We start from the raw sequence: 455,859 nt of genomic DNA, 5'->3' as shown, positions 1-455,859 counted from the left end.
CTCGCGTGCGCACCCCCAGGAACACGCGCGTATCGGTCAATTGACCTGCCGCGGGCGCCCTCCTAAAACTCCGTCGACATTGAAGAATTTAGGCCGGATCGCGGCATTCAGGGAGAATAACGATGCGTGACGTCTTTATCTGCGATGCCGTGCGGACCCCGATCGGCCGTTTCGGCGGCTCGCTCGCCAAGGTGCGTGCCGACGACCTTGCGGCGGCCCCGATCAAGGCGCTGATGGCCAAGCATCCCAATCTCGATTGGGCAGAGGTTGACGAGGTCTTCTTCGGCTGTGCCAACCAGGCCGGCGAGGACAACCGCAACGTAGCACGCATGGCGCTCCTGCTTGCGGGCCTGCCGGATTCAGTTCCCGGCCAGACCCTGAACCGGCTCTGTGCCTCCGGTCTCGATGCGGTCGGTGCGGCCGGCCGCGCCATCCGCTCCGGCGAGATCGAGCTTGCGATTGCGGGCGGCGTCGAATCCATGACGCGCGCGCCCTTCGTGATGGGCAAGGCGCAGGAAGCGTTCTCCCGCTCGGCTGAGATATTCGACACCACGATCGGCTGGCGGTTCATCAATCCGGTGCTGAAGGCGCAGTATGGCGTCGACGCGATGCCCGAGACCGGCGAGAACGTCGCCGAGGAATTCCAGGTCTCGCGCGCCGATCAGGACGCCTTCGCAATCCGCTCGCAGCAGCGCGCGGGCGCCGCGATCGCGGCCGGCTATTTCGCCGAGGAGATCATCCCGATCACCATTCCTGGCGGCAAGGCCGGCCCTGTGACCGTCGATAAGGACGAGCATCCGCGTCCCGAGACCACGCTGGAAGCGCTGACGAAGCTCAGGCCGATCGTGCGCAATCCCGGCACGGTGACCGCCGGCAACGCCTCCGGCGTCAACGACGGCGCCGCCGCGATGATCTTGGCGTCCGAGGCCGCCGTGAAGAAGCACGGCCTGACGCCGCGCGCGCGCATCCTCGGCCTCGCGTCGGCCGGCGTGCCGCCGCGCATCATGGGCATCGGCCCGGTGCCGGCCACCCGCAAGCTGATGGAGCGTCTCGGCAAGAAAATCAGCGATTTCGACCTGATCGAGCTCAACGAAGCCTTTGCCTCGCAGGGTATCGCCTGCATGCGCCAGCTCGGCGTTGCCGACGATGCCGATTTCGTCAATCCGCACGGCGGCGCGATTGCACTCGGTCATCCCCTCGGCATGAGCGGCGCGCGCCTTGCGCTCACCGCCGTGCACGGCATGGAGAAGCGCGGCGGCAAGCTGGCGCTCGCCACCATGTGCGTCGGCGTCGGCCAGGGCGTTGCCGTCGCGATCGAGAAGCTGAATTGACCGGACGCCCCAGACTCGTCATGCCCGGGCTTGTCCCGGGCATCCACGTTCTTGGTGCCGCGAGAAGAAGGTCGTGGATGGCCGGGACAAGCCCGGCCATGACGCAAGGTGAGGGAGCATCCCATGATCATCGCGCGCGAGCAGGACGTCACGGCCGCGGCATTGGCGGTGATGGAGCAGACATCCGATCCCCGGATGCGCCAGATCATGGTCTCCCTGGTCAAGCATCTGCACGGTTTTGTCCGCGACGTTCGCCTGACCGAGAAGGAATTCCGCGACGCCACGGCTGTTATCGCCGAGCTAGGCAAGCTCTCGACCGACACGCATAACGAGGTCGTGCTGATGGCAGGCTCGCTCGGCGTCTCGCCGCTGGTGTGCCTGCTGAACAATGGCGATGAGGGCAACACGGAAACCGACCAGTCGCTGCTCGGACCGTTCTGGCGGCTGAACTCGCCGCGGGTGGAAAATGGCGGATCGATCGTCCGCTCCGAGACCCCGGGCGCGCCGCTGTTCGTCAACGGCCGCGTCGTGGACAAGGACGGCCGTCCCGTCGCCGGCGCCGAGGTCGACGTCTGGCACGCCTCGCCGGTTGGTCTCTATGAAAACCAGGACCCCGAGCAGGCCGACATGAACCTGCGCGGCAAGTTTACGACCGACCAGGACGGAGCCTTCTCTTTCCGCTCCGTGATGATGGTCGGCTATCCCATTCCGACCGACGGCGTGGTCGGCCGGCTCCTGGAGGCGCAGAGCCGGCATCCCTATCGTCCCGCGCACCTGCACGCCCTGGTCTTCAAGCCCGGATTCAAGGTGTTGATCTCGCAGGTCTACGACCCCGCCGATCCGCATATCGACAGCGATGTGCAGTTCGGCGTGACGAAGGCCCTGATCGGCAAGTTCCTGCGCCATGACACGCCACATCCAACCGAGCGCGACGTCGCGACGCCCTGGTATTCGCTCGACCATGTCTACCGGCTCGAAGCCGGCGAGGCCGTCCTGCCGCGTCCGCCGATCAAATAGGGCTCAAAGCCGCTTCCCCCAATTAGTTATATCCTATAATGATTGGCGGAAGCGTTGACCGGTCGAAAAAGGACCGGGGAGGAGTTCGCCAATGACATTCATCTATCCCGTCGACAGCAACACGGCGCATCCGTTGCCGCTGTCGCCCGAGTACAAGAGCTCGATCAAGCGCGCGCCGAACAAGCCCTTGATCCCGATGCGCCATACGCTGTCGGAGCTGACCGGGCCGGTTTACGGCCACGAGACCGTGCGCAAGGGCGACAACGACCTCACCACCCAGCACACCGGCGAGCCGCTCGGCGAACGCATCATCGTGCACGGCCATGTGCGCGATGAGGACGGCCGCGGCGTGCCGAACTCGCTGGTCGAGATCTGGCAGGCCAATTCCTGCGGCCGTTACGTTCACGTCCGCGACCAGCATCCGGCTCCGCTCGATCCGAACTTTACGGGTGCCGGCCGCACCGTGAGCGACGCCTCCGGGTACTATCGCTTTGTCACGATCAAGCCTGGCGCCTATCCGTGGGGCAACCATCACAACGCCTGGCGTCCCGCACACATCCATCTCTCGGTGTTCGGCCATTCCTTCGTCACGCGTCTCGTGACGCAGATGTACTTCCCGGCCGATCCGCTATTCCCGTTCGATCCGATCTTCAATTCGGTGCCGGACGAGAAGGCGCGGGCGCGGATGGTGTCGTCGTTCGATCTCGAGAACACCCAGCCCGAATGGGCGCTGTGCTACCGCTTTGACGTCGTGCTGCGCGGCAAGAACGCCACCCCTATGGAGAACCATTAAGTGCAGGACAATGGGATCACGCCGTCACAGACTGTCGGCCCGTTCTTCAAATACGGCCTGACGCCGACCGGCGAGTATGCCTGGAACGATGCGTTCACCAACTCGACCCTGACGCCCGACGTCACCGGCGACCGCGTCCGTATCGAGGGCCGCGTGTTCGATGGCGATGGCGTCGCCGTGCCCGATGTCATGCTGGAGATCTGGCAGGCCGACGCGCAGGGGCGCTTCGCCGATCCGCAGGACAAGCGCGCGCTGCCGAATGCGAGCTTCCGTGGCTTTGCCCGCTGCGGCACCGACAAGGACGGCAATTATTCCTTTGAAACCATCAAGCCGGGTGCGGTGCCCGATCCCGACGGCAAGCCGCAGGCACCGCATATCCTGCTTGCGGTGTTTGGCCGCGGCATGCTGCGGCATCTCTATACCCGCATCTATTTCAGCGACGAGGCCAGCAATGCCGCCGATCCCGTGCTGGCGGTGGTGCCCGCCGACCGCCGCGCTACGCTGACGGCCGTGCGAGAGGTCGGCAAGCCGGTTTACCGGCTCGACTTGCGGCTTCAGGGCGACAACGAGACGGTGTTTTTCGACGTGTGAGCCCAGCCTCGTCCCGGACAGGCAGAGCGCCGATCCGGGACGACAGCGGAGGACGGGCCTGATTTCGCTGCCCGAAACCGTTCACCTGACGCCGTTTCCCGTATTTTTTCGGAGTTCGCGCGATGCAATTTCCGCGCGATGCAATCCCGCGTTTACCGTAATCCTTTAGGGTCCGTAGGATTCGGCGCGGCCCTATTGGATTGTTCCATGAAAATTCGCCTTTCGCTTTCTTCCGCAATCATTGCTTTCGGCGTCGTTCTGGCACTCGGTTTCACCGCCGTGGTCTCCACCAGCCTCTACGCCTTGAAAGAGCTCAAGGTCGGCGGTCCGCTCTATTCCGACATCAAGCTGGGCAACGATCTCATCGCCGACATCCTGCCGCCGCCGGAATATGTGATCGAGGCCTATCTTGAGGCCACTCTCGCCATGCGCGAGCCCGACCAGCTGGCGGCCCATGGCGAACGCCTGGTCCAGCTCCGCAAGGATTACGACGAGCGCAAGGCATTCTGGGTCGCCTCCAGCCTCTCGGCCGACCTGAAGACGGCCCTGGTGTCGAAATCCGACGGCGAGGTGCAGAAGTTCTGGAAGCTGTTGTCCGACCAGCTCCTCCCCGCCCTCAAGGCCAAGGACCCGGTCGCCTCCGAGCGCGCCTACGCGCAGCTCAAGGACGCCTACACCGCGCATCGCGCCGTCATCGACAGCATCGTCGAGAGCGCCAACAAGCAGAATGCCGACATGGAGAAGCTGGCGGCGGACCGCGACAGCTCCATGCTTTATATCCTCCTCGGCGTTTCCGCCGCCGTCCTCGCCTTCACTGCGGTGGGCCTGCTCGGCGTCGCCCTCGGCGTGGTGCGCCCGATCGTGCGCATGACGAGCGCGATGCAAAAGCTCGCGACCGGCGATCTCGCCGCTGACATTCCTTTCGCGCACCGGCGGGACGAGGTCGGCTCGATGGCGGGCGCGCTCCTGGTGTTCAAGCAAGCGGCGGTCGAGAATTCCCGCCTGCGCGAGGAGCAATTGCAGAAGGATCAGGAGGCGGCGCTCGCCAAGCGCGGGGCCCTGCACCAGATGGCTGAAACCGTCGAGCGCGAGACCGGCCGCTCGGTCGACACCGCGAGCGCGGCGACGCAAGGCGTGGAGCGTGCCGCCTCCAGTCTGTCCGAGATCGCAAAGTCGCTCTCGACACAGTCGCAGGCGGTCGCAGCCGCGTCCACCCAGGCCCTCGGCAGCTCGCAGACCGTCTCGGCCGCAGCTGAAGAACTCAGTGCTTCGATCCGAGAGATCGCAACCCAGGTCGCGCGGACCAGCACGGTTACGAAGTCCGCGGTCGCCGGTCGTGAACAGGCGCGCTCGACCATCCAGGCGCTGGCCGGATCGGTGAAGAAGATCGCCGAGGTCTCCGACCTCATCGGCGGCATCGCCGGCCAGACCAATCTGCTGGCACTCAACGCCACGATCGAGGCGGCGCGCGCCGGGGAAGCCGGCCGTGGCTTCGCGGTGGTCGCCGCCGAAGTGAAATCCCTCTCCGACCAGACCGCCAAATCCACCGAGGAGATCGCGCGGCTGATTGCCGAGATCCAGGCCTCAACCCAGGCCGCGGTCGATGCCGTCGAAACCATGGGCGGCCACATCGTCGAGATCGACGGCGTCGCCACCTCGGTTGCCGCGGCGATGGAAGAGCAGGACGCCGCGACCCGCGAGATCACGCGGTCGATCTCCGAATCGGCTTCCGCGGCCAAGGAGGTCTCGGCCAAGATCGGTGATGTCAGCCGCGCCGCCGCCTCCGTGAACGAGCGCGCCGCGGAGGTAAGGCAGGCGATCGCCGGCATGGCGGCCAATCTCGAACAGCTCCGGTCGGTCGTGGTCAGGACGGTGCGCGACTCGACCGCTGCGGCTTGAGCCCGGCTGCTGAGGCGGCTGGCGCCCGGTAGCGTGGTTGTGCAGAATGGAGCAACGCGACGGGGGTCGGGCGCTCATGACAGATATACGATTGCCGGAGGTGGCGGACGCGGCAAATCTCACCGCGGCGCTGCGCAAGGCCGGCGCATTGGACGCCGGTGCCGTGCGCGAGGTCAAGGTACTGCATGAGCGCGACACGGTCGTGTCGCATATCACCCGACTCGGCCTGCGCTATGTCGGGGAATCCGCCGGGGCGCCGCAGTCACTGATTCTCAAGACGCCGCATGCTGCGTTCGCCAAGCCGCTGGCAAATGCCGGTCGCCACGAGGTGGCCTACTACACACAGCTTGCAACCAGAATGCCCGCGCAGCTGGTGCCGCGCTGCTTTGACGGGAATTTCGACGAGGAGAGCCTCGCCTGGCATCTCCTGCTGGAGGATCTCACCGATAGCCACGAGATCGCGACCCAATGGCCGCTGCCGCCATCGCGCGGTCAGGCGATGGCCATCGTCGCCGCGCTCGCGCGCTGGCACGCGGCGTGGTGGGACCATGCTGGTCTCGGCGAGACCGCCGGGGTCTGGGCGAGCACCGACGATACGGCCGAGCATATGGAAACGTTCGCATCCCATTACGACCGGTTCGCCGATCAGCTCGGCGATCGTCTCAGTGAAGAGCGCCGCACGCTCTACCGCCGCTTCATCGATCAGTCCGACAGGATGTCACTGCGCTACCATTCGCACCGCCACCTCACCATCACCCATGGCGATGCCCATATCTGGAATTTTCTGCTGCCGCGTGCCGGCGTGTCCGACACCGTCCGCATCTTCGACTTCGACCTGTGGGATATCAACGTGCCGACCCATGACCTCGCCTACATGATGGCGCTGCACTGGTATCCGGAACGTCGGCAGGCGTTCGAACGCCTTCTGCTCAACCATTACCACGACACGCTGATCGCGCACGGCGTCAGCGGCTATACGCGCGGCGCGCTCGATCGGGACTATCGCTGGTCGGTGCTCTGGCACATCACCAAACCGGTCCGGCAATGGAGCATCAACATCCCGCCGGTGATCTGGTGGAATAATCTGGAACGCGTGATGATGGCGGTCGAGGATTTGGGCTGCGAGGAGTTGTTGGGGTAGGGACGCGCAACACCATCGGTGTCGTCCCGGTCTTCGCCGGGACGACGGCGGAAGTTGTGACGCGCTCTACTCCATCACCGCATGTTCCGGCCCGGCCGCCTGCTTGCGCAGGGTGGCCTTGGTCGAGCCGATCAGCAAGGCGAGCGGGATGGTGCAGAGGATGAAGAACATCACCAGCTCGTAGTCGTGCGCGAAGGCGATGATCTGCGCCTGCACGCTGACCATGCGATCGGCCATGGCGCGGCCGGCGTCGGTGGAGAGATTGATCATGCCGCTGACGCTGGGCATCTGGAGCGCATGATTGAACGGGTTGATGTGCTCGGACAGGATCGCGTAGGTCCGTCGCGTGCCCTGTGTCAGCTGGGCGATGACGACCGAAATGCCCACCGAGCTCGCGACGTTGCGCATCAAGGTCAGCATCGCGGTGCCGTCGGTGCGCAGCTCATTCGACAAGGTCAGAAACGCCACCGTCGATAGCGGCACGAAAACCAGGCCGAAGCCGAAGCCCTGGATGACGCTGACGGTCACGATCTCCGGCACCTGGGTCAAATCGGTCCAGCCGGTCATCTGGAACAGCGAGGCCGCGGTCAGCGTCAGGCCTGTGATGATCAGCGTGCGCGCCTCGATGTAACGCATCATGCGGCCGACCAGCATCATGGCGAAGAAGGTGCCGAAGCCGCGGCTCGCCAGCAGCAGGCCTGCGGTGATGATGGGATAGCCGATCACGTTCTGCATATAGGGCGAGGCCAGCGCCATGGTCGAGAACAGCACGAGCCCCATCACGACCATGAACATGCAGCCGGTGACGAAGTTGCGATCCCTGAAGAGCGCGAAGCGGATGAACGGCGTCGAGGTCGTGAAGGAATGCGCGATGAAGAAGTAGAAGGCGACGGCCGAGACGATGAACTCCGCAAGGATCTCACCCGATTCGAGCCAGCCCAATTGCTCGCCGCGGTCGAGCGCGAGCTGAAGCGAGCCGATCGCGACCGCCAGCGCAGCGAAGCCGAACCAGTCGAACTTGAGGCTGAGATCCTTCCGGGTCTCGTCCATGAAGATGATCAGCCCGATCACGGTGATGGCGCCGAACGGCAAATTGACGAAGAACACCCAGTGCCAGGAATAGGTCTCGGTCAGCCAGGCGCCGAGCGATGGACCCATGATCGGCCCCATCATCACCCCCATGCCCCAGATCGACATCGCCTTGGCGCGTTCCTGCAGCGTGTAATAGTCGAGCATCACCGATTGCGACAACGGCACCAAGGCCGCGCCGAACACGCCCTGCAGCAGGCGGAACAGCACCATCTGGTTGATGTCCTGCGCAAGCCCGCACAGCACCGACGCCATGGTGAAGCCGGCCGAGCAGATGATGAAGATGCGCTTGCGGCCGAAGCGGTTGGCGATCCAGCCTACCGGGGCCGTCATGATCGCGGCGGCGACGATGTAGGAGGTCAGCACCCAGTTGATCTGGTCCTGTGAAGCCGACAGCGTGCCCTGCATGTAGGGCAGGGCGACGTTGGCGATGGTGGTGTCCAGCGCCTGCATGATGGTTGCCGTCATGGCGCAGATCGTCACCATGTTCCGGCGCAGGCCGGGAACCATCAAATGGGCATTGGGGCCGGACATCGGATCAGTCCTTGTCTCAGTCTTTGTGCGAATCTTTGTCTTGGCTCGCGGTCGCCGACAGGCCGAGCAGGCCGGCGAGCGAGCGCTTGTGGCCGGTGTCGATGGTGGCGTAGACGCTCATGCCGGCCTTCAGCTTGCGCACGTATTTGTCGGTCTCATCGAAATAGATGCGGATCGGCACGCGCTGCACCACCTTGACGAAATTGCCGCTGGCGTTCTGCGGCGGCAGGATCGCGAATTGCGCGCCGGTGCCGGGCGAGAGCGAGCCGATCTTGCCCTTGAAGACATGGTTCGGGAACGCGTCGACCTCGAGCGTGACCGGCTGTCCTTCGGTGACGTAGGTGAGGTCGCTCTCCTTCGGATTGGCGTCGACCCAGGGATGGGCGACGTCGATGATGGAGAACACCGGCGTGCCGGCGGCGACGTAGCGGCCGAGCTGGATCTGCTCCACCTGTGTTGCCACGCCATCCATCGGCGCGCGGAGCACGGTGTGGTCGAGGTTGCGCTGGGCATCGTCCAGCTTGGCTTTCGCCTGCGCGTAGGCGGGGAATTGCTCCAGCGGCAACTCGGGATTGCCGAGCAATTGCGTCCTGGCATTGGAGAGTTGCTGCTTGATGTATTGCGCCTGCGCGCCGGCGGTAACCAGTGCGTTCGAGGCGTTGTCGAGATCGAGCTGCGAGCCGTAACTGTTCTTCACCAGCGACTGCTTGCGCTCGACGTCGCGCTGTTTCAGGTCCATGCCCTGCTGGGCGAGATTGAGCATGTCGCCGTAGATCTTGATGTTGGCAACGAGATTGTCATAGGTGATGCGGGCTTGGGCGAGTTGCGCTTTGGCTTCTTCCAACGCATGACGAAACGGAGCGGGGTCGATCTCGAACAGCTCGTCGCCGTGCTTGACGATCTGGCCTTCCTTGACGACGACCTTCTGGATTTTGCCGGAGATATCGGGCGTCACCAGCACCTTCTGCGCGCCCACATAAGCATCGTCGGTGCCGACATAGCGGCCGCCATTGAGATAGAAAGTGAAGCCGGCGACCGCGACGACGACCGGGAGCACGACCAGGAGCAGCACGCGGCGATAGCGGCGCAGGCCCGCCAACAGGCGACGGCGCGGATTGGTGCCGGCTTTCTTGGTGGGCTTGCCGCCGTCGATTTTCTGCTCGGGCTGGAATTTGAGAACCTGATCAGCCATAGCGCTGCTCCTTACGCGCTTGCTCCGCTCCGCTGGTCTGGATCGCGGTACGCACGTTTTCCTTGATTGTTTCGAGTTGGGTGAGGAGCCGGTGGGCGTCCGCCGGAGTGATGCCGTCGAGCGCGTTGGCCGTGAGCTCGGACTTCAGCCCGCTCATCCGCCCGAGCAACTGCCGCCCGGCCTTCTTCAGGTACAGCCGCTTGACGCGGCGATCCGAAGGATCGTTGCGTCGCTCGATCCAGTCGCTGTCACAGAGTTTGTCGATCAGGCGCGTCAGCGTGATCGGCTGCACTTCGAGAAGCTCGGCGAGTTCCGACTGCTTCATGCCTTCGCTGCGCTCGACCTTGGCGAGCACCGCCCATTGTGCGCGGGTGATGCCGAAGCGCGAGGCTTCCTTGTCGGCATAGACCCGGAGCAGGCGATAGAGCTCGGCGAGCGTAAACAGGAAATTCTGGTCCACGGGGCCTGGGCTCATGAGCTTGGTCTCCAATAAGCTTGGAATATAATAAGCAAGCTTATGATTATTTCATGGCGGGTTTGCGGGATACTGTCCCGCAGCAAGAGCATGGCTGATCGCCGCATCGCCGGTCCTGCTTTGGGTTCCCCTTTCGAAATGCTAGAACGCCGGTCGCATGACGCTCGCAAAACCTGCATTTCCCGCACCCGACCACGATCACGGCCGCTGCACCGCGGATGCGCTGGCGCATGCCGAGGCCGTCTGCGGAGAGCGCGCGCAGAAATTCACGCCGATACGCCGCCATGTATTGGGGGCGCTGCTCTCGAGCCACCGCCCGCTCGGCGCCTATGAGGTGATCGACGAGCTGGCGAAATCGATGCCGCGGCCGGCGCCGATTACGGTGTATCGTGCTCTCGATTTTCTGATGGCCAACGGCCTTGTGCACCGCATCGAAAGCCGCAACGCGTATCTCGCCTGCGCCGCTCACGACCACGATGCGACCTCGGCGGTGACGTTCCTGATCTGCGAGCGCTGTGGCTTGGTCGGTGAGATTCCGTCGGCGTCCTTCGCCAAGGACCTCAACGCCGCCGCGCGCAGCTCAGGCTTCGCTCCCAAATTGTCCGTGGTGGAAATCACGGGCGTTTGTGCGCATTGTCAGAAAGCTGCATAGAGCAACAACGGCGCAAAGCCGGTTTTTCAGGAAGAAATGTCCTCACCTCAAGCCATACCGTCCGCCGGTCGTCCCCTTAGTGCCGGCGCCATTGCCCTGATGCTCATGCTGTGCCTGACCTGGGGGTTCAACCAGATCGCGGTGAAGCTGGTGCTGCCGGACATTCCGCCGATGCTTCAGGCCACGTTCCGCTCGATGGGCGCGCTGCCGGTGCTGTTCATCATCGGCAGCTTGCGCGGCGTTAAATTCTTCGAACGCGATGGCACCTGGAAGCCGGGCGTGATCGCCGGACTGATGTTCGGCATCGAGTTCGTGCTGATCTTCCAGGGCCTGCGCTTCACACCGGCGTCGCGGGCGGTCGTGTTCCTCTACACCGCGCCGTTCTTCGTCGCGCTCGGCTCCTACCAGGTGCTTGGCGAGCGACTTGGCGGGACGCAATGGCTGGGGCTCGCCATCAGCTTTGCCGGCGTCGCACTCGCGATCGGGGTGCCGCAGCCCAATGTCGATTCGCATGTTCTGCTCGGCGACCTCATGATCGTCGGCGGCGCCGCGCTGTGGGCGGCGACCACGCTGGTTGCCAAGGGCACCCGGCTGCGGTTCGCCGCGCCCGAGAAGGCGCTGGGCTATCAGGTCGCGACGTCGATCCCGATCCTCGGGCTGGCCGCCTGGCTGTTCGGGGAGACCATCCCCCACACCCCGTCGCCGCTGTCGCTGGGCCTGATGGCCTTCCAGGCGATCTGGGTCGTGGGAACCACGTTCACGCTTTGGTTCGCACTGGTGAAGACCTATTCGGCCAGCAAATTGTCGGCTTTTACCTTCATCACCCCTTTGTTTGGCGTGGTGGGTAGCTATTTCATCATGCACGACACGCTGAACCTGACATTCGGGGCTGCCGCCGTCCTTGTCATTGCTGGGCTTTTTCTGGTTAACCGTCCCAGTCAATCCGCTGCGGCGCCGCGCGATGCATTGCTGAACGTCACCAAAACCTGATATTTGGACGCCATGAACAAGCTCGAAAACACCATCGATTCCGACATTGCGGGCCCCGCGCCCCGGCACAAGACCACCCAGGTCAAGGTCGGCGACGTCGCCGTCGGCGGCGGTGCGCCGATCGTCGTGCAGTCGATGACCAACACCGACACCGCCGATATCGACGGCACCATCGCCCAGGTCGCAGCGCTCGCCCGCGCCGGCTCCGAAATGGTCCGCATCACCGTGGACCGTGAGGAGGCCGCCGCCGCCGTCCCGCACATCCGCGACGGCCTGCTCAAACGCGGCATCACCACGCCGCTGATCGGCGACTTTCACTATATCGGCCACAAACTGCTCGCGGCCTATCCGGCCTGCGCCGAGGCGCTCGCCAAATATCGCATCAATCCCGGCAATGTCGGCTTCAAGGACAAGCGCGACACTCAGTTCGGCGACATCATCGAGATCGCCAACAAGAACAACAAGCCGGTGCGCATCGGCGCCAATTGGGGTTCGCTCGACCAGGAGCTGCTGACCAGGCTGATGGATGAGAACACCGCCTCGGCCAATCCGCGCGATGCGCGCGCGGTGATGCGCGAAGCCATGGTGCAGTCGGCGCTGCTCTCGGCGGCGCGCGCCGAAGAGCTCGGCATGCCCAAGAACCGCATCATCCTGTCGGCCAAGGTCTCGGCGGTGCAGGATCTGATCGCGGTCTACGAGGTTCTCGCCAGCCGTTCCGACTACGCGATCCATCTCGGCCTGACCGAGGCCGGCATGGGCACCAAGGGCATCGTGGCGTCCTCGGCCGCGCTTGGCATCCTGTTGCAGCAGGGCATCGGCGACACCATCCGGATCTCGCTGACGCCGGAGCCCGGCGGCGACCGCACCCGCGAGGTGCAGGTCGGTCAGGAGCTCTTGCAGACGATGGGCTTCCGCACCTTCGTGCCGCTGGTTGCGGCGTGCCCCGGCTGTGGCCGCACGACTTCGACCACATTCCAGGAGCTGGCCAGCTCGATCCAGGGTTTCATCCGCGACGAGATGCCGACGTGGAAGACGAAATATCCCGGCGTGGAAGAGCTCAACGTCGCGGTGATGGGCTGCATCGTCAACGGCCCCGGCGAATCCAAGCACGCCAATATCGGCATCTCGCTGCCGGGTACGGGCGAGGCGCCGGCTGCCCCGGTGTTCGTCGACGGCAAGAAGTTCCGCACCCTGCGCGGCCCGACCATCTCCGCCGACTTCAAGGCGCTCGTGATCGAGTACATCGAGCAGCGCTACGGCCAGGGCGCCAAGGTGCCGGTGACCGCGGCGGAGTAGGCTTACTTCGCTCGCGCCTCGTACTGAGCTGTCGTCCCGGCGGAGGCCGGGACCCATAACCACAGGATTGGTGGTTAGAACGAGCTGTCACTCCGGGTTTTCGCAAACCAGCTCCTGTGGTTATGGGTCCCGGATCTGCGCTTCGCTTGTCCGGGACGACGAGCAGTGTTTGCGATGCAGATTGCACATCCCCAACCGCGCGCTACCATGCCCCCAATCAAGAGCGATCGGGAGACACGCCATGAGCTCACTCGCCGGCAAACAGGGCCCGCGCTATCGGCATACGGCGGATGACGGGGCGCCGTATGAAACCATCGCGGTCGAAAAGCTCACCCCGATCATCGGCGCGGAAATCTCCGGCGCCGACATCGGCAAGCTCGTCTCGGACGATGCGCGGTCCAACCGGCAGATGGACGAGGTCCACCGCGCGCTTGCCGAAAACCTCGTCATCTTCTTCCGCGACCAGCACATCACGCCACAACAGCATCTCGCCTTCGGCCGCAAGTTCGGTGAACTGCATTTTCATCCCGCCGCGCCGCACGAGGATGAAGACCCGGCGCTGATGAAGATCTATGCGGATGCGAACTCGCCGCGCGCCAACGGCGAGGGTTGGCATTCCGACGTGTCCTGCGATCTCGAGCCGCCGATGGGTTCGATCCTCTACATCACGCAGTGCCCGCCGCGCGGCGGCGACACGCTGTTCGCCAACATGTACGCGGCCTACGAGGCGCTGTCGGATCGCATGAAGGCCTATCTCGACGGCCTGACTGCGCTGCATGACGGCGAGCCGATCTATCGCGGGCTCTACGCCAATTACGGCGTCGCCGACCGTCCGTCCTATCCGAGTGCCGAGCATCCCGTGGTGCGCACGCATCCGGTCACCGGCAGGAAGGCGCTCTACGTCAACCGCGGCTTCACCCGCCACATCAACGGCATCCCGCGCGACGAGAGCGACGCGATGCTCGCCTATCTCTACCAGCACGCGGAGAACCCGCTGTTCCAGTGCCGCTTCCGCTGGACCGAGAATGCCATCGCGTTCTGGGACAACCGCTGCACCCAGCACCGCGCGATGTGGGACTACTGGCCGCACACGCGCTCCGGCACGCGCGTGACGGTGAAGGGGGAGCGGCCGGTTTAAGCCGCCTGCGCACCGCGTTCCGCGTTGACGTCCTCCCGCGTCCGCGCCAATCTTGCCGAAAACAAAGACCGTCGGGAGGATCCGCCATGCTCCGCGCCGAGGACAACAAATTCCTGACCGAGTCCGGCCCCGGAACGGGCATGGGCGAATTGTTGCGCCGGTTCTGGATTCCCGTGCTTCTTTCCGAAGAACTCCCCGAGCCCAACGGCGAGCCGAAGAAGATCATCGTTCTCGGCGAGGAGCTGCTCGCCTTCCGCGATACGCGCGGCGTCGTCGGACTCATCGATCAATACTGCCCGCATCGCGGCGCCAATCTCTGGCTCGGGCGCAATGAGGAATGCGGCATCCGCTGCGTCTATCACGGCTGGAAGTTCGACACCGACGGCCGCTGCGTCGACATGCCGACCTCCTATCCCGACCTCAACGCCAAAGACCTGATCCGGATCAAATCCTATCCGGCGCGCGAATGGGGCGAGATGATCTGGGCCTATATGGGCCCGGCTGACGCGATGCCCGAGCTGCCCGATCTCGAAATGGCACTGCTGCCGGCCTCGCACCGCTATGTCAGCAAGAAATGGCAGGACTGCAACTGGGTGCAGGCGCTGGAAGGCTCGATCGATACCGCGCATTTCACCTTCGCCCATCTCTCCTTCGACAAGGAGGAGGACGAGATTCTGGACATCAAGAAGCATTTCGTGAATCCGATCGCGCGGATGTCGAGCGATCACATGCGCTGGATCGCGGAGGATCCGCGCCCTGTGATCAAGATCGCGCCACACGCGGCGGGCCTCACCATCGCCGGTGGGCGGCTCACCGGGGGCGACAACATCTACTGGCGCATCGCACAGTTCCTGATGCCGTTCCACGCCTATGCCCCGAGCGCGATGCCGGGTGAGAACATCTTTGGCCAGACATTCGTGCCCGTCACCGATACCAAATGCTGGATCTACACTTATGCCTGGAATCCAGAGCGGCCGCTGACGCAAGCCGAGCGCGACGCCTTTGACCGCGGCAACGGCGTGATCGCGGAGGTCGGCGACGATTACGTGCCGCTGCGCCACAAGGGCAACGACTATCTGATCGACCGCAAGCTCCAGAAGACCAGGAGCTACACCGGCATCAAGGGCGTCTCCGAGCAGGATGCGGCCGTGCAGGACAGCCAGGGCCCGATTGCCGACCGCACCCGCGAGCATCTCGGTCCGACCGATCTCGGCATCATGCATTTCCGGAAAGTCGTGATGGAGCTGGCACGAGGGCTTCAGCAGGGCGAGCCGCCGCCGCAGGCCGCGCATCAGGATCGCTACGCCGTGCGCTCGGGCGCCTGCGTCACCAGCAAGACCAAGGACCTTTCCGCGGTGATGCTGGAGCGTTTCGGCGACGTCACAGGCTTTGTCGGTCGGCCGCGAATCGCGGCAGCGGAGTAGCGCTTGGGGCAGCCGCGCAGCATCGTCGCAAGTCTCGTCTCGACGCTGGTCGCGTCGATCTTGCTATGGTCGCTGGCGCCTGCAGGCACGGGTCATGCTGCTATCGCGCGGAAACTCGTGAAACCCAAGCCGCCGCACGCGCCGGTCAAATGTGAGATGCCGAAATTTCGGATCGTCGTGGATGTCGGGCACACTCCGGACTCCTACGGCGCGTTGAGCGCACGCAACGACACGGAGTTCGGCTTCAACTTCCGGCTTGCAAGTCTGATCACGGCGAGGCTCAAGGCCGAAGGCTTTGCCGCGGCCCGCCTGCTCGTCACGGACGGCAAGGCGCGGTCGAGCCTGCTCAAACGCGTCGGTACCGCGAATGACGCCCGGGCCGATCTCTTCCTGTCGATTCATCACGATTCGGTGCCGGACAAGCTGATCGAGACCTGGGAGTTCGACGGCGCGAACAGCTATTTCAGCGACCGCTTTTCGGGCCACTCTCTGTTCGTGTCGCAGCGGAATCCGCACTACGCTGCGAGCCTGATGCTGGCCCGGATGATCGGCCGGCAGCTGAAGGATCGGGACCTGCATTATGCCGGCCAATATGCTCTGCCGGTGATGGGCCGCTACCGGCGCCAATTGCTCGACAAGGATGTCGGCGTCTACCGCTATGACGGGCTCGTCGTGCTCTCGCAAACGCGTAGCGCCGCAGTGCTGCTCGAAGCGGGCTCCATCATCAACCGCGACGAAGAGATGGCGATGAACTCCCCGGAGCGTCAGGAGATCATCGCGCGCGCCGTGGCGGTGGCGATGAAGGAATTTTGCGAGAGGCGGTAGTTTGCGCCGCCAGCAATGACGGGAATCTACAGCGGCCCGCCCCGATACTCGCGGTTCGCCAAACTCGCCTCCTCCAGATCCAGATCCCGCTCGATCCGCCGGCGCGTCTCGTCGGTGATCTGGCCGTCGCGCAGCAGCTCGTGGATGAATTTGCGCTCGGCGGCGATCAGATCGCGGGTCAAGGCGGTGCCAGCGGCGGAGACGTCGTGGTGGGTGGGATCGAGCGAATCGGGAAGCTGGTTGACCCGGATCTCGTGGCGGGCGCGCAGGAGCCGCATCACCTCGTCCGATACGTCCTTCTCCTCGGTCAGCGCGTCGAGCGACTTCAGGGCGGCATCGAGGGCCTGGCGCCGTGCTGCGATCTCGGACTCGTGCTCGGCGGCATGCTCGCTGCGACCGGCTTCCGCGACGCCGAGCCAACGCACCACCGGAGGCAGCGTGAGGCCGACGCCGATCAGAGTGATGAAGATGACGCCGAAGGCGACGAACAGGATCAGGTCGCGAAACGGAAAGGCCTCGCCGCCGGGCAGCGTGAACGGGAGCGCCAGCGCTGCCGCCAGCGACACCGCGCCGCGCACGCCGGTGAACGCAAGCACGAACGGCCATTGCCATGGTGGTGACGGATCGCGCGCGCGCAGCGACTTGCTGAGCATTCGTGGCAGATAGGTCGCGGGATAAAGCCAGGCGAAGCGCGCGATCACAACGACCGCCAGCACCACGGCGGTCGCAATCATGATGTCGTCGAGCGGAAACGCCTTCGACTTCTCGTAGAGCGCGCGCATCTGGAATCCCGTGAGCAGGAACAGCAGGCCCTCGATCAGGTAGATCACGAGGTCCCAGAAGAAGATGCCTTGCAGGCGCGTCGATGCCGAGATCAGCAGCGGGCCGTTCCAGCTCACATAGAGGCCACAGGCGACGGTCGCGATCACGCCGGAGCCGCCGAGATGCTCGGGCAGCCAATAGGACACGTAGGGCGTGATCAGCGAAAGTGTCAGCTCGACCTGCGGATCCCCCGACCATTTGCGGAACCGCAGGGAGAGCCAGCCGACCCCGATGCCGAAGGCGATCTCGCCGGCGACGATGAGCAAGAACTCGCCGCCCGCCAGAGGCAGCGAGAAATGCCCGACCATGATTGCGGCGAGCGCGAACCGATAGAGGATCAGCGCTGTGGCATCATTCGCGAGCCCTTCGCCTTCGAGAATGACCATCAGCCTGCGCGGCAAATGCAGCCGGCGCGCGATCGCGAGCGGCGCCACCACGTCGGGCGGCGCGACGATGGCGCCGAGCAGGAAGCCGATCGTCCAGGGCAGGCCGATGAAATAATGCGTGGCGGTTGCGACCAACGCCGCGGTGAAGATCACCGCGCCGACCGCGAGCATCACAATGGGGCGAAGATTCTTTTTGAATTCGCGCCAGCTCATCGCGACGCTGGCCGAGTAGATCAGCGGCGGCAGCACCATCAGCAGCACCAGTTCCGGCGGCAGTTCGACCGGCGGCATGCCCGGCACGAAGGCGAGGCCGACGCCGGAGAGCATCAGCAGAATGGCAGGCGCGATGTTGAAGCGGCGGGCGACAAGCGCGGTGCCTGCCAGCACGGCGAGCAGGATGAGAAAGGTCTGAAATTTCGCTTCCATGATGATCTGTCTTCACCCGGAAGCGGTCAATGTGTGCGGCTTACGCCGAGCCGCTCGGCCACCATGCGGCCGATGCGTGCGAACGCGGTTTCGATCTGCGCCGCACTCGGCGTGCCGCCCTGGGTGTAGGCCGCGATCAGGATCGGCGCATTGGGCTTCGTGTCGGGCTTGGGCCAGGCCACCGCGATGTCGCCGGAGGCGTCCTTGCCGTTGTTGCCGGTCTTGTCGCCGATCTTCCAGCTTGCGGGCAGCCCGCCACGCAGCCGGTTCGCGCCGGTCTTGCAACCCACCAGCCACTCCGTGAGCTGCGCGCGCGAGGTGGTCGACAGCGCCTCGCCCGTCACCAGCCGGCGCAGATTGCCGGCCATCGCCGCCGGCGTGGTGGTGTCGCGGGGATCGCCGGGCGGTGAGCGGTTGAGCTCGGGCTCGTTGTGGTCGAGCCGCGAGGTGGTGTCGCCGAGCGACCGCCAGAAGGCGGTGAGTGCGGCGGGACCGCCGATCCGCGCCAACAGCAAATTGGCGCAGGTGTTGTCGCTGAGCTCGACGATCGCCTTGCACATCTCGGTGACCGACATCGCGCCGGCGGCAATGTTTTGCTTGGCGACCGGTGCGTACTCCAGCAGGTCGGCGTTGCCGTACGGAATCATGGCCGCAAGCTGATCTTCGCCTCGATCGACCCGGGCCAGTACGCAAGCCGCGAGCGAAGCCTTGAATGTCGAACACATGACGAACCGTTCGTCGGCGCGCCACGCGAGCTTTGCGCCGGTCGCGAGGTTCTCGGCATAGACCCCGATCCGGCCGCCGCTCTCGCGCTCATAGGTTTCGAGCTCAGGCTGCGCGTCCGCGGCGAGCGCAGGGGAGGCAGCAATCCAGCACAGCGAGGCGAGCAGCGAACGGCGGTCGAGAAGCATGGGGGACCTTGAGCGAGACTGGGGCGGGGGGAGATGCGGCATGCAGTCCATCCGCATCGTCGTTGCGAGCGCAGCGAAGCAATCCAATCTGCCTCCGCGGAAAGACTCTGGATTGCTTCGCTGCGCTCGCAATGACGGAGGATGTGGGACGAGTGCGCCCGATTTCGGGCAGCGGAAGATTAGGCCCCCCTCACTCCCGCAGGTCGTACCGATAAGACTTCGACACGATCTGCCAGCCATCGGCGAGCTTCATCGCCACGAGATAGTCGGTGAAAAAACGCGGCGGCAGTTGGCACCGGACCTTGATGAAGGCGGTCTTGTCGTCGGAACGGTCGATGGTGACGATGAAATCCTCGCGCGGCTTGCCTTCGGCCTTGCCGGAGGGACGCTTGCGCACGCGGTCGAGCCAGTCCGGCACGGTCAGCACCTGCAGTTCACCCTTCTCGACCCAGCGCAAATCGGCGGAGGGGTGGAAGATGGCGCCGAGTTTTTCGGCATCGCCCTCGTAAAGTCCGTCGAAATAGGATTGCACGACGGCTTCGACGCTCGAACGGTTCTGGCTCATGGGTCATCCCTTTGAATGATGGCTTAGGGTGAACTTAGTCGTACACGTCAAAATGCGCTATGGGAGGGCGTGCCATTTGCGCAAGGACACTGTGATGACCGGATCAGAGAATACGAACGCTTCCTTCCTGATCGGCGAATGCTACTGCCGCGCCGTGCGCTACGAGGTGGCGGACGCGTTCTCCTATGCGATGAATTGCCACTGCTCGAACTGCCGCCGCACCACCGGCGCCGCCTTCAAGCCGTTCGCCGGCATCGAGCAGAGCAAGCTCCGCATCCTCAGCGGCGAGGACCAGCGCACCATCTACGGTGACGACACCACCCATGACGCCCACTGCGCCCGCTGTGGCTCGCTGCTTTATTCCCGGGTGCGCGACGGAAAATGGGTCCATGTCGCCATGGGAACCCTGGTCGATGCCCCCTCGATCCGACCGAGCGCCCACATTTTCGTGGGCTCGAAGGCGCCCTGGCACGAGATTACGGACCATCTGCCTCAATATCGGAGCCACATCGGGGATGCCTGAGGGAACCTGCTGTGGGACTGTTTCTCGGCGAACCGCGCCCGGACTGGCGCGACAAACAAAAGGGGCCTTTCGGCCTGCCGCCGGCGCCAGCTTCGTGACCTCCGTCACAAGCGCCCGCGGCGGACCCTGCTAATAAAGCCGTCTCAAAGGGGCTTGAAATGCCCTGAACCCGGAAGTCGTGTCATGCGCAAGTTGCTCAGACTTTGCCCCCTTCTCCTTGCGGTCGCGCTGCTATTCGGCGCCGGGCCCGCTTTCGCCGGGAAGCGCGTCGCGCTGGTGATCGCCAACTCCGCCTACCAGCACGCGGCGTCGCTTACGAATCCCGTCAATGACGGTTCGGTGATGGCCAGGACGCTGAAGGAGGCCGGGTTCGACATCGTCGATTCCCGGCACGACCTGACGGCGCAGGAAACCCGGCGTGTGCTGCGCGAATTCGCCGACGGGACCCGCGATGCCGATATCGCCGTGGTCTACTATGCCGGCCACGGCATCGAGGTCGAAGGCTCGAACTATCTGATCCCTGTCGACGCCAAGCTGGAGCGTGACACCGACGTTTTTGACGAGGCGCTCTCCCTCGACCGCGTCCTGGTCGCGGTCGAACCGGCCAAGCAGCTTCGCCTAGTGATCCTGGATGCCTGCCGGGACAATCCGTTCGGCAAGACCATGAAGCGCACGGTTGCCTCGCGCGGTATCGGCCGCGGTCTCGCCCAGGTCGAGCCGACCAGCTCCAACACGCTGATCGCCTATTCGGCCAAGGCCGGCTTCACCGCGCAGGATGGCGATGGTGCGAATAGCCCCTTTACCGTGGCGCTGTCGAAGCATCTGACGACGCCCGGCCTCGACGTCCGCCGCGCCTTCGGCTTCGTGCGCGACGACGTGCTCAAGTCGACGGGTAACAAGCAGGAGCCGTTCGTCTATGGCTCGCTCGGCGGCGAAGACGTGCCGCTGGTGCCGGTGAAGGTGACCGCCGCAGCTGCCGCGGCCACGGCGAATCCTCAGGCCGACATCCGCCGCGATTACGAGCTCGCGCTCCAGGTCGGCAACAGGCCGGCATGGGAGGCGTTCCTGGCCCAGCATTCCGACGGCTTCTATGCGAGCCTCGCCAAACTTCAGCTCGAAAAAATCGGCGCCGAGCAGGCTCATGCGGCGGCCACCGAGAAGGCCAAACAGGCCGAGGCCGAGCGCGATCGTCTTGCCGCACTTGGCGCGCAGAAGGATACGCAGGCCAAGGCAGCCGCCGATGCGAAGGCCGCCGAGCAGGTACAGCTTGCGGCGCAAAAGGCCAAGGAGCAGGCGCAGCAGCAGGCGGCCGCAGCCGAGCAGCAGCGCGTCAATCTCGCCGCCGCGGCCCCGAGTGCAGCGCCAGCCAGCACGGCGAGCCCCGCCGGTACCAACGTCGCGTCGCTGACGCCGGCCACCGCTCCGGCCGATCTCAGCCGCTCGGTGCAGACCGAGCTCGGCCGCGTCGGCTGCTTCTCCGGCGCCGCCGACGGCAACTGGACCACGTCCGCGCAGCGCTCGTTGTCGCAGTTCAACCGTTACGCCGGCACCAAGCTCGACGTGAAGGTGGCGAGCACCGATGCGCTCGACACGGTCAAGTCGAAACAGTCGCGCGTCTGTCCGCTGGTTTGCGAGCACGGCTTCAAGGCCGACGGCGACAAGTGCACCAAGATCGTCTGCCGTGATGGCTTTGCGATCAACGACGACAACGAATGCGAGAAGCAGCGTGCCGCGAAGTCAGCCAAGCCTGCGACCGCCAAGCCTGCGACCGCAAAGCGTGATGATGGCGACGAGCGTCCCGCACGGCAGCGTCGTCAAGCCGGCGGTGAGGCTGCCGGAGCGGCGGGCGGCTTTGGTGGTGCTGCGGGCATCGCTGCTGCCGCTGGTACCAGCCGCCGCTCGAGTGGCGGACAGCTGTTCTGCAATAACAGCGGCTGTCGTGCGGTCAACCGCGGCTGCCATCTCGAATATCGCGGCGGCGGCGGCCCCGGCAACGATGCCAATGCCGAGGTCTGTAACTAGGATTGCGGGAGTGAGTTCAAGCCGAGATCGCGCTCGCCGCAATGTTGACCGTCAGCGCCAGCAAGGCCGTGTTGTAGATGAATGAGATGATGCCGTGCGCGGTGGCGGTGCGGCGGATGGTCTTGTCGGATATGCCGACGTCGGAGACCTGCGCGGTCATGCCGATCACGAACGAGAAATAGACGAAGTCCCAATAATCGGCGTGGTCTTCCTTGTCGCGACTGGGAAACTCAAGGCCACCTGGCGTTGGGTGACGATAATAATCATGCGCGTAATGCAGCGCGAAAGTCGTGTGCACCGCGGCCCAGGACAGCGCGATGGTGGTGATCGCGATGGTCAGCTCCGCGGCGCCGCGGTGGGCGCCGAGTTCGGCCACAATAGCGGCGATGCTGGCGAACGCGCCGGTCGCCGTCACCAGCAGGATCACGAAGCGGCCGTCGTCCTGCATCGCAGCGGCGCGGCGGATGTGCTGGTGGTCGTTGCACAGCATCATCGCATAGACCAACACGAGATAGACCGCGATCAGCGCATCCCAGCCGAGCACAAGCCGCGTCGTCAGCCGGGGTGAGCCCGGCAAAAGCAGGCAGACGAGGATACCGACACCAAGGGAGATGAACGTCCGCGGCCGCGCATAAATCAGCCGCATCGGCCGCGACATCTTGCGAAAGCGGGTGAGGGCGGGATCCTCTTTGGTGCCGCCCGTCATCGCCCGGCTAGTTCTTGCGTTCGGCGACGAACCGCGCAGCCGCTTGCAGCACGGCGGCCCGTTCGCCGAAGATCGACACGGCGCTGTCGGCTCGCGCGAGCAGGTCGCGGACGCGCTGCTTGGCGCCTTCAATTCCGAGCTGGGTGACGAAGGTGGTCTTGCCGAGCGCTGCATCGGCGCCGGCAGGCTTGCCGAGCGCGGCGGCATCGCCTTCGACGTCGAGCAGGTCGTCGGCGATCTGGAAGGCTTCGCCGAGCGCGCGGCCGTAATCGTCGAGCGCCTGATATTCCTTTTGCGAGGCCTGGCCGAGGATCGCGCCGGCGATGCAGCCGTAGCGCAGCAGCGCGCCGGTCTTCATCTGCTGAATGCGTGCGACGTCGATCGGTTCGTTGCCGCCAAAGCGGCCTTCGCCGGCGAGATCGAGGATCTGGCCGCCGACCATGCCGCCAATGCCGGCGCAGCGTGCCAGCGCGCGCGTCAGCAACAGCCGCACATTGGCGTCGCGATGAATCTCGTCGCGGGTGACGATGTCGAAAGCGAGCGTCAGCAAGCCGTCGCCGGCGAGGATCGCGGTCGCGTCATCGGTCTTCTTGTGCAGGGTTGGGCGGCCGCGGCGCAGGTCCGAATTGTCCATCGCGGGCAGATCGTCGTGGATCAGCGAATAGCAGTGGATGCATTCGAGCGCCGCACCCGCGAGCAGCGCGGCTTCGCGCGGCACGCCGAACACGGCCGCGCTCTCGACCACCAGGAACGGCCGCAGGCGCTTGCCGCCGTTGAGGCTCGAATAGCGCATTGCGTCCATCAGTCGCTTGGGCCGGGCGATCTCATCGGGCAGGATGTCGTCCGACAGCAGGCGCCCGAGCAGGGCCTCGGTGTCATCAGCGGTCTTGTCCAGACGTTTGGCGAAATCGGACGGGGACGTGCCGGTCATCAAGAAGGGCTCCAGAACAAAATTCGGCGGGACAATCCTTTATGCGCCCGCCTCAGTCAATCGTTTGGAAGGCCTAAAAAGTGCTGGAAAAGGCCCGAATTATCACAGACTTAATGCCGGGTCCGTGGCCGCGTTTCGTTCTGCGCCGGAAAGGTTGATTTGCGCGTCGTCAAAACCCTTCTCCTGGTGCTCGCGGTCGCGATTCTCGCGCCCTATGTCGTCGCGCCGTTCTACCGTGCCGGCCATCCCGTTTCGACGCTGATGGTCTGGCGCTTGCTTCGGGGTGCGCCGATGCAGCGGGAATGGATCGATCTGGCGGCGATGTCGCCCTCGCTGCCACGCTCGGTGGTGGCGGCCGAGGACGCTCATTTCTGCAAGCATCACGGCATCGACTGGGGCGCGTTGCGTGAGGCGATCGACGATGCCAAGGAGGACGGCACCCCGTTCCGGGGCGCTTCCACCATCACCCAGCAAGTGGCGAAAAACCTGTTCCTCTGGCAGGGGCGGGACTTCGTCCGCAAGGCGCTGGAATTCCCGCTGGCGCTGTGGATCGATCTCGTCCTGCCCAAGGCACGAATCCTGGAGATATACCTCAACATCGCCGAACTGGGACCGCAGGGCCAGTTTGGGGCCGAGGCGGCCAGCGCCTATGCCTTCGGCAAGCCAGCCGCCAGTCTTTCCCCCCGGGAGGCCGCTCTCTTGGCCTCGATCCTGCCGAATCCGGTCAAACGCAGCGCCAGGACGCCGGGACCGGGTGTCCGGCGGCTGGCCGGGACCTATGTGGGGAGGGCGCAGGCCAGCTCGCTTTCGACCTGCTGGCGGGAGAATCGCTGATTTCGGGTTCTTTTCGGGCGCATTTTCCGGCCCAGAGCCCTAGATTTAAGACCGGCCTTCCTCTATAAGCCCGGCCTTGACCGGCATTCAGCTCGCCTCGTTTTGCGGGTGCTGAGTCGTCCCCTCGCGGACGATGCCCTGATGACACCAATCCCTAGAGGATACTGAAATGGCCGTTCCGAGAAGAAAAACCTCGCCGTCGCGCCGCGGCATGCGCCGCTCGGCTGACGCCATCAAGAAGCCGACCTATGTGGAAGACAAGGACTCCGGCGAGCTCCGTCGTCCGCATCATCTCGACCTCAAGACCGGCATGTACAAGGGCCGTCAGGTCCTGAAGAAGAAAGAGTCCTGAATTCAGGACCTTTCCCCAGGCAGGATAATTTCGCCTGCCTGATTTCGGCCAACCCATGAGATATGACAGTGACGGCGGCGGAGCTAATGCTTCGCCGCCGCATTGTCCTGTCTGGATATCTTGATCGAGAAGGCATTTCGCCGATGGTCGGTTTCCCGCTGCTCCTGATCCCGCTCGCGGTCTACAACATCATCGCCTTCCTGATGCCGAGCGTGTCCTTTACGGACGTGCTGTTCAAGGTGCCGATGATCACGGGCGAGGCCTGGCCGGTCACGCTCTCCGACGTGATGCTGGCGCTAGGCGTCGTGCTGCTGCTGCTCGAGGTGGTCAAGGGCGCGCGGCCCGGCTCGAAATTCCTGATGGATCATTTGCTGTCGCTGATCGTGTTCGGCGCGGCTGCGGCCGAATTCGTGATGTGGCCCAAATTCGGCAACTCCACCTATTTCCTTCTGGTGCTGCTCGCGATGGCGGATTTCCTCGGCGGCGTCGCCCAGCGCACGCGCCGCCGCGTGGCTTATGTCGCCGAAACGGCACCAGCGCCGCGCAAGGCCAGGCGTCAGACTGAAGTGCCAGCCGATGAAGCGGTGGTCGAGCCCAAGTTCGAGCCGGTCGTTGCGCCGCCCGCATCCGCACCTTCCGCGCAGTCGGTTGCCGAATCCGTGCTGATGGATCATCCCGCGCCGAAGCCGGTCCAGAGCCCGGCCTCGCCGGAAATCCCCTCGCCGCATTTGCAGCCTGGCAACGGCACCCAGCCGTCTCCCGACGCGCCGCGCTGATTTACTTCAAGCCACCTGCCGCGTGCGCGCGGTGACGCTTGGAAGCGGGCGCTTGCTGCCATAGGCGACCTGCGCATCCTCGGAAGACACGCGGCGCAGCCGGCTCGTCTGCGGCAGGTGCTCGGCATTGGCGATGAGCTGGGCGACGAAGCTGGGATCGGGGCGCGGCAGCGGTGCCTTGTGCACCCACTGCAAAACCGGCATCAGCGGCACCACAGCCGAGCCTGTGCCGTTGTCCGCCACGTCCGCTTGATCAGTACTCAACATCGCAATCACCGTTGACCCGGCGAAGATTGTCGCGTTTCGAGACGCTGGCGCCGGTGCGTGTCATGTACTCGCAAGGCCTATGCCGGGCGGGCCGGTTTGGTTCCTGCGAGTGAGGAAACGTGGTTTCCAAATTGTTTATCAACTTTGCCTAGGGTCAATGGCGAATCTGGCTTTATCCTGTGCCGACTCAGGACTCCCCGCTGTCCCGAAACGAGGCGATTTTGACCCCCGCATTGCCGCAAGCCTCCGACATCCTGGCCGCCCTCGGCCAGGCCGTGTTCGCCTGGGAAATCGCCAGCGATGCCATTGTCTGGGGTGAGCAGGTCGGCGCCATCTTTCCCGGAATTCCCGCCGAACGGCTGGCCACCGGCGCCGAATTCGCCAGGCTGATCGAGCCCGCGCAATCGCTGCGGAGCGCCGCGCTGGCCCAGACCTCAGCCGTGCATGGCGCCGACGGCACGCCCTACCGGGTCGAGTACGGCGTGCGCATGAGCGCCGCGGATCCCGTAGTTTGGATCGAGGAGACCGGCCGCTGGTTCGCTGGCCCCGACGGCCGGCCGGTGCGTGCGATCGGCTCCGTCCGCATCAACAATGAACGCCATGCCCGGGACGAGGAACTGACGAAGCTCGCCCGGCTCGATCCGCTGACCGGCGAGCTCAATCGCTCGCATCTGATCGCCGCGCTGGCCGAAGCCATCGAGGAGACGACCCGTTTCCGCTCGACCGCGGCCTTCATGCTGGTCGGCATCGATCATCTCGCGCGTGTCAACGAAGCCTTCGGCTTCGACGTTGCCGACGCTGTGATCCTCGACGTCGCCACGCGCATTCGCGCGCGGTTGCGCGGCGGCGACGTGCTTGGCCGCTTCTCCGGCAACAAGTTCGGCCTGATCCTGAAGAACTGCACCGTCGACGACATGAACGTCGCTGCCGAGCGCTTCCTCGCCGGCATCCGCGACGAGGTGGTGCCGACCAAATCCGGCCCGGTGTCGGTCACCGCCTCGATCGGCGCGGTCAGCGTGCCGCGCTATGCCCGCAACACCGATGAAGCCGTCAATCGCGCCCACGAGACGCTGGACACCGCGAAACAACGCCGCGTCGGCTCGTTCGCAGCCTGGCGCCCGGATGCCGCGCGCGACGCCCAGCGCCGCGTCAACATCCGCGTCACCGACGAGATTGTCACCGCACTGAATGAGCGCCGTATCAAGCTCGCCTATGAGCCGGTGGTTGCTGCCCTCTCGCGCGAATGCGCCTTTCACGAATGCCTGGTGCGAATGGACCAGGGCGACGGTCAGGTGCTGCTCGCGCCAGACATCGTGCCGGTCGCGGAAAGGCTCGGCCTGATCCGCCTGGTCGATCACCGCGTGCTCGAGCTCGTGGTCGCCGAGCTCGCGGCCGCGCCCGGCATCTGCCTCAGCCTCAATATCTCGCCGGACACCACCATGGATCCGGATTGGTGGGCGGGAATCGAATCGCTCATGCGCGCCCATCCCGGCGTCGCCGAGCGGCTGATCGTCGAGATCACCGAAACCGTCGCGATTCAGGACATCGACGATGTGCGTGGCTTCGTCACCCGGCTGAAGAACTTCGGCAGTCGCATCGCCATCGACGATTTCGGCGCCGGCTACACTTCGTTCCGCAATCTGCGCAAGCTCGGCGTCGACATCGTGAAGATCGACGGGGCCTTCGTGCAGAACATCACTCGTTCCGCCGACGACCGCGCCTTTGTGCAAACCTTGATCGACCTCGCCCGCCGCCTCGACATCAAGACGGTGGCCGAATGGGTGCAGGACGAAGAAGCTGCCAACATGCTGCGCGACTGGGGTTGCGACTACATCCAGGGCCGCCTGATCGGGCTCGCCTCATCCGAGCGGCCGTGGGGCGCGCCGCCGCCGGACAGCGCGTTGCCCGCAGCAGGCTGAGACACCCTACCAAGCCCTCACGCCCCCTCATCCAGCGCCACGAGTTCGCGCTTCTTGCGCAACGCGGGTAATAGCGGCGCCATCAGCAGCACCAGCGCGAGCGTAAGACACGCTGCCGAGATCGGCCGCTGCACGAAAGTCCAGAGGTCGCCCTGCGAGAGGATCAGCGACTTGCGCAGATTGTTCTCCATCATCGGCCCCAGCACGAACGCCAGCACCAGCGGCGCGGGCTCGAAGCCGAGCTTGCGCATGAAATAACCGATGATGCCGAATGCGATCATCACGTAGACGTCGAACACGTTGTTGCTCGAGCAGTAGACGCCAAGGATCGTGAACAGGATGATCAATGGAAACAGGATGTTGTAGGGCAGCTTGAGCAGCTGCACCCACATGCCGATCAGCGGCAAATTGAGGATCAGCAGCATCACGTTGCCGATATACATGCTGGCGACGATGCCCCAGAACAGGCCGGGGTTTTGCGTGATCAGCAGCGGCCCCGGTTGCAGGCCGTGGATGACGAAGGCGCCGAGCAGCAGCGCCATCACCACGTTCGGGGGAATGCCCAGGGTCATCAGCGGAATGAACGCGCCGCCGGCCGCCGCGTTGTTGGCGGATTCGGGACCCGCTACGCCCTCGATTGCGCCATGGCCGAAGTGCTCGGGCGTTTTCGACAGCCGCTTCTCCAGCGCATAGGACGCGAACGAGGCCACCACCGCGCCGCCGCCCGGGAGAATGCCGAGCAGGAAACCGAGCAACGTGCCACGCGCCACCGGGCCAGCGCTCGCTTGCCAATCGGCCTTGTTGGGCAACAACTGCGTGATCTTGGCGTTCATGATGTCGCGCTTAATCGCCTGCTCGGTATTGAGCAGCACCTCGGCGACGCCGAACAGGCCCATCACCACGGGCACGAGTCCGATACCGTCGATCAGCTCCATGCGGCCGAACGTCAGCCGCGGCTGCGCCGTGATGCTGTCGAGGCCGATCAGTCCGAGCACGACGCCGATACATGCCATCAGGAGCGCCTTCGGCATCGATCCCTGAGTGAGGAAGGTGAGCACGATGAGGCCGAGCACCATCAGGCTGAAATATTCGGCAGGGCCGAACGCGATGGCGATGTTGGCGAGCCGCGGCGCCACCAGCATCAGCGCAACGAGCGAAAATGTGCCGGCGATGAATGAGCCGAAGGCCGAGATGCCCAGCGCAGGGCCCGCGCGGCCCTGCTTCGCCATCTGGTGTCCGTCGATGCACGTGACAACCGAAGCAGCTTCGCCGGGGATGTTGACCAGGATCGAGGTTGTCGAGCCGCCATACATCGAGCCGTAATAGATCCCCGCCATCATGATGATGCCGGATTCCGGCGTTCCCGACAGTGTCGCCGGAAGCAACAACGACATCGCCGAGATCGGCCCAATGCCTGGCAGCACGCCGACCAGCGTACCGATGAAGACGCCGATGAAGCAGTAGAGCAGGTTGATCGGCAGCAGCGCGACGCCGAACCCATGCGCGACGTTGACAAGCGTATCCATGCGATCAACCGATCCCGAACAGGCCCGAGGGTAGCTGGATCAGCAGCAGCCGCTTGAGTACCCACCACATGCCGAGCGGCACCAGCGCGGCGATTGGGATCGCCAGCGTCCAGCGCACGGGATCGATCAAGCGCAACAAAAGCAGCATGAGCGGGATCGACGACAGCAGGAATCCCAGCGGCTCGAGAGCAAAGGAGAACGCGGTGAGGCAGACGATGACGAGAAGCGGCTTGCTCCAGCTCACATTGTCCCAGCGCGAGGCCAGCGTCGGGCCGCCCTCCGCAATAGCCGAGATGATAATGCTGACCGCGAACACGCACATCAGGATGCCCGTGTAGAACAGCACGTAGCCGGAGCCGGGGTCATTGATGGTGCCGAGCTTGAGCTTCACGCCCTGCCAGATCACGAAGCCGCCCAGCGCGAGCCCGATCAAGCCGCCCCAGATTTCGGAGTTGTTGAGACGGAGTTTGACGGAGGTTTGGTCGTTCATCGATACCCTCTCGGCCGTGCTCCGGATGCTACGCAGCGCGAAGCGGCGCGCTGCAGATCCGGGACACGGAAGTGGCTCAATCCTACTTCTTCGCAAGCCCGAGCGTGTCGATCACCTTGCGCTCTGACTCCGTGACCTCAAGGACGAACTTCTTGTAGTCCTCGGTATTCTTGTAGCTCGGCACCATGTCGTATTTGGCGAGCGTGGCGATTACCGCGGGGTCCTCGACCGCCTTCTTGAAGGCATCGTGCAGCTTGGCGACGATCTTGGGATCCATGCCCTTGGGCCCTCCGATGCCGAACGGGGAATCATAGACCATGGGATAGCCGAGTTCCTTCAGCGTCGGCACGTCAGGATAGTTCGGTGATCGCGCGCCGGTCCACACCATGAGAAGCTTCAGCTTGCCGGCGTCGACCAAGGGCCGCCAACCGGTGGAGTCGGCCTGCAGCATGGTGTGCTGGCCGAGTACCGCGGCGTTGGTCTCCGCCCCGCCCTTGAACGGCACCTGTGTGAGCTTGATGCCGGACATCGCGGCGATCTGCTCCATGCCGATATGAAGCGAGGTGCCGGTACCCGGCGTCGCGTAGGTCACCTTGCCCGGATTTGCCTTTGCGAACTCGACCACGTCCTTCCAGGACTTGAACTGCGACTCCGCGCTGGTGGTTACGCCGAACGTATAGCCGGTGAGGTGAACGATATAGGTGAAGTCCTTCGCCGGATCCCACGACACCTCCTGCATCAGGGGCAGGCGGAAAACGGTGATCGGAAGCTGTGAAATGGTGTAGCCGTCCGGCCTCGCGGCCGCGGCCATGGTGGCAGGTCCAACCGTGCCGCCGCCGCCGGCCTTGTTGTCGATCACGATCGGTTGCCCCAGGACCTTGGAGGCGCTGTCGGCGATCGCGCGCATCGAGATGTCGGTCGATCCGCCGGCCGGCCATGGCACGATCAGCGTGACCGGTTTGGTGGGATAGTCCTGCGCACCGGCGGCAGTCGAGAGCAACGCGCCCACGACATGCATGGTGGCAAAGGCGATTGTCTTCAGCCTGTATCGCGACATCGAACTCCTCCCAAGCAGTGGCCACGTTCGGGCCGCCGTTTCTCATTGTTATGACGGGATTGTCCCCGAAATCATGGGAGATGAAAAGCGCATTGCGAGGGCGCGATACGGTGATCCCGCCGAAAAGCGCACGTGCGACAATTGGTCGTTTGGAGGCGTGCCGAGATACGGAATTTGCCTTCGGCTGAGCCCTTACGCGACGCGGCGGACTGCGCTCAGCGTCTCGATCATGCGTCCGACCTCCGCGGCCGGGGAGGGCTTGCCGAAATAATATCCCTGCACGGCGGTGCAGCCGCATTCGCGGACGAAGTCGAGCTGTTCGATCGTCTCCACGCCTTCTGCCGTGGTCTCGACGCCGAGCACCGAGCCGAGGCTGGCGATGGTGCGGACGATCGCCACACTCTCCGGGCTTTCGCCGAGCGTGCCGACAAAGGAGCGGTCGATCTTGATACGGTCGAACGGAAACTTGCGCAAATAGCTCAGAGAAGAATAGCCGACGCCGAAATCGTCGAGGCTGACGCGCACCCCTAACGCGCGCAGCTGGTGCAGGATCCCGATCGTCGCCTCGCTGTCGTCGAGTAGCGCCGTCTCCGTGACCTCGAGCTCGAGCCGATGCGGTGGCAAGCCGGCCTCCGCAAGCGCGCTCGTGACCATTGTCACCAGCCCGCGCGAGCGGAACTGCACCGGCGACAAATTCACCGCGATGGTGAGATCGGGCCAGGTCGCGGCGGTCGCGCAGGCCGTGCGCAGGACCCACTCTCCGATCGGAACGATCAGCCCGTTCTCTTCCGCGATGGGAATGAATTCGGCCGGCGAGACGAGGCCACGCGTGGGATGTTTCCAGCGCAGCAACGCCTCGAAGCCGGTAAGTTCGGTGGTGTCGAGCCGCACCTGCGGCTGGAACGCCAGGTGGAATTCACGGGCCTCGAGTGCGCCGCGCAGATCGCGCTCCAGCGCGTGCCGGCTGCGAGCCTCTTCTTCCATTTGGGGCTCGAACAGCCGATAAGCGCCGCGCCCCTTCGCCTTGGCCTGGTACAGCGCAAGGTCGGCGCATTTCATCAGCTCGTCGGCATCGAGCCCGTGATCGGGCGCGATTGCGATGCCGACGGAGACGCCGACATGGATCGACTGGTTCTCCAGCGGCGGCGGGTGACCGATGATCTCCACCAGGCGGCGTGCGAGCCTTTCCGCCGATTGCGGCTGCTGTCCGCGCTGGAGAACCGCGAATTCGTCGCCACCGAGCCGCGCGACGGTGTCGTGCTCGCCGACATTCTCCTTCAGCCGCGCCGCGACCCAGCGCAACAGCCGGTCGCCGGCCGCGTGGCCGAGGCGGTCGTTGACGGTCTTGAAATTGTCGAGGTCGAAGCACAGCACGGCCATCGCGCCGCCGGCGATCGCGACCTGGTTCAGCCCCTCGCCCATCTTCTCGCGGAACAGTGTGCGGTTGGGCAGGTCGGTGAGCGAATCGTGCCGCGCCATGTGCGCCACGCGGGCCTGGGCCTTGTGACGCTCGGTGACGTCCTCATAGGTGACGACCCAGCCGCCATGCTCCATTCGCTTGTGATTGAGCTTGATGATGCGGCCGTCGCCCAAATAGCGGTGCAGCGTGTGCTCACCCTCGCGCAGCCTCTCGACATAGTCGGCATAAAGCTGCGCGGCGGTGGTGTTTGGATGGATGCCGAGCTCGCAGCTGTGCTCCATGATCTCGCGCATCGACACGCCCGGCTTCACCAATTCGGGCGACAGTCCGTACATCTCGATATAGCGCCGATTGCAGACGATGACGCGCAAGCTCGAATCGAGCATGCACAGACCCTGGCTCATGTTGTTCAGGGCCGCGTCGAAGCGCCGATACTGCTCGCTCAACTCCTCGACTGCGTGCTCGCGCTCGGTGATGTCCTCGTAGGTGGCCACAAAACCACCCTCGGCCAGGGCGCAATAGCGAACCGAGATCGTGGTGTCGTTCGACATCCGCCGGCGTATCGGCGAGGTGTTGCGGTCGGCAATCCTTGCACTGGCGGCTTCCAGGAGTTGTTGCGGACTGTACTCGGACGAGAACGCGCCGTTTGCCATCGAGCGTTCGATCAGTTCGCCGAGGTGCGTGCCCGGCTTGGCTTCCTCCGGCGAGAGCCGATAGATCTTCCGGTAGGTGGTGTTGCAGACGCGCAGGCGCATGTCGCTGTCGTAGAAGGCGAGCCCGTGCGCCATGTTCTCCAGCGCCGCATCGAGCATGAAGTTCTGCTGCCGCAGCATCTCCTCGTATTGCAGCCGCTCGGTGACGTCTTCGTGCACGGTCACCCAGCCGCCGTCGGGCAGGAAACGGGAGATCGCCTGCACCATCCGTCCGTCATAGCGCATCACCAGCAGGGTTTTCGCCGTCCTGGTGCGCACGTCCTCCAGTCTGGTGCCGTGGAATTCTTCGCCCGGCATGCCCGGCAGGTTGCCGCGCAACATCCAATGTTCGATCACCGTGCAATGCGAGATGCCCGGCTTCACGATGTCAGGGTCGAGATTGTAGAGGTTCAGGAAGCGATCGTTGCAGACGACGACGCGGCTGTCGGCGTCGTACATGATCAATCCGTGCGACATGTTGGCGAGCGCGTGCTGGCTGCGCTCGGTCTGCACGCGCAGTTCCGCCTCGACCCGGGCGAGGCGGCTGACGTCGTCGCAGATCGTCATCCAGCCGCCGCCGGGGAGCGGCTTTAACTCGAGCGCCATGACGAGGCCGCTCGCGAGCGTCTGTTGAGTCCGGAACGGCTGGCCGGCGGCGATCCGCGCCATGCGCGCGGCATAGAGTACGTCGACTTCTTCCGCGGGGATGTTGCCGAGGGCCACGCTGTGGGCGAGCACGTCACGGTAGCTCGTGCCGACCCGCACTTTCTCGGCCGACATGTTGAACAGGCTGAGATAGCGCTGATTGACCAGCACGATCCGGTTGCCGGCGTCGTAGACGCAGACGCCTTGCTCCATGTGGTCGAGCGCAAGCTGGCTCAGCCCGACCAGGGCCTTCGGGCCGTGATCGCGGCGTGCATCAAGCTCGTTGTCGCGGATCGATGTCATGGGGCGGCGGGGTCTCGGCGGGCAATAGACCTAACGCAAGGTAATTCAGTCGCCGAGGCTAACGAAGAGGCGGGAAAATTCCCTTAAGCGCCGTAGTTTACGGAGGGTGACCAGGAGATGCAGGAATGCGTCGAATGCAGAGGGGAGTGCAAGGCGGCCTGCGTAATTGCGCGCTGGGCCCGCATGACATCTGGTTCAAAACACGAACTACGGCCCATACAGCACGAGTTCCGTATCCGTGAGGTCGGCGAGCTGCGGCCGGTGCGGGCCCTTGAAATATTTGCGGCCGCGACGCTCGGTGTAGATGCCGACGAGGCCGGGAACCGGGCCGTTGGAATCGACGGCGACCGCGATCTTGCCGAGCCGCAGCAGCAGCCGGCCGATGCGGCCCGCGCATTCGGTGTATTCGGCCGCGTTGCGGCAGTAGATCAGCTTCATCGCGGGCGGCGCAATGATGCCACGCCGGATGCGCACCGGTTGCAGGATGAAGGGGAACGTTCCATTTGGCGTGCGGCAGACGAGGCTGAGGCAATTGTAGCGCGCATGCCGCGTCAAGAGATCAGTCTCGGCATCGGAAAGCCCGTCGATCGTTTTGGCGTGCTGCGAGATGACCTCGATCTTGCTCCAGCGCGGGACCCGCGCCAGAGCAGGCACCGAGAAGAATATCCCCCTGCAATAGGCGCGAAAGCCCTGCGTCTCGATAATCGGCCAGGTCCACGGCGCCGGGCTGATGTTGAGATAGGTGACGTCCTTGTGCCGCTGCGCGATCTTGGTCAGGAGCGGGGCGTAGTTCCTGTAGGCCGGATCGACGTACCAGCTCGACAAATTGCACTGGATGGCGGTCTCATCGCCGTCCCTCCGCGCCGTGTAGATCAGCAGCAGCACGCCGACCGGCGTACCATCATTGTCGAGCATGTAGCCGAAGCGCGGGAAGCCGTCCGGTACCGGCCGGAAGGCTTGCCGGCGCAGGCCCTGAATCCAGTAGCCGCGCGAGCGGCCGACGAAGCCGCGCGTCAGCAAGTCCGCGACCGCATCGACGTCGGACTCGGTGATCTCGCGGCATCGGACCTTGGTATGGATCACGCTCGTCTTTCCCGTGGAAATGACCGGCCTCGTTCCGTTAGCGCCAGCCTTCGCCGTGGGCATCGGCCGCGATCTGCGGCTGCAGGCCCATGATCTCCCGCACCTTGGCGGGCCAAGCGGAAGGGTCGGTGCCGTGGGTGTGGAACATGGCGACGGCCAGGCGGTCCATGCCGAAGGCGACGCAGCCGGTATGGGCCGGCTCGCCATTGGCGTCCTGGATGTCCCAGGTCGTGCCGAAATGCTCGCGGTGATAATTGAAGCTCATGCAGGCGGTCGGCTGCTCTTCCGAGCGCAGCGGGATCAGCAGTTCGAACTTGAGCTGCTGCTGCTTCTGGCTCACGGCCTTCATCTGACCGACGCGGCCGAAGAACGGATCGCTGGCATAGTCGACGCGGAAGCTGAGACCGAGATCGGTCGCAATCGCTTGCGCGCGCACCATCCAGCGCTCGCGGAAATCAGCGACGTCATCGGGGCTGCCGATGCAGACATATTCCCGCATCCGGAACGATTGCAGCCGGTCGAGATGTTTTGACGGTTCACGGCGGAAGCAGTCGGCGGCGACGTCGAAACGCAGGCCACCCTTCGGCAACTGGCCGCGGCTCGCCGCGATCGGATAGACGGGGTAGCAGGCCGCCGGCGACAGCACGAGGTCTGCCGGCGAGAGCGAGCTGGTCCAGTCGCCGCCGGCATCAAAGCGGCTGACCGCGGCGTTGATCTCGCGCTCGGTGCCGTGCAGGCCGCAGACGCAGCCGAGCAGGTTCGGAAAGCTCTTGAGGTAGCCGGACTTCTCGAGCTGTGAACGGCTCATCACCGGTGGGAATCGCATCACCTCGGTGCCGGCTTCACGATGGCTCGTGATCAGTGCGGCGAGCCGCTCGACGATGCCCTCGTAAAGCGCGGTGCGGGCGTAGACGCCGTCCGAGCCCATGGGGTGGAACAGCTTGTCGGCGAGATGATCGAGCGGGTCCGCGATTTGCGGGGCGATCTCGGGCGAATTGGGGAGGACGGCAATGTTCATGGTTCGATGTCCTGCTATCTCAAAATTGTTCTTGTTGGTCTAGTCGTGAAGGCACGTCAGTCGTGAAGGCTCAAGGGTACGCCGCTCATCAGGGTCGACGTCGCGGCATTGGCCAGAATGCGGTCGTTGTTGATCATGATCGGCGACGACAGCACGTCGCGAAGATGGCGGCCCATGGTGAACTCACCGTCGTTGCGGTAGCCGGAAAGGCCTGCGGTGCGCATCGCATGCATCACGGTCTCGACCGCGAGCTCCGAGGCCTGCACCTTCAGAAGCGTGATCGAAGACTGGAAGTCGAGCGAGCCGAGCGCGCGTTCGTCGTGCTCGGCGCGAGCAAAGGCGTCGATATTGGCCGATATCAGCGCCCGCAGCTTGGCCAGCGACATCTTGGCGGCGGTGAAATGCGCGGCTGCCGGGGGCATCTGGCCGCCTGAGGTGCGGGCCGCCTTGCGGACGAAGGCCTGCGCACGTGTGACCGCGGCTGCAGCGATACCCGCCCAGGCCGAGGACCAGCACAGATGCGCGAACGGCGTCATGGTCTGGGCGTGGATCTTGTCGTAGGCTTCCGGAAAGACGCGGTCGGTCGGGCAGTCGACCTTCAGCTCGAAACCGGTCGAGCAGGTGCCGCGCATGCCGAGGGTTTCCCAGCCCAGCGTCCGCTTCAGCGAATAATCGTCCCTGGCGAGCGCCAGCAGCACCTGGTCGGACGCGGAAGCATCGGTGGCGCGGCGGGCGATGGTGACGAGGCCGTCGGCCTCGGCGCCGTAGGAGATCACGGTGGCGTCGCGCAGCAGCGAGACGGTGTCGCCTGCGACGTCGACGGCGGCTGCGCTGGCGCGGATGTTGCCGCCGTTCTGGCCTTCGGTGGTGGAGGAGGCGAGCAGCCACTGGTCGCGCGCGACCCGGCGCATCATGGTTTCCATCCAGGGGATGCCGTGGCCGTGCCTGACGACGCAGGCGACCTTTGTCGTGTGCATGGCGTAGATCATCGCCGTGGAGGCGCAGGCCCGTCCGAGCGTGTAGCAGACGTCGGTGACGTCGTGGATCGAGGCACCGAAGCCGCCGAACTCGGCCGGGATCATGACGCCGAGCAGCTTCTGCTCACGCGCGACATCGAAGGCCTTGTGGGGGAAGCGGGCATCGCGATCGACCCCCTCTGCGTCGGCAGCCGCCGTGGCAGCGGTTCGAGCGGCGCGTTCGACGAGGGAGGGACCCTGCTCGAGAAAGCTCGTCTGCGTCTCGTCGACAGTGAGGACTGCTTCACGCACGTTCATACTCGTCCGCCTCCGGTTTGCCGTTCAGGATCGCCGGCATCATTCGCGATGCCGCTTGAGCGATCCTTCGACCATCTTTGCTTATGAGATGAGGCTACGGATTTAATTCAAATTCGTCGATGAAATAGAGGGTAAACAAAGCCCAATTCCGAACGAACAGTTAAGTTCGGGTTGTTTGCATCGTCCGGATTCCCGCGATCGCATTAGGGATCTGTAAGAAGCCAGAAATCCAGACAATCTGAGTCATCGTTTACTAAGAAACGCGAAGTAATGGTGGTGTCCATTGCGGGATCGGCCTGCCGTGCCCATCGTAGCCGGCAACCGGTCCGACCTTTGTCGACAGATGGGAATTTACCGATGCAGGCTTTCGATACCGATTTGCGCAATCGCATCATCAAGCTGGTGAAGGGCATCCTCGCGCAGAACTCGCTCTCCGCCGAGGTCACGTCGCAGGCCAAGCTCGTTGACGTCGGCCTGACCTCGATGGACATGGTCAATCTGATGCTCGGCGTTGAAGCCGAGTTCGACTTCACGATTCCCCAGGCCGAGATCACACCGGAGAACTTCCAGTCCGTCGAGACGCTGGAGCGCATGGTCTCGGCTCAGCTGCAGTCGGCGGCCGCGGCTTAGTCAGGCGCGCTGGCGCGCGTCCTCCTGACGGCACTTCCGCCCCATCACCCGTTCCAAAACCCACATAAAACTGGCATAGCTTCTCCACGGAATCGCCAAGGCGCGAACGGGGTGGAGCAAGCATGACGCAGGCGGTATTGGGCATCATCGGCGGTTCCGGCATCTACGATCTGCCGGGGCTGGAGGATGCTCGCGAAGAGGTGATCAACAGCCCCTGGGGTGAGTCGTCGGCGCCCTTGCGGCGCGGCTCCATTGCCGGCCTGCCGATCGTGTTCCTGCCGCGCCACGACAAGGGCCACCGGCTGTCGCCCTCCGACATCAATTATCGCGCCAATATCGACGTCCTCAAGCGCGCCGGCGTCACCGACCTGATCTCGCTGTCGGCCTGTGGCTCGTTCAGGGAGGAGCTGCCGCCGGGAACCTTCGTTCTCGTCGACCAGTTCGTCGATCGCACCCACAAGCGCGAGAGCTCGTTCTTCGGCCGGGGATGCGTCGCGCATGTGTCGATGGCGCACCCGGTCTCGCCGCGGCTGCGCATCCATCTTGCCACGGCGGCCGAAGCCGAGGGCATCGCGTTTGCGCGCGGCGGCACCTATGTCTGCATGGAGGGACCGCAATTCTCGACCTATGCGGAAAGCACGACCTACAAGACGCTGGGCTATTCCGTGATCGGCATGACCAACATGCCCGAAGCGAAGCTCGCGCGTGAGGCCGAACTTTGCTACGCCACCGTTGCGATGGTGACGGATTTCGATTGCTGGCATCCCGATCACGACGCCGTCACCGTGCAGGACATCATCCGCGTTCTGAGCTCGAATGCCGACAAGGCAAAAGCGCTGGTGGCGCGGCTGGCGAAAGACTTCCCGCGCGAGCATGAGCCGTGCCCGATCGGCTCGGACCGCGCGCTCGATACCGCGCTGATCACCGCGCCCGAGGCGCGCGATCCCGAGCTCTTGAAGAAGCTCGATGCGGTGGCCGGGCGCATCCTGCGCACGTGATACGAAAGGCAGAATGCCATGAAGGTCGACGGCAAGCATTTTCGCAGCATCTGGCGTGAGCGCGACGGCTGGTCGGTCGGAGCGATCGACCAGCGCCGGCTGCCGCATGAGTTCATTGTTGCGAAGCTGACCTCATGCGAGGACGCGGCCCTCGCCATCCGCGACATGCTGGTGCGCGGTGCGCCGCTGATCGGCGCGACCGCAGCTTACGGCATGGCGCTCGCGATGCGCGAGGACGCCTCCGACGCCGGCCTGAAGCGTGCCTACGACACGCTCGTAGTGGCGCGGCCGACCGCGATCAATCTGAAATGGGCGCTGGACGAGATGCGCGCGAGCCTCGCGCCGATCGATCCGCTGGAGCGCGCCGAAGCTGCCTATGCGCGCGCCGACGAGATCGTCGAGCAGGACGTCGAGATCAACCGTGGCATCGCCGGCAACGGCCTGAAACTCATCGAGGCGATCGTCGCAAAGAAGAAGCCGGGCGAGACCGTCAATTTGCTGACCCATTGCAATGCCGGATGGCTCGCGACCGTCGACTGGGGCACGGCGACGGCGCCAATCTATCTCGCGCATGAGCGCGGCATCAAGATCCATGTCTGGGTCGACGAGACGCGTCCGCGCAACCAGGGCGCCTCGCTCACGGCCTGGGAGCTCGGCCATCACGGCGTGGCGCATACCGTGATTCCCGACAACACCGGCGGGCATCTGATGCAGCACGGCATGGTCGATCTCGCCATCGTCGGCACCGATCGCGTTGCCGCCAACGGTGACGTCTGCAACAAGATCGGTACATATTTGAAGGCTCTGGCCGCGCATGATAACGGCGTGCCGTTCTATGTCGCGCTGCCGTCGCCGACGATCGATTTCGCCGTCGATGACGGCATCCGCGACATCCCGATCGAGCAGCGCAGCGGCACGGAAGTCACCGATATGACCGGCCGCACCGCGGACGGAAGACTTGAGACGGTGCGCATCGTGCCGGAGGGCTCGCCGGTCGCGAACTATGCCTTCGACGTCACCCCGGCGCGGCTCGTCACCGGCCTCATCACTGAGCGCGGCGTATTGAAGCCCGATCGTGCTTCACTTGCCGCCGCGTTTCCGGAACGGATCGCCGCCGCGGCCGAGTAGGTCTGGTTCGGCGATAGCTCGCCACAGTCGTCATTGCGACCGCAGCGAAGCAATCCAGAATCGTTCCGCGGCGGCAGTCTGGATTGCTTCGCTGCGCTCGCAATGACGGAGAATGATGCTCTAGCTCAGCTTCAATCCCGTCGCGGCCTGGAGCTCGGCGATCGCCTGGGCGCCGCTGGTCACCTTGATCGTCGTCATGCCCATCTCGCGTGCCGGCTTCAGATTGACGCCGAGATCGTCGAGATAGACGCAATTGTTCGGATCGACCTTCAGCGTCTCGACCATCAGCTGATAAATGCGCGGGTCGGGCTTGCGCAGGCCGATCTTGGCGGACTCGATGACATGGTCGAACAGCACCATCACCTCGGCGACATAAAGTGAGCGCCCGGTCATGCTGCCGATCGCATTGGCCGGCAGATTGTTGGTAATGCAGCCGGTCTTGAATTGCGCCTTGATGCGCTTCAGCGCTTCGACCATCTCGGGGCGCAGATCGCCCTGGAGCAACGGCAGCACATCGCGGCCGCGCACCTCCGCGCCGAGCGCCAGCGACTCCGTCGCGAACAAATGATCGAACGTGTCGATATCGACCTCGGCGCGATCGAACTTGGCCCAGGCATTTTCCAGATGATTGGCGGCGTTGGTGCGCCGGATGATGTCGATGGGCAGGCCACGCTCTGTCTCGAACCGCGTGAACGCTTCGAACGGCGAACTCGTCAGCACGCCACCAAAATCAAAGATCACAGCCTCGATCGTCAAGATCCCGCCCTCGTCTGTTCCTTTCCAAGAGCGCTAGCATGCGCTATCGGCAAGGGCCAGTCCGAAGCAATCCCACCGCCGTCAACGATGCCGACACCGAAGCGTGTTCCCATGAAAAAGCTCGTAACCCTCATTACATCCGCGCTGCTGCTCGCCACGCCCGCCTATGCCATCGTTGGTGGCGGCACGCCGCAGGCCGATGGTGTCGCGCGCGCCGTCGTCACCATCGTCGGCTCCCGCGGCAATTTCTGTACCGGCACCCTGGTTGCGCCAAAGCTTGTGCTCACCGTTGCCCACTGCGTGCAGCCAGGCGCGGACTACAAGATCGTCGATCGCGGCACCGACGGGCAGCCGCAATTGCTGAACGTCCGCACCGTCGCGATCCATCCGAATTTCAACATGCAGGCAATGCAGGCGCATCGCGCTACCGCCGACTTGGCGCTGCTGCAACTGGAAATTCCACTCAAGGGAAAATCGACGGTGCCGGTCGGGACGCCGAATATACCGATCCAGGTCGGCAGCCGCTTCGTCATCGCCGGTATCGGCGTCACAGTGCGTGGCGACGGCAAGAGTGGCGGCGCGACGCGTGTTGCCGGCCTCGTCGCGACGGGGCAGCCCGGCACGCTCCAGATCCGGCTGGTCGACCCCGTAACCAACGGTGTTCGCGACGGAATTGGCGCCTGCACCGGTGATTCCGGCGGTCCCGTGTTCGAGGACAAGGCGACCGGATCCGTGCTCGTCGGCGTCATCAGTTGGTCCACGGGGCCGAACGGAGCCGCCGGCTGCGGCGGGCTGACCGGTGTCACGCCGCTCACGCTCTATCGCGACTGGATCTTGCAGACCGCGCGGAGCTGGGGTGCGGCGCTGTGATTTGACCGCGTCCTGATCTATGTCATCTTGAAGCGGAAGCGCGATGGGCAACCACGTCCGTCGCGGAGGAAACGCGCCGCCCAATCAAGGGCGGCCACAAAAACAAGCAAGGCATAGAAGCAACAATGAATGTCGCTGTTCGCAGTCACGCCACGGCCAAACAGGCTTCTGAACATTTCGACGTGCTGATCGTCGGCGCCGGTATCTCGGGCATCGGTAGCGCCTATCACATGACCAGGCAGCTTCCGGATGCGAGCTTCGTCATCCTGGAAACGCAGGCGACGTTCGGCGGCACGTGGACCACGCATCGCTATCCCGGCATCCGCTCCGACAGCGATCTCCACACCTTCGGTTATAGCTTCAAGCCCTGGGTCGGGCCGCCGATCGCGACCGCCGACGAAATCCTCGCCTATATGAACGAGGTGATCGATGAAAACGATATCGCGCGACATATCCGCTACAAGCACAAGATCAATTCCGCGAGCTGGTCGAGCGAGCAGAACCTCTGGACCATCGAGGCGGTGACGACCGACACTGGCGAGCCAAAGACCTTCACCGCGAATTTTCTCTGGATGTGCCAGGGCTATTACCGCCATTCGGAAGGCTATACGCCGGAATGGAAGGGTACGGATCGCTTCAAGGGCCGCATCGTTCATCCGCAGACCTGGCCTGATGATATCGACCTCGCGAACAAGAAGGTCGTCGTGATCGGCTCCGGCGCGACGGCGGCGACGCTGGTGCCGAACATCGCCGACAAATGCGCGCATGTCACGATGCTGCAGCGTTCGCCGACCTATTTCCGTCTCGGGCGCAACGCCATCGAGATCGCGGAGGAGCTGCGCCGGCTGCAGGTCGACGAGGCCTGGATCCACGAGATAGTCCGCCGCAAGATCCTGTTCGAGCAGGACGCCTTCACGAAACTCTGCATCTCCAAGCCCGAGCAGGTGAAGAAGGAGCTGATCGGCCAGATCAGCGCGGTGCTCGGTCCGGAGTACGATGTCGACACCCATTTTACTCCGAGCTATCGGCCGTGGCGGCAGCGCATCGCCTTCGTGCCCGATGCCGATCTGTTCAAGGGCATCGCAAGTGGCAAGGCGTCCGTCGTCACCGACGAGATCGAGTGTTTCGTCGAGAACGGCATCCAGCTCAAATCCGGCAAGCTGCTCGAAGCCGACATCATCGTCACCGCAACCGGATTCAATCTCGCGGCGCTCGGCGACATCGCCTTCGAGGTCGACGGCAAGCCGCTCGACTTCGGCGACACCGTCACCTATCGCGGCATGATGTTCACGGGCGTGCCGAACATGGTCTGGGTGTTCGGCTATTTCCGCGCCAGCTGGACGCTGCGCGTCGACCTCGTCGCCGACTTCGTCTGCCGCCTGCTCGGTCACATGAAGGCCAAAGGCAAGAAGAAGGTCGAGGTCAAGTTACGCGCCGAAGACCACAACATGCCGATCCTGCCCTGGATCGATCCGGAAAACTTCAACCCCGGCTACATGATGCGCAACATGGACCTGCTGCCCAAGCGCGGGGACAAGCCGGAATGGCAGCACAGCCAGGATTACTGGACCGAAAAGGACGAGATCCCGAAGACGGATCTGGATGGCGGGGAGTTTGTGTACGGGTGAGGAGAGGCAGGTGTCGCTACAAGCTTCTCCGTCGTCCTGGCGAAAGCCAGGACCCATTACCCCAGGGAGAAGTTGCGGCGCGAGCTTGTCATAAAGAATCGTCGCCAAACCACGTACTGTGGTAATGGGTCCTGGATCGGCGCTCCGCTTCGCTGCGCTTGTCCAGGACGACGGCGGTGGAGGCGTCAGGAATTCCTTCTTGTCGCATTCGTTGCAATCGCCGCCGCCGCAGTCCGGTTCTCGACCCCGAGCTTGGAGTAGATCTGCTCGAGATGCTTGTCGACCGTGCGCGGGCTCAAGCCCAAAATCTGCGCGATGTCGCGGTTGGTCTTGCCCTTGCTGAGCCAGGCCAGCACCTCGCCTTCGCGGGTGGTGAGGCCGAGCTCGCTGGTGAATTCGGGTGGCGGCGCGGTGCCGGACTCCCTGGACAGCCGAAGCAGAAACTCGTTCGGCGCGGTCTCGCCCATGTAGTACAGCCGGAGCTGAGGATTGTCGGGCAGGGAAGCCGCCTGAGATTTCGAGCTGCCCTTGCCCTTGGCCTGCTCCAGCCATTGCAGCAATGATACTGGCAGGACGAAGTCGTCGTCGGCCTGCGCGCCGTGGTGGTCCGTCAGCAGCTTCTGCGCCTGCGGGGTCGCCCACAACAATTTGCCCTGGCGGTTGACCGCGAACAGGAATCGGCCGGAGACGTCAAGCGCGGCGCGTGCGCTTTGCGTCAGCCGCGCATTGCCGAGATGAACGCGGATGCGCGCCAGCATCTCCTCGATCACGATCGGCTTGGTCACGTAGTCGACGCCGCCGGCCTCCAGCCCGCGCACGATGTGCTCGGTCTCGGCGAGCCCCGTCATGAATATCACCGGGACATTGGCAAGGCCCGCATCGCGCTTGAGGCGGCGGCAGGTCTCGAACCCGTCCATGCCAGGCATCACCGCGTCGAGCAGCACGATGTCAGGCGTGATCTGGTCGACGATGCGCATTGCGGCCGCGCCGTCGAGCGCCACCATTACCGTCATCCCGGCGCTGTCGAGCGCGTCGGTGAGCAGCCGCAGCGTCTCCGGGGAGTCGTCGACAACGAGCGCGACGTCGCGCTTTTTCGACTCAGTGCTCATACGCATGCAACGTCTTCAATGTGGCCATGTACTGGTCGAGATCGAAGCGGTCGATCAGCGACCGCATTTCCGCGACGAAGTCGGCATGTTCGGGGTGCTCACTGCCGATCTCGTCCAGCTTCAACTGGATAGCCTTGACGTAGCCGATCTGACCGAGCCCGATCAGCGCCTCGATGTGTCGTACAGGCGGCCGCGAGCCGCTCTCCGGCCGCCATAGCGGCACGGCGATCTCGTCCGAGCCGTATTGCCATTCGATCTTGAGAAGCTGGCGGATGCCTTCCAAAAGCCTGGGAATGTCGATCGGCTTCATCAGATAGCCGTCGTGGAAAGGCTGCGCCAGCGGTGCGCCGTGGGCCTCGAGCGCGCTGGCGGACACCATCAGGATGCGCGCCTGATGGTGGCCGTTCGCGCGCAACGTCTCTGCGACCGTCCAGCCATCCATACCAGGCATGGAGATATCGAGCAAAAACAGATCGGGCCGGCAGTGCTGGGCCAGCGCCAGGCAGCCAGGTCCGTCCGGCGCGCTGAGCAGGATGAAGCCGAGTGGTGTCAACACCTCGCGCAGGAGGTCGCGATGCACGGGATCGTCGTCGGTAATGAGGATGGTCTTGCGCGTGCCGTGATAGCCGGAGATCGGGGCCTCCACCGGCGCAATGCGCTGCGGATTGGTGACTTCCGAGAGCAGCATCTTGACCTTGAACGTGCTGCCGCTGCCGACCGTGCTCGAGACCTTGATGTCGCCGCCCATGACGCCGGCGAGCAGCCGGCTGATGGTCAGGCCCAGCCCGGTCCCGGTCTGCGGCTGCGAGACACCGAGCGCGCCGCGTTCGAAAGGTGCGAAGATGCGTTCGAGATCGTCGCCCTGGATGCCGGGGCCGGTGTCGATCACCTCGAACTCGGCGACCGGGCTGCGATAGTGCACCACGAACTGCACACTGCCGGCCTGGGTGAACTTGATCGCGTTGGACAGCAGATTGATCAGCACCTGGCGCAGCCGCTTCTCGTCGGCATAGACCACGACCGGCAAATGCGCCGGCCGCCTGAACACGAAGTCGATGCTCTTGGCCGCGGCTTGAAGGCGGAACATGCCGACGAGCTGGTCGAGGAATTCGCTCAGGCGCACCTCGTCGCGCGACAGGTACAGCCGCCCCGCCTCGATCTTGGAGATGTCCAGAATGCCGTCGATCAGGCCGGAGAGGTGATCGGCACTGCGGCGGACGACGCGGACCTGGTCGCGCGGCTTGGTGCTGAGCGTCGTGTCCTGCTCCAGGAGTTGGGCATAGCCGCTGATCGCATTGAGCGGCGAGCGCAGCTCGTGGCTCAGGCCCACCACGTAGCGGCTCTTGGCGAGGTTGGCGGATTCGGCGATTTCCTTGGCGCGCTGGAGCTCGGCGTCGGTGCGCTTGTGCGCGTCGATCTCCTGGATCAGCAGCGTGGTCTGGCGCCGGGTCTCGGCCTCAGCGGCCCGTCGGCTCTGCTGCGCCAGCACGAACAGCCAGGCCACCACGCCGATGATGATGCTGAGTGAGAAGAACACCTTCCAGAGCACGTTGGAGACGAGCATGTTCTCGCCAGGCACGCTGACCGAGGTCTGGAGGTAGATCAGCCCCAACACCAGCGCGACGAGGCCAGCCGAGACCATGAACACACCGATGTAGTGACCGAACTGCGAATTGATCCGCTGATAGATCGGCTGCGGCAAGATCCTGGCGAGCGCGTCGGCGAATTGCACCTGCGCGCGCGCATGCGGTTTGCATAGATCATGGCAGCGCGCGTCGAGCGAGCAGCATAGCGAGCAGATCGGGCCGGCATAGGCAGGACAGGAAGTCATGTCCTCCGGCTCGAAATGGTGCTCGCAGATGCAGCACTGGATCGATTCGATATTGGCCCAGCTCCTCTTCGGCTTGCGCGCGATGTAGTATTTTCCGTCGGTGAGCCAGGCGATGACGGGTGCGGTGACGAAGGCGACCGTCAGCGCGACAAAGGCCGCGAGCGCTTTCATGGTCGAGCCGAACAGGCCGTAGAATGCCGCGATCGAGACGATGGTCGCGATCGTCATCGCGCCGACGCCGACCGGATTGATGTCGTAGAGATGGGCGCGCTTGAACTCCATCTGCGGCGGGCGCAGGCCGAGCGGCTTGTTGACCACGAGATCGGACACCAGCGCGCCGACCCAGGCGATCGCGACATTGGAATAGAGCGCCAGCGTCTGCTCCAGCGCCTTGTAGACGCCGATTTCCATCAGCAGCAGCGCCACCATCACGTTGAACACCAGCCAGACGACCCGGCCGGGGTGGCTATGCGTCAGACGCGAGAAGAAGTTCGACCAGGCGATTGAGCCTGCATAGGCGTTGGTGACGTTGATCTTGAGCTGCGACAGGATCACGAACGCGCCGGTGAGTGCCAAGGCCATGTCCGGTTGCGACAGCACGTAGCGAAACGCTTCGAGATACATGTGCGCAGGCTCGGCGGCCAGCTCGCTGGAGAGACCGTGGCTCAGCGCGAAGAAGGCGAGAAACGAGCCCAATAGCAGTTTCAGCGCGCCGAAGATGATCCAGCCGGGGCCCGCGATCAGCAGGGCGGTCCACCACGACGTTCGCGAGGTGCGGCGGTCGCGCGGCAGGAACCTGAGGAAGTCGACCTGTTCGCCGATCTGGGCCACCAGCGAAAACACCACGGAGGATGCGACACCGAACAGCAGCAGATCGAAATGTCCGCTGGGGTCGCCGTGCTCGCCGGCGAATTTGCGCCATTCCGTGAACGAGTAAGGATTGGCCCAGGCGATCGCGGCAAAGGGCAGGATGTGCAGGATGATCCAGATCGGCTGCGTCCAAAGCTGGAAGCGGCTGATCAGCGTGATGCCGTAGGTGACAAGCGGGATGATCGCGACCGCGCTGATGAGGTAGCCGATCGGGCGGGGAATGCCGAAGCACATCTCAAGCGCCGTGGCCAGGATCACCGCCTCGATCGCGAAGAAGATGAAGGTGAAGGAGGCGTAGATCAGCGAGGTGACGGTCGAGCCGATATAGCCGAAGCCGGCGCCGCGGGTGAGCAGGTCAATGTCGATGCCGCATTTGGCGGCATAATAGGCAATCGGAACGCCGCAGCAGAAGATGATGGTGGAGACGACGAGGATCGCTGCGGTGGCGTTTGTGACGCCGTAGTTCAGGGTGATTGTGCCGCCGATCGCCTCCAGCGCCAGAAAGGAGATGGCGCCGAGTGCAGTGTTGGCTACGCGAGCGGCGGACCAACGGCGCGCGCTCTTGGCGGTGAAGCGCAGCGCGTAGTCTTCCAGCGTCTGGTTGGCGACCCATTGGTTGTACTGGCGCCTGACGCGATCTATTCGCTGCCGCCCTGCCACTTAAGCCCCACTCCCACTCCCGAACTTACCGGACCCCTCGCAAAACCCGTACCAAAAGCCTACGTCGTCATTTTGCGGTGCAGTATACGCGATCTTGCGTATGCTTGCAGTGCACAAATTCGAGCCATCCTCACGGCACCAATCGCGTGTCCTCGAACAACAGTGGGGTGCTCATGTCAGACGAAGCGAACAAGGGCCTGTTATCGCCGCTCCGGCGCAAATTATTGATGGGAATGGCGGCCGTCCCGGCCATCACCATGCTGCCGCGAGCATCCTTTGCGCAGGCCCCGGCGACCTCGGCGGTCAATACCACGGGCCTCGCGGTCACCGACACCGAGGTGACGGTCGGCATCCTGCATTCGGCGACCGGCACCATGGCCATCTCCGAGACCGGCTCGATTGAAGCCGAAAAGCTCGCCATCGAGCAGATCAATGCCATGGGCGGCGTGCTCGGGCGCAAGATCAAGTTCATCCAGGAGGACGGCGCCAGCGATTGGCCGACCTTTGCCGAGAAGGCCAAGAAGCTGCTGGTCAACGACAAGGTCGCGGCGATCATGGGCTGCTGGACCTCGGCGTCCCGCAAGGCCGTGCTGCCCGTCATGGAGCAGTACAACGGCATGCTCTATTACCCGACCTTCTATGAGGGTCTCGAGCAGTCGAAGAACGTGATCTACACCGGCCAGGAAGCCACTCAGCAGATCCTCGCCGGCCTGAATTGGATCGCCAAGGAGAAGGGCGCGAAGTCGTTCTTCTTCATCGGGTCCGACTACATCTGGCCGCGCACCTCGAACAAGATCGCGCGCAAGCACGTCGAGAACGTGCTGAAGGGCAAGGTCGTCGGCGAAGAATATTATCCGCTCGGCAATACGCAGTTCAATTCGGTCATCAACAAGATCAAGCTGACCAAGCCCGACGTGATCTTCACCGACGTCGTCGGCGGCTCGAACGTCGCATTCTACAAGCAGCTCAAGGCGGCCGGCATCGACCTCTCCAAGCAGGCGCTGCTGACGATCTCGGTGACCGAAGACGAAATCGATGGCATCGGCGGCGAGAACATCGCGGGCGCCTATGCCTGCATGAAGTACTTCCAGTCGCTCGACAATCCGAACAACAAGAGCTTCGTCCCGGCGTTCAAGAAGATGTGGGGCGAGAAGACCGTGATCGGAGACGTCACCCAGGCTGCCTATCTTGGCCCGTGGCTGTGGAAGTTGACGGTGGAGAAGGCGGGCTCCTTCGACATCGACAAGATCGCGGCGGCGTCGCCGGGCATCGAGTTCAAGGGCGCTCCGGAAGGCTATGTGCGCATCCACGAAAATCATCACCTCTGGTCGAAGACCCGGGTGGGACGCGCCAAGCTCGATGGCCAGTTCGAACTGATCTACGAGACCGCCGATCTGGTCGAGCCGGATCCGTTCCCCAAGGGCTACCAGTAAGACGAGAGCCACCAGTCAGTCACGGCGTTCGCCGCCGTTTCCCTTTCAGGCAAACCTCTCCCTGGCGTGGACCGCAAATCCACGCCCAAGACCCCCGCGTCGCGAACCTGCTCGCGACGCGGGACCCTATCCCCCGATGGAGGACATCGATGTTCGGCGACTACTCGCTTGGTGACCTTGGCTCCATCTTCGTCATGCAGGGCTTTGCAGGACTGATCCTGTTCTCCGTCTACGTCCTGATGGCGCTCGGTCTTGCGATCATCTTCGGCCAGATGGGCGTTATCAACATGGCCCATGGCGAGTTCATGATCCTTGGGGCCTACGTCACCTGGATGACCTCGAATTTCTTCCAATCCTATTTGCCGAGCTTGTTCAGCGGCTACTTCTTCCTCGCGATGATCCTGGCCTTTGTCGCGTCCGGTGCGCTGGGGATGCTGGTGGAATGGGTGCTGATACGGCATCTCTACAAGCGCCCGCTCGACACGCTGCTTGCGACCTGGGGCCTCAGCCTGATGCTGCAACAGGCCTATCGCTCCGTGTTCGGCGCGCGCGAGGTCGGCGTCGAGCTGCCGCAATGGATGCTCGGCTCGCTGCACGTGACCGACAGCATCGAAGTGCCGATCAACGGCGTCTTCGTGATGTGCCTCACCGTCTTGATCACCGTCGGCGTCGCCTACGTGATGTACAAGTCGCGCTGGGGTCGCCAGGTGCGCGCCGTCGTGCAGAACCGCATCATGGCCGGTGCCGTCGGTATCAACACCGAAAAGGTGGATCGCTACACGTTCGGCCTCGGCTGCGGCATTGCCGGTGTCGCCGGGAGTGCCTTCACCATGATCGGCTCGACCGGGCCGACTTCCGGACAGCTCTACATCGTCGATACGTTCCTGGTGGTCGTGTTCGGCGGCGCGGCAAGCCTGCTCGGCACCATCGCATCGGCCTTCTCGATCTCGCAGACCCAATCCACCCTCGAGTTCTTCCTGTCGGGCTCGATGGCCAAGGTGCTGACGCTGCTTGCCGTTGTCGGAATCCTGATGCTGCGGCCGCAGGGTCTCTTCGCCCTCAAGGTTCGCAAATAACAAGAAGCAGGCAAGTCATGGTCATCAACTCACGCTTCTTCAATCGATCCGAGCTCATGGGCTTCCTCGTGCTGGCCGCCGTGCTGTTCGTGATCCTGCCGCTCTCACTGGATGTGTTCCGTCTCAACTTGGTCGCGAAGTATCTGACCTACGCCTTCGTCGCGCTCGGTCTGGTGCTGTGCTGGGGCTACGGCGGCATTCTCAGTCTGGGGCAGGGCGTGTTTTTCGGCCTCGGCGGCTATTGCATGGCGATGTTCCTCAAGCTGGAAGCCTCCAGCGTCGAGAACACGAAAATCCAGTCGACGCCGGGCATCCCGGATTTCATGGACTGGAATCAGATCACGTCACTGCCGCTGTTCTGGCAGCCGTTTCACAGTCTCACCTTCACCATCCTCGCCATCATCCTGGTTCCCGGCATCTTCGCGCTGATCATCGGCACCGCGATGTTCAAGCGCCGCGTCGGCGGCACCTATTTCGCGATCATCACCCAGGCCGTCGCGGCCATCCTGACCATCCTGATCGTCGGTCAGCAGGGCTACACCGGTGGCATCAACGGCATGACCGACCTGCGCACCCTCAAGGGTTGGGACATCCGGCCCGACCACGCCAAGGTCATCCTGTACTTCGTCGAGGTAGTGCTGCTGTTCGCCTGCATCGGCATCGCGCAGTTCATCCGCCTGACCAAGCTCGGCCGCATCCTGGTGGCGATGCGCGAACAGGAGGATCGCGTCCGCTTCTCCGGCTACAGCGTCGCCAATTTCAAGATCTTTGCGTTCTGTATGGCCGCGGTCTTCGCCGCGATCGGCGGGGCCATGTTCGCGCTCAATGTCGGTTTCATGTCGCCGTCCTTTGTCGGCATCGTGCCGTCGATCGAGATGGTGATCTACACCGCGGTCGGCGGACGGATGTCGATCTTTGGCGCGATATGGGGCGCCATTCTGGTGAACTTCGCCAAGACCAGCCTTTCGGAGTCCTTCCCGCAACTCTGGCTGTTCGGTCTCGGCGCGCTGTTCATCGCGGTCGTGCTTGCTTTCCCGAACGGCCTGTCGGGGCTCTGGGCCGACTATGTGCAGCCGCGCATCGATCGCCTGTTCGCCTCGCGCAAGAAGCCGGGCTGGAGCGACAATTCGGTTGCCGACGGCGCACCCGCAGAGTGAGGAGACCATCATGCTCGTCGGTCATCACCATGCCGATGCCACGCTGGCAGTGAGGAGATAGATCATGCTCGTCGGTCATCACGATGCCGATGCCATGCTGGCAGTGAGGAGATAGATCATGCTCGTCGGTCATCAGCCCAAGGAATTCCTGCTCGCGGTCTCCGGGCTGACGGTTTCCTTCGACGGCTTCAAGGCAGTCAACGATCTCTCGTTTTACATCGAGGAGAACGAGATCCGCGTCATCATCGGCCCCAATGGGGCCGGCAAGACCACGGTGCTCGACCTGATCTGCGGCAAGACCAAGGCGACCGAAGGCTCGATCCAGTTTCGCGGTACCGAGCTGACCAAGCTCAAGGAGAACGAGATCGTCAAGGCCGGCGTCGGCCGCAAGTTCCAGACGCCGTCGGTGTTCGAAGACCTCACCGTGTTCGAGAATCTCGAGATCTCGTTTCCGCGCGGCCGTACCGTATTCGGCTCACTCACTTTCCAGCGTGACCAGCCGGTGAAGTCACGCGTCGAGGAGGTCGCCGAGATGATCTTCCTCAAGGACAAGCTCAACACCTATGCCTCCGAGCTTAGCCACGGCCAGAAGCAATGGCTCGAGATCGGCATGCTGCTGATCCAGGACCCCGACCTCTTGATGCTCGACGAGCCCGTCGCCGGCATGAGCGTCTCCGAGCGTGCCAAGACGGCCGAGCTGCTCAACCGCATCATCAAGAACCGCTCGGTGCTGGTGATCGAGCACGACATGAAGTTCGTCGAGGACATCGCGCACAAGGTGACCGTGCTTCACCAGGGGCAGATCCTCTCGGAAGGGACCATGGAGAAGGTGAAGAACGACCCCAAGGTCATTGAAGTTTACTTGGGTCATTGAGGAGCACGCTGATGCTGGCAATTTCCGATCTTCACGTCGCCTATGGCCAGAGCGAGGTGCTGCACGGGCTCAACGTCAAGGTCGCGCCCAGCGAGATCGTGGCGATCATGGGCCGCAACGGCATGGGCAAGACCACGCTGATGAAATCGCTGATGGGCATCCTGCCGGCCAAGAGCGGCTCGGTGACCATGGATGGCGCCGAGCTCGGTGCCTTGCCGAGCTACGCGCGCGTCGCCAAGGGCCTCGCCTATGTGCCGCAAGGCCGCATGATCTTCTCCACCATGACGGTGAAGGAGAACATCGAGACCGGCCTCGTGGTCTCCGGCGGAACCGAGGTGCCCGGTGACATCTACGAACTGTTTCCGGTGCTGCTGGAGATGAAGGACCGCCGCGGCGGCAATCTCTCCGGCGGTCAACAGCAACAACTCGCGATCGCTCGCGCGCTGGCGACAAAACCAAAAGTGCTGCTGCTGGACGAGCCGACCGAAGGCATCCAGCCGTCGATCATCAAGGAGATGGCGCGCACGCTCAAGCGCATCCGCGACGAGAAGGGGCTTTCGATCGTCGTGTCCGAGCAGGTCCTGAGCTTCGCGCTCGATATCGCCGACCGTGTGCTGGTGATCGAGAACGGTGAGATCGTCCGCGACGACCCGCGCGACGCCGTCGATGCCGCGCAGGTCTCGAAATATCTGTCCGTCTAACCAACCGTGTAAAAGGGGAGCTTCTCGATGCCAGAGACACTGATCAAGGTCGATCTCACCAAGTCGGCCTATGAAAATGACATGGTGCATAATCGCTGGCACCCCGACATTCCGATCGTAGCCTGGGTCAATCCTGGCGACGATTTCATCATCGAGACTTATGACTGGACCGGCGGTTTCATCAAGAACAACGATTCCGCCGACGACGTCCGCGACATCGATCTGTCGATCGTGCACTTCCTCTCCGGCCCGATCGGGGTCAAGGGCGCCGAGCCAGGCGACCTCCTCGTCGTCGACCTGCTCGATGTCGGTCCGATGAAGGAGAGCATGTGGGGCTTCAACGGCTTCTTCTCCAAACAGAACGGCGGCGGCTTCCTCACCGATCATTTCCCGCTGGCGCAGAAGTCGATCTGGGACATCAAGGGCCTCTACACCTCGTCGCGGCATATTCCGGGCGTCAATTTCGCCGGCCTGATCCATCCCGGCCTGATCGGCTGTCTCCCCGATCCGAAGATGTTGGACACCTGGAACAAGCGCGAGGCCGAGCTGATCGCGACCAATCCGACCCGCGTGCCCGGCCTTGCCAATCCGCCGTTCGCGCCGACCGCTCATGGCGGCCGCGCCAAGGGCGAGGTCAAGGACAAGATCGGTGCTGAGGGCGCGCGCACAGTGCCGCCGCGGGAGCATGGCGGCAATTGCGACATCAAGGATCTTTCGCGCGGCTCGAAGATCTACTTCCCGGTCTACGTGCCCGGTGCCGGTCTCTCGATGGGCGATCTCCACTTCAGCCAGGGCGACGGCGAGATCACCTTCTGCGGCGCGATCGAGATGGCCGGCTGGCTGCATCTGAAGGTCGAAGTTATCAAGGACGGCATGGCGAAGTACGGTGTCAAGAATCCGATCTTCAAGCCATCGCCGATCACGCCGAACTACAAGGACTATCTGATCTTCGAAGGCATCTCGGTCGACGAAGCCGGTAAGCAGCACTATCTCGACGTCACCATTGCCTATCGCCAAGCTTGCCTGAATGCGATCGAATATCTGAAGAAGTTCGGCTACTCCGGCGCCCAGGCCTATTCGATCCTTGGCACCGCACCGGTTCAGGGTCACATCTCAGGCGTCGTCGACGTGCCCAACGCCTGCGCCACGCTATGGCTGCCGACGGAGATCTTCGACTTCGACGTGATGCCGTCCTCGGCAGGTCCGATCAAGCACATCAAGGGCGATATCCAGATGCCGATCTCGCCGGACAAGTAATCCCTGCGCGACGGGATGCGGGACGGCGTATCTGCCGCCCCGCATCCGCCGCGGAATGGTTTCTCTTACAGGCAACAGCGTAGGGATGATGCGATGCCGGTCTATGAATATCTATGTGACGATTGCGGTCCGTTCAAGGATATGCGCCCGATGGCCGAATGCGACGATCCGCAGGTCTGTCCAAGTTGCGAAATCATGGCCCCGCGGGTCATTCTGACCGCGCCGAATTTCTTCTGCATGCCGTCGGAGACGCGCAAAGCTCACGCGGTCAACGAGCGCAGCACGCATGCGCCGCAGACACTGGCGCAATACAAAGCCGCGCACGGTCCCGGTTGCGGCTGCTGCTCCACGGGCAAGAAGTCATCGAAGAACGCATCGGACAAGAAGCCGGCGCGGCTGGTGACCAAGACCAGGAGCGGCGCCAAGGGCTTCCCCACCGCGCGGCCCTGGATGATCAGTCACTGATTCACGCGGCAATCTCAAACAGAGTAGAGGAGCAATTCAATGCTTCACGGTGACATCTCCAGCAGCAACGACACCGTCGGCGTCGCGGTGGTCAACTACAAGATGCCCCGCCTGCACACCAAGGCCGAGGTGCTCGACAATGCCCGCAAGATCGCCGACATGGTGGTGGGCATGAAGACTGGCCTTCCCGGCATGGATCTGGTGATTTTTCCGGAATACTCCACCCAGGGCATCATGTACGATTCCAAGGAGATGTATGAGACCGCTTGCGCGGTGCCCGGTGAAGAGACCGCGATTTTTGCCGAGGCCTGCCGCAAGGCCAAGGTGTGGGGCGTGTTCTCGTTGACCGGCGAGCGCCACGAGGAGCATCCGAACAAGGCGCCCTACAACACCCTGATCCTGATGAACGACAAGGGTGAGATCGTGCAGAAGTACCGCAAGATTATGCCGTGGGTGCCGATCGAAGGCTGGTATCCCGGCAATTGCACCTATGTCTCGGACGGCCCGAAAGGCATGAAGGTCAGCCTGATCATATGCGACGACGGCAACTTCCCGGAGATCTGGCGCGACTGCGCCATGAAGGGAGCCGAGCTGATCGTGCGTTGCCAGGGCTACATGTATCCGGCCAAGGAGCAGCAGGTCATGATCTCCAAGGCGATGGCGTGGGCCAACAACGTCTATGTCGCGGTCGCTAACGCCGCCGGCTTCGACGGGGTCTATTCCTATTTCGGTCATTCCGCGATCATCGGCTTCGACGGCCGCACCCTCGGCGAGTGCGGCGAGGAGGACTACGGCATCCAATATGCCCAGCTGTCGAAGCATCTGATCCGCGATGCGCGCCGCAACGGTCAGTCACAGAACCATCTCTACAAGCTGGTCCATCGCGGTTACACGGGTATGATCAATTCCGGCGAAAGCCCGCGCGGCGTAGCGGCCTGCCCCTATGATTTCTACAAGAACTGGATCGCCGATCCCGAGGGCACACGGGACATGGTCGAGGCGATGACGCGCGCGACGCCCGGGACCGCCGAATGCCCGATCGACGGCATCCCGAATGAAGCGGCGCCCACGAATTACTGAGCCGTGGCCCAAACCAGTGTGTGTGAAAGGCGTGCCGCTCGCTCCCGTTGGGACGCGGCGCCGCCCCAGATGATCAGTCATTGATGTGAACGACGGTCAATACTGCGACCGAGCCGCACACGCAAACGTCGTGGATCGACCAGGCTGCGCCGGAAAAGCGTGCCTCTGGTGCAACATGGTCAGCTGAATCAGTCCGGTTTTGCTGCCCCCCAGCGATTCCGCCTATTCCGTAGTTCCACGGAGTGGCCCGGCGGCCTAGTTTGCCGGCGGCGCCGCTGGGGAGCGCTGGACTGAGGGCATCAAAGTGGAATTTGGGCCGCCGACGGCTGGTCGAATTGGGCTGCGCCTTGCCGCGGTCGCTTCGTCTGTCGTGGCGGTCGTTCTCAGCCTCGGCCTATCGGCGACGCCTGCGCAGGCGGACTGCGCGCCCGACCCGGCGGCAAGCGGGCAGACCGTCACCTGTAGCGGCACCGATGCCGACGGCTTTGCGGCAGGCGGCGGCGTCACCAATCTAACCGTCAATGTGCTGACTGGCGCTAGCGTCAACGATAACGGCACGGCGGCGATCAACGTCAATGACACCAACGTCATCACCAACAACGGCACGGTGTCGGCGGGCTCGGGCCTCACCGGCATAAATGGCGGCAATTCGAACGCCGTGACCAACAACGGCGCCATCACGGTGCTTGATAACGGCCTCGGTATCTCCGCGCTCGATCACAACATCATTATCAATGCCGGGACCGTCACCACAGGCGACCACGGCAGCGCGATCTCGGTAGGAAACAACAATAGCGTTAGCAACAGCGGTGCGCTGTTCATCGGCACGTCGGGCGCGGGCATCTTCGCGGTCCAGAGCAACACGATCACCAACGCCGCGACGGGCACGATCACCGGCCTCGACGATTCAATCGGGATTTACGCTTCATTCGGTGGCACGACCGTGACCAATGCGGGCGCGATCAAGGTCGGCGATTCCTCGGGCTTCTCCGGCGGCATCGTTGCGATTATGGATAACAACACGGTCACCAACGCTGCCACCGGCACGATTTCCGTCGGGCAGAGTGCCGCCGGCATCTTCATGCAGGGTAATTTTCAAACCGTCAGCAATTTCGGCGCCATCACGGCCAGCGACTTTGGCGTTGGCATCGCCTTGTTCGGTGATGACGGCAAGGTGACCAATAGTGGTTCGATCAAGTCGGGCGACGGCGCATCCGCCGGCATTGCGGTGCAAGGCAATCGGACCGCGATCAACCAAAACGGGACGGTCAGCGTCGGTCTGGGCGGTGCGGGCATCGCGTTTACGGGCCTGTCCTCCACGATCAGCAACAATGGACGGATCACAGGGGCCGATTTCGCCGAGGGCATCGTAGCTCTCGGTGATTCCAACACCATCATCAACAGCGGTACGATCACCGTCGGCGATTCCGGCTTAGGTATCGACGTGAGCTCGTTCACAACGACAAACCAGATCGTCAATACCGGAACCATTACCGTCGGTGCTGGCGGTGTCGGCATCAGCGCGAACGGCGGGGCCAACGTCTTCAACTCGGGGACCATCAACGCTGCGGCCGGAATTGCTGCAATCGAGTTTTGTGTCTGCGGCCCCAACACACTGACGCTCGGACCCGGCAGCATCATCAACGGTCTGGTGCTAGGCACCGGCGCCGACACCTTCCAGCTCGGCGGCACCGGCAAAGATACGTTCAACCTCGACCTGATCGGTCCCCTTCTTCAGTATGACGGCTTCTCGACCTTCAACAAGGTCGACAATTCGAACTGGACCGTGACCGGCACGGGTAATCAGGACTGGAATGTGCTGGGCGGCACGCTCACGCTGGTCGGTACCATCAACGGCAATGTAAGCGTCGCGACCGGTGGCACATTCGGCGGCGTCGGCAGTGTCAACACGATCAACGTCAATGGTGGCACGCTGTCGCCGGGCAACCCGACCGGAATGCTCAACGTGAACGGCGATCTCACCTTCACGGCGGCGTCGGCGTACATGGTGCAGGTCTCAGGTACGAGCAACGGCATCGCTGTCGTCACCGGGACCTCCACGCTCAATGGGGCCACGGTTACAGTCGTCCCGACCGGCTCGATCGCGAAACACTACACGATCCTGACTTCGGCGACGCTTCCCGACAAATTCAATCCGGCCGTCGCGGGTCTGTCTTCGAACCTGAAGGCCAGCCTGAGCTACGATCCCAACAACGTCTTTCTGGATCTCTCGCTAGGCTACGGTACAGGTCTCAACGTCAATCAGCAGAACGTCGCCAACGCCCTGACGAGCGTCTTCAACCGGACCGGCAGCCTTCCCGTGGCTCTCGCGAATCTCTCGCCGGCGGGGCTGACACAGGCCTCGGGCGAGTCGGCGACCGGTACGCAGCAGACGACTTTCAACGCGATGAACCTGTTCCTCGGCCTGCTCACCGATGTATTTGGCTCGGAGCGTGGCGGGACGCCGGGTGCGACGCCCTTCGCGGACGAGACGAGCGCGAACGCATATGCCGCGATCAGCAAGGGCGCACGCGACAGGAGCGCACGCGACGCTCTTGCCTCGATCCATCGCAAGACGCCGCCGGCGAGTTTCGAACAACGCTGGGACGTGTGGGCGGCCGGCTATGGTGGCTCGCAGACCACCGACGGCAATGCCGGCTTCGGCTCAAACAACACCAGCAGCAGCGTCTACGGCACCGCCGTCGGCCTCGACTACCGCTTCTCGCCGTCCACGATCGCCGGCTTTGCGCTTGCGGGCGGGGCAACCGGCTTCAACGTCAACGGACTCGGCTGGGGCCGCTCCGACCTGTTCCAGGCCGGCGCCTTCGTGCGTCATACGGCGGGACCGGCCTACATAACGGCCGCGCTGGCCTATGGTTGGCAGGACGTCACGACCAACCGCATCGTGACCGCCGCCGGCGTCGATCAGTTGCGTGCGCAGTTCAACGCCAACGCGCTCTCGGGCCGAATCGAGGGCGGCTATCGCTATGCCTCGCAGTGGATCGGCCTCACGCCCTATGCGGCGCTCCAGGCCACCGTGTTCAGCCTTCCGAGCTATTCGGAGTTCGCTGTGGTCGGCAGCAACATCTTCGCGCTGAATTATACCGCCAAGGACGTGACCAGCACCCGCACCGAGCTCGGCCTGCGCGCGGACAAGTCATTTGCCGCGGCCGGCGGCCTGATGACCCTGCGCGGCCGCGTCGCCTGGGCACATGAGTACAATCCGGATCGCGCCGTCCGTGCGGTCTTCCAGACGTTGCCGGGATCGGCGTTCGTGGTGAACGGCGCCGCCCAGGCGCACGATTCCGCACTGACCACGGCGGCGGTGCAGATGAGCTGGATGAACGGCTGGTCTGCGTCGGCGACTTTCGAGGGGGAGTTCTCGAACGTCATCCGCTCTTACGCCGGCAAGGGCGTCGTCCGCTACGCGTGGTGACGGTCTACCGCTTCTGCTGCGCCGGCTTGCGCGGCGGTCGCGGAGCGGCGGCCGGTGTGGGTGTCCCGCTCATCTTGTTGGCGGCTTCGCTGACGTCGAGCAGCGAGCGACGGATCTCCTCGAGGAAGTTTGCCGATTTCTTCTTCATGGTGTCGGCGAGCTCGTGCAATCCCTGGACCTTTTCGAACAGCTCATCCGCCTTGCCGTCGGCAAAGCCGGGCACCACGCCCTCGATCTTTGTGACCGCCTTGTCGAAGCCCGCGAAGGCGCTGTCGACCTTGGCCATGACGGAATCGATTTCGCCGCCCTTGCTCCGGAGATCGGCGGTGTATGTCTCGAACGTGCGCAGGCCCTCCTTGATCGCCGGGGCGTTGCTGACGATGGTGCGATCGACACTATGCAGGGTGTCGACGATCGATTCGGCGTCGCTGAGATCAGCGGTCAGCACGGGGACGCCGTCCGAGTCGAGCGGCACTGGCGGCGCCGAGGGCGCGCCGCCGATCAGCGACACCGCGGCGACGCCGGTGAGACCCTGGAACTCGATGCCCGCCACGGTGTCCTTGCGGATCGGCGCGGTATTGTCCAGCATCACCAGGGCCACGACCTTGCGGGGATTGTCCAGCTTGATCGACAGGATCTGGCCGGCTGGGACGCCGTCGAAATTGACCGGTCCGCCGCGGCGCAATCCGCTGGCGGAGCCGCCCTCGAATACAACGCGCAACGGGCTGCGGCTCTGGAGGGTGCGCCATTTCTGCACGCCGAGCACGCCGCCGAACGCCACGGCGATCACCGCCAGCGTCGCCGTTCCGATCACCAGATTGCTCGCGCGTGCCATGCGGGATGATTTTACGGCCAAAGCGGGGAAGTTGGAAGGATGATGCTGTGGCCGCAATAATAGGATGGGCGGGTTAGGGAAGCGTAACCCGCCACTTCCTCTCGCGTTTGTCGCAAGGATTAGCGGATTACGCTGCGCTAATCCGCCCTACGCGACATCAATGCCCGGCGGCGCGTTTCGCCGCAGCATTGTTCAGCACGATCAGGGCATCGACGGCGACGCCTGTTTTGGCGTTGATCAGGAACGGATTGACGTCGATCGAGGCGATCCGGTCGCCGGCATCCGCGATCAGGTTGGACAGGCCGACCAGCGCCTTCACCGCGGAGGCCTCGTGCAAGGCCGGCTTGCCGCGATAGCCGCGCATCTTGATACCGGCCTTGGTCCGGCCGATCAGGAGCCGAGCCTCAGCCTCGTCCAGCGGCGCGCCGGCGAGCGCGACATCCTTCATCAGCTCGATATCGATGCCGCCGGTGCCGAACAGCACGACCGGACCCATCTCGGCATCGAGAGAGGCGCCGACCACGAGTTCCAAATCGGCCTTGACCTGTTGCGCGATCAGGATCCCGTCGAGCTTCGGCTTGCCCTTGAGTTTATTCACCCGCGCGGTGATGTCGGCGAATGCCTTCTTCACTTCGGCCGGGTTGTTGAGATTCAGCACCACGCCGCCGATGTCGGATTTGTGCAGGATCTCGGCGCTGACGACTTTGGCCACGACCGGGAAGCCGATCTGCTTGGCGATCTTCACGGCCTCGGCCGCTGTCTGTGCGATTGCCTCCTTCGAGATCGGGATGCCATAGGCCTTCAGCAGTTTCTTCGAGGCGACCTCGTCGAGCGCGGCGCCGGTTGCCGATTTCAGCGCCTTCTCCAGCACCGCGAGGGCGGCAGGCTTCGAGCTCGAGACGATATCGGGCACTTCCTTGCGCAGCTTGGCGTAGTCGAGCAGCGACTTGATCGCATTTACCGCGCGATCCATGCCTTGCAAGACGGCGAGATGCGGCAGCGATTTGCGCAAGGTCTTGGTGAATTCAGTAAAGCCGATCGACATCGCGCTGATATAGATCACCGGCTTGCCGGCCCGGCTCGCCATCTCGTCGACGATGCGCAGATTGCGCTCGCGCAGCTCGTGCGGCGCCTTCGGCAGCTCGGCATCGATGATGACGATATCGATATCGGGGTCGTCGATCATCAGCCCGATCGATTTCATGTAGACGGAGGGATCGACCACCGCGGCAAAGCCAGCGTCGAGCGGATTGCCGACGATCGAGCCCGGCCCGAGCATTTTTGCCAGCTCCGAGCCGACATGCGAGCTGAGTGGTGCAAAATTCAGGCCTTCTGCATCGAAGGCGTCGATCAGCATGCCGCGCTTGCCGCCGGATAGCGTCACCGCAGCGAGCCGGTCGCCCCTGGGCACAGTGGCGTGGACGAAGCATTCGGTGGTCTCGATCAGTTCGTCGAGCCCGTCGACCCTGATGACCCCTTCGCGTGTTGCAATGGCGTCGAATGTCTCGATCGAGCCCGCAAGCGCGCCGGTGTGTGCCATCGCCGCCGCGCGGCCGCCCTCGGATGCCCCGAGCTTGAGCGCGATCACCGGCTTGCTCGCGGCGCGCGCCGCCTTGCTGGCGTCCCGGAATGCCTTGGTGTTGCGGACGCCTTCGAGGTAGACCACGATCACCTTGATGCTCGGATCCTCGGCGAAATAGCGCATCAGGTCCGGCGTCTCGAGCCCGGCCTCGTTGCCGGTCGTCACCATGTAGCCGACCCCGACGCCGCGATCTTCCAGTGCCTGGCGGATCGCCATGACGATGGCGCCGGACTGCCCGGCAATCGCCACCGCGCCCTGTTCCATGGTGACGATACGGTCGTCGATATTGGTGAAGAGCTTTTCGCCGGCGCTCAAATTGCCGAGGCAGTTCGGGCCGGTGACCGCCAATCCCGTCTCGCGCACGGCCGCTTGCAGTTCGGCGGCGAGCTTCTGGCTCTCCTCGTCCTGCAACTCGCTGAAGCCCGAGGTGACGATGGTGGCCGAGCGCGCGCCGGCCGCGGCGGCATCGCGGATCACCTGCACAGCAAAGCGCGCCGGCACCACCACCAGCACGTGGTCGGGCTTTTCCGGCAGGCTTGCAAAGTCCTTGTAGCAGGGGACACCCCAGATGGCGTCGCGCTTGGCATTGACCGGATAGAGCCCGCCCTCATAGCCGTATTTGACCAAATTGTTCCAGATGCGCTCGGCATAGTTGCCGGGCTTGTCGGTCGCGCCCACCAGCACGATGTTGCGCGGATGCAGCATGGCGTGGATGCCCTTGACGATGTCGCTGGCGTCGGGCGGCGGAGACCATGGGCGCGATGAACCGGAGGCGGCAGATACGCGAGCTTCCATGGTGTGACCTCACCTGTTGTTGTTGTTGGCGGCGCGTCACTCTGTTCTATGGCGAGTTCTTCGGACTGGCAACCAGTTGGGCGGGTATGCCGTGCGATGGAATGAGCGCGCATCAATCTCTGGTGATCGGCGATCGATGAAGACGCGATGGCCGTAGACGACGTCGACACGCGGACAGGTCGGGGGCGGATTCAAGAGGGGACGGATCGAGTGCTAACCGCTATTCATCGGCTCCGATCAGGGTGGCATGAAGGATATAGCGCTCGGGGCCGGACGCGATGGCGTCGAACGGCCAGCAGGTCGCGAGCACGAGCTCAAAGTCCTGAGTTGCGGGACCGAGACCTGATGCATCAAAACGAACGACAGCGGAGGAATCCGCGCGATAGCGAAAGTGCTTGCCGTCACTGCGTGTGACATCGATTACGTCACCAATGGCGACATTCCGCAGGAAGCGGAAATGAGTGTCGCGGTGCGCTGCATATACGGCAACACCCCGCTCGCCCGCGTCAGCCGTTTGGCGGAGATGGCCGGGCCCAAAAGCGAGCGCCTGCCCGCTCGTGCCTTCCAGCACGATCGCGCTGGCGCCGATCCGCCTGACCTCGATCCGCGCGACCGGCCAGGTATCGGCCCATGACCATGGTCTGACCACCTCGCCGGTCGCAACGCTCCGGTCGAATGCGCGCTCCAGCAGCACCTGCGCGAGCCACGCTTTGGCATGGATGTAGGCGCCGTCGCCGAACAGGATGATGCCGATCAGGGCGAGAACCAGGGGAGAGATGAAGCGGGGCATTGTTTCCACACTCGTCATTGCGAGCGAAGCGAAGCAATCCAGAATCTTTCCGCGGAGGCAGCCTGGATTGCTTCGCTGCGCTCGCAATGACAACAAAAAAGGCGCGCGCGGCCGTTGGTGTGGGACGGGCAGCCGCGCGCGCTAACAGAGGAGTTCGGGGGGCTCCTCTCTCAAGCGGCGTCAGCGAGCAAGGACTGACGCCGGTTGAACACGAACAGGATTAGAGCGAGCACGACCAGGATCAGACCTGCGGTCATTTTCAGCTCGGCCGAGGTCGCGGTCTTGGGCAGGCGGATCGCATCCGGTGCAGCAGGCGTCGGCCGCCTCGTGGCCGGTTGGTTGCGCGCATCGGCGTGACGCTCGCGGAGCTGCGCCGGGGCCTGCTGTCGTTCGCCAAAGACCTTCGCGAAATCCCAACCGGCCGGCAGGTTTATCGGCAATTCGCTGAGCTTGAGCGGCTCGCCTTCGGGACGGCTCGGCGTCTTGTCGACCGCGACGAGGCTGGTGAGCCGCGTAACGATCTGATGGTCGAGCGCCAGTGCCAGGATCGCCTTGTCGGAGTCTTCGGGCGTCATCTCGCGCAGGGTGCGCGCCACTTCCGCATCGTCGATCTTGCGCTTGGCCCAAAGCTTCGACAGGCCTTTGCCTTCGGCCGCATTTTGCAGCGGCAGCGTCACCGACCATGGGCGGTCGCCGACGCGGCCTTTGATCTCGACCGAGCCCGCGAGCGTGTCGAGCTTTGCCGCCAGCACCAGCGGCTCGTCGCGATAGACGTCGGGAATGATCGCCGGTGTGACGTCGGCCTTGGCTTCGGAGAACTTCGCGCTCAGGCCAGTCACGGCCGGGTTCTCGAGCTTGGCAAACAGGCCGCGCATGCGCTCCTCGACCTGCTCGACGGAGCCGATATGGGTGAAGGCACCGCGGCCGAGTTCGGCGGCGCGCGTCATCAGATAGGTGTTGGGCGCCGACCCGATGCCGACCATGAACACGCGCGAGCGGCCGCGCATCGCCGTGATCGTTTCGAACAATTGCTGCTCGTTGCCGATTGCACCATCGGTCAGGAATACGACCTGACGAACCATGCCGGCGTCACTGACCTTGTCGGTCAGCGCGGCCCGCATCGCCGGCACCATCTCGGTGCCGCCACGCGCCTGCAGCGCGCTGACGAACGAGGTGGCTTCACCGACACGCTCGGCATCCGCGGCCACGGAGGCCGGAAACAGCACGTCCATGGTGTCGTCGAAACGGATGACGTTGAAACGGTCGGTCGGCTGGAGTCGGGAGAGTGCGTAGGTGAGGCTCGCCTTGGCCTGAACGATCGATGTGCCGCCCATCGAGCCGGAATTGTCGATCACGAATACCACCTCGCGCGGCCGTGGCTTCTGCGTCGCCTGCTCGGCGGCGGGCGGGGTGACGAAGGCGAGCAAATAATCGGCGTCGCCGACGCGCTCGCGGAATAAGCCGACCGACGGCGCCATCACGGCGGCCGGCTTCCAGGTCAGTTCGAAATCGCGGTCGGCAGGCACCGCACCGTCGGCAAGCGAGACGATTCGCGTCGTTTTGTCCGGGCTCTCGACCTTGACGTTATGGTGAGGGCTCTTGATCTCGCCGAGCGCAAAGCCGGCGTTCAGGCGGACCGTGACGCTGGTCGGGTTGACCGGCGCATCCTTGGCGGGATCCAGCACGGGCGGCGAGATACGATCGCGGTCCGGCACCGGGTCCGAACTCGTCGCGCCCCAGCCGGAGCCATCGTTGCGGAAATCGACGCTCTGGACGATCGGCGCCGGATTGTAGCGCGGCCCGACCACCAGCGGCAGGCGGAGCGAATATTCGTTGCCGGATTGGTGCACCGGCTCCTGATATTCGATTTGCACCAGCACGGTTTCGCCGGGGCCGATATTGGCGACCGAGTTGGTGAAGATGTTCGGCCGCTCCTGTTCCGTGAGCGCGGCCTTCTGGCCGGCGCGGCGCGCCTCTTCGTAGATCACGCGCGCCTGCTGCCGCTCCTTGATGTCGCCGACGATGACGCGGTCGCCGACCACCATCTTCAGCGAATCGACGGCACCGCCGGTGGGGAGCGGATAGACATAGGTCGCCTCGACCCAGTCCTTGGTCGGGTTGCGGAAGATTTGGGTGACTCGTGCTCGCAGTGTCGGGCCCGAGACCGTGATGTCGACATCGATGCCGAGGCGGATCGCTTCCGTGTAGGCCCCGTCCTCCTTCAGAAGCAGGGTGCCGGACTTGGCGTCACCGGGCTGAAGCAGGCTGGCCTGCTCCGTCGTTGCCGACCAGCCCGGCTGGAAACTCACCAGCAGGGCCACGAAGGCGACCAGCATCACCGCGATGCCTTGCGCCAGAAGGAACAGTCCGACCACGATGAGTCTGCCCAGCCAGGGGTGTTCGTTGCTGTCGACTGCGTCGTAATTGTCCATTTGGCCTGCTCCCAAAGGGTGTTTGACGATGGCGAGCATCGGTCGGGAGAGGGCGATCGCGCGAGCAGAATGATCGGCAATGATCCGCCGCGGCCGGCCCGCGCGGCCTGCCGCCGGGTGGCCAAGTGCGGTTTTGTGCTGGTTTGTCCGCCCTGCTAGGGTGTCGTCCTGGAGCAGGGCCACGATGCAGACGCAGGACAAATTCGCCGACAAGCAGCTTTCGGACGAGCAGAGTCGCGAGATCGCCGAGACCATTCGGGAGGAGCTCGCCAGGCGCCGGATCTCCCGGCAGGCGCTGGCCGAGCAGGCCAAGCTCAGCCTGTCCACTCTGGAGAAGGTGCTCGGCGGTCGACGGCCGTTCACGCTGGCGACCACGGTGCGGCTGGAGCAGGCGCTGGGCGTCTCCCTGCGCAGAAGCGCCGCCATGGTGGCGCCCCCGGCCGTAAGCGATGTCGCGCCCGACAGCCTCGGCTCCTATGCCCATCGCGCGGTGACCTGGCTCGAGGACGTCTACATCACGCTGCGACCGTCGTTCGGCGAGAAGGACGCGATCTTCGCCTACCGCACCGAGATCGTCTGGGAGCCGAAGGTCTCCTCACTGGTGTTCCGCGAGGGGGAGCGGACCGATGCCGCCTATGAGCACACCGGCGAGGTCGCGGTACCGCATCAGTCCGGCTTCATCTATCTCGTCATCATCAAGCACGGCCAGCATCGCGTGATCACGGTGTCGCGGCCGACGGTCGCCGGCGAGATGTACGGCATCATCTCGACGCTCCGCGCCGGCCCCGGCTCGCAGCTGACGCCGATCGCGGCGCCGATCGCCTATGTGCCGCTCAGGAATGTTCAGAAGCCGTCGCTGGGACGGATCGGGCCCGACGATGAAAACCACGCGTCGTACCGAAAGCACCTGCGACGCACGGTCGAGGAGTCCTTCGCGCTGTTCCTGCCGGGATAGCCTGCCTCGCCGGCGCACACAAAAGAATAGCGGCCTTTCGGCCGCTATTTTCGGCGAGGTCCGTGCGATCGCCGCGAGCTAGCCGCCCGTTTCGGCGCTGATGATATCGCCGAACAGCTCCCACTGGCCTTTCTTGAACCGCCACATCTTGAGCTGCTCGATCGGCGCGAAGTCCGTGGCCGAGGTGTTGATCTTGATGCCCGGGATCAGGGTGTCGGGCACGAAGTCCTTGAGGCTCGCTGCCTGCTTCATCACATTCTCGCGGGTCAGATTGTCGCCCGCCTGCTTCAGTACCTGCACCATCGTCTGGGCCGCGGCATAGGCGTAAACCAGATTGGCGTCCGAAATATTTGCGCCAGGCATGTACTTGTCGATGAAGACCATGAACTTTTTCATGCCCTCATCATCCTTCCACTGCGGATCCGAGGCATCCTTCAGATAGCCCGCCGACAGCACGCCTTCGGATGCCTCGAGGCCGGCCGGCTTCATCACCGCGCCAATCGACACCGAGACATCAGTCATGAGATGCATCGGCTTCCACTCAAGCTCCGCGATCTTCTTGATCGCCTGCGCCGCGAATTTCGGGGTCGCGATGTTCACGAAGACATCGGCGCCGGTGCCCTTGAGCTTGACGATATGAGCATCGATCGAGGGTTCCGACGTCTCGTAGCTCTCTTCGGCCACGATCATTTTCGACGCCTTCTCGCCGAACACGTCCTTGATCCCGGCGAGGTAGTCTTTGCCGAAATCGTCGTTGGCATAGAAGATGGCAACCTTCCCGTCCGGCTTCTCCTTCAGAATATACTTTGCGAAGATCTGGGCTTCGACGCGGTAGCTGGGCTGGAAGCCCATGGTCCAGGGAAAGTTCTTCGGGTCGTTCCACTTGCTGGCGCCCGTGGCAAGAAACAGCTGCGGCACTTTCTTGGCATTTTGATATTTCTGCACGGCGGTCTGGGTCGGCGTGCCCAGCGCGTTGAACACCAGGAAGACCTCGTCGCTCTCGATCAGCTTGCGGATCTGCTCAACGGTCTTTGGCGGCGAGTAGCCGTCATCGTAGGAGATCCAGTTGATCTTGCGGCCGTTGATGCCACCCTGGTCGTTGATCATCTTGAAATAGGCTTCCTCGGTCTTGCCGATGACGCCGTAGGCGGAAGCCGGGCCGGAATAGGCCTCGACATTACCGATCTTGATCTCCGTGTCGGTGACGCCCGTGTCGTACGCTTTTTGGGCATGGGCGCTTTGGGTTGTGAGCAGCGCCAACGCCGTTGCTGCGGCAAGCAGGGGGAGTTTCTTGTTCATGAAAATTCCTTAAATCCCTTGAGGTTTCTTCTGGGTCGGAGCAGGCACGTCGAAAAAGAAAAGCGCCCGCGAGAGGGCGCTTTGATCAGGCGTTGGCAGCTATCTTGTCGACTTCCGAGGCGCCTGAGAATTCCTTGCGCAAGGTCGGCTTGTGGATCTTGCCGGTCGCGTTGCGGGGTAACGCATCGACGAAGCAGACCTGGCGTGGACATTTGAAGCGCGCGAGATTCGCCGCGCAGTGCGCGAAGACATCGGCCTCGGTCAACCGCTGGCCGGGCTTGATCGCGACGATGGCGAGGCCGACCTCGCCCCATTGCGCATCGGGAATGCCGATCACGGCGGCTTCCGCGATGGCGTTGAGTTGGTGCAGGACGTTCTCGACCTCGGCCGGATAGACGTTCTCGCCTCCGGAGATGTACATGTCCTTCCAGCGGTCGACGATGTAGTAAAAGCCTTCCTCGTCGACGCGTGTCGCGTCGCCCGTGTGCAGCCAGCCATCGGTGAACGACGTCTTATTTGCCTCCGGCCTGTTCCAGTAGCCGGGCGTGATGTTCGGTCCCTTGACCCAGAGTTCGCCGAGCTCGCCGACATCGGCGTCGCTGCCATCAGGGCGAACAATGCGCACTTCCGTGTGCAGCACCGGCTTGCCGGCGGAGCCGGCCTTCCGTGCCGCATCCTCGCGGTCGAGCACCAGCACGGCCGGCGAGGTCTCGGTCATGCCGTAGCCCTGCTGGAGTGCGACGCCACGCGCCTCCCACACCTTGAGCAGCGGCACCGGCATTGGTGCGCCGCCGACACCGCCGACGATCAGCCGGCCGAGGTCGGTCGTCGCGAAGGCCGGATGCTGGGCCATGAACTGGTAGATCGCGGGTACGCCGAAGAACACGTTGATGCCCTGCGCGGGATCATTGATCAGACCAAGCGCCGTGCCGGGATCGAAGGCGCGCATGATCATCACGGTGCCGCCGGCATGCAGCACCGGATTGGTGTAGCAATTCAGGCCGCCGGTGTGGAACAGCGGCAGCACGGTGAGCAGCACCGACGAGGGCCCGATGCAGGCGGGGCCGCCGAGATTGACGCAATTCCAGAAGGTCATGCCATGGGTGATGGTGGCGCCCTTGGGATGGCCCGTGGTGCCCGAGGTGTACATGATGGTCGAGACATCATCGAGGGTAACCTCCTCGATTGTCTTAAGCGGCTTTGCGGCGGCGATACCAGCCTCGTAAGTCCCGCCGGGACCAAGCGGCAGGCTGGTCGCAATGCCGCAGAGCTTTGCGACGGCAAGCGCCGTTTCGGCGAGATCGGTGTCGTGGATCATCACCTTCGGGGCGCAATCGCCGGTGATGAACTGGAGCTCGGGAACGGTAAGGCGGGTGTTCAGCGGTACGAAGACCGCACCTAGCCGTCCGCAGGCGAATTGCACCTCCAGCGTATCGGTCGTGTTCAGTGCCAGCACCGCGACCCGCTCGCCGCGTGAGACTTTCAACGTGTGGCGCAGGAATGACGCGAGACGCGAGATACGCGCATCGAGCTGCGCATAGGTGAAGCGGCGCTCGCTCGCGAGGTCGATTACCGCAATCTTGTTCGGCGTGCGGCGGCCATGGTGGGCGATCCAGTCATAGTAACGAACGGCCAAGAATTCCTCCCTCGGCGGTCTGGTGCCGCCCGCGTCCCTATTGCCGTGCACCATGCCCGGCATGGCCCTGGGGCCAGCCGGAGTTTGTGCACCACGCCTTTTTTGATCCGGAGTTGGCGCGCGAGCGGTGAAAATCGTCTTGCGTTGAGTTGCTAGAGCGGGCCTGCTCGGAGGGGAGCCCCGGCCAGCCACTCCGCGCAAGTGAGCCGCCAAGGTTCCGGCCATGGTGGACGAGACGAATCCGCCAGCAAGGCGAGAGTGCGATGATGAGCCCGTTCTATACCGCCGAGCATGACGCCTTTCGCGAGGTGATGCGCCGCTTCGTCGACAAGGAGATTGCGCCCTTCGCCCACGAGTGGGACGAGGCCGGCGAATTCCCGCGCGCGCTCTATCGCAAGGCGGCCGAGATCGGGCTCTTGGGGCTCGGATTCCCGGAGGAATATGGCGGGATCGCCGCCGACCAGTTCATGAAGATCGTCGCCAGCCAGGAGCTGGCGCGGGCTGGCGCCGGCGGCGTCAGCGCCAGCTTGATGAGCCATACGATCGGTTCGCCGCCGATCGCGCGGGCCGCGCGTCCCGAGGTCAAGGCGCGCGTGCTGCCTCAGGTGCTCGCGGGTGAGAAAATCTCCGCGCTCGCGATCACCGAGCCGGGCGGCGGTTCTGACGTCGCGGGCCTCCGGACTAAGGCGCGGCGCGACGGCGATCACTACGTCGTGAGCGGTGAGAAGACCTTCATCACCTCGGGCATGCGCGCCGACTATCTGACCGTTGCGGTGCGCACTGGCGGCGAGGGCGCCGGCGGCGTCAGCCTGCTCCTGATCGAGGGGGATACGCCCGGCCTGTCGCGGACAAAGCTGAAGAAGATGGGCTGGTGGGCCTCTGACACCGCGACGCTGCATTTCGACGATTGCCGCGTGCCGGCGGAGAACCTGATCGGCGAGGAAGGCCAGGGCTTCAAGATCATCATGCGGAATTTCAATAGCGAGCGCATGGGCATGGCGGCTGGCTGCACCGCGTTCGCGCGCGTCTGCCTCGACGAGGCGATTGCCTATGCCAAGGAGCGCAAGACCTTCGGCAAGCCGCTCGCGCAGCACCAGGTGATCCGCCACAAGATCGTCGACATGGCGCAGAAGGTCGCCGCATCGCAAGCGATGCTGGAGATGCTGGCCTGGCGGCTGGAGCAGGGCGAAAGCCCGGTCGCCGAAATCTGCATGATGAAGAACCAGGCGACCCAGACCATGGCATTCTGCGCCTCTGAAGCCGTGCAGATTTTTGGCGGCGCGGGCTTCATGCGCGGCATCAAGGCCGAGCGCATCTACCGCGAGGTCAAGGTCAACGCCATCGGCGGCGGCACCGAGGAGATCATGAAGGATCTGGCCAGCCGGCAGATGGGGTTGTGACCTCGGTCGTTCCGGGGCGACGCGAAGCGTCGAACCCGGAATCTCGATATTGTAGGGCTCATCTCTGGATTCCGGGTTCTCGCTTCGCGCGCCCCGGAATGACAAAGGGAAAGAAATGCTGTTTACCGCCGACCACGACGAGATCCGCCGTTCCCTACAAAAATTTATCGCCAACGAGATCAATCCTCATGTCGATGAATGGGAGAAGGCCGACATCTTCCCAGCGCACCAGCTGTTCAAGAAGATGGGCAGCCTCGGTTTTCTCGGGCTGAACAAGCCGGTCGAATTCGGCGGCTCCGGCCTCGACTATTCCTATGCGCTGATGATGGCGGAGGAACTGGGCGCCATTACCTGTGGCGGCGTGCCGATGGCGATCGGGGTGCAGACCGACATGGCGACGCCGGCGCTGGCGCGGTTCGGCTCGGACGAGGTGCGGCGCGAGTTTCTCAGCCCCTCGATCTCAGGCGATTACGTCGCTTGCATCGGCGTCTCCGAGCCGGGCGCGGGTTCTGACGTCGCCTCGATCAAGACCAATGCGCGCTCCGACGGCGACGACTACGTCATCGATGGCGGCAAGATGTGGATCACCAACGGCACTCAGGCCGACTGGATCTGCCTGCTCGCCAATACCGGCGACGGGCCCGTTCACCGTAACAAATCGCTGATCTGCGTGCCCATGAAGACCAAGGGCGTCACCGTCGCGCGAAAGCTCGACAAGATGGGCATGCGCTCCTCCGACACCGCGCAGATCTTCTTCGACAATGTCCGCGTACCCAGACGCAACCGGATCGGCGAGGAGGGCAAGGGCTTCACCTACCAGATGATCCAATTCCAGGAGGAGCGGCTCTGGGGCGCGGCCGCCTGCCTGAAGGCGCACGAATACATCATCAACGAGACCATCGAATACACCCGAAACCGTAAGGCCTTCGGGAAGTCGATCCTCGACAACCAGGTCGTTCACTTCAAGCTCGCGGAGATGCAGACCGAGGTCGAGCTGTTGCGTGCACTGATCTACCGTGCTGGCGAGGCGCTGGTGGCGGGCGAGGATGTCACGAAACTTGCGACCATGGCCAAGCTGAAGGCCGGGAGACTCGGCCGCGAGCTTACCGACGCCTGCTTGCAATATTGGGGCGGAATGGGCTTTACCAACGAGACGCCGGTTAGCCGCGCCTATCGCGACAGCCGCCTGACATCGATTGGCGGCGGTGCCGACGAGGTCATGCTGATGGTCCTGTGCAAGATGATGGGCACGCTGCCCGGCAGCAAAGGAAATTCCTGATGATCACCCTCTATCACTGCGATGCTGCGCGTTCCTTCCGTCCGCTCTGGATGCTGGAGGAGATGGGGCTACCTTACGAGCTCAAGATGCTGCCGTTCCCCCCGCGGGTCTTCGCTAAGGAATATCTCGGCATCAATCCGCTCGGCACGATTCCCTTCATGGTTGATGGCGAGACCAAGATGACGGAATCGTCCGGCATCTGCCACTATCTCGGCATCAAGCATGGACCGACACCACTGATGGTCGGGCCGGAAGATCCCGCCTATGGCGCGTTTCTGAACTGGATGTATTTCAGTGACGCCACGTTAACCTTCCCGCAGACGCTAGTGCTCCGATATACCCAGCTCGAGCCGGAAGAGCGCCGCAATCCGCAGGTCGCCGGCGACTATGCCAAATGGTTCTTGGGCCGGCTGCGCGCCGTGGAGGCAGCGACCGCAAATACCGAGGCCTTGTGCGCCGGCCGCTTCACTGCCGCCGACATCGTGATCGGCTACGCGCTCCGCCTCGCCGACAATATCGGGCTTGCCAAGGATTTTGGGCCAAATGTCGCAGCCTATTGGGCGCGCTTGCAGCAGCGCGATGGTTTCAAGCGCGCGGTTGCTGCGGAGCAACAGGCAGGCGTCGAGCAGAACGTGGCGCCAAGGGTGAGGGCTTAAGATTGGTCGTCCCGGCCCCCGTGCGCAATTGCGCACTAGGCCGCGACGGCGGTAGTTGAACAGTTCCGGGCCTTCCACCACCCCTCCCGGAGTGCCGACGTTTTGCGCTTCATGATAGCGTTATCCCGCCGTGACAGCGCCCAGATTTCCGCTAAGGTGACCTCCGTCCGCAGCGGCCAAAGAGCCGCGCGAGGAGGATCCCAATGGAAGATAACGGTCGCGAATCCGACCATTTGATGCTGATCACGCCGGAGCGGGTGTTCTACGCTGGCCTGCTCGGCCGCCCCCGCAAGCGAACCCCGGGCTGCTGCCATGTCTATGTAGCGGTGAAGGGCAGCCTGCATCTGACGATCGACGATGCTCTCGCCACCGGCGAGCTGTTCGTGACCCTGCCGAACCAGCGGCATTCGATTGCCAGCGACTACCGCACCGCGATCAGCGTAACGCTGGAGCCGGAGAGCATGCCTGATGGCGTGATCGAGGTCCTGGCCGAGCGGCTCACCGGACCCGACAGGGCGGTCTATGCCCGTAAGATCCTTGCCGCCTACACGCTGCTGCGCCAGCGCCGCTACGGCGACATCACCACCGCCGAATTCGACGAGATGTGTTTTGGCGAGGCGCTGCCGCGCCGCGTGCTCGATCCCCGCGTGACGCGTGCGGTCGCCCGTATCGGCCGCTTCACGGGCGAACCCGTGACGGCGGACACTTGTGCGGCGGACGCCGGACTTTCCGCTTCGCGTTTCCTGCATCTGTTCAAGGAAGAGACCGGCATCTCGTTCCGCTCCTTCCGCGCCTGGAAGCGCGCGCGGCATCTGCTGCACTTCGCCAACCAAGACCTCAACCTCGCCCATCTCGCGCAGGACATCGGCTATCCCGACAGCACCCATTTCAGCCACTCGATCCGTCGGTTCTACGGTTTGAAGCCGCGCGCGATCTTCGTCGGCTCGCGCGATCTTGCGATTTATCGCAGCAGCGAGACGGTGAGGCTGGCGGAGGCGAGCTGATATCCTTCGTAGGGTGGATTAGCCGAAGGCGTAATCCACCAACTCTGCCTCCAAGGAAGCTCAAGAGGTGGGTTACGCCTTCGGCTAACCCACCCTACGACTCGTCGCTTTCCAGCTTCTCCGCGCAAGAAGCCGCATGCCGCCCATCACATGATCGCAAACGTTGAATTATCAACGTGCGAGACATTCAAGGCATGAGCGACAAGGCCGTCATCACCTGCGCGCTGAACGGCGTGCTCACCGATCCGAAGCAGCACAACGTGCCTGTGACGCCCGAGCAGATGGCGCGCGAGGCCAAGGCTGCGTTCGATGCCGGCGCGTCCATCATGCACATCCATCTGCGCCAGCAGGCGCCGGACAAGGGGCATCTGCCGTCCTGGGAGGTCAGCGTCAGCAAGGAAATCCAGCAGGCGATCCGCGAAGCCTGCCCCGGCGTGATCATCAACCACACCTCCGGTGTCTCCGGGCCGAACTACAGCGGAGCGCTGGATTGCATCCGCGAGACCAGGCCGGAGATCGCCGCCTGCAATGCCGGCTCGCTCAACTATCTGAAGGTGAAGGCCGACAACAGCTGGGCCTGGCCGCCGATGATGTTCGACAACGCGGTCGAGAAGGTGAAGGACTATCTCGACGTCATGAACGCGGTCGGCACTATCCCCGAATTTGAATGTTTTGACGTCGGCATCGTCCGCTGTGTCGGCATGTACCGCCAGGTCGGCATGTACAAAGGCCCGCTCGAATATAATTTCGTGATGGGCGTCGCCTCCGGCATGCCGTCGGATCCCGATCTGCTGCCGATCCTGATCAAGCTGAAGCGTCCCGAGGCGCAGTTTCAGGTCACCGCGATCGGTCGCGAAGAGATCTGGCCGCTGCACCAGCGTTGCGCCGAACTCGGCGGCCATCTGCGCACCGGTCTCGAGGATGCCTTCTATCTCGCCGACGGCAAGAAGGTGACGTCGAACGGCCAGCTGATCGAGGCCATCGCCGCCTGCGCCCGCCGTGCGGGTCGCGAGATCGCGAGCCCGGCGGAAGCGCGGAAGATTTTTGGGACGAACAGGTAGGGTATCGCCTCAACCGTCATTGCGAGCGAAGCGAAGCAATCCAGAATCTCTCCATGGATGCAGTCTGGATTGCTTCGTCGCTTCGCTCCTCGCAATGACGAGCAGGATTGAGTTATGTCCATTCTCGAAAGCACCATTTCCCCCGGCAGCGCCGCCTACCGCGCCAACCGCAACGGCATGCTTGGCCTGATCGACCGCATGCGCGCGCTGGAAGAGCGTACGCGTGCGGCGTCGGCCGCGGCGAAGGATCGCTTCCACAAGCGCGGGCAGCTGTTGCCGCGCGAGCGGGTCGCCCTGGTGCTCGATCCCGGCGCGCCCTTCATCGAGCTGTCCACACTCGCCGGCTACATGTTCGACGTATCAGATTCCGACAAAAGCGTGCCCGGCGGCGGCGTCATCGCTGGCATCGGCTTCGTCTCGGGCATCCGCTGCATGGTCAGCGCCAACGATTCCGGCATCGATGCCGGCGCGCTTCAGCCTTATGGTCTCGACAAGACGCTGCGGGTGCAGGAGCTCGCGCTGGAGAACAAGCTGCCTTACGTCCAGCTGGTCGAAAGCGCTGGCGCCAATCTCCTGCGCTACCGCGTCGAAGACTTTGTCCGCGGCGGCAACATTTTTCGCAATCTCGCGCGGCTTTCGGCGGCGGGGCTGCCCGTCGTCACCGTGACCCATGGCTCGTCGACGGCCGGCGGCGCCTATCAGACCGGCCTGTCGGATTACATTGTCATGGTCCGCGGCCGCACCCGTGCCTTCCTCGCGGGTCCGCCGCTGCTGAAGGCTGCAACCGGCGAGATCGCGACCGAGGAGGAACTTGGCGGGGCCGAGATGCACACGCAGGTTTCCGGCCTCGGCGACTACCTCGCCGAAGACGACCGCGACGCCCTGCGCATCGCCCGCGAGATCATGGCGGCGCTGCAATGGGAGCGGCCGGACAAGGGAGCCGCGCACTACAAGCCGCCGCGCTACGACCAGGACGAGCTGCTCGGCATCGTGCCGATGGACCACAAGCGGTCCGTGGACATGAAGCAGGTCATCGCGCGCATCGTCGACGATTCCGACTTCACCGAGATGGCGCCGAACTACGGCCCGGCCACCGTCTGCGGCCATGCCCGCATCGAGGGCCGGGCCATCGGCATCATCACCAACAACGGTCCGCTCGATCCGGCGGGCGCCAACAAGGCGACGCATTTCATCCAGGCTTGCTGCCAGACCCGCACGCCACTGCTCTATCTGAACAACACCACCGGCTACATGGTCGGCAAATCCTACGAAGAAGCCGGCATGATCAAGCACGGCTCCAAGATGATCCAGGCGGTGACGTCGGCGACGGTGCCGCAGATCACCATCTATTGCGGCGCCTCGTTCGGTGCCGGCAATTACGGCATGTGCGGGCGCGGGTTCCATCCGCGCTTCTGCTTCTCCTGGCCCAACGCCAAGACCGCCGTGATGGGCGGCGAGCAGGCCGCCGAGACCATGGCGATCGTCACCGAAGCCGCCGCAGCTCGCCGCGGCAAGCCGGTCGAAAAAGAAAAGCTCGATGCCATGAAGGCGCAGATCGTCGGCGTGTTCGACCTCCAGATGGACGTGTTCTCGACCAGCGCGCGCGTGCTCGACGACGGCGTGATCGATCCGCGCGACACCCGCGCGGTGCTCTCGGAAGTGCTCGCGATCTGCCGCGAGGGCGATGCGCGTACGCCCCAACGCATGCAGTTTTCGGTGGCTCGCCCATGAGGAACGGATCAGTGCAGCACCGGTCGTTCTTCAAGGTCCTGATCGCTAATCGCGGCGAGATCGCGCTGCGCGTGATGCGCAGTGCGCGGCGGCTCGGCCTCGGCGTCGTCGCGGTCTATTCTGATGCGGATCGCGACGCCCTTCATGTGCGACAGGCCGACCAGGCCGTGCGCATCGGCGAAGCGCTGCCGGCGCAATCCTATCTCAACATCGCCGCGATCGTCGCGGCCGCAAAGGCCAGCGGCGCGGATGCCGTTCATCCCGGCTATGGCTTCCTCGCCGAGAACGAGGATTTTGCACAGGCCTGCAAGGATGCCGGGCTCGTCTTCATCGGCCCCTCGCCGCAGGCGATCGAGTCGATGGGCAACAAGGCCGGTGCCAAGGAGATCATGAAAAAGGCCGGCGTGCCCGTCGTGCCCGGCTATCAGGGCGCCGATCAGGGCGATGAGGTCATGCTCGCGGAGGCGAGAGGGATCGGCTTCCCCGTGATGATCAAGGCGGTCGCCGGCGGCGGTGGACGCGGCATGCGGCTCGTGACGGATGCCGCGGCGTTTCCCGATGCACTGCGTAGTGCGCGGTCCGAGGCGAAGGCGGCGTTTGGCGATCCGACGGTGATTCTCGAACGCGCCATCCAAAATCCCCGGCACATCGAGATTCAGGTATTCGGCGATAGCCATGGCAACGCCATCCATCTCGGCGAGCGTGACTGCTCAGTGCAGCGCCGGCACCAGAAACTGATCGAGGAGGCGCCGTCGCCCGCCGTGACGCCGGAACTGCGCGCGAAGATGGGTGAGGTCGCGGTCGCCGCGGTGAAGGCGCTACGCTACGAGGGCGCCGGCACGCTGGAATTCCTGCTCGATGCGAGCGGCCAATTCTACTTCATGGAGATGAACACACGCCTCCAGGTCGAGCATCCCGTCACCGAGGCGATCACCGGGCTCGATCTCGTCGAGCTGCAACTGCGCGTCGCGCGCGGCGAGCCGTTGCCTGTCGAGCAGCAGGACATCCGGTTTTCGGGCCACGCCATCGAGGTGCGGCTGTGCTCCGAGGATGCCGCGCATGATTTCATGCCGCAGTCCGGGCGCATGGCGCGCTGGCAGGTGCCGGATGGCATCCGCGTCGAGCATGCGCTGCAATCGGGCTCCGAGATTCCGCCGTTCTACGATTCCATGATCGCCAAGGTGATCGCCCATGGCGCGACCCGCGAAGAGGCGAGGGGGCGACTGATCGTCGGCCTGGAGCAACTGACCGGATTCGGTGTGACCACCAATCATGCCTTCCTAATGTCGTGCTTGCGTCATCCCGGCTTCGCCAAAGGCGAGGCGACCACGGCGTTCATTGGTGCGCATCGCGACGAGTTGCTGGCGCCGCGCGCGGACGCGGCATTCGATATGGCTTTGGCCGGCCTGCTGCTCTACGTCACGAACCCGCAGGCACCGTCGTGGCGCCGCGGACGGAGCCTCACGGCAACGTTCCCGCTGCCGGCGAAAATCGAGATCGCAGGCCACGCGCTTGAGCTCGAAGTCACGCGGGAGCGCGATGGCAGCTACACCGTTGCCAGCGACGGCCGGCAGGACAAGTTCGAGATCGATCAGCTCGATTTCGACGCAATCCGCTTCCGCCATGACGGCGTGATGGACAGCGCCAAATTCCTGCGCGATGGCGACCGGCTCTACCTCCAGCACCGCGGCATACCGCTCGCGGCGACCGATCTCACGCTCGCCGCGCCGAAGGCCGCCGCAAGCAACGGCGGCGATGGCAAGGTTCGCGCCGCCATGAACGGTCGCGTCGTTGCGGTCCTGGTCAAGCCGGGCGACCGCGTCACCGCCGATCAGCCGGTGATGACGCTGGAAGCGATGAAGATGGAGCACGTCCACAAGGCCGGCATCGACGGCGTGGTCGCCGCGATCGACGTCGCCGAGGGCGAGCAGGTCACGACGGGGAAGATTGTCGCCGAAATCGGGGCTACAGACTCGTAATCGTAGGGTGGGTTAGCGAAGCGTAACCCACCATCGTCTTTTTCCGCGGAGGTGAACAGAGGTGGGTTACGCTTCGCTAACCCACCCTACGGCATCGCATTTGGTCGCCCCGTCCCCTCATTGAGCAAGCACGCCACCTGGTGCCCGTCGCCCGCATCCACCAGCGCCGGCCGTTCCGTCCTGCATCGCTCCATCGCAAACCGGCAGCGGGTGTGAAACGCGCATCCCGGCGGCGGATTGACCGGGCTTGGCACGTCGCCGTCCACCAGCGGCACGAGCTTTTTGGCGAGCGGGTTGGCGACCGGCACTGAGGCGAGCAGCGCCTGCGTGTAGGGATGGCGCGGATTTGCAAACAGCTCGTCCTTGTCGGCGATCTCGACGATGCGGCCGAGATACATCACGGCGACGCGGTGACTGATATGGGCGACCACCGCGAGATCATGTGCGATGAAGAGATAGGAGAAGCCGTGCTCGCGTTGCAGGTCGATCAGGAGGTTGATCACCTGCGCCTGGATCGAGACGTCGAGCGCGGAGACCGGCTCGTCGCAGACGATCAGCCGAGGCCCGAGCGCCAGCGCGCGGGCGATGCAGATGCGCTGGCGCTGGCCGCCGGAGAACTGGTGCGGGAAGTTGCGCATCTGGTCGGGCCGCAAGCCGACTTGTTCGAACAGGTTTGCGGTACGCGCCTCCAGCACTTTGCCGGTCGCGAGCCCGTGCACGAACAGCGGCTCGCCGACGATGTCGCCCGCGGTCATGCGCGGGTTGAGCGAGGCGAAAGGATCCTGGAACACGATCTGCATCGAACGGCGGTGCGGCCGCAGCGCGGACTTGGAGAGGTGGGTGATGTCCTCGCCTTCGAGGCGGATCTGGCCCGAGGTCGGCTCGACCAGCCGCAGCACGCTCCGCGCCACCGTCGACTTGCCGCAGCCGGATTCGCCGACAAGGCCCAGCGTTTCGCCGACACCCACCGAGAACGAGACGCCGTCGACCGCATGCACTGTGCCGATTTGTCGGCGCAACACACCGGCGCGCACCGGATAGTGCTTCCTGAGATCGGTGACTTCGAGCAGCGCCTCGGTCATGCCACCTCCGCAATCTCGGCCGCGCGCCAGCATGCAGCGAGATGGCCACCGCCCCAATCGATGAGTGGCGGATATTCGGCCTCACAGCGTTTGATCGCGAGCTTGCAGCGCGGCGCGAACGCGCAACCCTTCGGCAGTCGCACCAGCGACGGCACCGTACCCGGAATTTCGTTCAGCCGCGCCTGGGCGGCGACGCCCGGCGCCGGCACCGCCGGGATCGAGGCCATCAGCCCGCGCGTGTAGGGATGCTTTGGCGCGGCGAACAGTGCCTCGACGCTGGCTTCCTCGACCTTTCGTCCCGCATACATCACGATGACGCGCTGCGCGGTCTGCGCGACGACGCCGAGATCATGCGTGATCAGCACGAGCCCGGTGCCGAGCTCTTTCTGCAGGTCCAGGATCAGCGCCAGGATCTGCGCCTGGATGGTGACGTCGAGCGCGGTCGTGGGCTCGTCCGCGATCAGCAGCGCCGGCCGGCACGCCAGCGCCATGGCAATCATGGCGCGCTGGCGCATCCCGCCGGACAGTTGATGCGGATATTCTCGCGCGCGCCGGGCCGGTTCGGGAATGCGCACCAGGCGCAGCATCTCGATCGCGATGTCCCGGGCCTCCTTGCTTGACATGTTCCGGTGAAGCCGCACGGCCTCGACGATCTGGTCGCCGATCCGCATCACCGGATTGAGCGAGGTCATCGGCTCCTGGAAGATCATCGAGATGCGGTTGCCCCTGACGGCGCGCATCTCTGCTTCGTCCAGCGTCAGAAGATCGGTTCCTTCGAGCGTGACGGAGCCGCCGACGATGCGGCCGGGCGGATCCGGCACCAGCCGCATCAGCGATAGTGCGGTGACGCTCTTGCCACAGCCGGATTCCCCGACGATCGCCAGCGTCTCGCCGCGCTTCACCGTGAAGGAAACATCGTCAACGGCCTTGAACAGACCGGAGTTGGTGAAGAACACCGTCTTCAGGTTCTTCACTTCGAGCACGAGATCGGATTTGTCAGCCATCAGCCGCGCTGCCGGGGATCGAGGATGTCGCGCAAGGCGTCGCCGAACAGATTGGCGCCGAACACCGCGAGGCTGATGGCGATGCCGGGGAAGATCACCAGCCAGGGCGCCGTGCGGACATATTCGGCGGCCGATTCAGAGAGCATGCGGCCCCACGACGGGTACGGCTCGGGAATGCCGAGGCCGAGGAAGGAAAGCGAGGCCTCAGTGAGGATGGTCGAGCCGAGCTGGGCCGTCGCAAGCACGATCAGCGGTGCTAGTGTGTTCGGCAGCACGTGACGCAGTGCGATGCGCACCTCGCTCATGCCGATCGACTTGGCCGCCTCGATGAACGGCAGCTCGCGCAGCGCCAGCGTGTTGGCGCGGATGACGCGCGAGACGGTCGGGATCAGCGGAATGGCGATCGCGATGATGACGTTCGGCAAGGACGGTCCAAGCGCTGCGGTCATGATCAGGGCCAGCACCAGCAGCGGCAGCGCCTGGAGGACGTCGGAGACGCGCTGGAACACGAGATCGACCCAGCCGGAGAGATAGCCGGAGGTGAGGCCGACGATCACGCCGATGCTGCCGCCGAGCGCCGTCGAGCCGATGCCGACCGCGAGCGAGATCCGCGCGCCATGAATGATGCGGCTGAAGACATCGCGGCCGAAAGAATCCGTGCCCATCCAGTGTGCCAGGCTTGGGCGCGCCAGTGCCCGGGCGGCGTCGATCGTCAGCGGATCGTAGCGCGCGATGAAGTCGGCGAAGATCGCGGTGAACACGAACAGGGTCATGATGACGAGCCCGGCCGCACCCAGCACATGCCGCTGCGCCAAAAACAGCACGCGCCGCCAGCCGACGGTCGCGTGCGCCCCGGCGCGCCTCAGTTCAACGTCGTAGTCGATCGCAGCCAAGCGCCTCTCCTAATCCGTGTACCTGATGCGCGGGTCGAACACGGCGTACAGCATGTCGACGATGAAATTCGCGCTCACCACGACGATGGCAATCAGCATCACCAGGTTCTGCACGATCGGATAATCGCGCCAGCGAATCGCCTCGACCAGGAAGCGCGCGACGCCGGGGATGTTGAACACGGTCTCCGTCACGATAAGGCCGCCGATTAGGAACGCCGCCTCGATTCCGATCACGGTGATGACGGGCAAAATCGCGTTCTTGAGCGCGTGCTGATAGTTCACGGCGGCGTCCGATGCGCCCTTGGCACGTGCGGTGCGGATATAGTCCTGCCGCAGCACCTCCAGCATCGAGGATCGCGTGATGCGCATGGTCAGTGCCGCGCTGCGGAAGCCGACGGCGGCGGCGGGCACGGCATAGGTCGCAAACGCTTCCAGCCAGGTCGCCGGATTGGGATTGAAGATCGGCATCTGGTTGAACATCGCCACCGAGGCGGTGAGGATGAGCAGGCCGAGCCAGAACGAAGGCAGCGACAATCCGCTCAGGCTCACCACACGCAACGCGTAGTCGAGCCTCGTTCCCTGCTTCACCGCGCTGATGACGCCCAAGGGAATGCCGATCGACGCCGAGAACAGCAGCGCCAGGCCGGCGAGCCGTGCGGTGATCGGAATCCGTGGCAGGATCTCCTGAAGCGCCGGCTTCTCGGAAACGTAGGAGTAGCCGAAATCACCGCGCAGGAAGCCGCTGATCCAGTGCCAATATTGCACCACCAGCGGCTGGTCGATGCCGAGCTCCTTCTCCAGATTGGCCTTGTCGGCGGGGTCGACATAGCCGGCCGCGGCAAACAGGATGTCGACGATGTTACCGGGGACGATGCGCAGCAGGAAGAAGATGACGATCGAGATCCCGAACAGGGTCACGAACATCAGGAACAGGCGCCGCACCAGATAGGCAAACATGCATCGCCTCCCGTCGAACCCGTCAGCCGCCTGCGCTACTTGTCCATCCAGACATCCTCGTACCGATAGCCGTTATAGGAACTGTTGGACATCACCGTCACGCCCTTGACGTAAGGTTGCCAGCAGCTGCCGGTACGTGCGTGGAAGATGATCGGGCGGGCGACGTCCTCCTGCAACTTCTTGTCGATGTCCCACACCAGCTTCTTGCGCTTGTTGAGGTCGGTCTCCTGGGACTGCACGTCGAACAGCTTCTCGATCTCCTTGTTGCAGTAATTGGTGTAGTTGCGCTCGGAGCCGCAGGAATAGTTCTCGTAGAAGGATTGGTCGGGATCGTCGACGGCATTGCCGGTCAAATTGAGCCCGAGCATGTAGTCCTTGCGCGCAACCTTCGGGAACCAATTTGCGGTCTCGACCACGTCGAGCTCGCCGTCGATATAGATGCTCTTGAGCTGGTCAATCAGGATCACGGCGGGATCGCGATAGACCGGGATGTTGCGGGTCGAGACCTTGACGGCGAGGTGCTTGTCCGGCCCATAGCCGGCCTTCTGCATCAGCTTTTTTGCTTCCTCGCGGTTGGCGTTGATGTCGGGGCCGTAGCCCGGAATGGTCTCGAGCATCTCCTTCGGCATGCCCCACAGCCCGTTCGGCGGCGGCAGCAGGGTGCCGCCGACGTCGCCCTGACCCTCGAACATGATCGAGATGAAGGCCTTGCGGTCGAGCGACAGCGCCATGGCGCGGCGGATGTCGATATTGTCGAACGGTGGCGCGGACGAATTGACGATGATGTTGGTGGCGACATTGTTGGGTTCGACCACGCAGACCGCGTTCGGCGCCTGCGATTTGACGTCCTTGAGAAGCGGGATGCTCACTTCGGTCGGGAAGGCCATATCGAACTTGCCGGCGACGAAGGCGAGAATGGCGGTCGAGCGGTTCGGGATGATGGTGAACTCGATGCCGTCGAGATAGGGCCGGCTCTTGCGCCAATAGTCGGGATTGCGGGTCAGCTTGATCGATTCATTGGCCTTGAACTCGACGAACTTGAACGGCCCGGTCCCGATCGGGTGCGTGCGCATGTCGCCGGGCGAGACGTGGCAGGGATAGACCGGCGTGTAGCCGGAGGCGAGCAGCGCCAGCAGCGAAGGCTGCGGCCGCTTCAGGTTGAAGGAGACCTCGAGATCGCCGTTGGTGGAGACGTCGTTGACCTGTTCGTACCAGCTCTTGCGCGGGTTCTGCCGGAACTTCTGCTGCGACTTGCCCATCAGCATCTCGAAGGTGCATTTGACGTCAGCCGAGGTGAACGGCTTGCCGTCGTGCCACTTCACGCCCTGGCGCAGCTTGAAGGTCAGCGTCTTGTTGTCGTTGACCCAAGCCCAGCTCTCTGCGAGCTCGGGCACGATGGTGTCCATGCTGTTCTGCGCCACGTCCTGCTTGTAGATGACGAGGTTGTTGAACACCGGCATGAAGGGAACGTTGAGGGAGTAGGTCGCACCTTCGTGGATCGAGGCATTGCCGGGACTGTCGCGGTGATACATCCGCAAAATGCCGCCCTGCTTGGGCTCGCCGGCGAGTGCAATGGTCGAAAACGCCAGCAAAGATAGCGCCGCCGTCGCGGCGAGCGCCCGTACGCTCCGCATCCTCGTCCTCCCTGGACATCAGCCTTTTGCGGCCTGTTTGAGCAGACGATAGCGATGCGAGCGCGGTGAGGCAACCGGCAAGGTCTGCTACTCTCTCGGCAATTCGGATGACGCAAGGCCGCAGGGGCGGCTCTCTCACAAATTGCGAGACGTCCCTCCGGCGTCGTCCTGGCGAACGCCAGGACCCATTACCCCAGGGAGGTGTTTATTTCTACCTACGACGATCGTGAGATCACGCGGTATGGGTCCTGGCATTCGCCCAGGACGACAGCGGTTTTCACACAATCCTGGACGCCTTGTTCCCCCAATACCGGTCCCGAAGGAGCCGCTTGTACAGCTTCCCCGTCGGCAGCCGCGGCAACTCCTTTTCGAAATCGACCGAGCGCGGCACCTTTTGCCGCGAGAGCGATGCTCCGCAGAACGCGATCAGCTCTTCGGCGAGCGCCTCGTCCGGCACGACGCCCGGCATCGGCTGCACCACCGCCTTCATCTCTTCGCCGAGATCGGGATTGGGCACGCCGAACACCGCGGCGTCCGCGACCTTCGGATGGGTGATCAGCAGATTCTCGCACTCCTGCGGATAGATGTTCACGCCGCCGGAGATGATCATGAAGGTCGCGCGGTCCGTTAGATAAAGGAAGCGATCCTCGTCGACATAGCCGACGTCGCCGACCGAGCTCATGCTGCCGTCGGCCGAACGCGCTTCCTTGGTCTTCTCCGGATCGTTGAAATATTCGAATGGCGTGGCCGTCCTGAACCAGACCTGACCCGGCGTGCCGGTCGGGCATGGCTTCATATTCTCGTCGAGAATGTGGAGGTCGCCGAGCAGCACCTTGCCGACGGTGCCGCGATGGGCGAGCCATTCAGCGCTGTCGCAGGCGGTGAAGCCAAGGCCTTCGGTCGCGCCGTAATATTCGTGGATGATCGGTCCCCACCATTTGATCATGTCGTCCTTGACCAGGGCCGGGCAGGGCGCGGCGGCATGGATCGCGATCTCGAGCGAGGAGAGGTCGTAGCGCTGTCGCACCTGCTCCCGCAGCTTGAGCATGCGTGAGAACATCGTCGGCACCAGCTGGGTGTGGGTTATACCCCATTGCTCGACGAGCTGGAGGTACCGCTCGGGATCGAAATTTTCCATGATGATCGCGGTGCCGCCCATCCGGATCGTCAGGTTGACCGCGGCCTGCGGCGCCGAATGATAGAGCGGCGCCGGGGAGAGGTAGATCATGCCCTCGCGGTATTGCCAAAGCTTTGTCAGGAAATCGAACAACGGCAGATTGTGCTTTGGCGGCTCCTCCGGAAGCGGGCGAATGATGCCCTTGGGCCGTCCCGTCGTGCCCGATGAATACAGCATCGCGGTACCGAGCCATTCATCGGGAATCGGCGTCTTCGGCAGGTCGGCCGTCACCTCAGTGAGACCGACGATGCGCTCACTCTCGCCGGGGCCGTCGGCGACGATGCACAGCCTGATATCGGGGCAGACCTTGATTGCCTCGCGGGCGATCTCGAGCTTCGCAACCGACGTGATCAGAATTTTCGACTGGCTGTTGACCAGGAGATAAGCGAGCTCGCCCGGCGTCAGGAACGAGTTGATGCAGGTGTAGTAGAGGCCGGAGCGCTCGCCCGCGCCGCAGGCTTCGAGGTAGCGGGAATTGTTCTCCATGAAGATCGAGTAGTGGTCGAGCCGCTTCAGGCCGTGCTTGCGGAACAGATGCGCCAGCCGGTTGCTGCGCACATCGAGCTCACGATAGCTGACGGCCTCGCCAGTCGCCGCCATGATGAAGGCAGGCTGGAGCGGGCGCAGGCGGGCATGCTGACCTGGATACATCGGTCCTCCGGCTTTAGATCATGCGGCAAGAAGCAGGATTTCGCGCAACTGCGCGGGACCGTCGATCTTGCGCGGGTTGCGTGGGATCCAGTTCGTGCGCATCGCGGCTTCCGCGATGGCGTCGAAATGCTCCGGCGAGACCTGCACATCGGCGAGGCTGCGCGGCATGCCGAGCGAGCGGATGAAGGCGTCGAGCACATCGGCCGCCTTGTGGCCGGGAAAGCCCATCGCGGCCGCGACGATCATCTGGCGCTCGGCATTGTCGGGCGCATTCCAGCGCATCACAGCCGGCAGCATGATGCAGGAAGTGTAGCCATGCGGCACGTTGAAGGCTGCGCCCAGCACGTAACCGATGCCGTGGCTTGCCCCCATCGGCACGCCGGCGGCAAGCGCTCCCATCGACAGCCAGGTGCCGATCTGCGCATCCATGCGCGCGTCGAGGTCAGCAGGGTCTGCCTTCACCCGCGGCAGCGCGTCGGCGAGCATCGCGAGGCCCTTGACCGACTGCGCGTCGGCATAGGGATGCGTCTCGCGCGAGCAGATCGCCTCGACGCAATGATCGATGGCGCGGATGCCGGTCGAGAGGAACAGCCATTCCGGCGTGTGCACGGTGATGGCGGGATCGAGGATAGTCGCGCGCGGAACGCTGAGCGGATGCCGCAGCATCTGTTTCACACGAGCGGTGCGGTCGGTGACGCCTGCGACCGAGCTGAACTCGCCGCCGGCGATCGTGGTCGGGACGCTGATCTGACGCACGGTCGGCGCCGTCATCTCGGGCGCGACGCCCTTGTGCACGCGGATACGTTCGATGCCGTCGACATCGTCGATGCCGTTGGCAAGGCAGAGCTGCACCGCCTTGGCTCCGTCGGTGATCGAGCCGCCGCCCACGGTGACGATCAGGTCGGCGCCCGCTTCGCGCGCCGCATTGGTGGCGGCGATCACCGCCTCGCGCGGTGTGTGGGCCGGCATCGCGTCGAAGACGCCCGCGCAGCGTGTGCCCAGGGCTTGTTTGATCTTCGCGATTTCGTCGGTCTGCCGGTTGAGCGTGCCCGAGACCATCAGGAAGGCGCGGCGCGTCCCCAGCCGGTCCATCTGGGCGACCACGGCTTCGGCCGCGGGGTGGCCGAACACGACCTCCTCGATCGCGCCGTAAACGACACGTCCCTGGTGCACGCCTGTCCTCCCCGGACAATTCGTCTTGTTTTTCTGGCGGGTAGTCTAGCCGCGCTGGCGGCATTCGTCATGCGCGAAGACGCTGGCCGAGAGGTCGTCATGCCCGGGCTTGTCCCGGGCATCCACGTTCTTTGTGCCACGGGGCAAGGCGTGGATGGCCGGGACGAGCCCGGCCATGACGCTGTGGAAGCGTCAATGCCCCAAGTTTTTTCGTCACATGCGATAGCACTCTCCGTAGGAGAGAGGCGAACAAGCCCTGTCAACCCGTCATCCGGCCAGGGCATTCTTCCGAGCATTGCGCGTGCGGTGGTCTTGAAGAGTTCATCATTGAAACCCATCTTGTGGCGCCCGCGGGTACAGGCGTACCCTGCTATTTCCGCGGTTTTTATGCGAGGACCTGGGATGACTGGACCGGACGGAAGCGAGCAGTTTGTCAAAAGGCACGATTTCGTTTCGCCTCGACCTCGCGTGATCGCCGGGCTACTCGCCGCGGCATTCGGTCTTGCGGGCTGTGGCCAGCCGATCCCGCAAGCGGCCGCGCCGCCGCCGGCGCCGGTGACGGTAGCCCAGCCGGTCAAGCGCACCGTCACCGATTGGGACGAGTTCACCGGTCGCTTCGAGGCGATGGAGGAGGTGCAGGTCCGCCCGCGCGTCGGCGGGTTCGTCAACTCTGTCGAATTCCAGGATGGCGCCATCGTGCGTCAGGGCGATCTGCTCTATGTCATCGACCCACGTCCGTTCGAGGCGGTGGCCACGCAGGCGGAGGGGCAGCTTTCCGATGCGCGTGCCAAGGTGGAGCTTGCAAAGCGGGAGCTCGATCGCGGTTTGAGCCTGGTGCAGACCAGCGCCGTCTCCGAGCAGGTGGTCGATCAGCGCCGTCAGGCCTTGCAGGCCGCGCACGCTGCCGAAACGCAGGCCGAGGGTGCGCTCAAAGTCGCCAAGCTCAATATCGAATTCACGCATGTGACGGCGCCGCTGACCGGCCGCGTCAGCCGCCACCTTGTCAGCCCTGGCAATCTCGTGCAGGGCAGCGATACCGGAACGTCGACGCTGCTCACCTCGATCGTGACGCTTGACCCGATCTATATCTATTTCGACATGGATGAGGCGACCTTCATCAAATACAGCAAGCTGTGGTTCGAAGGCCGCCGCCCGAGTTCGCGCGATACGGCGAACCCGGTGCAGGTGACGCTCGCCGGCGAGACGAAACCATCCCGTGAAGGCAGTATCAATTTCCTCGACAACCGCCTCGACGTCTCCACCGGCACGCTGCGCAGCCGCGCCGTGATCAAGAACACTGATCTGTCGATCCTGCCGGGTCAGTTCGGTCGCGTCCGCCTGATCGGAAGCGCGCCCTATGAGGCGCTGCTGATTCCGGACGTCGCGGTTGCGACCGACCAGTCCCGCAAGATTGTGTTCGTGGTGAAGCCTGATGACACCGTCGAGGCACGTCCCGTGACGCTGGGGCCGCTCGACGACGGCCTGCGCGTGATCCGCGAGGGACTGAAGGCGGAAGATCGTGTCATCGTCAACGGCATCCAGCGCGCCCGTGTCGGCGCCAAGGTCGCGCCGCAGACTGCACCAGCGCCGGCTGGCGGCAAGCCCGGTGACAAGTCATGAATCTCGGCCGCCTCTCCATCAACCAGCCCATCCTCGCCATGGTGCTGTCGATCGTGCTGCTGATCGTCGGCGCGCTGGCCTATACCACGCTGCCGGTCTCCGAATATCCGCAAGTGGTGCCGCCGACCGTCGTCGTCACCACGCAATATCCCGGCGCTTCCGCGCAGACCGTCTCCGACACGGTTGCGGCTCCCATCGAGCAGGAGATCAACGGCGTCGAGGACATGCTGTATCTCTACAGCCAGGCGACATCGAACGGCCAGCTTACCATCACCGTCACTTTCAAGCTCGGCACCGATCTCGACAAGGCCCAGGTGCTGGTGCAGAATCGCGTCGCGATCGCGCAGCCGCGTCTGCCTGAAGAGGTTCAGCGCAACGGCGTCACCACGCGCAAGAACTCGCCCGACATCCTGATGGTCGTGTTCATGCTGTCGCCCGACGACACCTTCGACCAGCTCTACATCTCCAATTACGCGCTGCTCCAGGTTCGCGACCAGCTACTGCGCATCGACGGCGTTGGCGACATCCAGATCTTTGGTGCACGCGATTATTCGATGCGGCTGTGGCTCGATCCGGATAGAATCGCCAATCTCGGCCTGACTTCGGCCGAAGTGCTCGCCGCGATCCGCGCGCAAAACGTGCAGATCGCGGGCGGCCAGATCGCCGAGCCGCCGATCGCCGACCGCGCCTTCCAGCCGAACCTCACCTTCACCGGGCGTTTGAAAGACCAGAAGCAGTTCGAGGACATCCTGATCAAGGCCGGCTCCGACGGCCGCACGGTGCGGCTGCGCGACGTCGCCCGTATCGAGCTCGGTGCTCTCGCGTACTCCACCAACAGCTTCCTGCTGCGCAAATCGGCGGTCGCGATGCTGGTGACGCAGCGGCCGGGATCGAACGCGCTCGCGACCGCGAAGAACATTTCGGACACGATGACGAAGCTGAAGGAGACCTTTCCGAAAGGCCTCGACTTCAATATCGGCTACAACCCGACCGAGTTCATCGCGCAGTCCGTCCATGAGCTGATCAAGACCATCTACGAGGCCATGCTGCTCGTGGTCATCGTGGTTCTGGTGTTCCTGCAAGGGTGGCGGCCCGCGATCATTCCGATCATCGCGATTCCGGTTTCGCTGGTCGGCACCTTCGCTGTGATGGCGGCGCTAGGGTTCTCAATCAACAATCTGACGCTGTTTGGGCTCGTGCTTGCCGTCGGTATCGTGGTCGACGACGCCATCGTCGTGGTCGAGAATGTCGAGCGGCATCTCGAGCACGGCATGAGCCGGCGCGACGCCGCGCTGAAGACCATGGAGGAGGTCGGCGGCGCACTGGTATCGATCGCGCTGGTGCTGTGCGCGGTGTTCGTCCCGACTGCGTTTCTGGGCGGTATCTCGGGGCAGTTCTTTCAGCAATTCGCCGTCACCATTGCGGTCGCGACCGCGATTTCCTGCTTCTGCTCGTTGACGCTGTCGCCGGCGCTGGCCTCGCTTCTCCTCGTCCCCCACGAGGAGAAACGGCCGCCGGCGCGCTGGAATCTTGTCGCACGCGGCTGGAACGCTTTCACGGGCGTGTTTAACCGCGTGTTCGACCGTCTCGCGCACGGCTATGCCGGCCTTGCCAATTTCGTGATCCGGCATTCGGCGGTGATGATCCTGATCTACGTCGTGCTGATCGGCAGCGCCGGCTGGCTGATCGCCACCACGCCGCAGGGCTTCATTCCGGCGCAGGATCGCGGTTACGTCATCATCTCCGTGCAATTGCCGGGCGCGGCCTCGCTGGCGCGCACCACCGAGGTCGTGCGCGAGATCGAGCGGATCTCGCTGGATACGCCCGGTATCATCCGCGTCGCCGCCTTCGCCGGCTTCTCCGGCGCCACGCGCACGCAGGCCGGCAACGCGGCGGCGCTATTTCCGGTGTTCGACGAGCCCGAGGCGCGGATGAAGAGGGGATTGTCCGCGAACGCCATCACGGTCGAGCTGCGCAAGCGCCTGGCCGCGATTCAGGGGGCTTTCATCATCGTGATTCCGCCGCCGGCCGCACCCGGCATCGGCACCGGCGGCGGCTTCACCATCCGCATTCAGGACCGCCAGGGCCGTGGGCCTGAGATGCTCGCCGCGGCTACCGACGAGCTCGTCGCAGCATCGCGCAAATCGCCCTCGCTGCTCGCTCCCTCAGTGTTCTCCCCGTTCTCAGCCAACACGCCGCAGCTGTTCGTCGACATCGACCGCACCAAGGCGCAGAAGCTCGGCGTTCCCATCGCCAACATCAACGACACGATCCAGACCTATTTCGGATCGACCTATGTCAACGACTTCAACCTGTTCGGCCGGACCTACCACGTCACCGCGCAGGCGGATTTCCCGTTCCGCAAGGAGCCCAGCGATCTCTCGCGTCTGCGCACGCGCAACGCTTCCGGCGACATGGTGATGCTCGGCAGCGTGGTCGAGTTCAAGGACGTCTCGGGCCCCGACCGTGTCGCGCGCTACAATCTCTATGCGGCCTCCGAGTTGCAGGGCGAGCCGGCGCCGGGCACCAGCTCGACCACCGCGCTCAACACCATCAAGAAGCTCGCGGACGACACCCTGCCGAGCGGCTTCACTTTCGAATGGACGGACCTGTCCTACCAGCAGATCACTGGCGGCAATGCGGGTCTCTACGTATTCCCGATCTGCGTGCTGTTCGTCTATCTCGTGCTCGCCGCGCAATATGGCAGCTGGACCTTGCCGTTCGCGGTGATCCTGATCGTGCCGATGTGCCTGTTGGCCGCGACCATCGGCGTGCGCATCATGGGGCAGGACGTCAATATCCTCACCCAGATCGGCTTCGTCGTGCTGGTGGGATTGGCGGCGAAGAACGCGATCCTGATCGTCGAGTTCGCGCGCGACATCGAGAAAGAAGGCAAACCGCGGCTGGAGGCCGTGATCGACGCCTGTCGCCTGCGCCTGCGGCCGATCCTGATGACGTCCTTCGCCTTCATCCTCGGCGTGCTGCCGCTGGTGATATCGTCCGGCTCGGGCTCGGAGATGCGGCAAGCCGTCGGCGTCGCCGTGTTCTTCGGCATGATCGGCGTCACCCTGTTCGGACTGTTGTTCACGCCGATCTTCTACGTGGTGGTGAGGAACCTGGCCGAGGGGAAGAACGAGGGGAAGCCGAGGGTGGTGGCCTGATCGTAGTCAGTGCAGCCGCCAGCGCATCAACACCCACAGTGTCGTCCCGGCCTAGTGCGCAATTGCGCACGGGGGCCGGGACCCATAGCCACAGGGCGGAGTTTTGCGAACACTCGTGGTTACGAGCTTCGCCTCGCAACCACTTTTTGGGCGTATGGGTCCCGGCCTTCGCCGGGACGACACCGCTTCTTTGGTGCACGCCCTTCATACTAACGACCAACATGTAATGGATGGGCAGGCGCGGGGTTCTTCACTAGTATCCGCGCGATTTCAAAACAGAAAACTGCTGGGAGCTAACGAATGAAATCAGCACTTTTGGCCGCTGTCGCAACCTCCACCCTGCTGCTGGCCGCGCCGGCCTCTGCGCAAGGCGTCAAGATAGGCATCCTCAACGACCAGTCCGGCGTCTACGCCGATTACGGCGGCAAATGGTCGGTCGAGGCCGCCAGGATGGCGATCGAGGATTTCGGCGGCGAGGTGCTGGGCCAGAAGGTGGAACTCGTCACCGCCGACCACCAGAACAAGCCGGATCTCGCGACCTCGATCGCGCGCCGCTGGTACGATGTCGAGAACGTCGACATGATCACGGAGCTGACGACGTCGTCGGTTGCGCTCGCGATCCACGAGCTCTCTAAGGAAAAGAAGAAAATCGACATCGTCGTCGGCGCTGCGACCTCGCGCCTCACCGGCGATGCCTGCCAGCCCTATGGTTTCCACTGGGCCTATGACACCCGCGCGCTTGGTGTCGGCACCGGCGGCTCGCTGACCAAGGCCGGCGGCGACAGCTGGTTCTTCCTCACCGCGGACTACGCCTTCGGCTACGCGCTGGAAAAGGACACCAGCGAGATCGTCACGGCCAATGGCGGCAAGGTGCTCGGTTCGGTGCGCGTGCCGCTCAACTCATCGGACTTCTCCTCCTTCCTGCTCCAGGCGCAGAGCTCGAAGGCGAAGATCGTCGGCCTCGCCAATGCCGGCCTCGACACCACCAACTCGATCAAGCAGGCCTCCGAGTTCGGCATCGTCTCCGGTGGCCAGAAGCTCGCGGGCCTCTTGATGACACTCGCCGAAGTGAACGGCCTCGGACTCCAGGCCGCGCAAGGCCTGGTGCTGACCGAGGGCTATTACTGGGATATCAACGACCGCACGCGCCATCTCGGTGAACGCTTCCTCAAGCGCACCGGCCGGATGCCGAACATGATCCAGGCCGGCACCTATTCGGCGACGCTGAGCTATCTCAAGGCGGTCAAAGCAGCCGGCACCAAGGATCCGGATGCGGTCGCCAAGAAGCTGAAGGAGCTGCCGGTCGACGACGACTTCGCCCAAGGCGGCAAGGTGCTCGAGAACGGCCGCATGGTCCACGACATGTATCTGTTCGAAGTGAAGAAGCCCTCGGAATCGAAGAAGCCGTGGGACTATTACAAGCAGCTCGCGGTCGTTCCCGGCGAGAAGGCGTTCTTCACCGCCAAGGAGAGCGGCTGCCCGCTGACGAAGTGAAGGTCAGGACCGCGCCAATAACTCCCATGTCGTCCCGGCGAAAGCCGGGACCCATAACCCCAGGGAGAAGTTGTGGGCCCGAACTGGTAACTCCGAGTCTTCGTCAAACCACATCCCGTGGTTATGGGTCCCGGCCTTCGCCGGGACGACACTGAGTGTGTGGCGGTTGCCCGCCCCTCACACCAGCCGCAGCACCAACGCTCCCAGCGACCCCGCCCACAATGCAATGGCCGCGATGCCCTGAATAAAGAATCCCGGGCCGCGTTTTGCAGCGGCCTTCGAGTAGCCGATGAAGTAAACGATGCGGCCGGCGATCCAGATCGCACCGATCGCCGCTGCGCCGGCATCACTGATGTAAACCGCAAACAGCCAGAGCGACGGCAGGAAGATCGGCATCCATTCCAGCGTGTTCATCTGGATGCGGAACGCGCGCTCAAAATCCGGATGGCCCGACATTGCCGGCACCTTGACGCCGGTCTTGGTGCGCGAGCGCGACACGTTGATGGTGACGAAGAAGTAGAACAGGATCGCCAGCAGCGTGACGAGGGCGGTGAGGTGATACATCGCTAGTCCCTTCGAAGAAGTCCCGGTTCAATACCCGGTCAGCTCGAGATAGCCAACGCCGTCATGCGAACCGGCAAAGCTGATCGGTCCTTCCAAATAGGAAAAACCGGTCCCCATCCACGCCTTTGGATTGAGCGGCTTGCACACGATCGAGAACGACCGCGAGGGGATCGCGATCAGCCATTCCACCGGCAGCTTGCGTCCCGCGACCTCGGCGGTCGCCTTCGGAGTCATCTGGATGTCGTCGCCCGCGATCATGTGCGTGTCGCCGGCGGCGGAGATCCAGTTGCCGAACGGATGATTCTGGCCGTCCTTCTGGCGCAGCCGGTACAGCATCAGCTTGTCGCCGGATGAAAGATGCAGCGACAGCCAGTCCCAGCCGGTCTGGTCGGTGTCGAGCGGCTGGCTGCTCCATTCGCGGTCCATCCAGGCCTGACCGGAAATATCGACCGGCCTGTCGTCGATGGTGAGCGTGCCGCGGGCGCGATAGAACGGCTGGCTGTAATAATAGGAGGCCTGTCCGCGCTCCGACTTGCGGCTGTAGCCACGATCGCCCTGCAACACCACTGGATGATCGGCCTCCAACGTCAACGCGTAGCCGAAGTTGGTGCCGGAGGCTTTCAGCGTCAGCGGTGCCAAGGAGCGATCGTCGGTGCGCTCGGATCCGTTCATCTCCCAATCGTCGATCCAGGCTAAGAACGGTTTCGCGGTGACGCCGGCCTGTCCTACACCGCCGCGGGAAAACAGCTCATTGAAGCGGTGGGTGTCGGCACGCGTCACCGCGGCATGCGCCATCCACACCTGCTGGTTGGCCCAGCCCTCGCCTTGCGGTCCGGGCTGCGTCGCCTGACGGAACAGCGTCCATTGCAGGCCGCAAGCCGCGCCGCTGCTATCGACAAGATTCGCCGTGAGATACCACCACTCGATGCGAAACTCCGGATGCGGCCCGTGATCGCCCGGAAAGGCGAACGTCTTTCCCGGCTCGACCTTCGCAAACCCGTCGGCGGTTTCACCGAGGCCGGCATAGCCCTGCGCATGTGTGCGCCGCGCGAGAGCGAGCGCGGCGATGCCGCCGGCGAAGGCGCGCCGGGAGATCCTGTCAGCGCTCATTGGCAAACACCTTGACGAGGCTCGCCGGTTGCATCCGGGCCAATCGGATCATCGGCAGCAGGGCGGCAAGCAACGAGGCGAACAGCGCGACTGCGACCAGTTCGACCAATTGCAAGGGAAACACATGGAACGGCAGCCGCCAGCCGAACGCCTTCACGTTGACGATCGCGATCAGGCACCACGCCACCAATAGCCCGAGCGGCACGGCCAGAAGCGACGTGAACAGCGCGACCGACAGCGTCTTGGTCAATTCGATCGCGGCAAGGCGCGGCCGCGTGATGCCGATCGCCCAGAGCGGCGCAAGCTGCGGCAGGCGGGAATTCGCCAACGTGAGAAGGCTGGTCAGAAGCGCGATCCCGGCGACGCCGAGCGTGAACGCGTTCAGCGCCGAAGTCACCGCGAAGGTGCGGTTGAAGATCCGGATCGACTCCGCCTTCACCGTGGCCTGGTCGGCGACGCTGCGATCGTCGAGCGCAAACTGCTTCTGCAGCGCTGCGATCAGGCCGGGGATATTCTCCTTCGCGACGATCAGACCGATTCGTGTCTGCGGCGTCTGCGGAAATTGCCGGATCAGCGCCGCGACATTCACCGCAAGCTGGCCCTTGGGGTTGCCGTAGTCGGCATAGATGCCGACGATGTCGAGCTGCCAGCTTCCGCCCGGCGCCGGAACGTCAACGACGTCGCCGACGCGGACGTTGAGGCGGCGGCTCAGCTGCTCGCTGATGAAGGCGGCATTGCCGGGTATGAGCCGGGTCCAGGCACGCGGCGCGGCTTCCAGCAGCGGCCAGCGCTCGCGATAGAGCGCATGATCGGGCAGGCCGAGCAGCTCCACCGGCTGGCCCTGTACCTGCGTCTCGGCACGTCCGCCCGACAGGATCGCCTGGACATCGCTGCGCTCCTTCAGCCAGTCGCGGATCGCGACGCCTTTGGCATTGTCGGAGGCGCTGATGTAGACATCGGCTGCGAGCCGTCCGTTGAGCCAGCCAACAAAAGTGCGGCTGAACGTTTCCACCATGGTGGACACCCCGACATTGACGGCGAGCGCGAGCAGCAGCGCCATCAGTGCCAGCGACAAACCCGAGAGCTGCTGCCGGCTGTCCGCCCAGAACCACAGGGCGAGCGGCCTCCGCGCCAAACGCTGTCCGGCCAGCAGGATGAGTTCGAGGAACGCGGGCAGGATCAACGCGGCGCCGAACATCAGCGCTGCCAGCACGCCAAAGCCGGCGATCAGCGATTGCCCGTACTGGAGCAGCAATAGCGCGACCGCGAACACGGCGCAGGCTGCTCCGCTTTGCAGGATCAGCCAGCGGCGCTGCCTCTGTTGCCAGGCGCGCGGCTGCGCGGTCGCCAGCACCGGCATCCTGACAGCCTTGATCAGGCTGGTCGCCGCGGCCACCAGCGCGCCGGCAATGCTGATGCCGATCCCGGCGAGCCACCATTCAGGTCGCAAGCTGAGCTGCCCCGGGATTTGCGCGCCATAGAGTCCACGCAGAGACGCCGCGACGTCGGGCAGGAGCGCGGCCGCAATGAAATAGCCGCAGGCAAGCCCGATCAGGCCTGCGACCAGCGACAGCGCCACGAGCTCGACCACCAGCACGGTGTTGACCAGTCGCGCCGAGGCACCGCAGGCCCGCAGCGTGCGTAGCATCGGCAGCCGCTGCTCGAAGGCGAGGCCGACGGCTGAATTGACGATGAAAAGACCGACGAAGAACGACAGCAGGCCGAACGCGGTGAGGTTGAGATGAAAGCTGTCGGTGAGACGCTCCAGCTCGGTCTCCGCATCCGGCTCGACCCGCTGCAAGCGATGGCCGACGACGTTCGCCAATGGCGCGGGCTTGCCCTTCGGTTTGCCGATCAGCAGTCGCGAGATCTGGTCGGGCTTGTTCAGCAGCCGCTGTGCCACGCCGATATCGACCACCAGCACATCGGGCACGAGCTGCGGCAGCACGCGCAGCGGCGGCAGTTTTGCGCCATTGCTGATCGCTGGTGCCGCGCCCTCCTGCTCCTGCAAATCGCTCAGCGTTTCCTTCGCCACCAGCGTCTGGCCCGGCGGTGCGACGAAGCTGCTCAGATCGGCGGCGCCGAGGCGCGGTGCATTGCCGACATCGACCGGCAGCGTCACCGGCTCGATGCCGAGCAGCCGGACCGAGCGCCCGTTGACCTGGACCCGTCCTTCCAGCATCGGCGAGACCGGCCAGCCGGCGCGACGGAGCTTGACGAACAGCTCCTGCGGAAAGGTGGCGGCATCAGGCGCGACCAGCATCGGCGTGCGCGCGCCGCCGAAGGTTGCCGCGGCGCGATCATAGGCGTTGCGGGCCTGCTGGTTGATCGCCTGCACGCCGCTCCATAGCGCGGTCGCCGCGATCAGCCCGATCAGGAGCGTCGCGAACTGCATCTTGTGGCGCCGCCAATGGCTGAGCAGCACGGCGAGGACCCAGAGCGCGCGCCTCATGCGATTCGCCCGGCATGCAGATTGACGTGGCGATCGAGTGTCGCGGCCAAATGCAGGCTATGCGTCACCATCAGAAAGCCGCAGCCGGTGCGCGTGACGAGGTCGCGCGTCAGGGCAAGCACGTCCTCGGCAGTGGCCTCGTCGAGATTGCCGGTCGGCTCGTCCGCCAGCAGCAACAACGGCTTTATTGCCAAGGCCCGGCCGATCGCGACCCGTTGCTGCTGTCCGCCCGATAATTGTTCTGGATACCGCTTGAGCAGGCCGCCGAGCCCGAGACGCTCGATCAGCTCCTCGTACCAGGCTGCGTCGTACGGGCCGGCGATCCGCGCCTGAAACGCCAGATTGTCCCCGACCGACAGACTTGGGATCAGATTGTACTGTTGAAACACCAGGCCGATCCGGTCGCGCCGCAGTCCCGCGCGTCCCGCATCGGACAATTTGGTGACCTCGGTGTCTTCCAGCCGGATCGTGCCGCCATCGGCGGCATCGAGCCCCGCGATCAGGTGCAACAGCGTGCTCTTGCCGCTGCCGGACTCGCCGGTCAGTGCGACGCGTTCGCCGGCCTTGAGGTCGAGATCGACGCCGCGCAGGACATGGACCGGCTCACCGGCCGAAGAGAACGTTTTGGAGAGGTTTCGGATGCTCAGCACGATGAATGGCGCCGGACGGAATTAGCGGAATTGCTGCGTAGCACACTTGCTGCGGAAATGCCGGGTTGCGTTGGTATTGAAGCCGTTGTTAGCTCCTAAGAGGACCACATCAAAAAAGTGCCAAAAAGGGACGACGGGGAGAACGATGAGCGCTCAGGCAACGCAGCCCGCGGCGGGCAAGATGACAGGCACGCCCAAGGAAATGTCCAAGGAAACGCCGAAGGGTGCCTGGACCGTTACATTTCTCCTGTTTCTTTTCATGCTGGTGAACTTCGCCGACAAGATCGTCGTCGGTCTTGCGGGCGTTCCGATCATGACGGAGCTGAAGCTCGAGCCCGAGCAGTTCGGTCTGCTCGGCTCGTCGTTCTTCTTCCTGTTCTCGATCTCGGCGATCGTGGTCGGCTTCATCGTCAACAAGGTACCGACCCGCTGGGTGCTGCTGACGCTCGCGGTGATCTGGGCGCTGACGCAGTTTCCGATGGTCGGCACCGTCTCTTTCACCACGCTCCTGATCTGCCGCATCGTGCTCGGCGCCGGCGAAGGCCCGGCGGCCTCGGTGGCGATGCACGCGGTCTACAAATGGTTCCCCGACGAGAAGCGCACGATGCCGACCGCGATCCTGTCGCAGGGGTCGGCCTTCGGCGTGATCCTAGCGGTGCCGGCGCTGAACTGGATCATCGTCAATCATTCCTGGCACTATGCGTTCGGCGCGCTCGGAATCGTCGGCTTGATCTGGGTCGCCGCCTGGCTCGCACTTGGCAAGGAAGGCCCGCTGGACACCCACGCATCGGCCGTGATCGAACCTAAAATACCCTATCTCCAGCTTCTGACATCGCGCACCTTCATCGGCTGCGTGACCGCGACCTTCGGCGCCTATTGGGCGCTGTCGCTCGGGCTCACCTGGTTCACGCCCTTCATCGTCAAGGGCCTCGGCTTCTCGCAGTCTCAGGCGGGCTTCGTCTCGATCCTTCCCTGGGTGTTCGGGGCGACCGTCGTCATTCTCACGGGCTGGATCTCGCAGGTGATGCTGGCACGCGGCTACACGTCGCGGATCTCCCGCGGCGTGCTCGGCTCGGTGCCGCTGATCGTCGGCGGCCTGATCCTCGCGATGATGCCGCACGTCCAAGGCGCGGGCCTTCAGATCGCCCTGCTCGTGGTCGGCTCCGGCCTGTGCGGCGCGATCTACGTCGTCTGCCCGCCCATGCTCGGCGAGTTCACGCCGACGTCGCAGCGCGGCGCGGTTCTCGCGATCTACGGTGCGCTCTATACCCTTTCGGGCATCATCGCGCCGCTCGTGATGGGCAGCGTGATCCAGCGCGCCGGCAGCATGCTCGACGGCTACATGACCGGCTTCACCATCAACGCCGCGATCATGGTCGGCTCCGGCCTGCTCGGGCTGCTCCTGCTCTGGCCGAACACGGAAAAGGCGAGGCTCACCGGTGGTGCTACGCCGCAGGCAGCGCCGCTGAAGAGCGCGGTGTCGCCGACGTAAGGGCGCATCCTCGCCCCCCTACCACAACTGTCATCCCGGCCTTCGCCGGGACGACAATTGAGTGTTGCTCAAGCCGCGATTTTCCGCTTCCGTTCCGTGAACGGCGACAGCACCACTGTCGCGACCATGAAGATCACGGACGCGCCGAACACCCAGTGCGGCGCGCTCTGGTCCATGATCCAGCCGAACAGCAGCGGGCTGACGATGCCGCCGAGATTGAAGCCGGTGGAGACGATGCCGAAGGCGCGACCGGCCGCGCCGGGAGGTGCTGCATTGCGCACCAGCATGTCGCGCGAGGGCGCGATCACGCCGGAGAGGAATCCCGCGGCCGCCATCGTGGCGGTCAGCGCCCAGCCCGGCAGCGTGACCAGCGCGATCAGCAGCACGATCGCCGCGTTTGCGGCAAAGCAAGCGGCGGCGACATAGCCGTGGCGCTCGGTGTGGTCGGCAAGGAAGCCGCCCGCGAGCACGCCGGCGGCGCTTGCACCGAGGAAAGCGGTGAGCGCGACATTGGCCGCGGAATAGGTCACGCCATAGCCACTCATCAGCGCCACCACGCCGAAATTGTTGATGCCGGCGACCGACAGGCTGAGCAGCATGAACAGCGCCGTCAGCGTGATCAGCGCCGGCGTGATCACGGCCTGTTTGGGTGCGCTCTCGGTGCCCGGCTTGGTGTTGTGCGCGCCGGCATCGGGAATGTTCATCGTCACCAGCAACAGCGCGACCAGAACGCCGATCGCGCCCGATGCGATCAGCGCACCGGCACCGCCGGACACGATGACCAGTGCGGCGACGATCGCCGGCGCCACCGCGCCGCCGAAATAGCCTGCAAAGGTGTGGATCGAGAAGGCGCGGCCCATCCGTGCTTCGTCCATGTGCTCGGCGAGGATGGCGTAATCGGCGGGATGGTAAACGCTATTGGCGAGCCCGAGCAGCACGGCGCAGGCGATCAGCGAGGTGTAGCTCAGATGCAGGCCGAGCAGGATCAGCGCGAAGCCGCCGAGGGTAAGACCGCCCAGCAAAATCTTTCGCGCGCCAAAATGGTCGACGAGATAACCGGTCGGCGCCTGCGTCAGCCCCGACACCACGGCCGACACGGTCAGTGCAAACCCGAGCTCGACATAGCCGACGCCGAGTTGATTCTTGAGGAAGGGAAACAGCATCGGCAGGACCAGCAGATGGAAATGGCTGACCCAATGCGCGATCGAAATTCCCGTCAGCGTGCGTAGCGCGCTGTCCGCCTTGCCTTGTTGCGGTGCGGCGAGAACGTCGACCATTGCAGTTCCGTTTCACGTCCTTTGGAGACGCGCAAACTATCGGGCAGAGCGGTTATTTGTCCATGAACGCAGGCGCATGGCAGTAGCGCGGGGCAGGAGATTCCCCGCCGTCGTCCTGGCGAAAGCTAGGACCCATTCCCAGGAACCAGTTTGGCGAAAACTCGTGGTCCGGTACTGCGAGCATCCACGATCGAGGGATCACGCGGTATGGGTCCTGGCCTTCGCCAAGACGACGGCGGAGAGGAGGCGCGGGCCGTCAAAACACAAGCCGCTACCCCTCAAAACGGCTCGTCATCCGGCCCGTAGCGGTCGCGCTTCGGTGTCGCGATGTCGCCGTCTTCGTAATCATCATCTTCGGTGTCGCGCGGAGGCGGAGGCTTCTTCGCCTTGTCTTTTGCTGGCGTGTTGTCCGCAATTTTGGGCGGCGCGCTCGGCTTGCCGATCTTGGCCATGGCTGGTCCCGGATGGTGATGCTGCATCCGTCCTAGCCTGAATATATGGGCAGCTGCTGATTTATCTCAAGAACGGCGGCAAGGGCGCTCAGTGCACCACCGGGCCGCCGGCCTTCTTCCAGGCATCGATACCGCCGGCGATGTGGGCGGTGTTGGTGAGCCCGGCCTCCTTGGCGGCGGCGACAGCCATCGCAGAGCGTTCGCCGAAGGCGCAGAAGAACACGACGCGGCGGCCGGTGGCGGCCGCGACCTCGCGCAGCATGCCGCCGGGCTTGAGGCTGTCTTCAACGGACGGATAGGGCGTATGCAGTGCGCCTTCGAGCATGCCGTGCTTCATGCGCTCATTGGTCTCGCGCAAATCGACCAGCAGGATATCGGGACGGCCGAGGCTGCGGATCGCCTCGACGGCGCGGAGCGCGCGACCCTCTTTCTCCAGCTCCTCCTGGTGCAGGCCGACATGCATGTTGGCGGGCACCGCGACGTCCATCATCTTCGGATTGGGCAGCTTCAGATTGGCCATCAGCTCGATATAGTCGTCGACCGAGCGCACTTGGAGCCGTGGATTGTAGCGCTTCTCCTCGCCGATGGTGGAGACGGTGTCGCCCTTGTAGTCATGCGCCGGGAACACCATGGTCTCGTCGGGCAGCTTGAGCAGGCGGTTGAAGATCGAATCGTACTGCGCGCGCGACGAGCCGTTCTGGAAATCGGTGCGGCCGGTGCCGCGGATCAGCAGCGTGTCGCCGGTGAAGACGCGGTCGCCCATCAAATAGGAATAGGAATCGTCGGTGTGGCCAGGCGTGTACATCACGTCGAGCGCCAGGCCCTCGATCGTCACCTTGTCGCCGTCGGCAACCCGCATCGCCACCACGTCGGCCTTGGTCTGGTCGCCCATCACCGTCATGCAATGGGTGCGATCGCGCAGCTCGCCAAGGCCGGTGACGTGGTCGGCATGTAGATGGGTATCCACGGCCTTGACCAGCTTGAGATCAAGCTCGCGCAGCAGCTGGCAGTAGCGGTCGACCTTCTCCAGCACGGGATCGAGGATCAGCGCCTCGCCGCCGGCGCGGCTCGCCAGGAGATAGCTGTAGGTACCCGAAACACTGTCGAAGAGCTGGCGGAAAATCATGGCAAGACCCGGCGTGAATTACCCGGAGATTCTACTACATTTCGGGCTCACAAGAGAAGCAATTCACTGTGTAAGCAAGAAAATTTGGAAGATTTTTATTCCTGTGACGGGCGGGCGGGCGTCACCCGGCCACCGCCGTCATTCCCCGCGAAGGCGGGGAATCCAGCCGCGCCCTCTCCGTACCCTCGCCGTCTCGGAGTACTGGATCGCCCGCCTTCGCGGGCGATGACACCGAGTGTGCCGCGACGCTTTGCCCCGACAAAAGGCTCAGGGCCGCACCAATGTGTACCCGTTCTCGCTGAGAAACAGGATCTGCCCCACCCCGACCTGCACCGGTGTCGCCGAGGGGATGAAATCCGGCCGCTTGCCCGTCTCCCGCTCGATCGTGTCGACGGTGTTGAGGCAGATGTCGAAGCGTACGCCTTGCGCGATCAGGCTCTCGACCTGCTTGCGGCGCTCGCTGCCTGACAACAGGAGATCAATGTCGGGACCGAACGCCACCACCTCGATCGCGACCTTGTCGGGGTCGTAGGCCTTCAGCAAATTGTTGGCGACGCTGAGCACCAGAGCCTGCTTCCTCGCCTCGCCATCGGAGAGCTGCAGCACGATCTTGTGCTCGGCGAACGGCTTGTCCTGGAGCGGCACCTGTTGCGCAAAAGCCGTCGGCGTCGCCGTCCATGCGAGCAGCGCCAGCAGCATCGCGGATAGGGTTTGCGCCCGCATCATCCCTGTCCTGCGATGCCCGGATTGCCCTCGACGCCTTTCAGCGTGACGCCGGAGCCGAGCCGCTCCTGAAACATCCGGCCCGAGCGCAGATATTTTGCCACCACATCCCACACCGGCGCGCCCTGCTGGCCGTTGACCGAGGCCCAGCCCGCGACCTTGTAGCGGTGGCTGGCACTGAGCGCCTTGCCGCCATTGAGCTTCAGCTCCGAGATGCGGCTGCCGATCGCCGCCGTCGGCGTGCAGGTGTAGCTGAGCCCGCCGGCGCGCACCATGTCGCCGCCCTGCTGGTAATAAGGATCGGTATTGAAGAGATTGTCGCAGACGTCTTCCAGCACGTCCTTGATCTGCGCGCCGGTCATCTCCTGCACATAGCTCTCGGGATAGCTGATGGCGGTTTCCGCCAGCAAATCCTCCATTGTCAGCGGCTGGCCGGAGAGGGCGGTGACGCCCCAGCGGAAGCCCGGCGACAGCGCGATCTCGGCGTCGAGCTCGGTGCGCAGCGCACTGCAGATCAGCTCGTCGACCGGGCCGGCGAAATTATCGCGGCGATACAGCAGGCGATCGGGCGCCGCGATCTTGTCCGACCAATCGGTAACGAAGGGCGCCCGCAGCCGGCCGATCAGTTCTGCCATCCCAGGATCGGGCTTCAACAGCTCGGAATAGACCGGCAGCAGATGATATCTGACGTCGCCGACCTTGCCTTTGTCGAGCGCGAGATCGAGCACGGCAAGGAATTTTCCGTTGGATCCGGCATTGGTGACGAGCGTGGTGCCGCTCGCATTCTTCACTGCGATCGGCTGCGGGATCGCATCATGGGTGTGGCCACCGAGGATGACGTCGATGCCGGTGACGCGGCTTGCGAGCTTGAGATCGACGTCCATGCCGTTGTGCGACAGCAGGATGACCGCATCGACCTTGTCGGTGCCGCGCAAGCCATCGACATGCTTCTGGAGTTCTTCCTCGCGGATGCCGAAGGTCCAGTCCGGCGTGAATCGTTTGGGATGCGCGATCGGCACGTAAGGGAAGGCCTGGCCGACGATGGCGACGCGATGGCCGCCGAGCTCCTTGATCACGGAGGGCTTGAACACGCGTCCCGTCGCCCTGTCGAAGGCGGGGGCGTCGTTGAATGCGGCTTCCTCGGTCAGGAAAACGTTCTGCGCCAGGAACTCGCCCTTGAAGCGCGCGAGATTGTCGCGCAGCGCCTGCTCGCCGTAGGTGAATTCCCAATGCCCGGTCATCGCCTCGATACCGAGCAGGTTTGCGGCCTCGACCATGTCGCGGCCCTGCATGATATTGGCGAGTCCCGTGCCTTGCCAGAGATCGCCGCCGTCGACGAGCACGGAGCGTTTTTCGCCGGCATCGCCGCGCAAGCGGTCGATCAGCGTCTTCAGATGGGCGAAGCCACCGAGCTTGCCGAAGCGGCCTGCGGACTTCTCGAACTCGAAGCAGCTGAAGGCATAGGCGTCCGCGCTGTCGGGCCTGATGCCGAAGCGGTCGAGGAAGGCGCGGCCGACCAGATGCGGCGGCCGTCCGGCCATCTCGCCGATCCCGATATTGACGCTGGGCTCGCGAAAATAGACCGGATTGAGTTGCGCATGGGTGTCGGTGAGGTGAAGGATGCGCGCATTGCCGAACCGTTCGAGGTCGTAAATGCTCGCGGCCTCAGCACCGCGCGCAAGCCGCGGCAGGCTGAGCGATGCGGCAGCAAGGCCTGCATTCTTCAGGAAATCGCGGCGGCGGATCGCCATCCAGAAATTCTCCGCGCCCTCTCATGGTCGCAAGGCTGTTGCAGGAGCGAACAGTCTAGCGGATTTCCATCGCCTTCCAGGCTTCTTTTTCGGAAATCGCCTGGAAGATCGACGCCTTCGCCAGCGCCTCGGCCTCCCTCGCTGCGGCCACGGCGCGGTCGAAATCGCCGCCATCGGCTGCCTTCTTTGCGGCGGCCAGCGCCGAGACGGTCACGGTCCATTGGTGGCGCAAGCTGGCAGCCTCCTTCGCGGCAGCTTCGGCGGCGGAATAGGCCGTCTTGTAGTCTGCCTCATTCGCCGCGCGCGCCGCTGGCGCGAGGCCCAAAGCGAGCAGCAAGGCGAGGAACATGGCGACGGCAAGTGACCGGTTCATGGCCGCGCTCCCGGTCCCGATATCGGCAGGCCGTTGGCGACGTAGGACAGGAAATATTCGACATCGCGGTATTCATCCGCCTGCGGCTCCAGCGGAACCGCGCGGGTCTGGCTGTTGCAGGTGACGAAGCGGCGGCTGGTCGTGCCCATGCCGCTCCATTCGGAGCGGTAGATCGGCATCGCGTTCAGAATGCCGAGCGCCGGCGCCAGGATCTCGGCGCGGATGCGCTCGCCCGGGCTCTGCACATGGCAGCTCGCGCAGGAGAAATTCATCTGGCCGCGGCGCGTGTAGAAATAGCGCTTGCCGTTCTCGAAGGCCGCGAGCGCGCGAGGATCGTCGGGGATCTTGATGTCCATCGGCTTGCCGCGCGAGGTGAAGGCCATGTAGGCGGTGAGCGAGGCCATCTCGTCCTTGACGTAGGAATAGGGCGCCTCGCCATTGGCCTCGCGGCAGCGGTTGAGCGCCAGTTCCAGCGTGACGACCTTGCCTTCCTTCTCGTCGAAATAAGGATAGTTCTGGCGGATGCCGATGCCGCCGTTCGGGAAGCAGTCGGCATAGGTCTTGCCGTTCTTGAACGGGGTGGCGAACATCTCCTTGCCGGCGTCGAGCGCGAACTCGTAGGGCGGGAATTCCTCCTTCTCCTGCCACTGCCGCTTCATGTCCTCGTTCATGGAATAGGGGCCGTTGACGAAGTCCTCGTGCTTCACGGTCGGGAATTTCTGAAAGAAGAAGTTCTGGAATGCCTTGGCATCGGCAACGGGATCGACCTTGTCGGCCGCCACCACGCGCGGAGAGGTGAGGGCCAACGCGACGAGCGCGGCGCTCAGCGAACCAAGCAGGATGGAGGTACGGGCCGTCATCACGAGATCTTCGCGGTGGTCGTATCCGACGCACCCTTGTTATCCGTCCAGGAGACCTTGAGATCGTCGCCCTTCTTGGCCCCCTTGAAGCTGAACTTGACGTAGGGGTCCTTCGAGATCGCGGTGCCCCAATCGGCAACGAAGACGTCCTTGCCGTTACATTCGAATTTCAGCTGCTGGATGTAATGCGCCGGGATCAGCTCGCCTTTGGCGTCCTTGACGAAGCCGGTATCCATGGGGTGCTGGATCAGCGCCTGCACCTCCGTGATGTCGCCGTTGGCGGTGGCGCGGACGCGAATGCTGGATGCCATCTCGAACTTCCTCGCTTAGCCGCCGCAGCCGCCGACGGTGACTTTGACTTCCTTGGTCGCGCTGTAGAGCTTGCCGTCGGCCTCCACGATCGCGACCACGTTGGTGGTCTTGGCCATCTTCAAGCGGTTGGCGACAGCAGGGATCGTGCCTTCGGGAATCCTGTAGGACGCGGCCAGCGCGTTCGGGTTCTCGGCCACGAAGAACGAGATCGAGGTGACCTTGTCGAGCGTCGTCGTCACCGAGATCGGCACCACGCCGCCGTTTTCGGCGATCTCGGGGGCGTCCAGCTTGATCTTGTCGGAGGGCTCGGCGGTTTTGCCGTAGAGCGCCTTCATGGCATCCGCCTCGCCCTTCTGCTTGAAGGCCTCTTCCGGATATTTGTCGTTGGCCGCGGCCCGCGCGGGAGCGGCACCGAACGGCAGATTGCCGAGGCCGAGCAGCGCGACCGAGGCTGCGCCCTGAAGGATCAGGCGCCGCGTCGCGGTAGGGCCGGTGAGTGTGGTCATCTCGGGTCTCCTGGGCAATCTCGTGCCTGAAGTCACAGGGTCTGCAGGAAATCAACGATCGCGCTGATCTCCTGTTCGGTCAAAATCCGGTTCCGGCCGAACGGCGGCATCATGGTCTGCGGATTGCGCTTGGTCTCGTCGAAGATGATCGCGGCCAGCTCGTTGCGATCGGGGTACTTGGCCTTGAGGTCCTTCAGTTCCGGCCCGATCGTTCCCGGCAGGTCGCCACCCCTGATGACATGGCAGGTCAGGCAATTGCCCTTGCCGCGGTCGAAAGCGAGTTTCCGGCCGTCGGCCACAGCGGACTGCGCCCACGCCGGGCTGGCGAGGCCGGCGGAAATGGCCAGCAAGAAGAACAGAACGGGCGTCCGGGAAAAGGCGGTCAAGGCGTCATTCCGAGGCGTTATAGCGTTGGTCTCGATGGCGAAATAGAAGCGTTCCAAAGCACAAAGGGCACCGTCTGACAATCAAGACTATGCACGCGACAAAATGGAGTTAATATCTTCCCCATTGCAACTAATGAGATTATTTGTTCAGCCGATTTGGCCCGAGAGTTTAGGGCGTGGCGCGGGCCGGCTGTTCCTGAGCGTTTTGCCGCTCAACCTGTTTTCATCGCGTTCTCGTTTTTTCAAGGGGACCTCACTTGGCTGAATATGTCGTCGAATTCGGCAGGGATGGCGGTCGGGTCGAGTCCGATGGGCGGCTCGACGCACCGGCATTTCATCGCAATCACGAGCCGCTCTGGGCGGCACTGGAACAGCATCTCGCCGGCTGCACCGGCAATGTGGTCGAGCTCGGCAGCGGAACCGGCCAGCACGTGGTCTATTTCGCCCGTCACACGCCCGGCCTGATCTGGTGGCCCAGCGATCTCAACCAGCGCCATCTCAAGAGCATCGAGGCTTGGCGCATTCATTCAGGCCTGAAAAACATCCGTTCGCCGCTGCGGATCGATCTCACCGATCCCGATTGGTGCCCGGAGATGAAAAGCGGGCAGGCGCCGTCAAGTCTTGCCGCGGTGTTCTGCGCCAATGTCATCCACATCGCGCCATGGAGCGTCGCCGAGGGCCTGTTCGCCGGCGCCGGCCGCTATTTGCGGGCCGACGGCGAGCTGTTCCTTTACGGCCCGTTCAAGCGCGGCGGCAAGCACATCGCGCTCAGCAATGCCGTGTTCGACACGTCCCTGCGTGAAGGCAATCCCGACTGGGGCGTGCGTGACATCAGCGATGTCGAGGCGCTCGCCCGCGGCGCAGGTCTTCGCCTCGTCGATACGATCGACATGCCGGCGAATAATCTGACCTTGGTATTCGCGCGATAGGACGTCGTCATGCCCGGGCTTGTCCCGGGCATCCACGTTCTTCGTGCACCAGCCAAGGCGTGGATGGCCGGGGCAAGCCCGGCCATGACGATGCCGAAACGTCAGCCCCGCAAACGCTAGCCCTCGTCCTTCCACCCGATCTTGTCTTTCAAAAACCGAAAACCAATCACCTCGAACCCCGCGCGCTCCTTGTTGTCCTTGCCGTAGCCGTGGCCGCCCGCTTCAGGCTCGTAAAACCAGGCCTCGTAGCCCAGGGCCTGGAGCTTTGCCGCCATCTTGCGCGCATGCCCGGGATGGACACGGTCGTCGCGCCGCGTGGTGGCGATCAGGATTGGCGGATAGGGTTGGCCGGCTTTGACGTTGTGATAGGCGGAGTAGGTCTTCAGCCAGTCCCACTCCTCCGGCTTGTCGGGATCGCCATATTCCGCAATCCAGCTCGCGCCCGCGAGCAGTTTTGTGTAGCGGCGCATGTCGACCAGCGGGATGGTGCAGAACAGCGCGCCGAAACGATCGGGGTATCGCACCAGCATGTTGGTGATGAGGATGCCGCCGTTCGATCCGCCCTGTGCGGCGATGCGCTTTGCTGTCGTCACGCCGCGGCGGACGAGATCGGCGGCAACGGCGGCGAAATCATCATGCGACAGCTTCTTTCCGGCGAGCCGGCCGGCATCGTGCCAGCGTGTGCCGAATTCGCCGCCGCCGCGCAAATTCGCCTGCACCGTCGTGCCGCCGCGCTCCAGCCACAGCTTGCCCAGCGATGCGTTGTAATACGGCTTCACCGAATGGGCGAAGCCGCCATAGGCGCTCATATAGACCGGTGCATCGCCGGTCTCGCCGCTGGGGCCGGTCTGCACATAGGGAATGCGCTCGCCGTCGATCGAGATCGCCTCGTGCTGGGTCACCACAAGACCGTCCGCGTTGAATGTTTTCGGCGCCTGCTTCAACACGGTCGGGCTCGCGACGCCGCGCTCCATCAGCAGCAGCGACGGCGGCGTCAGCGGATCCTGCACGTTGGCAAGCAAGTCGCCGTTGCTCTCGGAGGGATGGCGATCCAGCGGCCAGATATCGACGACGCCGATCTGCGGCAGGCCGCCGAGCGACGCGCGGCTCCAGCTTGTGGCGGACGGCGTACAGATCTCGAATTGCGGCTGGAGCTCGTCGAGGATCGACAGCACCAGCCTGCCCCCAGCCCAGAACAGACCCTGCAGGGCGCGGCGAGGTTCCGGCTCGAACAACGCCGCGAAATCGCGGCTGCCGGCAAGGAACGCCGAGAGCGACATGCCGAGCACGGTATCGGCGGCATAGGTTCTGCCCTCGATCGACCAGGCTTCGCGCAGCTTCATCGCGAACCAGTCGCCATGCGCCTGCATCCAGATGCCGGTCGGCAGATCGAGCTTCGTCGTCGTGCCGTCGGCATCGCGCAGCCAGAGCGCATGATTAAAGAAATCGATCTGGTCGACGATCCAGCTGCGCGGGGGCGCGGCGGTGTCGTCGACCATGCCGGAGATCGCCATGTGATCGGCCGTGGTCTCGATGATCGTTTGCGCCTGATCGACAGGCTGCCCACGCCGCCACAGGCGAACCGTCCGCGAATATCCTGAACTCGTCGCCATGCCTTCGCCATGGGCGCTCGACAGCAGCAGCGTGTCGGCATCGAGCCAATCGGCGCCGCCCTTGGCTTCCGACAGCGCAAATCCGTCCGCAACGAAACTCTTGGTGTCGAGGTCGAATTCCCGCAAGGTGACGGCGTCGCTGCCACCGCGCGACAGACTCAAAATGGCGCGCGCGCTTCCCTTCTGTGTGGTGATGCCGCTCAGCAGCCAGTCCTCGCCTTCGCGCACCGCGAGCTGGTCGACATCCAGCATGATCTCCCACGTGGGATGCGGTTTGCGGAACTCCGCAAGCGAAGTCTTCCGCCACAGGCCGCGCGGGTTGGTGGCGTCCTTCCAGAGATTGTGCAGTTCGTCGCCGCGCCGGCTGACATAGGGAATGTTGTCCGGACGATCGTAGATCGCCGCGAGGATATCGCGGTCGCGCGCGAAGGCCGCTCCGCCGAACGCGTCGAGCGTCAAGCTGTTCTGCCGCGTGACGAAATCGAGCGCCTGCTTGCCTTCGATCTCCTCCAGCCAGAGCCAGGGATCGTCGTCGGGAGCGCTGAGCGTAGGCCTGTCGTCGACGGACATGAACGAAACTCCGGAAGGTCGCGGCGGATAGGATTTGATCAAGCGCAAGCCGTCAAGTGCGCGGCCCATTATCATCGGCCCGATTGCGTCAGAGACATGGCCTGCGCCCGTTTGCGCCGGTTGCCCGCCCTCCCGCGCCCCGCCATAGTGCCGGGAATCAAGCGAGCCCTTGAAAGCCTTTGAAGCCCCTCGAATGCCCGTTGGGGCGGAAATGCCGATGCTGGATGTGACTGCAGCCAATGAGATCGCCGCCGACGCTCGCGTGCGCGGCAATGTGGTGCGCCTTGCCGCCGCGCAGGCGCTGACCGGCGCCAACTCTGCCGTGATCTTCGCCACCGGCGCGATCGTCGGCGCGACGCTCGCGCCCGACGTCTCGTTCGCGACAGTGCCTATCTCGATGTATGTGCTCGGCCTCGCCGCCGGCACGCTGCCGACCGGCGCGATCTCGCGACGCTTCGGCCGCCGCGTCGCTTTCATCGTCGGCACCGGTCTGGGCGCGCTGACCGGTTTGCTCGGCTGTTTCGCGATCCTGCACGCTTCGTTTCCGTTGTTCTGTCTGGCGACTTTTCTCGGCGGCCTCTACGGCGCGGTGGCGCAGTCCTATCGCTTTGCTGCCGCCGACGGCGCCAGTGCTGCCTATCGACCCAAGGCGGTGTCCTGGGTGATGGCGGGCGGCGTGTTCGCCGGCGTGCTCGGTCCGCAGCTCGTGCAATGGACCATGGATGTCTGGCAGCCTTATCTGTTCGCCTTCAGCTTCCTGGTCCAGGCGGCTGTCGCGCTCATCGCCATGGGCATCGTCGCCGGCGTCGACATGCCGAAGCCGGCGCCGGCCGATCTTCACGGCGGGCGGCCGCTGCTCGACATCGTGACCCAGCCGCGCTTCATCGCGGCGGCGCTGTGCGGCGTCATCTCCTACCCCATGATGAATCTGGTAATGACCTCGGCGCCGCTCGCCATGAAGCTGTGCGGCTTGAGCGTTTCCGATTCCAATTTCGGCATTCAATGGCACATCGTCGCCATGTACGGGCCGAGCTTCTTCACGGGCGCGCTGATAGCCCGCTTCGGCGCGCGGAAGGTCGTTGCCGCCGGCCTGCTGCTGGAGGCCGGCGCGGCCGGCATCGGCCTGTCCGGCATCACCGCGATGCATTTCTGGGCCACGCTGATCGTGCTCGGTATCGGCTGGAATTTCTCCTTCATCGGCGCCTCAGCGCTGGTCTTGGAGACGCACCGGCCGCAGGAGCGCAACAAGGTGCAGGCCTTCAACGATTTCCTGGTGTTCGGCATGATGGCGATCGGCTCGTTCTCGTCCGGCCAATTGCTCGCCAGTTACGGCTGGTCCGCAGTGAACATGGTGGTGTTCCCACCGGTAGCACTCGGTCTCGCCGTGCTCTCGCTGGCGTCCTTTGCCCGCCGCCGCAAGGCGCGGCTGGACGCGGCCATGGGCGAGTTCCCGGATGCGATCTGAGGTGGCGGGAGGCTGTCAGCAGCGTTGATAGTTCGATCCAGGTCGAAGTGATTTCCGATGTCTGGGTTGTTACATGATGCTCGTCATGAACAGGCGAGCGTGAAGCACGGCGCTCGCGGGGGAAACGAAGGACAAGCGCAAATGCTCGACAACCCCCGATACGACGCATCCGTCGACGAATCCTCGCTCCGCTACGAAGGCTGGCGCATCGTTGCGGTCTGCTTCCTGCTCGCGACCTTCGGCTGGGGGCTCGGCTTCTACGGCCAGAGCGTTTATGTCGCCGAGCTCCAGCGCGCGCACGGCTGGTCGGCCTCGCTGATCTCATCCGCCACGACGTTCTTCTATCTGTTCGGCGCGCTGCTCGTCGTCTTCGTCGGCGAGGCCGTCAACAAATACGGCCCGCGTCTCGGCCTGATCGCGGGGACGCTGGCGATGTCGGCTGCGGCGGTCGCGATCGGCGCGGTGCGCGAGCCGTGGCAGCTTTATCTCGCGAATGCCGTGCTCGCCTTCGGCTGGGCCGGCACGAGTTTGGCCATGATCACCAACACGATCAGCCTGTGGTTCGACCACAAGCGCGGCATGGCCATCAGCCTCGCGCTGAACGGCGCAAGCTTCGGCGGCATCGTCGGCGTGCCGCTGCTGGTGACCCTGATTGGTCATGTCGGCTTCGCCAGCGCGATGTTCACCGTCGCCGGCGCCATGCTGGTGCTGCTCCTGCCAGCGATCCTGATTGTCGTCGGCCGCCCGCCCGATCTCCACGGACGGCGCGCCGCGACGAAAACGAAGCCGCAATCGTCGGCGCAAATCCGCAACCAGGCGTTGCGCGATGTCGGCTTCCTCACGGTGACCATAGCCTTTGCTTTGGTGCTGTTCGCGCAGGTGGGCTTCATCGTCCACCTGATCTCGTTCCTCGATCCCGTGATCGGGCGCGAACGCGCGGCCGTCGCGGTTGCGGTGCTGACCGCGATGGCGGTGATCGGCAGGGTGCTGTTCTCGCTGGTGATCGACCGTCTCAACCAGCGGCTCGCCTCGGCGCTGTCGTTCCTGAGTCAGGCCGCGGCGCTTCTCGTCGTCATCAATTTGCACAATGACTACGTGCTGATCGCCGCCTGCGCATTGTTCGGCTTCTCGGTCGGCAATCTCATCACGCTGCCGTCGCTGATCGTACAGCAGGAATTCGATTCCGCCTCGTTCGGAGTGCTGATCAGCCTCAACACCGCGATCAACCAGGTGACCTATGCGTTCGGCCCCGGCGTGGTCGGCTTTATGCGCGACTTCTCCGGTGGCTATGAGCTGCCGTTCTATCTGTGTATTGCCCTGGAGGTAGCAGCGGCGGCGTTGATCATGGTGCGGGGGAAGCCGCGAGCAAAGCTTTCGTAGGGTGGGTTAGCGAAGCGTAACCCACCATTGTTTGCCTCCGCGGAGGCGAAAGAGGTGGGTTACGCCTTCGGCTAACCCACCCTACGCAATCACTACGGCGTCACGCGTCCCGCTGCTTCAGCAGCTCCTCCACATCCAGTCGCTTCGTAAACATCGACAGCTTGCCATCCGGCCCGAACGGCCATTGCTCCCGCGGCTTGTCCCAATACAGCTCCACGCCATTCTGGTCCGGATCGCGCAAATAGAGCGCTTCGGACACGCCATGGTCGCTGGCCCCGTCGAGCGCGATGCCGGCCGAGAGCACGCGGTGCAGCGCATCCGCCAGCGCGGACCGCGTCGGATAGAGGATCGCGGTGTGATAGAGCCCGGTCGTGCCTGGCAGCGGCGGCGAGCCGCCTTTGCTCTCCCAGGTGTTGAGCCCGATGTGGTGATGATAGCCGCCGGCCGAGATGAAGGCCGCGCCGGAGCCCATGCGCTGCATCAGCTCGAAACCGAGCACGCCGCAATAGAAGCCGAGCGCGCGGTCGAGATCGGCGACCTTGAGGTGAACGTGGCCAATCCTGGTGCCGGCGGCGACGGCTTGGTTCTGCGACATGTGGTTGCTCCGTTGACCATTCCCACATAAGGCGAGCCTCGGAGCAGTGCTACTGACCTATCCCGAAACCCAGCGTTTCCATATGCGAAACTATGACAGCTCCCGCAACTCGCCCTCCGGCAGCTCGAACTCAAACGTGTTCAGCGTCATCGACACCAAGGTGTAATAGCCGCAGAGACCAATCACCTCGACCACGCCGCGCTCGCCGAGCAGCTTCACCGCCGCGTCATAGAGGCCCCTCTCGACGCCGTGGCCCTCATGCAGCGACTTCGCAACGTCGTAGATCATCTTGGCCTTGGGATCGTCGAAGACGGGCGTGCGGCGGTCGCGGATGGCGTCGATGATGTCGGGCTTCATGCCGCCGGCAAGCGCGAGGCGCTTGTGCGCATACCATTCGTAATGCGCGGTCCAGTGCCGCGCCGTCACCAGGATCGCGATCTCCGCGAGCTTCGCGGGGAAGATCGTGTCGTAGCGCAGGACCTCGCCGAGCCGCGTGGCGTGACGGGCCATGTCGGGGCTATTGAGCCAGGCCATCATCGGCGCCGGCGGCTTGCCGCGCTTGCCGGCAATCGACTCGTCATATGTCTGCCGCTGGCTCTCGTTCATTTCGCCAGGCGAAAGAAGCTTCAGGCGCATTGTTGTTTCCTCTTTGTTTTCAAGCTCGCCGTAGTCGCGACTATAGCCGATGCGTGACACGGAAGTGGTTGAATTCCGCGGGAGCTTGGCCCAGAGTCGCGCCCAACAAGCCGATTTTAATTGATGGAAACGACCAATGACTGACTCCAGGACCAGCGAGACTGAGACCGCCGATCTCGAAACATTCCGCAGCGAAACACGTGCGTGGCTCGAGGCCAACTGCCCGCCGGAGATGCGCAAGCCCGCAACATCAGATGCCGACGTGTTCTGGGGCGGACGTAACGCAAAGTTTTCGTCCGAGCCGCAGCGCATCTGGTTCGAGCGCATGCGCGACAAGGGCTGGACCGTGCCTGATTGGCCGAAAGAATATGGCGGCGGTGGCCTGAGCGCTGCCGAGCACAAGGTGCTGCGCGCGGAGATGGGACGAATCGGCGCGCGGCCGCCGCTGTCGAGCTTCGGCATCTGGATGCTCGGGCCGGCGCTTTTGAAATACGGCAACGATGCCCAGAAGAAAGAGCACCTGCCGAAAATCGCGGCGGGCTTGATCCGCTGGTGCCAGGGCTATTCCGAGCCGAACGCCGGCTCCGATCTCGCGTCGCTCCAGACCCGCGCCGAGAGCGATGGCGATGATTTCGTGATCACGGGGTCGAAGATCTGGACGTCCTACGCCAACTACGCCGACTGGATCTTCTGCCTCGTCCGCACCGATCCCGCCGCGAAGAAGCACGACGGCATCAGCTTCATCCTGTTCGACATGACCTCAAAGGGCGTGACGACCAAGCCGATCCTCCTTATCTCCGGCTACTCGCCGTTCTGCGAGACGTTCTTCGACAATGTCCGCGTGCCGAAATCGCATGTGGTCGGCATCGTCAATCGCGGCTGGGACGTCGCAAAATATCTGCTCCAGCATGAGCGCGCGATGATCTCCGGCATGGGCGAACGCGGCGTCGGCCGTCCGCTCGGCCAGATCGCAGCCGATTCCGTCGGCACCGATGCGCAGGGGCGGCTCGACGATTCCATGCTGCGCGGCCGGATCGCCAGCTTCGACGTCGACGAAGCTGCCCTTGCAGCTTGCGCAGAGCGCGCGGTCGATCTCGCCAAGGCGGGCCAGGCGCATCCGGCGTTCTCGTCGGCGATGAAATATTACGGCACCGAGCTCAACAAGCGCCGTTACGAGATCCTGATGTCGGCCGGCGGCGTTGATGCGCTGGAATGGGAGAGCGATCGCTCGAAGCAAGGCGCTCGGCCGCGTGCTTGGCTGCGAACCAAGGCCAACTCGATCGAAGGCGGCACCACCGAGGTCATGCTCGGCATTGTCGCAAAGCGCATCCTCGATCTGCCGGGGGCCTAACTCCACCGTCGTTCCGGGACGCGCAAAGCGCGAACCCGGAATCCATCAGGCGGCATTCTCTGCGGTGGAATGGATTCCGGGCCTGCGCCTTCGGCGCATCCCGGAATGACGAACCAGAATAAATTTCGAATCGGAAACACACACATGGCCCTCGTCCTCACCGAAGAACAATCGATGCTCCGCGACAGCGCGCGCGGGCTGATCAGCGACAAGGCGCCGGTGTCGCATTTGCGACATCTGCGCGATAGCAAAGATCCCACCGGCTTCTCCAAGGAGTTTTGGCATTCCTTCGCCGAGATGGGTTTTGCCGGCTTGCTGGTGCCGGAAGAGTTCGGCGGCAGCGGGCTCGGCTATGTCGAGGCCGGCGTCGTGATGGAGGAGATCGGCCGCACGCTGATGCCGTCGCCCTTCCTCGCCACCAGCGTGGTCGCGGCCTCGGCGCTGAACCGTGGCGGCAATGCCGCGCAGAAGTCGGAGTATCTGCCGAAGATCTCCAACGGCTCCCTGCTCGCGACGCTCGCGATCGACGAGGGCGCAAAACACCGCCCGCTTCAGACCAGCCTCCAGGCCGTGCGCGCCGGCAACGGTTTTAGGCTCTCCGGCGCCAAGGCGCTGGTGGTCGACGGTCACGTCGCCGATCTTCTCATTGTCGCTGCGCGCACCGCGGGTTCGGCCGGCGAGCGCGAGGGGCTGACGCTGTTCCTGGTCAATCCCAAGGCCAAGGGCGTCGCGATCGAGCGCACCATCATGGTCGACGCGCACAATGCGGCGCGGCTCGAGCTTGCCAATGTCGAGGTCGATGCCGACAGCGTGCTCGGCGAAGTTGACCAGGGGGCCGGCTTGCTCGACGGCGTGCTCGATATCGGACGCGGCGCGGTGGCCTCCGAAATGGTGGGCCTGAGCGAAGAAGTGTTCAACCGCACCGTCGAGTACCTGAAGAGCCGCAAGCAGTTCGGCAAGCTGATCGGCGAATTCCAGGCGCTGCAGCACCGCGCCGCCGAACTCTATGTCGACATCGAGATCACCCGCGCCGCGGTGATGAAGGCGCTGCAAGCGCTCGATACGGACGTCGCCAAGGCCGCATCAAACGTCGCCGTGGCAAAGGCCCGCGCCGGCACCACCGCCACGCGCGCGGTGCAGGAAGGCGTGCAGATGCATGGCGGCATGGGCATGACCGACCAGTTCGACATCGGCTTCTTCATGAAGCGCGCGCGTGTGTGCGAGGAATTGTTCGGCGACGCCAATTACCACACCGAGCAGCTGGCAAGGGCGCGGGGGTATTGAGGCGAGACGGGTGTGAGGTCCAGGGCGTCGCCTCACAGGCGGTGTCGTCGCCCGGCTTGACCGGGCGACCCAGCACGCCGCGGCTTCTCGATTGATCGCAACCGTCTCTGGAATACTGGATCGCCCGGTCAAGCCGGGCGATGACAGTTGAGATTGTGGATAGCGCGCCTGCCCCAAGCTCGTCATTGCGAGGAGCACTTGCGACGAAGCAATCCAGGCTGTCACCGCGGAGGGATTCTGGATTGCTTCGCTACGCTCGCAAAGACGGCGGTTAGACCGTCTTATCTCACCGGCGGCGCATACTGCACGCCGCCCGCATTCCACAGCTGGTTCATCCCGCGCGGGATCTTCAGCTTCGACTTCTCGCCGATGTTGCGCTCGTACATCTCGCCGTAATTGCCGACGTGGCGGATGATGCGGACCACCCAATCCTTGGTGAGGCCGAGCTGCTCGCCGTAATTGCCCTCGGTGCCGACCAGCCGCATCACTTCCGGCTTCTTCGACTTCAGGGCCTCGTCGATGTTCTCCGAGGAGACGCCGAGCTCCTCAGCGTTGATCATCGCGTATAGCGTCCACTTCACGATCATCATCCAGTCGTCGTCGCGCTGGCGCACGACGGGCGCGAGCGGCTCCTTGGAGATCATGTCCGGCAGGATCATGTGGTCGCCGGGCTTCGACAGGTTGATCCGCAGCGCGTAGAGCTGGGAGACGTCGGCGGAGAGCGTGTCGCATTTGCCGGTATCGTAGGCTTTCACCACGTCGTCCAGCTTGTCGAACTTCACCTCTTCATACTTCATGTTGTTGGCACGGAAGTAATCCGCGACGTTGAGCGCCGTGGTGGTCCCGGTCTGGACGCAGACCTTGCTCCCGGTCAGATCCAGCGCGGTTTCCTTGTTGCGCGCGCGCGGCAGCATGAAGCCTGCGCCGTCGTAATAGGCGACCGCGGGAAAATAGAGATCGTAGTCGAGCTCGCGCGCCATGCTCCAGGTCGAGTTGCGCGAGAGGATGTCCACTTTCCGGCTCTGCAATTCCTTGAAGCGCTCGTTGGCGTCGAGCGCGACGAACTTCGCCTTGCTCGGGTCGTTGAAGATCGCGGAGGCCACCGCACGGCAGAAATCGACGTCGAAGCCGGTCCAGTTGCCCTTGTCGTCGGGGATCGAGAAGCCCGGCAGGCCCTTGTTGACGCCGCACAGCACCTCGCCGCGGCGGACGGTGCGCTTCAGGGTGCGGGTGTCGTAGAATTCATAAATGATGGCCAGGACGGCGACCAGCACGGCGACTGCGAGCCCGATCAGCAGGCCGCCACGAAAAGTGCGCATCATGTTGCTCTCTCGAAATAATCGGGAAAAGGAATATTCGCCAGGGCGAAAAGATCAGAGCTCGGGCTTCTGCCGGATGACCACCTTGGTGCCGACCGGGACGCGATCGTAAAGATCGGCGACGTCACGGTTGACCAGCCGGAAGCAGCCCGAGGAGACCTTGGTGCCGATCGTGTCGGGCCGATTGGTGCCGTGGATGCGGTACACCGTGGTGCCCAGATACATGGCGCGGGCGCCGAGCGGATTCCCGGGGCCGCCGGCCATGAAGCGCGGCAGGTAGGGCTGGCGCTGGATCATTTCCGGCGGCGGCGTCCAGTCCGGCCATTCCTTCTTGTTGGTGATGTTCACCAGCCCCTGCCACTGAAAACCATCGCGGCCAACGCCGATGCCGTAGCGGATCGCACGACCACCGGGCTGCACCAGATAGAGATGCCGTTCGGCGGTCGAGATGATGAGGGTGCCGGGCGCTTCGGTGGTGCGGAAGTAGACGACCTGCTTCTGCCATTCCGGATCGAGCTCGAAGGCGTCGTCGGCGACCAGACCCGGCTCGTCGCCGCGGTCGGGCTGCTGGGCGTAGGCATGGGGCGCGGACAGGATCAGGCCGATCGCAGCCACAAATATCCCGGTAAGGCGACGAAAATCCGTCATTTCAAGCTCTCCCCACTGCCACAGCGAATATCGTTCGGAACCATCTGAACCCAGCGGCAGCTTCATGGCAAGTTGATGGCGCGCCCGGCTGGTATGTCACGAGAATGCTTTGGTTTTTTGACGGACCGCCGGCAATGCCACAAACAGGGGATGGCGCGAAAAGCAGTAGCCAGGGCCTCGCATGGGGTGGGGCGGCCATTTGCATTCACAAACGCAGTCATGCCCGGCTTGTCCCGGGCATCCTTGGTGCTGTGGGCAAAGACGTGGATGGCCGGGACAAGCCCGGCCACGACGATGTGGAGGCAGCGCGATATCAGATCTGGTTGTTCTCCGGCGCGATCCCGAGCCGCCGGACGATTTCGGCGCCTACGGCCCGGGCCTCAGGCCGAGAGCCGATGCGGGGGCTGCGAAACCGGCGTCCTGAGAGCAATCGGATCACGACGATGCAGTGCTCGTCCTCGGACCGGCCGCGGCGCTCGACCGTGATTGTTTTCACGTCGCGCCCTTCGATGTGGTCGGCACGCAGCGTGCCGTCGCCCCACAGGCGTTCGACCCGGATATCGCCTTGGCGGATGATCCAGAAAGCGCCGGTCACAAGGTTGGCATACCGGTAAACGCCGAAAGCGGCGATCCCGCCGACCGGCAGCAGCATGATGTCGACCGGCCCGGGCGACAGGCCGCGCCAGAGCCTGTAGGCGTAGGGAACGGCGCACAATGCGACGACGATCAGTGCGACGATCCTGATGTCCCTCGTGGAAAACGGCTCGAGAGGGTCGCCGAGACGCATCTCGGGATTGCTGGCATCGAGCGGATTGACCGGAGACTCGACGTCGGGAACGTCGAATTGCGCGGCGATCCGCGCCACCGTGTCGTGCACATGCGTGACGTCGGTGATAGGCGGCGACGTCAGACGTTCTCCCGAGGCCAGTGTGAAGGCCAGCTGGAAGCGGGCTTTCGCCCTCTTGCTGCCGGGAACCTGCAATCCCCTGATGTCGTCCTTGGCGACGATCCGCGTCCGCAGCTTTCCGAACGGGCGCTGCTCCCCGATCAGGATCTCGTCCGGCGTGATGATCCACACCACCGCCGGCGCCATCATGATGACGCCGACGAACGCCGCTCCCACCAGCAGCGCGACCACGGAGATGATCACCTCCAGGGGGTCGTGCGTGAACAGACCCGGCGTGAAGCACAGCGCAACGGCGGCCGCAAAGCCGGACATGACCAGCCGCTGCGCGATCGAGGCGCCTTCACGAAGGCGAATATCAGTGCTGCTGGTGGCGTCGTCCATCGCGGGCGGCTGATTGCGTGGCCCGCGAAACTCCACGGACGGGTCCGTGGAGTCAAGCAACAACGGCGAGACCAGCGCGGCGTGTTAGCTGTTGGCGTTCAGCAGCCGGCCGACGGTGCGGTCGATCTCGTCATAGCGGCCTTCGCCCTCGTGCTGGAACACGATCTTGCCGTTCTGGTCGATGATGTACTGCGCCGGCCAATACCGGTTGCGGTAGGCATTCCAGGTCTTGGAATCATTGTCCTGTGCCACCGGATAGGTGATGCCGTGGCGTTTCAGTGCGGCCTGGACATTGGACGCCGAGCGCTCGAACGGGAATTCCGGCGTGTGCACGCCGACCACGACGAGCCCCTTGTCCTTGTACTTGGCGTAGAGCTCGGTGACGTGCGGCAGCGTGTTGACGCAGTTGACGCAGCCATAGGTCCAGAAGTCCACCAGCACGACCTTGCCGCGGAGATCGGCGATATTGAGCGGCTTCGAGTTGAACCAGTTGTTGATGCCGGCGAAGTCGGGCGCGGTCTGCTGGCTGGCGGCAGCGGTGACGACAGGGACGGCGCGCGCGGCCTCGTCGCAAATGCCGGGGATGACCGCGCCTGTTACGGCGATGCCGATCAGAGCGGCGGAGACGGCGAGCAGTTTGAAAGTCATGGACGAGTCCTCCGGTTGAGATGCGCGATGATCACAGGCCGATCTGGCCGGTGGGATAGAAGCCGGTGAGCCACGCCACGATCAGCGTGTCGTATTGGAAATAGGCGGCGACGGCGAAGCCGATCACGACGACGCCAAAGCCCTGCTGCAGTCTTGGCGAAATGCGCGCGAGACTCCGCACCCGCGTGGTCGCGGCCTGCCCGCCATATGCGATCGCCAGCATGGGGATAGCCGCGCCGATCGCGTAGGCGACCAGCAGCGTGCCGGCCCAGGTCGCGTTCTCAGTGGTCGCGACCAGCGTCAGGATCGAGCCGAGCACCGGGCCGGCGCAGGGCGTCCAGACCAAGCCAAGCGTGGTGCCGAGCACGAGCCCGCCGAGCGCGCCCTCGCGCTGCGTAGCGCCGGAGTTGCCGAGATCGAGCCAGCCATTGAGCCGGATCGACAGCCATTCGAATGGCGCTGGCCACAGCATCAACAGACCGAAGCCGAGCAGCAGGATCGATGCCGCCTCGCGCAGCACGTTCGGATCGAAATCAAACAGCCGCGTGATGGCGCCGAGCAACAGCGCAGTCGCGGAGAACGAGATGACGAAGCCGAGCGCGATCATCGCGGGGCGCAGATGCGAGCTGCGGCCGATCGAGGCGCCGAGCAGGATCGGCAGCATCGGCAGCGTGCAGGGCGCGGCGATGGTGAGGATTCCGGCGAGGACAGCGAAGAGAAGTTCGAGCATGGGGCACTCGTGAAGGGGGTCACGAGGGCTGTTCGGGATGGATGTGTCGGACGTTACGCGCCGTCACACGTTCGTGACGGGGACACGAATTCGCAGGGGGGCGTCATGCCCGGGCTTGTCCCGGGCATCCTCGTCTTTGTACCGCGGGGAAGTCGTGGATGGCCGGCACAAGCCCGGCCATGACGACAAGGAAGCGCCGTGCCCAGCACCGCTGGCGCCGCGTGCGTTACCCCAGACACAAAACGACCCGGAGGGGGGGCATCCCGTCCGGGTCGCTGGAGGTCTTGGGAGGTTTAACGAAACCGTATGTGAGCTTTATAGGAGGGAAGTTTTTCCGCCTGATGTTGTGCTTTGTTTCAATTGTTTCGTCGGCGGTAACACTTCCGTGTCCGGGATAGGGCCAAAACAAAAGTCCTATCCCATTGAAATAGCTGAACTTCAGGCAGCGAAGCGCTCGACGCCACAGCCCTTAAGCAATTCGGCCAGTTGCTTGCGGGCGTAGAACATCCGGGTCTTCACCGTGCTCTGCGGGATGCCGATGATCTGACCGACCTCCTCCACCGACTTCTCATGGTAGTAGACCAGGTTGATGATTTCGCGATGCGCAGGTGACAGCTTCTGAACGCAGGCGCGCAGGATGGCGCTGGTGTCGCTGCGGTCGAGCGAGGTCTCCGGCGTGTCGCAGCCGTCGGCGATCTGGCGCACGTCTTCCTGGTCGATGTCCTCGAAGCGGCGCTGGCGCATCGCGGTCAGCGCCTTGAAGCGGGCGATCGAGAGCAGCCAGGTCGAAACCTGCGAGCGGCCCTGGAACTGGCCGGCGGTCCGCCACACGTCCAGAAACACCTGGCTGACGAGGTCTTCCGCGGTGGTGGCGTCGCGCACGATCCGCAGGATGAAGCGGTAGACGCGCACATTGTGCCGGCAATAAAGGATGTGCATGGACGTCCGGTTGCCGTCGGCAATGCTTTCGAGAAGCATGTCGTCCGAGGTCGCCTGAGCGGCAATGATGCTCTGGCTGGCTTGGGCGTTGATGGCGATGACGTTCGGCATTGACTTGGCTCCCCGTAGCGCCGCAACCGAGCGGCGTTTCCTTGGACCAAAGTGTTAATGAGCCAACGTTTCGGGACGTCTGCACGAAAAGGGGAAAATGGTTTCGTGCGCCATCAAATTGTTTCATCGGATTAGCCGCGACGAAACATTTGGGGCAAAAAAGCGTGGAATTTCAATGTACGGAAAATACGGGGCTGGGGAATTGGAGGCGGACTGAGGTGTCGGGAACGTATTCCGAGGGGTTGCGTTCGCACTCACCGTGTCGTCCTGGACAAGCGAGCAAGGCGAGCGCCGATCCAGGACCCATTACCCCAGGGAGACGTTTTGCGAAGACGCGTGGTTGCCAGCTCGCGCAGCAAGATCTGCCTGGGGTAATGGGTCCTGGCTTTCGCCAGGACGACGATGGTCCTACGCCTTCTCGCCCGCCGGCGAGAACAAATAGCCGCCGCCGCGGATGGTGCGGATCACGGCGGGTTTTGTCGGATCGGGCTCGATCTTGCGGCGGATCCGCATGATGCGCAGATCGACCGCGCGGTCGAAGGCTTCGGCGTCGCGCGCGTTGGCCAGTTCCAGCAGGCGCTCGCGCGAGAGCACGCGCTTCGGATTGGCCGCGAACACTTTCAAGAGCCCGAACTCGGATGCGGTCAGCGGGTGCTCGTTGCCCTCATCGTCGCGCAAGGCCTGCGCTTCGAGATCGAGCCACTTCGTCCCGAACCGTACCAGTTGCTCCTTGTCCGATTTCGCAGCCGCCGTTTCCGCCGCCACGGCTTTCGCCGGCACGCTCCGGCGCAGCACCGAACGGATGCGCGCCATCAGCTCACGCAGCTCGCACGGCTTGGCCACGTAATCGTCAGCGCCGAGCTCGAGGCCGACGACGCGGTCGATCGGGCTCGCCGTCGCCGTCAGCATGATCACCGGCACGTTGATGCGGCTCTTGAGGTCGCGGATGATCGAGAGCCCGTCTTCCTCGGGCATGTTGAGGTCGAGCACGACAAGGTCGGGCATGCTGCCGTCGATCGCCGTGCGCAACGACTTGCCGCCGTCGCACAGCGTCACGGTGAAGCCGTGCATCTTGAGGTAATCGCCGACCATCTCCCGGGCCGGGGCCTCGTCGTCGACGATCATGATGTGCTGGCTTTGGGTCATGGTCCTGAGATCACGGAATTTCGGTCGCGGGGAGGGTGATGGTGAAGGTCGAGCCCTTGCCGGGGCCCTCGCTCTCGGCGGTCACCTCGCCGCCGTGCATGTCGATAATACGCTTGACGATGGACAACCCAAGGCCGGTCGAGCTCTCGCCGGCGGTCGGTTTTGCCGACAGCCGCTGGAACCGGCCGAACAGGCGGCCGAGATCCTCCGGCGACAGGCCGGCGCCCTCGTCGCTGACGCGGACGATGGTGTCGCCGCCCTCATGGTTCACGATGACGCCGATATTGCCGCCGATCGGTGAGTATTTGATGGCGTTGCTGATCAGATTGTCGATCGCCTCGCGGATGCGGTCGGTGTCGCACATGGTGACGATGTTGACGGGCGCGGTGACGCTGATTGCCTGCTGCTTGTTGACGGCGAGCGGCTGGTTGGCTTCCGCGACCTCCTTGACCAGGGCCGCGACGTCGACCGGCTCGCGGCGGATGGTGATGTCGAAGGCATCGGCCATCGCGTCCGAGATCAGATGATCGACCATCGTGGTCAGGCGCTTCGTCGCATCGCGGATGTGATCGACCTGGGCGACCACGCCGCTTGACGACGCGCCGGTCGAGATCAGCTCCTTCAGCATCTCGGTGCGGCCGAGGATGACGCCGAGCGGATTCTTCAGATCGTGGGCAACGGTGCCGAGGATCTCGTTCTTGAAGCCGTTGGCGCGCTGCAGCCGCAGCCATTGCGCCGAGAGCCGGCGGTTGGCCTGCATCAGCGCGCGGGTGCGCTGGGCAACGCGGTCTTCCAGCTGGGTGTTGGCGGCCTGGAGCTGCTGGTAGAGGATGACGTTGTCGAAGGCGATCGAGAGCCGACTGGAAAAGATCTCGACCAGCGAGCGGTCGGTCTCGGACAGCTCGCGCTCGGCCTGGAGCAGCACCACGACCTCCCGGCCGCTTCCGGTGCGCAAATAGATCACGCTGCGGTGGTCGGCGAATTCGTTCTTGCGGCCCTGGAAAGCGGCTTCCACCATCGCGCGCAGATCGGGGTCGAGCGCCTTCGATGAGGTCGTGCCGATGAAGCGGCTGTAGCAGCCGCTGCCGGCGAGCACCGAGAGCTCGGGGTCGAGGCCGCCATTGTCGCGCAAGACCAGTATGCCGGCGCAATCGACGTTGAGCAGCGAGGCGAGCTGGGTCAGCACGCCCTCGGCGAGCCGCTGCATCGACTTGAAGTCGTACAGCGTGGAAGCCGCGTCGATGATGATCTCGAGCCCGCGCCGGGTTTGCAGCATGCGCTCGAGTTGCTGGTAGGAGCGCAGCGCCGCGGTCAGCGAGGTGAACAGCTTGTCGGCGGTGAGCTCGGTCTTGGCCTTGTAGTCGTTGATGTCGTACTGCACGATCACGCGCCGCTCGGGCGCCTGGCCGGGCTGTCCGGTGCGCAGGATGATGCGCACGGTCTCGTTCTTGAGTTCGTTGCGGATGAACTCGACCAGCTCGAGGCCGGCGACATCAGTCTCCATGATGACGTCGAGCAGCACGGCGGCGATGTCGTTGTGCGCGGCCATCAGCTTGCGACCTTCGGCCGCCGAATGGGCGGAGAGGATCTCCAGGCCCTGGCCGTTGAGGGAATAGTCCGAGAGCGCAAAGCGGGTGCCGTCATGCACGGCCGGATCGTCGTCGATGACGGCGATTTTCCATTTCCGGGCGTCAACATCCTCCGATGCGGTACCGGTATCGTCGATCAGGTGGAGGACATCGTCCTGTTCGGCCATTGAGAAGTCCCGTCAGTCTCTGTGCTTTGCCCGCCGCCCCTGGCGACCCGGGGCATGATAATGCGAAATGTAGTGCCTTGTCCCAGCTTGGATTCCAGCATCATGCGACCGCCGAGCTGCTGGGTGACGAGGTTATAGACGATATGGAGGCCGAGTCCCGTGCCACCTTCATTGCGCCTGGTGGTAAAGAATGGGTCAAAGGCCTGGCGCTGCACGTCGGAGGTCATGCCGGCCCCGTCATCGGTGAAGATGATCTCGACGTCGTCGGCCCCGCGGGGCCGCGCCGAGATCGTGATCGTGCCGGCGCGGCCGTCGGCGAAGGCGTGGTTGGCGGCATTGAGGAACAAATTGGTCAGGATCTGGCCGTAGGAGCCGGGATAGCCGTCGAGCAGCAGCCCCTCGGGCATGTCGACATTTAGCGTGATCGGCGAGCGCTTCAGCACCGGGCGCAGGCTCGCGATGATCTGGTCGGTGGCTTCGCTCAGTGAGAACTGCCGCCGCTCGGCATGGGAGCGGTCGACCGCGACCTGCTTGAACGACTGGATCAGCTCGCCGGCGCGCTGCAAATTGGCGACCAGCTGCTGCGAGGCGTCGCGCGAGGACTGCACGAATTCCTCCAGCTGCGAGCGGCGCAGGCCGCCTTCGCCCTTGAGCTGGGCCTCGAAGATCTCGGTGCGCCGGGCAAAACTCGACGCAACGGTGAGGCTGATGCCGATCGGATTGTTGACCTCGTGCGCGACGCCGGCGACGAGGCCGCCGAGGGCGGCGAGCCTCTCGGCATCGATCAGATTCTGCTGCGCGGCGTTGAGCTCGAGCAGTGCACTCTCGGCCTTCTCCTTGGACGCGCGCAGCTCGTCCTCGGTCTCACGTTTCGCGATCGCGTTTTCGCGGAACACTTCCACCGCGCGGGCCATGGCGCCGACTTCGTCGCGCGCGCGCGTGCCCTGAACCTCGCGGCCGAGGTCGCCGAGCGTGATCGCGCGCATTGCCGCCATGATCTGCTGCAGCGGCAGCCGGATCGACAGCGCGATCAGCACGCCGGCGGTGAGGATGATGCCGAGGAAGATCACGGCGATGGAAAGAACGCGACGGGAAATGTCCGCCAGCGTACGGTCGAACGTCTCCTGCGCCTTCTGCTCGCGCTGGCGCATCTTGGTGGAGAGGTCGTCGATAGCGCCGATCGCCTCGGCCTGGTTGGCGTCGATGGTGTTGCGCAGCAGCTCGGTACGGTTCATGAGCTGCTCGGAGAGCTTTGCAAAGCCCTCGCGCAGCGCGGCGGTCCGGGCCGCCAGCCGTCGCAGCGCCATGCGCTGGAGGTCGTTGTCGGCGAGATCGATCATCACGGGGATCGTCTTCTCGATCGTCTCGGTGTTGCGGCGGGCGTCGTCGGCCGCACCCGGTGACAGCGACAGATAGTAGGAATTGGCCGCGACCAGCATCGCGGTGAAGGCTTCGCGCGACTTGCCCAGCGAAGGCCAGATCAGCGCGTCGCGATGGCCGGTGGCGCCTTCGATGATGGAGTAAAGGCCGGCCATATCCCTGGCCGGTCCCTGCACTTGATCCTCATAGGTCCTGGCGATGGTGGCCTGCACGCCGCGCAGCTCGCCGAAGCCGTTGAGGAAGCGGTCGGTGGTGCGCTCCAGCTCCTCGACCGAGCCCGACAGCATCGGGTCCTTGGCGGCGCGGTTGGTCAGCGTCCCCAGCACCGCCTCGCGCAGCAGCAGGATCTCGGCGAACAGGTCGGGGCTCGGCTGGTTGATGTAGCGGTGGATCAGATTGTGCAGCCGCCCGGTCTCGCTTTCGAGCAGCGCCAGGATCCGGTCGGACTCGCGCACCTGGCGCACGTCGTCCCAGGCCGAGCCGAGCACCTGCGACCCGTTCCAGATCAGCCCGACCAGCACGATGACCACGGCGGAGTTCAGCGCCGCGATCGACAGGATGCGCCAGCGAATCGGCACGGCCCGGAGCACGCCGACCAGCCGCGCACGCAGCCGCCCCATCGGGCCGGGCGACCTGTCTGCATGCTCGCTGTGTCCAAGCCCGGGCAAGTGGCCTCACTCCACCTTGCGAATGCGTTCGATCAGCGCGGCCGCGGCCGGATCTTGCCCGGCCTTGGCGTAGATCGCGACCATCGCGTCCTCGAACGGCTTGCGGTCGATATCCCTGACGATGGTGACGCCCGCTGCTTCCGCCTTGTGCTGCGACTGCTCCTCGAGGTCGCGCCATTTCTCGCGCATGAACCGGCTGGAGCGCTGCGCGGCTTCCCTGAAGATGGTCTGGTCGTCGGCCGACAGGCTTTTCCAGGCCTTCAACGAGATCACCAGCACTTCGGGGCTCATCGTGTGCTCGGTGAGGGCGAGGTAGCCGGCATGCTTGTAATGGTCCGTCGTCACGTAGGATGGCCAGTTGTTCTCGGCGCCGTCGATCAGGTGGTTGGCAAGCCCGGCAAGCACCTGCCCATAGGGCATCTCGACCGGCTCCGCGCCGAGCGAGCGGATCATCTGGCTCATCAACTCCGACTGCTGCACCCGGATCCGCAATCCCTTGAGGTCCGCGACACTCCGCACGGGCCGGGCGCCGTTGTAGATCGACCGCGCGCCGGAATCGTAGAAGGCGAGGCCAACGAAGCCGTAGGGCTCGAAGCTGCCGAGAATCTCGCTGCCGACCGGACCGTCCAGCACCTTCTGCATGTGCTCGATGGACCGGAACAGGAACGGCATCGCCAGCACGTTCATCGCCGGAACGAAGTTGCCGATCAGCGCCACATTGGTCCGATTGAGATCGATCGCGCCGACCCGGGTCTGCTCGATGGTCTCCTTCTCCTCGCCGAGCTGGCGGGAGTGGAACACCTTGACCTCGTGCCGGCCGCCGCTGCGCTCGGCGATCAGGGCGCCCATGTAGCGCAGCGCCTGCACGGTCGGATAATCCTCGGTCTGGGTGTCGGCGGCGCGGAACTCCCGCGCAGCGGCTCCCGTCGCGCAGATGGCGATCAGAAGCGCGACGAAAACCACCCCGGTCCGCGAGCGTTCGGCACGGTTCAACACTGGCACACTCAACCCCTCAGTGGTGGAGTCTATGGCGGGAGGAAAAGGTTCAATGCAATCTAGCAGATGGTCGTGGGAAGGCCATCCCGCGCGGCACTGCTGCGTGATTGTGCGTCGCGGCCGGGGCTCATTCCCGGTTGAAACCGCAAATGCCGCGCCTTAAGCAGGGACAGCCGCTTTCGTCGTGCGGCATGGAAAGAGCCATCGTGATTTCAGCATCGCGTCTTTTGCAGGTCGTCGCCGCCTTTGCGGCCCTCTCATTGGCCGCGCCGGTGCGTGCCGCGACCGACATCGCGTGGTGGCACGCCATGTCCGGCGAGCTCGGCCGCCAGCTCGAGAAGCTCGCCTCCGACTTCAACGCCTCGCAGCCGGACTATCGCGTGGTGCCGACCTACAAGGGCAATTACACCGAGACCGTGACGGCCGCGATCTTCGCCTTTCGCTCGCGCAGCCAGCCCGCGATCGTCCAGGTCAACGAGGTCGCCACCGCCACCATGACCGCGGCCAAGGGCGCGATCTATCCCGTGTTCAGCCTGATGCGGGACATGAACGAGCCGTTCTCGCTCAATGACTATCTTCCCGCGGTCTCCGGCTACTACACCGATGCGGCCGGCAATCTCTTGTCCTTCCCGTTCAATTCATCGACGCCGATCCTCTATTACAACAAGACCATGTTCCGCGACGCGGGGCTGGATCCGGAGGCGCCGCCGAAAACCTGGCCGGAGCTTGGCGCCGCTGCAAAACGCCTGCGCGATCGCGGCGCGGTGTGCGGTTTCACCACATCCTGGCCGTCCTGGATCCATGTCGAGAATTTCTCAGCCTTCCATAACCTGCCGCTGGCGACGCGGACCAACGGTTTCGCCGCGCTCGATGCGGAGTTGACCATCAACAATCCGTCTCTGGTGCGTCATGTCGCCGAGCTCAGCGAGTGGCAGAAGACGAAGGTGTTCGACTATAGCGGCCGCGGCCAGTCGGCCGAGCCGCGCTTCCAGAACGGCGAATGCGGCATCTTCATCGGTTCTTCGGCGACGCGCGCCGACATCAAGGCGAATTCGAAATTCGAGATCGGCTACGGCATGATGCCGTATTGGCCCGACGTGAAGGGCGCGCCGCAGAACTCGATCATCGGCGGCGCCACGCTGTGGGTGCTGCGCGACCGGCCGCGCGAGGAATACAAGGGTGTGGCGCGATTCTTCGCCTACCTGTCGCAACCCGGCGTGCAGGCCGCCTGGCACCAGAACACCGGCTATCTGCCTGTCACCCGCGCCGCCTTCGAGCTGACGCGCGCGCAGGGTTTTTACGAGCGCAATCCCGGCTCGGCGATCTCGTTCGAGGAGATCACGCTGCATCCGCCGACGGAGAATTCCAAGGGCATCCGGCTCGGCTCCTTCGTACTGATCCGCGGCGCGATCGAGGACGAGCTGGAGCAGGCCTTTGCCGGCCGCAAGAGCGCGCAAGCAGCGCTCGATGCCGCGGTCGAGCGCGGCAACAAGATCCTGCGCCAGTTCGAGCGCGCCAGCCCGGATAGGTAGGGCGTTCAGATTGGACCTCTCTTTAACCGCGAAGGAAGTGCGCTCCCTCTCCCGCTTGCGGGAGAGGGTTGGGGAGAGGGTGTCTCCGCAAAGGGACAATCCCCTAGAGGAGAGAACCCCCACCCGGCGCTTCGCGCCGACCTCCCCCGCAAGCGGGAGAGGTGCACCGTCTGCTTGGCTCGCATCGAATCAACCAAAACCCGCTTGCCTGATCGGGCGCGCATGACCAGCATTCCATCGCAAATCCTGGCAACTTTCACCGACGCTGCTGCCTTTCGCGCCTTTCGCGCCGACCCTCCGCGATGGCTGCCGATCGCCATCGACATCGCCCGCAGCCACGGTCTCGATGTCAATGCGCCGCACGTGTTTGCTACCGGCACCAATCTCGTCGTCGGGCTCGGCGACAAGCTGATCCTGAAAATCTTCCCGCCGCTGCTTCGCGCGCAATTCGTCTCCGAGCACGGCTCGCTGACGCAGCTTGCCGGCCGCCTTCATCTGCCGATCCCCGAAATCGTCGCGGAAGGGACGCGCGACGGCTGGCCTTATCTCATCATCACACGCCTTGCCGGCACGCTCGGTTCGGAGGTCTGGCCGCAATTGCCGGAAGCGCAGAAGGAGCGCGTGCTGCGCCAGATCGGCGAGACTATCGCGTCCGTGCAGCGCGCGCCCCTCGGCCCGCTCGCGCAGATCGAGCCGCGCTGGGACGACTTCATGCGCGCCCAGATGCAGGGCTGCAAGGCGCGGCACACGCGTCTTGGCCTTGCGCCAAAATTTCTCGCCGGCCTCGACGACCTCCTGCGTGATGCGGCCGCGCTCATTCCGATAGATGCGCCGCCGGTGATCCTGATCGGCGAATACATTCCGGAGAACTTCCTGCTCACCTGCAACGACGATCAATGGTCGCTCGCCGGCCTGTTCGACTTCGGCGACGTGCTGGCGGGATGCCGCGACTATGATCTGCTCGGCCCCAGCGCCTTCATGGCAGCGGGCCGGCCGGGTCGCGTGCGCAGCCTGCTCGAAGGCTTTGGCTACGCCAAGCCCGACTTCGCGCTCAAGCGCCGCCTGATGGCGCTGATGCTGCTGCATCGCGCCAGCGACCTCAACAGCCACATCTGCATCGAGGGCTGGCAGGAGCAGGCGGACGATCTGGTCGAACTCCAGGACGTGATCTGGCCGGGGTGATCGCCGGCGATCCCCGCCGTCGTCCTGGACAAGCGCAGCGCTGATCCAGGACCCATTACCCCAAGGAGGGGTTTTGCGAAGACTCGTGGTTGCCAGCTTCGCGCCGCAGTTCGCCCTGGGTAATGGGTCCTGGCTTGCGCCAGGATGACGGCAGTGGAATTCACCGCCCACCAAGCAAGCCGCTGCTCCATGCAGCTCATTTTATGGGCAAATACGCCTCTTTGTATGCAATACCAAGCGCCTTGCGCCAGGATCACGTCGCGCGCACTTGGAAATTTACTTGTAACTTCAGCATGTTATGCCGAGAGGTAAACTCTCGTTAAGCCTTGGCACGAACCTTGCGAATCCAGTTCCAACCAGAAAACTTTGTGTTGGAGCCATTTCATGAAGCGCCGCGATTTCCTCAAGTCCGTTTCCGGATTGGCCGCAGGCGCGGCGCTTCCGGCCATGCCGTCCGTGATCTCGTCGGCCCAGGCCGATGCGCGCTCGGAGACGCTGCTGATCGTCTCGGAAGGCGGCCCCAACAATCTCGACATCCACGGTGTCGGCACCAATGTGCCCGGCTATGAGGTGTCCTGGAATTGCTACGACCGCCTGATCAGCCACGAGATGAAGACCGGCCCCGGCGGCGTGCCCTATTACGACCGCGACAAGTTCAAGGGCGAACTCGCCGAGGACTTCAAGATCGACGACATGTCGGTCACCTTCAAGCTGAAGAAGAACGCCAAATTCCACGACGGCGCGCCCGTCACCGCCAAGGACGTGAAGTGGTCGCTCGACCGCGCCGTCAGCGTCGGCGGCTTTCCCACTTTCCAGATGAGCGCGGGCTCGCTCACGAAACCCGAGCAGTTCGTCGTGATCGACGACTACACGGTGCGTATCGACTTCCTGAAGAAGGACAAGCTGACGATCCCCGATCTCGCGGTGATCGTGCCCTGCATCGTCAACTCCGAGCTTGTGAAGAAGAACGCCAGCGAAAAAGATCCGTGGGGTCTTGAATACACCAAGCAGCAGACCGCCGGCTCCGGCGCCTACAAGGTGACGAAGTGGACCGCCGGCACTGAAGTCGTGATGGAGCGCAACGACGATTGGGTCGGCGGCCCGCTGCCGAAGATCAAGCGCGTGATCTGGCGCATGGTGCCGCAGGCCGGCAATCGCCGCGCGTTGCTGGAGCGCGGCGACGCCGACATTTCCTACGAGCTGCCGTTCAAGGATTTCCAGGAGATGAAGGCGAGCGGCAAGCTCAACGTGGTGTCGCTGCCGTTCTCCAACGGCATCCAGTATATCGGCATGAACGTGACCAAGCCGCCGTTCGACAATCCCAAGGTACGTCAGGCGGTCGCCTACGCGATTCCCTATCAAAAGATCATGGACGCGGTGATGTTCGGGCTGGCCAACCCCATGTTCGGGGCCGCCAAGGACAAGCCGACCGAAGTCGCCTGGCCGCAGCCGCACAAATACAACACCGACATGGACAAGGCGAAGGCGCTGCTCGCTGAAGCCGGTTATCCCAACGGCTTCGAGACCACGATCTCGTTCGACCTGAATTTCGCCGGCGTCAACGAGCCGCTCTGCGTGCTGGTGCAGGAGAGCCTGGCCCAGATCGGCATCAAAACCACCATCAACAAGGTGCCCGGCGCCAACTGGCGTACCGAATTGAACAAGAAGGAGATGCCGCTCTTCACCAACGTGTTCTCGGGCTGGCTCGATTACCCCGAATACTTCTTCTACTGGTGCTATCACGGCAATAATTCCGTCTTCAACACCATGAGCTACAAGTCGGCGGAGATGGACAAGCTGATCGACGGCGCACGCACGGCCGCCGCGACCGGCGACACCGCGACTTACGACACCGACGTGAAGGGCTTCGTCGACCTCGCCTACAGCGACATCCCGCGCATCCCGCTGTACCAGCCCTTCGTCAACGTCGCGATGCAGAAGAACATCAGCGGCTACCAATACTGGTTCCACCGCCGCCTGGATTATCGCGCGATGGCGAAGGGGTGAGGGCGCGTGGCGGGCGAGATGGTCGCGTCGTCGACTCTCTTTCTGAGTGAGGTGGCCACCGCTCTCTCATTCCCTCTCCCCTTGTGGGAGAGGGGCAGGGTGAGGGGTAGCCACGAACTCCGACCTCGCTTGGGGCTACCCCTCACCCCAACCCTCTCCCACAAGGGGAGAGGGGGCGCAGCGGAGCAGGTGGCGCGAACCTGCCCACAAACGCAGAGCAGAAGGAGCACCCCATGCTGACCATGATCGGCAAGCGCCTGATGTTCGCGATTCCCTCGCTGATCGGGGTCGTCATCGTCACCTTCCTGCTGACCCGCGCATTGCCGGGTGATCCCGCCGCGTATTTCGCCGGCCCCGCCGCAACGAAAGAAGCCGTCGAGCAGATCCGCAAGAAGCTCGGCCTCGACAAGCCGCTGATCGAGCAGTTCTTCCGTTACACCAACGATCTCGCCCATGGCGATTTCGGCAACTCGCTCACCACGGGCCAGCCGGTTGCGGCCGAGATCCGCAATCGACTGCCGGCCTCCGCCGAGCTGACGCTGCTCGGCCTCATCGTCTCGGTCGTCATCGCAATCCCTCTCGGCGTGCTGGCGGCGACGCGGCCGGGATCGTGGGTCGATCATCTCTGTCGCGTCACGACCACGGCCGGCGTCTCGCTGCCGGTGTTCTTCACCGGCCTCGTGCTAGTCTATGTGTTCTATTTCCGGCTCGGCTGGTCGCCCGCGCCGCTCGGCCGGCTCGATGTGTTCTACAGCGCGCCGCCGACGGTCACGGGCTTCTATCTGATCGACACCCTGATCGCGCGCGACTTCGAGGCGTTCCGTTCGGCATGCAGCCAGCTCATCCTGCCGGCAACGACGCTTGCGATCTTCTCGCTGGCGCCGATCGCGCGCATGACGCGCGCCTCGATGCTGGCGGTGCTGTCGTCCGAGTTCGTGCGCACCGCGCGCGCCAGCGGCCTGTCGCCCGCGACCGTCATCGTCACCTACGCCTTCCGCAACGCGATGCTCCCGGTCATCACCACGCTGAGCATGGTGTTCTCGTTCCTGCTCGGCGCCAACGTGCTGGTCGAAAAAGTGTTCGCCTGGCCCGGCATTGGCTCCTATGCGGTCGAAGCGCTGATCTCGTCGGACTTCGCGCCGGTGCAGGGTTTCGTGCTGACCATGGCTGTCATGTACGTGCTGCTCAATCTCGTGATCGACATTCTCTATGGCGTAATCGATCCGCGCGTGCGGCTGGAAGGGTAGGGGACACAATGAGCTCCGTTGCACCTGCTGTTGAGCCCGTCGGTCCTGCGCGGACGTCGGGGTTCGTCGCGCTGCTCGACCAGACCCGCTATGTGCTCGGCGAGAACAAGGTCACCGGCTTTGCCTTCGCGCTGCTGATCGTGATTCTCCTTGCCGCGATCTTCGGCCCCTATGTGGTGCCGTATGACCCGCTGGCGTCCGACACCGCGGCGTCGCTGAAGCCGCCGTCGGCGGCACACTGGTTCGGCACCGACCAGTTGGGCCGCGACATCTTCAGCCGGGTCGTGGTGGCGACGCGGCTCGATACGTTCATCGCGGTCGCCTCCGTCGCGCTGGTGTTTTTGATGGGCGGGCTTGCCGGCATCGCGGCCGGCTATTTCGGCGGCTGGACCGACCGCATCGTCGGCCGCATCGCCGATACCATCATGGCGTTTCCGCTGTTCGTGCTGGCGATGGGCATCGTCGCAGCGCTGGGCAACACCGTGCAGAACATCATCCTGGCCACCGCCATCGTGAACTTCCCGCTCTATGCCCGCGTCGCGCGCGCTGAAGCGAACGTGCGCCGCAACGCCGGCTTCGTGCAGGCGGCGCGGCTGTCCGGCAACGGCGAATTTCGCATCCTTCTGGTGCATATCCTGCCGAACATCATGCCGATCATGATCGTGCAGATGTCGCTGACCATGGGCTACGCCATCCTCAATGCCGCCGGTCTCTCGTTCATCGGCCTCGGCGTCCGTCCGCCGACGGCGGAGTGGGGCATCATGGTCGCCGAAGGCGCCGGCTTCATGGTCTCCGGCGAATGGTGGATCGCGCTATTCCCCGGCCTCGCTTTGATGATCGCCGTGTTCTGCTTCAACCTCCTCGGCGACGGTCTGCGCGACATCGTCGACCCGCAGCGGAGGACGTGATGGCTGGATTTCGCGCAAATTTTCGCTCAAAATTCTCCAATGATTTCAATCGCGTTCTACTGTGCATGGGGTTGTTTTCGACATTTTTGTTTGGGAGGTGCCCATGACCGCCCAGCCCCTGCTCGACGTCCAGGACCTCACCGTCGAATTCACCACCCGCCGCGGCATCGTCAAAGCCGTGCAGCACGTCAACATCTCCGTCGCCAAGGGCGAGACGTTGGCCATCGTCGGCGAGTCCGGATCCGGCAAGTCGGTGACCTCCTATGCCGTGATGCGCATTCTCGACCGTGCAGGCAGGATCGCCGAAGGCTCGGTGATGTTCTCGGGCATCGACGTCAAGGCCGCGACCGAAGACCAGATGCGCGATTTGCGCGGTCGCGAAGTCTCGATGATCTTCCAGAATCCGCGCGCCGCGCTCAACCCGATCCGGAAAGTCGGCGACCAGATCGAGGACGTGCTGCGCACCCATGTCCAGCAGGCCATGGTTTCAGACCGTGGTGAAAAGGCGATCGAGGCGCTGGAGCAGGTCAAGATCGCCCGCCCGCGCGAACGCTATCACGCCTATCCGTTCGAATTGTCCGGCGGCATGTGCCAGCGTGTCGTCATCGCGCTCGCGCTCGCCTGCAATCCGCAGCTGCTGATCGCGGACGAGCCGACGACCGGATTGGACGTCACCACGCAGAAGGCGGTGATGGATCTGATCGTCGAGCTGACCAAGCGCAAGGCGATGTCCACCATCCTGATCACGCATGACCTCGGCCTTGCCGCAGCCTATTGCGACCGCGTCGTGGTGATGGAGAAGGGCAGGGTGGTCGAGACCGCCAAGGCCGCCGACATCTTCGCCAACCCGCAGCACCCCTACACGAAGAAGCTGATGCGCGCGACGCCGCGGCTCGGCGTGTCGTTGCGGGATCTGTTGCCGGAGGAGGAAGGCTCAGCCGTCGTGGCTGGGCCTGACCCGGTCATCCATCAGGCTTCGCAGGACGAGGCCAGGAACAGCGGGCAGTCCCTTCTCCTCATCGACAAGCTGGTCAAGGAATATCCCCGCCAGGGCGCCACAGCCACGCTCGGCAAATTGTTCGGCCGCAAGCCGCCGGTCGAGCCGGACGTGTTCCGCGCGGTCGACGGCATCAGCTTCTCGGTCGGTCACGGCGAGAGTGTCGGCCTGGTCGGCGAGTCCGGCTGCGGCAAATCGACCACGTCGATGATGGTGATGCGGCTGCTGGACCAGACCTCCGGCCTGATCCAGTTCGACGGCGAGGACATCGGTGCCATCGCGCCCGCCGGCTTTGCCCGGCTGCCGCAGCGCAGCCGCATCCAGATGGTGTTCCAGGATCCGACCGACAGCCTCAATCCGCGCTTCACCGCCTTGCGTGCCATCGCCGATCCCATCATCCAACTCGGCGACATCAGGGGGCGCGACGCGCTCCGCGCCCGCTGCGAGGAGCTCGCCACCATGGTGGGCCTGCCGCACAATCTGCTGGATCGCTTCCCGCACCAATTGTCGGGCGGCCAGAAAGCCCGCGTCGGCATTGCCCGCGCCATCGCCCTGCACCCAAAACTCGTCATCCTGGACGAGCCGACCGCCGCGCTCGACGTTTCGGTCCAGGCCGTGGTCCTCAATCTGCTCCAGGACCTCAAGGCGCGGCTAGGTATGAGTTATCTGTTCGTCTCGCATGATTTGAACGTAGTGCGCTTGTTGTGCGATCGTGTCATTGTCATGCGGTCGGGTCGAATCGTCGAGGAAGGATCTTCCGAGAGGGTCTTGAGCGATCCGCAGGACGATTACACCAAGGAGCTGTTGACGGCGATCCCGCACCCGCCGCTGCAGACCCTGGGCGCACACTGAGAACTTGTTTGGGAGCGTGATGGCCGAACCGCTGGACGATTATATCGACGCTGTCACGAAAGCGTTGGCGTTGCCCGTCGAGGAAGCATGGAGGTCGTCCATACGCGCCAATCTCGAGGTCTCGCTGCGGCTCGGCCGCCTCGTCGACGAATTCGCGCTGCCGGACGAGACCGAGCCGGCGCCCGTGTTCACGGTCTGACGCCGCCATGACGACCAAGCCAGAGATGACGGCCTCCGAGATCGCGAGCGCGGTTGCCGGCCGCAAGATGTCGGCGCTCGATGCGACCGAAGCAGCGCTTGCGCGCATCACGCAGCACGACGCCATCCTCAACTCCTTCACCGACGTCACCGCCGATCGCGCCCGTGCCAAAGCGCGCGCGATCGATGCCGATATCGCCGCCGGCAAGACCGTCGGCCCATTGGCCGGCGTGCCCTTCGCGGTGAAGAATCTGTTCGACATCGCGGGCCTCGCCACCCGCGCCGGCTCGAAGATCAACCGCGACCTCGCGCCCGCCACGCGCGATGCCACGCTGATCGAGCGCATGGAAGCGGCCGGCGCCGTGCTGGTCGGTGCGCTCAATATGGGCGAATACGCCTACGACTTCACCGGCGAGAACGTCCATGACGGTCCCTCGCGCAATCCGCATGACGCCACGCGGATGAGCGGCGGCTCCTCGGGCGGATCCGGCAGTGCCGTCGGCGGCGCGCTGGTGCCGATCGCGCTCGGCTCCGACACCAATGGTTCGATCCGCGTGCCGTCGTCCTTCTGCGGCATCTTCGGCCTGAAGCCCACCTATGGCCGGCTCTCGCGGGCGCGCTCCTTTCCGTTCGTCGCGAGCCTCGATCATCTCGGACCGTTCGCGCGCTCCGCCACCGATCTCGCGCTGGCCTATGACGCCATGCAGGGACCGGATGCCGACGATGCCGCCTGCACCACCACACGTGGTCTGGAGCCGACGACGCCGCTGCTTGCCAATCCGGTTTCGGACCTGCGCATCGCGATTGCCGGCGGCTACTTCCAGCAGAATCTGTTTCCGGAAGCGGTCGAAGCCGTCAGCCGCGTCGCCAAGGCGCTGGGCGCAACGCGCGTGGTGGACGTGCCCGAAGCCGCGCGCGCCCGCGCCGCGGCCTATGTCATCACCACCACCGAGGGCGCCTCGCTGCATCTCGATCGGCTGCGCAAGCGGCCGAACGACTTCGATCCCGCCGTGCGCGACCGGCTGATCGCGGGCGCCATGGTGCCGGCGCCGCTGGTCGACCGCGCGCAAAAATTCCGCCGCTGGTATCGTGCGCAGCTCGCTGAGATTTTCAAATCCGTCGACGTGTTGCTTGCGCCCGCGACGCCATGCACCGCGCCGAAGCTCGGCCAGGTCAATTTCAACCTTGGCGGCGTCGAGCTGCCGGTGCGCGCCAATATCGGCATCCACACCCAGCCGATCTCCTTCATCGGCCTGCCAGTGGTCGCAGTCCCCGTGCCGCTCGAGCCATTGCCCATCGGCGTGCAGATCATCGCCGCGCCATGGCGCGAGGACATCGCGCTGCGCGTTGCGTACGCGTTGGAGAAGATGGGCGTCGCCGCCGCGCCCAGCCCAAAAGGATTTTGAGATGGAGATCGATCTCCCCGAGGTGATCGCGGACGTCAAAGCCGCGTTCGAGCGCTATGAGCAGGCCCTGATCACCAACGACGTCGCAGTGCTCGGCGAGCTCTTCCGCAACGATCCCCGCACGCTGCGCTATGGCATCGGCGAGAACCTCTACGGCTATGAAGCGATCTCCGGCTTTCGCGCCGGGCGCTCGCCGGTCGGCCTCAATCGCCGCACCGCGAAAACCGTGATCACCAGCTATGGTCGCGACACGGCGGTCGCCTCCACCCTGTTCTATCGCGACACGATGCCGGGCAAGGTCGGCCGGCAGATGCAGACCTGGGTAAAATTCCCGGAGGGCTGGCGCGTCGTCGCGGCCCATGTCAGCATCATCGACGAGCCGAAAGAGACCTGACCGTATGACGCTTGACGATCTTCCGCCCGGAACGCTGCCGCTCGAACCGGCGGTGCCGCGTGTCGACCGGGCGTCGCCATCAGCGCACAAGGTCACGCGCGCCGAGGAGCTGCGCCTGCAGCTCGCCGACGAGATCGTGCGCGGAGCTCTGCCGCCCGGCGCGCCGCTTGACGAGACCGACATCGCGCGCCGCTTCAGCGTTTCGCGGACGCCGGTGCGGGAAGCACTGCGCCAGCTCGTGGCAAGCGGCCTCGTCGAAGCGCGCGCCCATCGCGGCGCGGTGGTGGCGCAGCCCTCGTTCGAACGGCTGACGGGCATGTTCGAGGCGATGGCGGAGCTGGAAGCGCTGTGCGCGGGTCTGGCCGCCGAGCGCATGTCCGCCACTGAGCGCCACGGCCTGGAAGCCATTCACGAAGAGCTGCGGGTCTTGAGCTACGCCGGCAATCCCGATCGCTTCCACGAGGTCAATGAGCGCTTCCACAATGCGATCTATGCGGGATCGCAGAACGGCTACATCGCCGAGATCACGCTGGCGACGCGGGTGCGTGTGCAGCCGTTCCGCCGCGCCCAGTTCCGCAATCTCGGCCGCCTCGCCAAATCGCAAGCCGAGCACGACCGCGTCGTCGTCGCCATCATGCGCGGCGACAAGCAGGGCGCCGCCGCCGCGATGCGCGCGCATATCGAGCTGGTGCGCGGGGAGTATGAAATCTACGCGGTGTCGGTTTAGGGCCGCGCGCACGGTGCCGTAGGGTGGGCAAAGGCGCAAAGCGCCGTGCCCACCACCTACCCAAGCTGACGGTGATGGTGGGCACGCTGCGCTTTGCCCACCCTACGAGACCTACGCCGTAGCAGTTTCCGCCATATACTTCCGCCACCCACCATACGCCGTGATATCTCGCGCCTCGCCCAGCACTTCCGGCTCGACGAGAAATCCCTTCACGCTGCGGCCATCCGCCAGCCGCACCGTGCCGATCGCCATCGGCGCGGGAATCGCGTTGACGAACTTGCCGAAGGCGGACGACGACAGCGACCAGATCTCCAGTTCGATCGACGCGCCCTTGCCAGCTTCGACGCGCAGCATGCCAGGCTTCGGCGGCGTGGTCTTCAATGCGTAGAGCTTGTAGTCGGGTGCGGTCCTGGTCGCCTCGATCAACTGGCCATTCAGCGCTTTCAACTCGCCGTTCAGCGCCATGCCGGACAGATGTGCGCCAACCACGGCGATCGGAATGTCGTCGACGCCGCTTGCGGCAAGCGGCGCCAGCGCGGGTTGCGCCACGCCCTTTGCGCCAAGCGTCAGTTTGGTATCGGCATGGAACACGCGGCCGATGCTCGCGAGCAGCGCGTCGTGGCCGGTGGGTGCAAGAAGTGTGATGCCGAACGGAATGCCGTCGGCACGCATCGCCGCCGGCAGCGCGAGGCCGCAGAGGTCGAGCAGATTGACAAAGTTGGTGTAGGTGCCAAGCCGGCTATTGAGCTCGACCGGATTGGCCAGCACCTGCGCGGTCGTATAGGCCGTCGGCGCCGTCGGCAGCACCAGTGCGTCGATATGGGTGAAGGTACGCTCGGCGATCTTGCGCAGGCCCTGCAGGCGATAGAGCGCGGAGAAGGTCTCCGCCGCCGTCAGCCGCGCGCCGGCTGTGGTGATCTCGCGTGTCACCGGATGGATGGACTCAGGCGCGGAGGCGAGCAGGTCGCGGATCACGAGATAGCGCTCGGCGACCCACGGGCCTTCGTAGAGCAGCCGCGCGGTCTCGTAGAACGGCTCGAGATCGAACTCGACGAGCGTTGCGCCAAGCGCGGGCCAGCGCTCCAATGCATCGGCGTAAGCCGCTTCCGCCTTCTTGTCGCCGAAGAAGATCAGCTGTCCGCTGCGCGGCACGCCCAGGCGCAGGTTTGCCGGGAGCGGGGTGATCGCGCCGAGCGGCCGGTCGCGCGAGAACGGATCGGCCTGATCTGGACCTGCCATCACCGACAGTGCGAGCGCGGCGTCGTCGACCGTCAAAGCGAATACCGAGATGCAGTCGAGCGTCCGGCAGGCCGGCACCAGGCCAGCGGTCGAGATCATGCCGAGGCTCGGCTTGAGCCCGACGATGTTGTTGAGCATCGCCGGCACGCGCCCGCTGCCGGCGGTGTCGGTGCCGAGCGACAGCGGCACCAGCCCTGAGCCGACGGCGATGGCCGATCCCGAGCTCGAGCCGCCGGGAATGAGGTCCTCACGGATCGCGTTTCTGGGGATGCCGTAGGGCGAGCGGACGCCGACAAGGCCGGTCGCGAACTGGTCGAGATTGGTCTTGCCGATGATGATGGCGCCGGCGGCGCGCAGCCGCTGAACCGCGGTCGAGTCGTGTGTCGGGGTATACGTGAAGGCCGGGCACGCAGCGGTGGTCGGAAATCCCAGGGCGTCGATATTGTCCTTCACCACGACCGGCACGCCATAGAGCGGCAGGGTGGCGGCCTCCTTGGTGGCGAGCTTCTCGGCCTCGGCGATCGCGTCCCTTTCGTCGCGCAGGCTGATGAAGACGGCGGGATCGTTGTGGTCGCGGATGCGCTGATAGGTGCGCGCGACCGTCTGCGCCGGCGTGAGCGTGCCCGCGCGATGCGCGGCCACGATCGCGGCGATCGTTTCAGGCTGCTCAGCCCCCATTTCAGCCCTCATGGCGACAAAACTCCGACTACGTCTCTTCACCCGGATCGAAGCAAGCGATGTGCCATTGTGTACAGAATCCGGGCAGGACCAGCGCTGCGGATATTATCGAGCGATCAGTGGCTTGTGGGATATTTCGAGCACCGGTGGGCCTTCGTGTCAGCGCCCTGTTGCGAGCATTTGCACAAATAACGGGCAGCTCACCGGCCTTGAGCTTGCGCCCCAACAATTGTCGTGGCCAACATGCCGGCCAACGCGGTCCGCGACGAGGCTGCGACGATCCCGGCTTCCGGGTGAGGAGGAAACCATGACAGCCGCCCCTCGCGGTGATGCTTCGAGCCTGTTCGCGACACCCAGAACCGTTGCCGAGTATCGCGCGGACGGCAGCATTCTGCTGCGCTCGCCGGAGCCCCTGCGCGATGGCGCGCGCTGCGTCGGCGACTGGCTTGAGCAATGGGCGCGGCAGAGGCCTGATGCGATTTTCCTGGCGGAGCGCAGCAGTGCCGAATCGCCATGGACCACCGTCACCTACGCGCAGGCGCTGCGCCAGGTGCGCGCGGCAGCGTCGTGGATTCTGGCGCAAGGTCTCAGTACGGAGCGCCCGCTCGCGATCCTCTCCGACAACAGCATCGATCATGCGCTACTGGCGCTGGCGGCCCAGCATGTCGGCGTGCCCTCGGCGGCGATCTCGCCGGCCTATTCGCTGATGTCGAAGGATTTCGACAAGCTCAAGAGCATGATCACGCTGCTTGAGCCTGCCGCGATCTATGTCTCCGCGACGCGGCCGTTTGCGGCGGCGCTGGCCGCGATCAAGCCGCTGCATAGCGCGCAGATCATCAGCGGCAATGCCGACGATGCCGAAGCACTGGCCTTCCGCACCATTGCGGCAACGCCGGAGAGCCCCGACGTCGCAAGGGCGTTCGCCGCGGTGACGCCCGCTACGATCGCAAAGCTTCTGTTCACATCGGGCTCGACCGGCGCGCCGAAGGCGGTCATCAACACCCAGCGTATGCTGACATCCAGCCAGCAGGCCAAGGCGCAGACCTGGATCTTTCTCGAGCAAACTGGTCGCGATCTCGTCGTTCTCGACTGGCTGCCCTGGAGCCATACGTTCGGCGCCAACCACAATTTCAATCTCGTGCTGCGCAATGGCGGCTCGCTCTATATCGACGGCGGCAAGCCGGCGCCCGGCCTGTTTGCGACGTCACTTGCCAATTTGAAGAGCGTGATGCCGACGGTCTATTTCAACGTGCCGCGCGGCTTCGACATGCTGATCGCGGCGCTGCGCGGCGACGAGGAGCTGTGTCGCCGCTTCTTCAGCGAGGTGAAATTCGCGTTCTACGCAGGCGCAGCGCTGCCGCAGAATCTCTGGGACGCGCTCGAACAGCTCTCCATCAAGACCGTTGGCCGTGCGATGCCGATGGTCTCTGCGTGGGGCTCGACCGAGACCTCGCCGCTGGCCGCCGACTGCCATTTCCTCGCGGAGCGCTCGGGCAATATCGGCGTGCCCATTCCCGGTACCGAATTGAAGCTCGTCACCTCCGGCGACAAGCTGGAGGTGCGCGTGCGCGGCCCCAACGTCACACCGGGCTACTGGAAGGCGCCGGAGCTGACCAGGCAGGCCTTTGACGACGAGGGCTTTTATCTCATCGGTGACGCCGTGAAGTTCGCCGATGCGAAGCGGCCCGAGCGCGGCCTGTTCTTCGACGGTCGCGTCGCGGAGGACTTCAAGCTCAATTCCGGCACCTGGGTCAGTGTCGGCACGCTGCGCCTCGCCGGCATCGCCGCGCTGGCGCCGCTCGCGCAGGACATCGTCGTCACCGGCCATGGCGGCGACGAGGTGCGCTTTCTGGTGTTCCCGAACATCGCTGCGTGCCGCGCGCATGCCGGCCTGCCCGAGACCGCAGGCGTGAACGACGTGCTCGCGCATGACGAGGTCAGAGCCGCGATCGCACAGGGGCTGGCGAAACTCAAGCAACAGAACGCCAACTCCTCCGGCCACGCCACGCGCGCGCTGCTGCTCGCCGAGCCGCCGTCAGTGGACGGCGGCGAGATCACCGACAAGGGCTACATCAACCAGCGCGCCGTGCTGACGCGCCGTGCCGATGCATTGGCGCGGTTGAATGACGATGTCTCGGGTGAATGGATTGGTCTGTAGCAGTTGAAACGGCAGCTCTTCGCATTAGGTGGGCGGCCGTAGGCCTCCTCTCTCCCTGTTGTCATTGCGAGCGCAGCGAAGCAAATCCAGAGTCTTTCCGCGGAGGGATTCTGGATTGCTTCGCTGCGCTCGCAAATGACAGGGCTGAAACAGCTCGCCGTTAGGCCAGCCAACCTGCCGCATTATCCTGCAGATTCTTTTGTTGCTTAAGCAACTAATTTATGCGAACCGTTTCAGACAAGGATGACGGCGGAGGAACCGCCGCGTCGGATCGGAGGAAGCAATGCTCGGCAGAGAGGGTGCCGCGGGCGAATACCGGCGCATGCCTGGAACTGACAGAGGTCGGCGACCGCTGCGTGGCCGGTCAGGTCTCGGTGCTGCCGGTCACCGCGCCGAGATTCTCGTGCAGGCGGCGCAACAGGCCGATCAGCACCTCGCGCTCGTCCTTGTCCAGGCAGGACAACAAGCGCCGTTCGCGCTCGAATGCCGCGACGATCACCTTGTCATGGATGGCGCGGCCCTTCGCCGTCAGCGAGATCGAATGGGTGCGCCCGTCGTTGGGGTCGGTGCGGATCGAGATCAGCCCGCGCTTTTCCAGGCCGGCCAGCGTCCGGCTCACCGGGCCCTTGTCGAAGCCGATGACGTGGCAGATGCGCGAGGCTGGAATGCCGGGCTCGATCGCCAGCAGCGACATGATCCGCCATTCCGTGACGTTGACGCCGAACTGCCGCTGATAGAACGCGGTGGCGCTGTTCGAGAGCTTGTTGGCGATGAAGGTGATGAACGCGGGGACGTAGCGGTCGAGATCGAGCGTCGGTCCCGTCTCGGCGGGCGCAGGTTTTTGGCGGGCTCTGGTCGAAGACGGCGGCATATCGGGATTCTGTCTCGCGGCGTGTCCGAAAGACCTAAGGGTAAGCGCCGCCTTTTCACAAGATCAAAATAAGGGAGGACTTCCATGAGCGCTTCCAGCTCCCCGGAAATTAACGGTTCGTCGGCCGTCCCGCATCTCGACGTCGATCCCTTCGCAATGGATTTTTTCGCCGACCCCTATCCCACGCATGAGCTGCTGCGGGAGGCGGGACCTGTCGTCTATCTCGACAAGTGGAGCGTCTATGGCGTGGCGCGCTATGCCGAGGTTCATGCCGTGCTGAACGACCCCGCGACCTTCTGCTCCAGCCGCGGCGTCGGCCTCTCCGACTTCAAGAAGGAGACGCCGTGGCGGCCGCCGAGCCTGATCCTCGAAGCCGATCCTCCCGCGCACACCCGCACCCGCGCGGTGCTCTCAAAGGTGCTGTCGCCGACGGTGATGAAGGGGCTCCGCGACCGCTTTGCCGCGGCAGCGGAAAAGCGTGTGGACGCGCTGCTGGAGAAGCGCAGCTTCGATGCCATCACGGACCTCGCCGAGGCCTATCCGCTATCGATCTTCCCGGATGCGCTCGGGCTGAAGCCGGAGGGCCGCGAGCATCTGATTCCCTATGCGAGTGTCGTGTTCAACGCCTTCGGCCCGCCGAACGAGCTGCGCCAGGAAGCGATCGCGCGCTCGGCGCCGCACCAGGCCTACGTCACCGATCAGTGCCAGCGCGACAATCTCGCGCCCGGCGGCATCGGTGCCTGCATCCACGCCCATGTCGACGAGGGTGCCATCACCGCCACCGAAGCGCCGCTGCTGGTGCGTTCGCTGCTGTCGGCGGGCCTCGACACCACCGTCAACGGCATCGGTGCAGCGGTCTACTGTCTGGCGCGCTTTCCGGAGCAGTGGCAGCGCCTGCGCGGCGATTCCACGCTGGCGCGCAATGCTTTCGAGGAGGCCGTTCGTTTTGAAAGCCCGGTGCAGACCTTCTTCCGCACGACAACGCGCGAGGTCGAACTGTCAGGCGCGACCATCGGTGAGGGCGAGAAGGTGTTGATGTTTCTGGCGGCTGCCAATCGCGATCCGCGGCGCTGGGACAAGCCGGACAGCTACGACATCACCCGCCGCACGGCCGGCCATGTGGGCTATGGCTCAGGTATTCACATGTGCGTCGGCCAGCTGGTCGCGCGGCTCGAAGGCGAGACAATGCTCGCGGCGCTGGCCCGCCGGATCGCGAAAATCGAGATCACGGGCGAGCCACGGCGCCGCTTCAACAACACGCTGCGCGGGCTCGACAGCCTGCCTGTGAGCATCACGCCGGCCTGACGCTGGCGGCATCGAAAACAACAGGGGAGGGAACAATGAAGAACTTGAAGTGGACGCTTGCGCTGGCCGCGAGCTTGATTGGCGGCGTGGCAAATGCCGAGATCTCGGACAACGTCGTGCGTGTCGGCGTTCTCAACGACATCTCCGGCATCTTCCAGGATACCAACGGCATGGGCTCGGTCGAGGCCGCGCGCATGGCCGCCGAGGACTTTAACGGCGGCGGCAAAGGCATCAAGGTGGACATCGTCTACGCCGATCACCAGAACAAGGCCGATGTCGGCAACGCCATCGCGCGCAAATGGCTCGATGTCGAGGGCGTCGACGCCATCGTCGACGTGCCGAACTCGGCCGTCGGTCTCTCCATCAACACGCTGCTGCGCGACAGCCGCATGACGTTCCTGGCGTCGTCCACCGCGAGCTCGGATCTCACCGGCAAGGCCTGCTCGCCCAACACCATCCAATGGGTCAACGACGCCTGGGCCACTGGCAACACCACGGCAGCCGCGATGATGTCGCGCGGCGGCAAGGACTGGTATTTCCTCACGGTCGATTACGCGCTCGGCAAGGGCATCGAGGCGGAAGCCCAGAAGTACATCGAGGCGCATGGCGGCAAGGTGTTGGGCTCCAGCAAGCACCCGCTCGGCACGTCCGACTTCGCCTCCTTCCTGTTGCAGGCGCAGGGCTCGAAGGCGCAGGTGATCGGGCTCGCCAATGCCGGCGGCGACACCATCAACGCGGTGAAGCAGGCTGCAGAGTTCGGGATCCAGCAGGGCGGACAGAAGCTCGTCGCCTTCCTGCTCTTCATCAACGACGTCCACGGCATGGGCATCAAGGTCGCGCAAGGCCTCCAGCTCATGGAGGCCTTCTACTGGGACATGAACGACGACACCCGCGCCTTCGCCAAGCGCTTCGCGGCGCGGCCCGGCATGAACGGCAAGATGCCGAGCGGCAACCAGGCCGGAGTTTATGCCTCCACGCTCGCTTATCTCAACGCGGTCGTCGCGACCGGCAGCGATAATGCCAAGGACGCCGTGCCCGAGATGAAGAAGTTCAAGGGCAAGGACAAGCTGTTCGGCGACACCACGATCCGCCAGGACGGCCGCGTCGTGCATCCGATGTATCTGTTCGAGGTGAAGAAGCCGGAGGAGTCGAAATATCCGTATGACTATTACAAGCTGGTTTCGACGATCTCTGCGGAGCAGGCGTTCCGCCCGCTGGCGGAAGGTGGGTGTGAGTTGGTGAAGTAAGTCTCGTGCCCCGGACGCAGTGCGGCGCGTAGCGCTGCGCTGCGGAGCCGGGGCCCATGACTTCTGAGTCCCATGACTTCTGAGTCCCATGACTTCTGAGTCCCATGACTTCTGAGTCCCATGACTTCTGAGTCCCATGACTTCTGAGTCCCGGCTCTGCGTCGCGTCATTTCATGCCGCGCCGCGTCCGGGACACGAGAGGAACGCCCCTACACCACCTTGCTCGATCCCTGCGTGATCAGCCGCGCGGCGCGCTGGTCGCGGGCGTAGATCCAGAGCCAGCTCAGCGCGACGCTGAGGCGGTGGCGCAAGCCGATCAGGAAGTAGATGTGGGCGATGCCCCAGATCCACCACGCGATGGTGCCGCGCAATTTGATGCGGCCGAAGTCGATCACGGCGAGCCGCTTGCCGATCTGCGCGAGGCTGCCGGAGTGCTTGTAGCGGAACGGGCCTGTCGGCTCCTGGCGCAGCCGCGCCTTGATGGTCTCGGCCACGTGACGCCCCTGCTGCTTGGCCGCCGGCGCGATGCCGGGCACGGGCTTGCCGTCCCAGGCGTTGATCAAGACGGTGTCGCCGATTGCAAAGATTTCCGGATGTCCCGGTATCGTCAGGTCCGCCTCGACCTGCACGCGTCCGGCACGATCGGCCGGCGCACCCAGCCACTCGGCCGCGGGCGAGGCGCGCACGCCGGCGGCCCAGATTCGTGTCTTGGCTTCGAGCAGCTTGCCGCCGAACACCACGCCCTCGCGGTTGATCTCGGTGACGGCCTGTCCGAGCACGACCTCGACGCCGATCTTTTCCAGCGAGGCCTGGGCATAGGCCGAGAGATCATCTGGAAAGCCTGCGAGCACGCGCGGACCGGCCTCGATCAGCACGACACGCGCCTTGTTGGTGTCGATGTTGCGGAAGTCGGCTGGCAAGGTGTGGTGCGCCATCTCGGCGATGGTGCCCGCGAGCTCCACGCCCGTTGGACCGGCGCCGACGATGACGAAGGTCAGCCGCGCCGCGCGCTTGGCCGGATCGGTCTCACGCTCGGCGCGCTCGAACGCCACCAGGATGTGACGCCGCAGCGTCGTCGCGTCCTCCAGCGTCTTCAGGCCGGGCGCGAACTGCTCCCATTCGTCGTGGCCGAAATAGGCATGCCGCGCGCCGGTCGCGAGCACCAGCGTGTCGTATGGCACCTCGCTGCCGTCGTCGATCAGCACGCAGCGCCTGTCGGCGTCGACGCCGCTGACGGTCGCAAACAGCGTCGTCACATCGCGCCGGTCGCGCATCAGGTGCCGGACCGGCCATGCGATCTCGCTGGTGGCGAGCGAAGCGGTCGCGACCTGGTAGAGCAGCGGCTGGAACAAATGATGGTTGCGGCGGTCGATCAGCGTGATCTCGACCGGGCTGCCGGCGAGCCGGTGGGTCGTCTCCAGCCCGCCGAAGCCGGCTCCGACGATGACGACGCGATGCGGTGTCGTGGTCATGATGCGCCCCTCGAATCTCGCTGCTCTATTCTCTCATTTAAGTGCGGATTGGGCGTGGCGGTCCAATAGCCATCATCAATGGACGGATAGGCCAAGGGCATCGAGTGTATCGCCGTCCCGCGAAAAAGCGCCGCAGCCTCCGTCTAAGTAAGTAGAATTATATTTCTTGCTATCGCCGATCAGGGCGAAATATGGTGCAGGGGCGGGCGCTGAGCCATTGGCGGCGCGCAAGATTTTGCGTTCAATAGAGATGACCCGGGGCGGCAATCACCCCGCTTCCGGGCGTAATAATATGGAGGGGAGTTGTTATGAGGACGGCATTCTGGCTGGCGGGCGCAGCGGCGCTGGTGCTGGCAAGCCCGGCATCCGCCGGCGACACCATCAAGATCGGCTTCGTTTCGACCTTCAGCGGCCCGACCGCCGTGATCGGCAACGACATGCGCAATTCGTTCGAGCTCGCGCTGGATCACATCGGCCGCAAGATGGACGGCAAGCCGGTCGAGGTGATCTACGAGGACGACGGGCAGAAGCCCGACGTCGGCAAGCAGAAGACCGAGAAGCTGGTCCAGTCCGACAAGGTCGATTTCATCGTCGGCTACATCTGGTCGAACGTGCTGCTGGCCTCGCTCAAGACCGCCGTGGATTCGCAGACCATCCTGATCTCGGCCAATGCCGGTCCGTCGCAGCTCGCGGGCGAGCTCTGTTCGCCTTACGTGTTCTCGACCTCCTGGCAGAACGACCAGACCCCGGCCGCCATGGGTCTCTACATGAACCAGAAGGGCGTCAAGAGCGTGTTCCTGATCGGCCCGAACTACGCCGCTGGCAAGGACATGCTCGCAGGCGTGAAGAGCACGTTCAAGGGCGAGGTCAAGGGCGAGGAATACACGGTCTGGCCGAGCCAGCTCGACTTCTCCGCCGAGCTGTCCAAGGCGCGCGCCTCGGGTGCCGAGTCGATCTTCGTGTTCTATCCGGGTGCAGCCGGCGTGCAGTTCCTCAACCAATATGCGCAAGCCGGGCTGAAGAGCACGATGCCGCTCTACACGGCTTTCACCGTCGACGAGCTGTCGCTGCCGCTGCAAAAGGAGAACGCGCTCGGCGTTCCCGGCGCGCAGGAATGGGTGAATGATCTGCCCAACGAGCAGAACAAGCGCTTCGTCGCCGACTACCGCAAGAAGTATCCCGGCCTGCGCCCGACCTATTACGGCGCGCAAGCCTACGACGCGGCCCAACTCATCAACAGCGCGGTGGTCGCGGTGAAGGGCGACACCAGCAAGAAGGACGCGATGAAGGCCGAGATGGAGAAGGCCAACTTCAAGTCGCTGCGCGGCCCGTTCAAGTACGGCAAGAACCACATCCCGGTGCAGAACTTCTACCTGCAGGACGTGGTCAAGGATGGCGAAGGCCAACTCTCCCTGAAGACGGTCGCGACCATCGTCGAGAACGACCAGGATCGCTTTCACGACAAATGCGCGATGAAGTGAGCTGATTGCTTCTTCCTCTCCCCGTTCTTACGGGGAGAGGGGTTCTCAGCTCTCGCTTTCGTCATTGCGAGCGTAGCGAAGCAATCCAGAATCTTTCCGCAGAGGGATTCTGGATTGCTTCGTCGCAAAGGCTCCTCGCAATGACGGCGTGGAGGCAGCTACACCCGCGGCATGCTCACAGGCCGCACCTCTCGGGCTTGCGCCGCGAGCCTGATGCCGGCATTGGCCGCACCAAATCCCTGATAATCCCTTCGCTCCACGATTTCGAAGAAGAAGCGCTCGTCGAAGATGTGGGTGTAGACCTGGAAGAACTCCCCGTCGCCTTCGCGGTCGTAAAGAATGTGGTTGGCGCGCAGCTGCGCCATCAGGTCGGGCGCGAGGTCGTATTTGGCTTCGATGTCGTCGTAGTAATTGTCCGGAATATCGAGGAAATCCGCGCCGCGCTTGCGCATCTCCGCGACCGCCGCGAAAATGTCCGGGCACGTGAACGCGACGTGCTGCACGCCCGAGCCGAAGAACTCCGAGATGAAACGGGCCGGCAGCGTGCGGTTGGCGGATGAGCCGTTGAGCACGAAGCGCAGGCTCTGGTCGCCGTTGACGACGGCCTGGCTCTGCACGAGTCCTCTGGGATCGGCGATCTCCATCTGCGGCAGCCGCTTGAGGTCGAGGATGCCGGTGTAGAACAGCAGCCACGACAGCATCTCGTCATAGGGCATCGACTGCGCGATGTGATCGACGGCCAGCAGGGCGTCCGCGCGAGCGTCGCTCGGGACCTGTTCGAAATCCGTGTCCCAGTTCTTGCCGGCTTGGTCTAGAAAATACAGCAGGCTGCCGCCGACGCCGTGGATTGCGGGGATCTCGAGCTCGCCCGGCCCGACCGGCTGGTAGAAGGTGCGCGCTTTCAGTGTCTCGGCGCGCTGCATGACGAGGCCGGCATTGTCGACGTCGAGCGCGATGGCGCAGACGCCGGGGCCATGCGTCACGTAGTGCGAATGCGCAAAGCCATCGGTCTCGGAGTTGACGACGAGCTCGACCTTGCCCTGCGACCAGCGCTCCACCGCCTTGCTGCGATGCTTGCCGGTCTTTCGGAAACCGAGCTGCGAAAGTAGGTGGGCGAGTTCGCCGGCCTTGGTCTCGTTGACGGCAAACTCGATGAAGCCGGTGCCGCGACTTTTGGGCTTCGGTGCCAAGGGCTCGCTGATGAGCTTTGGCCAATCCGGTGCAAGCTGGTCCTCCAGCAGGATCAGCGAACGCAGGCCGTCGACCGCGGTCTGTACCGCCGAGCCGGCGCGGAATTGGTCGTTGAAGATCTCCAGCGATAGCGGCCCGGCATAGCCGGTCGCCGCGATCGCCGCCATGAACTCGCCGACCGGCAGATCGCCCTGGCCGGGGAAGGAGCGGAAGTGCCGGCTCCAGGACAAGATGTCGAGCTCGAGCTTCGGCGCGTCCGCAAGCTGGACCAGGAAGATCTTGTCGCCGGGGATCGAGGCCATCGAGCGGACCGGAAAGCCGGGGGCCAGCGCATGAAAGCTGTCGAGAATGACGCCGATCGCGGGGTGATCGGCGCGCCGCACGATCTCCCAGGCATCGCGGTAATCGTTGACGTGGCGTCCCCAGGCCAATGCCTCGTAGCCGACGCGCAAGGACCGTTTGGCCGCGCGGTCGCCAAGTTCGCGAAAATCATCCGCGGCGCGGTCGATGCCGCCGAGCGAGGCCGGCGACACGTTGGAGCAGATCAGCAGCAGATCGGTGCCGAGCTCCTGCATCAGGTCGAACTTGCGTTCGGCGCGGGCAAAGTTGCGCGAACGCTGCGGCTCCGGCATGCCCTCGAAATCGCGAAACGGCTGAAACGCACAGATCTCGAGATTGAGGTCCTTGCAAAGCTGAGCCACCTCGCGCGGGCTTGCGCCGAACGACAGCAGGTCGTTCTCGAAAATCTCGACCGCGTCGAAGCCGGCGGAGGCGATGGCGCGGAGCTTTTCGTCAAGGGCGCCGGAGAGAGAGACCGTTGCGATCGAGCGTTTGGTCATGCTGCGTTGTCCTCCATCGCGCCGCCGAGGAACAATTGTCCGATGCGGGGATCATTCAAAATGCGCTTCGCGCCGTCGACCATGCGGGTCTGGCCGAGCTCGAGCACGATGCCGATGTCGGATATCTCCAGCGCCGAGCGTGCGTTCTGCTCGATCATCAGAATGGTGACGCCGCGGTCGCGCAGGGATTTCAGGATGTCGAAAGTCTGCTGCACCATCAGCGGCGACAGGCCGATCGAGGGCTCGTCGATCAGCACCAGCTTTGGCTCGAGCAGGAGCGAGCGGGCGATTTCGAGCTGCTTCTGCTCGCCGCCGGACAGCGTGGAGGCCTGCTGCGTCGATTTCCGGCGCAGTGCCGGGAACAGGTCGAGCGCGGCCTCGATCCGGCTCTGCAGGTCGATGCCCTTGCCTGCGGAAACGCCGCCGAGCTCGACGTTATGGCGTACCGACAGCTCGGGAAAGATGTTGCGGCCCTGCGGCACGTAGCAGATTCCGGCATTGAGCAGCGCGCGCTGGCTCAAACTGGTGACGTCGCGGCCGGCGAAGCTGATCTTGCCCTCGCGCAGCTTGAGCAGGCCGAAGATCGCCTTGAACACGGTGGACTTGCCGGCGCCGTTCGGGCCGATGATGGTGGTGATGGTGGCCTGCGGCACGGCGAAGGTGGTGCCGTTCAGGATCGTCATCTTGCCGTAGCCGCCGACGAGATTGTGAACCGAGAGGATCGGATCGCTCATGGCTGGTTCCTCAATGTCCAAGATAGGCTTCGATCACGGCAGGGTCCTTGCGGACCTCGTCCGGCCGTCCCATCGCCAGCACCTTGCCTTCCGCCATCACCATCACGCGCGAGCACAGCGACATCACGAATTCCATGTTGTGCTCGATCACGACGAAGGTGGCGTTCTTCTCGCGGTTGATGGCAACCAGCCGCTCCTTCAGGTCCGTCAGCATCGACGGGTTGACGCCGCCGGCGGGCTCGTCGAGCAGCACCAGCCGCGGTCCGCCCATGAAGGCCATGGCGGCGTCGAGCAGTTTTTGCTGGCCATAGGAGAGCCCGCCGGCCGGCTCGTCGGCGAGATGATCGAGCTTGAAAAAGCCGATCATCTGGTTGGCGGCCTCCGTCAGTCCGGCGTCGGAGCGGCCGACCAGGCGCGAGGCCATGCTGCCCTGGTGCTCCTGTCCTGCGAGGATCAGGTTCTCGCGCACCGAGAGTTTTGGGAACACTTGCAGGAGCTGGAACGTGCGACTGACTCCGAGCTTGTTGAGCTCGGCGGGTCGCAAGCCCGTGACGACCTTGCCGTCGAGCTTGACCTCGCCGCCGCTCGGCGTGAGCTGGCCGAGGATGCAGTTGAACAGGGTCGACTTGCCGCAGCCGTTCGGCCCGATCAGGCCGAGGATCTCGCCCTCGCGGACGTCGAAAGAGACGCCGCCGACGGCGCTGATGCCGCCAAAATTCTTCTTCATATCGGTGACTTCGAGGACCGCGCTCATTGCACCGTCTCCAGCCGGGACTTTGCGACGGCGCGCTGGGCGGAGGCCGCTTTGGTTCGCCGCTCGGCGAGATAGCGGTCGAGGATTCCCAAAATGCCGGTCGGCGACCAGATCAGCAGCCCCATCACCGCGATAGCGTAGAGCATCAGATAATAGCCCTCGGTGAAGCGCAGCCATTCCGGCAGCAGCACCGCGATCATCGCGCCGAGGAACGGACCCAGGAAGAATCCGGCGCCGCCGACGATCACCATCATCAAGAGGTCGAGCGAGAGCGACAGGTTGAACGGCACGGGATCGATATATTGCGTCAGCGGCGCATAGAGCGCGCCGGCGACCCCGCCGAGCGCGGAGCCGATCGCGAACGCCATCAGCGTATAGCGTCGCGTGTCGACGCCCAGCGACTGCGCCCGCAGCGGGTTTTCGCGCAGCGCCATGAAGGCGCGGCCCCAGGGCGAGCGGATCAGCCACCACACCGCGAGCGAAACGATCGCGAGCGAGCCGAGACAGACATAGTAGAACGGCAGCGGCTTGTTGGTCGTGATGCCGAAGATGTGCGGACGCGGAATGTTGGAGATGCCGTAGATGCCGCCGGTGAGCCAGCTCTCGTTGCGAAACACCAGGAAGGCCAGCGTGGAGAAGGCGAGCGTGACGAAGGCGAGGTAGTGGTGCTGCACCCGCAGCGCGGGATAGCCGAGCACCCAGCCGACCGCGAAGCTCAAGGCGATCGCGACGACGATCGCCGCCGGCAGCGGCCAGCCATGGGTGGTCATGATCGCCGCGGCGTAAGCGCCGATGCCGACGAAGGCACCCTGCGCCAGCGAGACCTGGCCGGCATAACCGAGCGTGAGGTTGAGGCCCATTGCGGCGATGGCCATCACCGCCCACTGGCTCAGGATGAACAGGCCATAGCGGTTGAAATTCATGGGAACGACGATCAGCGCAGCGATCACGATGAGGCCGAACGCGATCTTCAGAGGTTTGGCGAAGCCGCTCATACGGTGCGCTCCTCGGCGCGGCCGAGCAGGCCCTGCGGCCGGAACAGGATGACGGCGATCAGGAAGATCATCGGCACGGCGGCGCGGTACTGCGTCGAGACATAGGCGGCCGCGAGATTGTCGAGCACGCCGATCAGGAGACCGCCTGCGATCGCGCCGCGCACCTGGTTGAACCCGCCGACGATCGCGGCGATGAAGGCGGCCTGGCCCAGCACCTCGCCGGACGTGAATTTCGCGAGGTAGATCGGCGTGATCAACAGCGAGGCGAGAGCGACCAGGAACGCGTTGATCAGGAAGGTCAGGAGGATCATGCGCTCGACGGGAACGCCGATGATGCGTGCCACCGTCGGGTTCTGCGCCGCCGCCTGCATCTGGTGGCCGAGCGAGGTGCGGTTGAGAAGCGCAGTCAAGCCGAAGACGGCAAGGATAGCGAGGACGAGGACCCCGATGCTTTGCAGCGAGACGGCATGGCCGAGGATGGAGACGTCGCCGGTCGGCACGATCGAGGGGAACGGTGAGGCTTCGGCGCTGAAGAACTGTTTTACGGCCTCCTTGAGGCCGATCGCGAGCGCCATCGTCGCGATCGCCAGCGGCAGCACGCCATGGCGCGTCATCGGATCCACCAGCAGCATCTTGAAGGCGAGGCCGAGCAGGAGCATCGAGAGCAGGATGCCGAGGATGATCGCGAGCCAGAACGGCGCGCCGGCATGCATCGCCGCCAGCATCAGGAACGCCGGCAGCATCACGAACTCGCCTTGCGCGAAATTGATAGTCTGCGAGGTCTGCCACAGCAACGTAAAGCCGACCGCGACCAGCGCATAGATCGCACCGGTTGCAAGTCCCGCGACCAGAAGATCGAACAGATTGGACATTTTCCCCTCTCGGCGCTCGCGCCCTGTCTTCTCGCTCTCCCCGGTCTTCCTTTTCTCCCTCTCCCCGTTCTTTCGGGGAGAGGGTCGGGGTGAGGGGCTCTTTCCGCGACCTCAATTGTCACCGTATTCGCGGAACCAGCCCCTCACCCCGCCCTCTCCCCGCGCAGGGGCGGGGAGAGGGAGACGAAAGATCTCTCCCCGCGAAGAGCGGGGCGAGGCAGAAGGGCAGAGCCTCATTTCACCTTCGGCAGCACCTGCTTCACGACTTGCTTGCCTTCGACCACCTCGACAAGAAAGCTCTGGCGATCGATGTCGCCGGTGTCGCTGAAGGTGACGTCCATCAGGATGCCCGGCTCGTCCGCGGCCTTGATGGTCAGGCCATGCAGATTGTCGGCGAACGCCTTGGAATCGACCTTGCCCATCTTGTCGGTCGTGGCCTTCACCATGTAGACCGCGAGATAGCCCTTCAGGCCGTTATGGTCGGGCACGTAATTGTACTTCTTCGCGAACTTGTCGCGAAACGCCTTGATCAGGTCGACCGGCGCGTCGGTGGTGAGACCGACATGGCCGCGCGCGCCGTTGGCGGCATCGCCTGCGAGTTCGATCACCTTCTGCCCGATCAGCGTGGTCTCGCCCATCAGCGGCGCGGTGACGCCCTGGCGCTTCAGCTCCTTCAGGATGCGTGCGCTCTCTTCTTCGTTGAGATAGACGAACACGGCGTCGGGATTGGCAGCCTTGATCTTGCCGACGTCGGCGGCGAAATCGGCCTGGCCCGCCTCGGTGGAGAGATCGGCGACCACCTTGGAGCCGAGGCGGTCGAGCTCCTTGACGACGACATCGCGACCGCCGCGGCCAAAGTCATTGTTGACCCAGACCACAGCGACCGACTTCGCCTTCATGTCGTCGTGAATGTATTTGGCGACCTTCGGCATCGAGGATTGCTGGCCGAACGAGGTGCGGAACAGGAATTTGTTTCCGGCCTGCGTCAGCTCGGCGGCTTCGCCGCCCATGATCTGCGCGATGCCGGCCTCGGCCGCCAGCGGCGCGGTGACCTTCACGGAGCCGGAATAGCCGGGTCCGAGCAGCACATAGGGCTCGGCGTCGAGCGCCTTTTGCACCTGCGCGCGCGCGACGCCCGGGTTGGATTGCGAGTCCGCATGAGTGACTTCGAGCTTGCGGCCGAGCACGCCGCCCTTGGCGTTGATCTCCTCGATCGCGAGGTCGATGCCGTTCTTCCAATTGGTGCCGACGGTGGCGCCGCCGCCGGAAAGCTCGGCGACGTCGGCGAGCTTGATCGCCTGGGCGTGGACACTGGTTGCGGTCGCGAAGGCAAGCAGGGCGCCCGCCAGAATGGTCGATTTCATGGTCTCTCCTCCGATTTTTTCGTTGATGTTGCGTGCGGCCTTGTGTCCGGCCGCTTCGATTACGCTGCCTGATAGGCCGAGCTTCGTGCCGCCATCACCTCGTCGAATGCCTCTCCCATGACCTCGGTCGATGGGGCGAGGCCCGTGAACAGTTCGAAAGCGTCGGCGGCCTGGTAGATCGCAAGCTCCCGCCCGGTCATGATCCGCGCGCCCTTGGCTTGGGCGGCCGCCAGCAGCGGCGTGATCAGCGGCGAGTAGACGGCATCGGCGACCCATAGGTTTTGACGCAGCAGCGTCGGCGCGACCGGCGTTTCCCGGTTCGGCAGCATGCCGACCGGCGTGCCGTTGACGAGGCCTGTTGCGCCGTCGAGCGCGGCCTCGGCGCTTGCGGCGACCCTGGCGCCACCCTGCTTGACGAGCAGCGCGGCGAGTTTTTCGGCGCGTGCCGGCTCGCTGTCGAAGATGCGGATGTCGGTCACGTCAAGGCTCGCCAGCGCAAAGGCGATCGCCTTGCCGACGCCGCCGGTGCCGATCACGGCGACCGCGTTTCCAGAGGGCGCCAGCAGCGGCGCGACGGCGCGCGCAAAGCCCGTCGTGTCGGTGTTGTGGCCGATCAGCCGGCCGTTGCTGACGACGACGGTGTTGACCGCCCCCATGGCGGCCGCACCCGGTGCCAGTTCATCGAGCAGCGGGACCACCGCCTCCTTGTAGGGAAAAGTGACGTTGACGCCGGCAAAGCCGAGGCGCCGCACGCCTTCCAGCATCATGGCGAGCTCGGCCGAGCCGGCGCCGGCCACCTCGATGAGCTGGTAATGGCCGCGCAAGCCCAGCGCCTCGGCGGCGCGCTCGTGCATGGCGGGGGATGCGGAATGCGCAATGGGAGCGCCGATCAAGCCGGTGAGAAGCTTTTTGCTGGCGGCGTGTCCGGGCTTTGACATGGTTCGCTATCGTCTCGTTGGGAGCGTTCGGTCCCGGCCATTAGCGGAGAAATCTGCGCAATTCCAAGGGGCTTCCGCGTGCGACGATAGCGCTTCCCCCGCCTAACACAATTACCCTCTTGTCCTGCAAACCTAACATAATGTTACTTCCTCCGCCCGCGTGGCGGCGCGGCCCTGCCTTTGCCCCGCGACGGCTCGACCGCGCGCATCTCGGCGCGCAGGGCCTCGATGAAATACTCGACGTGAAGCGACAACGGCGCGCCGCGCTTCACCGCGATATAGGTGTCGAACCGCGTCGGCTCGGTGATCTTGATCAGCTCGATGCCGGGATAGCCGCCATGGGCAACCGTGAATTGGTCGATGATGGCGATGCCGAGCCCCGCCTTCACCAGCGCGCAGACCGTCGTGCCGAAGCGGGCGCGGATGGTGATGTTGTACTCGAGCCGGTGGCGCGCGAAGATCTCGGCCATGATCCGCCCGTAGGGATCGTTGGGATCGATGCCGATCAGCGGATAGCGGGTGATCTCGGCCGCGGAGACCTGCTTGCGGCCGGCGAGCTCGTGGCCCGGCGGCACGATGCAATAGAGTTCGCCGGAGGCGAGCGGCAAGAAATCGAGCCCGGAATGTTCGAGCCGGTAGCTCATCGCAACGCACTCGCCGCGGCCGAGCAGGAGATAGTCGATGGCTTCCTCGAGCTTGAGGATGTTGATGTCGATGCCGAGATCCGGATAGCGCCGCCGGACCCGCTCGATTGCGCGCGGCACCATGACTTGCGAAATGCTCGGCACCGAGCCGATCCGCAGCTCCGACAATCCGCCGCGGCCGATTTTGGAGATGATCTCGGAGAGGTCGTCGACCTTTTTGTAGACGCCGTTGATCTGCTCGAAGATGTTCTCGGCTTCCGGCGTCGGGAAATAGCGGCCGTTCTGGCGCTGGAAGAAGCGGATGCCGAGCGAGCGCTCGGTGTATTTGACGAGGCGGCTGATACCCGGCGCCGAAACGTTCAGCAGCTTCGCCGCGCCGCCGATAGTGCCCGTCACCATCACGGCACGGATCACTTCAACCTGGCGCAGCGTCATCATGTCCCGGGCATCCGAAAGATAATCGTTGGCGGCGATTATCTCACGAGAGCCATGATGTCAGCCAGCGGTAAGGACGGCCAGCGGTAAGGAAGACGCGCGATCTGTTGTAGCGGCGTCGGTTGCCTCAATTGCGTTCTAGCTCGCCGGTCCGTCCGGCGAGGCGCTCTCCGCCGGCTTACTGCGCTCGCTTTGCAGCACTCCGCGTGCGAACTCGATGATCTTCTGCTTGTTTGCCGTTTCGCGGACAGCAAAAAACACGCGGTTGAGTTCCAGGCCGAGCACGCTGTTGAGGGCGATGTCCTCGTCTTCCATCGTGGTGTTCCCGCTTCGACATCGTAGGTGTATCTTGACGTCACTTCTTCCACAAGTAGATTAAACCTTCGGGGTCAATGGGATACCGGGAAACTACGGAAACGCTGAATTGAGGCAGTGCCCAAAGACGTGCTATAACGGACAGCGAGGGTCAGGAAACGCACCGATGTCCGCCGTGGATTATGGCCGGGAAGCGCTCGACTTCATTGAGGGGCTTGGAGCCTATACCAAGGTTCCCGACGCCATGGACGCGCTTGCGACCGCGTTCGGGCGCTACGGCTTCGAGCACATCATCGTAACCGGCTTGCCGAATCCCGATCAGCGCTTCTCCCAGATGGTGCTCGCCAAGAAGTGGCCGGCGGAGTGGTTCAGCCTCTATACCCAGAAAGGCTACGACCGCGTCGATCCCGTAATCCGCAAATGCCGGCAGACGGTGAACCCTTTCGAGTGGTCCGAGGCGCCGTACGATCCAGAGCTGGAGCCGGGCGCAGTGGAGGTGATGCGGCGCGCTGCCGATTTCCGCATGTCGCGCGGCTTCGTCGTGCCGATCCACGGATTGACCGGCTACGAGGCCGGCGTCTCGCTCGGTGGCGTTCACCTCGACCTCAATGCGCGCAGCAAGCCGGCGCTGCACCTGATCGGCATGTACGGCTTCGAGCACATTCGCCGCTTGCTCCATCCGGCGCCGCATCGATCGATGCGCCTTACCCCGCGCGAGCGCGAGGTGCTCGCTTGGGCCTCGCAGGGCAAGTCGGCCTGGGAAATCGGCGAGATCCTGCACATCACGCAGCGCACCGCTGAAGAGCATCTTGCAACTGCCGCGCGCAAGCTTGGTGCCGTCAACCGGACGCATGCGGTTGCGATCGCGATCCGCCACAGAATCATCACCCCCTGAAATCCGCGCCTACTGGGAAATTTCCCAATAGTCGCTTTGTCCGTTTTCCGTGAGTGTTCCCCTTATTTCGAACAATGGGGGAATAAATGATTCATGTGATTTCTGCCGCCAACCGGCACCTCTACGAGGATGTTCTCGAGCAACATTTCAGGATGCGTCACCAGATTTTTGTCGAGGAGCGGAAATGGGAGGCGCTGCGCAAGCCCGATGGCCGCGAACTCGATAGCTACGACAATGAGGACGCGATCTACCTGCTGGCTCTCGAAAATCGCCGGGTGCTCGGCGGCTCCCGCCTGTATCCCACCACCAAGCCGACGATGATGAGCGAGGTCTTCCCGCATCTCGCCGCGGTGCGCGGTTGCCCCTCCAACCCGCTCGTCTGGGAGTGGTCACGCTTCTTCGTTTCGCGGGAGCGCCGCGACGGTGCGTTCAATTGGCAACTGATGGCAGCGGCGCAAGAGTTCTGTCTCGATCAGGGCATCGAGCGTCTCTGTCTTGTCATGGAGACCTGGTGGCTGCCGCGCTTCCACGAGATCGGATTCATCGTCACGCCGCTGGGATTGCCGGCGCTGGTCGAGAATTCCTGGACGATGGCGGCCACGATCGAGATCCGTCAAGAGTCGCTGGATGCCATGTGTGACCGTATCGGAATGACAAACGTCATGCATCAGGACGGTCCGCGTATCGATTGCATCGCCCTTGCCAACCGCTGCGGCCTCGCTGCCGCGCAACGAAAGAGCGCCTGAGATGTCGAATATGATGAGGGACAGCCAGATCATGGCGCAAATCAAGGACGAAAATCTCGGCTACATGTCCGACATGGCGCTCGAACTCGCGGAGATGGCGGAAGACACCGGATTGGCGACGCTCGCCTATCTTTTCCGGATGGCGGCGCTGGAGGCCTCGACAGCCAACAGCGTGCTCGCCGAACCGGATGACCATTCCCGGCAGATGACGTCGCACTAGGCGTCTCCTTCCCAACGTTGCGACGATTTTCACACCCTCTCTCCGGCAACGGAGGGAGGGTGATCCGTTTGGGTGCGGCAGGTTGACCCATCCTGCGCGGCAGTCTTCTTGCAAGGGCCGATTACAGGGCCAGGATCGATCGCATGCATCGGCATGCAACAAAGTGCATGTTGGATGTCGAATCGCTCTTGCCTCGGAACGATACTGCCATTACCCATTTTTCCGCCTTGTACAGGCAGGGGGAGCTCTTTCACTGATGGCGACCGTGTTCGAACATCGGCGCGAACCTGCGTGCGCCTGAAAGAGTTTTGATGCTGCTCGTCGTCGAACAGTTCTTGAACGGTTTGCAGTTCGGCCTGCTGCTGTTCCTGCTCGCCGCCGGCCTGACGCTGGTGTTCGGGATCATGGATCTCGTCAACCTCGCGCACGGCTCGCTCTACATGATGGGCGCCTATTTCGCCGCGACCTTCGCAGCCTGGACCGGCAGCTTCCTGCTCGGCGCGCTCTTGGCGCTCGGCGCGACCTTGGTGCTCGGCATCGTGCTCGAGATGACCGCGCTGCGGCATCTCTACGGACGCGACCATCTCGACCACGTGCTCGCGACCTTCGGCCTGATCCTGTTCTTCAACGAGGCCGTGCGGCTGATCTGGGGTCCTGCCGGGCTGGCGCTGCCGCTCCCGGCCTGGCTCACGGTGCCGGTGCCGATCCTGCCGGGCATTCACTATCCCGCTTATCGCCTGGCCATCATCGTCGTGGCGCTGCTGGTTGCGCTGCTGCTCTATCTCGGCGTGATGCGCACCCGCATCGGCATGCTGATCCGCGCCGGCGCCTCCAACCGCGAGATGATCGGCGCGCTCGGCATCAACATCAAGCTGCTCTACACCCTGGTGTTCGGCCTCGGTGCCGCGCTCGCGGGCCTTGCCGGTCTGATGCAGGCGCCGATCCTTACCGTGCAGATCGGCATGGGCGAGAACATCCTGATCCTCGCCTTCGTCATCATCGTGATCGGCGGTATCGGCTCGATCCGCGGCGCGTTCCTGGCCGCGATCTTCGTCGGTATGATCGACACGCTCGGCCGCGCCTTCCTGCCCAATCTGCTGCGGCAGGTGCTGAGCGGCGCCGCGGCCTCCACCGCCGCGCCCGCGCTGTCGTCCATGCTGATCTACCTGTTGATGGCGATCGTGCTGGTGGTGCGGCCGGAGGGGCTGTTTCCGGCCAACCGTCGATGAAGTCATTCACTGTGAGCAAGGCCGTGACGGCCCTGATGCTGGCGGGCCTCGTGCTGCTGCCGCTCTATTCGCAACTCTCAGGCAACATCTTCATCCTGACGCTGTTCACCCGCATCGTCATCCTGGCGCTGGCGGCCGCGAGCCTCAACCTCATCATGGGTTTTGGCGGCATGATGAGTTTTGGCCACGCCGCCTATCTCGGCATTGGCGGTTACGCGGTCGGCATGCTGGCGCAGGAAGGCGTCGGAAGCGGCTTCATCCAGTTTCCGGTCGCGCTCGCGGCCTCCGCGACTTACGCGCTGGTGATAGGCGCGCTCTCGCTTCGCACGCGTGGCGTTTACTTCATCATGATCACGCTCGCCTTCGCGCAGATGGCCTATTACGTCGCCTCGGGGCTGGCGCGTTATGGCGGCGATGACGGCCTCACCGTCTACAAGCGCAGCGACTTCTCTGGGCTGATCAATCTGTCGAACCGGCCGCAGTTTTATTATCTCTGCCTCGCCTGCCTGTTCGGCGTGGTCTTCCTGATCTGGCGCATCGCCAATTCGCGCTTCGGCCTCGTCCTGCAGGGCCTGCGCTCCAACGAGCAGCGCATGCAGGCGATCGGCTTTCCCTCGAAACGCTACCAGCTGGTCTGCTTCGTCATCTCGGGCATGATGTGCGGCCTCGCCGGCGCGCTGCTCGCCAACAACACCGATTTCGTCAGCCCGGCCGTGATGTACTGGACGCGCTCGGGCGACCTCATGGTGATGGTGATCCTCGGGGGCATGGGCACGCTGTTCGGTCCGGTCATCGGCGCGGTGGTGTATTTGCTGCTGGAAGAGTTTTTGTCGCAGCTCACCGAATATTGGGCGCTGATCATGGGCCCGATGCTGCTGCTGATCGTGCTGTTCGGCCGCGGTGGCATCATGGGCCTGCTCGGGAGGCTCAATCGTGGCTGAACCGCTGCTCCGCGTCGACAGGCTGGTGCGCCGCTTCGGCGGCATCGTTGCGACGGACAACGTCTCGCTCGACGTCGCGGCGGGTGAGCTGCACGCCATCATCGGCCCGAACGGCGCCGGCAAGACCACGCTGATCAGCCAACTCACCGGGCATCTGGAGCCGCATTCCGGCAGCGTCTCGCTGGCGGGGCGCGACATCACCTATCTGCCGGCGCATCGCCGCTGCGCGCTGGGCCTGGCACGTTCGTTCCAGATCACCTCGCTGCTGCTCGATTTCACCGCCGCCGACAATGTCGCGCTTGCGGCGCAAGCGCATGCCGGCACCTCGTTCCGCTTCTTTGCCAATGCGCGCAAGGAGAAAGGCCTGCGCGATGCCGCGCATGCCGCGCTCGACCGCGTCGGTCTCGCCCATCGTGCCGATGTCCTGGTGTCCAGGCTCAGCCATGGTGAGCGTCGCCAGATCGAGCTGGCGGTTGCGCTGGCAAGCAAGCCGAAGCTTTTGCTGCTCGACGAACCGATGGCGGGCCTCGGCGTCACCGAGTCCCAGCGCATGGTGCAGCTGCTCCAGGAGCTGCGCAAAGAGGTCTCGATCGTGTTGGTCGAGCACGACATGCCGGCGGTGTTTGCGCTGGCCGACCGTATCTCGGTTCTGGTCTATGGCCGCGTCATCGCCTCCGGCGATCCGGCCGCGATCCGCGCGAACGAGGACGTCAAGCGCGCCTATCTGGGCGAGGCGCATGTGGTGACGCACCATGGCTGAAAGAGGGATGGGTGACACGCTGCTCGAGGTCGACGGCATCGAGACCTGCTACGGCCTGTCCCAGGTGCTGTTCGGCTTGTCCCTGTCGGTCAAATCAGGCGAGATGGTCTCGCTGATGGGCCGCAACGGGATGGGCAAGACCACGACCATCCGCTCCATCATGGGCCTGACGCCGGCGCGCGCCGGCAGCATCCGCTTTGCAGGCACGGAAGTGCGGACACAACCGTCCTACAGGATAGCGCAACTCGGTGTCGGCCTCGTCCCCGAGGGGCGGCAGATCTTCCCGAACCTCACCGTGCGCGAGAACCTGGTCGCGGCCGCCGCCGATCGTTTCGACAGCAGCAATCCGTGGACGCTGGCGGCAATCTACGTGATGTTTCCGCGCCTGGCCGAGCGCGCCTCCAACATGGGCAACCAGCTCTCCGGCGGCGAGCAGCAGATGCTCGCGATCGGCCGCGCGCTGATGACCAACCCGAAGCTCCTCATCCTGGATGAAGCGACCGAAGGCCTGGCGCCCCTGATCCGCGAAGAGATCTGGAGCTGCCTGTCGCTGCTCAAGAGCCGGGGACAGTCGATCCTGGTCGTGGACAAGAACGTCGACCACCTTGCCCGCATCTGCGACCGCCACACCATCATCGAGCGCGGCAAGACGGTGTGGAGCGGCACCTCTGAAGAGCTGATGGCCGAGCCGGATCTGCAGCACAAATATCTGGGGATTTGACGGGGCGGCGAGGGGCGGTACGCCGTTGCAGCTTCCCTCGGTGTCGTCCTGGCGAAAGCCAGGACCCGTACCGCGAGGTCTCCCTATGAGGGCAGTATCAGTACCGAACAACGGTCTTCGCCAAACCCTTTTTGGGGTAATGGGTCCTGGCCTTCGCCAGGACGACGTTGGCAATCACCAATAAATCCCATGCCGATGCAGTTCGCGGATCACGCGTGCCTCGGTGGATGGCTGGCGACGTTTCGGCTTTGCCGTTTCTCTCGCGCTGGCAACCGGCGCGGCGCTGGGCTGAGTTGCGGCCGGAGCGGTCGCGGTTGTTGTGGCAGTCGCTGCCGGAGGCGTTGAAGCTGGGGCGGTGGTCGCCGTCTGGACATTCGTGGGCGCTGCCGCCGGAGCTTGTGGCGGCGTTGCTGCTGTCGTTGCCGAGTCGGCGGTCTGCTGGCTCGCATTTGTCGCTGCAAGGCTGAGGCTCCGCGGTCCGCCGGCATAGGCCTGGCTTGCCAGCAGCGACATTGCCGCGATCAGAATCAGCTTTCGCATGACACCCTCCGTTATCTGGTCAATCCGTCTTACCTAACTCGCCTGTCTCTATCGCGACGAGCGGCCCATCCCGATTTCGATCAGGGTGGCACGGCAGGACAGGCGATAAATCAAGCTGAACAGATGATCCCACATGATCGAACTCCGTTGTTGATCAGTCCGGGGATTGTGACCCTCCATCGTTTCCGGCCATCTTCGCGGGGGCGGAAAAATGACTTCGTCGGCAATGTCAAAGGTTTCGTCGGAAGCACCGGCGCGAAACCGGCTCACGCCGGCGTGAGGGCCTGTCGGAGTAATGGTCGTTGGCTCGGCGCCCCGGCGATCCTAATCGTGGACCAACATCAGCCGACCATCCTCGAGGCCGAACACGAGTGCGGGATGATCGCGGTATTTCATGCCGCCGATATTCGTCGCGATCCTTGCCGGAAGCCTGATGCGCGCGATGTCATGCGGACCAGCGACGAACCCGATGAGCCGCAGCGTTCGCCGTTCGAGGTCCGGCACCGCGAGATCTGGATGGCCGTCGCCATCGAAATCGGCCGTAAAGCTCATGTGCAGCGATCGCGAGCCGATGAAATGGTTCGATACGTCGGAGACTTCCGCCGATTTTTCCAAACGATCATGCCGCCAGGACCACATTTCGAGAATCCCGAGCACATGAGGCTGGCGGACAAGCACGATATCCGTGGTGCCATCGCCGTCGAAATCGGCGATGCCGGCCGGGTTGAGCCAAGCATGGGCGTGGCCGATCGGAGGCGTCTCCGCAACGATGGCCGCCGAGGCGGGATCAATGACAGCCAGCGCGGAGCCGCGTTTCAGATAGGATTTGACCAGCACAATCCTTTCGCGGCCGCCGATCGCGGCGACGCGCGGCTCGAGGTCTTCGAACACGGCGTCACCATCCAGGCGCAGCGTGCGTGGCCCACCCTCGCGCGGCTCGATCACCAGGCTGCCGGCCTCGATGACGTCGCCGAGGACGCCATGGCGATAGCGTTCGGTCGGCTCAGCGAGCCAAGCACGGGCGACGGTGTCGCGGCCTGTCGCGACGCGCCCATCCGCAAGGGCCCCGGGCGGCGGCGGCGGACGTTCGAGCGCCGCGGCCGGCACCATGCGCATCGCTTTCGCGTCGAACTGGTACCAATTCGTGCCGATTGCAATTCGGATGTCGCTATCCGCTAGATCAATTTCGCTGACGCGGCCGGGGGTCCGTACGGTGCTCGCCTGCCAATCGGCCAAAGCTGGCGCGGACAGGGCTGGCGCGAACAGTGTCAGGGAAAATAGCAGGACCGCCGGGCGTAACCGCATCATGGTACTCCTGGAAATCCGGCCGTGTTGCGGGGATCAGCGGCCGGTTGGCGGCGGCTCAAAACACCTCGAAATATTCGCGGTGCTCCCAGTCGGTCACCTCGGACAGGAAGCGGTCGATCTCGGCATTCTTGATGTGGGTGTAGTAATCGACGAACTCGGCACCGAGCTTTTCGCGGAAGAACGGATCGTCCTTCAGCGCGCTGACCGCATCGCGCAGCGACTTCGGCAAGAGCGGCGCCTTGGTTTCGTAGGGTGTGTCGGCCGACGGGCCGGGATCGAGCTTGCGGTCGACGCCGTCGAGGCCGGAGAGAATCTGCGAGGCCATGTAGAGATAGGGATTGGCGGCGGGCTCGCCGATGCGGTTTTCCAGGCGCGTGGCGGCATCGCCGGCAGCGCCGAGCACGCGGATCATCACGCCGCGATTGTCGCGGCCCCAGATCGCGCGGTCCGGCGCCAGCGAATAGGAGCGGTAGCGCTTGTAGCCATTGATAGTCGGGGTGGTGAACAATGTGGAGGCGCGGGCGTGATCGAGCAGGCCGGCGAGATAGGCCTTGCCGAACGCGCTGAGCGGTTCGCTGCCATCGTTCGCCATGAACTGGTTGTCGCCGCTCGCGCGCGAGACGATCGATTGGTGCAGATGCCAGCCGCTTGCGAACAGGTTCGGCAGCTTCGGCCGGCACATGAAGGTGGCGTGATAGCCGTGGCGGTGCGCGATCTGCTTCACGGCGGAGCGAAACAGCACCATGTTGTCGGCAGGCTCCAGCCCCTTCTTCGGCGCGAAGGTGAACTCACACTGGCTCGGCCCGAATTCGACCTCGACCGAGCGCAAAGGCAATCCGAGCGCGACGATGTCGCGCCGCAGGATCTCCAGCACCGGCTCCATCTGATCGAAGCGCTGCTCGGTGAGGTATTGATAGCCGTGGCTGAGCAGGCTCACCGACGGCGGCGTGCCGGGCTGGCCGGCGTCCTCGGGCCGCATATGCGGATCGTCGAGCTTGAAGATGTGGAATTCGACCTCGAGGCCCGCCACGAAATCGTGGCCGCGGCTTGCGAGTTCGTCGAGCACCTTGCGATACAGCCCGCGCGTCGCGAACGGCACGGGACGGCCGTCATTGAAATAGAGGTCGCACAGCACCCATCCCGTGGTCGGCGCCCATGGCAAAACGCGAAACGTCGTGGGATCTGCGACCATCAGCACGTCTGCCGCGCCCTCCATCTCCTTCATCCCGAAGCCGCCGCCCGAGGTGAACACCGGAAACACCGTGCGGTGCGAGGTGTCCTTGGCGAGCATGGTGGTGGTGATGGAGCAGCCGCTCTCCAGCGACGCGATCGCCTCGGCCGCGACGATGGTCTTGCCGCGCAAAATGCCGTGCTGGTCCGGGAAGGCGAGGCGGATGACCTCGAGGTTCTTCTCCTCGACGATGCGGCGCATACGCGCCGCCGCGTCCTTCTGCTCATCCGACCACAGCGCATGACGCGCGACGAAAGTCACTTTGGTTGCTCCTTGCTAGTCGGCGAGAGCATTGCCCACGCTGTCATCGTCCGCGAAGGCGGACGATCCAGTATTCCAGAGACGTTCGTTTGTCCACGAGAGGCCGCGGCGTACTGGATGCCCCGCTTTCGCGGAGCATGACAGTGGAGTATGTGGCGCCCGCCGCTGCCCAACGGCATTCTCACTCCGCCGCCGTCAGCCGATGCACGTTGTCCGCGATCTCCTTCGGCACCGGGGCCGTCCATGGCGCGCTGCGGCGGCGCTTGACGTCGACTTCCATCCAGTAGATCTCCCAGCCTCGTGTCGGCCCGATGCCGTCCATGGTCGCCGGGCCCTGGATCGAACGTGCGGTGGCCTCGTCGAGATGCAGCATCGGCTTCTCGCCGCCTGCGACTTTCTCGATCTCCTGCCGCAGCAGGCGGCGGTATTGCACGATCGCCTTGTCGCTCGTGCCGAGGTGCTCCTTGGTGCGATCCTGGATCGCGCCCATCGATTCCACCGCCCACTGGTCGTGCACGTTGATGTCGGTACCCATACCGGTATAGGTCGCCGTCTGCTGCTCGTGCGGGTCGAAGCCGTAATCGTTGGTCCTGTTCTTGCGAGATTTGTAGTCCGGCAGCTCATAGAGCTCGAGCCGCTGGTCGCGCATCTTCTTCTTGTCGACCGGATTCGAATAGCTGGTGAAGATCGCGTACCAGTAGCAGTTCTCGTCGTCGACCGGCACGTGCCACTGCGTGATCGTCATCTCCGTGCTCATGGGGATGACGAAGCCGTGCGGGAAGAGCTGGTTGGTGACGCGAACATGGGTGCGCTCCTCGTCGATCTCGCGCAGCGCGATCAGCCGCAGGCCGTATTCGGTGTGCTCGACATTGATGATCGGGCGATCGTATTCGCGCAAAATCTTCGTCATCGGCAAGTCGCTGCCGGCCGAGGCGCCGCGGAACTGCTTGCCGTAGGCCGTCGAGGTGTCCTCGTCCTCGAAGAAGCGATGCAGATAGGAGGCGTGCGCGGGATCGATGCCGACTTCGAGCGCCTGCAACCAGTTGCAGGCCATGTGGCCCTTGAATGCAAAGGTGTGGGTATCGGGCGCGACAAAACAGTCGAGCTCCGGAAAGGCCGGCGGCTCACCCTCGCCGAGCCAGGCCCAAAGGATGCCGCTCTTCTCCACCACGGGATAAGAGCGCTGGCGGATGTTCTGGCAGAGTTTTGAATCCTTCGGCTCGGCCGGGGTCTCGATGCACTGGCCGGTGGCGTCGAACAGCCAGCCATGGAAGGCGCAGCGCAGGCCGCCGTGCTCGAGCCGTCCGAAGGCGAGATCGGCGCCGCGATGCGCGCAGTGGCGATCGATCAGGCCGTAACGGCCGGTCTCGTCGCGGAACAGCACCAGGTTTTCGCCGAGCAATCTGATGGGACGGATCGGACGATCGCCGTCGAGCTCGTCCACCAGCGCCGCCGGCTGCAAGTAGCTCCGCATCAGCTTGCCACATGGGTCCTTCGGCCCGGTGCGGGTGATCAAGTCGTTCTGCTCCTGGCTCATCATGGCGAGTGCATCCTCTGTGGAGTGGCGGTTGTTCGCCTATTGAACGAATGGGCGAATTATGACATGCCTTGATCCGCCAGCAAGCACTATTTTGCAGGACCCTGACATCATGCCCAAGCTGAAACGAAGCGAGAGCGACGAGCGCGCGACGGATTTCGTCGAGAGCCTCGACCGCGGGCTGCGCCTGCTGCAGTGCTTCGGCACCACGGCCGGGCCGATGACGCTCAGCGATCTCGCCCGTGCCGCCGAGCTTCCACGCGCCACCGCGCGGCGCATGTTGTTCACGCTCCAGCGCGGCGGCTTCGTCAGTGGCGACGGCAAGCTGTTCTCGCTGACGCCACATGTGCTGACACTCGCCGCGTCCTACCTGCGGTCGAACCAGCTCGTCACGGTCCTGCAACCAGTGCTCGACCGCGTCGCGACAGCGGCCAACGAAATCTCCTCGCTCGCGGTGCTCGACGGCAATGAGGTCGTGTTCATCGCGCGCAGCAGTCCGGCGCGGATGTTTTCGGGTGGGCTGGACATCGGCTACCGGCTTCCAGCGTTTTGCACCTCCGTCGGTCGCGCCATGCTCGGCCAGCTCGACGATGCCGATCTCGCCGCACGGCTGAAAGCGATGAAGCGCGAGGCGCTGACGCCCGATGCTGTAACCGATCCCAAGGCACTGCTCGCGCGCATCGTCGCCGACCGCGCGCAGGGCTATTCGCTAGTCGACCGCGAAGCCGAGCCGCATTTCCGCTCAATCTCCGTCCCGGTGCGTCGTTATGACGATGTCATCGTCGCCGCTATCAACATGGGCGCCCATGTCGACCGCGTGCCGGCGCAGGAGTTGATCGAGCGATTTTTGCCACTGTTGCGTGAGGGCGCAGTGGCCATAAAGGATCGCCTTCTCTAGGCGCATCTTGTCTCCATTCAGCAGACGCAGCTTTAGGCGGACCCGCGCCGCGGCGAATCGCCACGCCTGTAAGTTGGATCACATCCGCACCTCGCCCCCACGAATAGCATGCAGGCGCCGCACGCCAAGATTGTACGTGGCGCTATCTTCATTTGAACGTGACCGACAATATTGAAGGAGATTAGGAATGACCGCGACTTCTAAACAGCTTCGCTACTGGGTCGATATGGCAATCGAATGCATCCGCCGGGATCATACGCAAGCGCTCAGCCCCGGCGATCAAAAGGGTCCCTTTTTGACGGCGCGGGCGCTGGGCATGGCACTCGCCGCGCTCAATGACGCCCATGCACATGCAAGCAGCCGTTCCCGTCTTTTGAACGTCGCCGCACCGCCCGGTCTTGGCGATGCGAACGCCCAGATCGCGGCGGCCGCCGCCTGCGCCCAAGTGTTGCTCAGGCGATATCCAAATCAGACCCGCTTCCTGGATCCGGCTTGGAGCACGTGGCTCGAGTATTTCGGCCTCGGGCAGCCCGGGAGCGCGTCGGAGCACGCCGGCCGCGCGTTCGGCGACGCGGTGCACGCCCTCGGCACAAGCGATGCGACCAACGCCGCTGCGGATCAATATGTCGCTACCGGCGCGCCCTATACGCATATTGCCCCTCCGAACCAGCCGACCCAGCGTTACGCCGGCGGAAAATGGGGCGAGTGCACGCCCCTGCTCGCGACGCGAATCGCGAACTTTCCACCGCCTCCCGGCCGAATCTCGCCAACGCAGGTCGAGCCGACGCCGCACTATCAGGCCGATTTCGCCAAGGTCGTGGAGAAGGGAGGCCTTCAGCGCACGGCGGGCTCTCGGACCTTGGCCGAAGAAGTGGTCGGCATCGCATGGGGCTATGATGGCCCGCCTGAGCTCGGCACCCCGCCGCGACTCTACCTCCAGGTCTTGCTGACGGCTCTGGACGCGATCGAGGCACGGACCCCCGGCAAATTGAACCTCGCCGACGAGCTCACGATCGTCGGAGGCGCCGCGATCGCAATGGCAGATGCCGGGATCGACGCGTGGCACTACAAATATGCCGACACGCACATGATGTGGCGTCCCGCGGTGGGCATTCAAAAAGCCGTTGCGGGCAATGGGAAAGCCATACCGGGCTGGCTGCCGCTCGGCCGCCCCGACACCAACGGAAGCGGCATCGGCTTGACGCCGGACTTTCCGGCCTACCCCTCCGGACATGCGACGTTCGGTGCGGCGGCATTCCAGCTGTTGAGGCTCTTCCTCGTCGAAAAGGGCGTCACGTCGTTCAACCAGCACGGGGTCGATAAGTTCGCCTTTGATTTCGTCTCCGACGAATACAATGGCCGCAACATCGATCCGCGAACGATGCTTCCGCGCGACCATCTGACGCTCAGTCACGACAGTCTCTGGCGCGCAATCACCGACAATTCCGTCAGTCGCGTCTATCTCGGCGTGCACTGGCAGTTTGACGGCATCACCAAACGCAACCCCGCAAACACTGCCGACGAATTCGGGATTCCCACGCCGGTTCATCTCGGACACACCGGAGGTGTATGGCTCGGAGCGCAAATCGCCAACCAGATCGCTCCGAGACTGGGCATCAGTCAGGCGACGATCGCCGCATCGAAGATCACCTGACGAATGGTCGTTGTGGCTCGTCAATAAGCTGAAGCGCGACGGCGATTCAATCCAATCTCATCGCGCTTTGGCATTGGTGAGCGCAACGAGACCAGGGAAGGTCATTGAGACGCGATCTGGATTCTCGCTCCGCTCATCCCTTGGCCGCTCACGTCCGGTTGCGCATCCAGTCGGCGAGGCCCGACAGAGCGCGCTCGAGATCCTGCCGCGCGGCAGTGTCGACGACCGTCTCCTCCAGCGCGCCGCGCATGCAAAGCATCCACGCGTCGCGCTCGGCGTCGCCAATGGCAAAGCCGATGTGGCGCTGGCGCAGCCGCGGGTGGCCCTTCTCGACTGAATACAGTTTCGGGCCACCGGTCCATTCGGTGAGATAGCGCTTCAGCACATCCCTGATGAGGCCCAGGTCGTCCGCATGCATGGCGCGAATGATCTTCGCCTCCGGCAGCGTATCCATCCGCTCATAGAAACGATCGACCAGTCGATTGATCGTGGTGCTGCCGCCGATCCGCTCGAACATGGAGATTGCGACGGCGCTATCGGTCATGGGAGTTCGGACCTACAGCGCCACGCTGCGCAGCCCGAAGCTGCGTGCTTCGTTCTGCAGCACCGGCCGCACCGCATCGATCAGCCTTGCCGCGGCGGCATCGACGGAAAGCCCGGCCGTGTCCACCACCGCCGTCGCGCGTGCATACAGCGGCTCGCGGCTCAGGAGGATGTTGCGCAGCTCCGCCATGGCGGAGCGGTCGTCGGCCATCGGGCGCAAATCGCCCTGGCGGCGGACGCGGGCCATGTGCTCCTCGGGCTCGGCCTTCAGCCAGATCGTGTAGAACGACGACAGGATCTGGTCGAAGGTCAAGGGCTCCGACACGATGCCGCCGCCGGTCGCCAGCACCATCAGCTCGTTGCGCGCGAGCAGCTGCTGCAGCGCCGCCTGCTCCATGCGGCGAAAACCTTCCTGGCCATAGAGCGCGATGATCTCGGCGACCGAGAGGCCGTTCTGCTGTTCGACCTCCTTGTTGAGCTCGACAAAACTCCAGCCGACCTTCTTCGCCAGCATCCTGCCGAGCGTCGATTTGCCGGCGCCGCGCAGGCCGATCAGCGCGATGCCGCAGAACGGCGCGCGCCGCGGCGCGGTTGCGCTGCCGCCCGCAAGTAAATCCTTGGCTTGCGCGATCTGCGCCGGCGTCGCCTTGCGCAAGAGATCGCGAAACATCTGCCAGTCCGGGGTCGGATCGACCGAGGGAAGCAGATCTTCGAGATGCGCGCCCATCGCGTCGGAGACGCGGCGGAGCAGCACGATGGAGACATTGCCCTTGCCGCTTTCGAGCTGCGCGATGTAGCGCTCCGATATTCCTGATACCTTGGCGAGCACCTTGCGCGACATGCCGCGCAGCGCGCGCATGTTGCGCACGCGCTGGCCGAGCTGTTCGAGAAATCGGGATTCGGCGTCGGGACTGTCGGTCATGGACTACGGATCACGGGCTTCTTGTGCGGAGGTCTTCTTTTAGGGGTGTCCTGCGGCGCGTATTAATGAAACATAGTGCCTGCTGGCATTGACAGCAAGCCGATGCGGTGTCTTTCTATGAATTATAATTCTAAATTCAGGGGAGAAGTCCGTGAGCGAGGGATCCTATAACGCGGTGACCTGGCTGCTCGACCGGAATGTCGAGGAGGGACGCGGCAACAAGCTCGCCTTCGACGACACCGTCTCACGGCTCACCTATGGCGAGCTCCAGCGCGAAACGCGGCGCGCCGCCAACATGCTGCGCCGGCTCGGTGTCCGCCGCGAAGAGCGCGTGGCCATGATCATGCTGGACGCCGTCGACTTCCCGCTTCTGTTCCTGGGCGCGATCCGCGCCGGCATTGTGCCGGTGCCGCTCAACACGCTGCTGACATCGGATCAATACGCCTACATCCTCGCCGACTGTCGCGCGCGCGTGCTGTTCGTCTCGGAAGCGCTCTATCCCGTCATCAAGGACGTCGTCGGCCGCATGCCGGATCTCGAGCATGTCGTGGTGGCCGGAGCCAAGCAGAACGGCCACAAGCAGCTCGCCGAGGAGATTGCGGACGAGAGCGACCGGTTCACCACCGCTGCGACGCATCCGGACGAGCCGGCGTTCTGGCTGTACTCGTCAGGCTCGACCGGCATGCCCAAGGGCGTGCGGCACATCCATTCGAACATGCAGGCGACCGCGGACACTTATGCGAAGCAGGTGCTCGGCATCCGCGAGAACGACGTTTGTCTTTCTGCGGCAAAGCTGTTCTTCGCCTATGGTCTCGGCAATGCGTTGACCTTTCCAATGTCGGTCGGCGCCACCGTAGTGCTCAACAGCGAACGGCCGACCCCCGCGCGCATGTTCGATCTGATGAACCGCTATAATCCCTCGATCTTCTACGGCGTGCCGACCCTGTTCGCGGCGATGCTCAATGACGAGGCGATGAAGGGCGAGCGCGGCGGCAAGAATTTGCGCATCTGCACCTCCGCCGGCGAGGCGCTGCCGGAATCCGTCGGCAACAGCTGGAAGGCACGCTTCGGCGTCGACATTCTCGACGGCGTCGGCTCGACCGAGCTGTTGCACATCTTTCTGTCGAATGCGCCCGGCGACATCAAATACGGCTCCTCCGGCAAGCCGGTGCCGGGCTATGCGGTGCGGCTCGTCAACGAGGCCGGACAGGATGTCGCCGACGGCGAGGTCGGCGAACTCCTGGTCGATGCGCCCTCCGCCGGCGAAGGCTACTGGAACCAGCGCCACAAGAGCCGCCGCACGTTCGAGGGACCGTGGACCCGCACCGGCGACAAATATGTCAGGGATGCCGAGGGCCGCTACACCTTCTGCGGCCGCGCCGACGACATGTTCAAGGTCTCAGGCATCTGGGTCTCGCCTTTCGAGGTCGAGAGCGCGCTGATCACGCATCCCGCCGTGCTGGAAGCTGCCGTCGTGCCGGAAGCCGATCCGGAAGGTCTGCTGAAGCCGAAGGCTTTCGTCGTGCTGCGCCCCGGCGCGACGACGACGGGCCTGCAGGAGATGCTCAAGGACCACGTCAAGCAGAAGATCGGCCCGTGGAAATATCCGCGCTGGATCGACGTGGTGGACTCGCTGCCGAAGACGGCGACGGGCAAGATCCAGCGGTTCAAGCTGCGGGACGGGGCGAATTGATTGGCCTCGTCATTCCGGGGCGCGCGAAGCGCGAACCCGGAATCTCGATCCGCAGACTGCAATCTCGGGTTTCCGGATCAACTCGCTTTGCGAGTTGTCCGGAAGGACGGACTGAATGGATACGACAGCATGACCGACCTCACCCCCACCGGCTTTCTCAGCATCGACAACGCCAGCCTCGAATACAAATGGCTGGCGCCGCAATCCGCCGATGCACCCACCATCGTCATGCTGCATGAAGGCCTCGGCTCGGTCGGGCTCTGGGGTGACTTCCCCGAGAAGCTGCAGCAGGCGACCGGCGCCGGCATCTTCGCCTATTCGCGTGCAGGCTATGGCCAATCGAGCCCGGTGACGTTGCCGCGCCCGCTCGATTACATGCAGCGCGAGGCACTGGACGTGCTGCCGAAGGTGCTCGATGCGATCGGCTTCAGGCGCGGCCTGCTGCTCGGCCATTCCGACGGCGCCTCGATCGCGACCATCTATGCCGGCGCGCATCAGGATCATCGCCTGAACGGCCTCGTGCTGATCGCGCCGCATTTCATCGTCGAGGACATCTCGGTGAAATCCATCGCCGCGATCAAGAGTACCTTCGAGACCACCGACCTGAAGGCAAAGCTCGCGCGCTGGCACAAGGACGTCGACAACGCCTTCTATGGCTGGAACGGCGCCTGGCTCGATCCAAAGTTCCGCGACTGGGACATCTCGGAATATCTCGCCTACATCCGCGTTCCGGTGCTGGTCCTTCAAGGCGTGGACGACCAATACGGGACGCTGCATCAGGCCGAGATCGCGCAGCAAGAATGCTATTGCCCGGTCGAGTTGGAAGTCATTTCAGGCGCGGCGCATTCTCCCCACCGCGAAGCTCCGGGACAGACGCTTGACGCGATTGAGCAATTTGCAGCAGCGGCCCTGCGCGAAGACATGAAACAAAATGCATGTTCACTCGCTTAAGGGGTAGACGCGCCCAGGAATGTGCACTATTGTGCATCTAACGCTATAGCCAAAACGCATAATCAAGCTCAAGGGTGGCCCATGGCCGGGGAAGATCGGCGCCTCGCAGGCGGCGCGACATTCATCGATTTCCAGACCGAGCCGTCCCGCTACCGGCACTGGAAGCTCGCGGTCGACGGCGATGTCGCGACGCTGACCATGGACGTCGATGAGAACGGCGGCCTGTTCGAGGGCTATCTGCTCAAGCTCAACTCCTACGATCTCGGCGTCGACATCGAGCTTGCCGACGTCGTCCAGCGGCTGCGCTTCGAGCACCCCGAGGTCAAGGTCGTGGTGATGCGCTCGGCCAAGAACCGCGTGTTCTGCGCCGGCGCCAACATCCGCATGCTTGCGGGCTCGACGCATGCCCACAAGGTCAATTTCTGCAAGTTCACCAACGAGACGCGCAACGGCATGGAAGACTCGTCGGAGAATTCCGGCCAGCGCTTCATCACCGTCGTGAACGGCTCGGCCGCGGGCGGCGGCTATGAGCTCGCGCTCGCCACCGACTACATCATGCTCGCCGATGACGGTGCGTCCGCCGTCGCCTTGCCGGAAGTGCCGCTGCTCGCGGTGCTGCCGGGCACCGGCGGCCTCACGCGTGTGGTCGACAAGCGCAAGGTGCGCCGCGATCGCGCCGATTTCTTCTGCACCATCGAGGAAGGCGTGAAGGGCAAGCGCGCCGTGCAATGGCGCCTGGTCGACGAGATCGCGCCGAACAGCAAACTCGAAGGCAAGGTTGCCGAGCGCGCCAGGGAATTCGCCCAGGCCTCGAAGCGCGCGGGCAGCGGCAAGGGCATCGCGCTGACGCCGCTCAAGCGCATCATCGATGAGACCAGCATCCGCTACGGCTTTGTCACCGTCGACATCGATCGCGCCGCGCGCATCGCCACGATCTCGATCAAGGCGCCTGAAGCCGCGCCGCCCGCCGACATCGACAGCATGATGGCGCAGGGTGTCGCGTTCTGGCCGCTCCAGGTCGCGCGCGAACTCGACGACGCGATCCTGCATCTGCGCATCAACGAGCTCGAGATCGCCATGCTGGTGTTCAAGAGCCATGGCGACCGCGCGCATGTGCTCGCCTGCGACGCCTTCCTCGAAGCCAACAAGACGCACTGGCTGGTCAACGAAATCAGGCACTACTGGAAGCGCGTCTTGAAGCGCATCGACGTCACCTCGCGGACGCTGGTGACGCTGGTCGAGCCCGGCTCCTGCTTCGCCGGCACGCTCGCCGAGCTCGTATTCGCCGCCGACCGCTCCTACATGCTGATCGGCACGCGCCAGGGCGACAACCGCCCGCCGCCGTCGATCGAACTGTCAGCGATGAATTTTGGCCCGTATCCGATGAGCCACGGCCTGACGCGGCTTCAGTCGCGCTTCCAGGCCGATCCGTCCGATGTGGAACGCGCAGAAGCCACGATGGGCACGGCGCTGGACGCCGAGCAGGCCGAAGAGCTCGGTCTCGTCACCTTCGCGCTCGACGACATCGACTGGGACGACGAGGTCCGCGTGTTCCTCGAGGAGCGCGCCAGCTTCTCGCCCGACAGCCTCACCGGCATGGAAGCGAGCCTGCGCTTCGTCGGCCCCGAGACGATGGAATCGAAAATCTTCTCCCGCCTCACCGCGTGGCAGAACTGGATCTTCCAGCGCCCGAACGCGGTCGGCGAGGAAGGCGCGCTGCGCCGCTACGGCAGCGGCCAGAAGCCGAAATTCGATATGACGCGGGTGTGATGACATTTGCTGCGTCATGGCCGGGCTCGTCCCGGCCATCCACGTCCTTGGCTGAGCAAGCCAGAACGTGGATGCCCGGCACAAGGCCGGGCATGACGAAAGAAATCCAAGGAGCACGGCCATGAACATGAACATCATGAACGTCGACTACTCGACCAAGATTCCGAACAACGTCAATCTCGCCGAAGACCGCCAGGTGCTGAAGGCGCTGGAAGGCTGGCATCCCGGCTACATGGACTGGTGGAAAGACATGGGGCCGGAAGGCTTCCAGGAATCGCTGGTGTACTTGCGCACCGCCTATTCGGTCGATCCGCGCGGCTGGGCCAAGTTCGATTACGTGCGCATGCCCGAGTATCGCTGGGGCATTCTCCTTGCTCCCCAGGAAGAGAACCGCGTCGTGCCGTTCGGCGAGCATTTTGGCGAGCCGGCCTGGCAGGAAGTCCCGGGTGAATATCGCGCCATGCTGCGCCGTCTGATCGTGATCCAGGGCGACACCGAGCCTGCCTCGGTCGAGCAGCAGCGCCACCTCGGCAAGACCGCGCCCTCGCTCTACGACATGCGCAATCTGTTTCAGGTCAATGTCGAGGAGGGCCGTCACCTCTGGGCGATGGTGTACCTGCTGCAAAAGTACTTCGGTCGCGACGGACGTGAAGAGGCTGACGATTTGTTGCGCCGCCGCTCGGGTGACGCCGACTCGCCACGCATGCTGGGCGCCTTCAACGAGGCGACGCCGGACTGGCTGTCCTTCTTCATGTTCACCTATTTCACCGACCGCGACGGCAAGATGCAGCTGCACTCGCTGGCGCAGTCGGGCTTCGATCCCCTGTCGCGCACCTGCCGCTTCATGCTGACGGAGGAAGCGCACCACATGTTCGTCGGCGAGACCGGCATCACCCGCGTCGTGCAGCGCACCTGCGATGCGATGCGGGAAGCCGGCATCACCGATCCCACCGAGATCGCGAAGGTCCGCGCGCTCGGTGTGATCGACCTGCCGACGATCCAGAAGAAGCTGAACCTGCATTATACGCTGTCGCTCGATCTGTTTGGCTCGGAAGTCTCGACCAACGCGGCGAACGCCTTCAACACCGGCATCAAGGGTCGCTATCACGAGACCCAGATCGACGACGATCATCAGCTCAAGAACGCCACCTATCCGGTGCTGAAGTTCATCGACGGCGAGATCAAACTGGTGGACGAGCCGGCGTTGACCGCGCTCAACATGCGTCTGCGCGACGATTACAGCCAGGATTGCGTCAAGGGCATGCTGCGCTGGAACAAGGTGATCTCGACCGCGGGCTACCAGTTTGAGCTCAAGCTGCCCAACGTCGCCTTCCATCGCCATATCGGCGAGTTCAAGGGCATCCACGCGACGCCGGATGGTCTGTTGATCGATGACGCAAATTGGGCCCGGCGCAAGGACGAATGGCTGCCCTCCACCGCGGACGGCGACTTCATCACCTCGCTGATGCAGCCCGTCACCGAGACCGGCCAGTTCGCCTCCTGGATCTCGCCGCCGAAAGTCGGCATCGACAACAAGCCCGGCGATTTCGAGTATGTGAGGATCGAGTCGTAGGAGCTGGTTCTCTGCCGGCTGATACACGCGAGGGAGGCGCAAAGCCTCCCATGTCGTCCCGGCGAAAGCCGGGACCCATAACCACAGGGAGAAGTTTGGCGGCGGGCTAGTTGTTCGGTACTCCTACCAACCGCAACCGATAGATCACGCGGTATGGGTCCCGGCCTGCGCCGGGACGACGCCGGAATTTGAGGCGCGGGCCGTTGCCTCAACTATCCCACCCGCTCCCCTTGATCCCCGGGTTCGCATAAACAATGCCACCATCCACCGCGATGGTCGCGCCAACCACATAGTCCCCCGCGCGCGAGGCGAGATAGATCGCAGCGCCCGCCATGTCCTCGTCGGTGCCGATGCGGCCCGCAGGCACGCGGGTCGAGACTTCGTCGGCATGATCGCGTGCGGCGCGGTTCATGTCGGATTTGAACGGGCCCGGCGCGATCGCGGTGACCACGACGTGGTCGCCGATCAGCTTCACGGCCATGCGCCGCGTCAAATGGATCAGCCCCGCCTTGCTTGCCGCGTAAGAATAGGTCTCGCCCGGATTGACGAAGATGCCGTCGATCGAGGCGATGTTGATCACTTTCGCCGGCCGCTCTGCTGATGCCGCCGCGCGCAGCGTGGGCGCCAGCGCCTTGGTCAGGAAGAACGGCGCCTTGACATTGAGGTTCATCACCTTGTCCCAGCCGCTCTCCGGAAACTCGTCGAACTCCGCGCCCCAGGCCGCGCCCGCATTGTTGACGAGGATGTCGAGTTTTGGCTCGCGCTTTCCGAATTCGCTCGCAAGCAGCTCGGCGCCGGCCAGCGTCGAGATGTCGATCGGCAACGCGATGCATTCGCCGTCATACTGCGCGGAGAGCTCGTTCGCGGTCGCTTCGCAAGGCCCGGCCTTGCGCGCGGTGATGTAGACCTTCGCAGCCCCTGCGCTGAGAAATCCCGCCGCGATCATCTTGCCGATGCCGCGCGAACCGCCGGTCACCAGCGCGACACGGCCTTTGAGCGAGAACAGATCGTCGAACATGGTGCCTCCCTTTGTTGGCGACGTTTTGAGCGCGGGCGGGGAGGGGAGTCAAGGAAGGCGCTGCATCGTCGTCCTGGCGAAAGCCAGGACCCATTACCCCAAGAAAGAGTTGTTTGAATGAGCTGCGGCCCGAGCGCGTCGCAAAATGGACAGCGGTGGTAATGGGTCCTGGCTTTCGCCAGGACGACGTCCGAGTTCGGGCAGCGAAGACGGAGAGATTTAAGCCGCCGCGATCCTGCGGAAGCCGTTCCACATCGCGGTCGCGGCGCCCGAGGTCAGCACCGGCAGAATCCGCGTGTCCTGGTAATTGCCGTTGAGCGAGACCCGTGGCAGCGCGGTCATGTGGCCGGCGTTTTCGGCGAACAGCATTCCGGGCCGCGTCGTCACCGCAGTCTTGAAGCCGGCGGACGCAGCGAGCACGAATTCACGCTCTCCCGCCGCCTCGCGATCGCCATAGGGATAGGCAAGATGTTGAACGTTGCGGCCGAGCGCCTGCTCGATTCGCGCGCGGCTTACGGCCATCTCCTGCGTGGCGATCTCTTCGCTTTGCTTGGCGAGATTGCAATGGCTGATGGAATGCGCGCCGATCGTGACAAGGGGATCGGCGGCAAATGTCTTCACCTCGTCCCAGGACAGGCAGAGGCTGCGGCACAGCGCGGCCATATCGACGCCGTACTTCGTGCAGAGCGCCTCGATCTCGCGCTTGAGATCGTGCTCGCCGGGCAGTGCGCGCAACCAGTCGTGCAGGCGGTCGAACGCCACCTGCTTGGCGGCTGGCGTCGTGGCATCGAGCCGCAGCGCGGCATTACCGATTGTCACCTCGATCTGCTCGGCCTTGGCGATCACGGCCTCCAGCGCCTCCCACCACAGCCGACCCGTGCCCTCCGCGAAATCGCTGGCGACATAGACCGCCAGAGGCGCGTCAAATTCGCGCAGAACCGGCAGCGCAAAATCGAGATTGTCGCGATAGCCATCGTCGAGCGTGAAGGCGGCGAAGCGCCGGTCGAACCGGCGCCGCACCAGCCGCTCATGCAGCTCGTCCATGCTGACGATGTCGATCTCGCGCGAGCGCAGATGGCACAGTGTCGCGCGCAGAAATTCGGGGGTGACTTCGAGATGCCTGTTCGGCTGGAACGCCGCGTCGCGGGCCGGCCGCACGTGATGCAGCATGAAAATGGCGCCGACGCCCGACAAAAGCGGGCGCAACAGGTGGTGGGCGCCGCTGAAATAGAGTGCTTCCAGCCCGGCGCGGATGACGTTGTTACGAAGTTGTTTCATGACCCGCTGGCGGACTTTGGCATTCCGTCTTCAACTTACGGAAGAACCCTTGAAGAAAGAGTTATTCCAATTGTCCACGCCCGGCCTTCGGAAGGGCGTCATTTCCGGTTTGACAGCCCGCCAAGGGTTTGTTTTGTCTCCGGTTCCAGAGTTCGGGTCGTCGAATGCAGAAGCTTTTCAGGTGGGCCAGCAAATGGTGGCCAGGGCTGATTCCCCTGGCCGTCATGTGGGGATTTGCGGCCTGGAATAATACTTCGCCGGTCGAGGCGGACCTTTCCGCCCGCAGCTCGGCGGCGCTAAAGGATACCGTTCTGGACAAGACCCGGATCGCAGTGGACGGCCGCGACGTCAGCCTGGCTGCGGACGCGTTTTCCGAGGAGGGTCGCCGCGACGCTGTGGTGGCTGTCGAGACCGTGCCCGGCGTGCGCCTGGTCGACGACCGGACCCGCCTCGTTCCCGAGGCAAAGCCCTTCGTCTGGAACGCCGAACGGGACGTGGTGCGGGTGACGCTGTCGGGCTCCGCGCCCCTGCCATCGATGAAGGGCCGGCTGACCGAGGCGGCCCGCAAGGAGGTCGCCGGTACAGAGGTGGCCGATCAGATGGGGCTGGCGCGCGGCGCACCGCCGCGGTTCGAGGCGGCTGCGATGCTGCTGCTCGACCAGATCGGCAAGCTCAAGGACGGCAAGATCACGATCACAGACACCAAGGTCACTCTGTCGGGGATGGCGCGCGATCTCGGCGGCCGCGAAGCGGTCGTAGCTGCGCTGAAAAACCTGCCCGAGGGCTTTTCGATCGCCGCCAACGACGTCAAGGCGCCGCCTTACGTCTTCCAGGCCTACAAGGATCCGGTGGCCGCGACGGTGACGCTGACCGGCTATGTTCCCGACAACAACGTCCACGCGGCCATCGCCACTAGCGCGTCCCGGAAATTCTTCAACGAAAAGGTCGTCGACAATCTCAAGGCCAGCGTCGGCGCGCCCGGCTCCTTCAGCCCCGCCGTGGTCGCAGCGCTCGGCGCGCTGTCGCGCCTGTCGACCGGCACGCTGGTCGTGTCCGACCGCGAGGTGAAGCTGTCGGGCGATGCGCTGTATGAAGGTGCCGCCAACGACATCCGCGCAGGCCTCGGCAAGGATTTCCCGAAGAACTGGCAGTACAAGCCGGAAATCACGGTGAAACCCGCGGCCGGCCCGGTCGACGGCACCGTGTGCCAGCAATTGTTCTCGGAGCTCTTGGCCAAGGCCAAGATTCGTTTCGCGGCGAAGCGCGCCGACATCGATCCGGATTCCGCCGGCATTCTCGATCATCTGATCGAGACGGCACTGCGATGCCCCACCACCAATATCGAGGTCGCCGGGCATACCGATGCCGACGGCGAGGATTCCTTCAACCAGGCACTCTCGGAGAAGCGCGCGCAGGCGGTGATCGACTATCTGGTCAAGGCCGGCCTGCCTGCCGGTCGCTTCACCGCTGTCGGCTACGGCAGCACGCAGCCGGTCGCCACCAATGACAGCGAAGACGCCAAGGCGCAGAACCGCCGCATCGAATTTCTGGTGAGGTGACGATGCCCTATCTCGTCTCGTTCCATCTGGGCTGGCTGATAGGCTCGCTGCTGCTCGGCTTCTGCATGGGCTGGATCTCGGTGGTCCAACGCGGCAACGGCACCTCGAAGGTGACCGCGCGCTGGCTCGCCGTGCTTGCTGCCGGCCTGGTCGCGGCCTCGTTCGCGCATGTGGTCCCCGGCCGCTTCGGCTACTGGCTCGACCTCGGCCTGATCATGTTCGCCTGCTATCTCGTCGGCGGCGCCATCGGCGCCTGGCTGCGCGACCGGGTGGTTGCGCGCAGCATGCCGCCGGCCTGAGCGGCTGAGCTGAGGGGCAAACGCGCTCATCACTTGCGCCACCATCAGATTGCCAGGGAGTCGAGTGGTGCTTGACATTAATACGTACGTACGTATTATGAAGTCATGCCAAAGCCATCGCTCAAAGACGCCATCATCGACGCCGGCCTCAATGTCATGTTCCGCACCGGCTATCACGGCACCAGCGTGCGCGATGTAACCACCGCCGCCGGCGCGCCGCAGGGGTCCTTCACCAACCATTTCCGCTCCAAGGAGGCGTTCGCCTCCGAGGTGCTCGACCGCTATTTCGACATCACCAGGGGCTTGGTCGCGGAGGCATTGCAGGATGTTTCGCTGAGCCCCCGCGCGCGGCTCAAGCGCTACCTCGACATCATCACGGGCAGGCTGGAAGCCGACGGCTTTGGTCGCGGCTGCCTGATCGGCGATCTCAGTCTGGAAGCGACCGGCAGCAGCGAGATGCTGCGCGTGCGCCTCGCCGACATCTTTGCCGAATGGCGCGTGCCGTTCGCCGCCTGCATCGCCGAGGCGCAGACCCGCGGCGAGATCGCATCCGATTTCGAGCCTGAGGAGCTCGCCGACTTCCTGCTCGCGTCCTGGCAGGGCGCGATCCTGCGCATGAAGGTCGACCGCAATCCGAAAGCGCTCGAACGTTTCAAGACTATCGCATTCCAAACCGTGTTCAAGGAGCTGACATGACCAAGCAGATCGAGATCAAGATTCGCAAAGCGTCCGTCCTCGGAAGCAGCATGGCTTATCGTGAGACGGGCGCGCAGAACGCGCCGGTCGCGCTCTTCCTGCACGGCAATCCGACTTCCTCGCACATCTGGCGCAACATCATGCCCTTGGTGTCACCGGTCGCGCATTGCCTCGCGCCCGACAACGTCGGCTTCGGTCAGTCCGACAAGCCCGACATCGCCTACCGCTTCTTTGACCACGTCCGCTATCTCGATGCCTTCATCGAACAGCGCGGTATCACGTCGGCCTATCTCATCGCGCAGGATTGGGGCACGGCGCTCGCATTTCATCTTGCGGCGCGCCGACCGGATTTCGTGCGCGGCGTCGCCTTCATGGAGTTCATCCGTCCGATGCCGACCTGGCAGGACTTCCACTACACCGAGGTTGCCGCAGAGCAGGAGCATGCCGAGGCGGCACGGGCGGCCTTCCGCAAATTCAGGACGCCGGGCGAGGGCGAGGCGATGATCCTCAAGGCGAATGCTTTCGTCGAGCGCGTGCTCCCCGGCGGCATCGTCCGCAAGCTCAGCGACGACGAGATGGCGCCCTATCGCGCGCCGTTCCCGACACCGGAGAGCCGCCGGCCCGTTCTTGCGCTTCCGCGCGAACTGCCGATCGCAGGCGAGCCTGCTGACGTCTATGGCGCGCTCCAATCCGCGCATGCGGCGCTGGCCGCGTCGTCCTATCCAAAACTCTTGTTCACGGCCGAGCCTGGAGCTCTGGTCGCGCCGGAATTTGCCGAACGGTTTGCAGCCTCCCTGAAGCACTGCGCGCTGGTTCGTCTCGGCGCCGGCCTGCATTTCCTCCAGGAGGATCACCCCGAGGCGATCGGGCGCTCCGTGGCCGGCTGGATCGCGGGGATCGAGGCGGTGCGCCCGCAGCTTGCGGCCTGAGCAGATCGCTACCTCCGAACGACATGCTCATCGCGGCCGCTGGCGGGCGGCCGCGATGACGTCTGTGATGTCGCAGTGCAACCGGATGGATCGGGCGCGAGCCGTCGGCCACGTAATCGCGCGGGCCGCAGCGGCCTCGCGCCGCGCCACCCCCTCTTTCAACAGGGGAATCCGGCCCATAGATTGACGTCGGCTTAAGTCGTGACGGAACATTGTGCGGTCGAAATCATCAAAACTTCATGGCCACTGCGCAGGATTGCCATGGAGATTCGCGTCAGTCTTGCCGCCGAAAGCGCCAAACCGTGCATCAGGAGCCCGCAACCCTGCCTAAAATATTGAAGGCACGAGTTTTTGTTCGAATTGCCGAATTCCACTCCGCCCGGAAACGCGCTAGTGGAGGGATAGTAGGTATGCGCCATGCCGGGACCCGCAGCGAGGGTTCGTCGGGTGCCTGCGTGTCGTTCGCCTGTTCGCCGGCCACCCTGGCCGCTGAAGCGTTGTTCGAGGTTTAGATGCTGGAAGCCATACGCAGGGCGATGTCGTTTCTGCGCCAGAAGCAAATCCTGCATAAGCTTGGAGTTGTGATCAGCGTCGCGGTCATCGGCATCGCTTGCTATGTGCTCTACCACATGCTGCGCGGCATCGATGTCAACGAAGTCCTCGAAGCGATCAAGAGCACCGAGCCGAGCCAGATTGCGATGGCGGCGCTGTTCGTCGCCGCGGGCTATTTCACGCTGACCTTCTACGACCTGTTCGCCGTGCGCGCGATCGGCCACGCCCACGTGCCCTATCGGATCAACGCGCTCGCCGCCTTCACCAGCTATTCGATTGGCCACAATGTCGGCGCCAGCGTCTTCACCGGCGGCGCGGTGCGCTACCGCATCTATTCTGCCTACGGCCTGAACGCGATCGACGTCGCAAAAATTTGCTTCCTCGCCGGCCTGACCTTCTGGCTCGGCAATGCCGCGGTGCTGGGCCTCGGCATCTCCTATCATCCGGAGGCTGCGGCCTCGATAGACCAGCTTCCGGCCTGGCTGAACCGGACGCTGGCGATGATGATTATCGTCGGCCTGGTGGCTTACGTGGTGTGGGTCTGGACCCAGCCGCGAATGGTCGGCCGCGGGCCCTGGACTGTGATGCTGCCGGGCGGTCCGCTGACGCTGCTCCAGATCGCGATCGGCATTATCGATCTCGGCTTCTGCGCGCTCGCGATGTACGTGCTGGTCCCGGACGAGCCCAATCTCGGCTTCGTGGTGGTCGCGGTGATCTTCGTCTCGGCCACGCTGCTCGGCTTTGCCAGTCATTCGCCCGGGGGCCTTGGCGTGTTCGACGCGGCCATGCTGGTCGGTCTCTGGCAGATGGACCGCGAGGAGCTGCTGGGCGGGATGCTGCTGTTCCGCGTCCTCTATTATCTGTCCCCTTTCGTCATATCTGTAATCTTGCTGACGTTTCGCGAAGTTATCATCGGCGCACGATCGAAACGCCTGCAACAGGCCGCGCTCAAGCTTGACCCCGGCCCCGCGCCTGAAGCCGCTTACGTGAGAAAGCGCAGCGACAGCGGCGCCTGACCGGCGCAAGATCCTTTTGGAGAAGCCCGCCCCGATGGCGATCGACGCCCCATCTTCTCCCTCCTCCCAGCCCTGGTCCGACCGGCTGCGGCACTCGACCGTCATCCTGATCGCCGCGGCGCTGGCGCTGTCGGTGGTGGTCTCGCTGGGCGAATTGCTGGCGCTGCATGCCATTGCGGTGTTCCTCTGCATCGCGGCCGCGGCGCTGATCCCGTGGCGCCTGCACGATACCGCCGCCTCCCGCGAAGAGACCCGCCGCGTCAACCCGGTCGAGAGCGCGGCGGTGGCCGCGGTGGTCGCTGGCATGCCCGATCCCGCGGTGCTGCTCGACCGCGCCGGCCGCGTCATCCATCTCAACGCCGCGGCCGCCCAGCTCGCGCCGGCGCTACGCCGGAATGAGCTCGCCCAGTTCGCGCTGCGTTCGCCCGAGATCATCACGGCGCTCCGCGAGTCGATCGCGACCACCGAGCCGCGGCGCGCGACCTATCTCGACCATGTCCCGGTCGATCGGTGGATGGAGCTGACCATCACGCCGGTGCCGGTGCCCACCACCTTCGGCGGCGCCGACAAATGCATGCTGATGACCTTCCACGACCAGACGCCGCTGCGCCGGGTCGAGGAGATGCGAGCCGACTTCGTCGCCAATGCCAGCCACGAGCTGCGCACGCCGCTGGCCGCGCTGTCCGGCTTCATCGACACGCTCCAGGGCCAAGCCAAGGACGATCCCAAGGCGCGCGAGCGCTTCCTCGGCATCATGCACAACCAGGCGACCCGCATGGCACGCCTGATCGACGATCTGCTGTCGCTGTCGCGGGTGGAGCTGTCGGCCCATGTGCGGCCCGACACCCTGGTCGACCTGCTGCCGATCATCTTGCAGGTCGCCGATGGGCTCGAGCCGCTGGCGCGGGAGCGCCAGGTCGAGGTCGAGACCCAGCTCCCTGAGAGCCCGGTGCTGATCGCGGGGGACCGCGAGGAGCTGCTCCGCCTGTTCGAGAATTTGATCGAGAACGCGCTCAAATACGGCGCCTCGGGTGGTCGCGTCATCGTGTCGCTGATATCAGGCGCCGCCCCTGATGGAACTCAGGAAATCCGGGTCCTGGTCCGGGATTTCGGCCCCGGCATCGCGCCGGAGCACCTGCCGCGGCTGACCGAGCGCTTCTACCGGGTCGATGTCGGCGACAGCCGCTCGCAGGGCGGCACGGGCCTCGGATTATCGCTGGTGAAACATATTCTTAACCGCCATCGCGGCCGGCTTTTGATCGAAAGCGTGCCCAAACAGGGCGCCATTTTCACCGCCTGTTTCCCCCAGGGCAAGCCCGCGGCTCTGAGCTAAATTCCAGCAATTTCAGCTGCTTAACGCTGTCATCCGACTGTCACCAAACCTTCGTAAAAGCTCAGCTGTCCGCTCCTAAAGGGGCGGCACGGGGAGCGCGATCGGGCGCGGATGGCGCTTCGCTCCCCTGTATGGAGACCAGCATGAATTTCCTCAAAACACTCGTCGCTGCTGGCATGGTCGCCGCATCGACGACGGCGGCCTTTGCTGCCGATATCACCGGAGCCGGCGCGACGTTCCCGTTCCCGATCTATTCCAAATGGGCCGACGCCTACAAGAAGGAGACCGGCAACGGTCTGAATTACCAGTCGATCGGCTCCGGCGGCGGCATCAAGCAGATCCAGGCCAAGACCGTGACCTTCGGCGCCAGCGACGCGCCGCTCAAGGCCGAGCAGCTCGAGAAGGACGGCCTCGTCCAGTGGCCGATGGTGATGGGCGCCATCGTTCCCGTCGTCAACATCGAGGGCGTGAAGCCCGGTGAGATGGTGTTCGACGGCGAGACCCTGGCTAGCATCTATCTCGGCAAGATCACCAAATGGGACGACGCCGCGATCAAGAAGCTGAACCCGAACGTGAAGCTGCCCTCGGAGGCCATCACCGTGGTCCGCCGGTCGGACGGTTCGGGCACCACCTTCAACTTCACCAACTACCTCGCCAAGGCCAGCGCGGACTGGAAGAGCAAGGTCGGTGAAGGTACCGCCGTCGAATGGCCGGTCGGCGTCGGCGCCAAGGGTAACGAAGGCGTGTCCGGCAACATCAGCCAGACCAAGAACTCGATCGGCTACGTCGAGTACGCCTATGCCAAGCAGAACAAGCTGACCTACACCGGTCTCGTCAACAAGGCCGGCAAGCCGGTGCAGCCCACCGTCGAAGCCTTCCAGGCGGCCGCCTCCAACGCCGACTGGGCCAAGGCTCCCGGCTACTACGTCATCCTGACCGACCAGCCCGGCGAGAAGTCCTGGCCGATCACGGCGGCGACCTTCATCCTCATGCACAAGGACGCCACCGACAAGGCGGCCTCGCAGGAAGCGATCAAGTTCTTCCGCTGGGCTTTCAAGAGCGGCAGCAAGGCGGCTGAAGAGCTCGACTACATCCCGATGCCGGACCCGGTGGTTCAGCTGATCGAGAAGACCTGGGCTGCCGAAATCAAGAGCTAGTCTCGCGACGCTCGTGCCCCGGATGCGCTGCGCCGCATCCGGGGCACGGACCAACAAAAAACGTATACTATTTGGAACAGGGGATCGGCGTGGCAGAGATGGCCGTTCAGAGCGATGTAATCGACGACGCCGGACCGTATGATCGCGCCAAGGCCTTGAGCGCGTTCAAGCTCGGCGACGTCACCTTCTACTGGATCACGCGGCTCTCCGCGATCTCGGTGCTTCTGATCCTCGGCGGCATCATCATTTCGCTGATCGTCGGCGCCTTCCCGGCGATGAAGGAATTCGGGGTCTCGTTCCTGTGGACGCAGCGCTGGGCGCCATCCGCCGATCCGCCGGTGCTCGGCGCGCTCGGGCCGATGTACGGCACGCTCGTCACCTCCTTCATCGCGATGCTGATCGCCATTCCCGTGGGTCTCGGCATTGCCATCTTCCTTACCGAGCTCTGCCCGCAATGGCTGCGCCGCCCGATCGGCATGGCGATCGAGCTGCTCGCCGGCATCCCTTCGATCATCTACGGCATGTGGGGCTTCTTCGTGCTGGGCCCATTCCTGGCCAATACGTTCCAGCCCTTCATGATCAAGATCTTCGACGGCGCGCCCGTGCTGGGCGCGATCTTCGCGGGACCGCCGTCCTATCTCAGCCTGTTCAATGCCGCGCTGATCCTCGCCATCATGGTGCTGCCCTTCATCACCTCGATCTCGGTCGACGTGTTCAAGACGGTGCCGCCGGTCCTGAAGGAAGCCGCCTACGGCGTCGGCTGCACCACCTGGGAAGTCGTCCGCAGCGTGGTGATCCCCTACACCCGCGTCGGCGTCATCGGCGGCGTCATGCTGGCGCTGGGCCGCGCGCTCGGCGAGACCATGGCGGTGACCTTCATCATCGGCAACTCGTTCCGGATCTCGTCGTCGATCTTCGCCCCCGGCACCACGATATCGGCGGCGATCGCATCCGAGTTCGCGGAGAGCGACGGCCTGCACCAGTCCGGCCTGATCCTGCTCGGCCTGCTGCTGTTCGTACTGACGTTCTTCGTGCTCGCAGCGGCGCGGCTGATGCTGATGCGGCTGGAAAAGAAGGCGGGGAACTAGCGCCATGAACCCGATCTATTCAAGTCGCCGTCGCAAGGACATCGTCGTCCGCGGGCTCTGCATCGCCGCAACCGCCTTCGGCGTCACCTGGCTCGCGCTGATCCTGATCACGCTGCTCTACAACGGAGTGGCGGGACTCAATGTCCAGCTGTTCACCGAGAACACGCCGCCACCGGGATCGAACGAGGGCGGTCTGCTCAACGCCATCGTCGGCTCGCTGATCATGACCGTGATCGGCGTCGGCATCGGCGCGCCGCTTGGCATGTTCGCCGGCACTTATCTTGCCGAATACGGCCGCAATGACCGGCTGACCTCGGTGATCCGCTTCATCAACGACATCCTGCTCTCGGCGCCCTCGATCATCATCGGCCTGTTCATCTACGGCGCGGTGGTGGTGCCGATGCGCGGCTTCTCGGCGATCGCAGGCTCGCTCGCGCTCGCGGTCATCGTGATCCCGGTGGTGCTGCGCACGACCGAGGACATGCTGCTGCTGGTGCCGAACGCGTTGCGTGAGGCGGCCTCGGCGCTCGGCCTACCGCGTTCGCTGGTGATCAAACGGATCGCTTATCGTGCTGCCCGATCGGGTCTCATCACGGGCGTGCTGCTCGCGACCGCCCGCGTCGCCGGTGAGACCGCGCCGCTGCTGTTCACCGCGCTGTCGAACCAGTTCTTCAGCCTCGGCCTGAACAAGACGATGGCGAACCTGCCGGTCACCATCAACAACTTCGTGCAGAGCCCCTATGTCTACTGGAAGCAGTTGGCCTGGAGCGGGGCGCTGCTCATCACCCTGACCGTTCTTGCCCTTAATATTGGCGCGCGCATCCTTGGCGCCGAGAGGACCGCAAAATGAGTGATCTTTCCGTATCGATGAGCGCGGCCGGTGGGCTGCCCCACGCGCCGGTGCTGCCGGAGGCGCCGCCCAAGGTGACCGTACGCAACCTGAATTTCTATTACGGCGAGCACCACGCGCTGAAGAACATCAACCTGACGCTCGGCGCCAACCGCGTCACGGCGTTCATCGGTCCGTCGGGCTGCGGCAAGTCGACCCTGCTGCGCATCTTCAACCGGATGTACGACCTCTATCCCGGCCAGCGCGCCACCGGTCAGCTCATGCTCGATCAGACCAACATCCTGGACGGCAAGCTGGACCTCAATTTGCTGCGCGCCCGCGTCGGTATGGTGTTCCAGAAGCCGACGCCGTTCCCGATGACGATCTACGAGAACATCGCGTTCGGCATCCGTCTCTATGAGAAGATCTCGAAGTCCGAGATGGACGGCCGCGTCGAAAAGGCGCTGCGCGGCGGCGCGCTGTGGAACGAGGTCAAGGACAAGCTCAACGCCTCCGGCCTGTCGCTCTCCGGCGGCCAGCAGCAGCGCCTCTGCATCGCCCGCACCGTCGCGGTGAGGCCCGAGGTGATCTTGTTCGACGAACCCTGCTCGGCGCTCGACCCGATCTCGACCGCCAAGGTCGAGGAGCTGATCCAGGAGCTATCCGAGGATTACACGATCGCGATCGTCACTCACAACATGCAGCAGGCGGCGCGCGTCTCCGACAAGACCGCCTTCATGTATCTCGGCGAGCTGATCGAGTTCGACGACACCAGCAAGATCTTCACGTCGCCGACCGACCGGCGCACGCAGGATTACATCACCGGCCGGTTCGGCTAGGAGACGCGACATGGGTTCTGAACATACCGCAAAGGCCTTCGATACCGACCTCCAGGAACTCACCCGCCTGGTCGCCGAGATGGGTGGCATCGCCGAGCGCATGATCGTCGAGTCCGTCGACGCGCTGATCCGCCGCGACGTCCCGCTCGGCCAGCGTGTCGTCGCCATCGACACCGAGCTGGACGCGCTGCAGAAGCGCATCGAGGAGCGTGCGGTGCTCACCATCGCCCGCCGTCAGCCGATGGCGGTCGATTTGCGCGAGATCGTCGGCGCCATGCGCGTCGCGACCGATCTCGAGCGCATCGGCGACCTCGCCAAGAACATGGGCAAGCGCGTCGCCGCGCTGGAGACGGACTTCCATCCGCTCAAGCTGTTCCGCGGCCTCGAGCACATGACCGACCTCGTGCAGCAGCAGGTCAAGTCGGTGCTGGACGCCTATGCCGCGCATGATCTCCCGGCGGCGATGGCGGTGTGGAAGGGCGACGAGGAGGTCGACGCCATCTGCACCTCGCTGTTCCGCGAGCTCCTCACCTACATGATGGAGGATCCGCGCAATATCTCGTTCTGTATTCACCTGATGTTCTGCGCCAAGAACATCGAGCGGATCGGCGACCACGCCACCAACATCGCCGAGACCGTGTTCTACATGATCGAGGGCCAGGCGATCACCGACAAGCGGCCGAAGGGCGACATGACGACCTTCGCCAACACGGTACCGAACACCTGAAGACTTAAGGAGCGACGACCCGATGGGCGCACGCATTATGGTGGTTGAGGACGAGGAAGCTCTGACCGAGCTTCTCCGCTACAACCTCGAAGGCGATGGCTATGACGTCGAGACGGTGATGCGCGGCGACGACGCCGACACCCGCCTCAAGGAGCACATCCCCGATCTGATCGTGCTCGACTGGATGCTGCCGGGCCTGTCAGGCATCGAATTGTGCCGGCGGCTTCGCACCCGTCCCGAGACCAAGCAGCTCCCGATCATCATGCTCACCGCGCGCGGCGAGGAGAGCGAGCGGGTGCGGGGTCTTGCGACCGGCGCCGACGATTACATCGTCAAGCCGTTCTCGGTGCCGGAGCTGCTGGCGCGCGTGAAAGGCCTGCTGCGGCGCGCGAGCCCCGAGCGGCTCGCCACCGTACTTGCTTTTGGCGACATTGAGCTCGACCGCGACAAGCGCCGCGTGGCGCGCTCGGGTCGGCCGATCGATCTCGGTCCGACCGAATATCGCCTGCTGGAGTTCTTCCTGGAGCATCCGGGCCGGGTGTTCTCGCGCGAGCAATTGCTCGACAGCGTCTGGGGCCGCGACATCTATATCGACGAGCGGACCGTCGACGTACATATCGGCCGCCTGCGCAAGCTGCTCAACCTCGGCCGCGAGCAGGACCCGATCCGCACCGTCCGCGGCGCCGGCTACGCGCTGGATGATCGGTTTGCCAAGGCGGAGCAGGTGTAGGAGATTTTGCGGTGTGATGTTGGCAGGTGATCTAGCGCTGCCGCCACAATCTCCGATGTCGTCCCGGCGAAGGCCGGGATCCATAACCACAGGGCGCGGTTTGGCGAAGACTCGGAGTTACCCTTTCGCACAACAACTACGTGCTCGGAGTATGGGTCCCGGCCTTCGCCGGGACGACATTCATTATTTTTGAGCCGTCATCGCGTCACGGCTCGATCCTGAAATCGAAACTGACTTACCGCGGACCCGGCTTCACCGGTGCGCGGCGCCGATCGGACGCCGGCTGGTAGGCAACGCGCGAGTGCTGGGCGCAATAGGGCAGGCCGGACAGCGCCCGGCCACCGCAGAAGAAGAAGTCCGGGCTCGAGGGATCGCCGACCGGCCAGTGGCAGGTCGCCTCGTTCAATTCCAGCAGCGACAGCCTCTGGCTCATCGGCACCACGTTGTCGTAGGTGACCGGATCCGGCTCAGCCTCGACCTCGAAGGCCTGCGCCAGCGCGGTGTTGCCGCGCGAGATCGGGCGGCTCACCCGCATCATGTGCTGCGCGGGGCGCGCCTTGCGCGGCCGGGGCGCTGCCGATGACGGGCTCTTGGCGCGGCCCGAAAGGCCGAGCCTGTGCACTTTGCCGATCACGGCATTGCGGGTCACATTGCCGAGCTCCGCCGCGATCTGGCTGGCCGAAAGTCCGGCCTCCCAGAGCTTTTTCAGCTGCTCGACGCGATCATCGGACCAGGTCAAAACCGTCATTGCACCCTTTCCCTCGCTGCGCGCCAGCCATCCTGGGGCCTCGCAGCGAATGCCTAAGCCTTCAAAAACCCGTGCCGCCAGAATCCCTTAAGGCTCGCCGGGCGTGACTAGAACGCCCGAACGTTTACGCCGGTACATAAGGACTTAGAGATCAGAACCACTGCACGAGATGTCGTATCTGACAATCCAAACGCTACAATATGGCGTGACTCCCGCGCAAGAGTCCGCCGACTCGCTTCCACATGTTCCGTGGTGAAATCCCGCAAAATCGGCACCGCAAGACTACGGATCCAGCGTTTCGCGAGGCTTTCCGGGCGGCATTGACACCGGTTTCACCGGGCCTAAGATAGTCGTGCGTGCCGCCCTCAAGAGGCGGCACGTTTCGTTTTCCGGGCCGGTCGATGGTGCGTTGCGCAATGCACGCACACCGTCCGCAACATTCAAGTGATCGTCATGACTAACAGCGTAGCGCCGCATTTGCTCCCCGTTTTCGCCAGGTCCGACCTCGGTTTCGAGCGTGGCGAAGGCTGCTGGCTGATCGCGACCAATGGCGAGCGCTATCTCGATTTCACCTCCGGGGTGGCGGTGAATGCGCTCGGTCATGCCCATCCGGCGCTGGTCGCGGCGTTGCAGGAGCAGGCCGCTAAGCTCTGGCACATGTCGAACCTGTTCCAGAGCCCGGACGGCGAAAAGCTCGCCGCGCGCCTGTGCAATGAAAGTTTCGCGGACTTCGTGTTCTTCTGTAATTCCGGCGCCGAGGCGCTGGAAGGTGTGATCAAGCTGGTCCGCCATCATCACTTCTCCAACGGGCATCCGGAGCGCTATCGCATCATCACGTTCGAAGGCGCCTTCCACGGCCGCACGCTGGCGACGCTGGCTGCGACGGGTTCGGCAAAATATCTCGAAGGTTTCGGCCCTCCGATGGAGGGCTTCGACCAGGTTGCGCATGGCGATATCGAGGCCGTGAAAAAGGCGATCGGTCCGCACACCGCCGGCATCCTGATCGAGCCGATCCAGGGCGAGGGCGGCGTGCGTTCGGCAACGCCCGCCTTCCTCAGGGCGTTGCGCCAGCTCTGCGACGACAAGGGCCTGCTGCTCGCCTTCGACGAGGTGCAGACCGGCATGGGCCGCACCGGCGATCTGTTCGCGCATCGTCGCACCGGCGTCACCCCCGACGTGATGTCGCTGGCTAAGGCGCTCGGCGGCGGCTTCCCGATCGGCGCGGTGCTCGCGACTGCAGACGCGGCTGCCGGCATGGGGCCCGGCTCCCACGGCTCGACCTTCGGCGGCAACCCGCTCGCGATCGCGGCGGCAAACGCCGTGCTCGACGTCATGCTCAAGCCCGGCTTCTTCGACCACGTGCAGAGGATGTCGCTGCTGCTCAAGCAGAAGCTCGCCTCCGTGATCGACCGTCATGGCGATGTCGTCAGCGAAGTGCGCGGCGAGGGCCTCCTGATCGGCATCAAGGCCGTGGTGCCTTCAGGCGATCTCGTTGCCGCCTTGCGCGCTGAAAAGCTGCTCACCGTCGGCGCCGGCGACAATGTCGTGCGTTTCCTGCCTCCTTTGATCGTCACCGAAGCCGAGATCGAGGACAGCGTCGGGCGGCTCGAGCGCGCCTGCACGGCGTTGTCCGGCAACAAGCGGGCGGCAAGCTGATGAACAAGTCGCCCGACAAAACACCCAAGAAAACACCGAAGCACTTCCTCGATATCAACGAGCTGCCGCTGTCGGAGCTCAAGCGCATGCTGGCCGCGTCCACCGCGATGAAGGCGAAGCAGAAGGCGCATCAGCCGGTCAGGCCGCTCGAAGGCAAGACGCTGGCGATGATCTTCGAGCGCCCCTCGACACGGACGCGGGTGTCTTTCGACGTCGCCATGCGCCAGCTCGGCGGCGAGCCCATCATGCTCACCGGCGCCGAGATGCAGCTCGGCCGCGGCGAGACCATCGCCGACACCGCGCGCGTGCTGTCGCGCTATGTCGATGCCATCATGATCCGCATCCTTAATCACGATGCCCTGCTGGAGCTTGCGGCGAACGCCACCGTACCCGTCATCAACGGCCTGACGCGGCGCTCGCATCCCTGCCAGGTGATGGCCGACCTCATGACGTATGAGGAACATCGCGGCCCGATCGAGGGCAGGACCGTGGCCTGGACCGGCGACGACAACAACGTGCTGGCGTCCTGGGCGCACGCCGCCGAGCGCTTCAAGTTCCAGCTCAATGTCGCGACGCCGCCGGAGCTCGCGCCGAAAAAGGCGATGCGCGACTTCATCAAGGCGACCGGCGCGCCGATCATGCTCGGTACGGATGCCGAAGCGGCCGTGCGCGGCGCCGATTGTGTCGTAACCGACACCTGGGTGTCGATGGGCGACAAGGAAGGCGAGCACCGCCATAACGTGCTCAAGCCATATCAGGTCAATGCCCAGCTGATGTCGCTGGCCAAGCCCGATGCGCTGTTCATGCACTGCCTGCCCGCCCATCGCGGCGAGGAAGTCACCGACGAGGTGATCGACGGTCCGCAATCCGTCGTGTTCGACGAGGCCGAAAACCGCCTGCACGCACAGAAGGGCATTCTGGCCTGGTGCTTCGACGCGGTGAAGTAACGCGGCCGATGAAGCAGGTTTGGATCGTCGTCCTGGCGAAAGCCAGGACGACACTGAGTGTGCCGCGCTTGTTTGCGATCCAATCGTTGCCTGGAACACTCAGCCCGCCCCCCTTCCAATTCCGCCTTCCGACCCCAGATAAAGCGCCATGGTTTCCCAATCCCCAGACATGAAAACCGGGCCCGAAGGCCCGGTTCGCGCGCCATCCGCAGTTCCGATCGATGACGCCGTGCTGCCCTACGAGGTCGACGCGCTCGACGTGCGCGGTCGCCTGGTGCGGCTTGGTTCGGCGCTCGACGAGATCCTGACCAGGCACGATTATCCCGCGCCGGTCGGCAAGCTGCTCGGCGAGGCCATCGTGCTGACTACGCTGCTCGGCTCCTCGCTGAAATTCGAGGGCCGCTTCATCCTCCAGGCCCAGACCGACGGTCCGGTGTCGTTCCTGGTCGTGGACTACCAGGCGCCGGATCGCCTGCGCGCCTATGCCCGCTACGACGCCGCGCGCCTCGGGGATGCAAAAGATTCCGGCGCGCTGCTGGGCCACGGTCATCTCGCCATGACGATCGACCAGGGCCCCGACATGAGCCGCTACCAGGGCCTGGTCGCGCTCGACGGCGGCAGCCTCGAAGACGCCGCTCACGAATATTTCCTGCGCTCCGAGCAGATCCCGACCCGCGTGCGTCTCGCGGTGGGCGAGGAGTGGCGTTCGAACGACGGCGGCAAGCATCGCTGGCGTGCCGGCGGCATGCTGATGCAGTTCCTGCCGAAGGCGCCCGAGCGCGCGCGGCAGGCCGATCTGCATCCCGGCGATGCGCCCGAAGGCGTCGAAGTGCATGCCGTCGCTGAAGACGATGCCTGGGTCGAGGCGCGCTCGCTGATCGAAACCGTCGAAGACGTCGAGCTGATCGATCCCGAGCTGTCCGGCGAGCGGCTGCTCTACCGTCTCTTTCATGAGCGCGGCGTGCGCGTGTTCAATCCGCTGGCCTTGAAGGCGCAATGCTCCTGCTCGCGCGATGCGGTCGCATCGATGTTGAAGAGCTTTTCGCCCGACGACCGCGCCGCGATGGTCAAGGACGACAAGGTCGTCGTCACCTGCGAGTTCTGCTCGTCGGTGTACGAGTTCACACCGGATGAGGCGGGCGTGGAAGACGCGTAGGCTGCCCCTCCGTCATTGCGAGCGGAGCGAAGCAATCCAGGATCTCTCCGAGGAAAGACTCTGGATTGCTTCGCTGCGTTCGCAATGACGAGGTTCGGGGAAGCCGCGTGCCAGGCGCTCGTACACCGTACGACACCGCGCTAATTCAACACCCGCTTGTTGTCCGGGCTGTCCAGCGAGAACGTCGGCACGTCGATCTCGAAGCGCTCGCCGGTTGCGCTGACCATCTGGTAGCGGCCGGTCATGAAGCCCGAGGCGGTCGTGAGCGGTACGCCGGAGGTGTATTCGAAGCGTTCGCCGGGGGCGAGCGTCGGCTGCTCGCCGACCACGCCCTCGCCCTTCACCTCCTGCTGCCGCCCGGTGGCGTCGGTGATGATCCAGTGCCGCGTCTTGAGCTGCACGCTCTCGTCGCCGGAATTGGTGATGACGATGGTGTAGGCCCAGAAATAACGGGAGCGGTCGGCCGACGACTGCTCCGGAACAAAGTTCGGCTCGACGGTCACTTCGATCTGGCGGGTCACGGCGCGGTACATGATTGCCATCATACCGAAATCCGCCCGGGAACCAAACGCCGGAGGCGGCTTTAGCGACATCGTCCCGCCAGAATTCGCAGGGAAGTACACGTCCAAATGTACTTGCAAATGTATTTGCATGTGATCCGGTCGCTTTGCGAGATGACGGCCGGACCGGTACACTCCTTGCCACGTCGCGATTTGCGGAAGGGTTTTTAGGCCCCCGATGACCATTGCCGACCAAGTGACGGGATCGACGATCGCGGGAACTGCTAAGCCTGTGGAGGCCAAGTCCGCGGGGACGAAGCGGCGCGCGGCCGCGCCGGCCATTTCGCTGCCCGCCATCGGCGAGCGCGAGCTCCGGCTCGACCTGTTCCGCGGCCTCGCGCTGTGGCTGATCTTCATCGACCATTTGCCGCCGAGCCTTCTCACCTGGTTCACGATCCGCAATTACGGCTTCAGCGACGCCACCGAGATCTTCATCTTCATCTCCGGCTATACCGCCGCCTTCGTCTACGGTCGGGCGATGCTGGAGTCCGGCATCGTCGTCGCCACCGCGCGCATCCTGCGGCGCGTCTGGCAGATCTATGTCGCCCACGTCTTCCTGTTCACGATCTTCCTTGCCGAAATCTCCTACGTCGCGACCAGGTTCGAGAACCCGCTCTACACCGAAGAGATGGGCATCATGGATTTCCTCAAGCAGCCCGACGTCACGATCGTGCAGGCGCTGCTGCTGCGCTTCCGTCCCGTCAACATGGACGTGCTGCCGCTCTATATCGTGCTGATGCTGGCGCTGCCCTTGATCCTGTGGCTGATGAAATGGCGCCCCGATGTGACGCTCGGTCTCTCGGTCGCGCTCTACGCGGTGACCTGGGAATACGACCTCTATCTGTCGGCCTATCCGAACGGCTTCTGGGCCTTCAATCCCTTCGCCTGGCAATTGCTGTTCGTGTTCGGGGCATGGTGCGCGCTCGGGGGGGCGCGCCGGATGTCGCGCATTCTGGCTTCGCGGGTGACGATGTGGATCGCGATCGCCTATCTGGTCGCGGCATTCTACGTGACGCTGACCTGGTATGTGCCGCAGCTCTCCCACTTCATGCCGAAGCGGCTCGAGCAGTGGATGTATCCGATCGACAAGGCCGACCTCGACGTGCTGCGCTTCACGCATTTCCTGGCGCTGGCCGCGCTCACCGTGCGCGTCCTGCCGCGGGACTGGCCGGGCCTGAAATCGCCCTGGCTGCGGCCGCTGATCCTGTGCGGCTCGCATTCCCTGGAGATATTCTGTCTCGGCGTCTTCCTCGCCTTTGCGGGCCATTTCATCCTGGCCGAGGTCTCGGGCGGCCCGGTCATGCATGCGCTAATTAGTCTCTCCGGAATCCTGATCATGTGGGCCATGGCCTGGCTGATTTCGTGGTACAAGCGGGTGGCTGATAAGAGCGGTTCGAAAACCAAAAGCGCCGTCGGCAGCGCCGATATGGCGGGAGGGGGCTGATGAAGGCGAAGGTTTTCCTGAGCCTGATCCTGCTGTGCGGTGGTCTCGCCGCGCCTCCGGCGCGCGCGGGCGATGCTGCGTCTGCTGCTTCAGCCGCGCCTGCAGCCTGTGAATTGCCATCCTATCTGCTCAGCAGCGAAAGCCAGCTTCCCAAGGTCGCCGATGCCATCAAGGCCGGCAAGCCGCTCGAAATCCTGGTCATCGGCAGCCGTTCGACCACGATTCCGGCTTCCGAGGACGCCTCTTATCCCGCGCGGATGCAAGCCATTCTGAAGGACAAGCTGCCGCCGTCCGAGGCGGTGCACGTCTCCGTAGAAATACAGAGCAAGAAAACGGCGGAGGAGGCGGCCGCCAGCTTCGTTAAGCTGATGGAAGCAAAAGCGCCTACTTTGGTCATCTGGCAGACCGGGACCGTGGATGCTATCCGAGCCATTGATCCCGACGATTTTCGTGGCGCGGTGACCGAAGGGGTTGTTGCGTTGCAAAAGGCAGGGGCTGACGTCGTCTTGATGAATTTGCAGTACAGTCCGCGTACCGAAACCATGATCTCGGCGCCGCCATACCTCGACAATATGCGGGTGGTGGCGCAGGAGCACGATATTCCGCTGTTCGATCGTTTCGCGATCATGCGGCAGTGGAATGATCAGGGGCAGTTCGACCTGTTCAGCCCGTCGCGCGGGCCTGAGCTGGCGAAACAGGTCCATGATTGCCTTGGCCGGGCGTTGGCACAGTTCGTGATCGACGCTGCCCATCTGGAGCCGGCCCAGCAGCAAAATTGAGGTCTAGCGTTAATGAGTTCTCTCCGCCCTTTTTGCCTGACGGCATGGCTGGCTGTGCCCGCAGCAGCGCTGCTGCTGGTGCTGAGTCCGGCCTCGCAGTCGCACGCGCAGACGCAGGCCGCGCAAGCAACGCCGGCCCCGCAGCAGTCGGCTAATCCGGCTCCCGCTTCGCCGTCCCAGACCACCGTCGCAGCGACGTCCCCCGACCAGCGTGGCATTACGGCGCGCGCCATCGACAAGGTGAAGCAGGTCGCGAAATCCGCCGGCGACATTTTCAGCCGCGTCCCCTGCCTGTCGCCGAAGGGCGGCTCGAAGGCAATGGGCTCGCTGCCGCACGTCGCGGGCAAGCTCGTCGCCGGCCAGCCCGTCGTCATCGTCGCATTCGGCTCGTCGTCGACCGCGGGATTCGGCGCGAGCTCGCCTGAGTTCAACTATCCCAATCGCCTTGCCGCACAGCTGCACCGGCACTATCCGACCGCGGACATCACCGTCGTCAATGCCGGCGTCGGCGGCGAGGACGCGCCCGAGATGATGAAGCGCCTCCAGAAAGAGGTGATCGATGTGCATCCGGATCTGGTGATCTGGCAGGTCGGCACCAATGCCGTGCTGCGCAATCTCGATCCCGGCGAGACGGCCAAGCTCGTGGAGGACGGCATCGCCAGCATCCAGGCTGCCGGCGGTACTGACGTCGTGCTCGTCGATCCGCAATATTCGCCCGCCGTCAACCAGCGCGCGGACAGCGCCGGCAAGATGGTGAAGCTGCTCGGCAAGGTCGCCGAGCTCCGTCACGTCGGCATCTTCCCGCGCTTCGAGGTGATGCGCGACTGGCACGAGAAGCAATCGATTCCGGTCGAGAGCTTCGTGATCGCCGATGGCCTGCACATGAACGATTGGGGTTATGCCTGCTTCGCCCAGCTCCTCGGCGACGACATCATCCGCTCCGTCGGCCAGATCAAGCTCGGCGTCAACGTGCCCGGGGACGTGCGGACGTACCGGCCGATGTGACTTGTCGTCCCGGCGAAGGCCGGGACCCATACCGCGTGATCCATCAATGGTGCGCGGTGTTCGTGCCGCGCCCCTTAACTCTGGGTCTTCGCCAAACTGCTTCCTGTGGTTATGGGTCCCGACCTTCGCCGGGACGACAATAATTCACGCCTTCTCCAGTGCGGCGGTCAGATCCTCGATCAGATCATCCGCGTGCTCCAGCCCCGCCGAGAAGCGGATGAAGCCCTCGCTGATGCCGAGCGCGGCACGGTCCTCTGGCTTCAAACGTTGATGCGTCGTGGTCGCGGGATGCGTGACGAGGCTCTTGGCGTCGCCGAGATTGTTCGAGATCTTGGCCAGCTTGAGCTCGTTGAGCACGCGGAACGCCGCCTGCTTGCCGCCCTTGACCTCGAGACCGACCAGCGTCGAGCCGCCGCGCATCTGCTTCTTCACCAATGCAGCCTGCGGATGATCGGCGCGGCCGGGAAACACCAGCCGCGAAATCTTCGGATGGCTCGCCAGCACGTCCGCGATGCGCGCCGCCGTCTCGGTCTGCGCGCGCACGCGCACGGCGAGCGTCTCCAGGCCCTTGAGCAGGACCCAGGCGTTGAATGGCGAGATGGACGGGCCGGTCTGGCGCATGAAATTATGGATGTGCTCGGCGATGAACGCTTCCGAGGACAGGATGATGCCGCCGAGACAGCGGCCCTGGCCGTCAATGTGCTTGGTCGCCGAATAGACCACGACGTCGGCGCCGAGCGCGAGCGGGCTCTGCCAGATCGGGGTGGCGAACACGTTGTCGACGACGAGCCGCGCGCCGCCGCTGTGTGCGATCTCGGCAATGCCGGGAATGTCGAGCACGTCGAGCGTCGGATTGGTCGGGCTCTCCAGGAAGAACGTCTTGGTGTTCGGCTTCATGGCGCGCTGCCACTGGTCGAGATCGAGGCCGTCGACGAGCGTGGTCTCGATGCCGTAGCGCGGCAGCAAATCCTGCACGACGTAGAGACACGAGCCGAACAGCGCGCGCGAGGCCACGACGTGATCGCCGGCCTTGAGCGGCGCCAGGATCGCTGTCGTCACCGCGGCCATGCCGGTCGCGGCCGAACGTGCCGCTTCGGCACCTTCGAGCTCGATCATGCGGCGCTCGAACATCGCAATGGTCGGATTGGAGTAACGTGAATAGATGAAGCCGGGGTCCTCGCCCTTGAACCGCGCCTCGCACTCCTCGGCGCTGTTGTAGACGTAGCCCTGGGTCAGGAACAGCGACTCCGAGGTCTCGCCATATTGCGAGCGCAGGGTGCCGGAATGGACCAGGCGGGTTTCGGGACGGTAGTGCGCGGTGGGCGCCGGGGGCTTCGACATAGGATCTCCTCTGCGTGACCATCGAAATGGTCACAAAAAAACCGGCCTGGAATATCTCCACGGGCCGGGATCACAGAGGTCCCCGGCCTGTTTAGCGACTTATTTAACGTGGCTGCAAGCCGGCCGGCTCAAATCACCACGGGATAAGTCATGCTCATATTCCGCAATGCCCTTTCCGTCAAGACGTCCATCGGATAGCCGTAAAACGCTATTATTTCCCCGTGTGTCGGGATGAATTGGACCCCTATGAGGACCCCCGGTTGACGTTCACGGTTGCCGCCGACGCCAATGGTATCCTGCCCGACCGCATGATCGCGGCGATGGCGGAGGGCGGTCTCATCCTGCCCGCATACGATTTCGTCGAGAGCCAGATCCAGCCGGCGAGCCTCGACCTTCGCCTCGGCGACATCGCCTATCGCGTTCGCGCCAGCTTCCTGCCCGGTCCCGGCGCCACCGTCGCCGAGCGCATCGACGAGTTGAAGCTGCACGAGTTCAGCCTCGCCGACGGCGCAGTGCTGGAGACCAACTGCGTCTACATCGTGCCGCTGCTCGAAAGCCTCGCGCTGCCGCCGGAGATCGTCGCGGCCGCCAACCCGAAAAGCTCGACCGGCCGGCTCGACGTCTTCACCCGCGTGATCGCCGATGGCACCCGCCGCTTCGACATGATCGGCGCCGGCTATCACGGCCCGCTCTATGCCGAGATCAGCCCGAAGACGTTCCCGGTGCTGGTCAGCGAAGGCTCGCGCCTGTCGCAGGTGCGCTTCCGCACCGGCGACGCCATCCTCAACATCGACGACCTTGAGGCGTTGCACGCGACCGAGCGTCTCGTCGATATCGACGATGCCGATCTCACCGGCGGCGTCGCCGTCTCTGTTGACCTTTCCGGCGAGAAGAGCGGCGGCTTCGTCGGCTATCGCGCCAAGCGCCACACCGGCGTGATCGACGTCGATCGTCGCGCCGGCTATTCCGTCGACGAGTTCTGGGAGCCGATCTCGGCCCGTCCCGACGGCAGCCTGATCCTCGATCCCGGCGAGTTCTATATCCTGGCGTCGAAAGAGGCGGTGCAGGTGCCGCCCGATTACGCCGCGGAGATGGTGCCGTTCGATCCGCTGGTCGGCGAGTTCCGCGTGCATTATGCCGGATTCTTCGATCCCGGCTTCGGCTATGCCGGTGCCGGCGGGCTGGGCTCGCGCGCCGTGCTCGAAGTGCGCTCGCGCGAGGTGCCGTTCATCCTCGAGCACGGCCAGATCGTCGGCCGCCTCGTCTACGAGAAGATGCTGGCTCGCCCCGACGCCATGTACGGCCAGCGTATCGGCTCGAATTACCAGGCCCAGGGGCTGAAGCTGAGCAAGCATTTCCGGGTGTAGCGATAGCCTCACCCTCCTGTAAATGCTGGCATAGTTTGTCCGCAGGGAGCCCATGTTGATCCGCAAATCAGGGCAAAGCCAACCGCAAATGCGAGCATAGTCTATCCGCTACGCGATGTCGGAGTCGAAAAAGGCCGGTAAACCGAGCCTTTTTCGACTCCCCAAAGGTTTGACAAGCATTCGCCGAACACCCAAATGCGATCGCTACAAAACTTTTGAGGAAACGACGGTGAAGGCGACAATACAGACCACGGGCGGTGCGGCCGAGATCGAGACCGACGTCGAGTCCGCGAAGCGGCTCGTTGCGTTTGTCTTAGCCGCTAAGCGGTTGAATGCGGGGTCTTTCGCGCAAGCGATCGACCGGGTCCGGTTCGCCATCAACACGAAGTACAGCGTCGAGGGCCGTGAGATAATCGCCGAAACCTGGTTTACTCATCCTGACGTTAACGAAGAGGCATTCGAGTCGTTTGCCCTGCGGCTACGTCCGATCATCTACGAACGGGATGTTTGTCATTTTGAAAAGGTGATTTCGATCTCGCGCTCGATGTTCGCCAACGTTCCGGCGACCCTGGCAGGGCTGACAGATATCGAGACGCTCTATCATTCAGAAAGGCTGACCGAGCAGCTTTCTAAAATGGAGGCGCTCGCAGAGGCCGTCAAAACTTCGAAATGGCCTGTCGTGAACCTATGGAACGTTGTCTTCGGCGGCAATTTCTGGATGCGCCGGTCGTACCATGATGAGCTTTTTCGCTATGGCTTTTTGTATCACTGGAACGCCCAGGGCGATAAGTGGATGCAATACCGCGAAATCGAGAAAGCCGCGGGCGGGAGGGAGAACGTCCTTCGCTGCATGATCCCGTTTTTTCAATGCCACCATCTTGCCATTACGCGCCTCCAGCAGGTGCTGATCCCCGCTCTGCAGGCGCTGGGATTAGGCGCAGAAATCGAAAGTGGCATGGCACAAGCGACTGACGATGAGAAATTCGCAGATCCCAGCGAGTCGGACACCGACCTTGTTCAGAGCAAGCGGGATATGTCTGAACCTGCTGAACATGGTCATGTAAACAACGAGGAATCGTCGGTACTGGACGTGTTGGGAATGGTACGGTCGCTCTTGCCTGGCCAGCATCTGATCGAAAGGCATTCTTGGGCATTCAGAGAGGGAGAGATGAAGCGGACACTTTCGCTGGAAGCATCCGAGGGCGTTCAACCTCCGCCGGTAAGGCGTGACCGACCTATGCAGATTGCTCCGGTAGGAATGATGATAGACATCATCCCTGCCGGCCAGACGTCAGTGACGCTCGAAGCGACGCCCTACATTTCATCTCGCTGACGATGCTCCATCGGTCCCGGACGAGGGCGTTGCCGATCTGAAAGTACCAATCGCGGGTCTGTACGGGGCCGTGGATTGCTGTGGTGGCAGCGGTAAGGTCAGCCCGCTTTCGGGGCTGCGGCCCGCCTCGCCAGCCATTCTCGGCACGCGGTCTCGACGGCCTTCGACATCTTCGTGCCGTCCTCGATCGCGGCGATCTTCACCTGCTTAATCACCGTTTCGTCCATGAGCACCAGCATCTGTTTGGTGCCGGCGGGGAGCCGCGGACCGCTTCGTGAAGTCTTCTTTTTAGGTTCGGTCGGCATCGAAAATCCTTGATTCGGCAGTTGCCATCATTGCCGATCAGGGGACGCAGGGCAAAATATCGCGCACATTGTTATAGTGCGCAGTTGACTCATAAGAAAGTTTCTACTAGATTTCAATGCGCACTATAACGTAGCGGACAATAATGGTCGATCTTAGGCACATGAATTCGGCTGAAAGGGATCTCTTGGAGACCCTGGCTGACGTGTGGCCCGAGTATGGCCGATCCCTGCGGGACAAGTACGATCTCGACGGCGGCATGCAGTGGAAGGTCGCGAAGGGCCGCGAGTATCTGACCCGCTACCGGCAGGATCCCGAGACCGGCAAGAAGGTCTGGTCGTCGCTGGGGCGCCGAAGCCCCGAGACGGAGGCAATCTACGCCGAATTCATGGGGCGGCGGGCGACCGCCCGCGAGACCATCCAGACCCATAAGGACGACATCACGCTTGGCGGGCGACTGGCCCGGGCGCGCGGATTGACGCGACTTCCCACCCGGAATGCAGAGGTCTTGCGGGCTTTTTGGCTGAATTCGGTCGACGCCTCGATCACCCTGTTCTGCGGCGCGTCGCTCTTGGCCTACGAACGCGAAAGTCGCGTGATCGCCCCGGTCGATCTCGTCCGCGACGACCGCCTGATGTTCGTTTTCGATCCCACCGTCGAAGCCGTGGAGATCGACGGCATAGTGGACGTCTACCAGGAGGTCGTGGGCGGCAAGGCCCGGGTCCGTCAGCGTGACGACATCATGACCGTTCAGGCCCCCGATGGCGTCGGACTGGACATGGTTTCCGAGCGCTACCTGCTCGATCGTACGGCCGATGGCGACCAGGCGGACCTGCTGTCCCGGGCGCTTCGGGAGCCGCCATTCAGAGGCGTCACGTTCGCGAGCGACGGGCAGCCCGTCGCGCTGAAGACTTTCGCCCCGCAGTCATTCGCCATGATGGCTCACGTCATGGCCCAGGAGGACGACCGCTGGCTTGCGAAGGCGGAATTCGCCGGCGCGATGGTCCAGGCGCGCTGGGGATTCGAGCCTGAACAGGAGGCGGTGTTTCCGGGTCTCGGTCTCGATCCGGCCGATATGCCGCCGAGAATCTGACGGCTGCGCAGTGGGGGCCCAGGGAATGTCGAAAATGGTTAACGAAATTCTTCAAGGATTCGTCTGCCGCAATCCCGAAATCCGCCGACCCCTGTAATCAGCTGGTTTCCTGAAAATCGTTGGCAGACGAGTCCTTGGAAAAGAGTCCAGAAGCCACTGTGCCACAAGGGTTTCTACTAATTTTGGTCGGCGCGCAAAAACAGGAATCTTCTTGCCGATCGCTACGATCGCAGCTTACCTGAGCATCGGGAACGAGAGGAAAACAGACCCAGACACGTAACCCGCAACGAAAAGGGGCGGCCCGTTTGCACCGGAACCGCCCCCAAATCGACTGGCCGAAGCGTCGACCAGACCGCACCCGCTAAGGCGATCTGATCTTCGCTCAATCGTCCGCTTCTCGCAAGCGGCATTGCGCCGGATGTCCGGCTGTCGGCTCCCCACCATGAGCATGCTTAACGCCGGCCCCAAACCGGCGAACGGCATCGCTTTGCCGAAAGCCGAGGATCATGACGACGACGTGGAAGACGCTCGAAGACTATCTGAAGCCGAACCCCAACCTGCGGCCGCCGGTCGCAATCAAGGTCTGGACCCCGCCCCGCCGTAGCCGCGGCAAGCGCAAGATCTCGCTGCGCTCGAAGGGGTCGTCCAGGGGCGGCTTCCAGGCGAACGGCAACGCCACCGCCTACGAATCGAACCTCGAGCTGGACGCGGCGCTGTCGCTCCTGGCGCGGCCCGACGTCGTCGACGTCATCGACCAGTATCCGCAGGTCTCCTACGTCGATGCGGACGGGGTCCGCCACCGCTTCACCTTCGACTTCATGTCGATCCACATCGACGGCTCGCGCATGGCGCACTCCGTGAAGCCGAAGGACAAGGTCGAAGCGTCGCGCGTCGAGGAGATTCACGGCTTCATCCGCCGGCAGATCTCGCCGAAGGTCGCCACCCACGTGAATCTCGTCACCGAAGAGAAGCTGACGGACGAAGACCGCTTCAACGCGCGCCTGATCCATACCGTCCGCCGCAAGCCCTACCCCGACGACGACGCGATCATCGCACGCCTGATCTCCGGCCTGCACGGCTCGACCACCCTCGGTGCGCTGGCCAAGGCCAGCGGCCGCCGCGGTTTCGGCTATCGCGCCGCCGCCCGTGCGGTCGCCGCCGGCAAGCTGCGTCTCGTCCGCCACGGCCGCATGGTCTCCAAGGCGGTCGTGTGCCGCCCCAGCGACAAGATCTGAGGAAGTAACATGGCCAAGCTTCGCATCGATCCTCCGGCACCTGCTCCCCGCCCCCGCGGCGGCGTCCGGCTGCGTTTCGGCCGTCACGACCGCATGGTCATCGACGGCGTCGAATACACCATCCTCGACCACGACAGGACCTCTGTCACGATCGCTCGCGCCGACAACGCCGACGCGACGCAGACCCTCAGCCGCGATCAGGTCGATGTGGTGCGCTTCAGCCCGGGTTTCCGGCTGGACCGCAACTTCTATCGTCCTGGGGTCGCGAAGGCCCGCATGCATGCCGGCGTGGATCATCTGAGCGACCTGCCGCAGGAGGAGCAGGCCGACATCATGTGGAAGTTCGCCTACTGCGTGGCGTACATCCGCATGGTCGAAGACGCGAAGAAGAGCAAGAAGAAGATCGCCAAGGACGACAGGTTCGCCATCGCGATCAAGGCGATGAGGGAAAAGGCCAAGGAGAGCGGAAAGAAGGTCGGCAGCGACGACGTGCTGGCGGTGATCATCGAGGCCATCGCGGAAGAGATCGAGAAGACCGAAACGGCGAACGTCTCCCAGAACAAGCGCAAGCGCGCCGGCCGCAAGGTCGTCGTCCGCAAGCCGCCCGGGCCGCGATGCCTCCGCGACTGGGTGAAAGCTCTCGTCGCCGGCAACATGAATCCGTTGGCGCTGCGCACGGACCACCGCAAGTGCGGGAACAAGAAGGCTCGCTTCAACGCGCTGGAGTACGCCATCCTCTATGAGTTCTCCCTACGCGTCGCCACGCCGGAGAAACCGGACGTCTCGGTCGTGTGGCGGGACATGTCGTCGCACATCGAGAAGCTGAACAAAGAGCGTCGCGACGCTGGTCTTCCGGACCTGAAGACGCCGTCCTACACCTGCCTGCTCGACGAGGTCGCGAAGATCCCGGCGTTCGATCTCATGGCCGGTCAGGAAGGGGAGGAACGCGCCAAGAATTACTTCCGCGCCGTCACCACGGGCCTTGCCGACGTCGTTCGGCCGCTCGAGCGCGTCGAGATCGACGAGTGGACCGTCGACTTGCATATCCTGCTGATCCTGACTGGCGTCTGGAACACCTACACCGACGAGCAGAAGGCCAGGGTGCCGAGGGTGAGGCTGGTGCTGTGCCTCGCCATCTGCGTGGCGACGAAGTGCGTCGTCGGAATGAGCCTCGCCCGCAAGGCTTCGTCGGCCAACGCGATCCGGACGCTCGACATGATCGTCTCGGACAAGCAGCCGTACGCGGATGCGGCCGGCGCGTTGACGCCGCTCGACATCCACGGGACGCCCGAGATGTTCGTTGCCGACGCCGGCACCAGTTTCGCCAACCTGGACGTGCGGGCGCGGGTCGTGGATCTCGATGTCGTCTTCCAGACCACGGTGAGCGCCGTGCCCTTCCTTCGCGGAACGGTCGAGCGCGTGTTCCGCACGACCAACGACAAGTTCATCGCCATGTTCGCCGGGAGGACGTTCTCCGACGTGGTGGAGAAAGGGGACTACGACAGTCAGGGGCGCGCGAACCTCACCGTTGACGAATTCGCCGAGGCGCTTGTCCGGTACAAGGTGGATCACTACCACAACCACCCGCATTCGGGGCTCGGCGGCGAGGCGCCCCGTGCAGCGTGGCTGCGGTTGACCGAGGAATTCGGCGTCGATCCTCCGCCGGACGATCATCTGCGGCGCATCGTGTTCGGCGTCGAACTCCATCCGGTCCTCGACGCCAGTGGCCTGCGTGTGCTGGGCGTAGACTACCAGTCGGACGAACTGAACGCGCATTTCGTGGCCAAGAAGCACGTCGAAGTGCGCGCGCGGGTCAACCTCATGAACCTTGGGGCGATCTCGGCCAAGATCGGGGACGACTGGGTTCTGGTCGAGGGACCGGGCGAACTCGAAGGCGTCACCGCCAAGGACTGGATTGCGGCCTGGGATGAATTCCAGCTTCGCAACGCGGCTCTGAACAAGCTGACGAAGCCGCTTCTGGATGACACGATCGCCCACCTCGTCGAGGTCGGGAAGCTCGGCCGCCAGCGCATGAACATTGCGACCGAGCCGATGTCGCCGAAGGAGATCGCCCACCACCATCGCCGAATGAAGATCGGCGTCAAGTTCGTGGCGGAGCGAAAGAGGGCGAAGCGGGCGGGTCCCAGGGATCTCCTTGACGGTGCTCAGGCGGTCGATGGGCACGACAACGCTGTGGCTCGCGCCGCAGCGCCGAAACGTCGCGCTAAGCCGCGCGTTGCCAAGCGCAGGCCGGCGACGAAGCGGGCTCCCGCGAAGCCCGCGGCTGCCAAGAACAAGTCCCGCGGAGTGCATTGGGATATCCCCGACGAGGGCGGCAAGTGAGCCGCCGCAGGCCCCAGGTGAAGCCGGTGGTGGACGACGACATCGCCGACCGGCTGGCATCGCTGACGTCCTTCTTGACGGTCGAGGACGGCCGCGTGGCGGCCGTGATGGCCAAGCTCGAGGCCACCTACGTGAGGTCGAACCGCGACGAACGTATCGCTGTTCAGATCAAGCGCCTGATCAAGAATGCGGTAAAGAAGCGCTTCAAGAACAAGCCGCTCTCCGGGCGCAATCGCCGCGCCGGCGTCGGCTTCGCCGTCGTGGGCGAAAGCGGCTCGGGAAAGACGGAGGCCCTCGAGGTCGCCTTCGCCGAGCATCCGGCCTTCCCGGGGTACGGCGAGCCGGGGTCCGGCTGCATCCTCGTCAGCGTGCTGGCGCCGGGCTCGTGCACCCTCGGCCAACTCGGCTACACCGTCCTCGAGGCGCTCAACTACGACCCCGACTCCGATACGGTCTTGCGCGAGAACGAGGTCTGGAAGCGCGTCAGGGCACAGTTGAGGGCGCAGAAGATCCTGTTTCTCCACATCGACGACTTCGGAAACGTGCTGCACCAGGCGAGCAAGAAGGAGCTCAAGAAGATCAGGGACACGCTGCGCAACCTGATGATCTCCCGGATCTGGCCGGTCCACCTGATCCTCAGCGGCACCGACGAGATCGTGGCTGTGACCAAGGGCGACCGTCAACTCTCCCGCCGCCTCAAGTACGTCGTTTTCGAAGATCTCGGCCCGGAGGACGACGCGGCATGGATCGCCGACGTCGTCGAGAGCTTCGCGAAGGCGGTCGGGCTGAAGGTCGCCAAGCAGGAGGAGGATCTGGTGCCCCGGCTGCGCCGGGCGGCGGCCTTCCAGATGGGCTTGGTGATCGAGATCTTGCTCGAGGCCATCACGCTGTGCGTCGAGGGCCGTCGCCGGACCGTTGGCCGGAAGGACTTCGCGGAAGCCTATGCCGAGCGCACGATGCAGCCGGAGGCCCTGAACATGTTCTTGTCGCCGAACTGGATGGACCTCGACCCTAGCGTCATCCTGGAAGAGGAGGAAGAAGAGGAGCTGTCAGTCGGTCCGAGCAAAAACGTCCGCAAGACCACCAGGAAGTTCTGATGAAGCTCCCGGCAACGCTCGATCAGTGCGCGTCCGAGCCGCCGACCAGCCTGCTCTCGCGGCTCGCCTTCCTCAACGGCCTGACGGCGCTAGAGCTCTGCGGCGACTTCGGACTCGATTTCCAGGGCATCGTGGACGGCGCCGACGGTGCCGTCGCCGACCTGGCCGAGCTGGCCGGGCTCCCCGCGGCGGGCCTCATGGAGTTTGCTTTCGTTCGTGGCAAGGGCTTCGATTATCAGCATCGGGGCGAGATGTTCGTCCGCGACATGCTGAGACGCCGGCGCGTGATGGTTTGCCCGGAATGCCTTCGGGCGGACGGGCCGCGAATTCCGATCCGGACCGGGATCCGGAGGCGGTGGTCTTCAACCGCGCCGATTGGTGCATCGAGGCGGTGGCTACCTGCGCGGTCCACGGTCTCGGCCTGGTCGAGGTCGCGAGCGCCGATGAATACGGACTCCGCCATGATTTCGCGCGGCTGGTCGCGCCGTCGCTGCCGCGTCTGGATGCGCTGTCGAGCAGCGCCGTCCGGCGGCGGCCGACCGGCCTGGAGGACTACGTTTCGGCGAGGCTGGCGAAGCGATCGGCGCCGGTCGGCCTGCTCGACACACTCGAGATTCACGTCGCGATCACGCTTTGCCAGCTCGTCGGAGCTATGAAGCTCTACGGGCGCACGGTGGATTTCGATCGCCTCGACGAAGAACGGCGTCGTCTGGGTGGACACGCCGGATTTTTGATCCTGCGCGGCGGCGCGGAGGCGTTCACCGGGTTTCTGGAGGACATCCAGCACGACTTCTCCCTGCTACGCAAAGGGGGGCTCTACGGGCCCGCCGCAGCGATCGGCTCGTTGTTCAAGCTCCTGAAGACCCGCCGGCAGCGCGTCTATCCGCGGCATGCGGCGTTCGCGCCCGTGCGGTCGTTCGTAACCGACTTCGTGCTCAATAGCTTCGCCCTGCGGTCGGGAGAGGAGTTCTTGGGCAAGGTGGTCGACGAGCGCCGGCTGCACTCGGTCTGGTCCTTGGCGGACGAAACCGGCCTCAATCCGCATCGGCTGAAGAAGGTCTTGCACGGGTTCGGCGTGATCGGCGATCGCCAGATGGCTTATTCGTTCCACAAGATCGCGTTCGACGCCCGCGCCGGCTTGGAGGCGGTGGAATTGGAGAGGCAGTCCTTGGCCATCCCAGAGGTCGCAAAGCACATCGGTGCGACGGCCGCGGACGCAGCGCGCCTCGCGCGGGACGGGTTCATCCGACCGGTCGCGATGCCGCCGAAATCGAAGGTCAGGCCGCGCTACGCGATCTCGGAGCTCGATGCCTTCGTCGGGAGCATCCTGCGGAACGCCAAGCCCGTGGCGGCACGATCGAAGGGACAGATTTCGATGAAGGACGTGCCGCGGCGGACGAGCAGGCCGACGGCGGTTGTCTTGCGTCACCTGCTCGACGGGCATCTGAAGAGCACCTTCAGGCTTACCGGAAAGCACGGCTATGCCGCCCTTCTCCTCGATCTGGCCGAGGTGATGCGCATCGTACGGGACCGGGACCACGGTGGGCTGAAGCTCCGGCAGGCGACCGTCGCGATCTGCACCTCCGAGCCGGTAGCGCGTGCCCTGATCAAGGAGGGCTACATCAAGACGGTCGTCGTCAGGAATCCCGTGACCAGGCAAGAGCAGGTCGTGGTGATGCCGGCCGAGGTCGAGGCCTTCCGCAAGACGTTCATCTCGGCGTGGCTTCTGGCCCGCGAGCGGGGAATGCACCCTACCACCGTCAGGAGGGCGATGGAGCGCGCCGGGATTGAGCCGGCCTTCGCACCGCTCAAGATTGGCGGTTGGATCTATCGGCGTGACGACGTGCCGGCGTCACTAGAGGTTTGAAGCGTCGACTGCGAGGGCGCCTTGCCGGTGTAAATTCTCGGATTTTACCCAATCGGTCGCGGCGCCGGCGCGGCCGATTTTTTTGTCCGGAGGCCAGGTTGCGGATCGACTATGCCCACATTTGCGGCGAGCTTTGCCCTTATTCACGGATCGATTCGACGTTCGTAGATGCAGAAAGGGGGGCGTTTTGGGGATAAACTATGCCCTCATTTACACCCTCCGCTGTCATGCCCCGGCTTGACCGGGGCATCCAGTACGCCGCAACCTATCGGTTCGATGACATCCGCTTCTGGAATACTGGATCGCCCGATAGAGTCGGGCGATGACACCGAATCTGTGTCAGGATGAGAAGCGAAATCCGGGCTACGTCCGAGGTGGCGAAATGACAGATCAATCCCAACTGGACGCAAAAATTCTCGACGACGTTGCAGACGCGCTGATCTATTCGGATCGCTCCGGCACGATCATGCGCTGGAATCGCGCATCGTCCGCACTGTTCGGCTTCTCCGCGGACGAAGCGCTGGGCCAGAATCTCGACCTGATCATTCCCGAACATCTGCGCGCCGCGCACTGGAAAGGCTTCGAGGCCGCGCTTGCCAGCGGCGCGATGAAGCTTGCGGGCAAGCCGACACTGACCCGCGCGCTGCACAAGGACGGACGCAAGCTCTACATCGAGATGACCTTCGCGCTGGTGCGGGACGCCGCTGGAGTGGTGCAGGGATCGGTGGCGATGGCCCGTGACGTGACCGAGCGCGTCGAGCGCGAGCGTGCCGCCAAAGCTGCGCAAAACTAAGCCTCGCAAAATTCGTGATGCGGAATTGGCGAGCCGGCGTGCAGGGCGCCCTGCGTGCGGCTCAGCTTGTCCCTCACCGGATGCAGTGACACACTCGATCAAAACAACGATCGGGAGCGAACATGGCCGCCGCATCAGACCCCGCGCAGGAAGCTCAATGGAAACGCTGGCGCGCGGTTGCCGATCTCTATCACGCCTATTTTACCGGCCTGATCCTCACCGTGGTCACGCGGCGCGGCACGGCAGATGCTGCGGAGTTCGTGTTTCGCGTGTTTCGCCGCCAGCAGCAGGAGCGCTTCCTGCCGGGGCTGGAGAAGCTCGGGCTGAGCCATCTGCCGCCCGCTGTGGCGGCCGCGCAATATCACTACCTCTCGAACTGGATCGGCGGGGTGCACGTCGAATACATGTATGAGAGCGACCGCAAAGCCTGGATCCGCTATCCGCCGCCGCGCTGGATCTGGAAGGGCACCGCGATCTGCGGAGTGCCGGGCGAAGTCTCACGCGCAATGCTGCGCGGTTGGCACGCCAACAACGGTGTCGCGCTCGGCGATATCAGATTGGGGTTCGTCTGCACCAAGCAGAGCGTCGACGGCCAGGACGGGCTCGAAGGCTACTATTATCAATATGACCAGCCGCTCGAACTCGACCAGCGCCTCGTGTTCGCGCGGCATCTCGAAGCGCCGCTGTTCGATGCCGCCGCGGCTCCGGCATTGCCGGTCGCAAGCTGGCCGAGACCGCGACTGGAAAAAGCCTATCGCAACTACGCCATGGAATATGTGCGCACTGCCGCGCCCGTAATGGTGCAGCTGTTCGGTCCGGAGGATGCGGGTTATCTCCTGCACCTCACCGGCAAGCTGATCGGGATGCAATATTTCGATGAGGTCGCTGCGGCGCTGTCGATGGGCCGCGGCGGTGCGAGCGAATTCGCGACGTTCCTCAACGCGCTGTTGGTCGCGCAGGACGATGCGGCTGAGACGACACAATCCGAAGGCACGTTTGAAATCCGTCAGCAGAGCTGGAAGTTGATGGACGGCGTCGCCGATCACCACCCAGCTTGCGCCGAGGTGCTGGCGGGGTTGTTCGAGGGGCTTGCCGCCGGATGCGGGCGGCACATCGGCGTGCACCTGTCCCCGACACCGGGCGGCCGTCCGCCGTTGCTCTGGCGCATCGGTTAATTCCTCCACGAAATGCGCTGCCGCAGGGCACGCCTGCACCTGGCGCAGGAGGAATCGCTGCGCGTCGTGCTAACAAGCCTCTCGTTGCGCCCTGCGCGCGAACCAATTCATTGGCACACCTAAGCATTGCTGCGCCGCAAATGGCGCTTCGCCCGGAGAGGACATGTCAGACATCGCCGAAATCCCGGTCGATGAACAAGAGCGTCCGCTGCCGCCGCCCCCGCGCCCCGTGAGGAGCGCGCTGACGGACGGGCCGATCCTGCGCACGTTGCTCGGACTGGCGTGGCCCAACGTTGTCGCGCTCTCCGCCGGTACCTGCACAGTGATTGCGGAGACCTCCTATATCGGACGTCTTGGTGTGGAAGCGCTGGCCGCGATGGCGCTGGTGTTTCCGACAGTGATCCTGACCATGACCATGTCGGGCGGTGCGATGGGCGGCGCGGTAGCCTCCGCCATCGCGCGGGCGCTCGGCGCCGGCGATCGCGAGCGTGCTGGGACGCTCGCCGCGCACGCGCTGCTGATCGGCATCAGCTTCGGCCTCGTCTTCATGCTGGGCATGCTGATCTTCGGACCCAAGGTGCTTGAGATGCTCGGCGGCCGCGGCGAGGTGCTGACGCATGCGATCGCGTACACCCAGGTGTTTTTCGGCGGCGCCGTGCTGCCTTGGCTGCTCAACACCATGGCCGGGGTCCTGCGTGGCACCGGCAACATGAAGCTGCCGTCGCTGTTGATCCTCAATTCTGCGGCCTGGCAGATCGTGCTCGGCGGCACGCTCGGCCTCGGGCTCGGTCCGGTGCCGCAATTCGGCATGCGCGGCGTCGCCGCCGGCGCGCTGATTGCCTATTGCATGAACATCGGCGTGATGGGCTGGTACCTGTTCTCCGGCCGCGCCCGCGTGACGCCGAAGCTGCGCGGACTTCGCATCCAATGGGCGATGTTTTTCGACATCCTCAAAGTGGGCGCCGTTGCCTGCTTCTCGCCGCTGCAATCGGTGCTGACAATCTCGATCTTCACCCACATGCTTGCGAAATTCGGCACCGCGATCCTCGCCGGCTACGGCATCGGTGCGCGGCTGGAATTCCTGCTGACCTCGATCGCGTTCTCGTTCGGCATCGCCTCGGTGCCGATGATCGGCATGGCGGTCGGCGCCGGCCGCATCGCCCGCGCCCGGCGCATCGCCTGGATCGCGGCGGCGAGCGCCTTCGTCGCCGTCGGTGCACCGGCGTGCCTGGTTGCGATCTTCCCCGATCTCTGGGTCAACATCTTCACCGACAGCGCGACCGTGCGCGCGACCAGCCATCAATATCTGTCGACGGTGGCGCCGTTCTACGCCTTCATCGGCCTCGCCTCGACGATGTATTTCTCGTCGCAGGGCGCTGCGAAGGTGATCGGGCCGGTGCTGGCGCAGACCGCGCGGCTGATCTACATCGCGGCGGTCGGCTGGTGGCTGTCGACGCATGATGCCACCGCGCAAAACTTCTTCTGGCTGGCGGCGAGCTCGATGGTCGTGCTCGGCCTGCTCTCATCCTCCAGCGTGGTGCTGACACGCTGGGGACCGCGCCAAACCAAACCTGCGATCAGGCCGGCTCTGTCGGCCGCTGCGGACTAGCGGTGCCGGTGGCGGCGATGGCCGCCACCGACGTTGGTGAGCCGCATCAGTTGCGGAATCATCGCCATCATGTCGCCGCCACCGGCGCCGCCGAGCATGCCCATGATATCGCCGCCACCCATGCCGCCCATTCCGGTCGGCATGTATCCGCCTGCGCCCATCGGCGCGTAGCCACCGTAATTGGGTGCACCGAAACCGCCGCCGAGATTGCCGCCGCCGAGGCCACCAATTCCGCCGCCGCCATTCTCCATCATGCGGCTCATCATCGGGCCCATGGTCTGCATCATCATGCCGAAGCGGCGCTTGCCCATCTTGGCCTTCATCATCTCCAGCATCGGTGCCATCTGCGTCATCATGTCCTCGCCGCCGGCACCGCCGCCGCCGAGGAACTGCGCCTTTGCCGGCGCGCTCGAAATCGAAAACATCAGCAGCACGGCGGCTGCCTGGCAGATCACCTTGTCCGCACCTCTCATGGCCTGCTCCTCGCGTGCGTGGCGCCGCCGGGAGAGCGGAGCCAACCGGGCGCACGCCGCCATGGTTATTGCGGACGAGGGCTGGGCTCTGTGAGAAAGATCACGCAGCAGCTGCCGGGAACGGTCGGTGTATCGCGGCGACGGCGTCCTTGGTCTGTCCCTGCACATAGGGCGCGAGCTCGTTCGGCAGCATGTCGATGATCCAGACCAGGCGGCATCTCGCCTCGCCCTCCGCGATCACCTGCACCGAGGCGCTGTAGTGCTTCAGACGCTCGTTGTTGATCGCGTAGACCAGCCGCTGCCGCGCATCGTCGCAATCGACCAGCATCTCGCGCGCCACCGATCCGTTGGCGAAGGTGACGACGCGCGCGTCGCCGTCGAGCGTGCAGGCCGTGACGAAGCCCGGCGCCAGCCGCCGATGCAGCGCGCCGAAATCGCGCACCGCATCCCAGACGTCGCGCGCCGGGGCGGAGAGGGGAATGTCGTTGTGGATGGAGGCCATTGTTGAATCCTGGTTGAGTCCTGTGTAGAGAAGCGAGCGATAGCGCCGTCATCTCAGCTGTCATCGCCCGACTTGATCGGGCGATCCAGTATTCCAGTGGCCGCTGTGATGAAATCGAGAAGCTGCGGCGTACTGGATGCCCCGGTCAAGCCGGGGCATGACAATGTGTGTGGTGAGGGCTGCCGTACTCACGTGCAGACCGCCTCGACATTGTTGCCATCGGGATCGATCAAGAATGCCGCGTAGTAAGTCGGGCTGTAATCCTTGCGCGGGCCGGCGCCGCCATTGTCGCGGCCGCCGCTCTTCAAGCCCTCGCTGTGGAACGCCTTCACCGAATCATGATCCCCGGCGCGAAAGGCGATATGGGCGCCATCGGCCTTGCGTCCCTTGTTGAGGTGCAGCCATAGCCCGGGTTCGCCCTTCGGCCCGAAGCCGGCATAACCGTCACCGCTCGAGCACAGGACATAACCGAGCGGCGCCAGCACCGCGGTGTAGAAGCGCGTGGCGGCGTCGAGGTCGGCTACGCGCAATCCGATATGGTCGTACATGGTCGTCTCCATTTCCAAAGCGCGCCGCAATCGGCGCGCGCCGGAGACGAACCTAGTCAGTTGAGGGCAAGCTGTTCTTGGAGAATCTTGCGCTCGCCCTTCGAGGCCTGACGGAACTTGGTAGGCGACACGCCGGCGGCGCGGTGGAAGGTGCGGACGAAGTTGGAGAGATCGCCGAACCCGACGTCATAGGCGATGTCGGTGACGGCGATGTCATCGTCGGTAAGCAGCCGCGCCGCGTGCCGCAGCCGCGAGCGCAGCAAATATTGATGCGGGGTGACGCCGAGCACGGCGGAGAACAGCCGCAGGAAATGGAACGGGCTGAGCCCTGCCTGCCGCGCGGCCTGTTCGAGGTCGACCTCGGCATGCGAATTGGCGTCGATCCACAGCGCGGCTTCCACGGCGCGGCGGCGGTCGCGCGCGGTCGGCGTCGTCGGCTTGCGCGCCTTGCCCGAGACGACATCGACGAAACGGCCGGCGAGGATCTGACCGACTTCGTCGAGACCGAGGTCGCTGTTGCCATCTGCCGCCGTCTGGGCGAGTTCGCCCAGCACCATCAGCTCGGGCAGCGGCGGCGTCGCGCCGACCTGCCAGACGTCGCGCCGGCCGCCGAGCGCGTCGACCAGATCCTCGCTGAGGAAAAAGGACAAGCAGACGTCACCGGCGACATGCTCATGCGTGCAGGTGTATTCCTCGCCTGGCGCGCCGACCAGCATCGAGCCCGCCACCAGATCGAAGAACCCGGCGCGGCAATGACAGCCAAAGCTGCCCGCGCGGACATAGGCGATGGAATGGCCGGTGCGGCATTCCGCAAACGGGCTGTCGTCCGGTCCCGCGTCGCAGCGAAACTCGGAGACGGTCATCGAGGGGGTGGTCAGCAGCGTGGTCGCGTCCATGCCACCTATCTAGGTGGAGGGTCTCGGTGGGGCAACGGGCAGCAGCACGTCGAACAGCGTCTTGCTGGCGATCGGATGGGCGCCCTCCAGCGACAGCAGCCGCCGCTTGGAGATCACCCCGCCATAGGGCGAAAGCCGGTCGGTGTAATTGCCGGCCTCCAGCACCCGGTGGCAGGGCACGATCAGCATGTAGGGATTTTTCGCGATCGCCTGGGCCACCGAATGCGCGGCGCCGGAGGCGCCCAGCGTCTTGCCGATCTCGTGATAAGTGCGCGTCTCCCCGCGCGGGATGGCGCAGGCCGCTTCATAGACCCGCCGGTTGAAGCCGGGCACCCCGCTTGCGTCCAGGCTGACCTCGGAAAAATCAGCATCGCTGCCTTTCAGCAAGCCCACGATGCCCTCGATCGCAAACGCGGCATTCGCGGACGGCCGCTGTTCGCGCGCCTCGGGATGGACCTGGAAAATCCGGCGGCGGGTATCAATCTCCCGCGCCTCCGGCAATTGCACGGCGACGATGCCGGTGCTGCTCCAGATGATGCCGCAACGCCCTATGGTCGTGTCGAATATCGCGTAGCCACGCCCCACCATGCACACGCCCCACTCAGTGCACGTCTCCCCAGACAGGCGATCATAACACCGCCACAATCCGGCGCGCACCCAAAATCTTACCGGAAACTTAAGAAGGGTCGGGCGGGCTGCGCCAAAGCGCTTGGCGAGATGCGCCGTCTCGGCTAATCAGAGCGGGCGCAGGCTGCGCATCCGCGGGCGTAGTTCAATGGTAGAACGGCAGCTTCCCAAGCTGCATACGAGGGTTCGATTCCCTTCGCCCGCTCCAATCAATTTGCTCCTGTAAAACCAGGCAATTCCGAGCATTTTTCGCTCCGAATTTCCGTCGTTTTCAAAAATCCTGTACAACCCGCGTACAACGATCGGCGGAAAATCCGGCACCGGCGGGTCCGACGGGCCGATGATCATCGCGGCGGTTATCGTCGACGTAGCGCCGGCATCGGCATCATCATGCTGCTGCTGATGATGATGCCGACCATGATCGCCGCGGCTACGCTGCCCCTTTGAACGAGATGTTGAAGTAGGCGTTTGGCGAGCCGGCATGGGTCCGCTCAGCGGAGAAGCCCAGCGCCAGAGCCGCAGCGATCAGCATGCCGTTCGCGACGTAGTCTCCTGCCTCGCGCTCGGCGTCGTGCTTCAGCCCGTAGCTGCTGCGCTTGCGGTTCATCGACTTGCGCCGGCCGAACTTCGAGAGGAACTCGGCAGCTCTGATGAACTCCTCGACGCCGTGCTTGCCGAGCATCTCGTCGCGGTTCTCCAGGAAACGTGCCTCGGCCTCCTCTGCGGTCTCGCTGCGGCCACGCGTCACGCGGTACCCGAAGCTGCTGAGCTCGGGCGCGAGATCCATCGCCTTCCGGAGACCGGCTTGCGCGAGCGCCCGCAGCAGCGTGCCGCCAGGCGCGTCGAAGGAATGCTGGCGCAGGTAGTCCTGAAAGGCGCCTTCGTCCGGAGCGGTCCCCGCCGGCGCCGTTGCGAGCGCCGCGCGCATCGACGCGTTCGTGGTCCAGCCCAGGCCGCGCGCGAGCGCCTCGACGCGGTGGGACGACTTGACGTCGGGGAGCGATGCCCGAAGGGCATCCTTCATGCGTTCGATATCGTTGAGAGTGACGATCGACTTCATCTGACAATCCTCGGTTAGGGGCACACGGGTCGCCGATTAAGCCAAGTGCCTCGGTCCGAAAGGATCGGGATGGTCGATGTGGAAGCCGTTTGATCCGGCGACAGGTCGAAGGTGGCGAGCCCGTTCCGAATATAGCGATCGCTGTGAGTCGGCGCAACGATCCGCTACGGTTTCTTCTGCTGCGTGGCCTGGGCGATGCTGCCGTCCTTCTTCGCGACGCGGACAGTGAAGGCATTGCCGGTCGTCGGCACCGTGAACATGACGACGTAGGCGTCGCTATCGGTCTCCATCTTGTCGAAGTGGATCCTGTCGGAGGTGAGGCCCGTCTCCTTCGCGACGAAGCCGGCAGCAGCCGTGAGCGCACCTTCGGGCGCCGTCGCCGGCGCGAACAAGCGATTGACCGCGAACGTGACCGTACTCGCCAGTGCCAGCAAAAGCGCGATGATCACGACGCGCGCATGACCGCGCACGCCCTTCGAATACTTGTCCACGTCATCGGGGTTCTGAGGAACCTTCGCGGTGACTGTCAGCAGATTTGCATAGGCCGAGAGCCCCATGACGGCGAACGCCACGACGAAGAGCAAACCGGTGCCGGCGAGCACCAGCACCCACTTGGAGAGCGTGTCGCTCGGAACGCGCGATGGGTCGGTGAAGAGCGCCGCCACGCCGCCGATACCGGCAAGGCCTAGCGTGAGTGTCTGCTTGAGGAACTCGAAGCGACCGGAGTTCGCGTCGATCGTGTCCTTGATCGTCGTGGGGGGCGGAGGCGCTGAACCGTTCATGGTCGGCTCAGATCGGCCAGCACGTGCAACCCGACAGGCTTTGCCACAGTCCCATGTTCTGGAGGACGAACACGCCGCCGATCGTCCGCTTGGACGTCTCGATCTTGGCGCGGTTGTCGGCCTTCTTCGCGAGATCGAACAGAAACGTAGGTAGGGCGCCCATGACCTGACGGACTATGGGAGCCCTATCAACGGCCACGGCGAAATCCCCGAGGCCGAGCGTATCTACGTGGACTGATTTGAGGCCTTCCTTGAGGATGGTCTTCGCCTGCGGGCTCAGCGTCCAGCCCGACTTCCTTTCGAAGTCCGCAAAGATCGTCTCAAGCGGGTCGGGAGCGGTCGACTCGATCATGACCATGGATCACCTCAACGGTCGCGCTGCGCGGGAATGCAACCAGAAGGATAGCATACGCGAGCCGCGTGACAACCGCCCGGCGATCGGCCGTCGGATTTGCCGTCGGCGAGGCCGTCGGGAATCTTCGGTGCCGTCGGTGAGAAGTCCGAGCGACGGTCACGCTGCGTTCAAGGTCGCTTCGGCCGCCTTGATCTTGGCGAGGATGTTGTCGAACGGTGGGATATCGCCGAAGATCATGCCGGCCATCTTTTCGTAGTCCGCTTTCAGCGGATCGAGCATGCCGTCGGCGGGCACGATGCCGAACGTTCCGGGCGTCGCCTGGTCGAGATCGAGAGGCTTGCGGTCGAAGTAGAGGCGTGCGTGCTTCACGCAGCTTTCCGCGAGCTCCAGATCCTGCAGCGCGGCGTCGCCGTGTTCGGAGGCGAGAAGGCGGAATACGTCGTAGTAGTGGCGCGACAGGCGCTGCCCGTCCTTGTAGAGTTCGCCCCTATTCTGAAACCAGTGCCGCTGTCCGTGCAGGATGATGATCTTGTCCCAGAACGTCCTCTCGGGTTTGATCGTCAGCACGTTCGGTACGGCGAGATCCAGTCCATCGGTGTCGGATGCCGAGTAGGGAACGATCGTCTTGGTCTCATGCGGATCCAGTGCCGATTTCGCTCCTGACTCGATCTTCACGACGCGGCGGATGTAGGCCTCGTCGGAATTCGTGAACGCGCTTGGATAGTGGAAGAGAACGGACTGCTTGTCGGGGTCGTCCGGATCCGGCTCGATCTTGAACTTCATCCCATCGAGCTCGGCGGCGGCGAACTTGGTCAGCGCGGCCTGGAACGGACCGTGGATGTAGCTGCTGCAGCGATCCTTGATCTCATCGAGCTGGCGCTTGCGCTTGTTCGATCCCATGGCACGCAGTTCGTCGTCGGAGGGAAACGGATCGCCCGGCAGGTCGTCGCGGAAGACCGTGATGTCGATGTCTTCCGAAAACCGCTGGATCAGGTCGAAGGCCTTCGAGAGCGAAGTGCCTCCCTTGAACAGGAGGCGCTCCCCGATGCCCGCCTTGTTGTAGAGCGCATCGAGCGTCCAGCAGACCCAGAAATCCTTTTCGACGTTCTCCGGCGCGCACGACAGGCGTTGTCCGGTCGTCTGAAACAGACCTCGACGGTCGTCAGCGCTGGCCCGGATGATCTGCTGCAGGTCGCTCATGATTGCCTCTCACGGAGTGCGAGCCGGCGGTGGCGGAGCCGGCGTCGTCGCGTCGTTCAAGATATCCTTCACCAGCGGAACGAGCCAGTCGGGCAGGTCGCCCAGGTGGTCCTGCAGGTCCTTGCGCATGCGCTGCCCGTCATCGCCGTCGTTCAGGATCGCCTTGAGGCGGCGCTTCGCGACGTCGTCCGAGGGTAGAACATCGCGCAGCCAGATCAGAGCCTGTACCAATTGAGCCGCCGGGCGGTCCGCCCATACAAGCCGGCTGGCCGCGACCTTCTTGAAATCGATGACCATCTTGTCGAGATGTATCGGTTTCACGCGCGCGTCGGTCCACACTACCACCTTGGCCGGCACGGCGTTGGTGAAGCCCAGGTTGTTGGCGGCGGTGATGCCGTCGACCAACACCTTGGCGCCGTCTCGTCGCGCCACCGCCTGAATCACCGACCTGTAGTCGGGCGGGGAAATCTTCTTCGTGAGCTGGTTGGGGCGCGGAAGGTCGTAGAGACCCTGGTCGACGCGTCGGATCCGGTTGTCGCTCCGGAGGCGATGGAGCGCGACATCTACGGCCGACCGTGAGCCGATATCGGCGAAGTCGCGTGCGGTCCATACCTTGCTCGGCTGGGCGTCGTGGCTCATCCGGTTGTAGATCTGGGCTACTGTGCTGCTGGCCATATCGCGGCTCCCATGTAAGAAATATGTATCAAATTTCTTACAGAAGTCAATCTATGTAAGAAATATGTCTCAGATTTCTTACATATGCGGTGCTAGGTAGGGTGTCCGGGTTCCAAGAGGCGCCGCCGCGTTCCACATCGCGCCCCGACGATCAGGCCGATGCCCGGTCTTTCTCGATCGCGCCGATCGCCTCTGCGGCCGCATCCCCGGCGCAGCGTGTCAACGTCTCGGCGCCGAGAGACAGGACCGCATCGACCGACCGCGCGCCCGTCGCCGCCAGCGCGAGATACTGGCCGCGCGACAGGGCCACTGGCAGTCCCAGCAGTCCAAGCGCGTCCGTCGGGAGACCGAACTCGAGGCGCCGCAGCAGCCCGTCGAGCGCGAGCAGAAAGTCTGGATGCGAAGGGAAAAGGGCCGACAAAATCTGGTGGGCCGATCGAAGATGGAAGCGGGCACCGTCCGCTATCCGGGCGATGTCGCCGTAGCTGACGGCGCCTTGGAAAGGGATCGTCGTGTAGCGCCGCTCGATCTCGTCGACGGGGACGCCTTCGATCCAGTCGTACAGGATGACGGCGCGCTTGCACCTCGCCAGGAATTCGAACTCGCCGTCGCAATAGCGCTGCAGGAAGTGCGCCATGTCGGCCCCGAAGCGCTGTCCGACCTGGCTGGCGCGGATGCCCTCGGCGCGCCCGCGTTTCATGACGGGCGTGTAGATCGCGTCCATCTCGGCAAGCACCTGGACGATCCCGAGCACCCTGACCGGGTCCGTGCGCGCGATGTCCAGCTGACGCATCAACTCGATCAGGCGCAGGCTGGACTCGAAAGCGAGCGAGGAGGATCCGCAGGCGCGACCGAGCAGCGTCAGACGGATCAGGTCGCCGTCGCGCTCGGCAAGGCCTGCCTGCAGCAATCGGTCGACGAGCGATGCGACGTCGCTCTCGACATGCCGGATCCAGTGCGGATTCGCCAGAGACGCGGAGTAGCCGCCGAACGTGTTGGCGAGCAGCCCCGGGATTTCTTCGGCGCGCACGCCGCGGACCTGGCTGAGCAGCCGGAGGATCCAGGTCGGAAGGTCGCGCTGCTGGAACGAAGAAGTGACGTCTTCCGGCCTGCCGAGCACGTATTTCTGGAATAGCTGCGCCCGCTCGACCGGCGTATCCGCAAGGATAATCGCCTTGCCGATCTCGTTGTAGCCGAGCCGTCCCGCGCGGCCGGCCATGTTCTTGTACTCGGCGATCGTGAAGGGGCGCCCGTCCTCGCCGACGAACTCGTTCTCCGCGAGAATGACCGTCGAGGCCGGGCTGTTGATGCCGGCGGCGAGCGTGGTGGTGGCGGCGAGCACGTGGATTTGCCCGTTCAAGGCGCGGTATCCACGCTCTACGGCTTCGCGTTCGGCCCGCAGCAGATTCGTGTTGTGGAAGGCGGTGCCTCCTGCGAGGCAGTTGCGCAAATCCTGCGACGCGGCCGTCAGATCCTGCGTCGGCAACGCGGAGAGGACGTCGGTCGCGGGCTGGAGACCAAGCTCCTTCGACAGATAGCGCGCACATCCTTGTGCCGGACCACGCGTGTTGCGGAAGACGATGATCTTCTCGCCCTTGGCGACCAACTGCTTGGCGAGAGGCACGATCACGTCCTGCGAACTCGGCTTGTCGCGCCGTTGGACGATGTGCCCGGTCGGGATCAAGGTCTCCGTCTTCGTGGTGCCGTCGACATCGACGAACTGGAAAGTGCCGCGCCGATCCAGCACGCCCTCGATCAGCGGAACGGGACGGTCGCGCGAGGTTAGCAACGGTAGATCGAGCCAGCGGTCGAAACTGTTGAGGTTGCCGATGACCGCGGACAGGACCACCAATTGGGGATCGATGCCTCGTTGCCGCGCGCGGAGCAGCAGTGCGAAGATCAGTTCGACGGTGATGCCGCGCGTGGGATCCGTGATGAACTGCCCTTCGTCCAGCACGACCAGACCGAGCTGGTTGAGCAGGTGCGGCGAGGAAAGCGCAAGGTTCAGGAACATCTCATAGGTAAAGAAGCCGAGGTCGTACCGACCGCTCAGTACCGGCGCGACGCCGTCGGAGGCGTCGCCGCTGCAGCGGACGACTCGAAGGCCGGCCGGCGCGAAGCGTGCGCTGAAGTCTTCGAATTTTTCGTTCACCAGCGCGCGGTACGGCAGCAGAAAGACGGCCTTCTTGCCGGCGGCGACCGCGCGGATGGCGGCAAGTTCGCCGACGAGGGTCTTGCCGCTGCTGGTCGGAGCGACGACGAGCAGCGACTTGCCATCCAGCACGCCGAATTGGTTCACCGCCTTGATCTGCAGGGCGTTCAAGCCGGCTGGAAAAGTCGCGCTCCACTGGTCGACGATCTCCTGCGGCAAGCCGGCGCCGGCGAGCTCCGCGAACGAGCCCGTGATCCGGTGCACCGGCACGGCCGGAAACGCCGCGGCGTAGTTCGCGCCGCGCACCAGAGCCGGGAAAACCAGTCCTCCCTGGACGCTGCCGAGAAACGCCGGCGTTTGAGTCACGCCGATCCGCGTCGCCTCGACGCGTGCGAGCCGTATGATCTCGTCGGCCACCGCAGGGAAGCTGACGGGCGCGCCCGCGCTTCCGGTCATCGCTTGGATGGTGGCGTAGGTGAGAAGTCCGTGGCCGGTGCCCGGCTGTTCCCACGCGGACTCGGTCGGCGCGCAGGCTGCGAGCAGGATCCGGCCCTCGCCGAAGATGCCGGTCAGGGCGAGGGTGCTGCGTGGCCTGGCCGCGGTCTCGAGCACGCGGGCCGGGGCGTGGCCGCTGAAGCAGCAATCGAGAATGAAGAGGACGACCTTGGCCTTGCTGGTCCGGAACGCCTCGGCCAGCACGGTCATCGACAGCGCTGTGCCGGAGAGATCCGAAGGTTCGGTGTCGTACAGGACCAGACTGCCGTCCGGAGACCCATGTCCGGCGAAGCTCACGATCACGATGTCGTCGGCGTCGGCGGCGTTCAGAGTGCCGACAATCGCATCCCCTACCTCCGGAAGCGTCGCCTGCTCGTCGACGAGGAGGCGGGAAGCGAGCCCGGGTACGGAATCCGTGAACAGCGCCCACAGCGCGGTCGCGTCGCGCTTCGCGCCGCCGAGTTCGGGTACGTCGGGACTGCGGTGCCGATCGATGCCGACGAAGACCGCCTTCAACGCCATTCACGCCCTCCTGGGCCAAGCGGCGAGTTCTCTCGCCGAAATGGTCCGACCGGGCGGACCCGGATCACATTAGGCCGATCGGCGGTGAGTCGCGCGCGACCTTTTCTCGGTCGGGCCTGCCTCGCGTTTTTGGGACGCATTCTCCAGCATCGCCGCCCGTGCCGGAGCGGACCATCATGTCGGAACGGACCCTTCAAAAAGCAAGGATTCGATATCCGACCGTTGTCGTACCGGTAGTGCAGGTGCCGATGGCGAGGACCGCGGCCGCGGTCGACGCGCGCGGGCGGATCGGTCGGAATATGAATCCTTGGAGCGTTGTGCTTCGGCGGGGGTCGGCGGCAGCCCGGAAAAGGGACTTTGCGCGCCCGTTCGAGGCGGAATCGGTAAAACAGAAAAGTAGAATAATATTCTCTTTGGGCGCCTTCAGCGCCCCGGAGGGGTTTTGCCCTCGGCGAGGTGGGGGCTCAGAGGAAGCCGGCGCAAGCGTCGAGGAGGTCGCCGAGGTGGGGGCCCCCGGGGGCCCACTGTGGGGAATTTAGAGGCGGATTAAATCCCCATCGGTCCCGCACCGTCCCCTTCGTTCCCTAATTAGTCCTGTGGTTGAGTTTCGGGCTGGTCCGACAAGGTGCTGGCGGGAAACGCCATTTTTTGGGGGTAGAAAACCAGGAAGTGCCTCGCGCGCGCGCGCGGTTAACGGACTGCGTGAGTTAACCGCGAAGCGCGCGCGAGCGCGAGTCCCTGCTGGGCAAGCGAATCCGATGCGCCCGCCGACGCTGTGGGGAAAACGCGCAGCGCGCGGCGGGAGCGCCCGCGCGCGGCACGGCGCCGGCGAATCCGGCAAACGCGGCGTCAACCTTTCGCCGGCATGCTCGCCGCCGATGCCAGAAAGCTTCCCCGGAAAGACGGCCGCACTGCCCGAGGCGACGCGCGCGCGCGTCGATGCGGTCGCCGACATGCTGGCGCGCGAGCGCGGCGGGCCGGACCTCGTCACCGTGGCGGACATGCGCGAGCGTCTGACCGACACCCATGGCCGGCTCGGCCGGTTCTTCGCCGACTGGCAGGCGGCGCGCGCCGCCGGCGCCTCGCCGCCGGCCCAGCAGGCCCAGCAGGTGCTGCAGTCCCAGCAGGCCCCGCCGAAGCCAGCCCCGCCGGCGCCGGCCGTCCCGACGCCGGTCCCCGCAGGGCCGCCGCCCGCCGCGCGCGGCCGGCCGCGCAAGGCAAAGCCCGGTCCCGGGGGCAGCATGGTCGCCACGGCCGGCCAGGAGGTCGCCGACGAGCGCCTGGGCCGCGTGGCCAAGCGCCTCGGCCAAGCCCACGCCGACGGCCTGCGGAGGCGAGCCGAAGCAGAGGCGAGGACCGATGCCGCGCCAGATCTTTCGACCGCCGCAGGCCACCTGCGGGCGGCCCTGGAGGGCACCGGGCGGCCTGGTGCCCCCGAGCGCAGACGGGTCCGCCAGGCGGACCACCAGGGCGCCGCGAACCCCCCGTTTGCCCGGGCGGTGGCGGTCTTCCTGTGCGACCGCGGCCGGCCTGCGCGCTCGCACGAGATCTTTGCGCGTTTCCATGCGCCGACCACCTACCCGCTGAAGGAGAGCGCGGCGCGCGCGCTGGTCGTCGCCGCGCTGAAGGGCAGCCAAATGGTCATGATCGGCGCCGAATGGTGGTTCGCCGGCGAGACGAAGCCGCGGCGCCCCGGCGGGGACAGCTTCGAGGAGCTCTTCCTGGCGGCTGCCAAGGAGACGCTGCGCGAGGCCGGGGGAGCCGAGCTGTCGGCGCCCGAGCTCGAGGCCGCGCACGGCGACGCCCACCTCGCCGTACGCAAGGGCTTCCTGGCAGATGCGCTGCGCCGGGAGGCGGCCCGCTACGCCGAGGAGAGATCCCGACCGAACAAGAAAAAAGGGACCGCCGCGGCTGCGGCGGTCCCGGAGGACGGCGGGGTCGAGAAGGTCGGCGAGCTCTACCGCTGGCGGGCCCGCCGGCGCTGACATCAGGCGTCCGGCGCGCCGGCCGGCGGGCGCCGGCGCTCCTGCGCGCGGCGCGCCTTGCGGGCCTCCGCGAGCTTCTCGTCGTGCACGAACTGGGCCTTGATGCGCGCGATGCGCTTGTCCTCGAGCTCCGGCACCGGCCGGCCCTCGTCAATTGCCTTGCGGATCTCGGCCTGGCGGCGCGCCTGCTGCAGCGCGCGCTGGCGCTGGGCGGCATGCACGTCGGAGGGCGTCAACCCGAGATACGCAAGCGTGGTTTTCGTATCCCGGTGGCCCAGGAAGGCGGCCGCCACCTCGATGTTGGAGTCGAGCCAGAGCCGGCGGGCCGCCGTCCGGCGCAGATCGTGGAATCCGAAATCCTCGATGCCCGCCTCCCGCAGTGCCGGCGCGAGCTGACGGTGCATGCGGTTGTAGGTCCACGGCACCTCCACCCCCGCCGGATACACGATGTCGTCGCAGCGGGTCTCGGCCTCGGCCTTCGTGGTGAAGACGTACTGCGACTGCGCCTTCGCGCGACGGCGGTCGAGGATCTGCAAGGCCGTCTCCGACAGGAACGTCGTGTGCGGGATCGGATCGTGCCCCTTGCCCTTCAGGTAGACCGTCACCGACTCCTCGACCACGTCGACGTCGTCCCACGCGAGCCCGGCCAGCTCGTTCCAGCGCAGGCCGGTTTCCAGCGCGAAGCGGATGACGTCTGCGAGGTCGGGATCGAGCAAGGCCAGCAGGCGCTGCTGCTCTGACCCCTCGCGCAGGTACCTCGACCGCGGGGTCACCACCAGCAGGAGATCCGTGTACGGCGGCAGCGGGCGATCGGGCAGCGACAGGCCCATGCGCGTCGCGCCGAAGGTCAAGATACGGCACGCCACCCGCAGCAGATTGTTGATGCTCTTCGGCATCATCCCCTTGCCGCCGCTCTTGCGCGGGCGGCCGCGCTTGCGCGCGGGCGCCGGCTCGGTCAGCAGGCGGTCGCGGACCTCGACGAACTTGCGATAGTCCATCCGCGAGCCCATGGTCTCGGGCCCGAACGCCAGCACCACGCGGAGGAACTCGCGGCGTCGGGCGCGCATCGACGGGCGCTCGCCCGACGTGCGCAGCGTCGACTTGATTGCCTGCCAGCAGGCGTCGGCGATGGCGTCGAACGTGGCGTCGACCGGGGCGCCGGCCTCGCGGCGCTCGGCCGCTTCCCGGAGCATGCGGGTCTTGATCCGCTGCACCAAGATGGCCGCCTCGGCGATGTCGACGCACTTGGTCGAGCCGCGCACCTGCGGCCGTCGACCATGATGTCGTAGTGGTAGAAGCGTCCCCGTAGGACGAGATTCAGTGCCGTCGTGGCGCCGAAGTCGGTTTGGCTAAGCGCGTTCATGCTACTTCTTCTCCTGTCTAGTTTCGGTTTCGAAGCGGGCCACGAAGCTTCCGCCGCCGGCGTCGCGAGGACGGACGCGCACGTTCTCGGCTCGGCGCACACCGGTGGTGTGCACCGTCCGCGTCGCCGCGTCGGCGTAGAAGGTTTCGAGGTCGGATACCGTGAACTCGCGTCGCAGCCTGCGTCGGCCGCTTCCGACCGTCCTGAACGGGACCCGACCGGACTGTACCAACCTCCTCAGAGATTTTGTGTCCAAATTCAACAGCTTGGCGGCCTCGGCGAATCCGACGGTCGGCCGGTCACCGAATCCTTGGCGCAGCGTTTCGCGCAGATGGTCGTCGACGTAAGGATTCAAAATTGCCTCCTTCGGCGAGCCGCCCGGCCCTCGCCTCCGAGGGCTCCGGCGAGGTCGCTGCGGTTCAAGGTTTCGTTCGGGGACCGCCACGGTGTCCGGAGCGGCCATGCTCAGGTTCGGTCGAGCGGTCGGAAATCGAAGGATTCGAAAAATGGAGGAGAACACGGTGCCGGTCGGCCTGCGCTCCGCTTCGCGTGCGCGGAGCGATCGGATTTTCGGCGGATCCGAATGAGGCGCGGAGCGCCGACCTGCTCTCAGGCGGGGCCGGCTCGCCCCGAGGGCTCCGGCCGATTGGGGCGGGCGATGCCTTGCTGCTTCGGTGCCATGCTCTCTCCGGTCTGCTCTAGCGACGATCGGACTCGTTCATCGTCAGGCGTCGAGCCAAACCGCCTTGGCGGGTTCGAGCGGCAGCCAGCGGCCAGGCGTGTGGGCGCCGCAGACGGTCTTGGCCGCGATCGACTGCGTCGGAAACGCCACGGCGACGACGAGGCGCAGGCGGTCGGCGACGCCGGGGATCGCCGTCAGCACGCCGGCGCCGAGCAACTGGTCGTGACGCCGCTTCGTCAGCCTGTCGACGCTGTCGTTCGGCTGGCTCCTGACCTCGGAGCCGGCGGCCACGACGAACCTGTCGCCGTGGGCGTAGCCCCGCGCCCAGAGCCCGAGGTAGCGCAGGCCGAACTCCGCGGCGCCGAGCGGCACGGTCGACACGTCGATGGTCAGCGGGCCGCCGTCGCGTTCGTCGCCGTTCGCCTCGGTCGCCGGGCCCGGCGGCGGCGGGGGCTCGTCCGGTTCGACGACCGCGGGCGGCGGCGCGCGGAAGACCGGGCAGCCGGAATCGTGGAGGAGGCGCAGCGCGTCGTCGAAGATGCGGTCGTGCGTCGAGCGGTCCGCCGGCGACAGCGCCGGCTCGACCGGATTGACGCCCTTGGCGAGCGCGACCGCGCCCGTCGCGAGCGCCAGGCTGGTCAACCGGTATTGGAAGTCGACCGCGACGGACTTGTCGAACGCTCCCGCTTCGCCGCTCACCACGAATGCCTCGCGTGCGAATCCCTTGGCGGGATCGGCCGCATGGTCGGCCAGGCGGCGCGACGGGCGGCTGGATTCGCCGATGTAGGCCGTCGCGCCGTCGGTCAGCACGTACGCGCCCGCGCCGGCGAGAAGGCCGGTCGCGGCGACGGCGGCCAGATCCGCGAGCGGGAAGGCGTGGACCACGGCCCTGCTCGCGCGGTCGTAGACCAGCCGGTAGCCGGTCAGGCCGCCGAGAGGGCGGTGGATGATCGAGGACGTCGGCATCGAAGGATTCGTCATGCTTTTCTCCGTCATGTTCGCGGGAGGATCGTCGAGGTTCGGACGGCGTCAGAGGGCGGAGCGGCCGCCGCTCGGGCGGTGTGCGTCGAACAGGACCCGCGCCTCCTCGCCCGACAGGTGGCGCCGTGCGACCAGCGCGTCCGCGATGGCGTCGAGCGCGCCGCGGTGGCTCGCGACGATGTCTGCGGCGGCGGCGTGGAGCCGGCTCAGGTCCGCCTCGACCGCCGCGCGCAGAACGGGGTCCGTGCGCAGCAGCGCCGTCGCGTTCGTGGGATCGGCAAGGTACGCCAGGCCGTTGCCGAGGCCCATGCTGACCCTGAGGCCGCAGACGGCGCGGGTCGCGAGGGCCAGATCGCTCGACACGTCTCCGCCCGCGTTGGCCGAACAGTCCCCGCCGTAGACGACGGCCTCCGCCGCGCGGCCGCCCAGGTTGACGGTGGCGCGTCCCTCGACCACGGCGCGGGTCTCGATGCCCTCCCGGTGGCGCATCAGCGTGCGGCCCCACGCGCCGGTGCTGCCGATGGCCTCGACGACGACGAGTTCGTCGATGCCGAGCGCCAGGCAGACGACGGCGTGCCCGCTTTCGTGGACCGCGATGCGCCGCAGCGTCGCGACATCGACGTCGAGCTTCGGCATCAGCGCTTCGACCAGATCGTCGTGGGTAAGCACGCGCTTTCCGGCGCGCGCCGCGCGCCGAGCCACCTTCACGACGGCCGCGAGCTCGGCGGGCGTGCGGCCGAGACCGAGCCGGCCCATCACGGCGAGGTCGGTGCCAGCGAGGTCGCCGTCCAGGTGATGCCGCAGGATCGACGCGATCCCCTCGGGACCGGGGGGCCTGAAATGGATGACGCGGTCGAGCCTGCCGGGCCTGATCAGGGCGGGGTCGAGCCGGTCGACGTGGTTGGTCGCGGCCCAGACGAAACGCATTTCCTGATTGCAGCTCGTTGCCGAATCCAGCAAAAGAAGGAACTCCGCGATCACAGGCGCCCACCATGCAAGGTGTCGTGAATCAAGATTTACACGCGAGGGTAGAGCATCCAGCTCGTCCAGGAAGAGTGCCGCCTTCGCCGCTTCGGCCCGGAGGAACAGGTCGCGGACGCCCTTCACGACGGAATCCAAATATCCCGCTGTAGTTGCAAAAATTTCAGACATCGACCCCACGATGAGTGGCACGCCGAGGTGCTCCGCAAGGATCCGCGCGAAAAAAGTCTTGCCGAGGCCGGGGTCGCCGGCGAACACGCAGTTGGCTAATCCGCTGATTTCCGCCCATTTGAGGCGTTTTGCCCGGTACTCGGCGACATCCCTTCCTAAGGATAATCCGAAATCGCGAGCCTCTCCGAATTCCACGGCATCGACCAACTTGGGCAATCTGTCCTGCCGCGGGCTGGTCCGGCGGTCCGCGGCGCGCCTCACCCTCGCGACGATCTCGGCCGCGCTCGAGTCCGCGCGGAAGCTCACGACGATGTCGGCGAAATCGAGGCCTCCCAGTCCTTCGACCGCGGGCGGCCGCGGCGGAGCACCGACGAAGCGGGCGATCGCATCGTTGACGACGCCGCCGTCGATATCGACGTCGATCGCGACATCGGAGCCGGCGACCAGCGAACTCGGCAGCAGCGCCGGCGACGTCGCGATTCCGACGACGGACTTTCCTTGCGCGAGCGCTTCGGCCACACCCTCGTTGCCGACGTCCGCCTTGTGCCGCGCGCGGTCGCTGCCGTCGCGCCCGATGACGAGGACCCGGAAGGTGAGCCGCTTGAAGCATGCCTCGATCTGCTTCACCCACGCCGACGTCGGCGCGCGCACTACGGCGACGAGCGGCTCGCCGCCGTTGAGCCGGTTCATCAGGTCGTCGCCGGCTGCCGCGCGCACCGCCGCCTCCGCCAGGCATCGGCCGGGATCCGGCCGCTGGACCGGCATCGGGGTTTCTGCTTCCTCCTCCTCTTCCGCAGCCGACTGATCGAGATCGAGATCGAGATCGGGATCGGCCTCGGCGGCGACATGCCTGCGCCCGCTGGTCTTCTTCGCCTTCACTGTTTTCTTGGCCTTGCTCATCGGCGCTCCTGACTTCGGTGGAGAGGACTAGGCGGCGACATGGTGCGGCTTGGTCTGCGTCGGGCCGATGCCGAGCCCGGGGGGCAAGAGCGCGCGGCCCCGCCCTTCGACCCGGCCACGGGCCTCGCGGCCCGGCGGTCGTCGGTTGGCGAAAAAACTCGGTAAATCAAAATTCAAAGGAGCGGTTTCCAAGGATTCTCCGCTCGCTTGGCATTCCAAAAGTACCGACGCGGCAAAGCGCTCACCGCGCGACGCTTGGCCGCGCGGTGAGCGCTTCTGCCGATGCAGTGGGAAGCTATGCGCCGTTTGCGCGCAGGCCGGCGGCGAACACCGTGTGACCCGGCCGCACGATGAGGTCGTAGGTGATGCCGCCGCGCAGATCCAGCTCGACCGCGCCCTCGGAAGCGAGCGCGAAGATCAGCGCGCGGGCATCGCCGCGCGTTGCGACCGACCCGATGAGCTGGCCGAGCCCGACCGGTCCCTCGCGTTCGAGAGTCTCGAGGATCTCTGCCCGGTCGTCGGGATGCATGCGGACGGTGCGGTGGCTCCACACCTCGCGGGCCGCCGAGCAGTGCGGCTCGGTGCGGATGTCGGCGCTGCGGAGTTCGATGACGCCGTGGCACTTGCGGGCGAAGGCAAGCTGGACCAGCGCTTCGGACGACGGGTCGTTAGCCGGTCGGGCATCGACGATATCGACCGCATAGCGGCCGTCGAAGCGCTCCACGATGATGCCGTAGGCGGACACGATGCGCTCGTCCATGATCACGCTGTTCTGATACTCGATCCGACGGACGTCGCCGTCCAAGGTCGACTGGATAAGCAGATCGCGGGTGAGAGTGTTGTGGATGGGAATCGCCCGGCTGGCCTTGAAACCGATGAATAGGTTTTTCTGCATTCTGACCTCGCTGATATCGTCGAATGAAAACGGCGAACCGCGGTCGCCACGCGCGGGTAGCGCGGTGCCAACCGAGGGGGCAGCAAATTCTCCCATGTAGTTGATGAGCGTGCGGTGCGCGGAGAAAATCACAAAAGCCCGCAAAAGTCAAGGAAAAAATCATCATTTAGATATCTAATAGATATCCATCAGATATCTATTTGACGTCCGTATTGCGCGCAGTCAACAGCTTTATGGTTACCGCCCCTTAGCACCGCCCCGCACTGCTGTTAGTCTTTGGTCGGATCCAGAAGGGATGCGACGGCATGCCGAAGGCGGCAAAGACTGCAAAGACGGGAACGACGGAGGCGAAGAAGCCGACCGAATCGAAGCGTCGCGACCTAAGAAAGGCCCTGCTGGTGTACATGCAGACCGATCTGATCGAGGCGGCCAAAGAAGCGGCTTCCAGCAACGACGAGAAGGTATGGCAGTTCGTTGAGCGGACCGTGGCCAAGGCACTCGGCTGGAAGAAGCCGCGGGGCGAAAAACGATGGGTACCCTAAGGACGCCCAATCCGCTCGGGCCGCCCGCAGTGGATTCGGCGGTGCACGGATGGATCGAACGTTGAACTCGCGGCCATCCCGTCAACCATTTCGGAGACCGGGCGTCTCCACGAAGAATGGATACCGGATGCTGTCTATGTCTGGCGCATCCTTCACTCGCGCCACAAGCGACATGGTGATTTCGTCACCGACGTATCGCCTGAAAATGGCCGCTGCGAAGCCGAAAGTGAATTCCGAGAGGTCATTTGCCACTGGCGCCATCTCGCCGAGAAGTTGGTGAAGGGCCTCGTTCGCGTCGGCTTCAGGTAGAGCGTTTGCCATGCCATGCACCAGCACGAAATCAGACACGAAGAAGAACGTGTTCAGCAGCGCGTTGTTGAAATAGATCGCCCAGTCGGCGACTTCGCTTTCCTCCGCAGCCGCGGCCCTTTCGAAGGCGGTCTCGATCTCGTCGGTTTCGGGATGATGGAATGCGTAGTTGTTGCGAATGATCGCCATGCGGTTCAGCTTCCCGAACCGCTTCTTGAGCTTTTCGAGCGCATCTGCCGCCGGCGGATCCAAAAGCGGAATGAATTCGCGGCCTATCGGCCTCTTCAGAAAGCGCTCCTCCACGAGCCGCCATGCCTCGCGCATCGCGCCGATGGCGAGCCGCACGAACACCTGCGTCTGAGCGCTCTCGAGCCGCTCCTTGACCGGGTCGGTCTCGTCGCCGTTGGTGAGGATGATCATCAGTTTCCAGAGCGCGTTGACCTGGTTCGACGCATGACCGAGCGCGAGGAATTAATCGACCGAGGAAAGGCCGCCTCCTCGCGAAGGATGGGCGCACATTTTCAATTTCGACAGATACGCACAAGATTGCCGAGTTCGAGAAGGCCGCTGCGACATCTATGAGCCGCCCGGATATCCGTCGATCGCGTGTCTACTGATCGCCTTGCCGATGGCTTGCGCCATCTTGGGCGGCACGGCGTTCCCGATCTGGCGGGCCCGCGACTCCAGGCTGCCGAAAAACCGATAGGTCTTCGGAAAGGTCTGCAGGCAAGCAGCCTCCCTCGCGGAAATGGCGCGATGCTGCTCTGGATGGCCAAATCGGCCGTTCGACAGACTGATGCAGCGCGTCGTCAAGCTGGCCGCCGGCCGATCCCACGAAAGTCTGCCGTAGACGTCGGAATGACCTCGGTGGCCACGATGGCAGTCCAACCAAAGCTTCTTCGGCCAAAATTCACGTCCGCCGCCGACGGGAGTCGCGCGGATGCGAGCGAGATTGGTTGGCGAAAGACAGGCCGCGTGGTGGTCGCCATCGTCCGGATCGATTTCGCCAGCGGCGAGTGGCGGCAGATCGCGGATGGCGTCCGAGACACTCGCGAACGGCAACAACCCTTCACCGTGGGTCGGCGTCGGGAGCGTAGGAATCCCCTTCCTCGAAGCAATGAGGATCAATCTCTCTCGAACCTGCGGCACACCGAACCAGAGCGCCGGCAGGACGTCGACGACGTGCGAGTATCCCTCTCGGGTCAGGGTGCGTCTGAAACGTTCCAGCGGGCCATTCGGCGTGCGAATGCGCTGCAGGCCCGGCACGTTCTCGACCACCACGAAGTCCGGCTTCCAACGTTCGACGAAACGCGCGAACTCCCCGAGAAGATTGCGACGAGGGTCTTTTGCCCGGGAGGACCGATTTTGCTTCGAGAATGGTTGACAAGGCGCGCAACCACTGAAGACGACAGGTCCCGACAAGTCGTCGAACAGCGGCTTGAGGATTTCGACGGAAAGTTTCTGGATATCGTCTTCGATGAACATCCGCGGACGCATGTTCTGCATGAAGGTCTTCGCGGAATCGCGATCGAAATCCAAACCGAAGACGATCTCCATTCCCACATCGGCCAACCCTTGGGATGTGCCGCCGGCCCCCGAAAAGAAGTCAAAGACCTTGAACGTTTCGGTCATCGGGCCGCGAACTCTTCGAGCGCCGCGGCCAACTCCTGCATTTCGGGCAATTCCATGCTCAAATCCGCGACGCGTCGCTGCTGGGTCTGCAAAATATCCGCCGATACCACCGTGTCCAGAGCAGTATTGCGGCCAAGTTCGACGCGCGCGAGGAGATCGAACCGCTTCTTGTAATCCGGATCATCGGGAATAGAGTTGGATTTAGCGTCTGGAGCCATCCGTTTCCAGAGAAATTCTTCCGGGTATTCGTTGGTCGGGAGATACTTCACGTTTCGTCTTGCCCATTTGATAAATTTTCGCCGTGCGGCGCACTCTTGCGCCGCGTTGGCGCCTGCGTCCCCGCCATCGACGTTGAAGTTGATGTCGACGACCGCGACCGACTTCAGCTTCGCCTCGAGCTCCGCTTCCTGTGCCGGACCGAATTGGCCGGGATCGGGCAGTGGATCCGCGGGTCTCTCGTCGCCGTCGAAGAAGACGAGAACATCGTCCCTGTCGTCCGCGGCATAGGTCGGAAGAAGGTGCGCCCAGATCGTCTTGCTGCCGCCGGTGCCGTGCCGCACGTCGAATTGCTGCTGGAAGGCCTCGTTGTTCTTCGCCCGTATGACCTTGAGGATGATGTCGCGCGCCAGGCCGTCTTCGACCAGGATGGTCTTCTTCCCGGGTAGGGGTTCGCCGATGTGGTAAAATGCCTCCGCCGGCGAGGCCGATTGCGAGATGATCTCGATCCGGCCGGTACGGGGGTCGGCGGCCATGACTTTGATCGCCCCGGACGGCAAGGGACGTATCAATGCCGGCGAATGCGTCGCCATCACTATCTGATGCTTCTTGGCCTTCACCTGGTCGAACAGGAAATCCATCAGCTTTTCCTGAGCACCCGGATGAAGCGATACTTCGGGTTCGTCGAGAAGGATCAAGGACCTCTCTGGAGCGTTCATGACGTCGACCACGAGCCGGACGACGGCAAACTCGCCGCTACCGGCGAAAGCTTCCGAATAGTTGAGCGCCTCGGTGTGCAACACGCAGGTGAAGCCGTCGACCCCGAAGAAGAAGTGACGGATCCAGTGGATCGACGAATACCGGCGACCAAGGATGTGGGAGATCGCGGCCACTTCCGCCTGGCCGAGTTTGCCGTTCGTCTTTTCCCTGATCCGTTCGATCCTCGCGAAAAAGGAGGATTTCGCGGAGCTCGTTATCGCCGAAAGCAAAGGTGCCGATCGCGACCGGATCAGCGCCTTGCGTTGATTCAGCGACGAGCCTTGGCGCGGTTCGCTGTGGTAGAACACCTTGTCGTACGCGCTGAGAGACTGCCTGAAGTCGAGATAGACGACCGGCTTCACGATCGGACCCTGTCGGGTCTTCCGTTTCTCTCCTTCGACCTGCTCGATGGGAGCCATGCCGAAGCGCCTGATCGGACGGGATGTCTCCCACAGGTCCGGATCATCCGCGTCGGCGATCCTGACCTTGAGAACCTCCGCGATTTCATCTTCGTCGACACGCTTGTACCCGTAGACGAGCGAGTTGGGCAGGTCTCCCGTCTCCTCGATAGGATCCATCTTCGTGGAAAACCAATATTGACTGGGACTGCGGTCCCTAGGCGCACCCTGCAGAGCCACGAGTATCGAGCTCTTGTTCGTGCCGTTCGGCCCCACGAGCGCCGTGATGGGAAACGAGAAATCGATGCGGAAATTGCTTGCAAGGTTCTTGTAGCGGGGAAAGCGAATGTGCCGGATGTACGGCTCCAGCTTCCCGGCTTCCAATATCTGCCGGACCTGGTCTACAACCTTCTGGGAAGGCATCCGATCACCCGCAATCGTGAATTGCCCAAGAAAGGCAATTCGGACGATTCGCGCAACCGTCAGGCGGATCTTCGGTGAGACTTCTGTCCCGTTTTCTTGGAGGCCGACTCCTTGGCCGGCTTCTTGCCGGCAATGGGCATCACCATCTCCTTCTGGCCGGCCCGCTGGCTTTTCGGCTTTCTTGGCCGGCTTGCTGGTCGTCTTCGTCTCGGCCGCCGCGCCGCCGATGCTCTTGCGTAGCGCGTCCACCAGATCGACGACGTTCTCGCCTTTTCGGCCGTCCTTCGGCACGATCTGCTTGCCGGCGCGCTTCTGGTTAATGAGGTCGAGCAGCGCCGTGTTCGTACTGGTCCTCGAATTTGTCGGGCTCGAATGATCCGGACCTCTGGTCGACGATGTGCCTGGCTAGGTCGAGTTCTTGGTGACGTCCTCGATCTCGTCGAAATATTCCTTCGGGTCCCGCACTTCGTAGGGGTAGCGCAGCAGCGCCCTTGTCCGGCGGCTCGAGGGCGATGATGTGCTCGCGGCTGGTCAGCACCCGGCGCCCGATCGCAACCTTGTCCATCTCCCGAATGGTCTCGGATCAGCGCGAAGGCGTCGTCGCCAACCTTGCCGTCCAGACGAGGTAAGGGGCGGATCAGGCACCGTGGATCGGTCGCTGCGGTCGACGAACTCGTCGATCTCGATCGTTCGGGTCAATTCCAGGGCGACGTTCTCGAGCTCCTCCTTGGTGACCACGACGAACGTGTCGGTATCGACCAGCGCACTGCAGAAACGTTGCTGCGCACGCGGCAGTCTGGCTGGAGGGCCTCTGCGGGTGGTTTGAGCCTCACCAGCGAGGACTTGAGGCCGTAGACGGGGGGCATCGCGCTTAGCCCTGAACGCGGGCTTAGCAGATGCCGGCCCCCGATCCGACCCATTCGTCGGCGCGGACCTCCAGAGCGCTCTGCTGGCGTCGTCGAAAGGCGCCGCTGGATGCGACCAAGAAGCGCGCCGCGAAAATGGAGGCGAAAGGCAACCCGGTCGACTTCAAGCAGCTGCTTCGGATGGAGCCGGACTCCGGCACGACCAACATCCGCAACGTGAAGAGCAAACACTGGACCCTATGGCTCGGCGTCGAGAACCGTTGCGTGGTGCCGTTCAACTCGTTCAGCGAATTCAACAAGAATGATGGCGGTGACATCTGGTTCGCGCTCGACGAGACCCGTCCGCTCGCCTGCTTCGCGGGCATCTGGACCAACTGGACGTCGGTCCGGTGTCATTCGGCATCATGCGCTAGGACGCGCCGGCACCGGTCTTTTCGGAGAACCTTTTACGCTTTCGCTCGATCTGCTCGAGCAAGGAATCATTCTTCATGGCCCAGCGGCATATGGCGGCGATCGGCTCATGTATCCGTTCACCCGCAGTGGTCAGCGTGTACTCGGTCCGCGGCGGTATGTGCTCGTAGACCTTGCGGTCGACGAGGCCATCGGATTCCAACCGACGCAGCACCTGGATCAGCATCTTCTTCGAGATGCCGGTGATGCCCCGGTGAAGTTCACCGAATCGGACGGGCCCCCGTGAAAGGCAATAGATGACGATCGGCGTCCATTTGTCTGCGATCAACTCCAGCAGCCGGCGAGCCGGAAACGCTGGGCCGAGCCCATCGCCGGATCGACTTGGCGCCGTAGCCGAACCCTCTGACTTTTTGCGAGCGGGCTTCACGGACCTTCCGCCAGATGGCGATGCACGAAATTGACCGCCATCCCGCCTTCTCCGACGGCGGTCGCGACGCGCTTCACCGAATTGTGCCGGACGTCTCCGGCCGCGAACGAGCCGGGGACGCTGGTCTCCAGATGGTAGGGCTGACGCTTCAGCGGCCAGACCTTCGGCCAGGCGCCGTCTTGCTGGAGATCGGTACCGGTGAGCAGGAAGCCCGCGGAATCGCGGATGATCGGAGTGTCCTTTGCCCATTCCGTGTTCGGAACACCGCCTATGGCGACGAACAGGCGCGTGGCCGACACGCGTTCGACGTCTCCGGACCTGCGGTCCCTTATCCCGATCGCCTCGAGGGCGCCGTCGCCGTCCAACTCCGAGACCTCCGAATTGAACCGGACGCGGATCTTCGGATGCGACAGGATGCGTGTCGACAGGTAGCTCGACATCGTCTCCTTCAGAGCCGCGCCGCGCACGAGCATGGTCACCTGGTCGGCGTACTCCGCCAGGTGCATGGCGGCCTGACCGGCCGAATTCGCGCCGCCGACGACGTAGACCTGTTCGTTCCGGCAAAGGGCGGCTTCGCTCATTCCGGCGCCGTAGTAGAAGCCTCGACCGACGAACCTGGCTTCATCCGCCAGCCCTAGTCTCCGCCATTCCACGCCGGTCGCGCAGATGTTCGACTTTGCGACCATCTTCGTGCCATCGGCGAGACAGGCGACGATCTTGCCGTCCACGAAGGACGCCTTGATCCCTTCGCGCAGCAGCAGAATTTCGATGCCGAATCTCACGGCCTGCTGCCGAGCGCGCTCGGCAAGCTCGGCGCCGGAAATGCCGTCGGGAAAGCCCATGTAGTTCTCGATGAGCGACGACGAACCGGCCTGTCCGCCGACCGCGTGCCGTTCGATCACCACGGCGTGGAGGCCTTCCGAAGCTGCATAGACTGCGGCGGAAAGGCCGGCTGGGCCTGCGCCGTAGATCGAAACGTCGTATTCGCGGCGGCGGGGTTGCGTCACCCACCCCAGATGCTCGGCGAGCTCGCGGACCGAAGGGGCATAGAGCCGGGCTCCGTCCGGGAGTTGGACGATCGGCAGCCGCTGAATTTCGGCAGCATCCAACTGGAGCTCGCGGTCGGTCCGCTCATCGGCCCCGAATTCGATCCAGTCGAATTCGACGACGCTTCTCTGCAGGAAGTCCCGCAGCGCGAAGGCCTCCCCGCTGCGGGCGGTGCCGATCAGACGGAGCTTGACCGTTGCTCTTGCGACCGCGTTCGACATCAAAGGTTTCCGCCACATGATTTGGCTCGGCCTCGGCCGACTACCCCGTCATACTGGACGAGACGGCCGGCTCGTTCCAGCTGCAAAAGGTCCGCCGCATCCGACGTCCATGTTCGAGCGCTGCACCGTGCTCGCTGCCACGACGCAGAACCCGCGGATCGGTCGGCAGCCAGCGCGGTGAACCGTTGATCCGAATGCCTCCTCATCGACCCGCCGCATCCGGATGGACTTCCGCAACCGACGGCGAGGCCTGGGACACGACCGCGCTTCGCATGGCGGCAAGCATCGTTTCGGTGCTGCGAGCACCAGAAAAAAGCGCGTTGCCGTTCACGAGGATCGTCGGCACCCCGGTGAATCCGCTGGCGTATGCGGTGGCAGCCATGAGCCTTACTTCGTCGCGACCGTCATCGCCTTCCAGAAACGCCATCACCTTGGCTCGGTCGAGGCCGGCTCGGCCGGCGATCTGGGTCAGAACCTCGCGGTCTCCGACGTCACGACCTTCCGTGAAGTAGCCGGCGAACAGTCCCTCGACCACCGTGTCCTGGACTCCCTCCCGTTCCGCCAACCAGATCAGCCGGTGCGCATCGAAGGTGTTGGGCGTTCGTTCCATGCGCTCGTGATGGAAGTCGAGACCGGCGGCCTTTCCGGCTTCCGCGACGTGTGCGTCGAGGCGCTGCGACTTCTCCCATGATCCGAACTTTGCCGATCGATATTCTTTCCGGTCGAGGCCGTTCTTCGGCATGTCCGGGCTGAGTTCGAACGGACGCCATTTTACGTCCACGCTGAAGGACGTCCGAAGTTCGGCGACGGCGGCGTCCAGATTCCTCTTGGCGACATAGCACCACGGACAGATCGCGTCCGAGACGATTTCGATTTGCAAGTCCGGCGATCTGCTGATCGAGATGACCGTATCGGCGCGATCATCCCCACTCGGCCCGCAACCATCGATGCCGCATACGCTCGCTTCCGAAGGTCCGCTCATCTTCCGTCTCCGTGAATAGTTCCTGAGCGAGAGGTGGCGAGCGGTTCCCATATCGCAAGTAGTCACCGAATGGTGCCCACTTCATGCGACGGCTCCGACGGATCCTAGGATCGGCTTCTAGCGGCGAGGGGAGTCTCCTCAGGAGACGGCAGACCGTCCGAAATTTCCGCCGTGGCGGTCACTCCCTGACCGTTCAGGACCGCCGTCATGCGAGCGGAATCGAGCTCCCCCTCGCTGCGCGAGATGACGATGGTGGCCACGCCGTTGCCGATAACGTTGACTAGGGCTCTGGCCTCGCTCATGAAGCGGTCGATCCCGAGGATCAGCGCCATCCCGGCGACGGGAATGGTCGGCACCACGGAAAGCGTGCCGACTAGTGCGATGAAGGAGGCGCCGGTGACGCCGCTCGCGCCCTTGGAGGTGAGCATGGCGACGGCGAAGATCGCGATCTGCTGGGACAGGGTGAGGTCGGTGTTGGTGGCCTGCGCCACGAACAGGGCCGCGAGCGTCATGTAGATCGAGGAGCCGTCGGTGTTGAAGACGTAGCCGGTCGGCACGACCAGCCCGACGACCGGCTTCGAACAGCCGAGCCGCTCCAGCTTCTCCATCAGGCTGGGCAGAACCGGATCGGACGAGGACGTCCCGAGCACGATCAGGATCTCTTCCTTGATGAAGAGCAGGAACTTCCAGATGCTGAAGCCGGACCACCACGCGATCGGACCGAGCACTCCGAAGACGAACAGCGCGGACGTGAGATAGAAAAGGCCGACCAGCTTGATCAGCGGCCCCAGCGAGCCGATCCCGTAGCGTCCCACCGTGAACGCCATCGCGCCGAACGCGCCGACGGGGGCGAAGCGCATGATGACGTTGATGGCGCCGAACACCAGCATCGACCCGGCGTCGATGATCTCGCGCACCGGCTTGGCGCGCTCGCCCAGGCGGGCCAGCACGAAGCCGAACAAAACGGAAATCAGCACCACGGGCAAGATGTCTCCACGTGCGAACGCGTCGATCACGGTGTTCGGAATGATGTTGAGAACGAACTCCGCGATCGTCTGCTCCTTCGCCTTGCCGGCGTATTGCGCAACCGCCTTCGCATCGAGCGTGGCGGGATCCACGTTGAATCCGGCGCCAGGCGTCGCAACGTGCGCCGCGATGAAGCCGATCAGGAGCGCAAGCGTGGACACGACCTCGAAGTAGAGCAGGGCCTTGCCCCCGACGCGGCTGACCTTCTTCATGTCGGACATGCCGGCGATCCCGGAGACGACGGTGCAGAAGATCACGAGTGCGATCACCATCTTGATCAGCTTGATGAAGCCGTCGCCCAAAGGCTTCATGTCCACCGCGAGCGACGGCCAATAGTGCCCTAGCAGGACCGCCATCGCGATGGCGGCGAGCACCTGGACGTACAGGATGGCGTAGAGCGGCTTTCTCGCGGTCTTTTCCGTGACGATCGTGTTCATCGAGTTCTCCGCCCTTTGTTTGTTTCTGAATTTATGGCCGCTCATCGGCCGGCAGCGGCATGACGAGAAGCACGACGCTCGGCATGCTGGTCCGGTTGGCCAGTCGGCGGTTCTCCCCGCCGGCTATCCGGCAGGAATCCCATTTTCCCAGGGAGACTTCGGTGGCGCCGTTCGAAACCTCGAGCTGGCCGTCGAGCACGACGTACATTTTCTCCTGCGGCGAGGCCGACAGGGTCGTCCCGCCGCCTGGGGCGATCACGGAGACGCCCATCCAGAGATCGTCGGAGGGGCCGGCCTCTCTGCCCTGAAGGCGCACCATCGACATGTCGAAATGTCCGGGAGCGGTGTAGGCCGGCGCGTCGGCGAAGCGAACGACATGCATGGGCTCAGCCTTCCGATCGCAGCAAGATGCGGTCGCGGGACGATCCGATCACGGCCGTGTAGGCGGCTTTGGCTTCGGCGAGGGAATAGACCGCACGCTCGGAAATCGGAAACGGCTTGAGCTTGCCTGCCGCAAAGCCCGGCAGCACGTCGCGCAGCAATTCGCCGCTCTCGACAGAGGTGAACGCCAGCGTGTCGATCCCCACGTAGGTGTGGCGCCCCCGATAGAACTCGAGGATGTTGAAGGGAACGCTCTTGCCCATCGCGGCGATCAGGATCTGCCGGCCGCCCTTGGCGAGCGAAGCATGGGCGTCCAGGAAATAGGGATCGCCGACCGTGTTGAAGACGACGTCCGCACCCCTGCCGTCGGTGAGCTCGAGGACGCGGCGGGCCACGTCGGTCGTCGCGCTGTTGACGATCTCCACCGGCGCGTTGGCGTGACCGGCATAGGGTTCGTCCTTTCGGACCACGCCGATGACTTTCGCGCCCTTCCAGGTCGCGAGTTGAACGGCGGCCTGGCCGACCTTTCCGTTGACGCCCATCACCAGGACGTATTCGCCGGCGTTCGGCATTCCGGCCCTGCGCAGGCCTTCGATCGCCGTCACGAACGGGACGCCTATCCCGGCGGCCTCGTCCATCGAAATCGAAGGCGGTTTCTCGACGAGCGCCGCCGCCTCGACGACCAGATGCGAGGCATGGGTCCCGTCGCGGCGGATGCCGAGGTCGCCGGAGGTGCCGAACACGGTCTTTCCGAGCCACTCGCCCGGTCCGTCGATCACGATGCCGGCGAAGTCGCGGCCCGGCGTGCGCGGAAACACCGCGTAGGGCATCAGCCCGGTCGCGGCCTTCACGTCGGACGGGTTGACGCCGGCCGCCTTGATTTCGACCACGACGTCGCCGGGCCCGCCGGTCAGAAGCTTGTTCTCGATCACCGGTGCGATCGAGGCCGCATCCGGCGCCTTGGCGTTCAACCGCACGCAGCGGGCATCGATGACGGCTGACGAATTTCTCTTGCTGACGCTCGCGTCCATGTCGACCGCCTACGCCGCGCGCGTCGACGGCGCCTTGGCAGGCAATCCGGTGATCTGGCGAGCTTCAGCTACGGTCGCGATCGCTCCGCCGAGGTCCTCGACGATGCGCCGCGCCTTGACCACCATTTCCGCGTTGGAGCTCGCGAGCCGGCCGCGCGAGAGATAGACGGTATCCTCGAGGCCGACACGGACGTGGCCGCCGGCGAGATAGGACTGCGCGATCGAGGTGAAGGCCGCCTTGCCGATGCCGATCGCCGTGAATTCGGAGTCGTTCGGCAGCAGGTCGCGGGCGTAGAGCACCGTCTCCGGACCTGGCTGGAAACCGTAACGTACGCCCATCACGAACGAGCAGAGCACGGGCCCTTGCAACGTGCCGTCCGCGACGAGGTCGCGCATCAGCGCAATGTCGCCGGAATCGAACAGCTCGATCTCCGGCTTGACGCCGGCTTCCGCGATCACCTTGGCCATCCGGCGGACGTTCGACGGCGTGTTGATGACGACCTCCTTGCCTGAGTTCATGGTGTTCAGGTCGAGCGTGCAGATGTCCGGCCGCAGCGTCGCGATGTGCGCGACGCGTTCCTCCGGCACCATCAGCGTGGTGCCTGGCGCGGCCACCTTCGGATCGTCCCGGGAAGGCACGAAGCGGCCGCCAGGGCCAGTCGTGATGTTCAGGATCAGATCGGAGTTGCTCGAGCGAATCCGCTCCACAACATCGACGTAATGGTCGAGGGACATCGAGGGACGGCCGGTCAGCGGGTCACGCACATGGATGTGCACGATGGCCGCGCCGGCATCTGCGGCGCCGAGACAGGCGTCTGCGATCTGTTCCGGCGTGATTGGCAGATGGGGTGTCTGCTCCGGCGTGGTGAGATTGCCGGTCACGGCGCAGGTGATGATGACCTTGTCGCGGGGAGATCGCATGGGTTTTTTCCTTCAAAGCGAGCGGCCGCCGTCGACCACCAGGGTGGTGCCGGTGGCGAAGCCGAGTTGCGTGGCGCAGGCGAGGATCGCCGAGGCGATGTCGTCCGCGGTTGCGATGCGCTTGAGCGGGGTCGTCGAGGCGGTCTTCGCGTTGAAATCCGCGCTGCGGCCGGGGACGAAGGCGGTGTCGACCACGCCGGGCGCCACCGCAAGCACGCGGACTTCGGGGGCGAGCACGCGGGCCAGCGATTTCGTCATCACGTCGATGCCGGCCTTCGCCGCGCAATAGGCGATCGACGAGCCGATGCCGTTGCTGCCTGCGATCGACGAGAGGGAGACGATGAGACCGTCTCCGGACGCCTTCAGGAGGGGCGCGAAGGTGCGGATGGACGCGAACTGCCCGCGCCAGTTCACGGCGAACATCCTGTCGATCAGTTCGTCGTCGAGCGCGTCGAGGTCGGCGTGGGGCACCGGCTTGGTGAAGCCGGCGGCATTCACCAGCACGTCGAGACGGCCGTAGCGCCGTTCCATCTCGCCGCGCAGCGCCGTCAGCGTCGCGGTCTGTGCGACATCGGCGACAAGGGCCGCGTGGCCCGCTCCGGCGAGGGTGGCCGCGACCTCGGCCGCAGAGGACGCTTCCTTGGCTTCGTCGCGATGGCTGATGACGACGCTGGCCCCCAGAGAGGCGAAGAGCCGCGCGGCGGCGGCGCCGATGCTGCCGGCGCCGCCGACGACGAGAACGACCTTGCCGGTCATGGATGGTTGAATGCTCATGGATCTCACTTGATCGGCGGTTTCGGAAGGATTGCCTCGCCGGCTTCCATGACGAAGCGGTGCGAAAGCGTGTGCCAGGGCGCGGAAACGCCGGGCACCGGCGAGGGGCCGCCGTCGTGGCGGCGGAAGTCGCCGATCAATGCGCGGGTGACGCCGAACACGACGTCGCTCTCCAGGTGCGCATCGTCGTCGACGAAAATCTGCGTGATGAGCGTCTTGAATCCCGGCTTGAAGCCGAGAAAATGGATGTGCGCCGGCCGATAGGGATGCCGGTTTTGCGCGCGCAGCAGCTCGCCGACCGGCCCATCGGTGGGCACCGGATAGCCGGCCGGCTTCACCGACCTGAATGCGAAGCGCCCGGCGGCATCGGTCGTGAGCTTTCCGCGCAGGTTCATGTCGGCCTGGGTCGCGTCCTGATTTTCGTAGAGGCCGACCGGCGAGGACTGCCAGACATCGATCTCGACGCCCTCGACCGGATTGCCGGCGCTGTCGACGACCTCGCAGGTGACGAACAGCTCCGGACCGGGGGTAGGCGATCTGACGATGGATTCGCCGCTCGCCGTCCGGGGCGAGTTCGCGCGCCAGAACGGACCCAGCAGGGCGGAGGCCGTCTCGGTCGGCCCGGCATTGCCGTTGTTCAGCAGGCAGACCAGGGTCGACAGCCCGATCGCATCGGCGAAAAGGATGCCTTCGTTGTGGCTGTCGTGGGTGGCCTGGCCGATCCGATTGAGAAAGTCGACGCCGAGCTCGAATTCGCCCTCGGAAAGATTCACCTCCCGCGCGAAGGCGTGCATGTGCCTGACGAAGGCCTCGGCCACCTCTCGGAGCCGCGCGTCCGGAGCGCTGGACATGGCGAGCAGAACGGCCGGGGTCACGTCGGCGCTGGTCTCGATGATTCCGCCCGAAGGGGCCTCGCTTCTCTGAGCTTGGGCCATAAATCGCTCCTGCAATCGATTGCACGCGTGTATGCAATCGATTGCAAAGAGTCAATAGGCCCGTTATGATGGTTGGTCTGGAGTGTCTAACGCGAAGAGAACGCTGGTGAATCGACAGCCGCCGACCATCAAACAGATCGCCGATGCGACGGGCGTCCACCCGTCGACGGTCTCGCGCGCGCTGGATCCCACCAAGAAGCACCTGGTCGCGGAGGACGTCGCCGGGCGCATCGCGGCAAAGGCGGCATCGCTGGGGTACCGGCCCAATCGGCTCGCTGCGAGCCTGCGTTTGGGTCGGTCCAATCTCGTCGGCGTGCTGCTGCCCGACATCACCAACCCGGTGTTCGCGCCCATCCTCGGAGGTATCGCCGAGACCCTGGCGTCGGCCGGCTACGCCCCCATCGTTGCCGACGCCGGCAACGATCCCTCGCAGCAGGTCTCGTTCGTCGAGAAGCTGCTCAACCAGCGTGTCGACGGGCTCATCCTGGCGACGGTTTCCCAGGATGACGAGCTCGTCGGATATTGTCTCGAGCGCGGCCTGCCGGTCGTTCTGGTCAACCGCTCGGAAGCGCTGGACCGCGCCCCGTCGGTCGTGTCCGACGACGACATGGGCATGCGGCTGGCGGTCGACCACCTCGTCGGTCTCGGGCACACGCGCATCGCGCACGTGGCGGGGCCGCTGACGACATCGACCGGTCTGCTCAGGCGCGACGGCTTCATGCGCGCGATGCGAGGCCATGGACTGGAAGGCGTGGTCCGGGAGGCGCCGCGCTATACGCGAGAGGCAGGCAAGGCGGCCAGCGCAGGATTGATCGGAAGCAAGGCGGTGACGGCCGTGGTCGCCGCCAACGACCTGATCGCCCTGAGCGTTCTCGACGCGCTGCGGGACGCCGGGCTCAGCTGTCCACACGACGTATCGGTCGTCGGTCACAACGACATGCCTCTGATGGATGTGGTGTCGCCGCCGTTGACCACGGTCAGGATCGAACATCGTGAGATGGGACGCAACGCGGCCAAGATGCTTGTCGAGAGCTTCGAAACCGGCAGCAACGAAATCCGGCACATGGTCCTGCGTCCGGAGCTCGTCCTCAGAGCTTCGACTGCGGCCCCGCAGCGAGGGGCGAAGCGCGCAGCGGGCTAGAGGCGCGTGTTCGCCGAGTCAGCCGGAAGCCTCGGACGACCGTTGGGCGGCTATGAAGTGAGTGACTTTGGGCTCCGTCGCGGCCCCGAATTCGCGGATCGCATCCTGAACGATCCGGTCCGCATTGGTCACGCGCTGATGCTGCCGCAGATGCTCGAGCCACGAAGCCACCATGAATGTCTCGAGGAAGCGCCCGCTGTCCGCCGCATCCTCGAAGACGTCCCAGGCATACGCGCCGTCTCGACGGCGCTGACGGCCCAAATCCCCGGCGGCGATCAGGAAGGCGTCCCGTTTGTGCGGTTCGATGCGGTATTCGACGGTGACCAGGACGGGACCGCGATCGGCCGACGCGTCGATGGCGAGGACCGGTGCGGGCCAGTGCATCGAGGGCGCGAGATCCACGCCCGCTCCGGATTGAAGTTTCCAGCGCCAGGTCAGCGCGATCCCAAGGAGCGCGCCGGCCGCCGCGATAAAATGGGCCTCCGGCAAACCCAACCTCGAGGCAAGCTGCCCCCAAAGCGCGCTGCCGGCGGTCATCGCGCCGAAGAACACCGTGACGAACATCGCCAACCCGCGGCCGCGCACCCAGTCCGGAAGCGAGACCTGGACCGAGACGTTCAGGCTCGCCAACACGGCGATCCACGAGATTCCCGCGATGAGGCAGGCGGCTATGCCGAGAGCAGGCTGACGCGCGATCCCCAGCAGGATCAAGGTCGCCGCTGTGCCGGCCGTCCCAGCCGCAACGAGCCTGTCGGGTCCGAGCGCTCCCTTCAAGGTGGGTAGAGCGAAGGCGCCGAGGACGGCCCCGACGCCGATCGCGCCCAGTAGTAGTCCGTAGAGCTCGGGGCCGCCGGCGATCTGATTGCGCGAGACCAGCGGGAGCAGAGCCCAATATGCGCTGGCGAAGAAGAAGAAAGCGACCGCCCTGACGAGCGTCGCGCGCAGATCCGGATTGAACCGCGCATGCCGGAAGCCCACGACCATGGCTCCGGTCAGGCGCTCCGGCGGAAGCCGGTCACCTTGCGATGCGGGGGGACGCCACCAGAGCAGCGCTCCGATCACCGCGAAATTGCTCAAGGCGTTGATCCAGAACGGTGCGGCGATTCCCAATCCGCCGATCACGACGCCACCCAGCGCCGGACCGATGGCCCTGCTGATGTTGACGCCGACGCCGTTGCTCGTCACGGCTGCGGCCAAGTCCCGCTTCGGAACCAGCAGGGGGACGATCGACTGCCAAGCGGGCGCGGTGAATGCCGCGCCCGCTCCAAGGAGGAAGGTGAATGCCAAGAGAATGGACGGGGTCATCAGGTCGAGCCAGACGAGAGCTGCGCTGGCGGCCGCGAATACCGTCAGGACGACCTCGCAGCCGATCAGGAAGCGGCGCTTGTCCACGGTGTCGGCCAGCGCTCCCGCAGGGAGCGCGAAGAGAAACATGGGAAGGCTGCTCGCCACCTGAACCATCGAGACGGTGAACGGATCGGCCGCCAGACCCGTCATCAGCCAGCCTGAAGCCGCGTTGTACATCCAGCTGCCGACGTTGGCGACGACGGTGGCCGCCCAGATCACGGCGAACGCGCCATGATGGAACGCGACCCATGCCGAAACCGCCGGAGCGGCCGACGATACCGCGGGCTTTTGGTCGGGCATGGACATCGAACTCACTCGGCCGCGACGGGTTGGGCGGCAATCTCCGTGAGCTCGAGCGCCGGCCACGGGGTTTGCTCGAGGGCGATGGTCATCGATCCCGTTCCCCGGTACAAGGATTCGGATCGACATCCTTCCGTCAAGCCGGCCGAGACTGATTGCAGATTTTCGCGGTGGTTTGTACGATTGCGTCGAGGCAGGAACGGAACGACCGCGGTCCTACCCAATTTTTGCTCGGAAGGTCGCTCCGATATCGTGAGAAAGTCCAAGACGTGGCCGTGATGTTCGGGATTGTGTGTGCGAAAGGGCCGGCAACTTCAGTGAGAATGGGTGCCCGCATGGCGCATTTGATGCGCCTGGCGGACCGCTGCAGGACCACGGATTAGGCAGCAACCGCGTGAACGCTCGGGGACTTCATCACGTTACGGCGATCATCGCGGATGTGCATCGATCGGCCGAGTTCTACGCCGGCGCGCTCGGCCTGAAGCGGGTCAAGAAGACCGTCTGCTACGACGATCCCGGTAGTTACCACGTGTACTATGGCGACGATGCAGGGACGCCGGGCGCCGTGCTGAGCACGCTCGCATGGAATTGCGTGACGCCGGGGATGGCCGGCGTGGGCGAGGTGGTGCAGACCGCCTTCCGTGTCGCGCCGGATTCGCTCGATGCCTGGGCGGATCGGCTCGCATCTCTCGGTGTGCCCACCCGGGCCGAAAGATCGGCCTTCGACGAGCGCATGCTCTGTTTCCCGGATCCGGACGGTACCGCGCTCTCGCTGATCGAAACGTGGGACGCGCGATCGGGGGAAAGGAGCCGAAATTCGCGGGCCGACCTCAAGCTGCGCGGCCTTCATGGCGTCACGCTGGACGTCCGCGAGGAGGACGAGACGATCGACATTCTTCAGAAGGTATTCGGTTTCCGCCTCGTATCACATCGGAATGGATCCATGCGCCTGGTGGCTCACGACGGCCCCGGGGGTGCCATCACCCTGCGCATCATCGGAAGATCGTCGCGTGGCCGGCTGGGCGGGGGCACCGTCCGCCACGTCGCCTTTCGCTCAAAAGATCTCGCCGACAGAGCGGAGATGGTGGAAAAGCTCCGCTCGGCGTACGGCATCGCTGTGAGCGAGCCCATCGAGAGGACCTATCTGAATGCGGTGGGCTTTCGAGCTCCTTGCGGCGTGCTGTTCGAGATCGCCACCGATGGTCCCGGCTTTGCGGTCGACGAGGCTCCGGAGCGGCTGGGCGAGAGGCTTCAGCTTCCCGCGTTTCTCGAAGCGCGGCGTGCCGAGCTCCAGCAGATACTCCCGCCGCTGAACTGAACAACTCAGCGAGCCGGAGCGCTTGAGTGGCCTTCCTTCCGACTTTTTTCGATCGCGACGTCGCCTTCGGCGGTTGGCCGATTTTGCGCTTGAATAAAGACCAGTAATCTTTATCTGGGGGAACTGCTCGGCAGAGGCGCCTGACACGCGGTACTTCGGTCGACATCTCCGGGGGAGGCAGCTTTGGACGCTCCAATCAGGGAATCCGAGGGTACGTCCCGCGGCTTCTACGGTCGTCGTCTCGGTCAGCACCTCGGCATGGACGGCGAATGTCTGTTGCAGGTCGAGCGGGAAAAGCAGTTGGTCCTTGCGGTCACCCGCCTGACCTGCTCGCGTTTCATCCGAGAACGAACGGCCACCGTTCCTGCGGAGCCGGCCTTCAGCATCCTGCATCAGCTTGGCGATCTCGAGAAGCATTCCTGCTGGCTCGCAGGACGGCCGCGGTATTCGGGATCGTTCGCAGCGGGAACGGTCAGCGTGACGGATCTTCGCGACAACCCTGAATGCCAGTTCAAGGGGCCGTTCGACGCCCTTCAATACTACATCCCGCGCAAGGCTCTGGACGACTTCGCGCGCGAGCACGGAGCCAAGCCGGTCTCGACGCTCAAATGGAGCAGGGATCAGCGGGATCCGTTTCTCTCGACCCTTTCGAACGTTCTGCTCAGCGCGGTGGAGGATGATACGAAGGCCAACCAGCTGTTCATCGATCAAATCGGGTTGAGCTTGCTCGCTCACTTCGCGCAGGCCTACGGCGGCATGCGCCCGGCCGACGAGGCCTCGGGCGGCGGTCTCGCGCCGTGGCAAGAGCGACGCGCGAAGGAGATCATGCGGACGCGGCTTGCCACCAGTCTCTCGATCGCCGACGTGGCCGCCGAGTGCAAGTTGACGCCGAGCCACTTCGCGAGATCCTTCCGGCGCAGCACCGGAGTCGCGCCGCACGAATTTTTGTCCGAGCTTCGCATCGAGGAGGCGAAGCGGCTGATGTTGAGCACGAAGCTTCCGCTCGCCGACGTCGCGCTGATCTGCGGCTTCGGGGATCAGAGCTACTTCACCAGGGTGTTCTCCCGCACCGTCGGCGCCAGCCCCGGAGCCTGGCGAAGGGCACGCTCCGAAGGCTGACGTCGGCGCGGGCGTATCTCAGGTCGGCCGGATCATGTCGCGGGCATAAGCCAGGCCGATGCCGTAGCCGCCGGCATGGGATTCGACGATGGCGCGAGCGCCGTCGTAGGTCTCGTGCCTGGTCCAGTCGCGCTGCAGTTCGAGCAGGACCTGGATCCAGGACGTGAGACGAGCGCCGGCGGTCTCCATCCGATGCAGAGCCAGGTCGTGGCTTGCGCTGGTGAGCCCACCGCAGCCGTCGCCTACCACGTAGACTTCCAGGCCGGCCGACAGCGCCGAGAGCACCGCGAACGTCACGCACGCCTCGGTCAGCAGTCCCGACACGATCAGGCGGCGACGACCGGTGGTGAGGACGGCCTCGCGGGCCTTGTCGTCCTCCCAAACGTTCATGCTGCGCCGGTCGATGGGCTCGATGCCAGGAAGAGCGGACTTGACCGCCGGCATCAGGGGCCCGCTGTAGACCTTCGTCGCCGAGGTGGAAGCGATGACCGGAAGGCCGAACACCGTCGCCGTCTTGGCGAGAGCGACGACATTATTCATGAGGACCTGACGATCGATCGATCCGACGCCGAAGGCGAGACCGGCCTGTTGGTCGACCAGGAGCAGGGCGCAATCCTTCGGCTCGAGAAGGTGAAGCGGATTCGGTGCCATCGATCTTCTCCCCTAGGTCTTGAGGAACGCGAGGAGGTCGGCGTTGACCTGGTCGGCATGCGTCGTGGCGGTCGCGTGCGGAGCGCCCGGATAGGTCTTCAGCTTTGCGCCCTTGATCATCTCGGCGGCCAGCTTGCCGGTGTAGGCGAACGGCACGACCTGGTCGTCTTCGCCGTGGATCACCAGGACCGGCACGTCGATCTTGGCCATGTCGGGCCGGAAGTCGGTTTCCGAAAACGCCGTCACGCAGTCGATCGTCGCCTTGAGCGAGGCCTGCAGCGCCGTTTGGAGCGTCCACTTGAAGATGCCCTGCGACACCTTCGTGCCGTGGTTGGTGCCGTAGAAGACGGCGCTGAAATCGTCCAGAAACTGCGGGCGATCCTTGAGCAATCCGGCCTTGAGGCCGTCGAACACCGCTTTGTCCACGCCGTCGTGGTCCGCGGTCTTCACGAAGAGAGGCGTCACCGCGCTGAGCAGGACGAGCTTGGCCACTCGCGATGTTCCGTGGCGTGCCACGTAGCGGGCGATGTCTCCGCCGCCCATGGAAAATCCGACCAGCGTGACATCCTTCAGGTCGAGATGGGCGACGAGGTCGGCGATGTCGTCGGCGAACGTATCGTAGTCGTAACCGGTCCATGGCTGGCTCGACCGGCCGAAGCCCCTGCGGTCGAACGCGACGGTTCGGTAGCCGCGCTCGGCGAAGAACAGCATCTGCGCGTCCCACATGTCCGCGCTGAGCGGCCAGCCGTGGCTGAACAGGATCGGCTTACCGCGTCCCCAGTCCTTGTAGTAAAGCTCGGTACCGTCCCGCAACTTGAGAGAGGCCATGTTTCGCTCCTGAATAGGTATGAAGGACCGGGACGCCACTGCGAGTCACTCGGCTCCGGCGCGCAGCGTCGCGGATCGGGTGCGGGTTGGCTTGGACGAACTGCTCGTTCTTTGGACTTGCTGGCGGTCCCGGACCGGCGCTGACGCAGCCGCGGGCGGCAATCGATCGCATTCGGACGGTCACCGGGATTTAGTCCAAGGCGCGACGTAATCGTGCAAGCGTTGGCGGCATTCGATGGTCACGATGCAGCGGCATGCACCACCCTTACGCCAGATCGCGCACGCCGATCGCAAGGAGACGTCACAATGTCCAAACTCGAAATGCTCACCCCGGACAATTCCGCGATTGCACTGATCGACTATCAGCCGGCGATGTACCAGGGTGTCCAATCGCACGACCGCCTCGTCGTGTTCAACAACATCCAGATCCTCGCCAAGGCGGCGAAGCTGTTCAAGATCCCGACGGTTCTGACGACCGTGGCGAAGGACTCGTTCTCGGGCCCGTTCATGCCGGAGGTGACCGGTCTGTTTCCCAACCACGACATCATCGACCGGACCTCGATGAACTCCTGGCTCGACGCCAACTTCCGGAAGGCGGTCGCGGCCACCGGGCGCAAGAAGTTCGTCATCGCCGGCCTCTGGACCGAAGCCTGCGTCATGTTTCCGACCCTCGACATGCTCAAGGAAGGCTTCGAGATCTACATTCCGGCCGATGCGTGCGGCGACCTATCGATGGAAGCGCACAACCGTTCGATGGAGCGGGCGATCCAGGCCGGCGCCATCCCCATCACCTCGGCCCAGTACGTGTTCGAGCTGCAGCAGGACTGGGCGCGCTCCGAAACCTACGAGGGCGTGATGGACATCCTGCGTGCGCACTCGCCGTACGGGATCCAGGTGCGCTTCTCGAAGTGGGCTCTCGGCGAGCACGCTTCCGAGGGCGGCGCCCAAGCGGCCGAATAATCCTCACTCGGGCCAGGAGAAGAGCGATGAAGATCTATCTGTTGTCGGCCGGGGCCGGGATCCTGGTCGGCGTCATCTACAGTCTCCTGAACGTGCGCTCGCCCGCGCCGCCGCTGGTGGCGCTGGTCGGCCTGCTCGGCATCCTCGTCGGCGAGCAGGTCATCCCCGTGGGTAGGCAGTTGGTGTCCGGCAGCGGTCTCGCCGCGGCATGGCGCCAAGCGCAGTGCGCCCCCCACATCTTCGGCCTGCTGCCGGGCCGACAAGCCGGCGCCCAAGCCGATGCTCTCACGATGGCGACCGATACCGCAAAGGAGAAGCGTTCATGAGTTCGCCCGATGTCATCCTGCACAGAGGCCTGTTCACCACGCTCGACCGCTCCAATCCGGCGGCCTCGGCCGTCGCGATCGCCGACGGACGCTTCGTCGCGGTCGGACACGATCAGGAGGTGATGAAGCTCGCCGGCCCGTCGACGAAGATCGTCGACCTGAAAGGGCGACGCGCGCTGCCCGGTCTGATCGACAACCATCTGCACATCATCCGCGGCGGCCTCAACTTCAACATGGAGCTCCGCTGGGACGGCGTGCGGTCGCTCGCCGACGCAATGAACATGCTCAAGCGGCAGGTCGCCGTCACGCCGGCGCCCCAGTGGGTGAGGGTGGTCGGCGGGTTCACCGAACATCAGTTCGCCGAGAAGCGGCTGCCGACCATCGACGAGCTCAACGCCGTCGCGCCCGACACGCCGGTCTTCCTGCTGCATCTCTACGACCGGGCGATCCTGAACGGGGCGGCGCTGCGTGCCGTGGGCTACGTCAAGGATACGCCGGAACCGCCGGGCGGCGAGATCGTGCGCGACGCGAAGGGCAACCCGACGGGGTTGCTGCTGGCCAAACCCAACGCCAACATCCTCTACGCGACGCTCGCGAAGGGGCCGAAGCTTCCCTTCGACTATCAGGTCAACTCCACCCGCCACTTCATGCGCGAACTGAACCGGCTGGGCGTCACCGGCGCGATCGATGCCGGCGGAGGATTCCAGAACTATCCCGACGACTACGCGGTCGTGCAGAAGCTGAGCGACGAGGGCCTCCTGACGATCCGGCTGGCCTACAACCTCTTCACCCAGAAGCCCAAGGGCGAGAAGGAGGACTTCCTCAACTGGACGAAGACGTCGAAGTACAAGCAGGGCGACGATTACTTCCGCCACAACGGCGCCGGCGAGATGCTGGTGTTCTCGGCCGCCGACTTCGAGGATTTCCGGGTCGCCCGTCCGGACATGCCGCCGGAGATGGAGGGCGAACTCGACGAGGTCGTCCGTGTGCTGGTCCAGAACAAGTGGCCGTGGCGGCTTCACGCGACCTATGACGAAACGATCTCGCGCGCGCTGGACGTGTTCGAGCGGGTCAACCAGGACATGCCGTTGGAAGGCCTGCACTGGTTCTTCGATCACGCCGAGACGATCTCGGACCAGTCGATCGATCGCATCGCGGCGCTCGGCGGCGGGATCGCGGTGCAGCACCGGATGGCCTACCAGGGCGAATACTTCGTGGAACGCTACGGCGCCGGAGCCGCGGAGGCGACGCCACCGGTCAAGAAGATCATCGACAAGGGCGTCAAAGTGTCGGCCGGCACCGATGCGACGCGCGTGGCCTCCTACAACCCCTGGGTCTCGCTGTCATGGCTCGTCACCGGCCGCACCGTGGGCGGCCTGCGGATCACGCCCCAGCGCAATTGTCTGGATCGCGAGACGGCGCTGCGGATGTGGACCGAAAACGTGACCTGGTTCTCCAACGAGGAGGGACGCAAGGGCCGCATCCAGGTGGGGCAGCTCGCCGACCTGATCGTCCCGGACCGCGACTATTTCTCCTGCAGCGAGGCGGAGATCGCCGACACGACGTCGCTGCTGACCATGGTCGGCGGCAGGATCGTGTTCGGCGCCGGCGACTTTTCGAAGCTGGACAGCGTGCCGCCGCCCGCGATGCCGGACTGGTCGCCGGTGAGGCGCTTCGGCGGGTACGCGGCTTGGGCGGACGACAAGGCCAAGGAAGACAGTCTCGCGATGAAGGCCATGCAGATGTGCGGCTGCGCCAACTCGTGCGGGGTGCACGGCCACGATCATGCCACGGCCTGGTCGAGCCGGCTGCCAGTGTCCGATCTCCGAAGCTTCTGGGGCGCGCTGGGCTGCGCCTGCTGGGCGGTCTGACGTGCAGACAAGCGCATCACCGGGCTGGATCGCCGCCATCTTGCATCGCCCGATCCTTTGGCACGCGGCCAGACTGCTGCTGGTATCCGCCTACATCCTGGGCGGCTTCGCCAAACTACTCGATTTCGCCGGCGCCGTGGCCGAGCAGGAACACTTCGGCCTCCATCCCGGGTGGCTCTGGGCGGCGGCGGCCATCGCCATCGAACTCGGTGGGTCCCTGCTCGTCGTTCTCAATCGTTTCGTGTGGCTGGGCGCCGGTGCCCTCGGCGTCCTGACCTTCGTGGCGATGCTCACCGCGAACGCGTTTTGGACGATGGAAGGCCATGACAGATTTATGGCCATGAACGCCTTCTTCGAACATCTCGGCTTGATCGCGGGGCTCGTCGTCGTCTCGGTTCTGTCCGAGGCATCCGCGTTCGGCACGAACCCCGCTGCGCGGGCCCAAACCCTTCAGGGAGTTTCACGATGAAAACAACCAGCGCCCTAGTGCTTTTCGCGTTTGCCGCGGCTGCCGTAGCGAGCGGACCGGCCGCCGCCAAGGACACGACGAAATCCAAGGAGACGGCGGTCGCGGTTGCACCCCAATACGACACGACCCACGTCTACGTGGCGCCCGACGACGTCGACAAGTTCGTAAGCACCTTCCTCGCGACCTTCGGCGGCAAGAGCACCAAGCAGGTGGTGGCCACAGTCACGCCGACGCCGAGCAGCACCACGTCGCAGCTCCTGCAGACGCCCGTCGGCACCGTCTCTCTGTTCGGCTTCAAGACGCCTGTCCCGTATCCGTTCGGAGCCGAGCGCAACGGCTATCTGGTCAGCGACCTCGACGAGGCGGTCAAGAGCGCCCGCGCTGCTGGCGCGGACGTGATCGTTTCCACCTTCCCGGACCCGATCGGGCGCGACGCGGTGATCCAGTGGCCCGGCGGGGTGAACCTGCAGATCTACTGGCATACGACGAAGCCCGACTACGCGGCGTTCGAACGGATTCCGGAGAACCGCGTGTACGTTTCGCCCGACAGGGCCGCGGCTTTCATCAAGAGCTTCGTGGCGTTTTCGCGCGGGAAGGTGGTATCCGACGATGCGAAGACGGCGGGCGTGGAGATCGGCAGGCCCGATGCGACCTACCGGCGCGTGCGGATCGAGTCCGCTTTCGGGAAGATGGTCGTGCTGGTCACGGACGGACATCTGCCCTATCCCTACGGGCGGGAGACGACGGGCTATGAAGTGGCCGACCTCGCTGCGACCCTTGGCAAGGCAAAGGATGCCGGCGCGACGGTGCTGGTGGATCCCTATACGTCGGACGGGCGCTCCACCGCATTCCTCATGTTCCCCGGAGGCTACGTCGCCGAAATCCACTCGCCGTCCGCGAAGAGCGCATCGCGGGCTGACGGGAAATGAGGTGATCTCTTCGGTGTCGGCGCGCGCCCGTCTGCGCAATTTTTTCCGGGTCGGGATCGCCATGGCGGTCTTCGGCGCCGGCATCGGATGCGCGCAGGCCGACGAAGCGGACACGGGGGTGGCCAAGCGGCCCGCCATCCAGGCGAACCGCTGGGCCGAGGACTGGTCGGTGCTGGCCGATCCCAGATTGCGCACCGAACCGTTCGACGGGCTCAAGTACATCCCGCTCTGGGCCACCGATCCGAAAAGCTATGTCTCCCTAGGGGCCACGCTGCGTGAGCGGTTCGAGAGCAACAACGCGGCGGGATTCGGCACCTCCAACACGCCCTCGGACAGTTATCTCCTGCAGCGCCTGCAGGTCCACGCCGACGTTCACTTCAACGAGAACTGGCGCGCTTTTGTCCAACTGGAGGACGATCGGGCGTTCGGCAAGCAGAACATTTCTCCCGTCGACCAGGACCGTCTCGACCTTCGTCTTGCCTTCATCGAGTACGTCAACGTCTTCTCCGGCGGCACCCTGAAGGCGCGGGCGGGACGGCAGGACTTCGCCTTCGACCTTCAGCGATTCGTATCGTCCAGGGACGGGCCGAACGTCCGGCAGTCGTTCGATGCCATCTGGGGCGATTGGGAAACCGGAGTATGGCGCTTCATCGCATTCGTCAGTCGTCCGGTGCAATACTTCGACGGGCGCCCTTTCGACGACACGTCGAATGACAACTTCCGATTCAGCACGTTGAGGATCGAGCGCAAGGTACTCGGTGACAACGAGCTGTCCGGCTACTATTCGCTCTACGAACGCAACAACGCCAAGTACCTCGATGCCTTCGGCGACGAGCATAGGCACGTGTTCGATGGACGCTTCGCAGGCAAGACCCAGCAGATCGATTGGGACCTGGAGGCCATGGGGCAGCTGGGACAGGTCGGTACGAAGGACATTCGCGCCTGGGCCGTCGGCGCGCGAACGGGGTACACGTTCACGACCCTGCCGTGGCAGCCCCGCCTGGGTCTCCAGTTCGATGCCGCCTCCGGCGACCATCACCCCAACGACGGGACGTTGGGTACGTTCAACCCGCTCTTTCCGAACGGTTACTACTTCACCCTCGCCGGCTACACCGGGTATGTGAACCTGGTGCATCTCAAGCCGGCGATCACGCTCAGTCCCCTCCCGGGGCTGAAGGTGCTGGGCGCCATCGCCCTGCAATGGCGTGAAACCACGGCCGACGCGATCTACGTCCAGCCCAATGTGCCCATCGCCGGCACCGCCGGCAAAGGCAGCGCCTGGACCGGAGCCTATGGTCAGATCCGGGCCGACTACGCCTTCAACGAGCATCTGACGGGCGCCATCGAGGCCGTGCATTTCGAAGTCGGCGACACGATCATGCGCGCAGGTGGGCACACCAGCAACTATCTCGGTGTCCAACTCCAATACGGCTGGTAGCATGTCGAAGTCCGTCTCCGTTCTCGCTCTCCTGATGAGTCTCAATGCCGGATTCGTCGACACTGCGGGTTTCCTCGCGCTTCAGGGCCTGTTCACTGCGCACGTGACCGGCAACTTCGTCACCTTCGGCGCGGCCATCGTGCTGGGAACGTCCGGTGCTCTGGCCAAGCTGCTTGCGCTTCCGGTCTTCTGCGCCGTGGTGATCGTCACCAGGATATTCAGCTTCTATCTCCCCGCCATGGGGTTCCCGGTCCTCCGCTCGATGCTGGCCATCAAGACGCTGCTGCTCGCCGCGGGCGGCGCGGCGGCCGTCTATTTCGGGCCGTTCGTGCAAGGGGACAGCTGGCAGGCGATCGTCACGGGGATGATGCTGGTCGCGGCAATGGCCATTCAGAACGCGGCCCACCGCATCCACATGGGCACGGATCCCCCCAGCACGTTGATGACAGGAACGACCACCCAGATCATGATCGATGTCGCCGATGTCCTTCGGCGCGCCCCTCCATCGGTTCTGTCCGTCGCCAAACCTCGTTTGGGCAAGATGTCCGCGAGCGTGGCAACGTTCGCGGTGGGGTGCGCGGCCGGCGCCTGCCTGTACGCCAAGTTCGGCACGTGGTGCTTTGCCCTGCCCCCGCTGATGGCGCTGCCGGCCGTGCTGTTGGCGCCGACCGAGGTCGCGCCGACAAAGACGGCCTAGCGCTCGCCATGACACCAGCCGAGACTTTCCAGATCATCCTTCTGCTTCTGATGATCGCCGTCGTGCTCGATGCAGTGGCGCGTCGCCTGCATCTGCCGTCCGCATCGGTGCTGGTACTGGCCGGGATCGCTCTCGCTCTCGTTCCGGGACTTCCGGTAGTCGAGTTCGATCCGGACTTCGTGATGGTGCTCTTTCTGCCGCCGCTTCTGCTGTCGGGCGCCTACTTCACGGTGTGGCCGGATTTTCGGGCCAATCTCAGGATCATCCTGCAATTGGCCGTCGGGGCCGTCGTGATGACGACGCTGCTGGTCGGCGTGGTTGCGCACTTCTTCTTCCCGGCATTGCCTTGGGCCGCGTGCTTCGCGCTCGGTGCGATCGTCTCGCCGCCAGACGCCGTCGCCGCGCGCGCGGTCCTTGACCATCTCAGTGTCCCACCGCGGATTGCGGTTCTCCTCGAGGGCGAAAGCCTCATCAACGATGCCTCGGGAATCGTCCTTTTTCGGTTCGCCGTCGCTGCGGCGCTCACCGGGGCCTTCAGTCCGAGCGCGGCTGCGGGAAGCTTCGTCTACGTTTCGACCGTGGGAGTCGGAATCGGTCTTGCGCTGGGATGGATATGCGCACTGGTCGCCGGAAAGTTGACGGATGCCCGGCTCACCGTGGTCTGGACGTTCCTGTCCGCATGGGCTGCTTATCTGCTTGCGGACAGCCTGCATGTGTCAGGTGTGCTTTCGACGGTCGCATGCGGGCTGGTCCTCGGACGTCTGCAGCACAACGCTTTGAGCGCGGCATCTCGCGTTCAGGCCCAGGCGGTCTGGTCCGTGGTTACCTTCGTGATGGAGGCCTTGGTCTTCGTATTGGTGGGACTTGCCCTGCGCGGCGTTCTGCAGCGGTTCGGCGAACATTGGGGAACCGTTCTCACGCTCCTCCCGGCGGCGGCGGCGATCTTTGCGGTGCTCGTGCTCGCTCGGTTCGCCTGGATCTTTCCGACAGCCTACATACCGAGGGCGCCGATCCCGTCGCTCCGCAGGCGGGATCCCTACCCACCGCTCGCCGTTCCATTGGTGATAAGCTGGGCCGGGATGAGGGGGGTCGTCAGTCTCGCGGCCGCCCTGTCGTTGCCGGAGCAATTTCCCGGACGGGACATCATCCTGTTCGTGACCTTCTGCGTCGTCGCCGCGACCATCGTGGTGCTCGGATTGACGCTTGGTCCGGTGGCGAAGACCCTGGCGGGGAGGGCGTTCTTGCTCCACGGCGAAAAGACGCTCTCGGAAGAATCCGTCCGGGCCGAAGTCGCGCGCGCCCAATTCGATGTGATCAAAGCGCACTCTCTCGGAGCGGAGGGCAAGCACGCGCACCCTCGCCTCGTGGAACAGTACGGCCACCGTTTAGCGGTCGCGGAGGATCATGTCCGCGCCGGAGGACCCCATCGGGAGCGGAGACTCCAGCATTACCATGCCGTATTGATCGCGGTCGAAGCCGGGCGCAGAAAACTCCTGGAGCTCTTCGATACCGGGGGCATCCACGACAGCGTCATGCATAGGATCGAAGGTGAACTGGATCAGGAGGAGCTTTTTGCCTCTCGCGTGATCGGCGGGATGAAAGGTCCTTGAACGCGGCGGGCCCGGACTTCAGGGTCCGAGGGTTCGTCGCGCCCGGCAGCCTGGCCCATGGGATCGGCTTATGCTGACGGAGCGGCGCGCCTTCTCACAGTGTTGCTCGCGGAGACGGGTGGCGTCTCTCCGCGGGCGCCGTTTGTCGCAATTCGGCGAGCAACGTCTTGGCGCGACGGAAGGGCACTGTTTCGAAGCCCTCCACGAATTTTCCGACGGTTCCTTCCAGCAGCGCCGAGGCCTCTTCGCATCGATGCTGTGCCGCCAAGAAACGGGCAAGGCTGTCGGCCGAACGGAGCTCCCATCCAAGGGCTCCTTGACGTCTGGAAACGTCCATGGCCTCACGCAAGTGAAGCTCCGCCGCCGACGAGTTTGCACCTCCCAGCGCCGCCAGCACATCGCCATGAATCCTCAGGGAATCCGGCAACAACCAGAGCGCGTCGGTCGCTCGTGTCCGCTCCAGACACTCCGTCGACGCCAACAGGCCCTCTTCGGGGCGTCCATCCGCCGCCAGGAGCTCGGCCAAACGCCCGAGGAACGGAATGGAGACATTCTCGTATTGGGCACCGCTCAGCTTCGAGAGCGCCTCTCGCAACAATCTTTCCGCAGGTTCGATCTCTCCCCTCAGAAAAAGCAGCCTGCCTTCGAAACCGATCGACGCAAAGACATAGCTTTGGAAGTTGTTGTCGCACGCCACTTGCTTGAATTTCCGGATCGCTCCGGCTGCCCGGTCCAGGTCTTCCAGGATCAGGAACAGCGAAACCCCGCACCAACTGAGTGCCTGACAGATCGACGTCGGATTACCCGTTTCTTCCGCCTCGGATTGGGCCGAGATGCAGGCCCGGACGGTTCGATCGAAACGTCCTAGACTCCAGTATCCTCGCGCCATCACGCATTGCGCATAGACCGAGTGGTTCATGCCCCACCGACCTATCTGCGAAGCGATGGTGTGAGTTCGCAGGTATTCGTGCGCCTCGCGAGCGAGCTTCAGCGCCTCCGGGTATTCGGCACGGAAAAACAGCGATGCGCTCTTGACGCTCTTCATCATCGCCGAGGCCACAGGCTCGTCGGCTTCCGCCACGAGGGCCTCGATCCTTTTCGTGTCCGCCAAGGCGCTCCTGAAGTCGCCGCGCCGATGATTGAAGAGGACCAGGCCTAGTCGGGCCCTAAGCTCCCATCGCCGATCGCCGAGTTGCCCCGCCAGCTCGAGCGATCTGTTCAGAGCCTCTCGGGATCGAGCGGTCATGCCCTCGGTGAACATCACTGCGAGACCGAAAGCGGCCTTCAGGATCAACTCGCTTCGTTCGTCGGCGACGGCCGGCCCGAGAGCGTCGATCGCTTTCGTCGTCCAGGCGATGCACTCCGTCAGGAGGGAATTTTCCAACCACACAGGCACGGCGGCGGCTGCGAGCGCGACTCCCGCCTCAGCCCGGCCTCCAGGCGAAAAGGCCCAGTTCAGGATTCCGCGCACGTTGTCGAGTTCCTGGACCGCATCCCTCAGCGTCTTCACCCGGTCCGGTCCGTCGGCGTCCTTGCGCAGCATTTCGACGAGGCAGGACGCCAGGCGTAGGGTGAGCTCGGTTCGCTCCGACTTCTCGATCAACTTGGCGAGCACGAACGCCTTCGCGATTTCCAACAGCCGAAACCTGGCGCCATCGGAGCCGATCTCGACGGAGACCAGCGATTTGCAGACCAGATCCGCGAGGATCGATGCGGTATCGATCTCCCCCACAGCTGGAATGACGGAGATGGCCGCATCGAGCGTGAAGCTGCCGCCGAAGACCCCGAGACAGCGGAGAACATGTCGTTCACCTACGCTCAGCAGCTGGTAGCTCCATTCGAGCGCAGCTGCGATCGTTCGGTGTCGCGCTGGCGTGCCGCGGCGAGCGTCCGCGAGCAGCTCGACGCCGGTCTCTATCCTGCCGACCAGTCCCTTGACGCCGAACGTGTCGATCCGCGCGGCGGCGACCTCGATCGCGAGGGGGTTGCCGTCCAGTCCGCGGCATATCTGAGCGGCGAAGGCGGCGTCGGCATCGGTGAGCTCGAAATCGTTGACTATCGCGGCCGCCCGCTCGACGAACAACTGCACCGCGGGGTAGGCCAATACGTCCTTTGGGCTGACGATCGCAGCCAGCGGAGGCACTGCCAGCGGAGGCAGCCGGAAGATCTGCTCGCCCTCGATCCGCAGCGGCTCTCTGCTCGTGGTCAGCACCTTGATCTCGCCGGCGCAACGCAGCAATTCGCCTATTGCGGCCGCCACCCCCTCGATCAGATGCTCGCAGTTGTCGAATATCAGAAGCAGGTTCTTGTATCGTAGCGCGGCGTCGATGCCCGACGGCATGTCGCTCGACCGGACATCGAGCGGAAGCGCGGAAGCGATCACGCTCGGAATCAGCGAGGCCTCCGTGATCGAGACGAGATCGATCAGCCACACACCATGCCGAAACTGCGGCAGCATCGTTTCCGCCATGCGAAGCGAGAGCGAAGTCTTTCCGACGCCCGGCGGTCCGACGATGCTTACGAGCCGCTCGTCCGTCAGTTTCCGTTCTACCGACCGAAGTGCCTCGGCGCGTCCCACCAGTCGGGTCAGTTGTGCCGGGAGGTTGTGGGCCGGGGGCGAGGTCGGCTCGTCGACGGCTGCGCGCCCCTCTCCCAGCACCCTGATGGGTGCGACGAAACGATATCCACGTCCCGGGCTGTTCACGATGTACTGGTTGGCGGTGTCGTCCTCGCCGAGCGCGCGGCGAAGCGCCGCCACCTGAACGGTCAGATTGGCTTCGACCACGAACGTATCCGGCCAGGCGATCTCGACCAGTTCGCGCTTGCTCACCAACTCCCCTGCGCGCTCGACGAGCGCGATCAGGATCTCGATGGCCTTGCTGCCGAGGCGAACGACGCCGTCGCCGTCGAACAAGGTCCGCTTGGCGGTCGATAGGCGAAACGGTCCGAAAAGAAACGTCCGCTCCGGTGTGTTGTCGCGATCGGACATCCTGGATCAGCCATTGCCTTTCGCAGGCATCCTCACTACGCCACGGACCCGAGGGTGTCCATCCGTCGAAAGTCCGCGCAAACAGGCTCAGAGTTGATCGTCGGCCCGGACCTGTACGGCAACCGCCTGCTGGCGCGCCATGATCGCGGTCATCGCGATGCGTTCGGCTTCGGCCCCGCAGAGCGCCGCCAATTCCACCGCGACCACGGCCAATTGCTCGATCAGATCGGCGCGGGCGTGAAGCTGCGCCGTCTGCCGCCTGCCTACCCATCTGGCGAGGGTTTCAGGTTCGAGTGTGGCTTCTCGTTCGAGACCGGTCTGCAGCCTCTCGTGAAGCTCCGCGGCGCGCTCGGATGCCCTGGTCGTGGTGGCCCGAAGTTCGTCCAGACGGCTTGCAAGATTGCCTTCGTCGGCCATCGCCAAGCCCGTGAACAATCCGTTGATGTTGTCCACGCTTACCTGCAATCGAGCCAAATGGAGGCGCAGATCCTCACCGAACTGGGCCAAATTGCCGGTCATGAATGCACCTCTTGCACGAGCCCAGTCTTTCGCGCAAGTCGGCTGCCGCCAAACAAAATCTTGCAAATTCTCAGTGCGGCAACGCGGTCTCGCCCCGCTCAAGCCTTCTTTTTGGAACGATTTATTGGCGTTGCCGGGGAGCCGGGACTAGGAATCTTCCGCATGAGGGTTCGATGACCGATTTTCCGGACACTTCTTCCAGCGGGTTTTTCGGTCGGCGCCTCGCCATGCACCTCGGAATGGAGGGCGATTGTGTTCGCAAGATCAATCGCCAGGGCAAGTTCGCGCTCGCCGTAACGAGATTGTCGGGTCCCCGCTTTGCTGGTGGGCGGAGGGCCCCTATCGCGCCCGAGTCGGCCTTCAGCATCCTGCATCAGATCGGCGATTCGGAGCAGGATTCGGGCCAGATAGCGGGACCTCGCGGGTGTTCCGGATCCTTCAGGGTCGGAACGGTGAGCGTGCTCGACCTTCGGGACAATCCGCAGTGTGACCTCAAAGGGCCGTTCGATGCGGTCCAATATTACGTACCCCGCCGTGCACTTGACGATTTCGCCTACGAGAACGACGCGAAGCCGATCTCAACGCTGAGGTGGCCGCGCGATCGTCGCGATCCTTGTTTGACGACGCTGACAGGCGTTCTCTTGCGTGCCCTCGAGGAGGAGAGGGCGAAAAACCAGCTCTTCGTCGATCAGCTCGGATTGAGCTTGCTCGCCCACTTTGCGCAATCCTATGGAGAGCTTTGCACACGCGAGCGCGTCCAGGAGGGGGGACTTGCGCCATGGCAGGAGCGCCGCGCCAAGGAAATAATGCGTGTTCGTCTCGCCAGCAGCTTGACCATCGCCGACGTTGCGGCGGAGTGCAGACTGACGCCAAGTCACTTCGCCCGTTCTTTCCGCCGCAGCACCGGTCTTGCGCCCCACGCGTTTCTCTCTCGGCTCCGGATCGAAGAAGCCAAGCGGCTGATGACGACCACCAAGCTGCCGTTGGCGGATGTCGCCTTGATCTGCGGGTTCGGCGACCAGAGTTACTTCACAAGGGTTTTCTCCCGGACTGCGGGAATGAGCCCGGGCGCCTGGCGTCGGAATCGTTCCGAGGGGTAGGGCCCAGAGGGCTTGAGCCATGACGTCGTCATGGCTCAAGCCGCTCCGCCGCGAACAGCGAGGTGTCGACGGGTGCTCGACGGAAATCCGCCGAGAGCCTGTCGTCACGTGGCCGGCGCATGCTGCTTGGCTTCCGCCAGCCAGGTGCGGGCGAGCGCGACGTCCGGCTGCGAAAGCTGATGGCCCGCGGGCAGAATGCGATGGTCGACGCTGGCTCCCGCCTTCGAGAGCATCGCGGCCAGCGCACCTGCATTTTCGGCGGCCACGATCGGATCCTGCCTGCCGGACAGGATCAGAACCGGCTTTCCGTCGAGACGCGCCGCCGGCGGATCCGCCAGCGGGACCATGGCCCGCAGGAGGACCGCTCCAGAGAGCGCGTGGGGGTCCATCAGCAGAAGCGCGGCCGCGATGTTGGCGCCGTTCGAGTAGCCTACGGCGATCGGTGCGTCGATGCCGTAGCGTTCCCGCGCGTCCTGCACGAATTCGCCGAGCTCGAGCGCGCGACGTCGCACGTCGTCCTCGTCGAACACGCCCTCGGCGAGCCGCCGGAAGAAGCGTGGCATCCCGTTCTCGAGCACGCGGCCCCGCGGCGACAGCAGCGGCGAACCCGGCGAGATCGTGGCGCCGAGCTGCAGCAGATCGGTCTCGTCGCCGCCCGTGCCGTGAAGCAGCAGGAGCGGCGGCGCGCCCGTCCGATCGCCCGGTTCGAAGCGATAGGTGAACGGTGATTTCGTCGACATCATGCGGCTCCCTGAAGCTCGGGCAGGACGCTTTCGATTTCCTTCCGCTGCGGCTCGAGGAAGCTCGGCAGCTTCAGATCGCGGCCGAGGGTCTCGACCGGTTCGTCGACGGCAAATCCCGGAACGTCCGTAGCGATCTCGAACAGTACGCCGCCCGGCTCGCGGAAGTAGATCGAGCGGAAGTAGTTGCGGTCCTTCTGTTCGGTGGGATGCAGTCCATGATTGCCGACCAGCTTCTCGGCCATGCTTGCCTGTTCGGCGTCGTCCTTGGCGCGGAATGCGACGTGGTGCACCGAGCCGCGGCCCTGTCTGCCGCGCAGGAAACCCTTCGCCTCGTAGATGTCGACCACGTTGCCCTGCGCGTCGCCGGGCGCCATGAACCGGATCACGGAGCCTTCGCGGGCGGTCTCGCGAAACCCGAACACGTCGGTGAGGACCTTTGCGGTTCTCGCCGCATCCTCGAGCAGGAGTGTGACGCCCTGGAAGCCGCGGATCGCATGTTCCGCCGGCACGTCGCCGTTGCTCCATCCCGCTTCCTCTTCAGCGGCGGCTACCCCGACGAGGGCGAGCGCCATGCCGTCCGGATCGGAAAATGCGAGCACCGGCTCGCCGAAGCGCTTTTCCAGCGCCTCGAACTTGATGCCCTTCTCGAGAAAACGCTGCGTCCAGTAGCCGATGGAGCGCTGCGGGACCCGGAAAGTGGTCTGGTGGGTTTCACCGGCTCCCCGACGGCCCTCCGGAGCTCCTTCCCAAGGGAAGAACGTGAGGATGGTGCCCGGCCGGCCGGTCTCGTCGCCGTAATAGAAATGGTAGGTCGCCGGATCGTCGAAATTGACCGTCTTCTTGACGAACCGCAGGCCGAGATCCCGCGTGTAGAAGCTGAAGTTCTTGCGCGAGTCGCCCGCGACGGCGGTGACGTGGTGAATGCCTGACATGATGATCTCCGGGGTTTGCGGTCGTGCTTGGCTCTGCCGCCCATATCGGACAGCTTTGATCTGAGAACAATCCATGCTTTTATGGCATGTCTGTTTACGTTTTGGCGACAATGGGGGCGGAATGGACAAGCTGGGCAGTCTGAGAGCTTTCGTGAAGGTGGTCGAAACCGGGAGCTTCTCCGAGGCGGGCCGTCAGCTGCGGCTGTCCAGGTCCGCCATGAGCAAATACGTTTCCGACCTCGAGGAGAGCCTCGGTGTGCAGCTTCTCAACCGGACCACCAGGCACGCGAGCGCCAACGAGAACGGCCAGCTCTACTACGAGCGGGCGCTCGTGATCCTTTCCGAGCTCGAGGCCGCCGATCAGGCGGTTACGCATTTGCAGTCGACCCCGCGGGGCCTCCTGCGCATCAACGCGCCCATGTCGTTCGGCACGATCAGGCTGGGGCCGGCGCTCGCCGATTTCATGATCAAGTATCCGGAGATGCAGCTTCAGCTCGTGCTGAGCGACAACCTGGTCGATCCGGTCCAGGACGGCTACGACGTGACTCTGCGGATCGCCGAACTCGAATCGTCCAGTCTGATCGCGAGGAAGATCGCGCCGATCCCGAGGGTGATCTGCGCTTCGGCGGATTATCTGAAGCGGCATGGGACCCCTCGCCACCCGCAGGACCTGCGCGGTCATGTCTCCCTCACGTACGGCTTCCTGCTCACGGGCAACCAGTGGAAGCTGACGGGGGCGGACGGAGAGCACTGGATTCAGCCGGCCTGGTCGCTGTGCGCCAACAACGCGGAGGTGCTGCGCGACGTCGCCCTGAAGGGAAGGGGCGTGGCGCTGATACCCGAATTCATCGCGGGAGAGGCTCTGCAGAAGGGCCGTTTGAAGGCGATCCTGAAGGATTTCTGGGCGCCGCCCTTGGCGCTGTACGCGATCTATCCGCCTACCAGGCACCTGTCGGTGAAGGTGCGGCTCTTCATCGATTTTCTGGTCGAACGTTTCGGGCGCGAAGTCGAACCACCAGGAAACTGAAGGGCTGAGGCGATCGCGTCGGATACGTCCAAGTCCCGTCCGCAGATCGGAATATGGAGCGGTGCCCGGCCCTCTGAGGGCAACGCGCCGCTCCACCCCGTTCCGCGACCGCCGGCATGTCCCAGCTGCGCTTTGCGAGGCCAGACACGTCTCGGCCGCCAAATGCTCACCACCGAGGCTCAAACAAGCGGCAGAACCATGGTGGCTTCCGCAGGGCGACCGGCTCAGGCCAAAACGTGATCCGCAGGGTCCCGAAACGGGCACGCCTGCCGGAGGCGCTGCGTGACGCAACGCCTCCTGTCGGTCAGTGAGCGCCATCCGGCCTCGCCGAATCCAAGCTGGGATAGTCGAGATAGCCGAGATCCGAACCACCATAGAACCCGAACGGCTGCGGCGGGTTGTAGGGGCCGCCCGCCCGGATCCGCGCCGGGAGGTCCGGATTGGCGAGAAACAGGCGCCCGAACGCCACCGCGTCCGCTTCGCCGGACCTCACGATCTCGATGGCCCGCTCGGGAGTGATGCCGGCGTTGACGATGAGCGGCCCGCGATAGAGGTCGCGAAAGATCGGAATCATCCGGGCGTAGTCGGGGGCGCCGGTCCAGGCGTTGGTGTCGGCCAAGTGAAGATAGGCGAGGCTGGCGGTCCGCAGCCACTCCGCGAGCCGTCCATAGGTATCTTCCGGATGGGGGTCTCGTGTGCTGTTGTAGTCGGCGAATGGCGACAGTCTCAGCCCGATCCGCGACCTCGGAATGGCCTCGGCGATCGCCGCGACGATCTCGACGAGCAATTTCGATCGTCCCTCGACGCTCCCGCCATAGTCGTCGGTCCGCAGGTTGATCGTCGGCGAAAGAAATTGATGCACGAGATAGCCGTTGGCGCCGTGGATCTCGACGCCGTCGAAACCCGCGCGCGCGGCGTTGGTCGCGGCTACTCCGAATTCGTTCACGGCGTCCTGGATCTCGCGGACGGTCATCGCCCGCGACGGCGTGGCGGCGATGCGCACGTAGGCGCCGTTGGCCAGGAGCGCCCACACCTGCAGCCGGTCCAGATCGTCGTTGACGCCGGACGGCGACAGCGGCTGCTCGTCCGACAGCAGCCCGCGCGCACTCGCGCGTCCGCCGTGCCAAAGCTGGGCGACGATGCGACCGCCTTCTTCGTGGACCCGACCGACGACGGCTTTCCAAGCCTCCGTCTGTTCGTCCGTCCACAGTCCGGGCGCCCGATCGAAGGCGTTGGACTTCGGGCCCACGTTGATGCCTTCGGTTATGATCAAGCCGGCGCTCGCGCGCGAGCCGTAGTAATCCGACGCGGAAGAATTGATGACGCCGCGCTCGTCCGCCCGCGATCGCGTCATCGGCGCCATCACCGTTCGGTTCGCAAGACCGATATCGCCCAGCGCCGTCGATTCGAAGAGATCCGCCATTTATCGCACTCCTGTCGTGTTGTGTTGAGCGGCAGCCGCCCGTCTAGTCGGTTGTTCTGTCCCGCGACCAGCGATTGCCGAGCGCGAGGCCGTAGTCGTAGAGAGCGTTGCCGTACTCGAGTTGCTGCCGTTCCGTGGACCGGAGGGCGACGTCGACGTTCGCGCGCGCCGACTTCAGGGCGCGCGCGAGGGTCGATGCCTCGTAGGCGGCCTTCGCCGTGCCTCCCGCCGTGTGGGGGCGCACGACGAAGGCAGCGTCGCCGGTCAGCAGAACACGGCCAAACAGGGTTTTCGGCACCGTCACGTCAAGAATGCTCTGAAGGAAGGGGTCCGGCGTCGCCGAGACCAGCGCGGCCATCTTCGGATGGATTTCGCGCAGGGCGCGTTCCCGCAGACCGGCTACCGTCCCCTCCAGAGCGGTGCCTCGCGGCAGCGACGAGCGGTGCCGCACGCCGTTCTTGTCCGTCAGCACGTCGGCGAGCTCGGCCAGGCTCACGTGCACATACCAGACCCAGTTGAGCCGTCGCGATCCGGCTGCCACCGCCCCGTCGCTTCCAGGGATGAAGTACGCCAGCATGTGGCCGCCGCTGCGCGCTTCGGAAAACGTGAAGAGATCGTCGAAGAAGGGCAGGAGATCCGAAGGAACGCTCCTTTCCTCGACGGTACCTCTCCAGGCCACGTAGCCGGCGTAGCGGGGCTCGACATCGGGAAGCATCTCCCGGCGGATCGGCGAGCCGGAGCCGTCGGCTGCGAGAAACAGATCGCTTTCCACCGTCGTCTCGTCGCGGAGGGTCACATATGCCTTCGAGCCGGTCTGAGACACCGAAACCACCTCGGAGCCTGCCCGGTAGCACTCGTCCGGAACGGCGGCCCGCAGCGCCGCATGGATGGCCTCCCAGGAGGTGAATTCCTGAGGCATCTGCTGCAGGTCACCGTCGCCCCCCTTCGGATCCAGATATCGCCTGCCGCGGCAGGTGGTGAAGGGAAGGGGACCGGCGCCGTTTTCCTGCAGCAGTCTTATGAGTTCGGTCTGCACGACGATGCCTGCGCCACGGGCTATCATCTGGCCCGGCAGGCGTTCGTGGACCGTCACGGTCGCACCGAGCTTGCGCAGGACGATGGCATTGCATAGTCCGGCGACCGAGCCGCCGCTGATCGTCACCGCGAAGTCGTGGTCGGCGTGCCAACTCATCAGTTTCTCCGATTCATGTTCGTGCGCTCACTCCAAGTGCGCGCCCAATTCGCGGCCGGACGCTGCGATCGCCGCGCCGGCCTTGAGCCGTTCCTGTCCGTAGTCCCGCAGCGCGTCGTCGAGCGACTTCGACGAAAGGTGATTCCGCAAGGCGAGCGCATCCGCCGCCGCCTTGGCGATGCCCATCCCGGTGTGGGGACGCACCACGAAGGCCGCGTCCCCCGCCAGCGCGATCCGTCGCGAAACCATCCGCTTCGTTTCGTAGTCGAAGACCCCCTGCACGAACGGATGGGCGGTCGCTTCGATCGCGGCGGCGAAAGCAGGAGGCAGGAGTCGCGTGGCATCTTCGACGAGCCTGTTGCGCGCGCTCTCGGAGACGGCGCCCGGAGGGAGGGAATGCGGATGGATGCGGCCTTCACCGTCCGTGAGCGCCTCGTCCCTCGCGTGCGATCCGGCGGCCGGCCGGTACCAGACCCAATTGTACCTGCGACGTCCGAGCTCGGTTTCGCCGTGCGGTCCGGGCACCAGGAAGCCGATCACGTGGGAACGCGGCATCCGGAAATAGGCGAAGCGCTCGAGCAGTTCGTCGGCGGCGAAGCCGGGCAGCGCCGACTCCGGAAGAAGGCCGCGCCACCCCACGTAGCCCGCGTAGAGATTGGTTGCGGAAGGGCCGTCGACGGCGGCCCGCGACACCGAAGCGATCCCGTCGGCGCCGATGGCCAGGTCGGCGAACGTCTCGCTTCCGTCGGAAAAGCCAAGCGCCACCTGATGCTCGTCCTCGCGGATGTGTTCGATGCGCCGGTCGAGCCGATAGGAGCCCAGAGCCATGTGCTGGCGGAAGACGCGGTAGATGTAGTCCCAGGAGATCTGCGCCTGAGGGGGCATGTTCCTGTCGACGACGCCGCCCGAAGCGCCGAACACGATGCGCTCTCGCGCAATCACGCCGACGCGCGCCACGTGCTCGCATCCGGACGCGCGCAGAATGGCGAATGTCTCGCGCTTGCCGAGCAGGCCGGCGCCGCGGCCTTCGAGCCCATGGACGGATCGCTCGTAGACCGATACGTCATGTCCATCGCGGGCGAGCAGCGATGCCGCGAACAATCCGGCAAGCGAACCTCCGACGACCGCGATGCGCATGGGTGGCAACCCTCCAGGTCCGACGCTCAGAAATCGGCTTCAGTGATGGGCTGCATCGCCGTTCCGGCCGAAGGCTGTCGGCAGCTGCAGCAGCAGGCCCGCCGCCGCCAGCGCGGCGCCATAGCCGCACACGCCGAGCCACGACACATGCGCGTAGGCCCAGCTCGCACCCAGCGATCCGAGCGAGCCGCCGACGAACATCGCGGTCATGAAAACGGTGTTCAGCCTGCTCCGTGCCTCCGGACGGAGCGCGAATATCAGGTGCTGATTGGAGACGAGCGCGGCGTTCACGCCCACGTCGAGCAACACGACGCCGACGGTCAGTCCGGCGAGGGAGTTCCAGCCGGCGAAGACGGCCCAGGACGACAGCGTTATCGCCGCCGCGATCGCGATCACCAAGTGAGGTCCGCGCTTGTCGGCCATGCGACCGGCGAGCGGCGCCGCGAAGATTCCGGACGCGCCTATCACGCCGAACAGGCCCGCGATCTCGGCCCCGAGGCCGAATGCGGGCTCCTGGAGATGGAGGGACAGGATGGTCCAGAACGCGATGAACGAGGCGAACAGCATGGCCTGCGTCGCAGCGGCCAGTCGAAGCGCCGGCTCCTCCACGATCAGATGTATCAGCGATCGCAGGGCGGCGGCGTAGCCGATGCTGTGCGTGGGATGGTGCCGCGGCAGGGTCAGACGGATCAGTGCGGCGGCTCCGAGCGCCAATGGGGCACCGAGCCAGAACATCTCGCGCCAACCGAAGTGGGCGCCGACGAAGCCGGCGATTGTTCGGCTGAGCAGAATGCCGCCCAGGATTCCGCTCACCACCGTTCCGACCGCGGCGCCTCTGGACCGATTGTCCGCCAGCGTCGCGGCGAACGGGACGATCTGCTGGGCCACGGTCGCCGCGACGCCCAGCGTAAGCGACGCTGCGATCAGCGCGACGGTGGAGGGAGCGAGGGCGGCTAACGCGAGAGCCACCGCGAGCACGACGAATTGCACGATGATGAGACGCCGTCTCTCGAACAGGTCGCCCAACGGGACCAGGAAGAGCAGGCCGACCGCATAGCCGAATTGCGTCGCCGTGGGTACGAGGCCGATCACGGAGGAGTTCGGATAGTGCGCCTCGATCATCCCCAGCAGAGGCTGGTTGTAGTAGATGTTTGCGACCGCGATGCCGGCGCAAAGCGCCATGGCGAACGTGCGTGCGCGGGTGAGTTCGGGGACCCGCTGCTCCGTGACCGTGGACGATGACATGGCTGGAATCCTTGTTGCTGGGCGCGGGGCCTCGATTGCGCGCCTCCGACAGTTGACTTCGAGCAGAGCAACAGTTAATTTATCAAACGATAAATAGCAAGATCGTTCACCTGACCGTGATGCCCTTCTCCAAACTCACCGCTTAAGCGGACCGTCGGCGTTGTCGGGTCCGCATCCTGTCCGAGCTAGGACGTCCTTTCGCCGAGCCGTATTGGACGCCGTGCCGACGCTTTGGACTGGCTCGCTCCAATGCAGATCGCGGCGCGCCGTTGAGGATCGATGCAAAGGTGTTCGAGCCGCGATCTACAGTTTGTTCAAAAGCCGCATCAAACTGAAAAGACCAGAAAGCGGCTCGGCCCATAGTGCGGTTTCGTTCGGTAGGGGAAGGGCGATGAAGCTCCGGTCTATTTTGTTCGTCGTGCTCGCCTTCGGATCTGTCGGGGCGGCGGGCGCGTTTGTCTATGCGTGGGAGCCGACGATTCCGCCTATCGATCCACGAGAGGCCGCCGCGCCGGATCATGAGATCGCGAAACGGGGAGCAAGCCTCGCGCTGCTGGGGGACTGCGCCACGTGCCACACGGCGCCTGGCGGAGCGCCTTATGCCGGGGGGCTGGCGATGCCGACCCCGTTCGGCACCATGTTCTCGACCAACATCACGCCCGATCCGGAAACCGGCATCGGGCGCTGGTCGGAGCAGGCTTTCGTTCGTGCCCTTCGCGCGGGAGTGGATCGCGAAGGCCGCCATCTCTATCCGGCATTCCCCTACGATCATTTCACCCAGGTGTCGGACGACGATGCGAAGGCGATGTACGCCTTCTTCATGTCCGTCGATCCGGTAAAATCGTCGCCGCCTCCGAACCGGTTTCCCTTTCCTCTCAACGTGCGCCTGACGCTCGCCGGCTGGAAGCTGCTGTTTCTGCGCCAGGCCCGCTTCGTGGCCGATCCGTCGAAGGACGAGAAATGGAACAGGGGAAAGTATCTGGTCGACGGGCTTGGGCACTGCGGCGCCTGTCATTCTCCTCGCAATCTGCTCGGTGCCGAAAGGACGTCGGCCAGCTTCGAAGGAGGCGAGGCCGAAGGCTGGCGGGCCTTCGCGCTTGGGCGAAGTTCTCAATCGCCCGTCCCTTGGGACGAGGCTGCCCTGACAGAGTATCTCGCGACCGGGGCCCACGCCCAGCACGGCACGGCTCAGGGGCCGATGGCCAACGTCGTCGACAACCTTTCCTTGGTCGCTCCCGCCGAAGTGGGCGCGATGGCCCACTATCTCGCCTCCCTGGGCAGAGGCGAGGGACGGAATGACGTGAAGATGCCCGGCCCCTCGGGGCCGGGACGTCTGCCGCAGGCGGCCGGCGCACAGGCGGCGACGCCGCCCATGCCGGCCGACCCGGGCCAAGCCATCTACACCGCGGCTTGCGCGTCGTGCCACGAAGGCGACCGGCCGTTGCCGCTGGGCGGCTTGAGGCTCGCTCTGTCCACTGCGCTCGCCGGCGAGACCCCGACGAACCTGATCAATCTCGTGGTGCGAGGGATACCGGCATCGATGGGCGGAAGTTCGCGTCCGATCATGCCCGGCTTCGGAGATGTCCTCGACGACCGGCAGATCTCGGACCTCACGAACTATCTGCGCAGCCGAGTTGCCGGGAAGCGGCAGTGGGACGGGACGGCCAAAGCGATCGCGGAAGCGAGAGACAATCCGTGAGACGCCTTGGACAACAATCAGCGGAAGTATCGGTGAGGCACCATGACGAGACTGACGGTTAACGGTGAGAGCCGATCGATCGAGGCGAGCCCGGACACTCCGCTGCTCTACGTTCTCAGGGACGAGCTCGGGCTCAATGCCGCGAAGTACGGATGCGGTCTCGGCCAATGCGGAGCCTGCACCGTCATGGTCGACGGCAGGGCCGTTTTCTCCTGCGTCACGCCGGTGATGCTGCTGGAGGGCCGGACGGTCACCACGCTCGAAGGACTGGGCACCGTGGAGGCACCGGGCCCGATGCAGCGCGCCTTCATCGCGGAGCAGGCGGCACAGTGTGGGTTCTGCATTCCGGGCATGATGATGCGGGCGCAGGCGCTGCTGAACCGCGAGCCGCACGCGACCGATGAAGCGATCAGGGCCGAGCTCCAGCCTCACCTGTGCCGGTGCGGAACGCACATGCGTATTCTGCGTGCGGTCCGGCGCGCGGCGGAAGACATGAAGCCGAAGACCGCCGAAGCGAGGACCGAACGATGACACATGCCGTCTCGCGGCGCAGCGTATTGACGGGCGCCGGCGCCCTCATGGTCGCGTTCCGGCTTTCGGGGGCCCGCGCACAGACCGAAACGGGAACCGGTGGCAGCCCCTCGAAACGCGGGTTGCCCGGAAGCCTCGACGATACTCCGAAAATAGATGCCTGGATCCGGGTCGACGCGTCCGGAGCCGTGACCGTCATCACCGGAAAGGCCGAGCTCGGACAAGGCCTCAAGACGGCGCTGCTCCAGGTCGCGTCGGAGGAGCTCAAAGTCTCGTTGCACCGCCTGACGCTAGTGACGGCGGATACCGCGCGGACTCCGAACGAAGGCTACACGGCCGCAAGCCACTCGATGCAGGATTCGGGCACGGCAATCCGGCACGCCGCGGCGCAGGCGCGGGAGATCCTCGTCGCCGAGGCGGCGCGAAGGCTGGGTGTCGCGGCCACCTCGCTGCAGGTCCGCGACGGCGAGGTATTCGGCCCCGATCGCAAGAGCGTGGGATACGGAGACCTGGTTCGCGATCAACTGCTGTCCGTCGACGCGAAGCAGACCTCGTCGTTGACGTCGCCGGCCGACTTCACCGTGATGAACCGATCCGTACCGCGCGTCGATATCCCCGCCAAGGTGACGGGAGGAAGCGCCTACGTCCAGGATATGCGGCTCGAGGGAATGCTACACGGTCGCGTCGTTCGTCCGCCGAGTTACGGAGCCACGTTGCGCGATCACGATATCCCCCGGGTCGAGCGGATGAGCGGCATAGTCAAGGTCGTCCGAGACGGCAACTTTCTGGGCGTGCTCGCGGACCGGGAATGGACGGCAATCCAGGGCATGCGGACTCTCGCCGCGACCACGACCTGGATCGAGAAGCAAGCTCTTCCCGACAGCGAGGACCTGGCGGCGGCTCTGATGGATCTGCCTTCGGAGGACACGACGATTCACGATGCGGGACGTCCGGGCAAACCTGGAGCCGTGGTCGAAGGGACCTTCAGCAGGCCCTATCTCACGCACGGCTCGATCGGTCCGTCCTGCGCGATAGCGCAATTCCAGGATGGGAAACTCACGATCTGGACCCATACGCAAGGCGTGTTCTTCCTCCGCGGTGCCATCGCCGGCATGCTGCGGATGCCGCCCGAGAACGTCCGCTGCATCCAAGCGGAGGGCGCCGGCTGCTATGGACACAATGGCGCCGACGATGCGGCAGCCGACGCGGCGATGCTCGCGCTCGCCATGCCGGGTCGGCCGATCAGGGTCCAACTCATGCGCGAACAGGAGCACGCGTGGGATCCGTTCGGACCGGGCATGGTGGTAAAGCTCAAGGCGGCGGTCGGAGCGGACGGTACGATTGCGGATTGGCACCATGAGGTTTGGAGCCAGTCGCACATGATGAGGCCAGGTCCTCCCGGGACGCTGGTCGCCGCCCGGCTGAAATCCGACGCCTTTCCGCCCGCACCGCCGATTGCGCTTGCCCAGCCCGAAGGCGGCGGCGATCGAAACGCCATTCCGCTCTACGCGATCCCCAATTCCAAGGTGATCAGTCACTTCCTGCCGGACATGCCCCTGCGCGGCTCCTCGATGCGCTCGCTCGGAGGCTACCTGAACGTCCTCTCGATCGAGAGCGTCCTCGACGAATTGGCGGCGGGATCAGGTCAGGACCCGGTGGCGTTTAGGCTTCGGCACACCGTCGATCCCCGGGCGCGAGAGGTGATCGAAACGGCGGCGTCGCGCTTCGGCTGGGCAGCTCGGGTCAAGGCTTCGGCGAGCACCGGCTTCGGCTTCGGCTTCGCACGCTACAAGAACCTCGAGGCCTGGTGCGCGGTCGCGGTCGAGATCGAGCTTGCGCGCCAGAGCGGCGTGGTTCGCGTACGCCGCGTCGTGGCGGCCGTGGACACCGGCCAGGTGGTCAATCCGGACGGTGTTCGCAATCAGATCGAGGGCGGCGTTCTGCAGTCGATGAGCTGGACGCTCTTCGAGCGGGTGACCTTCGACCGCACCCGCGTGACGTCGGTGGACTGGTCGGCCTATCCGATCCTGCGCTTCGACGCCGTCCCGGAATCGGTCGAAGTCGATCTGGTGGATCGGCCGGGCGATGTCTTCTACGGCGTCGCCGAAGCCGCGCAGGGGCCGACGGGAGCAGCCATCGCCAACGCGATCAGGGACGCGACCGGAGTGCGGCTGCATGATCTTCCGTTCTCGCCGGCGCGCATCAGGAAAGCCATTGGGGCGTGATTGGAACCGGACATTCCCCTGAGCGTGCGTGAGACGAGCGGCTCTCCAAGCCTTGCCGCCGAGCAAGTCGCCGTTGGCACGCACAGCCGAACAACGTCGAGCTGGGGCCGGGCCCAGCCGATCTTCCATGCCGCGATCGCGGCCGCCATCGTCGCGATCGCGTGGATGGTGGCGGTGCACTGGGACCGGTGGACCGGCGCTTCCCGCTATCAGAGAACCGCCGATGCCTACATGGCCGGCGACATCACGCCACTCGCGGCCAAGGTCTCGGGCTATGTCAGGAACGTGGCCATCGCCGACTACCAGACGGTGCGCCGGGGCGACCTCGTCGTGGAGATCGAACCCTCGGACTACCAGGCGCAAGTAGACCTTGCGGAGGCCAATGTGGGCGCGGCGCAAGCCGCGCAAGCCCAGATCGGATCGCGGCGGGCGGTTCAAGCGACCTTGATCGAGCAGGCCGAAGCCAACATCCGCGCGAGCCAGGCCGAACTCGCCAGAGCATCGGCCGAGGCCAGGCGCCAGCATGAGCTGATGCGGACGCAGATCGCCGGCACGGAACAGCGGCTGGAGCAAGCCGACGCCGATGCGCTCAAGGCGGAGGCCATCGTGCTTCTGAACCGAGCTCAACTCGAGCAGCAGAAGGCGCTTCTCTCGCAGCTCGACATCGATGAAAGGCAGCTTGCCGCCCGGACCCGGGCCGCGCAGGCGCAGTCCGATCTCGCGCGCAACAATCTCGGCGACACCCGGATCGTGTCGCCGACCGACGGAATGGTGTCAGTGAGACAAGTGCGTCCCGGCCAGTTCGTCGGCGTGGGCGGTCAGGTCGTCACCGTTGTTTCCCTGCCGAATCTGTGGGTGGTGGCCAACATGAAGGAGACCCAGATGACCGGCGTGCGCGCGGGCAACAGCGCACGGGTCACCGTCGATGCCTTCCCTTCCGCGGTATTGACCGGCAGGGTCCAAAGCTGGTCGCCGGCCACCGGTTCGACCTTTGCTTTGCTGCCGCCCGACAACGCGACGGGCAACTTCACCAAGGTGGTGCAGCGGGTGCCGGTCAAGATCGTTCTCGATCCAAGCCCCGTGCTCGGCGTCTTGGTCCGGCCAGGGATGTCCGCCGTCGCGACGATCGACACCGAGACGATGGCGACGACAGTCGTTCCGGATCAGGGGCCGGCACGGTGACCGATCTTCCTTCGGTCTCCGGGACCGTGCCCGAGCGGGAGACCCTGAAGCCCTACGTCGGGCTTTTCGGCGTGATGATCGGATCGATGGCCTCCACGCTGAGTACCCGGGTCACGGTCTTCGGACTGGCGGATCTGCGTGGGGCCTTGGGCGCCGGCTTCGACGAAGGTGCCTGGATCACCACGGCGGTCGGAATAGGCCAACTGGTCGGGGGACTATCCTGTCCTTACCTCGCCAGCCTCGTCGGTCCGCGTCGCATGCTTCTGGCCGGCATCGCCGTCTTCTTCACCGCCAGCCTGCTGGCGCCCCTTTCGCCGAGCCTGCCGGCGTACCTCGCCGCGCAGCTTCTCGCCAGCCTCGGGGCCGGCACCTTCATTCCGCTGACCATCATCTTCATCATCCGCCACGTGCCGAGCCGGTTGAAGATCTATGGCTTCGCCATATTCGCGATGAACGCCGAGTTCTCGCAGAACGTGGCGGCATCCCTCGAAGGCTTCTATGCGGATCATTGGTCGTGGCGGTGGATCCACTGGCAATACTGCCTCGTGCTGCCCGTGATGTTCGCATGCGTCCGATATGGAATGCCCGAAGACGATGTCAGCGACGGCTCCGGCATTCGAAATCTCGACTGGCCCGCGCTCCTGTATGCCTGGCTCGGGTTCGGCTTGCTGTACGCCGGCTTCGACCAGGGCAATCGGCTCGACTGGACGGGCAGCGGCATCGTGGCCGGGTTGCTGCTGGGCGGACTTCTCGGTCTTACGGCCTTCATCGTTCGCGAGCTTACGGCGGTCCGCCCGGCCATCGACCTTCGGATTCTCGCGCGCGGGTACCTGCTGCTGTTCTTCTTCCTGCTGATCGGCTTCCGCTTCGTCATTCTGGCGACCGGCTACATCATCCCTGTCTACCTACAGGTCGTACAGAACTACCGCGGCCTCGAAGTCGGCTCGGTGCTCGTCTGGATCGCCATTCCGCAGCTCGTGCTGGTGTTGCCGTTGGCGAAGCTTCTCCAGACGTTCGATCCAAGGTGGACGTTGGGCGCGGGGTCCGCGCTGATCGGAATCGCCTGCCTGATCGCCACCGGGCTGACGGACCAGTGGGCCACGGACGATTTTCTGGCGTCCCAGGCGATCCAGGCGGTTGGCCAGTCGTTCGCTCTCACCAGCCTCGTCGTGCTGATCGCGCGATCGATCACGCCGACGGAAGCCGTCGCGATCGGCACCTTCGTGCAAATGAGCCGCATGTTCGGAGGAGAGATGGGCACCGCCTTCATGCAGACGTTGGTGCGGACGCGCGAACAAATCCATTCGAACCTGCTGGGGCTGCATGTCCAGGCGCAAGATGGCCTCACGGTCGATCGGCTGTTCGCGTATGGCCGCGCGGCGAGCTCCCGCCTGTCGGACGTCTCCGAGGCCGCCGCCCAGTCGACCAGGCTGCTGGCCAACGCGGTCGCAAGACAGGCTTCCGTGCTCGCCTACATCGATGGATTCATGGCCGCCGCCGCGGTGGCGGCCATCTGCTGGATCCTTTCCGCCTTCGTTCCTCGTAGCCCCGCCAGGTGAGACGGCCATCCCCCGCCGCGATGCGCCATGTGTGCAAGGCCCGACGATAGCGCACAAGAAAACGCAGGTGCCTTGATGAAGGCTGCGGTTCGGGCGCCGGCCTCTCGAGGCGCCGGCGCCGTGTGGGCACCGCCGACAGGGCCGCAGCCGAGAAGGACGCGAGACCGAAATGGAAGTAACGCCGCTTGTTTTGTCACGGATCCAGTTCGCGTTCACGATCTCCGTACACATCATATTCCCGGCCTTCACGATCGGCCTCGCGGCCTGGCTCACGTTTCTGGAGGCCTGTGGACTGATCACCGGGCGGAAGATCTTCCGTCTTCTCTCCGACTTCTGGCTGAAGATATTCGGCGTCGCTTTCGGCCTCGGGGTCGTGTCGGGCATCGTCATGGCGTTTCAGTTCGGCACGAACTGGAGCGAGCTCTCGCGCCGCACCGGACCTATCCAGGGCCCTTTGCTGGGCTACGAGAGCTTCACCGCCTTCGCGCTCGAAGCCGCCTTCTTCGGCGTCCTGATGTTCGGGCGCGACCGCGTTCCCAGGTGGCTCTACTTCGTCGCGTGCCTGATGGTGGCCGTCGGTACGAGCCTCTCTTCGTTCTGGATCATGGTGAACAACACCTGGATGCAGTGGCCGACGGGTTATGCGATCCGAGCGGACGGCGTGTTCGTTCCGACCGACTGGACGTCCATCGTCTTCAACGAGGTGGTGTGGGTCAGATTTCCGCACATGATGTTGGCCGCCTTCGTGACCTCGGCCTTCTGCGTGGCCGCCACCGGCGCCTGGTATCTGTTGCGCAAGGAAGCCGTGGAGGAGGGCAGGGCGATGCTCACCATGGCCCTGCGGCTCGCCGCGATCCTGGTGCCGGTGCAGTTGTTCTTCGGCCATCTGGCCGGCGACTATGTGCACGACAAGCAGCCCGCCAAATTCGCCGCGATCGAGGGGCGATGGAACGACCAGCAGCCCGCGCGGGAAATCCTGCTGGCTTGGCCCGACGAAAAGGCGGAAACGAACCGCTTCGAGTTGGCGATCCCCTACCTCGGCAGTCTGATCGGATCGATGAACCTGACGTCCAAGGAGATCGGCATCCGGAGTTTCGCCAAGGACGACCGCCCTCCGGTGCTGATCCCGTTCTTCGCGTTCCGCATCATGGTGGGCTGCGGTCTCCTCATGCTCGCGATCGCATGGATCGGATCATGGCTCAGCCTGAGCGAGCGGATCCTGAGCGCCAGGCTGTTTCTATGGGCCACGTTCCTGTCCTTTCCGCTCGGATTCGTGGCCACGCTCACCGGGTGGTTCACCGCCGAAGTCGGACGGCAGCCGTGGACCGTCTACAACCAGCTGCGCACATCGGAGGCCGCAACGCCCTTCCTGACCAGTTCGCAGGTGGCGACCACCCTGGCGATGTTCGCTTCGATCTACGCGCTGATCTTCTGCTTCGGCACCTACTACATCTACATGCAACTCAAGGCCGGGCCGATCCCCGCACCCGCGCTTTCCCCGACCAGCACGAACGCCAAGCGGCCACTCTCGCTGTCCGGGGCCGGGCCGGGCGTGCTGCAGGGTTCGGAGGCGGGAGAATGAGCATGGTGGAGTTCTGGGCGGGCGCGTTGTCGATTTCGATCCTCCTTTATGTCCTGCTCGACGGTTTCGATCTTGGAATAGGCTTGCTGTTTCCGTTTGCGCCGGGGCAATCCGCCCGTGGGCAGATGTTGGCCGCGATCTCTCCGGTCTGGGACGGAAACGAGACCTGGCTGGTCATCGCGGGAACGATTCTTTTCGGTGCGTTTCCGATCGTCTACGCCACCCTGCTGCCGGCGTTCTATCTGCCCCTTTTCCTCATGCTGGGAGGCTTGATCCTGCGCGGCGTGGCGTTCGAGTTTCGCTACAAGACGCTTCGTTTCAGGTGGTTGTGGGATGCCGGATTCGTAGGCGGCTCGTACGTCGCGGCTTTCGTGCAGGGCACCACCGTCGGCGCGCTCGTCCAGGGACTTCCGATCAGGAACGGCATCTACGTCGGCGGTCCTTTCTTTTGGGCTTCGCCTTTCGCTTTCCTCTGCGGTCTCGGACTGTGCGTCGGGTATGCGCTCATCGGAGCGTGCTGGATCGTCGCGAAATGCGAGGGTGAGATCCGCAAATTCGCGCGCAGATCATTGCCTCCCCTGATGGTCGCCCTGCTCGGGTTCCTGGTGGCGGCGTTCTTCTACGCGCTGGTCGTCGATCTTCCCGTCCTGAGTCGCTGGACGGAGCGCCCGATTCTGTTGGCATTCCCGATGGTCGGCGCCGCCGCCTTCGCCTTGCTCGCCGTCTCCTTGAGAAGAGGATACGACGCGCTGCCTTTCATGTGCGGCGCGACGATCTTCGCCGCGGCATTCGCCACGCTGGCGGTATCGTTTCTGCCGTACATCGTGCCGTTCTCGATCACGATCCAGGACGCTGCGGCCCCCGAGGCTTCGCTCCGTTTTCTGTTCTGGGGGGCAGGACTGTTCGTCCTTCCTATAACCCTCGTCTACACCGGGATCGTGTACTTCCTGTTTCGGGGCAAGGCGGGAAGCGGCGAGTATTCCTGATCGGCCGCACCGGCAGCAGGGCGCGCCGGCGGTCGCTCTAGCCCGCCGCCTTCGCGGGGAGGATGGACCGCACGCCGCTGAGGAAGGTCGTCACCTTGGCGTCGATGATCGAATTGACGTCGGTTTCGAGCGGCATCGAGTAGATGAATTTGCGCACTCCGAGATAGAAGATCGCGGCATGGAGACCCCACACCATCTCGATCTCGAGAACGGTCGCCGGGACTTCGTCGGTCGAGGGACGCCCGTACTCGGTCCTGATCTCCTCGATCACGCGTTCGAACGCGCGCTCCCGCAACATCTTGAGATAGCGGGCATTCAACCCGAGGTCCCTCAGGCCCGCGAACATGAACAGACGGATCCACTCGTACGTGAGAATGACCTCGGCGTACTCCCGGTAAAAATGGATCAGTCGCGCCTTCAGCGGGACCGAGCGGTCGGTGATGATCTTCTCCCAGGACGGCTTCCATCGTCCGACGAAGACCTCCTGATAGACCCGCTCGATGAGAGCTTCCTTGCTGGGAAAGTAGCGGTAGAGCAGCGGCTGGGTGATGCCGAGACGCTTCGCAAGTTCGCGGGTCTGGCCGCCGAAGCCGTGCTCGGCGAAAAACGAGACCGCTTCCCGGGCGATGATGCTTTCCCGTTCCGACGGGTCCAGCCGCTGCGGCTCTCGGATCTGCGCTCGCGCGCGCGCTTTGCTGGGCTGCTTCACACCTGGATCTTCGCTCTGATGGCTCTTCAGCATTCCATATACCCGTTTTTCCGCCGCCGAGACCGGCGTCAGCCGGCGCACATTTTGTTGATCAATTGATAAATAGTAATTGACTTGCGTCAATGACAGACGCACTATTGATCAATCGATAAATAAGAGGTTGACGAAACCCGGAACATCGAAGGCAAGGGAGGTTGCTCATGACGGATTATGCCCGCAGGCGCGACGCGCAGCCCAAGGCTGTGGTTATCGGAGGCTCGATGGCCGGGCTGTTCGCGGCGTTGCTGTTGCGACGAGCGGGCTGGCAGGTCGAGGTCTACGAGCGCATTGGCGCCGAACTCGGCGGCCGCGGCGCCGGCATCGTCACTCATTCCGAATTGTTCGACGTGCTGGGCAGGGCCGGCATCGACACCGAGGCCGCCGCCGTCGGAGTGGTCGTTCCCGGCCGGCGCGTGCTGGACCTTTCGGGCCGCATCGCGGGCGAGCTCGGGCTTCGGCAGGTGCTCACGTCGTGGGGCCATCTCTATGGGCTGCTGAAGGCGGCGCTCCCCCCGGAGCACTATCACCACGGCAAGAACCTGGTCGATGTCACGGAGTCCGAAGAGCGGGTCGTGGCGCGTTTCTCGGATGGTTCGGAAGCTTCCGGAGACCTGCTGATCGGCACCGACGGCATATTCTCGTGCGTCAGAGACCGTCTCGCGCCCGGTGTCCGGCCCTCATATGCCGGCTACGTCGCCTGGCGCGGTCTGGTGAACGAGCGCGACCTGTCGCCCAAAACGCGCGCGGAGTTGTGCGACTGGTTCGCCTTCAGCCTTCCTCCCGGCGAGCAGATGCTCGGCTACCCCGTCGCCGGCACCAATGAAGAGATGGCTGTCGGAGAGCGCCGCTTCAATTTCGTCTGGTACCGGCCGGCGGACGCCGACGGCGGCCTGGCCGAACTCCTGACCGACGTCGACGGCGTCCGGCACGAATTGTCCATTCCGCCGACCGCGATCCGCTCCGACGTGATCGCCTCGATGCGCCGGGACGCGGAGCGATTGCTGGCCCCGCAGTTCGCCGAGGTAGTGCGCATGACCAAGCAGCCGTTCATACAGGCGATTCTGGATCTGGAGACGCCGCGTATGGCGCTTGGGGCCCGGACGGTGATCCTGGGCGACGCTGCGTTCGTCGCCAGACCGCACGTCGGGATGGGAGTGACCAAGGCGGCGGCGGACGCGGCGGCCCTGGCCGATGCGCTCGAGGCGCATCCGTCCGATCTGCCGACCGCGCTTTCGAAATTCGAGTCGACCCGACTTCCCTTCGGGCGTGCGGTCGTTCGCCGTGCCCGTCATCTCGGCGCGTACATGCAGGCGCAGATCGCGACCGCCGAAGAGCGCGCAATGGCGGAGTTGCATCGCAGCCCCGAAGCCGTGATGGCCGAGACCGCCGTCGCCACCGGCATAGCCGCCTAGATCACCGACAAAAGGGAGGACAGAACACAATGGACCTGCAAACGATACAGAACCACCCCTCGTTCAAGCAGCTTGCGAGCGAGCGAGCGCGCCTCGGCCTCGGCATGTCGATCGTCATGGCGGCCACCTACTTCGCCTACATTCTGACGGTCGCCTTCTGGCCGCGGCTGCTGGGACTTCCGCTCTGGAGCGGGACCGTCATTTCCTGGGGCGTAGTGATCGGGGTCGCCCTGATCGCACTCGGCTTTCTTCTCACCGCGATCTACGTGCTGCGGGCGAATTCCCGGTTCGATCTGCTCAGTCAGCACCTTTTGGAGGACCTTCGATGACGTCACGTTCAGCTTGCGGAGCCCTGCTGTCGGCTCTCTTCGCTCTTTTGTCCGACCCGGCGGCCGCGGACGCGCTGACCGGAGCCACCGGCATTCGGCAGAGCCTGAATGGCACGGCGATCGCCATGTTCCTTTGCTTCGTCGCAATCAGCCTCGCCATCACCTTGTGGGCGGCGAGACGGGGCACCAGCACCGCGAAAGACTTCTATGCCGCGGGAGGCGGCCTCAAGGGCGTCCAGAACGGGCTCGCGATCGCCGGCGACTACACGTCCGCGGCGACCTTCCTGGGCGTAACGGCGCTCGTCTATTCCTCCGGATACGACGGCATGATCTACGCGATCGGATTTCTGGTCGGATTTCCGATGATCCTGTTCCTGATCGCGGAGCCGCTGCGCAACCTCGGCCGTTTCACCTTCGCCGACGTGGCGGCATACCGGCTCTCCGAGGTACCCGTGCGCGCGGTCGCCGGGGTGAACACGCTCGTGATCGTCGTGTTCTATCTGATCGCTCAGCTCGTGGGGGCGGGCAAGCTGATCCAGCTGCTGTTCGGCCTTCCCTACATCTACGCGGTCGGCATCGTCGGCGTGCTTATGATGGTCTACGTCACCGTCGGAGGCATGCTGGCCACGACCTGGGTGCAGATCATCAAGGCGGTGCTCTTGATGTCGGGTTCGGTTCTGATGTCGTTCCTGATCCTCGCGCACTTCGACTTCAGTCTGGAGGCTCTCTTCCGCGAGGCGGTCGCCTTGCATCCGAAGGCCGACGCGATCATGGCGCCCGGCGGGCTCGTCAAGGATCCGATCTCGGCGATGTCTCTCGGATTGGCGCTGATCTTCGGCACGGCCGGGCTTCCGCACATCCTCATGCGCTTCTTCACCGTCAGCGATGCCCGGCAGGCTCGCACCTCGGTGCTGGTCGCGACAGGGTTCATCTCCATCTTCTACAGCCTGCTCTTCGTCCTCGGCTTCGGCGCCATCGCCATCGTTTCGGCCAACCCGCAGTTTCGCGACGCCTCGGGAGCGCTGGTTGGCGGCGTCAACATGGTGGCGCTTCACCTGGCGGACGCGGTGGGCGGATCGCTGCTGCTGGGCTTCATCTCCGCGGTGGCGTTCGCGACCATCCTCGCGGTCGTGTCCGGGCTGACGCTGGCGGGCGCTTCGGCGGCGAGCCACGACCTCTATGCCCGCGTGCTCCGCAGGGGCCGCACGAGCGAGCGGCAGGAGGTGTTTGTCTCCAAATGCGCCGCGGTGGCCATCAGCCTGCTTTCGATGGGGCTGGCCCTCGTGTTCGAGAACCAGAACATCGCCTTCATGGTGGGCCTGGTCTTCGCGATCGCCGCGAGCGCGAATTTCCCGGTCATACTGCTGTCGATCGTCTGGCCCGACCTCACGACACGCGGTGCGGTGAGCGGATCGATCGCCGGCTTGCTCAGCTCGGTGGGCTTGGTCGCCCTCAGCCCGGGAGTATGGACCACCACGCTGAAGCTCGGATCGGCGCCGTTCCCTTACGACAATCCGGCTCTGGTCTCGGTTCCGCTCGCCTTCGCCATCTCCTGGGCGGTGTCGGTGCTGGACCGCAGCGCGGCCGCCGCCTCCGTCCGGGCGGCGTTCGGCGCGCAACACGTTCGCGCCCAGACCGGGCTCGGCATCGAATAAAGCAGCGAATGACTGGATAGAGGAGGATACCGCAATGAGCGCAATCGTGACGGAAGAGGGCAGAAAAGCCTGGCCCGACTTCATCCGCGAGGACTTCGAGGCCAATCGATTCAGCGGCCGAGTCGGCACGCGGCTGCTGTCCGAAACGGATCGTGTGCGCGTGTGGGAAATCCGGCTGGCGCCGGGCGAGCGGATCGGATTCCATCGACACGTCCTGGATTACTTCTGGACCGCCGTGACGCCGGGGAGGGCGAAGTCGCACGCGGAGGATGGCACGATCGTCGAGGCCGTCTACTCGGCGGGCGAAACGCGCCATTTCGTATACGGCAAGGACGAATACAAGATCCACGATCTTCAGAACGTCGGCGCCGCCGACCTGTGGTTCACGACGGTCGAATTCCTCGACAGCGTCAACGCGCCTTTGGAGATCGACACCAAGCTCTCGTGACGGCACGTCTTCGCATCCAAATGCTCGCCAGCGAGGCTCACAGTGCCGCCGGCGCCGATTTGTCGGCATCTGGACAACTGGACGTCGGTTCGGAAGGTCAAGGAAGGGGGAGGACACCAATGACCTCTACGACCTCTACGCCTTCCTGACGACCGAGCCGAACGCAGAGGTCGGCGCCGTGCACCCTAAGGCGATGCCGGTGATCCTGACGACGCCAGGCGAAGTCGAGACCTGCATGGACCGTGCCTCCGGACGAGACCCCGCAGCGGCCGCTTCCGGACGGGGTGCTACGGATCGTCGCCCGCGGCGTGAAGGAAGACAGTATTGTGGCGGCTTAAGCTACCGGTCCTCGCACTCCTTCAGCTTCTGCACGACGGCTGAACTGTCCACCACCTTGCCGTTTCGACTGAGCGGCACGTAGGCGGCCTTCCGCCCGTCGGCGTCGGTCACCTCGATCACCTGGGGCATCGTGTCCGGGTATTCGCCGGCGTGCTCGCGCGTCTCGATCCGATAGCCCTCGAAACGCATGTCGCCGCCGTCCATCCCAGGATCCTGCGGGCGCTTCTCGCGTCGCATCGGCGGCAGGTCGGGGTCGGCGGCATTCGTCGGAGGAGAATTCCAGGATGGTTCGCCTCGATCGAGCACGCGCCGGAGTTCGGCGACGGCTTCTCCGCTGCTGTCGAGCTCTTCGACCGCCGCGACCACATCTTCGCGGTCGAGCACGCCGAGGAGTTCCTCGATGACCCTCTCGCAATCGCGCTCCCCCGGTTCGACGTAGCGCGCCAGGATCATCTGCGCCCTCCGGACGGCTTCCAGCACCTGGTCTTCCGCGGTCATACGCAACTCCACGCAACTCGCACCCGTCGATTCAATGAGGGCGACGGCGCCAAGTTCCCAGCTGACCGCCGCCCCGAAAATGGGGGAACACGTGGAAAAGCAGAGCCATCGCGATTGCGAATCCCTGGCCTGTGGTAGCAGCGCGGAACGCAAGGCGGTCCACAAGGATTCGTCGAGAGGCACCCGGAGGGATCTCGATGCTCATGCCAAGGGAAAGACGACCTTCCATCCGGACCGTGCGCGGCTGGGCCATCTCCGTGCTGCAGGAAGCCGGCGCCATCCGCCAATGCGAGGAGCACGGCTGGATGCAGGACCGCGCCGACCCGCATGCGCGCGAGCGCGCTATCGACATCGCACGTCAGGACCCGCCGCCGAGAACCTCTCTGGACGAAGCCGTGGCCGAAGTACGGGACGTACTGGATTCGATCGGCGACGCGTGTCCCGAGTGTCCGTCCGACGACTAGAAGGGATGGATGCTTCTGCTTGATTCAGGTCAATGGCGCCTTCTGACATCACCTCAAGGTCCGGTCATGAAGCGGCCGGTTCAGGCTCCTCCCAACGGCGGAAAAGAGACCAAGACGAAGCCTTCGCGCACGGAGGAGGCCCGCCGGGTTGTCGAGGAGTACGTGAAAGATCTGCTCGAGATGATCAAACGGCTTCGCGGCCGCCTTCATTGAGGCGCTTGCGCCGCCAGCGAGCCACCTAGGCGCCAGCCGACTTCCGCTCCGACCGGACCGAGGTCTCTTGCTGCTGCTTGCGGCTTATTGAGGCAGTCGGCGTCAGCACCTTGTGCGAAAACTTGCCCCTCGACTTCGCCCAAGCTGGAGCCTGGTCGGCCGAGAAACTACCTCATCGAACGGATTCGATCTTCGCTGCCATGTCGGGGGAGCGGCCGATCCGGTACGTCCCGTTGCTGCATTTCAGCGTCCAGACGGCGTAGTCCGGCCGGGAGCGCTTCTTGTCCCTCGCCGCCCCAAGCGTCTTATCGCATGCGAACCCCTGCATGCGGATCTGCGCCGCCAGCATCTCCTGCGGATTGTCGGCTCCCTCAAGCGGCTGCGCCTGCACCACCGGGCTGAAGAGAGCCGCGACAGCCAGCATTATCGGCCCAAGCGATCTACCCATGATGTCGTCCTTCTCGCCGTCCGTATCGCATGCATTCGAGCATGGTCGCGCGAGGCGTATTTCGTCACCATTCGCCGCGTTGGCGCATCGGCCAGCCTGTCGGACAGGCCCTGTCCTCTCTTTTCGAAAGCGACGACCCTGGCGATGCTGAAATCGCCGCTCTGCGCATATTGCGTCTCGGGCAATGCAAGTTCAGCCATAGTCACCCCGCCGCCGCTACGTAGGTCCGGTGGAGTATTGGTCAAATCAGGGATGAGATCAACCTAGCGCCGACGGGCGACCCAAGCCCCGAGCAGGAACGCTACGCACAGCGACTGCAACGGCGCCTTCAAAGTCACCTCGCGCAGTTGGTCGACCCAGCGCATCGCGGCATCCTGCGAGTTCGGCTGCAGCGGGCGGCGGCTCGCTTCCGCCTCGGCGCGCAACCTCGCCGCCGACGCATGATCGGCGCCGTCCTGCTCGTTCGTCAGTCCGGAGGCTTCCGTCATTGCCGAGGTTTCTTTCATATCCATGCAGCTCTCCTACTCTGTCAGGCTGACTTCCGCTGCGACCTGGCCGCCGGCTTCTTCGTTGCCGTCTCCTTGGCGGGCTTCTTGCCCGCGATTGGCATCAGCATCTCCTTCTGCCCCGCAGCAGCCTTCCGCGGCTTCTTGGCGGGCTTGTCGGCCTTCGCCGGCGCGGCCTCCTGACCGACGCTCCGCCGCAGTGCCTCCATCAGGTTGACCACGTTGGTTGCCGACGGCTTGTCCTTCGGCGTGATCGGCTTACCGGCGCGCTTCTGATTGATGAGCTCGATCAGAGCGGTCTCGTAGTGGTCCTCGAACTTTTCCGGCTCGAAGTTGCCCGCCTTCTGGTTCACGATGTGCCTGGCAAGGTCGAGCATGTCCTTCGTGACCTTCACGTCCTGGATCTCGTCGAAATACTCCTGCTCGGATCGCACTTCGTAGGGATAGCGCAGCAGCGTGCCGACCAGACCCTTGTCCATCGGCTCGAGCGCGATGATGTGCTCGCGGTTGGTCAGCACCACGCGCCCGATCGCGACCTTGTCCATCTCGCGGATGGTCTCGCGGATCACAGCGAAGGCGTCGTGTCCGACCTTGCCGTCCGGCCTGATGTAGTAGGGGCGGATGAGGTAGCGCGGATCGATGTCGGCCTTGTCGACGAACTCGTCGATCTCGATGGTGCGCGTGGACTCCAGCGCGATCTCCTCGAGCTCCTCCTTGGTGACCTCGATGAACTGGTCCTTCTCGAGCTGGTAGCCCTTGACGATGTCCTCGTTCGGCACCTCGTCGCCGGTGTCGGCGTCGACCTTGAGGTACTTGATCCGATGGCCGGTCTGGCGATTGAGCTGGTTGAACGAGATCTTCTCGCTCTCCGAGGTCGCCGGGTAGAGCGCCACCGGGCAGGTGACGAGGGACAGGCGCAGGAAGCCTTTCCAGTTCGCGCGGGGGGCCATAGGTATGCAACGCTCCAGGTACGGGACACGGATTCAAGAGGAACGGGGCAGCACGGTTCCGACACCTCCGGCGGCCCTCCACGCAGTTCAAGTCCGCATCCGCAGCGGCCGCCAGCGAAACCCGGTGCCGTCTTGTGAACAAAAGGAGAACATAATCCGATGACCGCCACCCCCGAGCCACCCGAACCGGCCGCCTTCGACTTGGACGCCGCCGCCGACCAGGCCATCGCGGCCTGCGGCCGGGACGCCCGGGAAGCGGTCAAGGCTCTGATCGTCGCGATCGAGTTTCTCGAGGTCGAGGCCGACGAACTGCGCGCAGCGGTGTCGAAGGGATATTCGCGCGGGCGTCGCAAGCCGCAGCGCGATCGCAAGGACGGTACGAACGAGGGTTGAGATGCCGATTTCGGTCGATCTGGACAAGAACCCGCTATTGCGCAGCATGGTCGAACACGTGCGCCGGGACTGCACCGTCGACAACATCGGTCTGGTCTTGCGTGCGCGTTTCGGGAAGCCGCTGCCGAGCGAAACGGCCGATCGGCTTCGGGACTGCCCGCAGGAAGAATTGGACGAACTCATCAGTCGCAGCGCGGTGGCGCCCACACTCGACGAGGCGCTGATGGTACGGCTGGACAGCGCCGGCGCGGTGACGGCGGGCGGGCGGTCAAGCAACCGCGAGGAGGACTGAGATGTCCGAGGTCACCTACTACGTCGCCCTGCCCTTCGTGGCCGCCGCCGACGGCGTCGCCGCCGGCGAGGCGGTCGAGTGCTTCAATCCGAACGCCGCCGCGATGAAAGCCGAGGCGCTTTCGCGAAAGCCCGGCATCCTCGGCGCTGTCGCGTTCAGCCGTACCGGGGATCCGGGAAGCGGCGACTTCAGCGACGCCATGCTGATCCGGAAATTCGGCGACGTCCCGGACGACCTGAGCGGACTGTGAGAGCCAGCGCCGTCGTGCCGACCAACCTCCGATACCGTCGGACCCGCGGGAAGCGCCGGCTGAAAGCGGCGGCCGCAACGCTGTCCACTCCGTACGGCGCAAAAGATGGCTCACCTCAATCATGCCATCACGTCCGTCCGGTCTAAAACGATCCGGCCAGACCGCCATGCTCCCCGATATTGATAACTGCCGATTGCAACACTAAACGTTGCCGATGGCAGACATCAGGGTAGCTGACTACGTCACGAAGGTTCAGGCGATGGACGCCTTTTCTTCTCGGCGGAAGAAATTCCCAGCCGAGGCGGAAGCCGTGCAGCCGAGGCGGCCTTGCGACGCCTTGCGAAGAAGGGTGCGATCCGGCGGCTTCTTCCGAAATCGCCGGCGTTCGTCATCGTGCCTCCGGAGCACCGCACGACAGGCTTGCCGCCGGTCGAATGGTGGCTGGACGATCTGATGGCCCACTTCAGAAGATTACTATCTCGGGCTGCTATCGGCGGCCGCCGCCTACGGCTCCTCGCATTTCGCGGTCATGGAGACCCAGGTCGTCACGACCAAGTGGTTGCGACCGATCGAGAACGGCCGTCACCGCATACGGTTTTTCCAGAAGACGAGAGCTGCATCGCTGCCATCTTCAGCGATCCGTTCCTGAGCGAAAACCTGGCCATGCGCGGCTAGGTATGACGAACCACAGGCCCGAACCGTGACATGAAGCTGACCGACCGCGAGCGCGATGAAATCCTACTGCTGGCGCGCGAGATGTTCGGGCGCTGCGCGACCGTGCGCCTGTTCAGATCGCGGCTGGACGACGACAGGACCGGAGGCGACATCGATCTGCACATCGTGGCGGAAAGTGCAGATTCGGCGACCTTAGGGAACGAATTGGAGTTTGCCGCCAAGCTGAAGGACAAGATCGGCGACGTGCAGGTGGACGTCATCGTCCGGCCGCCGGGCTATTGGCCGCGCGGAATCGATCAGGTCACATTGGGAACGGGCGCCGTGCTTTCTCCCGAAGGAAAGGCCCCCGGCATGAAGACTGTGGAAAGGAATCTGTGATGCCGCACCAACTCACCCGCCGACATCTCCTCGGCCGCGCCGGGGTCACCGCGGCGTGCGCAGCCATGCCCGGCGCGGCCGTGATCGGGGTGGCAGTGGAGAAGCGGTCGTTCCCATTGCCGCCGTACGTCGACAGGCAGACCTTCTTCGATGGCAAGATAGATTGGACGTTCTACGCGCGACGGCGCGAGTGGATTGGCATCGATCGAGTCGAGGAGACTGCGTGATCGCTCACGCAAGACCGCAGCCCGGCGACGCAGCTCCGCCGGAGACGATGGGATTAGCTACCTGCCGCTGAGGGACAGGCTCATGCGGGTGACGACGTCGTCCCAGGCGTGCTCTTCCTCGGCGGGATAGTTGATCAGCACGCAATGGACCAGCCGCCCCGAGAAGTTGCAGCGGTCGTAGAAAACCTTGTCGCCCTTGTAGCTGGAAACCGCGAAGAATCGCGGCGTCACCCGCTTGTACTGGATGCGGGAAGGCGGATGCTTCTTCGCCAGAAACGCGGCGGGTGAATCGCCCTCGACGTTGGGCGCGGCCTGGATCGTGAGGTCGGCGCGTCCGTCGGCGGTTCGGAAGCGTTGGCCATAGCCGTCCGGCCGGCCGGCTTCTTCCGTGAAGATCGAGGAAGGGAAATCCACCGCGGTGCCGGTCTGCGGAATGGTGTACCTGGTCCATCTGACCGGTTGCGCCGAGACCGTCGACGTCGAGGCAGCGAGTGCCAAGGCAAGAGCCACCATCGGTGCCTTCATCGCATTTCCCTCCCGGACGCTTTCCTCTGACCCGGCGGAGCCCGGTCCTATCCTTCCTTCAGCGCCGACTTGACCTCACGTACCGGCCAGCTCTCGCCGTCCCCGATCACGCGCACCTTTGCGTCTCCGCCGACCAGCACGTGAGAACTGAGATCATCGTCAGCCGGCATGACGACGATTTCCGTCTCGGGCTTCCAGTTCAGCGTCAGATCAAGATCGCCGGGGAAAATCTGCCAGCGCGAGCCATCGTCGAGCTCGACGATGTGGCTCTCGGAATGAGATCTGATCTTCATCGCGCAGCCCGGGTGCCAGCGCGCTACTTCTGCCCCGATGGCGCTTGGGCGTCCGAGTTGTTCGGATTCTGCTTGTTCGCTTCGTGATGTCCGATCGCGCATCCCGCCGCAGCGCCCAGCTTGCCATGGCCCGCCATGTGGCCGGCGACCCCGCCGACGATGGCGCCCTTGATGCATCCTTTGGCTTCCGCCGGTGACGCCAAGGCGAGTACGGACAGGCAGGTGATGGCCAAGATCGCTTTCATGATCGTTCTCCGAGCTGAGGCACTTCGGAGAATCAAGTCGTATGGAGTAAGCCCGTTCCGCTCCAGACGGCGAATGCTCGCCGAATACCGCGTGCGGCACGGGCTTGGCTTCCCAGACGCCCCCTCACGCATCGTTGAATCCCAAAGACCCGCTTGATGGACCGGCCGGACGTGCGTTGACGCGAGGGGGTTTGCGGGAACGGTCCATAGCTTCGGCCGTTCGCAAACTGGCATCAGATGTGAGGATTTCCGGGAGCCGCCGGTGCGAATACTCCTCGTCGAGGACGACCCCCTCATCCGCGAATTCGTGGTGGAGGCTCTGCGGGAGGAGGGCTACGAAGTCATCCATGCGGCCAATGGCGAAGACGCGCTGGCATGGTGTGGGAGGCGGGTCGCCGACGTGCTCGTCACCGATGTCAGGCTGCCGGGACAAGTCGATGGATGGCAGATCGCCGAGCGATGTCGTGAGCAGGATCCCGAACTCCCGGTGATCTACGCCACCGGGTTCTCGCCCGTCGCGCCGCGTCCGGTATCCGGCAGTCTGGTCCTGCAAAAGCCCTATGATCCGGCGGACATCGTCAGGGCCGTCAAAACCATCGGCAGGCGCACTTCCCCGAAATGACGGTTCGGCAGCTTGTCTGGCCGTTCGGAGCCGCTGAAGCGCGGCACGGCAGTCCCCTTGTCGTCGGCGACGGCGTCTACAAGACCAAGACGGAAGCGGAATCGGCTGTCAAGACCACGAAGGTCTGCACCGAACAGTAGGACTCGACGGGCCGGCTACGGCCAATCCCTGAGAGTGTAGGACCGACAATGCCAGTATTGCTGTTGCGGGCCGTACCCGCGGTGATCGTCATCGGCGGCTATTGGTTAGTTCACGTGCATTGAGCGAGATAGAAGCTCACATTGGACGGCTCGTCCGATTATTCGGGCGGGCCGTTTCCACGTCCGCTCGTCGTTTTCGGCCGCTGACTAGCGCCCGTCTACAGCGTCTTCCGAATCCTTGGCTCTCGGCGCGCTTGGAAGCATTCTAGCGCACGTCGGCGCGAGCGATCAGCTTGCGGTACTGAATTTCGTACTCTCTCGCCATCCGGCTTGCCGCGAAACGCTCCTCGAAACGCGCACGGATCCTCCTTCTGTCCAGCCGCCCCAATTCCTTCACCGCGCTGATGGCCTGCGCCTCGTCGTCGACGATGAAGCCGGTCACGCCATCCTCGATCACTTCGGGCACGGACCCGAAGCGATAAGCGATCGCGGGCGTTCCACAGGCCATCGCCTCGATCATGACGAGGCCGAACGGCTCCGGCCACTTGATCGGAAACAACAAGGCGGCGGCGCCGGCGAGGAACGGCTGCTTCCTGGCTTCGTCCACCTCGCCGACGAGCTGGACGTTCTCGCCATCGACGTGAGGCTCCAGCTGCTTCCTGAAATACGCTGTCTCGGCTCGCGGTATCTTGGCGGCGATGCGCAAAGGCATCCCGGCGGCACGCGCGATGCGGATCGCGTCCTCCGGACCCTTGTCCACCGACAGGCGACCGAGAAACGCCAGATACGATCCCCCTTCGTAGGACGGCTGCAACGATCGCGGCGGCAGGCCGTGGGGGATCGTGCCGATCCAGTTTGCCTCCGGAAGCGGTAGTCGCTGATGTTCGGAAATCGAAACGAAGGCCGCTTCAGGGAACTCCCGGACGACCTCGGATAGCCCCGGTAGGTCCAAGCGTCCGTGCATCGTCGTGAGAAACGGCACGCCAGTCCTGCGCAGCAGGGGAAGCGGCAGCCAATCGACGTGGGAGTGGATCACGTCGAAATCGCCGGCGCGCTTGGCCATGGCTTCGATCAGGAGAGTGCAGGCCGCGTTCGGGTCTGCGCCCTTTCGCCCGAGGCGTAGCGCGCGCGGCCAAACGGGGTGAAGCTTGCCGTTTGTCCGGGAATCGCCGCTCGCAAAAAGGGTGACGTCGTGTCCGAGCTCCACCAGTTCGTCCACCAGCCAAGCGATCACGCGCTCCGTTCCGCCGTAAAGCTTGGGAGGGACGCTTTCGGCGAGCGGCGCGAGCTGGGCGGTGCGCATCTGCCCCTAGGCTCCGAAAGCGCATCGCAGACCCAGCACGACCGTGGCTGAGATGAGAGACGAGATCGCCAGCAGGGTCCAACTTGGCCTTGTGCTTCCGCGGGCCATCTGGCCGACGAGCATCTTCCTGCGCGTCAACATTCGTCGGAGGAAAGGCGATGCAGGTAGGCCAGTCCGAGCGCCGCGAGGTCTTCGGTATCGCTCACCTGCTCCCTTCCCGTCCCTTGGAGGTGGCGCTCGAGCAGGCAGCGGCGGCTATCGGATGCATCTATTCCGGGATGCGTCGCACGGAAGATCGACCAGGCCGTCTCCGCGGCCGTTCTCACTGTAACCTCGTCCACCATTCCCGCGCTCCGGCACTAGACCTTGTCGCAGGCAACTCGACGCATTCAGTAAAGTTTCCGGTTTTTCCCGAAGCTTGCGGCTCGCCAGCGCTGCTGGCGCTGGGTCGTCCGCACGGATCGAGGCAGGCCCGACATTCGACGACACGCAGCTTCGGTTAGGAACGAGCGAGACTGCCGCCGGTTGATCCCAATCATGGGAGGAGATCTCGCATGGCCTACGAAGAACGGGAAACAGGAAATCTGATCGGCAGCGACAAGGTCGAAGGGACCGCAGTCTATGGGGCCGACAGTCAGCGCATCGGTTCGATCGAACGGGTGATGATCGACAAGATCAGCGGCAAAGTCGCCTACGCGGTGCTGGGCTTTGGCGGCTTCCTCGGAATCGGAGACGACCATTATCCGCTTCCGTGGCAATCGCTGAAATACGACACCAGCCTTGGCGGCTACGTGACCGGGATCAGCGACAGTCAGCTGAGAGGCGCGCCAAAGTACAGCGACGAGAGCAGCTGGAATTGGTCGGACCCGTCGGTCGCCCGCTCGGTGGACGACTACTACCGGGGCATTCCGGCCCCGTGAGATGAGCGCCGTAGACGCGCCCGGGCCCACCGTTACGCGCCGACCCGGCGTGCCGTCTGCTGCAGCTCCTGTCGGCCTACTGCTCCGGCGGGCGCAACGGACCCTCCGTCCATTTGAGAGTCGCCGGGTCGTGTAGCGGGTCGTCCTCGCAATTGGTGCAGACATACCGCAACTTACCCTCCCGAGCTTCGTCCGGCACAGCCTTCATCGGCCTGCCGCACGCCGGGCAAGCCTTCCGGACGGGATCGAACACTGGCATCTGATTTCCCCTGCGCTGGCCAGTCTACGTCCGCCGACATTGCGATCTCAAGACGGTTCGCGGAAAATGCCGCGGCGTCGGCGCGCTTGACTCCACGACCGCAGGCTACTCAACTCTGGGGAGTGATGTTGTGGGGGTGCGTCATGGAGCAGGAATTCTATCAGGGTCTCGCGCAGCGGGTCCGGGCCATCGCCGAGAAGGCCGACCCGTTCACCCGACGTCGTCTCCTGGATCTCGCCAAGCGGTACGATGCCAAGGGCAATCCGACCTCGCGATCCGGAGCGACCGAGCGGCCGCTGCCGACGCCGCGCACCACGCCGCCGGCTTCGATCTTCTCCGGACCGGGCGAGGTCTGACGTCCGAGCGGTACGTCTGCTGCGGACTTCGAATGTCTTCTTGAACGTCCGAGAGCGATCGATCGAAGGCTCGTTAACCGCTCAACGGATGCTGCATGAAGAAACGCAACATCTCCCGGCTCGCGTCCGGCCCGCGCGGATCTGTGTAGGACCCGGCAGGACTGCCGCCCGACCAGGCGTGGCCGGCGCCGTGGACGCTCCAGTGCTCGGACATCGCCAAGCTGCCTCCATCGGTGAGGATGGTGCGGGTATACGCGTGCCCCTCGGGTACTCGCCCGCGAACCACCTTGGCTTTTTGGCCCTCGGCTTCGCCGGGCCGATCGAGAACCCGTTCACCGTTGTCCGGATGCACGGTGGTGTCGCCGTCGCCATGAAAGACGATGGTGGGCACCGGAGAGCAAGCCTCCGCGATAGCTCTGGGTGCACTGCCCTGCCGCATCGCCGCGAACGCAGAAGGAAGATCGCTCGCCGCGCCGCACGCCAGACCCGAGTGGACGCCGACGGCGGCATACAGGTCGGGGTACGTCGCACCCATGATGGCGGCGGCGGCCCCGCCGGCCGACAGGCCCGCGACGTAGACGCGCTCGGGATCGATAGGGTACTCCCGCATGATCTGGCGGGTGATGCCCGCGATCAGCGAAGGCTCGCCGGCATCCCGCTGCTGGTCTCCCGTGCGAAACCAGTTCCAGCATTTCGCCTGGTTGGCTCCGCGTGGCTGCTCCGGATAGGCAACGAAGCAATTCCGCTCCTCCGCCAAAAAGTTCATCCGGGTGCCGGCGGCGAAATCGTCCGGCGACTGGGTGCAGCCGTGAAGCATGACGACAAGAGGACGCGGTCCACCATCAGCGCGGCTCGGGATGAACAGCTTGTAGGTCCGGCTTCCCGCCGCGTTGCTGAAGGCGGCAGCGACAAACCTTGTGCCGTCCGGTGCAATATCCGCCTTGGACAGTGGAGCGCGACCGACCGGACCTCGCAGGCTGAATTCGGAAAGACCTTCCATGCCGCCGAACGGCGCGGGGCGTTTGCGCGTTTGGACAGAAGCGGCCTGCGTAGGTTGGCTACTCTCCCTCTCCTCGACGACGTTGGCCTTCAGCTCGAGTGTCGGCGGCTCGAGCCTCGTCGGCTCGACACGCACAGCACCGCCCCTTGTCGCTGCGGGGCCGCCATCGCCGCGCAGCATCCGCTGCAGGAGTGCAGTGGCCTCTACCAGTTGGCCAGCCCGCGTGAGGCGGGTCGCTTCGCGAACCATCTCTGGATTCAGCATCGTTTCACCTCGTTCTGTCGGCGAGAGCGGCCTTGACCGCGGGAGTGGCATGAAGGGCTCCGAGCACCAAGACCGATGCAATCGTGGCGCGGGCCAGCTCGGGCGTGACGTCCTGGGCAATGGTCGCGAGACCGAGAACGTTGATGTGCAGCATCTCGCCGGCGCGCCGCGCCGCCTCGAGATCCTCGCGGGTATAGTTTCGCAGCCCGAGATCTAGGCTCTTCCGGGCCGTCGAATTCTTGACGACGTCCGCATGACGTTCGAGCTGATTGCGGATGGCCGTCCGGATGAAGTCGGTCCTGTTCGAATAGAACCCCTCCTGCACCATCAGATCGACCTGACCGAGGTCGACGAAGCCGAGATTGACGGTAATTTTTTCGGTGTCCGGGGTCTTTGGCCGGAGCTCGTGGACATTGTCAGCCATGAGAGTTCCATGATTTTCCCATCCAACCGGATGGTGCATGGAGGGCCATATGGAGCTTCGAAAGGGGACTTCAAGGCGGCGAGGCGCTTCACCCGACCGACATGCCGTCCTCTGTGAGCTTGGTTTCGATCCGGAGGCTCTTCAGCTTCGAGGTCCGGTGCCGAAACCTGGTGCCTCGCATCAGGATGAACTTGAACCGGCCGGCGATCAGCATCTGCAGGATCGGCGTCAGGGCGCCCCACGGGATGCCGATGTTGCCCGGGATGCCGTCCGGACCGACGGTGAGCGAACCGAGAGCGACCGGCGTCAGGTCCTTGCGGCGCTCTTCCACCAAGTCGGATGACGGCAGCAGCGAGATCTCCGCCGTGTCGGCCTTCAGCCCTGCCGGCGTCAGCAGCCGGCCCTTGATCTGCAGGTGGCGGAATTCGTGGTACGGTCGGTGGGCTGCCGCTCCAGGTGAGCGAGAACGAGTAGCCCCAGCCCCAGTCCTGTTGATCGAGGCCGCCAGGCGCCGGAACGTTGGGGGCTCGGCGAGCAATCGGGTCTTCTCGTTTTCCACGCGCATCCAACCGCTACTGGCCGGTCCGGTTGCCCTGGTTAACGGACGATCACCGCAACGCGTAAGATCCCGGACACCATGATGAGGCAACGCTTACGCGTTCGCCGCATCATGCCGCTGCCGCAAACCCACCGTTAAGGCCTCGGTGGGACCTTGCGCCAAAGGAGCCAGCGTCCCATGCCAAGCAGCCGCCGCGCGGTCGAGAAGGCCCGCTTCCCGTTGTGGGCGGCGGGCTTCGTGGCGTTGGCTTGCGTCGCCATTCTGGCGCTGAGCGGATGGCGTGAATGGGAGTCCCGCGAGGTCGAGCTGCGCAACGCGGAAGTCGACATGGCGAACCTTGCCCAGTCGCTGTCGCAGCATGCCGAAGACACGTTCGAACTCGCCGACACCATCCTCGGCGGAATGGTCGACCGGATGGAGGTCGGCGGAACGAGCCCGGCCGCGGTCGGGAAGATCCAGACGTTCCTGCAATCCCGCAAGTACAACAGGCAGCGCATCCGCGGCATCTTCGTCTACGACGAGACCGGCCGCTGGCTGGCGACCACCGAAGACGGCGACTTCGCCAGCTTCAACAACAGCGATCGCGACTACTTCCAGCGCCATCGCGCGTCGGACGATCGAGGCACGTCGATCGGCCGTCCCGTCAAGAGCCGGTCGGGCGGACAGTGGATCATCACCGCGTCGCGCCGGTTCAATCACCCAGACGGAAGTTTCGCCGGCGTGGTGTTGACGAGCATCGACGTCGCCTACTTCATGCAGTTCTACCGGCGCTTCGACATCGGCCCCAACGGCGCGGTTTCGCTGCTGACCGCCGACGGCATCATGCTGGCGAGGAGTAGCGACGACGAAGGCGCCTATGTCGGCCGCGACATGTCGGGCTCGCCGTTGTTCCGGACCATGGGCCAGCGGCCGGACGCCGGCGCGTATTACTTCAAATCGCCGTTGGACGGGCAGGAGCGACTGAGTTTCTATCAAAAGAGCAGCCGGTATCCGATCGTCGTCCTGGCGACGAAGGCGCAGAGCGATGTTCTCGCTCCTTGGCGCCGGCAGGCCGTCACGCGCTTCGGCATCGTGACCGGTCTGACCTTGTCGATGGCGCTGATCGGCTTCTTCCTGGTGCGTCATCTCGCGAAGGGACAGCGCATGGCGGCGGCCCTGGTCGCCAAGGAAGGAGACTTCCGCTTGATCGCCGAACAGTGCAGCGACGTGGTGATGCGCGTCGGTCTGGACGAGCGCGTTCTCTACGCGTCGCCGTCATGTGCCCGCATCCTCGGTTGGGACCCCGCCAGGCTGCTCGGCACCTCCGCGCTCGCGGGCGTCAATCCGGAGGACAGGCCCCGCGTGGAGCAGGTCGTCGCGGCATTGAAGGCCGGAGAGGCCGAGGAGGCGCGCATCATCTATCGCGCCCATCGCCGCCAGCAGCAGGATATCTGGGTCGAGACGGCGCTGCGGGTCACCCGGTCCTCGGCAACCAATGAGATCGACGGCGTGGTGGCGATCTCGCGCGACATGACCGAGCAGAAGGACCTGCAGGACAAGCTCGCCGCGCTCGCCACCTCCGACGGCCTGACCGGGATCGCAAATCGCCGCCATTTCGACGAACGGCTCGCCGAGGAATGGGCGCGGGCCAAGCGCGACGGCAGCCCTCTGTCGTTGCTATTGCTCGACGTCGATCACTTCAAGAAGTTCAACGATCAATACGGCCACCAGGCCGGCGACGCCTGCCTTCGCGCGCTGGCGCGGGTCCTCGCCGCGCAGGTCCGCCGGCCGGCCGACCTCGCCGCCCGCTACGGCGGCGAGGAGTTCGCGCTGCTGCTGCCGAACACGGACGCGGAGGGCTGCGAGCTCGTCGGCGAGAACGTGCGCCTGGCGCTACGCGACCTCGGCATGTTGCATGCGCTGAACCTGCCGTCCAAGATCGTGACGGTGAGCCTCGGTGGCGCAACCAACATGCCGTCGCACGGTGCGCTGGACTGCAGCACCCTGATAGCGGCGGCCGATCGCGCACTCTATGCCGCAAAGGACAACGGGCGCGACCGACTCGTCATGTCCGGACAGGTGGTCGCTTGGCCAGGCGCCAAGAGCGCCTGAGCCCCCGTTGGCATCGGCACGAAGCCGGTCGAGACCACCATCGCAAGGATCGGTGAGATCAAGCGTGGGCGGCGACATTTCGCTACCGCCGAGCGCGTTGCGAAAGCCGACCGAAGAGGTACTCATTCTTCGCAATGCGATTGAATTCAGCGGAGGAGTTCATGGCCAAAACGAACTCGGCTATCCGGTGCGGATCGCGGCGGATGGAGCCTGGCGGCGGCGCCGCGACTTGTAGCGGTGGCGTTTCTTTGGGATCGCCTCGGCCGGCTCGAAATCATAGCGCGGCCCGACAAAGACGAAGATCTTCCCGCGAAGCCCGAGGGCGGCCGGGACGCCTCGCCGGCGGGACAACGATCCATCGCATGTCGATGCCGAACTGAACCGGCCCTCAATCGGGCCTACCTAGCGCGACCGGCTCGAGACGCCCACGCCGGTCCATGACGAGTTCCAGGTACGGCAACAGCGCAATCGACCGTCGGACGGGTACATTGTGGGCCGACTTTGCGCCGTCACGGCGCAAGCGCCGGCCGTCGTCCCATATTGGCGGCCGTTCCGCTACGCGAGCGCCCCCGCAACCGGATCCCAATTGCACCGGCACTCCCGAAAAGGCCGTGAATTGCTCGTCTTTCGGATTCCTCGCGGGCGGCGCAACCGGTATTCTGCGACCTCACCGGCCGCGGGTAGGCTCGCCTCGAGAAGAGATGTTTCAAAACGCATCGGATCTGGCCGGGATGGCCGAAACCTTGAGCCGGTCGACGGAATACCGGGTGCTGCGCCGCCTGGCGCCACGGCCGACGTCGATGCCGGCCCCGGGACAGGAAACCAGGATCGGCATCCTGCTCGACACCGAGACGACCGGTCTCGACCACTCCACCGACGAGATCATCGAGCTCGGGATGGTCAAGTTCGACTATACGCCGGACGGCAGGATCGTCGGGGTCAGGGACATTTTCTCGGCCTTCAACGAGCCCTCCGCGCCGATCCCGCCCGAGGTGACGGCGCTCACCGGGATCACCGATGGTATGGTGGCAGGTCACAGATTCGACGATGAGGCCATCACGGCCTTCGTCGACGACTCGGTCGTCACGATCGCCCACAACAGCGGTTTCGACAGGAGGTTCGTCGAGCGTTACTGGCCGGTGTTCGAGCACAAGGCCTGGGGCTGCAGCGCCACCGAGATCGACTGGCGCAAGCACGGCTTCGATGGAGCTAAGCTCGGGTACCTGCTGAACGGCGCCGGCTTCTTCCACCAGGCGCACCGTGCCGTCGACGACTGCCATGCGCTGCTGGAGATCTTGGACTCCACGCTGCCGACGACGGGAGCGCCGGCGCTCGCCCTGCTGCTCGAGAACGCCCGCAAGCCGACCGTACGGATATGGGCGGAGCAGACGCCGTTCGAACTCAAGAATTCGCTGAAGCGGCGCGGCTATCGCTGGAGCGACGGCAGCGACGGCCGGCCCAAGTCCTGGTACGTCGACGTCTGCGAAGCCGCGCTCGACGCCGAACTCGCATTTCTCCGGTCAGAGATCTATCTGCGCGACGTCGAACCGCGGCTGCAGACGATGACGGCTTTCACCCGTTTTTCCGGTCGCGTCTGACGAGCCCGCTCGGCCGTTTCCGCCTAGCGCGCGAGACGCTTCTCGACACGCTTGCGGCTATTGCCGACCTTCTTCACCGCCTTCTTCACCGCCGAGACCGAGCGGCCGGTCTTCTCGGCTTCGTATCGCACTTCGTAGTCCTGACCTTTGGCCACACGGGCGCGGTCCTGTTTGCGTCCACGCGCCGTCTTCTTCTTCGCTGCCATGTGCTTCTCCGTCTGCGAAAACCATGGCGGTGCAACGCTTCAAGGATTCGCGGGGTTCCCTCAAAGAAGCTGTTGGGGGCGAGCAGAATGACCGTGGAGCGATTCAGCATCTCGGCTTCAGGTGGGACCAGCGACCGGATGGCACATGTCTAGTCTGCCTAATGCCCGTCAGTGGCCGCTTGGATGGTCATGCATGATGGGAGCCCATCCGTCGAGCAACAGGCCGTCCCAAGCCACGACGCCTTCACCCCATTTCTGCCCGTACTCGCGAAACATCGATGCCCATTGAGGATTCCATTCAAAGATCTGGTCGTTGACTTTGTCGTGGACGCGACAGGGCATATCAAGATCGAATGTGTCCATCGGATTCATGCAGTACGTCCGGGATCGAGTCCTCCCGCGTCTGCTTCTCTCGCCGAGACGTCATCTTCGCCGGGCTTTCTTTTCCGGGACCCCGCCGGGACCGAATTCTTAGCGCTGGATGTCATTTCGGCGCGCGGGCTCCTCATCGGCTCGTCGGGCGTCATTCCATCCTTGCCTTGTCCTTCAGGTCGCGGATGCGGATCTCAGCCTCCTCCTTCGAAGTGACGATCTCCGACTCATCCGGCACCCGGGCTATCGCGCTGAGCCCTTTGAGTTCGACGAGTTGTTCTGCGGTGGGCTTTTCCATTTTCGATTCCTCGACCGCCTGCACGACCGCTTCGTCGTCGAGCACGTGCAGCAGCTGATTTATGGTTCGCGCGCAATCTCTAGGACCCGGCTCAACATACCGGGCCAGAATGGTCTGTGCTTCTGCCAATGCCTTCGAAACTCGCCTTTCCGGATCCATGGCCGGTACTCCACGCACACGCAGGAAAACGCGGCTATGAACGGCGCGTTCCTCTACTCAGCCCTTTGAATGAGCTGGCGCGCAGAAGACCTTCGGAGGTGATGTCACGGTACTCGATGTCGGCATAGAACTTGGGCTCGACCCAGGTGGCCTTGGGTTTCCGGATGGTCTTCGTCAGCTTCTGCTTCGGACTGACTACCGTATCGAGCGCCTTGCGGATTTGCGCCGATGTGGTTCGATTCCATCCCGTGCCGACCTTCCCCATGTAGAGCAGGTCCTTGCCTTCCTTTTTGCCCAGATAGAGAGCGGCCACGCCGGACGGGTCTTTGACGAAGCCGACCACGGGGAATTTGCCGTTTCGGACGACTTTGATCTTCTGCCAGGCCTCGACCCGCTCCGAGCGATAGGGCGCATCTACACGCTTGGATACGATGCCCTCGTAGTTCAACTTGCTGGCGGCGGCGAATAGCGCCTGGCCGTCGCCTTCGTGATGCTCGCTGTAGAAGATGGGCTCTTCGAGCTTGTGCTGCTCGATCAGCTCCTTGAGCTGCCTCTTCCGCTCGATCTGGGGCTCTCTTCGCAGGTCCTTCCCGTCGAGCCACAGCAGGTCGAATGCGAAGTAGATCAGGCGGTCCTGATCGCCGCGGCCGAGGTCGACCTGCAGCTCGGAGAAGTTCGTGCGTCCCTCGTGAATGACGACAACCTCGCCGTCGACGATGGCCTGCCCTTCGAGATCGAAAGCGCCAGTTATCCTTGAGAACTTGCTGATCCAATCGTAGCCGTTGCGCGTGTAGGCTCGCCGATCATCACCGTCGATGCGCAGCTGGATGCGGTAGCCGTCATATTTGATTTCGTGAATCCACTGCGCTCCCGAAGGCGCCTTGGCCTTCAGGGTCGCCAATTGGGGGCTGATGAACCCCGGCATGCGAGCGGCTTCCGGTTTGGCGGCCGGTGCCTTGATACGCTTCGCCACGCTACGCTACTCACAAAAAACCCACCGCCGGGCTAGGGCCGACGGCGGGCGCTCTACCTACCTTACTCACGATAATTGTAACATCGGGGGCGGTGAGGTGTTCCGGCAAACGCCTTCGGTCCGCGCCCTTGATCGCGGTGGGCCACGCCCAGTTCCTCAATGACGGCCCGGCAGCCGTCAATCTGGCCGATGCCGACTGAACTAGCGGAGATTGCCTGCGTTTACTGACATCATGTCGGACGCTTTTGATTACTTCCGCGCCTACGCCGTCCGGGCTCTTTGCAAAGCCCGATCGATGCCGCGCGGCAGAATGAAGCATCTGCAGCTGGTTGCGGGGCGAATTTACAATCTCCTCAAGAAGGAGGCCGCTTATAGCCCGAACACGCAGCACCTTGAGGACTTCCGGGCAGCGCAGAAACTTGAGGCATCTCTCGATCGCCGGCGCGATGACGGCCCACCCGCTAAGGGAGCCTTTGCGCCGGTGAGGCCCGGCGCGCAACGGGAGGCTCGTTGAGTGGCCTCCGTCGACGCTCGCACGATCGTCAGTCTCCTGCGAGAATACGCACAGCGGACGGCGTTGCGTGGGGGCAACCCGTACAGGGCGAAAGCGTATGCGCGCGCCGCTGACAGCCTGGCGGCCCTTGCCGTCCCTCTCGACGTGCTCATCGCCGAAGACCGACTGACCGAAATTCCCGGCATCGGCGAGGCGATCGCTGGCATCATCACCAAGCTGCACAAGACGGGCACCCATCCGAGCCTTGAAAAGCTCCGGAAGGAGATTCCCGAGGGCGTGCTCGAGATGCTCGCCGTGCCCGGCCTTCGCCCCGAGAAGGTGCTGCGGCTCTACAAGGATCTCGGCATCACTTCGCTCGCCGAGTTGGAGGCCGCCGCCAAGGACGACCGCATCAAGAAGGTAAAAGGCCTCGGCGCTGCGCTGCAGACCAAGATTCTGCAGAACCTGGCGATCGCGAAAAGCGGAGAAGGCCGCCTCCACCTGCACCGTGCCGCCGCCCTGCTCGCGCACGCCAAGGATTCGCTGCGGAAGGCCCAGCCGGAGCTCAAGCGGGTTACGATCGCAGGAGACTTCCGCCGAGGCTGCGAACTCGTCGGCGATCTCGCCATCGTTGCGGAGGTCCCGAAGGCGGGCAAGTCCTCGAAGCTATCCCCGGCGGCCGGACTCCAGGTCCGCCTCTCCGACCGCAAGCACTTCGGCGCCACTCTTCTCTTCGCGACCGGCTCGGCCGCTCACATCGAGCAGCTCCGGACGTTAGCCGTCCAGAAAGAGATGCGATTGGAAGCCGACGGCTTGCACAAAGGTCGCACCCTGATCGCCGGCGACGAGGCCGAGATCTATCGCGCCCTCGGCCTGCCGTTCATCGATCCTGAACTGCGGGAGGGGCGCGGAGAGGTCGAACTGGCTCAGAAGGGCAAGCTGCCGAAGCTCGTCACCGACAAGGACCTGCGCGGAATCCTTCATTGCCACACCGATGCCTCCGACGGCACGGAGACCTTGGAGACGATGGCCAAGGCGACGCGCCAGCGGGGGTTCGAGTATTTCGGGGTCGCCGACCATTCCAAGTCCGCGCACTACGCGGGCGGTCTCTCGGAGGACGAGATCGCGCAGCAGCACCGGGACGCCGACCGGTTGAACAAGCGGTTCGGCAAGGATTTCCGGATCCTCAAAGGCATCGAGTCCGACATTCTGGCCGACGGCTCGCTGGACTATGCGGAGGACGTGCTGCAGCGCTTCGACTTCGTGGTCGCGAGCATCCACGGCCGCTTCAAACTCGACCGCAAGGCGCAGACGCAGCGCCTGCTTCGTGCGATCTCCGATCCCCACACCACCATCATAGGCCACATGACCGGACGCCAGTTGCAGCGGCGGCCGGGCTACGAAATCGACATCGAGAAGGTGCTACGGGCATGCGCCAAGCATGACGTCGTCGTCGAGATCAACGCCCACCCTTGGCGACTCGACCTGGATTGGCGCTGGCATCAGGCTGCCCTCGAGTTCGGCTGCATGATGAGCATCAATCCGGACGCGCACTCGGTCCCCGAGCTCGACCACATGCACTGGGGCGTCGAGATGGCCCGGAAGGGAGGCGTCCCTGCCGACCGCGTCCTGAACGCGATGGCCCTTCCGGAGATCACGCGCTACCTCCGCCAGAAGCGGCGCTCGGTCGCCCGGGCGGCCTGATGCCCCAGGCGGACGCGCTCTCGCCGGAGGGCACCGTGATTGCGGTCGCCGCCGATCGCGGTCACCACTTCAGCAAACCGCCGCAGGACGAGATCGTGCTGGTGGAAGGCCATGGCGTCGAAGGCGACGCCCACGCCGGCCCGTTTGTCCGGCACCGCTATCTCGCCCGCCGCCAGCCCCGCCTAGCCAGTCTCCGGCAGGTTCACCTGATCCCGTCCGAGCTCTTCGCCTCCCTCTCGGAGGCTGGCTTCGAGGTCGCAGCGGGGCACCTGGGCGAGAACATCACCACTGCCGGTCTTGACCTCGAGCGGATGCCGCTCGGGACTCTCATCGAGCTTGGACCCGCTGCGATCGTGGAGCTGACCGGCCTCAGGACGCCCTGTGTCCTCATCGACCGCTTCCAGGCCGGCTTGAAACGGCAGGTGCTCTCGTCGGCGGAAACGGGCCCTCCATTCAAATGCGGGGTGCTGGGCGTGGTTAGGGTCGGCGGAGCGGTCGCGGCTGGCGATAGCGCGCGGGTTCGGCTCCCGTCCTCTACTTTTCGTGCCTTACCGGCGCTGTAGGACACTTCAGGAGGCGTTCGCCCTCGCTCGTTCGGGCGCCTCGCGCCGCCGTTCGCGGCGCTCGCGCCGCCGCTTGGTTGATCAACGGGCTGCCGCAGCGGAGGATCCTGCGTCGTAGCGACTATCTCCCGAGGCGGCTGGCTTCGTCGCGGCAAACACGGTAGGCGCGACGCTCGCGGCGACCATCCTAGGCTGTAGGACATTGCTTGACCCGGCTTTCGCGCGAGGAACGTTCCGGTTTGCAAGCCGGTTACCGGTCTCTTCGAGCTTCGGGAGGAGAGACATGTTCGGCCGATCGGAACCAAACGAACTTTCGAAGCCGCAGCCGCTAGGCCGGGCACTCGCATCGACAGTGGCCTTGGTGGGCATCGCGCTCATATCGGACCACTTGCTGCAGTCTCGTGAGGCGCGATCCGAAAGTCCCTCCATGGTCCCCTTCTCAAGTCCTGATGCAGAGGCCGAAGAAGAGCCTAGGGGACGTCAGGCGACAACCCCTTCCGAAATCCCGGCGCGGGGTTGGAAGGACATCCTTCTGCGGGTCTACGCGAACATCTCCAAGCACCGCATTCTGGCCCTGGCGGCGGGCATGACCTACTTCAGCATCCTCGCCATTTTTCCTGCCCTTGCAGCCTTGGTCGCGGTGTACGGCCTTTTCTCCGACCCCACGACCATAACGCGGCACCTCGATCAGCTGGGCGGATTTCTGCCGGGCGGAGCGATCGATATCGCACGCGAGCAACTCACCAGAGTCTCGTCCAAGGGCTCGCAGACGCTCGGCGTCACCTTCGCCATCGGCCTTGCTACTTCGCTTTGGAGCGCCAACGCGGCCATGAAGTCTTTGTTCGACACTTTGAACATCGTCCACGGCGAGGAAGAGAAACGTGGTTTCTTCAAGCTCAACGCCATCTCACTAGGTTTTACGCTGGGTGGCATCGCCTTCGTCATCGTTGCTCTTGGATCCATCGTGGCCGTGCCCGTCATCCTGGACCATCTCGGTCTGACCGGCGCAGGCGATCTTCTGCTCCGGATCGGGCGGTGGCCGGCGATGTATCTCATCCTTACCCTCGCGCTCGCAGTGATCTATCGCTACGGGCCCAGCCGGGAGAAGGCGCGCTGGCGGTGGGTCACTTGGGGCAGTGCGATCGCCGCTCTGCTCTGGATCGCGGTTTCCGGCGCCTTCTCCTGGTACGCGGCAAACTTCGGCAAGTTCAACGAGACCTACGGCTCGCTGGGGGCCATCATCGGCTTCATGACTTGGTTGTGGATCTCGGCCATCGTCGTTCTCCTGGGCGCGGAAATCGATGCCGAGATGGAGCATCAGACCGCTCGCGACACCACGACCGGGAACGCCAAGCCGCTTGGAGCCAGGGGAGCAAGGGTCGCCGATACGGTGGGCTCCGCTCGGTGATGAAACCACTTCGAGCGTCAAATCGTCTCCTGGAGAATGGATCGCGAGAAGGAAATACAACGGCTCAAGGAGCAACTGGCGAGATGCCGAAGGCTCACCAACGAGTTCACCGACAGCGTGACGGCTCAGAACCTGGGTGAACTCGCGGCCGAGCTCGAAGAGCGCCTTCGCGCACTGGAGAGTGAAGGTTAGTGCCGCGATGAGCCAAGCAACGGCTACGGTTGCGGGTAGGATTGGCGGCAATCCGCACCCGAACTCAAGACGATCCAGCAACACTGGCGCGAATGACCTCGGCACGGCAATGCCGCTTGAAGTACCTCTCCTGAGAGCAGTTGCGAAATTCGGCCAGACCGCGAGACGTCGACCGCCTTCGTGCGTGCTGAGATCGACAGCCCAAACCCGCGGCCGGTGAGGTGCGCGATGGCGGCGGACGCCGATCACGTAGCGGCCACTCAGGCGAGATAGCCGGACACGCCGTCCCAAAGCAGCTTGAGCGCCGTCACCACCAGCAAGCCGTAGCAAGCGCGAAATATCTGCTGCTGGTCCAGCCGCCCGTGCAGCCGCCAGCCGAGCCAGACGCCGGCGGGAATGGCGAAGAGGCAGATCGCCATCACGATCCATTCGTTGCCGCTCGGCCGCGTCAGTAGCAGCCATGGCACCGCCTTGGTGGCATTGCCGACTGTGAAGAACAGGCTCGTCGTTCCCGCGTACACTTCCTTGCTGAGGCCGAGCGGCAGCAGATACATCGCCAGCGGCGGCCCGCCGGAATGCGCGACCATCGTCGTGACGCCTGAAGCGAGACCGGCCGCTATCGCCTTCTGCGTCGAGCGCGGGCGAATGGTCACCTTTGGATCGCTCACGAACCAAAGGCCGACGAAGATCAGAGTGACGACCGCCATCACGATCGCGACTGCGCGATGGTCGAGGACGCGGAACAGCAGATAGCCAAGGCCGATGCCGATCACGAGCCCGGGCAGCAGCAGCACGAGGTCGGGCTTCGACCAGGTCGATGGCTTCCAGTAGCGCAGCGCGAACAAATCCATCGCGATGAACAGGGGCGCAAGCAGGCCGCCGGCCGTGACCGGGTCCATCACGAAGGACAGCAGCGGAATGCCGACGATCGAAAAGCCGCCGCCGAACGCGCCCTTCATGAAGCAGATCAGGAACACGCCGGCGAAGGCGATGAAGATGGTGGTGACAGTCAAATCCATATCGGCATCTCCGACACGACGGGGCTCAACCCCGACCCTCGGGGTCGCTACGAAGCCCGTCGGCGCGACGTGGCCTCACTCCGGAAAAACACGCGAGGCAGCGCTGAAGGCACGCCAAACGACAATCCGATGAATGCGAGAAACAGGTCGAAATAACTGAGGTGCATTTTCGTGGCTCCGTGGTTCCGGGGTGAACCCGGTACAATCCCTTGATTGCTAGGAGTATGATCCGATATCTATCTCAGTACAATATGGACATTGTCCTCAGTGCAATTTGGTGAAGAGTGGCATGCCATGAGCATCATCCGCAGAAGGAAGAGGCTCCCACCGCGATACGCACCGCCCGGCAGGCAAGCTACGGGGCGCCGCTGGTCTGTTCCCCGCCAACAGCACCGCCGGTGGTGATCGACCCGAGCACTTCGACCGTTGCGGTGGCTCCTGCCACAAGCTCGCTCCGCTCGGTGGGCTCGAGCGCGATCCGGACCGGAACGCGCTGCGCCAGCCGGACCCAGTTGAACGTCGGATTGACGTTGGCCAACAAGGTTGCGCCGGAGCTGCGGTCGCGGTCCTCGATGCCCGCCGCGACGCCCTCGACCCGTCCACGCAGCACATGGTCGCTGCCCAGCAATCGCACGCTGACGGGGGCGCCAAGGTGGATGCGCGGCAATTTGGTCTCCTCGAAGTAGCCTTCGACGCGAAGCGTGTCGGAATCGAGCAGCGCCATCACGCCCTTGCCGGACGTGAGGTAGGTGCCGGGACGCAGCTCCATGTTGGTCACGACGCCGCTGACGGAGGCGCGCACCTCGCTGCGCTCGAGATTAAGCCGGGCGAGGCTGAGATCGGCAACCGCCTCGTCATAGGCGGCCTGCGCCGAGCCCTGGACCGCGACGACCTGGTCGATCCGCTGCTTGGAAACAGTCACGTCGGGTGTCAGCGCGCTATAGCGCTTCAAATCGGCATTGGCCTCGTCGAGCGCAGCGCGCTTGCCGAGTACCACCGCTTCGGCCTGCTTCTGCGCAATGTCGTATCGTGCGCGGTCGATCCGGAACAGCACGTCGCCGCGCCTGACCTGCTGGTTGTCCCTGACGAGCACCTCGGTGACGAAGCCCGACACGTCGGGCGCGACAGGAACGACGTCGGCGCGGACGTGACCATCGCGCGTCCACGGCTGCTGCAAATAATAATCCCACAGCTTGTAGCCGGCCCAAACCGCGATCAGGACCATGAGTATGGTGAGCGAGAAGCGACGGAGCGAATTGAGGGCGGCTTTCATGACACGAGATCCTTGAAGGTCAGAACAAGAGTGGCGACGAGCGAGACGTAGAGCGAGAAATCGAACAGGGCGGCGTGCCAGACGTGGCGATAGAAGCCGGCCCGTGTCAGCACCTTGCTGACGGTGCGCGCGAGCAGATAACCAACGACGCACCACAGCAGCAGGCTCGGAACGATCACACCGAACAAATCAAGTTGGTACCTCATGCGGCAACACTCCTCGGCTCCGGTTCATGCGGCCGGTACGGCGCCGCTTGCGGGAACAGGCCGGCGCGCATGCCGGCGAGGCTATCAAGCGCCTCGTTGCGGCCTTCGCTCGCGGGCTCCCGCAGCGTCGATGCAATCGTGGCGTCGAGTCGCCCGAGCAGGTGATCCGGCGGAGCGCCCGGAACGAGGGCGCGGCACGATGCAGCGAGGGACGCAAGCAGTCCGTCGATCGCAGCGGTCACGGGACGCGACAGGCCAAGACTCGTCTCCCGCAGACGGGTGACATTCAGGGCAGTGCGCAATTGGCGAAGGTTGGCGGCGTCGCTTCGGGCAGCGGCGGGAACCACGGCGATACGCGAGGCGAGAAGCGCCAGGCGATGCTGCATCAGGCCGGCAATGGCGGCGCGTCCCCGCGGTCCCCTGCCCTCCGCGACTGTCGCCAGGGTCGACCAGTTGCTGCGGAGCAGCCGTCCTGCAATCCACTCGGCGCCGAACAAGCGAACGATGCCCGAGACAACCCCGGTCAGCCCGACGCCGACCATCAGCGCGACGCTGGAGTTCGCAAAGGAGGAAAAGTCGGCCGCGTAGGATGAATCCAGCGCCAGTTGCACTGCAGTGAATGTGGCCAGCAGCGAGCCCACACGTGCCGTTGCAGGCCGAGCCGCAAGCCAGCCGAACAGCACAAAGGTCGGCATCAATGCAGCAATCACCAGCTCGAATGTCGTGATCCTTGGCAGCAGGCCAAAAGTGTAGATCCCGTTGACCGCAATGACGATCAGGAACAGCCGATATAGCTTCCGGAACGCTGGGAGAGGCTCGTCGACGCCGGCGAAGAGCGAGCCGATCACTGCGGCGAACAGGGGCGCGGATGCGCCGTCGGTCCAGCCGGTGGCGATCCAGACCGCGCAGCAGGCGAGAACCGACAGGGACGTTGCCGCGGCCGTCCACAACGCGTGCCCATGGTCGCGGTGAAGCACCGCCGCACCGACGGCGTCAGGCGTAAAGGCAAGCCGAAGCGCTCCCGGATCGCGGCCATCGGCGATCGCCCGGCGCAGCGCACCGCAATCTTGCACGACGTCAACTAGCTGCCGAACCCGGATCAAGAAGCCGGAAACCATGATATCGATCCAGCCGGCATCGGCACCAAGCCGAGGCTCGATCTCGTCGAACATGGCCCGCAATGCAGCGGCTTCCTGAGCATTCTCGCCGGCGGTGCGAAGCCAATCCGCAGCTTTCGCGCTGATCTCGGCAACGCTTCGCGTCACAGCGTGATGAGTTTCGAGCGTGAGCTTGTGATCCTCGAGCGACGCAAGCAGCGGAACCAGCGCCAGCATGTGCTGCCGCAGGCGCTGGAGACCGCGCGCGATATTCGCGGACGTGTTGGTCTCAAAGTCGAGATGCCGGGAAAGCTGGTCGATTTCGGCTGTGCCGACGGCGAGCCGCACGCGGTCGTCGTCGCGCTTCTCGTCGCTGCCGCCACCGGTCAGGACATCGACGCCGAGCCGGCACGCCTCGCCCAGCAAGGCGTTCGCCTGCACCCCAATCGCAGAGGCGACACTGCGCGGCAGCACCAGCATCGACACGAGGCTCGCGCAGATGATTCCAAGCATGATTTCCTGCACGCGCGCAGACACGATGTCGAAGGTCAGCTCGGGCATCGAGAGCACCGGCAGGCCGAGCAGCGCCACGGTGTAGCCGGACAGCATGAACATGTAGCTGCGAGGCGTTCCGTCGATCAGCGAGAGATAGAGGCACAAGCCAACCCATAGTGCGATGGCGAGGCTGAGTAGCTCGGGCGCATTCACCAGGTTGGGGACCAGCGCGATCGTTGCGGCCGCGCCGATCAGTGTTCCCAGCATTCGGTAGGCCGCTTTCGACCACGTCGCTCCGCTGAGCTGGTTGGAGGTGATGTAGACCGACGCCATCGCCCAATAGGGACGCGGCATCCCCAGATACAGTGCAATCGAGAATGCCAGCATGGCTGCCGCAAACGTTCTTATTGAAAAGACCAGCGCGGCATGTCGAGCAATGAATGACGGACGTTGACGCATGATGATCAGTTTCGGCTGTGAGACGTAAGCTAACAGTGGTGCGCCGGCGGCCTCTCGACAATGAAGGCATTGCACCCGGTGTCATTCGGTTCGGGCTTTTCGACTAAACGGCGATTTTCTCGAAATGGCTGGAAACCGCGTTTCGACTCTCGATCGCCCGGACGGAGTTCTCGAACGCTCTTTCCAGTACGCGTCTGCCCATGGTCCCGAGCACAAGACCGAGGATCCGGCCCTTGAGATTCCTGCCCTCGCGCACGACGACGACGTCGATGTCGGTCATGCCGTCGCGCCGCCGCCGGAATGTATAGGTGTGTCCGGACGCACCGCCCCACACATTGGAATCGGTCGTCGTCAGGACAACGCGGTTGGGATTGGACCAGTCATAGTGCAGGCGCTCCCAGATGCCGCGCGAGCCCTCGGTCACGTCGGCCTTGGTCCTGCCGAGATCATGCAGCTTGAGATACTCGTCGGCGCTATTGCCGAACAGCCTGGAGCGGCCGGGCCCGAAATCGGTCAGCCCGGCGATGTACTGCTCGGCGGTCAAATGCGTGGTACGATGAAGATGGATCGTGGACATGTCAGGCTCCCGGGCTCAGTTCGCGACCGCATTCGTGTCGCGAATGACGAGGCTGTCGCCAGCCCGGCTTATCTCCAGCACGTTCGCACGCGTGGGCGTGGAGAGAACGACACGCTGACCCGGCGTCAGCAGCGACACGACGCGGATCGGAGCTCCTGCCTCGCCTTGCGCAAGCGTGGTGACGACGCGGTATCCGGTCGGCTCGACGGTGTAATAGGCGACCCCGGAGATGTCGGCGAGACGGATGCTCTGGCCCGCGATCGGCTTCAGGCCCTCGGCGTGAGCGGCTCCGAACGATGCGAGGACGACAGTGGCTGCGAGAAGTGTGCTGCGGATCGACATGCGACCCTCCGTTGGTTTGGGCGGCGGGCGGAACGCCCGTATGCTCCCTTGCCGCTGGACATGGTCGTGCCTAGATCATCGATCAAACAGATGGGGTCGATAATGAGTATCGATACTGTCAATCTAGGTCGCATCGACCTGAATTTGCTCGTACATCTCGGCGCGCTGCTCACCGAACGAAGCGTCACGCGGGCGGCCACAAGGGTCGGAATCGGCCAGTCGGCGATGAGCCACAACCTTGCGCGCTTGCGCGAGCTGTTCTCCGACGAGCTGCTGACGCGAGGGCCCGAGGGCATGCGCCTCACTCCTCGTGCTGTCACGCTGCTCGAACCCGTGCAAGCCATGCTGGCGCAGGTCGAGGCGCTGGTGTCGCGCGAGCAGAGCTTCGACCCGGCAACGGCGGTGCGGACATTCAGGTTCGGGTTGCCCGACAGTATGGAGATCCTGTTTATGCCGGCGCTGCTCGCCCGCATGCGCGAGGTCGCGCCGGGCATTCACCTGCGGCTCTACAATTTCGACGCATCCCGCCTGCTCGACGACCTCGATGCCGATGAGATGGATATCGCAATCGGTTACGACGCCTTCCAGCAAGGGCAACTGCATCACAAGCGCCGCAAGCTGTTCAGCGAGAGCTATGTCTGCATTTTCAACGCCGAGAAGACCGGCATCACGCCGCCGATCTCGCTCGACGATTATGTGCGGCTTCCCCACGTGCTGACAAGCCTGAGGCCAGCGCGCAACCCGCGCGGCATCGTCGACGAGGCGCTCGACAAGATCGGATTGCAGCGCTCCGTCGCTCTCACGACGCCGCGCTTCCTAACGGTCCCATCGTTGGTGGCACGTGCGCCGGTTATCGTCACCATGCAATCAAGATTGGCGCGCCGGTTCGCCGCCGAGCTCGGGCTGAGCCTCAGCCCGCTCCCGATTGAGTTGCCCGAGGTTACTGTTTCCCTGCTATGGCACGCATCCTACGATCATGATCCTGCTCACGCTTGGCTGCGCGACCAGGTTGCACGCCTTGCAGCTGAATTGTGAACCAAGGTTCGTACAGCGGCAGAAACCTTCGGTCCCCGCATAGCTCTATCGCCGCTCTCCGCCCTCTCAACCCGCCGTCCCTTGAGCGCTCCACCGCTTTGCAAGCCGTTGAACCTGCAGCGGCATAAGCCGCCCGCAACTCCGCGCTCAGCCTCGGCCCGCACCTGAGGCCGGCTATGCTATTTCGATTTTCTGGTTTTTGTGGTTGCAAAATTAAACCGGTTGCCTATGTTGTCGGTTGCAAAATTAAACCTGTAGCGGCGCAGCCGTTTTTTGGAGGCGAGAGCCATGGTCACATCATCACTTTTCCGCCCGCTGAAGTTGGGATCCATCGCCCTAACGCACCGCGTCGTCATGCCTGCTCTGACCCGCATGCGCGCGGGCCAACCAGGAAACGTGCCGACCGCTCTCAACGCCGAATATTACGGTCAGCGTGCAACCGATGGGGGCCTGATCGTCGCCGAGTCCACGCAGATATCCGCTTCCGCACAAGGATACCCTGGAACGCCTGGGATCCATTCGAAAGAGCAGATCGAGGGTTGGAGCAAGGTCACCTCGGCCGTTCACGCGGCCGGCGGTTCGATCTTCTTGCAGCTCTATCATGTCGGTCGCGTCTCCAACTCGACCATACAGCCGCTCATTGCACCATCGGCGATCGCTGCCTCTGGCGACCACCTGACCGCTTCCTGGACCAGGGCGCCGCTCGAGACGCCACGTGCATTGGAGACCGACGAGATTGCCGGAATTGTGCAGACGTTCGGCGAGGCTACGCGCAACGCCCTTGCGGCAGGGTTCGACGGCGTCGAGGTGCACGCCGCAAACGGCTATCTGGTCGAGCAATTCCTCACCTCGCGCAGCAATCACCGAACGGATCGATATGGCGGCTCGATCGCTAACCGCATTCGGTTCTTGAGCGAAGTCATGGTCGCCGTCACAGCGGTCGCCGGCGCCGACCGCGTTGGAGTGCGACTGTCGCCCTTCGGTAGCTTCAAGGATGTCGGCGACGATGAACCGGTGCAGCTTTATCAGGCTGCGGTAAGCGCGCTTGCACAGTTCAAGCCCGCATATCTCCACGTCATCGAACCGCGTGTGACTGGCACCGACGATGCGGAGGGGGGACAGGCCGAAGCCCCGTCCGTAATCGAGTTGTTCCGCCCGCTTTGGCAGGGCGTCTTGATTGCGGCAGGAGGCTATAACCCGCAAACGGCTCAACGCATCATTGACGCTGGCAAAGCGGATGCGGTTGCGTTCGGTCGATCGTTCGTCTCGAATCCCGACCTGGTGGAGCGCATCCGCATCGGCGCCCCCTTGAGCGCCTGGAATAGGTCGACCTTCTATGGAGGAAGCGCGGCGGGATACACTGACTATCCCCGGTATCAGGCGCTCGCCAACGAGGCCATCAAGGCAGCCCCCCAAAGAGTGGTAGCATAAACGGGTCGTTCGTCAGCGGTGGGCCTCTGATCGAACTCTACTCAAGGCTAAGGCATGCCAACGGCCTGGTTTTTGAAACCTCGTGTCGGGTTGACTACCGGAGACATCGATGAAGGGCAAAAAGACAAACCTCCGAGATGCCGACTGCGCCATCGCTCGTGCCCTACAGGCGACCGGCGACTGGTGGTCGCTGCTGATCGTGCGTGATGCGATCGCGGGCAAGCAGCGGTTTGGTGAATTTCAGAAGAGTCTCGGGTTGGCGAAAAATATCCTTTCGACACGACTCAAGAAGTTGGTGGAAGAGGGGATCTTTCGGATTGAACCGGATGAGGAGTCAAGAAGGACCCATCGATACGTCCTCACGCCAAAGGGAGAAGGACTGGGTATTATCCTCATCGCCTTTTGGCAATGGGGTGAGGGTGCCTGCTTCAAGCCGGGCGAGCTGAAGGACACGATGGTCGATCGCGTCAAAGGGCTACCGCTCGCCAGACTTCAGTTGTCCGCAAAAGACGGTCGAACCCTTGGTCCGCGGGAATACCGGCGGGTCGAAAAGGGGGCGCATGGCCGTCCGCAACCAGGCCGGCGACCGCCGAAGAGACAAGCCGTCAGGCCGGTGCAGTAGCCGCTGTGGCGAGCAGACTACTGCCAACGCTCAAACTGCCGCGATCGCCATCCGAACATGCCGGCCAGACGCGCTGCGGCTCCAGCCCGTCGTAGGACAGGTATTGAGATAGTCGACGACTACCGGGCTGCGTGTCCGGCTCGGAAGCGAAGTCCCGTGGACCCCCGCCCGCTCGATTATGTTCCTCAGGATCGTCTGGTCGCCGTCCTGATTGGCCCGCTCACACGTCAGCCGCCTCGAAGTTCGCCGAGATCGACGGCCGAATCGGCCGAACAGGTGGTACACACCGGTGGTCACAAAACTCGGCCGGGCTTTCTCGGAATCCTTGTTTTTCGGCGTTTTTCGCGCATTCGCGGCATCGGGGGAGAGATTCCCACTCTCCACGCCAGCTGCGCGTGATCCGTTTGGAATCAGGCTGCGAGCTTGGCTTGTCGCAAGTCGCGAAACTTCTGCTTTTCCTTCTTATACGCCACGAGAAGCGCTTTTACCCAGAGCGTCATGCCTTCCGCCTTCAACCCGATCCTTTGAGAGCGGTTGTAGTGCTGATCGGTCACAGTCGCCATTCTTTCGCGTTCATCGACGCTGTCGTGGACCATCTTGTGTCCGAGTATCGCGGTGGCCGCTCCGCCGAGGCGCCTGTCGTCGAGGAATGTCGTCATGGTCGTCCTGCACTCGTGCGGCGTCCAAGGCTCGATGCCATAGAGCGCGAACAGGTTGGGCCGCAGCTTCTTGGGCTTCGGTTTGGGACCAGGCTTGCCATTGCGCTGGGGCTTCTGCTTCACCGTATGGTCGTAAACGCGTCCCTGAAGTCGGTGCAGCAGAAGGTTCAGCGCGGACTGGCTGATGTGCGCGTCCGCATCGCGGCCGCTGAACATCCATTCCGATTCGCCTCCCGATTCCTTGTGATAGGCCGCTAGGATCCCCAATGCCTCCGGGGGGATAGGAAGCGAGAAGGGACGCCCTCCGTCGCGTCCGCCTTTCATCTCCTCTTCGGTCCAGTTCGCGATTTTCCATCCTCGCAGCTTGCGGTCCTTTCTGTCGGGATCGAAGAGGCGGTCGGCGCGCAACTGCAGAAGGCCGCCGGTTCTTTGCGCCGTCAAAGCGACCGCCCACAGCGCGCCCAACGTACCCGGATAGGTCTCATGTTCTCCCTCGGCAAGCTTCCGAAACTTCTCGGCGATCACCAGGGTGCGCGCGATTTCCTCGATGGTTGGAGCGTGGGTGCGTTTGCCCGAGGCGTATTCGAACGACCACCGGTGCCAGCACCCCACTTCGACGTCGTCCAGTCCGGAATCCGTTGCGTGGAATTTCCATGCCCACGTCAGCATGCTCTTCGACTGCGTGACGGCTCTGTTGACGGTCGACTTCTTATGAGTGGAAAAAATATCGTCTCGGAGACGCTCGAGGTCCCGCAGCTTGATCTCGCCAACCAACTTTTCGTTGACCGACGCATATTCATCGAGTTGCAGGAAGCGGGCGTACTTCTCGCGGTACCTGGTCTTCAGCTTCGGCAGCTTGTACTCGAGAAACTTCGCGGTCAGCGCCTTCCAAGTCCAGGTGACGCCAGTGTCGCCGGTTCGCTTCCGGTAGGCGAGCAGCGACGTTTCGTCGGCGAATTGATCCGCCGCTTCCTGATGTCCCAGTTCATCCTTGTATTTCGAGGTGAGCGTCAGTCGCACCAGCTGGTCGACGAATTCGCGCAGATCACGCTTGCGCTTGGCGGCGAGGTTCGTCTGCCCGGCGAAATACCGGGCCTGGTCGAGATTGATTTCGGAGGCCGATCCCAGCCTCAAAGTTATTTCACGACGGCGCACGTACCAGACGGCCTTGCCCGGTGTGATGCGCAACGTCAGTCCGGTCGTTTTCTTATCGCGCCATTCGGCTACCTTACCCGCGATTGCGCCGCTCGCGCTGTAGGAGATGGCGCTTTGGACGTCGTTCTCGTTCAACGACTTCACTTCTCGCTCGTAAACCGGACTTTTCGACATCCCACGCCCATACAACAATCGTACAAATGCAGCTTCCGAAACACCCGAAATGTTCGGCCCTCGGAATATCGCTATAATACCGAAAAATTACTAGATTTCAAAGATTTAGCTTTGCCTTGGTTAAAACTTTTCACTGTCCGTTCTTCGCTTCCCAAGCTGCATACGAGGGTTCGATTCCCTTCGCCCGCTCCATCCTTTAGTTCGGCAGGCTCCGCAGAAATTCCACGATCGCCGCGTTCACCTCCGCCGGCCGTTCCTGCTGCGTCCAGTGTCCGCACCCAGGCAGCATCTTGATCTCGCGCAGTTGCGGCACCCATTGCTTCATGTTGGCAACGTGCTCGGCGGCGCCAGGGAAGGCCATGACCATGTCGTGGTCGCCGGCGATGAAGAGCGAGGGCACGACCACCTTCACGCCCTCGAAGGCGCCCATCAGCTCCCAGTTGCGATCGATGTTGCGATAGTAGTTGAGCGGTCCGCGAAACCCGCTACGGGCAAATTCGGCACCGTAATAGTCGAGATCCGCGCTGCTCAGCCACGGCGGCAGCGGCACCTGCATTTTCGGTAGCAAGCCGTCCTTGCGAGAGACCATGCCGACACCGGCGCTCCGCCCTTGACGCCCGGCATTGGCGCGGATCACCGCCGCGCCCTCGCCGGAACCGCCATAGAGCATCGCGCCGAGCGTTGCGCGCGGATCCCTTTCGAATTCTGCTTCGGCGACACCCGGCTCCTGGAAATACAGTTGATAGAACTGCGCATCCGCCGTCTGCGGCATCACACTCGTCGGCGGCACCGGACCGCGCGGTCGATAGGGCACGCTGAGAATGGCGGCGGCGTGGAAGCGATCGGGCCGCAGGCGCGCCGTGTGCCAGGCGATCGTCGCGCCCCAGTCGTGCCCGACGATGACGGCGTCCTTCGCCCCGAAAGCGTCGAGCACGCCGACGAGGTCGCCGACCATGTGGAGGATCGTGTACTGGTCGATCGCTTCGGGCCGGTCGCTCTTGCCGTAGCCGCGCATGTCAGGGGCGACAGCGTGGAAACCGGCCGCCGCCAGCGCCTCGAGTTGGTGACGCCAGGAGTACCAACCTTCCGGAAAGCCGTGGCAGAGCAGCACCATCGGCCCCTTGCCCTGCTCGGCGACGTTGAGGCTGATGCCGTTGGCCTTGATCGTCCGCTGCGTCGGTTCGCCCATGTCGCCGCCTCCCGGTCATCGTCGTTGGATCTATCCTAGTCGGCCCTATAGGCTCCGCAAGATTTCTAATATATTAGCCCTTCGCTTCCGGCACACACGCATCGCCCAGCTTAAGCTTCTCGCGGCCCTGATGGGGTGCGGTCCTCGTGTCGGGCAATGTTCGGATCAGAGCCCAGGATCTGCAAAGAAAATGGACCAGCAGAAGCTCGATCGCGCGATCGGTCGTCGCTTGAAGACGCTGCGGACGCAGGCCGGCATGACGCTGAATGAGCTTGCCACGCGGTCCGGCGTCAGCCGGGCCATGATCGGGCGAGTGGAGCGGGCGCAGAGCAGTGCGACGGCTGCGCTGCTCGGAAAACTTTGCGCCGCGCTCGACGTGTCGCTCAGCGACGTCGTCGCGTTGGCCGAAAAGCCGCCGGAGCGGCTGGTGCGGCTCGCCGACCAGCCGCACTGGCGCGATCCCGACAGCGGCTATCGCCGTCGGCACGCCTCGCCGACGGACGCGGCGAGCGGCATCGAGATCATCGTCGTCGATTTGCCGGCCGGTGCGCGGGTGCCGTACAGCCCCTGGGGGCGCAACGCCTTCACGCAGCAACTGCTGATGCTGGAGGGCGCGATCGCCGTGCATATCGACGCCAAGGCAGTTCGCCTGCGCGAGGGCGACTGCCTCGACTTCGACGTGATGCGCGCGGTGATCTTCGAGAACGAGACCAGACAGGACGCGCGCTACGTCATCATCACGCGCCGCGGCGCGTCCTACGGCAAGATGTGAGCCCTGACGATGCAGATCCGCACCGGCGACACCTTTGATCCCCGCGTCATCGCGCTGCTCGACCATCACGTTGCGGCGGCGCGAGCACAGACCGCGCCGGGCAGCGCCCATGCACTCGATCTCTCCGGGCTGCGCGCGCCCGACATCGCGTTCTGGACCGGCTGGGACGGCGAGACGCTGGTGGCTGTCGGTGCGCTGAAGTCGCTGTCAGCTGAGCATGGCGAGGTGAAGTCGATGCATACGCTCCAGACCACGCGGCGGCGCGGCTTTGGCGGCGAGATGCTCCGCCACATCATCACGGCAGCCCGCGCGCGCGGCATGGTGCGGCTCAGCCTCGAGACGGGCTCGTGGGACTATTTCAAGCCGGCGCTCGCGCTCTACCAGGCGCATGGCTTTGTCCTGTGCGGCCCGTTCCAGGGCTATGTCGAGGATCCCAACAGCCTGTTCCTGACCCTGGATCTGTCGGCGAGCCGTTAGCTCAGGAGCGCGTCTCCTCGATCCTGTCGAGCACGCGCTCGGGTGCGATGTCCCGGCTTGCCTCCTCCAGATCGCGCTTCGAATCGGGCTGGACGTCGAGCCGCTCGGCGATTTGCGTGAGGAGGCGGGCGACCTTGGTCAATTCGTGCTCGGCGAGAAGGCTGATCTGGAGATCGAGATCGGCGCGCTTGTCCGCTGCTGCGCTCATGCGGTTCTGCGAGATCAGCACGAAAGTCGACAGGAAGATCGCCTCGACCGAAGCAATCATCGCCAGCACCACGAAGCTCTCGTCCCAAGCCGGGATTCCCGCCAGCCAATGCAGATTGGCGATGATCCAGAAGCCGAACACCGCGACATGGAGGTAGACGAACGCCATGCTGCCGGTGAACGCCGTGATCGCATCGGCAACCTTTTCCTGACCTCTGGACGCGCGCTGCTCCCGGCGGCGGCGCTCGACCAGGGCCTGGATGTTGCGCTCGAGCGTCGGGCTCAATCCCTCGCCGGGATCATGGGTGATATCATTATGCACGCGGCAGCAACGGCGGACGGAAGAGGCTGTTCCTAGGTTCGGCTGCGGGAAAATGCGTGCCGTCCCTCGAAATGAGTTGCGTACCTCAAAACACCTCTGCTAGCCTTCAGTCATGGCCGATACGCTCACCACGACCGCGCTGACGCTGAAGGACATCGCCCGCCAGGCCGGCGTCAGCCTCGCGACGGTGGACCGCGTCCTGCACAATCGTCCGGGCGTGCGGCCGGATACGGTCCGGCGCGTCAAAGAGGCGATCGAGCGCAATTCGTTCCAGCCGCATGTGGCCGCCGCCGAGCTCGCCCGCGGCCGCGCCCGCCGTTTCGCCTTCGTGATGCCGTCGGGGCCGAACCCGTTCATGCAGCAGATCCAGGATTATCTCGGCGAGATGTCGGGCTGGCTGTCGTCCCGCCGCCTCGGCGTCGAGACCGTCGCAACCGACGTGTTCGATCCGTCCGTGCTCGCGGCTTCCCTGGAAGGGCTCTCTGACGATTACGACGGCGTCGCCGTGGTGGCGCTGGACCATCCCGGCGTCCGCGCCGCGATCGACGATCTCGTCGATGCCGGCACCAGTGTCGTGACGCTGGTCTCGGACGTACCGTCGTCGCGACGGCACCATTATGTCGGCATCGACAACATTGCCGCGGGGCGCACCGCAGGCGCGCTGGTCGGGCGGCTGGTCGGACAAAAGTCCGGCAAGGTCGCGATCGTCGCGGGCTCGCAGGGCCTGCGCGACCATGCCGAGCGCATTTTTGGCTTCAACCAGGTGATGGCGTCGGAATTCCCCGGCCTCAGCGTGCTGCCGGTGCTCGAAGGACGGGACGAGGACGCGCGTTCGGAACAATTGTTGGCGCGGCTGCTGGGCAGGCATGCCGACATTGTGGGTCTTTATAATGTCGGTGCCGGCACGCAAGGCGTCGCCAACGCGTTGAATGAAAAGGCGTTGAGCGATGACGGCCGCGACAGGCAGGTGGTGTTCGTCGGACACGACGTCACCGCGCTGACGCGCCGGCTGCTGCTGCAGGGCGTGATGCATGCCGCGATCTCGCAGAACCCCGGACACGAAGCGCGGGCCGCCGTGCGCGTGCTGCTCGCGCTCGCCCGTGGCGAGCCGATCTTGCGCGAACAGGAGAAGATCAGGATCGACATCGTGATGCGGGACAATCTGCCTTAGCGGCAGGTGGAATTCAAAACGACCCGGTGCGGATAAGGCGACTTGAGTTCGCACACCGCAACAGGCGAAAGGGAGGATGGCGTGTATCTCGGTATCGACATCGGCACATCAGGTGTGAAAGCGGTGCTCGTGAGCGAAGCCGGCGCGGTTGTCGCGACGGCGGCGCGCGAGCTTGCGCTGTCGCATCCCGCGCCGCTGTGGTCCGAGCAGGATCCCGATGGCTGGGTCGATGCGGCGGTCGGCGCGGTCGACGATCTTGCCGCCCGCCATCCGCGCGAGGTCGCGCGGGTGCGGGGCATCGGACTATCCGGCCAGATGCATGGCGCGACGCTGCTGGACGAGGATGGACGTACGCTGCGTCCCGCGATCCTCTGGAACGACGGCCGCTCGCACGCCGAATGCGTCGCGCTGGAGCGGCGCTGCCCATCGCTGCACACGATCGCCGGCAATCTGGCAATGCCCGGCTTCACCGCGCCGAAGCTGCTCTGGGTCGCCAGGCACGAACCAAAGATCTTCGCGCGCGTCGCAAAGGTGCTGCTGCCGAAGGCCTATGTCCGCTATCGCCTGACCGGCGAGATGATCGAGGACATGTCGGACGCGGCCGGCACGCTGTGGCTCGACGTCGGTCTGCGCCGCTGGTCGGCCCTGCTGCTGCATGCCACCGGGCTCGATCTCCATCACATGCCACGCCTTGTCGAGGGCAGCGAGGTCAGCGCGACGCTCGCGCCGGACTACGCGCAACGCTGGGGCATGGCAAAGAATGTCGTAGTCGCCGGCGGCGCCGGCGATAACGCCGCGAGCGCGATCGGGCTCGGCGCCATCGCGCCGGGCGATGCCTTCCTGTCGCTTGGCACATCCGGCGTGGTGTTTCGCGTCACCGATCGGTTCGCACCAGCGCCGGCCTCGGCGGTCCATACGTTCTGTCACGCACTGCCCGGCCGCTGGCACCAGATGGGCGTGATGCTGTCGGCTGCGGCGTCGCTGGCCTGGCTCGCGGGCGTGATGGAGGTTCCGGCCGCAGCGCTGCTGGCGCCGCTCGGCGAGCGCGTCGATGGACCGAGCCCGGTCAAGTTCCTGCCTTATCTCGACGGCGAGCGCACGCCGCACAACGATGCCGCTGCCAGCGGTGCCTTCGTTGGCCTGCGCGGTGCGACCGGGCGCTCCCAGATCGTTCAGGCCGTGCTCGAAGGCGTCGCATTCGCCGCGCGCGACAATCTGGCGGCGCTGAGCGCGGCCAGCGGACCGCTTGCCGAGGTCGATCTCGTCGGCGGCGGCTCGCGCTCGCCGCTGTGGGCGCAGATCTGCGCCGATGTGCTCGGCATTCCCGTCCACCGCGTCGAGGAGGGCGAGGTCGGGGCGGCACTCGGCGCCGCCAGGCTCGGCCGGCTCGCCGCCACCGGCGAAGACGCGGCTGCGGTTTGCACCCGTCCCCGGCGGCTCGCGAGCTTTACGCCTCGCGCATCGGTCAGCGCGGCCTATGACGAGGCCTATCGCCGCTGGCGCGAGCTTTATCCTGCGTTGAAGGAGTGTGCCTAAGTGAATGCGTCAGCGAAATTCTTCGATACAAGCGTACCTGTCGCCTTCGCCGGCAAGGATGCGGGCAACGCGCCCGCCTTCCGCTGGTACGACAAGGACCGCCTCGTTCATGGCCGCAGGATGGAGGACCATCTGCGCTTTGCGGTCTGCTATTGGCATTCGTTGTGCTGGCCCGGCGGCGATCCCTTTGGCGGCGAGACGTTCCTAAGGCCCTGGCACCACGGCGCCGATGCGATGGCGCAGGCGCGCGCCAAGGCCGACGTCGCCTTCGAGCTGTTTCGCCTGCTCGACGTGCCCTTCTTCACCTTCCACGACGTCGATGCGGCGCCGGAAGGCAACTCGCTTGGCGAATCCGTCGCCAACCTCAATGCCATCGCCGATCTGTTCGAAGCGAAGATGGCCTCCAGCAAAGTGCGCCTGCTCTGGGGCACCGCCAATCTGTTCACGCATCGCCGCTACATGGCGGGCGCGGCCACCAATCCGGACCCCGAGATATTCACCTATGCCGCCGGCCAGGTCCGCGCCGCGCTGGAAGTGACGCACCGTCTCGGCGGTCAGAACTACGTGCTGTGGGGCGGGCGCGAGGGCTACGAGACGCTGCTCAACACCGATATCGAGCGCGAGCTCGACCAGCTCGGCCGCTTCGTCTCGCTCGTCGTCGAGCACAAGCACAAGATCGGCTTCAAGGGGCCGATCCTGATCGAGCCGAAGCCGAAGGAGCCGACCAAGCACCAATATGATTTCGACGTCGCCACCTGCTACGGCTTCCTCGCGCGCTACGACCTGCTGAAGGACGTCAAGCTCAACATCGAGCAGAACCATGCCATCCTCGCCGGCCACTCCTTCCATCACGAGGTTGCGCTCGCGGAGGCGTTGGGCGTGTTCGGCTCGCTCGACATCAACCGCGGCGATGATCTGCTTGGCTGGGACACCGACCAGTTCGCGATGAACGTGCCCGAGCTTGCCCTGGTGTTCCACGAGCTCCTGAGCCGCGGCGGCTTCACCTCCGGAGGGCTGAATTTCGACGCCAAAATCCGCCGCCAGTCGATCGATCCCGACGATCTGATCCACGCCCATGTCGGCTCGATGGATGCCTGCGCGCGCGCGTTGCTTGCCGCCGCAGACATGCTCGATTCCGGCGCGCTCACTGTGCCGCTTGCGAAACGCTACGAGGGATGGGCGGGGCCCGAGGGCAGCGCCATTCTCGGCGGCCAGCGCTCGCTCGCCGAACTTGCCGACCGCGCGCATGGCCCAGGCTTTGACCCGCAGCCGCGCTCGGGCCGGCAAGAATATCTGGAATCCCTCGTCAACCGCTACGTCTGAGGAAGGCCGCTGATGACAAATGCACAAGCGACACCGGTCCTCGAGCTGACCGGCATCGGCAAGGAGTTCGGCGCGATCCGCGCGCTGCATGATGTCGACATGCAAGTCCTCCCCGGCGAGGTCGTCGGCCTGATGGGCGACAACGGTGCGGGCAAGTCGACGCTGGTCAAGATCATCGCCGGCAATTTCCGCCCCAGCCACGGCGAAATCCGCTTCGCCGGCAGCGCGGTTCATTTCAACCGGCCCGTCGATGCCCGCGGCGTCGGCATCGAGGTGGTCTATCAGGACCTTGCGCTCGCCGACAATCTCACCGCAGCAGCCAACGTCTTTCTAGGCCGCGAGCTGAAGCGCAGAATCGGGCCGTTCGCGTTGCTCGACCACAAGGCGATGGCCGCGCGTGCACTGGAGCTGTTCGGCGAGCTGCGCTCGGAGACGCGCCCCGACGATCTCGTCAAGCAGATGTCGGGCGGCCAGCGCCAGGCGGTTGCGATCGCGCGGACGCGACTCTCCAACGCCAAGCTGGTCATGATGGACGAACCCACGGCCGCGATCTCGGTCCGCCAGGTCGAGCAGGTGCTCGGCCTGATCCACCGGCTGAAGGAGCAGGGCGTTGCCGTGATGCTGATCTCGCACCGCATGCCCGACGTGTTCGCGGTGTGCGATCGCGTCATCGTCATGCGCCGCGGCGAAAAGCGGGCCGACAAGCCCATCCACCAGACCTCCCCCGAGGAAGTCACCGCCCTGATCACCGGCGCGAAGGAGGCGGCGTGATGGCCATGCCCATGGAATCCCCGATCACCTTCTCGAATGTCGGCAAGATCAGATGGTGGCAGCGCGGCATCTTTGCGTCCCAGACCGGCTATGTCCTGCTCGCGCTGGCGGTGCTGCTGGTGGTCATGCATTTCGCCAGCCCGTACTTCTTCACAGAAGGCAACATGCAGAATGTGGCGAAGAATTTCTCCTTCATCGCCATTGCCACCCTCGGCGTCACCTTCGTGATCATCACCGGCGGCATCGATCTGTCGGTCGGCTCGATGATGTGCTTCTCCGCCATGGTCACCTCGATGGTGATGACCGAGCTGTCGGCGCCCGGCTCGCCCGCGGGCTCCCTGTTCGTGCACATGGCGGCCGACGGCAAGACCGTGCTCGCCAATGTCCCCGGCCTGATCCTGCTGGTCTCGCTGCTCGCCGGCCTCGGCGTCGCGCTGCTCGCCGGCCTCGTCAACGGCTTCTGTATCGCGGTGCTCGGCCTGTCGCCGTTCGTCACCACGCTCGGCATGCTCTCGATCGTGCGCGGGATGGGCTATGTCGTCTCCAACGGACGCGGCAGCTTTCCGGGCGGGCCGGATGCCGGTTATTTCTACGCGCTTACCTCGGGCGACGTGCTCGGCGTGCCCGTGCCATTCATTTATCTGATCGTCCTCGCGCTGGCGATGGCCGTGGTGCTGCACCACAGCTCGTTCGGCCGTCACGTGTTCGCGCTCGGCGGCAACGAGAAGGCGGCCGAACTCACCGGCATCCCGGTCGTGCGGGTGAAGATCGAGGTCTATGTGATCTGCGCGCTCGCCGCAGGCCTCCAGGGCATCATCATCTCGGGCTGGCTTGGGTCGGCGCCGGCCAACATGGCGACGTCCTACGAGCTCAACGTGATCGCTGCGGCCGTCATCGGCGGTGCCAATCTCGCCGGCGGCATCGGCGGTCCGCTCGGCGCCATCGTCGGCTGCGTGCTGCTCGAGGTGATCCGCAACGGTCTCGTGCTCGCTCAGGTCAGCTCCTACTGGCAGCAGACGCTGGTGGGCGTGATCATCATCCTGGCCGTATTGGTCGACCGCATCCGCTCGCGGATGATCTGAAACGACGTCGTTCCGGGACGGCAACGAAAATGCCGCCTGTCCGCTTCCCGGACGATCTCAAGAGGACAGGCGCTAAAGAAGGGTGGAGGAGACGATGAGGAAATTTGTTCTTGCCGGAATCGCCGTCGCGATGATGGCTACGCCGGCGTTTGCCGCAAACTACCGGTTCGTGATCGTGCCCAAGGCGATGAACAATCCGTTCTTCGACTTCGCGCGAGACGGCTGCCTGAAGCGTGCCAAGGAGCTCGGCAATATCGAGTGCATCTACAAGGGGCCGGTCGAGCACGAGCCGGCGACGCAGGCCCAGATCATCCAGGACTTCGTCACCCAGAAGGTCGACGGCCTCGCCATTTCGGTTGCCGACGTCGCGGCGATGACCAAGTCGATCGACGCGGCGACCGCGGCCGGCATCCCCGTCATCACCTTCGACGCCGATGCACCGGGCGCCAAGCGCATCGCCTATATCGGAACCAACAACAAGGAGTTCGGCGTCGCCCTCGGCAAGCAGCTCCTGAAGCTGCGGCCCGATGGCGGCAAATACGCCATGGTCTCGGGTGGTCCCGGCGCCAAGAACCTCGCCGAACGCGTCGACGGCGTTCGCGAGGCGCTGAAGGGTTCGAAATGGACCGAGGTCGCGGGCTCTCCGACGTTCTGCAACGACGATCCCGCGCTGGCGGTTCAGCAGATGACTGACATGCGCACCGCGACGCCAGATCTCGCCGCGATCGTTCCCATCGGCGGCTGGCCGATGTTCGCCCCCGAAGGCTTCAAGGCCTTCGCGTCCAGGTACAAGAAGGATATCGATTCCGGCAAGTTCACGCTTGTCGTCGCCGATACGCTGAAAATGCAGCTCGAGCTGTTGCGCGACGGCTACGCCAATGCGCTGGTCGGCCAGCGTCCGTTCGAGATGGGCGAGAAGGCGATGGACACGCTGCTCGCCATCAAGAAAGGCGAGAAGGTGCCGGAGATCGTTTATACCGGCCTCGATCTCGTGACCAAGGACAACGTTGCGCAGATGTTGAAGTAGGAGCGTCGCCAGCCCCGCGCTCCTCGCGTGCCTCTCCCGCTTGCGCTTTTCGCAAGCGGGAGAGATGATTTTGGCTGTTGGGGAAGACTGTTGAGGCAATGGGAATGAAAAGGTCGCGGCTCGGCTCTCTCGATGTCACCTCACTCGGCCTCGGTTCCGCCCCGCTCGGCGGCTTGTTCTCCCCCGTCAGCGATGCCGATGCGGAAGCGACCATCGCCCGCGCCTGGTCGCTCGGAATCCGCTTCTTCGACACCGCGCCGCTCTACGGCTTTGGTCTCGCGGAGCGACGCCTTGGCGCATTCCTGCGGCGACAGCCCCGTGACTCCTATGCCATCTCGACCAAGGTCGGCCGTCTGCTGCGCGCGCCCGATGGCACTGCCGTGGAGGACGAGCATTACAAGGGTACGTCGCGCGAGCGGCCGGTGTTCGATTTCAGTTATGACGGCGTGATGCGATCGGTGGAGGAAAGTCTGGTGCGGCTTGGGCTCGACCGCGTCGATGTCCTGCTCGTGCATGATCCCGACGATCATTACGACGACGCCGTCGCCGGCGCCTTCCACGCGCTCCAGCGCCTGCGCACTGAGGGCACCGTCCAGGCGGTCGGTGCCGGCATGAACCAGTCGGAAATGCTGGTCCGGTTTGCAGAGGCCGTTCCGGTCGACTGCTTCCTGCTCGCCGGCCGCTACACGCTGCTCGACCAGGGCGCGCTGGATGCGCTGTTCCCTCTCTGCGCCTCCAAGAACATCGGCATCCTGCTCGGCGGCATCTACAACAGTGGCATCCTGGCCAATCCGCACACGGGCGCGAAGTTCAACTATCAGGACGCCGATGCGGCACTCGTCGCCCGCGCGCTCGCGCTCGACGAACTCTGCCGCAAGCACGGCACCGAGCTGAAAGCCGCCGCGCTGCAGTTCTGCATGGCCCATCCGGCAGTCACGGTCGCGGTGATGGGCGCGCGCAACGCCGCGGAAGTTGCCGATAACATCGCGATGTCGGAGACGGCGGTGCCCGCGGCGTTCTGGCAGGAGCTGCGTGCGCGAAAATTCGTCGACGCCCGCGCGCCATTACCGGGCGGAGCGTAAGGCATGATCATCGACGGACATCAGCATTTCTGGGATCCCGCGCGCGCCGACTATCCCTGGATGGACGCGCCCGAGCTCACGCCGATCCGGCGTGCCTTCGGTCCGGCCGATCTCGCGCCGCTTTTGAGCGCGAACGGCATCGATGCGAGCATCCTGGTGCAGTGCCGCTCGGAGCTCGCGGAGACCGAGGAATTCTTGCGGATCGCGCATGCGACGCCCTCGGTGATCGGCGTCGTCGGCTGGGTTGATCTGACTGATGCTGCACTTGGCGAAACGCTGGAGCAGTTGCGTGCTTCGCCCGGCGGCGACAAGCTGGTCGGCATCCGCCACCAGGTCCATGACGAGGCCGACCCGGAGTGGTTGTTGCGCGAGGACGTCCAGCGCGGCCTCACGGCCGTGTTCGCGCACGATCTCGCCTACGATTTCCTGGTCCGCGCCCGCGAGCTGCCGGCCGCGATCGCAACAGCACAAGCCTTCCCGCAGGCGCGCTTCGTGCTTGACCACGCCGCCAAGCCGCCGATCGCCGACGGTGGAAGCGACGAATGGTCCGAGCGCATCGCGGCTCTCGCGGCGTGCGGCAATGTCTGGTGCAAGGTCTCGGGGCTGGCGACGGAAGCGGTGTGGAGCGACTGGGATGCGGAACTGCTGTTTCCGTTCGTCGCGCACGCCGCGACATGCTTTGGCGAGGATCGCCTGATCTTCGGCTCGGATTGGCCGGTATGTTTGCTCGCGGGGAGCTATGGGGAGATCAAGAATGCGCTTGAGGCCTGCCTGATGAAGCTCGGGCCGCAGGTGCGGGACAAGGCGTTCGGCGTGAATGCGAAGGCTGCGTATCGGCTGGCGGTGAGTTGAAGCCGCCAGCGCGCGTGTCACTCAGTGTTCGTCGCCAAACACCCGATCCAGCGCCGCATCGTACGTCGTCTGCACCAGTTGCGGATGCAGCTTCGCCAGCGTCTCCATCATCACGCCGGAGTTGATCTCGAGCACGCGCCAGATGCCGTCAACGTGCACGAGGTCGATCGAGGCGAAGGTGATGCCGATGGCATTGGCGGCATCGATGGCGAGCTTTGCGCAGGCTGTGCGAAGATCGCCGTCCTGTATCAGCACGGGCTTTGCACCCGCATCGAGATTGTGCCGCCAATCCGAGCCACGCTGCTTGCTGTAGACGACGAGTGGCACGTCATCGAGCAGTACCACGCGAACTTCGTCCTCGATCACGACATAAGGCGAGATCACGAGTCCGGCGCTCATCGAAAAGGCTTCGCCAACCGCACGATCGAGCTCTGTTTCCGTCGTTACCCTGAAGACGGATCGTCCCGACGTCCCCTCGTTCGGCTTCACCACCACGCCTTGCGGATTGTCGTGAAGCAGCGCCAGCATTGCCTCTCGCCAGGCGACGCCGACAACCTTCTCGCCCAACTTGGGATTGAGGAACAGGCGATGGGGAATGCAGGGCACGCCCTCGAGGGCGAGCACCTCGGCGGTGGCCGATTTGTCGTTGGCCAGGCGGTGCGCGATGGCGCTGTTGAGGCCGACGTCGTAGCCGAACGCGAAGAGGCGCTGCTCGCCCCGGCGCATCGCGAGCAGCCAGCCATCGGCGCGGACATCGAGCGCGATGCCATGCTTCGCGCAATAGCGCTTGATCGCCTGGACGAAGATCCGCTCGCCGCTCGCCATGTGTCTAAGTCGCCAGTCGCAGTCGCCAGTTCCGGTTGATCTTGGCGCCAAAAGCCGCAAAAATGCGGGAAACGGCGCCAGACCGGCGAGAAATCAGAGCTATTCTTAATGAAATTCTCGCGAGCGCCACGGAAATTAAGTGCTGTATTCGAACTCCCGAGGGAAAAGAAATTGCCCTCCGCATGCGCCGGACAGCAGATCCATTAATGATGTGACCATTTCCGCCGCAAATGCCGGTTTGACCGGCATCAATTGCATCCGGAACGAGGTTGATTATTGGTCTCAATGGCGTAGATCACACACGCGAAATCCTCCGCCATGGCAATGGTGTCCGCTCCGCTTCCAGGGGCCGGGCAACGCTTTTGCCCTAAAACCGCAATTATTCGGAATATCGAAAATCATGAGCGCGTTTTACCGAGAGAAGGTTCTTTCCGTCCAGCACTGGACCGACACCCTGTTCAGCTTTCGCGCCACCCGCGATTCCGGCTTCCGCTTCCAGAACGGCCAGTTCGCGATGATCGGCCTTGAGGTTGAGGGCCGCCCGCTGCTCCGCGCCTACAGCATGGCGAGCGCCAATCACGAGGAAGAGCTCGAGTTCTTCTCGATCAAGGTTCAGGACGGCCCGCTGACGTCGCGTCTCCAGAAGATCAAGGAAGGCGACACCATCCTGGTCGGCCGCAAGGCGACCGGCACGCTGATCACCGACAATCTCATTCCCGGCAAGCGGCTGATGCTGCTCTCGACCGGCACGGGCCTGGCGCCCTTCGCCAGCCTGATCAAGGACCCCGAGGTCTACGACCAGTTCGACAGCATCGTGCTGGTGCATGGCTGCCGTCAGGTCTCCGAGCTCGCCTATGGCGAGAAGCTCGTCGCCGGTCTTCGCGAGGACGAACTGTTCGGGGAGTTGCTCGCGGACAAGCTCATCTACTACCCGACCGTGACCCGCGAGCCGTTCAAGAACCGCGGCCGCATCACCGACCTCATCAGCTCCGAGCAGATCTTCAACGACATCGGCCAGGGTCCACTCGACATCGCGACCGACCGCATCATGATGTGCGGCAGCCCGGGGATGCTCGAAGAGCTGAAACTGATGTTCGAAGGCCGCGACTTCGTCGAGGGCTCCGGCAACAAGCCCGGCCATTTCGTGATCGAAAAGGCGTTCGTCGAGCGGTAATCGCCGCGTTCTCTGGTCGTTCCGGCCTAGTGCGCAATTGCGCACGGGGGCCGGGATGACCGCGGTGAGTGTGGTCGTCGGCCCAGCCTCTGCTGCACTGCAAAAGCCCGCCCATCGGGCTGATTGATTTATCCCCGCCGAATTCGCTAGCGTGAAACAACCGCCGCGTCATATCCGTATGACAGGCGCGGGCGTATCGTACCGCCTCATGCTGGCGAGAGGATGGGAATCGTGGCCGACGAGCATAAGACGCAGGAATCGCCCAACGTTTCGCCCAAACGACTGCCGCTGGCGGAAGAGGGGATCATGGAAACCCTGCTGCTGCCATTCTCCCCACGGTTCATCGTCCTGACGATCTGCGCGGTTGTCACCGCGCTGCTGATCGGCATCGGCATCGCCGACCGCAAGATCTTCGACATCCTGCTGATCCCGATCCTGATCTTCGGCGCGTTGACGCTGCTGGGCGTCCGCGACCTCATGCAGAAGGGCCACGCCGTTCTGCGCAACTACCCGATCTCGGCGCATATCCGTTTTTTGCTCGAAGAGATTCGCCCGGAGATGCGGCAGTACTTCTTCGAGAGCGAGAAGGACGGCATGCCGTTCTCGCGCGACATCCGTGCGGTGGTCTATCAGCGCGCCAAGATGCAGCTCGACAAGCGTCCGTTCGGCACCCAGGAGGACGTCTACCGCCAGGGTTATGAGTGGATGCATCACTCGGTCTCGCCGAAGACGCACGCCGAGGAGAAATTCCGCGTCACCATCGGCGGCCCCGATTGCGCCAAGCCGTATTCGGCTTCGGTGTTCAACATTTCCGCGATGAGTTTTGGCGCGCTCAGCCCGAACGCCGTGCGCGCGCTGAATGCCGGCGCCAAGAAGGGCGGCTTCGCGCACGACACCGGCGAGGGCGGCTTCAGCCCCTATCACGCGGAGATGGGTGGCGACATCATCTGGGAGATCGGCTCGGGCTATTTCGGCTGCCGTCATCTCGACGGCGCCTTCGATCCCGAAGCCTTCGCGCGCGTCGCGAGCCAGGACCAGATCAAGATGGTCGAGCTCAAGATCAGTCAGGGCGCCAAGCCCGGTCATGGCGGCGTGCTGCCGGCGGCAAAAGTCTCGGAGGAGATTTCCAAGATCCGCGGGGTCGCCATGGGCGAGGATTGCATCTCGCCGGCCTCGCATCGCGCCTTCTCGACGCCTGTTGGCATGATGCAGTTCATCGGCGAGATGCGAAAGCTCTCCGGCGGCAAGCCGACCGGCTTCAAGCTGTGCATCGGCCATCCCTGGGAATTTTTGGCGATCTGCAAGGCGATGATCGAGACCGGCATCTATCCCGACTTCATCGTCGTCGACGGCAACGAGGGCGGCACCGGCGCCGCGCCGTTGGAGTTCATGGACCATCTGGGCATGCCGATGCGGGAGGGCGTCAGTTTCGTCCACAACGCGCTGATCGGCATCAACGCGCGCGATCGCATCAAGATCGGCGCCTCCGGCAAGATCGCGACCGCGTTCGACATGGCACGCGCCATGTCGATCGGCGCGGACTACTGCAATTCGGCACGCGGCTTCATGTTCTCGCTCGGCTGTATCCAGTCGCTGAGCTGCCACACCGACCGCTGCCCGACCGGCGTCGCGACCCAGGACCCGACGCGGGCGCGCGCGCTTTACGTACCGCTCAAGATCGACCGCGTGCACAATTATCACCTTGCCACGCTGCACTCGCTGACCGAGCTGATCGCCGCGGCCGGTCTCGAACATCCGCAGCAGCTGCGCCCGATCCACTTCTCCCAACGCACCTCGACGACGGACGTGAAATCTTTCGCGCAGCTCTATCCGTCGCTGCGTCCGGGCGAGCTGCTCGAAGGCACCGAAGACCCGCGCTTCCGCGATGCCTGGCGTATGGCGCGGACGGAGACGTTCCAGCCGGCGCTGTAGGGCGCCGGTCCACTGGCAAAGCCGCAGGCCCCGCGCGTAAAGGCATCGCGATGTGGGCTGCGTTTAACGCCTGGTTCAACTTTGGGTGTAGATTGTCCCCATGGACGAGCGGCGCGACAAGGCAAGGCATCGGGTGCTGAAGGCCGGAACGATCGAGTTCGGCGGCGGCGGCGCGATCGACTGCACCATCCGCAACCTGTCCGATACCGGCGCCGCGCTCGACGTCAGCAGTCCCGTCGGCATCCCCGACCATTTCAGCCTTTTCGTCCAAGCCGATGGAAAACATCTCGCCTGCACCGTGATCTGGCGCAAGGAAAAGCGGATCGGGGTGAGGTTCGGGTGAGGGCTGGGTCGGCAATCTCAACTGTCGTCCCGGTGCGCAATTGCGCACGCGGGCCGGGACCCATAACCACAGCGAGCGGTTCGGCGAAGATTGGTCGTTCTGTACTTCTACCTTCAGCAATCGATAAATCACGCGGTATGGGTCCCGGCCCCCGTGCGCAATTGCGCACTAGGCCGGGACGACACGTGGAGAGTTCAGCACCACCTCACGTCGCCGCTCGCTCACCCCGTCTCTACTTCGCTCCGCCGGCTCGCGAGAATCTTGTCGATCCTCCGCCCGTCGAGATCGACCACCTCGATGTGCCAGCCGCCGAAGTCGAAGGCGTCGCCGACACCGGGCAGCACGTTGAACTGTTGCAGCACCAGGCCGGCGACCGTGTTGTAGCGGTGCGGCGGCAGTTCGATGCCGAGCAGCTCGCCGAATTCGTCGACCGGCATCCAGCCCGAGACCAGCAGCGAATCGTCCGCGCGCTTGACGTAGGCCGGTTCCGGCGGGCCTTCCTCGGAATGGAAGGCGCCGACGATCGATTCCAGAATGTCAGCCGTCGTCACGATGCCTTCGAAGGCGCCGTATTCGTCGTAGACGAGGCCGACATGCACCGGCGCAGCCTTGAGGATCGCCAGCACGTCCCGGGCATCGGCTGAGGCGGGAATGCCAGGCGCCTCGCGAACCAGCACGCGCAAATCCGGCGTGCGCTCGTTCATGAAGGCGACCAGCAGGTCCTTGGCCTGGAGCACGCCAATCGGCTTGTCACGGTCGCCGTCGGACACCGGAAAGCGTGAATGCGGACTCTTGGCGATGGTCGCTTGAATGCTCTCCGGCGTATCGTTCAGGTCGATCTCGTTGACCTCCGTGCGCGGCGTCATGATCGCGCCGACCGGCCGGTCGCCGAGCCGCATCACGCCCGCGATCATCTCCTTCTCACCTGACTCGAGCACGCCCGCGCTTTCGGCTTCGCTGACGAGATGATGGATCTCGTCTTCCGACACCTTCTCTTCGGACTTGCCGCCATGGCCGAGCAACGTGAGGATCAGCTTGCCGGAGAGATCGAGCAGGAAGACCAGCGGCAGCGAGACCTTCGCAAGCACGTGCATCGCGGGTGCAACCCTGACCGCGATGCTCTCGGGGTCGCGCAGCGCCACCTGCTTGGGCACCAGCTCGCCGACGATCAGGGTGGCGTAGGTGATGAGTGTGACAACCAGGCCCACGCCGACGATGTCGGCAATTCCTGCGGACAGGCCGAGTTCGAGCAGCCATTGCGTCAGCCGCTGTCCGAGCGTCGCGCCCGAGAACGCGCCGGAGAGGACGCCGACCAGCGTGATCCCGATCTGCACCGTCGAGAGGAATTTGCCGGGATCGGCCGCGAGCGTCAGCGCCCGCTCGGCGCCGCGGACGCCCTTGGCGGCGAGCATCGACAGCCGCGCCGGACGTGACGAGACCACGGCCAGCTCGGACATGGACAGCAAGCCGTTGATGACGATCAGGACGACGACGATAGCGAGTTCGGCCGAGAGCATTGATGTTCCGAGGTAAGGGAGTGTGGCGCGGATGGCGGCACAGGCATTGATATAGGTATTCGAGGAAGAAATGCCGATGATTCTGTCGCATCGGGGACCGCGAGGGAACCTCGGCGACGCCGTCCCGGAAGGTGCTCGAAGCCCAATACCCCGCGGAACTACGGGCATGCCGTTGCTTAACGGGCTCTTAGCGGCAACCGGCTAGGTTTTCGGCATTTGCAGGAATGTATTCGGGGGATCAGATGCGGATCGGGAAGCTCTTTGCGGTGTCGATGCTGACGGTGACGGTGTTTGCAGTCATCCTTGGCGCCGAGGTGCTCATACCCCAGGCGCGCATCTTCGCGAACCGCTCCGATGCGATCAAGACGGTCGACGCCTTTGGTGCGACCCTGATGGTCAGTCAGCAGATTGCTAGCCTTCGTGCCCCCTACATCTCCCCGATTTTCCAGGAGAACCCTGCGACGCAGGCCCAGATCGAAGGCGCCGCGAAGGCCGCGAAAGCGGCCGATGCCGCATTCGAGGGGGCAAGGCGCGCCATCATGGTGCTGGATGATTCCGGAGCGATGATCGAAAAACTGGACCGTACCGCGCGGCGGCTCAGGGATATCACCACGGCGGCAGATCGCGCGATGAGCGTTCCGCTGGCGACACGGGACAGCGCTGCGATCAAGGGCTTCCTTCCGGGCGTTGCCGAGGTCATCGGCAATATCGAGCCGATCATGAACCGGCTCGAAGCGAAGGTCATCAATGCCGATTCCTCGCTTGCGGCGCTGTTGGGCCTGGCGCGAACGGCGCAGGATCTGCGCGTCTCGGCCGGCAGCCGCGCCGCCACGCTGTCGCCGGCGCTGAGCGCACGCCGACCGCTCACGGCGACCGAATTCTCGCTGATGGATCGTATGCAGGGGCGCGCCGAGGCCGACCGCGAGCGCATCGAGGCCGGCATCGACCAGCTCGGAAGCCCGCCCCGCATCGCCAGCGCGCTGAAGGCGGCGACGGATTCCTATTTCGGAAAGGCAGCGCTCGTCGTGGACAAGGAAATGCCTGCGGCACGTGGCGACGGCAAGTACGGCATCAACGCCGAAGAGCTGGCGAGCGTCATCGTACCCGCCATCCAGATGTTCTACGGCGTGCGCGATGCCGCGCTGGCCGAAGCGGCCGAGCGTGCCTCGGCCGCGCGCGACGGCGCGCTGGCGATGTTCGCGCTCGCGGGCGTGGCGGTGCTGGCGCTGCTGGGGACGCTCGGTGGCGTAACCATGATGCTGCGCCGGCGCGTGGTGACGCCGTTGGGCCGGCTCGCGGACGTGATCGCAACGCTTGCCGCCGGACAGCACGAGGTCGAGATTCCCGTGACCGGCCGCAACGACGAGATCAGCCAGGTGGCGGGCTCGCTCCAGCACTTCAAGGACTCGCTCTCCGCCAAGAAGGCCGCCGACGAGGCCGCCGCGGTCGAAGCCGAGGCGAAGCTCCAGCGCAGCCAGCGCATGGACCAGATCGCGCGCGATTTCGAAGCGTTGATCGGCGACGTCATCAACACCGTCTCGTCCGCATCGTCGGAGCTCGAAGTGTCGGCGGGAACGCTGACCAGCACCGCCGATCAATCGGAAAAGGTCACCGCGACCGTCGCGGCCGCCTCCGAGCAGGCCTCCAGCAACGTGCAGACCGTTGCCGCGGCCGCGGAGGAAATGGCGTCCTCGGTCGACGAGATCGGCCGGCAGGTCCAGGACTCCGCGCGCGTGGCCAGCGAAGCGGTGCAGCAGGCAGCGCGGACCAACGACTATGTCGGCGAGCTCGCCAAGGCTGCCGGCCGGATCGGCGACGTGGTCGAGCTCATCAGCCAGATCGCGGGCCAGACCAACCTTCTGGCGCTCAATGCAACGATCGAGGCGGCGCGCGCCGGCGAGGCCGGGCGCGGCTTCGCCGTGGTCGCCTCCGAGGTCAAGGCGCTCGCCGAGCAGACCGCCAAGGCGACCGGCGAGATCAGTCAGCAGATCACGGGTATCCAGAGCGCGACCGAGGATTCGGTCGGCGCCATCAAGTCGATCGGCGACACGATCACCCGCATGTCGGAGATCGCATCGGCGATCGCCTCCGCGGTCGAGGAGCAGGGCGCGGCGACGCGGGAGATTTCCCGCAACGTGCAGCAGGCGGCACGCGGCACCCAACAGGTCTCCGCCAGCATCGTCGACGTGCAGCGCGGCGCGAGCCAGACCGGATCGGCCTCCTCCACCGTGCTCGCGTCCGCGAAGTCGCTGTCCGGCGAGAGCAGCCGTCTCAAGATCGAGGTCGGGAAATTCCTGGACGCGATCCGGGCCGCCTAAGAAGGTCATTGTGAAGGTAAGCGGCTTCACCTAGGCTTGCACCACCGGGGATGTCGCAGCCTCCCCGTGAAGTGGTGATCCCACGCAAGCGCTGCTCGCTGATGTTTGGAGCGAGCAATGGACGGGATCACGATCGAGCTACCGCTTTTCCTGTTGGCCACCTTCGCCGGCGCGTTCGTCGCCGGCCTCTCCGGCTTTGCCTTCGGCCTCGTCGCGGCATCGCTGTGGCTTTACGTGCTGACGCCGCTTCAAAGCGCCAGCCTGATCGTCGGCTTCGGCCTCCTGGTGCAGGGCTACTCGGTCTGGAAGCTGCGCAGCGCGCTCGACTGGCGCCGGCTGTGGCCCTTCGTGATCGGTGCCCTCCTGGGCGTGCCGTTCGGCGTGTCACTGCTGACCTCGGCCGATCCAAACAGCGTCCGCATCGCGGTTGGGGCGATCCTGATCGTCTACAGCCTCTATGCATTCTTCAGGCCGCAGCTCAAGGTCGCGACAACCGTGCCGCCGGCCGCCGACATGACGATCGGTTTCGTCAACGGCCTGCTCGGCGGCCTGACCGGCCTCGCCGGCATCATCATCACCATCTGGTGCAATCTGCGCGGCCTGCCCAAGGATGTTCAGCGCGCCACGTTCCAACCCGTCGCGGTCGTGGTGTTTGCCATTGCGGCGCTGCTGCTGGGCGCCAAAGGTTCGCTCACGCTCGAGACCGCTAAGCTGTTCGCGCTCGGCCTGCCGTTTCTCCTTGCGGGAACGTGGCTCGGGCTGAAACTGTTCGGCCGCATCGACGAGGCCACGTTCCGCAAGATCGTGCTCGCGCTGCTGTTCGTCTCCGGCGTTGCGCTGTTGTTCTGAACCGCGATCAGAACTCGCCGTGCAGCCGGCCGGAGAATACCGAGACTGGGCCGCGGTCGGCGTTGTAGGCGGGGTTGACGATGAGTTGGTAGTCGGCGGTGAGGGTGAGACTCTTGTTCAGCGCGTAGGCATAATAGGTTTCGAGGATGCGCTCGCGGCGGTAGTTGAGCGCACCGTCGCCGATGAGAACACCGAGGCCACCGGCAGCCAGGAAGTCGCGATAATCCTGCGAGATGGCATTGACGGCGCCACCGACGCCGATCACGTCATCCGGCCGGCCCCATTTCGTGCCCTTGATCGACAATCCCGCGGACAGGCTGCGGTGAATGTCGGTGAAGGCTAGCGTCTCGGTCTTGCCGTCGTTCCAGCTCCAACGGCTGAACAGACCGACATCCTCGGTGATCGCCTGCTCGAGGTTGAGCACGTAGCCATACTTCAGACGGCCGCGCCGGGTCTGCGCGATGTCGAGGTTGAGCGCGGGATTGTCCAGCGTCTCGCGGAAGCTGCCCATGTTGGCGCTGTCGAGCCAGCCTATGGTCCTGAGCTTGCCGGGTTGGCCAAGCAGTGAGAAGCGCGTTTCGAGCTCGAGCACGTACTGGCCGCGCTCGCCGACCCTGGTGTCGAAATGATTCGAATTGGACTCGGCGACCATCAGGAAGTAGCCGCCGCGCAACGCCCACTGCTTCTGGTTCAGCTCGGCGGTGACGCCGTAGGTGAGGCCGACCTTGTCGGCGGAATAGTCGAAGGCGCCTGGCGCCCACAGCGACCAGTTCATGAAGTCCTTGCGGGTGTCCTTGGCGTAGGCGTTGCCGTCGAACACGTCGACCACCGGGAATTTGCCGGCCTGCACCGTGAGCCTGGATACGTCGACCTTCTGTCCGAGCTGCAACTGGCCGCTCGCAAGCTCTTCCTGCTCGCCGCCAAAGCCGAATGTCTGGCGCACGAACAGGCGCGATGTGTTGTAGTGCGGATAGGGGAAGTTCGACTTCTGCGCTTCGCCGTTGGGGAAACCGGCCGCGCCGACCGTGTCGTTCAATCCAAATCCCTGCAGCAGTTCGGGATTGTAATAGACCTCGCCGCCGTCCCAGAGCCGCGCGTTCAGGAACAGGCTGTTGCTCCAGGTCGCCTTGGCCTGCCTTGATGGCGAGAGCGAATTCGGCCCGGTGTAGAGGGCGGGGAACGACGGGTAGCCTTGCGGCAGATACGTGCTCTGGCCGTGGATCTCCCAGCGATCCGATTCCGTGTCGATCAGCGAACCGATCCCGGAACTCTTGGGATTGTAGCTCGGCATGCCCGGCCAATCGACCTTGCGGTTGAGGCCGAGCCGGATCGACTGCAAGTCGAGCGATGAAGAATTGTATTGCGCGCCTGTGGAGAAGGCGACATTGGCGCCATCGAAGCGGCTGTAGAGATATTCGATCCGTGCGCTCCAATGCGGCGCGAAGCCGTATTCGACGCCGGCGCCCGCGGTCCAGCCGGGGCGCGTGTTCAGGATCTTCGGGACTTCGGCGCCGGAGGCCGGCGTGTCGAAATAGCGCTCGCCCATCCACGCAAAGCCGCCGGTGGCATAGACCAGCCAGGGACCGCTGGTGTAGCCGACGCGGCCGCGCAGGCTCGCGGTGTAGTCCCATTGCTGCGTGACGGTGTTGGCGGGTGTCGCCAGGAAGGAAACGATCGAGTTCGAGGTGATGTAGTTCGGAAACGAAAAATCGCCTTCGACGCCGACAAGCCAGCCGGAATTGAGCCGGTAATTGTAGCCGGCCTGCACGCCGCCGATCATGCCGCTGAAGACGCCGCTGTCGTTGATCCCGGTGCCGTCGTTCAGCGCAAAGCGCGACGAGCCGAGGCTGTAGCCGGCATGCGCACCGATATAGAGGCCGGTCCAGTCGTAGACCGCTTTGAGCGCAGGCGCCTTCAGCGGCAGATCGGCCGCGCGGATGGTGGCGGGAAAAGCCAGTACGCCCGAGGCAATCGCCGCGGCCGTCCGCAAATACCTGTAACGGTGACCCCTCAACGTCAAAACGCACGCCCCCAACGCGAATGTGTCCACTCGCCGCACTATCCCTGCCGATTCGCGGCGACTCTGTCATCAGGCTTAGGTGCTCCGCGATCGGGCGAGATGATCTCGATCCGGCGCGACTTCTTCCCAAGCCCCTGAGCCTGTTGTGAACCTTATTGCGATTAATTCGCAATAGCAACTGATGCGGATTGCCGCAGAGGATGGTTCGCACCTCGGTGTGACGGGACTGCAACAAATTCCCTGGGGGCTAAAACAGTTGACCCCGCCCGGGGGGACATCCGGGCGGGGTCGGGGGCACGACACGGGGTGGATGAGGCGCCCGTGTCGGACGCAGGATCCACGTGAGATCGGCCTCAGGGACTCAAATCAGAAGCAGGTACGAACGCGGCCAACGTACTGGCCAAAGGCGTTGTACTGGGCGGCCCAGCCGCAGCGGTGATAGCCGTTGTAATAGGGGTCGTTGCTGGCGGCGATCGCGGAGCCGACGACGGCCGCGGTGGCGATCCCCAGGCCGACGCCGACGCCCCAGCCGAGCGGCTTGGCTTGCGCCTGCGAGGTGGTGGCCACGACGCTGCCGGTCAGGGTGAGCGCGGTGAGGGCAACTGCAAAAATCTTGGTCTTGATCGACATCTGAAACTCCATCCGGGTTGAGGCGGTCCGTTGTGGCCCGCGTACCGAGTTGGACGGAGCCTCCGCGCGTCCGGTTCGAAACCGGCGAAAGCGGAGGTCGAGTCTGGATCTTTCCCGAATGATTCCAGGAGGTAGGCGCTAGCCGAGCGGGCCTTTGGCGAGCCTGTTCACGGCGAAGTTATCAACCTCGGCAAGCAGCTCGCAAAAGGCGCGGGCGCCCTGGTCGATCAGCTGCTCGCCTTTCGCGGCGACGGCCAGCGTCGCATTGCCCACAGCGCCGCTTGGGTTGAGATCCTGCGCCTGCCAGGCGAACGGTGCGGGACGCTGTGTCGACAGCCAGCGATACTGCTGCTCCATCGCAACGCTGCTCGCGGGAAAATCCGCGATCGCATCAACGCGCACCTGCTCGGGATAGCGGGCCAGCATGATCGAGGTCTCGACTGCACCGCCGTGGATGCCGTGCCGTACTTCGTCGGCCGGGAACAGCTGGTCCGCGCCCGACAGCCGCGACCACGACGTGGTCACCACGAACAGCTTCTGATGCGCGCGCAGATCCTGCGCGATCAGCATCATGGCCGCGCTGTTGCCGCCATGGCTGGTGATGATGACGAGCTTCTTCAATCCGCGGCGCGCGATGTCTTCGCCGATCGCGGTCCATTTTTTCAACGCGATGTCGGTCGGCAGCGTCTGCGTGCCCGGATAGTCGATATGCTCGGTGGAAATCCCGATCGGTTCAACGGGCAGGAAAGTGGCCGGAGCGCTCTCGGGCAGGAGCTCGCGCACCCGCGCGAGATAGGCGTCGGCGATCAGCACGTCAGTCTCGAGCGGCAGATGCGGGCCGTGCTGCTCGGTCGCCGCCAGCGGCAGCACTGCGATCCAGCGCGACACCTCGGCGGGGCTGGCATCGGCCCAGCGGATCTCGGTCCAGTCGCGGGAAGGCGTCATCAAGGTTTCTTTGCCCGAATTTGTCGCGTAATTTAGGTTATCAGGGGACGCGGGCCAGGCCGGCTCGCGTCCCCGAATGTCTTGCGGTTTTATCGCGTTGCTTAGACATCGGCCAGCAGCGATCGACGGAGTCCCATCATGAGCCCCTCTCATCTGCGGCGAGCCTTAACGGCGGGCCTGATGGCCGCTTTGGTCTCGGTCGTTCCGGCGCGCGCCGAAACCCTGGACAAGGTCATGTTCGGCACCAATTGGGTCGCCGAGGCCGAGCATGGCGGCTTTTTCCAGGCCGTCGCCGACGGCACTTACAAGAAATACGGCCTCGACGTCACCATCGTTCCCGGTGGCCCAAACGAGAACAACCGGATGCTGCTGATCGCCGGCAAGATCGATTTCTTCATGGCCGCGAACACGCTGATGTCGTTCGACGCGGTCGCCAACAACGTCCCGGTCGTCACGATCGCCGCGGTCTTCCAGAAGGATCCGCAGGTGATGCTGACGCAGCCCGATGCCAAGGTCACCAAGATCGAGGACCTCAAGCCGCTGACGCTGTTTGTCTCCAAGGAGGGCATGACCAGCTATTTCCAGTGGCTGAAGTCCGAGTACGGTTTCAGCGAGAAGAACGTTCGCCCCTATAATTTCAATCCGCAGCCCTTCATCGCCAATCCCAAGAGCGCGATGCAGGGTTACGTCACTTCGGAGCCCTTCGCGGTCGAGAAGGCCGCCGGCTTCAAGCCCAACGTGTTGCTGCTCGCCGATTACGGCTTCAACACCTATTCGACCTTGATCGAGAGCCGACGTGACGTGGTCGAGAAGAAGCCCGACCTGGTGCAGCGTTTCGTCGATGCCTCCATGGTCGGCTGGTATAATTACATCTACCGCGACAATTCCGCGGGCAACGCCATGATCAAGAAGCTCAATCCGGAGATGACCGACGAGCTGCTCGCCAATTCCGTCGCTAAGATGAAGGAATACGGCATCGTCGATTCCGGCGATTCGCTGAAGAACGGCATCGGCGCGATGAGCGACGAGCGCTACACCTCCTTCTTCAACAAGATGGTGAAGGCAGGCGTCGTGAAGGCAGACCTCGATTTTCGCAAATCCTATACGCTGCGCTTCGTCAACAAGGGCGTCGGCGCTGAGCTGCGCCCGAGCAAGCCGTAGCGCAAGGGCGATGTCATCAGTCAAAACGTTGACGGGGGTCGAGACCGGCCTGACGGCCCTGGCTGTCAGCCTGCGCGGCGTGACGAAGACCTATGACAACGGCGTGGTGGCGCTCGGCCCGCTCGACCTTGCGGTGCGCAGAGGCGAGTTCATTTCGTTGCTGGGGCCGTCAGGTTGCGGCAAATCCACCGCGCTGCGGCTGATCGCCGAGCTCAGCGCGCCGTCGTCAGGAATCGTAAGGCTGGCGCGTCGCGAGGGCACACCGCGCCCAGGTCACGGCATCGGCTTCGTATTTCAGGAACCGACCCTGATGCCCTGGACCAGCGTGCGCGAGAACGTGCGATTGCCGCTGAAGCTGGCGGGCGTTCCGAAGGCGGAATCGCGCGGGCGAGCCGACGAGGCGCTGGCAAGCGTCGGGCTTGCCGATTTCGCCGAGGCTTTCCCGCGCGAGCTCTCCGGCGGCATGAAGATGCGGGTGTCGCTGGCGCGCGCGCTCGTCACCGACCCTGATATCCTCCTGATGGATGAGCCATTCGCGGCACTCGACGAAATCACGCGCTTCCGCCTCAACAACGATTTGCTCGCGCTGTGGCGCAGGCTCGGCAAGACCGTCATCTTCGTCACGCATTCGGTGTTCGAATCCGTCTATCTGTCGCAGCGTGTGGTGGTCATGACGGCGCGGCCGGGCCGCATCCAGGCCGACATCCGCATCGAGACGGTCGAGCCGCGCGGCGAGGAGTTTCGTACCTCCGCCGCCTATTCGGATTACTGCCGGAGCGTGTCGGCCGCGCTGGCGCCGTCCTATTCAGGGCAGTCGACGCTATGAATGCGCAAGCTGCCGTCATAGCGAAGCGGTCCGGCGTGCAACGCGCGTTGCGCTTCGTGCTGCCGGTCATCGTGTTCGCGGCGGGACTTCTCGCCTGGGAGCTCGTGGTCCGCATCAAGGACATCCCGCCTTACGTGCTGCCGGCGCCCTCGGTCATTTTCCTGACGCTGATCAAGGATTGGGCGGTGCTGTCGCAATCGCTCGCCGCGACACTGCTGACCACGCTTGAAGGTTTTGTCGCGGCCAGCATTGGCGGCATCGCGCTGGCACTGCTGTTCAATCAGTCCAAATGGGTGGAAGCATCGCTATTCCCCTATGCCGTGGTGCTTCAGGTTACGCCTGTCATCGCGATCGCGCCGCTGCTGCTGATCTATCTGGAGCAGCAGACCGCGGTCGTAGTCTGTGCCTTCATCGTGGCCTTTTTCCCGGTGCTGTCGAACACCACGCTCGGGCTCAATTCGGTCAATCGCAACCTCGCAGGCCTGTTCCAGCTCTATGGCGCCTCGCCGCAGCAGACCCTGCGCTTTCTCAAGCTGCCGGCGGCGCTGCCTTACATTCTCGGTGGCCTGCGCATTGCCGGCGGTCTGTCGCTGATCGGCGCGGTTGTGGCCGAGATCGCGGCGGGAACGGCCGGCGCCGGGTCCGGGCTCGCCTACAGGATCGCAGAATCAGGCTACCGCTTGAACATACCCCGCATGTTCGCAGCGCTGCTGCTGTTGTCGCTGGCCGGGATTGTCATCTATGGGGTGCTGGCGCTAGTTTCCCACCTCGTTTTACGGCGCTGGCACGAGAGCGCGCTTGGAAAGGACAACTGATGACCACCGGTTCGATTTCGTCCGAAAAGATCGACCTTCTGATTTATGGGCCGGTCCGGCCGATCCTCGAGAACGGGTTTTCCGATCATTTCGTCGTGCACAAGGCGGAGACGCGGGGCGATCTCGAGCGGCTGACGCCGGCGGTTCGCGAAAAGATCCGCGGCGTGGCGGTGACCTATCACACCGTGCGTGCCGACAAGCAGTCGCTGTCGCAATTGCCCAAGATCGAGATGGTGGCGAGCTTCGGCGTCGGCTATGACCACGTCGACGCCAAATACGCCGCCGAGCACAACATCATCGTCACCAATACGCCCGACGTGCTGACCGAAGAGGTCGCCGACGTCGCGATGGGGCTTCTGATTTCCACGGTGCGTGAGTTCATCAAGGCCGACCGTTATGTGCGCTCCGGTCTCTGGCAGACCCAGAACTATCCGCTCAGCGTCGGCTCGCTGCGCGATCGCAAAGTCGGCATCGTCGGCATGGGCCGGATCGGCCAGGCGATCGCGCGCCGGCTTGATGCCTCGCTGGTGCCGGTGGTCTATCACACCCGCAATCCGTCCAAGGACGTCTCCTACAAGCACTACCCCGACCTGATCGAGATGGCGAAGGCGGTCGACACGCTGATGGTGATCGTGCCCGGTGGCGCCAGCACGAACAAGATGATCAATGCCGAGGTGCTGAAGGCGCTCGGCCCGCGCGGTGTGCTGGTCAACGTCGCGCGCGGCTCGGTGATCGACGAACCGGCGCTGGTCCAGGCGCTGAAATCAGGCACCATCCTTGCCGCAGGTCTCGACGTGTTCGCGGCCGAGCCGAACGTGCCGGACGAGCTCAAGACCATGCAGAACGTCGTGCTGCTGCCGCATATCGGCTCGGCCTCGGTGGTGACGCGCAACGCGATGGACCAGCTCGTGGTCGACAATCTCAAGTCCTGGTTCGCCGGCAAGGCGCCATTGACGCCGGTTGCGGAAACACCGTTCAAGGGACGCTGATGGGAGCTCTTCGGGTCGTTGCATTCGCCGTCGCGGCCTACTTGGCCGCGATCGGCCTCGCGTTGGCGCAGGATACGACGACCCTGAAGAAGGAAATGCCCGGGCAGTGGGAGCTCTCGACCACCGAGCGCAGCAAGACCTGCGTCGTCACGCTCAAGGCCGACACTGCTGCTCAAGGCTTCAAGCTCGAGCTGGAGCCGGCCTGCAAGGCCGCGCTGCCCTTCACCAAGGACATCGTCGCCTGGAGCGTCAGGGGTCTCGACATCGTCCGCTTGCAGGATGCGAGCGGTGAAGCCGTGATCGACTTCACCGAGGTCGAGGCCGGCATCTTCGAGGGCCTGCGGCAAGGCGAGGGCGTCTACATCCTGCAGGACCTCGCCGCCGCTCGTTCGATGGCGAAGTCGATGGACCAGATGATCGGCGACTGGTCGATCGTGCGGGGGAACGGCCAGCCTGTCTGCGGGCTGACGCTGACCAACACGGAAGCCGGGCCGGACAATTTCCAGGTCTTCCTCAAGCCGAAATGCGATGCGGCCATCGCGCAGTTCAACCCGACGCAATGGCGGCTCGAGCGCGGCCAGATCATCCTGCTGTCGAAGGCCGGCGAGGCCTGGCAGTTCGAGGCCGACGACAACGCGCAATGGCGGCGCGTCCCGGATACCGCCGATCCCCTGATCATGCTGCGCCAGTAGGCGCCGCGAAACGCGACCTCATCCCGCCATAGGCGGGCGTCTGGAAGGACGGCCGCAGGCTACGTCGTTGGCCTGGGCGGCGGCGCGGTGCCTTGGGCCCACTTCTCCATCTTGCCGAGCACGCCCCAGGCCGTGAGCGCCAGGGAGATCGGCATCGCGAACTGGCCGAGGCCCGGCACGGCCGACACGAGCGTCCCGAGCAGTCCGGCAATACCGCCTGCGTTGGGGCTCGCCGTCACCGAAGTCAGCAACGCCGTGATCAGTGAGCCGCCGATGCCGAGCGCAGTCTTCTTGCCGTCGAGCATCTTGCCGATGGTATCGCCGAGCGCGCCATTGACCTGGCCGAGGACGGGTTTGCCGTCCCTGTTGAGCAAGGTGCCGAGCAGATCGACGACCTGCTTCAACTGATCGACGGGGGCGGAACTGGTCGGGGTGACTGGTCCTGGCATGGGGGCTGTCTTGTTGACGAGGGAAAAGAGCCGTTCGAACAGGCTGATCGGATCCGTGGTGGCGGGCAGCGTGTTGCCCGATGTCGTCGTTGCCGGCGTCACAGCCCCGGCTGGCGGCCGCAGCAATTGCGCGACGTCCTCCAGTCGCTTCATGATCCGGGACATATCGCCGGTCGATCCCGTGGGGCCCGACTGCGCCGCGCGCGTGAGGGCGGCGACCGTGGCGCCGTCGAGAAGTCCGGTGTCTCTCAGACCGTTCTGCTGCTGAAACTGCGAGACCGCAGCCCTGGTCTTCGGTCCGCTGATGCCGTCCTCGGCGAGCGGCGGATTGGCGCCGAGCTTGTTGAGCGCCTGCTGCATGAGAACGATCGTCGATGCCGCGTCGTCCTCCGGTTCCGCGCGGCTGGCGAATTGCGGGCTGCCGTCGAGGGTGATCGAGGAATCCAGCGACATCATTGCATGCAGGATCACCGCGGTGCCGAGCTGGGAATCAACGTGGTTCGAATCGAACACATGATCGCGGACGAATTTGCCGGCCCTTGCCTCGGGCGGGCCATACAGCGTCGAACCGCCATAGAGGTAGGGCGAATTGCAGCCCTTGGCGTGATAGCCGAAGCCGTTGAAGGCTTCGAGCCGGAACAGAATCCGCCCGATCCCCCAATCGTGAGCGCCGATGAAATTCTGGATTCTGAAGGCGTCCACGGCGCCGTCCACGAACGTGGCAAACGGGCCGCGTCCTTTCGGAACGATGGTCGTCGCGCGATGAAGCGTTTCGCCGTTGCCGAGATAGGTGTCGAAATCGAAATTGGACTCGCGGTAGTGGCAGAGGGCAGCGAAATACCAGGGGACGCCGGTCAACCGTTCGATCTGCTGATAGGTCGCCTTGCCGTTGATGGCCTTGCGCGCGACCGCGTTCGCGTCGGAGAGGCGTGCAGGCCGGATCTCGAGATTGGCCCAATTACCCTCGTATTCGCTTTTCAGACTCTCGAATGAAATCATTTTCCGCTCCCGCAATGAATGAATTTTCGCAACTGCGCGTTAGTCGAAATGAACCAGGTGCCGTGATCAGGGCGTGAGGCCAGCGTGATCTCCCGCAAGTCTGGCAGGCCGCAGGGCCACCGCGTGTGAAGTGGGTTACAACCTCGCCGGGAAAATGAGCGGCAGGACCGGGATCAGGGCGGCCGCCCCGCGAGGGAACCGGGAGGGGCCGCTCTCCGTTAGCGACGCGAGGCAGTCCGGCAAGGAGCCCTGCATGACCACGCGCGTCCTCGCGATCGGCATCGAACCCGGCAACGCGGATTACAGCGCATTCCCGCAGCTCACGCCGGAGCTCGTGCGCGACTATATCGATGCGCAGTTGCTGCGCCTGCGCGATCTCGGTTACGAAGTCACGAGTTGCCTGATCGATCTCGATGCCGCGGCGGAAGCCGCTGTGACGGCAGCGTTGCGCGAGGAGAATTTCGACTGCATCGTGATTGGCGCGGGCCTGCGCGAGCCCAGGGAGCGCCTGCTGCTGTTCGAGAAGGTGCTCAACCTCGTCCACCGCCTGGCGCCCGACGCCGCGATCTGCTTCAACACCACGCCGGCCGACACCGCCGAGGCGGTGCAGCGTTGGGTCGATGCTTGAGATGAATGGGGATGGCCCGCGGTGCGCACGCGACATGGCCTGAGCCGCCTTCGAGCCGAGCCAGCGACGCCATCGCGAGAAGCGCCGGGTCCCGGCGTGGTGATTCTTCTGGTCCGAATCCGGCTGCGGCGCTATGACTCGTCTGATCACAGGGGAGGGCGAGCATGCTTCGAGGTCTTCGCATTGGAAGTTTCGCCATCGCGGCATGTCTAACAGTCGTGATGGCGATGCCTGTTCATGAGGCGGCAGCGCAAGACGCAATTGGAGGTGCCATTCTCGGCGGCGTAGGTGGAGCGATCGTGGGTGGCGCCATCGGCGGAGGCCGCGGAGCCGCCATCGGCGCCGTCGTCGGTGCCGGCACGGGCGCTGCGATCGCCTCCGAGGGTGAACGCCGCCGCTCCGGCTATTACGCCTATCAGCGCGGCTGCTACATGCAGCGCCGGGACGGCTCCTATGTCCCGGTCGATCCGCGATATTGCTACTAGATCAACCGCATCCCGCGCAAGCTCGCATGTCCGCTCTTGCCGACGATGATGTGGTCGTGCACCGAAATGCCGAGCGGCTTTGCGATGTCGATGATCGCCTTGGTCATCTGGATGTCGGCCTGTGACGGCGAGGGATCGCCTGAGGGGTGGTTGTGCACCAGGATCAGCGCGGTCGCGGACAATTCCAGCGCGCGCTTGATCACCTCGCGCGGATAGACCGGGGTGTGATCGACGGTGCCGGTCTGCTGCACCTCGTCGGCGATGAGCTGGTTGCGCTTGTCGAGGAACAGCAGGCGAAACTGCTCCTTGTCGGCGAACGCCATGCTGGTGCGGCAATAGTCGATCACCTCGTTCCAGGACGACAGCGCGTTGCGGCTGTTGACCCCGCCCTTGGCGACGCGATGCGCCGCCGCCGCGATCAGCTTGAGCTGGTGGATCGCGGATTCGCCCATGCCGTCCACCTCGCGCAGGCGCGCCACCGGCGCATGCACGACCTCGGCAAACGAGCCAAAGGTCTTGATCAGTGTCTTCGCCAGCGGCTTGGTGTCACGCCGCGGCAGCGCCGGAAACAGCGCCATCTCCAGCAGCTCGTAGTCGCTGAGCGCGTCCGCACCCGCGCTGTAGAAGCGCTCGCGCAGCCGTTCGCGATGGCCGAGATAGTGTGGCGCTTGTTCGGGCTTGCTCTTGTCGTGGTCGGTCTTGGCGGGCATCGGCCGCCAGCATTGCCGCGGATAACCGTTTTTGCAACCGTCAATTGCGCCGGCAAATCCGGTTCACGTCAGCCGGCGACCCGAAGGTCGGCCGCGCCCTCACCCGATCTGCTTCTCGCCGTGCCGCTCCGACAGCGTGAAGATTTCGACGCCGGTGGCGGTGACGCCGACGGAGTGCTCGAACTGCGCCGACAGCGAGCGGTCGCGGGTCACGGCGGTCCAGCCGTCGGACAGGATCTTCACATGCGGCTTGCCGAGATTGATCATCGGCTCGATGGTGAAGAACATGCCGGGCTTGAGCTGCACGCCCTCGCCGGGTCGGCCGACATGGATGATGTTCGGCTCGTCGTGGAACATGCGCCCGAGGCCATGGCCGCAGAAATCGCGCACCACGCTCATGGCCTGCGGCTCGACGAAACTCTGGATCGCGTGGCCGATGTCGCCGGTGGTGGCGCCGGGCTTCACCGCGGCGATGCCGCGCATCATCGCTTCATAGGTCACCTCGATCAGCCGCTCGGCCTTGCGCGCGATCGGGCCGACCGCATACATCCGGCTGGAATCGCCGTACCAGCCGTCGACGATGAAGGTGACGTCGATGTTGACGATGTCGCCCTCTTTCAGGGGACGGTCGCCGGGCATGCCGTGGCACACCACGTGGTTGAGCGAGGTGCAGGTCGAATAGCGGTAGCCGCGATACATCAGCGTCGCCGGATAGGCATTGTTGCTGAAGGCGAAGTCGCGGACGAACTGGTCGATGCGCTCGGTCGGAACGCCGGGCCCGACGATGTCGGTGAGCTCGTCGAGGCACTTCGCCACCAGCGCTCCCGCCTTGCGCATGCCGGCAAAGGCGCTTGGCCCATGCAGCTTGATCTGTCCGGTCTTGCGGAGCGAGGTATCGGTAGCTTCGACGTAGCTCATGCGGATGCGGTCTTCTCGGCACGGGGCCGGTATCGAGGTGGGCGCAAGGGACTGATTTAAGGCCCCAATTTAATGATCGCGAGCCTTCATGCAAGCCAAGCTTGGCGGGCATGCGTCCGAAAGCCGGCTCAATTCGGGACTTCTACGGTGGTTTCCACCGGCAGGGCGCCGCCTCGGATGCGGATTTCGCGGACGGGGTAGGGAACCCGGATGCCCTCGCGCTTGAAGGAATCCCACAGCGCCAGCATCACGTCGCTCTTGACGTTGTCCATGCCGTCGGGGTCGGCGATCCAGAAGGTCAGCGAGAACTTCATCCCGGCTTCGGCGAACTCGGTCAGGATGGAATTCGGCGGCTTGCCCTTCTGCGCGCGCGGATGCGCGGCCGCGGTCTCGGCGGCGAGCTTGCAGACCAGCCGCGGGTCGGCGTCGTAATTGGTGCCGAAGGCGATCTTCACCAGCGTGTTCTTGTCGGTGTAGGTCCAGTTGACGACCTTCTGCGTCACCAGATCCTCGTTCGGCACCAGGAATTCGCGGCCATCGCCGGCGGCGACGGAAATATAGCGCGTCTTCATCGCGCTGATCCGCCCGGTGTTGTCGCCGATGGTGACGAGATCGCCGGGCTTCACCGATTTGTCGGCGAGCAGGATGATCCCCGAGATGAAATTGGCGACGATCTTCTGCAGGCCGATACCGATGCCGACGCCGACCGCGCCGGAGAACACCGCGAGCGCCGAGAGATCGATGCCGACCGCGCCGAGCGCGATCACGATCGCGACCGCAAGCAGGCCAATGCGGATGATCTTGACCAGCAGCACCTGCACCGACGGCGTCAGATCGGTGGTCGAGTTGATCCGGCTCTCGGCGAAATTGCTGGCGATGTTGGTGAGCCAGAGCGCGATGAGCAGCAGCGCGCCGGCCTTGATCACGAGCAGCGGCGTCAGCCGCAGGCCGCCGAGCACGATGGCGAAGGAGTCGAGCAGGTCGACCGTCGCATCGAGCTGGCCGACGATCGAGAGCGCCGCGACGAACCAGGCCGTGATCGACACCAGCTTGACGATGAAGGCGTTGCGCAGCACCGAGGTCAGCAGCCGGATCGCGAGCCAGGCCAGCCCCAGCTTGGCGGCGACCATCAGGAGATAGCTGCGGCTCGGCCAGGTCGCATGGTACATGACCACGCGCGAGACGATCACGAGCAGGGTGAACGCCGCCGTCGAGGCGCTGGAGACCATCACCCGGGCGAAGTGCCGGAGCGGCAGCGGCCAGCGCATCGCCAGCGAGGTCATGTCGACCCGGCTGCGAACGGCGGCTTCGGCGGCATAGGCGATGCCGGCCGCGGCCAGAATGAGCCCGAATTGCAGGTAGAACCAGGGCGAGGAGATTTCGGCCCCGACGCTGCGCGCGGTGGTCTGCACGAACTCCATGAAGTCTTTGAGGTCCATGTCCATCGGTCTCGTCGGGAAGCGGGCGGGAAGTGTTGATTCGAGCGCGCCGGAGAATCCCACAAAGGGCCCGGCCGGACCACCGATACACCGCTAAGTGAAGTGCGTTAAGGCCGCAAAATGCAGGCAGATTGCCGCGAGCGGGAGAAAATGGGTTGCGTGGGAGTCCGCCGACGATAAGGATGCAATTCCAGCGATTTCGTACCCGGAAGGTGGATGGCCTCCCTCGACTCCGTCAGCCTCGCCATATTGCTCGGCGCCGTCCTGGTGTTGGCCGGGATCCTGTCAAGCCTGCTTGCGCTGCGCTTCGGCGCGCCCCTTCTGCTCGTCTTCCTCGCGATCGGCATGCTCGCGGGCGATTCCGGTCCCGGACAGCTGCAGTTCGACGACGTCCGAACCACCTATCTGGTCGGCTCGGTCGCGCTTGCACTGATCCTGTTCGACGGCGGCTTGCGCACCCGCTTTGCCAGCATCCGCACCGTGCTCGCGCCTTCCATGGTGCTCGCGACCGTCGGCGTGCTGCTGACCGCGCTGATCACGGCGCCGTTCGCGAAATATGCGCTCGACCTCAACTGGACGGAGTCGCTGCTGGTCGGCGCGGTAGTGGCCTCGACTGACGCGGCGGCAGTGTTCCTGCTGGTGCATACCCAGGGCCTGCGCCTGCGCCCGCGCGTCGGCGCGACGCTTGAGGTCGAATCCGGCACCAACGATCCCTTCGCGATCTTCCTGACCCTGATGCTGGTCGAATACATCTCGCTGGGAACGGGCACGGCCGCGCATGTGCTGATGGAGTTCGCCCAGGAGGCCGTGCTGGGCGCCGTCGTCGGAGTGATCGGCGGGCGTCTGGTCGTCATCGCGCTCAACAAGGTCGCGCTGCCGCAGGGCCTCCATGCGCCGTTCGTCACCACCGCCGCGCTCGTCATCTTCGGCGGCTCGCAGATCATGCACGCCTCAGGCTTCCTCGCGGTCTATCTCGCCGGCATCATCATCGGCAACCGCCCGACGCGCGCGCATAATTCGGTGGTGGCCTTCCTGGATGCCGCGACCTGGCTGGCCCAGATCGTGATGTTCGTGCTGCTCGGCCTGCTGGTCTCGCCAAGCCGGCTTGGCGGCAGCGTGCTGCCGGCGGTCGGGATCGCATTCGTCCTGATGCTGGTGGCGCGGCCGATCGCGGTGTTCGTGTGCCTGGCGCCGTTCCGCTTCAACTGGCGCGAAAAGATCTTCATCGCCTGGACCGGCCTGCGCGGCGCGGTCGCGATCTTCCTGGCCTCGATCCCGATGCTGGTCGGGCTATCGAAGGCTTATCTCTATTTCGACGTCGCCTTCGTCGTCGTCATCATCTCGCTGCTGCTGCAAGGCTGGACCCTGGCGCCGGCCGCGCGCAAGCTGCACGTGGCGCTGCCGCGCGCCGAACGCGGCCCGCGCCGTGTCGAATTGGACCTGCCCGGCCAGCTTGAGCAGCAGCTCGTCGGCTATCCAGTGCGGTCCAAGAGCCTGTATTTTCGCCGCGGCCTGATCCCGTCCTGGTCGAAGCCGACGCTGGTGATCCGCAACGAGAACATTTTGACGCCAACGGAAGCCGAGCCGATCGCGCCCGGCGATTACATCTATCTGCTGGCGCCGCCGGAAAAGGCCGAATCGCTCGACCGCTTCTTCGTCGACATGCAGCCGAGCTCGGTGCCGGACCCGCATCTGCTGGGCGACTTCATGGTCTCCGGCGAGCGCACGCTCGCCGAGCTCGCGGAGATCTACGGCGTGAAGGCCGGCGAGGACGAGAGCAAGTTGACTTTGGCCGATTATTTCGACGTCCATCTCGACCGCGCACCGAAAGAGGGCGCCGAGCTTGCGCTGGATCCGATCGTGCTCGTCGCGCGCTCGATCTCCGGTGGCCGGGTCAACGTCGTCGGCCTGCGCCTGCCGGAAGACGAAGAAGCGCCCGCGCCGCTGACCCGCAGACAGGTCCTGCGGCGCAAGCTGGCGGATTTGTGGACATCGGTGGCGGGGGTTTAGCTCCCACGCAGTCCGCGTCGAGCTTGGCAACCAAATCAACCACACACTTTCGTCATTGCGAGCGTAGCGAAGCAATCCAGACCGCCGCCGCGGAGGGACTCTGGATTGCTTCGCTGCGCTCGCAATGACGGGGATGGGCAACAGGCCCTCACGTCAGCACCTTCACCCCGCCGAACGACGTCATCCGGCCCTGCTTCAGCCTCACGATCTGCGTCGCGAGCTGGCGCAGCTCGGCGACGTCGTGGCTGACATAGACCATGGGGACGTTGGCCTCGTCGCGCAGCCGCACCAGATAGGGCAGGATCTCCAGCTTGCGGCCCTCGTCGAGCGCGCCGAGCGGCTCGTCGAGCAGCAGCAGGCGCGGCCGCGACAGCAGCGCGCGACCGAGCGCGACGCGCTGGCGCTCGCCGCCGGAGAGCTTTCCGGGGCGGCGACCCTGCAGCGCGCCGATGTCGAGCAGCTCGATGATTCGCTTGTGCTGCGCCGGATCGGGCGCGAGGCCGTTCATCCGCCTGCCATAGTCGAGATTTTGCGCGACGTTGAGATGCGGAAACAGCCGCGCATCCTGGAACACATAGCCGATGCGACGGCGCCAGGTCGGGACATGAATGCCGGCCGCGCTGTCGTCGACGGTCTCGCCGTCGATCACGATGGTGCCGCGGTCGGGCCGCAGCAGCCCCGCGATCATGTTGACCAGCGAGGTCTTGCCGGCGCCCGACGCTCCGAACAGGCCGATGACGCGGCCCTCGCTCGCGAAGGCGGCGGACAGCGAGAACTCGCCGAGCTGTTTTTCGACGTCGACGCGCAGCATGGTCAATTCCCGTGCAGGCGCGCGGTGGCGCGGCGGGCGAACCATTCGGCCGCGATCAGCGCGCCGAGCGCCAGCACGATCGAGACGATCACGAGCCGTCCCGCGGCGGCATCGCCGTCCGGCGTCTGGATCAGCGAATAGATCGCGGACGAAATCGTCTGGGTCTCTCCGGGAATGTTGGAGACGAAGGTGATGGTCGCGCCGAATTCGCCGATCGCTTTCGCAAAGCCAAGCACCATGCCGGCGAGCACGCCGGGCAGCGCTAAGGGCAGCGTCACCGTGAAGAACACTTTGAAAGGAGTGGCGCCGAGCGTCTCGGCGGCCTGCTCGAGCCGGCGGTCGATCGCCTCGATCGACAACCGCATCGGACGCACCAGCAGCGGAAACGCCATCAGGCCGCAGGCAAGCGCAGCACCGGTCCAGCGGAAGGCGAAGACGATGCCGAGATGGTCCGCGAGGAAAGCGCCGACGAGGCCGCGGCGGCCGAAGGTCAGCAGCAGCAGATAGCCGGTGACGACGGGTGGCAGCACCAGCGGCAGATGCACCAGCGCATCGAGCACCGACTTACCCCAGAAATCACGCCGCGCGAGCAGCCACGCCAGCGCAATGCCGAACGGCGTTGCCACCAGCGTAGCGATGACGGCCACCCTGAGCGAGAGCAGGATCGCCGTCCATTCGGCGGGAGAGATGTCGAGCATCAAATCGCAAATTATGTAGAGGGGCTGATCAGGAACTTGAAACCGTATTTTTCCAGAATGGTCTTGGCGGCGGTCGAGCGCAGGAAGGCGAGATAGTCGCTGGTCTCACCCTTTGCTGTTGTGGTCGCAGCGACGGGATAGATGATCGCGGGATGCGAATCCGCCGGGAAGGTGCCGACGATCTTCACGCCGGGCTCGACCTTGGCATCGGTGGAATAGACGATGCCGAGGTTGGCCTCGCTGCGCGCGACCAGCGTCAGCGCGGCACGCACGCTCTCGGCCATGGCGAATTTCGGCTCTGCCGCCTGCCAGGCGCCGAGGCTCGTCAGCGCCGCCTTGGCATATTTCCCAACCGGTACGGACTTGACGTCGCCGGTCGCGATCCTGCCGTCGCCGGCGAGTTTTGCGAGGTCGAACCCCTGCACGATGGGCACGTTGTCGAGCCTGGAATCCTTCGGCGCGATCAGCACGATGCTGTTGCCGAGCAGATTGACCCGGGTCGGCTCGTTGATGGTCTTCCTGGAGATCGCGTAGTCCATCCAGTCGGTGTCGGCGGAGACGAACACATCGGCCGGCGCGCCCTGCTCGATCTGCCTGGCGAGCACGGAGCTTGCGGCATAGCTGACGCTGAACTTGACGCCGGTCCTGGCGGTGTAGGCGGCGTCGACCTCGTCGAGCGCGTTCTTCATCGAGGCTGCCGCGAACACGGTGATGGTCTTGTCCTCGGCGGCGACAGGCGAAAGGCCCGCGGCCAGAAGGAGCAAAGCCGAAAAAAGCACGGAAAGGCGGGACATCGGAAGCGCTCCATGCGCGCGCTCAGGGCACGCAAGGCGGCGCGCGCAAGACGGCGTTGGTTGAATGAGGCTTGCGACCGGCGGAAGCGCTGTTCCGGCAAGCCCGACGGACTTACGGTCCGGCAAGCGATCGCTGGGTCATCATAACAGGGTGGCGGAACAGGTCAAAGGCGGCGGTCCGCATGGCGCCAACCTGGAATGGCCGGGACGACCGCGAAGGCTTTACGGTTTCGCATTGCCCGCGTGCAGCACGGCTTTGCACGCCCCCGGCATCTGCGCCAGCGTCATCGGCGGTTTCGGCTTCGGGGGCTCCGGCGGGGGTTTGGGGTGCAGCACGCCGTCGCTGAACCAGTAGGCGAGATCGGAGGGCTTGCAGCCTTCGTCGTCGGATTGCGACGGCTGGCTCTCGCAGTCGCTCGCGCCCGCCGGGCAGTGCATGCGGATGTGGAAGTGATAGTCGTGGCCCCACCACGGCCGGATCTTCGACAGCCAGGAACGGTCGCCCTTGGCCTCGCGGCACAGCGCCTTCTTGATCGCGGCATTGACGAAAATGCGCTGCACCGCCGGCTCCTGCGCCGCGTCGCGCAGCACCAGCACATGGCCCGGCGTGAACACTTTTGGATCGATGTCGAGCCGGTCCGGACGCACCATCATCACCGCCGACATGTCCTCGCGCTCCTCGCGCGAGAGCCGATGGTCCGGCATCGGCGTCAGCCAGATGTCGGCATCGAGGCCGATCTGGTGGCTGGCATGGCCGGACAGCGCCGGCCCGCCGCGCGGCTGGGCGATGTCGCCGACCAGGATGCCCGGCCATCCCGCGTCCTTGTGCGCCCTGGCCGCAAGCCGCTTGATCAGCGCGATCATCGCGGGATGACCGTAGCTGCGATTGCGCGACAACCGCATCACCTGCCAATTGTCGCCGTTGAGGGGCATCTGCTCGGCGCCGCCGATGCAGCCCTTCACATAGGAGCCGATGACGTGCGCCGGTCCCTTCGACGGCAGCAGCTTTCGCGCGAACAGCTCCTTGGCGCCGATATTGGGATCGTTCAGATTGGCGAGCGGCGGCAGCGGCTTTGGGTTGACGCTGCCCTTGTCCTGGGCCAGCGCGTCGCCGGCGGCCAGGAGCGTCATGACGAGCAGGAGAGGGGCGAGGCGGCGGGGACTCATGCTGACATCCTTATAACCCCAACACCGCGTCAGGGTTAAGAAACAGTCCCTCCGCTGAAATTTCGTCCAAAAGTCGCGGTTCCGCGGCGTCGGGCGGCCGATTTTTAACGATGCGATAACCCTCTCATGCATTGACCAAAATTCGTGCGCAGGACGTCTGCTCACTCACTTCTGCATACAATCGCGTGCGATCCCGGAAATGAATCAAGGCGGCGCGCAATTTTACGCCATCTCGTTCTCCGATGACGACGATGCGATGCGCTTGGAGCGCCCATCGGCGCCGCCGGGCCTTGCAAACGGGCAATGCGGGCTGTTTTTTCGAGGCTGCCAGACCGTGCGTCGCATCGCCATGCCACCCAAGATTACTTTTTTTTCAGACACTTGCTCCAAGAGTTGCGGTCGCTGGGTGCGACTGGGACGAGTGAAGTTGAGTTTGGGGTTTCGAAGACCAAAAAAGCGAAAGGGAAGCGTGCTTGGCAGGCCCGGCCTGCACCCGCGCAAGCCGCGCTTTGCGCGCGCCCCTCATCCTCCGTCCGAACGCGACGAAGTTCTGCGCAGCCGCGCCGAGGCCGAGGCTGCGATCGCGGAAGCGCGCAAATCCCATGAGCGCCTGCGCCAGGCCATCGAGATCCTGCCGCAAGGCATCGTGTTTCTCGATGCCGAGGGCCGCTATGTCCTCTGGAATAAGCAATACGCGGAGATCTACAGCAAGACCGCCGATCTGTTCGAGGAAGGCGCGCGCCTCGAGGACACGCTGCGCATCGGCGTCGCCCGCGGCGACTATCCCGAGGCGGCCGGCCACGAGGAAGAATGGATCGCGGAGCGGCTGCAAAAGCTCTATCAGCCCGGCTCGCGCCACGAGCAGAAGCTGGCGGACGGCCGCGTCATCCTGATCGACGAGCGGCTGACAGAGGACGGCGGCGTCGTCGGCCTGCGCGTCGACATCACCGAGTTGAAGCAGCGCGAGGCCTCGTTCCGCCTGCTGTTCGACGGCAATCCCGTCCCCATGATCGTCTGCGCACTGGACGACGAGCGCATCCTCGGCGTCAACGATGCCGCGGTCGCCCATTACGGCTACAGCCGCGCCGAGTTCGAGCGGCTGACGATCCGTTCCCTTCAGGCTTTTGACAGCGAGCCGCCCTGGACCGCCGATTCGGCCGGCGAGGAGCAGGCCGGACGCACCTGGAAGCACGTCAAGGCCGACGGCGCCCTGATCGACCTTGCGATCTATTCGCGCGAACTGACCTATGCCGAGCGGCCCGCGGTGCTGCTCGCGCTGATGGACATCACCGAGCGCAAGCGCGCCGAGGCGCGGCTCGCCTTCATGGCCCAGCATGACGGGCTGACCGGTCTGCCAAACCGCAATCTGCTGCGCCAGCAGGTCGACGAGATGCTGCTGCATACGAGGCGCAGCACCGACAAGGTCGCCCTGCTGATGCTGGGGCTCGACAATTTCAAGGCGGTCAACGACACGCTGGGACACGCGGTCGGCGACAAGCTGCTGCGCGGCGTCGCCAAGCGGCTGCGCTCGACCTTGCGCGAGGAGGACGCGCTCGCGCGGCTGAACTCGGACGAGTTCGCAATCGTGCAGAGCGGCCTGACGCGTCCCGAGGATGCGGTGCTGCTGGCCAAGCGCCTGCTGGAAGCCATCGCCGATCCCTATCTGCTCGACGGCCATTCCGTGGTGGTCGGTGCCTCCATCGGCATCGCGATGGCGCCGGGCGACGGCGACGATTCCGAAAAGCTGCTCAAGAGCGCCGACATGGCGCTGTCGCGCGCCAAGCTGGATGCGCGCGGCTCGTTCGCGTTCTTCGAGGCGGCGCTCGATGCGAAAGCGCAGACCCGCCGCAAGATCGAGGTCGAGCTGCGCGACGCCATCCAGAACGACGTGCTGCGGCCGTACTACCAGCCGCTGATCGACCTCCAGAGCGGCCGCATCACCGGCTTCGAGGCGCTGGTGCGCTGGCCGCATGCCGAGCGCGGCATGATCTCGCCGGCCGAGTTCATTCCGGTCGCGGAAGAGACCGGGCTGATCAATCCGCTCGGCGGCCTGATGCTGCGCCGGGCCTGTCACGATGCCGCGACCTGGCCGGACGACGTCCGCGTTGCCGTCAACCTGTCGCCGCTCCAGTTCCGTAGTGGCAATCTGCTTTCGGTGGTGACGGATGCGCTGAAGCATTCCGGCCTGCCCCCGCGGCGGCTCGAGCTCGAGATCACGGAGACGCTGCTGCTGGAAAAGAGCGCCCAGGTGCTGGCGACGTTGCATGCGCTGCGCGCGCTCGGCGTGCGCATCTCGATGGACGATTTCGGCACCGGCTATTCCAGCCTGAGCTATCTGCGCAGCTTCCCGTTCGACAAGATCAAGATCGACCAGTCGTTCGTGCGCGATCTCGGCGCCAATCGCGAGGCCCAGGCGATCATCCGCTCCATCGTCAGCCTCGGCAAAGGCCTCGGCGTCACCATCACCGCCGAAGGCGTCGAGACCGAAGCCGAGCTGAGCTGCCTCCGCGCCGAAGGTTGCGACGAGGGCCAGGGCTTTCTGTTCAGCAAGGCCCGGCCGAATATTGAGATCATCAGCCTGCTCGCCGCGCAACGGGGCATCGACGGCGGCGAGGAAGACGCCGCGCTGGTGGCCTAGCGCGCGTACTCATGAACCCGGCTCGATGGGAGCTGCTTCGCCGATGACGCTTCGATCCGACAGGGAGTGAACTGCCACGCCACGAAGTGATGCGATTGGCCGACACCGACTACGCAGAAGGCGCATCAAGGCCGTGCGGCAGTAAAACCTGTATAACATTTTGCCCTTCCGGTGGATGGCGCGAGATATGCCCTTTCCCATGCGTATCCTCGACCAGAACCGCCTTTCCAGCGGAGACACGCCTCATCTCTCCGTCGCTCGTTTCAAACTCGACCTCGCCGTCCAACCAAATGGCAAGGAGTCGGCCGGGTGGGTTATGAAAGTCCGCTTCGCGGGCCCCTCCTGGAATACGAACAAAACGAACTCGCGAGGCTTCGTAGAATGCGGAACGCGAGGATTCGTAGTTGGCGGCAGGCGCTCCGTTGGGAAACGATCGCGTTAGTGTCGTGGGAATATCAATTTCCCCAAAATGGGATTCGCCATCAGGCGTAGCGAAAATGCGCAGGCAGTTCATTTTTTTACCTCCATCGTACTTTCGACGTGCGCACGATCGAAAGTTCACCGGCCGACAAGTGTTACGGCCTCTTGCCCCTCGGCAGGAGCGGCTTCATGGGACCGCACGAATACGAAGCGGGATGCCGCGGGGATCTGTGCGTCGGCGCTGCCATCCTGGCCGATGAGGATGAGTCCCGCGCCGCCATTGGCTACATTCAAGATGACGGGGGCGCCCTGCCAGGTCCTGATGGGCTCCATTCCGATGATGAGAAATTCACCGATCGGCTGGTCAAAATATTGAAGCCTCAGTTGTGGTCCGACTTCTGCAGCCGCCAGGCCGAAACCCAAGCGTTTGGCGCGGGCATAGATGTCCGCCAGCAACGCAGTGTCGGTCCGAAAGCCCAGTTCGGCTGCCGACACCGTGAAAAGCTCGACGCTCGTTGTCGTGGCGCTAACGGTAAACGTTGGTCGCGCGAGAATTTCGCCAGCCGAGTTTCCGATGCCGCAACCTGCGGCATCCAACGCGTTACTGAGGGCGAAGAAGTTTGCAAACGTCCCGATCTTGATCGTCTTCCACACGGGGTGATCGGCGGCGGATTTGATTGGGATCTGCGGCCGATCAGAGGGCGCTTGCTTGAGCTTCAGGTTATTCCGCAGAACGTCTCGCGCCGAGCATTGAGCCACGGCTTCGCTCGCAAACAGGAGAGTGCATGCGATGCAGAGGGTGGCAACAATGAGCATGCCACCATGGTGCCATCCCGGCGAACGCCCCTGAATGGCATGGCAACTGACTTTCCTGCCAGCTGTGCGGCCCATAACGGACCTCTCTTGCGCAAATCGGCGCGCTAAAGACAATTCGGAATTATCGCTTCCATATGGTCGGCGCGGTCACGGCGGAAAAGCCGTCGTTCCTGTAGCTATAGAAATTGGTCCGGGAAAATTCACAAAGGTTCAGCGGCGAGGACGCTGGATGCGAACTCAATATAGGTCAGCGTGCGTGCACTTTCGCAATTGGTCGACGTCAGCGATCCCCTGAAAGGATCATCTTACCGACATCCTCGTAATGCGTGTCGCGCGCCTGGATCTGCTGGGCGATGGCGTGCATGTCGCGAAACCGGCGCTCGAACGGATTGCTGCGGAATACGGCGGTCGCGCCGGCCATGTGATAGGCGGTGTCGACCACCTTGGCCGATTGGTGAATGGTCCAGGTCGCGGCGAGGCGAACCGAGCTCCGATGCGCCGCGCTGAACGCGCCGGTCGCGCGGAGATCGCGCCACATCGCATTGGCCGTCGCGTAGAGATAGGCGCGCGCAGCGCGAAGATCGCCCTCGGTGCGGCCGATCAGGCCCTGGACCGCCCCGTTGTCGTGCATGGCGCTGGCCGCCAGCGACTGATGCTTGCCGCGCGCCAGTGCGATCGCGGCATCCAGCGTGGCGCGCGCCACCCCGAGCGACACCGCGGCAAAGCCGAGGCTGAACGACGAGCCGGTGCCGATCCTGTAGAGCGGACCCTGCTCGCGGAGCGCGGACGGCACGTCACGAAACGCGGTGAAGCGCTCGGGGACGAACAGGTCGGCGACCTCGTAGGAATCGGTGCCGGTGCCGGCGAGCCCGATCGCCTGCCAGACGTCGTGCAGCACGGCGCTCGCGACCGGAAACAGGATGGTGCGCACCTCCGCCGAGCCGTCGGCATTTTTCCGCGGGGCGCCGTCGGCGCCGACGATGCGGACATGCGCCCCGAGCCAGCTCGCCTGCCGCGAGCCCGAGGCAAAATCCCAGCGCGCCGTGACACGATAGCCGCCCTCGACCGCCCGCGCCTCATGCGCGATCGCGCCCCAGGCGAGGACGCCCGGCGCCGTGTTGAAGATCTCCTGCGCGGTCTCGTGGTCGAGCGAGGCCGCGATCATCGCGCAGACCGTGCATTGGCCGAGGCACCAGGCGGTGGAGGCATCCGCTTTCGCGATCTCCTCCAGCATCTGCATGAAGGCTTCCGGCGGCGCTTCGGCGCCGCCAAGACTCTGCGGCAGCAGCGCGCGATAGAGCCCGTTCTCGATCAGCGCGTTGACAACGGGCGGCGTCAGCCGTCGCGACCGCTCGATCTCGTCAGCCTCGCTTGCAATGAGCGGTGCGAGGGCGCGGGCGCGTTCGACGAGGCCAAATCCGGGAGTTGCGTTCATGCGCGTTTCCTCGCCCATTCTTGCTGTGAGCGGTCGATCTCGCGATGGTGATCTATTTGCAGAGGAGGATCAAGGTGTGCGGCGTCATCCCGGCAATCCTCAAACTTGAAGTGCGGGATCAGTGATGATGGCCCCAAGAAACTATTGGTACTGCTCGGACATTATCGTTTTCCAGAACAGCATGATACTCTTCCGAAACAGGCAGCGATTTGGCCTCCAACCGGCAGCGGCAAATGTCCTCGTCTGATGCTCCGATGAAACGCAGTGATGCAGCCCGCCGAGGGCGGAGACAGACGAAGACCTTGCTGCTGATTTTAGCTATCGGATTTCTCGTTTTCGGAGCTGCTGCGGGTACATTGTATTACGCGCTGCGGCCGATAACTCTTCGGATTGCCGTCGGACCGCCGGGAAGCAACGACCACAAAGTGATCGAGGCGATGACCGAGGCCTTTGCTAGCGAAAGCAGGACCGTGAGGTTGTCTCCGATCGCGACTGCCGGAGCGGCCGAAGCTCTCGCTCTGCTCGGTGCCGGCAAGGCCGACCTTGCGGTCGGTCGCGGCGATCTGGAAATGCCGGCCGACGCGCAAACAGTCGTCATCTTGCGCAAGAATTTCGTCGTGCTGTGGTCTTCTTCGGGACCGGCGGGCAAGGGCTCCAAGCGAAAGCCGGCGCCGAAAATCAAGGAGATCGCCGATCTCGCAGGGCGCAGGGTAGGGGTGATCGGCGCGACCCCGGCGAACGCCGCGTTGCTGAGAGTCATCCTGAGCGCCGCCGGTGTGGAGCCGGACAAGGTCACGGTCGCTCAATTCGGCACGGGCCAGCTCGAGGAGCTGGCGCGTGACCCGAGCCTCGACGCCTTCATGGCGGTCGGTCCGCTCGATAGCAAGATAACCGCCGACGCGATTGCCGCGACCGCCCGGACGCGGGGCGAGCCGAAATTTCTCGCGATCGACGCATCGGAAACCATCGCCCTGAAGCATCCTCGTTATGAATCGGAGGAAATTCCGCCAAGCATTTTCAATGCGAATCCAGCCCGGCCGGACGACAAGGTGGAGACCGTCAGTGTCAGCCATTTGATCGTCGCGCGGAATGCCTTGTCCGAAACGACAGTGGCGGCGTTTTACCGCCAGCAATTCGCCCTCCGCCAGGCGATCGCCAGGCAGGTGCCTGGCGCTGCGCAAATCACCAAGCCGGACACCGAGAAAGAAGCCGAGCTGCCGGTTCACCGGGGAGCGGCGGCCGTGATCGACGGGACCGAGCGCACCTTCCTCGACAGGTACGGCGACTACTTCTGGTTTGCGCTCCTGCTTCTCTCCGGCATCGGCTCGGCCGGCGCCTGGCTGCGTCAATATCTGAATCGGGATGAACGCGACGAGAACACTGGCCATCGCAACAGAATTCTGGCGCTGGTTTCCAAGGTGCGCACTGCGGAGTTCGACCACGAACTGCTGGCCATGCAGCAGGAGGTCGATGCCATCATCGAGGAAACGCTTGGCTGCTACGATGATGGCGCCATCGAGGAGGAGGAGCTGGCAGCCTTCGGCCTGGTGCTCGAACTGTTCGATCATGCCCTCAGCGAGAGGCGCGCAGCGTTGCAAACCCCTCCTTCGAACGTGCTCGCCGCGCGGCGGTAGCGATAGAGTAAGCCCGCTGCCCGCTGAATCCCGGAGAACAGTCCAAAACGGATCTAGGTCGGGTCCTGTAGCAGGCGCTCCATGATGATCGTGCGTTCGTCACCATGATAGCTGTCGTGCACCGCCTTGAACCCGAGCCGCGCGTAGAAAGTCTCGGCGGTGACGGAAGAAGGGACGGTCAGCGAAGCAACGTTTCGTGCGCGCGCCGTGCGCTCGATCTCGGCCATCAGCAGCTTGCCGATGCCCCGGGCCTGAACATCGGGAGCCACGAAGACGGTGCGGACCACATTTCCGTCGAGACCTGCGGTCGCAACGATGCGGCTGCGGATCGTGGCGACAAAGACGGTGCGTAGTCCGATCAGCCGCCGTACGGCTTCGGGACTGAAGCCATGCGCGATCCTTTCGATGATCCCGTCCGCATAGTCCTTCGCGTTCGTTTCCCGCAGTGCCCACAAGATGACCGCGCTGATCTCATCGGCATCATCTGCGAGTGCGGGCCGGATTGTGCATTCCATGGGTCGCTCCAGTCGTCGCGCCGGGTTCGCGGCCGTGAAAAGCACAATGACCGCTCGCTATTGCAGTCCCAGACCGCTGCAGTACCACGCCATGTCTTCGTGTCTCCAGCCGCGCTTGACGCCTGATTCCTTGCATTCATTGTAGGTCTTGAAGTTTGCTCCGTTTCGGCAGCCTGACGGGTAGCTCCCGAAGCCGCCACCCGAGGTGGAACATGCGACCGAGCTGGCCGCCGTGGGCGGGGCGGCCGGGGTTTTGGGAGCTGCGTGCGCTGATGTGATCGACAGAATGATCAAGCTCCCTAACGCAAAAACCGAAGCTTTCATTGCCTTCTCCTGATCCGAGGGATGCGCGATACTATCACAAGATGTGTTATGGCGCGAGACGCAACCTGAATGAAAGAGCACTGCGCTGCACGCGCTTTCTGGTTTCTCCATTCGACAGCAAACCGCGACTGCGTCGGTTCCTTCGGAGGAACGGTCATCAGCTCCAGACGTTTGAGGTAGCGAAAGGACACTTGCATGACCGAGAAATTCGATCCGGCACCGCCGGACAAGAACGCGGAAGATCTCAAGCGTGGCATCCGACGCGACAAGGCCAAGGACGACGAGTTGGAAAAGGGCTTGAAGGACAGTTTCCCGGCGTCGGACCCGGTGAGCAGCACCCAGGCGTCCGAGGCAACACCGGACGCATGAAGGAGGGATAGATTATGGGCCTCGCAGCCTATGATATTGTTGGCAGGGACGGCGCCTGGCACGTCGACCACGATGGCGAAATCCGGAATACTTACCAGACCAAGGAAGCCGCTTTCGAGGCGGCTGTTGCGGCGGCATCGCTCGCCATGCGGCAGGGTCACTCTGTCCGGCTGACGGTGCCGGAGAGCGAGAACGCCGTCGGCGCAGAAAATTCGGGCGGATGACCTCCGAGGATATTCCGATTCTAAACGGCCGCCAGCAAATGGGCGGGCGCAAACGGCTTGTGCAAGAAGGTCGTGTTGGGCGGCAGCGGCGCCATCACCGTCCCGGACATCAGCACGATGTTGAGTCCGGGATGGGCACTGCGAGCGTACTCTGCGAGCTCGAGCCCGGTCATTCTCCCCGCGAGGTTGTGATCGGTGATGAGCGCCCGTAGCTCCGTGCCCGTCGATGCCACGATAAGCTCCGCCGCTTCTGCGGTGGCACATTCGACGACTTCGAACCCTTCGTCCTTGAGAAGGTCGGATAGAACTTCGCGCTGGAGCGAGTCGTCCTCGACCAGCAGCATGACGAAATTCGACATGCGGTCATTCCTAACTTATCGAATGTTAATGCGCGTCCTGGAAGATTGTTCGGTTCTGGTGTCTTCGTTCGGCGCTCTTTGCGCCACGGCATGATCAGTCGAACATGTTGCATTCTCCTTGAGCTTTCGACGGAGGCACCGAAGCGGGGAATCGAACTGGAGCGGCAATGGCAATCGTCTTCATCACGGGCAGTACGGACGGTTTGGGCCGGGCAGCTGCCCAGTCTCTCCTCGAACAGGGCCACCAGGTGGTCCTGCACGCGCGATCAGCGGAACGTGCGGCGGCAATCGCCGGGCTTGAATCGCATTCCGCGCGGGTCGTGATCGGCGACCTCAAGAGCGCCGCCCAGACCAGGCACGTGGCAGATCAGGTCAACGCAATCGGGCGAATGGACGCGGTCATCCACAACGCCGGGGTCTATACCGAGCGCAGCCGCGGCCCGACGCCCGAAGGCCACGCCACCACCCTGGCGGTCAACACGCTCGCGCCCTATTTGCTCACCGCCCTGATGAAACGCCCCGATCGCCTGGTCTATCTCAGCAGCGGACTACATCGCGGCGGAGAGGGATCGTTGAGCGATCTCGACTGGACAAGGCGAACCTGGGATCCGGCCAAGGCGTACGCGGAGAGCAAGCTGCACATGGTCGCGCTGGCCTTTGCCTTGGCGCGGCGTTGGCCGCAGGTGCCGAGCAACGCGGTCGATCCCGGCTGGGCGCGCACCAAAATGGGCGGTGCCGGAGCGCCGGTCGGCGTGGCCACCGGACAACGGACGCAGACCTGGCTGGCGGTGAACGACGATCCCGCCGCCCTGGTCAGCGGTCATTACTGGCATGACCTCCGGCGCCAAGAGCCGGCGCACGAAGCGACGGACCGCGATTTTCAGGAGAGACTTCTCGACAGACTGGGCGAGTTGACGGGGGTGACGTTGCCTCCGGCGTAAAGGCATTTAGCCTTGCGTCACAGGTCTAGCAAAGTCTCTGCCGATTGGCGACGCTTCGGCGCAACATGATCGGATATGGAGACAGGCACGGGTGTGAGGTGGCCGACAACTGAGCGGTATCAGCCGCGAGCAGGCGAACTGCGCCCGGAAACTGTAATTGTCCGAACGACAAGGGCGATGCGTTTGTCGCGCGCGGCAGGTCTGATGAGGCCTGAACGTTCGAGTTCAACGAGGCCATGAAGCGCCGCCCCTGGCGTTTTCAACGCGATCGGGCAGAAGGCGACGTTAGAAGGCAGCCGTCGCCTCTGTTAACGGTCCCCGGCGGGCGTTGGCGAGACTGCAAGCTTCATCTCTCGACATCCTGACCGGCTTTGGCGACCACGTCGTCCCATGAAGGTCGCGACGTGAAGACTTCGGACAAGAACGCGATGAAGCTCGTCACATTGGGATTGCCGCGTCGACTTTCCGGCCAAAGTGCGGTGATGTTGGTCCTCGGAACGGCGAAATTCTGCAACACCGGCAAGAGCTCCTTTCGCCGCACGTAGGGTGCTGCGACGTAGGTGGGCGTAATGCCGATACCGCCACCCGACGCAATGGCCACGGCGACGGCATCGCTGACGTCGGTGATGATCCCGGCATCGGGAACGAGCTCGATCGAGCGGTCCCCGACGATCAAAGGCCACCGAAAAATCTGCCCCGAACTCTGGAAGCGAAAGTTTACGCAGTCATGATTGACCAGCTCGTGCGGGCTCATCGGCGTTCCGCGCCGAGCCAGATATTCCGGTGACGCGAATGCGCAGATGCGGTGAGGCGCGAGTTGCCGTGAGATCAGCCGAGAATCGGCAAGCTCGCCGACGCGGATCGCCACATCGATGCCCTCTTCAATAAGATCGACGAACTGATCGCCGAGCCGCAGGTCTATCGCAAGTTTTGGATAGCGACTGCGAAAGCGCGGCAACGCCGCGGCGAGAATATGGGTGCCGATCGGCAGAGGCGCTGCAATCCTCAAAACGCCAGAGGGCTCGGACCGCGCGGCAGATGCCGCCTGTTCGATCGCATCCGCTTCCCGCAAAAGGCGCAGTGTCCGCTCGTGCAGATCTCGGCCTTCCGAGGTCAAGGTCAGCGAGCGGGTGGTTCGGCTGAACAGGCGGAGGCCAAGACGCTGCTCCAGTCTTTGAACGCTTTTGCTGACGGCCGAAGGCGAGACGCCGAGAGCGCGAGCGGCGGCGGTATAGCTGCCAAGCGATCCGGAGCGGGCGAAGGCGATAAGTCCGGTCAGTCGGTCGAGGCTGATTTGTTCCATGGCGGCATAATAGAGCCGACAATGTGCCGGATTATCAAGCAAAACCGAGGCGTCTAGATTGAGTCCATCGGCCGCGCGTTGGGCGCTGCCCTTCGAAAGGACCGCCTTCATGACCGATTTGCCCTCCAGCTCTCTCAAGGACCAAACTGTCGTCATTTTCGGTGGTACGTCGGGAATTGGCCTTGCCGCGGCCCAACAGGCCCAAGCAGCCGGTGGCAAAGTCATCGTTATCGGGCTCGGTGCCGCGGGAGCTGAGCGGGTTGCCTCCGAGAATGGGTTCGCCGGTTGGCGCTCCGCCGATGTGACCAAACCTGAAACGATCGCCGCCGCACTAGCTGATATCCCCCACGTCGATCATCTCGTTCTGCTTGCCGGCAGTTTCGTCGCGGGCAAGATATTTGCGGCGGACGTCAATCATTTGCGCCGCGCTTTCGATGAGCGCATCTGGGCGGCTGTTCATGTCCTGCGCAGCCTCGGAAGCCGAATTGCCGCCGACGGATCAGTCACTTTCATTTCCGGAGCCTTGGCCGACCGACCAAACGCATACGGCACCGCCGTGCTTGCCGCCGCCTCGGCTGCTATGGAAGCCTTCGCCCGGGGCCTCGCCCTGGAATTGGCCCCGCTCCGCGTGAACACGTTGTCGCCTGGAACGATCGATACGCCTCTGCTCGCGCGCACACTTGGCGACGGCCGCGATGATTACGTGGCGGCTCTCAAGGACAAGCTGCCGCTGCACCGCCTTGGCACGGCGCAGGAAGCCGGAAACGCTGTGGTCTTCCTGATGAGCAACCGCTTCATGAATGGCGAGACGCTTCACATCGATGGCGGTGCCCGTCTCGTCTGATTATTTGATTATGGCTTGCGACATGCTTGCTGAATCCCGGCTTTGCGCAGCAGCGTTGCACGCTGCAGCGCGTCAGGAGGGGCAAAATAGACGTCGCAGGCGTGAACGAGCGAGGTCGTCATTGTTCGTTTCAGATCCTACGTCGTCGCGGCCAGCGTGACGAGCTTTGCGCACGCTTCAAGAAGCTGGAACGATCAAGTGCACACGCCTCAGAATTGAAAGCTCGACATCGCAGGCCTGCACACAACAGCTCGCCAATCCCACGGCTTGCGATTATGGCATCATGCTCCTGTTTTGCCCGACGAGTCAAATAGATTTCGTAAAATCGGAAGCTCGAAAAAAACCAATGCCAACAACGTGCCGGCTACTGTGCATGGGGTTGTTTTCGCGTTTTTTATTGTCCGCCCAAAGGTCCCGAACCGGTCCTGTCTCATCTCGCTAGAGCCGGGCGAGGCGCTCGCCTCAGCTGTCCACCTTCAGCGCGGCGATGAAGGCTTCCTGCGGGATGTCGACCTTGCCGAACTGCCGCATCTTCTTCTTGCCTTCCTTCTGCTTCTCCAGAAGTTTCCGTTTGCGCGTGATGTCGCCGCCGTAGCACTTTGCGGTGACGTCCTTGCGCAGCGCGCGGACCGTTTCGCGCGCGATCACCTTGCCGCCGATCGCCGCCTGGATCGGGATCTGGAACATGTGCGGCGGGATCAAATCCTTCATCTTCTCGACCATGGCGCGGCCGCGGCCTTCGGCGCGGGTGCGATGCACCAGCATCGAGAGTGCGTCGACCGGCTCGTTGTTGACCAGGATCTGCATCTTGACCAGATCGGCCGGCTTGTAGTCGGTGAGATGATAGTCGAACGAGGCGTAGCCCTTGGAGACCGACTTCAGGCGGTCGTAGAAGTCGAACACGACCTCGTTGAGCGGCAGATCGTATTTCACCATGGCGCGGGAGCCGACGTAAGTCAGCTCCTTCTGCGAGCCGCGGCGGTCCTGGCACAGCTTCAGCACGCTGCCGAGATATTCGTCGGGGGTGAGGATCGTGGCCTCGATCCAGGGCTCCTGGATCTCCGCGATCTTGACCACGTCAGGCATGTCGATGGGATTGTGGATCTCGATCTCGGTGCCGTCGTTGAGCTTCATCTTGTAGATGACGCTCGGCGCGGTCGCGATCAGATTGAGATCGAACTCGCGCGACAGCCGCTCCTGAATGATCTCCAGATGCAACAGACCGAGGAAGCCGCAGCGGAAGCCGAAGCCGAGTGCGGCCGAGGTTTCCATTTCGAACGAGAAGCTGGCGTCGTTGAGCCGCAGCTTGCCCATCGCGGCCCGCAGTGTTTCGAAGTCGTCGGCATCGACCGGGAACAGGCCGCAGAACACCACCGGGATCGCCGGCTTGAAGCCCGGCAGCATTTCGGTAACAGGCTTCCTGTCGTCGGTGATGGTGTCGCCGACGCGGGTGTCGGCGACTTCCTTGATCGCGGCGGTGATGAAGCCGATCTCGCCGGGGCCGAGCTCGTCGACCTGCGTCATCTTCGGCGTGAAGAAGCCGACGCGCTCGATGTCATAGGCAGCGCCCGTGCCCATCATGCGGACGCGGCTGCCCTTCTTCATGACGCCGTCGACGACGCGGATCAGCACGACCACGCCGAGATAGACGTCGTACCAGCTGTCGACCAGCAACGCCTTCAGCGTCGCATCGCGATCGCCCTTCGGCGGCGGCAGGCGCGTGACGATGGCCTCCAACACATCGGGCACGCCGAGGCCGGTCTTGGCCGAGATCATCACCGCGTCGGACGCGTCAATGCCGATGACGTCCTCGATCTGCTGTTTGACCTTCTCGGGCTCTGCGGCGGGAAGGTCGACCTTGTTCAGCACCGGGACGATCTCGTGATTGTTGTCGAGCGCCTGGTAGACGTTGGCGAGCGTCTGTGCCTCCACGCCCTGGCTGGCATCGACCACCAGCAGGGAACCCTCGCAGGCCGCCAGCGACCGCGAGACTTCGTAGGCGAAGTCGACATGGCCGGGCGTGTCCATCAGGTTGAAGATGTAATCCTTGCCGTCCTTGGCTTTGTACGCAAGACGCACCGTCTGCGCCTTGATGGTGATGCCGCGCTCGCGCTCGATGTCCATGGAATCGAGCACCTGCTCCTTCCCCGCCATTTCCCGGTCGGTGAGACCGCCGGTCATCTGGATCAGGCGATCGGCCAGCGTCGATTTGCCATGGTCGATATGGGCGACGATGGAGAAATTGCGGATGTTGGAAATGGGGACGGTCGTCATGGGCGCGGGATACCACTCACATCCCCGTGCGGCAACCATATTGCTGTAATTTCAGGGCCTTTGTTCACGCCAAGCTGATTCCACGAAGGCCCGAAACGCGCTACGCAACGCCTGATGTCCAGGCCCATGTCGACGACCTCGATCCCGTCTGCCCGAGCGCGCGCGAAGACCCGGGTGAGCTATGCCCGCTTTCGGGCCTGGCTGGTTGCCAGCGCGACCCGGCCGGAGGCGCGCCTGTGGCTGGTGATCCAGCTCGCCATCCTGCATGCGGTGCTCTGGACCTTCATCCTGATCAATCTCAAGGCCGCGCAGGACGTTCACATGGACGTCGCGGAAGCCTGGGGCTGGGGCCAGAAATTCCTCTGGGGCTATGGCAAGCACCCGCCGCTGTCGGGCTGGGTCGCCGGCCTCTGGTTCACGATGTTCCCGCCGACGGACTGGGCGACCTATGCGCTGGCGATGGCGACCGTCAGCACCGGCATGGTGATCTGCTGGCTGATCGCGCTGCGCGTCGTGGATGCGCGGCGCGCGTTCCTGGTCGTGGTGATGGTCGCGCTCTACCCGATCTTCAATTTCAAGGGCTTCAAGTACAATCCCGACCTGCTCCAGCTCGTCACCTTGCCGCTCCTCGTGCTCGCTTATCTCAATGCGTTCGAGAAGCGGAGCTGGCAATCCGGAGTCTTGCTCGGGCTTGCCGGCGCGCTGGCGCTAATGACCAAATACTGGGTGCTGACCATGATCGGCGCCATCGGGCTTGCCGCGCTGATCCATCCGGAGCGATTGAGTTTCCTGTCGTCACCGGCGCCATGGGTTGCGATCGCGACGATGGTGATGGCGATGATCCCGCACATCGTCTGGCTGGCGGACGCGCATTTCTTGCCGCTGGCCTATGCCGGCGACACCTACAGCCTCGAGGACAGCGGCCAGGTGCATCAGCTGGTGGCCGGCTATGCCCTGCACAATGTCGCGCTGCTGGCATTGCCGGTGGCGCTGGCCGCGCTGGCGATGGCGCTGGTGCCGCCTTGGTTCAGGCTGCTCCTGCATGCGCCCTTGCGCATCGTCACGCGGGCCTGGGCGCGCGGCGCGAATGCGAGCGTGAACCTTTCGCAGGCGCGCAACGTCTGGCTCATTCAGATCATCGTCGCGGTCGGCCCCGCGCTCGGCGCGCTGGCCTTCAGTATCTACATGAAGACCGATTGGGGCATCTCGCTGTTCTTTCTGGTGCCGCTCGCGCTGGTCGCGATCCCGGCCTTGCGGGTGCAAAGTGCTGCGCTATTCAACATTGTCGCGATCTGGCTCGTGCTCAGCGTCGCCACGCTCATTGCCTCGCCCTGGATCGCCGCGCGCGAGATGGCGGCTAATGCCGGCAACACGGCGACCTATGGCGCGCGCTCGGATCTCGCGCGCGAGCTGACGCAGGCCTGGCACGCGCGCTTCGCCTCGCGCTGGGCGGTCGTTGCCGGCACCATGGAGTCGATCCAGCCGATGGTGTTCTACAGCCCGGACCATCCGGCTGCGTTCACGCCGCTCGAAGCCTGGGGGTCCGGGTTGATTTCGCCCGATGACGTTAAGCGATACGGCTTCATCGGCGTGTTCGATCCGGCCGACGGTCGCCTGCCAGCGTTCGAGAAATGGGTGTCCGAGGTTGCGCCGAACGCCGAGCGCATCGTGATGACGACGCGCCGTTTCACCCACGGCAAAGCCGGTCCGTCGATGAGCTGGAACATCTACATCGCGCCGCCGAAGTGATCGAGGCGACGCCGCCTAAATCCCTTCCTCGTTGAATTTGCTTTCAACGAGTTCGGTGATCGCCGCGAGCGCGGCTTCGGCATCATCGCCGGCAGCGGCGACCGTGATGGTGGTGCCGGGACCGGCGGCGAGCATCATCAGGCCCATGATCGAGGTGCCGCCGACGGTTTCGCCGCCGCGCGTTACCCAGACCTGCGCGCTGAAGCGCTCGACGGCCTGGACGAACTTTGCGGAGGCCCGCGCATGCAGGCCGCGCTTGTTGATGATCAGAAGGTCCTTGGAGATCGCGCCCGCGGGCACGCCCGTCCCGGCTTGCGGCGCCTCGTCGCTCATTTGCCGGCGAGGACGCGGCTGGCGATGGTGACGTATTTGCGGCCGGCTTCCTGGGCCATCGCGATCGCGTCGGGGAGCGGACGCTCCTCGCGCACCTTGGCGAGCTTCACCAGCATGGGAAGGTTGATGCCCGCGAGCACTTCGACCTTCGGCCGGCTCATGCAGGATATTGCCAGGTTCGACGGCGTGCCGCCGAACATGTCGGTGAGGATCGCGACGCCGTCGCCGGAATCGACGCGGTTAACCGCCTCGATGATGTCGCTTCGACAGAGATCGGAATCATCTTCGGCGCCGATCGTGATCGCTTCGATTTGCTTTTGTGGGCCCATGACATGTTCAAGCGCTGCCTTGAATTCGTCGGCAAGGCGCCCGTGGGTCACAAGTACTAGACCAATCATCGGAAAACTCCTCGCGGGCGCTTTTGGTGCACCGCACGAACGCGCCACTTTGACCATCCAGAGCCCCCGCGCAAGAGGGGATGTTGCGTATCTCCCTGAATCTAGACGGATGGATAAGGGGAGCTGCGCCGGTCTATTCGGTCGCGAGTGTGGGGTTCATATGGTTACCATTTCCCTTCAAACAATCGCCTGAAGGGTTAACGGAAGATGAACTCTTGGTAGTGGTCAAGGCCGCGACAACCAGTGGGAGGGGCGAATAGTCGCGGCCGATCGGGATTCGCGGTATTTCAACACCTAAAATGGCTGTTTTTAGGGATTCGTCCGGCGGCAGCCGCTCCGCATCCGCAGCGTCCAGATCGACCACGAGACCGACGGTCGCATGCTCCACGAAGTCGCAGCGGCGGATTCCCAGCCCCCGAATCTCGATCAGCCCGGCCAGGACCGGAGCGGGGCGGACCTCAATTTCCCGGCCGACTGTCGCCAGATGGACACGGTCATCACCGACCAGAACGGCCCTTTCGAGCACGCCGCTACGTCCCGCCATGATCAAATCGAAGGCAAGGCGCGACTTGCCGGAGCCCGAGGGCCCGCGGATCAGCACCGCCAGATCTCCAACCTTGACCGCCGAGGCGTGAATGCTGGGGCCGCCGTCGCTCATAGCGCCGGCAGCCTCACCACGAAGCGCGCGCCGACGACACTCGGCGCTCCGTCCTCGTCCGCCGGGCCGGGACGGTTCTCCGCCCAGATGCGTCCGCCATGCGCGTCGACGATCTGCTTGGAGATCGAAAGGCCGAGGCCGGAGTTCTGGCCAAAGCCCTGATGAGGGCGGTCGGTGTAGAAGCGCTCGAAGATGCGCTCCAGCGCGTCATCCCGGATTCCGGGGCCGTCGTCGTCGACCACGATCTCGATCTCTCCGCGCACGCGGCGGCAGGTGAGGCGCACCTTGTTGCCGGGCTCGGAGAAGGACTGTGCATTCGAGAGCAGGTTGGAGACTATCTGTCCGAGCCGAGAATCGTGGCCCGTCACGGCGAAATTATCAGTCGGGCCGCGGCCCTCGAAACGCATTTCGACCGCGACGTCATGGCCGAGCTTGGTTTCATTGGCGACGGAGACGAGCGTCGTCAGCAGGCGGCGCAGGTCGACCGGGATCGCATCCTGGCGCTGCAGTTCGGCATCGAGACGGCTGGCATCGGAGATGTCCGAGATCAGCCGGTCGAGCCGCTTGACGTCATGCTCGATTACCTCGAGCAGGCGCGCGCGGCTGTTCTCGTTGCGCGCCAGCGGCAACGTCTCGACCGCGGAGCGCAAAGAGGTCAGCGGGTTCTTCAATTCGTGCGCGACGTCGGCGGCGAACATCTCGATCGCTTCGATGCGGCTGTAGAGTGCACTGGTCATGTCGCGCAGCGCACCGGAGAGATGGCCGATCTCGTCGCGACGGCGGGTGAAGTCGGGAATCTCGACCCGGGTCCTGATCCGGCGGCGGATCAGCTCGGCGCTGTCGGCGAGCCGGCGGACCGGACCTGCGATCGTGCTGGCCAGCAGCAGCGACAGCATGATCATGACCGCTGCGGCGACGCCGCCCACCTTGAGGATGGCGAGGCGCTCGGCGGTGACCATCTGGTCGATGTCGTCGCCCTGCGTCGACAGCATCAGCGCGCCGTGGATGGCGCGCGAGCGCAGCACGGGGACCGCGACCGAGACGATCACCTCGCCGCGCGCATTGACCCGCACCATCGAGCGCTTCTGGCCCTGGAGCGCGTCGCCGACCTCCGCATAGCCGTTGCCGTTCTCGGGCCCGAGCTCGCGATAGAGCGGCAGGTCGCCGCGATTGAGCCAGGTGCGGGCCGCGACCATGCCGCGTTCGACGATGCCCGGCTTCTCGGCGGAGACTGACGGCAGGGGGAAGCGCACCACGGTCTCGAGGCTGCGGCTGTCGACCAGCAGGCTGCCGTTCGGGTCGTAGATGCGGGCGCGCGTCTTGGTCGGCGAGATCAGCGTGCGCAGCACCGGCGCCACGCGCTCCGGATTGATCGGAAAATCCAGCGGGGAATACTCGTCCGAGCCGCCATAGGTCTCGCCCGGCTTGAGGTCGAGCAACCGGTCGGGGTCGATGGTGATGGCATTGGTCTGCACCGTCGCGGAGGCCGCGATGGCGCCGGCGATGATCTCCGCCTGTACCAGCAGGCTCTGCGCGCGGGCGTCGATCAAGCCGGCGCGGAATTGCGACAGGTAGAGGATGCTCGCCACCAGCGCGACGAGGCCGGCGAGGTTGAGCGAGACGATGCGGCGGGTCAGGCTCGAAAAGGAAAGCGCGAAGAAGAACTGCCCGGCGCGCTTCAGCCAGTTCAGCGGACGCCAGCCCCGCACGGCCGGCTTGTCCTCGGCCAATTGATCCGAAGCGCCGTGGGCGGTGACGTCCTCGGCGTTCTGGTTCTCGTCAGGCTGCGTTCGGTCAAGCAATGCTCACGCCCGCGTTAGGACAGCTCGTGCGAAGGTCCCCGCATCCTAGAGCCATCCCGGTCCCGATGGAATCAGAACCGGCGATGCTCTCGGTCTTTCGTGGAGGCGCGTGCGCCTCAGGCTTCCTTGAAGCGGTAGCCGACGCCGTAGAGCGTCTCGATCATCTCGAACTCGTTGTCGACCACCTTGAACTTCTTGCGCAGCCGCTTGATGTGACTGTCGATGGTGCGGTCGTCGACATAGACCTGGTCGTCATAGGCGGCGTCCATCAGCGCGTTGCGGCTCTTCACCACGCCGGGCCGGGTCGCGAGTGCCTGCAGGATCAGGAATTCGGTGACGGTCAGCGTCACCGGCTCGTTCTTCCAGGTGCAGGTGTGCCGTTCAGGATCCATGCGCAGCAGGCCGCGGTCGAGCGCCTTGGCGTCGTTCTCCTTCGGCGTGACGGTCGGGTCCTTCGGCGCCGAACGGCGCAGCACCGCCTTGACGCGCTCGACCAGCAGGCGCTGCGAGAATGGTTTGCGGATGAAGTCGTCGGCGCCCATCTTGAGGCCGAACAACTCGTCGATCTCTTCGTCCTTGGAGGTCAGGAAGATCACGGGCAGGTCGGATTTCTGCCGCAGCCGGCGCAACGTCTCCATGCCGTCCATGCGCGGCATCTTGATGTCGAGGATGGCAAGATCGGGCTGGGTGGTACGGAAACCGTCGAGCGCGGAGGCGCCGTCAGTATAGGTCATGATGCGATAGCCTTCGGCCTCCAGCGCGATCGAGACGGATGTGAGAATGTTGCGGTCGTCGTCGACCAAAGCGATTGTGGGCATGAGCCTCTGCTTTCTGCTTTCCGTTTGGGTCGTGGCTTGAAACGGCGAGCAATCCACTGATGCGCCGCATACATGGGTGCCGATGTTGGCAGTCGAACCTTGTCACCGAGCAATGCAAGCTAGGCTGAAGTGTGACCAAGTTCCACGAAACACGGCAGATTCGCCGCATCTCGACCCATAACCGGGCCCCGGTTTACCCGAAAAAAGGCCCTCCATGCAACCACCTGACCCGAGAAAGCTGATGCAACCGACCCCCGATTTCGATCCCGGAAAGCTCGCCAAATCGCTGCTGCGGCGGTCACGGCAGGGTGCCTTGGCGACGTTGATGGCCGGCAGCGGCGATCCCTATTGCTCCCTGGTCAATCTGGCCAGCCATCCGGATGGCTCTCCGATCCTGCTGATCTCGGGATTGGCGGTGCACACCAGGAACATCCTGGCCGACAGCCGGGTGTCCATGATGCTGGACGAGCGGGCGGCGGGCGATCCGCTGGAAGGCGCCCGGATCATGCTGTCCGGTCATGCCGAGTCGGCCGATGCCGACCAGGATCTGCTCCAGCGACGGTATCTCAATGCCCATCCCTCAGCGGAAGCCTTTGTTTCTTTTAAGGATTTCTCTTTCTTTCGGATCCGGCCCACGAGAACCCATCTGGTCGCGGGCTTCGGCCGGATCGTCGACCTCAAGCCGGAGCAATTCCTCACGGACCTCACGGGCGCCGAGGACTTGCTGGCGGCGGAGGAGGGCGCGGTGGAGCACATGAATGCCGACCACCGCGAGGCCATGGGCCTCTATGCAACAAAGCTGCTGGGCGCGGCCGCGGGCGACTGGCGCTGCACCGGTTGCGATCCGGAGGGCCTCGACATGCAGGACGGCCAGACCGCCTTGAGGCTGGACTTCCCGGAGCGCGTGGCTGATGGCACGGCGCTGCGCAAGATGCTGGTTCGCCTCGCCGGAGAAGCGCGCGCCAGGATGGACCAGAGCGCAACACATTGAACGCTGCCGCCCGTCGCCGCGACCCAACTCCGTAATCGGTACCGTAACCGGTCGGAAGGCGGCGGCGAGAGCGTCAATGACAGAATGGAAGAGACTGACGCTGGTAGCGGGTTTGACGCTCGCGATCACCGCATCGCTTGTCACGCTTAGCGTTGCCCAGACAAGCTCTGCTCCGAAAGGTCTCGCCGCGGAGAGCGCGCGCATCAACGCATTGATGAGCGCCGGCAGATATTCGGAAGCACTGCCTTTGGCGCAAGGCATGGTCGCGAGCCTGGAGAAGAGCGACACCGGTCGCGAACTCTCCGCCGCGCTGAACAACCTCGGCCAGGTTCATGCCGGTCAGGGCCACGACGATCTGGCCGAACCGCTCTACAAGCGCGCCATCATGTTGATGGAAAAGTCGCTCGGTCTCGAAACCCCGCTGCTTGGAGCCGAACTGAGCAATCTCGCCGCGCTCTACCAGCGGCAGAGCCGCTATGCCGAGGCCGAACCGCTGTTCAGGCGCGCGCTCGCCGTTCGCGAGAAGGGGCTGTCGCGCGAGCATCCCGATGTCGGCCAGTCCCTCAACAATCTCGCCACGCTCCATGTGAAGCAGCAGCACTATGCGAATGCCGAGCCGCTGTTTCAGCGGGCGCTCGCGATCTACCAGAAGGCCGGCGGCCCCGAGCATCCGGCGGTGGCCACCGTCCTGAACAATCTCGGCCAGGTCTATCGCGATCTCAACCGCGATGCGGACGCGGAAGCGCCGATCAAGCGCTCGCTCGCGATCCGCGAGAAGGTGCTGGGACCGGATCATCCCGACGTTGCCCGCTCCCTCAACAACCTCGCCGGCCTCTATGAGCACCAGCAGCGCTACGGCGGCGCCGAGCCGCTTTATCGCCGCGCGCTGGCTATTCGCGAACGTGCGCTCGGGCCCGATCATCCCGACGTCATGACCTCGACCAGCAATCTCGCTTATTTCCTCTACGTGGCCGGGCGCACCGCGGACGCATTGCCGTTCGCGGAAAGGACGCTTCGGGGCGATCGCGCGCAGTTGCGCGTCGTGTTGCCGGTCCTGTTCGCCGCACGCCAGCAAGATCTGCTGCCCGGCGACAAGGCGCTGGACCAGGCCCTCGCCGCGATCCAGCGCGGTACGCAATCCTCCGCCGCATCCGCCGTAAACAAGCTCGCGGTTCGGCTTGCTGCCGGCAGCGACCGGCTCGCCGAGCTGGTGCGCCGGGACCAGGACCTCGCGGCTGAGTCCGAGGCACTCGACAAGGCGATCGTCACCGCGGTGTCGAAGCCATCTGCGCAGCGCGATCTCGCAGCCGAGCAGCGCAGCCGCGTGCGGATTGCAACGATTGCCAACGAGCGTGCGGGCTTGCAGAAGACTCTCGCGGTCGAGTTTCCCGACTATGCGTCGCTCTCCAATCCCCTGCCGTTGACGGCAAAGGACATTCAGCTGCTGCTGTCGGCGGACGAGGCGATGGTGCTCTACTCCGTCGTCGACAAGCAAAGCTATGTCATCGCGATCACGCGCGAGGGCGTCGGCTGGAGGGCGATTCCACTCGGCGCGGATGCGCTGACGCAGAAGGTGACGGCATTCCGCAAGGGACTCGACGTCGGCAAAGCGCGCGATGCCTCCGGCAAATCCGGATTGTTCGATCTCGCACTCGCCAACGAGCTCAATGTCGCGCTGCTCGGTCCGGTCGAGGCGTTGACAAAGGACAAGCGCAGCCTGCTGGTGGTGCCGTCGGCTGCGCTGACCGCCTTGCCGTTTCATCTGCTCGTCACCGAGAAGCCGCAGGCTGCGATCCCCGACACGCTCGAAGGCTATCGCGGCGCCGCCTGGCTGCTGCGGCGCCAGGCCGTCTCGGTGCTGCCGTCGGTGGTCAGCCTGAAATCGCTGCGGGCCTTCGCCCGTCGGGACCAAAGCGTGAAGCCGATGACCGGCTTTGGCGATCCCGTGTTCAATCCCGCGCTGGAAGCGCCCGCCGAGCGGCGCGCCGCGAGCGGCAAGGTCGTCGCGCGCAGCATCGCGACCATTGCCTATAGCGACTTCTGGCGCGGTGCCGGCGTCGATCGCGCGCGGCTTGCGCAGGCGCTGCCGCAGCTGCCCGACACCGCCGATGAGTTGAACGCGGTGGCCAGGGATGTCGGGGCTGCCGAGGCCGATATCCATCTCGGCCGCGACGCCAGCGAAACGACGCTGAAGCGTGCAGCGCTTGCTCAATACGGCATCATCTACTTTGCCACCCACGGCCTGGTTGCCGGCGACATCAAGGGACTGGGTGAGCCCTCGCTCGCGCTCTCGATTCCTGATCAGCCCACGGAGCTCGACGACGGTCTGCTCACTGCGAGTGAAGTCGCCCAGCTCAAGCTCAACGCGGATTGGGTTGTGCTCTCGGCCTGCAACACCATCGCAGGCGACCAGCCCGGCGCCGAGGCCCTGTCGGGACTGGCGCGCTCGTTCTTCTACGCCGGTGCGCGCGCGCTGCTGGTCTCGCATTGGGCCGTGGATTCGGAAGCTGCCACCCGCTTGACCACATCGACTTTCGAGCTGCTCAAAAACGAACCAAAGATCGGCCGTGCCGAAGCTTTGCGCCGCGCAATGTTAACCTATGTTGACGACACCTCGTCACCGCGCAACGCATACCCCGCGATGTGGGGCCCGTTCGCGCTGATCGGCGAAGGCGCGGTACGATAGGATGGCGCGGAAGATTGTGCGGCGCAGCAACCTCGTAGAACGCCGAAACGCGCATTTGGTTGCGCGATCATTGTTGATTTTTTGATGCACCTGCTCAGAGCTGACATGCGCGACGTTTGGCGCGGTCTTTGAATAAACCAAATCCTAAGGGATCAGCTTGGCAACGCCAGCGTTCATCAGTATTAGGTCGTTCCAACCGAGGCCGGACGGCCTGTAATCACGGTGACCGCGGCGGCGCCAAGCATGATCGCGCTGAGTGGGTTCTAGGAGGATTTTTCGTGCAAGAGACGGGCGTGCGCAACGGTGCCTTCGGCGCCGACAAATTCGGCTTAAAGAATCTCAAGCAGGTTCACTGGAACCTCGGTGCGCCGCAACTCTATCAATACGCGCTCTCCGCGGGCGAGGCGGTGCTGTCGGCCGATGGCGCGCTCTGCGCCGATACCGGCGAGTTCACCGGCCGCAGCCCCAAGGACAAATTCACGGTGCGTGACGCCACCACCGACAAGAAGATGTGGTGGGCCGGCAACCAGTCGATCACCGCAGAGCAGTTCGAGACGCTCTACCAGGACTTCCTCAAGCACGCTGAAGGCAAGTCGCTGTTCGCACAGGACCTCTATGGCGGCGCCGATCCGGCTTATCGCATCAAGACCCGCGTCTTCACCGAGCTCGCCTGGCACTCGCTGTTCATTCGCACGCTGCTGATCCGCCCCGAGGCCGTCGAGTTGTCGAGCTTCACGCCGGAGCTCACCATCATCGACATGCCGAGCTTCCGCGCCGATCCGAAGCGCCATGGCTGCAAGTCGGAGAACGTCGTCGCGATCGATTTCGCCCGCAAGATCGTGCTGATCGGCGGGTCTTATTATGCCGGCGAGATGAAGAAGTCGGTCTTCACCACGCTGAACTACTATCTCCCCGAGCGCGGCGTGATGCCGATGCATTGCTCGGCCAATGTCGGCGCCAAGGGCGATGCCGCGATCTTCTTCGGCCTGTCCGGCACCGGCAAGACCACGCTGTCGGCCGATCCGAACCGCACGCTGATCGGCGATGACGAGCACGGCTGGGGCCCGAACGGCGTCTTCAACTTCGAAGGCGGCTGCTACGCCAAATGCATCAAGCTGTCGCAGGAAGCCGAGCCCGAGATCTATGCCGCCTCGACCCGCTTCGGCGCGGTGCTCGAGAACTGCGTGCTCGACGAAGACACTCGCGTGGTCGATTTCGACGACGGCTCCAAGACCGAGAACACGCGCTCGGCCTATCCGCTCGAATTCATCCCGAACGCCTCGCGCACCGGCCGCGCGCCGCAGCCGAAGAACGTGGTGATGCTCGCCGCCGACGCCTTCGGCGTGCTGCCGCCGATCGCCAAGCTCTCGCCGGCGCAGGCGATGTATCACTTCCTCTCGGGCTACACCGCGAAGGTCGCGGGCACCGAGCGCGGTCTTGGCAACGAGCCGCAGCCGGAATTCTCGACCTGCTTCGGTTCGCCCTTCCTGCCGCTCGACCCCAGCGTTTACGGCAACATGCTGCGCGACCTGATCGCCCAGCACAATGTCGACTGCTGGCTGGTCAACACCGGCTGGACCGGCGGCAAGTACGGCACCGGATCGCGCATGCCGATCAAGGTGACGCGCGCGCTGCTGACCGCGGCGCTCGACGGCTCGCTTCGCAACGTCGAATTCCGTACCGACAAATATTTCGGTTTCGCGGTCCCGACCGCGCTGCCGGGCGTGCCGAGCGAGATCCTCAACCCGGTCAACACCTGGAAGGACAAGGACGAGTTCGACAAGACCGCCCGCGCGCTGGTCGGCATGTTCCAGAAGAACTTTGCCAAGTTCGAAGCCCAGGTCGACGCCGAGGTCCGCGCCGCCGCGCCGGACGTGAAGCTCGCGGCGGAGTAAGTTTGTTCTGTCTTTATCGCAAAGGGCGGCCGTGAGGCCGCCCTTTTTGTTTGTGCGATATCTCTCCACTCGTCATTGCGAGCGTAGCGAAGCAATCCAGAATCCCTCCGCGGAAACAGTCTGGATTGCTTCGCTGCGCTCGCAATGACGAACTTGCGGAAGCAGCTACGCCTTGAAATAGGCGATCTGCGTCGTGGTCGCGAGCAATCTTCCGTTCGGCGACCACAGTTCGGCGTTCTGGTCGGCGTAGCTCTTGTGCATGATCTTCGAATCGGCCGTCGCCAGCACGCGGGTGATGTCCTCGGCGGCGAGCTCTTCGCTGTCCGTGTGGAAATACGTCGTCAGCGACACCGTGCCGAACGGCACCAGCTCGCGCCGCGCGTGGAAGATGCGGCCGAAGAAGGCGTCCGACATCGATATCAGCGCCGGCATGTCGAGCTTGCGCGGCTCGCGATCACTGATCCAAAGCTTTGAGTAAGTGCTGGCGAGCTCGGACTTGGGCGGGCCGATCCGCATCTCGCCCTCGACGAAGCGGAATTCATATTGGTTGGCCCAGGACGCCGCGATCTTCGGGAACGGCATCGTCTGTTCGAACGGCCTTGCATCAGGATATTGCGCCACCCTGTGCTCCCAGGACGGCCGGCGTTCAGCAAAAACGGCGGTGGCGAGCGTTGCGACCTCGCCGCCGCCTTGCGACAGTTCGACGCTCCAGTGCTGGCTGGAGCGGTTGGCCTTCACCAGCCGCACGTCCAGATCGAACGGCCCCTTCGCGATCGGTGCGCAGTAATTGACGGTGAGCGCCAGCGGATCGCCGGCGCGTTGCGGATGCTCGATCAGCGCACGGAGGACAGTCGCAGCCGTGACGCCGCCGAACGGGCCGACAAAGGCCCAATAGTCGTCGCTGGTGTGTCCCTGCCAGCTGGAGTCACCGGCGGTGACGCGAGTGGCATCGTCGAAGGGGTGCGGGAGCTTGGCGTGCATTGTTTGATCCGGCGTTCAATGACGGACGTCATATCACGTCCGCCGCCGGCTTGTGCAATTACCTCGTGGGTAACCGATTTCACGCCGCGGAAATTCAGCCCGCGACGTCGCGCAAGGTCGGCAGCAACGGCGTGGTCGGGTTGACCGGCACGTTCCAGATCTCCTCGGCGTATTCGCGGATGGTGCGGTCGGAGGAGAACCACGCCATGCGCGCCACGTTGAGGATCGAGGCGCGCGTCCAGGCCGGCGCCACCTGCCAGCGCGCATCGACGCTGCGCTGCGCCTCGTAATAGGAATCGAAATCGGCGCTGACCATGTAATGGTCGAGATAACGCAGCGCGTGCGCGATGGATTCGAAGCGGCCGGGATCGCCGGGCGAAAACTCGCCCACGCCGATGGCATTGATGGCGCGCTGGAGCTTCGGCGAATTGCGGATCACGTCGGAGGCGTCCAGCCCCTGCTTGCGCCGGATCATCACGTCGCCGGCTTCCATGCCGAAGATCGCGATGTTCTCGGCGCCGACATGGTCGCGGATCTCGATGTTGGCGCCGTCGAGCGTGCCGATGGTGAGGGCGCCGTTCAGCGACAGCTTCATGTTGCCGGTGCCGGAGGCTTCCATGCCGGCCGTCGAGATCTGCTCGGAGAGGTCGGCCGCAGGAATGATGACTTCGGCAAGGCTGACATTGTAGTCGGGCAGGAAGATGACCTTGAGCTTGCCACCGATCGCGGGATCGTTGTTGACGACTTCCGCAACGTCGTTGATCAGCTTGATGATCAGCTTGGCGTAGCGGTAGCTCGCCGCAGCCTTACCCGCAAAGATCTTCACCCGTGGCACCCAATTGCCGTTGGGATCGTCCTTGATCGCCTGGTACAGCGCGACGGTCTCGATGACGTTGAGAAGCTGGCGCTTGTATTCGTGGATGCGCTTGATCTGCACGTCGAACAGCGCGGTCGGATCGACCTTGATACCGAGCCGCTCGCCGATCAGGCGCGCCAGCGCGGTCTTGTTGTGAAGCTTGACTGCGCGGAACTTCTTCTGGAATTCGACGTCGCTGGCGCGGGCTTCGATCAGGCTGAGCTGCGTCGGGTCGTCGAGCACGGCATCGCCGCAGGCCTCACGCAACAGATCGGTCAGCTTCGGGTTCGCCAGCATCAGCCAGCGGCGGAAGGTGATGCCGTTGGTCTTGTTAGTGATGCGGCCGGGGTAGAGATGGTTGAGATCGTGGAATACGGTCTCTCGCATCAGGTCCGAATGCATCGCCGAGACGCCGTTGATACGGTGCGAGCCGACGAAGGCGAGTTGGCCCATGCGCACGCGCCGCCCGCTCCTCTCGTCGATCAGCGAGACCGAGGCGCGGAAGTCGATGTCGCCGGGAGCGCGCGCCTCTGCGAGCGCGAGATGCTGCACGTTGATGCGGTAGATGATCTCGAGATGCCGCGGCAACAGCCGTTCGAACAGCTCGACCGGCCAGGTCTCCAGCGCCTCGGGCAGCAGGGTGTGGTTGGTGTAGGACAGCGTGGCGACCGTGATCTTCCAGGCCTCGTCCCAGCGGAAATTGTGGTCGTCGATCAGGATCCGCATCAGCTCGGTGACGGCCAAGCTCGGATGGGTGTCGTTGAGCTGCACCGCGACCTTGCTGGACAGGCTAAGGAGCTGGCCGTCGGAGGCAAGATGCCGCTTGATCAGGTCCTGCAGCGAAGCCGAGACGAAGAAATATTCCTGGCGCAGGCGCAGCTCGCGACCCGCCGGGCTCTCGTCGTTCGGGTAGAGGAATTTACAGATCGCTTCCGCGCGCGACTGCTCGGCGCTGGCGCTGACATAGTCGCCGGTGTTGAAGGCGTCGAGCTTCAACGGATCGGGCGAGCGGGCCGACCACAGCCGCAGCGCGTTGACGTGCTGGCCGCGCCAGCCGACGATCGGCGTGTCATAGGCCATCGCCTGCACGGTCTCGGACGGATGCCAGATCGCGCGATCGCGGCCCTTGTCGTCGACATGCTCGACACCGCCGCCGAAGCGAATGTCGTAGATCACTTCGGGCCGCTGCAATTCCCAGGGGTTGCCGAAGCCGAGCCATTCGTCCGGATATTCCTGCTGCCAGCCCTGATTGATGATCTGGCGGAACAGGCCGTAATCATAACGGATGCCGTAGCCGATCGCGGGGATCGACAGCGTCGCCATGCTCTCCATGAAGCAGGCGGCAAGTCGTCCGAGCCCGCCATTGCCGAGCGCTGCGTCCGGTTCGCATTTGCGCAGCTCAGGCAAGGAGACGCCGAGATCGCCGAGCGCGACCTCAAAGATCTTCAGCAGCCCCATATTGTTCAGCGCGTCGCTGAAGAGGCGGCCGATCAGGAATTCGAGCGAGAGATAGTAGACGCGCTTGCGCCCTGCATCGTAGCTGTGCTTCTCGGCCGTGAGCCAGCGATGCACGATGCGGTCGCGCAGCGCCAGCGCCGCGGCCTGGTACCAGTCGTGCTTGGTGGCCATGCCCGCATCCTTGCCGATGGCAAGGCGCAGCTTCGCCAGGATCGCGCCCTTGATCTCAGCCAGCGCGAGCTCGTCGATGGGCTGGTTGGGAGCGGGAAAATTGGGCTGGAACGATGAATCTTGCAAAGTCGTCACTTCCTGGTCGCGAGAACACTACTGACCCTACGCATCTTGCCTGTGCACCGGAACCGTCGCTGGTGCGACCGTGCACTGCGCTGGCGTAAAATTATGCAAGGAACGGGCCGATTTGGGAACCCGGACGCATACGGGGAAACGTGGCTTTGGTGCTAGAATGGCGGCCAATTCAGCCATCAGTGTGGAGGAGACGCCCATGAAAGCTCTGATGAACTCTCTGATGAGACCCGTGATGCGACGACTGATCGAAATCGCCGCCGCCACCTTCCTCGTCGTCTGCATCACCGCGTCCAGCGCCGCCTTCGCCGCCGGCAAGATCGGCCGCAGCGCCGACGGCCTGAGCTGTGCCGTCACTCTTCCGCAAAACGCAACGCCCGCCGCCCGCTGCGCCGCCATCAAGCGCCAATGCGGCGGCAAGTTTTATGCGAGCGCGTGTGGGGATAAGTTGATGTCGGCGGCAAATTGAGGAGAGTGGCTCGCTAAAAAGTTGGTGTCGTCCCGGCGAAGGCCGGGACCCATAACCACTGATGTCAGAGAAGTTGCGATAGATCGCGCCAATCTGGATTTCCTTTTCGATCAGGCGTATCTTCCAGTCACGTTGCCATTCTTTCAGCGCTTTCTCACGTGCGATCGCTTCGGATGGTGTCGCGTACGTCTCAACGTAGACAAGTCGCGTTACACCGTACTTCGCGACGAACTTCGAACCGCGTCCGGAGCAATGCAATGTAAGTCGATTCACGAGGTCACGGCAGACGCCAATGTAAAGCGTGCCATATCGTCGACTGGCCAGAATGTAGACGTATTACGCGGCCGGTGCATTCATTGTGCGGCACCCGTTTCCGACATGTCTCATAGCGGTGGCTATGGGTCCCGGCCTTCGCCGGGACGACGATATGGAGATCAGAACAAATTAAGAACACTTTAGCAAGTATTTGATATATCATTGTGATTCGGCGCGTTGCCGACACAATATCTAGCGTCCGCCAGACTTCGCGAGGACTACATGTCCACCATTGCCTTCGATCAATTTGCCCTCACCAGGATCGCCGATTTCGCGCGGTCGCTGTCGCGGCTGCATCAGGCGGCGCGGCGCTACGCGGTCGATGACGACCAGTTCGACCGCGAGTTCAACGCGGTGTGCCAGTCGATCTGGGGCTACACCATCGACGACGTCAGCGACGATCTGTTTTCGTCCGAGGACCATTTGTTTCTCGACACGCTGGACGAAGCCCATGCGCGCATCTTCGCCGCCGAGCAGGGTTATGACCTTGTCGACGATCAAGGCATGCTCACCGACTGGTGGGGTTTTTGCTGGATGATCCTGGCCGAGAAGCGCGGCCTGCTCACGGCAGACAACCGCGCCGCCGCGCGCGCGGCGATCGAGGAGAAATATCTGGCGGCGCCGAATGTGATCGGCGTGATCATCGGGAGGTAATCCACCATCCTCTGTCATTGCGAGGAGCTCTTGCGACGAAGCAATCCAGAGTGCCTCCACGAAGGCAGACTGGATTGCCTCGCTTCCGCCTTCGCTCTTCGAGCTTCGGCGGACAAGTCGCTCGCAATGACGGCTTGGCTACAGACGAGCCCGAGCTAATCCAGCCCCGCCCGCTTCGCCGGCTTCTGCGTCTTCGGCACCGTCACGTCGGGTAGCGTCTCGCGCACGATCTCCGCGGCCGGGCCATCCGCCGCCACCGTCTCGGCGCGCACCGGCGCCACCTTCATCTCGCCGAGCCTCGCGCGGACCTGCGCGGTGAGACCGGGATAGGAGGCGACCGGGGTGAAGTCCGCGGCCTGGTCGTTGCCGACGCGGATGCCGGTATAGGCGACGAGGCCGTCGCTGGTGGCGATCACGTCGCCGGGTTTCAGCGACGAGTCCAGCGCCAGATCGACCGGAGCAAGGCCGACCGGCTCGCGGCCGTTGCAGGTGCAGTCGGCGCGTAGCGCCTTGCGATAGGCGAACGCATTCTCGCTATCGGCATAGCGCTCGCCGGTCTGCGACGCGGCGCCGTCGATCGAGGAGCCGAAATAGATTTTTGTCGCGCTCGCAGGACAGAAGGCCTGACACATCTGCGCGGGCGAGGTGAGGCCGCGCATCAGCGGAAAATATTTGCCGTCGCAGCTGCGCACGCAGAACGCCGGTCCCGAGCCGCCGGCCGCGGCCGAACGTGTCGGCGGCACGTATTGCGGGGATGCGGCGTTCTGCTGGCCGGTGAAGGGATCGGCGTAGGAGCTCGCCTGCTGCGGTACCTCACGCTGTGGCCGCTGCTGCTGCATTCCGCCGAAGAAGAAGTCGAACAGGCCTTCGGCTGAAACCGGGGCCGGAGCCGCAAGCAGCGGGGCTGCCAATGTGGCGGCTACGAGCATCGCGCGACGCCGCGCATGGGACATGATTGTACGCAAACGCTTACTCCACCCGACGCTACCCAACCGGCCGGGACCATCAGGTCTCAGCACATGATTCACCATAAGGCGGGATGGTAAATGAGCGGTTGAGGGTGGAGCGGTGTCGCCGACGGGCACGACGGCGGAGAAAGTCTAGCCGCTCAAGCCTTCAAGAACTCCGACGCCTTGTACAGCGAGCGGAATGGCAGCCCGGCTGCGCCAAAGGTGTCGTCGGCGCCTTCCTCGCGGTCGACCATGGTCAGCACCAGCACCACCTCAGCGCCGGTCTCGCGCACCGCTTCCACCGCCTTCATCGCCGAGCCGCCGGTGGTGGTGACATCCTCGACGATCACGACGCGCTTGCCCTCCAGCGTCTCGCCCCTGGGCAGCCCCTCGATCGCGAGCTTGGCGCCATGCTCCTTCGGCTTCTTGCGCACGAAGAAGGCCGCGATGGGATGGCCCTTGATCCAGGAGATCTGCGCCAGCGCCCCGGCCAGCGGCACCGCGCCCATCTCGAGCCCGCCGATGAAATCGAGCTGGTCGTCCTTCAGCGCTTCATAGGTCAGCTCGGCGAGCAGGGTCGCGCCCTCCGGGTCGAGCATGGTCGGCTTGAGGTTGAAGTAGAAGTCGCTCTTGCGGCCCGACGCGAGCGTCACCTCGCCGCGGCCGAAGGAGCGCCGGCGGATGATCTCGAACAGGCGGGCGCGGGAGGCTGATTTAGACACGGCGGGCCCTCGGGAGCGTTTTTGGAGGTGGCGGAATTTATCCGCGACGGCCCCGACATTCCAGAGGGGGCTTCCCCCGTCAACAGGGATCGGCCATCCCGGCCCGCCGGTTGTGGGGGTGCAACGTTCTGGAGTAGGTGGATGCCGGATATCTGGGCCAAGAAGACTGGGCAAGGAAACGCGACAGATGACTATCGAGCTGCACACCTGGAACACGCCGAACGGCCGCAAGATATCGGTCGCGCTGGAGGAAATGGGGCTGCCCTACAAGGTGATCCCGGTGAATATCAGCAAGGGCGAACAGATGGCGCCGGAGTTCCTGAAGCTCTCGCCCAACAACAAGATTCCCGCGATCCTCGATCCCGATGGCCCCGACGGCAAGCCCGTCAGCATCTTCGAGTCGGGTGCGATCCTGCTTTATCTCGGTGAAAAGACCGGCAAATTCCTGCCGAAATCGCTTTCGGGCCGCATCCCCGTCTATGAATGGCTGATGTGGCAGATGGGCGGTTTCGGGCCGATGCCGGGCCAGGTGCACCATTTCATCGCGCTCGAGAACGAGCAGGACCGCGCCTACGGCCTCAAGCGCTACATGGCGGAGACGCGACGGCTCTACGGCGTCCTCGACCGCCGGCTAGCGGACCGCGACTTCGTCGCCGGCGAGCTCTCGGTAGCCGATTTCGCCATCCTGGGCTGGGCCTGGCGTCACCCTCGCCATAAGGTTGACCTGGCCGACTTCCCCCACGTGAAGCGCTGGTACGAGGCCCTGATGGCGCGCCCGGCGGTGCAGCGGGGCATGGAGGCGAAGCTGGATTGAGGGTGGTGTCATCGCCCGCGAAGGCGGGCGATCCAGTATTCCAGAGGCGGTGGTGATTAACCGAGAGGCCGCGGCGTACTGGATGCCGCGCCTGCGCGGGGCATGAAAGTGTGCCTCACACCTTCCGCGCCTCGACTGCCATCCGCACTGCAAGCCCGGCCAGCACCGTGCCCATCAGCCAGCGCTGGACCAACATCCAGCTTGGCCGGCTTGCGAGAAACAGCGCGATCGATCCGGCCGCGAGCGCGATCATGGCATTCACGCTGACACTGATCGCGATCTGGATCGCGCCGAGCACGACTGACTGAGTCAGCACGCTGCCGGCGGTGGGATCGATGAACTGCGGCAGCAGCGCGAGATAAAGCATCGCGATCTTCGGGTTGAGCAGATTGGTGACGAACCCCATTGCGAACAATTTGCGCGGGCTGTCGATCGCAAGCTGCTTCACCTGGAATGGCGAGCGACCGCCCGGCTTCACCGCCTGCCAGGCCAGCCACAACAGATAACCCGCGCCGGCAAAGCGCAGCGCGTCATAGGCGAAGGGAACGGCGAGCAGCAGCGCCGTGATGCCGAACGCCGCGCACAGCATGTAGAACACGAAGCCGAGCGCCACGCCGCCGAGCGAGACGATGCCCGCCGCCGGCCCTTGCGTGATCGAACGCGAGATCAGGTAGATCATGTTCGGCCCGGGCGTGAGCACGAGGCCGAGGCAGACGAGGGCGAAGCCGAGCAGGGCGGGGGTGTGGGGCATGGCTGAACCGGTGCGCGAGACAGCATGGTTCTAATATGCGTGGCCCAGTGGGGCCATCGCGCAATTGCACGGAGGACAATTCGATCCGTGTCTCTCTCTATAGGTCGTCCCGGCGAAGGCCGGGACCCATACCCCCAAGAAGAAGTTTGAAGTGAGATTGTAGTTGGCAATCTTCGCCCAACTCGATCCTCGGCGTATGGGTCCCGGCCTTCGCCGGGACGACACTGTAAGTTTGGAAGGAGCGTAGTGAAGACCTAGCTTCAATGCGCCTCGTCCCAATTGTTCGCCGCGCGTGCATCGACATGCAGCGGCACCGAGAGCAGCACGGCCGGGAACGGTGCGTCCTGCATCACGTGCTGCACGACGGGGAGCGTGGCCTCGACCTCCGCGTCCGGCACCTCGAAGATCAGTTCGTCATGCACCTGCAGCAGCATCTGCGCAGACAGCTTCTTCTGGACCAGGGCATCCTCCATCCGCGTCATGGCGCGGCGGATGATGTCGGCGGCGGTGCCCTGGAGCCGGGCGTTGATCGCGGCGCGCTCGTTGAAGGCGCGCACCGAGGCGTTCGAAGCCTTGATGTCGGGATAGTACATCTTCCGTCCGAACAGCGTGGTGACGTAGCCGTGGCTCCGGCAGAAATCGCGCGTCTCGTCCATATAGGCGCGGATGCCGGGGAAGCGCTCGAAGTACTTCTTGATGTAAGCGGAGGCCTCTTCGCGCGCGATGCCGAGCTGGTTGGCGAGGCCGAACGCCGAAATGCCGTAGATGATGCCGAAATTGATCGCCTTGGCGCGGCGCCGGATTTCGCTCGGCATGCCCTTGATCGGCACCCCGAACATTTCCGATGCCGTCATGGCGTGAATGTCGAGACCGTCGCGGAACGCCTGCTGCAGCACGGGAATGTCGGCGATCTCGGCGAGCAGCCGCAGCTCGATCTGCGAATAGTCGGCGGAGACGAGCTTGTGCCCCGGCGTTGCGATGAAGGCACGGCGGATTTTTCTGCCGTCCTCGGTGCGCACCGGAATGTTCTGCAGATTCGGCTCGTTCGACGACAGCCGGCCCGTCGTGGTCGCGGCCAGCGCGTAGGTCGTGTGGACGCGGTGGGTCTGCGGATTGACGTAGGTCGGCAGCGCGTCGGTGTAGGTCGATTTCAGCTTCGAGACCTGGCGCCACTCCAGAATCTTCTTCGGGAGGTCGTGGCCCTGCTCGGCAAGTTCGTCGAGCACCTGAGCGGTGGTGGACCACGCGCCGGTCTTGGTCTTGGTGCCGCCGGACAGCCCCATCTTGCCGAACAGGATGTCGCCGATCTGCTTCGGGCTGCCGACATTGACGGGCTCGCCCGCGATCTGCTGGATTTCGGCTTCGACGCGCGCCGCGGTCTGGGCGAAGTCGCCGGAGAGACGCGACAACACCTGGCGGTCGATCGAGATGCCGCGCCGCTCCATGCGTGCGAGCACCGATACCAGGGGTCGTTCCAGCGTCTCGTAGACTGTGGTCATGTGCTCGGCGACAAGGCGCGGTTTCAGCACGCGCCAGACGCGCAAGGTCATGTCGGCGCCTTCCCCCGACAGCGGCGCGGCCTTGTCGATCGGCACCTGGTCGAACGTGATCTTGCCCTTGCCGCTGCCGAGCAGCTCGTTCTCTTTGAGCATGGCGTGGCCGAACCAGCGCTCGGATAGCTGCTCCAACGCATACGAGCCGCGGCCGGCGTCGAGCACGTAGGAGATCAGCTGTGCATCATCGGTGTTGCGCAATGTGATGCCGTGCTGCGCCAGCATCACCGCGGTGAATTTGACGTCGAAGCCGATCTTGAGAATGCCCGGTGATTCCAGCACCGGTCGCAGCGCCTCGATCGCCTCGGCATGCCTGACCTGATCGGGCGCGAGGCCGGCGTCGAACAGGCCGGCGCCGCCGCCGGACTGCTTGTGCGCCAGCGGCACGTAACAGGCCTCGTTCGGCGCCAGCGCCAGCGCGATGCCGCAGAGATCGGCCTGCATCGGATCGATCGAGTTTGCCCGGATCTCGACCGCGACATGGCCGGCATCATGGATGCGCGCGATGAAGGCGTTCAATTCCGCGAGCGTCTTGACGGCCTGGTACTTGCTGCGGTCGACCGGAAGCTTGCGCAAAGCCTCTTCGCGCGCGGCGGCGAGAGAGATCGGCGCGCCCTTCGGACTCGCGGCCTTGTCCTCCTTGCTCGCCGATGCGTTGCGCTGGCCCGCCGAAACTTGCGCCGGCGCGCCGGTTCCCGAGGCGGGCACGACGTCCGAAGGCGGCAGCGGCGAGAAGACGCTGGCGCCGCTGGAATAGCCCGGATCGGCATCGACGTTGGCCGGATCGATCTGCGAGAACTCGGCGACGCGGCGCGTCAGCGTGGAAAATTCCATCGCCTTCAGGAACGCGATCAGCTTGCGTGCATCGGGCTCGTGGACGGCGAGATCGTCCAGCGGGACTTCGAGGTCGACCTTGTCGTCGAGCAATACGAGCTGTCGCGAGATGCGCGCCTTCTCGGCGTTCTCGATCAGCGCCTCGCGCCGCTTCGGCTGTTTGATTTCGGTGGCGCGGAACAGCAGTTGCTCGAGATCGCCATATTCGACGATCAGCTGCGCCGCGGTCTTGATGCCGATGCCGGGCACGCCAGGCACGTTGTCAGTGGAATCGCCGGCCAGGGCCTGCACTTCCACCACCTTCTCCGGCGGCACGCCAAACTTCTCGATCACCTCGGGGATGCCGATGCGGCGGTCCTTCATGGTGTCGTACATGGTGACGCAATCGGTGACGAGCTGCATCAGGTCCTTGTCGGAGGACACGATCGTCGCGCTCGCGCCGCGCTCGCAGGCTTGCCGCACATAGGTCGCAATCAGATCGTCGGCCTCGAAGCCGACCTGCTCCAGGCAAGGCAGGTCGAAGGCGCGTACCGCTTCGCGGATCAGTGAAAATTGCGGGATCAGATCGTCCGGGGCTGGCGCCCGGTGCGCCTTGTACTCAGGATAGATCTTGTTGCGGAAGGTGATTTCCGACTTGTCGAAGATGATCGCCAGATGCGTCGGCCGGTTGTCCTCGGGCATCTCGCGCAACAGCTTCCACAGCATGTTGCAGAAGCCGAGCACGGCATTCACCTGCAAGCCGTCGGACTTGCGGTTCATCGGCGGCAGCGCGTGATAGGCGCGGAAGATGTAGCCGGAACCGTCGACCAGGAAGACATGGTCGCCCTTGCCGGCCGCCTTCGCAGCGACGGGCTTGGCAGCAGCTGTCGCTGCAGCGGGTTTGGTTTCAGCTTTGGCGGCGGTCTTTGGGGAGCTCTTGGGCATGGCCGCAATGTATGAATTTTTGCGGGCTTTGACAGCCTTGGGAGGGGGATTTTTGGCTTGCGGATGCCGCTATCCCCACTGTCATTCCCCGCATCCCACTGTCATTCCCCGCGAAGGCGGGGAATCCAGTACACTGCGGCTTATCGGCTGAACCACAGACTCTCGGCGTACTGGGTCGCCAGGTCAAGCCAGGCGACGACAGCGTGCTATTCCGCCGCCTGCAGCACCGCGCTTGTCTTCTTCGGCGCGATCCAGAACGCATCGGGCCGATCGAACAGAAAACTGCCGCCAAGGCGCAGAGCGATCTGCCAGATTGCGAGCGCTCCGATCACGCCGGCGATGGTCACGATCAGCGACACCGCACCGATGTCGGGAATGATGCCCGTGCGCAATAGCAGCGTCCGTGTCGCCGCCATCGGCAGGAAGAAGGCGAGATAGATCACGATCGAATGCTCGCCGCAGAAACGGAAGACGTTCAGCCATTGCGCGCGCGCGAGCAGCGTGCCCATCGTGATGATGGCGCAGGCGCCGGCGAAGCCGAGCACGAGCGATACGATTTTCCATTCGCCGGCCCCGAGCGCAACGAGGCCGGCATTGACCAACGCCCATGTCGCGAGCGCTGTCAGCGCCCATGCGGGATGATTGCGCGCGCGGTCCGACAGCGCGAACACGTAGGGCGCGAACAGATAGCCCGAATAGAAATAGACGAAGCGCGAGCAGAACTCGTCAATCGCGGTCCAGCCGGTTGCGACACGCGCCGTCTCCAGTGCGGCCGCGATGAGCCAGATCGCGGGCGGCGGGATTCGCCGTGTCAGTTTTGTGACGACGAAGAAGATCGGCAGGAGGTAGATGAACCACAGCGTGCCGAACGGCTCGACGAAGGATTCCAGATAGAGCAAGCCGGCGTCGCGCCAGCTCGTTTCCGCTGCAAATGCGGGGGCCTTGAAGCCGAACTGGATTGTCACCCAGACGACATAGAAATAGGCGAAATGCACCACCTTGCGGTCGAGATAGGTTCGCCAGTCCCGGTCGATCACCAGTGGCAGGAACAGACCCGAAATCAGGAAGAAATCCGGCATCCGGAACGGCTTTGCGAAGGCCACCAAGACATGCATGAAACCGGTCTCGCCGGCGGCAAGCTCGACCCCCAGCACCGAATGCATCATCACGACCATGACGATGCAGATGCCCTTGGCGTAGTCGACCCAATCGACACGCGTAGCGGAAGGGGCCTTGAGTCCCCCGCTCGCGGCGATTGTGCCTGATAGTGCCATGATGTCTCTTTTCGAGGCGTGTTCCGACGGGATCTGTGTAAACGCGGAGCAGTTTGGCGCCTTGCGACTTACGATTTCTTAACCGGTACAATTGCCGTGCCGTTTTTTGCACGCGGGCTGTTCCCTCCCCCCGGGAAAATGCTAAACCGCCCTAGAATTGCGGTTTCGTTAACCAAGCCAAACAGGGTTTTTCATGCGCATTGCTATGATCGGCACGGGCTATGTGGGACTGGTGTCCGGGGCCTGCTTTGCGGATTTCGGTCACGACGTCATCTGCGTCGACAAGGACGAGAAGAAGATCGCGGCCCTTCATCGCGGCGAGATACCGATCTACGAGCCCGGGCTCGACGAACTGGTCGCGACCAACGTCAAGGCCAAGCGGCTGGAGTTCACCACCGATTTGTCCAAGCCGGTCGCGGATGCCGATGCTGTCTTCATCGCGGTCGGCACGCCCTCGCGCCGCGGCGACGGTCACGCCGATCTGTCCTACGTCTATGCGGCCGCGAAAGAGATCGCGCAGTCGCTGTCCGGCTTCACCGTCGTCGTGACCAAGTCGACCGTACCGGTCGGCACCGGCGACGAGGTCGAGCGCATCATCCGCGAAACCAGCCCCAAGGCCGACGTCGTCGTCGCCTCGAACCCTGAGTTTCTGCGCGAGGGCGCGGCGATCCGCGACTTCAAATTCCCCGACCGCATCGTCGTCGGCACCGCCGACGAACGCGGCCGCAAGGTGATGAGCGACATCTATCGGCCGCTGTCACTGAACCAGGCGCCGCTGATGTTCACGGAACGCCGCACCGCCGAGATGATCAAATACGCCGCCAATGCGTTCCTCGCGACCAAGATCACCTTCATCAACGAGATCGCGGACCTCTCCGAGAAGGTCGGCGCCAACGTGCAGGAAGTCGCGCGCGGCATTGGCCTGGACAACCGCATCGGCACCAAATTCCTGCATGCCGGTCCCGGCTTCGGCGGCTCGTGCTTCCCAAAGGACACCAAGGCGCTGATCAAGATCGCGCAGGACTACGACGTGAGCTTGCGCATCGTCGAATCCGTGCTGGCGGTCAACGAGAACCGCAAGCGGGCGATGGCGCGAAAAGTGAGCCAGGCGCTCGGCGGCTCGCTGCGCGGCAAGACCATCGCCGTGCTCGGCCTCACCTTCAAGCCCGACACCGACGACATGCGCGATGCGCCGTCGATCCCGTTGGTCACGGGCCTGATCGACATGGGCGCGAAGGTGAAGGCCTTCGATCCCGTCGGCATGGAGCAGGCGAAGAGCGAGCTGCCCAGCATCACTTATTGCGAGGACGCCTATTCCTGCGCGGAAGGCGCCGATGCGATCGTCATCGTCACCGAATGGGTGCAGTTCCGTGCGCTCGATCTCGACCGGCTGAAGGCGACCATGGCGCAGCCCGTCATCGTCGACTTGCGTAACATCTACCGCCCCGAGGAGATGGCTGCGGCCGGCTTCGTTTATGAGAGTGTCGGACGGCCGCCGGTGCAGGGCTGAAAGTTACATGTCGTTGTCGGGCTAAAACCGTCATGGCCGGGCTTGTCCCGGCCATCCACGTCTTGTTCACTCTCGGCTGAAAGAACGTGGATGCTCTGGACTTCTGCGCGAGGACGCGCTTCGCGCTATTGCCCGGGCATGACGATCGGATAGTTCTTTGCCCCGCAGTTTCGACACGCCCCTCCCGATCGATGCCGTGCTCGACGACCTCTCGCGCACGCTGGAGGCGCATAACGCCGCCGTGCTGGTGGCGCCGCCGGGCGCCGGCAAGACCACGCGCGTGCCACTGGCGCTGCTCGATGCCCCATGGGCGAAGGGCAAGAAGATCATCGTGCTGGAGCCGCGGCGCATCGCGGCGCGCGCCAGCGCCGACCGCATGGCCAAATCACTGGGCGAACGCGCCGGCGAGACCGTCGGCTATCGCGTCCGCTTCGGCTCGAAGATCTCGCGCGCGACCCGCATCGAGGTGGTGACGGAGGGTATCTTCACCCGCCAGATCCTCGACGATCCCGAGCTGTCGGGCATCGCCGCCGTCCTGTTCGACGAATTCCACGAGCGCTCGCTCGATGCCGACATGGGCCTCGCGCTGGCGCGCGATGCGCAAACCGGCCTGCGTGAGGATTTGCGCATCCTCGTGATGTCGGCAACGCTCGATGGCGCCCGCGTGGCAAGATTGCTCGGCGAAGCGCCCGTCGTCGAAAGCGAGGGGCGCGCCTTTCCGGTCGAGACGCGCTATCTCGGCCGCAAGGCGGACGTGCCGGTGGAACGGCAGATGGCGGATGCGATCGCCTCGGCACTGCGCGCCGATGCCGGCTCGGTGCTGGCGTTCCTGCCGGGCGCCGCTGAAATCCGCCGCACCCAGAATTTCCTCGGCGAACGCGTGCAGGATTCCAGCATCGAAATCGTGCCGCTGTTCGGCGCGCTCGACGCCGCCGTGCAGGACCGTGCCATCTCGCCGGCGCCCAAGGGCACGCGCAAGGTGGTGCTGGCGACCTCGATCGCGGAGACCTCGTTGACCATCGAGGGCGTGCGCATCGTGGTCGATTCCGGTCTTGCCCGCGTGCCGCGCTACGAGCCCGACATCGGCCTGACCCGGCTCGAGACCGTGCGCGTCTCGCGCGCGGCGGCGGACCAGCGCCGCGGCCGCGCCGGCCGCACCGAGCCCGGTGTCTGCTACCGGCTCTGGGACGAACCTCAGACGGCCTCGCTCGCGCCCTACACCCAGCCCGAGATCCTCAGCGCCGATCTGTCCTCGCTGGTGCTCGATCTCGCGCAATGGGGCGTCGCCGATCCTGCCGCGCTGTCGTTTCTCGACCCGCCGCCGCAGCCGGCCTGGAAAGAAGCAAAAAGCCTGCTCTCCGAGCTCAATGCGCTCGATGGCGACGGCCGCATTACCGCGGAAGGCAAGAGCCTGCGCGCGCTGGCGCTGCCGCCGCGGCTCGCGCGCATGATCGTGGATTCGCATCGTGCCGGCGAGGGCGACGCCGCCGCCGAGATCGCCGCCATCATCACCGAGCGCGGGCTCGGCGGCGACAGCGTCGATCTCGAGCACCGGCGCGATCAGTTCCGCCGCGACCATTCCCCGCGTGCAGCAAGCGCGCGCGACCTCGCGCGGCGCTGGGCCTCGCAGGTGGCGGCGTCAGAGAAGGCGGCGACCGGAGAAGGTGACCTCTCGGCCGGCCTGATGCTCGCCTACGCCTTCCCGGATCGCGTCGCGCGCAACCGCGGCAATGGCAGCTTCGTGCTCGCCAACGGCCGTGGTGCCGCCGTCGATCAGACCTCGTCACTCGCCCGCGCGCCCTATATCGCGATCGGCGAGATGACAGGCACGGCGGCGAGCGGACGCATTCTGCTCGCAGCGCAAATCTCGCAGGACGAGATCGAGCAGCATTTCGCCGAGCATATCGAATCCGTCGAGGAGATATCGTTCGATCGCGGCGCGATGGCGTTGCGGGCGCGGCGCAAGCGCGCGCTGCACGCGATCACTCTCTCCGAGGCGACACTTGCCGTATCGCCTTCGGAGGACACCGCGCGCATCTTGGCGGACGGGCTGATCGCCGCCGGCCTCGACCGGCTGCCCTGGTCGAAGGCCGCCAAACAATGGCGCGATCGCGTGATGTTTTTGCGCAAGGCCGAAGGCGACAGCTGGCCGGATCTTTCGGACGACGGGCTGATCGCGCGGCGCGACGATTGGCTGGTGCCGGCGCTCTACGACAAGATCGCGCTGAAGGATATCTCCGCCGGCGATCTCTCCGACGCACTGATGACGTTGCTGCCGTGGGAGATGCGCGCGCGGCTCGACCGCGAGGCGCCGACGCATTTCGAGGCGCCGACCGGCAGCGTGCTCGCGATCGACTATGAAGCCGAGCAGGGGCCGACCATCGCGGTGCGGCTCCAGGAATTGTTCGGCCTCAACACCCATCCGTCGATCGCCGCCGGCAAGGTGCCGTTGGTGCTCGAGCTGCTGTCGCCGGCGCAACGCCCGGTGCAGGTGACCCGAGATCTCCCCGGTTTCTGGCGCGGCAGCTACAATGCCGTGCGCTCCGATTTGCGCGGCCGCTACCCGCGCCATCCCTGGCCGGAAGATCCGGCGAATGCGCTGCCGACCCGGCGGGTCAAGCCGCGCGGGACGTGAGCGTTACGAAGACCCATTAACCGTCCGCTCATCCTTTTCGTCAAAATAGCACAGCTCTGGCCGCAGCGTCGCTCGCGGAGCGGCCTGCCGCGTGGTGAAATCGAGCTTCCGGCTCGGAAGTGGTGTGATGCGTAACATAATGATCTTCGCGGCGATCATGATCGGCCTTGGCACCTTCATGGCCCAGATGGCGGACAGGATGAGCTCCGCCTCGGCGACGTCGGTGCCGCGCACGGTAGCAGTCGCGTCCATGGCGCCGGCCGGCGGCCGCAGCCTCAACATCCCCCGCGACGGCCGCGGCCACTTCCAAACCGATGGCCGGATCGAAGGCCAGCGCATTGGCTTCATGGTAGACACCGGCGCCTCCGTGGTTGCGCTGAACGAGACCTCGGCTGCCCGTTTCGGCCTGCGTCCCTCGCGCAGCGATTACAATGCCACCGTCTCCACCGCCAACGGCACCATCAAGGCCGCGCGCACCCGCATCGCCATGCTCGATGTCGGCGGCCTCGTGGTACGCGATGTCGATGCCATGGTGCTGCCGGACGAGGCGCTGTCCGAGAACCTGCTCGGCCTCTCCTTCCTCTCCCGCCTCAAGCGCTTCGAATACGCCAACGGTCAGATGGTGCTGGAGCAGTAAGGGTCTCTCAAAGGCTCCGGCGACCGCATATTTCAAGAAAATCTCTATTCCGACCGCGGCCAGATTTCCCCGTTACCAAACTGCCGCAATTATCATCCATAAGCTGCCATTCCCGCCTTCCGCTGCAGCCCGGCATTCGCTAAGGCTGCATCAAATCCTGGCTCTTTTTCACGAGACCGTCTCAATGTTCCCCAAGCCGAAATCCGTGTTGCTGCCCAACACCTATGCCTTCGAATCCGAGCCGATGGTGAAGGCCACGGGCTTTCGCGAATACGACGCGCGCTGGCTGTTCCAGAAGGAAATCAACCTGATGGGAATCCAGGCGCTCGGCATGGGGCTGGGCGCGCTGATCGCGGAGCTCGGCGTCAGCCAGGAGATCGTCACCGGTCATGATTTCCGCGGCTATTCGGCCTCGATCAAATATGCGCTGATCTCCGGCTTGATGGCAGCAGGCTGCAAGGTGCACGACATCGGGCTCGCGGTGACGCCGATGGCCTATTTCGCGCAGTTCGACCTCGACGTGCCCTGCTGCGCCATGGTCACGGCCTCTCACAACGACAATGGCTGGACCGGCGTGAAGATGGGCGCCAACCGCCCGCTGACCTTCGGTCCCGACGAGATGACGCGGCTGAAGGAGATCGTGCTGGGCGCCGAGTTCAAAAACAAGGCCGGCGGCTCCTATCAATTCCACGAGAATTATCCGGCGCGCTACATCGCCGATCTCACCAGCCGCCCGAAGCTCAAGCGCAAGCTCAAGGTCGTCGCGGCCTGCGGCAACGGCACCGCCGGCGCGTTCGCGCCGCAGGTGCTGGAGGCGATCGGCTGCGAGGTGATCCCGCTCGACACCGAACTCGACCACACCTTCCCGAAATACAATCCGAACCCCGAAGACATGGAGATGCTGCACGCGATCCGCGACGCGGTGCTGCAGCACAAGGCCGATGTGGGCCTCGGCTTCGACGGTGACGGCGATCGCTGCGGCGTCGTCGACAACACCGGAGAGGAGATCTTTGCCGACAAGGTCGGCGTGATGCTGGCGCGCGACATGTCGGCAATCCACAAGGACGCGCAGTTCATCGTCGACGTGAAGTCGACCGGCCTCTTCATCACCGATCCGGTGCTGCAGAAGCAGGGTGCAAAAACCACCTACTGGAAGACCGGCCATTCCTACATGAAGCGCCGCACCCATGAGACGGGTGCGCTCGCCGGCTTCGAGAAGTCCGGCCATTTCTTCTTCAACAAGCCGTATGGACGCGGCTATGACGACGGTCTCGTCTCGGCGCTCGCGATCTGCGACATGCTCGACCGCGCCCCCGGCAAGTCGATGGCCGATCTGAAGAACGCGCTGCCAAAAACCTGGTCGTCGCCGACCATGTCGCCGCATTGCGCCGACGAGGTGAAGTACGGCGTCATCGACAAGGTGGTGAAGCACTTCGAGGGCTTGCAGACCAAGGGCGCCAAGATCGGCGGCCAGTCGATCCGCGATCTCGTCACCGTCAACGGCGTCCGCGTCACGGTCGAGGACGGCAGCTGGGGCCTGGTGCGTGCCTCCTCCAACAAGCCCGAGCTCGTCGTCGTGGTCGAGAGCCCGGTCTCCGAGCAGCGCATGCACGACATGTTCGAGATGGTGAACAGCGTGCTGCGCACCCATCCCGAAGTCGGCGAGTACAATCAGAAGATCTGAGGCGCGAGGCTAGCCTCACTTGCTGTCGTGCCCCGCGCAGGCGGGCATCCAGTACGCCGGGGCTTCTCGATCGATTTCAGGCGTCACGGAGTACTGGATCGCCCGGTCAAGCCGGGCGATGACAGCTTCTCGGTGGTGACGTCTAAGCCGCCACCACCGCCGGGATCGGCAGCGCGGTGACCGACTTGATCTTCTCCATCGCGAAGCGCGAGGTGACGTTCTTCAGCGGCACGGCGCTGATCAGTTTCTTGTAGAACACGTCATAGGCCTGCATGTCCGCGACGACGACGCGCAGCATGTAGTCGACGTCGCCGGCCATACGATAGAACTCCATCACCTCGGGCATGGCGCTGACGGCTTCGGCGAATTTCTTCAGCCAGGCGTCGGAATGGTCGGAGCTCTCGACCGACACGAACACGGAGATGCCGAGGCCGATCTTGTTCTGGTCGACCAGCGCCACCCGCTTGGTGATCACGCCGTCTGCCTCCAGGCGCTGGATACGCTTCCAGCAGGGGGTCGAGGACAGGCCGACGCGGTCGCCGATCTCGGCGACGGAGAGGGAGGCATCGTCCTGGAGCACCATCAGAATCTTGCGGTCGATGGCGTCGAGGCGGCGGCTGGTCTCGGGGAGCGGGACGGCGAGATCGGTCATTTGAAGAACTTTGTTCCATATCAAGGGTTGATTTCCCTGATATAGAGAAAATCTTTCTATAGCAAGTCTATAATCTCGGCGTCCGTCCGAGCGTCGTCGCGCGCGGCGTGTTCAAAAGCTCTTCGACTTCAAGACGTTGCGGGGCGGCCAGGCCGCCGCCGTGGCGGGTGCATTTCAGCGCCGCGGCGCCCGCGGCGAATTGCAGCGCCTGCCGCGCGCCGCTGCCTTCAGCAAGGCGAAGCGTGAAGGCGCCCTGGAAGACGTCGCCCGCGCCGAGCGTATCGACCGCCTGAACCGAGACCGCCGGCGTCTGCTCCAATTCGCCGCTCTCGTTCAGCCAGATCGTGCCGCGCGGGCCGCGGGTGGCGGCGAGGAAGGCGGGCGTGAGCGCGGCCAGGCGCTGCAACGCCTCGCCATCATCGGTGATGCCGGCGGTCTCCTGCACCTGTTCACTGGCGAACAGCAAATGCGAGGCGGCCGTGAGCAGGCTGTCCTGCAGCGACATCGCGCGATCGACGCCGACGACGACGGCAATACCGCGCCGGCGTGCCTCAGTGCAGAGGTCCGTGCAGAACGATGCGCAGCGGCTCTCGACGAGGACCGCCTGACAATCGGCGAGCAGCTTGTCGGCGTCCGGCAGCTGCACGGTCGACAACATGGGATCGCGATAGATGGTGAGGGTTCGTTCGCCCGAGGGCTCGATCATGATCGCCGACACCGGCGTCGTGAGCCCCGGCATGCGGACGATGTGCGTGGTCTCGATCGCTTCAACTTCCATCCGTTCGAGGATGAAGCGGCTCGACGTCTCCCGGGCATCGCCCATGGGGCCCGCGAAGGAGACGCGGCCGCCAAGCCGCGCGATGGCGATCGCGGCATTGAGCGCGTTGCCGCCGCAGATCTCCGCGAGGTGCGTGGCATTGGCCTTGCTGCCGCGCGCGGGCACGGCCTCGACCCGAAAGGTCAGGTCGCGCACGGGAATGCCGATGCAGAGGACGCGCGGCGCGATCACAGAGGGCGCCATCTCCGGTCTCAGCTCTTGTCGTGCACCCAGCGGCCGAGCAAATGATGGGCGATGGCGAACGGGTGCGGACCGGCGAGCCCGTCGGGATGGGTCCGCGTCAGCATCAAGGCGGCCTCCTCGCGCGTGAACCAGCGCGCATCCTCCAGCTCCGAATGATCGACGACGATGTCCTCACTCACGGCCCGCGCGCTGCAGCCGATCATCAGCGACGACGGATAGGGCCAAGGCTGGGTCATGTAATATTGCACGTCGGTGCAGCGGATCCCGGACTCTTCGAGGATCTCGCGGCGCACCGCGTCCTCGATGGTTTCGGCGGCCTCGACGAAACCGGCGAGGCAGGAATACATGCCCGGCGGAAACTGCTTCTGGCGGCCGAGCAGGCATTTGTCGCCGGCGGCGACGTGCATGATCACGACCGGGTCAGTGCGGGGGAAATGCTCGGCCTTGCAACTCGGGCACTCCCGCTTCCAGCCGCCTTCCTTCATCCCGGTACGCGTGCCGCAATTGGCGCAATAGCCGTGGCGCTGGTGCCAGCTCACCATCGACTTCGCCATCGCGATCGCCGACAGCTCCTTCGGCGGCACCGCGCCCTGCATCGCCATGCCGCGCAGCTCGCTCAGCGCGTAGTCTTCGCGCCCGATCAGCTTCTCGGACGCGGCCTGCGACAGGCCCATCCCGAACATCGCGGCGCCGTCGCGCAGGCCGAGAAAAATCGTGCCGGGATTGGCGCCGCATTTCAGCGCCTCGTCGATTCCGAGCAGCGCGCGCACTTTTTCGCCCTCGCGCTTCACCAGCAGCGAGTCGCGGTAGACGACATAGGCGCGCGACGACGGCTTCTGCTCCATCGCGAACAGCTTTTCGTCGTCGCGCCGCAGATGCGCCGCGCGGTCGAGAATGTTGGTGACGAAGGCCGGCTGCCCCAGCGGAAACGAGTCGAATGCTGACATTTCTTGTTCTTTCAACCCAACCAGATCTTGCGGCGAAGCGCGCTGATGAAAGTCTGCACCTCCGTGGCGTCGTGCGCCAAGGGCTGCATCACGCCCCATACCGGCCGCGGCCAGGCGGCGTCACTGGTGCGGCGCGCGATGACGTGGACGTGAAGCTGCGGCACGAGGTTGCCGAGTGCCGCGATGTTGAGCTTGTCGCATCTGGTGATCTCCTTCAGCGCACGCGAGACGCGGGAGATCTCGGTCATCAGCTGCGCCTGCTGCACCTCGTCGAGATCGATGATCTCGACCGCATCCGCGCGCCGCGGCACCAGCAGCAGCCAGGGATAATGCGCGTCCTTGATGACCAATACCTTGGACAGCGGCAAATCGCCGATGTCGATGGTGTCCTCTTTCAGGCGAGAGTGCAGCGACCAGGCGGGTTCGGACATGAAGGTTTCCGGATGGCCCGATGGGAGTCGGGCGTGGCGGGGCGGAACCCCTGAATATTGGCTCCGACCATACGATACCGAATCTGATTGGGGAAGGATGAGGCTCCGCAGGGGCCGCATACGCGATCGTAGTCCTGGACAAGCGCAGCGCAGATCCAGGACCCATTACCACAGGATTCGGTTTGGCGAAGATTCGGGGTTACCAACTTCGTGCCACAAACTTCTCCTTGGGGTAATGGGTCCTGGCCTTCGCCAGGACGACGGTGGGGGCGTGCCTTTACGCCTCCGCAAGCACCCGCGCATTGGCGCGGACCGAGGCTTCGCTCACACGAATCCCGAGGCCGGGGCCGTCGGGCACCACGACGTGGCCGCCGCGATTGGCGACGCGCTCTTCCAGCACGTCCTCGGTCAGCACATGGTGCGGCATGTAGAATTCGCAGCCGAGCGAGATCCCCGGCGTCGCTGCGATCAGCTGCGTGCCGGCGGCAAGCCCGATGCCGCCCTCCCACAGCGTGCCGCCATAGCCGGGGAGGCCGGCGATGTCGGCGATCGCCATGATCGCCTGCGCCTCGAACAGGCCGCCGGCCTTCATCAGCTTGATCGAGACGGCATCTGCCGCCTCGCGGCGCACCACCTCCATCATGTCGCGGCGGTCGAAGCAGCTTTCGTCCGCGAGCACGGGTGTCTCAAGCGCCGCGGTGAGCTGCGCCATCACGTCGAGAAATTTGCGCGGCACCGGCTGCTCGATGAAGGTCGGCGCAAACTGCTCGATGTCGCGCAGGATCTTGATGGCGCCGAACGGCGCCAGCGCCTGGTTGTAGTCGACGCGAAGATCGACCTTGTCGCCGAATTCTTTCCGGATCGCCGCGAGGTGATCGAGATCCTCGCGATGCGGCTTCACGCCGGTCTTGACCTTGTAGATGACATTGCCGTCCGGAACCATTTTCCGCATGCGTTCGAGATCGGCGGCGAAATCGGGATCGGCGATTGAGAACGACAGCGGGATCGTGTCGCGCACGCGGCCGCCGAGCAGGTCGGCGACCGAAAGTCCCGACGACTTGCCGACGATGTCGAGCAGCGCCATTTCGATCGCGACCTTGGCTTCGGCATGTCCGACCAGCGCGCGATCGAGCTCGGCCATCAGCGCGCGGATGCGGCGCACCGACTTGCCGAGCACGATCGGCCGTAAATAGATGTCGAGCGCGGCGAACGCGGCTTCCGGCGTTCCCGTGAACACTTCCCACGGTGCGGCCTCGCCCCAGCCGATCACGCCGTCGCTCGCGGTGAGCTCGATCAGCACGCGCTTCACCGTGCCCTTGACGCTGCCGACGCCCTGGAGGCGCGCCATTTTGATCGGGCTCTCGATCAGGAACAGCCTGATCCGTTCGACGGTTGCTTCGGTCATGTCAGGCCTCCATTGACGTGCCAGACCTGGCCGGTGACGTAGGATGCTTTCGGGGAGGCCAGGAAGGCGATGATCTCGGCCACTTCCTCCGGCCGTCCGCGGCGGCCCATCGGGATCAGCGCCTCGGTCGCTGCGATCTGTTCGGGTGAAAGCCGGCTTTCGCTGGGCTTGTCCTTGACGATGAGGCCCGGTGCCACGGCATTGACGGTGATGCCCTCCCTGGCGAGCTCGACTGCGGTGAGGCGCACCAGCGCTTCGAGCGCGGAGCGGCTCGCGGCCGTGGCTGCGAAGGGCGCGAACTCCGGCCGGATCGCGTGGGCGACGAAGGACGACACTGCCACGATCCGCGCATCTCGTCCCGCACGCAGCAGCGGCAGCGCGGCGTCCACCAGCCGCGTGAACGCCAACGCCGATTCGTCCATCGCCTTGCGGAACTGATCCGCCGGCGTGCCGATCGCGCTGCCGCGCCGGGCATGGCCGCCGACCAGGATCAATCCATCGAGCCGGCCGAAGGCGGCTTGCGCGGCGGCGACGGCGTCGGTGACCGCAGCCTCCTCGGCGAGATCGCCGAGGCATTTCGCGACGATCGCACCTTGCGCTTCGGCCTCCGCCGCCGTGGCGTCGAGGCCGACTGCGTTGGAGCGCGTGTGCAGCAGCAGCGCGGTGCCAGGGGCCGCGAGCAGTTTTGCAGTGGCACGGCCGATGCCGCTGGCGGCGCCGGTGACGAGATAGACGCGATTGATTTCGGACATCACGATGCCGTTGTAACCGGCGGCAGCGCGCCGGTGCGGTGGAAATGGCTGAGGAAGGCGCGCGTCGCCGCTGCTTGCGGATTGTCGATGACCTGCCGCGCCGGGCCTTCCTCGACCACGACGCCGTCGCGCATGAAGATCAGACGGTCGGCGACTTCGCGGGCAAAGGCGATCTCGTGGGTCACGATCACCATGGTCATGCCCTCCGACGCCAGCTGCTGGATCACGGCGAGCACCTCGCCGACAAGCTCGGGATCGAGCGCGGAGGTGGCCTCGTCGAACAGCATTACGTCCGGCTCCATGGCGAGCGCCCGCGCAATCGCGACGCGCTGCTTCTGTCCGCCGGAGAGCGTTGCCGGATATTGGTCGGCCTTCTCTGCAAGGCCCACCTTCGCGAGTTGAGCCCGGGCCAGCCTCTCGGCGTCAGCCCTCGCCATGCGCCGCACCGTGACCGGCCCCTCCATCACGTTCTGGAGCGTCGTCATGTGCGGGAACAGATTGAAATGCTGGAACACCATGCCGGTGGTGGCGCGAAATCTTGCCAGCGTCTTCACGTCCGGCAGCTTTGTGCCTTCTCCGAAAGCAAAGCGGGTGTCGCCGACGCGAACGCTGCCGCCGTCGGGCGTCACCAGGAGGTTGATGCAGCGGAGCAGCGTCGACTTGCCGGAGCCGGACGGGCCGATCAGCGCGACGACGCCTCCCTTGGCGACATCGAGATTGATGTTCTTCAAGACCTCGTTGCTGCCAAAGCTTTTGCGCAGCGCCCGGATCTCAATCTTGGAAGGGGTCTCGCTCATTCGCCGACCGCCAGTCGTTTCTCGCCGCGCCGGACCATGATGGTCAGGGGAATCAGGATCGCCGCATAGGCGACCGCTACGGCGGTGTAGGTTTCCAGCGGACGGTAGCTGTCATGAGCGGCGACCTGGCTCTGATAGACCAGGTCTGGCACCGCCAGCACCGAGACCAGAGAGGTGTTCTTGAACTGGATGATCGACTGGTTCATCAGCGCCGGGATCATCCGCTTGATCGCCTGCGGCAGCACGATGCGGCGCATGCTCTGTCCCGGCGTCATGCCGAGCGCGGCGCCGGCTTCAGGCTGGCCGCGGTCGATCGAGATGATGCCGCCGCGGATGATCTCCGAATAGAACGAGCCGCCATAGAGCGACAGCGCCAGCGCCGAGGCCGTGATCGGCGTCATCTCGACACCGGCCAGGATCGGCAGCGCGTAATAGAACCAGATCAGCTGCACCAGGATCGGCGTGCAGCGGAACGCCTCGATGAAGGTGAGCGCGAGAAGGCGCACCGCGCGAAAGCGCGACAGGGTGCCGAAGGCGCCGAACAGGCCGAAGACGAGGCCGAGCACCACAATGACCACGGTGAAGCCGACGGTGACGCCGAGCCCGTTGAGAAAGAGCCAGCGATAGCTCCAGAGGATACCGAAGTCCCACTGATACATGCGTGTGTTACTCGTCGTACGCCTTGACAGCCGGCATTGTCGTTCCGGGGCGATGCGAAGCATCGAACCCGGAACCTCGAGATTCCGGGGTTCGCCCTTCGGGCGCCCCGGAATGACAGTGGAAGACTACAGCGAAACGCCCGGCGGAATGTCCGCCTCGGTCACGCCCACCAGCTCCATGTTGGTGATGATCGCGTTGCGGATGAAGCCGAGGCCCTTGTTGAAGTCGATCCAGGTGTTGACGTAGTCGCGCCAGGTCTTGTCGGTCTCGCGGCGGAAGCCGGCATTCGACGTCGTGGCGAAGATCGGCGTCGGCAGCACGAACTGGCCGAGCGAGGGGTTTTTCTTCAGCACCGTCAGCGACAGCATGGTGATCAGGCACTGCGCATCGACGCGGCCGGTCTGGAGCGCGGCGGTGGCGTCGTCGGCGGTCTTCAGCCGCGAGATCTGCGCCTTCGGCGTCAGGCGGCTGACGACCTGGTCGTGCGAGGAGCCCTGGTCGACCGCGATCTTGACGTCGGGCGAGTTCAGCTCGGCCCAGCTCTTCGGCTTGAAGTCCTTCTTGCAGAGGATGCCGAAGGCGTTGTTGAAGACTGGCACCGAGAAATCGACCACCAGCGCGCGCTTCGGGGTCGGGTTGAGGCCGAAGAAGATGTCGATCTTGTTGGACTGCAGGTCGAGCACCGAATTGCCCCAAGTGGTTTCGGTGATCTCGAGCTCGGCCTCCATGTCCTCCGCGAGTGCTTTCGCGATGTCGACGTAAAATCCCTTCCACTGGCCGGTCGAAAGATCCTTCATGTAATAGGGCGCGCCGCCGCCGACCGCGCCGATCCGCATCTTCTTGGTGCGGCGGATGCGGGCGAAGGTCGATTCGTTGGAATCGGCGGTCTGCGCCACGGCCGGGGAGGCCAGCGTCGCCGCGCCAATCGCGCCAAGTCCGACAATCGATGCAACATCACGACGTGTAACCATTGGGATCAATCGCTTTTCTGTTGGAAGGGGTTCCGGCAGCGTTCTTACCAAGGCGCCTCCGGCAGTGAAAGCACAGCCTATCGGCTGGGCAGGCCGGGAATTGCCCGGATGCTGGGCAAGTCACGATGAAGCCCAGCCGTTCAAGCCGATGCCCGCTTGCTTTCCGGTCCTTTTGGCCCCAAATAGGGACCGGGAGATTGGCGGTGGACGAGCCACTCGCCAACCGGGTCAGGTCCGGAAGGAAGCAGCCCTAACGAGGTCCGGATCGGGTCGCTCGTCAGTCTCCTACCTGTTTTTCCGAGCGAATTGCGCCGGCGGCTCGGGCCGCCAGCGCGCTCCTTTCCGCAAAGCCGGCCGAAAGACACTTCATTGCGGATCGACCGATGACCGACGCTGGCGCCCCTCCCAACCCTGATAGCGCCGGCCAGGCCAGCACGCCGTACCGGGTGCTGGCGCGGAAATACCGTCCCTCCAGCTTCGACGATTTGATCGGCCAAGAGGCCGTGGTCCGCACCGTCTCCAATGCGTTCGAGACCGGCCGCATTCCGCAGGCCTGGATTCTCACCGGCGTCCGCGGGGTCGGCAAGACCACCACCGCGCGAATCCTTGCCCGTGCGCTCAACTACGAGATGCCGGATGGCTCGGTGAAGGGCCCGACGGTCCAGATGCCGACGCTCGGCGTGCATTGCCAGGCGATCATGGAAAGCCGGCACATGGACGTGCTGGAGATGGACGCGGCGTCCCATACCGGCGTCGACGACGTTCGTCAGATCAATGACAGCGTCCGCTACGCGCCGGCCAGCGCCCGCTACAAGGTCTACATCATCGACGAAGTCCACATGCTGTCGACGGCGGCGTTCAACGCCTTCCTGAAGACACTGGAGGAACCGCCGGAGCACGCCAAATTCGTGTTCGCGACCACCGAGATCCGCAAGGTTCCGGTCACGGTGCTGTCGCGCTGCCAGCGTTTTGACCTGCGCCGCGTCGAGGCCGACGTGCTGATGAAGCATCTGGCCAACATCGCGGCCAGGGAAAACGTCGAGATCGAGCCGGAAGCGCTCGGCATCATCGCGCGCGCCGCGGAAGGCTCGGTGCGCGATTCGCTCTCGCTGCTCGATCAGGCGATCGCGCATGCGGCAGGCACCGTGAAGGCCGATGCCGTCAGGCAGATGCTGGGGCTTGCCGACCGCACCCGTGTCATCGATCTCTTCGATTCGCTGGCGCGTGGCGACATCGCGTCCGCGTTCAGGGAGTTCCGCGACCAGTACGACGTCGGCGCCGATCCGATCGTCGTGCTCTCCGATCTCGCCGAATTCGTCAATTTCGTCACCCGTGTGAAGATCGTGCCGGCGACCGCCGACAACGTCGCCTATGGCGAGACCGAGCGCGTGCGCGCGCGGGATTTCGCTTCGAAGATCTCGATGCGCGTGCTGTCGCGGATGTGGCAGATGCTGCTCAAGGGCATCACCGAGGTGCAGGCCGCGACGCGGCCCGCCGCGGCCGCCGAGATGGTGCTGGTGCGCATCGCCTATGTCGCCGACCTGCCGACGCCGGACGAAGCGATCAAGATGCTGGAGCAGAACGGCGGCGGTTCGCCGGTCGTGAGCGGCGGCAGTGCCGCGCGCAACGCGCCGGCCGGGCCGGTGGCGTCCGCGGCTCCGGTTCGCATGCCGACATCGCCATCGTCCTCGTTCGGCGGCGGCGGTGGTGCCCGTCCGCAGATGGCAACGCCTGCGCCGGATCCGCAAGCTGCCGCGCCCGTGTTGCGCGTCACGAGCTTCACCCAACTCGTTGCGCTGGCCGGGCAGAAGCGCGACCTCCTGACCAAGGGCGCGCTCGAAGGCGACATGCGCCTCGTTCGTTTCGAGGAGGGGCGCCTGGAAGTCGCGCTCGAGCCCAACGCCTCGAAGACCATGATTTCCGATCTCGCGCGCAAATTCGAGCTTTGGACCGGGCGCCGCTGGACCGTGATCGTCTCCAACGAGCCGGGCCAGCCGACGCTGCGCTCGGTGAGCCAGGCGGCCAAGCAGGAACATGCGCGCACCGCCGAGGCCGATCCGCGCGTGCGGGAGGTTCTGTCGCGTTTTCCGGGTGCGAAGGTCGTCGAGGTCCGCAGGCTTGCCCCCGAGGCGCCGGAATCCGCTATTAATGCCGACTATGGCAGTGACGATCCGCCCGACGGTTCGGACGGCGACGATCTCTAGAGCCAAATTTTTCCAAGGACAGCACCGATGGTCGATATTTTCGGCATGATGAAGCAGGCGCAGCAGCTGCAATCCAAGATGCAGGAGATGCAGGATCAGCTCGCCAACGTCGAGGTCGAGGGCATCTCCGGCGGCGGTCTCGTCGCCGTGCGCATGACCGCGAAGATGGACGTCAAGGGCGTCAAGATCGATCCCTCGCTGATGAAGGCGGAAGAGCGCGAGGTGCTCGAGGATCTGCTCGTCACCGCGTTCGGCGAGGCCCGCCGCAAGGCGGAAGCCGCCATGCAGGAGAAGATGCAGTCGCTCACCGGCGGGCTCGGTCTGCCACCGGGGCTGTCGGGGTTGTTCGGCCAGTAGGATGGGCGCTGTTGCGGGTCCTGAAATCGAGCGGCTGGTCCAGCTTCTCGCGCGGCTGCCGGGCCTCGGCCCGCGCTCGGCGCGGCGCGCCGCGCTGCATCTGATCAAGAAGCGCGAAGCGCTGATGATGCCGCTGTCCTCGGCCATGCAGGTCGCGCTCGACAAGGTCCAGGTCTGCAAGACCTGCGGCAACATCGACACGCAAAGTCCCTGCACGGTCTGCACCGATCCGAGGCGCGATCCCTCGATCATCGTGGTCGTCGCCGACGTTGCCGATCTCTGGGCGCTGGAGCGGGCTAATGCCACTCAAGGGCGCTATCACGTGCTGGGCGCGACATTGTCGCCGCTCGACGGCGTCGGCCCGCAGGACCTCACCATCGAGGCGCTGGTCGCGCGCGCGCATGAGGCACAGGTGCATGAGGTCATCCTGGCGCTGAATGCCACCGTCGACGGCCAGACCACCGCACACTACATCACCGACCTGCTTCAGGACGCCAACGTAAAAGTAACCCGGCTCGCCCATGGTGTGCCGGTCGGCGGCGAGCTTGATTATCTCGATGAAGGTACGCTATCGGCCGCGATGCGGCAGCGCACCCTGTTCTAGCCATCCAGACTTACGGAACAGACGACATGACGAAACTTTTCGCCACACGATGGGCTTTGGTCGCAACGCTGACGATGCTGGCCACGCCGGCCGTCTCCGCGCAGCAGGACGACGGGGCTCCGCCGCCGTCGAAGCCCGGCAAGCCGATCAATGCCGGCGAGGTGCTGTCGGGCGAGCTGAACACGATGAAGGTGCGCGACGTCAAGAACGTCGGCAAGCGGGTTGCGACCTACCAGATCACCTCCGAGCCGCGCCGGCTGCCGCCGCCGAGCGGGCTGTGCAATCTCGAGACCGGCCCCGAAACCTTCCAGCTCGTTCCGAGCGGCGACGCGCAGGCCGCACAGCTGAAGACGTTCGCCGGCAAGGAGATCTCGGTCAAGGTCGACGAGATCGCCTGCGCCAGCGATCCGGGCCAGATGAGCGAAGCCGTGATCACGAAGTGGAGCCTGATCAAGAAGCAGTAGGGGCACACGCGATGTCCTCACCGCGCTTGCGGTGTCATCGCCCGGCTTGACCGGGCGATCCAGTACGCCGCGGCTTCTCGGTCAGTCACATCTTTCTCTGGAATACTGGATGCCCCGCCTTCGCGGGGCATGACAGCAGTGGTGTCAAACCCTTACCGGCCCCAGCGTCTCGAAATGTCCGCGCTTCTGCAGCCAGGCCAGCAGCACCAGGCTCGGGATCGCCACCAGCATGCAGATCACGAAGAACAGCGGCCAACCGGTGGTATCAGCCACGAAGCCGGCGCCTGACGAGAGATAGGTCCGCCCCACCGCGGCAAGTGCGGTGAGCAGCGCATATTGCGTCGCCGTGTGCAGCGGGTTCTGGCAGAGCGCCGAAAGATAGGCGACGAAGATCACCGTGCCGATGGCGCTGGTGAAGTTCTCACAGGTGATGGCGAAGGCGAGCGCCCATTGGCTGGTACCGACGAAGGCCAGCCAGGAGAAGGAGAGGTTCGCGAGCGCCTGCACCACGCCGCCGATCCAGAGGCTGCTCGCAAGCGAATAGCGCCGCGCGACGAAGCCGCCGGCAAAACCGCCGATCAGCGTCGCAGCGAGGCCCACGCCCTTCACGATCGCCGCGTAGTCGTTGCGGGAGAAGCCGAGGTCGATCACGAACGGCGCGGTCATCGTGCCGGAGAAGGCGTCGGTGAATTTGAACAGCACGACGAAGGCGAGCGCGGCGAGCGCGTCTTTGCGCGTCAGGAATTCGGAGAAGGCGCCGATCGCCGCGTGCAGCACGCGCGCGAACGCGGTCTGCGTCTGCGTCGCGGCTTCCGCCCGCACCGACTGCTCCGGCTCGGTCGCGACCAGCGCTGTGATCGTCCCGATCAGCACCATCGCCGCCATCACCACATAGCCCCACATCCAGGCCGAGGTGCGGGTGATGCCGGTGCTCTCGAAGCCCGAGACGATGAACAGCGCGCCGGCGGTCGAGACCAGCATGCCGATGCGATAGGCCGCGACATAGGACGCCATCCCGGCGGCCTGCTCGCTCTCCGGCAGGCTCTCGACCCGGAAGGCGTCGACCACGATGTCCTGCGTCGACGAGGCCGTCGCCACCAGCAAGGCGCCGAGCGCGACATAGAACGGCGAGCGCGCGGGATCGGTCAGCGCCAGCAGCAGGATGGCGACGATCAGCAGCAATTGCGAGAACAGCAACCAGCCGCGTCGCCGCCCGAACGCGCGCGTGAACAGCGGAACATGCATCGCATCCACCAGCGGCGCCCACAGGAATTTCAGCGTGTAGGGCGTGCCGACCAGCGCAAACAGCCCGATGGTCTTGAGATCGACGCCGGATTCCCGCATCCACACCAGCAGTGTCGAGCCCGACAACGCCAGCGGCAGCCCGGACGAGAAGCCGAGGAACAGCACGATCAGCACCCGCGGTTGCAGGTAAACGGCAAGGCTGTCACGCCAGGAGGTGGGGGCCGTGCCGGAGCCGGCAGGGGAGGTCGCGTCGGGTGCGGTCATGGCAGGGTGTTAGCAGATTCTGGCCGCCACAAGTGAGGTGTCGTCGCCCGGCTTGACCGGGCGACCCAGTATCCCAGAGGCGGGAGTTATGGAGGACCCGCGATCCCCGCATAGAGATCGTTCCAATCAGGATTATCCTTCTCGATCAGCGCAATCTTCCAGGCGCGCTTCCATTTTTTCAGGCGCTTCTCGCGTTTTATCGCATTCTCGGGATCATCGAATTGCTCGAAATAGACTAGCTTCACAACGTCATATTCCTTCGTGAAGCTCTCGACTAACTGCAATTTGTGTTCGGCCACACGGCGGATGAGATCGTTCGTTACGCCAATGTAAAGCGTGCCGCCCATCTTGCTGGCGAGAATGTACACGTAGTAGCAGCGCCCGCCCATCTGCCGCCTCTGGGATACTGGGTCGCCCGGTCAAGCCGGGCGACGACAGTGTGTTCTATATTCTACTCCCCCGCCTGAAGCTTCCTCGGGAACAACTCGGCAGCACCGGTGGCCACGAGATGCGGCGCTTCCGGTGCATCGCTCTTGCTGAAATCGAGTTCTTCGATGCGTCCGGCGCGCTTCTCGATCTTGTCGGCGGAGATCAGCACCTGCCGCACGTCCTCGTTGGCGTCGGCAAAGTGCTTCTGCAATTTCAGCACGCGGTCGCGCAGGCGGCCGAGGTCGTCGCCGAGCTTGATCACTTCGGTGCGGATCTGGTCGGCGGCATCGCGCATGCGCGCGTCCTTCATGATCTGCTGCATCACCTGGATCGCCAGCATCAGTAGCGACGGCGACACCAGCACGACGCGGGCGCGATACGCCTTCTGGATCACGTCGTCGAAACCGTCATGGATCTCAGCGTAGACCGATTCCGACGGCACGAACATCAGCGCCATGTCCTGGGTCTCGCCGGCGACGAGATATTTTTCGGCAATGTCGCTGACATGCTTCATGACGTCGCCGCGCAGCCGCTGCGTGGCGATCCTCTTTTCCTCGTCGGTGCGCGCGTCATGCAGCGCGGTCATCGCTTCCAGCGGAAATTTCGCGTCGATGCAGAGTGGCCGCTGGTCGGGCAGGAACACGACGCAGTCCGGGCGCTTGCCGGTCGAAAGCGTGAACTGGAACTCGTAGGCGCCCTTCGGCAGACCGTCCTGGACGATCGCCTCCATCCGCGCCTGACCGAAGGCGCCGCGCGACTGCTTGTTGGCGAGCACGTCGCGCAGGGTCGTCACCTGTGTGGTGAGGTCGGTGAGGTTCTTGTGCGCGCTGTCGATGATGCCGAGCCGCTCGTGCAGCGCGCGCAGGCTCTCCATGGTGTTGCGGGTGGTGTGCTCCATGGATTGGCCGACCCGGTGGGTCACCGAATCCAGCCGCTCGTTGACCGCGCGTGCCATGTCGGCCTGGCGGCCGGCCAGCGTCTGGGTCATGGCGTCGACGCGCCCCGAAGCCTCGCTCTGGGCATGCAACATCTGGCTGATGCGCTCCTCGAGTTCGTCGGCGCGGATCGCGTTGGCCATCGCGAGTTCCGCGCCGCGCCGCCCGGAGCGCGCGATCACGACTGCGATCACCACCATCAGGATGAGGACCAGGGCGCCGAAGCCGATCAGCGCGTCCACGGTGCGCACCGGCCAGTCGCCGAGCATGAAAATGATCTCGTTCATGCCCCTGCTTCTAGCCGATTCGCTTGGGGGCACGAACGAATAGCGAACATTTATGGTAAACGCCCTGTTAATTTTTATGGTTAACGAAACCCGAAGTTTTATGGTTAGTGGAGGGTTAACAGGGTTCCCGGCCGGATTGACCGCATCGAACGCGCGGCTTAAATCGCGGCCATGGCCCTCAGAGAAATCATCATCCTGCCCGACAAGCAGCTGCGTCTGGTCTCCAAGCCGATCGAGAAGGTCACGCCGGAGATCCGCAAGCTTGCCGACGACATGTTCGAGACCATGTATGACGCGCCCGGCATCGGGCTCGCGGCGATCCAGATCGCGCAGCCGTTGCGGCTGATCACCATGGACCTCGCCAAGCCCGATCAGGACGGCGAGACCAAGCCCGAGCCGCGCGTCTTCATCAATCCGGAAATCATCGCCTCCTCGGAGGACCTGTCGGTCTACGAGGAAGGCTGCCTGTCGATCCCCGAATATTACGAGGAGGTCGAGCGCCCCGCGAAGGTGCGGGTGCGCTACATGGATCTCGACGGCAAGGTGCACGAGGAGGATGCTGAAGGCCTCTACGCCACCTGCATCCAGCACGAGATCGACCATCTCAACGGCGTGCTGTTCGTCGACTATCTGTCAAAGCTCAAGCGCGACCGCGTGCTGAAGAAGTTCGAGAAAGCCGCCAAGCGCGCGGAGTGAGTAGGTTCTTTCTCACCGTCATGGCCGGGCTTGACCCGGCCATCCACGCCTTGCTTGCTTTGTCGCCAAGACCGTGGATGCCCGGGACAAGCCCGGGCATGACGGAGAAACAAGCCTTACCGAGCGCCGCCACATGCCCCTCCGCCTGATCTTCATGGGCACGCCCGATTTCTCCGTGCCGACGCTGCTCGAGCTCGTCGCGCATGGCCACGAGATCGCGGCCGTGTATACGCGCGCGCCGAAGCCCGGCGGCCGCCGCGGCCTGCAATTGCAGCCGACCCCGGTGGAAGAGGCCGCGCGAAAGCTTGGCATTCCCGTGCTGACGCCGAAGACGTTGAAAACGCCGGAGGCGCTGGAAGAATTTCGTGCCTTCGACGCCGATGCGGCGGTCGTCGTCGCCTATGGCATGATCCTGCCGCAGGTGATCCTCGATGCGCCAAAGCTCGGCTGCTACAATCTGCACGCCTCGCTGCTGCCACGCTGGCGCGGTGCCGCTCCCATCAACCGCGCAATCATGGCCGGCGATGCCGAGAGCGGCGTGATGGTGATGAAGATGGATGTTGGCCTCGACACCGGCGACGTCGCCATGGCGGAACGGCTCGCGATCACGGACAACATGACCGCGGCGGATCTGCACGATCGTCTGTCCCGGCTCGGTGCCGATCTGATGGTGCGCGCCATGGCCGCGCTCGACCGCGGCGGGCTCCAGCTCAAAAAGCAGAGCGAGGACGGCGTCACCTATGCCGCCAAGATCGACAAGGCCGAAGCGCGGATCGACTGGACCAGGCCCGCGCGCAAGGTGCTGCGCCATATCCACGGCCTGTCGCCGTTTCCCGGCGCCTGGGCCGAGCTTGAGAATGCGCGGGTGAAGATCCTGCGCTGCGAGCTGGCAAAAGGCGCGGGCGCACCCGGCGAGGTGCTCGACGATCACCTCACCATCGCCTGCGGCGATGGCGCAATCCGCCTTATCGAGCTTCAGCGCGAAGGCAAGGCACGCATGCAGGCCGCGGACTTCCTGCGCGGCGTGCCGCTCAAGCCGCCGATGCGGCTGGCCTGATGCCCCGCTACAAGCTCATCATCGAATATGACGGCGCGCCGTTCTTCGGCTGGCAGGTGCAGGAGACGCTGCCCTCGGTGCAAGGCGCTTTGGAGGCTGCCGTCAAGGCGATGACCGGCGCGGATGCGCGTGTGCACGGTGCGGGCCGCACCGATGCCGGCGTGCACGCGCGCGGCCAGGTCGCGCATGTCGATATCGACAAGCAGTTTCCGCCGGGCCGTTTTCGCGACGGCTTGAACGCGCATCTGCGTCCGCATCCGGTGGCGGTGCTCGAAGCGGACATCGTGCCTGAAACGTTCGAGGCGCGCTTCTCGGCCGTGAAGCGCCACTACCGCTACCGCATCGTCAACACCCGCGCCAATCTCGCGCTCGATGCCGGCCACGCCTGGCGCGTGCCGCGCCGGCTCGACGCCGATGCGATGCATGCGGCGGCACAGCGCCTGCTCGGCAAGCACGATTTCACCACCTTCCGCGACACCGAGTGCCAGGCCAGGTCGCCGGAGAAGACGCTCGATCAGCTCGACGTGCTGCGCGACGGGCGCGAGATCACGATTCTCACTTCGGCGCGCTCGTTCCTGCACAGCCAGGTGCGCTCGATGGTGGGGTCGCTGATGTGGGTCGGCGAAGGCCGCTGGACCGCCGACGATCTCTCGGCCGCGCTCGCAGCCCGCAACCGCGCCGCCTGCGGCATCGTCGCCCCGCCGGACGGGCTGTATCTGATGCAGGTGGATTATTGATTGGGGTGAGGGCGCGCGCTCTCGCTACATCCACCACTGTCATGCCCCGGCTTGACCGGGGCATCCAGTACGCCGCGGCCTCTCGGCTCAGTCGCTGCCGTCTCTGGAATACTGGATCGCCCGATCAAGTCGGGCGATGACAGCGGAGTTTGGGCGGGCAGAAGAGCCTACCCAAAATACCTCGCCAAGATCCCGCGATACACCTTCGTCAGCTGATCCAGATCCCCCACCGGTACGCGTTCGTCGACCTGGTGCATGGTCTGGCCGACCAGGCCGAATTCGATCACCGGGCAATAGCTCGAGATGAAGCGCGCATCCGAGGTGCCGCCTGAGGTCGACAGCTCCGGCTTGCGGCCCGTCACCTCCTCGATCGCGGACACCGCGAGTTCGGTGAACGGGCCGGGCTTGGTCACGAACACGTTCGAGTTCGAGGGCTCCCAGACGATGCGGGCGCGGATGCGGTTGCCGCAGGCTTTTGTCAGCCGCGTCTCGACCAGCTCGCGCAGGCTCGCCTGGGTGTGGTTGTCGTTGTAGCGGATGTTGAACTTTGCGCGGGCCTGTCCCGGGATGACGTTGTTGGCGGTGTTGCCGACGTCGACCGAGGTGAATTCGAGATTGGAAGCCTGGAATTGCGCGCTGCCATGGTCGAGCGGCTCGTCCGAGATGGCCACGATCAGCCGCGAGATATCAGGCACCGGATTGGCGGCGCGGTGCGGATAGGCGACGTGGCCCTGCACGCCGTCGACGTACAGCGTGCCGGATTGCGAGCCGCGGCGGCCGACCTTGATGGTGTCGCCGAGGGTCTCGACATTGGAGGGCTCGCCGAGCACGCAATGGTCGAATTTCTCGCCGCGCTCCGCCGCCCACTTCAGCAGCTTGATGGTGCCGTTGATGGAGACGTCTTCCTCGTCGCCGGTGATCAGGAACGAGATCGAGCCCTGTCCGTCCGCGCGCGGCTTGCCGTCGTTCGCGGCGAGATGCTCCAGCACCGCGGCAACCGAGCAGGCGATGCCGCCTTTCATGTCGACCGCGCCGCGGCCGTGCAGAAAGCCGTCCTTCACCTCGCCGGAGAACGCGCCGACGCTCCAGGCGCTTTCGTCGCCCGGCGGCACCACGTCGGTGTGGCCGGCGAAGGTGATGTGCGGCCCGTCAGTGCCGATCCGCGCATAGAGATTGTCGACGTCGGCGGTGCCGGGCTCGCTGAAGGTGACGCGGTGGCATGTGAAGCCTGCCGCGTTGAGGACATGTTCGAGCACACCCAGCGCACCGGCATCGGCCGGAGTTACCGAGGGGCAGCGGATGAGATCGCGGGCAATCGAGAGAGCATCGGTCATGCGCCCCGCTTAACATGCATGCCGCCGGGTGGGCTAGCACTGGGCGGGACAAATTCGATCTCGCTCTGCTGGTCCCAGCTTTTTGCCGCAGGGGAGGCGGGCGCGGAGCCATCTTCAACGTCGGCCAGTGGATCGGGGCCGAACCGGTTGTCGCCGGAGGTGCCGGGCACAATGAACATTTCCACGAGGCCCCAAAACCACGGAATGTGCACGGCCCAGGCGAGGGCAAGAACCCAGTTTGATTCGGTGGGCAGCAGGTCCGAGAACTGGTCGAACAACGCGGGCACGACGAAGAACGGAACCAGCCACCAGCCGCTCCGGTCGCGATCGTGCAGCCGCTTGGTCGCGGTCGCGAGATAGATCCACAGGAATAGCAAATTGCCGAACACTTTGAGGACGAGGGTCGCGCGATCGGTCGTAGCCAGCTGACGATAGGCCCTGGGATCGACCGCGTTGAAGATGTCGTCGACACCGAAATCGAAGTCGAAATTGAAGTTGAAGGCGAAAGTTGCGGCCCCGTTCAGCACCTTGATGGCCTGGTCGATCATCCCGAGCAGCGCCGCCAGCACCATGACGATGAGCAGAGCCTGCCACAGCAGCGCGCGGTTGATGCGGCCGTCGAAGCGGAACAGATACCAGGTCCAGTCCATGCCAAAGGCTCCGGGCGGGAGAGGTCGCCCGAATGTTGGTCGCGATGGGGGGAGGGCGGGTTCGATGGACCCTTGGTGTCGTCCCGGCCCCCGTGCGCATTGCGCACTAGGCCGGGGCGACGATCGACGGATCAATCCCGCAGCAGCTCGTTGATGCTCGTCTTGGAGCGCGTGCGCTCGTCGACGCGCTTGACGATGACGGCGCAGGCGGTGCTCGGGCCAATCTGGCCATTCTTCATGGGCTTGCCGGGCAGCGCGCCGGGAACGACGACCGAATATTCCGGCACTTCGCCGATGAAGATCTCGCCGGTGTCGCGATCGACGATCTTGGTCGAGGCACCCAGGAACACGCCCATCGACAGCACCGCGCCCTTGCGCACGATCACGCCTTCGGCGACCTCGGAGCGCGCGCCGATGAAGCAATCGTCCTCGATGATCACGGGCTCGGCCTGCAGCGGCTCGAGCACGCCGCCGATGCCGACGCCGCCGGAGATGTGCACGCGCTTGCCGATCTGCGCGCAGGAGCCGACCGTCGACCAGGTGTCGATCATGGTGGATTCATCGACATAGGCGCCGAGATTGACGAAGGACGGCATCAGCACGACGTTGCGGGCGATGAAGGCGGAGCGGCGCACGATGGAGCCGGGGACGGCGCGGAAACCGGCGTCGCGAAAGCGGTTCTCGCCCCAGCCGTCGAACTTCGAGGGCACCTTGTCCCACCAGGTCGCCTTGCCGGGGCCGCCGGGAATGGCGCCCATGTCGTTGAGGCGGAACGAGAGCAGCACCGCCTTCTTCAGCCATTGATTGACCTTCCACTTGCCGTCGGCGTCGCGCTCGGCAACGCGGGCCTCACCCTTGTCCAGAATCTCCAGCGCGTGATCCACGGCCTCGCGGACCTCGCCCCTGGTCGAGGTCGAGACGCCGTCGCGCGCCTCGAAGGCGCCGTTGATGGTGGATTCGAGGGCGGACAGGGACATCGGGATTTCCTCAGAGACAGGCGGGAATTTTGACGGATTGGAGCGCTTTTTCGGGATTTGGGGGGACGGAGTCAAGCTTGGTTCGGGGTCATCACCCGCGAAGACCGTAGCCCGGAAGGAGCGAAGCGCATTCCGGGGCGGTCTCACCGCAACAAACCCCCGGATTTCGCTCGCGCTCCATCCGGGCTACGATTCAATGGGACAGCCTCTCCAAAAACCCCGACAGATCATCCGTGACATGGTCGACATGGGCCGCATCACGGCCCGCCAGCTCCCAGTCCTCGCGCACGACCTCTTTCGTCCCATCCGGCACCACCAATACGGTGGTCATGCCGAGCTCGTGCGGGACGGTGAGGTTGCGGGCGAGATCTTCGAACATCGCGGCGCGGGTCGGATCGACCACGTGGTCGGCGAGAAACTTGCGGTAGGTCTGCGGCGCCGGCTTCGGCTCGAATTCGGCGGCGATGATGTCGAACACGCCGTCGAAATGCGTGGCAAGGCCGAGCCGCGCGAGCACCGCATCGACATGATCGACCGAGCCGTTGGTCAGGATCAGCTTTCGTCCCGGCAGTTTTGCGATGGCCTCGCCCAGCGCAGGGTTAGGCTCCAGTGGCGAGTGGTCGATCTTGTGGACGTAGGCGAGATAGTCGTCGGCGCGGACGCCATGCAGGGTCATCATGCCGCGCATGGTGGTGCCGAAGCGCTGGTAATAATCCTTCTGGATCTTGCGCGCTTCCACCGGCGTCAGATTCAGCCAGTTGCAAACGAACTCGGTGATGCGAGCATCGACCTGCTGCCACAGATTGACGTGGTGCGGATAGAGCGTGTTGTCGAGGTCGAACACCCAGGTGTCGACATGAGCAAAGGCGCGGGGTGATTTCATTTTCACTCTCTATCCGTTGACCGCAGCGGCGGCGCCCCACCCTCAATCGTCGTCCTGGCGAAAGCCAGGACCCATACTCCGTGACCGATCATTGGGGCACTCTGGTCGTCGTTCTTCGCCAAACCCAATCCTGGGGTAATGGGTCCTGGCTTTCGCCAGGACGACAGCGGAGTGCGTGGCACCGGAACGATCACAGCTCCACCATCACGGCATCGCAAACCGCAGCGTCTTGCCGCCGCTCGACATGTCCACCGCGCCGAAGCCCGTCGCCGCGAAACCGCGCGCGCCGCAGTCGGTCTGCTCGTTGGTCTCGAACTTGGTCTCGCGCGTGCAAAGCTGCCTGTCGCCGCCCCAGTTCAGTGGCTTGTCCTTCAGCTTGACGATTCGATTGTCGGCGTCGATGGCTTCCGCGAAGCTGAAGATCTGCTTCGGCTGGCCGCTCACGTCAGGGTGCAGGCAGGTCTTGGGGTCGATGCGATACCAGCCGCGGCTCGTCACCGACTTGCCGTCGTCGGTGGCGACCGCCGCCATCACCTTGTGCGTGGTGTCGTTGCACCAGGTGAGGCCGGTCGCAGACGGCGTCTGCACGGCATCGACCATGGTCTTGAAGAAGTTCGGCGACGACAGGATGTCGGACGACAATCCGCGGCTCTTCAGGAAAGCGGCCAGCGCGCCTTGCGTCTTCGGCCCGTCGACGCCGTCGATCGGCGCGGCGTCGTAGCCTGCGATCACCAAAAGCCGTTGGATGCCGGCGAGGCGGGCCTGCTCGTCGTCATATTCGGAATCCTCCGCGAGATAGGCGACGAAATTGCCGTCCGCGCCTTGCGTCGGGGTAATCTGGGTGAAGGCGGCCTGGGTCTGGCCGCTGCGGCACTGCCGCGCGGCCGCGATGACGAAATTGTCCTGCGCGACGCACAGCGTGTCGCTGCCGTTCTGCGGGATCGGGGATGCGCCGTAAACGCCGAGCGCGCGGGCGTTGAGCAGGATGCGGTCGGCGGAGAGCGTGCCCTGCACCACTACGCGGCAGGTGGCGGGGTCGATCCTGAACCAGCCACGCGTCGCGGTCGCCGCCTTGTCGTCGATGCCGATCGCGGCCTCGACGACATAGGACATCCGATTGCAGATCTTGAGGTCGGCGAAAGCCGGTGCGGAGGAGAACACGAACGAGATGGCCGCGGCAGGGAGGGTCATCAGGAAGCGTGTGAAGGCGGAACGACCGTGCCGCCGAGCTCTCCGCTCGTCACGCCCGGGCTTGTCCCGGGCATCCACGTCTTTGCCACCAGAAGAAAGGTCGTGGATGGCCGGGACATCTTCGCGAAGACGCGCTTCGCGCTGTTGCCCGGCCATGACGGCTTTCATGCGTGGCGCCTCATCTCTCACTTGTGGATCAGCGTTCCCGTGCCCGTGTTGGTGAAGAGCTCGAGCAGCACCGCATGCTGCATCTTGCCGTCGATGATGACGACGCCCTCCACGCCCTGTTCGAGCGCGTAGATGCAGGTCTCGACCTTCGGGATCATGCCGCCGGAAATGGTGCCGTCGGCGATCAGCTTCCGCGCGTCCTTGACCGAGAGCTGCGGGATCAGCTTCTTGGACTTGTCGAGCACGCCCGGCACGTCGGTGAGCAGCAGCAGCCGCTTTGCCTTCAGCGCGCCGGCCACGGCACCCGCGAAAGTGTCGGCGTTGACGTTCAGCGTCTGGCCCTCTTTCGAGGTCGCGAGCGGCGCGAGCACCGGAATCAGCTCATAGCCGATCAGCTGGTTGAGCAGCGTGAGATCGACTTTCTCGGGATCGCCGACGAAGCCGAGATCGACCGCCTTCTCGATGTGCGAGTCCGGATCCATGATGGTGCGCGTCGTCTTGGACGCCTTCACCATGTTGGCGTCCTTGCCGGACAGGCCCACGGCCTTGCCGCCGGCCTCGTTGATGTAGCCGACGATCTGCTTGTTGACGGAGCCGGCAAGCACCATCTCGACGATCTCGATGGTCGCGGCGTCGGTGATGCGCAGGCCGGCGGCGAATTCCGAGACGATGCCGAGGCGCTTGAGCATGGTCGCGATCTGCGGCCCGCCGCCATGCACCACCACGGGATTGATCGCGGTCTGCTCGAGCAGCACGATGTCGCGGGCAAAATTCTTCGCGGTCTCCTCGTCGCCCATGGCATGGCCGCCATACTTGATGACGATGGTTTCCTCGTCATACTGCTGCATGTGCGGCAGCGCTTCGGACAGGATGCGGGCCTGGTCGAGCGGAGAGATTTCGGTCATGAGGCGGATCTCGCTGGCGGGATACTCGGGCCGCGTTCTATCCGATTGGCGGGCGGGGCGCAAAGTGTGGCTGGCATGCCGCTCTCGTGTCCCGGACGCGGTGCGGCGCGCAGTGCCGCGCCGCTGAGCCGGGATCCAGAAGCGGCATGGGCCCCGGCTCAGCAGCGCACCGCTGAAGCGCTGCGCGGCGTCCGGGGCACGAGACTTATTTCTTCACCACCACCGCAGCGAGCGTCACCGCCAGCCAGCTCAGAATCATCACCGATCCACCCGTCGGCGCCGCATAGGGAAACAGCGAATGGCCGGCATATTGCCGCAAGGTGAGGTCGCCCGCGAACAGCGCGGCGCCGGCTGCGAAGCCGGACGCGGCGATGATGCCAATTCCGTCGTGCAGAAGGCCGCGTCCGAGCAGGGCGACGGCCGCGAGTATGGCAGTTGCATGAAACAGCAGCATGGTGCTTGCGGCTGCGAGCCGGCTCGTATCGCCGCCATGCGCGGAGGCAGCGGCCAGTGCGACGCCGGCAGCGCCCATCAGACCGGCAAGCGCGATCAGCAGGCGGAATGCCGCCATCACGAGGTCCGCTCTTCCAGCAACTTTGCGATCGCGGCGCGCAGCTCGGCCATCCCAGTCGCGCTCCGTGACGAGGTCGCGAGCACGTTGGGGAACGCGGCCGGACGTTTGGCGAGCGCGGCCTCGGTCTCGACGATGCGCGATTGAAGCTCGGTGGCCTTGATCTGGTCGGCCTTGGTCAGCACGAGCTGGTAGCTGACCGCGGAGCGATCGAGCGTCTTCAGGACTTCGAGATCGACGTCCTTGAGGCCGTGCCGCGCGTCGACCAGCACGTAGACGCGCGCGAGGCTGGCGCGTCCGAGCAGGAATTTGTGGATCAGCTCGGTCCAGGACGCGACCTGGCTCTTCGGCGCCTTGGCATAGCCATAGCCGGGCATGTCGACGAGGCGCAGCTCGGTTTTGCCGGGGACCTCGAAGAAGATCAGCTCCTGGGTGCGACCCGGCGTATGGGAGGTGCGCGCGAGCGCGTTGCGGCCGGTCAGCGCGTTGATCAGGCTGGACTTGCCGACATTGGAGCGGCCGGCAAAGGCGATCTCCAGCCCCGCCATCGGCGGCAGCGTTTCAGTTGAGGGCGAAGCCCAGATGAACTGCCAGTCGCGCGTGAACAGCTTTCGCCCGACCTCGATCAGCTTCGCATCCTTGTCGTCATTCATGCGAAAGCTTTCTGTCTGTCCGCGTCATTGCGAGCGAAGCGAAGCAATCCAGAAATGCATCCGCGGAGGGACTCTGGATTGCTTCGTCGCTTCGCTCCTCGCAATGACGGCTACGTCGCCTCAGTCGTCAGTTTTTTTTTGAAGGAGTTTCGAATGTTGTCGAACAACTCCACCTTCACCCCGTTACGGCGCATGATGTAGCTCTGCTGGAGCACCGAGAGCGTGTTGTTCCAGGCCCAGTAGATCACGAGGCCCGCCGGGAAGCCCGCCAGCATGAAGGTGAAGATCAGCGGCATCCAGTTGAAGATCATCTGCTGCGTCGGATCCGGCGGCGTCGGATTCAGCTTCATCTGGAACCACATCGTGATGCCCATGATGATCGGCCAGATGCCGAGCGCGAGGTAGTGGCCGAACACAGGAATGGTGGTCGGATCGAACGGGATCAGCCCGAACAGGTTGAACAGATTGGTCGGGTCCGGCGCCGAGAGGTCCTTGATCCAGCCGAAGAACGGCGCGTGCCGCATCTCGATGGTGACGAACAGTACCTTGTAGAGCGAGAAGAACACCGGGATCTGGATCACCACGGGGAGACAACCGGCGACCGGGTTGATCTTCTCCTTGCGGTAGATCTCCATCATCTCCTGCTGCTGCTTCACCTTGTCGTCGGGGTAGCGCTCCTTCAGCGCCTGAAGCTGCGGCTGGACCGACTTCATCTTCGCCATCGAGGCGTACGATTTGTTCGCCAGCGGGAAGAACAACAGCTTCACGATCACGGTCACGAGCAGGATCGAGATGCCGAAATTGCCGAAGAAGCGGTAGAAGAAGTCGAGGCCCAGGAACATCGGCTTGGTGATGAAGTAGAACCAGCCCCAGTCGATCAGCAGGTCGAAATGGTTGAGGCCGAGCTCCTTGTTGTAGCCGCCATGGCCGGCGAGCGGGAAGTTGATGCCGACCACGCCGGCTTCCTTGGCGCCCGCGAACAGCCGCGTGTTCGTCGTCGTCGTGCCGCCGATCGGGACCGTCTGCTCGCTCTGCAGATAGTCGGTCTGGTATCGGATCTGGGTGCCGGGTTCGGCGACGAAACGGGCCTTGAGCGTTGCCGACGTGTCGGGAAGCAGCGCAGACGCCCAATATTTGTCGGTAATACCGAGCCAGGCATTGGTGACGTTGTTGAATTCGAACCCGTGTCCGCCATTGCCGATCGCGGGTGCTTCGCCGACAGCCTTATAGGCCTTCTCCTGCAAGCCCTGCTCGCCCAGGTAACCGATCAGGCCTTCATGCAGGATGTAGTAGCCCGAGACCTGCGGCGTGCCGTGGCGCGAGATCAGTGCGAAGGGAAAGAGTTTGACCGGCGCGTTGCCGACATTGGTCACCTCGTCCTTGATGCTGAAGAGGTAGTGGTCGTCGATCGCGACGGTGCGGCGGAAGGTGAGGCCTTCGCCATTGTCGTATTTCAGCATGACCGGCGTGGACGGCGTCAGGCTGTTGGTGCCCTCCTGCTGCCAATCGGTGGTCCGGTCTGGCACCTTTGTGCCACCTGTCCCGGCCACCCAGCCAAATTCTGCATAATAGGGTTCTGCGGTGCCCGACGGCGAATAGAGAACGATCGGCGGCGACTTCGGGTCGACCGTTTCGCGATACTGCACCAGCGCAAGATCGTCGATGCGCGCGCCCTTCAAGGCAATGCTGCCGGTCAGGCGGGGCGTATCGATCTTGACGCGCGGAGAGGCCGCAATCGCCGCCTCGCGGCTGACGGTCGGCTGGCCCGGCTGATTGGCAGCCTGGGGAGCGGAGGGCGCGCCTGCGGTGCCGGGCTGCGGCGTGGCGCTCGGCGTCCCGGGGGCCGTCGGCTGCGGCGTGGTCTTCTGCAGTTCGGCCTGCGCCTGTTGCTGGGCGCGCTGCTTCTCCATCGCCGGCATGTTGTAGAAATATTGCCAGGCGATCAGCACGAAGCCCGACAGAATGACGGCGAGGATGGTATTGCGGTTGTCGGTCATCATTCTCTCGTCATCAATCCGGTTTGCGGCTGGTCGCAGGAGCGGGGCCGGGCTTTAAGCCGTCGGTTCTTGGGCCGTCGGTTTTTTGGCCAGGTTTTGGGCCGCGTCCCTTGTGCGTATGCCGCGCGGGCTTCGCGAACGCCATGCGCAGATCGTCGAGCATGGTGGCGAAGTCGCGCGAGAGCGCGTCCCTTCGGCCGACCAGCACATAATCATGATGGGGCTGCATCGACACCGGATCGAGCCGCTTCACCAGTTCGCGAAGCCGGCGCCGGATGCGATTGCGCTCGGGGGCGTTGCCGTTCTTTTTGGTGACGGTGAAGCCGATCCGGATCGGGCCGCTGTCGTCTCGGTCAAGGCTTTGACGGTCAAGGCTTTGCAGGACGAACGCGGGACTATTCACCCGCGCGCCATTGGCAACGGCGAGGAAATCCGCTCGCTGCCTCAGCCGATCCATGATGAAATCCCAAAAAGGGGGTCCGGCTCAGGCGCTCAGACGCTTGCGGCCGCGGGCGCGGCGGGCGGCGAGCACCTTTCGGCCGCCGGCCGTGGCGAGACGGGCACGGAAGCCGTGACGGCGCTTGCGCACCAGTTTGCTGGGTTGATAAGTCCGCTTCACGGGTTTTTCTCCGCTGACCGGGCAATTTGCCTGTAGAATTGATGGTAAAGTCCGGAAGATGCTGCCCAAAACGGGCCTTTTTCGGCCCCAAGAGAGCCGCTCCCGGCCTCACACCGGGTCATCGCGGACAATTGGCCGGCTTATAAGCGAGCGCCTTCTTTTCGTCAACGCCGCACAAGCGCTCAATTCCGGCGAATATCGCTGTTTGTGCGGGGTTTTTAACCCTTGAGGTAGCGACTCGCCAGATCTGCGCTTACATCCGACTTTGGCAGATTGACGATCTGTAATTTGACCGCGCTGAGGGCGGGCCGCATCTTCATACGCGCCAAATCCCTTCACCCGGCGACATCTTTAATCCGGCAAAGGCAGCGAGGGCGAATTTCGTGGCAGCGACAGACCTCCAGCCGATCCAGGATGGGGATCAGCGGGACCCGCCGGCGGCGCTGCCGCGTGGGACGCGCGGGCTTGGGCTGTCCGGCAAGCTGCTGCTGCTCACCGTTCCCCTGGTGATGATCGCGGCCATCCTGCTCTACGTGCCGGCCATCGCCAACTTCTGGGTCAACCGACTCAACGACCGCGTCGCCGCGGCGAACACGGCAGCGCTGGTGCTCGATGCGGCGCCGCTCGGCATGGTCCCCGATTCGCTCTCGCGCGAGATACTGAAGAGCATCAATGCCCGCGCCGTCGCCATCAAGATGGGCCAGCAGCGCCGTCTGCTCGCCAGCGACAATCTGCCCGCCGCCATCGAGCACGACATCGACCTGCGCGACATGACGGCCTGGGAGGCGATCACCGGCTCGTTCCGGATGATGCTGGAGACCGGCAACCAGGCCATCCGGATCGTCGGGCCGGGCGTTGGCAACGCCCAGTTCATGGAGATCGTCACCGACGAGCTGCCGCTGCGGCAGTCGATGTACCGGTTCTCCCGCAACGTCGTGGTGGTCGCTCTGATCATCGCGGTGCTGACCGCGGGCCTCGTCTATCTCGCCATGCATTATCTCTTCGTGCGCCCGATGCGCCGGCTGACCGCGAGCCTGGTCGGCTTCCACGAAAATCCCGAGAGTTCGGCGGGGATCATCGTGCCGAGCCAGCGCAGCGACGAGATCGGCGTCGCCGAGCGCGAATTGTCGGACATGCAGCGCGACCTGATGTCGATGCTGCATCAGAAGAGCCGGCTTGCCGCCCTCGGCCTCGCCGTCTCCAAGATCAATCACGATCTGCGCAATCTGCTGGCCTCGGCGCAACTCCTGTCGGACCAGCTCGCCAGCGTGCCGGATCCGCGGGTGCAGCGCTTTGCGCCAAAACTCGTGCGCTCGCTCGAGCGCGCCATCGCCTTCTGCCAGTCGACCTTGTCTTACGGCCGCGCCCAGGAAGCCGCGCCCGACCGGCGCATGATCATGATCGAGCCGGTGGTGCTGGAGGTGCGCGAGACCGCCGGCCTTGCCTCCGACGCGTCGATCTCCTGGGTCGCTGCGATCGAGCGCGGGCTCGCGGTCGACGCCGATCCCGACCAGCTCTTCCGCGTGCTGCTCAACCTCGTCCGTAACGCCGCCCAGGCGCTGGAAAGCCATGCGTCGGCCGAGGGCGGCGCGCAGCAGATCCGGATCACGGGAAAACGCGAGGGCGCGGTCGCCATCCTCGAGGTCTCCGACACCGGCCCCGGCGTGCCCCAGAGGACCCGCGATCACCTGTTCGAGGCGTTCCAGACCTCCGGCCGCCCCGGCGGCAGCGGACTTGGCCTTGCCATCGCCGCCGAGTTGGTCCGCGCCCATGGCGGCGACATTCATCTGGTCGAAGGCACCATCGGCGCCACCTTCCGCATCGTCATTCCCGACCGTCCCGTGGAACTGCTCTCCGTCCGTAACGAGCGGGCGCGGGCGTAGGTCGACCGGCGGCCGAGCGCGGAAACCGTCATTTCCCGGCAAAATCTCCCCAATCCGGACCTTGCCAATCGGGGCAAGAGCGGTTAGTCAGAGCGCTCTTTCGCACCCCTCCGGCGTCGCCGGGGGCTGCCTGCGGGCCACGCCCGCACTGTCAGCGAAAAACGCGCCCGTAGCTCAGCTGGATAGAGCATCAGACTACGAATCTGAGGGTCGGACGTTCGAATCGTTCCGGGCGCGCCAGCACTTAGCGGCTTCTGCCGTGCAAAAAGTACGATCGTTTTACGGGATTTGCAAGGAAGGCAGCCCTTACCCTTCGTCCGCAGCATAGCCTGCTTCTTGAATGTACCTCGGTTCTGGGGCGCAAGCCGGGTCGATCAGACAGATGCCAGCTAGTAAAACCTGATCAGTCTCAACACCTCTGCCGGCAGCTCTAAAGGCTCATAATCTGAAGGTTATAGGTTCAAATCCTATCCTAGGGATCACGCTGTCATAGAACTAGTGTTGGCGCACAAGCCAGAAAACGCAGTCGCGGCTGCGTACAATCGAGCAAAGCACCTACAGAGGCGGCGTGAGCTTCTTCAGATTTGGGCCGATCTGATCCTAGCGGACGCCGTACCCGCTGGATCGCTGTTACATGGACCGCGCCGATAGCATAAAACTAATTGATCGGTGATGTAGCGTAGGGGAGTGATCATGAACTTCAAAAGCTCAACAGATCAAAGCTTGCTAGCCGTCTGGCAAAGCATCGAGGCGCAAGTTGCGGCGGATGATGCGGCTGGCGGGAATTACCGGTTCATCGGCCCAAACGTGCGCGCCTACGCCGAACAGCTCCAAACCGAGCTTGAAGAGCGCAAACTCCGGTACACGCCAATCCGGTGGCAGTAGCCGATGAAGAACCAAATTGTGGACGTGCCTAGCGACGTGCGCGAGCTAGTGCAAAAGACTATTGACCAAACCGAGAAGGCATTCTCGTTTTTCTTCCAACAAGCTAAGCTGCCCGGCGACCTCGCGCTCAGCTTCGCTCAACAGAACGTAACGACTGCGTTGGAATATGCGCGTAAGCTCGCGGCGGCGCAGAATCTGCAAGAGGTCGTCGCGCTTCAATCGGAATATCTCCGAAGGCAAATTGAGAACGCCAGCGAGTTCATGCGCGAGTTCATGCCGAAGCCTTAGAGCTTCCGATACGTTACATGCGCGGTAGCGAACGGAATGCCCGCACGCCCCGCGCTACCCCGAACGATGCAAGCGCGCTCATCAATTGCGTAGAACCAATCGTCGAAGTTCAGCTTGAAGGATTTACCGGCCGCTTGCGGTGTGTCGCGTGTGTATCTCCAATGGAACGCGCAACCCGCTTGCTCGCCTATCGCTTCACCTTCAAGCCGGTTCTCCAATCCGGTGTACCTGCCTCCGTCCCCCTTTCGTATCGTCCAATGCAGCGTGTCCGAATGCTGCCCGTCATCGAACGTGTAAGCCTCTGTGAACAGAACAGTTTGCGTGTCTGACTCGAATTCACCATGGGCAGAAATCGTCGCACGCTTCAGCAACCCACCTACCAAGCTTTCCACCACGGCCCAGCCTTCTAGGCGGCCAACGAAAAACAATTCAGGAAGAAGGAGCGGATTTGTCCCTTTAAATTGTTCTATCGGCATGGGTGGCTCCGACGTGCTTACAACCGAGAACTAATCCCGTCCCGGCTAAGTTCCTAAAGTCCTGTTCAGCCGGTGTACTCGACCTGGACCAATCCAAAGCGCTGCCGTCCTTCGATTCTCGACAGAGCCGCCAAAACGTCGTCGTTAGTCAAAGCATCCATCAATTTATCAACCGTGATGCCCGCGCTACGCGGCATGTTCGGTTCCAAGTAATCGCTCAAGATCGAACGGGCTTCCAAGAACGCAGATATCAACGTCTGAATATCTGATCGTTTTGGCGCGATTGACGGCGCGTGCTCTTCCTCAATCGGATATTCGACGGCCGCCCCTTCAGGATCGTTATCGCGAAGCCACTCGACGGCAGAATCGCACGAAGCAAACACCTTCACGCAATCGTTCTCGACACTGACATACAGCCAAATGCTTCCCATGGCTAAGTCTCCGTTTCAATCGGATACGCCCAAGCGACACCTTCAGGATCGTTTTTGGCAAGCCATGCCCTTGCGGCCTCTTCGGTGGCAAAGACCTTTATCCAATCCACATCGCCGATATGCTTGTGACCATCCTCGTAAATCCACACCGACTCCTGTCGTTGTTCGGCCGCAGCGTTGACCTTCTCACGGTCGAACTGATCCTCAGGTGGAAGTCTCATCACGGAGTGGTAAAGATCAGCCGGGATCGTTCGCCGGTCCCCCGGAGGCTTTTCTGCCCACTGTATCCATTGGTCGAACGCCTCGTTCATCCCAAATCCTCCCTCAACCCCTTGAAGAACGGATGCCGTAACTTCCCTTCGGCGCTCTTTGCACGGTATTCGATTTCCGCAAGCAGCTCGGGTTCAACCCAAATGCCGCGATGCGCGATGCGCTTCGTGTACGGCTGAGTCTTGCGTACCAGCGGTTTGAGTCTTCGCCGTAGTTCTTTGGCATCTTCAGGGGAAAATCCGTGATCGACTTTCTCGGCGTTCAAGAAGTCATCGCCCTTGCGGCGACCGATGTACATGCCATCCCATTTGGTACCGTCCAAAGCATAGCCTGCAATTGCCAACGTTTCGCGTTGGGCGCATGTAACCTTCACCCATTCATTGCCACGGCCGCTTTCGTATCGGCCGTCACGTACCTTCGAAACCACACCTTCCAGGCCGGTTTTGCAGGCGTGCTTGAACATATCTTGGCCGTCGATATCGAAGCTTTCGCTGAACTGGATCGCTGTGCCGCTGATGATCGGACGTAGCAGCTCTTTCCGCTGGAAGAGCGGCACAGCCCGCAGATCGCGGCCGTTGAGGTACAGAAGATCGAAAGCCACCATCACGATCTTGGTGGACCGGCCTTTTAGCTCGTTCTGAAGTACAGAGAAGTCTGTCGTGCCGTCGTCGGCAGGGGCAACCACTTCGCCGTCAATGATCGCGGACTCTGCTTTTATCTGAAACGCGTCATGCGTAACCTTGCGGAAACGGTGCGTCCAATCGTGACCACGGCGCGTGAAGACCGTCGCTTCTGAGTTGGCGATGTGCAGTTGAACGCGGTATCCGTCGTATTCGATTTCGTGAATCCACCTGTCCCCGCGCGGTACCCGGCCCATCAGGGTGGCCAGGGCGGGTTGGATAAAGCCCGGGAAATGGGCTTTTACGCCGACTGGTGGACTCTTACGCATACGGCCGATTCAAGCTGAACGGCCGGAATTCGTTCCTCCACCGCGTTCATCCTCTACGGATTAATGCGGCTGGCAGTCTCACCGACGTCTTTGATGACAATGTCTCCTTGAGTTTTGAGCAGGAGAATGAGTTACCTCAGAGCAGCGAGGCGCCGGAAGACAAAAAAGTCGAGTGTTGCCGAGCCTGAGCTGACACTGCAGGCTGTTCTGGCTGACTCGTGTTAACCTAGATCGCGAAGGGCACTCTGGGCAAATGCCAGCGCCTAAGATTACAACTTTATAACTAAGGATGTAGCGTCTTTGGTATGCTACTCCGAGGAATCATCAAGGAAGCAGAAGAAACCTCTGTTTGCAGTGCAAACAAACGGTATCTTGCCGTCCGAAGTCGCCGCGCAGAGCTATCGCTTGTCAAAATATGCATATTCTCGCGGAGAGGTGAGATCGAGAGAGCCTTCCACCCACGTCCGATTTCACGCTCAAAGCGCCGCTTGGCCTATCGACTTTTTCCGAGAACTTTTGGGTTGTGCTAGTGAAGAAATCTAAAGCGCGCGCGTTCGGCCGAAAACAATCGACATTCCTTCGTAAAACTCGTGTTGGGGCGTTTCGGCAACTGACGAGGATTAGGGACCAGCGGACTCGCAACTTGGTCCGAGGAGCGCTCGCCGACGACCGCTTAACAGAACCCCCGCTGTCTATAATGAATGCTCTGCGGAAGACAGCTTCTCCGAGTGATCTTGCGCTAAGCGCCGAACTTCTTTTGGGAAAATTGGGGGCTTTCGCCTTCCCTAACCTGGGAAGGGATTACACCAGTCTTCTACGTATTCACTCATTGGATAGAGTCCCCATCGATTCCGAGGTTGGGTTCATCGCGGGTCATCTGAATGGATGGAAAGAGGACGTGCGCCGGATCATCGAGGCCATTCGGGCGTTTGCTGCGATACCGACCTCATCGGCATCTGACGCCATGCAGGCATTGGCCGGGTTCATTGAACTGTATGGCGCTTCTAGTTACGGCGTGCGCAAAGTGGCCTATTTGATGGCTCGTTTTCCTGACGATGCTACTCTTCAAGAGCCTTTTCAGCGCATCGCGAACAAGGTCGGTCAATCTAAAAATCCCGCACCGTACTTCATAGCTATGGAGTTGGTAGACGAGCATTTTGCCTATTTCCCCGGCGTCTCCACGCGCGTTCAACTTCATCAAAAACAGAAGCTCGTGGACGACGACTACCGAAAGCTTCTCGCTCTACATGATCTTGTCCCGGCACCGCTTTCTCGTGCCGATCTTGGGGGATTGCTGCGTAAATCGCATTCGATGTCCCTTATTGATGAAATTGTTGGAGTCGTCTCGGCGCTTAATTTCGGCGACCGGTGGGAGGACATCCGTGCCCTTCTGCTCGATCTACTCGATCCCAGCATCGTACAGTCGTTGACGGCACTCGCAGAGACTCCATTCGACGCGCGCGCATTGTACAACGATGTGTCCGCCGCCGATGCCGACATGGTGTACTACCAGCGATCATTCGCATTCACGGAGTTCACTGATTGTGCGCGTTACCGTGCGTACGTAGACGCTATTCTTGCGCCCCGCTTTTTGTCGTTATCACCGCCGACAATCGAGGCAGCATTCGTGGCGCGCGAACCTTTACCGGTTCGCGATCTCACCAAGGCGCTGCAAGGCTTTCGAAATCCCCACGACTTTAGCAAAGCTCAATGCTGCGGTTCATTTCTGAGGACCGTGCAATTGATCACATTCTTGCAGAACAACCGAAATACGACTGGATTTACCCAGCATGAAATGCGTTTCATTTGCGAGCATACGATAGGATTGGAATTCCTTTTAACCGAGGCTGAGCTCGAGCGGCTCTATGCGTCTTCCGACGACGCATCGAAGCCACTTGTGACGGTCCTAGCCCTGGCACTTCATAAGGCACGAAGCAGGGACGATGATGTCGATTTCAAATTCCGTTTTGCGCTTTGCCAAACTGTCAACGCGCAGTTCCGCGGGAGCTTGGAAGCCTTCATCGAATGGCTTTTGAATGGCACACCTCAGATCGCAAGCTATCTCCTCAAGATTCTTGATCGACAAACCCTCCAGAAGCTCTATTGGCTGGTAAAATCGGCAGATGAAGCCGATACCACGAGACAAGCCCTGCTGAGAGCAGTCGGAAAAAAACGCAATTCGATTGCATACTTCGTGGAAGCCGACGCAATTGAAGCTCAGCGCCAAGTCGCCAAGTTGCGGAAGTATTTCGACGACAGCCGTCTCTACGTCGATGGCATCGCAATGCAGGAATGGCTCGTTGCCAACCCGAGCACTTATGCTCAGCAGTACGTCAAGATGATCGAGCACAATCTCAGTGTGCCCGCTCGTTCAGCGAAGATTGAGCACGGCCAAGTGGTGACGACGGGAACGATTAACATCCCGGCATCGCAGGCGTTCGACTATGTGCTAATGGAAGTGGCGAAAGTGGCTTACGAACAATTCTGCACAAATCGTCAATTTGGCATTGAATCATACCTAGGACGGCGCATTCGGCACAACACCCTCACGGGAATGATGCGGGGAGGTGTAGAAGATATTATTGAGCGGTCATCGTACCGCATCCTCAAGTTTGACGATAGGTTCGTCGCTGCTTACGGGGCCTGGATCGACAGTTATCACAGGCTCATTGAACATTTGCGTCGCGATCTTTTGCAGTTTCGCAATGATAGCAAGCCGCACGGTATCTTCAGCTCGTCACTAAAGGGCAACGAGAATACTTTTCTCGGCCTTGCTACTCTAAGCAGTGCCATGACGGCAGTCCCGAGCATTGAATTCATGAACGAACTTCTAATCCGCTTTTGCTGGCAAGAGATAAATCCTCAGCTGCAAACTGCAGCCAAGCTAATGTCGGTCGATCTCGTGAAGCGTGCTTATGATGATATCGAGGAACATCTTGGTCACTTCGCAGACGATCTGCAGGGTCAATATCGGGGACAGCTGCGAGATGCAGTTCACGAGCGCTTTACCCGACTGGCGAGTTGGTTTCGACAACCAGAAGACGGATTTGTTAGTGCAACTACGCGGCAGCTAGGAGAGTTGATCTTCCAGGAAGCCCACGGTGGCAATTTGATCAACGATCGAGCGATTAATTGGCGAGGTGGCGCGTCCGAAATCGTTATCGATGGTTTGTCGGTCCATAGAATGTACGACTGCATGTTTGTTCTTCTTCGGAACGCATTAAAATATGGAGCTTCGGAGGCTCCGATTACAATCTGTGTGGATCAAACAAGGTCTCTCGAAAGGTTGTCGCAGTTGCGAGTGTCGGTAACGTCAGTCTTCGGGGACGTTACTGAACGTTCAGTTCATGAAAAACGACTGGCAGACAATTTTAGCTCGGATAATGCTGAAGAGGCGATGGTCGTCGAGGGGTACTCAGGCATTAAGAAGCTTAAATACATCACAAGAAGCAGTGAAGGAGTAGCAACAGCCTCTTACAACATCGATGACGACCGCTGTACGGTTTCATTTTTGCTGACGGTCGAGTTGGCAAAGGCGAACGGATCGACGGAATGAAGGTGCTGCTGATCGAAGACGAAGAGCACAAGGCAGAAGACCTTACGCGACGGTTATTGGATAAGGGCATCGCGCCCGCCAAGCTCACACGCGCGATCGGCGTGCGGCAAGCAGTTCTTCAGGTGATGGAGGGCTCATACGATCTCGTAATCGTTGATATGGCTCTGCCGACGTTTTCCAGCAAAGGCGATGATGGAAGTGGTGGCGGCGGCCAAGCCGTCGGTGGCATTGAAGTCCTTCGTGCTTTGGCCAGTACAAAAACCTCCACAAAGATCATCATCGTCACGCAGTATCCTGACATTATCGTAGGCGGCAACCGAGTAAGGTTGCACCAAGCAGCGCGCGTTTTATCGGCGAAGTACAAACAGGAGGTGCTCGGAGCTGTGCTGTACTCGTATAAGACGCCTGAGTGGGAGACCGCATTTGACGCACTTCTGGAAAGAATAAAATGGCGATAGTCGTTTTTGAAGACGATGAGAAAAAGTGGTCGGTCATTAGAGATTGTCTACGGGAGAAGGGCGTCAGAGACAGCGGCATCAAGCGCATCGACAACATTGCTCAATTTGTCGAAATAGCGAGGAAGCCTATCGATCTGTGTATCATAGACATCAGAATGCCTGGTGTATCCGGCGGAGAGACGCGAGATGCCGGCGTAGAGCTTCTAAAGATGCTTGATTATTCGGGCCTGCAGCGAGTGCCCTTATTGGCGATCACCGCCTATCCAGAAGAGGCGCGTCGTTCTCAAAGTGCTTTCGCCTCGCGGGGATGCATTATCTACGATTACAGTGATCGTAAAACTTGGTCTCAAGCCCTGGATATCTTTCTGGCGCAATCTAAAGAAAAAGGCCGATATCAGTTCCTGCTATTCACAGCCCTTGGGAAGGAGCGGGACGCTTATCTCAAGGTGCCAGGGTTCAGTGAGGAAAGCGTGCAGCGGGAGGGGCTCGATCTTTGGGAAACAGAAATCGATGGGCAAGCAGGTGCAATCATTCTCTTGCCTCGGATGGGAATCATCAACGCTGCGGTGACCACCGCACGAGCCCTTGAGCTTTATAGCCCCGCCGTAGTTGCGATGAGCGGTGTATGCGCAGGGATTCAAGAAAATGCCGAGCTCGGCCAGCTTTTAGTGGCTGATGTGGTTTGGGAATATCAGTCTGGCAAGTGGATTAAGGATGCATTTGAAGCAGAGCCTTATCAGATCAGCATTGATCAGAGGACGCGCCTAACCTTGAGCAAGCTTCTGGAAACAACCGGGTTGATCTCACAATTTGAGGCGTCTTTCTCCGGAACCGTTCGTCCGTCGAAACTGTCCAAGCCGAAGCTGGCGCCTTTCACAAGCGGGTCTGCTGTCATAGCAAGTGAAAAGAGGTTATCGGCCGTCAAATCTCAGCACCGGAAAGTGGCCGGTATCGATATGGAAGTGTACGGATTTCACAGGGCTATCGAAATTTGCGCCCGATCGATCCATGCCTTCAGCGCCAAGGTGGTGGTGGACAAGGCAAACGAGGCAAAGGGAGATGAGTTGCACGAATACGGGTGCTTCGTGTCCGCGGCTTTCACCCTCCATGCGGTACGGATGCTATTAAGTGAGACCAAGGAGTAAGCCTTCGATCTGCCCTGAGGGCGGTCCGACGCTTTCTTGACGCGCGGCATGCTAAATGTTGTCGGACGGGCGGCACTCGCTGCTAAGATTAGAATAGGTCGATCCGCAAGCGCGCGAGCCGGGTGGCGAGCACGCACACTTGATCATCGCCAGACGATTGATGCACCTGAGTTGATGTGTCGGAATCGTCATTTTGCGGACGTGTGAATTTTCCTATGGGCCGGTGGAAGCCCTTAAAGCTGTAGGGATTCGCATCCCCCGTACCCTTTCCGTATTGGCAACCTTCCACTGGCTGGCGCGCTCAATCGACGGGAGCGGCCATCGATGAAAAGACATGGCCTGACCCGTAACGTGGATGACCTAACCGGCCTGATTCAAAGCGCGCGCGAGCTTAGGAACCTGATGTAAGACTGCGCATTGGGTTGTTCTATGCGAAAAGACGGACGAGAGATGCCGCGCTACTTTTTCGATTGCCACAAGGCCGGAAGCATCACCATCGACGATGAAGGCGAAGAACTTCCCAACACCGAAGGCGCACGATCACATGCGGTATACGTGTTAGCCGACTGTATCCGTGAAGTTGCGGATAGCCCAACAGATGGGAGCGTGACGGTCGAGGTTCGCGATGTAGCAGGAACGATCTTCCAAATCACCGCTGCGATCCGAACGCGAACGGTCAGCCATTAGCAATGACGGGAAAGCCGACAGTCACGGCCTCCTTCGTCCAAGGCTCCGCATGATCATTAGCGAATAAAGAACGTGATCGCTTTCTAGCAAAACTCCTGGAAGGTCCCAAAATCTTGCCGGTTTAACCTTCGCTAACCATCTTTACGGATCGAATCTTAACGCCTTTACGGCTTCCTGATTAAATCGGGACAAAACGGCAATGGCGCAATCGGCTTCGCAGCAACCCGCAACAACGGCCACGGGGACTCTTCATCAGAAGGGTTTGACAAAGCGCGCCCGCTTGCGGCGGCAAATGTACCTTGCGCAGATGGTCAGCTTCATCTTGGATGCTGCCATCCTGTTTCTCTACACTCTGAGCGGCGCCATATCGGTTTCGGCTTCAGCGTTGTACGTCGCGGCGGGAGTTGGATGGACCGCGATAGCGTTGATCCTTTCCGAATTGCACTTCAATGACCGCTTTCAGGATCATTACCTCACGGTACCGCAAAGCCTCGGAAGCATAGGCATCGAACTAGCCGCAATCTATTTCATTCCTGAGGTCGGATTCTATTTTGTCTCCATCATCTTTGTGGTGCTTGGTTTCGGTGCCCTGCGAATGTCCGCCCGGCAGACCGGCGTCGTTTGGGCTTATGCTGCAATTGGCCTCACGGCTGTCTTCACGCTGACTAACCAGCCCATTGGCATGCCGATGCACTCGTTTGCAGAACGGCACCTAGCTTTGTTGTGCTTTGTGACCGCTCTTGGAAGGTGCGCATTCACTGGTCTTTATGGTGCCTCTCTCCGCGAGGCACTCTACAAGCGCGGGAATGAACTAAAGATTGCGCACGCCAAGATCGAAGAGCTTGCACAAATCGATGAACTTACGGGCGTGTTAAATCGACGTTACGTCATGCGCGCTTTGAATGACGAAATGGCGCGGGCACAACGATCAGGTACGCCGTGTGCTGTAGCAATTTTGGACATAGACTTCTTCAAGCGTATCAATGACGGGTATGGTCACCCGACCGGGGATGAAGTGCTGCGCGGCTTTGCAATCGCCCTTACTGCCAACATGCGTTCAATAGATAGGCTTGGCAGATATGGCGGCGAGGAATTTCTTGTGGCGATGCCTGATAGCACGAAGGACCAAGCCGTTTTAGGATTGGACCGGTTGCGGCAGATCATTTCGGAACTGGATTGGGACGCAATCTCGAATGACTTGAAGGTGACTTTCTCCGCAGGCATAGCGCAGGTTCGTCCAAACGATGCGCCAGAAGACATTTTGGCGCGTGCTGACGCTGCGCTGTATAAGGCCAAGGATGCAGGCCGCAACCGTGTGATGGTTGGTTGACGCTCGCCAGAAAGGTAGCCTAATGAGCTTTGCCAACGGTGCCCTGCGCAATTGCTCGCGTTAGAGTCTCGATCCTGGCAGCAATCGCGCGCATGCGCGCCGAAGCGTCCTTCAGTTGAGGCAACGCTTCCAAAGCATCGCGAGATGCGAGTCGATTGACCTCTTCCTCGACGGCTTCCAAATCCGATCTGCACTTCAGAAGCTCCGCATTCAGCATGGCCAGATTGTGCATCGCGCAAACAATCCCAATCAACGAGTTCACTTACTCTACCGCATTCTTGTGGCTCCCACGCTACTGGCGTCACCGCGATCAACATCGTGCCGCTTGCGCCAACCCGCCACAGGATGCAAGATACATCTATTGCAAAACAATTGTTCGGGAGGGTGGAATGCGTCTCCTTGCACTATCGTCCATTGCAATTGCCTTCGTCGCTAACGCGGCCACCGCGCAAACGGCAATATCTCGAACTGAACTCAAACGACGAACTCACCGCAGTGCATGAGCAACCCGACCGAAAGTGCGGTTCGCTCGCCGCTCTTCACCGTTTCGTACGCCTTGCGGCGCTTCGCATCACTTCCAATAACGAGGCATATAGGGCGTGCAGTCCGCGAACATACGGACGGCGGCAAGAATATCTTCCCGCGGGTGTCTGCCATCGTTCTCGACGCGGCGCTTTCCGTTGAGTGCGAACCAGATGTCCCCTCCCTCGGCCTTGTTGAACTCGCTGAAGCTGTTAAACGACACCGCGCAGCGGTTCTCGACGCCGAGCGTCCAATGTTTGCTCTTCACGTTGCGGATGTTGGTGATTCCAGAATCCGGCTCCATCCGGAGCAAATCATTGAAATCGACGCTGTTTCCCTTGGCTTGCAACTTCTCGGCGCGCTTCATGGCGGCATCCATCGCTTCATGGCGGCATCCATCAGAGCCTTTGACGAGGACGGCACGCCCCAGCGCGCGGTCGCGAGCTCCCGCCCGTCGGCGCCGGTCCGAACGATCGGCGCTGTGTAGTCCGGAAACACACCGGGCATCGGCGGGAGGTTGCCGACGTACCGGTTGACGACGCGAAACAGCTCGCTGATGGCTGCCTGGTTGGTGGTGATCGAGTAAAGATTGCACATTGTTCAGGGATCGATTTGAGAATGACGCGGCTGGGTGGCGAGTTGTAGCAGAGTAGCTGAGGGCCGCCGCCCCGCTGTCGCGCATTTGCGGCAGCGCAGCCGATTCGCCAGATCATGGATGAATGTGGTCGACACGTGCTTCATCGCGCCGAGATCGACGTCGCTCGGCGTCTTGCATCGCGGGCAGCGGATTTCCAGCCATGCGAAGCCCGCATTGATAGCTTGGTCGATCGTCGGTGAGGGATCGATCGGCTCGCCATCCGACCACATCCGCTCGTTCCAGCTTTCACAGAGGAGCCTATCCGCCTGCCGAAGCATGATCTCGGCCTTGGCCCGCATCTCGGTCGACTGCGCAGCCAGGATGTTGGCCATCGCCCGCGACTTGCCGAGCTCCTTCTTCAGGGCCTTGCGGTCGCCTCCGGAAAGGGGCGTCGGGTGATACTTCGGCGCCATCGAGCGGCGCCTACGACATGTCGAAAGTGGGCCAGCAGCCGTCTTCCTCATGGCGCCCGGTTCGGTTGCCGCAAGTGTTATCGAGCAGCCGCTGACCGACATCCCTCCAGACCGCCTCCGGACCGTAGAGCCGGGTGGCGTCCGCCTTCTGGATCTCGACCGCCCTGCCGCAGCGCCGGCAATCCACCCTGAGAAGGTGCTGGGGTATCTGCCTCAGCTGCCGCAGGCGTCCGGAAGGGCCGGGGCCGGGGCTGACCGCTTTGGGGCGAGGGTCCTCCAGCAGGGCCTGCCAGTATTCAGGCGGCAGATCGTCGTCCGGGGCCAACCCGCGTACGGGCGGAGCCTTTCTGCCGACCGTAGCTGCCATATTTTCCATCTGCTTGATCGTCGGCATGCGCCAGCTCGCGGGTCGGTCGGCCATGGGCCATTAGAACATATCAAGAACATGAAAGTCGAGTCCGCCCAAAGTCGGAATTGGGGAAATGATGCGGGCGAGTGTCGGACCCGCCGCCGCGCCGTAAACATCGCGGGCCTTCTTGGTCGATCATTGCCGCAGCCATTCCGGTCCCACGCCTCAAAGCCATCGCCTCAGTGCTGCCGCTCTGCTCCTCAGCGACGGCGTTGCTGACGGCCAGTCCACGCAAGAAGAACCCGGCCAGCAGCACTGACCGGGTTAGTCAATGGGAGGAAGACAACACATCGTCCACGTACGCAATGAGCGCATTCTGAGCCGTTCCCCAGAAACTGCGGATTGCTACCGCTCCATGAAAAATCCAGGTTAAACCCTTTCGAGCGAGCGTAAGGAACCTCCATGCCTTCCTTGGCTTGGTTGTGAGGGCTGCGACCTGAGCCGTTGAAAGGGCCGCAGGATGGGCTGCGGAAGGCTGAGCTTGGCGGCTACGATAAGCCCCAAGCAACCCAAGCAATGATCCCCGTACTGCCGGAGACCGGGCGGATGATTGATGCTTTAATGCACTACCTCGAAAGAGCCATCGCCTTCGAGCGGCTGGCTGCCAATGAGAGCGCCCCTGATCTGAAAGCCAATCTTGAGCGCCAAGCAACAGCTTACCGAACGCTTGCCGCGATGCGAGCGGAAGGAATGGGTCTACCCTCGCCGAGCGAACCATTGCAGCCGCCACATCCGTGACTGTGTGCAGCAGGATCATGACGCTTGCACATGGACGATAGTTAAGCCAACCCCAGAACCGGTCGCGGCCTTGCCTGAAGGGCCAGCTTGCGGCTCGACTGCTCTCGATTGAAAGGAGAGAGAGTTAATTGCAGACTTCGATTGCCGTCCGGCGTTTACAGGGCTCGTATGTTTCGCGATCCGGCATCCCGCACGGACGGGCGGATAGCTTGGTTACAGAGTATCTGACATTCGTCTGCGGCTTAGTTGTTGCTGTTTCAGACCGTTTGCGTTCCAGGTCCCGCTTCTTGGCATCCTCGCGAGTCGCCACAGGCTTCTTGTCTTGGACTTTCTCGCACTCGTTATCGTCGTTGACGCGATAGCCAGCGCGAATGCGATCTTCACGCAGGCATCTCCATCGGCCCTGAAACCATGATCGCAGACCAACGGGCAGACCCGGCCTGACCGGGCTTTGATCGTGTCCAGCGCATCTGAGCTTGCGAGCGCCGTGTTGAGGTTCGTTCCAGCAGACTTGTTGAACAGCGTCAGTGAACGCTGTGACTTAGCGCTCCACTCGCCACTGTCCGCATCGCTCTTGCGCTCAGCCCCAGTTGGGCCCTCGATCGTGCTCCGCTATCTCGATGCTAGTCGGCACCGGAAGCGAGCTGGATGTGACAGTGGCGGTGCACACACGACGGACCCGGATCTCTCCCCAGAGCTATCGCTGAAAGTTGGTGACGGCGGGAATCGGAAAGGCGGCACATCGTGGGGGTGCTTGACGCCTCCACTTCTCCACCGAAGGAGCGATATGCCGTGTCCAACGATAACGTCATCCAGCTGATTCAGCCAGGAATCTTCGACGATCAACTCACAGAAGTCTTGCGCAACGGGGCACGTGCCCTTCTCGCCAAGGCGGTCGAGGCCGAAGTCGCAGACTTTCTCGGCCAGCATGCCGATTTGAAGACCGCGGACGGCCACCAGCGCCTCGTGCGCCACGGTCACCTGCCGGAACGCGAGGTGATGACCGGCATCGGTCCGGTCGCCGTCCGCCAGCCACGTGTACGCGATCGCGAGGCGGCCGCTACCGATCCTGGTCGCATCCGGTTCTCTCCGTCGATCCTACCGCCCTACATGCGCCGCTCGAAATCGATCGAGACGCTGCTGCCGATCCTTTACCTGAAGGGTATCTCCACCGGCGACTTCTCGGAGGCGCTGGCGGCGCTGCTCGGCAAGGATGCTGCCGGGTTGTCGGCATCCGCCATCGGTCGGCTGAAGGACGGTTGGATCGACGAACACGCCGCGTGGCAGGGACGTGATCTGTCGGCGAAGCGCTACGTTTACATCTGGGCCGATGGCATCCATCTGGAGGCGCGGCTCGAAGACGAAAAGCAGTGCATCCTGGTGCTGATCGGTGCGACGCCGGAAGGCCGTAAGGAACTGGTCGGCTTCACCGATGGTGCCCGCGAGAGCGCGTACGACTGGCGCGATCTGCTGCTTGATCTGAAGCGGCGCGGGCTCGCCGTGCCTCCGCGGCTCGTTATCGCCGATGGCGCGCTCGGCTTCTGGAAAGCTGCCGGCGAGGTCTGGCCGAAAACGCGCGAGCAGCGCTGCTGGGTGCACAAGACCGCGAACGTGCTCGCCAAGTTGCCGAAGAGCCAGCAGCCGAAAGCCAAACGCGCGTTGCAGGAGATCTGGATGGCTGAAACGAAGGTCGCCGCCGAGCTGGCGTTCGGCGCCTTCATCGAGAGCTACGCGCTGAAATACGAGAAGGCGGCCGACTGCCTGAGCAAGGATCGGGACACGCTACTGGCGTTCTACGACTTCCCCGCCGAGCACTGGAAACACCTGCGGACGACCAATCCCATTGAAAGCACCTTCGCCACCGTGCGCCACCGCACCATCCGATCGAAGGGTTGCCTGTCCAACAGGACGGCGCTCGCGATGGTCTTCAAACTGCTTGAGGCCGCGCACAAAAGCTGGCGTCGTCTCGATGGCCACAACCAGTTGCCAAAACTCGTTCTTGGTGTGACATTCAACGACGGGATCGAGGTCGTCGCTAAACCGACTGACCGTCAGCCCATAACCGCCGCCGCCTGACCGGCTCAGGCCGTCACCAAAATTCGGCGATAGCTCTCTCTCCCCATGAAGGTCGACAGAACAGACCACGCAGCAGCCTGCACCCGGTCGGCTGACATCTACTCCCGCCTGAGCTGCCGCTAACACCTCGTGAGTCGTATTGCAGTCTCGCGTTTGGCCACGATCAGATCACGCTCTCGCCCGAGCCAAGTGTGCTCTGTGGATGGAATGCATCGCCGTGGAGCGGGTCAGGAGGAACAATTCAAAACAACGTGAGTTCGATTACAAGAAATCCGAAAAGCGAGAGAGGGTGATGCGATGGCGCGGTCCGTGGAAGAATTAAGACGTGACTCCGAGCGAAGTCGCGCTGAGTTGGCCGCTACGGTCGATCGGCTGAAAGAGCAGGTCTCGGAGACGGCCGAGGACATCCGCCACAAGGTGTCGCCGCAGCACATCAAGTCGGAAGTATCCGACTACGTCAGCCACACGACAAAGAGCTGGGTCGACGGACTGAAACAGCAAATCATGGACAACCCGATGCGGACCGTGGCCGCCGGGACAGCCGTGGCGGTTCCACTCCTGCGCTTGGCACGCGGTGTCCCCTTGCCGCTTTTGATGATCGGTGCCGGCTTGGCGCTCACCTCGAAGACCGTGCGAGATGGCGCCGCCGAGGTTTCCGGCCCTGCGATGGACAAGGCGGGCGAGGTTTTCGAGGACATGGCGGGCCGAGCGCGCGCTATGCAAGGCAATCTCGCGGATCAAGTATCTTCTGCCCGGGATCAGGCCGCCAGCATGGCCGATGAGGCGCAAGATTCGACTGCCGGTCTCGCGGCGGATTTGCGCGCACGGGCCAACCAGGCCGCCGATAGCATTGGCGAGAAGCTCAAGAGCGGGGTGGATGCGGCGAAGGACAGTGCTTCCGCAGCGAAGGACGCGGCCGGAAGGGCGCCCCAACAAGCTCGCGCGATTATCAGCGACAATGCCGCGCTGATCGCCGGTCTTGGCGTCGCGATCGGGGCCATCATCGCAGCCGCTCTTCCGGAAACCAAGGTTGAAGCCAAGGCAATGGGCCAAGCGAGTGACGGCGTGAAGCGGGCCGCCGCCGAGGCCGCTCAGTCGGGATTTGACGCAGGAAAAGAAGCCGCAATGTCGGCAGCCGACGCGGCAACAAACAGAGTCGCTGAGGCCGGTCTCGGTGAGCATGCAAGCCGCATGACTCAGAACCTCGCTGACTCCCTCAAGACAGCCGCCGACGATGTCATCGGAGCCGCTTTCAATCCCTCCCGCAATTCCAATACCTGAAGGAACCCGTCATGAGCGATCTAGACCTGAGCAGAGGCGCGAATTCTAATCAAAAGCGGGACGCGGGATCTCCCAAGAACCTGAAGGACCAAATGACCGAGGCTGGAGCGACTGTGAAGCAGCGGGCCGGCGAGGCCTTTCAGGCAACCGCTGACGTCGCCCAGGACAAGTTCAAGGAAGCCGGGGATGCGGCCAAGGACCTCGCTTCGGGGACCATGGACCAGATTCGCGGCCAGGCACGCGAGCAGCAGCGCTCTGGAGCCGAGTTCATTGAGCGACTTGCCGGCAATGTTCGGGAAGCAGCTCGCGCTTTCGAGAGCGACGTGCCGATCGCCGCCCGCGGCATCAACTCCGCCGCGGACTATGTTGAAGATGCCGCCGAGAAGATCCGCAACGGCAGCTTCCGCGATCTCCTCGATGGCGCAACCGATTTCGCGAAACGCCAGCCAGCCGCTTTCCTTGGCGTTTCGGTGCTCGCCGGTTTCGCCGCCGTCCGTTTCTTGAAGGCCTCCGGCGGTGACTCTCCTTCATCGCGACCTGGAATGAAAAGTGGAACGTCGTCGACGCAGGACGAGGCCTGGCGCGGAACCACGTCTTCCACCGGAGCCGGGCACGCGTCCACGCAGGACTCATCGGTGTCCGGCAACAATCCGCAGGGAACGACGTCCTTCAAAGGCGGCAGCGTGTCATGACCATTCAGCACGATATCAAGACAAGCCAGAACGAT

Annotated in this window: 422 protein-coding genes, 2 tRNA genes, 1 other RNA gene, 8 pseudogenes and 1 riboswitch (1 of these 434 running past the window's edge); of the genes and pseudogenes, 217 read left to right on the top strand and 216 right to left on the bottom strand. The window is 64.1% G+C overall.

The window, feature by feature from the left end; genetic code table 11:
- The first annotated feature begins 122 nt into the window (after nt 1-122).
- The 6 genes from pcaF (at nt 123) to ABIB66_RS07180 (ending at nt 6,772) form a co-directional block, all read left to right on the top strand.
- Entirely contained in the window at nt 123-1,331 is a 1,209-nt protein-coding gene (gene pcaF, locus ABIB66_RS07205) for a 3-oxoadipyl-CoA thiolase (protein WP_354205906.1), read from the top strand.
- Nucleotides 1,332-1,454: 123 nt separating this feature from the next.
- Nucleotides 1,455-2,348, top strand: coding sequence for a dioxygenase family protein (locus tag ABIB66_RS07200; RefSeq protein ID WP_354205908.1), 894 nt, complete (start codon nt 1,455-1,457; stop codon nt 2,346-2,348).
- 91 nt (nt 2,349-2,439) lie between these two features.
- Nucleotides 2,440-3,141, top strand: coding sequence for a protocatechuate 3,4-dioxygenase subunit beta (gene pcaH / locus ABIB66_RS07195; protein WP_275168614.1), 702 nt, complete (start codon nt 2,440-2,442; stop codon nt 3,139-3,141).
- Nucleotides 3,142-3,732 carry a protocatechuate 3,4-dioxygenase subunit alpha gene (pcaG, locus tag ABIB66_RS07190; protein ID WP_354064572.1) on the top strand — a complete coding sequence of 197 codons (591 nt, stop codon included), beginning with the start codon at nt 3,142-3,144 and terminating at the stop codon, nt 3,730-3,732. It abuts the gene before it with no gap.
- A 207-nt stretch (nt 3,733-3,939) separates the two neighbouring features.
- Nucleotides 3,940-5,631: a methyl-accepting chemotaxis protein gene (locus ABIB66_RS07185; RefSeq protein WP_354205911.1), complete on the top strand. Its 1,692-nt coding sequence runs from the start codon at nt 3,940-3,942 to the stop codon at nt 5,629-5,631.
- A gap of 76 nt (nt 5,632-5,707) precedes the next feature.
- Nucleotides 5,708-6,772: a phosphotransferase gene (locus tag ABIB66_RS07180; protein ID WP_354205913.1), complete on the top strand. Its 1,065-nt coding sequence runs from the start codon at nt 5,708-5,710 to the stop codon at nt 6,770-6,772.
- 66 nt (nt 6,773-6,838) lie between these two features.
- Here ABIB66_RS07180 and ABIB66_RS07175 read toward each other — a convergent pair whose 3' ends face one another.
- From ABIB66_RS07175 to ABIB66_RS07165, 3 genes are read right to left on the bottom strand one after another with little or no spacing between them, the layout of a single operon-like run.
- A complete protein-coding gene (locus tag ABIB66_RS07175) occupies nt 6,839-8,395 on the bottom strand; it encodes an MDR family MFS transporter (protein WP_354063718.1) in 1,557 nt (518 codons plus the stop codon).
- 16 nt (nt 8,396-8,411) lie between these two features.
- Nucleotides 8,412-9,587: an HlyD family secretion protein gene (locus tag ABIB66_RS07170; RefSeq protein WP_354205915.1), complete on the bottom strand. Its 1,176-nt coding sequence runs from the start codon at nt 9,585-9,587 to the stop codon at nt 8,412-8,414.
- Nucleotides 9,580-10,062, bottom strand: coding sequence for a MarR family winged helix-turn-helix transcriptional regulator (locus ABIB66_RS07165; protein WP_354205917.1), 483 nt, complete (start codon nt 10,060-10,062; stop codon nt 9,580-9,582). The genes ABIB66_RS07170 and ABIB66_RS07165 overlap by 8 nt, the downstream gene beginning before the upstream one ends.
- A gap of 157 nt (nt 10,063-10,219) precedes the next feature.
- On the opposite strand from ABIB66_RS07165, the gene ABIB66_RS07160 reads away from it, so the two are divergent.
- The 6 genes from ABIB66_RS07160 (at nt 10,220) to ABIB66_RS07135 (ending at nt 16,387) form a co-directional block, all read left to right on the top strand.
- Nucleotides 10,220-10,714, top strand: coding sequence for a Fur family transcriptional regulator (locus ABIB66_RS07160; RefSeq protein WP_007598132.1), 495 nt, complete (start codon nt 10,220-10,222; stop codon nt 10,712-10,714).
- Between the two features lie 36 nt (nt 10,715-10,750).
- A complete protein-coding gene (locus ABIB66_RS07155; protein ID WP_007615962.1) occupies nt 10,751-11,704 on the top strand; it encodes a DMT family transporter in 954 nt (317 codons plus the stop codon).
- A gap of 12 nt (nt 11,705-11,716) precedes the next feature.
- Nucleotides 11,717-13,000, top strand: coding sequence for a flavodoxin-dependent (E)-4-hydroxy-3-methylbut-2-enyl-diphosphate synthase (gene ispG, locus ABIB66_RS07150; protein WP_354205920.1), 1,284 nt, complete (start codon nt 11,717-11,719; stop codon nt 12,998-13,000).
- A gap of 241 nt (nt 13,001-13,241) precedes the next feature.
- The gene (locus tag ABIB66_RS07145; protein ID WP_354063727.1) at nt 13,242-14,138 is read left to right on the top strand and encodes a TauD/TfdA dioxygenase family protein; all 897 of its coding nucleotides are present in this window, start codon (nt 13,242-13,244) and stop codon (nt 14,136-14,138) included.
- Nucleotides 14,139-14,224: 86 nt separating this feature from the next.
- Nucleotides 14,225-15,562 (top strand): Rieske 2Fe-2S domain-containing protein, encoded by a 1,338-nt coding sequence (locus ABIB66_RS07140; protein ID WP_354205923.1) that lies wholly within the window; start codon nt 14,225-14,227, stop codon nt 15,560-15,562.
- 3 nt (nt 15,563-15,565) lie between these two features.
- A complete protein-coding gene (locus tag ABIB66_RS07135) occupies nt 15,566-16,387 on the top strand; it encodes an N-acetylmuramoyl-L-alanine amidase (RefSeq protein WP_354205925.1) in 822 nt (273 codons plus the stop codon).
- Between the two features lie 26 nt (nt 16,388-16,413).
- Here ABIB66_RS07135 and ABIB66_RS07130 read toward each other — a convergent pair whose 3' ends face one another.
- The 3 genes from ABIB66_RS07130 to ABIB66_RS07120 all read right to left on the bottom strand — a co-directional run bounded on the left by ABIB66_RS07130 (nt 16,414) and on the right by ABIB66_RS07120 (nt 19,497).
- Nucleotides 16,414-18,021: a Na+/H+ antiporter gene (locus tag ABIB66_RS07130; RefSeq protein WP_275168592.1), complete on the bottom strand. Its 1,608-nt coding sequence runs from the start codon at nt 18,019-18,021 to the stop codon at nt 16,414-16,416.
- Between the two features lie 26 nt (nt 18,022-18,047).
- On the bottom strand, nt 18,048-18,932 hold the full coding sequence (gene bla / locus ABIB66_RS07125; protein ID WP_354205927.1) for a class A beta-lactamase: 885 nt from the start codon (nt 18,930-18,932) through the stop codon (nt 18,048-18,050).
- A gap of 190 nt (nt 18,933-19,122) precedes the next feature.
- Complete coding sequence (locus tag ABIB66_RS07120) at nt 19,123-19,497, bottom strand: nuclear transport factor 2 family protein (RefSeq protein ID WP_007598116.1); 375 nt, start codon at nt 19,495-19,497, stop codon at nt 19,123-19,125.
- 94 nt (nt 19,498-19,591) lie between these two features.
- Here ABIB66_RS07120 and ABIB66_RS07115 point away from each other — a divergent pair, with 94 nt between their 5' ends.
- Nucleotides 19,592-20,020, top strand: coding sequence for a GFA family protein (locus ABIB66_RS07115; protein WP_354063738.1), 429 nt, complete (start codon nt 19,592-19,594; stop codon nt 20,018-20,020).
- Nucleotides 20,021-20,203: 183 nt separating this feature from the next.
- Nucleotides 20,204-22,042 (top strand): caspase family protein, encoded by a 1,839-nt coding sequence (locus ABIB66_RS07110; RefSeq protein WP_354254628.1) that lies wholly within the window; start codon nt 20,204-20,206, stop codon nt 22,040-22,042.
- A gap of 16 nt (nt 22,043-22,058) precedes the next feature.
- Here ABIB66_RS07110 and ABIB66_RS07105 read toward each other — a convergent pair whose 3' ends face one another.
- Nucleotides 22,059-22,748 carry a DUF1345 domain-containing protein gene (locus tag ABIB66_RS07105; RefSeq protein WP_354205932.1) on the bottom strand — a complete coding sequence of 230 codons (690 nt, stop codon included), beginning with the start codon at nt 22,746-22,748 and terminating at the stop codon, nt 22,059-22,061.
- A 7-nt stretch (nt 22,749-22,755) separates the two neighbouring features.
- Nucleotides 22,756-23,679 (bottom strand): polyprenyl synthetase family protein, encoded by a 924-nt coding sequence (locus ABIB66_RS07100; RefSeq protein ID WP_354205934.1) that lies wholly within the window; start codon nt 23,677-23,679, stop codon nt 22,756-22,758.
- A 159-nt stretch (nt 23,680-23,838) separates the two neighbouring features.
- Between ABIB66_RS07100 and mtgA the strand changes: the two genes are divergently transcribed.
- The 3 genes from mtgA to ABIB66_RS07085 all read left to right on the top strand — a co-directional run bounded on the left by mtgA (nt 23,839) and on the right by ABIB66_RS07085 (nt 25,641).
- Nucleotides 23,839-24,513: a monofunctional biosynthetic peptidoglycan transglycosylase gene (gene mtgA / locus ABIB66_RS07095; protein WP_354254626.1), complete on the top strand. Its 675-nt coding sequence runs from the start codon at nt 23,839-23,841 to the stop codon at nt 24,511-24,513.
- Between the two features lie 169 nt (nt 24,514-24,682).
- The gene (rpmF, locus tag ABIB66_RS07090) at nt 24,683-24,865 is read left to right on the top strand and encodes a 50S ribosomal protein L32 (protein ID WP_007598106.1); all 183 of its coding nucleotides are present in this window, start codon (nt 24,683-24,685) and stop codon (nt 24,863-24,865) included.
- A 143-nt stretch (nt 24,866-25,008) separates the two neighbouring features.
- Nucleotides 25,009-25,641 (top strand): hypothetical protein, encoded by a 633-nt coding sequence (locus tag ABIB66_RS07085; RefSeq protein WP_354205938.1) that lies wholly within the window; start codon nt 25,009-25,011, stop codon nt 25,639-25,641.
- 6 nt (nt 25,642-25,647) lie between these two features.
- Here the strand turns inward: ABIB66_RS07085 and ABIB66_RS07080 are convergent, their stop codons facing one another.
- A complete protein-coding gene (locus ABIB66_RS07080; RefSeq protein WP_354205940.1) occupies nt 25,648-25,908 on the bottom strand; it encodes a hypothetical protein in 261 nt (86 codons plus the stop codon).
- Between the two features lie 221 nt (nt 25,909-26,129).
- Here ABIB66_RS07080 and ABIB66_RS07075 point away from each other — a divergent pair, with 221 nt between their 5' ends.
- Nucleotides 26,130-27,827, top strand: a complete 1,698-nt coding sequence (locus ABIB66_RS07075; protein WP_354205942.1) for an EAL domain-containing protein — start codon at nt 26,130-26,132, stop codon at nt 27,825-27,827.
- Nucleotides 27,828-27,844: 17 nt separating this feature from the next.
- On the opposite strand, the gene ABIB66_RS07070 is transcribed toward ABIB66_RS07075, so the two are convergent.
- The 7 genes from ABIB66_RS07070 to ABIB66_RS07040 all read right to left on the bottom strand — a co-directional run bounded on the left by ABIB66_RS07070 (nt 27,845) and on the right by ABIB66_RS07040 (nt 37,335).
- Nucleotides 27,845-29,353, bottom strand: coding sequence for a tripartite tricarboxylate transporter permease (locus tag ABIB66_RS07070; RefSeq protein ID WP_354254624.1), 1,509 nt, complete (start codon nt 29,351-29,353; stop codon nt 27,845-27,847).
- A gap of 4 nt (nt 29,354-29,357) precedes the next feature.
- On the bottom strand, nt 29,358-29,843 hold the full coding sequence (locus ABIB66_RS07065) for a tripartite tricarboxylate transporter TctB family protein (RefSeq protein ID WP_275168571.1): 486 nt from the start codon (nt 29,841-29,843) through the stop codon (nt 29,358-29,360).
- Nucleotides 29,844-29,925: 82 nt separating this feature from the next.
- Nucleotides 29,926-30,900: a tripartite tricarboxylate transporter substrate binding protein gene (locus ABIB66_RS07060; protein ID WP_275168570.1), complete on the bottom strand. Its 975-nt coding sequence runs from the start codon at nt 30,898-30,900 to the stop codon at nt 29,926-29,928.
- Between the two features lie 192 nt (nt 30,901-31,092).
- Nucleotides 31,093-33,960, bottom strand: coding sequence for a PAS-domain containing protein (locus ABIB66_RS07055; protein ID WP_354205946.1), 2,868 nt, complete (start codon nt 33,958-33,960; stop codon nt 31,093-31,095).
- Nucleotides 33,961-34,167: 207 nt separating this feature from the next.
- Complete coding sequence (locus ABIB66_RS07050; protein ID WP_275168567.1) at nt 34,168-35,043, bottom strand: acyl-CoA acyltransferase; 876 nt, start codon at nt 35,041-35,043, stop codon at nt 34,168-34,170.
- A 37-nt stretch (nt 35,044-35,080) separates the two neighbouring features.
- Complete coding sequence (locus ABIB66_RS07045; protein WP_275168565.1) at nt 35,081-36,061, bottom strand: amino acid--[acyl-carrier-protein] ligase; 981 nt, start codon at nt 36,059-36,061, stop codon at nt 35,081-35,083.
- A 56-nt stretch (nt 36,062-36,117) separates the two neighbouring features.
- Nucleotides 36,118-37,335, bottom strand: coding sequence for an acyl-CoA dehydrogenase family protein (locus tag ABIB66_RS07040; RefSeq protein WP_275168563.1), 1,218 nt, complete (start codon nt 37,333-37,335; stop codon nt 36,118-36,120).
- A gap of 357 nt (nt 37,336-37,692) precedes the next feature.
- Between ABIB66_RS07040 and ABIB66_RS07035 the strand changes: the two genes are divergently transcribed.
- The 3 genes from ABIB66_RS07035 (at nt 37,693) to mtnA (ending at nt 40,091) form a co-directional block, all read left to right on the top strand.
- Complete coding sequence (locus ABIB66_RS07035) at nt 37,693-37,965, top strand: phosphopantetheine-binding protein (RefSeq protein ID WP_275168561.1); 273 nt, start codon at nt 37,693-37,695, stop codon at nt 37,963-37,965.
- Between the two features lie 122 nt (nt 37,966-38,087).
- The gene (locus ABIB66_RS07030) at nt 38,088-38,963 is read left to right on the top strand and encodes an S-methyl-5'-thioadenosine phosphorylase (protein WP_275168560.1); all 876 of its coding nucleotides are present in this window, start codon (nt 38,088-38,090) and stop codon (nt 38,961-38,963) included.
- An 18-nt stretch (nt 38,964-38,981) separates the two neighbouring features.
- On the top strand, nt 38,982-40,091 hold the full coding sequence (gene mtnA, locus ABIB66_RS07025) for an S-methyl-5-thioribose-1-phosphate isomerase (RefSeq protein WP_275168558.1): 1,110 nt from the start codon (nt 38,982-38,984) through the stop codon (nt 40,089-40,091).
- A 120-nt stretch (nt 40,092-40,211) separates the two neighbouring features.
- Here mtnA and ABIB66_RS07020 read toward each other — a convergent pair whose 3' ends face one another.
- The gene (locus ABIB66_RS07020; RefSeq protein ID WP_354205950.1) at nt 40,212-40,847 is read right to left on the bottom strand and encodes an HAD-IA family hydrolase; all 636 of its coding nucleotides are present in this window, start codon (nt 40,845-40,847) and stop codon (nt 40,212-40,214) included.
- 111 nt (nt 40,848-40,958) lie between these two features.
- Between ABIB66_RS07020 and ABIB66_RS07015 the strand changes: the two genes are divergently transcribed.
- Both ABIB66_RS07015 and ABIB66_RS07010 read left to right on the top strand, forming a co-directional pair.
- Nucleotides 40,959-41,717 (top strand): S1 family peptidase, encoded by a 759-nt coding sequence (locus ABIB66_RS07015; RefSeq protein ID WP_275168555.1) that lies wholly within the window; start codon nt 40,959-40,961, stop codon nt 41,715-41,717.
- Nucleotides 41,718-41,842: 125 nt separating this feature from the next.
- Complete coding sequence (locus ABIB66_RS07010; RefSeq protein WP_275168554.1) at nt 41,843-43,345, top strand: flavin-containing monooxygenase; 1,503 nt, start codon at nt 41,843-41,845, stop codon at nt 43,343-43,345.
- Between the two features lie 185 nt (nt 43,346-43,530).
- Here the strand turns inward: ABIB66_RS07010 and ABIB66_RS07005 are convergent, their stop codons facing one another.
- Nucleotides 43,531-44,460: a response regulator gene (locus ABIB66_RS07005; RefSeq protein ID WP_275168553.1), complete on the bottom strand. Its 930-nt coding sequence runs from the start codon at nt 44,458-44,460 to the stop codon at nt 43,531-43,533.
- Nucleotides 44,444-47,815 carry a hybrid sensor histidine kinase/response regulator gene (locus ABIB66_RS07000; RefSeq protein ID WP_275168552.1) on the bottom strand — a complete coding sequence of 1,124 codons (3,372 nt, stop codon included), beginning with the start codon at nt 47,813-47,815 and terminating at the stop codon, nt 44,444-44,446. The genes ABIB66_RS07005 and ABIB66_RS07000 overlap by 17 nt, the downstream gene beginning before the upstream one ends.
- A gap of 173 nt (nt 47,816-47,988) precedes the next feature.
- On the opposite strand from ABIB66_RS07000, the gene urtA reads away from it, so the two are divergent.
- The 9 genes from urtA to ABIB66_RS06955 all read left to right on the top strand — a co-directional run bounded on the left by urtA (nt 47,989) and on the right by ABIB66_RS06955 (nt 59,294).
- A complete protein-coding gene (gene urtA, locus ABIB66_RS06995) occupies nt 47,989-49,248 on the top strand; it encodes an urea ABC transporter substrate-binding protein (RefSeq protein WP_007615926.1) in 1,260 nt (419 codons plus the stop codon).
- A 149-nt stretch (nt 49,249-49,397) separates the two neighbouring features.
- Nucleotides 49,398-50,324, top strand: a complete 927-nt coding sequence (urtB, locus tag ABIB66_RS06990) for an urea ABC transporter permease subunit UrtB (RefSeq protein WP_211395282.1) — start codon at nt 49,398-49,400, stop codon at nt 50,322-50,324.
- A 17-nt stretch (nt 50,325-50,341) separates the two neighbouring features.
- Nucleotides 50,342-51,481 carry an urea ABC transporter permease subunit UrtC gene (gene urtC, locus ABIB66_RS06985; protein ID WP_275168551.1) on the top strand — a complete coding sequence of 380 codons (1,140 nt, stop codon included), beginning with the start codon at nt 50,342-50,344 and terminating at the stop codon, nt 51,479-51,481.
- Nucleotides 51,482-51,599: 118 nt separating this feature from the next.
- Entirely contained in the window at nt 51,600-52,355 is a 756-nt protein-coding gene (gene urtD / locus ABIB66_RS06980; protein ID WP_275168550.1) for an urea ABC transporter ATP-binding protein UrtD, read from the top strand.
- 11 nt (nt 52,356-52,366) lie between these two features.
- Nucleotides 52,367-53,056 carry an urea ABC transporter ATP-binding subunit UrtE gene (gene urtE, locus ABIB66_RS06975; protein ID WP_354205958.1) on the top strand — a complete coding sequence of 230 codons (690 nt, stop codon included), beginning with the start codon at nt 52,367-52,369 and terminating at the stop codon, nt 53,054-53,056.
- Nucleotides 53,057-53,083: 27 nt separating this feature from the next.
- The gene (fmdA, locus tag ABIB66_RS06970) at nt 53,084-54,313 is read left to right on the top strand and encodes a formamidase (protein WP_007598072.1); all 1,230 of its coding nucleotides are present in this window, start codon (nt 53,084-53,086) and stop codon (nt 54,311-54,313) included.
- 93 nt (nt 54,314-54,406) lie between these two features.
- Nucleotides 54,407-54,778: an FmdB family zinc ribbon protein gene (locus tag ABIB66_RS06965; protein WP_275168549.1), complete on the top strand. Its 372-nt coding sequence runs from the start codon at nt 54,407-54,409 to the stop codon at nt 54,776-54,778.
- 39 nt (nt 54,779-54,817) lie between these two features.
- Nucleotides 54,818-55,858 carry an aliphatic amidase gene (locus tag ABIB66_RS06960; RefSeq protein ID WP_354205960.1) on the top strand — a complete coding sequence of 347 codons (1,041 nt, stop codon included), beginning with the start codon at nt 54,818-54,820 and terminating at the stop codon, nt 55,856-55,858.
- Between the two features lie 304 nt (nt 55,859-56,162).
- Complete coding sequence (locus tag ABIB66_RS06955) at nt 56,163-59,294, top strand: autotransporter outer membrane beta-barrel domain-containing protein (protein ID WP_354254622.1); 3,132 nt, start codon at nt 56,163-56,165, stop codon at nt 59,292-59,294.
- A 4-nt stretch (nt 59,295-59,298) separates the two neighbouring features.
- Here ABIB66_RS06955 and ABIB66_RS06950 read toward each other — a convergent pair whose 3' ends face one another.
- The 4 genes from ABIB66_RS06950 to ABIB66_RS06935 form a co-directional block, all read right to left on the bottom strand.
- Nucleotides 59,299-60,129: an MlaD family protein gene (locus ABIB66_RS06950; RefSeq protein ID WP_354205964.1), complete on the bottom strand. Its 831-nt coding sequence runs from the start codon at nt 60,127-60,129 to the stop codon at nt 59,299-59,301.
- A gap of 157 nt (nt 60,130-60,286) precedes the next feature.
- Nucleotides 60,287-62,506 (bottom strand): acetate--CoA ligase family protein, encoded by a 2,220-nt coding sequence (locus ABIB66_RS06945; RefSeq protein ID WP_354205966.1) that lies wholly within the window; start codon nt 62,504-62,506, stop codon nt 60,287-60,289.
- Nucleotides 62,507-62,726: 220 nt separating this feature from the next.
- Nucleotides 62,727-63,296, bottom strand: coding sequence for a class GN sortase (locus ABIB66_RS06940; RefSeq protein ID WP_354205968.1), 570 nt, complete (start codon nt 63,294-63,296; stop codon nt 62,727-62,729).
- Between the two features lie 170 nt (nt 63,297-63,466).
- A complete protein-coding gene (locus ABIB66_RS06935) occupies nt 63,467-65,728 on the bottom strand; it encodes a marine proteobacterial sortase target protein (RefSeq protein ID WP_354205970.1) in 2,262 nt (753 codons plus the stop codon).
- 184 nt (nt 65,729-65,912) lie between these two features.
- Between ABIB66_RS06935 and ABIB66_RS06930 the strand changes: the two genes are divergently transcribed.
- Nucleotides 65,913-66,683 carry a helix-turn-helix transcriptional regulator gene (locus tag ABIB66_RS06930; RefSeq protein ID WP_354205972.1) on the top strand — a complete coding sequence of 257 codons (771 nt, stop codon included), beginning with the start codon at nt 65,913-65,915 and terminating at the stop codon, nt 66,681-66,683.
- A gap of 78 nt (nt 66,684-66,761) precedes the next feature.
- On the opposite strand, the gene ABIB66_RS06925 is transcribed toward ABIB66_RS06930, so the two are convergent.
- Nucleotides 66,762-67,982 carry an ABC transporter substrate-binding protein gene (locus tag ABIB66_RS06925; RefSeq protein WP_275168541.1) on the bottom strand — a complete coding sequence of 407 codons (1,221 nt, stop codon included), beginning with the start codon at nt 67,980-67,982 and terminating at the stop codon, nt 66,762-66,764.
- An 85-nt stretch (nt 67,983-68,067) separates the two neighbouring features.
- Complete coding sequence (locus ABIB66_RS06920) at nt 68,068-69,618, bottom strand: acyl-CoA synthetase (RefSeq protein WP_354254621.1); 1,551 nt, start codon at nt 69,616-69,618, stop codon at nt 68,068-68,070.
- 263 nt (nt 69,619-69,881) lie between these two features.
- Between ABIB66_RS06920 and ABIB66_RS06915 the strand changes: the two genes are divergently transcribed.
- From ABIB66_RS06915 to ABIB66_RS06885, 7 genes are all read left to right on the top strand, one after another.
- Entirely contained in the window at nt 69,882-71,018 is a 1,137-nt protein-coding gene (locus ABIB66_RS06915) for an acyl-CoA dehydrogenase family protein (protein WP_354205977.1), read from the top strand.
- A 115-nt stretch (nt 71,019-71,133) separates the two neighbouring features.
- Nucleotides 71,134-72,297 carry an acyl-CoA dehydrogenase family protein gene (locus ABIB66_RS06910; protein ID WP_354205979.1) on the top strand — a complete coding sequence of 388 codons (1,164 nt, stop codon included), beginning with the start codon at nt 71,134-71,136 and terminating at the stop codon, nt 72,295-72,297.
- Nucleotides 72,297-72,953, top strand: a complete 657-nt coding sequence (locus ABIB66_RS06905; RefSeq protein WP_354205981.1) for a glutathione S-transferase family protein — start codon at nt 72,297-72,299, stop codon at nt 72,951-72,953. The genes ABIB66_RS06910 and ABIB66_RS06905 overlap by 1 nt, the downstream gene beginning before the upstream one ends.
- Nucleotides 72,954-73,156: 203 nt before the next feature.
- The gene (locus ABIB66_RS06900) at nt 73,157-73,957 is read left to right on the top strand and encodes a helix-turn-helix domain-containing protein (protein WP_354205983.1); all 801 of its coding nucleotides are present in this window, start codon (nt 73,157-73,159) and stop codon (nt 73,955-73,957) included.
- A 194-nt stretch (nt 73,958-74,151) separates the two neighbouring features.
- A complete protein-coding gene (locus tag ABIB66_RS06895; protein ID WP_027514515.1) occupies nt 74,152-75,018 on the top strand; it encodes a beta-keto acid cleavage family enzyme in 867 nt (288 codons plus the stop codon).
- A 114-nt stretch (nt 75,019-75,132) separates the two neighbouring features.
- Nucleotides 75,133-76,749, top strand: coding sequence for an acyl-CoA carboxylase subunit beta (locus ABIB66_RS06890; RefSeq protein WP_354205986.1), 1,617 nt, complete (start codon nt 75,133-75,135; stop codon nt 76,747-76,749).
- Nucleotides 76,746-78,728, top strand: a complete 1,983-nt coding sequence (locus tag ABIB66_RS06885) for an acetyl/propionyl/methylcrotonyl-CoA carboxylase subunit alpha (RefSeq protein WP_354205988.1) — start codon at nt 76,746-76,748, stop codon at nt 78,726-78,728. The genes ABIB66_RS06890 and ABIB66_RS06885 overlap by 4 nt, the downstream gene beginning before the upstream one ends.
- Before the next feature lie 86 nt (nt 78,729-78,814).
- On the opposite strand, the gene ABIB66_RS06880 is transcribed toward ABIB66_RS06885, so the two are convergent.
- The 7 genes from ABIB66_RS06880 to ABIB66_RS06850 form a co-directional block, all read right to left on the bottom strand.
- Nucleotides 78,815-79,810 carry an ABC transporter ATP-binding protein gene (locus ABIB66_RS06880; RefSeq protein ID WP_354254619.1) on the bottom strand — a complete coding sequence of 332 codons (996 nt, stop codon included), beginning with the start codon at nt 79,808-79,810 and terminating at the stop codon, nt 78,815-78,817.
- On the bottom strand, nt 79,807-80,814 hold the full coding sequence (locus ABIB66_RS06875; RefSeq protein ID WP_354063809.1) for an ABC transporter ATP-binding protein: 1,008 nt from the start codon (nt 80,812-80,814) through the stop codon (nt 79,807-79,809). The genes ABIB66_RS06880 and ABIB66_RS06875 overlap by 4 nt, the downstream gene beginning before the upstream one ends.
- Nucleotides 80,814-81,707: an ABC transporter permease gene (locus ABIB66_RS06870; protein WP_018455966.1), complete on the bottom strand. Its 894-nt coding sequence runs from the start codon at nt 81,705-81,707 to the stop codon at nt 80,814-80,816. Before ABIB66_RS06870 ends, ABIB66_RS06875 begins: the two co-directional genes overlap by 1 nt.
- A 9-nt stretch (nt 81,708-81,716) precedes the next feature.
- A complete protein-coding gene (locus ABIB66_RS06865; RefSeq protein WP_354063811.1) occupies nt 81,717-82,664 on the bottom strand; it encodes an ABC transporter permease in 948 nt (315 codons plus the stop codon).
- Nucleotides 82,665-82,699: 35 nt separating this feature from the next.
- A complete protein-coding gene (locus tag ABIB66_RS06860; RefSeq protein ID WP_354205993.1) occupies nt 82,700-84,298 on the bottom strand; it encodes an ABC transporter substrate-binding protein in 1,599 nt (532 codons plus the stop codon).
- 277 nt (nt 84,299-84,575) lie between these two features.
- A complete protein-coding gene (locus ABIB66_RS06855) occupies nt 84,576-86,126 on the bottom strand; it encodes an AMP-binding protein (protein ID WP_354205995.1) in 1,551 nt (516 codons plus the stop codon).
- A gap of 18 nt (nt 86,127-86,144) precedes the next feature.
- Nucleotides 86,145-87,299, bottom strand: coding sequence for an iron-containing alcohol dehydrogenase (locus tag ABIB66_RS06850; RefSeq protein WP_354205997.1), 1,155 nt, complete (start codon nt 87,297-87,299; stop codon nt 86,145-86,147).
- A gap of 402 nt (nt 87,300-87,701) precedes the next feature.
- Between ABIB66_RS06850 and ABIB66_RS06845 the strand changes: the two genes are divergently transcribed.
- The 3 genes from ABIB66_RS06845 (at nt 87,702) to ABIB66_RS06835 (ending at nt 93,574) form a co-directional block, all read left to right on the top strand.
- Nucleotides 87,702-88,919, top strand: a complete 1,218-nt coding sequence (locus ABIB66_RS06845) for an efflux RND transporter periplasmic adaptor subunit (RefSeq protein ID WP_354205999.1) — start codon at nt 87,702-87,704, stop codon at nt 88,917-88,919.
- A complete protein-coding gene (locus ABIB66_RS06840) occupies nt 88,916-92,080 on the top strand; it encodes an efflux RND transporter permease subunit (protein ID WP_354254617.1) in 3,165 nt (1,054 codons plus the stop codon). Before ABIB66_RS06845 ends, ABIB66_RS06840 begins: the two co-directional genes overlap by 4 nt.
- 300 nt (nt 92,081-92,380) lie before the next feature.
- On the top strand, nt 92,381-93,574 hold the full coding sequence (locus tag ABIB66_RS06835) for an ABC transporter substrate-binding protein (RefSeq protein WP_354206003.1): 1,194 nt from the start codon (nt 92,381-92,383) through the stop codon (nt 93,572-93,574).
- A gap of 177 nt (nt 93,575-93,751) precedes the next feature.
- Here the strand turns inward: ABIB66_RS06835 and ABIB66_RS06830 are convergent, their stop codons facing one another.
- From ABIB66_RS06830 to ABIB66_RS06815, 4 genes are read right to left on the bottom strand one after another with little or no spacing between them, the layout of a single operon-like run.
- Nucleotides 93,752-94,138: an MAPEG family protein gene (locus ABIB66_RS06830; RefSeq protein WP_354206005.1), complete on the bottom strand. Its 387-nt coding sequence runs from the start codon at nt 94,136-94,138 to the stop codon at nt 93,752-93,754.
- Between the two features lie 27 nt (nt 94,139-94,165).
- Entirely contained in the window at nt 94,166-95,248 is a 1,083-nt protein-coding gene (locus tag ABIB66_RS06825) for a lipocalin-like domain-containing protein (protein ID WP_354206007.1), read from the bottom strand.
- A complete protein-coding gene (locus tag ABIB66_RS06820) occupies nt 95,238-97,700 on the bottom strand; it encodes an FtsX-like permease family protein (protein WP_354206009.1) in 2,463 nt (820 codons plus the stop codon). The genes ABIB66_RS06825 and ABIB66_RS06820 overlap by 11 nt, the downstream gene beginning before the upstream one ends.
- The gene (locus tag ABIB66_RS06815) at nt 97,697-98,350 is read right to left on the bottom strand and encodes an ABC transporter ATP-binding protein (RefSeq protein WP_354206011.1); all 654 of its coding nucleotides are present in this window, start codon (nt 98,348-98,350) and stop codon (nt 97,697-97,699) included. The genes ABIB66_RS06820 and ABIB66_RS06815 overlap by 4 nt, the downstream gene beginning before the upstream one ends.
- Nucleotides 98,351-98,495: 145 nt before the next feature.
- On the opposite strand from ABIB66_RS06815, the gene ABIB66_RS06810 reads away from it, so the two are divergent.
- A complete protein-coding gene (locus tag ABIB66_RS06810) occupies nt 98,496-99,842 on the top strand; it encodes an MFS transporter (protein ID WP_354206013.1) in 1,347 nt (448 codons plus the stop codon).
- Nucleotides 99,843-99,910: 68 nt separating this feature from the next.
- On the opposite strand, the gene ABIB66_RS06805 is transcribed toward ABIB66_RS06810, so the two are convergent.
- The 10 genes from ABIB66_RS06805 to soxX form a co-directional block, all read right to left on the bottom strand.
- Nucleotides 99,911-101,119 carry an MFS transporter gene (locus tag ABIB66_RS06805; RefSeq protein ID WP_354063832.1) on the bottom strand — a complete coding sequence of 403 codons (1,209 nt, stop codon included), beginning with the start codon at nt 101,117-101,119 and terminating at the stop codon, nt 99,911-99,913.
- A gap of 278 nt (nt 101,120-101,397) precedes the next feature.
- Entirely contained in the window at nt 101,398-101,571 is a 174-nt protein-coding gene (locus ABIB66_RS06800; protein WP_354063834.1) for a hypothetical protein, read from the bottom strand.
- A gap of 88 nt (nt 101,572-101,659) precedes the next feature.
- On the bottom strand, nt 101,660-102,697 hold the full coding sequence (locus tag ABIB66_RS06795; protein WP_354063836.1) for an MBL fold metallo-hydrolase: 1,038 nt from the start codon (nt 102,695-102,697) through the stop codon (nt 101,660-101,662).
- 267 nt (nt 102,698-102,964) lie between these two features.
- On the bottom strand, nt 102,965-103,423 hold the full coding sequence (locus ABIB66_RS06790) for a DsrE family protein (protein WP_354206016.1): 459 nt from the start codon (nt 103,421-103,423) through the stop codon (nt 102,965-102,967).
- Nucleotides 103,420-105,171: a thiosulfohydrolase SoxB gene (gene soxB / locus ABIB66_RS06785; protein ID WP_354206018.1), complete on the bottom strand. Its 1,752-nt coding sequence runs from the start codon at nt 105,169-105,171 to the stop codon at nt 103,420-103,422. The genes ABIB66_RS06790 and soxB overlap by 4 nt, the downstream gene beginning before the upstream one ends.
- Before the next feature lie 55 nt (nt 105,172-105,226).
- Complete coding sequence (locus ABIB66_RS06780) at nt 105,227-105,544, bottom strand: hypothetical protein (protein WP_354206020.1); 318 nt, start codon at nt 105,542-105,544, stop codon at nt 105,227-105,229.
- The gene (soxA, locus tag ABIB66_RS06775; protein WP_354206021.1) at nt 105,541-106,404 is read right to left on the bottom strand and encodes a sulfur oxidation c-type cytochrome SoxA; all 864 of its coding nucleotides are present in this window, start codon (nt 106,402-106,404) and stop codon (nt 105,541-105,543) included. Before soxA ends, ABIB66_RS06780 begins: the two co-directional genes overlap by 4 nt.
- Nucleotides 106,404-106,715: a thiosulfate oxidation carrier complex protein SoxZ gene (gene soxZ / locus ABIB66_RS06770; protein WP_007598011.1), complete on the bottom strand. Its 312-nt coding sequence runs from the start codon at nt 106,713-106,715 to the stop codon at nt 106,404-106,406. The genes soxA and soxZ overlap by 1 nt, the downstream gene beginning before the upstream one ends.
- A gap of 15 nt (nt 106,716-106,730) precedes the next feature.
- Entirely contained in the window at nt 106,731-107,222 is a 492-nt protein-coding gene (gene soxY, locus ABIB66_RS06765) for a thiosulfate oxidation carrier protein SoxY (protein ID WP_354254615.1), read from the bottom strand.
- A gap of 32 nt (nt 107,223-107,254) precedes the next feature.
- The gene (soxX, locus tag ABIB66_RS06760; RefSeq protein WP_354206026.1) at nt 107,255-107,608 is read right to left on the bottom strand and encodes a sulfur oxidation c-type cytochrome SoxX; all 354 of its coding nucleotides are present in this window, start codon (nt 107,606-107,608) and stop codon (nt 107,255-107,257) included.
- A gap of 257 nt (nt 107,609-107,865) precedes the next feature.
- Between soxX and ABIB66_RS06755 the strand changes: the two genes are divergently transcribed.
- A complete protein-coding gene (locus tag ABIB66_RS06755) occupies nt 107,866-108,537 on the top strand; it encodes a DUF938 domain-containing protein (RefSeq protein WP_354206028.1) in 672 nt (223 codons plus the stop codon).
- Between the two features lie 116 nt (nt 108,538-108,653).
- Here the strand turns inward: ABIB66_RS06755 and ABIB66_RS06750 are convergent, their stop codons facing one another.
- Nucleotides 108,654-110,720, bottom strand: a complete 2,067-nt coding sequence (locus tag ABIB66_RS06750; protein ID WP_354206030.1) for a prolyl oligopeptidase family serine peptidase — start codon at nt 110,718-110,720, stop codon at nt 108,654-108,656.
- A gap of 217 nt (nt 110,721-110,937) precedes the next feature.
- On the opposite strand from ABIB66_RS06750, the gene ABIB66_RS06745 reads away from it, so the two are divergent.
- Nucleotides 110,938-112,185, top strand: a complete 1,248-nt coding sequence (locus ABIB66_RS06745; RefSeq protein ID WP_354206032.1) for an MFS transporter — start codon at nt 110,938-110,940, stop codon at nt 112,183-112,185.
- A 141-nt stretch (nt 112,186-112,326) separates the two neighbouring features.
- Nucleotides 112,327-113,565, top strand: coding sequence for an MFS transporter (locus ABIB66_RS06740; RefSeq protein ID WP_354206034.1), 1,239 nt, complete (start codon nt 112,327-112,329; stop codon nt 113,563-113,565).
- Nucleotides 113,566-113,665: 100 nt separating this feature from the next.
- Here ABIB66_RS06740 and ABIB66_RS06735 read toward each other — a convergent pair whose 3' ends face one another.
- Complete coding sequence (locus ABIB66_RS06735; RefSeq protein ID WP_354206036.1) at nt 113,666-114,160, bottom strand: VOC family protein; 495 nt, start codon at nt 114,158-114,160, stop codon at nt 113,666-113,668.
- A 90-nt stretch (nt 114,161-114,250) separates the two neighbouring features.
- Nucleotides 114,251-114,796, bottom strand: coding sequence for a carboxymuconolactone decarboxylase family protein (locus ABIB66_RS06730; RefSeq protein WP_354254613.1), 546 nt, complete (start codon nt 114,794-114,796; stop codon nt 114,251-114,253).
- A 136-nt stretch (nt 114,797-114,932) separates the two neighbouring features.
- Between ABIB66_RS06730 and ABIB66_RS06725 the strand changes: the two genes are divergently transcribed.
- Together ABIB66_RS06725 and ABIB66_RS06720 are read left to right on the top strand one after the other, a co-directional pair.
- The gene (locus ABIB66_RS06725; RefSeq protein WP_354206041.1) at nt 114,933-116,147 is read left to right on the top strand and encodes an acyl-CoA dehydrogenase family protein; all 1,215 of its coding nucleotides are present in this window, start codon (nt 114,933-114,935) and stop codon (nt 116,145-116,147) included.
- Between the two features lie 144 nt (nt 116,148-116,291).
- The gene (locus ABIB66_RS06720; RefSeq protein ID WP_354206043.1) at nt 116,292-117,431 is read left to right on the top strand and encodes an acyl-CoA dehydrogenase family protein; all 1,140 of its coding nucleotides are present in this window, start codon (nt 116,292-116,294) and stop codon (nt 117,429-117,431) included.
- A gap of 281 nt (nt 117,432-117,712) precedes the next feature.
- Here ABIB66_RS06720 and ABIB66_RS06715 read toward each other — a convergent pair whose 3' ends face one another.
- The 10 genes from ABIB66_RS06715 to ABIB66_RS06670 all read right to left on the bottom strand — a co-directional run bounded on the left by ABIB66_RS06715 (nt 117,713) and on the right by ABIB66_RS06670 (nt 129,066).
- On the bottom strand, nt 117,713-118,750 hold the full coding sequence (locus tag ABIB66_RS06715; protein ID WP_027565946.1) for an amino acid ABC transporter substrate-binding protein: 1,038 nt from the start codon (nt 118,748-118,750) through the stop codon (nt 117,713-117,715).
- A gap of 54 nt (nt 118,751-118,804) precedes the next feature.
- Nucleotides 118,805-119,398 carry a L,D-transpeptidase gene (locus ABIB66_RS06710; protein WP_354206045.1) on the bottom strand — a complete coding sequence of 198 codons (594 nt, stop codon included), beginning with the start codon at nt 119,396-119,398 and terminating at the stop codon, nt 118,805-118,807.
- 313 nt (nt 119,399-119,711) lie between these two features.
- A complete protein-coding gene (locus ABIB66_RS06705) occupies nt 119,712-120,686 on the bottom strand; it encodes a hypothetical protein (protein ID WP_354206047.1) in 975 nt (324 codons plus the stop codon).
- 84 nt (nt 120,687-120,770) lie between these two features.
- The gene (locus ABIB66_RS06700) at nt 120,771-121,334 is read right to left on the bottom strand and encodes a thioredoxin family protein (protein ID WP_354206049.1); all 564 of its coding nucleotides are present in this window, start codon (nt 121,332-121,334) and stop codon (nt 120,771-120,773) included.
- A gap of 31 nt (nt 121,335-121,365) precedes the next feature.
- Nucleotides 121,366-122,064, bottom strand: coding sequence for a cytochrome c biogenesis CcdA family protein (locus ABIB66_RS06695; protein ID WP_354206051.1), 699 nt, complete (start codon nt 122,062-122,064; stop codon nt 121,366-121,368).
- 438 nt (nt 122,065-122,502) lie between these two features.
- The gene (locus ABIB66_RS06690) at nt 122,503-123,114 is read right to left on the bottom strand and encodes a sigma-70 family RNA polymerase sigma factor (protein ID WP_275168500.1); all 612 of its coding nucleotides are present in this window, start codon (nt 123,112-123,114) and stop codon (nt 122,503-122,505) included.
- 408 nt (nt 123,115-123,522) lie between these two features.
- Nucleotides 123,523-124,260: a response regulator gene (locus ABIB66_RS06685; RefSeq protein ID WP_354063876.1), complete on the bottom strand. Its 738-nt coding sequence runs from the start codon at nt 124,258-124,260 to the stop codon at nt 123,523-123,525.
- A 10-nt stretch (nt 124,261-124,270) separates the two neighbouring features.
- A complete protein-coding gene (locus ABIB66_RS06680; protein WP_354254611.1) occupies nt 124,271-126,016 on the bottom strand; it encodes an ATP-binding response regulator in 1,746 nt (581 codons plus the stop codon).
- Complete coding sequence (locus ABIB66_RS06675; RefSeq protein WP_354206431.1) at nt 125,986-128,016, bottom strand: sensor histidine kinase; 2,031 nt, start codon at nt 128,014-128,016, stop codon at nt 125,986-125,988. Before ABIB66_RS06675 ends, ABIB66_RS06680 begins: the two co-directional genes overlap by 31 nt.
- A 54-nt stretch (nt 128,017-128,070) precedes the next feature.
- Nucleotides 128,071-129,066 carry a TRAP transporter substrate-binding protein gene (locus ABIB66_RS06670; protein WP_275168497.1) on the bottom strand — a complete coding sequence of 332 codons (996 nt, stop codon included), beginning with the start codon at nt 129,064-129,066 and terminating at the stop codon, nt 128,071-128,073.
- A 185-nt stretch (nt 129,067-129,251) separates the two neighbouring features.
- Here ABIB66_RS06670 and ugpB point away from each other — a divergent pair, with 185 nt between their 5' ends.
- From ugpB to ABIB66_RS06620, 10 genes are all read left to right on the top strand, one after another.
- Nucleotides 129,252-130,592 carry a sn-glycerol-3-phosphate ABC transporter substrate-binding protein UgpB gene (gene ugpB, locus ABIB66_RS06665; RefSeq protein ID WP_354206058.1) on the top strand — a complete coding sequence of 447 codons (1,341 nt, stop codon included), beginning with the start codon at nt 129,252-129,254 and terminating at the stop codon, nt 130,590-130,592.
- Nucleotides 130,593-130,814: 222 nt separating this feature from the next.
- Complete coding sequence (locus tag ABIB66_RS06660; protein WP_354206060.1) at nt 130,815-131,774, top strand: aminoglycoside phosphotransferase family protein; 960 nt, start codon at nt 130,815-130,817, stop codon at nt 131,772-131,774.
- A gap of 384 nt (nt 131,775-132,158) precedes the next feature.
- On the top strand, nt 132,159-133,781 hold the full coding sequence (locus tag ABIB66_RS06655) for an ABC transporter substrate-binding protein (protein WP_275168495.1): 1,623 nt from the start codon (nt 132,159-132,161) through the stop codon (nt 133,779-133,781).
- Nucleotides 133,782-134,014: 233 nt separating this feature from the next.
- On the top strand, nt 134,015-135,028 hold the full coding sequence (locus ABIB66_RS06650; RefSeq protein WP_018456013.1) for an ABC transporter permease: 1,014 nt from the start codon (nt 134,015-134,017) through the stop codon (nt 135,026-135,028).
- Between the two features lie 8 nt (nt 135,029-135,036).
- Complete coding sequence (locus tag ABIB66_RS06645) at nt 135,037-135,936, top strand: ABC transporter permease (RefSeq protein WP_247357577.1); 900 nt, start codon at nt 135,037-135,039, stop codon at nt 135,934-135,936.
- Nucleotides 135,937-136,039: 103 nt separating this feature from the next.
- Nucleotides 136,040-137,785: a dipeptide ABC transporter ATP-binding protein gene (locus tag ABIB66_RS06640; RefSeq protein ID WP_354254609.1), complete on the top strand. Its 1,746-nt coding sequence runs from the start codon at nt 136,040-136,042 to the stop codon at nt 137,783-137,785.
- A gap of 19 nt (nt 137,786-137,804) precedes the next feature.
- Nucleotides 137,805-137,984 carry a DUF4089 domain-containing protein gene (locus ABIB66_RS06635; RefSeq protein WP_007615797.1) on the top strand — a complete coding sequence of 60 codons (180 nt, stop codon included), beginning with the start codon at nt 137,805-137,807 and terminating at the stop codon, nt 137,982-137,984.
- A 7-nt stretch (nt 137,985-137,991) separates the two neighbouring features.
- Nucleotides 137,992-139,389, top strand: a complete 1,398-nt coding sequence (locus tag ABIB66_RS06630; protein WP_354206066.1) for an AtzE family amidohydrolase — start codon at nt 137,992-137,994, stop codon at nt 139,387-139,389.
- Nucleotide 139,390: 1 nt separating this feature from the next.
- Nucleotides 139,391-139,783: an oxalurate catabolism protein HpxZ gene (gene hpxZ / locus ABIB66_RS06625; protein WP_354206068.1), complete on the top strand. Its 393-nt coding sequence runs from the start codon at nt 139,391-139,393 to the stop codon at nt 139,781-139,783.
- Between the two features lie 4 nt (nt 139,784-139,787).
- Nucleotides 139,788-140,510, top strand: a complete 723-nt coding sequence (locus ABIB66_RS06620) for a GntR family transcriptional regulator (RefSeq protein ID WP_354206070.1) — start codon at nt 139,788-139,790, stop codon at nt 140,508-140,510.
- 111 nt (nt 140,511-140,621) lie between these two features.
- Here ABIB66_RS06620 and atzF read toward each other — a convergent pair whose 3' ends face one another.
- Nucleotides 140,622-142,427 (bottom strand): allophanate hydrolase, encoded by a 1,806-nt coding sequence (gene atzF / locus ABIB66_RS06615; RefSeq protein ID WP_502918319.1) that lies wholly within the window; start codon nt 142,425-142,427, stop codon nt 140,622-140,624.
- Between the two features lie 307 nt (nt 142,428-142,734).
- Here atzF and ABIB66_RS06610 point away from each other — a divergent pair, with 307 nt between their 5' ends.
- Complete coding sequence (locus ABIB66_RS06610) at nt 142,735-144,585, top strand: feruloyl-CoA synthase (RefSeq protein ID WP_354206074.1); 1,851 nt, start codon at nt 142,735-142,737, stop codon at nt 144,583-144,585.
- Nucleotides 144,586-144,949: 364 nt separating this feature from the next.
- On the opposite strand, the gene ABIB66_RS06605 is transcribed toward ABIB66_RS06610, so the two are convergent.
- Nucleotides 144,950-145,456, bottom strand: coding sequence for a MarR family winged helix-turn-helix transcriptional regulator (locus tag ABIB66_RS06605; RefSeq protein WP_354206076.1), 507 nt, complete (start codon nt 145,454-145,456; stop codon nt 144,950-144,952).
- Nucleotides 145,457-145,540: 84 nt separating this feature from the next.
- Here ABIB66_RS06605 and ABIB66_RS06600 point away from each other — a divergent pair, with 84 nt between their 5' ends.
- Complete coding sequence (locus ABIB66_RS06600) at nt 145,541-146,761, top strand: cytochrome P450 (RefSeq protein WP_354206078.1); 1,221 nt, start codon at nt 145,541-145,543, stop codon at nt 146,759-146,761.
- 35 nt (nt 146,762-146,796) lie between these two features.
- Nucleotides 146,797-148,008: an ABC transporter substrate-binding protein gene (locus ABIB66_RS06595; RefSeq protein ID WP_354206080.1), complete on the top strand. Its 1,212-nt coding sequence runs from the start codon at nt 146,797-146,799 to the stop codon at nt 148,006-148,008.
- Between the two features lie 209 nt (nt 148,009-148,217).
- Here ABIB66_RS06595 and ABIB66_RS06590 read toward each other — a convergent pair whose 3' ends face one another.
- The gene (locus ABIB66_RS06590; protein WP_275168484.1) at nt 148,218-149,480 is read right to left on the bottom strand and encodes an NAD(P)/FAD-dependent oxidoreductase; all 1,263 of its coding nucleotides are present in this window, start codon (nt 149,478-149,480) and stop codon (nt 148,218-148,220) included.
- A 308-nt stretch (nt 149,481-149,788) separates the two neighbouring features.
- Between ABIB66_RS06590 and ABIB66_RS06585 the strand changes: the two genes are divergently transcribed.
- A complete protein-coding gene (locus tag ABIB66_RS06585; RefSeq protein WP_275168483.1) occupies nt 149,789-150,961 on the top strand; it encodes an ABC transporter substrate-binding protein in 1,173 nt (390 codons plus the stop codon).
- Nucleotides 150,962-151,119: 158 nt separating this feature from the next.
- On the opposite strand, the gene ABIB66_RS06580 is transcribed toward ABIB66_RS06585, so the two are convergent.
- From ABIB66_RS06580 to ABIB66_RS06540, 9 genes are all read right to left on the bottom strand, one after another.
- Nucleotides 151,120-152,991 (bottom strand): bifunctional sugar phosphate isomerase/epimerase/4-hydroxyphenylpyruvate dioxygenase family protein, encoded by a 1,872-nt coding sequence (locus ABIB66_RS06580; RefSeq protein WP_354206083.1) that lies wholly within the window; start codon nt 152,989-152,991, stop codon nt 151,120-151,122.
- Nucleotides 152,988-153,725, bottom strand: coding sequence for an ABC transporter ATP-binding protein (locus ABIB66_RS06575; protein ID WP_354206085.1), 738 nt, complete (start codon nt 153,723-153,725; stop codon nt 152,988-152,990). The genes ABIB66_RS06580 and ABIB66_RS06575 overlap by 4 nt, the downstream gene beginning before the upstream one ends.
- Nucleotides 153,726-153,735: 10 nt before the next feature.
- Nucleotides 153,736-154,479, bottom strand: a complete 744-nt coding sequence (locus tag ABIB66_RS06570; protein ID WP_354206087.1) for an ABC transporter ATP-binding protein — start codon at nt 154,477-154,479, stop codon at nt 153,736-153,738.
- Complete coding sequence (locus ABIB66_RS06565) at nt 154,476-155,474, bottom strand: branched-chain amino acid ABC transporter permease (protein ID WP_354206089.1); 999 nt, start codon at nt 155,472-155,474, stop codon at nt 154,476-154,478. Before ABIB66_RS06565 ends, ABIB66_RS06570 begins: the two co-directional genes overlap by 4 nt.
- On the bottom strand, nt 155,471-156,346 hold the full coding sequence (locus ABIB66_RS06560) for a branched-chain amino acid ABC transporter permease (protein WP_354206091.1): 876 nt from the start codon (nt 156,344-156,346) through the stop codon (nt 155,471-155,473). The genes ABIB66_RS06565 and ABIB66_RS06560 overlap by 4 nt, the downstream gene beginning before the upstream one ends.
- A 233-nt stretch (nt 156,347-156,579) precedes the next feature.
- Nucleotides 156,580-157,710 carry an ABC transporter substrate-binding protein gene (locus ABIB66_RS06555; protein WP_354206093.1) on the bottom strand — a complete coding sequence of 377 codons (1,131 nt, stop codon included), beginning with the start codon at nt 157,708-157,710 and terminating at the stop codon, nt 156,580-156,582.
- Between the two features lie 59 nt (nt 157,711-157,769).
- Nucleotides 157,770-158,648 carry a shikimate dehydrogenase gene (locus ABIB66_RS06550; RefSeq protein ID WP_275168476.1) on the bottom strand — a complete coding sequence of 293 codons (879 nt, stop codon included), beginning with the start codon at nt 158,646-158,648 and terminating at the stop codon, nt 157,770-157,772.
- Between the two features lie 143 nt (nt 158,649-158,791).
- Nucleotides 158,792-159,730, bottom strand: a complete 939-nt coding sequence (locus ABIB66_RS06545; protein WP_275168475.1) for a LysR family transcriptional regulator — start codon at nt 159,728-159,730, stop codon at nt 158,792-158,794.
- 135 nt (nt 159,731-159,865) lie between these two features.
- Nucleotides 159,866-160,042, bottom strand: coding sequence for a hypothetical protein (locus ABIB66_RS06540; protein ID WP_007597932.1), 177 nt, complete (start codon nt 160,040-160,042; stop codon nt 159,866-159,868).
- Between the two features lie 166 nt (nt 160,043-160,208).
- On the opposite strand from ABIB66_RS06540, the gene ABIB66_RS06535 reads away from it, so the two are divergent.
- The 7 genes from ABIB66_RS06535 (at nt 160,209) to ABIB66_RS06505 (ending at nt 165,554) form a co-directional block, all read left to right on the top strand.
- Nucleotides 160,209-160,937, top strand: a complete 729-nt coding sequence (locus ABIB66_RS06535; protein WP_354063917.1) for a helix-turn-helix transcriptional regulator — start codon at nt 160,209-160,211, stop codon at nt 160,935-160,937.
- Between the two features lie 86 nt (nt 160,938-161,023).
- The gene (locus tag ABIB66_RS06530) at nt 161,024-161,683 is read left to right on the top strand and encodes an acyl-homoserine-lactone synthase (RefSeq protein ID WP_354206097.1); all 660 of its coding nucleotides are present in this window, start codon (nt 161,024-161,026) and stop codon (nt 161,681-161,683) included.
- 1 nt (nt 161,684) lies between these two features.
- Nucleotides 161,685-161,903 (top strand): hypothetical protein, encoded by a 219-nt coding sequence (locus ABIB66_RS06525; protein ID WP_275168472.1) that lies wholly within the window; start codon nt 161,685-161,687, stop codon nt 161,901-161,903.
- A gap of 311 nt (nt 161,904-162,214) precedes the next feature.
- Entirely contained in the window at nt 162,215-163,132 is a 918-nt protein-coding gene (locus ABIB66_RS06520; protein WP_007615745.1) for a branched-chain amino acid ABC transporter permease, read from the top strand.
- Nucleotides 163,129-164,073 (top strand): branched-chain amino acid ABC transporter permease, encoded by a 945-nt coding sequence (locus tag ABIB66_RS06515; RefSeq protein ID WP_354254604.1) that lies wholly within the window; start codon nt 163,129-163,131, stop codon nt 164,071-164,073. The genes ABIB66_RS06520 and ABIB66_RS06515 overlap by 4 nt, the downstream gene beginning before the upstream one ends.
- Nucleotides 164,066-164,833: an ABC transporter ATP-binding protein gene (locus tag ABIB66_RS06510; protein WP_354206100.1), complete on the top strand. Its 768-nt coding sequence runs from the start codon at nt 164,066-164,068 to the stop codon at nt 164,831-164,833. Before ABIB66_RS06515 ends, ABIB66_RS06510 begins: the two co-directional genes overlap by 8 nt.
- Nucleotides 164,826-165,554 carry an ABC transporter ATP-binding protein gene (locus ABIB66_RS06505; RefSeq protein ID WP_354206102.1) on the top strand — a complete coding sequence of 243 codons (729 nt, stop codon included), beginning with the start codon at nt 164,826-164,828 and terminating at the stop codon, nt 165,552-165,554. Before ABIB66_RS06510 ends, ABIB66_RS06505 begins: the two co-directional genes overlap by 8 nt.
- 174 nt (nt 165,555-165,728) lie before the next feature.
- On the opposite strand, the gene ABIB66_RS06500 is transcribed toward ABIB66_RS06505, so the two are convergent.
- The 4 genes from ABIB66_RS06500 to ABIB66_RS06485 all read right to left on the bottom strand — a co-directional run bounded on the left by ABIB66_RS06500 (nt 165,729) and on the right by ABIB66_RS06485 (nt 170,434).
- A complete protein-coding gene (locus tag ABIB66_RS06500; RefSeq protein ID WP_354206104.1) occupies nt 165,729-166,094 on the bottom strand; it encodes a hypothetical protein in 366 nt (121 codons plus the stop codon).
- 324 nt (nt 166,095-166,418) lie between these two features.
- Nucleotides 166,419-167,402, bottom strand: a complete 984-nt coding sequence (locus ABIB66_RS06495; protein WP_354206106.1) for an FG-GAP repeat domain-containing protein — start codon at nt 167,400-167,402, stop codon at nt 166,419-166,421.
- 55 nt (nt 167,403-167,457) lie between these two features.
- Nucleotides 167,458-168,894, bottom strand: a complete 1,437-nt coding sequence (locus ABIB66_RS06490; RefSeq protein ID WP_354206108.1) for a glutamine synthetase family protein — start codon at nt 168,892-168,894, stop codon at nt 167,458-167,460.
- A gap of 181 nt (nt 168,895-169,075) precedes the next feature.
- Complete coding sequence (locus tag ABIB66_RS06485) at nt 169,076-170,434, bottom strand: aromatic ring-hydroxylating dioxygenase subunit alpha (protein WP_354254602.1); 1,359 nt, start codon at nt 170,432-170,434, stop codon at nt 169,076-169,078.
- Between the two features lie 109 nt (nt 170,435-170,543).
- On the opposite strand from ABIB66_RS06485, the gene ABIB66_RS06480 reads away from it, so the two are divergent.
- Nucleotides 170,544-171,329, top strand: a complete 786-nt coding sequence (locus ABIB66_RS06480; protein ID WP_354254600.1) for an IclR family transcriptional regulator domain-containing protein — start codon at nt 170,544-170,546, stop codon at nt 171,327-171,329.
- A gap of 187 nt (nt 171,330-171,516) precedes the next feature.
- The gene (locus ABIB66_RS06475) at nt 171,517-172,983 is read left to right on the top strand and encodes a vanadium-dependent haloperoxidase (RefSeq protein ID WP_354206114.1); all 1,467 of its coding nucleotides are present in this window, start codon (nt 171,517-171,519) and stop codon (nt 172,981-172,983) included.
- 148 nt (nt 172,984-173,131) lie between these two features.
- Here ABIB66_RS06475 and ABIB66_RS06470 read toward each other — a convergent pair whose 3' ends face one another.
- On the bottom strand, nt 173,132-173,527 hold the full coding sequence (locus ABIB66_RS06470) for a group II truncated hemoglobin (protein WP_354206116.1): 396 nt from the start codon (nt 173,525-173,527) through the stop codon (nt 173,132-173,134).
- A 12-nt stretch (nt 173,528-173,539) separates the two neighbouring features.
- A complete protein-coding gene (locus ABIB66_RS06465; protein ID WP_354254598.1) occupies nt 173,540-174,448 on the bottom strand; it encodes a helix-turn-helix transcriptional regulator in 909 nt (302 codons plus the stop codon).
- Between the two features lie 151 nt (nt 174,449-174,599).
- Between ABIB66_RS06465 and ABIB66_RS06460 the strand changes: the two genes are divergently transcribed.
- The 4 genes from ABIB66_RS06460 (at nt 174,600) to boxB (ending at nt 180,435) form a co-directional block, all read left to right on the top strand.
- Nucleotides 174,600-176,141, top strand: coding sequence for a benzoate-CoA ligase family protein (locus ABIB66_RS06460; RefSeq protein WP_354206120.1), 1,542 nt, complete (start codon nt 174,600-174,602; stop codon nt 176,139-176,141).
- 129 nt (nt 176,142-176,270) lie between these two features.
- Entirely contained in the window at nt 176,271-177,092 is an 822-nt protein-coding gene (locus ABIB66_RS06455) for an alpha/beta fold hydrolase (RefSeq protein ID WP_354206122.1), read from the top strand.
- An 81-nt stretch (nt 177,093-177,173) separates the two neighbouring features.
- Nucleotides 177,174-178,862 (top strand): 2,3-epoxybenzoyl-CoA dihydrolase, encoded by a 1,689-nt coding sequence (gene boxC, locus ABIB66_RS06450; protein WP_354206124.1) that lies wholly within the window; start codon nt 177,174-177,176, stop codon nt 178,860-178,862.
- Nucleotides 178,863-178,983: 121 nt separating this feature from the next.
- Nucleotides 178,984-180,435 (top strand): benzoyl-CoA 2,3-epoxidase subunit BoxB, encoded by a 1,452-nt coding sequence (gene boxB, locus ABIB66_RS06445; protein ID WP_354206126.1) that lies wholly within the window; start codon nt 178,984-178,986, stop codon nt 180,433-180,435.
- A gap of 208 nt (nt 180,436-180,643) precedes the next feature.
- Here the strand turns inward: boxB and ABIB66_RS06440 are convergent, their stop codons facing one another.
- Entirely contained in the window at nt 180,644-181,453 is an 810-nt protein-coding gene (locus ABIB66_RS06440) for an SDR family oxidoreductase (protein ID WP_354063943.1), read from the bottom strand.
- A 219-nt stretch (nt 181,454-181,672) separates the two neighbouring features.
- Complete coding sequence (locus ABIB66_RS06435; protein ID WP_354206129.1) at nt 181,673-182,731, bottom strand: polysaccharide deacetylase family protein; 1,059 nt, start codon at nt 182,729-182,731, stop codon at nt 181,673-181,675.
- Between the two features lie 164 nt (nt 182,732-182,895).
- Between ABIB66_RS06435 and ABIB66_RS06430 the strand changes: the two genes are divergently transcribed.
- The 12 genes from ABIB66_RS06430 to phoB all read left to right on the top strand — a co-directional run bounded on the left by ABIB66_RS06430 (nt 182,896) and on the right by phoB (nt 194,485).
- Nucleotides 182,896-184,290 (top strand): OmpA family protein, encoded by a 1,395-nt coding sequence (locus ABIB66_RS06430; protein ID WP_354254596.1) that lies wholly within the window; start codon nt 182,896-182,898, stop codon nt 184,288-184,290.
- A gap of 2 nt (nt 184,291-184,292) precedes the next feature.
- Entirely contained in the window at nt 184,293-184,589 is a 297-nt protein-coding gene (locus ABIB66_RS06425) for a hypothetical protein (RefSeq protein WP_275168455.1), read from the top strand.
- Nucleotides 184,590-184,694: 105 nt separating this feature from the next.
- On the top strand, nt 184,695-185,285 hold the full coding sequence (locus tag ABIB66_RS06420) for a TetR/AcrR family transcriptional regulator (RefSeq protein WP_354063949.1): 591 nt from the start codon (nt 184,695-184,697) through the stop codon (nt 185,283-185,285).
- The gene (locus ABIB66_RS06415; protein ID WP_354206134.1) at nt 185,282-186,214 is read left to right on the top strand and encodes a haloalkane dehalogenase; all 933 of its coding nucleotides are present in this window, start codon (nt 185,282-185,284) and stop codon (nt 186,212-186,214) included. The genes ABIB66_RS06420 and ABIB66_RS06415 overlap by 4 nt, the downstream gene beginning before the upstream one ends.
- Nucleotides 186,215-186,726: 512 nt before the next feature.
- Nucleotides 186,727-187,782: a lysylphosphatidylglycerol synthase domain-containing protein gene (locus tag ABIB66_RS06410; RefSeq protein ID WP_275168452.1), complete on the top strand. Its 1,056-nt coding sequence runs from the start codon at nt 186,727-186,729 to the stop codon at nt 187,780-187,782.
- Between the two features lie 34 nt (nt 187,783-187,816).
- A complete protein-coding gene (locus tag ABIB66_RS06405; RefSeq protein WP_275168451.1) occupies nt 187,817-189,115 on the top strand; it encodes an ATP-binding protein in 1,299 nt (432 codons plus the stop codon).
- 143 nt (nt 189,116-189,258) lie between these two features.
- The gene (gene pstS, locus ABIB66_RS06400) at nt 189,259-190,272 is read left to right on the top strand and encodes a phosphate ABC transporter substrate-binding protein PstS (RefSeq protein ID WP_354254593.1); all 1,014 of its coding nucleotides are present in this window, start codon (nt 189,259-189,261) and stop codon (nt 190,270-190,272) included.
- Between the two features lie 98 nt (nt 190,273-190,370).
- Complete coding sequence (gene pstC / locus ABIB66_RS06395) at nt 190,371-191,360, top strand: phosphate ABC transporter permease subunit PstC (RefSeq protein ID WP_354254732.1); 990 nt, start codon at nt 190,371-190,373, stop codon at nt 191,358-191,360.
- Nucleotides 191,361-191,364: 4 nt separating this feature from the next.
- Nucleotides 191,365-192,210 carry a phosphate ABC transporter permease PstA gene (pstA, locus tag ABIB66_RS06390; protein WP_275168449.1) on the top strand — a complete coding sequence of 282 codons (846 nt, stop codon included), beginning with the start codon at nt 191,365-191,367 and terminating at the stop codon, nt 192,208-192,210.
- Nucleotides 192,207-193,028, top strand: a complete 822-nt coding sequence (gene pstB / locus ABIB66_RS06385) for a phosphate ABC transporter ATP-binding protein PstB (protein WP_007597875.1) — start codon at nt 192,207-192,209, stop codon at nt 193,026-193,028. Before pstA ends, pstB begins: the two co-directional genes overlap by 4 nt.
- Before the next feature lie 10 nt (nt 193,029-193,038).
- Nucleotides 193,039-193,755, top strand: coding sequence for a phosphate signaling complex protein PhoU (gene phoU, locus ABIB66_RS06380; RefSeq protein WP_018456067.1), 717 nt, complete (start codon nt 193,039-193,041; stop codon nt 193,753-193,755).
- A gap of 22 nt (nt 193,756-193,777) precedes the next feature.
- A complete protein-coding gene (gene phoB / locus ABIB66_RS06375) occupies nt 193,778-194,485 on the top strand; it encodes a phosphate regulon transcriptional regulator PhoB (protein WP_007597871.1) in 708 nt (235 codons plus the stop codon).
- Nucleotides 194,486-194,720: 235 nt separating this feature from the next.
- Here phoB and ABIB66_RS06370 read toward each other — a convergent pair whose 3' ends face one another.
- Nucleotides 194,721-195,233: a GcrA family cell cycle regulator gene (locus ABIB66_RS06370; RefSeq protein WP_007597869.1), complete on the bottom strand. Its 513-nt coding sequence runs from the start codon at nt 195,231-195,233 to the stop codon at nt 194,721-194,723.
- Between the two features lie 453 nt (nt 195,234-195,686).
- Here ABIB66_RS06370 and ABIB66_RS06365 point away from each other — a divergent pair, with 453 nt between their 5' ends.
- From ABIB66_RS06365 to ABIB66_RS06355, 3 genes are all read left to right on the top strand, one after another.
- On the top strand, nt 195,687-196,889 hold the full coding sequence (locus ABIB66_RS06365) for an aspartate aminotransferase family protein (protein ID WP_275168448.1): 1,203 nt from the start codon (nt 195,687-195,689) through the stop codon (nt 196,887-196,889).
- Complete coding sequence (gene argF / locus ABIB66_RS06360; protein ID WP_275168447.1) at nt 196,889-197,836, top strand: ornithine carbamoyltransferase; 948 nt, start codon at nt 196,889-196,891, stop codon at nt 197,834-197,836. The genes ABIB66_RS06365 and argF overlap by 1 nt, the downstream gene beginning before the upstream one ends.
- A gap of 148 nt (nt 197,837-197,984) precedes the next feature.
- Entirely contained in the window at nt 197,985-198,992 is a 1,008-nt protein-coding gene (locus tag ABIB66_RS06355) for an Hsp33 family molecular chaperone (RefSeq protein ID WP_354206141.1), read from the top strand.
- A 140-nt stretch (nt 198,993-199,132) separates the two neighbouring features.
- On the opposite strand, the gene apaG is transcribed toward ABIB66_RS06355, so the two are convergent.
- Nucleotides 199,133-199,537 carry a Co2+/Mg2+ efflux facilitator ApaG/CorD gene (gene apaG / locus ABIB66_RS06350; RefSeq protein WP_354206143.1) on the bottom strand — a complete coding sequence of 135 codons (405 nt, stop codon included), beginning with the start codon at nt 199,535-199,537 and terminating at the stop codon, nt 199,133-199,135.
- A gap of 193 nt (nt 199,538-199,730) precedes the next feature.
- Between apaG and ABIB66_RS06345 the strand changes: the two genes are divergently transcribed.
- The 3 genes from ABIB66_RS06345 to ABIB66_RS06335 are packed head-to-tail and all read left to right on the top strand — an operon-like array spanning nt 199,731 to nt 202,780.
- Complete coding sequence (locus ABIB66_RS06345) at nt 199,731-200,996, top strand: OpgC domain-containing protein (protein ID WP_354206145.1); 1,266 nt, start codon at nt 199,731-199,733, stop codon at nt 200,994-200,996.
- Entirely contained in the window at nt 200,996-201,775 is a 780-nt protein-coding gene (locus ABIB66_RS06340) for an SGNH/GDSL hydrolase family protein (protein ID WP_275168444.1), read from the top strand. The genes ABIB66_RS06345 and ABIB66_RS06340 overlap by 1 nt, the downstream gene beginning before the upstream one ends.
- A 12-nt stretch (nt 201,776-201,787) precedes the next feature.
- Nucleotides 201,788-202,780, top strand: coding sequence for an SGNH/GDSL hydrolase family protein (locus ABIB66_RS06335; RefSeq protein ID WP_275168443.1), 993 nt, complete (start codon nt 201,788-201,790; stop codon nt 202,778-202,780).
- Between the two features lie 144 nt (nt 202,781-202,924).
- On the opposite strand, the gene ABIB66_RS06330 is transcribed toward ABIB66_RS06335, so the two are convergent.
- Nucleotides 202,925-204,121, bottom strand: coding sequence for an O-succinylhomoserine sulfhydrylase (locus tag ABIB66_RS06330; protein WP_275168442.1), 1,197 nt, complete (start codon nt 204,119-204,121; stop codon nt 202,925-202,927).
- Between the two features lie 70 nt (nt 204,122-204,191).
- Nucleotides 204,192-204,271, bottom strand: a riboswitch (SAM riboswitch).
- Nucleotides 204,272-204,381: 110 nt separating this feature from the next.
- On the opposite strand from ABIB66_RS06330, the gene ABIB66_RS06325 reads away from it, so the two are divergent.
- Both ABIB66_RS06325 and ABIB66_RS06320 read left to right on the top strand, forming a co-directional pair.
- Nucleotides 204,382-205,488, top strand: a complete 1,107-nt coding sequence (locus ABIB66_RS06325) for a 2'-deoxycytidine 5'-triphosphate deaminase (protein WP_275168441.1) — start codon at nt 204,382-204,384, stop codon at nt 205,486-205,488.
- Between the two features lie 229 nt (nt 205,489-205,717).
- Nucleotides 205,718-206,821, top strand: coding sequence for a hypothetical protein (locus ABIB66_RS06320; protein WP_354254591.1), 1,104 nt, complete (start codon nt 205,718-205,720; stop codon nt 206,819-206,821).
- Nucleotides 206,822-206,919: 98 nt separating this feature from the next.
- Here the strand turns inward: ABIB66_RS06320 and ABIB66_RS06315 are convergent, their stop codons facing one another.
- On the bottom strand, nt 206,920-207,126 hold the full coding sequence (locus ABIB66_RS06315) for a hypothetical protein (RefSeq protein ID WP_212277666.1): 207 nt from the start codon (nt 207,124-207,126) through the stop codon (nt 206,920-206,922).
- A 161-nt stretch (nt 207,127-207,287) separates the two neighbouring features.
- Between ABIB66_RS06315 and ABIB66_RS06310 the strand changes: the two genes are divergently transcribed.
- The 9 genes and pseudogenes from ABIB66_RS06310 (at nt 207,288) to ABIB66_RS06270 (ending at nt 218,336) form a co-directional block, all read left to right on the top strand.
- Nucleotides 207,288-208,217 (top strand): nucleotidyltransferase family protein, encoded by a 930-nt coding sequence (locus tag ABIB66_RS06310; RefSeq protein WP_354254588.1) that lies wholly within the window; start codon nt 207,288-207,290, stop codon nt 208,215-208,217.
- A gap of 506 nt (nt 208,218-208,723) precedes the next feature.
- Entirely contained in the window at nt 208,724-209,452 is a 729-nt protein-coding gene (locus ABIB66_RS06305) for a TnsA endonuclease N-terminal domain-containing protein (protein WP_212277670.1), read from the top strand.
- A 9-nt stretch (nt 209,453-209,461) separates the two neighbouring features.
- On the top strand, nt 209,462-211,795 hold the full coding sequence (locus ABIB66_RS06300) for a TnsB C-terminal domain-containing protein (RefSeq protein ID WP_354254585.1): 2,334 nt from the start codon (nt 209,462-209,464) through the stop codon (nt 211,793-211,795).
- Nucleotides 211,792-212,892 carry a TniB family NTP-binding protein gene (locus ABIB66_RS06295; protein WP_212277674.1) on the top strand — a complete coding sequence of 367 codons (1,101 nt, stop codon included), beginning with the start codon at nt 211,792-211,794 and terminating at the stop codon, nt 212,890-212,892. Before ABIB66_RS06300 ends, ABIB66_RS06295 begins: the two co-directional genes overlap by 4 nt.
- Nucleotides 212,892-213,194 (top strand): annotated as a pseudogene (locus tag ABIB66_RS06290) (TniQ family protein); the annotation flags it as partial. The gene ABIB66_RS06295 and the pseudogene ABIB66_RS06290, both read left to right, overlap by 1 nt.
- The gene (locus ABIB66_RS06285) at nt 213,194-214,759 is read left to right on the top strand and encodes a hypothetical protein (protein ID WP_354254735.1); all 1,566 of its coding nucleotides are present in this window, start codon (nt 213,194-213,196) and stop codon (nt 214,757-214,759) included. The pseudogene ABIB66_RS06290 and the gene ABIB66_RS06285, both read left to right, overlap by 1 nt.
- Before the next feature lie 382 nt (nt 214,760-215,141).
- Complete coding sequence (locus tag ABIB66_RS06280; RefSeq protein ID WP_275168440.1) at nt 215,142-215,552, top strand: PAS domain-containing protein; 411 nt, start codon at nt 215,142-215,144, stop codon at nt 215,550-215,552.
- A gap of 122 nt (nt 215,553-215,674) precedes the next feature.
- Nucleotides 215,675-216,727, top strand: coding sequence for a hypothetical protein (locus ABIB66_RS06275; protein ID WP_354063969.1), 1,053 nt, complete (start codon nt 215,675-215,677; stop codon nt 216,725-216,727).
- 163 nt (nt 216,728-216,890) lie between these two features.
- Entirely contained in the window at nt 216,891-218,336 is a 1,446-nt protein-coding gene (locus tag ABIB66_RS06270; protein ID WP_354063971.1) for an MATE family efflux transporter, read from the top strand.
- Here the strand turns inward: ABIB66_RS06270 and ABIB66_RS06265 are convergent.
- The 5 genes from ABIB66_RS06265 to ABIB66_RS06245 all read right to left on the bottom strand — a co-directional run bounded on the left by ABIB66_RS06265 (nt 218,333) and on the right by ABIB66_RS06245 (nt 221,343).
- Nucleotides 218,333-218,809: a hypothetical protein gene (locus ABIB66_RS06265; protein WP_354063973.1), complete on the bottom strand. Its 477-nt coding sequence runs from the start codon at nt 218,807-218,809 to the stop codon at nt 218,333-218,335. The two genes, ABIB66_RS06270 and ABIB66_RS06265, sit on opposite strands and share 4 nt — an antisense overlap.
- Before the next feature lie 100 nt (nt 218,810-218,909).
- Nucleotides 218,910-219,311, bottom strand: coding sequence for an SRPBCC family protein (locus tag ABIB66_RS06260; protein WP_354254582.1), 402 nt, complete (start codon nt 219,309-219,311; stop codon nt 218,910-218,912).
- A gap of 188 nt (nt 219,312-219,499) precedes the next feature.
- A complete protein-coding gene (locus ABIB66_RS06255) occupies nt 219,500-219,859 on the bottom strand; it encodes a VOC family protein (protein WP_354206151.1) in 360 nt (119 codons plus the stop codon).
- A gap of 56 nt (nt 219,860-219,915) precedes the next feature.
- Nucleotides 219,916-220,755 (bottom strand): helix-turn-helix transcriptional regulator, encoded by an 840-nt coding sequence (locus tag ABIB66_RS06250; RefSeq protein WP_354206153.1) that lies wholly within the window; start codon nt 220,753-220,755, stop codon nt 219,916-219,918.
- A 9-nt stretch (nt 220,756-220,764) separates the two neighbouring features.
- Nucleotides 220,765-221,343 carry a methylated-DNA--[protein]-cysteine S-methyltransferase gene (locus ABIB66_RS06245; protein ID WP_354254580.1) on the bottom strand — a complete coding sequence of 193 codons (579 nt, stop codon included), beginning with the start codon at nt 221,341-221,343 and terminating at the stop codon, nt 220,765-220,767.
- A 173-nt stretch (nt 221,344-221,516) separates the two neighbouring features.
- Here ABIB66_RS06245 and ABIB66_RS06240 point away from each other — a divergent pair.
- Nucleotides 221,517-221,590, top strand: a tRNA-Gly gene (locus ABIB66_RS06240).
- Between the two features lie 222 nt (nt 221,591-221,812).
- Here the strand turns inward: ABIB66_RS06240 and ABIB66_RS06235 are convergent.
- The 6 genes from ABIB66_RS06235 to ABIB66_RS06210 all read right to left on the bottom strand — a co-directional run bounded on the left by ABIB66_RS06235 (nt 221,813) and on the right by ABIB66_RS06210 (nt 228,623).
- Nucleotides 221,813-222,442 carry a hypothetical protein gene (locus tag ABIB66_RS06235; RefSeq protein WP_354254578.1) on the bottom strand — a complete coding sequence of 210 codons (630 nt, stop codon included), beginning with the start codon at nt 222,440-222,442 and terminating at the stop codon, nt 221,813-221,815.
- Nucleotides 222,443-222,606: 164 nt separating this feature from the next.
- Nucleotides 222,607-223,224: a hypothetical protein gene (locus ABIB66_RS06230; protein ID WP_354254576.1), complete on the bottom strand. Its 618-nt coding sequence runs from the start codon at nt 223,222-223,224 to the stop codon at nt 222,607-222,609.
- 7 nt (nt 223,225-223,231) lie between these two features.
- Nucleotides 223,232-223,582: a hypothetical protein gene (locus ABIB66_RS06225; RefSeq protein WP_354254574.1), complete on the bottom strand. Its 351-nt coding sequence runs from the start codon at nt 223,580-223,582 to the stop codon at nt 223,232-223,234.
- 153 nt (nt 223,583-223,735) lie between these two features.
- Nucleotides 223,736-224,779, bottom strand: a complete 1,044-nt coding sequence (locus tag ABIB66_RS06220) for a nucleotidyl transferase AbiEii/AbiGii toxin family protein (protein ID WP_354254572.1) — start codon at nt 224,777-224,779, stop codon at nt 223,736-223,738.
- Between the two features lie 9 nt (nt 224,780-224,788).
- On the bottom strand, nt 224,789-225,454 hold the full coding sequence (locus ABIB66_RS06215) for a DUF6088 family protein (RefSeq protein ID WP_354254570.1): 666 nt from the start codon (nt 225,452-225,454) through the stop codon (nt 224,789-224,791).
- Nucleotides 225,455-225,605: 151 nt separating this feature from the next.
- Nucleotides 225,606-228,623, bottom strand: a complete 3,018-nt coding sequence (locus tag ABIB66_RS06210) for a DEAD/DEAH box helicase (protein WP_354254568.1) — start codon at nt 228,621-228,623, stop codon at nt 225,606-225,608.
- Between the two features lie 758 nt (nt 228,624-229,381).
- On the opposite strand from ABIB66_RS06210, the gene ABIB66_RS06205 reads away from it, so the two are divergent.
- Nucleotides 229,382-230,608 (top strand): hypothetical protein, encoded by a 1,227-nt coding sequence (locus ABIB66_RS06205; RefSeq protein WP_354254566.1) that lies wholly within the window; start codon nt 229,382-229,384, stop codon nt 230,606-230,608.
- 2 nt (nt 230,609-230,610) lie between these two features.
- Here ABIB66_RS06205 and ABIB66_RS06200 read toward each other — a convergent pair whose 3' ends face one another.
- The 5 genes from ABIB66_RS06200 to ABIB66_RS06180 form a co-directional block, all read right to left on the bottom strand.
- On the bottom strand, nt 230,611-231,870 hold the full coding sequence (locus ABIB66_RS06200; protein WP_354254564.1) for a tyrosine-type recombinase/integrase: 1,260 nt from the start codon (nt 231,868-231,870) through the stop codon (nt 230,611-230,613).
- A 102-nt stretch (nt 231,871-231,972) separates the two neighbouring features.
- Complete coding sequence (locus ABIB66_RS06195) at nt 231,973-232,326, bottom strand: helix-turn-helix domain-containing protein (protein WP_354254561.1); 354 nt, start codon at nt 232,324-232,326, stop codon at nt 231,973-231,975.
- Between the two features lie 369 nt (nt 232,327-232,695).
- Complete coding sequence (locus ABIB66_RS06190) at nt 232,696-233,634, bottom strand: DUF4357 domain-containing protein (protein WP_354254559.1); 939 nt, start codon at nt 233,632-233,634, stop codon at nt 232,696-232,698.
- Nucleotides 233,635-233,682: 48 nt separating this feature from the next.
- Nucleotides 233,683-235,686, bottom strand: coding sequence for an AAA family ATPase (locus tag ABIB66_RS06185; protein ID WP_354254557.1), 2,004 nt, complete (start codon nt 235,684-235,686; stop codon nt 233,683-233,685).
- A 295-nt stretch (nt 235,687-235,981) separates the two neighbouring features.
- Nucleotides 235,982-236,581, bottom strand: a complete 600-nt coding sequence (locus ABIB66_RS06180; RefSeq protein ID WP_354254555.1) for a hypothetical protein — start codon at nt 236,579-236,581, stop codon at nt 235,982-235,984.
- 305 nt (nt 236,582-236,886) lie between these two features.
- On the opposite strand from ABIB66_RS06180, the gene ABIB66_RS06175 reads away from it, so the two are divergent.
- Nucleotides 236,887-237,123, top strand: coding sequence for a hypothetical protein (locus tag ABIB66_RS06175; RefSeq protein ID WP_354254553.1), 237 nt, complete (start codon nt 236,887-236,889; stop codon nt 237,121-237,123).
- Nucleotides 237,124-237,204: 81 nt separating this feature from the next.
- Here ABIB66_RS06175 and ABIB66_RS06170 read toward each other — a convergent pair whose 3' ends face one another.
- The 4 genes and pseudogenes from ABIB66_RS06170 to ABIB66_RS06155 form a co-directional block, all read right to left on the bottom strand.
- Nucleotides 237,205-237,777 carry a hypothetical protein gene (locus ABIB66_RS06170; RefSeq protein ID WP_354254551.1) on the bottom strand — a complete coding sequence of 191 codons (573 nt, stop codon included), beginning with the start codon at nt 237,775-237,777 and terminating at the stop codon, nt 237,205-237,207.
- Nucleotides 237,778-238,008: 231 nt separating this feature from the next.
- The gene (locus tag ABIB66_RS06165) at nt 238,009-239,064 is read right to left on the bottom strand and encodes a DNA cytosine methyltransferase (protein ID WP_354254549.1); all 1,056 of its coding nucleotides are present in this window, start codon (nt 239,062-239,064) and stop codon (nt 238,009-238,011) included.
- A complete protein-coding gene (locus ABIB66_RS06160; RefSeq protein WP_502918318.1) occupies nt 239,061-239,999 on the bottom strand; it encodes an AAA family ATPase in 939 nt (312 codons plus the stop codon). Before ABIB66_RS06160 ends, ABIB66_RS06165 begins: the two co-directional genes overlap by 4 nt.
- Before the next feature lie 920 nt (nt 240,000-240,919).
- Nucleotides 240,920-241,619, bottom strand: a pseudogene (locus tag ABIB66_RS06155) (Ku protein); the annotation flags it as partial.
- 203 nt (nt 241,620-241,822) lie between these two features.
- Between ABIB66_RS06155 and ABIB66_RS06150 the strand changes: the two are divergent.
- Nucleotides 241,823-242,116: pseudogene (locus ABIB66_RS06150) on the top strand (SOS response-associated peptidase); the annotation flags it as partial.
- A gap of 19 nt (nt 242,117-242,135) precedes the next feature.
- Here ABIB66_RS06150 and ABIB66_RS06145 read toward each other — a convergent pair.
- The 9 genes from ABIB66_RS06145 to ABIB66_RS06105 all read right to left on the bottom strand — a co-directional run bounded on the left by ABIB66_RS06145 (nt 242,136) and on the right by ABIB66_RS06105 (nt 250,319).
- A complete protein-coding gene (locus ABIB66_RS06145; protein ID WP_354254547.1) occupies nt 242,136-242,465 on the bottom strand; it encodes a winged helix-turn-helix transcriptional regulator in 330 nt (109 codons plus the stop codon).
- Nucleotides 242,466-242,560: 95 nt separating this feature from the next.
- On the bottom strand, nt 242,561-243,832 hold the full coding sequence (locus tag ABIB66_RS06140) for an NAD(P)/FAD-dependent oxidoreductase (protein WP_354254545.1): 1,272 nt from the start codon (nt 243,830-243,832) through the stop codon (nt 242,561-242,563).
- A gap of 202 nt (nt 243,833-244,034) precedes the next feature.
- Nucleotides 244,035-244,814, bottom strand: coding sequence for a DsbA family oxidoreductase (locus ABIB66_RS06135; RefSeq protein WP_354254543.1), 780 nt, complete (start codon nt 244,812-244,814; stop codon nt 244,035-244,037).
- A 104-nt stretch (nt 244,815-244,918) separates the two neighbouring features.
- A complete protein-coding gene (locus ABIB66_RS06130; RefSeq protein ID WP_354254541.1) occupies nt 244,919-246,277 on the bottom strand; it encodes a dicarboxylate/amino acid:cation symporter in 1,359 nt (452 codons plus the stop codon).
- Nucleotides 246,278-246,308: 31 nt separating this feature from the next.
- Complete coding sequence (locus ABIB66_RS06125; protein WP_354254539.1) at nt 246,309-246,659, bottom strand: cupin domain-containing protein; 351 nt, start codon at nt 246,657-246,659, stop codon at nt 246,309-246,311.
- Between the two features lie 4 nt (nt 246,660-246,663).
- Nucleotides 246,664-247,689, bottom strand: coding sequence for a quinone oxidoreductase family protein (locus ABIB66_RS06120; RefSeq protein WP_354254537.1), 1,026 nt, complete (start codon nt 247,687-247,689; stop codon nt 246,664-246,666).
- A gap of 9 nt (nt 247,690-247,698) precedes the next feature.
- Nucleotides 247,699-248,610 (bottom strand): beta-keto acid cleavage family enzyme, encoded by a 912-nt coding sequence (locus tag ABIB66_RS06115; RefSeq protein ID WP_354254535.1) that lies wholly within the window; start codon nt 248,608-248,610, stop codon nt 247,699-247,701.
- A gap of 12 nt (nt 248,611-248,622) precedes the next feature.
- A complete protein-coding gene (locus ABIB66_RS06110) occupies nt 248,623-249,384 on the bottom strand; it encodes an SDR family NAD(P)-dependent oxidoreductase (protein WP_354254533.1) in 762 nt (253 codons plus the stop codon).
- Between the two features lie 5 nt (nt 249,385-249,389).
- A complete protein-coding gene (locus ABIB66_RS06105) occupies nt 249,390-250,319 on the bottom strand; it encodes a dioxygenase family protein (protein ID WP_502918315.1) in 930 nt (309 codons plus the stop codon).
- A 106-nt stretch (nt 250,320-250,425) separates the two neighbouring features.
- On the opposite strand from ABIB66_RS06105, the gene ABIB66_RS06100 reads away from it, so the two are divergent.
- Nucleotides 250,426-251,460 (top strand): LacI family DNA-binding transcriptional regulator, encoded by a 1,035-nt coding sequence (locus ABIB66_RS06100; RefSeq protein ID WP_354254531.1) that lies wholly within the window; start codon nt 250,426-250,428, stop codon nt 251,458-251,460.
- Between the two features lie 18 nt (nt 251,461-251,478).
- On the opposite strand, the gene ABIB66_RS06095 is transcribed toward ABIB66_RS06100, so the two are convergent.
- Nucleotides 251,479-253,107 (bottom strand): MFS transporter, encoded by a 1,629-nt coding sequence (locus ABIB66_RS06095; RefSeq protein ID WP_502918317.1) that lies wholly within the window; start codon nt 253,105-253,107, stop codon nt 251,479-251,481.
- Between the two features lie 292 nt (nt 253,108-253,399).
- On the opposite strand from ABIB66_RS06095, the gene ABIB66_RS06090 reads away from it, so the two are divergent.
- Both ABIB66_RS06090 and ABIB66_RS06085 read left to right on the top strand, forming a co-directional pair.
- Nucleotides 253,400-254,425 (top strand): ring-cleaving dioxygenase, encoded by a 1,026-nt coding sequence (locus ABIB66_RS06090; RefSeq protein ID WP_354254529.1) that lies wholly within the window; start codon nt 253,400-253,402, stop codon nt 254,423-254,425.
- Nucleotides 254,426-254,608: 183 nt separating this feature from the next.
- On the top strand, nt 254,609-255,544 hold the full coding sequence (locus tag ABIB66_RS06085) for a helix-turn-helix domain-containing protein (protein ID WP_354254527.1): 936 nt from the start codon (nt 254,609-254,611) through the stop codon (nt 255,542-255,544).
- 18 nt (nt 255,545-255,562) lie between these two features.
- Here the strand turns inward: ABIB66_RS06085 and ABIB66_RS06080 are convergent, their stop codons facing one another.
- Nucleotides 255,563-256,195: a hydrolase gene (locus tag ABIB66_RS06080; RefSeq protein WP_354254525.1), complete on the bottom strand. Its 633-nt coding sequence runs from the start codon at nt 256,193-256,195 to the stop codon at nt 255,563-255,565.
- A gap of 12 nt (nt 256,196-256,207) precedes the next feature.
- Nucleotides 256,208-257,023 (bottom strand): alpha/beta fold hydrolase, encoded by an 816-nt coding sequence (locus tag ABIB66_RS06075; protein WP_354254523.1) that lies wholly within the window; start codon nt 257,021-257,023, stop codon nt 256,208-256,210.
- 306 nt (nt 257,024-257,329) lie between these two features.
- Here ABIB66_RS06075 and ABIB66_RS06070 point away from each other — a divergent pair, with 306 nt between their 5' ends.
- The 8 genes from ABIB66_RS06070 to ABIB66_RS06035 all read left to right on the top strand — a co-directional run bounded on the left by ABIB66_RS06070 (nt 257,330) and on the right by ABIB66_RS06035 (nt 265,323).
- Complete coding sequence (locus tag ABIB66_RS06070) at nt 257,330-257,983, top strand: hydrolase (protein ID WP_354254521.1); 654 nt, start codon at nt 257,330-257,332, stop codon at nt 257,981-257,983.
- Between the two features lie 26 nt (nt 257,984-258,009).
- Nucleotides 258,010-258,309: a XapX domain-containing protein gene (locus ABIB66_RS06065; RefSeq protein ID WP_354254519.1), complete on the top strand. Its 300-nt coding sequence runs from the start codon at nt 258,010-258,012 to the stop codon at nt 258,307-258,309.
- Entirely contained in the window at nt 258,306-260,180 is a 1,875-nt protein-coding gene (locus tag ABIB66_RS06060) for an amidohydrolase (RefSeq protein WP_354254517.1), read from the top strand. The genes ABIB66_RS06065 and ABIB66_RS06060 overlap by 4 nt, the downstream gene beginning before the upstream one ends.
- 1 nt (nt 260,181) lies before the next feature.
- Nucleotides 260,182-260,649, top strand: a complete 468-nt coding sequence (locus tag ABIB66_RS06055) for a DoxX family protein (protein ID WP_354254514.1) — start codon at nt 260,182-260,184, stop codon at nt 260,647-260,649.
- Nucleotides 260,646-261,578 (top strand): VOC family protein, encoded by a 933-nt coding sequence (locus ABIB66_RS06050; protein WP_354254512.1) that lies wholly within the window; start codon nt 260,646-260,648, stop codon nt 261,576-261,578. The genes ABIB66_RS06055 and ABIB66_RS06050 overlap by 4 nt, the downstream gene beginning before the upstream one ends.
- Nucleotides 261,579-261,639: 61 nt before the next feature.
- Nucleotides 261,640-263,016 carry an alginate export family protein gene (locus ABIB66_RS06045; RefSeq protein WP_354254728.1) on the top strand — a complete coding sequence of 459 codons (1,377 nt, stop codon included), beginning with the start codon at nt 261,640-261,642 and terminating at the stop codon, nt 263,014-263,016.
- 1 nt (nt 263,017) lies between these two features.
- Complete coding sequence (locus ABIB66_RS06040; protein WP_354254510.1) at nt 263,018-263,713, top strand: YoaK family protein; 696 nt, start codon at nt 263,018-263,020, stop codon at nt 263,711-263,713.
- An 8-nt stretch (nt 263,714-263,721) separates the two neighbouring features.
- Nucleotides 263,722-265,323: a Na+/H+ antiporter gene (locus ABIB66_RS06035; RefSeq protein ID WP_354254508.1), complete on the top strand. Its 1,602-nt coding sequence runs from the start codon at nt 263,722-263,724 to the stop codon at nt 265,321-265,323.
- Nucleotides 265,324-265,417: 94 nt separating this feature from the next.
- Here ABIB66_RS06035 and ABIB66_RS06030 read toward each other — a convergent pair whose 3' ends face one another.
- Nucleotides 265,418-268,312, bottom strand: a complete 2,895-nt coding sequence (locus tag ABIB66_RS06030; protein ID WP_354254507.1) for an ATP-binding protein — start codon at nt 268,310-268,312, stop codon at nt 265,418-265,420.
- An 87-nt stretch (nt 268,313-268,399) separates the two neighbouring features.
- The gene (locus ABIB66_RS06025; RefSeq protein WP_354254505.1) at nt 268,400-268,831 is read right to left on the bottom strand and encodes a hypothetical protein; all 432 of its coding nucleotides are present in this window, start codon (nt 268,829-268,831) and stop codon (nt 268,400-268,402) included.
- Nucleotides 268,832-269,283: 452 nt separating this feature from the next.
- On the opposite strand from ABIB66_RS06025, the gene ABIB66_RS06020 reads away from it, so the two are divergent.
- Complete coding sequence (locus ABIB66_RS06020; protein ID WP_354254503.1) at nt 269,284-269,931, top strand: helix-turn-helix domain-containing protein; 648 nt, start codon at nt 269,284-269,286, stop codon at nt 269,929-269,931.
- 104 nt (nt 269,932-270,035) lie between these two features.
- Here the strand turns inward: ABIB66_RS06020 and ABIB66_RS06015 are convergent, their stop codons facing one another.
- Both ABIB66_RS06015 and ABIB66_RS06010 read right to left on the bottom strand, forming a co-directional pair.
- Nucleotides 270,036-270,671: an alpha/beta hydrolase gene (locus ABIB66_RS06015; protein WP_354254501.1), complete on the bottom strand. Its 636-nt coding sequence runs from the start codon at nt 270,669-270,671 to the stop codon at nt 270,036-270,038.
- Complete coding sequence (locus ABIB66_RS06010) at nt 270,671-271,606, bottom strand: ring-cleaving dioxygenase (RefSeq protein WP_354254499.1); 936 nt, start codon at nt 271,604-271,606, stop codon at nt 270,671-270,673. Before ABIB66_RS06010 ends, ABIB66_RS06015 begins: the two co-directional genes overlap by 1 nt.
- Nucleotides 271,607-271,727: 121 nt before the next feature.
- On the opposite strand from ABIB66_RS06010, the gene ABIB66_RS06005 reads away from it, so the two are divergent.
- Nucleotides 271,728-272,633 (top strand): LysR family transcriptional regulator, encoded by a 906-nt coding sequence (locus tag ABIB66_RS06005; protein ID WP_354254497.1) that lies wholly within the window; start codon nt 271,728-271,730, stop codon nt 272,631-272,633.
- 304 nt (nt 272,634-272,937) lie between these two features.
- Here the strand turns inward: ABIB66_RS06005 and ABIB66_RS06000 are convergent, their stop codons facing one another.
- From ABIB66_RS06000 to ABIB66_RS05985, 4 genes are read right to left on the bottom strand one after another with little or no spacing between them, the layout of a single operon-like run.
- On the bottom strand, nt 272,938-274,056 hold the full coding sequence (locus tag ABIB66_RS06000) for an alkene reductase (RefSeq protein ID WP_354254495.1): 1,119 nt from the start codon (nt 274,054-274,056) through the stop codon (nt 272,938-272,940).
- 43 nt (nt 274,057-274,099) lie between these two features.
- On the bottom strand, nt 274,100-275,248 hold the full coding sequence (locus tag ABIB66_RS05995) for an FAD binding domain-containing protein (protein WP_354254493.1): 1,149 nt from the start codon (nt 275,246-275,248) through the stop codon (nt 274,100-274,102).
- A 27-nt stretch (nt 275,249-275,275) separates the two neighbouring features.
- The gene (locus tag ABIB66_RS05990; protein ID WP_354254490.1) at nt 275,276-276,385 is read right to left on the bottom strand and encodes an FAD binding domain-containing protein; all 1,110 of its coding nucleotides are present in this window, start codon (nt 276,383-276,385) and stop codon (nt 275,276-275,278) included.
- A 39-nt stretch (nt 276,386-276,424) separates the two neighbouring features.
- The gene (locus ABIB66_RS05985; RefSeq protein ID WP_354254488.1) at nt 276,425-277,630 is read right to left on the bottom strand and encodes an MFS transporter; all 1,206 of its coding nucleotides are present in this window, start codon (nt 277,628-277,630) and stop codon (nt 276,425-276,427) included.
- A 220-nt stretch (nt 277,631-277,850) separates the two neighbouring features.
- Here ABIB66_RS05985 and ABIB66_RS05980 point away from each other — a divergent pair, with 220 nt between their 5' ends.
- The 7 genes from ABIB66_RS05980 to cydB all read left to right on the top strand — a co-directional run bounded on the left by ABIB66_RS05980 (nt 277,851) and on the right by cydB (nt 287,394).
- Nucleotides 277,851-279,329 carry a c-type cytochrome gene (locus ABIB66_RS05980; protein WP_354254727.1) on the top strand — a complete coding sequence of 493 codons (1,479 nt, stop codon included), beginning with the start codon at nt 277,851-277,853 and terminating at the stop codon, nt 279,327-279,329.
- Nucleotides 279,330-279,371: 42 nt separating this feature from the next.
- Nucleotides 279,372-279,860 (top strand): (2Fe-2S)-binding protein, encoded by a 489-nt coding sequence (locus tag ABIB66_RS05975; protein WP_354254486.1) that lies wholly within the window; start codon nt 279,372-279,374, stop codon nt 279,858-279,860.
- Nucleotides 279,857-282,085, top strand: coding sequence for a xanthine dehydrogenase family protein molybdopterin-binding subunit (locus ABIB66_RS05970; protein ID WP_354254483.1), 2,229 nt, complete (start codon nt 279,857-279,859; stop codon nt 282,083-282,085). Before ABIB66_RS05975 ends, ABIB66_RS05970 begins: the two co-directional genes overlap by 4 nt.
- Complete coding sequence (locus tag ABIB66_RS05965) at nt 282,086-283,267, top strand: HlyD family secretion protein (RefSeq protein WP_354254481.1); 1,182 nt, start codon at nt 282,086-282,088, stop codon at nt 283,265-283,267. It begins immediately after the preceding gene.
- The gene (locus ABIB66_RS05960) at nt 283,264-284,826 is read left to right on the top strand and encodes an MFS transporter (protein WP_354254479.1); all 1,563 of its coding nucleotides are present in this window, start codon (nt 283,264-283,266) and stop codon (nt 284,824-284,826) included. The genes ABIB66_RS05965 and ABIB66_RS05960 overlap by 4 nt, the downstream gene beginning before the upstream one ends.
- Nucleotides 284,827-284,995: 169 nt before the next feature.
- Nucleotides 284,996-286,408: a cytochrome ubiquinol oxidase subunit I gene (locus ABIB66_RS05955; protein ID WP_354254476.1), complete on the top strand. Its 1,413-nt coding sequence runs from the start codon at nt 284,996-284,998 to the stop codon at nt 286,406-286,408.
- A gap of 2 nt (nt 286,409-286,410) precedes the next feature.
- On the top strand, nt 286,411-287,394 hold the full coding sequence (cydB, locus tag ABIB66_RS05950) for a cytochrome d ubiquinol oxidase subunit II (RefSeq protein ID WP_354254726.1): 984 nt from the start codon (nt 286,411-286,413) through the stop codon (nt 287,392-287,394).
- A gap of 37 nt (nt 287,395-287,431) precedes the next feature.
- Here cydB and ABIB66_RS05945 read toward each other — a convergent pair whose 3' ends face one another.
- Complete coding sequence (locus ABIB66_RS05945; protein WP_354254474.1) at nt 287,432-288,136, bottom strand: TetR/AcrR family transcriptional regulator; 705 nt, start codon at nt 288,134-288,136, stop codon at nt 287,432-287,434.
- 167 nt (nt 288,137-288,303) lie between these two features.
- Between ABIB66_RS05945 and ABIB66_RS05940 the strand changes: the two genes are divergently transcribed.
- The 5 genes and pseudogenes from ABIB66_RS05940 to ABIB66_RS05920 form a co-directional block, all read left to right on the top strand.
- Entirely contained in the window at nt 288,304-289,554 is a 1,251-nt protein-coding gene (locus tag ABIB66_RS05940; protein WP_354254472.1) for an FAD binding domain-containing protein, read from the top strand.
- 29 nt (nt 289,555-289,583) lie between these two features.
- On the top strand, nt 289,584-289,883 hold the full coding sequence (locus tag ABIB66_RS05935; RefSeq protein WP_354254470.1) for a DUF485 domain-containing protein: 300 nt from the start codon (nt 289,584-289,586) through the stop codon (nt 289,881-289,883).
- A complete protein-coding gene (gene actP, locus ABIB66_RS05930; RefSeq protein ID WP_354254468.1) occupies nt 289,880-291,538 on the top strand; it encodes a cation/acetate symporter ActP in 1,659 nt (552 codons plus the stop codon). The genes ABIB66_RS05935 and actP overlap by 4 nt, the downstream gene beginning before the upstream one ends.
- Before the next feature lie 34 nt (nt 291,539-291,572).
- Nucleotides 291,573-291,986: a cupin domain-containing protein gene (locus tag ABIB66_RS05925; protein WP_502918314.1), complete on the top strand. Its 414-nt coding sequence runs from the start codon at nt 291,573-291,575 to the stop codon at nt 291,984-291,986.
- A gap of 58 nt (nt 291,987-292,044) precedes the next feature.
- A pseudogene (locus tag ABIB66_RS05920) lies at nt 292,045-292,324 on the top strand (SOS response-associated peptidase); the annotation flags it as partial.
- Between the two features lies 1 nt (nt 292,325).
- Here ABIB66_RS05920 and ABIB66_RS05915 read toward each other — a convergent pair.
- The gene (locus ABIB66_RS05915; RefSeq protein WP_354254464.1) at nt 292,326-292,823 is read right to left on the bottom strand and encodes a hypothetical protein; all 498 of its coding nucleotides are present in this window, start codon (nt 292,821-292,823) and stop codon (nt 292,326-292,328) included.
- Between the two features lie 197 nt (nt 292,824-293,020).
- On the opposite strand from ABIB66_RS05915, the gene ABIB66_RS05910 reads away from it, so the two are divergent.
- Nucleotides 293,021-293,287 (top strand): hypothetical protein, encoded by a 267-nt coding sequence (locus tag ABIB66_RS05910; RefSeq protein ID WP_354254462.1) that lies wholly within the window; start codon nt 293,021-293,023, stop codon nt 293,285-293,287.
- Nucleotides 293,288-293,296: 9 nt separating this feature from the next.
- Nucleotides 293,297-293,500: a hypothetical protein gene (locus ABIB66_RS05905; protein WP_354254460.1), complete on the top strand. Its 204-nt coding sequence runs from the start codon at nt 293,297-293,299 to the stop codon at nt 293,498-293,500.
- A gap of 172 nt (nt 293,501-293,672) precedes the next feature.
- On the opposite strand, the gene ABIB66_RS05900 is transcribed toward ABIB66_RS05905, so the two are convergent.
- The 3 genes from ABIB66_RS05900 to ku form a co-directional block, all read right to left on the bottom strand.
- Nucleotides 293,673-293,948 (bottom strand): hypothetical protein, encoded by a 276-nt coding sequence (locus tag ABIB66_RS05900; RefSeq protein WP_354254458.1) that lies wholly within the window; start codon nt 293,946-293,948, stop codon nt 293,673-293,675.
- 263 nt (nt 293,949-294,211) lie between these two features.
- Nucleotides 294,212-294,460, bottom strand: a complete 249-nt coding sequence (locus ABIB66_RS05895) for a hypothetical protein (protein WP_354254456.1) — start codon at nt 294,458-294,460, stop codon at nt 294,212-294,214.
- A 17-nt stretch (nt 294,461-294,477) separates the two neighbouring features.
- Nucleotides 294,478-295,404 carry a non-homologous end joining protein Ku gene (gene ku, locus ABIB66_RS05890; protein WP_354254454.1) on the bottom strand — a complete coding sequence of 309 codons (927 nt, stop codon included), beginning with the start codon at nt 295,402-295,404 and terminating at the stop codon, nt 294,478-294,480.
- 159 nt (nt 295,405-295,563) lie between these two features.
- On the opposite strand from ku, the gene ABIB66_RS05885 reads away from it, so the two are divergent.
- From ABIB66_RS05885 to ABIB66_RS05860, 6 genes are all read left to right on the top strand, one after another.
- Nucleotides 295,564-295,797 (top strand): hypothetical protein, encoded by a 234-nt coding sequence (locus tag ABIB66_RS05885; protein WP_354254453.1) that lies wholly within the window; start codon nt 295,564-295,566, stop codon nt 295,795-295,797.
- A 1-nt stretch (nt 295,798) separates the two neighbouring features.
- The gene (locus ABIB66_RS05880; protein WP_354254451.1) at nt 295,799-296,089 is read left to right on the top strand and encodes a hypothetical protein; all 291 of its coding nucleotides are present in this window, start codon (nt 295,799-295,801) and stop codon (nt 296,087-296,089) included.
- Nucleotide 296,090: 1 nt separating this feature from the next.
- Nucleotides 296,091-296,339, top strand: a complete 249-nt coding sequence (locus tag ABIB66_RS05875) for a hypothetical protein (RefSeq protein WP_354254449.1) — start codon at nt 296,091-296,093, stop codon at nt 296,337-296,339.
- A gap of 327 nt (nt 296,340-296,666) precedes the next feature.
- A complete protein-coding gene (locus tag ABIB66_RS43550; protein WP_502918313.1) occupies nt 296,667-297,014 on the top strand; it encodes a hypothetical protein in 348 nt (115 codons plus the stop codon).
- A gap of 30 nt (nt 297,015-297,044) precedes the next feature.
- On the top strand, nt 297,045-297,392 hold the full coding sequence (locus ABIB66_RS05865; protein WP_354254447.1) for a hypothetical protein: 348 nt from the start codon (nt 297,045-297,047) through the stop codon (nt 297,390-297,392).
- On the top strand, nt 297,392-297,619 hold the full coding sequence (locus ABIB66_RS05860; RefSeq protein ID WP_354254445.1) for a hypothetical protein: 228 nt from the start codon (nt 297,392-297,394) through the stop codon (nt 297,617-297,619). Before ABIB66_RS05865 ends, ABIB66_RS05860 begins: the two co-directional genes overlap by 1 nt.
- Nucleotides 297,620-297,676: 57 nt before the next feature.
- Here the strand turns inward: ABIB66_RS05860 and ABIB66_RS05855 are convergent, their stop codons facing one another.
- The 3 genes from ABIB66_RS05855 to ABIB66_RS05845 are packed head-to-tail and all read right to left on the bottom strand — an operon-like array spanning nt 297,677 to nt 298,682.
- A complete protein-coding gene (locus tag ABIB66_RS05855; RefSeq protein WP_354254443.1) occupies nt 297,677-298,144 on the bottom strand; it encodes a hypothetical protein in 468 nt (155 codons plus the stop codon).
- 47 nt (nt 298,145-298,191) lie between these two features.
- Entirely contained in the window at nt 298,192-298,437 is a 246-nt protein-coding gene (locus ABIB66_RS05850) for a hypothetical protein (RefSeq protein ID WP_187434854.1), read from the bottom strand.
- Between the two features lie 23 nt (nt 298,438-298,460).
- Nucleotides 298,461-298,682, bottom strand: coding sequence for a hypothetical protein (locus ABIB66_RS05845; RefSeq protein WP_354254441.1), 222 nt, complete (start codon nt 298,680-298,682; stop codon nt 298,461-298,463).
- Between the two features lie 262 nt (nt 298,683-298,944).
- Here ABIB66_RS05845 and ABIB66_RS05840 point away from each other — a divergent pair, with 262 nt between their 5' ends.
- Together ABIB66_RS05840 and ABIB66_RS05835 are read left to right on the top strand one after the other, a co-directional pair.
- On the top strand, nt 298,945-299,304 hold the full coding sequence (locus tag ABIB66_RS05840; protein ID WP_354254439.1) for a response regulator transcription factor: 360 nt from the start codon (nt 298,945-298,947) through the stop codon (nt 299,302-299,304).
- On the top strand, nt 299,301-299,444 hold the full coding sequence (locus tag ABIB66_RS05835; protein WP_354254734.1) for a hypothetical protein: 144 nt from the start codon (nt 299,301-299,303) through the stop codon (nt 299,442-299,444). Before ABIB66_RS05840 ends, ABIB66_RS05835 begins: the two co-directional genes overlap by 4 nt.
- A 265-nt stretch (nt 299,445-299,709) precedes the next feature.
- Here the strand turns inward: ABIB66_RS05835 and ABIB66_RS05830 are convergent, their stop codons facing one another.
- On the bottom strand, nt 299,710-300,747 hold the full coding sequence (locus ABIB66_RS05830) for a glycosyltransferase family 4 protein (protein WP_354254436.1): 1,038 nt from the start codon (nt 300,745-300,747) through the stop codon (nt 299,710-299,712).
- 134 nt (nt 300,748-300,881) lie between these two features.
- Nucleotides 300,882-301,091 (bottom strand): hypothetical protein, encoded by a 210-nt coding sequence (locus ABIB66_RS05825; RefSeq protein ID WP_354254434.1) that lies wholly within the window; start codon nt 301,089-301,091, stop codon nt 300,882-300,884.
- A gap of 210 nt (nt 301,092-301,301) precedes the next feature.
- Here ABIB66_RS05825 and ABIB66_RS05820 point away from each other — a divergent pair, with 210 nt between their 5' ends.
- A complete protein-coding gene (locus ABIB66_RS05820) occupies nt 301,302-301,667 on the top strand; it encodes a PRC-barrel domain-containing protein (protein WP_354254431.1) in 366 nt (121 codons plus the stop codon).
- Nucleotides 301,668-302,069: 402 nt separating this feature from the next.
- Complete coding sequence (locus tag ABIB66_RS05815) at nt 302,070-302,282, top strand: hypothetical protein (protein WP_354254429.1); 213 nt, start codon at nt 302,070-302,072, stop codon at nt 302,280-302,282.
- A 73-nt stretch (nt 302,283-302,355) separates the two neighbouring features.
- Here the strand turns inward: ABIB66_RS05815 and ABIB66_RS05810 are convergent, their stop codons facing one another.
- The 3 genes from ABIB66_RS05810 to ABIB66_RS05800 form a co-directional block, all read right to left on the bottom strand.
- Nucleotides 302,356-303,546, bottom strand: a complete 1,191-nt coding sequence (locus tag ABIB66_RS05810) for an extracellular catalytic domain type 1 short-chain-length polyhydroxyalkanoate depolymerase (RefSeq protein ID WP_354254427.1) — start codon at nt 303,544-303,546, stop codon at nt 302,356-302,358.
- Between the two features lie 4 nt (nt 303,547-303,550).
- Nucleotides 303,551-303,970 (bottom strand): ribbon-helix-helix domain-containing protein, encoded by a 420-nt coding sequence (locus ABIB66_RS05805; RefSeq protein WP_354254425.1) that lies wholly within the window; start codon nt 303,968-303,970, stop codon nt 303,551-303,553.
- A gap of 88 nt (nt 303,971-304,058) precedes the next feature.
- Nucleotides 304,059-304,529, bottom strand: coding sequence for a hypothetical protein (locus ABIB66_RS05800; protein ID WP_354254423.1), 471 nt, complete (start codon nt 304,527-304,529; stop codon nt 304,059-304,061).
- Between the two features lie 177 nt (nt 304,530-304,706).
- On the opposite strand from ABIB66_RS05800, the gene ABIB66_RS05795 reads away from it, so the two are divergent.
- From ABIB66_RS05795 to ABIB66_RS05785, 3 genes are all read left to right on the top strand, one after another.
- A complete protein-coding gene (locus ABIB66_RS05795; protein WP_354254421.1) occupies nt 304,707-306,620 on the top strand; it encodes a diguanylate cyclase domain-containing protein in 1,914 nt (637 codons plus the stop codon).
- A gap of 64 nt (nt 306,621-306,684) precedes the next feature.
- On the top strand, nt 306,685-306,855 hold the full coding sequence (locus ABIB66_RS05790; RefSeq protein ID WP_354254419.1) for a hypothetical protein: 171 nt from the start codon (nt 306,685-306,687) through the stop codon (nt 306,853-306,855).
- A 466-nt stretch (nt 306,856-307,321) separates the two neighbouring features.
- Nucleotides 307,322-308,218, top strand: a complete 897-nt coding sequence (locus ABIB66_RS05785) for a 3'-5' exonuclease (RefSeq protein WP_354254417.1) — start codon at nt 307,322-307,324, stop codon at nt 308,216-308,218.
- A 23-nt stretch (nt 308,219-308,241) separates the two neighbouring features.
- Here ABIB66_RS05785 and ABIB66_RS05780 read toward each other — a convergent pair whose 3' ends face one another.
- The 4 genes from ABIB66_RS05780 to ligD (ABIB66_RS05765) all read right to left on the bottom strand — a co-directional run bounded on the left by ABIB66_RS05780 (nt 308,242) and on the right by ligD (ABIB66_RS05765) (nt 310,226).
- Nucleotides 308,242-308,424, bottom strand: coding sequence for a DUF3606 domain-containing protein (locus tag ABIB66_RS05780; protein ID WP_354254415.1), 183 nt, complete (start codon nt 308,422-308,424; stop codon nt 308,242-308,244).
- A 168-nt stretch (nt 308,425-308,592) separates the two neighbouring features.
- Nucleotides 308,593-308,796: a hypothetical protein gene (locus ABIB66_RS05775; protein ID WP_354254413.1), complete on the bottom strand. Its 204-nt coding sequence runs from the start codon at nt 308,794-308,796 to the stop codon at nt 308,593-308,595.
- A 151-nt stretch (nt 308,797-308,947) separates the two neighbouring features.
- Complete coding sequence (locus ABIB66_RS05770) at nt 308,948-309,253, bottom strand: hypothetical protein (RefSeq protein ID WP_354254411.1); 306 nt, start codon at nt 309,251-309,253, stop codon at nt 308,948-308,950.
- Nucleotides 309,254-309,287: 34 nt separating this feature from the next.
- A complete protein-coding gene (gene ligD, locus ABIB66_RS05765; protein ID WP_354254409.1) occupies nt 309,288-310,226 on the bottom strand; it encodes a non-homologous end-joining DNA ligase in 939 nt (312 codons plus the stop codon).
- Nucleotides 310,227-310,740: 514 nt separating this feature from the next.
- On the opposite strand from ligD (ABIB66_RS05765), the gene ABIB66_RS05760 reads away from it, so the two are divergent.
- The 3 genes from ABIB66_RS05760 (at nt 310,741) to ABIB66_RS05750 (ending at nt 314,394) form a co-directional block, all read left to right on the top strand.
- Nucleotides 310,741-312,423, top strand: coding sequence for a helix-hairpin-helix domain-containing protein (locus ABIB66_RS05760; RefSeq protein ID WP_354254407.1), 1,683 nt, complete (start codon nt 310,741-310,743; stop codon nt 312,421-312,423).
- The gene (locus ABIB66_RS05755; RefSeq protein WP_354254405.1) at nt 312,423-312,986 is read left to right on the top strand and encodes an MOSC domain-containing protein; all 564 of its coding nucleotides are present in this window, start codon (nt 312,423-312,425) and stop codon (nt 312,984-312,986) included. The genes ABIB66_RS05760 and ABIB66_RS05755 overlap by 1 nt, the downstream gene beginning before the upstream one ends.
- Before the next feature lie 283 nt (nt 312,987-313,269).
- Nucleotides 313,270-314,394 carry a YihY/virulence factor BrkB family protein gene (locus ABIB66_RS05750; protein ID WP_354254402.1) on the top strand — a complete coding sequence of 375 codons (1,125 nt, stop codon included), beginning with the start codon at nt 313,270-313,272 and terminating at the stop codon, nt 314,392-314,394.
- Between the two features lie 452 nt (nt 314,395-314,846).
- Here the strand turns inward: ABIB66_RS05750 and ABIB66_RS05745 are convergent, their stop codons facing one another.
- The 6 genes from ABIB66_RS05745 to ABIB66_RS05720 all read right to left on the bottom strand — a co-directional run bounded on the left by ABIB66_RS05745 (nt 314,847) and on the right by ABIB66_RS05720 (nt 320,054).
- Entirely contained in the window at nt 314,847-315,605 is a 759-nt protein-coding gene (locus ABIB66_RS05745) for a sulfite exporter TauE/SafE family protein (RefSeq protein ID WP_354254400.1), read from the bottom strand.
- A gap of 355 nt (nt 315,606-315,960) precedes the next feature.
- On the bottom strand, nt 315,961-316,878 hold the full coding sequence (locus ABIB66_RS05740) for an efflux RND transporter periplasmic adaptor subunit (protein WP_354254398.1): 918 nt from the start codon (nt 316,876-316,878) through the stop codon (nt 315,961-315,963).
- Nucleotides 316,875-317,084, bottom strand: a complete 210-nt coding sequence (locus ABIB66_RS05735; RefSeq protein WP_354254396.1) for a DUF1656 domain-containing protein — start codon at nt 317,082-317,084, stop codon at nt 316,875-316,877. The genes ABIB66_RS05740 and ABIB66_RS05735 overlap by 4 nt, the downstream gene beginning before the upstream one ends.
- The gene (locus ABIB66_RS05730) at nt 317,081-319,135 is read right to left on the bottom strand and encodes an FUSC family protein (RefSeq protein WP_354254394.1); all 2,055 of its coding nucleotides are present in this window, start codon (nt 319,133-319,135) and stop codon (nt 317,081-317,083) included. Before ABIB66_RS05730 ends, ABIB66_RS05735 begins: the two co-directional genes overlap by 4 nt.
- 103 nt (nt 319,136-319,238) lie before the next feature.
- Nucleotides 319,239-319,712: a hypothetical protein gene (locus tag ABIB66_RS05725; protein WP_354254392.1), complete on the bottom strand. Its 474-nt coding sequence runs from the start codon at nt 319,710-319,712 to the stop codon at nt 319,239-319,241.
- 15 nt (nt 319,713-319,727) lie between these two features.
- On the bottom strand, nt 319,728-320,054 hold the full coding sequence (locus ABIB66_RS05720) for a hypothetical protein (RefSeq protein ID WP_354254390.1): 327 nt from the start codon (nt 320,052-320,054) through the stop codon (nt 319,728-319,730).
- 102 nt (nt 320,055-320,156) lie between these two features.
- Here ABIB66_RS05720 and ABIB66_RS05715 point away from each other — a divergent pair, with 102 nt between their 5' ends.
- The 3 genes from ABIB66_RS05715 (at nt 320,157) to ABIB66_RS05705 (ending at nt 323,142) form a co-directional block, all read left to right on the top strand.
- Nucleotides 320,157-321,089 carry a LysR family transcriptional regulator gene (locus tag ABIB66_RS05715; protein WP_354254388.1) on the top strand — a complete coding sequence of 311 codons (933 nt, stop codon included), beginning with the start codon at nt 320,157-320,159 and terminating at the stop codon, nt 321,087-321,089.
- A 288-nt stretch (nt 321,090-321,377) separates the two neighbouring features.
- Nucleotides 321,378-322,520 (top strand): alkene reductase, encoded by a 1,143-nt coding sequence (locus ABIB66_RS05710; protein ID WP_354254386.1) that lies wholly within the window; start codon nt 321,378-321,380, stop codon nt 322,518-322,520.
- 109 nt (nt 322,521-322,629) lie between these two features.
- On the top strand, nt 322,630-323,142 hold the full coding sequence (locus ABIB66_RS05705; RefSeq protein ID WP_354254384.1) for a winged helix-turn-helix transcriptional regulator: 513 nt from the start codon (nt 322,630-322,632) through the stop codon (nt 323,140-323,142).
- A 410-nt stretch (nt 323,143-323,552) separates the two neighbouring features.
- Here the strand turns inward: ABIB66_RS05705 and ABIB66_RS05700 are convergent, their stop codons facing one another.
- Entirely contained in the window at nt 323,553-325,100 is a 1,548-nt protein-coding gene (locus ABIB66_RS05700; RefSeq protein WP_354254382.1) for a hypothetical protein, read from the bottom strand.
- A 226-nt stretch (nt 325,101-325,326) separates the two neighbouring features.
- Nucleotides 325,327-326,319, bottom strand: a complete 993-nt coding sequence (locus ABIB66_RS05695) for an alpha/beta fold hydrolase (protein WP_354206157.1) — start codon at nt 326,317-326,319, stop codon at nt 325,327-325,329.
- Between the two features lie 190 nt (nt 326,320-326,509).
- On the opposite strand from ABIB66_RS05695, the gene ABIB66_RS05690 reads away from it, so the two are divergent.
- Both ABIB66_RS05690 and ABIB66_RS05685 read left to right on the top strand, forming a co-directional pair.
- Nucleotides 326,510-327,091, top strand: a complete 582-nt coding sequence (locus ABIB66_RS05690; protein ID WP_275168432.1) for a helix-turn-helix domain-containing protein — start codon at nt 326,510-326,512, stop codon at nt 327,089-327,091.
- A gap of 9 nt (nt 327,092-327,100) precedes the next feature.
- Nucleotides 327,101-327,568 carry a GNAT family N-acetyltransferase gene (locus tag ABIB66_RS05685; RefSeq protein WP_354206160.1) on the top strand — a complete coding sequence of 156 codons (468 nt, stop codon included), beginning with the start codon at nt 327,101-327,103 and terminating at the stop codon, nt 327,566-327,568.
- 1 nt (nt 327,569) lies between these two features.
- Here ABIB66_RS05685 and ABIB66_RS05680 read toward each other — a convergent pair whose 3' ends face one another.
- On the bottom strand, nt 327,570-328,097 hold the full coding sequence (locus ABIB66_RS05680; protein WP_354206162.1) for a DUF1003 domain-containing protein: 528 nt from the start codon (nt 328,095-328,097) through the stop codon (nt 327,570-327,572).
- 112 nt (nt 328,098-328,209) lie between these two features.
- On the opposite strand from ABIB66_RS05680, the gene ABIB66_RS05675 reads away from it, so the two are divergent.
- The 8 genes from ABIB66_RS05675 (at nt 328,210) to ABIB66_RS05640 (ending at nt 336,941) form a co-directional block, all read left to right on the top strand.
- On the top strand, nt 328,210-329,268 hold the full coding sequence (locus tag ABIB66_RS05675) for a LacI family DNA-binding transcriptional regulator (protein WP_354206164.1): 1,059 nt from the start codon (nt 328,210-328,212) through the stop codon (nt 329,266-329,268).
- Nucleotides 329,269-329,349: 81 nt separating this feature from the next.
- The gene (gene xylB / locus ABIB66_RS05670; RefSeq protein WP_354206166.1) at nt 329,350-330,804 is read left to right on the top strand and encodes a xylulokinase; all 1,455 of its coding nucleotides are present in this window, start codon (nt 329,350-329,352) and stop codon (nt 330,802-330,804) included.
- Nucleotides 330,805-332,127: a xylose isomerase gene (xylA, locus tag ABIB66_RS05665; RefSeq protein WP_354206168.1), complete on the top strand. Its 1,323-nt coding sequence runs from the start codon at nt 330,805-330,807 to the stop codon at nt 332,125-332,127.
- 12 nt (nt 332,128-332,139) lie between these two features.
- Entirely contained in the window at nt 332,140-332,898 is a 759-nt protein-coding gene (locus tag ABIB66_RS05660) for an ATP-binding cassette domain-containing protein (protein WP_007597833.1), read from the top strand.
- The gene (locus tag ABIB66_RS05655; protein WP_354206170.1) at nt 332,898-333,980 is read left to right on the top strand and encodes an ABC transporter permease; all 1,083 of its coding nucleotides are present in this window, start codon (nt 332,898-332,900) and stop codon (nt 333,978-333,980) included. Before ABIB66_RS05660 ends, ABIB66_RS05655 begins: the two co-directional genes overlap by 1 nt.
- A gap of 94 nt (nt 333,981-334,074) precedes the next feature.
- Nucleotides 334,075-335,007, top strand: coding sequence for a sugar-binding protein (locus ABIB66_RS05650; RefSeq protein ID WP_275168425.1), 933 nt, complete (start codon nt 334,075-334,077; stop codon nt 335,005-335,007).
- Between the two features lie 104 nt (nt 335,008-335,111).
- On the top strand, nt 335,112-336,089 hold the full coding sequence (locus ABIB66_RS05645; RefSeq protein ID WP_354206173.1) for an aldo/keto reductase: 978 nt from the start codon (nt 335,112-335,114) through the stop codon (nt 336,087-336,089).
- Nucleotides 336,090-336,092: 3 nt separating this feature from the next.
- The gene (locus ABIB66_RS05640; RefSeq protein WP_354206175.1) at nt 336,093-336,941 is read left to right on the top strand and encodes an amidohydrolase family protein; all 849 of its coding nucleotides are present in this window, start codon (nt 336,093-336,095) and stop codon (nt 336,939-336,941) included.
- 21 nt (nt 336,942-336,962) lie between these two features.
- On the opposite strand, the gene ABIB66_RS05635 is transcribed toward ABIB66_RS05640, so the two are convergent.
- Nucleotides 336,963-337,766 (bottom strand): ATP-grasp domain-containing protein, encoded by an 804-nt coding sequence (locus tag ABIB66_RS05635; RefSeq protein ID WP_354206177.1) that lies wholly within the window; start codon nt 337,764-337,766, stop codon nt 336,963-336,965.
- A gap of 400 nt (nt 337,767-338,166) precedes the next feature.
- Here ABIB66_RS05635 and ABIB66_RS05630 point away from each other — a divergent pair, with 400 nt between their 5' ends.
- From ABIB66_RS05630 to ABIB66_RS05620, 3 genes are all read left to right on the top strand, one after another.
- Nucleotides 338,167-338,940 (top strand): ferredoxin--NADP reductase, encoded by a 774-nt coding sequence (locus tag ABIB66_RS05630; RefSeq protein ID WP_354064005.1) that lies wholly within the window; start codon nt 338,167-338,169, stop codon nt 338,938-338,940.
- Nucleotides 338,941-339,162: 222 nt separating this feature from the next.
- Nucleotides 339,163-340,872, top strand: a complete 1,710-nt coding sequence (locus ABIB66_RS05625; protein ID WP_354064007.1) for an FMN-binding glutamate synthase family protein — start codon at nt 339,163-339,165, stop codon at nt 340,870-340,872.
- A gap of 100 nt (nt 340,873-340,972) precedes the next feature.
- On the top strand, nt 340,973-341,215 hold the full coding sequence (locus ABIB66_RS05620; RefSeq protein WP_027565868.1) for a PilZ domain-containing protein: 243 nt from the start codon (nt 340,973-340,975) through the stop codon (nt 341,213-341,215).
- Nucleotides 341,216-341,436: 221 nt separating this feature from the next.
- On the opposite strand, the gene ABIB66_RS05615 is transcribed toward ABIB66_RS05620, so the two are convergent.
- Complete coding sequence (locus ABIB66_RS05615; RefSeq protein WP_275168419.1) at nt 341,437-342,732, bottom strand: hemolysin family protein; 1,296 nt, start codon at nt 342,730-342,732, stop codon at nt 341,437-341,439.
- 242 nt (nt 342,733-342,974) lie between these two features.
- On the opposite strand from ABIB66_RS05615, the gene ABIB66_RS05610 reads away from it, so the two are divergent.
- Nucleotides 342,975-345,050, top strand: a complete 2,076-nt coding sequence (locus ABIB66_RS05610) for a methyl-accepting chemotaxis protein (protein ID WP_354254380.1) — start codon at nt 342,975-342,977, stop codon at nt 345,048-345,050.
- Nucleotides 345,051-345,167: 117 nt separating this feature from the next.
- Complete coding sequence (locus ABIB66_RS05605) at nt 345,168-345,899, top strand: sulfite exporter TauE/SafE family protein (protein WP_354206184.1); 732 nt, start codon at nt 345,168-345,170, stop codon at nt 345,897-345,899.
- A 7-nt stretch (nt 345,900-345,906) separates the two neighbouring features.
- Here the strand turns inward: ABIB66_RS05605 and ABIB66_RS05600 are convergent, their stop codons facing one another.
- From ABIB66_RS05600 to ABIB66_RS05590, 3 genes are all read right to left on the bottom strand, one after another.
- Nucleotides 345,907-347,889 (bottom strand): carbohydrate porin, encoded by a 1,983-nt coding sequence (locus tag ABIB66_RS05600; RefSeq protein ID WP_354206186.1) that lies wholly within the window; start codon nt 347,887-347,889, stop codon nt 345,907-345,909.
- A 396-nt stretch (nt 347,890-348,285) separates the two neighbouring features.
- On the bottom strand, nt 348,286-348,549 hold the full coding sequence (locus tag ABIB66_RS05595; RefSeq protein WP_007597808.1) for a hypothetical protein: 264 nt from the start codon (nt 348,547-348,549) through the stop codon (nt 348,286-348,288).
- A 138-nt stretch (nt 348,550-348,687) separates the two neighbouring features.
- Nucleotides 348,688-349,494 (bottom strand): creatininase family protein, encoded by an 807-nt coding sequence (locus tag ABIB66_RS05590; protein WP_354206189.1) that lies wholly within the window; start codon nt 349,492-349,494, stop codon nt 348,688-348,690.
- Nucleotides 349,495-349,632: 138 nt separating this feature from the next.
- On the opposite strand from ABIB66_RS05590, the gene ABIB66_RS05585 reads away from it, so the two are divergent.
- From ABIB66_RS05585 to ABIB66_RS05565, 5 genes are read left to right on the top strand one after another with little or no spacing between them, the layout of a single operon-like run.
- Nucleotides 349,633-350,655: an ABC transporter substrate-binding protein gene (locus ABIB66_RS05585; RefSeq protein ID WP_354254378.1), complete on the top strand. Its 1,023-nt coding sequence runs from the start codon at nt 349,633-349,635 to the stop codon at nt 350,653-350,655.
- A gap of 10 nt (nt 350,656-350,665) precedes the next feature.
- Nucleotides 350,666-351,481 carry an ABC transporter ATP-binding protein gene (locus tag ABIB66_RS05580; protein WP_275172929.1) on the top strand — a complete coding sequence of 272 codons (816 nt, stop codon included), beginning with the start codon at nt 350,666-350,668 and terminating at the stop codon, nt 351,479-351,481.
- Nucleotides 351,478-352,296: an ABC transporter permease gene (locus tag ABIB66_RS05575; RefSeq protein WP_354206194.1), complete on the top strand. Its 819-nt coding sequence runs from the start codon at nt 351,478-351,480 to the stop codon at nt 352,294-352,296. Before ABIB66_RS05580 ends, ABIB66_RS05575 begins: the two co-directional genes overlap by 4 nt.
- Nucleotides 352,296-353,285: a 2-hydroxyacid dehydrogenase gene (locus ABIB66_RS05570; protein WP_275172926.1), complete on the top strand. Its 990-nt coding sequence runs from the start codon at nt 352,296-352,298 to the stop codon at nt 353,283-353,285. Before ABIB66_RS05575 ends, ABIB66_RS05570 begins: the two co-directional genes overlap by 1 nt.
- Nucleotides 353,285-353,977, top strand: a complete 693-nt coding sequence (locus tag ABIB66_RS05565) for an AprI/Inh family metalloprotease inhibitor (RefSeq protein WP_354206197.1) — start codon at nt 353,285-353,287, stop codon at nt 353,975-353,977. The genes ABIB66_RS05570 and ABIB66_RS05565 overlap by 1 nt, the downstream gene beginning before the upstream one ends.
- Before the next feature lie 59 nt (nt 353,978-354,036).
- Here the strand turns inward: ABIB66_RS05565 and ABIB66_RS05560 are convergent, their stop codons facing one another.
- Nucleotides 354,037-355,425 carry a peptidoglycan-binding protein gene (locus tag ABIB66_RS05560; RefSeq protein ID WP_354254376.1) on the bottom strand — a complete coding sequence of 463 codons (1,389 nt, stop codon included), beginning with the start codon at nt 355,423-355,425 and terminating at the stop codon, nt 354,037-354,039.
- 253 nt (nt 355,426-355,678) lie between these two features.
- On the opposite strand from ABIB66_RS05560, the gene ABIB66_RS05555 reads away from it, so the two are divergent.
- The gene (locus ABIB66_RS05555) at nt 355,679-356,053 is read left to right on the top strand and encodes a hypothetical protein (protein WP_354254374.1); all 375 of its coding nucleotides are present in this window, start codon (nt 355,679-355,681) and stop codon (nt 356,051-356,053) included.
- Between the two features lie 164 nt (nt 356,054-356,217).
- Nucleotides 356,218-356,538 (top strand): YMGG-like glycine zipper-containing protein, encoded by a 321-nt coding sequence (locus ABIB66_RS05550; RefSeq protein ID WP_354254372.1) that lies wholly within the window; start codon nt 356,218-356,220, stop codon nt 356,536-356,538.
- Here ABIB66_RS05550 and radC read toward each other — a convergent pair.
- From radC to ABIB66_RS05535, 3 genes are all read right to left on the bottom strand, one after another.
- On the bottom strand, nt 356,535-357,248 hold the full coding sequence (gene radC, locus ABIB66_RS05545) for a RadC family protein (RefSeq protein WP_354254371.1): 714 nt from the start codon (nt 357,246-357,248) through the stop codon (nt 356,535-356,537). The two genes, ABIB66_RS05550 and radC, sit on opposite strands and share 4 nt — an antisense overlap.
- A 99-nt stretch (nt 357,249-357,347) precedes the next feature.
- A complete protein-coding gene (gene map / locus ABIB66_RS05540) occupies nt 357,348-358,166 on the bottom strand; it encodes a type I methionyl aminopeptidase (RefSeq protein ID WP_354064025.1) in 819 nt (272 codons plus the stop codon).
- Between the two features lie 128 nt (nt 358,167-358,294).
- Complete coding sequence (locus tag ABIB66_RS05535; RefSeq protein ID WP_354206201.1) at nt 358,295-359,611, bottom strand: mechanosensitive ion channel family protein; 1,317 nt, start codon at nt 359,609-359,611, stop codon at nt 358,295-358,297.
- 210 nt (nt 359,612-359,821) lie between these two features.
- On the opposite strand from ABIB66_RS05535, the gene ABIB66_RS05530 reads away from it, so the two are divergent.
- Nucleotides 359,822-361,615: a potassium/proton antiporter gene (locus tag ABIB66_RS05530; RefSeq protein WP_354254369.1), complete on the top strand. Its 1,794-nt coding sequence runs from the start codon at nt 359,822-359,824 to the stop codon at nt 361,613-361,615.
- A gap of 148 nt (nt 361,616-361,763) precedes the next feature.
- Here the strand turns inward: ABIB66_RS05530 and modC are convergent, their stop codons facing one another.
- From modC to ABIB66_RS05505, 5 genes are all read right to left on the bottom strand, one after another.
- Nucleotides 361,764-362,426, bottom strand: coding sequence for a molybdenum ABC transporter ATP-binding protein (gene modC, locus ABIB66_RS05525; protein ID WP_354206205.1), 663 nt, complete (start codon nt 362,424-362,426; stop codon nt 361,764-361,766).
- A gap of 2 nt (nt 362,427-362,428) precedes the next feature.
- Entirely contained in the window at nt 362,429-363,124 is a 696-nt protein-coding gene (gene modB / locus ABIB66_RS05520; RefSeq protein ID WP_354064030.1) for a molybdate ABC transporter permease subunit, read from the bottom strand.
- An 11-nt stretch (nt 363,125-363,135) separates the two neighbouring features.
- The gene (modA, locus tag ABIB66_RS05515; RefSeq protein WP_354254367.1) at nt 363,136-363,918 is read right to left on the bottom strand and encodes a molybdate ABC transporter substrate-binding protein; all 783 of its coding nucleotides are present in this window, start codon (nt 363,916-363,918) and stop codon (nt 363,136-363,138) included.
- A 222-nt stretch (nt 363,919-364,140) separates the two neighbouring features.
- Nucleotides 364,141-365,085, bottom strand: coding sequence for a penicillin-insensitive murein endopeptidase (gene mepA / locus ABIB66_RS05510; RefSeq protein ID WP_275172910.1), 945 nt, complete (start codon nt 365,083-365,085; stop codon nt 364,141-364,143).
- 161 nt (nt 365,086-365,246) lie between these two features.
- Nucleotides 365,247-365,441, bottom strand: coding sequence for a hypothetical protein (locus ABIB66_RS05505; RefSeq protein WP_354064034.1), 195 nt, complete (start codon nt 365,439-365,441; stop codon nt 365,247-365,249).
- Nucleotides 365,442-365,554: 113 nt separating this feature from the next.
- On the opposite strand from ABIB66_RS05505, the gene ABIB66_RS05500 reads away from it, so the two are divergent.
- Nucleotides 365,555-367,723 (top strand): putative bifunctional diguanylate cyclase/phosphodiesterase, encoded by a 2,169-nt coding sequence (locus ABIB66_RS05500; RefSeq protein WP_354064036.1) that lies wholly within the window; start codon nt 365,555-365,557, stop codon nt 367,721-367,723.
- 109 nt (nt 367,724-367,832) lie between these two features.
- Here the strand turns inward: ABIB66_RS05500 and ABIB66_RS05495 are convergent, their stop codons facing one another.
- From ABIB66_RS05495 to ABIB66_RS05485, 3 genes are all read right to left on the bottom strand, one after another.
- Complete coding sequence (locus ABIB66_RS05495; RefSeq protein ID WP_354206211.1) at nt 367,833-368,237, bottom strand: cupin domain-containing protein; 405 nt, start codon at nt 368,235-368,237, stop codon at nt 367,833-367,835.
- Between the two features lie 44 nt (nt 368,238-368,281).
- Nucleotides 368,282-369,034 (bottom strand): hypothetical protein, encoded by a 753-nt coding sequence (locus ABIB66_RS05490; RefSeq protein ID WP_354206213.1) that lies wholly within the window; start codon nt 369,032-369,034, stop codon nt 368,282-368,284.
- Nucleotides 369,035-369,239: 205 nt separating this feature from the next.
- Nucleotides 369,240-370,394 carry an acyl-CoA dehydrogenase family protein gene (locus ABIB66_RS05485; RefSeq protein WP_354064042.1) on the bottom strand — a complete coding sequence of 385 codons (1,155 nt, stop codon included), beginning with the start codon at nt 370,392-370,394 and terminating at the stop codon, nt 369,240-369,242.
- 233 nt (nt 370,395-370,627) lie between these two features.
- Here ABIB66_RS05485 and ABIB66_RS05480 point away from each other — a divergent pair, with 233 nt between their 5' ends.
- Nucleotides 370,628-372,028: a TAXI family TRAP transporter solute-binding subunit gene (locus tag ABIB66_RS05480; protein ID WP_354206215.1), complete on the top strand. Its 1,401-nt coding sequence runs from the start codon at nt 370,628-370,630 to the stop codon at nt 372,026-372,028.
- A 53-nt stretch (nt 372,029-372,081) separates the two neighbouring features.
- Here ABIB66_RS05480 and ABIB66_RS05475 read toward each other — a convergent pair whose 3' ends face one another.
- Entirely contained in the window at nt 372,082-372,588 is a 507-nt protein-coding gene (locus tag ABIB66_RS05475) for a GNAT family N-acetyltransferase (RefSeq protein WP_354064044.1), read from the bottom strand.
- A gap of 474 nt (nt 372,589-373,062) precedes the next feature.
- Between ABIB66_RS05475 and ABIB66_RS05470 the strand changes: the two genes are divergently transcribed.
- Complete coding sequence (locus tag ABIB66_RS05470) at nt 373,063-373,236, top strand: hypothetical protein (protein WP_275172905.1); 174 nt, start codon at nt 373,063-373,065, stop codon at nt 373,234-373,236.
- A gap of 14 nt (nt 373,237-373,250) precedes the next feature.
- Nucleotides 373,251-373,460 (top strand): hypothetical protein, encoded by a 210-nt coding sequence (locus ABIB66_RS05465; protein ID WP_027514367.1) that lies wholly within the window; start codon nt 373,251-373,253, stop codon nt 373,458-373,460.
- Between the two features lie 20 nt (nt 373,461-373,480).
- Here the strand turns inward: ABIB66_RS05465 and ABIB66_RS05460 are convergent, their stop codons facing one another.
- Nucleotides 373,481-373,819, bottom strand: a complete 339-nt coding sequence (locus ABIB66_RS05460) for a response regulator (RefSeq protein WP_275172904.1) — start codon at nt 373,817-373,819, stop codon at nt 373,481-373,483.
- A 167-nt stretch (nt 373,820-373,986) separates the two neighbouring features.
- On the opposite strand from ABIB66_RS05460, the gene ABIB66_RS05455 reads away from it, so the two are divergent.
- Nucleotides 373,987-374,760 carry an SDR family NAD(P)-dependent oxidoreductase gene (locus tag ABIB66_RS05455; protein ID WP_354254365.1) on the top strand — a complete coding sequence of 258 codons (774 nt, stop codon included), beginning with the start codon at nt 373,987-373,989 and terminating at the stop codon, nt 374,758-374,760.
- Between the two features lie 119 nt (nt 374,761-374,879).
- On the opposite strand, the pseudogene ABIB66_RS05450 reads toward ABIB66_RS05455, so the two are convergent.
- Together ABIB66_RS05450 and ABIB66_RS05445 are read right to left on the bottom strand one after the other, a co-directional pair.
- A pseudogene (locus ABIB66_RS05450) lies at nt 374,880-375,029 on the bottom strand (TetR family transcriptional regulator); the annotation flags it as partial.
- 77 nt (nt 375,030-375,106) lie between these two features.
- Entirely contained in the window at nt 375,107-376,063 is a 957-nt protein-coding gene (locus ABIB66_RS05445) for a LysR substrate-binding domain-containing protein (protein WP_275172945.1), read from the bottom strand.
- Between the two features lie 109 nt (nt 376,064-376,172).
- Between ABIB66_RS05445 and ABIB66_RS05440 the strand changes: the two genes are divergently transcribed.
- On the top strand, nt 376,173-376,907 hold the full coding sequence (locus ABIB66_RS05440; RefSeq protein ID WP_354206221.1) for an SDR family oxidoreductase: 735 nt from the start codon (nt 376,173-376,175) through the stop codon (nt 376,905-376,907).
- A 462-nt stretch (nt 376,908-377,369) separates the two neighbouring features.
- Here ABIB66_RS05440 and lepA read toward each other — a convergent pair whose 3' ends face one another.
- The gene (gene lepA, locus ABIB66_RS05435; protein ID WP_354206223.1) at nt 377,370-379,181 is read right to left on the bottom strand and encodes a translation elongation factor 4; all 1,812 of its coding nucleotides are present in this window, start codon (nt 379,179-379,181) and stop codon (nt 377,370-377,372) included.
- A gap of 126 nt (nt 379,182-379,307) precedes the next feature.
- Between lepA and ABIB66_RS05430 the strand changes: the two genes are divergently transcribed.
- A complete protein-coding gene (locus tag ABIB66_RS05430) occupies nt 379,308-380,930 on the top strand; it encodes a glycosyltransferase family 39 protein (RefSeq protein ID WP_354206436.1) in 1,623 nt (540 codons plus the stop codon).
- Nucleotides 380,931-380,945: 15 nt separating this feature from the next.
- Here the strand turns inward: ABIB66_RS05430 and ABIB66_RS05425 are convergent, their stop codons facing one another.
- The 5 genes from ABIB66_RS05425 to ABIB66_RS05405 form a co-directional block, all read right to left on the bottom strand.
- On the bottom strand, nt 380,946-381,263 hold the full coding sequence (locus ABIB66_RS05425) for an HPr family phosphocarrier protein (protein ID WP_007604995.1): 318 nt from the start codon (nt 381,261-381,263) through the stop codon (nt 380,946-380,948).
- Nucleotides 381,260-381,661, bottom strand: coding sequence for a PTS sugar transporter subunit IIA (locus ABIB66_RS05420; protein WP_007597752.1), 402 nt, complete (start codon nt 381,659-381,661; stop codon nt 381,260-381,262). Before ABIB66_RS05420 ends, ABIB66_RS05425 begins: the two co-directional genes overlap by 4 nt.
- A gap of 133 nt (nt 381,662-381,794) precedes the next feature.
- Complete coding sequence (locus ABIB66_RS05415; protein ID WP_275172900.1) at nt 381,795-382,319, bottom strand: HPr kinase/phosphorylase; 525 nt, start codon at nt 382,317-382,319, stop codon at nt 381,795-381,797.
- On the bottom strand, nt 382,316-384,121 hold the full coding sequence (locus ABIB66_RS05410) for a sensor histidine kinase (protein ID WP_275172899.1): 1,806 nt from the start codon (nt 384,119-384,121) through the stop codon (nt 382,316-382,318). Before ABIB66_RS05410 ends, ABIB66_RS05415 begins: the two co-directional genes overlap by 4 nt.
- A gap of 116 nt (nt 384,122-384,237) precedes the next feature.
- Nucleotides 384,238-384,939, bottom strand: coding sequence for a response regulator transcription factor (locus tag ABIB66_RS05405; RefSeq protein ID WP_007597749.1), 702 nt, complete (start codon nt 384,937-384,939; stop codon nt 384,238-384,240).
- A gap of 241 nt (nt 384,940-385,180) precedes the next feature.
- Between ABIB66_RS05405 and ABIB66_RS05400 the strand changes: the two genes are divergently transcribed.
- The 3 genes from ABIB66_RS05400 to ABIB66_RS05390 all read left to right on the top strand — a co-directional run bounded on the left by ABIB66_RS05400 (nt 385,181) and on the right by ABIB66_RS05390 (nt 390,511).
- On the top strand, nt 385,181-385,930 hold the full coding sequence (locus tag ABIB66_RS05400) for a HugZ family pyridoxamine 5'-phosphate oxidase (RefSeq protein ID WP_354206226.1): 750 nt from the start codon (nt 385,181-385,183) through the stop codon (nt 385,928-385,930).
- Nucleotides 385,931-386,006: 76 nt separating this feature from the next.
- Nucleotides 386,007-388,616, top strand: a complete 2,610-nt coding sequence (locus ABIB66_RS05395) for a CHAT domain-containing protein (protein ID WP_354206228.1) — start codon at nt 386,007-386,009, stop codon at nt 388,614-388,616.
- 278 nt (nt 388,617-388,894) lie between these two features.
- Nucleotides 388,895-390,511 carry a phosphoenolpyruvate carboxykinase gene (locus ABIB66_RS05390; RefSeq protein ID WP_354206230.1) on the top strand — a complete coding sequence of 539 codons (1,617 nt, stop codon included), beginning with the start codon at nt 388,895-388,897 and terminating at the stop codon, nt 390,509-390,511.
- Nucleotides 390,512-390,676: 165 nt separating this feature from the next.
- On the opposite strand, the gene ABIB66_RS05385 is transcribed toward ABIB66_RS05390, so the two are convergent.
- The gene (locus ABIB66_RS05385; RefSeq protein ID WP_354064065.1) at nt 390,677-391,492 is read right to left on the bottom strand and encodes an acyl-CoA thioesterase; all 816 of its coding nucleotides are present in this window, start codon (nt 391,490-391,492) and stop codon (nt 390,677-390,679) included.
- Between the two features lie 94 nt (nt 391,493-391,586).
- A complete protein-coding gene (locus ABIB66_RS05380; RefSeq protein WP_354206438.1) occupies nt 391,587-394,103 on the bottom strand; it encodes a glycogen/starch/alpha-glucan phosphorylase in 2,517 nt (838 codons plus the stop codon).
- A gap of 217 nt (nt 394,104-394,320) precedes the next feature.
- Here ABIB66_RS05380 and ABIB66_RS05375 point away from each other — a divergent pair, with 217 nt between their 5' ends.
- Nucleotides 394,321-394,578 carry a hypothetical protein gene (locus tag ABIB66_RS05375; protein WP_354206440.1) on the top strand — a complete coding sequence of 86 codons (258 nt, stop codon included), beginning with the start codon at nt 394,321-394,323 and terminating at the stop codon, nt 394,576-394,578.
- 64 nt (nt 394,579-394,642) lie between these two features.
- Here ABIB66_RS05375 and ABIB66_RS05370 read toward each other — a convergent pair.
- Nucleotides 394,643-394,905: pseudogene (locus ABIB66_RS05370) on the bottom strand (GIY-YIG nuclease family protein).
- Between the two features lie 210 nt (nt 394,906-395,115).
- On the opposite strand from ABIB66_RS05370, the gene ABIB66_RS05365 reads away from it, so the two are divergent.
- The gene (locus ABIB66_RS05365) at nt 395,116-395,547 is read left to right on the top strand and encodes a hypothetical protein (protein WP_007605013.1); all 432 of its coding nucleotides are present in this window, start codon (nt 395,116-395,118) and stop codon (nt 395,545-395,547) included.
- Between the two features lie 155 nt (nt 395,548-395,702).
- Here the strand turns inward: ABIB66_RS05365 and ABIB66_RS05360 are convergent, their stop codons facing one another.
- A complete protein-coding gene (locus ABIB66_RS05360) occupies nt 395,703-396,476 on the bottom strand; it encodes a DUF2865 domain-containing protein (RefSeq protein WP_354206233.1) in 774 nt (257 codons plus the stop codon).
- 179 nt (nt 396,477-396,655) lie between these two features.
- Nucleotides 396,656-397,219 (bottom strand): orotate phosphoribosyltransferase, encoded by a 564-nt coding sequence (pyrE, locus tag ABIB66_RS05355; RefSeq protein ID WP_018460046.1) that lies wholly within the window; start codon nt 397,217-397,219, stop codon nt 396,656-396,658.
- 187 nt (nt 397,220-397,406) lie between these two features.
- Here pyrE and ABIB66_RS05350 point away from each other — a divergent pair, with 187 nt between their 5' ends.
- Nucleotides 397,407-398,033, top strand: coding sequence for a glutathione S-transferase family protein (locus ABIB66_RS05350; RefSeq protein WP_354206235.1), 627 nt, complete (start codon nt 397,407-397,409; stop codon nt 398,031-398,033).
- A 115-nt stretch (nt 398,034-398,148) separates the two neighbouring features.
- Here the strand turns inward: ABIB66_RS05350 and ABIB66_RS05345 are convergent, their stop codons facing one another.
- The 3 genes from ABIB66_RS05345 to ABIB66_RS05335 all read right to left on the bottom strand — a co-directional run bounded on the left by ABIB66_RS05345 (nt 398,149) and on the right by ABIB66_RS05335 (nt 403,369).
- Nucleotides 398,149-398,784, bottom strand: a complete 636-nt coding sequence (locus ABIB66_RS05345; RefSeq protein WP_354206237.1) for a LysE family translocator — start codon at nt 398,782-398,784, stop codon at nt 398,149-398,151.
- A 260-nt stretch (nt 398,785-399,044) separates the two neighbouring features.
- Nucleotides 399,045-402,095 carry a DNA polymerase I gene (polA, locus tag ABIB66_RS05340; protein ID WP_354254362.1) on the bottom strand — a complete coding sequence of 1,017 codons (3,051 nt, stop codon included), beginning with the start codon at nt 402,093-402,095 and terminating at the stop codon, nt 399,045-399,047.
- A gap of 206 nt (nt 402,096-402,301) precedes the next feature.
- On the bottom strand, nt 402,302-403,369 hold the full coding sequence (locus ABIB66_RS05335) for an acyltransferase family protein (protein ID WP_354206240.1): 1,068 nt from the start codon (nt 403,367-403,369) through the stop codon (nt 402,302-402,304).
- A 193-nt stretch (nt 403,370-403,562) separates the two neighbouring features.
- Between ABIB66_RS05335 and ABIB66_RS05330 the strand changes: the two genes are divergently transcribed.
- The 4 genes from ABIB66_RS05330 (at nt 403,563) to ABIB66_RS05315 (ending at nt 409,835) form a co-directional block, all read left to right on the top strand.
- A complete protein-coding gene (locus ABIB66_RS05330; protein ID WP_354064082.1) occupies nt 403,563-404,879 on the top strand; it encodes a UDP-glucose dehydrogenase family protein in 1,317 nt (438 codons plus the stop codon).
- Between the two features lie 157 nt (nt 404,880-405,036).
- Nucleotides 405,037-407,514, top strand: coding sequence for an ATP-dependent helicase HrpB (hrpB, locus tag ABIB66_RS05325; RefSeq protein ID WP_354206243.1), 2,478 nt, complete (start codon nt 405,037-405,039; stop codon nt 407,512-407,514).
- 127 nt (nt 407,515-407,641) lie between these two features.
- Nucleotides 407,642-408,151, top strand: a complete 510-nt coding sequence (locus ABIB66_RS05320; RefSeq protein ID WP_354101180.1) for a TIGR02281 family clan AA aspartic protease — start codon at nt 407,642-407,644, stop codon at nt 408,149-408,151.
- A gap of 184 nt (nt 408,152-408,335) precedes the next feature.
- Nucleotides 408,336-409,835, top strand: coding sequence for a phosphomannomutase/phosphoglucomutase (locus ABIB66_RS05315; protein WP_275172885.1), 1,500 nt, complete (start codon nt 408,336-408,338; stop codon nt 409,833-409,835).
- 142 nt (nt 409,836-409,977) lie between these two features.
- On the opposite strand, the gene ABIB66_RS05310 is transcribed toward ABIB66_RS05315, so the two are convergent.
- From ABIB66_RS05310 to ABIB66_RS05270, 9 genes are all read right to left on the bottom strand, one after another.
- Nucleotides 409,978-410,487, bottom strand: a complete 510-nt coding sequence (locus tag ABIB66_RS05310; RefSeq protein ID WP_007604670.1) for an Lrp/AsnC family transcriptional regulator — start codon at nt 410,485-410,487, stop codon at nt 409,978-409,980.
- Between the two features lie 67 nt (nt 410,488-410,554).
- A complete protein-coding gene (locus ABIB66_RS05305) occupies nt 410,555-411,508 on the bottom strand; it encodes a PfkB family carbohydrate kinase (protein ID WP_354064089.1) in 954 nt (317 codons plus the stop codon).
- A gap of 8 nt (nt 411,509-411,516) precedes the next feature.
- Nucleotides 411,517-412,455 (bottom strand): NAD(+) diphosphatase, encoded by a 939-nt coding sequence (gene nudC / locus ABIB66_RS05300; protein ID WP_354064091.1) that lies wholly within the window; start codon nt 412,453-412,455, stop codon nt 411,517-411,519.
- An 11-nt stretch (nt 412,456-412,466) separates the two neighbouring features.
- A complete protein-coding gene (locus ABIB66_RS05295; protein WP_354064093.1) occupies nt 412,467-412,886 on the bottom strand; it encodes an HIT domain-containing protein in 420 nt (139 codons plus the stop codon).
- A 277-nt stretch (nt 412,887-413,163) separates the two neighbouring features.
- Nucleotides 413,164-414,291 (bottom strand): muconate cycloisomerase family protein, encoded by a 1,128-nt coding sequence (locus tag ABIB66_RS05290; protein WP_275172881.1) that lies wholly within the window; start codon nt 414,289-414,291, stop codon nt 413,164-413,166.
- Complete coding sequence (locus ABIB66_RS05285) at nt 414,288-415,043, bottom strand: SDR family NAD(P)-dependent oxidoreductase (RefSeq protein WP_354206248.1); 756 nt, start codon at nt 415,041-415,043, stop codon at nt 414,288-414,290. The genes ABIB66_RS05290 and ABIB66_RS05285 overlap by 4 nt, the downstream gene beginning before the upstream one ends.
- Entirely contained in the window at nt 415,043-415,840 is a 798-nt protein-coding gene (locus ABIB66_RS05280) for an amino acid ABC transporter ATP-binding protein (protein WP_354206250.1), read from the bottom strand. The genes ABIB66_RS05285 and ABIB66_RS05280 overlap by 1 nt, the downstream gene beginning before the upstream one ends.
- Nucleotides 415,837-416,499, bottom strand: a complete 663-nt coding sequence (locus ABIB66_RS05275) for an amino acid ABC transporter permease (protein WP_354206252.1) — start codon at nt 416,497-416,499, stop codon at nt 415,837-415,839. The genes ABIB66_RS05280 and ABIB66_RS05275 overlap by 4 nt, the downstream gene beginning before the upstream one ends.
- A gap of 126 nt (nt 416,500-416,625) precedes the next feature.
- Nucleotides 416,626-417,471 (bottom strand): transporter substrate-binding domain-containing protein, encoded by an 846-nt coding sequence (locus ABIB66_RS05270; RefSeq protein ID WP_354206254.1) that lies wholly within the window; start codon nt 417,469-417,471, stop codon nt 416,626-416,628.
- A 192-nt stretch (nt 417,472-417,663) separates the two neighbouring features.
- On the opposite strand from ABIB66_RS05270, the gene ffs reads away from it, so the two are divergent.
- The 5 genes from ffs to ABIB66_RS05245 all read left to right on the top strand — a co-directional run bounded on the left by ffs (nt 417,664) and on the right by ABIB66_RS05245 (nt 421,100).
- Nucleotides 417,664-417,760, top strand: an RNA gene (gene ffs / locus ABIB66_RS05265) — signal recognition particle sRNA small type.
- A 94-nt stretch (nt 417,761-417,854) separates the two neighbouring features.
- A complete protein-coding gene (locus tag ABIB66_RS05260) occupies nt 417,855-419,675 on the top strand; it encodes a DNA polymerase III subunit gamma/tau (RefSeq protein ID WP_354254360.1) in 1,821 nt (606 codons plus the stop codon).
- Between the two features lie 27 nt (nt 419,676-419,702).
- On the top strand, nt 419,703-420,032 hold the full coding sequence (locus ABIB66_RS05255; RefSeq protein WP_007597704.1) for a YbaB/EbfC family nucleoid-associated protein: 330 nt from the start codon (nt 419,703-419,705) through the stop codon (nt 420,030-420,032).
- A gap of 1 nt (nt 420,033) precedes the next feature.
- Nucleotides 420,034-420,636, top strand: coding sequence for a recombination mediator RecR (gene recR / locus ABIB66_RS05250; RefSeq protein WP_275172876.1), 603 nt, complete (start codon nt 420,034-420,036; stop codon nt 420,634-420,636).
- Between the two features lie 26 nt (nt 420,637-420,662).
- Nucleotides 420,663-421,100, top strand: a complete 438-nt coding sequence (locus ABIB66_RS05245; RefSeq protein ID WP_354206259.1) for a hypothetical protein — start codon at nt 420,663-420,665, stop codon at nt 421,098-421,100.
- 144 nt (nt 421,101-421,244) lie between these two features.
- On the opposite strand, the gene ABIB66_RS05240 is transcribed toward ABIB66_RS05245, so the two are convergent.
- From ABIB66_RS05240 to ABIB66_RS05230, 3 genes are all read right to left on the bottom strand, one after another.
- Nucleotides 421,245-422,609, bottom strand: coding sequence for an AmpG family muropeptide MFS transporter (locus ABIB66_RS05240; RefSeq protein ID WP_354206261.1), 1,365 nt, complete (start codon nt 422,607-422,609; stop codon nt 421,245-421,247).
- 86 nt (nt 422,610-422,695) lie between these two features.
- A complete protein-coding gene (locus ABIB66_RS05235) occupies nt 422,696-422,998 on the bottom strand; it encodes a GIY-YIG nuclease family protein (RefSeq protein WP_354206263.1) in 303 nt (100 codons plus the stop codon).
- A 62-nt stretch (nt 422,999-423,060) separates the two neighbouring features.
- The gene (locus tag ABIB66_RS05230; RefSeq protein WP_247357676.1) at nt 423,061-424,260 is read right to left on the bottom strand and encodes a DNA recombination protein RmuC; all 1,200 of its coding nucleotides are present in this window, start codon (nt 424,258-424,260) and stop codon (nt 423,061-423,063) included.
- 171 nt (nt 424,261-424,431) lie between these two features.
- Here ABIB66_RS05230 and def point away from each other — a divergent pair, with 171 nt between their 5' ends.
- The 3 genes from def to truA all read left to right on the top strand — a co-directional run bounded on the left by def (nt 424,432) and on the right by truA (nt 426,750).
- Nucleotides 424,432-424,956 carry a peptide deformylase gene (gene def, locus ABIB66_RS05225; protein WP_007604684.1) on the top strand — a complete coding sequence of 175 codons (525 nt, stop codon included), beginning with the start codon at nt 424,432-424,434 and terminating at the stop codon, nt 424,954-424,956.
- 133 nt (nt 424,957-425,089) lie between these two features.
- On the top strand, nt 425,090-426,013 hold the full coding sequence (fmt, locus tag ABIB66_RS05220) for a methionyl-tRNA formyltransferase (RefSeq protein ID WP_354206268.1): 924 nt from the start codon (nt 425,090-425,092) through the stop codon (nt 426,011-426,013).
- The gene (truA, locus tag ABIB66_RS05215) at nt 426,013-426,750 is read left to right on the top strand and encodes a tRNA pseudouridine(38-40) synthase TruA (protein WP_354206270.1); all 738 of its coding nucleotides are present in this window, start codon (nt 426,013-426,015) and stop codon (nt 426,748-426,750) included. Before fmt ends, truA begins: the two co-directional genes overlap by 1 nt.
- 167 nt (nt 426,751-426,917) lie before the next feature.
- Here the strand turns inward: truA and dapE are convergent, their stop codons facing one another.
- The 11 genes from dapE to rpmH all read right to left on the bottom strand — a co-directional run bounded on the left by dapE (nt 426,918) and on the right by rpmH (nt 436,698).
- Entirely contained in the window at nt 426,918-428,084 is a 1,167-nt protein-coding gene (gene dapE / locus ABIB66_RS05210; protein ID WP_354206272.1) for a succinyl-diaminopimelate desuccinylase, read from the bottom strand.
- Nucleotides 428,081-428,734, bottom strand: a complete 654-nt coding sequence (locus ABIB66_RS05205) for a DUF805 domain-containing protein (protein ID WP_354206274.1) — start codon at nt 428,732-428,734, stop codon at nt 428,081-428,083. The genes dapE and ABIB66_RS05205 overlap by 4 nt, the downstream gene beginning before the upstream one ends.
- A gap of 131 nt (nt 428,735-428,865) precedes the next feature.
- Complete coding sequence (gene dapD, locus ABIB66_RS05200) at nt 428,866-429,711, bottom strand: 2,3,4,5-tetrahydropyridine-2,6-dicarboxylate N-succinyltransferase (RefSeq protein WP_354206276.1); 846 nt, start codon at nt 429,709-429,711, stop codon at nt 428,866-428,868.
- A gap of 193 nt (nt 429,712-429,904) precedes the next feature.
- Entirely contained in the window at nt 429,905-430,594 is a 690-nt protein-coding gene (locus tag ABIB66_RS05195; protein WP_354206278.1) for a pyrimidine 5'-nucleotidase, read from the bottom strand.
- Between the two features lie 204 nt (nt 430,595-430,798).
- The gene (locus tag ABIB66_RS05190; RefSeq protein ID WP_063996732.1) at nt 430,799-431,785 is read right to left on the bottom strand and encodes a DUF1036 domain-containing protein; all 987 of its coding nucleotides are present in this window, start codon (nt 431,783-431,785) and stop codon (nt 430,799-430,801) included.
- 185 nt (nt 431,786-431,970) lie between these two features.
- Nucleotides 431,971-432,858 carry an acetylglutamate kinase gene (gene argB / locus ABIB66_RS05185; RefSeq protein ID WP_007597683.1) on the bottom strand — a complete coding sequence of 296 codons (888 nt, stop codon included), beginning with the start codon at nt 432,856-432,858 and terminating at the stop codon, nt 431,971-431,973.
- A gap of 205 nt (nt 432,859-433,063) precedes the next feature.
- Complete coding sequence (locus ABIB66_RS05180; RefSeq protein ID WP_354206281.1) at nt 433,064-433,429, bottom strand: DUF423 domain-containing protein; 366 nt, start codon at nt 433,427-433,429, stop codon at nt 433,064-433,066.
- Nucleotides 433,429-434,082, bottom strand: coding sequence for a ribosome biogenesis GTP-binding protein YihA/YsxC (gene yihA / locus ABIB66_RS05175; protein WP_275172865.1), 654 nt, complete (start codon nt 434,080-434,082; stop codon nt 433,429-433,431). The genes ABIB66_RS05180 and yihA overlap by 1 nt, the downstream gene beginning before the upstream one ends.
- Nucleotides 434,083-434,192: 110 nt before the next feature.
- Nucleotides 434,193-436,079 (bottom strand): membrane protein insertase YidC, encoded by a 1,887-nt coding sequence (yidC, locus tag ABIB66_RS05170; RefSeq protein ID WP_354206283.1) that lies wholly within the window; start codon nt 436,077-436,079, stop codon nt 434,193-434,195.
- A gap of 13 nt (nt 436,080-436,092) precedes the next feature.
- Entirely contained in the window at nt 436,093-436,536 is a 444-nt protein-coding gene (gene rnpA, locus ABIB66_RS05165) for a ribonuclease P protein component (protein WP_354206285.1), read from the bottom strand.
- Between the two features lie 27 nt (nt 436,537-436,563).
- A complete protein-coding gene (gene rpmH, locus ABIB66_RS05160; protein WP_008542748.1) occupies nt 436,564-436,698 on the bottom strand; it encodes a 50S ribosomal protein L34 in 135 nt (44 codons plus the stop codon).
- 383 nt (nt 436,699-437,081) lie between these two features.
- Here rpmH and ABIB66_RS05155 point away from each other — a divergent pair, with 383 nt between their 5' ends.
- The 4 genes from ABIB66_RS05155 to ABIB66_RS05140 all read left to right on the top strand — a co-directional run bounded on the left by ABIB66_RS05155 (nt 437,082) and on the right by ABIB66_RS05140 (nt 439,754).
- Nucleotides 437,082-438,581 carry an ATP-binding protein gene (locus tag ABIB66_RS05155; protein WP_354206287.1) on the top strand — a complete coding sequence of 500 codons (1,500 nt, stop codon included), beginning with the start codon at nt 437,082-437,084 and terminating at the stop codon, nt 438,579-438,581.
- A gap of 163 nt (nt 438,582-438,744) precedes the next feature.
- Nucleotides 438,745-438,821 (top strand) — tRNA-Arg (locus ABIB66_RS05150).
- A 453-nt stretch (nt 438,822-439,274) separates the two neighbouring features.
- Complete coding sequence (locus tag ABIB66_RS05145; protein WP_354254357.1) at nt 439,275-439,466, top strand: hypothetical protein; 192 nt, start codon at nt 439,275-439,277, stop codon at nt 439,464-439,466.
- Nucleotides 439,467-439,469: 3 nt separating this feature from the next.
- Complete coding sequence (locus ABIB66_RS05140) at nt 439,470-439,754, top strand: phasin family protein (RefSeq protein WP_354206291.1); 285 nt, start codon at nt 439,470-439,472, stop codon at nt 439,752-439,754.
- Here the strand turns inward: ABIB66_RS05140 and ABIB66_RS05135 are convergent.
- The 4 genes from ABIB66_RS05135 to ligD (ABIB66_RS05120) form a co-directional block, all read right to left on the bottom strand.
- Nucleotides 439,751-440,230, bottom strand: a complete 480-nt coding sequence (locus ABIB66_RS05135) for a DUF3833 family protein (protein WP_354254355.1) — start codon at nt 440,228-440,230, stop codon at nt 439,751-439,753. The genes ABIB66_RS05140 and ABIB66_RS05135 overlap by 4 nt on opposite strands.
- Before the next feature lie 65 nt (nt 440,231-440,295).
- Nucleotides 440,296-440,661, bottom strand: a complete 366-nt coding sequence (locus ABIB66_RS05130; protein ID WP_354254353.1) for a hypothetical protein — start codon at nt 440,659-440,661, stop codon at nt 440,296-440,298.
- A gap of 2 nt (nt 440,662-440,663) precedes the next feature.
- Nucleotides 440,664-440,972, bottom strand: a complete 309-nt coding sequence (locus ABIB66_RS05125; protein WP_354254351.1) for a hypothetical protein — start codon at nt 440,970-440,972, stop codon at nt 440,664-440,666.
- Nucleotides 440,969-441,880, bottom strand: coding sequence for a non-homologous end-joining DNA ligase (gene ligD / locus ABIB66_RS05120; RefSeq protein ID WP_354254349.1), 912 nt, complete (start codon nt 441,878-441,880; stop codon nt 440,969-440,971). The genes ABIB66_RS05125 and ligD (ABIB66_RS05120) overlap by 4 nt, the downstream gene beginning before the upstream one ends.
- Before the next feature lie 898 nt (nt 441,881-442,778).
- Between ligD (ABIB66_RS05120) and ABIB66_RS05115 the strand changes: the two genes are divergently transcribed.
- From ABIB66_RS05115 to ABIB66_RS05095, 5 genes are all read left to right on the top strand, one after another.
- Nucleotides 442,779-445,436 carry a hypothetical protein gene (locus ABIB66_RS05115; RefSeq protein ID WP_354254347.1) on the top strand — a complete coding sequence of 886 codons (2,658 nt, stop codon included), beginning with the start codon at nt 442,779-442,781 and terminating at the stop codon, nt 445,434-445,436.
- Nucleotides 445,433-445,894 carry a response regulator gene (locus tag ABIB66_RS05110; protein WP_354254345.1) on the top strand — a complete coding sequence of 154 codons (462 nt, stop codon included), beginning with the start codon at nt 445,433-445,435 and terminating at the stop codon, nt 445,892-445,894. Before ABIB66_RS05115 ends, ABIB66_RS05110 begins: the two co-directional genes overlap by 4 nt.
- Nucleotides 445,885-447,039, top strand: a complete 1,155-nt coding sequence (locus ABIB66_RS05105; RefSeq protein WP_354254343.1) for a phosphorylase family protein — start codon at nt 445,885-445,887, stop codon at nt 447,037-447,039. Before ABIB66_RS05110 ends, ABIB66_RS05105 begins: the two co-directional genes overlap by 10 nt.
- A gap of 450 nt (nt 447,040-447,489) precedes the next feature.
- Nucleotides 447,490-447,726 carry a DUF6894 family protein gene (locus ABIB66_RS05100; protein WP_354206299.1) on the top strand — a complete coding sequence of 79 codons (237 nt, stop codon included), beginning with the start codon at nt 447,490-447,492 and terminating at the stop codon, nt 447,724-447,726.
- Nucleotides 447,727-447,925: 199 nt separating this feature from the next.
- Nucleotides 447,926-449,056, top strand: coding sequence for a GGDEF domain-containing protein (locus ABIB66_RS05095; RefSeq protein ID WP_354254341.1), 1,131 nt, complete (start codon nt 447,926-447,928; stop codon nt 449,054-449,056).
- Nucleotides 449,057-449,075: 19 nt separating this feature from the next.
- Here the strand turns inward: ABIB66_RS05095 and ABIB66_RS05090 are convergent, their stop codons facing one another.
- The 4 genes and pseudogenes from ABIB66_RS05090 to ABIB66_RS05075 all read right to left on the bottom strand — a co-directional run bounded on the left by ABIB66_RS05090 (nt 449,076) and on the right by ABIB66_RS05075 (nt 451,022).
- Nucleotides 449,076-449,288, bottom strand: a complete 213-nt coding sequence (locus ABIB66_RS05090; RefSeq protein ID WP_354254339.1) for a hypothetical protein — start codon at nt 449,286-449,288, stop codon at nt 449,076-449,078.
- Between the two features lie 438 nt (nt 449,289-449,726).
- A pseudogene (locus ABIB66_RS05085) lies at nt 449,727-450,175 on the bottom strand (SOS response-associated peptidase); the annotation flags it as partial.
- A 3-nt stretch (nt 450,176-450,178) separates the two neighbouring features.
- Nucleotides 450,179-450,628: a hypothetical protein gene (locus ABIB66_RS05080; protein WP_354254337.1), complete on the bottom strand. Its 450-nt coding sequence runs from the start codon at nt 450,626-450,628 to the stop codon at nt 450,179-450,181.
- Between the two features lie 10 nt (nt 450,629-450,638).
- The gene (locus ABIB66_RS05075) at nt 450,639-451,022 is read right to left on the bottom strand and encodes a hypothetical protein (protein ID WP_354254335.1); all 384 of its coding nucleotides are present in this window, start codon (nt 451,020-451,022) and stop codon (nt 450,639-450,641) included.
- A 531-nt stretch (nt 451,023-451,553) separates the two neighbouring features.
- Here ABIB66_RS05075 and ABIB66_RS05070 point away from each other — a divergent pair.
- Nucleotides 451,554-451,775, top strand: a complete 222-nt coding sequence (locus ABIB66_RS05070) for a hypothetical protein (RefSeq protein ID WP_354254333.1) — start codon at nt 451,554-451,556, stop codon at nt 451,773-451,775.
- Between the two features lie 124 nt (nt 451,776-451,899).
- On the opposite strand, the pseudogene ABIB66_RS05065 reads toward ABIB66_RS05070, so the two are convergent.
- Nucleotides 451,900-452,339, bottom strand: a pseudogene (locus ABIB66_RS05065) (caspase family protein); the annotation flags it as partial.
- A gap of 228 nt (nt 452,340-452,567) precedes the next feature.
- Here ABIB66_RS05065 and ABIB66_RS05060 point away from each other — a divergent pair.
- From ABIB66_RS05060 to ABIB66_RS05045, 4 genes are all read left to right on the top strand, one after another.
- Nucleotides 452,568-453,851: an IS256 family transposase gene (locus ABIB66_RS05060; protein WP_354254330.1), complete on the top strand. Its 1,284-nt coding sequence runs from the start codon at nt 452,568-452,570 to the stop codon at nt 453,849-453,851.
- A gap of 297 nt (nt 453,852-454,148) precedes the next feature.
- Complete coding sequence (locus ABIB66_RS05055; RefSeq protein ID WP_354254327.1) at nt 454,149-455,132, top strand: DUF3618 domain-containing protein; 984 nt, start codon at nt 454,149-454,151, stop codon at nt 455,130-455,132.
- Between the two features lie 92 nt (nt 455,133-455,224).
- Entirely contained in the window at nt 455,225-455,824 is a 600-nt protein-coding gene (locus tag ABIB66_RS05050) for a hypothetical protein (protein ID WP_354254325.1), read from the top strand.
- Nucleotides 455,821-455,859 carry the 5' portion of a phage holin family protein gene (locus ABIB66_RS05045; protein ID WP_354206310.1) on the top strand. 378 nt of this gene lie beyond the right edge of the window, so only the first 39 of its 417 coding nucleotides appear in the window; it begins with the start codon at nt 455,821-455,823; its stop codon lies beyond the right edge, outside the window. Before ABIB66_RS05050 ends, ABIB66_RS05045 begins: the two co-directional genes overlap by 4 nt.

The organism is Bradyrhizobium sp. F1.13.3 (assembly GCF_040548265.1).
Classification (GTDB): domain Bacteria; phylum Pseudomonadota; class Alphaproteobacteria; order Rhizobiales; family Xanthobacteraceae; genus Bradyrhizobium.
This window is presented reverse-complemented; position numbering and strand designations above follow the sequence as displayed.

Coding starts and splice junctions, on each gene's coding strand:
- ABIB66_RS06635 (WP_007615797.1), top strand. CDS start 137,805: ATGGCCGAACCGCTGGACGATTATATCGACGCTGTCACGAAAGCGTTG.
- ABIB66_RS06570 (WP_354206087.1), bottom strand. CDS start 154,479: ATGAGCGCGGTCCTCGAAGTCACCGATATGAAGAAGAATTTTGGCGGC.
- pcaF (WP_354205906.1), top strand. CDS start 123: ATGCGTGACGTCTTTATCTGCGATGCCGTGCGGACCCCGATCGGCCGT.
- ABIB66_RS05470 (WP_275172905.1), top strand. CDS start 373,063: ATGACCGAGAAATTCGATCCGGCACCGCCGGACAAGAACGCGGAAGAT.
- ABIB66_RS06425 (WP_275168455.1), top strand. CDS start 184,293: ATGCCCTATCTCGTCTCGTTCCATCTGGGCTGGCTGATAGGCTCGCTG.
- ABIB66_RS05465 (WP_027514367.1), top strand. CDS start 373,251: ATGGGCCTCGCAGCCTATGATATTGTTGGCAGGGACGGCGCCTGGCAC.
- phoU (WP_018456067.1), top strand. CDS start 193,039: ATGGGTTCTGAACATACCGCAAAGGCCTTCGATACCGACCTCCAGGAA.
- dapE (WP_354206272.1), bottom strand. CDS start 428,084: ATGACCGATGCTCTCTCGATTGCCCGCGATCTCATCCGCTGCCCCTCG.
- radC (WP_354254371.1), bottom strand. CDS start 357,248: ATGCCCGCCAAGACCGACCACGACAAGAGCAAGCCCGAACAAGCGCCA.
- ABIB66_RS07120 (WP_007598116.1), bottom strand. CDS start 19,497: ATGAGCCAGAACCGTTCGAGCGTCGAAGCCGTCGTGCAATCCTATTTC.
- ABIB66_RS05075 (WP_354254335.1), bottom strand. CDS start 451,022: ATGCCGACGATCAAGCAGATGGAAAATATGGCAGCTACGGTCGGCAGA.
- ABIB66_RS05320 (WP_354101180.1), top strand. CDS start 407,642: ATGCGTAACATAATGATCTTCGCGGCGATCATGATCGGCCTTGGCACC.
- ABIB66_RS05555 (WP_354254374.1), top strand. CDS start 355,679: ATGACCACGCGCGTCCTCGCGATCGGCATCGAACCCGGCAACGCGGAT.
- ABIB66_RS06685 (WP_354063876.1), bottom strand. CDS start 124,260: ATGACCCAAAGCCAGCACATCATGATCGTCGACGACGAGGCCCCGGCC.
- ABIB66_RS05345 (WP_354206237.1), bottom strand. CDS start 398,784: ATGCCCCACACCCCCGCCCTGCTCGGCTTCGCCCTCGTCTGCCTCGGC.
- ABIB66_RS05275 (WP_354206252.1), bottom strand. CDS start 416,499: ATGTATCAGTGGGACTTCGGTATCCTCTGGAGCTATCGCTGGCTCTTT.
- ABIB66_RS05270 (WP_354206254.1), bottom strand. CDS start 417,471: ATGGTTACACGTCGTGATGTTGCATCGATTGTCGGACTTGGCGCGATT.
- ABIB66_RS06845 (WP_354205999.1), top strand. CDS start 87,702: ATGACTGGACCGGACGGAAGCGAGCAGTTTGTCAAAAGGCACGATTTC.
- ABIB66_RS06650 (WP_018456013.1), top strand. CDS start 134,015: ATGCTGACCATGATCGGCAAGCGCCTGATGTTCGCGATTCCCTCGCTG.
- ABIB66_RS06690 (WP_275168500.1), bottom strand. CDS start 123,114: ATGCCGAACGTCATCGCCATCAACGCCCAAGCCAGCCAGAGCATCATT.
- ABIB66_RS06285 (WP_354254735.1), top strand. CDS start 213,194: ATGCCTTCGGGCGGACGGGCCGCGAATTCCGATCCGGACCGGGATCCG.
- soxZ (WP_007598011.1), bottom strand. CDS start 106,715: ATGGCATCCAGCATTCGCGTCCGCGCCACCGCCAACGGCGACATCACG.
- ABIB66_RS06060 (WP_354254517.1), top strand. CDS start 258,306: ATGAGTTCGCCCGATGTCATCCTGCACAGAGGCCTGTTCACCACGCTC.
- ABIB66_RS06070 (WP_354254521.1), top strand. CDS start 257,330: ATGTCCAAACTCGAAATGCTCACCCCGGACAATTCCGCGATTGCACTG.
- ABIB66_RS06860 (WP_354205993.1), bottom strand. CDS start 84,298: ATGCGGAGCGTACGGGCGCTCGCCGCGACGGCGGCGCTATCTTTGCTG.
- ABIB66_RS05730 (WP_354254394.1), bottom strand. CDS start 319,135: ATGCGTCAACGTCCGTCATTCATTGCTCGACATGCCGCGCTGGTCTTT.
- ABIB66_RS05990 (WP_354254490.1), bottom strand. CDS start 276,385: ATGCGCATCGCGGTCGTCGGAGGTTCGCTTGCCGGATTGTTCGCGGCA.
- pstB (WP_007597875.1), top strand. CDS start 192,207: ATGAGTGATCTTTCCGTATCGATGAGCGCGGCCGGTGGGCTGCCCCAC.
- ABIB66_RS05615 (WP_275168419.1), bottom strand. CDS start 342,732: ATGCTCTCGGCCGAACTCGCTATCGTCGTCGTCCTGATCGTCATCAAC.
- ABIB66_RS05290 (WP_275172881.1), bottom strand. CDS start 414,291: ATGACCGAAGCAACCGTCGAACGGATCAGGCTGTTCCTGATCGAGAGC.
- mtnA (WP_275168558.1), top strand. CDS start 38,982: ATGAAGGTCGACGGCAAGCATTTTCGCAGCATCTGGCGTGAGCGCGAC.
- ABIB66_RS06465 (WP_354254598.1), bottom strand. CDS start 174,448: ATGACCGACAGTCCCGACGCCGAATCCCGATTTCTCGAACAGCTCGGC.
- ABIB66_RS05685 (WP_354206160.1), top strand. CDS start 327,101: ATGCAGATCCGCACCGGCGACACCTTTGATCCCCGCGTCATCGCGCTG.
- ABIB66_RS05830 (WP_354254436.1), bottom strand. CDS start 300,747: ATGCGCACCGCCCAGCTCGCGCCGCTCGCCGAAAGCGTCCCTCCCAAG.
- ABIB66_RS05420 (WP_007597752.1), bottom strand. CDS start 381,661: ATGATTGGTCTAGTACTTGTGACCCACGGGCGCCTTGCCGACGAATTC.
- ABIB66_RS07070 (WP_354254624.1), bottom strand. CDS start 29,353: ATGGATACGCTTGTCAACGTCGCGCATGGGTTCGGCGTCGCGCTGCTG.
- ABIB66_RS06040 (WP_354254510.1), top strand. CDS start 263,018: ATGTCGAAGTCCGTCTCCGTTCTCGCTCTCCTGATGAGTCTCAATGCC.
- ABIB66_RS05740 (WP_354254398.1), bottom strand. CDS start 316,878: ATGAAAGCCGCCCTCAATTCGCTCCGTCGCTTCTCGCTCACCATACTC.
- ABIB66_RS05530 (WP_354254369.1), top strand. CDS start 359,822: ATGGCCTCCCTCGACTCCGTCAGCCTCGCCATATTGCTCGGCGCCGTC.
- ABIB66_RS05385 (WP_354064065.1), bottom strand. CDS start 391,492: ATGCACGCCAAGCTCCCGCACCCCTTCGACGATGCCACTCGCGTCACC.
- ABIB66_RS06410 (WP_275168452.1), top strand. CDS start 186,727: ATGCTGGAAGCCATACGCAGGGCGATGTCGTTTCTGCGCCAGAAGCAA.
- ABIB66_RS05815 (WP_354254429.1), top strand. CDS start 302,070: ATGGAGCAGGAATTCTATCAGGGTCTCGCGCAGCGGGTCCGGGCCATC.
- ABIB66_RS06640 (WP_354254609.1), top strand. CDS start 136,040: ATGACCGCCCAGCCCCTGCTCGACGTCCAGGACCTCACCGTCGAATTC.
- ABIB66_RS06855 (WP_354205995.1), bottom strand. CDS start 86,126: ATGTATCCAGGTCAGCATGCCCGCCTGCGCCCGCTCCAGCCTGCCTTC.
- ABIB66_RS06965 (WP_275168549.1), top strand. CDS start 54,407: ATGCCGGTCTATGAATATCTATGTGACGATTGCGGTCCGTTCAAGGAT.
- ABIB66_RS06705 (WP_354206047.1), bottom strand. CDS start 120,686: ATGGACGACGCCACCAGCAGCACTGATATTCGCCTTCGTGAAGGCGCC.
- ABIB66_RS06225 (WP_354254574.1), bottom strand. CDS start 223,582: ATGGTCATGATCGAGTCGACCGCTCCCGACCCGCTTGAGACGATCTTT.
- ABIB66_RS07100 (WP_354205934.1), bottom strand. CDS start 23,679: ATGACCGGCACGTCCCCGTCCGATTTCGCCAAACGTCTGGACAAGACC.
- ABIB66_RS05850 (WP_187434854.1), bottom strand. CDS start 298,437: ATGAAGATCAGATCTCATTCCGAGAGCCACATCGTCGAGCTCGACGAT.
- ABIB66_RS07010 (WP_275168554.1), top strand. CDS start 41,843: ATGAATGTCGCTGTTCGCAGTCACGCCACGGCCAAACAGGCTTCTGAA.
- dapD (WP_354206276.1), bottom strand. CDS start 429,711: ATGTCCCTGTCCGCCCTCGAATCCACCATCAACGGCGCCTTCGAGGCG.
- modA (WP_354254367.1), bottom strand. CDS start 363,918: ATGTCCCGCCTTTCCGTGCTTTTTTCGGCTTTGCTCCTTCTGGCCGCG.
- ABIB66_RS06890 (WP_354205986.1), top strand. CDS start 75,133: ATGTCCATTCTCGAAAGCACCATTTCCCCCGGCAGCGCCGCCTACCGC.
- ABIB66_RS05750 (WP_354254402.1), top strand. CDS start 313,270: ATGTTCGGCCGATCGGAACCAAACGAACTTTCGAAGCCGCAGCCGCTA.
- argB (WP_007597683.1), bottom strand. CDS start 432,858: ATGACCGAAATCTCTCCGCTCGACCAGGCCCGCATCCTGTCCGAAGCG.
- mepA (WP_275172910.1), bottom strand. CDS start 365,085: ATGAGTCCCCGCCGCCTCGCCCCTCTCCTGCTCGTCATGACGCTCCTG.
- yidC (WP_354206283.1), bottom strand. CDS start 436,079: ATGACCGACAACCGCAATACCATCCTCGCCGTCATTCTGTCGGGCTTC.
- ABIB66_RS06735 (WP_354206036.1), bottom strand. CDS start 114,160: ATGTCGCAGAACCAAGCCGTCGCCGCCGGCACCAGGATTGGCCACGTT.
- ABIB66_RS06695 (WP_354206051.1), bottom strand. CDS start 122,064: ATGCTCGAACTTCTCTTCGCTGTCCTCGCCGGAATCCTCACCATCGCC.
- ABIB66_RS06255 (WP_354206151.1), bottom strand. CDS start 219,859: ATGTACGACCATATCGGATTGCGCGTAGCCGACCTCGACGCCGCCACG.
- ABIB66_RS05605 (WP_354206184.1), top strand. CDS start 345,168: ATGGACGGGATCACGATCGAGCTACCGCTTTTCCTGTTGGCCACCTTC.
- ABIB66_RS05395 (WP_354206228.1), top strand. CDS start 386,007: ATGACAGAATGGAAGAGACTGACGCTGGTAGCGGGTTTGACGCTCGCG.
- ABIB66_RS07145 (WP_354063727.1), top strand. CDS start 13,242: ATGAGCTCACTCGCCGGCAAACAGGGCCCGCGCTATCGGCATACGGCG.
- ABIB66_RS05445 (WP_275172945.1), bottom strand. CDS start 376,063: ATGGAACAAATCAGCCTCGACCGACTGACCGGACTTATCGCCTTCGCC.
- ABIB66_RS06660 (WP_354206060.1), top strand. CDS start 130,815: ATGACCAGCATTCCATCGCAAATCCTGGCAACTTTCACCGACGCTGCT.
- ABIB66_RS07170 (WP_354205915.1), bottom strand. CDS start 9,587: ATGGCTGATCAGGTTCTCAAATTCCAGCCCGAGCAGAAAATCGACGGC.
- ABIB66_RS06030 (WP_354254507.1), bottom strand. CDS start 268,312: ATGTCCGATCGCGACAACACACCGGAGCGGACGTTTCTTTTCGGACCG.
- ABIB66_RS06010 (WP_354254499.1), bottom strand. CDS start 271,606: ATGTCAGGCATTCACCACGTCACCGCCGTCGCGGGCGACTCGCGCAAG.
- ABIB66_RS06250 (WP_354206153.1), bottom strand. CDS start 220,755: ATGGACGCGACCACGCTGCTGACCACCCCCTCGATGACCGTCTCCGAG.
- ABIB66_RS06895 (WP_027514515.1), top strand. CDS start 74,152: ATGAGCGACAAGGCCGTCATCACCTGCGCGCTGAACGGCGTGCTCACC.
- ABIB66_RS06175 (WP_354254553.1), top strand. CDS start 236,887: ATGCCGAAGGCGGCAAAGACTGCAAAGACGGGAACGACGGAGGCGAAG.
- ABIB66_RS06810 (WP_354206013.1), top strand. CDS start 98,496: ATGAGCGCTCAGGCAACGCAGCCCGCGGCGGGCAAGATGACAGGCACG.
- ABIB66_RS06215 (WP_354254570.1), bottom strand. CDS start 225,454: ATGGCCAGCAGCACAGTAGCCCAGATCTACAACCGGATGAGCCACGAC.
- ABIB66_RS06645 (WP_247357577.1), top strand. CDS start 135,037: ATGAGCTCCGTTGCACCTGCTGTTGAGCCCGTCGGTCCTGCGCGGACG.
- ABIB66_RS06715 (WP_027565946.1), bottom strand. CDS start 118,750: ATGCGCACTTTTCGTGGCGGCCTGCTGATCGGGCTCGCAGTCGCCGTG.
- ABIB66_RS07055 (WP_354205946.1), bottom strand. CDS start 33,960: ATGACATCGATCCGCGACAACGAGCTTGATGCACGCCGCGATCACGGC.
- ABIB66_RS06340 (WP_275168444.1), top strand. CDS start 200,996: ATGAAGGCGAAGGTTTTCCTGAGCCTGATCCTGCTGTGCGGTGGTCTC.
- ABIB66_RS06485 (WP_354254602.1), bottom strand. CDS start 170,434: ATGATGAGCCAGGAGCAGAACGACTTGATCACCCGCACCGGGCCGAAG.
- ABIB66_RS07110 (WP_354254628.1), top strand. CDS start 20,204: ATGCGCAAGTTGCTCAGACTTTGCCCCCTTCTCCTTGCGGTCGCGCTG.
- ABIB66_RS06740 (WP_354206034.1), top strand. CDS start 112,327: ATGCTCGACAACCCCCGATACGACGCATCCGTCGACGAATCCTCGCTC.
- ABIB66_RS07130 (WP_275168592.1), bottom strand. CDS start 18,021: ATGGAAGCGAAATTTCAGACCTTTCTCATCCTGCTCGCCGTGCTGGCA.
- ABIB66_RS05140 (WP_354206291.1), top strand. CDS start 439,470: ATGAAGAACCAAATTGTGGACGTGCCTAGCGACGTGCGCGAGCTAGTG.
- ABIB66_RS05095 (WP_354254341.1), top strand. CDS start 447,926: ATGGCGCAATCGGCTTCGCAGCAACCCGCAACAACGGCCACGGGGACT.
- ABIB66_RS05720 (WP_354254390.1), bottom strand. CDS start 320,054: ATGTCGATCCGCAGCACACTTCTCGCAGCCACTGTCGTCCTCGCATCG.
- urtA (WP_007615926.1), top strand. CDS start 47,989: ATGTCAGACGAAGCGAACAAGGGCCTGTTATCGCCGCTCCGGCGCAAA.
- ABIB66_RS05880 (WP_354254451.1), top strand. CDS start 295,799: ATGCCGATTTCGGTCGATCTGGACAAGAACCCGCTATTGCGCAGCATG.
- ABIB66_RS06900 (WP_354205983.1), top strand. CDS start 73,157: ATGGAAGATAACGGTCGCGAATCCGACCATTTGATGCTGATCACGCCG.
- phoB (WP_007597871.1), top strand. CDS start 193,778: ATGGGCGCACGCATTATGGTGGTTGAGGACGAGGAAGCTCTGACCGAG.
- ABIB66_RS06675 (WP_354206431.1), bottom strand. CDS start 128,016: ATGGGGCGGCTGCGTGCGCGGCTGGTCGGCGTGCTCCGGGCCGTGCCG.
- ABIB66_RS05415 (WP_275172900.1), bottom strand. CDS start 382,319: ATGAGCGACGGCGGCCCCAGCATTCACGCCTCGGCGGTCAAGGTTGGA.
- ABIB66_RS06950 (WP_354205964.1), bottom strand. CDS start 60,129: ATGGCACGCGCGAGCAATCTGGTGATCGGAACGGCGACGCTGGCGGTG.
- ABIB66_RS06580 (WP_354206083.1), bottom strand. CDS start 152,991: ATGACCAAACGCTCGATCGCAACGGTCTCTCTCTCCGGCGCCCTTGAC.
- ABIB66_RS06555 (WP_354206093.1), bottom strand. CDS start 157,710: ATGAAATCGACCATTCTGGCGGGCGCCCTGCTTGCCTTCGCGACCGCA.
- ABIB66_RS05865 (WP_354254447.1), top strand. CDS start 297,045: ATGAAGCTGACCGACCGCGAGCGCGATGAAATCCTACTGCTGGCGCGC.
- ABIB66_RS06330 (WP_275168442.1), bottom strand. CDS start 204,121: ATGTCGAAGCCCCCGGCGCCCACCGCGCACTACCGTCCCGAAACCCGC.
- ABIB66_RS06000 (WP_354254495.1), bottom strand. CDS start 274,056: ATGGCGGATCTCTTCGAATCGACGGCGCTGGGCGATATCGGTCTTGCG.
- ABIB66_RS05245 (WP_354206259.1), top strand. CDS start 420,663: ATGACGAAACTTTTCGCCACACGATGGGCTTTGGTCGCAACGCTGACG.
- ABIB66_RS06185 (WP_354254557.1), bottom strand. CDS start 235,686: ATGAGCAAGGCCAAGAAAACAGTGAAGGCGAAGAAGACCAGCGGGCGC.
- bla (WP_354205927.1), bottom strand. CDS start 18,932: ATGCTTCTCGACCGCCGTTCGCTGCTCGCCTCGCTGTGCTGGATTGCT.
- ABIB66_RS07030 (WP_275168560.1), top strand. CDS start 38,088: ATGACGCAGGCGGTATTGGGCATCATCGGCGGTTCCGGCATCTACGAT.
- ABIB66_RS06710 (WP_354206045.1), bottom strand. CDS start 119,398: ATGACGGATTTTCGTCGCCTTACCGGGATATTTGTGGCTGCGATCGGC.
- ispG (WP_354205920.1), top strand. CDS start 11,717: ATGAACAAGCTCGAAAACACCATCGATTCCGACATTGCGGGCCCCGCG.
- ABIB66_RS06825 (WP_354206007.1), bottom strand. CDS start 95,248: ATGAGCGCTGACAGGATCTCCCGGCGCGCCTTCGCCGGCGGCATCGCC.
- ABIB66_RS05130 (WP_354254353.1), bottom strand. CDS start 440,661: ATGGGAAGCATTTGGCTGTATGTCAGTGTCGAGAACGATTGCGTGAAG.
- ABIB66_RS06880 (WP_354254619.1), bottom strand. CDS start 79,810: ATGACCGAGGCGCTGCTCGAAGTCACCGATCTCAGGAAGCACTATCCG.
- ABIB66_RS06260 (WP_354254582.1), bottom strand. CDS start 219,311: ATGGCCTCCATCCACAACGACATTCCCCTCTCCGCCCCGGCGCGCGAC.
- ABIB66_RS06420 (WP_354063949.1), top strand. CDS start 184,695: ATGCCAAAGCCATCGCTCAAAGACGCCATCATCGACGCCGGCCTCAAT.
- ABIB66_RS05905 (WP_354254460.1), top strand. CDS start 293,297: ATGCTTCTGCTTGATTCAGGTCAATGGCGCCTTCTGACATCACCTCAA.
- ABIB66_RS06620 (WP_354206070.1), top strand. CDS start 139,788: ATGACGCTTGACGATCTTCCGCCCGGAACGCTGCCGCTCGAACCGGCG.
- ABIB66_RS06630 (WP_354206066.1), top strand. CDS start 137,992: ATGACGACCAAGCCAGAGATGACGGCCTCCGAGATCGCGAGCGCGGTT.
- ABIB66_RS06075 (WP_354254523.1), bottom strand. CDS start 257,023: ATGGCCTCTCTCAAGTTGCGGGACGGTACCGAGCTTTACTACAAGGAC.
- ABIB66_RS05875 (WP_354254449.1), top strand. CDS start 296,091: ATGTCCGAGGTCACCTACTACGTCGCCCTGCCCTTCGTGGCCGCCGCC.
- ABIB66_RS07080 (WP_354205940.1), bottom strand. CDS start 25,908: ATGTTGAGTACTGATCAAGCGGACGTGGCGGACAACGGCACAGGCTCG.
- ABIB66_RS05820 (WP_354254431.1), top strand. CDS start 301,302: ATGGCCTACGAAGAACGGGAAACAGGAAATCTGATCGGCAGCGACAAG.
- ABIB66_RS06165 (WP_354254549.1), bottom strand. CDS start 239,064: ATGACCGAAACGTTCAAGGTCTTTGACTTCTTTTCGGGGGCCGGCGGC.
- ABIB66_RS06875 (WP_354063809.1), bottom strand. CDS start 80,814: ATGGCTGACAAATCCGATCTCGTGCTCGAAGTGAAGAACCTGAAGACG.
- ABIB66_RS05335 (WP_354206240.1), bottom strand. CDS start 403,369: ATGGCACTATCAGGCACAATCGCCGCGAGCGGGGGACTCAAGGCCCCT.
- ABIB66_RS05995 (WP_354254493.1), bottom strand. CDS start 275,248: ATGAGTTGGCACGCCGACCACGACTTCGCGGTGACGATCAGCGGCGGC.
- ABIB66_RS07040 (WP_275168563.1), bottom strand. CDS start 37,335: ATGAACGTGCGTGAAGCAGTCCTCACTGTCGACGAGACGCAGACGAGC.
- ABIB66_RS06140 (WP_354254545.1), bottom strand. CDS start 243,832: ATGTCGAACGCGGTCGCAAGAGCAACGGTCAAGCTCCGTCTGATCGGC.
- ABIB66_RS05080 (WP_354254337.1), bottom strand. CDS start 450,628: ATGGCGCCGAAGTATCACCCGACGCCCCTTTCCGGAGGCGACCGCAAG.
- ABIB66_RS07180 (WP_354205913.1), top strand. CDS start 5,708: ATGACAGATATACGATTGCCGGAGGTGGCGGACGCGGCAAATCTCACC.
- soxA (WP_354206021.1), bottom strand. CDS start 106,404: ATGACGGCCCGTACCTCCATCCTGCTTGGTTCGCTGAGCGCCGCGCTC.
- ABIB66_RS06180 (WP_354254555.1), bottom strand. CDS start 236,581: ATGCAGAAAAACCTATTCATCGGTTTCAAGGCCAGCCGGGCGATTCCC.
- ABIB66_RS07005 (WP_275168553.1), bottom strand. CDS start 44,460: ATGCGTATGAGCACTGAGTCGAAAAAGCGCGACGTCGCGCTCGTTGTC.
- ABIB66_RS05690 (WP_275168432.1), top strand. CDS start 326,510: ATGGACCAGCAGAAGCTCGATCGCGCGATCGGTCGTCGCTTGAAGACG.
- urtB (WP_211395282.1), top strand. CDS start 49,398: ATGTTCGGCGACTACTCGCTTGGTGACCTTGGCTCCATCTTCGTCATG.
- ku (WP_354254454.1), bottom strand. CDS start 295,404: ATGGCCCCCCGCGCGAACTGGAAAGGCTTCCTGCGCCTGTCCCTCGTC.
- ABIB66_RS05975 (WP_354254486.1), top strand. CDS start 279,372: ATGACGAGACTGACGGTTAACGGTGAGAGCCGATCGATCGAGGCGAGC.
- ABIB66_RS06125 (WP_354254539.1), bottom strand. CDS start 246,659: ATGCATGTCGTTCGCTTCGCCGACGCGCCGGCCTACACCGCTCCCGGA.
- ABIB66_RS06725 (WP_354206041.1), top strand. CDS start 114,933: ATGACTGACTCCAGGACCAGCGAGACTGAGACCGCCGATCTCGAAACA.
- ABIB66_RS05400 (WP_354206226.1), top strand. CDS start 385,181: ATGCAACCGACCCCCGATTTCGATCCCGGAAAGCTCGCCAAATCGCTG.
- ABIB66_RS06560 (WP_354206091.1), bottom strand. CDS start 156,346: ATGTCCAATCTGTTCGATCTTCTGGTCGCGGGACTTGCAACCGGTGCG.
- pstA (WP_275168449.1), top strand. CDS start 191,365: ATGAACCCGATCTATTCAAGTCGCCGTCGCAAGGACATCGTCGTCCGC.
- boxC (WP_354206124.1), top strand. CDS start 177,174: ATGGCCGGGGAAGATCGGCGCCTCGCAGGCGGCGCGACATTCATCGAT.
- ABIB66_RS06515 (WP_354254604.1), top strand. CDS start 163,129: ATGAAGTCATTCACTGTGAGCAAGGCCGTGACGGCCCTGATGCTGGCG.
- ABIB66_RS05190 (WP_063996732.1), bottom strand. CDS start 431,785: ATGACCCTCCCTGCCGCGGCCATCTCGTTCGTGTTCTCCTCCGCACCG.
- ABIB66_RS05240 (WP_354206261.1), bottom strand. CDS start 422,609: ATGACCGCACCCGACGCGACCTCCCCTGCCGGCTCCGGCACGGCCCCC.
- ABIB66_RS06355 (WP_354206141.1), top strand. CDS start 197,985: ATGGTTTCCCAATCCCCAGACATGAAAACCGGGCCCGAAGGCCCGGTT.
- ABIB66_RS05285 (WP_354206248.1), bottom strand. CDS start 415,043: ATGTCCGAAATCAATCGCGTCTATCTCGTCACCGGCGCCGCCAGCGGC.
- ABIB66_RS05845 (WP_354254441.1), bottom strand. CDS start 298,682: ATGAAAGCGATCTTGGCCATCACCTGCCTGTCCGTACTCGCCTTGGCG.
- ABIB66_RS06345 (WP_354206145.1), top strand. CDS start 199,731: ATGACCATTGCCGACCAAGTGACGGGATCGACGATCGCGGGAACTGCT.
- ABIB66_RS06270 (WP_354063971.1), top strand. CDS start 216,891: ATGTCAGACATCGCCGAAATCCCGGTCGATGAACAAGAGCGTCCGCTG.
- ABIB66_RS06415 (WP_354206134.1), top strand. CDS start 185,282: ATGACCAAGCAGATCGAGATCAAGATTCGCAAAGCGTCCGTCCTCGGA.
- ABIB66_RS05925 (WP_502918314.1), top strand. CDS start 291,573: ATGAGCGCAATCGTGACGGAAGAGGGCAGAAAAGCCTGGCCCGACTTC.
- ABIB66_RS06505 (WP_354206102.1), top strand. CDS start 164,826: ATGGCTGAAAGAGGGATGGGTGACACGCTGCTCGAGGTCGACGGCATC.
- ABIB66_RS06745 (WP_354206032.1), top strand. CDS start 110,938: ATGCTGGATGTGACTGCAGCCAATGAGATCGCCGCCGACGCTCGCGTG.
- ABIB66_RS05490 (WP_354206213.1), bottom strand. CDS start 369,034: ATGGGCCGCACAGCTGGCAGGAAAGTCAGTTGCCATGCCATTCAGGGG.
- ABIB66_RS06585 (WP_275168483.1), top strand. CDS start 149,789: ATGAGGACGGCATTCTGGCTGGCGGGCGCAGCGGCGCTGGTGCTGGCA.
- pstC (WP_354254732.1), top strand. CDS start 190,371: ATGGCCGTTCAGAGCGATGTAATCGACGACGCCGGACCGTATGATCGC.
- ABIB66_RS06305 (WP_212277670.1), top strand. CDS start 208,724: ATGACGACGACGTGGAAGACGCTCGAAGACTATCTGAAGCCGAACCCC.
- ABIB66_RS06500 (WP_354206104.1), bottom strand. CDS start 166,094: ATGCGAAAGCTGATTCTGATCGCGGCAATGTCGCTGCTGGCAAGCCAG.
- ABIB66_RS06230 (WP_354254576.1), bottom strand. CDS start 223,224: ATGAACGGTTCAGCGCCTCCGCCCCCCACGACGATCAAGGACACGATC.
- ABIB66_RS05795 (WP_354254421.1), top strand. CDS start 304,707: ATGCCAAGCAGCCGCCGCGCGGTCGAGAAGGCCCGCTTCCCGTTGTGG.
- ABIB66_RS06130 (WP_354254541.1), bottom strand. CDS start 246,277: ATGAACACGATCGTCACGGAAAAGACCGCGAGAAAGCCGCTCTACGCC.
- ABIB66_RS06655 (WP_275168495.1), top strand. CDS start 132,159: ATGAAGCGCCGCGATTTCCTCAAGTCCGTTTCCGGATTGGCCGCAGGC.
- ABIB66_RS06005 (WP_354254497.1), top strand. CDS start 271,728: ATGGACAAGCTGGGCAGTCTGAGAGCTTTCGTGAAGGTGGTCGAAACC.
- ABIB66_RS05860 (WP_354254445.1), top strand. CDS start 297,392: ATGCCGCACCAACTCACCCGCCGACATCTCCTCGGCCGCGCCGGGGTC.
- ABIB66_RS05650 (WP_275168425.1), top strand. CDS start 334,075: ATGAGGAAATTTGTTCTTGCCGGAATCGCCGTCGCGATGATGGCTACG.
- ABIB66_RS06610 (WP_354206074.1), top strand. CDS start 142,735: ATGACAGCCGCCCCTCGCGGTGATGCTTCGAGCCTGTTCGCGACACCC.
- ABIB66_RS05455 (WP_354254365.1), top strand. CDS start 373,987: ATGGCAATCGTCTTCATCACGGGCAGTACGGACGGTTTGGGCCGGGCA.
- ABIB66_RS06795 (WP_354063836.1), bottom strand. CDS start 102,697: ATGATTTTCCGCCAGCTCTTCGACAGTGTTTCGGGTACCTACAGCTAT.
- ABIB66_RS06885 (WP_354205988.1), top strand. CDS start 76,746: ATGAGGAACGGATCAGTGCAGCACCGGTCGTTCTTCAAGGTCCTGATC.
- def (WP_007604684.1), top strand. CDS start 424,432: ATGGCCCTCAGAGAAATCATCATCCTGCCCGACAAGCAGCTGCGTCTG.
- actP (WP_354254468.1), top strand. CDS start 289,880: ATGACGTCACGTTCAGCTTGCGGAGCCCTGCTGTCGGCTCTCTTCGCT.
- ABIB66_RS05910 (WP_354254462.1), top strand. CDS start 293,021: ATGCTCATGCCAAGGGAAAGACGACCTTCCATCCGGACCGTGCGCGGC.
- ABIB66_RS07175 (WP_354063718.1), bottom strand. CDS start 8,395: ATGTCCGGCCCCAATGCCCATTTGATGGTTCCCGGCCTGCGCCGGAAC.
- ABIB66_RS05105 (WP_354254343.1), top strand. CDS start 445,885: ATGGCGATAGTCGTTTTTGAAGACGATGAGAAAAAGTGGTCGGTCATT.
- ABIB66_RS05090 (WP_354254339.1), bottom strand. CDS start 449,288: ATGCACAATCTGGCCATGCTGAATGCGGAGCTTCTGAAGTGCAGATCG.
- ABIB66_RS07105 (WP_354205932.1), bottom strand. CDS start 22,748: ATGACGGGCGGCACCAAAGAGGATCCCGCCCTCACCCGCTTTCGCAAG.
- ABIB66_RS05945 (WP_354254474.1), bottom strand. CDS start 288,136: ATGCTGAAGAGCCATCAGAGCGAAGATCCAGGTGTGAAGCAGCCCAGC.
- ABIB66_RS05655 (WP_354206170.1), top strand. CDS start 332,898: ATGGCCATGCCCATGGAATCCCCGATCACCTTCTCGAATGTCGGCAAG.
- ABIB66_RS05715 (WP_354254388.1), top strand. CDS start 320,157: ATGAGTATCGATACTGTCAATCTAGGTCGCATCGACCTGAATTTGCTC.
- ABIB66_RS05745 (WP_354254400.1), bottom strand. CDS start 315,605: ATGGATTTGACTGTCACCACCATCTTCATCGCCTTCGCCGGCGTGTTC.
- ABIB66_RS05560 (WP_354254376.1), bottom strand. CDS start 355,425: ATGATTTCATTCGAGAGTCTGAAAAGCGAATACGAGGGTAATTGGGCC.
- ABIB66_RS06600 (WP_354206078.1), top strand. CDS start 145,541: ATGAGCGCTTCCAGCTCCCCGGAAATTAACGGTTCGTCGGCCGTCCCG.
- ABIB66_RS05735 (WP_354254396.1), bottom strand. CDS start 317,084: ATGAGGTACCAACTTGATTTGTTCGGTGTGATCGTTCCGAGCCTGCTG.
- ABIB66_RS07155 (WP_007615962.1), top strand. CDS start 10,751: ATGTCCTCACCTCAAGCCATACCGTCCGCCGGTCGTCCCCTTAGTGCC.
- ABIB66_RS07140 (WP_354205923.1), top strand. CDS start 14,225: ATGCTCCGCGCCGAGGACAACAAATTCCTGACCGAGTCCGGCCCCGGA.
- ABIB66_RS05110 (WP_354254345.1), top strand. CDS start 445,433: ATGAAGGTGCTGCTGATCGAAGACGAAGAGCACAAGGCAGAAGACCTT.
- ABIB66_RS07015 (WP_275168555.1), top strand. CDS start 40,959: ATGAAAAAGCTCGTAACCCTCATTACATCCGCGCTGCTGCTCGCCACG.
- ABIB66_RS05180 (WP_354206281.1), bottom strand. CDS start 433,429: ATGGCGGCATTCCGCCTGCTGATCGCGCTTGCCGGTCTGATGGGCGCT.
- ABIB66_RS06470 (WP_354206116.1), bottom strand. CDS start 173,527: ATGACCGATAGCGCCGTCGCAATCTCCATGTTCGAGCGGATCGGCGGC.
- lepA (WP_354206223.1), bottom strand. CDS start 379,181: ATGACGACCGTCCCCATTTCCAACATCCGCAATTTCTCCATCGTCGCC.
- ABIB66_RS06945 (WP_354205966.1), bottom strand. CDS start 62,506: ATGGAAGCTCGCGTATCTGCCGCCTCCGGTTCATCGCGCCCATGGTCT.
- ABIB66_RS06190 (WP_354254559.1), bottom strand. CDS start 233,634: ATGACGAATCCTTCGATGCCGACGTCCTCGATCATCCACCGCCCTCTC.
- ABIB66_RS06535 (WP_354063917.1), top strand. CDS start 160,209: ATGTCCGCCGTGGATTATGGCCGGGAAGCGCTCGACTTCATTGAGGGG.
- ABIB66_RS06550 (WP_275168476.1), bottom strand. CDS start 158,648: ATGTCAAAGCCCGGACACGCCGCCAGCAAAAAGCTTCTCACCGGCTTG.
- ABIB66_RS05100 (WP_354206299.1), top strand. CDS start 447,490: ATGCCGCGCTACTTTTTCGATTGCCACAAGGCCGGAAGCATCACCATC.
- ABIB66_RS06475 (WP_354206114.1), top strand. CDS start 171,517: ATGACCGCGACTTCTAAACAGCTTCGCTACTGGGTCGATATGGCAATC.
- ABIB66_RS06680 (WP_354254611.1), bottom strand. CDS start 126,016: ATGGCCGAACAGGACGATGTCCTCCACCTGATCGACGATACCGGTACC.
- ABIB66_RS06800 (WP_354063834.1), bottom strand. CDS start 101,571: ATGGCCAAGATCGGCAAGCCGAGCGCGCCGCCCAAAATTGCGGACAAC.
- ABIB66_RS06925 (WP_275168541.1), bottom strand. CDS start 67,982: ATGAACAAGAAACTCCCCCTGCTTGCCGCAGCAACGGCGTTGGCGCTG.
- ABIB66_RS06480 (WP_354254600.1), top strand. CDS start 170,544: ATGCCCAAGCTGAAACGAAGCGAGAGCGACGAGCGCGCGACGGATTTC.
- fmt (WP_354206268.1), top strand. CDS start 425,090: ATGCCCCTCCGCCTGATCTTCATGGGCACGCCCGATTTCTCCGTGCCG.
- ABIB66_RS06540 (WP_007597932.1), bottom strand. CDS start 160,042: ATGGAAGACGAGGACATCGCCCTCAACAGCGTGCTCGGCCTGGAACTC.
- ABIB66_RS05050 (WP_354254325.1), top strand. CDS start 455,225: ATGACCGAGGCTGGAGCGACTGTGAAGCAGCGGGCCGGCGAGGCCTTT.
- ABIB66_RS05705 (WP_354254384.1), top strand. CDS start 322,630: ATGAAGGGCAAAAAGACAAACCTCCGAGATGCCGACTGCGCCATCGCT.
- ABIB66_RS05755 (WP_354254405.1), top strand. CDS start 312,423: ATGCCCCAGGCGGACGCGCTCTCGCCGGAGGGCACCGTGATTGCGGTC.
- ABIB66_RS05205 (WP_354206274.1), bottom strand. CDS start 428,734: ATGGACTGGACCTGGTATCTGTTCCGCTTCGACGGCCGCATCAACCGC.
- ABIB66_RS06605 (WP_354206076.1), bottom strand. CDS start 145,456: ATGCCGCCGTCTTCGACCAGAGCCCGCCAAAAACCTGCGCCCGCCGAG.
- ABIB66_RS05595 (WP_007597808.1), bottom strand. CDS start 348,549: ATGTCGATCAAGACCAAGATTTTTGCAGTTGCCCTCACCGCGCTCACC.
- ABIB66_RS06720 (WP_354206043.1), top strand. CDS start 116,292: ATGGCCCTCGTCCTCACCGAAGAACAATCGATGCTCCGCGACAGCGCG.
- ABIB66_RS07060 (WP_275168570.1), bottom strand. CDS start 30,900: ATGTCGCGATACAGGCTGAAGACAATCGCCTTTGCCACCATGCATGTC.
- rnpA (WP_354206285.1), bottom strand. CDS start 436,536: ATGGATCGGCTGAGGCAGCGAGCGGATTTCCTCGCCGTTGCCAATGGC.
- ABIB66_RS05725 (WP_354254392.1), bottom strand. CDS start 319,712: ATGTCCACGATCCATCTTCATCGTACCACGCATTTGACCGCCGAGCAG.
- apaG (WP_354206143.1), bottom strand. CDS start 199,537: ATGATGGCAATCATGTACCGCGCCGTGACCCGCCAGATCGAAGTGACC.
- ABIB66_RS06025 (WP_354254505.1), bottom strand. CDS start 268,831: ATGACCGGCAATTTGGCCCAGTTCGGTGAGGATCTGCGCCTCCATTTG.
- ABIB66_RS06065 (WP_354254519.1), top strand. CDS start 258,010: ATGAAGATCTATCTGTTGTCGGCCGGGGCCGGGATCCTGGTCGGCGTC.
- ABIB66_RS05985 (WP_354254488.1), bottom strand. CDS start 277,630: ATGTCATCGTCCACGGTCACGGAGCAGCGGGTCCCCGAACTCACCCGC.
- ABIB66_RS05675 (WP_354206164.1), top strand. CDS start 328,210: ATGGCCGATACGCTCACCACGACCGCGCTGACGCTGAAGGACATCGCC.
- ABIB66_RS06275 (WP_354063969.1), top strand. CDS start 215,675: ATGGCCGCCGCATCAGACCCCGCGCAGGAAGCTCAATGGAAACGCTGG.
- boxB (WP_354206126.1), top strand. CDS start 178,984: ATGAACATGAACATCATGAACGTCGACTACTCGACCAAGATTCCGAAC.
- ABIB66_RS05460 (WP_275172904.1), bottom strand. CDS start 373,819: ATGTCGAATTTCGTCATGCTGCTGGTCGAGGACGACTCGCTCCAGCGC.
- ABIB66_RS05070 (WP_354254333.1), top strand. CDS start 451,554: ATGATCCCCGTACTGCCGGAGACCGGGCGGATGATTGATGCTTTAATG.
- ABIB66_RS06865 (WP_354063811.1), bottom strand. CDS start 82,664: ATGTTTGCCTATCTGGTGCGGCGCCTGTTCCTGATGTTCGTGACCCTG.
- ABIB66_RS05440 (WP_354206221.1), top strand. CDS start 376,173: ATGACCGATTTGCCCTCCAGCTCTCTCAAGGACCAAACTGTCGTCATT.
- ABIB66_RS05770 (WP_354254411.1), bottom strand. CDS start 309,253: ATGGATCCGGAAAGGCGAGTTTCGAAGGCATTGGCAGAAGCACAGACC.
- ABIB66_RS05375 (WP_354206440.1), top strand. CDS start 394,321: ATGAACTCTCTGATGAGACCCGTGATGCGACGACTGATCGAAATCGCC.
- ABIB66_RS06210 (WP_354254568.1), bottom strand. CDS start 228,623: ATGGCGTTGAAGGCGGTCTTCGTCGGCATCGATCGGCACCGCAGTCCC.
- pstS (WP_354254593.1), top strand. CDS start 189,259: ATGAATTTCCTCAAAACACTCGTCGCTGCTGGCATGGTCGCCGCATCG.
- ABIB66_RS06310 (WP_354254588.1), top strand. CDS start 207,288: ATGAATTCGGCTGAAAGGGATCTCTTGGAGACCCTGGCTGACGTGTGG.
- ABIB66_RS05280 (WP_354206250.1), bottom strand. CDS start 415,840: ATGAGCGAGACCCCTTCCAAGATTGAGATCCGGGCGCTGCGCAAAAGC.
- urtD (WP_275168550.1), top strand. CDS start 51,600: ATGCTCGTCGGTCATCAGCCCAAGGAATTCCTGCTCGCGGTCTCCGGG.
- ABIB66_RS05900 (WP_354254458.1), bottom strand. CDS start 293,948: ATGGGTAGATCGCTTGGGCCGATAATGCTGGCTGTCGCGGCTCTCTTC.
- ABIB66_RS06495 (WP_354206106.1), bottom strand. CDS start 167,402: ATGATGCGGTTACGCCCGGCGGTCCTGCTATTTTCCCTGACACTGTTC.
- ABIB66_RS05895 (WP_354254456.1), bottom strand. CDS start 294,460: ATGGATATGAAAGAAACCTCGGCAATGACGGAAGCCTCCGGACTGACG.
- ABIB66_RS05330 (WP_354064082.1), top strand. CDS start 403,563: ATGCGCATTGCTATGATCGGCACGGGCTATGTGGGACTGGTGTCCGGG.
- ABIB66_RS06045 (WP_354254728.1), top strand. CDS start 261,640: ATGGCGGTCTTCGGCGCCGGCATCGGATGCGCGCAGGCCGACGAAGCG.
- ABIB66_RS05055 (WP_354254327.1), top strand. CDS start 454,149: ATGGCGCGGTCCGTGGAAGAATTAAGACGTGACTCCGAGCGAAGTCGC.
- ABIB66_RS06405 (WP_275168451.1), top strand. CDS start 187,817: ATGGCGATCGACGCCCCATCTTCTCCCTCCTCCCAGCCCTGGTCCGAC.
- rpmF (WP_007598106.1), top strand. CDS start 24,683: ATGGCCGTTCCGAGAAGAAAAACCTCGCCGTCGCGCCGCGGCATGCGC.
- ABIB66_RS06105 (WP_502918315.1), bottom strand. CDS start 250,319: ATGGCCCAAGCTCAGAGAAGCGAGGCCCCTTCGGGCGGAATCATCGAG.
- ABIB66_RS06135 (WP_354254543.1), bottom strand. CDS start 244,814: ATGAGCGGACCTTCGGAAGCGAGCGTATGCGGCATCGATGGTTGCGGG.
- ABIB66_RS07045 (WP_275168565.1), bottom strand. CDS start 36,061: ATGAACATTGCCGTCCTCCCCAATTCGCCCGAGATCGCCCCGCAAATC.
- ABIB66_RS05235 (WP_354206263.1), bottom strand. CDS start 422,998: ATGGGCGGGCGCTGCTACTACGTGTACATTCTCGCCAGCAAGATGGGC.
- ABIB66_RS05695 (WP_354206157.1), bottom strand. CDS start 326,319: ATGGGCGAACCGACGCAGCGGACGATCAAGGCCAACGGCATCAGCCTC.
- ABIB66_RS06115 (WP_354254535.1), bottom strand. CDS start 248,610: ATGCGATCTCCCCGCGACAAGGTCATCATCACCTGCGCCGTGACCGGC.
- recR (WP_275172876.1), top strand. CDS start 420,034: ATGGGCGCTGTTGCGGGTCCTGAAATCGAGCGGCTGGTCCAGCTTCTC.
- ABIB66_RS06835 (WP_354206003.1), top strand. CDS start 92,381: ATGAAATCAGCACTTTTGGCCGCTGTCGCAACCTCCACCCTGCTGCTG.
- atzF (WP_502918319.1), bottom strand. CDS start 142,427: ATGGGGGCTGAGCAGCCTGAAACGATCGCCGCGATCGTGGCCGCGCAT.
- ABIB66_RS05480 (WP_354206215.1), top strand. CDS start 370,628: ATGTCCTCGTCTGATGCTCCGATGAAACGCAGTGATGCAGCCCGCCGA.
- ABIB66_RS06930 (WP_354205972.1), top strand. CDS start 65,913: ATGCAGACGCAGGACAAATTCGCCGACAAGCAGCTTTCGGACGAGCAG.
- ABIB66_RS05645 (WP_354206173.1), top strand. CDS start 335,112: ATGAAAAGGTCGCGGCTCGGCTCTCTCGATGTCACCTCACTCGGCCTC.
- ABIB66_RS06525 (WP_275168472.1), top strand. CDS start 161,685: ATGTCGAATATGATGAGGGACAGCCAGATCATGGCGCAAATCAAGGAC.
- ABIB66_RS06080 (WP_354254525.1), bottom strand. CDS start 256,195: ATGGCACCGAATCCGCTTCACCTTCTCGAGCCGAAGGATTGCGCCCTG.
- ABIB66_RS07035 (WP_275168561.1), top strand. CDS start 37,693: ATGCAGGCTTTCGATACCGATTTGCGCAATCGCATCATCAAGCTGGTG.
- ABIB66_RS06595 (WP_354206080.1), top strand. CDS start 146,797: ATGAAGAACTTGAAGTGGACGCTTGCGCTGGCCGCGAGCTTGATTGGC.
- ABIB66_RS05295 (WP_354064093.1), bottom strand. CDS start 412,886: ATGTCCGAACCCGCCTGGTCGCTGCACTCTCGCCTGAAAGAGGACACC.
- ABIB66_RS05635 (WP_354206177.1), bottom strand. CDS start 337,766: ATGGCGAGCGGCGAGCGGATCTTCGTCCAGGCGATCAAGCGCTATTGC.
- ABIB66_RS07200 (WP_354205908.1), top strand. CDS start 1,455: ATGATCATCGCGCGCGAGCAGGACGTCACGGCCGCGGCATTGGCGGTG.
- ABIB66_RS05780 (WP_354254415.1), bottom strand. CDS start 308,424: ATGGCAGCGAAGAAGAAGACGGCGCGTGGACGCAAACAGGACCGCGCC.
- ABIB66_RS07160 (WP_007598132.1), top strand. CDS start 10,220: ATGACGCTCGCAAAACCTGCATTTCCCGCACCCGACCACGATCACGGC.
- ABIB66_RS07065 (WP_275168571.1), bottom strand. CDS start 29,843: ATGAACGACCAAACCTCCGTCAAACTCCGTCTCAACAACTCCGAAATC.
- ABIB66_RS05580 (WP_275172929.1), top strand. CDS start 350,666: ATGTCATCAGTCAAAACGTTGACGGGGGTCGAGACCGGCCTGACGGCC.
- ABIB66_RS06820 (WP_354206009.1), bottom strand. CDS start 97,700: ATGAGGCGCGCGCTCTGGGTCCTCGCCGTGCTGCTCAGCCATTGGCGG.
- map (WP_354064025.1), bottom strand. CDS start 358,166: ATGAGCTACGTCGAAGCTACCGATACCTCGCTCCGCAAGACCGGACAG.
- ABIB66_RS06015 (WP_354254501.1), bottom strand. CDS start 270,671: ATGTCGACGAAATCACCGTTCACCTATCGCTTCGAACCGGGCGATCGG.
- ABIB66_RS06530 (WP_354206097.1), top strand. CDS start 161,024: ATGATTCATGTGATTTCTGCCGCCAACCGGCACCTCTACGAGGATGTT.
- ABIB66_RS05570 (WP_275172926.1), top strand. CDS start 352,296: ATGACCACCGGTTCGATTTCGTCCGAAAAGATCGACCTTCTGATTTAT.
- polA (WP_354254362.1), bottom strand. CDS start 402,095: ATGCCCAAGAGCTCCCCAAAGACCGCCGCCAAAGCTGAAACCAAACCC.
- ABIB66_RS05310 (WP_007604670.1), bottom strand. CDS start 410,487: ATGACCGATCTCGCCGTCCCGCTCCCCGAGACCAGCCGCCGCCTCGAC.
- ABIB66_RS06565 (WP_354206089.1), bottom strand. CDS start 155,474: ATGAGCGGCTTCGCCAAACCTCTGAAGATCGCGTTCGGCCTCATCGTG.
- ABIB66_RS05485 (WP_354064042.1), bottom strand. CDS start 370,394: ATGAACGCAACTCCCGGATTTGGCCTCGTCGAACGCGCCCGCGCCCTC.
- ABIB66_RS06915 (WP_354205977.1), top strand. CDS start 69,882: ATGATGAGCCCGTTCTATACCGCCGAGCATGACGCCTTTCGCGAGGTG.
- ABIB66_RS05360 (WP_354206233.1), bottom strand. CDS start 396,476: ATGCTCGTAGCCGCCACATTGGCAGCCCCGCTGCTTGCGGCTCCGGCC.
- ABIB66_RS05260 (WP_354254360.1), top strand. CDS start 417,855: ATGACCGACGCTGGCGCCCCTCCCAACCCTGATAGCGCCGGCCAGGCC.
- ABIB66_RS06910 (WP_354205979.1), top strand. CDS start 71,134: ATGCTGTTTACCGCCGACCACGACGAGATCCGCCGTTCCCTACAAAAA.
- ABIB66_RS05835 (WP_354254734.1), top strand. CDS start 299,301: ATGACGGTTCGGCAGCTTGTCTGGCCGTTCGGAGCCGCTGAAGCGCGG.
- hpxZ (WP_354206068.1), top strand. CDS start 139,391: ATGGAGATCGATCTCCCCGAGGTGATCGCGGACGTCAAAGCCGCGTTC.
- yihA (WP_275172865.1), bottom strand. CDS start 434,082: ATGAATGACGACAAGGATGCGAAGCTGATCGAGGTCGGGCGAAAGCTG.
- ABIB66_RS05230 (WP_247357676.1), bottom strand. CDS start 424,260: ATGAACGAGATCATTTTCATGCTCGGCGACTGGCCGGTGCGCACCGTG.
- ABIB66_RS06265 (WP_354063973.1), bottom strand. CDS start 218,809: ATGAGAGGTGCGGACAAGGTGATCTGCCAGGCAGCCGCCGTGCTGCTG.
- ABIB66_RS06160 (WP_502918318.1), bottom strand. CDS start 239,999: ATGAACGCTCCAGAGAGGTCCTTGATCCTTCTCGACGAACCCGAAGTA.
- ABIB66_RS05855 (WP_354254443.1), bottom strand. CDS start 298,144: ATGAAGGCACCGATGGTGGCTCTTGCCTTGGCACTCGCTGCCTCGACG.
- ABIB66_RS05305 (WP_354064089.1), bottom strand. CDS start 411,508: ATGGCGCCCTCTGTGATCGCGCCGCGCGTCCTCTGCATCGGCATTCCC.
- soxY (WP_354254615.1), bottom strand. CDS start 107,222: ATGACCACACTCACCGGCCCTACCGCGACGCGGCGCCTGATCCTTCAG.
- ABIB66_RS06430 (WP_354254596.1), top strand. CDS start 182,896: ATGCAGAAGCTTTTCAGGTGGGCCAGCAAATGGTGGCCAGGGCTGATT.
- ABIB66_RS06840 (WP_354254617.1), top strand. CDS start 88,916: ATGAATCTCGGCCGCCTCTCCATCAACCAGCCCATCCTCGCCATGGTG.
- ABIB66_RS06300 (WP_354254585.1), top strand. CDS start 209,462: ATGGCCAAGCTTCGCATCGATCCTCCGGCACCTGCTCCCCGCCCCCGC.
- ABIB66_RS05810 (WP_354254427.1), bottom strand. CDS start 303,546: ATGCTGAATCCAGAGATGGTTCGCGAAGCGACCCGCCTCACGCGGGCT.
- ABIB66_RS06095 (WP_502918317.1), bottom strand. CDS start 253,107: ATGCCCGACCAAAAGCCCGCGGTATCGTCGGCCGCTCCGGCGGTTTCG.
- ABIB66_RS05610 (WP_354254380.1), top strand. CDS start 342,975: ATGCGGATCGGGAAGCTCTTTGCGGTGTCGATGCTGACGGTGACGGTG.
- ABIB66_RS06245 (WP_354254580.1), bottom strand. CDS start 221,343: ATGGTGGGGCGTGGCTACGCGATATTCGACACGACCATAGGGCGTTGC.
- ABIB66_RS05620 (WP_027565868.1), top strand. CDS start 340,973: ATGGACGAGCGGCGCGACAAGGCAAGGCATCGGGTGCTGAAGGCCGGA.
- urtE (WP_354205958.1), top strand. CDS start 52,367: ATGCTGGCAATTTCCGATCTTCACGTCGCCTATGGCCAGAGCGAGGTG.
- cydB (WP_354254726.1), top strand. CDS start 286,411: ATGGTGGAGTTCTGGGCGGGCGCGTTGTCGATTTCGATCCTCCTTTAT.
- ABIB66_RS05590 (WP_354206189.1), bottom strand. CDS start 349,494: ATGACGCCTTCCCGCGACTGGACCGAGATCCGCTGGGCCGATGCCAGC.
- ABIB66_RS06545 (WP_275168475.1), bottom strand. CDS start 159,730: ATGATGACGCTGCGCCAGGTTGAAGTGATCCGTGCCGTGATGGTGACG.
- ABIB66_RS06235 (WP_354254578.1), bottom strand. CDS start 222,442: ATGAAGTCGATCGTCACTCTCAACGATATCGAACGCATGAAGGATGCC.
- ABIB66_RS05805 (WP_354254425.1), bottom strand. CDS start 303,970: ATGGCTGACAATGTCCACGAGCTCCGGCCAAAGACCCCGGACACCGAA.
- ABIB66_RS06905 (WP_354205981.1), top strand. CDS start 72,297: ATGATCACCCTCTATCACTGCGATGCTGCGCGTTCCTTCCGTCCGCTC.
- ABIB66_RS06110 (WP_354254533.1), bottom strand. CDS start 249,384: ATGAGCATTCAACCATCCATGACCGGCAAGGTCGTTCTCGTCGTCGGC.
- ABIB66_RS05885 (WP_354254453.1), top strand. CDS start 295,564: ATGACCGCCACCCCCGAGCCACCCGAACCGGCCGCCTTCGACTTGGAC.
- ABIB66_RS06050 (WP_354254512.1), top strand. CDS start 260,646: ATGAAAACAACCAGCGCCCTAGTGCTTTTCGCGTTTGCCGCGGCTGCC.
- modB (WP_354064030.1), bottom strand. CDS start 363,124: ATGCTCGACATCTCTCCCGCCGAATGGACGGCGATCCTGCTCTCGCTC.
- ABIB66_RS06935 (WP_354205970.1), bottom strand. CDS start 65,728: ATGGACAATTACGACGCAGTCGACAGCAACGAACACCCCTGGCTGGGC.
- ABIB66_RS06940 (WP_354205968.1), bottom strand. CDS start 63,296: ATGCCCCGCTTCATCTCTCCCCTGGTTCTCGCCCTGATCGGCATCATC.
- ABIB66_RS05495 (WP_354206211.1), bottom strand. CDS start 368,237: ATGAACTGCCTGCGCATTTTCGCTACGCCTGATGGCGAATCCCATTTT.
- ABIB66_RS05660 (WP_007597833.1), top strand. CDS start 332,140: ATGACAAATGCACAAGCGACACCGGTCCTCGAGCTGACCGGCATCGGC.
- ABIB66_RS05125 (WP_354254351.1), bottom strand. CDS start 440,972: ATGAACGAGGCGTTCGACCAATGGATACAGTGGGCAGAAAAGCCTCCG.
- ABIB66_RS05775 (WP_354254413.1), bottom strand. CDS start 308,796: ATGAATCCGATGGACACATTCGATCTTGATATGCCCTGTCGCGTCCAC.
- ligD (WP_354254349.1), bottom strand. CDS start 441,880: ATGCGTAAGAGTCCACCAGTCGGCGTAAAAGCCCATTTCCCGGGCTTT.
- fmdA (WP_007598072.1), top strand. CDS start 53,084: ATGCCAGAGACACTGATCAAGGTCGATCTCACCAAGTCGGCCTATGAA.
- ABIB66_RS05145 (WP_354254357.1), top strand. CDS start 439,275: ATGAACTTCAAAAGCTCAACAGATCAAAGCTTGCTAGCCGTCTGGCAA.
- ABIB66_RS06780 (WP_354206020.1), bottom strand. CDS start 105,544: ATGAACCGGTCACTTGCCGTCGCCATGTTCCTCGCCTTGCTGCTCGCT.
- ABIB66_RS05935 (WP_354254470.1), top strand. CDS start 289,584: ATGGACCTGCAAACGATACAGAACCACCCCTCGTTCAAGCAGCTTGCG.
- ugpB (WP_354206058.1), top strand. CDS start 129,252: ATGGAAAGAGCCATCGTGATTTCAGCATCGCGTCTTTTGCAGGTCGTC.
- ABIB66_RS06220 (WP_354254572.1), bottom strand. CDS start 224,779: ATGAGCGACCTGCAGCAGATCATCCGGGCCAGCGCTGACGACCGTCGA.
- ABIB66_RS05430 (WP_354206436.1), top strand. CDS start 379,308: ATGTCGACGACCTCGATCCCGTCTGCCCGAGCGCGCGCGAAGACCCGG.
- ABIB66_RS06315 (WP_212277666.1), bottom strand. CDS start 207,126: ATGCCGACCGAACCTAAAAAGAAGACTTCACGAAGCGGTCCGCGGCTC.
- modC (WP_354206205.1), bottom strand. CDS start 362,426: ATGCTGCGCGTCGACGTCGAAAAACAGCTCGGCGAGTTCTCGCTGTCC.
- ABIB66_RS05255 (WP_007597704.1), top strand. CDS start 419,703: ATGGTCGATATTTTCGGCATGATGAAGCAGGCGCAGCAGCTGCAATCC.
- ABIB66_RS05315 (WP_275172885.1), top strand. CDS start 408,336: ATGTTCCCCAAGCCGAAATCCGTGTTGCTGCCCAACACCTATGCCTTC.
- ABIB66_RS07085 (WP_354205938.1), top strand. CDS start 25,009: ATGGTCGGTTTCCCGCTGCTCCTGATCCCGCTCGCGGTCTACAACATC.
- ABIB66_RS06805 (WP_354063832.1), bottom strand. CDS start 101,119: ATGGTCGACGTTCTCGCCGCACCGCAACAAGGCAAGGCGGACAGCGCG.
- ABIB66_RS06730 (WP_354254613.1), bottom strand. CDS start 114,796: ATGCGCCTGAAGCTTCTTTCGCCTGGCGAAATGAACGAGAGCCAGCGG.
- ABIB66_RS05550 (WP_354254372.1), top strand. CDS start 356,218: ATGCTTCGAGGTCTTCGCATTGGAAGTTTCGCCATCGCGGCATGTCTA.
- ABIB66_RS05710 (WP_354254386.1), top strand. CDS start 321,378: ATGGTCACATCATCACTTTTCCGCCCGCTGAAGTTGGGATCCATCGCC.
- ABIB66_RS05785 (WP_354254417.1), top strand. CDS start 307,322: ATGTTTCAAAACGCATCGGATCTGGCCGGGATGGCCGAAACCTTGAGC.
- ABIB66_RS05630 (WP_354064005.1), top strand. CDS start 338,167: ATGAGCGCGTTTTACCGAGAGAAGGTTCTTTCCGTCCAGCACTGGACC.
- ABIB66_RS06435 (WP_354206129.1), bottom strand. CDS start 182,731: ATGAAACAACTTCGTAACAACGTCATCCGCGCCGGGCTGGAAGCACTC.
- ABIB66_RS06575 (WP_354206085.1), bottom strand. CDS start 153,725: ATGAGCGATCCGATCCTCTCGGTTCACAATCTCGTCGGCGGCTACGGC.
- ABIB66_RS05565 (WP_354206197.1), top strand. CDS start 353,285: ATGGGAGCTCTTCGGGTCGTTGCATTCGCCGTCGCGGCCTACTTGGCC.
- ABIB66_RS05915 (WP_354254464.1), bottom strand. CDS start 292,823: ATGACCGCGGAAGACCAGGTGCTGGAAGCCGTCCGGAGGGCGCAGATG.
- ABIB66_RS05405 (WP_007597749.1), bottom strand. CDS start 384,939: ATGCCCACAATCGCTTTGGTCGACGACGACCGCAACATTCTCACATCC.
- ABIB66_RS05940 (WP_354254472.1), top strand. CDS start 288,304: ATGACGGATTATGCCCGCAGGCGCGACGCGCAGCCCAAGGCTGTGGTT.
- ABIB66_RS06280 (WP_275168440.1), top strand. CDS start 215,142: ATGACAGATCAATCCCAACTGGACGCAAAAATTCTCGACGACGTTGCA.
- soxB (WP_354206018.1), bottom strand. CDS start 105,171: ATGGCGATCCGCCGCCGCGATTTCCTGAAGAATGCAGGCCTTGCTGCC.
- truA (WP_354206270.1), top strand. CDS start 426,013: ATGCCCCGCTACAAGCTCATCATCGAATATGACGGCGCGCCGTTCTTC.
- nudC (WP_354064091.1), bottom strand. CDS start 412,455: ATGTCAGCATTCGACTCGTTTCCGCTGGGGCAGCCGGCCTTCGTCACC.
- ABIB66_RS05955 (WP_354254476.1), top strand. CDS start 284,996: ATGGAAGTAACGCCGCTTGTTTTGTCACGGATCCAGTTCGCGTTCACG.
- ABIB66_RS05350 (WP_354206235.1), top strand. CDS start 397,407: ATGACTATCGAGCTGCACACCTGGAACACGCCGAACGGCCGCAAGATA.
- ABIB66_RS05625 (WP_354064007.1), top strand. CDS start 339,163: ATGGGAATCGTGGCCGACGAGCATAAGACGCAGGAATCGCCCAACGTT.
- ABIB66_RS06700 (WP_354206049.1), bottom strand. CDS start 121,334: ATGACTTTCAAACTGCTCGCCGTCTCCGCCGCTCTGATCGGCATCGCC.
- ABIB66_RS06520 (WP_007615745.1), top strand. CDS start 162,215: ATGCTGCTCGTCGTCGAACAGTTCTTGAACGGTTTGCAGTTCGGCCTG.
- ABIB66_RS05970 (WP_354254483.1), top strand. CDS start 279,857: ATGACACATGCCGTCTCGCGGCGCAGCGTATTGACGGGCGCCGGCGCC.
- ABIB66_RS05640 (WP_354206175.1), top strand. CDS start 336,093: ATGATCATCGACGGACATCAGCATTTCTGGGATCCCGCGCGCGCCGAC.
- ABIB66_RS05825 (WP_354254434.1), bottom strand. CDS start 301,091: ATGGTGGACGAGGTTACAGTGAGAACGGCCGCGGAGACGGCCTGGTCG.
- ABIB66_RS06120 (WP_354254537.1), bottom strand. CDS start 247,689: ATGGACGCGAGCGTCAGCAAGAGAAATTCGTCAGCCGTCATCGATGCC.
- ABIB66_RS06790 (WP_354206016.1), bottom strand. CDS start 103,423: ATGATGCGGGCGCAAACCCTATCCGCGATGCTGCTGGCGCTGCTCGCA.
- ABIB66_RS06205 (WP_354254566.1), top strand. CDS start 229,382: ATGCGCCCGCCGACGCTGTGGGGAAAACGCGCAGCGCGCGGCGGGAGC.
- pcaH (WP_275168614.1), top strand. CDS start 2,440: ATGACATTCATCTATCCCGTCGACAGCAACACGGCGCATCCGTTGCCG.
- ABIB66_RS06750 (WP_354206030.1), bottom strand. CDS start 110,720: ATGTCCGTCGACGACAGGCCTACGCTCAGCGCTCCCGACGACGATCCC.
- ABIB66_RS06455 (WP_354206122.1), top strand. CDS start 176,271: ATGACCGACCTCACCCCCACCGGCTTTCTCAGCATCGACAACGCCAGC.
- urtC (WP_275168551.1), top strand. CDS start 50,342: ATGGTCATCAACTCACGCTTCTTCAATCGATCCGAGCTCATGGGCTTC.
- ABIB66_RS06590 (WP_275168484.1), bottom strand. CDS start 149,480: ATGACCACGACACCGCATCGCGTCGTCATCGTCGGAGCCGGCTTCGGC.
- ABIB66_RS05425 (WP_007604995.1), bottom strand. CDS start 381,263: ATGAGCGACGAGGCGCCGCAAGCCGGGACGGGCGTGCCCGCGGGCGCG.
- ABIB66_RS07115 (WP_354063738.1), top strand. CDS start 19,592: ATGACCGGATCAGAGAATACGAACGCTTCCTTCCTGATCGGCGAATGC.
- ABIB66_RS06335 (WP_275168443.1), top strand. CDS start 201,788: ATGAGTTCTCTCCGCCCTTTTTGCCTGACGGCATGGCTGGCTGTGCCC.
- argF (WP_275168447.1), top strand. CDS start 196,889: ATGAACAAGTCGCCCGACAAAACACCCAAGAAAACACCGAAGCACTTC.
- ABIB66_RS05195 (WP_354206278.1), bottom strand. CDS start 430,594: ATGAAATCACCCCGCGCCTTTGCTCATGTCGACACCTGGGTGTTCGAC.
- ABIB66_RS05365 (WP_007605013.1), top strand. CDS start 395,116: ATGTCCACCATTGCCTTCGATCAATTTGCCCTCACCAGGATCGCCGAT.
- ABIB66_RS05575 (WP_354206194.1), top strand. CDS start 351,478: ATGAATGCGCAAGCTGCCGTCATAGCGAAGCGGTCCGGCGTGCAACGC.
- ABIB66_RS07185 (WP_354205911.1), top strand. CDS start 3,940: ATGAAAATTCGCCTTTCGCTTTCTTCCGCAATCATTGCTTTCGGCGTC.
- ABIB66_RS07165 (WP_354205917.1), bottom strand. CDS start 10,062: ATGAGCCCAGGCCCCGTGGACCAGAATTTCCTGTTTACGCTCGCCGAG.
- ABIB66_RS05535 (WP_354206201.1), bottom strand. CDS start 359,611: ATGGACATGGACCTCAAAGACTTCATGGAGTTCGTGCAGACCACCGCG.
- ABIB66_RS06370 (WP_007597869.1), bottom strand. CDS start 195,233: ATGACGGTTTTGACCTGGTCCGATGATCGCGTCGAGCAGCTGAAAAAG.
- ABIB66_RS06960 (WP_354205960.1), top strand. CDS start 54,818: ATGCTTCACGGTGACATCTCCAGCAGCAACGACACCGTCGGCGTCGCG.
- ABIB66_RS05135 (WP_354254355.1), bottom strand. CDS start 440,230: ATGCCGATAGAACAATTTAAAGGGACAAATCCGCTCCTTCTTCCTGAA.
- ABIB66_RS06830 (WP_354206005.1), bottom strand. CDS start 94,138: ATGTATCACCTCACCGCCCTCGTCACGCTGCTGGCGATCCTGTTCTAC.
- ABIB66_RS06440 (WP_354063943.1), bottom strand. CDS start 181,453: ATGTTCGACGATCTGTTCTCGCTCAAAGGCCGTGTCGCGCTGGTGACC.
- ABIB66_RS06365 (WP_275168448.1), top strand. CDS start 195,687: ATGACTAACAGCGTAGCGCCGCATTTGCTCCCCGTTTTCGCCAGGTCC.
- ABIB66_RS05585 (WP_354254378.1), top strand. CDS start 349,633: ATGAGCCCCTCTCATCTGCGGCGAGCCTTAACGGCGGGCCTGATGGCC.
- ABIB66_RS06035 (WP_354254508.1), top strand. CDS start 263,722: ATGACACCAGCCGAGACTTTCCAGATCATCCTTCTGCTTCTGATGATC.